The sequence below is a fragment of the Nocardiopsis sp. MT53 genome (assembly GCF_019598965.1).
GTDB lineage: Bacteria > Actinomycetota > Actinomycetes > Streptosporangiales > Streptosporangiaceae > Nocardiopsis > Nocardiopsis changdeensis.
Map to the genome: position 1 here is coordinate 5,989,280 of NZ_CP080599.1, position 448,697 is coordinate 6,437,976.

A 448,697-nucleotide genomic window follows, 5' to 3' on the forward strand; every position below is an offset into this window, starting at 1 on the left:
ACCGGCGCACCAAACGCCGCTTCGACCCCAACATCCAGACCAAGCGGTACTGGCTTCCCAGCGAGCAGCGGTTCGTCAAGCTCAGGGTGAGCACCAAGGGCATGAAGGTCATCGACGCCCGGGGCATCGAGCGCGTGGTCGCCGACATCCGCGCCCGGGGGGAGAAGGTCTGATGGCCAAGAAGAGCAAGATCGCCCGCAACGAGCAGCGCAGGGCCGTCGTCGCCCGCTACGCCGAGCGCCGCGCCGAACTCAAGCGCCTCATCAAGAGCCCGCACACCGACGAGGACACCCGCGCCGCCGCCGCGGCCGAACTGCGCCGCCAGCCGCGCGACGCCAGCGCCACCCGCGTGCGCAACCGCGACTCCGTCGACGGCCGCCCCCGCGGCCACCTGCGCAGGTTCGGCCTCTCCCGCATCCGCTTCCGCGAGATGGCCCACCGCGGCGAACTGCCCGGCGTGACCAAGTCCAGCTGGTAGCCTCCGCCGCCCCGCGGTCCGGGCGCCCCCGTCCGCTCCTCCTCCTCGCGGCGGGGGCGCCCACCGGACCGTGTTCCCGCGTCCCCCTCCCACCGGGGACGTACGCCCTCTACTATGACAACCGTTGTCATTTCCACAACGTGGCGCGACCGCGCCCCGACCCTCCAGGAGCACGGGTGTCCCCGACCCCAGCACCCCCGCTGACCGCACCGCCGCCCACGGCACCCGCACACCCCTCCGGCCCGCGCTGGCTCACCACCCCCGCCGGCACCGCCACCGCCGCCGCCGTCCTGGCCCTGCTCCTGGCCGCGTCCACCCTGCCCGCCATCGGCCTGGGCACCGCCCTCGTCCCGCCCGCCGAGACCGCCCGCTACCTGTGGGCCGCCCTCACGGGCGGCACCATCACCCCCGACGAGGTCACCCGCTACCAGATCATCTGGAACATCCGCACCCCGCGCGTCCTGCTGGCCGCCCTCGTCGGCGCCGGCCTGGGCGCCGTCGGCGTCGCCGTCCAGGCCCTGGTCCGCAACCCCCTCGCCGACCCCTACATCCTCGGCGTCTCCTCCGGCGCCTCCGTCGGCGCGGTCACCGTCGGCGTGCTCGGCGCCCTGGCCGCGCTGGGCCCCTACGCCGTCTCGGCCGGGGCGTTCGCCGGAGCGCTGGCCGCCACCCTGCTGGTGCACCTCATCGCCCGCACCGCGGCCGGGATCACCCCGCTGCGCCTGGTCCTGACCGGCGTCGCCCTCTCCTTCGGGTTCCAGGCCGTCATGAGCGTCATCGTCTACCTCGTCCCCGGCAACGAGGCCACCTCCACCGTCCTGTTCTGGACCATGGGCGGGTTCGGCGCCGCCACCTGGGGCTCCCTGCCCGTGGTCGCCGTCCTGGTCCTGGCCGGACTGGCCGTCCTGCACTCCCTGGCCCGCCGCCTGGACGCCACCGCCCTGGGCGACGAGACCGCCGCCAGCCTGGGCGTGGACACCGACCGGCTGCGCCGCGTCCTGTTCCTGGTCACCGCCCTGATGACCGGGGCGATGGTCGCCGTCAGCGGCGCCATCGGGTTCGTGGGCCTGGTGGTCCCGCACGTCGTGCGCATCCTCGTCGGCGCCGCCCACCGGCGCGTCCTCACCGTCGCCCCGCTGGCGGGGGCGGTCCTCATGGTCTGGGTGGACCTCGTCTCGCGCACCGTCGCCGCGCCCCGCGAGCTCCCGCTGGGCGTGCTCACCGCCCTCATCGGCGTCCCGGTGTTCCTCGTCCTCATGCGCCGCCGCGGCTACCTGTTCGGAGGCCGCTGATGCGGTTGAGCCTGGACGGCCTCACCGTCGCCATCGACGGCGCCACCCTCGTGCACTCCCTGTCCCTGGACGTCCCCGACGGCTCCGTGGTCGGCCTGGTCGGCCCCAACGGCTCGGGCAAGTCCACCGCGCTGCGCTGCGTCTACAGGGCGCTGCGCCCCACCGGCGGCACCGTCCGCGTCGGCGGCGACGACCTGGCCTCGCTCAAGCCCCGCGAGGGCGCCCGCCGGGTCGCCGCCCTGACCCAGGAGAACGGCAGCGACCTCGACTTCACCGTCTCCGAGGTCGTGGCCCTGGGCCGGGTCCCGCACCAGAACGGCAACGGGCCGCTCACCGCCCGCGAACGGGAGCTGTGCGCGAACGCCATGGACGCCATGGACATCGCCCACCTCGCCCACCGGGGCGTGCTGACCCTGTCCGGCGGCGAGCGCCAGCGCGTCCTGATGGCCCGCGCCCTGGTGCAGGAGCCCCGGGTGCTCGTGCTCGACGAGCCCACCAACCACCTGGACGTGCGCCACCAGATCCACCTCCTGTCGCTGCTGCGCGAGGTCGGCGCCACCACCCTGGTCGTCCTGCACGACCTCAACCTGGCCGCGGCGGCCTGCGACCGGATCGGCGTCCTGAGCGGGGGACGGCTGGTGGCCGCCGGGGCCCCCGCCGAGGTGCTCACCCCCGACCTGGTGCGCGAGGTGTTCGGCGTGGAGGCGACCGTGGTCCCCCACCCGCTGACCGGCGCGCCCCAGCTCCTCTACCGGCTCACCCATCAGGAAGGCACCCCGTGAACCACCCTCCCCTCCCCCTGCGGCCGCTGGCCGCCGTGTCCCTGGCCCTGGCGGCCCTGGCCGCCACCGGCTGCGGCGCCCGGGTCGAAGAGGACCCCGCGCAGGCGGGCGCGGCACCCGAGACCGCCACCGTGAACCGCTGCGGCGAGGAGGTCGAGTACACCGTCCCGCAGCGCGCCGTGGCCTACGAGGGCGGCAGCGCCGACAAGATGTTCGCCCTGGGCCTGACCGACCACGTGCACGGCTACGTGATGCCCCCGGCCAACCCCCCGGTCACCGAGTCACCCTGGGCCGACGAGTACGCGCGGGTCGAGTTCCTCAGCGACGACCTGCTCAACCGCGAGCTGGTCGTGGACGCCGAGGCCGACTTCGTGGTCGCCGGGTGGAACTCCGGGTTCAGCGACCAGCGCGGGATCACCCCGGAGATCCTGGACGGGCTCGGCATCCAGAGCTTCATGCACACCGAGTCGTGCTTCAACTACCCCGGCTTCCCCGAGCGGGTCACCCCGTTCGAGGGGCTGTACACCGACCTGGAGCGGCTCGGGGCCATCTTCGGCGTGGAGGACCGGGCGGCGGAGCTGGTCGCCGACTACCGGGCCCGGGTCGAGGCGGTCCAGGAGCAGGCGCCCCAGGGCGACCCGGTGCCGGTGTTCCTCTACGACTCGGGCACCGACCAGGCGTTCACCGCCGGGTCCCAGGTGCCGCCCAACGACATCATCCGCTTCGCGGGCGGGGAGAACGTCTTCGGCGACCTGGACGAGCGCTGGACCCAGGTCGGCTGGGAGGCCGTCGTGGAGGCGCGGCCCGAGGTGGTCATCATCCTGGACTACGGCGACCAGCCCGCCGAGGACAAGATCGCGTTCCTGAAGGAGCTGCCCGCGCTGTCCGACGTCCCGGCCGTCGCGGAGGAGAACTTCTTCGTCCTGGACTACAACGAGGGCATCTCCGGGCCGCGCAACATCGACGGCCTGGAGAAGTTCGCCGAGTACCTGCGCGAGCACACCGCCTGACCGGACCCGGCGCCCTCCCCGCACCCCCGCCGGGGAGGGCGCCGCCCCCCTCCCGCCGCGCTCCGCCGCACACGCCCCCGGCCGCCCCGCCCGGCCCCGGGCGCCCCGCCCGGCCCCGGGCGCCTCGGTGTTCCCTCCGGTGTCCCGGTGTTTCCCCCCGGGGCGCCCGGGTAGTGGCCCGCCCACGACGGAACGAAGCGCCTGCGGCCACGAGGAGGGGGCATGAAGGCTGTCGTCTGGAACGGCACCCGCGACGTGCGCGCCGAGACGGTGCCCGATCCGCGGATCGAGGAGCCCGCGGACGTGATCCTGCGGGTCGGCAGCTCCGGGCTGTGCGGCTCCGACCTGCACCTGTACGAGGTCCTGGGACCCTTCATGCACGAGGGCGACATCCTGGGGCACGAGGCCCTGGGGACCGTCGAGGAGACCGGCCCGGGGGTGACCTCGCTGGCGCCCGGAGACCGCGTGGTGATCCCCTTCCAGATCTCCTGCGGCCACTGCGCCATGTGCGAGAGCGGCCTCCAGACCCAGTGCGAGACCACCCGCGACGACGGCCAGGGCACCGGCGCCCCCATCTACGGCTACAGCTCCCTGTACGGATCGGTCCCGGGCGCCCAGGCCGAGCACCTGCGCGTGCCCCGGGCCGAGGCCAACGCCATCCCCGTCCCGGCCCAGGGCCCCGACGAGCGGTACCTGTACCTGTCCGACGTGCTGCCCACCGCCTGGCAGGCCGTCCGCTACGCCGACGTCCCGCCGGACGGCTCCGTGGCCGTCCTGGGGCTGGGGCCCATCGGCGACATGTGCTGCCGGGTGGCCCGCCACCTGGGCGCGGGCCGGGTCTTCGGAGTGGACCCGGTGCCGGAGCGGCGCGCCCGCGCCGCCGCCCGCGGCGCCGAGGTGTTCGACCCCTCCGACGGCACCGACGGCCTCATCGGCGAGATCCGCGAACGGACGCGCGGCCAGGGGCCCGACGCCGTCATCGACGCCGTCGGCCTGGAGGCGCAGGGCCACGGCTCGGCCCGCCTGGCCCAGCGGCTCACCTCGTTCCTGCCCAAGGGCGCCGCGGCCAAGCTGATGGAGACCGCCGGCGTGGACCGGCTCGCGGCCCTCCAGACCGCCATCGAACTGGTCCGCCGGGGCGGCACCGTCTCCGTCATCGGGGTCTACGGCGGCACCGCCGACCCGCTGCCGATGCTCACCATGTTCGACAAGCAGATCCAGCTCCGCATGGGGCAGGCCAACGTGCGCCGCTGGGCGCCCGACATCCTCCCCCTGCTCGACGACAGGGACGTCCTGGGGGTGGAGGACTTCGCCACCCACCGCGTCGCCCTGGACGACGCGGCCGACGCCTACGCCATGTTCCAGGCCAAGCGGGACGGGGCCGTCAAGGTCGTCTTCCGTCCCTGAACACCGCGCCCGCGCACGACACCCGCACCACGACACGCACACGAGGGAGGTGGGTCCCATGCCCGGGACCCGGGAACTGCCCGACACGCTGCGCAGGTCCTCCAAGAAGGCCCAGCGCACCTGGATCAAGGCCCACGACTCGGCCGTGGACCAGTACGGCGAGGGCGAACGCGCCCACCGGGTGGCCATGGCCGCCGTCAAGCACTCCTTCGAGAAGGTCGGCGACCACTGGGAGGCCAAGGACGGCAAGGGGGCCTCCGACTCCCGCGCCTCCGACCCCGGCGCGAAGAACCGCAAGGGGTCCGAGGGCACCGCCGGGGGCGTGGACGCCAACGCGAGCAAGGACCACCTGTACGAACAGGCCCGCCGCCTGGGCGTCCAGGGGCGCTCCAAGATGACCAAGGCCGAACTGGTCGACGCCCTGCGCAAGGAGAGCGGCACCCGCACCAAGCGCGCCCGCGGCTGACCGGCACCGACCCGCGGGGGCCGCGCACCGACCGCGGCCCCCGCACCCCAGGGGGAGACATGACGCAGAACGTCGCCGACCACCTGCTGCGCCGGCTGTCGCAGTGGGGCGTCACCAAGATCTTCGGCTACCCCGGTGACGGGATCAACGGCCTGGTCGCCCAGATGGGCCGCCTGCCGGAGGGGCCCCGCTTCGTCCAGAGCCGCCACGAGGAGATGTCGGCCTTCGAAGCCGTCGGATACGCCAAGTTCGGCGACGGGCCCGGCGTGTGCCTGGCCACCGGCGGCCCCGGCGCCATCCACCTGCTCAACGGCCTCTACGACGCCAAGCTGGACCGGGTCCCGGTCGTCGCCATCGTCGGCCAGGCCGACCGCACCGCCCTGGGCGGCTCCTACCAGCAGGAGGTGGACCTGCACTCCCTGTTCAAGGACGTCGCCGCCTACCAGGCCACCGTCACCGTCCCCGAACAGCTGCCCAACGTCCTGGACCGGGCCGTGCGCACCGCCCTGGGCCGCTCCGCGCCCACCGTCCTGATCATCCCCGGCGACGTCCAGGAACTGGACTACACGCCGCCCGAGCACGCGTTCAAGCACGTGCCCTCCAGCGCGCCCGACCGCCTCCACGAGCACCCCCGGACCCTGCCCCCCGTCCACGCGCTGGACCGGGCCGCGCAGGTCATCGACGCCGGGGAGCGCATCGCGATCCTCATCGGCCAGGGCGCGCGGGGAGCCGGCCAGGAGGTCCTGGACCTGGCCGACGCCACCGGCGCCGGCATCGCCAAGGCGCTCCTGGGCAAGGACGTGCTCCCCGACGACCTGCCCGAGGTCACCGGCAGCATCGGCCTGCTGGGCACCCGCCCCTCCTGGGAGCTGATGCGCGACTGCGACACCCTGGTCATCGTCGGCTCCAACATGCCCTACACCCAGTTCCTGCCGCCGTTCGGCCGCCGGGCCGTGCAGATCGACACCGACCCCGGCGCCATCGGCATGCGCTACCCCACCGAGGTCAACCTGGTGGGCGACGCCAAGGCCACCCTGCGCGCGCTCCTGGAGCGCCTGGACCGCCCCGACGAGCTCACCGGGCCGCGCCGCCGCTGGCGCACCTCCATCGAGGAGGGCGTCGCACGCTGGTGGGACGTCCTGGACGCCCAGGCCCGCATCCCCGCCGACCCCGTCAACCCGATGCTGATCGTGCACGAGCTCTCCCTGCGCGCGCCCGACGACGCGGTGATCACCGCCGACTCCGGGTCCGTCACCAACTGGTACGCGCGCCTGCTCAAGATGCGCGCGGAGATGCGCGGCTCCCTCTCGGGCACGCTGGCGACCATGGGGTGCGCCGTCCCCTACGCCATCGGGGCCAAGTTCGCCCACCCCGACCGGCCCGCGATCGCCCTGGTCGGCGACGGCGCCATGCAGATGAACGGGCTCATGGAGATGCTCACCGCGCGCCGCTACCACGAGCTGTGGGACGACCCCCGGCTGGTGGTGTGCGTCCTGCACAACAACGACCTCAACCAGGTCACCTGGGAGCTGCGCGCCATGGGCGGATCGCCCAAGACCCCGTTCTCCCAGGACCTGCCGGAGCTGTCGTACGCGGCCTTCGCCGAGCAGGCCGGGCTGGTCGGCATCACCGTGGACGGCCCCGACGGCGTCGGCCCGGCCTGGGACCGGGCCCTGGCCGCCGACCGGCCGGCCCTGATCGACGTCCGCTGCGACGCGGACATGCCGCCCATCCCGCCCCAGGTGGACCGCGAGCAGCTCGTGGACACCGTCAAGGCCCTGCTGTCGGGCGACCCCGACCGGCGCGGCGTGGCGGTCCGGGGCCTGGCCGCCAAGGCCCGGGAGTTCTTCCCCGGCAGCGGCTGACCGCGCCGGCCGGGCACACCGCCCGGCGTCGCGGGGCACCGCCGGACACGAGGGGGCGGGGCGAACCGGGTCCGCCCCGCCCCCCGCGCGCGGTCAGCCGGCCTGGATCTCGCCGCCGGTCGGCGCCAGCGTCTCCCCCGTGTAGTACGACGACAGCCGCCCACTGGCGAAGAACACGTAGGAGGGCGCGATCTCGTCCGGATCGGCCGCCCTGCCCATCGGCGCCTGCTCCCCGAAGCCCTCGGCCCCCTTCTCCCCGAGGGTGGCGGGGATGAGCGGCGTCCACACCGGCCCGGGTGCCACACAGTTCACCCGGATACCGCGGTCCATGAGGGCCTGGGAGAGCGACAGCGACAGGTTCATCACCGCGGACTTGCTCGCCGCGTAGTCGATGAGCGTGTCGTTGCCGCGCAGCCCGTTGATCGACCCGGTGATGATGATCGACCCGCCCTCGGGGATGTGCGGCACGGCCTCCCGCACCGTCCAGAACACCCCCATGACGTTGACGTCGAACGTCCGGCGCAGCTGCTCGGTGGTCAGGTCGGTGATGTCCTCCACCGGCGCCTGGGTGGCGGCGTGCTCGACCAGGACGTCGATCCCGCCGAGCTCCTCCACCGCCCGCTCCACCAGGTGGGAGCAGTACGACTCGTCGGCGAGGTCGCCGCGCACCCCCACGGCGCGCCGCCCCTGCTCCTGCACCAGGCCCACCGTGTGCTGTGCCTCGGCGTCCTCGCTGAGGTAGCCGAACACCACGTCGGCCCCCTCCTTGGCGAAGGCCACCGCGGTGGCCCGGCCGATGCCCGAGTCGGCTCCGGTGATCAGGGCCCGCTTCCCCTCCAGGAGCCCGCTGCCCCGGTAGTCGCGCATCTCGTCGCGCGGCCGGGGATCCATCGGCTCGGTGCGCCCCGGATAGGGCTGGCTCTGCGCCGGCGGACGTTTCTCGGTCATCACCGATCCCCCCTCTCCTCTTCCCGCGTGCCACTGCCCGGTTCCCCCGCCTTCACACATGGTCCGGGCGGCCGCCCGGGCCGCCGGGAGCCCGTCCGGGCGCACGGGCGTGTCACGCGTTTGCCCGGGGCCCGAACCGGTCAGTGGCACCCGGACGGAGCCGGAGGCCACGGCTGTGAGCAGGGGGTACAGATGAACGACGAGACGCGCGACGCCAAGGACCGGGCGCTGGACGCCGCCCGCACCGATTCCGAGGGTCCGCTGACCACCGACACCGGCGTACGGGTGGAGGACACCGACAACTCGCTCTCCGCCGGAACGCGCGGGCCGACGCTGCTGGAGGACTTCCACGCCCGGGAGAAGATCACCCACTTCGACCACGAGCGCATCCCCGAACGGGTCGTGCACGCCCGCGGCGCGGGCGCCTACGGGCACTTCCGCCCCTACGAGGGCCTGTCGGACGTGACCGCCGCCCACTTCCTGAGCGGGCCGGACGTGGTCACACCGGTGTTCGTGCGCTTCTCCACCGTCGCCGGGTCGCGCGGCTCGGCCGACACGGTGCGCGACGTGCGCGGGTTCGCGGTGAAGTTCTACACCGAAGAGGGCAACTACGACCTGGTCGGCAACAACATGCCCGTGTTCTTCATCCAGGACGGGATCAAGGCTTAACCCCCGACTTTCGCTCCTGGTAGCGGCCCTATCGCGGCGACTGCAACGCCGGACAGGGCCTAGCCCGAACCCCTGCTAGACCAGGAGCAGAGCATGACCCCCACCATACCCCCGAGCGTCCTTGACGCCGTTTCCCGCGCGATGGAGTTCGCTCTCGCGCACCCCCACGCCCTCCCCGTCGCCGGCTTCGCTGCGCTGGCGGGTTTCTTCTGGGTCGTGTCCCGTCTGCTGGCCCGCCGCGTCCCGGTGACGCTGAACGACCGCGCCGCCGCCGAGGCCGACCGGGCTCGCCGTTCCTCCTGACGCGCCCGTGTGGTGCCCGCGCCGCCTCCCGTCCTGAGGCGGCAAGGGGACCAAACGGTCCACCCCCGAGAAGGAGAGCCTTGTGGCCACCAAGTACAAGCAGTCCGCCCTCGGCAGTGAGCTCCGCGCGATCGCGGACGCCCACCCGGGCGTGACGGTGCACCCGAACAGCCCGGTCGGCCCGTACACGCGCGCCGTGCTGTGGACTGCCATCGTCGGCCGCCGCCAGTTGCGCGGACAGGCCCTGTGGGAGCCCGACCCCGGCCAGTGGACGGTGCGGGCGTTCGACGAAGCGGACCCTGCCGGGACGGTCCAGTACGTCTACCCCGCCGACAAGGCCGGCATCCCGAACGCGATCACCGAGGTGCTCGCCCGTTTCAGGCGGATATGAGAAGCGACCCGCCCTATTCCACCAAGAACCCGGGCGGGCCGCGATTCCCCGCATCTGCAAGACGAGAGGAGGTTCCCAGCATGACACTGACGGCGACATCACGCCAACCGCAGGGGGCCTCCATGCGCACTCTCGTCCTGTTCACCTACATCGTCGCCGCTGGGTGGGCTGCATGGTCTCAGCGCGACACCGCCTGGTTCGTGCTGCACGCGACCGGCTGCCTGGCTGGGGTGTGCGCGATGAGCCAGGCCCTGTCCTATGCGGCGGCTCTGGGCGAGCTGGACGGCCCGGACGACACCGTCGATCAGACCGACGAGTACATCGAGAGGACGGAGTGGGATGACTGAGCCCACGCAGGACACTGAGACGGCGTCGCCTGCTCCCGCCCCGGCCGCGGAGGAGCCCAAGGCTCCTGCCGAGAAGTCCCCGAAGGCCACGGGCCTGCCGATCGGCCAGATCGCCGTTGGTGGTCTCGGCGCGACCGTGCTGGGGTCCGCTGCGCTCGCCAGTGTGGTCGGCCCTGCCGGGTGGTTGGCTGCTCCTGTGGCCGCGACCGCCGGGGGCGCGGCGTACATCGCGCACCGGCGCCGCAAGAAGAAGGGCGGCACCAAGGGGATGCGGACGGAGAAGACCACCGTCACCCGCGGGTCCACCGGGACCGCCCGCATGGGCGGGCTGGGTGGGCGCATGCCGGGGCTGGGCTCCGGGCGCACCGCAGGCAAGGTGTCATCGTCCCGATCCGGCGGCGTGGGCACTGCGGGCGTCGGCCGACGTTCTGGCGTCGGCCCGGCGGGGGGCTCCTCCCGGGGTTCGTCGCCACGCGGCGGTTCTCTCCGCAGGCCGTCCCGTCCGGGCTCTCCCGGCAGCGGCTCCCGTGGCAGCACTCCTCGCTCTGTCTCGCCCCGTGGCGGCCTGTTCCGCCGCAGCGCCGGCGACACCACTACCGCGAAGCGCAAGAACCCCCCGACCAGCGGCACCGGAGGCCGCACGACTGGAGGATCTGTGTCCAAGTCCCGGTGGGGCGGCGCACACCCCACCACCCACAAGCCCGGCCTCAGGGGCCGGATCGGCCGGAGTGCGGCGCGCGCCCGCGACTGGGCCGACGACAAGACCGGACGCCGAGCGTCCGGAGCGTGGAACGCCGCGTCCGGGCAGTCCTCGTTCAAGGCCCGCCGCCGGGCAGCCGCCGCGGCAGCACGCAAGAAGGGCAGTACCCGGATCGGCGCGTCGATCCTCGCGTTCATCGCCGCCCTGTTCGCCCCCCGCAAGAAGCCCACCCGCCCCCGGAGTACGAAGGAGACCCCGGCTGGGCAGTACGCCCGCGACGGTTACACCCTCGGGGCCGAGGTCCCCGGACACCCCGGGTCGTACTACGCAGACCCGCGGGATACCCGTCCCGGATATGTGGACCGTCGGGGCCTGGGCCCTGACCACCCCGGCTACACCACCGGCGACTACGACGCCAACGTCGACCCGCGCACGTGGAATGAGCGAGTCGCCGCTGGCGACGTCCCCGGATTCAGCACCAGCACGCACACAGGAGGAACCACCATGGCTCTGCCCGCCGCCAGCATCGCCGCCGACATGGCCGCCGCCATGTCCCGCTACGAGCCCGCCGACGCCTACCAGATCGTCCCTGACTCCCGGCAGTGGGTGGACGTGCCCACTCAGGTCGCCATGGCGGTGAAGGCCTACGCGGACCGCCTGGAGGGCGCCCGCTTCCCCATCAACTCCGCGATCAACGACAAGCTCCGGGAGTTCGCGACGGCGATCGCTCAGACCCGGCAGATCGCGGAGGAGATCGAACCGCTGATGCGCCGCGCCCACGAGGACGACCTCGCCCGCCGGGAGTCGCCGCGCGGCGACGAGTCCAAGTGGAACATCTGACCCGCCCCAACGTCTGAGAGGAGGCCCCCGATGGCCACCTGGTCACTCGCCACCGACAACGTCCTCGGCAACGCCACGACGGCCGCTATCGGGCTGGCCGCGACCGCCGCCGGAGCCGACGCGCTGGGGTTGCACCCGCTCGTCGGTGTCGGCGTGGGAGCCGTCGGGGCGCTCTCCTCTATCGTGACCGGCGGCATGGCGCCCCCGGAGCGGGTCACCGCCGCTCTGGCGCGGTGGGCTGGCGCCGGGGGTTGGATGGCGTGGGCGCTGGCCGGGGACCCGTGGACGGTGCTGGGCATCGGGTCGCTGGTATCCGGGTCGGTGCTCGGCGCCAGCCTGGGGCCGTGGTTGAAGCGCCGCGCGAAGGCCCCCGCGAAGGAGCGCAGCAGCGGTGGCATCGTGCTCGGGTCCGTCGCCAAGGAGAACGCCGAGTGGCAGACCCGGATCGTTGAACGGGGCGGACAGCCTTTCCGCGGCACCGTCGTGGAGGCCGTCACCAAGTGGGACAACCGGATGGGCGAGGACGTGCGCGTGTGCCTGCCCAAGGCGGGCGCCACCGTCGACCAGCTCCGCCACCTCGCCCCCGGGCTCGCCGCGGACGCCAACCTCCCCCACGGGTGCAGCATCGAGGTCATCGAACCCGCCGGCGAGGGGCAGCGCACCGTCATCATGCGCGTCCCCACCCGCGTCCTCACCGCCCTGGACGAAGGGCACCCGCTGTGGGAGGAGCAGCGCAGCATCCTCGACGGGGTGCCGATCGGCGCCCACCCCAACGGCGACACCACCGAAGGCCCCATGCGCGAGGAATCCTGGCTCATCGTCGGCAAGAAGGGCGCCGGGAAAACCACCCTGCTGTGGGGCATCACCGCGACCGTTGGGATGTGCCGGGACGCGCTGGTGTGGCACATCGACCTCAACGGGGGCGGGATGACGCAGCCGTGGGTGGACGTGTGGCTGGACGGGCGTGTGCAGCGCTGCCCGGTGGACTGGGCCGCCCCGAACCTGGATGAAGCCATCCGCATGGTGAAGGCCGCGGTGCGGATCGCGAAGCACCGCAAGATCGCGTACCGCAAGCGCAAGAAGGAGCACAACACCAACCTGCTCCCGGTCGGCGCGGACCTGCCGGAGATCGTGATCATCCTCGATGAGGGCGCCGAAGCGATGGCCGCCGCCGGGAAGGGCCAGGTGGTGGAGCTCGCGGAGACGCTGGAGCAGATCCAGCGCATCGCCCGCAACGAAGCCGTGAACCTCGTCCTGTCCGTCCTGCGCGGTACTGGCGACCTGGTGCCCGCGGCGATGTCCACCCAGACCGGGGTGGGCATCTGCATGAAGGTCCGCCAGCAGAAGGAGATCGCCGCCGTTTTCGAGTCGGCGTGGGAGCTCAAGCTGCGCCCTGAGCACCTGACCGCGAAGGGCGCCGGGTGGATCGGTGTGGACGGTGACCTGCCGACCCGCTACCAGGGGTGGAACATTCTGCCGGATGACATGGAGCAGATGGCGTTGCGGATCGCGGCGGTGCGCCCGGATCTGGATGAGGCGTCCGCGCAGGCGGCGGGCGAGGACTACGCCACCCGGTACGAGCGGATGCGGCAGCTGTTCACGGAGGACGCCGAGATCGTCGAGGACGAGCCCGCGCCCGCCGCAGCCACCACGTCCAGTCGGGCGACGGCGGACTGGGACCTGTTCGGCACCGGCCCCTCCCCCGCGCCGGCGCCTGCCGGGCCCGCACTGGGCGTGGGGGACGACGGGATCGAGGACGCCGTCATCGTCGAGGACGACATCCTCGTCGGTGCGCTGCGGGTCATGGCGGACCTGGGGGCAGACCGGGCCACCCGCGACCAGCTCGCCGCCCGGCTGACGGGCGGGGACGAGGCGTTGCTGCGGTCGCGGATGACGGCCGCGGGGGTGTGCCCGGTCCACTCGCTGAAGGTCGATGGGAGGGACGCGCGGGGCTGGTACCGGCGCGATATCGAGGCGGCGATGAGCGTGACACCGGCGTGACGGCGGGGGTGTCACGGCCGTGACACCGTCACCGCGTGACAGTGGCCGTGACGGCCCTGACCTGCGGTGACACCGTGACACCACCGTCACGGGGAGGGGGATAGGCGCCCTCCAGGGCCCCCGGGAGGGGGTGTGCGGGGCGTGACGTCACGGGCGTCACGGGCCGCGGAAGACAGTCAGAAAACAGCGTGACCCGCCCCGGAATCGAACCCCACGGGCGGGCCACTTACCCCAGAAGGGCAGTTCCATCATGGCACCTACGACGACCCCGCCGTCCGACGACGTGGCGCTGGCGGAGATCCGCGAGTTCGAGTACCGGCTGGGTGAGCTACCGGGCCGCAATCAGCTCATGTCCGAGTTCGGGTGGGGCGCTTCCCGGTCCACCCGGTTGCTGGGCCTGTACAAGGAGCAGCGGGAGGACCGGTCCGGGTGGGGGCGGTCCGACTACCCCGGTCCGGGTCCGGTGGATGGTCTGGAGGAGTCGGTCCGGTCCGAGACGGATCAGGATGGCGGTCCGCAGTCCGGTCCGGTCGGGGACGGTGTCCCGGTCCGGCCTGAGGAGTCCGCGGACCCGGTCCGGCCGGTCCGGTCTTCCCGGTCTACTGAGGCGCCGGTCCAGTCCCCCACGGTCCGGACCGGGCAGCCCTCTCCGGACCGGTCCTCCCAGTCCGGTAGCGGCCGGGCTGCGGCCCCTGAGGGCCAGTCCGGGTCTGGTCCGGTCCGCCAGTCCGGGCAGGTCACCGACCAGACCGGCGCCGTCCGGCCCACCCCCCAGTCCGAAGAGGCGGCCCCGGTCCAGCCTCAGCAGACCGCCCCCGTAGCCCGGGTCCAGGCCGACGCTCCCCCGGTCCACCAGACCGCGCCGACGCCGGACCGGACGGACCAGACCACAGGAGACAGCGAGCAGACCACCGCTGGCCAGACCGGACCGCAGACCGGCGGATCGGACCGGCAGCCCTACGGACTGATCGCCGCGACCCTCGCCATCAGCCTGTCCGCGTTCACAGCGGTCTGGGGCGGCTGGGTCGGACTGGGGAGGATGGTCGGGTTCGGGCCGGTCAACCTGTTGCCCGGGATCGGCGACGGACTGGTCGTGGACCTCGCGATTACCCTGCCGATCGGTATCGAGGCGTATGCGGCGGCGGCCCTGTGGGTCGCGGTCGGCGGACTGGTCCACGGGCGTGGCCGGTGGTTCGCCGGGGTGTCTGCGGGGGCCGCGCTCGGTTTGGGTGCGTTTGGGCAGGCGGTCTACCACCTGCTGGAGGCGCAGGGGCACCACGCGGCGCCGGACTGGGTGGTGGTGTTCGTTAGCATCCTGCCGGTGGTGGTGCTGGGTGCGGCGGGTGTGCTGCTGCACCTGGTGCTGGAGGAGCGCAAGTCCCGGTAGCGGGCTTCTCTGTCGCCTGTCTTCGGGCGGGCGGCGGGGTGGCCTTCTACCTCCTGGAGCCCCCTGTGTCTGCCCCTACCGAGTTCGTCCCCCGTCGTTCCCGCTCCCCGCTGTCCCGCCGTTACTGGGCGGCCATCTACCTCATCCGCCGCTTGGTGTTCCTCGCCCTGATCCTGTGGTCCGCGATCACGTGCGCCGTCCAGTTGGCCGGCCCGCACCCTGTCGCTGCCGGTGCCGGTCTGGTGTGCGCGTTGGTGGTCCTGTACGTGCAGGGCGGGTGGGTGTGGCGGCGGTACCGGCGGTGGGTGACGTAGACTGGCTCCGACATCCTTCCCGGCGGGAGGACGTGAGCGTGGGCCCCGCTTCGGCGGGGCCTTCTGCGTGTCCGGAACCGGCCACGGGCTTGGGGTCGGGGTAAGCCCGACCGGACGCGGAGCGCGGGATCATGGGCGGCATGAGCAACCCCGAGTTCGCCGAGAAGCTGACTGAACCCGTTCGGAAGATCGTCAACAACTTCGTACACAACCACCCTGGCCTACAGGTCACCGATGATCTCAAGGCGGCCTTCAGGCAGGCCTCAGGTGTTGACGATTTCGCGCGACGAATGACGTGGGGGGCCCTCAACGGGCGGACTTACGGTGAGCTTGAGAAAGCCGTTGAGGATGACCTGGTCGCGGCTGAAGCTCTGCCCCCAGAGGAACGGGAGGAGGCTGTAACTAACATCGTGCTCCACGCGGAGCTGAAGGCTCTGAGGGAGGAGTCCCGGCAGACGCGATCGGATCTCGTTCATCTGAGGGAGGAGAACGAGGAGGCGAAGAAGGCAACGGCGAAGGCGGAGAAGCGCGCAACGCGGCAGTTCTTGATTGGCTTTGTCAGCGGAACGGTTCTCGGCTTGGCGGGCCTTGCGGCCTCGTTCATAGCTGGGTAGGCGTGGGGCCGCCCGACGTGCGCCGGGCGGCCTACGGGGTTACAGCCGGAAGTCGTCGGTGCCGTTGCGGATCTGCTCAGCGGTCACGACGGGAGCGAGCGCCCCGGTGACGTCCTGCGGGCGCGGGGACGCCAACAGGGGCTCGTCGTACACGTCCTGGTTCTCGGGGTTCCTGTACGGCTTGTAGGCGCCCTTGTTGATCCGCCGGTAGTAGGCGCCTGGGTCATCGCTGTACGCGCGCTGTGCGGGCCTCTCGGGCGCTCCCAGGAGCCGCGCAAGGTCCGGGCGTGCCTTCTCCCCCGCCGCCGCGAGGTGCGACCGCAGACGAGCGATGTCCTCAGGGTCCCCGGCCTTGATCTCCCCCGCGCACAGGGCGCACCCGTGCGGGGGCATGTCCTGCTGGTGGTCGCCGCACACCGTCACGGTCGGCGGAGCGGAGTGGCGGCGCACATGCGCGAGGTCTCCGAGCAACAATCGCTCTTCCCGGTTGGTCACCCACCACACGAGCGACCGGATGCGCCCGCCCCTGCCGTCGCCTTGCTGCTCGATGTAGTCCACGACCATGCGAGCTTCGTCGTCGGTGCAGCCCAGTCGTTCGATGACGATGCTCTCAGGAGTCTTCGTCTTCTTCTCAGCGACGGGAGCGGGCTCACGCTCAACGTGACCGCTCACCGAAGAAGAAGAGATGGTCCTTCTAGATGCATCCTTCTCCATGGTCCTTTTAGAAGACTGCCCGCTTTCGGACTTCCCGGGCTCGGGCTTCTCGCGCTCGGACTTCCCGAAACCGGGCAGTCCGAGAGAGTCGTCTCCCGAGGGCTCATCCGAGGTCTCCTCGGGGAGGTTCTGCGGGGTGTCGTAGACGTCCACGTGCGTGACCCACTTGCTGCCCTCTCGGACCTTGGTGCGCACGAGGTACCCGAACTCCTCCATCTCGTTGAAGGCGTTGAGGAACGCGCGCTTGCCGGGGGCTGCGTCGCCTCGGATGGCTCGGGCGTCTTCCCACATCTTGAGTGCGGTCGCGCCTTCGTAGTCGTCCGTGTTGGAGAGGAGGCGGAGGAGGATCAAGCGCGCCATCTCGGACATGCGCTCTTCGCGAAGGATCGCGTTGGGGGCGATCGTGAAGTTCGCGGTGTGCTTGGTGCGGTGCACCTTCATCGCGTACCTCCCTTGGGGAGGTACGACGTTGTGACCCGAGAGGCATGCCCTCGATTCGGGTCACCGACTATGATGTGACTAAGCTTCATGCCTAGCCGCCCTTCCTGCTGACTCAGGATCGGTGGTCAGAGCCCGTGTCGGTGCTGGTAACACCGCGCGGGCTCGCTTTATGTGGTTGTGGGCCCATTCTACCCCGTGTGCACGTGCAGCGGGAGGACAGGAAAGCCCCCGCGAAGGCGGGGGCAGGGCAGGTCATCCCTTCTTTTTCGGTCCCCTCGGGCGCGGAGCACCACCCCGGACACCCGCTGACCCCTTGGGCCCTGCCGCACGGCGGGGCCCACACCCATGCGCGCCCAACAAAAACGGGCCCCGCCTACGCAGCGGCGGGACCCGTTTCGCGAAACACCCTACCCCCCACACCCCCACCCCTACACTGCCCACATGGCGAAAACCCTCTACCTCGTCGTCTCCGGCGCCCCCGCCCCCGAAGGCACCCCCGAGCTCGCCAGGACGCTCCAAAGCGACGGCTGGCAAGTGGTGTGCATGTCCACCCCCATGGGCGTCCGTTTCCACGACACCGCCGAACTGGAGCAGCTCACCGGAGCGCCCGTCCGCACCGAATACCGGATGCCCGGACAAGGCGAAGGCTCCCCCAAAGCCGACCTCGTACTCGCCTGCCCGCTCACGTTCAACTCCACGAACAAGTTCGCCGACGGACACTCCGACAACTTCGCCCTCGGGCTCCTCTGCGAAATGGTCGGCTACGACGTCCCCACCATCGTCGTCCCCCACTGCAAACCCCAACTCGCCTCCCACCCCGCGTTCCAGCGCTCCCTGGCGACCCTCCGGTCCATCCCCGCCGTCACCCTCGTCTACGACCACCACGCCCCCTACGAATCCCGCCTCCCCACCTGGGAACACCTACTCCAGGTCACCCGTACTCTCTAGACAGGAGGCCCGGCGTGGACGCAGCCACCAGGGGCCAGATCATCCGCTCCCACCGCCGCCGGCGCGGCTACTCCCAAACCGTCCTCGCCGGCCTCGTGGGACGCTCCGAGTCATGGCTGTCCCAGGTCGAGCGCGGCAAGCTCGCCGTGGACTCCCACGAGGTACTGTCGCGGCTCGCCGACGTCCTACGGCTCCCCCTGTCCGAGCTCACCGGATCCGAACCCGAGGCCGCCCCCGTGCGCTACACGCCCGCTGCCGACATCGAACGCGCCATGATGCGGTACACGTCCCTGGAGGTGATCGTCGCGGAGACCGGCCGCGAGGACCCGGTGGACGTGGCCCGGCTGCGCTCTGAGGCGCACCGCACCTACGCCGCCTACCAGGCCACCCGGTACGGCGAGGCGGGGCGGAGGCTCCCCCGGCTGATCCGGGACGTGGAGGCGGCGGCGAGGTCCCGGGGTGCGGACCGGCCGGCGGTGTGCTCGGCGCGGGCGATGGTCTACAACACCGCTGCTGCGGTGCTGCGGCGGGTGGGTGCCACGGATCTGGCGTGGCAGGCGGCGGACCGGGCGATGGCCGCCGCGGAGTGGGCGGACGAGACGCTGCTCGCTGCGGTCGGCGCGTACCGGCTGTCCTATGTGTTCATCAGCCGCGGCAACCCGGATGTGGCGGCGGAGCTCGCTATGGGTGCGGCGCACGCCCTGGAGCGGCGGATGCACCCGGGCACCCCGGAGGAGCTGTCGGTGTACGGGGGTCTGCACTTGGCGGCGGCGACCGCGGCGGCGGCGGAGTACGACCGTGCGGCGGTGCCGCGGTTCCTGCGGCAGGCGCAGCGGGCAGCGGACCGGCTCGGCACGGACCTGAATCTGCACGGGACGGCGTTCGGGCCGACGAACGTCGCCATCCACACCATCAGCACGAACGTGAAGGTCGGGGACGCGCGCGCCGCCGTGGCGGCCGGCGAGGACCTGGACGTCGCCAGCCTCCCTTCCGGGCTGGTGGGTCGACGGGCACAGGTGCACCTGGACCTCGCGCGCGCCTACACCCAGACCCGGCAGGATGCCGCGGCAGTGAACACCCTGTTGGAGGCGGAGCGGATCGCCGCTGAGCTGGTGCGCCACGACCCGTCGACGGGTGCGGTCATCACGGAGCTGTTGCGGCGGGAGCACCGCAGGTCGACTCCGGAGCTGCGGCCGTTGGCGCAGCGCGCCGGGGTCGCGTAGCGTCCGCCTGCTTCCGTTGGGACCCGCAGGATTCTGCGGGTCTTTTACCTTTTCTGGGCTGCGAAACCGTGCGGGGTTTCCGGCTTACCGTCGTGCCCACTGAGAGGGGTGAGGCATGACGGTCGACGAGTACAGGTACACGGGTCCGCTCGCTGTGGTCGCCGGCGCGTACCCCGACTGGGAGATCAGCCGTGCTCCCCGCGCCGACCGTCCTGCGGCGTGGGTGGCGCGGCGGGGCACGGTGACGCTGTCCGCACCCACCGCTGCGCATCTTCTCGCGCGTCTGGAGGACCACACCCGTGATGACGCCGAGCTGGCACGCCTCCAGGAGGAGTACGGCCAGACCTACCGGGTGTGGCGTACCGCCGACTGGTGGATGGGCACCGCGCTCACCGATGGCATCACCCCGACGCTGATGGAGCCGACCGCCACGGCACTCGAAGCCCGACTCCGCAACCCCGGTCCCCGGTACGGGGCGCCGTTCCCCAGGGAGGCACACCCATGAGTCCGCACCGACGCCACACCGACCCGTCCGAGGACCCCATCCCGGACGACCTCACCAAGGAAGAGAAGGAAGCGGTCCGCCTCCAGGGCGAGCGCATCGCCGCCGCCCGAGCCGCTGGAGTTCCGCTGCTGGGTGAGGACGGCCGCCGCCGGGGTGAGGACTACGACTTCGGTAGCTGACCTACCGGATTAGACGCCGAAACCGTCTCGAGGGGATCGGCACGCCCACCAGATGTGGGCACGGGGCGGCGGTCACCCGTCGCCCCACCAAGCTCCCGCGTCCCTACACCGCTGAGGTGATCAAAGCGCGGGGAGGGCCCCGGGCTGGGAATCCGGGGAGGGTCCGGTGGGGAAGCATGGCCGGACCCGGCCCCCGTCGCATGCCAGCGGCGGGGGTTTCGCGTTCTCCGGACAGGGCGGGCACTGGCGGCGATGATGGCGAGGAGGGTTCTTAAGATCCCCTTGACAAGAGACCTTAAGGACCTTAAGGTCTTACTCATGAGCAGCAAGCACTACGGCATCGAGCAGGCCCGGAAAATCCTCGGAGACCTGGCCCTCGAAGTCCAGAGGACCGGACAGCCGATCATCCTCACCCGCGGCAACAGCCGCACCCCCATCGCCCAGATCACCCCCCTGGAGAACACCATGACCACCTACATCGCCGCCGTCGGAACCGCCTCCGATGTTGTCGCCGGAGACTACACCGACGTCGCCGTCGGAACCGCCGACGAGAACGGCAACATGACCGACACCCTGGTCCTGGACCCCGTCGAGACCACCGCCCGTACCGACGCCGACATGGAGGACATCCAGGACGCCGCGGACGCCACCCTCGAAGCGCACGGCTGGACCCGCGTGGGCGCGTGGGACATCGCGGACAACGCCCTGTACGCCACCGTCGCGCGCGTCTAGCACCTCCTGCTCCCCGCCACGCAGGGATGTCGTCGACCACCTGAAGGAGGCCCATGGTGCCCGAGAAAGACACCGGAGAAGCACTGGCCATTGTGCGCACAGCGCTCGCCGAGGACTACCCCGATGCCAGCATGCAGCCCGCACCCGGCGGCCCCAGAGGCGCGGTTCGGGTGGCCCCGGCAGGGCGGTACCCCGCAGATGATCTACCGGCCGCCACGCGCTGGCGTGTCCAGGTGTCCCGCATGGCCACCGACCTGGAGGGCGCCGGAGCGCTCGTGGAGGTAGCGCCCGACAAGACGCACCTGATCGCTGTCCCCCGCACCGGAGAGATCGCCACCTACGCCACCAGCATGGACGCCGGTGACAACTGGCATCTGATCGGTGCGCCCGGCTACACACGATGCGGCAAGCGGAAAAAGGCGTCCTGGCTACTGGAGAAGCTGCCCGACGACCAGGTGTGCGAACCGTGTCGCACCGGACCTGCCATATTGTCTCGCCCGGAAGACCGGGGCATGCTGTAACACCCGTGGCAAACCCCTCCTCCGGGAGGGGTTTCTGCTTTCATGCACCCATGACCCTCCAGTACGGCGACCCCGATGGGCACGGTGTCCACGGGCAGCTCACCACCGGAGCCGACGGTGGCCTCATCTGCCACGAATGCGGTGCCGAACGACAGTTTCTCGGCCGTCACGTCCGCGAGCACGGCATGTCCGCCGACCAGTACCGGGAGCGGCACGGGCTCGGGCGTGCCACCCGGCTCGTGTCCGCCAGGCTGCACGCCACCCTGTCCACCAAGGGTCTTGAGCGGGTCGGATCTCCGGCGTGGGCCCGGTTCGAGGCGGCACGCGACCCGGACGCAGCGCGCGAGGAGGCCCGCCAGGCCCTCAAGGAACCCCTGAGGCCACAGTCTGTGCAGTCGTGGACCAAGGAGGCGCTGGCAGCCGCGCAGGGTCGCAAGAAACGCTTCTGCGAGGTCCCCGGCTGCGGACGCCCCCATGCCGCGAACGGGCTGTGCCGCACCCACCGGGAACGACTGAAGCGCACTGGGGACGTTCAGGCGCACATCCCCGTGAGGCCACGCAAAGGCGGCCCGGGGTCGAAGAAGGAGAGCTGACCCCGGGCACAAGGAAAGCGCCCCTCCCGCGAAGGGAGGGGCGCTCACGCGTGCGGTCAAGCCGCGAGTTCGAGATCCTTCGGCGACACCTGTTGCCGCGTCGCCAGCGCCAGCACCGCCACGATCGCGCCGTTCACCGCGACCACCAGCTCATCCGACAGGCCGACACCGTAGTGGGTCAGGACCGGCGCCAGCGTGGTCACGACCGCGGTGAACGCCGCCGGCGCGACCGGGCGCACAACCACGGCCTGCACCGCGCCGAGCACCGCACCCAGCGCGGCGACGATCAGCGGCACCGACACCGCGTCCAGGTACGGGGCGCCCGCCGCGAGCGCGACCAGCAGGACGGCCTGTACGGCGTTGATGATGACCACGGGCTCGCGGCCGAAAATGGGACGGGACATCGAATCCTTCTCTCAGGGGTGGGTTAGTACCAGGACCAGCCGGAGGTGCTCACGTGACCGGGGCCTCCCACGCCGCCTTCCAGGTGTCGGCGCCGATCTTGCCGTCCACCAGCAGCCGCTTCTCCGCCTGGAAAGCGCGGGCGACGCCTTCGGTCTGCTTGCCGTACAGGCCGTCCACCGAGATCACCCACCCGCGGTCGCGCATCCGCCGCTGCCACGCGCGCAGGTCCTCGCGGTGCGAGTAGTAGCCCGACACCGAGTGCGCAGGCCCGGATCGGGGCCCGAAGTAGTACCCCTTGGGCAGCGGGAAGCCCGGCGCCCTGGTCGCGGGCGGCTTGGGCTTGGGCGCCGGGTTCGGGGCGGGCTCGGTCGGCTCCGGAACGTCCGGGGTGTCGTCACCCCACACGGCGGGCTTGGTGAAGGTGCCGTCGCGGACCATCCGGTACGCCTTGTCTCCGGGGCAGGAGGTGGCGATGAAGTCGCGGTGCCCCTTCACGGTGCCGGAGATCGACGAGGTGGGCTCCATGAGCCACTCGCGGAGCTGCCTCACGGCGTTGATCTGCGCCGGGGTGACCTCGTCGCGAGGCCCGGTCATCAGCGTCACGGAGTAGTACGTGCTGTTGCCGCCGGGCTGGGCAGCCTGGGTGCGGAAAAGCCCGCGCCCCTCCATCACGTATCCGTGACTACAACATCCCCAGGAATAGCCGATGTCCGCCCATCCGCGAGAGGGTCCGGTGTGGAAGCCTCGGGTGCGCTTCCAGTACGCCTCACACGCGCTGTGCGGCTTGTTCGCGAGGTTCTGATCCGAGGAGTCGTAGTGGACGACCAGGCCCCGTTTGGGGTAGGCCTTCCCAGCAGGGCTGGACTTGGACCAGCCGAAGTCACTGCGCCACTGGAGCTTGTCGGGTTCTGGCATGCGCCCTCCTGGGCATGAAAAAAGCCCCACAAAGGGGCATGAATGTGGAGAAATCGGGCTAGCGTTGGCGTAGCTCCGCCAACTCATCAGCCATCCGGCGTAGACGCGTCTGCTCATCGTGCAAACGCGACTCCATCTCCCGGATACGGGCCTCCAAGGCGTCGATACGCTCATCCCGTTGGCTCAGCTCGTCCTCCAGCGAACTGACCCGAGCGCGCAACCGCTCGTTCTCCTGCTGCAAGCCATTGAGGGAGGAGACCAGGGCGGCGTTCGCAGCAGCGGCATCCGTCACCGTCGCCGTACCCGCATCGGACCGGGTCTGCGCAGCCCGGAACAGCAAGCTGATCGCCCACGCCACGGCACCCAGCAGGCTCGCGCCGGCCCCGCCGATCACCACCCCGTCCAAGCCCATCATTCGGTCTCCGATCTAGGCACCTCGCGCGCCCGCAACGCCCGGGTCAGCACCCGGATACGAAGCAGGCACGCGGCGGCGTACAGCACATAGGTGGCGGCGGCGGTCGTCGCAGTTGCGGGCTGGACAGCGACGATCGCGGCACCGTAGATGAGGGTGGTCGCGGCCAGCAGCACCAGCCCGGCCTGCTCCACGCGGAGCTGCTGGGTGGCCAAGCCGACGAGGATGAGCGGGGATCCCACCAGGAGCGACACCGCCCAGGCCAGGACCATGGGTGCGGGCAGGATCTCCGCGATGGACGGTGGTGCGACGCCGAGGAAGGTCGTGGTTCCGCTGATGACGCCGACGACGCCGAGCATGGCCTCGAAAGGGGCGAGGGAGATGGCGTCAAGGATCGAGCGCAAGCGGCGCACGGGACCTCCTACTCGGGGTCGGGGAGGGTCCACGGGGACGTCACCACAGTGGTCGTCGCCACGTGCTGTGTGCCGCCGCCCGGAGCGGGCTCGGACGAGTACACCGTCGATGTCGTGCGGGTGCGCGTCTGCATCCCCTCGCCGCGGAGCACCGCCGCGACACCGGCCGCGACCACCTCAGGGGCCGCACCCCACCCGCCGCGGACCAGGATCTCTCCCGGGTCGTCCTCGGGCATACTGTTCGGGTGCCCGTTGTACTGCACCAGGACTTGACTGATGGACACGGAGGTCTCCTATCCGTCGACGTCGGGCGGGTCCGGCGGGTACTCCGGCATCGGCGGCGCCGGAGGCGGAGGGGGCTCCGGGTTAGCCACCGGCGGAGTCGGCACCTCAGGATCCGGCGTCACCTCCACCGGGTCCTCCAAGACGGGAGTCCCTTCTGCGGGCTGCTCCGGCTCCGTAGGCATCTCGGACATGCATCCTCCTAAGGAAGGGGTTCGGCGACGATGGAGTGCTCAAAGGTCGTGTACACGTTCACCGTCCCCGAGCTGTAGTTGTACGACGGGGTGAGCGTGTACGTGCCGTTCGGCACCAGGTCCAGGTACAGAACCCGCGAACACGACTGCATGAGCACACCCCGGGCCGTCCACGCCCGCCCCACGGCCGCGGACACCGAGGAAGCCCCCGACAGCGCGGCGCCGATGTGGATGGTCGTGGTGGTCCCGGTGTTGTTGCCCAAGGCGGCAGTGATGGTGATGCGCACCCGTCCCGAGGGGCCGGTCGTGAAGTTCACGGCCGGGTAGTTCCCGGACGGGAACGCGTGCCAGCTGCCGGCCGCCGCGAGCGATGCGGGCCACGACACCATGTCGGTGCGCACCGGCGCATGGGCGGGCGCGTTCAGGTACACCCCGGACACCAGCCTCACCTGCGCGGTACCCGATGCGAGCGCGTCGCCGTCGATCTCGTTGGTCAGCACCAGCTCACGCGCGTAGATGATCGCCCGCGAGCTGGTGCGGGACGGGCTCGCGCCCTCCAGGACGATCGTGGACCGCAGGTTGTCGGCGTCGGCGTTCGGCGACCGGAGCGATAGGGCCCGGGTGCCGCTGGCGCCGTCGATGCCGTAAACGCGTCCCCACTTGAACGAGTTCGTGGCCGCGCTGGGCCCGGACAACCGGACCGACGCAGACCCCGAGTCCGCAACCAGGCGCACCTGACCGCCTCCGGGGGAGGTCCATGCGCCGCTGGTCTCGGTGGTGGTGGCGGTCAGGGTCGCCATCGGTTCGGCCACGTCGTTGCGCTTGGACCACACCGCGAGTTGGGACAGCGTGGAGTTCGCCAGTCCAGTGATCGAGGGCAGGCCGTCGGCGGTGGATGCCGAGGAGTCGATCGCGAAGGACACGGCCCCGGACGTGGCCGCGAATCCGGCGAGCGGCGAGGATGGGGAGGTGGCGTCCGAGGTGGCGGTGAACGCCGACTGGTTCGACGCCGATGATGCGACTAGTTGGGCGGTCATGTTCCCGACCCGCACCCGCTGCGTCACGACGTTCGCGTCGCCCTCGATCACACCGGTCGGCCCGGGAGCGGTGCCCACGACCATCCGCGAGCCGGAGATCTCGGACGCGACGATGTCGCCGCTGAACAACGCCGTTCCCGTGTCGTCCACGACGAACACCAGCTCGTCGGCCGCGTTGTAGCCCTTGATGCCAGTGCTGTCCAGCTCGACCCGGGCCCCGGACGGGGTGCCCGCGATGATCCGCGTCCCCAACACGAGCTCCGCTTCGAGCTTGGACGCGGTCACCGCCGCCGCCTTGATATGCCCCGCCTCGATGGCCTCCGCAGCGATCTTCAAAGCGGTCACGGCCTCCGCGCGAAGCTTCGGCGTGCTGATCGCGTCGTCCGCGATCTCCGTCTCGGTGATGGACCCAGGGGCGATGTCCGTGACCGCCGCCGGGACTCCGGATGCCTGCGCGGACGGGTCCCCGACGATGCCGCCGGTGGTGACCGGGACCAGACACACGTAGTAGGTGGTGCCCACGGTGAGCGGGGCGATGGGGACCGCGCCGGCGGAGCGGGGGATGGTGACGACGAACGTCGCCTCGGACGGGGTGAACCCATCCTCGGTACTGACGTGCACGTTGACGTGGTCGAAGTCGCTGGGGAGCGCGGAGTCGTCCGCGAGCGCACCGTCCCACGACACCCGCAGCCCGGACGGCATCGGCGTCACGGTGGGGGCGGTGGGCGCGGTCACGGGCTCTCCGCCCTCGGTGACCACCGCTGCGCGCCCGTCCGGCTGGTAGCCGAAGCGGAGGCGCACGGCCCCGGTCTCGTCGCGGACCTCTACCGCCTGCCCCTCCTCCAGGGACGAGTGGGCGAGCTGCCCGCCGCGCCCGCCCCGCTGGAGGGTGTCCACCTGCGACTGGAGGCGGAGGATCATCCGGGTCAGGTCGTCGATTGCGTGCTGTGCCGCAGCGTCCACGTCACACCCCTCCCGGGTAGCTGAACCGGTCGGAACGGCGGCAGGTCACCGCGACCTCGTCCGAGCCGGGGCTGATCGTCATGTCGGTGATGCGCACCCACAGGCGGGTCTGCGTCCACCCCGTGCGGGTTTCCACTAGCACGTCGTCGCCGGGCCCGAAGCTCCCGATCGGCGCGGCCTTGTGGTCGACCGCCGTGAACCCGGTGATGTCGGAGATTTTCGACCAGCGCAGGAGTTCCTCCTTGGCCACCGCCGTGCAGGCCGCCGCCGACGTCAGGTCCGGGCGGTCCACGCTCTTGGCGCGCAGCGGCCGGCCGTCCCGCACCGAGTAGGAGCCCCGGACCTTCTTGCTGCCTTCGCCGGCGCCGTACACGACGACGAGGTTGGCGTAGTCGCTGCCGTCGCGGCGGACCGGGACCAGGTCGATGACGTTCTCGCCCTCGGTGAACGTGAGCCGGGTCTGGCGGCGGCCGAGCCGCGGGTAGCCGAGGCGGATGTGCCGCACCACCGTCTCGCCCGGGACGCCCCAGGAGTACTCCTCCAGGTACTCGAACTGCGTCTGGGTGCCGAGCTGGGTGATGCGCTGCCCGGCCTCGATGTCGTCCCACCACGGGATCGAGTACTGCCAATACACCTGCTTGCCGGTCGCTGCGACCGGTTTGCGGTCCGTCTTGGGGTCCCAGATCTTGTCGATGGGGATCGGCTGCCCGTGCAGCTCCTTCGCCGGACCCAAGGACCCGTTCTCGTTGATTTTGCGGATGCCGCCGGTCCACTCGCCCAGCCGGTACGGGGTCGTTGTCGCGTCCAGGGTGACGCCGATGTTCCCGTCGGGCTGCTCCTGGAGGTACTGCCAGATGCGGCGCACCACGTCCAGCGGGTCCACACCGGCGCCGGTGAGCCCGGCGGTTTTCCCGCCCCAGGACAGGGTGGACCGGATCGGCTGCGCCTCCGCATACCCGGACACGCCGGTGATCTCCAGGGTCAGCTTCGGCCCCAGGGTGTCGACCTGCGTCAGCAGCCCGCCCGCCCGGAGCTGCCCGGACGCTTCGGCGACGATCAGGGTCTGCCACTCGTCCAGGACCAGGCCGCCGTTCGCGGTGCGCAGGTCCTCGAATTCGGGGTCGATCGTCGCGGTGATCCGCGAGGGCCCGGACAGGGACCGGGTGATGCGCACGTCCCCCAGCGGCAGGTCGGGGTCCAACTGGGCGCCGGTCAACGCGTTGAAGGCGTAGTACCGCCAGGCGCTCTTCGGAGGCAGCGGCTGCTGTGCGGGCAGCGGCTCCCACGCGGGCTGGCGGAGCAGGATCGCGCCGACGGCCATCCGCCCGACCTCGGTGGACGTGCACACGTACCCCGCGGTGGGCCCGTCCGGGGTGGCCGAGTCCATCGCCGCGACCAGGATCGAGTCCTGGGTGGCGACCGTGTCCAGACCGGCGAAGGTCGGCTCGGTGCCCGGGGTGGTGCCCCAGTGGTAGCCGAACCCCAGCAGCATGTCCCCGCCCACCGCGTCCAGGGACGGTAGAGGCAGGGCGGCGGTGGCCTCGTCGGCGGCCAGCGCCAGCGCGGGCAGGGTCGCGGCGCCGCGGGCCGCCACGCAGATGCCGTGGTGCCAGTGCTCCCCGGACCACGTCCACGTGTACTCCGCCGGCGGGTCAGCGGCATCTGCGGTGGTGGCGGTGCGGGTGTACAGGTAGACGCCGGTGAGCGCGCCCAGGTCGCCGCCGACGATCGAGTCCGCCAGCACCCACCCCGCGGGCGGGGTGACGGCGGCGTGGTCGTTCGCGGACAGCCACGCCAGGAGGGTGTCGTCGGCGCGCACCCCGGCGGGCACGGCCAGGGTGGTGGCGGCCTGCCAGCCGCCGGCCGTCGTCGCTCCGACAAGGGAGGGCACGTCTCACCGCCTCACAGGGTCGCGCCGGGCGTGGCGAGCTCGCGGAACGTGAGGGTGACGTCGAAGTTCGCCCAGCCGTCGGCCACCAAGTGGTTGAGCATGTCGACGTCCGCTTTGGCGTACATGCGCAGGTCACAGGTCATGCCGCGCATCGCCGTGGGGATGTTCGCCTGGGCGGCCAGCCCGATGCTGCACCGGTAGCCGTTCGTTGCGGAGGTGGGGTTGAAGTTGTACGCCGACGACATGGTGTAGAGGGTGTTGCCGCCGGTACCGATCAGGCCCACGCGGACCAGGCCGCGCGCGTCGTAGACCGCGGTCGTGCCGCCGGGCTGCGGGTACATGACGTTGCTCCAGTTCGCCTGGACCTGCACCTGCGTCGCCCACGAGGGGATGGTGACGGTCCAGTCGTGTTGGGGCCAGCGTTCGTAGTCGCTGGTGAAGTCCGCTTCGTCGAAGCGGCCGTCCGCGAGCCCTTGGCCTTTCTGGACCCGGACCTCGGTGTGGATCCTCGGATTCAGCATCTGCCGAAGGTCCGTGATCATGGAGTTCGTGATCGTCGACGTGCTGGCGGGGATCGTGATCCGCGCCAGGGGGATCGCGGTCAGCCCGGACGGCGGCTCGGTCGCTGTGGAGGACACCCCCTCGATCACCCGGAAGTAGTAGACGGGATCGACGGCGGGGTCGTGCGTCCACGGGGTGCCGTCGATCCCCGGGTCCTCCACCTGCAACACGACCATGTCGGTACGCCCGCCGCCGGAGCCGGTCGCCGAGATCGGCACCGTCGCGTCGCCAATGTTGTGGGCGTAGTAGCTGCCCTGGAACGCGGCCTCCTTGCCGAGGATGACCGCGGCCCCGGAGGAGACCCGCACACTGGTGCCGGGCACCGCGAGCTCGCGGACCAGCAGGTCCCCGGACTCCACGATGCCGTTGCCGGAGCGGGTCCCCGACTGGAGCTGAAGACGGGCGATCCGCGCCGACGACTGCGCGCCGGCGACCGCCCACGAGTCGAGCTGCAACGCCACCAGAGCCTCCTAGGGGTTTTCGGTGGCGTCGCGCCACGAGACAGTGCATGAGGACTGGCCGGACATGTCGGTGCCGCGGTACGCGAGCACGGTCTGCCCGACCGGGAGCTGAAAGTCCGCCAAGGCGGCGCCCTTCGCGGTGTGCCGGTAGGACACGCCGTTGTCGTCGCGGATGGTGCGCGCCCACGGGCGGGTGTCGATGGTGACGGCCCGGTCGAACGCCACCGTCATGTCCAACCGCAAGCTGCGGCCGGTACCGACGAGCTCGATCTCGGGCTGGGCGACCGGCCCTCGGATGGTGATCACCGGCCACGTCGGCTCATCGCCGCCGTTGACCACGGCGTCCTGGCGTTCCCCGCCCGGCGCCCACGTGATCGGCCACGTCACCGGCCAGGTGATGCCGCCGCCGCCGTCCGCGACGAGGGTCAAGGCGACCTGCTTCTCGACGTCGCTGTAGAAGAGCCGGTCGACGGTGCGGAAGTCCGCGACGACCTCGGTCAGGCCGGTGCCGCGCTGGCGCTGCGACGCCGGCGCCCACCGGCGCGGCCGCCCGTACACCACGACCGTGGTCGAGCCCTCCAGCCGAAACCGGAACGGCACCACCTCCCGCGGGGTCAACCGGGCGGTGTCCGCGGACCAGGCGGCTTTCAGGGCCGCCCACGCGCCGCGGATCTCCCCGGCGGTGTGGACGTTCGACCACAGGTCCAGGCCGATCGTGCGCCCGTCCCGGTAGTCCCGCCCCATCTGGGAGCCGTCCACCCCGGGGCTGTCGCGGTCGTCGGTGCGGACCTCGGTGTCGCCGATGCGAATGTCGTCGGACTGGATGGGGGTGAGGTCGCCGAAGACAACCCCACCCACCTCGTACTGGCGTTCCGCCAGGTCAGCCATCGCCGGAGAACCTCCCGCCCTTGAGCGCCACCCGCAGCGAGTGGGTGATCTCCTCGGCCATCTCCTGGACGGTCGCGTCCGCCGAATGCAGGCTGGCGTTGATCGCCCCGACCAGCGGGGCCGACGCCCCGTCCCCGCCGCGGCTGGTGGCGGTCACCTTCGCTGCGGTGGCGAGCATCCGCTGCGACTCGGCGTTGGAGTAGATGCGTGCCGGGTCCGCGAAGTAGGCCAGTTCCGGGCCCTGCTCCCCCACCACGGCGAGACCGGATGCGACACCGCCCCTGGCGTAGCCGCTGATCTCCCGGATGGTGCGCACGAGCGGTGACATGCCGCCCCGGTGGTCCTCCTCCCGGTCCTGGGAGAAGATGTCCGCGATCGACACCAGGCCGCCGCCGGCGTAGCCGACCCGGTCCCACATCGGCCGGAAGATCGCGCCCCCGCTGTAAGGGGCCGCGGTCACGTTGTTGGACTGGTTGCCGCCGATCCGACGGCCGCCGCCCTGAGAGGCGATCAGGTTGACGTGCCGGGTCCCGTACACGGCCACGTCGCCCGGCTGCGGCGAATTGGTGCGGGCCATTCCCGACCCGTAGTAATCACCGGTCCATGCCGTTCTCGCCGCGCCACCCAAAGCGCGGGAAGCACCCGTTTGCGCGAACAACCAACTAATGAACATCGCGCACCACGGCGCGCCATTCATTCCGAACCAGCGGGTAATCGCGTTGACGTTGTTGCCGTTCGACTCGGGGTATTTACCGAGCGACGCCTCCGCCAACTGCACAACACCCATCGGCCCGCGTGCGGAGTTCTTGAAGTCCTCCGCCATGCTGTCGCCGATGGACCCGATGAGCATCCTCACCAGGCGGGCGTAGTTCTCCCGCACGTCCAGGCGGTGATCGTTGACGATCTCCGCCGCCGTGTTACCCGTCCCCTTGGTGACCCACCCGCCCTTCGCGAATCCGGGGATGCCGCCCTTGGGGATCTTCTTCTGGCGGAGGGCCTCCATGAATCCGACGCCGTAGTGGTCCACGACGTGGGTGGGCTGCACGAATTCACCATCGGACAGCCACGCCGGGATCGAATCGGAGGTGGCAGTCCCCGGTCCGTGGACCGCGCCGCCCTCGGCATAGAACTGCGACTGCCCGTTCGACGGCGACATGTGCGAGGTGTTCTGGTGCGGCTGTGTGGACCACACACCCCGCGAATTCACCTCGATCGCGGTCCGCACATTAGACGGGATACCGAGGTACTCGTCAGCGAGATCCTCCGCCTCCTGCGCGGTGAGCCCCATCTGACGAGCGGCCCTGACGAACTCCTCGCGACCACGAGCCTGGGTGGCGATCTGCTCGGAGATGCTCCCGTCGTTCAGACGGACAGCCTCCGTGTTCTCGTTGATCGTGTCCCGCAGAGTCCGCAGAGCGGCCTCGTTCGCGCGCCCCTGTTCGGTGTTCAAGTCCAGGGTGGCGCCGTTGTCGGCGGCCGATTCCGTGGCGGCGTCGATCGCGGCCTGGAAGTTCGACTCGGCCTCCGTCATCCCGACGGTGGTCCCGGTGAGGCTGTCCAGGGCAGTTTTCAGGTCGCGGGCCAGGAACGCCCCGTCGAGCATCGCCTGGTTGACGCCCTCCTGAGCCCCCTGGGCCTCCCCCATCGCCTCGGTCTTGCGCTGGTACGAGCCCACGGACTCATTGATCGCGGCGTTCTCGCCGTTGATCGACTCTCGCAGGGCCTCGATCGCCCGGTGGTCCTTGGCGTACTGCTCCTCGGTGATCTCCCGCGCCTGGAGAGCGTCATCCAGGGCGGTGATCTGCCGGTCCAGTTCCTCGTTGAGGCGCCGTTGAGCGCCCGTCTCTCCGAGGACGGCGTCGGTCACCTGGTTGAGGCTTACGCCGAGGCGTTCGGCCTGCTCCAGCACACCCTCGGTTTCGAGGCTGTTGATGGCGTGTGCGCGGGTGTTCTCGCCGATGACACCAGAGTCCTCGCGCACGGCATCGGCGTATTCGCGGACCTTCGCGGCGGCGTTGGACTTGGCTGCGGCGAACAGGCCCAGGGCGGCGATCCCGGCGGTGATCGCGATGCCCCACGGGCCGCCCAGGGCGCCGGTGACACCGGACAGGGCTGTACGGAACCGGCCCGCACCGGCTGCGGCACCGGACGCCGAGGTGCCTGCGGTGGTGAGGTTCGTGGCGTACTCACGGATCCGGCCGGGCAGCTCCCGCATCGGCTGGATGAGGCCTTGATTCGCGTACCCAAGGAGCTGGATCGCGGACCGGGCGGTGAGTGCGGCGACGGCGAGCCGGAGTAGCCACGGGGCGTTCTCCGCGACCGCCGACAGGGCGCTGGCCAGCGCGGTAAGGCCTTCGGCGTACACCACACCCAGAGGCCCGAGGGCGACACCCACGTCGACCGCCGCACCGGCGATGGACCCGAAGAGATCCACGAACGTGGGCCCGTTCTCCAAGGTCCACGAGATGAAACCCTGGAAGTTCTCCGTTTCGTGGCCCCACGCGGCGAACCGCGCGGTGAGGTTCTCCAGCCCTGGCGCGACCTCGTTCCAGAGCGGCTCCATGTTCATGACCAGACCGGCAAGGCCGCTGGTCAAGTTGCCGATGGACCGGCCGAACGTCAGCGTGGACGGAGTGGCCTGCCGGGCCACGAACGCAAAGAAGTTCGTCCACCGCGGGCCGCCGAGCGCTTCCTCAGCCTCCTCCGACAGGGTGGACAGGGCCTGCGCGGTGCGCTGCGTCGCCGGGGTCAGCAGCCGCAGGCCCGTGCTGGCAACGCCGATACCGTCCGCGGCCGCCTGGAGGACGGGCCGGTCGGTCTCCGCGCGGAACTGCCGCCAGGAGGCGGTCAGCCCGCCCATGGCGTCCTTGAACTCTTCCTGCGAGGCGGTCAGGTCGCCGGTGGCGTCGCTGGCCTCCTGGATCGCGGGGATCGCCGCCAGAGCGAACCCGGCCGCGCCCACACCGGCCGCGGTGAACCCGGATGCGACCGCGCCCAGCCCGCCGGCGAGCGCGCCGACGGCGGGGATCAGCGGCGGGATGAGGGTGGTGATCGCGAGGACCCCGGCCGGGGAGACGTCGGAGAACTGCTGCTGGCCCTGTCCGAACGCGGCCAGCCCGGTCCGGCCCCCGCCACCACTGGGGAATGCCGGTGCGGTGCGGGGCGCGGTCGGGGCCGCGACGGTCCCGCCGGTGGTGTTGACCTTGACGTTGACCGTGCGGCCGTCGATCCGGTCGATGGCCTTCTCGACACCCACCAGGGACGCCAATGCGGACCGGGTGTTCGCGGACACCTTGACGGTCACGGCCTGACGTCCGACCTCGTTGAGCTGACGCTTGAAAGCGGCGAGTTCGGACTTGGCCTTAGCCGAGTCGAGTCCAACCGGGACGTCCATGCCCTTGTCGGCGTGGCGCTTCAGTTCGGCGCGCAGGCGGGGGCCGAAACGCTTGAGGTCGGGGAGTACGTCGACCCATACCTGACCGGCATCCGGCATCGGACACCCCCTCTACTGCTCTGGTGGTGCCTCGTGTTCCGGCGGCGGCTTGACCAGCGTCAGGTGCCGCTTCGGGGGCGCGAACCGCTCCAGGTACGCCTGTTTGCGCGGGTCCGGCCTGCGGGTCTGCTGCTCCGACTCCGTCGCGTCCTTCTTGGATGTGGGCACCGGGTAGAGGCGCATCGCCGGAGGTTCGTCCTTGAGGTGCAGGCCGACCCACAGGATGCGCGCAAGGTACTGGAGCCGCGAGTCCACCAAGGCGAGTTGGCTATTGGTCTCGTCCCAGGGACGCCCCGGATCGAGCCCCTGAAGGGCCGCCCGTGTGCGGGGCATGCGGGACATGTCGTGGATGACCAGCAGCACCATCCGCCGGAAGCTGAGCTTGCCCCGGTAGTAGTCGACCAGGTCATAACCGCGATCCAGCAGGTCCAGCTCGACCTCGCGAGGGTGCTCCTCTAGGACGGCGAGGAGCTGGAGGCTTCCCCCCGGGTGACTCCGGCCCGGTCGTCGTAGTAGCGGATGATCCGGCCCACGGCGCGGGCGGGAGCGTCAAGGAACGCTTCGAGCTGCTCAGGGTCTTCGAGGGCGCCGCGAGCCCAGTTGACGATGTCTCCTCGGACGAAAGCGAAGTCCGTGTTGTACGACCAGTCCACAGGCGGCTTGAAGGTGAACACGGTTCCGTCGGACATCACGAACGGGACGGTCTCCTCCATTGCCTCGTTGACCTGCGCGGCCTTGTTGTCGGGTAGGTCGACGACCTTCACCGCTCCAGCGGGAACGGACGGGGCGGCGGGCTTCTTGGCGGGCTGGCGTGCGGCCACAACTACTCCTCAGGGCAGGTTGGTGGGCAGGTAGGTGATAGGTGGACGGGGCACCTGCCCGGGACCCCGCCCACCGGTCTGGATCAGGCGGTGACGGTCACCGACAGGGTGTCCGTGACGCCCCGGTACATGGCGCTGATGGTCGCGGTCCCAGCGGTCACGCCGGTGACGGTGCCGTCCGAGTCGACGGTCGCGATGGTGGGCGCGGAGGTGTCCCAGTCGGCGTCCGCGGACACGTCGTCGCTGGTGGCGTTGTAGTACGTGGCGGTCGCGGTGAGCTGAGTGGTCGCGGCGACGGCGACGGTCGCGGTTCCGCCGATCTCCATGGACTCCACGGGCAGCCACATGCCGTCGGACAGGAAGTATCGGTTGAACATGAGGCCATCGCTCGCCTCGTAGATCGTCCACGTCAGCGACGTCGCGGTGACGTTCTCGGCGTTCTTCGGGCGTTCGCCACGACTGGTGACCTCAGCGATCGCCGCGACGGTCCGCTCGTGGTTGGTGCCGTCGAACGTATCCACAGCGAGCATGTAGCGGCGCTGACCGGTCGGCCGGTGCACCGGATAGGTGAGGATGCCGCCCGGGAGCTCCACCATGTCCGACAGGTCCACGCCGTCGTACAAGGCCTGGGTGTAGGGGTTGGTTTCCCACAGCGGGGTGGTGATGGTCTTGGTCACCGAGATGATGTCGGTACGAACAGGGCTCTTGTACCCCAAGGGCCTCTTTTCGTTCCTTTCTTCTTCATACGCCTCATTGAAGCCGGTGGGGTCGATCGCGCCGAGGTCCCACCACTCGGTGCCGAACGGGTCCAGGCCGGTGGGCAGGGTGCTGCCCATGGGTGCGACGTAGCACTTGCCGCCGTCGGTTCCGAATGCGCGGATCGCATTGACGTTGTCCGCCATGTCCCCTCCTGGGGTTTTCAGCCCTGGCGTGGGCATGCGGAAAAGCCCCGGTCACCGTGTGGTGCGGGGCTGGAGACGTGGGCAGGTCAGACCCGGAAGGGCCTCAGATACAGCTCACCGGTGAAGGACGCGGCGAGCAGGTTGGTGTTCGTGTCCGGGTATGCGGACGGGTTCGTCTGGCGTCGGACACACCCGACGGTCGCAGGTCCGGCCGGGGTGTGATCGGTCGCGGGGATGGTCACCTGGGAGCCACCGAGGACAGCGAAGTGCGCGCCCACCAGACCCGCCAAGCTGTTGAGGCCGGGCCGTCCCGTGGACTCAGCGACGCGCACCACGACCTGCATGCGGGCGATGTCGTGGACGCGGCGATCAGCAGGCGGGGACGGGAGCCGGTTCACCTGCACGATGGGCAGCAGCGCCGGGAAACGGTCCGGGACCGGCAAGTCGGTACACACGTGCCCGACATGGGCTCCGAGGCGCCCCCGAAGCCACGTGGTGACGACCAGTTCGGCGTCCGGATAAAGGATGACGGGCAGGGCCATGTCACCCCCCGCGCGGCTTGGGCCTCCAGGACGACGGCGGAGCCTTCGAGTCCAGATACGCGGCGACCTTCTGCTTGTCCTCGTCGGACACCCTGGGAGCGTTCGAGTCGGTCAGCTCCACAGTGGACGCCAGGATCGTCACGTTGATACCCGCCGGATACCCGGGCGCGGACATGATCCTGATGCCGTCGTCCACGGCGATCGCCAGCGGCTTGCCGTCCACCAGGACGCGCTGCTCGTCGCCGTAGCGCTCCACTCGGATGACGGGGAGGTCACCCATCGGACGGCTTCCGCGCCGGCGCCTTGGTGTCCGCCTTCGGTGCCTCGGGTGCGGGCTTCGCCGCAGCCTTGGGCTTGGTCGCCTTTTCCTTCTCTGCGGCTGCCTTGTCAGCGGCGCGCTGGAGTTCGACGATCTCCTCCGGCGAGAGCTTGACTTCCTTGCCTTTGCCTCCGGCGATGATGTCGCGAGCTTCCTGCGGACCCACCCACACGATGTCGCCGGGCTGGCGGGACGACCCGTCCTTGCCCTTGTGCGGGTAGCCGATCTTGACGTGCGGCATTGCTGCTCCTAGGTGTGTGTGGTGCCGCGCGCCGCCAACTCCAGCGCCTCGGCGAGATTATGCGTGGCCCGGGTGCCAGGGTGCATGACGCGAGCCATGGGGTGCGGGGCGCCGGGCCACCACAACGCCTTCTTGTTGCGCGGCCGGATCTCGTGCGGCCTGGTCCCGTACTCGATCCACTCGCTTTTGCGGTCACGGGCGATCACCCGCCACCCGTGCGGCTGGAGACGTTCGGTGTCGATCGACTGGACGTAGTCGCCGGTGTCGATCGGGCCCCGCCCCCTGGCCATCGCCTGCACGCGGCGGGCACGGTCGCGGATGTCGTCGTCCACCGGCCCCCAGCTGCCGAGCCGGTTGATGACCTGCTGGTTGAGTTGGACACGCCCCATGGTTCACCCCTCGATCCGGTCGGCCTTGAGGATCATGTGGCCGATCCCGCCCACGTCAGGGAGGGTGAAGGGGTCGCCGTTGATCTGCCAGACGACGCCGTTGATCTCCAGGCCGTCCGTCGCGAGAACGTCCACCCCGGGGTTGAGGAACACCTGGATGGACTGGCTGCGCTGCTCACGGCCGCCCCTTCGCTCTTCCTTGGTCGCCAGCGACGCACCCAAGGTGGCGCTGTCCGGCTGCACACACGCGTCGAAAGGGCCCGTGCGCACAGCTGCCGACCAGTCCTTAGTGGACCTGGACTCGTTGCCGTACAAGTCCTTCACGATCGGCGGACGCAGCACGTACACCTGATCCGTGATGATCGGCAGCATCACACCACCCGAGGATGCGCAGGTACCAGACCCGCGAGACGCAGGATCGACACGGCCTGAGACGACACCGGGTCGTCCACAACCGCGCCCGTCGTCGGGGACACCGCGTAGGACTTGGACACCTTGTCGACCTTCACCGACGCCACCTTCCCGCCCTCGGACGGCTGGTTGGTGCCCTTCGGCTTGAAGGTCGCCTGCGCACACGTGGCGTCCCGCAGCGCCTCTACGACCGCAGGATCCGTGGGCCTACCGTCGGCGTCCGTGTCGTACACGGCACCGACCAGCAGGTCATCCACGATGAGGGAGGCGTCCCGCAGCGCCAGCGACGCACCCGCAGGCGGATCCGTCAGGTCCAGCCAGGCGGCCAGCTCCTGCGGGGTCGCGTACACCAGCACCACGGGACACCCCCTCTGCTACTCGTCGGTCTTCTTGGCGCGGGAGGCGGTCCGCTTCGGCTGCTCGCCGCCTTCGACCTTGTAGCCGCGGCGACGGAAGTACGCCAGAGCGGCACGGTTGTCGTCGCTGTCCACGGTCGCCGCGCCCTTGGAGAACACGACGCCCGCGACCTCACCAGAGAAGCCCTCGTCAGGCGCAGTCACCTTGAACTCAGCCATGTCAGGCCCCCGTGACCTTGATGTTCCGCATGACACCGCACGACTTGACGTTGCGGAGCACGGCGGCGACCGGGCCCATCTCGATCTCGCCCTTCTTCACCGCACCAGGCAGGTCGAACGGCGGCATGTACGTGCTGACGAGGCCACGGCCGGCCACGGACGCACCGTGGAACGAGTCCAGACCGAACGACACCGCGTACAGGTCTGTGAGACCGGTGATGTTGCCGCCCGCGCCGGCGCCGTCAGCATCACGGGACTCGATCGGGATGATCGGGGAGGCGCCAGTCATGTCATCGCCGATGTTCACCAGCGTCCACGGCCCGTACATTTCCACCTGGCGGCCCAGGTCGTCACGGGACTGGGTGTACATGCCCGCCCACCGGGCGAGCGCACGCACACGGGTAATGGACGTGGTGTTGCCCAGGATGGCCTTCACTCCGGGCGGGAGCGCACCCGGGGCGCCGAGGTCACCGCCACCAGTCGTGGACGGGACGATACGGGACAGCCAGTCATCCAGCCTGTCCAGGGCGGACATCGCCAGCGCCTGCGTGTTGATGGTGCCGGGGGTCCAGTCGACGTACCCGTCGGTCTCACCCTCGTCCAGCGGGTTGTACTCGGTGGAGCTGCCGACGAGGAGTTTGTCCAGGCCGTCGAAACCGAGCGCGTCCACGGCGGTGTCGCCGTTGATGAGCTCCTGCTGGAACTTGGCGCGGACACCGGTGAGGAGCTGCTGCATCTGGAACGTCAGCTCGTTGGTGGACGCCTGACCCAGCTCGGCGAGCACACGGTCGATCTCGAAGCTGCCACCGAGGGGCTTCAGTTCGACGGTTTCCCGCTCACGGGTCGCCTCGGTGGGCGTGTACTCGGAGTTGTACGCACGGAACGCCGCGCCGCGGGGGGCGAGGAGCCGCGTGTACCCGTACACCAGGGACCCGCCGCCGGTGCCGGGGGTGACGGTGTCGTCGAACACGATCTGGTCGAGCAGCCAGCTGTACCGGCGCAGGTTGTCGATGACGGCATACGAGATGTCGTCCTGGGTGTTGAGCTGGGCCTGAGCCAGCGTCTGAGGCATCGGGATCTATCTCCTAGCGGCCGGGCCCGATGGTGCGGGACACGGCGTCGTAGAGGCCGGTGGGGCGAGAGGTGCGCTTTTCACCAGGCCCGCTGGAGAAGTCCGCGCTACTGGAGGTGGCCGCCGGGGCCACCCGGTACTTGGGGTTGGAGTCGACGGTCTGCTTGACCAGGTCGCTCACGGTCGCGGCGAAGTCGTCCGCCGCGGGGTCTAGGTCTGCGAGCTTGCTCGCGAAGGTGCGGGAGTCGAGGAGGGTGTCGACGTCCGCGCCGTGCTCACGGGCCGCACGCTCAGCGGCGCGCTCCACAGTGAGCTGACGGAGAGCGGACTCCCGCTCCTGCGCCTGCTGCTGAGCTGCGGTGAGCTGCTCGGTGAGGTCATCCACCGACGGAGGCTTGTCAGCGTCCTTCAGCCCGAGGGCCTGAGCGATCGCATCCAGCTGGTCTTGTCGGGCCTGTTCGGCCGCAGTCAGCTTGGACTCGTACTCCTTGGCCTTGACGCGGTGGTCACCGGACTCCTTGCGGGTGTCCTTGATGAGCTTCTGCGCCCACTCGGGCAGGTCTTCCACGCGTTCGGGGACGGCCTGCGTCTCCTGCTTGGTGGTGTCCTGCTGGCCGGTGGGGGCGTGCTGCTGGGTGGTGTCGGCGGCTTCGGGCGCCTGGCCCTGCTGCTCGTCGGACATGTGGTCTCCAAATGCGAAGAGGCCACCGCCCGGGTGGCCTCAGCGTGGATGGGCGAAACGCCCCCATGTGTCGGGGCGCGGGACTACGGTTGGCGCATGGCTGTGAAAGTGATCCAGAGCAACGGGGCTGAACGCCACTTCCGGGACGACCGGGAACGCGGCAGCTACCGGTATGACATCCACCCCAGCGGGGCGCTGCGCATCATCAAGACGCCCGACTACAGCAGGGGCCTGGACTCCTCGTGGGTGGTGCTCGTCTACGGGCCTACGGCATGGAACGCCGTCAGTGGCACCGGATGGGGCGGCACGGACGACAACCTGACCGGGCCGCACCACAACGACGATCCGCCGAGCGACGAAGGCTTCACGTTCTAGCGGTCCCCTTCAGGCGCCGGCGCGTCCTCGCCGGCGCCTTCGTCGTCCTCGGGGTCCTGTCCGTTGACGAGGCCAGCGACAGTCCGCGGGTCGACGATCGGGTTCTCGTCCTGGATCTTCTGAACTTCCTCGGCGACCTGGTCGTCGTCCCAGTCGGGGTGGACCATCCGCACCTTGACCTCGTCGGAGGCGGCGCGGGCCCGGGTCAGCAGCTCCACAGTGCGCGCGGTCGCCTCGGGTGCGTCCTGCACACCGTCAGGCCACTCCACGGTGGGCCTCTGTGGGGTCACGTCCGCCTTGCACTGGGCTTTATCGATCTCCAGCAGCACCAGCGCGAAGCGCGCGAGTTCGGGTCGCCAGTACCCGATCTTGCGGTCCCGTGTCGCGAAGGTGCGCCGCTCCCGGTGCTGCACTTCGGTGGCGGTGATCGCCAAGTCCCCGGACTCACCGAAGGTCTGAGCACTGAACCCGGCGGCGCGGACGATCTGCTCCAGAAGGTGTTGGACGGTGCGCTCGTGCTCGTCAACACGGATGTCGAACTGCACTTCCTTGATGAGGTCAGTGAACTTATCGCCAACCCCCTGAAGGCCCTTGAGTTCGGTGAACACCTCACGCTCAAGGTCGAACGTCGCCGCTTTGCCGCGCCCGTGCGTATCCAGATAGGAGTCAGCGACGATCAGACGTGCCTTCGCCAGCCGCACGTCACGCATCCACGAGCTGTACGCCTCGTCGAGGGCGTCCATGAGCTGTTCGGCGCCCTGGTAGTCGGAGCGTCCGAGTGGGGATCCGCGCATCAGCCGGTTGGGGCGGATGTTCGGCACGTACACGATGGCGAGCCCGGTCGCTCCGGTGTCGATGCCGCCATCGGCGTCGACCTTGAAGCCCTTGGTTTCCGGCCGGTCTGCCAGCGGAAGCTTCCGGCCGAGCTGGTCACGGGACCCCTCGTACAGTCCGTGGTACACCCTGCCGGATTCGTGGCGTTCCAGGTGTCGCCACACACGCCCGTCGTCGCGTTCCTCCAGCACCTTCCACAGGGTGGCGGCGACCAGGCGTCCAGCCCGCCATTCGGGGGCGACGCAGTCGGGGATGATCGCGTCCGCGAGCACATGGTCGGCAACAGCGAGGTCCCATGACGCGCGCAGGTACACGCCGCCGTAGGGCGATGACACCTCGCCGCCTTCAAGGAGAACCGCGCCGAGGCCGCCTTCGGACATGAGGAAGTCCAGGCGCTTTTGGGTTTTCTCGTCCTCAGCGACCAGGGTGGGCGCTTCACCGAAGAGGAGTTCGGCGTTGGTGGTGGCAATGTCCCCGGCGATGGGCACGTGGATGCGGGTGGGCATCTGCTCGGGGTTGGGCGGTCGGCCCCACCAGAAGCGGGCCGCCGCACCGACTACCCCGCCGCGATACTGCGAGGGGCGCGGTGTCGGGAAGTGCCGGAGCCGGGATCCTCCGCCGCCGTACACAGCGGACAGTTCCTCTGCCGAGCCTCCGTACCATGCGCCCCATTCGTCGTAGTAGGCGCGGGGCAGGTCGGTGTCCTTGGGGGGCCATGGCACGGACGAGTCAGGGAGCGGCATGCCCCACCCCCTCACGGTCGGTAGTCATCAGGCCCGGGGATTCCCGCACTGCTGTCACTTGGAGTTGCTGCGGGAGAGCTTCGCGGACGTTGGCGTGACCGTCAGGGTGACGTCCGGCCACGGCATCGACGGGTCCAGGCTGACGCCGACCTCGGTCGCCCCAGTGAGGGATTCGACCTGCTCGAACAGGGACACGGCGAGACGCTTCCAGATGTACGCCTGCCACTGCTGCTCTCCGAGTTCACCGAGCGCCCCGTGGAACTTCTCCACGGCGCGCTGAGCAACCCGCTCAAGAGACTCGGGAGGGTGACTCATTCGAGGCCCCGCTCGCGCCGGTCCAGGATCTGCGCGAGCATCATGTACGAGTCCGCCACAGACACGAGCTGCGGAGCGGGCTGGAGCCCAGCACACGACCGCGCCTCAGCGAGAGTCGCCGCCGCGAGCGTGACCGTCTCTCGGAAGGTCGGCATCTGGGTTTCGGGGGTGGTGTCGTGCTCGGTCATGCTGCCAGTCCAATCGGGTCGGGGAGCGCAGAGCGCCACAGTGCTTCCGTGGTCGCGAGGGCGTACCTGCTGGCGTCCAGACTGTGGTCGGCGACCTTCACGGGCTTGTCCTCGCCCTTCTCTGTCGCCTTGTCATCCCACGAGTAGCCCGACACCTCGTTCGTCCACCCACGACACCGGTCCGCCACCACAAGCTGCCCCTCAGCGAGCAGCGTCGCCGTGAGCGCGATACCGCGGTTCACGTCGTTGTCCGCCGGGGTGGACGCCAACCCGTCCTGATGGAGTTGGAGCCGGAAGCTCGCGGCGGACGGGTCGACCACCACGTACTCGACCGGTATCCCCACCTGCTTCGGGTGGTGTGCGGTGCGCAGCCAAGCCCGCACCTGGTCCGAGAGTTGCCCGTCGGTGAGGCGCGGCGCCCCAGTGCGCGGGTCGTGCCGCCACTCATCCACGAGCACCAGCCGGGACCGGTCGCGGCCGCGTTCGTCACGCTCATCGGACAACCCGAGCAGCAGGACACTGGAGGCATTGGTGGTGCCGTAGTCGACGCCGGCGGCCATGATCCGCTGCAACGGAGGCAACTCCCCCCACGGGAGGACGTGCCGGTCCGGGTCCCACATCGGGTACACGGCGCCCTCAGCAGCGACCCAATCCCCGAGGATGAAACGCCGAAACCAGAGCCCCGTGAACTCGATGCGCTTCCTGGCCTTGTAGTCCTCACTGAGCGCCGGATTGTCGTCCATGGTGAACCGCCAGTACCGCCAGTGCGGCAACTGGTCCAGCTTGTCCAGGAACTTGACTTTGAGCCAGTGCGACGGGCTGTCCGGGTTCGTCGTCCCGAACAGCTGAGCGCCCTCAACCGACATGCGACCAAGGAGCTGCGTGAAGAAGTCCTCGGGGAGCACGGTGACCTCGTCGCAGTACGCGCCGGCCACCGTCATACCGCGGATCACCTTCTCCGCTTTCGCGTCCGACGCGCCGATCACATGCACCCGCCGGCCCAAGATGGTTCCTGTGGGCGCTCCGGTCGTGTACTTCACCTGGTCGGCGAAATCCCCGAACAAGGCCGGGTCCTGGAGCGGGCCCATGACGTTACGGCCGATGGCCTCACGGGTGCGGCCGATCATCACGAGCTCGCCGCCGTGCGGGGCCTCCGCCACGTAGAACAACCAGCGCAACAGGCTTGCGATGGTCTTCCCGGAGCGGATGGCGCCGTCCCAGATGTTGACCGACGCGTCACTCGTCGCGACGCTCTCCAACTGCTTCCGGCTCAGAGGGAGGCTCTCCAGCACGCTCCGCCTCCCACACCTGCTTCACCGACGCGAACAGGTTGCCCAACATCGACTTCGCCCCGTCAGCGGAGTTGGCCGCATCGACCTTCTCCAGCTCAGCGGACGCACGCACCGCCGTCTGCACAGAGGTCAGAATCGCCCGCTTGTCCGCGAACGGCGGCTCTTCAACCTCAGCGGTGTGCCACTCGCCGTCACGGCCACCGAACGCCCCGATGGTCGTGGGCTCCCACAGTTGCTTGCGGAGCCGTTCGGCGTCGGAGAGGAGGTCGGAGGCGAGCTGTGCGCGCCGAGCCCGGTTGTCGGCCTGTTTCGCGCGCGTGGCGTTCTCTGTGCTTGTACGTTCAAAAGCGTCGTTCAGACCAGCCTCTTTGGCGAAGTTCGCGACGCTTCCGGGGCTGACTCCGTGCTTTTTGGCGATGCCTCGGCAGGTTCCGCCGGCGCGGATGTCGGAGATGATGGCTGCGCGTTTGGTGTCGTCGATGCGTTGGCCGCGCCCCACAACCCCCTCACCTCCCGCCGGTTCCGGTGTCACACTGTTGGTCTCGCGTCGCCCGCTCCGGCGCTCCCCCTACTGGAGGTGTGTGATGAGGCTGTTGGTGTGGTCCGCTGTCGCGGTGCTGGTGGTGTCCGGGTGTGCGTCGCAGGCCCCCGAGGAAGCGGAGCCGTCGGAGTCGCCGTCGCCTGCTGCTGTGGAGTCGCCGTCCGCGTCGCCGTCGGTGGAGGTGGACCCGCGCTCCGCCCAGTCCATCTGTGACACGCTGCGGCTGCGGGACGTGTACGTCAACGCGGACAACTTGGAGCCTCACGAGGAGGCGCAGATCGTGATCCTGGGCATGGAGGCGAACACTGCTGCGTTGGAGGAGGATGCGGAGCCTGCGTTGCGGGAGATCGCGTTGGAGCACATGGGTGACACGGATGCGGCTGTGGAGTTGATGGTGCCGTGGTGTCAGGAGAACACGGAGCCGTTGTTGGAGTCGGATCCGTGGTGAGGTGGTCCCGGTCGCTCCGACCCCCCAGCGAGAGCGACCGGGACGATCCGGGGGTGGTCAGGCGGGGTTCTCGATCTCGTCTGCGAGCGCGCGCAAGGTTCGGACGAGGGTGGCGTTGTACTCGTCCAGGTTGTCAGCGGTGAACTCCGCCGCGACTTCGGGGCCGTTGTCCATGAGTTCGATGAGTACGCGTCCGCTCACCTGCGTGTTCTCTGCGGGAAGGACGTTCGCGCTGGGGGTCCTGTCGAAGCGGATCACGGTGTCTCCTGGGAGGTTGAGGGGTGCGCCCGGCGCGGGGACGATGCGCCGGGCACGATCAGTGGGTGGGCGTCTCGACGGGCAATGTGGTGCCACACCGTGTGCAGGAGGGTCCGCCGTTGATGATCCGGATCGACGTCTTGTAGCCGAACGGACGCCTCTCAATGACCTCGACTCCGCCCGGGGGCAGCGTGTAGTCCTCTGGATACAGGTGGCCGTGTTCTTCGCAGTCGCGGCGGGCGTGCCAGTGCTCCAGCTCTCGGATGCGCGCGTGGTCGGCCTTCATGGACACCTCCGAACACGTTCAGATACGGGGCTTCCCGCACGCGGTCCACGTCAGCAGCGCCGCGAGGTCAGCGTCAGCAGGCGGCAGGATGCGGGCCGCCAGGTCCACGGCAGCCGACGCGTTACCTCGGGCGCCCCACAGCACGCCGCTGCTGAACACGCCCCAACCGTCGCCGTGGGGTGCGACGCGCACTGCCTCGCCGCTGGAGGTCGCCCACTCGATGCCCGTGGACAGCTCCACGATCGCGTTGAAGCGCTTCGCCGCCCGCATGGAGTCCTGGGCCTGCTGCGCGAGCTGCACGTTGGTGGCCAAAACACCTCCGGGCACAACAAAGGCCCGGGGCTTCCGCCGCCGGGCCTCAAGTCTTTATAGCGATTCTCCGAATCTTAGAAACAGAATACGGAACTGAGTCAAGTTGTGCAACCTAACGGTTGAACATGCAGGTCAACGCTCGTCGTCGTACCCGCCGCGCACCAGCTCCGGCCACTCCCCGTCGGTGACCTCCCGCTCCAGCGCGTCCATGGTGTGCCCGTCGGGGATGCGCACCTGCCCGAGGACGACCAGCCGCCCGCCACGGGGCCCGTACACGGTGATCGTGGACATCCCGGCATAGGCGCGGGCGTCGATACCCTCCGCCTGGAGCCGGTCGATGACCCACAGGCCCACCGGCCCCTCGTCGATGCTGTCGCGGACTCCGACGATCCCCGCGCGGAGGATGACCTCGGCGAACTGGGAGGGGGTGAGCCATCCGGCCTCACCGACGATCCGATCCAGAGCGGCGTTCACGTGCGGCTCACCAGCGCGTGCGGGTGAGGGCGGCGCGATGCTGGGGGCGATAGTCTCAGTCATGGTTCTCCTTGCTTGCTGGCTGGGGTTCCACAGGCCCGCCGGAGCTCCACCTCCTGGCGGGCCGCTCTCATGCGGCGCGTTCTCGCCTGTCCTCGCGGATCGCCGTGTACTCGGCGTAGTCGGCATCGCCGCTGTTCACGGCAAGCAGGTCGCAGGGGCAGTACACCTCGTCCCATTCGGCGTCGTCGGCGAGCTGCATGCCGCAGTCGACGAGGTAGCCGAGCCGAGTGATGGGTCGCAGGCACGTGTCGGTGACGGGGTCGGGGGCGGCCATGTCCTCCATGTAGTACCGGTCCTCGATCGTGGTCGTCATGAGATCTCCTCGGAGTGCCAGTGGTAGACGGCGACCCGCCCGTCGTAGTCGGTGATGTGCAGCGACCCGCCAGCCGCGACGGCCTGGGTGATGGTCTCGGTGATGTCCGCGTTGGAGTCCTCGGACAGGTCGATGTGGAAGCGGTCGTCGGCCATGCGGGTCCTCTTTCGGTTGGTGCTGGTTGGTCAGGCGGCGAGTGCGTGGGCGCGGGCGTCCTGGAACGCCTTCTTGCGGGGCTTGTACGCGGCCAGCAGGGCGACGAACTGCCCCCGGGTGTAGCGGACACAAGAGCGCCGCACACCGTCCTTGAGCGCGTAGCCCTTGACGCCGTGGGTGGCCTTCTTGCGGAGGGTCGCGGCCATGCCCGTGGCGGTCGCATCGTCCACACCCAGCGCCCGCAGGTGCGACGCGATGGTGTGGCGTTCGGCCCGGTGGGCGGCGTGGGCGGCGTTGCGAGCCTGAGTGTCGGCCTGCCGCTGGAGCCGGCGCATCGCCTTCTTGATGCGGGCTTCGGTGACGGTGGGGCGTCGGCGGTCCGTGGTCTTCGTGGTCCGGGGCTGCTGAGTGGTGTCCTCGTCCTCGATGATGTCCACGTTCGTGTAGTGGACCATCGTGTATTCGCCGGTGTAGTTCCCGGCGGCGTCCGCGAAGCCGACCTTGATATTGCCGTAGAGGCTCCGGAAGCCGATTGCGATGCCTTCTGCGCCCTTGGCCCACCCGTTGCGCCCGTTGATGCGGACGCGGGCTCGGGTGCTGACTGCCTTGTCGATCTGGTTCGTGTCCATGTCCGCTCCCTCGCTCGTGCTGATGACTAACACTCTAGGCCCAACATGCGTGGCACGTCAACACGTTAGGCATGTGGTTCGTGCCCAACATGCGTGGCATCATGGAGAGATGAGCACACACCCGATCACCCGAGCAGTGGAGAAGTACAACCGCACGATCGAGCAGGCCGAGAAGGAGCGCACTCGCGCCTTCCAAGAGGTCGCCAAGGAAGGCGTTCCCCAGACGGAGATCATCGAGAAAAGCGGCTACAGCAGGGAGACCGTCCGGCGCATCCTCAAGCCCGAGATCGTCGAAGCCCAGAAGGCGCGTCGCCGAAAGAGCTGACCCGAGCCCCCGCCCTTCCGGCGGGGGCCTTCTTGCTCACGCCACCCGGGTCTTCCTCGCCGCCATCCCCAGCACATCCCCCAACCGGACGACCAACCGGGGTTTCACCGCGACCGGCACGATGCGCCCCTCGGCGACTGCTTTGCGGATCCCCCGGTCCGTCACCCCGTGCCCCATCGCACGCGCCGCCATCGCCGCCTCAGCGACCGACAACCTGCGCTCCGGAGCCGCCACACGGGCCGCCCGGACAGACTCCTCCCGCCGCTCCTCGATGTCGTCCACACGCCCCTCGCAGCCCTCCACACGGCACCGCGCCCACGTGCGGTCGGCCGGCGCGTACACCGGGTTCGAGCAGTCCGGGCACAGGCCGGCGAACACCCGCTCGGCGGGCCTGTTCACGATGTGCCGCACCCGGGCGACATGCGAGCGGATCTCCTCCACTGCCGAGTCGCCCCACTCGGCGACACGGACGATGTCCATGTTCGCGTGCAACAGCCGGGCCATGGCCGCGATGGTGTCCGCGGGAGCGGGTGCGCCGTGGTCGTCGATGAGGATCCGGCACCAGCCGGAGAGGCAGGTGTGGAGGTCGCGGCGGATGTCGCTGGCGGCGTCGTTGATGAGGAGGGGCGCCTCGGAGGGTTTGCCGCCGTTGCCGCTGCGGGGGCGGACGTCCATGCGGGCGATGGTGATGTCGAGGTCCACGTCCAGGCCGTGGAGGTCTCCGGTCGCCCAGAGGGCTCGCAGGTCGGCGGCGAGTGAGCCAATGCAGGGTGCGCACACGGTGCCGTGGTGGATGTCGGCGGCGCAGAGGCGGCAGGAAAGCGTCATCGGGTCCCCCAAGGTCGGTCTAGACTTTGACCTGTAGAGACTCGTTCCTTCCACAGCCTGGGACCGGGAACTTCTACGGGGGTTGAAGAGGGCTCGCTGTCGGGGGACGCGGGCCCTCTTCTCATGTGCGGGGGCGGGGCTCTCTCGGCAGAGGGCGACACCGGCACGATGGGTGTGCTGGTGGGAGCCCCTGGAATCCGGCCCACAGCTTGCGGGGGATGCCGCGCCCGATGGGCGGGGTGAAGCGTTTCCCCGGTCCGATGCGCTGCCCGTTCATGGCTGTGCACACCGCGCACGCCTTGCCGTCCCTGCGGGTGACCCATTCGAGGTCCAGGCCCAACCAGCGCGTGTAGCTGTAGGTGGCGGCGGATGCGGCCTGGTGGATCTTGGTGACGGCCAGCCGCACCATCCGCCGCTGAAACCGAGCGAGCTCCACTTCCGGGGTGGCGGGGGTGACGGGCACTCCCCCGGTGGGCCGTCCGGTGTGTGCGGCATCGACCCGCTGTGCCGCGTCGGCTACGACCGCCGCCACGTCCGCTTCCACGCTGGTGGGGAGGGGTTCGGCGAAGTAGGCGTTGCGCCCCATCCGTTGTCCCACGGCGGCGTTCATGGCGATCCGCGTCCCGATCGTCCAGCCCGTCTGCGCGGCACGCGACACGGCGTTCATGAGCGGCGCGACGATCGCGAGGAGCGCGGCCCCGGTGATCCCGGCGGCAACGGCAGCGGCGATGATGGCGTGCAACTCCTCGGACGCCTGCTGCTCGGCAGTATCGAGTTGCTGCGCAGGTGTGGGTGGGGCGGGAAGATCAGTGACGGTCACGGCTTCCACGCCTCCCGGTAGTCGGGGTGGTCGGCGTACACGGCAGCGAGCTGACCCAGGACTGCGTCTTCGTACCACCATGCCGAGTCGCCGTCGGCGCGCTCGAAGAACGCCAGGATTCCCCGCTTGGCCGCAACCTCGCGCTTGAGGCGGACCTCGTCCATGGCGATCGTGTTGTGCATGCGGTCGTCGTCGTACACCCACATGCCGTGGGCGGGATCGTGGACGTCGATGGGGTCGATCTCACCGCTTCGGCTTCGGTGCTTCTGGTAGTCGAGCATGTCGTCGGCGAGCCGATCTTCCTCGTCGTAGCGGGCGTTGAGGAATTCCACGATGCCCATCTGACCTCCTGTGTGCGCTATGCGAATGGTAGACGTGTTCGGCGTGCCCTGGTACGTGTCGGGGCGGGAGCGGGCCGCCCCCGACGTCAGGCGTTCACTGCTCCCCCTTGAGCCGCTTCACTTCGTCGGCGAGGCGGCGTGCGTCCCTCTCGGCGCTGTCCAGGTCGGCGCGCAGCGGGTTCACGACCTCACGGTCTTCGGCGTCCAGGGCGGCTTGCACGGCCCGCCAGATGATGGCGTTGCGGTGCGCGGGGTCGGGCGGCAGGTAGTCGTCGAGCTTGTCGATGACGTCGTAGGTGGCGGTGTAGCCGGGGCGCTGGGTCACTGGTCCTCCTGGGTGTGGGGCTCGCTGTAAGGGCTGAATCCGCACCTGTCGCACAGAGACCACTCTCCGATGCAGTAGGGGCCGGTTGATGCGAGCGCGTAGATGGGGGTGTTCGCGACGGAGTTCACCTTGCAGGTGGGGCACCACGTCTGTCGGGGTTCTCCGAAGTGGACCGGGGGCGTTTCGTGGGTGTGGCTCACTGGTCCTCCTGTGTGGTGGGGCGGGCCGAAACCCGCCCCGGGGTGGTCAGCTTCCGTGGAATTCCCACGTGTCGTGCCAGCGGCGCCCCTTGGGCTTATCGCGGGCCTTGCTTCGGTCACGGAGGCGGGCGGCGACCCTGCGCACGTACCGGACTTCGGCGCGAGTAAGGCCCTTGATCCGCCACCTGTTGACGGCCTCGTGGAGCATGGCGCCGAAGACCGCGATCCCGGCTCCGAGGGCGGCGAGGGCGACACCGGTGAGGACAGCGGCACCGGACCACATGAGGACGGCTTCGAAGGGGCTCAAAACGGAGCCTCCTCGGTGCTAGTCCATCCGTTTCGATCGCCGCTTTGCCGGGACTGGCCGAACGATCCGTTCGCGGCGTACTGCCGCTGGACCTTGGTCACCTTCGCCGTCGCGGACCTGAGCGCCGGGCCGACCTCGTCCACATCCACCTCGAACACGGTGCGCTTCTCGCCCTGCTGGGTGTCGTAGGAGCGCTGCTTCAACCGCCCCTGCACGATCACGCGCATACCTCGGGTCAGGGTCTCCGCGACGTTCTCCGCGTACTGCCGCCACACGGTGCAGGTGAGGAACATGGACTCGCCGTCCTTCCACTCCCCCGACGCGCGGTCGAAGGTGCGCGGCGTGGACGCGACCCGGAAGTTGGCGACAGCGTCACCCTTCGCGGTCATGCGGACTTCGGGATCGTCGACGAGGTTGCCGACGAGCGTGATCTGAACATCGTTCGCCATGGTCAGGCCGCCTTCTTCATGAGTTCTCGGCGACGAGTGATCGGACCGCCGACGTGCTTCCACTTCAGACCAAGAACGATGTGCCTCAAGGTTGAGACCTTGATTCCGAACTCCCTGGCCAGCTCCTTAGCGTCATCGCCGAGGGCGTAGCGCTCGCGAATCTCGATGACCTGGTCCTCGTACAGTTTTGCTGCGGGTCGGGCGCTGCCGATGGGGTGCCGACCACGGGCCCATGCGTCGTCAACGTTCTCCTGGCGGGTCCCGTAGTAGACGTGCCTGGGATTCACGCAGGAGGGGTTGTCGCAACGGTGGCATGCTTCCTTGCCCTCCGGGGTCGGGTGCCCCAGGCGAAGCTCCAGGGAGAACGCGTGCGCTGAGACGGTGCGCCCTTTTTGAACGACGAACATCCCGTGGCCGCTTGGCTTCTTGCACCCCTGCCAGATCCAGCAGGTTTGTGTCTTGCGGACCTTGGCCCAGAAGCGCTCTTCGACGGTCGGTGCGGGGCGTTCCTCTTTGGGGGTTGCCTTCCACCAGCGCAGGTAGTGCGCGTTGCACATGCCGCGCTTGAGGGGAGTCCGACTGCACTCCTCTGCCTTGCAGGTGATCTGGGTCTCTCCGGCCATGTCAGTTCTCCTTGGCGAGTGCGTCGTTGAGGTCTTCGAGGGTGATCGCGCGAGCCACGGCCAGCGCGCGGGCCACCATCGGCCCGTCGTCGCTCCACTGCCGCTCCTCGACCCGCTCGGCGGTGAGGTCCAGCCAGTCCGCGAGGGTCGTGCCGACGAGAGGGCTGAACACCGCCAGGTGGTCACTGACAGCCAGCTCGGGTGCGCGCCCGTGGTGGGACTGGTGGACGTCGGGGTCCCGGTTGGCGATCGCGGTGACGGCCTTCGCGGTGGCGGTGAGCCATGTCCATGTGTCGGCGTCACCCGAGGTTTCACGGAGGCGCCGGGCGGCGCGGCGGAGTAGGTCGTCGGTGGCCATCAGTTCTCCTTGGTGCGTTTGGGTTGCGAGGTGAGGTGCCATCCGGCGCAATGCCGACACCGGTACGCGCGAACCTCGTTCTTGGGGCGGCGGTGTCCGCGCCGGCGGGTGGATTCGAGCGCGATGAGTGCGGCGATGCGGTCGCGGTAGCGGATCTTGGGGGCGCATGGCGGGTCGGCCATCACGCCTCCCCCACCACGGCGCGGGCCTCTTCCGGGCTGGGCAGCGTGTATCCGGCCTGCTCCAGCGCCCACACGAGGTCGCCGGGGCCGAGGCCGCCGTACTCAGCGGACCGGTGCGCCCAGTCGGCGACCAGGGCGAGGATCGTGTCGCGGTCGGTGGCGGGCACGTACTGCTTCCATCCGGCCTTGTCGAGGTCGGCGGTGCGCACGAACCGGCCGCGGTCGATCGGGACGAACCAGGGGGCGTTGCCGGGGTCGTAGATCGCGACGTTGCGTTCGTCGGGGGACACGCGGATCTCGAAGCCGCGGTCGGCGTCGGGGTATTGGGGGTCGGGCGCTTCGGTCATGTCCCCTCCCGGGGCTGAGATGAGCGCTGAGCGCTCAGGAAACTTGAGCCTTATACGGACTGCCGACAAACCCCGTTCGGCCGCCAGCGTGCGCCACAGGCGCGTATGAGACGATTGGGGACGCGCCCCGCCAGGTTCGAGCTGGCGGGGCGTCGTCATGCGGCCACCGCGGTGACCCGCTCCAGCAGCAGACGGACCGCGTAGGAGCCCTGCTGCCACACCACGCCGTTACCGAGGGCGTGCAACTGCTCGGCACGGGACAGGCCGATCTCCGGCGCGGTGACGTGACCATCGGGGCAACCCATCGCCCACTCCGTGAACCGCGGCGACAACTGCGGGCGCCCGTTCTTGCCCGTCGGCTCCGTCGGCGCTGGCGCGGGGCGGCCCATGACCGACTCCCACCGGGAAACCGCCGCGGCGAACGGACCGAAGTGCTCGGGCTGAACAGCGGAGGACAGCATCAGGTCCCCCCTGGAGCCGCGCTGGTTCGGGCCGCCGTGGGATCCGTCCGACGCCCTGGGTGTCGGAAGCAGGTTCTCGATGACCTCGTTCAGCGGGCGAGCGTTGGTGCCGATCAGGTTCGACTGCCCCGACTTCCAGTCCCGGGCCGCCGGCGTCGGCAGGAGCTGCTGCTCCACCACGTCCGCCAGTGATACCGAGTGCCCGCCGGCGCGGCGCTTGTCCGGGTGCTGCGACCCGCCCCGCGACCCCTGCGACGCGTCCGGGGTGGGCAGCAGCGTCACACCGCCGGGAACAGCGCCTCCTGTCCCTCCAGCAACACTGGTTCGGGGGAAGTACGGGATTTCGCCCTTCGGCCACGCGATGACGAAGAGCCGCTCCCGCCGGTGCGGGGCGCCGACGTCGGATGCGCGTACACAAACCCAGCTCGCATCGAACCCGACGCGGGCAAGGTCGGCGAGGACGGTGTCGAATCCTCGTCGAAGGTGACCTCGCACGTTCTCAAGGACGACGAGGCGGGGTCGTAGTACGCAGATGGCATCGCAGATGTGGGGCCAGATGTGGCGCTCATCGTCGGTTCCTTTCCGGAGTCCGGCCTGGGAGAACGGCTGGCAGGGGTAGCCGGCCGTGAGGATGTCGACCCGGGGGGCGGTGGACCACGCGAGGGTCGTGATGTCGCCCAAGTTGGGGACGTCGGGGTGGTGGTGGGTCAGGATGCGGGCGGCGCCCGGGTCGGGGTCCGCGACGAACACCAGGTCGCCGCCGAGGACGGACTGCACAGAACTTTCGAGCCCGCCATAGCCTGAGCAGAGACTGCCGATGGTGAGGGTCATCACGCGCTCCTCGCATACGGGTTGCCGGGCTGCACGCCACCGGGGAACCCGATCGACCACGGCCACCGACCGCCCGACTGGAGCATGTCCGGCCAATCCCGCTCGTCCCGGTCGCCGCGCCACGGCGTGAGCTCGACCAAGCGCTTGCCCTCCTCGACCTCCACATCCGCGGGCCGCACCCCGTACCCGAACTCCGGCCAACCCATCAGGCTCGCGGACCCGCGAGGACGGTAGTCGCGTTTGCCGCCCGCCCCCAGGGCGTGGCCGGCGTGAGCCTCCATCAGCAGGCAGATGCCCTTGTCGCGGATCATGTCCAGAACCGCAAGGATCGGCGCCGTGTCGTCGTCGGTCTGCAACGCCTTCGGCGTCAGCTTGTACAGGGGCCCGATGACCAGCACGTCGGGCTTGATCAGGTTGATGCGCTTGAGCAGCCACGACACCGTCTTGTCCTGCCGCAGGTCCAGGGCGCCGAGCTTCGGCTCGATCCACAGGTTGTTCTCGGCGATGGGCCGGCCCTGGAGACGGGCTTGGGCGTGCAGCGGCCGGAGCTTGCGGCGCATCTGCGTGTCGCTGTTCTCTGCGTCCACGATCAGGACCCGCTTGGGGTCGATGTGCTCGTGCTTGAACGGGTGGATGCCCGCGGCGATCGTGATGGCGAGCTGCCGCAGCAGCGTCGACTTGCCCAGACCCTCCGCGCCCGTCAGCATGAGCCGGTCGCCGCGCTCCAGCAGCCCGGGGACGATCCAGTCGTAGTCCTCGTCCGGGACGGCGAGGAACTCGTCGACGGTCATCGTCTCCAGGTTGTCGCCGGACTCGTAGTCGCGGACCGCCTCGAACTCGTCGATGGCCTTCTGGGCCAACCCGGCGATGGCGTCCGCGGGGTCCTCGTCGGGGAGCAGGTGCGCTTTCTGGGCGACGGTCGTGCAGGTGGCGATGACGCGGCGGCGCACGGACAGGCCGCGGATCTTACGGGCGAAGTAGGGGCCGTTCGCGGAGGTCGGGACGGCTTCGACGAGCTTGAACAGGTAGACCAGGTCCACGCCGGCGATGTCGTTGCCGTCCTTGGACAGGTGGTCGTGGAGGAGGGGCACGTTGGCGTGGCCGTGTTCGGCGCGGACCCGCTGGATCGCGTGGAAGAGGAGTTCGTGGGCGGGTCGGAAGAAGTCGCCTGCGGTGACGATGGACGCCACCTGGGGGGCGGCGTGCTCGGACAGGAGCATCGATCCGAGGGCGATCATCTCGGCGTCGATGTCGTGGGGCGGCATGTAGGTCATCGGTTGGCCATCCATTCGTTGCGGGAGCTGCGCTTGGGGGCTGTGGGGGCGGGGCCGCCGTTGGCGGCGCGCGGGAGCGGCTCGTCGTTCCAGCAGTCGCCGTTGAGCCACGTGGCGGGGTCCTTGACGTAGCCGTCCAGGGCGCGGCGGTCCTGGGTGAGGTAGCGCTCCAGTCCGGCCATCAGTTGCTCGAAGGTGGTGCGCTTCAGGGCTTTGAAGAACGCGGTGCATGCCTTCTTCTTCGACACCTTGTGCGGGTAGCGGGCCCAGAACTGTTGGAAGCGCGGGTCGTCGTAGCCGCTGGGGGTGGGGGGAGCATCGCTGTGTCCCTCGCCGTGAGGCGAGGAGGGCGCGGATGCGCTATATAGATCCTTTCCTTTCCTTTCCTTTCCTCGCGGAGGATTTCCGTCGTCCTCTGGAGATCCTCCGAGATCCTCTGGAGGATTTCCGGAGGGAACGTTTTCGCTGGTGAACATGGGTAGGACGACCGCCCCGGGGTACGGCAGGGCCTCTTCGTCGCCCTCTCCTGCCGATTCGGGCATTTCGGGCGCAAGGCGGGGCCTCGGGAAGTCCTCCGGAGCCTCCTCCACCACTCCTCCGAGACGCTCCGGAAAACCTCCGAGATCCTCTGGAGACCCTCCGGAGGGCTTACGAGGACGCTCTGCTTTTGGGGTCGGCTCCCCCTCCTCCGGTGCCGGCAGCTTCGCCTTCGCCGGGTGGCTGATCTTCTGGTGCTCCGCCCACGAGGTCACGCACAGGAACTTCTTCGCGCCGACCGTGTACCGGTAGACCAGTTCGGCGTCGGACAGCTCCCACAGGTCGACGTCGACGTCCTTGGCGGTGCGCTCGTCCAGCGGCCACACGGCGGCCTTGACGAGGCGGGCGTCGTCGACACACCGGCCCTGGTCGTCGACGTGGGTCCACAGCCCGATGAAGGTGAGCCGGGCCTCGTAGGTGAGGTCAGCGATGGTGAGGCTGGTGAAGAAGTCGGGCTTGATGGTGCGGATGCGCGGCATCTGGTGCGCCCCCCGTGGGTCGTGGTCGGTCGGTTGGTCAGGCGGTCGGGACTTCGAGCTCGCGGTACCTGCGGGCTCGCCAGGCGTTGCCTCCGGGCGGCCGGCGCAGCTCTTCGGTGTCGATGGCTTCGTCGACCCAGTGGTGGGCTTGGTGGCGCAGCAACTCCAGGGCTTCGATGACCTGCCGGTCTTCGCCTCCGCCGCGAGTGATCTCGTCGGCGTACACGGCGGCGAGGTGGGTGAGGGTGCGGTCGTGGGCGCGGATGGCGTCCCCGAGGCGGCTCATCGGGTCTCCTTCTTCCGGTCGGGTGCGTGCTGGTAGCACCGCCGCCCGGGGATGTACTGGCGGGTGGGTGTGGCCCCGCAGGTGCGGCCGTGTGCGGCGTCGTAGTGGGTGCAGGGCTGGTCGGTGTCGATGCCGGTGCTGGAGGCGAGCCACGCGGCGTCCTCGGGCAGGAGGGCGGTCATGGCGCGGTCTCCAGGTCGAACAGCGGGAGCTGCACGAGGGCCACACACGCGGGCTTTGGAGCGCACTGGGGCGAGTCCCCCTTCAAACAGACCCGCTCGATGAGCTGCATTTGCGCTGCCGCCTTCTCGTCCCATTCGCGGCGGCGCTCCTCCCGGGCTCGCGCGACGTCCCCGAGGATCGTGAAGGGGGTACCGCCGCCGCCGGGCCAGCGGTCCCCGGTGCGGGGGTCGAAGCTGCGGTCGCGGGCTTCGCGCCACAGGGTGAGGTGTGTGGTGCACATGCCGTCGGGGGCGCGGACCGTGAAGCGCTGGTCGGCGGGGTGGTCGATGAGTGTTTCGGCGTGGCGGATGGTGCGCCACGCCGCGCCCTCCCATCGGTCCCATGCGGTCTGGATATGGGAGGGGACGGAGGTCCCGCAGTAGTGGTTTGGTGCGCTCACGTGCCCTCCTTGGTGTCGTTCGGTCTTGGTGTGGTTGGCGCCCGTCCGCGTCTTGCACGCGGTGTCCGGCCGCCCAAAGGGTCCGGTCGGGCTGGGGTGGGTCAGGCGAGGTGCGGGTTGGATCGGTCGGCGTCTTCAGCGTTGAGCTGGCGGACGCATCGTGGGCAGTTCACGGCGGCGTCGTCGGGGAGTGCGTGGTCTCCGGTTTGCGTGTTCGCGACGTAGTCGCATGGGGTGATGAGGTCGTAGGTGATGTCCTGGTAGGCGCGGGCTGCGTGGGTGTTGCGGCCTCCGCGGAGGCGGACCCGGTGCGGGTAGCGGCTCACGGTGTCTCCTTGGTGTTGTCGGCGGTCAGGGGCGTTTGTGGTTTGCTGGGGTGGGACCGGGGCGAATTGGGCGCCCCGGTCCCGTCGTGTCAGGCGCAGGTCGGGCAGTCCCAGTCGCGGGCGGCGACCTCGGCTTCCTTGGCCGTGTAGTGGTACTCGTCGTCGGAGCCGCCGCACGTGGCGCAGGTGACGGTGTGGCAGTCGTCGTCGAGCTGGGCGAGGTTCAGGTTGGGGTGGTCGTTCAGGCTGCCGAGCCATTCGAGGGCGGCCTCACGGGTGGGGAAGTGCGGCGCCCCCTCGCCGTGCTCGTAGGGGTCGCCCTTGGTGGGGCCGTCGGCGTGGACGAACCCCCAGCAGCGGGTGGTCGTGGTACTCATTGCGCCTCCTAGGCGTCTTCGTGGTCGGGCCAGTGGTCCGGGTCGTAGGGGTTCGTGGGGTCGCCCATCGGGCCTCCTGTACGGTCGGCGTGGGCCCCGGGAGATAGGCGCTTCCGGGGCCCGCCTTACGCGTCGGGGTTGCGGGTGTGATCGGCGACCAGAGCCTGGATGGCGCCCTTGTCGCCGGGGGCGGTGGTCCAGTCGCAGACGTCGCAGTCGGCGTACCACCGGCCGTCGGAGCGCTGGGCGGGTCGCGGGGCGCGGTGGTGACGACGGCGTCGGTAGGCCACCGGGGCTCCTCCTGTCGGTCCTGGGCGAGCCGGGTCATGGCGTCGGTGGCCTTGATGGGGGTGCCGGAGCGGGTGCGGAGGATGCCGCCGATCTCTTGGCCGTTGTGGTGGACGGGGGTGAGCGGCCGGGCGAGCGGGTGGGTCATCACGCGGCCTTCTTCTTGGTGTGGTCAGCGAGGAGTTCCAGGGCGCGGCTGAGAGTGATGTACGAGGAGAGGGCACCGCAGGTGTCCCACTTCCAGTCCTTCCAGGGGTTGGACCAGCCGCCCTGGGGGTCGATGTCGCGTATGTCGATGACGGTTTCGACGCCTGCGCCGGTGCGGGGCGGGCGTTGGGTGAGGGTCCACGGCAGGTCGGTGGCCTGGACGGCGGCGAGGAGTCGGGCGGCATCGCCGGGCAGGTTCAGGTCGCCGGGCAGGTCGGTGATGGCCTCGATGACCCACCCGTCGTTGGCGGCGGTGGTGAGGTTGACGGAGGCGGGCAGGTGGTCGGCGTGGACCACGCCTTCGCAGGGGTGGCCGGTGCGGGTGGCGCGGATCATCGGGTCTCCATCTCCTTGCGGGCGTTGACGCGGTAGAGGGTGTGGGTGCCGGTGTCGAGACGGCCGCGTAGGACCACGTCTCGGGACCAGGGCCACCGTCGGGTGATGGTGCGGATGGTGAGGGTGCGGCCGTGGATGGTGATCCGGTCGCCGGGGCGGAGGCGGCGGGCCTGGACCGTGGTGGGCATCGGGGCGCCTTCCTGTGGTTTCCTGGTGAGGCGGGACGCCCCCAATTCGGGTGAGGGCGTCCCGCAGTGCGTCGTTAGGGCTGAACGGACCTGAACGCCTCTGCGAGGACGTCCGTGGGGTAGGTGTTGACCTCGCCGAAGGTGGCGTCATCTCGCTTGACGGGCTTCTCGCCGCGGGTCCGCATCAGCCGCGAGGCCGTGGCGCCGACCCGGGCGAGGTAGGCGCGGTCGCGCTGGTGCCCGTTCTTGATGGCGTAGCCGAGGGCGGTGAACCAGTCGTGGTGTCCCTCGATGGCTTCGAGGCGGGCTTCCGTGGTGTCGAGGCGTCCCTCGGCGGCCTGGATGCGACTCCGGTCCTCGCGGATCCGGTCGAGGATGCCGTAGAGGAGGTCGAGGTCATCGCCTCCGGGGGCGGGGGTGATCTCGGCTTCGCGGGTCTTGGTGGCGAAGTAGGTCTGCGCCTTGGCGATCTCTTCCTTGCGGGGGTCGCCGTTCATGGCCCACATGTAGGCGCCGTAGCGGGTGAGGCGGAAGTCATCGACCTGTCGAGTGGCTCCGGACCCCAGGTCGACCATGTGCACCCCGGGGTCAATATGGTCCTGAGCCGCGCTCTCCCCGAGAGTGTTGATGATGGCGGCCTTGGCGCGGCCGATGCCGTCACGGACATGAGCCCACCGGGCGTACCCGAAGTGGGCCATGAGCTGTCGTGCGGACCAGTACTCGTTGCCTTCAGCGTCGACCTGCATGATCGCGTCGAAGGGGCTGCCCCCACGGGTGTCGATTTGGTTGGTCATGTGCTCCCCGTTTTCGTTCGCGGGACCTCTCGCCCCGCCACTGGCACCACTCTATGGAACATCATGTTCCATCGTCAAGTGGTTTCTGCCATGGACTTTGAGACAGTTCGATGTAACACTTAGTTCCATGATGACCAGTGGAACACTGATAGGCATGGACAAGCCATCCCTGAAGCAGTTCGCCGACCAGTGGCGGAAATCCGCAGAGCACACCGAAGCCCTACGCATCGCCGTCGCCAACGCCATACGCACGGCGAACCAGGAGGGCATGCCACAGAAGGACATCGCCGAAGCGACGGGGTACACCCGGCAGCAGATCCGCCGGATCGTGAACGCCGACGCCGAGTAGGTCCGCCTGACACGCCAGCCCGCGCCACCTCCGGCGCGGGCTTTGTGCTGTTCACGGCCACTCCCCGTCGGTGGGCATCGCCCTGACGAGGTGTGCGGCGTAGTCCTGGCCGTGCTCGTCCAACATGACCGCGAGCTCGCGGGCGAACCGGGCGCGGACCCTCTGGTCGTGTGCGGCGTCGGGGTCGTGCTGGCTGGTGGTCGCGGGCGGGGTGAACACCGCGTCGTAGTCGTGCATCACGCCCCCACCTCGAACGGCAGGTGGGGCTGGGCGTCGATCGCGGACAGGCGCTTCGCCGCCGCCTCGCAGTACTCCTCCGACGCCTCCACCCCGACCGCCTGGCGTCCCATCTCCCGGGCGGCCACGAGCGTGGACCCGGACCCCGCGAACGGGTCCACGACCAGACCGCCCGGAGGCACCGAGTACGACACCAGGTGCTCCAGCAGGCCCTTCACGGGCTTCTCCGTGGGGTGGATCGCCGAACGCTGCATGGACTTCGCGTACAGCACCGACCGGGCCAGCACCGTGCCGTCTCGCACGTCCGCCGACGGTCCCCGGGACCCGTACTGCGCGGGCCCGTACTCGGATCGCCTGATGGTGCGGCGGTGCTCTCCGGAGATGATCCGCGGCACCTCGTGGTGCACATCGCCCCACGCCCCCCGGTACCAGTGGGTGGCGATCTCGTGCACACGGCGGAACCGGTCGGTCTGGAAGCCAGGGCCGTTGTGCTTCTCCCAGACGACGTCCTGGGCGAGCTTCCATCCGGCTGCGGTGTACTCGCTGTGGTGCTTGAGGAACATGCGCATGGACCCGAAGCACCACAGGGCGGGCGCGACGATGGCGGCGACTTCGAGCCACCCGTCGGGCCACCGGTCCCAGGCGAGGGAGGTTTCACCATAGGGCGGGTCCGCGATCACGCAATCCGCCTGGAGCTCCAGTGCGGGCAGGACGTCGCGGCAGTCGCCGACGTAGAGCTGGGTGTGCGGGTCTTCGTAGTAGGGCTGCATGTCCCCTCCTTGGGGTGGAACCCGCCGTGCCCGGGGTGGTCACAGACACGGCGGGAGACTGTGGGTCAAGCGGCGGCGGTCTGGCGGGGCTGGGCGTCCGGGTCGTCGATATCCACGCCCTCCCACGCCTCCAGCGGCAGCCAGCCATTCGTGACGGCCTGGCCGATCGTCCCCGGCGAGAACACTTCCGATGCCGCCACCTGCGGCCACACTCGCCGGATCAGCTCAGCGGTCTGCGCATGGAGCGTCACGGCCTTCCCCGCACGCACCTTGGACAGGAACGACACCGACAGCCCCGTGGCCTCGGTGACCACGGACAGCGGGATGCCAGCCGTAGCGGCGGCCTGGAGGCGCCGAGCGCACCCCTCCGAGGGCACCCGGGGCTTCCGCTTCGGCTCCTCGCGAGGCTCCTGCGGCTCTCCCATCGGCCCGACCCTCGGGTCGTCGATGTCCAGCCCTTCCCAAGCGCGAGGTCCTGGCCAGTTGCGCTTGCGGGCCGCCGCCATCGCCGCCCCTCCTGCCGCAACCCCTCCCGTGGCCACCAGCGACGGATAGATGTCGGCGACCTCCTTGGCGAGGTCGGCGGGCACCCGTTCGCGCTTGCCCGTGCGGATCCTGTCGAGGTAGTCGTGAGCGGCCGTGGTGATATGCCGTTCGACGGTGCGGACGCCGACTCCGATCACGGCGAGGGCCTGAAGGCGCCGGCGGGTGCCGGTGGCATCGACGACGGTTTCGGTGACCGTGTCCGCCTCTCCGCGTTGGGCGGCGGCGTTGGCTCGCCTCCACCGGTTGCGGCGTTCGGCGTGGCGCTGGTCGGCGTCCATGCCGCCGAATACTCCGTACCGCTCAGGCTTGGTGATGGCGTATTCCAGGCAGTCGGTGCGCATAGAGCACGCCGCGCAGATGGCCTTGGCGGCGGCGATCCCAGCCTTGGTGTCGTCGAAGAACAGGTCGGCGTCGTGGTCGCGGCACGCGGCTTGGTCGCGCCAGTCAGTGACAGTGGGAGCGCTGCGCTGGTCGCGGGTGTTCGCGGCGCGGACGTACCTCACTGGTCTCCCCTCTCTCCGACGTAGCGGCCCCACGTCTCGTGGACACCCTCAGCGGTCGTGATGGCGCGGGCTTCGTAGATGTGGCGGCGGTAGGCGGGCAGGACGCCGTTGCGGATCTTCGACGCGATGTTCAGGGCGGTGCGGCGGTTGGTGTAGCCGCTGACAAGGACCCATTCGTCGGTGTTGCGCATAGCGGCGGCGAGGTCGTAGTGGGAGGCGGTGGGTTTGCCGTAGTCGGCGGGGAGGGCCGGGGCGGTACGGATGCTCACCGGGCCACCTCCGGTTCGCCTCCGAGCGTCCACGTCGGCCACACGACCTTGTCCAGACGGGCCACCTGCGCAGCAGGCAGATCCACCACCGGATGGCCCAACGCCTGCATCCCAGCCGCACGCAACCACCAGGCGTCGACCTGGTTGTCATCGGCAATGTCGAGCCCGGTCCGCTTGTACAGGGCCATGCGCATATCGGGCTTGGTCGCGTTGCCCTTCCCGGTCGCGAACGCCTTCAACGTGGCGGGCGGGACCACTGCGTAGGGCATGAGGCGCGAGATCAGCTCAGCGCGGACGGCACCGTGGACCATGCCGAGGATGGCCAGCGCGTTGGCGCGAGCGGGCGGGAGTTCCTCTATGACAACGAGGTGCCGTTCGCCTTGGAACATGCGCAGGCTGATGCTGACCTCGGCGACGGCTGCGGCGATCTCGGGCAAGCGTCGGTCTCCGGTGGCTTTGGGTTTGATGGTGGTGGTCTTGCCGTCGGGGTCGCAGAGCCCGGTGGCGGTGACGCTGAGGTCGGCTCCGGTGATTCGCGGGGTGGCGTCGGTGTAGGTCGTGAGCGGCATGTGGTGCTCCTTCTGGGGTGGGCCGCCCCCAGGCCCCCGCACTGGGAGCGGCCCGAAAAGGGGGGTGGTCAGGCGGTGCCGGGGCACCACGGGAACTCGTCGCCGTCGACCCACACGTGGTCGGTGTGCGGCGCATCGGACCCGCACGGGCGGGACCCCGGGTCGCGACGGGCCCGGTCGGCGTCCTCACGCACCCCAGGAAGCTGGGTCTCCACCGCCTGAGGCGCCCCGCAGTCCGCGCAGGCCACGTCGTAAGGCGGGCTCAACATGACCCCGTCCTCCCAGTCGCCGTCGTGGCTGACGATCCCGGTGCCACCGCAGCTCACGCAGGAGGTGTGCTCGCGGCTGATGGCCAGGTCGCGGATGACGAAGTCGGCGTCGGAGCGGATCTTCATGTCGGCGCGGAGGATGGCCTTCATCGCCGCCTGCCGCATGTCTTCCACGCCCTGCGAGTACGCGCGGGCCTCAGCGTCCGCGAGAGCCCGCTTGGCGTTCTCCAGCTCGTGCGCCATGGCGTCGCGCTGCGTCTTCAGGGCCAGGGCCTCCGGGTCGGCGACCGCGGACAGCACCGCCATGGCCTCAGCGACATCTCCGGCAGGCACCTCCCACACCGGGGAGGCGGTCGTCTCGTCGGCGCCCTCAGGGGTCGCGGACATCTGGACTGCGCCACCGCTGGCAGGCCACGCACGGAGGCGGCGGCGGGGCAGACGGGTCGTGGTCTCACTCATCGGGGGTCTCCTTCGGGGGGTTCACCCGGGCCTGCGCCCGGTCCAGCAGCGTCTCCAGGTACTCAGCGGGGGTCAGGCCAAGGGCTTCACCGGGCCACCTCCCGGTCCGCCTCAGCGAGCAACTCGTCGGCGATCCGGTCGGTGTCCATCCACAGCCACGCACCCAACGCGATCAGCAGGACCCCGAGGGCGAACGCGGCCACGACGCCGGCGGCGCTCAGAAGGAGGTTCATGACGCACCCCCGGCCATCCACTCCTCGTCAGCAGCCTTCTCCGCCGGAGTCGGCTCCGGCTTGGGGGGCGCCGGCGCGGGCTCGAACGCCTCGTCGCCCAACCGCTCCGCCGGGAACTCCTCGTCCTTGGTGACCTCGCCGCGCTGGAGCGACGTGAAGATGACCTCCAACTGGGCGATGTCGTGGTGCGTCCACGACGCCACCTTGCGGTTCAGCTTCGCTTCGAGCTGGTCCCGGGTGACCCCGCCCTTCTGGAACTCCGCGATGGCCTCAGCCGCGCGCTGAGCGACCGTCTTGCCCCCGCCGTCCGCGAGAGTCTTGTTGCACAGCTCCTTGGCTTCCTCCACGAACCACGGGGGGAGGATCGAGAAGATGGCCTCCCGGAGCCTGCGGGCACCGTTGTTGGCGTTGTTCTCGTACACGTCCCGCATGTCCGTCAGGGGCTTGGGGCCCTCCTTCTTCGTGTCGCGCTTGTGCGGCACGATGAACGTCGACGACGACCGGGTGTTGGTCTGCACGTCCCACGCCCACGCCTGCATCTCCGACTGGCCGATCTCGTCGTCGCGGCGCAGCTCGGACACCCCGTACTGGACGTTGCCCCAGCACCGGGCGAGTTCTCGGGCGAGGTGTACGGACGGCCCGGAGACCGTCTGCCCCGCGCGGGGGAACCGGAAGAAGGCGCGCTCGGCGAGGGCCTTCTGCTGGCAGGAGTCGTTCATCTGGGCGACGGCGCCAGCGATGTCGCGCGGGCACTGCTGGGCGACGACGATCGCGGCCTGCACCTCAGCGACCGCACGGGACTGCTCCACAGCGGTGCCCTGTCCGACACGGGTCGGCATGGGGATGGGCTGGGCGGCCTGCATCTGCTGCGGGTAGCCGCGGTACTGCTGGACCTGGTTCACATGTCCTCCTCGTGCTTGCGCTCCGCGTACACGGGGAGCGAGATGGTCTCGACCTGCTCGGAGTAGCCCGGCCACCTGCCGGACTCGGAGCACTGCCTGTAGAGAGCGAGCGCCTTGCGGAGCTGGGAGTGGCCGATCTTCAAAGCGACGTGGTCAAGCTCGATGACCGTGGTCACGTAGGGGGCGGCCTTCTCCTGGAACACGAAGACCATGCGCGGGTCCGCGTGGATGCCCAACGCCCGGACTCCCTCCAGGTACATGGCGGCCTGGATGTGGTAGCCGTAGTCGTAGACGGCCTTGGAGATCTGCTCCGGGTGCGCCGACCGGGTGGTCTTGTAGTCGGACACGATGAACCAGCGGGCCGTGTAGTCCGCGGTGGGCATGTGGTCCAGGCGGGCCCGGCACCACACCCCCGTCTCCGCGTCCCGCCAGAACAGGGACCGCTCAGCGGGGCCGCGCTCCGGGGCGAACACCTTCGCTGCCATCGGGTGGCCCTTCAGGGCTTCGGCCATGGCCTGCACCTGCTCGAACTCGGCGGGCAGCAGGGGGATGGCGTCGCGGGCGTAGGCGGCGTCGCGCTGTTCCTTGGCGGCCTTGGTGCGCATGTCGGGGGCGTCGATGACGACCAGTTCCGGGCCGGTTCCCAACACAAGGTGGTGAGCGGCGGACCCGATGTCGAACGCCTTCTTGGGCCCGCGCTTGTGGCGGCGCTCGTAGTCGAACAGGGCCGGGCACTCCAGGAGGCGGCGGGCGCCGGAGGAGGACAGGGACCGGCCGGGGACCGGGTCGGCGTGGTAGACGGCCTCGGGGATGTCGTAGACGCCGGGCTGAGTGATCGCGGGCGTCTCAGCGGTGGTGCGCTCGTCGATGGCGGTCACTGGTCGGCTCCCTTCACGCGGATCTCGAACCTGTCGAGCTGCTCGCGCTGCTCGTGCGGGTTGGCGGTGATCCACTCCGGGCTGTAGATCAGGTCCCACAGCTCAGCGGAGGTCACCAGACGGCCCGGCTTGAACTCGCCCGGGTGGGTGCGGACCGTTCGGCCCTTGCTGTCGGTGTGCTCGGGCCACTCGGTGGTGACCGTGCGCATCCCGCGCTTGCAGTGGTTCGCCTGCGGGTACGCGGGGTCCGGGCCACGGTGGTAGCGGATCGTGTCGTCCTGGCGGACCTGGATGACGGACCCGCAGTAGGGGCACAAGGCGTGGATCTTCGCGGGGTTCACCAGCCCACCTCCTCGTCGGGGTCGATCGGGAACGGGCGAGGCTGGTAGTCATCGCGGTCGGGCAGCACCAGGTCGTGCGCCTCAGGCCACACCGAGTCGAAATCCGGCGGCGGCATCAGCAGATCGCCCGCCAGAGCGATGTCCCGCGCCGCACGCGCCTCCATCGCCGGGTCGATCACCGCGGGCTCCGGGTCGGAGTCCTCCAGGGCGATCGCCCACAGCGAGTCGCCGCCGCCGACACCCCACAGGGCGTCCATCAGGTCCAGGAACTCGTCGTCAGACATCGGAGGCACCTCCCTCGCAGGTCTTGGTGTGGTCCACGGCAGCCGACGCGGCCTGAGCCGGGTCCACGTACCGGCCGAAGTCCAGGTCACACAGGTGGCAGGTGAACCCGTCCTCGGTGGGCGACCACAGGCGCGTGTCCTGCGAGCGCGGCAGAGAGGCGTGGTGGCGGCGCTCCGCCTCCGCCAACCCGGCCTCCCGCAGCCGGCGGCGAGACCGGGCCGCACGAGCAGCCGGAGAGCCGTCCGCGAGGATCTTCGCGATACCGTCCTCACCCAGCAGCCACCCGTAGGAGTGGGCGACCGCCAAAGTGCGCTTCTGTCCCTCAGTGGGGGTGACGCCGAGCCTGGCCAGGGTCTCCAGAACCATGCGGACGGGGGCCGGGTCGTCGGTCGGCAAGTGGTGCAGGCCGGAGGCGGTCATCGGGCCACCTCCGTCACGTACTCCGAGGCGTAGACCGTCACACCGGTGTCACGCCAGTCACGGACACCCAGGGTCGCGAGGACACCGTGCGGGGCGTCCTGCACGCGGGCGGCCTCTCCGAGCAGCACCTCCAGGTCGTCCATCCACACGCGCCGGGTCGCGGCGTCCGTCTCGTGCTGGTTCAGGTGCAGGCTGATCTCCGGGCCGGTGCCCACGTTCGTGCAGACCCGCACGGACAGCGCCGGGTGGTACTGCCACGTTCCGAGCTCGGAGACGATGCGGTGGGCGATGTCCAGGACGCGCAGTCCCGACACCGGAGGGTTTTCGGTAGTCTGAGTCACGGCACTTCCTTCTTTCAGTTGGTGGGTGCCAATGCCCTCGTCCGGGCGCAATCCGGGCGGGGGCGCTTTGCGTTAGGCCGCGGGGGCCTTACGGTCGCCGGCGTGGAACATCCGGCGGAGCTCACGGATCACGTGCGGGGGCATCGGCCCGGCACGCAGCGAGTTGAGGCGGGCGAAGAACGTGTCCTCGCGGTTCCAGCCCGGGTTCACGGGGGGCGACGCCAGCCACTCGTGGAGCTCCGCTTCGGGGAACCCGGTGGCGGCAGCGAGGTCGGCTATGAGGCGGTGGGCTTCTTCTTCGGGGGTCATGCCGCGTCCTCCTCGTCTTTGGCAGGAACAGGGCTTGCCATCTGTCCGATGGGTCCGCGAGAGATGGACTGGACTCGGACTCCGAGGGCGGCAGCAATTCGCTCCAGGACTTCCCAGCTGCACCCCTTAGGGTCAGCAGGCCTAGTCACGGAGTCGTAGAGCTCCAGGTTCCGAAGTGACTGCTCGTGGATGCCGACCTGATCGGCCAGCTCAGAGCAGCTCATCCCTCTGATGCGGCGGATGTCTCTGATCGCAGGTCCGTTGTGTCCTGCCTGCTGTACGACTGGCATGACAGACACACTAGGACTCAGAGTCCTAGATTGCAAGACCTAACTAGGACTCACTTGGACCAAAAGTCTCCCTAGGGCAAAGGTTTCGGACTCACGTGGCGCTAAGGGGAGGCTTCTCTATCCCTTTGGATACGGGAGTCCTAGACTCCTTGCGCGAGTCCTAATGAGTCCGCATACTCAGCGAGTCTCTTAAGCCCCTAAGGAGTGGAACCATGACCGAAAGTGACGAAACTCGGCGCGAGGTGGGCACTATGCTTACGGAGCGTCGCGTTGGGCTAAACCCTGAGTGGAAGAACTTGGCCGCGTTCGGACGAGCCACGGGAGTCAACTACAAGACCCTGCAACGCATCGAAGGCGGAAAGCCGCACAAGTTCAGCCCAGGAACACTTCTTGAGCTGGACAGGGCGTACCAGTTTTCTCCAGGAACCATCGAAGCCCTACTTGAAGGCCGATCCGCTCCGCCGACACCTCCCCTGATGGTCCCTCGCGGCACCCGGCCACCCATAGAGACCGCCCACGATCCGGACGTGCGCCTACGGGACGTGCACCCCCTCCAGGAGGGCGAGCTGTTGGAGGGCTGGAGGCACGAGGACGGTCGGTGGCACTGGCTGTTCGTGACAGTAGTCAACGGGCGCCCTGAAACCCTGCGCATCTCTGCCGGGGCGCACGAGAAGCCCGAGGACATCGCCGCCGAGATGCGCCAGGAGATCCTGAAGCGCCGGTGAACCGAACTGGCGTTCGATGCGTCTGATGGTCATGAGACAGTAGCGGTCCAAGCCAGGGCCGCTTTTCGGCGTACCGGTATGTCAGGAAGGTCCGTTTCCGCAGGTCGGAAAGGTAAAGTCTTTACCTTTGGGACTGCGCCTCAGACTTTACTGATGTGACCGCAATCACATAGCCTCACATATCCGCCCACCCGGGCGTACCCCGAGCTTCCCCCGGGGCCTTTCGCGCACAGGAAGGCACTGGCATGACCAATGAGCCCATGATCCCCTTTCGCCTGGAGGTGGTCCCTGACCTCGCGCGGCCCGCATCCCTCCATGAAGGGCCCGACGGGCTCACCTGGAACCTCCGCGACGGAGAGTCCACCCACAACACCGCACGCTGTGGAGTCGACGAAATGAGCGATGAGGTCTTGGCTGCGGTCCTCATGAGCTTCGGCAGGGGGCACGTGAGCTGCGCCGAAGCCCGCCGCGATCCCATCGCAGCCCTCGGCCCCCTCGCCAACCACACCATCTCCTGGACCCTGATCCGAGCCACCTACCGCCCGCGCAGGGCATAGAAAAGCCCCGGCCACCCGCAGCCGGGGCTTCTTCATGCCGCACCGAAATCCACGAACTCCACCAGGATCGACTCCTCCACCGGCACCTGCCGGCGTCCCACACGCCCCACCGGCAGCACATCCAAACGCGCCACCGCCGCCCGCCACGCCTTGCGGCGCTGCTCCACACTCCACCCCGCCCACGCCGCCCGTGGATTCCGCGCCAAAGCGATCAGCATCGGGTCGACGGCCCGCGGGCGCACTCTCCCCTCCAATCGCTTCAGCTCGGCGCGGATCCCCTCCTCGTCCGCCGCAGCCAGAGCGCGCGACACCCTACGTGCCCGCACATCCTCGTACAGCTCCTCCAGCTCTTGTTTCAGCCGCTGCACCTCGGCGCGGGCGCGCGCCGCCTCCCCGTTCTCATCCGGGGGCGCCAGCAGGGCGGCCTTCACATCAGGGCGTGAAAAATGCTCCATCAGCAGTCCGGTGGCCTGCTCCTCGATCAGGTCGGCTTTGCGGGTAACGTGCCCGGACTCGTCGCCCGCGTACCGGCCGCGGCACCGGTACACCCGGCCGTGCTTCGCGGGTTCCGCATACACCCGACACCCGCACCGCACCAGCTTCGGCATTTGGTTTTCCTCTGCGCGTTCGGTTTTCGCGCCGCACGTCGCGATGCCCGACAGCTCATGGGACGCACGCCCGTCCCGAACCTGGCCGGACTTGCTCTTGAGGATCCGCTGGAGTTCATGCCAGTCGTCCTCGGACACGATCCCCTCCCACCCTCCCTCGCTGATGAGCCGCCCTTTCCATGAGCGTTTGCCCATGATGGAGGACCGCATAAGCATGCTCCGGACGGTCGCCGCCGTCCAGCCGCGCGAGGCCTTTCCGTTGGGCATCTGCTCGCCGGCGACGCGCCCGATGCTGTTCGGGACCTTGCGGGCGTTCAGGTTCCGGGCGATGGTCTCCAGGCCGTCCCCTGCTAGGAGCCGGTCGGCCATCTCCGCGACGACCTCCGCTTCGTCGGCCTTGGGACGGCGCTCCAGGAAAGCGCCCGTCGATGAGTCGTAGACGTGCTCGAACCCGTAGCCCGGTTTGCCGGTCGCCCCGCCGGCCTCGGCGCGCGCGGCCACGTCCCGCAGGATGCGCTGCCGGGTGTCCCCCACCTCCGCGACGGCCTTGGCGAGCATGATGTCCAGGAAGAACATGTCCTGCGGCGACTGGGGGTCGTACACCTTCCCGCCCACCCACAGGAACATGCCGAGATCCTGGAGCAGCCTGACGGTCTCAGACCAGGTGCCGCGCTCACGGGCCAAACGGCTGATCTCCCACCCCCACAGGCGGTCGCCTGGCTGCGCATCGGCCTTGAGGTCGTCCATGAGCCGGTCCCAGTCGGCGCGGGCCCGTTTGGCGTACTGGGATGCGGAGATGTCGTCGTCCCGGTACTCCCCGGCGACGGGGACGCCCTCGCGTTCGCACTCGCGGCGCCCGATCGTGAGCTGCTGGTCGCAAGAGGAGCCATCGCGAAGGTCTTTGCTGACGCGGGCGTAGAGCCAGGCGCGGCCGGACATCAAGTCCAGGGTCCTTGAAGAGGAGGTCGGGGGTTCTTTCGGCATGCCACTTATCGTAACCGCAAAAGTGCGGTACTATCTATTCATCCAGGACGGGATCAAGTTCCCCGACTTCGTGCACGCGGTCAAACCCGAGCCGCACAACGAGATCCCGCAGGCGCAGTCGGCGCACGACACCCTGTGGGACTTCGTCGGCCTCCAGCCGGAGACCACCCACATGATCATGTGGCTGATGTCGGACCGGGCGCTGCCGCGCAGCTACCGGACCATGCAGGGGTTCGGGGTGCACACCTTCCGGTTCGTCGACCGCGCGGGTCGGGGCACGTTCGTCAAGTTCCACTGGAAGCCGCTGCTGGGCACCCACTCCCTGGTGTGGGACGAGGCGCAGCGCATCCAGGGCAAGGACCCCGACTTCAACCGCCGCGACCTGTGGGAGTCCATCGAGCGCGGGCAGTTCCCCGAGTGGGAGCTGGGCGTGCAGCTGGTCCCGGAGGAGGACGAGCACGCGTTCGACTTCGACCTGCTGGACGCCACCAAGATCATCCCGGAGGAGCAGGTGCCGGTCCGGCCGGTCGGGAGGCTCATCCTGGACCGCAACCCCGACAACTTCTTCGCCGAGACCGAGCAGGTCGCCTTCCACACCGCCAACGTGGTGCCGGGGATCGACTTCACCAACGACCCGCTGCTCCAGGCCCGCAACTTCTCCTACCTGGACACCCAGCTGCTGCGGCTGGGCGGCTCCAACTTCCAGCAGATCCCGGTCAACCGGCCGCTGGCACCCGTCGACCACAACCAGCGGGACGGGTTGGCCCAGCACCGGGTGCACCGGGGCCGGACCTCCTACTTCCCCAACTCGCTGGGCGGCGGCTGCCCCGCCCTGGCCGACGAGGGCGTCTACCGGCACTACACGGAGAAGGTCGAGGGGCACAAGATCCGCGAGCGGGCGGAGAGCTTCAAGGACCACTACTCCCAGGCCACCCTGTTCTACAACAGCCTGGCGTCCTGGGAGCGCGAGCACCTCGTCGCGGCGTTCCGCTTCGAGCTGGGCAAGTGCGAGGAGCCGGAGGTGCGCCGGCGGGTGGTCGCCAACCTCACCAACGTCGACCACGACCTGGCGGTGGCCGTGGCCCGGGGGGTGGGCGTGGAGGCGCCCGCGCAGGGGGCCTCGCCCAACCACGGGCGGTCCTCGCCCGCGCTCAGCCAGGCCGAGACGGCCTTCGGGTCGGTGGTGGGCCGCAAGGTCGCGATCCTGGTCGCCGACGGCGTGGACGCGGCGAGCGTGGAGGGGCTGCGCGAACCGCTGACGGCCGAGGGCGCCGTCGTGGAGCTGCTCGCCGTCACCGACGGGACGGTGCGCACCTCCGACGGGGGGACCCTGGCCGTGGACCGGGCGCTGCCCACGATGTCCTCGGTGCTCTACGACGCGGTGGCGGTGCCCGACGGCGCCGACGCCGTCACGGCCCTGTCCGGGGACGGCATGGCCCGCCACTTCGTGCTGGAGGCCTACAAGCACCACAAGCCGCTGGCCCTGGTGGGCGCGGGCGCGGAGCTGGGGATCGCCCCGCCGCTGCCCCAGCACGCGGTCACCCCGGCGCAGCGGACCCGGGAGGAGCTGGGCGTGGTGGTGGCCCCGGAGGCCGACGGCACCTGCGCCGCCGAGTTCTCCCGGCTCATCGGGCTGCACCGCGTCTGGGACCGGCCCACCGACGCCGTCCCGGCCTGACCCCGCGCCCCGACCCGCCACAAGGGGCCGCGCCACCCACCGGCACGGCCCCTTCCGTGTTCCCCGTGTTCCCCGGCCCTCGTGCCCCCCAGACTCCCCGTGCCCCCGGGGCCCTGTGCCCTCGTGTCCCCCAGGTTCCCCACAACCTCCGCGTCCCCCGCTACCTCTGCGGCCCCAGATTCCCAACGTCCCCCGCGACCTCCGTGGCCCCCACGACCCTCCATGGCCCCATGTCCCCCGTGAACCCCAGGAGCGTCTGTGCCCCCGTGGCACCTAGGTTCCTCGCGACCCCTCTGGCCTCCGTGTCCCCCGCGACCTCCGTGGCCCCACGACCTTCCACGTCCCCAGGTCCCCCGGCCCCCGTGGCCCCTCTCGCCTCCATGTCCCCCGCAACCTCCGTGGCCACAGGTTTCCCGTGTTCCGCGGGGCGTCTGTGCCCCGTGGCACACGGCCTCCGCCCACTTCCCGCGGCCGGGTACCGCCAGGCCCGCCAGGTGCGCGAGGTGGAGGCGGCACCCGGCGGCCCCGCCCGGCTGCCGCGGTCCGGCGCCCTCCGCCGGTCCTGCGGTCCCGGCCCGGGGCGAGGCTCACGGGTTCGACGCGACCGCCCTCCCCGAGCGGTTCCGCAGCTCCACGAAGTGGTCGATGGTGCGCCGCATCCCCTCGCGCACCCGCGTCCTGGGCTCCCACCCCAGGAGCTCCCGGGCGAGCCGGATGTCGGGCCGGCGGAACCGCGGGTCGTCCTCGGGGCGTTCGACGAACACGACCCCCGACCGCGTCCCGGTCAGGGAGGCCACCAGCCCCACGAGCGAGATCACGCTCAGCTCCTCGTCGCTGCCGATGTTGACCGGCCCGCGCACCCCGCGGCGGGCGCCCAGCGCCATGAGCCCGCGGACGGTGTCGTCCACGTAGCACAGCGACCGCGTCTGCTGACCGTCCCCGGCGACGGTCAGCGGCCTGCCCTCCAGCGCCTGGTTGACGAAGGTGGGCACCAGCCGCCCGTCGTCGGCCCTCATCCGCGGGCCGTAGCTGTTGAAGATGCGCGCGATCCCCACGTCGGCCCCCCGGGCCCGGCCGTGGGCCATGACCAGCGACTCCGCGTACCTCTTGGCCTCGTCGTACACGCTGCGGGGCCCGACCGGGTTCACGTTGCCCCAGTACGTCTCCCGCTGCGGGTACTCCAGCGGGTCGCCGTACACCTCGCTGGTGGAGGCCAGGACGAACCGGGCCCCGCCCTCCTCCGCCAGCGCCAGGGCGTTGCGGGTGCCCAGGCTGCCCGCCTCCAGCGTCTCCACCGGCAGGCGCAGGTAGTCGGGCGGCGAGGCCGCCGATGCCAGGTGGAACACGGTGTCCACCGGCCCCTCGGCCTCGACCGGCCGGACGAGGTCGGCCTCCCTCAGCCGGAAGCGGGGGTGCCCGAACAGGTGCTCCACGTTGCCCGGGCGCCCGGTCGCGAAGTTGTCCAGGCACACCACCTCCGCCCCCTGTTCCAGCAGCCGTTCGCACAGGTGCCCGCCGAGGAACCCCGCCCCGCCGGTCACCACCGTCCTCCCCCAGTGCGTCACCGTCTCCACGTGCGTCTCCCTCCTCGTGCCGTCGGGCCTGGGACGTCCGGTCAGGGCCAGGAGACCTCCTGCGCGGGGCACACGACCATCTCGCGCACCTCGCACCCGGCCGGGCGGGTGAGGGCGAACAGGACCGGCCTCGGCGACGTGCTCGGGGTCGTTGAGGGCGGCGTCGGGCCCGGGCCGGTACTGCTCGGGCCTGCCGTCGAAGAAGGCGGTGGCCATGCCCCCGGGGATCAGCAGGGTGACCCCCACCTGCCCGGCGGACTCCGCCGCCAGCGCGCGGGTGAACCCCACCACCCCGAACTTGGACGCGCAGTAGGCGGTGGCGTCCCCCACCGCGCGCACCCCCAGGGTCGAGGCGCAGTTGACCACCCTGCCCCCGGAGTCGCGCAGGTGGGGCAGGGCGGCCCGGGTGACGGCGGCGGTCCCGAGCAGGTTGACCGCCAGGACCTTCTCCCAGTCGGCCGCGGGCACGTCGGTCAGCGAACCGCAGGCGTCGATGCCCGCGGCGTTGACGACCGCGTCGATGCGGCCGTGCCGCTCGACCACCCGCCGGACCGCCAGCTCCACCTCTTCGCGCTCGGCCACGTCGACCTGCTCGAACGGCACGTCCCCGCCGGGATGGCGGCGGTCGAGCACGATCGGTTTGCCGCCCGCGTCCTGTACGGCGCGGACCGTCGCCGCGCCCAGCCCGGACGCGCCTCCGGTGATGACGGTGTTCCCCAGGGAGACCATGTCCCCCTCCTCTCCCTGTCCTCCGCACCCGGTCCGGGCGCGGTTCACGACACGGCCTCCCGGCCGCGTATGCGCGTGATGATCCCTGTGGTGGACCGCCCCGGGATGAGCGGGACCGTGACCACGTCCCCGCCCCAGGAGCGCACCACCGGCGTCTCCGGCATCCGGGACGCCTCGTAGTCGCCGCCCTTGACCCACACGTCGGGCCGCAGGCGCGCCAGCTCCCGCACCGGGGTGGGGTCGTCGAAGATCCGCACCCCGTCGACGCAGTCCAGCGCCGCCAGCAGCCGGGCCCGGTCCGCCTCCCCCACCACGGGGCGGCCCTCCCCCCTTGAGGGCCCGCACGGAGGCGTCGCTGTTGAGCAGGACCACGAGCCGGTCCCCCAGGCGGCGGGCGTACCGGAGCAGCTCCACGTGCCCGGCGTGCAGGATGTCGAAGCAGCCCCCGGTCGCCACCAGTCGCTCCCCGCCGCGGTGGGAGAGGGCTCCGGCCGCCCCCGTGAGCGCGCCGAGTGCCTCGGGGCCGTGCTCCCCCTGCGGGGCGAACGCCCCGGCCCCGCCGGCGGCGACGAACTCCGACGCCGCGGCCACCCCCACCCGGACGGCGGCGGCCTCGCCCCGCCCGTCGGCCAGGGCCGCCGCGCAGGCCGCCGCGAAGGCGTCGCCCGCGCCGCAGGGGTCGGACCCCCCTGCCGCGGGGACGGCGCGCACCCGCTCGCCCTCCCCCCGCGGATCGGCCCGGACCGCGCCGTCCTCCCCCAGGGTGACGGCCACACAGCGGGCCCGCCAGGTGCGGGCCAGGTGGGCGGCCCGCTCCAGGGCCGCGCCGGGGTCGCCGTCCTCCACACCGGCCTCGGCGGCGTTGGGTGTCACCACCCGTGCCTCCGGCACGGGCGGCGCCCCCTTGGGGTGGGGGTCCCACACCAGCGGGACCCGCTCCGCGCACGCGGCCAGCAGGTCGCGCACCTCCGGGCGCGACGTCAGCCCCCGGCTGTAGTCCGAGACCAGCACGGCGTCGGCGCCCGCCAGCGCACCCGCGACGGCGTCCCGGTCCACCGCCCCGTCGATCCGGCCGCCCCCGCCGTCCACCCGGGCGACGGTGCGGCCGTCCGCCATGATCCTCGTCTTGGTGGGGGTGCCGGCGGCCATGGGCAGGACCACCAGGCGCACCCGCGCCCCCAGCACCCCGGCCAGGGTCTCGGCGGCGGCGTCCCGGCCGAGCCCCGTGACCAGGGTGACGGCCCGCCCGTCGCGGGCCGCGCGGTGGGCGGCCAGGGCCGCGCCCCCGGGCCGGTGGCGCGCGGCCGCGTCCTCCACGACCGGCGCCGGCGCGTCGGGGCAGTCCCGGTGGGAGGTCCCCCGCAGGTCGACGTCGAGCAGGGCGTCCCCCAGCACCGCGATCGTTCCCGCTGCGGAGTTCACGCCGTCCCCCTCTCCCGTGCGGCCGCCGCCTCCCGCGGCGGGGGCACCGACGCCGCACGCTCCCTCAGCCCCCGCTCCACCCCCGAACAGAACACGTGCACCAGGGCCAGGTGCACCTCCTGCACCGTGGACGTGTCGGGTGCGGGCACCGCCACGGTCTCGTCGCTGAGCGATTCCAGCACCGTGGGGCCGGGCCCGGTCAGCGACCAGCACAGCACCCCCAGCTCCCGGGCCGCCTCCGCGGCGGCCAGCACGTTGGCGCTGCTCCCGCTGGTGGACATGCACACCAGCAGGTCCCCGCTGCGGGCGTGGGCGCGCAGCTGGCGCTCGTACACCCGCCGGTAGCCGTAGTCGTTGGCGATGGCGGTCACGCTGGAGGTCTCCGCGTGCAGGGCGATCGCCGACAGCGGCTCCCGCTCCCCCTCGAAGCGCCCGGTCAGCTCCGCCGTCAGGTGCTGGGCCTCGGCGGCGCTGCCCCCGTTGCCGCAGCCGAACAGGCGGTGCCCCGCACCGAGCCTGCCGGCCGCCAGGACGCCCCACTCCTCCACGCGCCCGGCGTCGGTCAGCTCCAGCGCCGCCGCCAGGGACCGCAGGTGGCCGTGCATCACTCCCCCTCCCCCCGCCGGACGGCGGCGATCGGCTCGGGCCGCCCCCTCCCGGGGAGCGGGACCGCGCGCGGGCCCAGCAGGCCGCGGTAGCACTCCTCGCTGCCCCGGGCCACCTCGGCCCACGAGTACAGGGACCGGGCGCGCTCGGCGGCGGCCGCCCCGAACTCCGCGCGGGTCTGCGGGTCCGAGGCGAGCCAGGCGATCGCGTCGGCCGCCGTGCGCGGGTCGCGCTCGGGCGTCAGCAGGCCGGTCTCCCCGTGGACCACGGTGTCGAGGTGGCCGCCGACCCGGGAGGCGACCACCGGGACGCCGCAGGCCATGGCCTCGACCGTGGACATCCCGAACGGCTCGTACCAGGGCAGGTTCACGGCGATGTCGCACGAGCGCAGCAGCGCCGGCACCTCCGACCGGTCCACCGCCCCCAGGAAGCGCACCCGGTCGGCGACCCCCTCCCGGGCGGCGATCCCGCGCAGCCGCCCCACCTCCGGGTCCCGGTCCAGACGCCCCGGCGCGGGCCCGCCCGCCACCAGCAGCTCGGCGCCGGGGACCCCCGCCAGGGCGCGGATCACCGTGTCCACCCCCTTGCGGGGCACCAGGCGGCCCAGGCTGAGCAGGCGCACGCGCTCGCCCCGCGGGCGCGGGGCGGCCGGGCCCGCGGGGGCGAACCTGTGCGTGTCCACCCCGCACGGCACCACGGCGACCCGCCCCGGGGCGATCCCCCAGGACAGGAGTTCGCGCCTCTCCTCCGCCGAGGTCGCGACGACCAGCTCGCTGCGGGCGGCCACCGCCCGCTCGACCGGGATCCTCTCCCGCGGGCTGGTGTCGGCCGCGCCCTGGTGGCGCGCCTTGACCACCCCCAGGGCGTGGAAGGTCTCCACCACCGGCAGGCCGAGCCGCCCGGCCGCCTCCAGCGAGGCCTGCCCGCTCATCCAGAAGTGGGCGTGGACCACGTCGGGGCGGTCCGCACGCCAGGAGGCGCGCAGCCGCCGCGCGAACTCGCCCATGTAGGGGAGGAGCTCGTCCTTGGGAACCGGCTGCTCGGGCCCCGCCCGCACGTGCTCGACCCGCAGGCCCGGCCCCACGGACACCGTGTCGGGTCTGTGGACGTCGGTGCGGCGCGTGTGGACGACCACCTCGTGCCCGCCTTCGGCCAGTGCCATGGCAAGTTCGGCCACATGGACGTTCTGCCCTCCCGCGTCCTCACCCCCGATTGCGTCCAGAGGGCTGGCGTGCTCGGAGACCATGGCGATCCTCATCCCGTCACCTCCTCGATCAACCGGTCCCACTCGTCCAGGAACCTGGTGAGTCCGTAGCGGCGCAGCGCGGCCCGCCGGGCCTGCGCGCCGACCCGTTCGGCCAGCCCGGGGTCCTCGACGAAGGACCGGGCCGCCTCCGCCAGGAAACGGGGGTCGGTGGAGACCGCCCCCGCCCCGGCCGGCACCGCCTCGTAGGCCTCGGTGGCGCCGAGCGCGACCACCGGCAGGCCGAGCATCATGGCCTCGATGAGGGACAGCCCCAGCGAGGTCCACCTCGACGTGTGGACGTAGACGCTGGTCCGGGACAGCTCGTCGTGCATCAGCGCCTGGGGCAGGTCCTCGCGGACGCGGATGCGCCCCTGCGGGGTCCCCAGGTGCTCGGGGACGCCCTCCACCCCCATCCCGAACAGGTCCAGGGGGACCTCCTCGGCCAGTCCGGCGAGGAGGTCGGTGCCCGTGAACCGCCAGCGGCGCAGCGGCTCGTTGACGACCACCCCCGCGCGCGGCTCCCGGGCGACCCGCCGGTGGCCGGGGTCGGGGACCCCGTGCTCCACCACGCGCACCGGCGCCCGCCCGCAGTCCCACATCAGGGCGTTGAACCCGGTGACGTGCACGACCGGGATGTCGTCGCGGTCGGCGAGGGGGTGCCGGGTCAGCGGCACGTCCCCGCGCGGCGTGTTGTGCTCCACGTACACCGCGGGCACGTCCCGCCCCGGGACACGGCCCAGCAGCCGCTCGGCGAGCCCGGCCTCGTGGGGGCGCTGGAGCACCACCAGGTCCGGCTCGCTCGCGCCCACCTCCTCCCAGGGCACCTCGCGGGCCCGGTCGGGCCAGTCCCAGGTGCGCGCACGCCCCCGGCCGTCGGGGCCCCGGTCGGGCGTCACCGGCAGCAGGAAGGTGTGCGCCCCCTGCACGAAGGCGGTGGTCCACGACCCGTGGACGTGCCAGAGCAGGATGCGGCGCCCGCGCACCGGCGCGCGCTCCCCCGCCGGGGAGGTCCGCTCCTCCCCATCGGTCACGGTCATCGGTCCTCCCGTATCTCGTCGACGGCGGCCAGAACGCTCTCGGGGGAGACACCGGACAGGCAGGGGTGGCCCGGCACCGGGCACACCCGCGCCCGGCTGCCCGCGCACCGGGCGCCCTGGTCCCCCAGGACCCGGACCCGGGAACCGCGCGGCGCCCACACGGCCGCGGGGACCACCGGCGAGAACAGGGACACCACGGGGGTGCGCACCGCCGCGGCCAGGTGGGCCGGCCCCGTGTTCCCGCACACCGCGGCCGCCGCCCGGGACAGCACCCCGGCCAGTTCCGGCAGGCGGGTGCGCCCGGCCAGGACCACCACGCCCGGGTCCCCGTGCGCCCGGGGCACCCGGTCGGCCTCCTCGGCCGAACCGGTCAGGACGACGCGGCCGCCGCGGGCGCGCAGCGCCGCCACGATCTCCCCCGCCTTGGACACGGGGATCGCCCGGGCGGGGGCGTCGGAGCCGGTGTGCACCACCGTGTACCCGTCCGGCCCGGTGAGCCCCCGGGTGTCGGGCAGGGGCCCGCGCACCGCGGGCAGCCCGTCGTCGCCCGGCGCCGGCTCCATCCCGCAGGCCCGGACCAGGGAGAGCATCCGCTCCGTCTCGGGCAGCCCCTCCTCCACCCGGTGGCGGACGTCGAGCAGGCTCCCGGGGTAGTCCTCGCTGATGGCCCCGTTCCACGGCACCCCGGCCATGCGCAGCACCAGCGCCAGGGGCAGCGGCGACTGGTGGAAGGAGGTGGGCAGGACCGCGCGGTCGATGCCCAGGCCGGCGAGCAGGCGCACCAGGCGCCGCACCCGCACCGGGTCCACCGGCGGCGGGTCGGCGGCGATCCACGGCACCGTGCAGGTGATCACCCGGTCCACGCCGGGCAGCATCCGGGCCGCCCCGGCCCCGCGCGGCCCGGCCAGGTAGACGACCCGGTCCGCGTGCCGGGCCACGGCCCGCACCGCCGGACCGGACAGCAGGACGTCGCCCATCCCGTCCGGGCGGGCCACCAGCACCGTTCCCGCCCTCACGGCGCGCTTCCGCCGAGCAGCCGCACCACGGCGCCGAACGGGTCGGCCGCCGACTCGGGGGCCGCACGGCACTCCTCCCCGCGCGTGGCCGCGGTGGGCACCAGGATCCCGCGCGCCCCGGCGGCCCGGGCCGCCTCCACGTCGGAGCCGATGTCGCCGATCACGGCGCACTCGTACGGGCGCACGCCCAACCGCTCCGCCGCCTCGCGCACCAGCCCCGGCTCCGGTTTGCGGCAGGCGCAGCCGTCGCCCTCCCCGTGGGGGCACACGCACCAGGCGTCGAAGCGGCCCAGGAGGCGCTCCACCCGCTCGTTGACCGCACCGACCTCCCGCTCGGTCAGCAGCCCCCGGGCGATCCCCGACTGGTTGCTGACCACCGCGACCGACAGGCCGCAGCGGACCGCCAGCTCCACCGCCCGGGCGGCGCCCGGACGCGGGCGCACCCGGTCGGGGTCCCCGTTGTAGGGGACGTCCTCGATGAGGGTGCCGTCCCGGTCGAACAGGACCGCGCGCACCGCCGGGCGCCGGGACGCGCCCGCGTGGACCACCACCCCCCGCAGCCGGTGCAGGCACGCCAGGGGCGGAACGGCCGCGCTGGTCACCGCCATGTCGGCGACCTCGGCGGGGGTCCGCGGCCCCGGGCGCACCCGCTCCAGGGCGAACCGTGCGGTGCGCCCCGCCCACCACAGCGCCAGCGCCCCGGCGGGGAGCCGGCGCCCGGCCAGGGCGGCCCCGACCGCCGCGGCCAGGACGGCCGTCGTCACCACGTGCCGCCGCAGCGCCCCGCGGCCCTCGCCGACCCGCCGCCGCCAGCCCCGCCCGTGCAGGCGGTCCATGAGCACGTCGTCGGCGTTGCCGCGCTGGGCGCCCAGGCTCCGCAGCCGGCCGCCCCCGCGCAGGGGGTGGACGCACATCCGGCCGCCCCACTCCAGGCGAAAGCCCGCGTCCACCACGCGCAGGGCCAGGTCGGTGTCCTCCCGGTAGGCCCGGCGGAACCGGACGTCGAAGCCGCCCACCCGCTCCAGGGCGGACCTGCGGTAGGCCATGTCCGCCGTGATCCACCGCGCCGTCGCCAGCGCCAGCGTGGCCCGCTCGGCGTCGGTGGGCGCCCGGCCCTCGGGCGGCGGGACGACGATCCGCCCCTGGACGCCGCCCACCTCCTCCGGGCGCCCGTCCAGGTCCTCGCACAGGCGCTCGGCCCAGTCGTCGGGCGGGGCGACGTCGTCGTCCAGGAACACGATCCACGGTGCCCGGCAGGAGTGCCACCCGGCCTGGCGGGCGGCCGCGGGACCGCGGCCGCCGCTGCCGAGCACGCGCAGCCGCGGGTGGTCGGGCACCTCCAGCGGAGCGCCCCGCCCGGGCGGCCGGTCGTCGACCACCACGATCTCCCGCGGAGCCGCCCCCTCGGGCGCCTCCACCAGCGGCCGCAACGCCCGCGCCAGGCTCTCGCGCCCCACCGTGGGCACGACCACCGCGTACTCCACGCGCGCGCTCACGCCGCCGCGCTCCGGCGGCGGCGCACGAGGAACGGGCCGATGGCCAGCACGTCCACCGGCGCGGACCCGAAGCACTCCAGCGCGTCCCGGGGCGAGTCCACCATCGGCCGCCCGGCGGTGTTGAGGCTGGTGTTGACCAGGACCGGCAGGCCCGTCCGGCGCTCGAACTCCGACAGCAGGCGGGCGGTGAGCGGCTCGTCCGTCGCCGAGACCGTCTGCACCCGGGCCGTGCCGTCCACGTGGACGACCGCCGGGATGCGCTCGCGCCACTCCTGCGCCACCTGGTGCACGAAGAGCATGTACGGGCTGGGCAGGGGGCCGCCGAAGAAGATCTCCGGGGCCCGCTCCTGCGCCACCATCGGGGCCACCGGCCGGAACCGCTCCCGCCCCTTGACCCGGTTCAGGCGCTCCAGGTTCGCCGGGTCGGCGGGGTGCGCCAGCAGGGAGCGGTGCCCCAGCGCCCGCGGACCGTACTCCGAACGGCCCTGGAACCACGCCACCAGGGCGTTGTCCGCCAGCGCGGCGGCGACCGCCGCGGGCAGGTCCGCGGGGCGCTCCACCTCGACCTCGGCGTCGCGCAGCAGGGCGGCCAGCTCGTCCTCGTCCCAGGAGCGCCCCAGGTCCGCGCCGGGCATCGGCTGCGGGTCGTCGCCGGCCTTGGCCGCCACGTACAGCGCCCCTCCCAGGGCGGTCCCCGCGTCCCCCGCGGCGGGCTGGACCCACACGTCGTCGAAGGGGCCCTCGCGGAAGACCCGGCTGTTGGCGACGCAGTTGAGCGCGACACCGCCCGCCATGGTCAGCCGCCGCAGGCCCGTTCGCTCGTACGCCCAGCCCACGACGCCCAGGAGCGCCTCCTCCACGGCCTCCTGGACGCTCGCGGCCAGGTCGGCGTGCTCGGGCCCGGGCTCGGTGCCGGGGCTGCGGGCGGGGGCCAGGGACTCCCAGGGCACGTCGCGGGCGCGCACCCGCCCCTCCCCCTCGTACCGCAGGTGCTCGCGGACCGCGTCGAGCATCGTCGGCCTCCCGTAGGAGGCCAGGGCCATCACCTTGTACTCGTCACTGGAGCGGTGGAAGCCCAGGTGCTCGGTCAGCTCCTCGTAGACCAGCCCCAGCGAGTCGGGCAGCGGCTGGCGGACCAGCACCTCCAACTCCCCGCCGGTGTAGGAGCCGACCAGGTGGGACCCGGACTCGCCCCGGCCGTCGGCGACCAGGACCACGCAGTCGCGGCGGCCCTCGAACGGGGGCGCCGCGAAGACCGCCGACGCGGCGTGGGCCACGTGGTGGGCCACGTGGACGACCCGCCTGCGGTCCAGCCCGGGCAGCGCCGACTCCAGGAAGTGCGGCGCCCGCTCGACGTAGAACAGGCGCAGGTGCTCCCAGCGGGCGTCCTGCCCCGGCCCGTCGGGGTCGGCCAGGTCCGGGTGGTAGGAGTAGGTGACCGCGTCCAGATCCCGCGGCGACAGCCCGCCCTCCTCCAGGCACCAGCGCATCGCCTCCACCGGCAGCTCCCAGGTGGAGAAGGGCACCGGCTCCTTCCCGTGCTTGCGGCGCGAGAAGCGCTCCTCCTCGGCCGCGGCCACCGTGCGGCCGTCCACGACCAGCGCTGCGGCCGGGTCATGGAAGACCGCGTTCACACCCAGGACACGCATTGCGGTCCAGCCCCCTTCTCCACGGACCGGCGAGCCGATGCTCGACGCAAGCACTCGACTACCTGCGGGAACGGTCGCTAAACATGGGCGCCGGACCCGGGCGCGCGGCCCGAAGTGCCACCGGCAGAAGGGGTTTACGCGCCGCGGCGCGGGCTAGTGGCCAGGTGCACTCCCATTGGCTCCGACCCGAGGAGGGGACCGGAAATGGCGACGAAGAGCATCTCCGACGTGATGACCACCCAGGTCCGCACCGTCTCACCCGACACGTCCCTGCAGGAGGTCGCGCGGATCATGCGCGACGCCGACCTGGGCGACGTCCTGGTGACCGAGAACGACCACCTGGTGGGCATCGTCACCGACCGGGACATGGTCGTGCGGTGCGTGGCCGAGAACGGGAACCCCGCCGACCACACCGCCGGCGAGATCTGCAGCTCCGAGGTGGCCACGGTGCCGCCGCAGAGCGACATCCGCGACGCCGTCAACACCATGCGCGAGGGCGCCGTACGCCGGCTCCCCGTCGTGGACGGCGACCGGGTCGTGGGCGTCGTGAGCATGGGCGACCTGGCCCAGGCCGTCGACGAGAAGTCGGCCCTGGCCGACGTCAGCTCCGCGGCCCCCAACCGGTGACGCGGCGCCCTTGCGCCGGGCGCCTCCCGCCCGATCACGGGGGACCGGGCGAGAGGCCCGCGACCGGCGAACGCCCCCTGGTCCTGGTGAGCCGCTCACTGGGACTGGGGGACTTCGTCACCGCCGTCCCCGCGCTGCGGGCGCTCGAACGGGCCCTGCCGCGATGGCACCGCGTCCTGGCCGGGCCCTCCTGGTACCGCCACCTCCTGCGCCTGGCCGGACTCCGCTGGGAGGTCCTGCCCACCCCCGCGCTGCACGTGCCCGAACCGCGCCCGCGCACGGCCCCCGAACTCGCGGTCAACCTCCACGGCCGCGGCCCGCAGAGCACGGCCGCCCTGGCCGCGCTGGCGCCCCGCGGCCTGTGGACCCACCGGCACCCCCAGGCCCCGCACCGGCCGGGCCCGCCCTGGCCCGACGGGGTCCACGACGCCGACGTGTGGGCCGCCCTGACCACCTGGCACGGCGTCCCCGCCGACCCCCGCGACCTGCGCTGGCCCCGGCCGGAGCCGCCCGAGGGGGCCGACCGGCCCACCGCCGTCGTCCACCCCGGGGCGGCCTCCCCGGCCCGCCGGTGGCCGCCCGAGCGCTTCGCCCGCGTCGCACGGGACCTCTCCGGCCTCGGCCTGCGCGTCCTGGTCACCGGCTCCCGGCAGGAGGCCGCACCGGCCGAACGCGTCGCGGAGGCCGCCGGACTGCCCCAGGGGTCGGTCCTGGCGGGCCGCACCTCCCTGGGCCTGCTGGCCGGGCTCGTCGCCCACGCCCGGCTCCTGGTGTGCGGCGACACGGGCGTGGCGCACCTGGCGACCGCGTACGGCACGCCCTCGGTCCGCCTGTTCGGACCGGTCCCCCCGGCGCTGTGGGGCCCCCGCCGGGACGGCCACCTGCACACCTGCCTGTGGTCGGGCCGCCGCGGCGACCCCCACGGCACGGAGCTCGACCCGGGCCTGGCCCTGATCGGGACCGGCGAGGTGACCGCCGCGTGCCACCGCCTCCTGGAGGCCACCGCCCCCGGGGCGACCGGCACATGGACGGCCACTCCGGAGTCAACACTCCAGAAAAGAAGTGACCGAAACGTTAGTAACCGTCTCAGTGGGCACATAGGCCACGAGGCCACCCATCGGAGCCGTTCACACGGCGCCGGGTGAGCGCGGTCGGATCCGACCGCCATGGCCTGGGCGGACGACCGGTACCACCGCCCGGCGCACAACGAGGACGCGAAACCGCACCGGCGAAGGCGCCGACCGCGGACCGCATCACGAGCACCACTCCCGCTCACGTGGAGGAAGCCATGCCCATCGAGACCGGCCCCGCAGTCGACGAGAAGGAAGTCGAGGGGCGCTCGGCGGAAGAACTCCTGGAGGGGCTCCAGGCCCTGCCCCAGGACGACCCGGAGGCGATCCGCATCCAGGAAGAGGTCCTGGAGCTGTACCGGCCCCTGCTGTACCGGATCGCCCGCCACTACAGCGGACGCGGCGAGCCCTACGAGGACCTGCGCCAGACCGCCCACCTGGGCCTGGTCAAGGCCGTCCACGGCTACAACCCCCACCGCGGCAAGAAGTTCATCTCCTACCTGCTGCCCACCGTCACCGGCGAGATCAAGCGCCACTTCCGAGACCACACCTGGGCGGTGCGCGTGCCCCGCCGCCACCAGGAGCGGCGCGGCCGCCTCCACCGGGTGAGCATCGAGTTCCAGCAGCGCCACGCCCGCGAGCCCGGCATCGACGAGCTCGCCCGCGAGATGGACCTGCCCCGGGCCGAGGTCGAGGAGCTGCTCCAGGCCTCCGAGGCCTACAGCACCCTGTCCCTGGACCTGCCCGACCACAAGGACGAGGAGGGGAGCCCCACCCTGGAGGAGAGGATCGGCGGCGAGGACGACTCCTACGAACTGGTCCTGGAACGCGAGTCCCTGCGCCCGGCCATGTGCTGCCTGGACGACCGCGAGCGCGTCCTGCTCCGGCTGCGCTTCTTCGAGGACCTCACCCAGGCGCAGATCGCCGAGGAGATCGGCTGCTCCCAGATGCACGTCTCCCGACTCCTGGCCGCCACCCTGGACAAGCTCAGGGAACGGGTGGACCGGGACGAGACGCCGAGCTGAGGGGCACGGTGACCCGCGACGTCCGAGGGACCGAGCGGCTCCCCGCCCGCGCCGCCCGCCGGGCCCGGCGGGCCCTGACCCGGGGCACACCGGAGCGGGAGACCGCCGTCCTGGTCCTGAAGGCCGCCCTGGCCGCCACCCTGTCCTGGCTGGTCTCCTTCGGCCTCATCAAGGCGACGACACCCGCGTTCGCGCCGTTCGCCGCCCTGCTGATGGTGGAGACCACCCTCTACCGCTCCCTGTTGCGCTCGCTGCGCATGCTCGGGGCGGTCCTGCTGGGCCTCGCCCTGACCACCGTCCTGGCGATCCTGGCGGGACCGGGGTACGCGGTCTTCGCCCTGGCGGCGCTGGCGGCCCTGCTGATCGGCCGCTGGCGCCGCCTCGGCGACCAGGGGAACCAGGTCGCCACGGCGGCGTTCTTCGCCTTCTCCGTCTTCGTCTCCCTGAACGGGGCGCAGGCGGTGGTGTCCCAGGCCGCGGAGATCTTCGCCGTCGTCCTGATCGGGGCCGGCATCGGGGTGGCCGTCAACCTCCTCCTGCTGCCGCCGCTGCGCCTGCGCGGCGCCGCCGCGGCCGTGGCCTCCCTGGCGGGCGGGCTGCGCGGCCTGTGCCAGGACATGGGCGACGCACTGCGCGAGGGCCGCCCCGACCGCGACACCGCGCGGCGGTGGGGCGAACGCACCGACGAGCTGCTGCGCAGTGCCCGGCAGGCGCGCGAGGCCACCGGGACCGCCCGGGAGAGCATCATCTACAACCCGCGCCGGCTGCTCCACTCCGGCACACTCCACGTCAGCGACCACGACCGGCTCGTCGACGCCCTGGAACGGGCCGCCCACCAGACCGCCTCCATCGCCCGGAGCCTCACGTACAGCCCCCAGGACGACGAGGAGACCGGGCCCGCCATGATGGCGCGGTGCGGGGACCTGCTCCTGACCACCGCCGAGGCCTGGCGCGTCCTGGAGGAGTGGGAGGACACCGAGGTCCCCGGCTGGGATCCGCCCGTCGAGGGGTTCCACACGGCCGTCGAGCGGACCGACCGCTCCGAACGGGAACTGGAGCGGCACTGCCGGAGCGGCGGCGGCCCGCCGCTGGACGACCCCTCGCTCCCCTACGGGGTGCTCCTGGTGGAGTCCGTGCGCCTGCTCGACGAACTCCGGTCGGTGGACGAGGTCCTGGCCGCCTCCGTCCCCTCCTCTCGCTGAGCGGTACCGCCCTTCGGCCCGGAACCGCCCGGGACCTCCCGGGCCCGCGGAGCCCCGCCGACGGCGGGACCGGACGTGAGAGCGTTGCCCCGGGGCTCCCGCCCCGGGAACCGCACCCCGTCTCCTCCGGAAGGGCGACCATGCCGACTCTGTTCACCCGCATCATCGACCGCGAGCTGCCGGGCCACTTCGTCTGGGAGGACCCGGTCGCCGTCGCGTTCCTCACCATCGCGCCGCTGCGCCCCGGGCACACGCTCGTCGTACCGCGCGCGGAGGTGGACGACTGGACCACCGCCGACCCGGAGCTGCTGGCCCACTGCACGGGCGTGGCCCGGGCCGTCGGCCGGGGTGTGAAGAAGGCGTGGGACGCCCCGCGGGCGGGACTGATCATCGCCGGCCTGGAGGTCCCCCACCTGCACATCCACGTGTCACCGATCTGGGAGCCGAGCGACCTCGACGTCTCGGACCTGCCCGTGGAGAAGGACGAGACCGTGCTGGGCGAGGCCGCCGACCGGCTGCGCCGGGCGCTGGCCGAGCTGGGCTACCCCGAGGCCGTCCCGCCCCGCTGAGGACCGGCGCGGCGCCCCGGGGGCCTCGGTCCCCGGCTCCGGCCCGCACCCGTTGGACAACGGGCGCGGGCCGGAGCAGAGTTGGACCGTCGTACCGGCCGGCCCGCCCGCGCGGGACACCCCGGCCGCACCGCCCACCTGAGGAAACCCGCACGATGACCTACGTCGCCGCCCCCGAACGCTACGACGGAACCATGCTCTACCGGCGCACCGGCCGGTCCGGCCTCGACCTGCCCGTGCTCTCGCTGGGGTACTGGCACAACTTCGGCGACGACCGCCCCTTCGAGACCCAGCGGGCCATCGCACGCCGCGCCTTCGACCTGGGCATCACCCACCACGACCTGGCCAACAACTACGGGCCGCCCTACGGGGCCGCCGAGATCAACTTCGGCCGCCTCATGCGCGAGGACTTCGCCCCCTACCGCGACGAGATGGTCGTCTCCACCAAGGCCGGGTGGGACATGTGGCCGGGGCCGTACGGGCAGGGGGGCGGCTCCCGCAAGTACGTGCTGGCCTCGCTGGACCGGTCGCTGCAGCGCATGGGCCTGGACTACGTCGACATCTTCTACTCCCACCGGCTGGACGCCTCCACCCCCCTGGAGGAGACCATGGGGGCGCTGGACACCGCCGTGCGCCAGGGCAAGGCGCTGTACGTGGGCGTCTCCTCCTACGACGCCGAGCGCACCCGGAGGGCGTACGAGATCCTGCACGGGCTGGGGACGCCGCTGCTCATCCACCAGCCCTCCTACTCGATGCTCAACCGGTGGATCGAGACCGAGGGGCTGCTCGACACCGTCGGCGAACTGGGCGTGGGCGTCATCGGGTTCACGGCGCTGGCCCAGGGGCTGCTCACCGACCGGTACCTGAACGGCGTGCCGGAGGGGTCCCGGGCCACCCAGGACAAGTCCTTCGACGCCGGGTGGCTGTCGGAGGAGACGCTGGGGCACCTGCGAGCGCTCGCCGGCATCGCAGCGGAGCGCGGGCAGACGCTGGCGCAGCTGGCGCTGGCCTGGGCGCTGCGCGACCCGCGTGTGACGTCGCTGGTCATCGGGGCGTCGTCGGTGGCGCAGCTGGAGCAGAACGTGGCGGCGCTGGGGAACCTGGAGTTCACCGACCGGGAGCTGGCGGCGATCGACGAGCACGCGATCGACGGCGGCGTGGACCTGTGGCACGACGCCCGGACCGGCGCGCTGTAGCGCTGGGGGCGGGGGCGGTGTAGCGGCCGGGGCGGTCGCGCCGACGGAGGCCGTCGTCGGCGCGACCGCGGCTCCCCGCGGGTCAGCGGGTCAGCGGATCAGCGAGCGCAGGAGCGCGGACCACTCGCCGGGGGTGAAGGAGAGGTGGCCGGCCTCGCGGTGCTGCGTGTCCCGGACGTCCGTGGCCCGAGGGGTCTCCCGGACCTCCACGCAGTTGCCCTCGCAGTTGCTGTAGGTGCTCTTGCGCCATTCGTCCATGGATATGCCCTTCGCGTTCTTTGACAGTTTCGACCTACTTGTACACCGTGCTTCCCATTGAGAAACAGAACACGCATGTGAGAGGCGAGGCCCCGTCCCGGGCGGAGGGGAGCGGACCCCTGGCAGCGCACAAGGAGACCCCCCGCGCGGACGCGGGGGGTCGGGTGAGGGATCGGAAAGGTCAGCGGCTCACGGAGCGCACCAACGCCGCCCACTCCATCCGGTCGAAGGTCAGGTAGCCGGCCTCACGGTTCTGCGTGTCCCGGACATCGGCACCCGCGGTGAACTCGCGCGCTTCAACGCAGTTGGCACCGCCGTCCGAGTAGGTGCTCTTGTGCCACTCAGCCATGGACTGCCTCCTGGATTTCGACAACCGTTCGGGGTCTACCCACACCCCGCATCCTCATTCGGGACTTAATGCCTCCCACGCGAACGCGGGAGCCGAGGGGAGGAGCGGAAAGGTCAGCGGCTCACGGACTGAAGGAGAGCCGCCCACTCCATCCGGTCGAAGGTCAGGTACCCGGCCTCGCGGTTCTGCGTGTCCCGGACATCCGCGCCCGCGGCGAACTCGCGCGCCTCCACACAGTCGTTGGTTCCACCGCTGTAACTCGACTTGTGCCACTCAGCTTGCACTGTCCAACCTCTTCACTTCATCGCGGACCATCCGGAGCGAGGCCTCCGGTTCCCATGCCAGCCCTTGCAGGCTTCCCACCAGCATCCTGCGTTGAGCGACCGCTGTCGAACTGGTCAGAATGCGCCCTTCTTCGGCACTCTCCACGTAGGCGAGCTCGGTGGAGTCCTTCATGGTGATCACCCGGAAAGAACCCGCGTTGCCAGGGTGCTTGGGATGATCGGAAGGCATGATCTGTAGGGTAATCCTCCCCCGCTCCGAGAGTTCGATCAGGTACTCCAGTTGCTCACGGGTGACGTCCACACCCCCGTACCTTCGACCCAGCAAACTCTGGTCCAGCACCAACCACAGCAGCGGGCGCAGGGCCTCGGAGAAATGCTTCGCCCGAGTCACCCGCTCACCGACACTCGTGGCCAGCTCATCCGGGGACAGCCAGGGAGCCGATGCCAGAACGATGGCGCGCGCGTACGCCTCGGTCTGCAAATAGCCGGGGAACGCCAACGCCTGGTACTCCCAGACGGCTTGGGCATCCTGAATCGCTGAAGCGATCTCCGACAGCCAGGGCGCACGGTTGCTGCCGGTCAGGTCCTCCCACAGGCGCGAGAGTCTCCCGAAGCCGATCGACTCGTCCAGCGCTTTCCGCAGCCTCGGCGACGGCGAAGCCTTTCCGCGCTCCACGTCCGATATCTGGCTTTTGCTGCTCTGGACACGATTGGCCAGCGCGGTTTGCGTCAGCTCCGCCTCGGTGCGCAGGCGTGCCACCTCACGGCCGTAACGCGACAGAACCTGTTTCGGTACAGGGGGCATACGTCCAGGAGAGCACATCCGCCGCTCCCTCCGGAGCGATTCCGTGAAATTCCGAAGGCACCGGAACCTCGCCGCTGAGCAGACAAGTCCCTTTACCTGGCACTTTCCATCGGCGGACACTTCAAGTCGTACCCGAGCCCACTATGTGCCAGGAGCCGCCGCATGCCGCCCGCACCGTCTTCGGAACTCCACGAGGAAGCCGTCCTCGCCCTCCACTCCGCGCTGCGACGGCGCGGGATCGCCGCGGAGAACGGCGACCTCCCCGGCTCCGTCCGCGCCGAGTACGCGGGGCGCCGCGTGACCGTCCGCCACGTCGACCGGCAATGGTGGCGCCCGATGCCCGGCGAACCCCACGTCACCGTCCCGGTCGCCCGCTCCGGCGACGAGGACGCCCTGGCCCGCGACCTGGTCGCCGAACTCCTGGGGCGGCTGTGAACCCCCTGGGCTTCGACGACTTCGCCCGTCTCACCGCGCCCCGCGCCCGTCCGGTCCCGGTTCCCCGACCGGCCGAACGGCCTCCGCTCCCACGACGGACACGCACACACCGACCGACCACAGAAGGGAACGATGCCATGTCCCGGACCGAACCCGGCGACCCCCGCCGCAAGCGGCCCCCGACCCCGGCCCAGCAGGAACGCGCCGACGAACTGTTCGACGAGGTCTCTTCCGCCCTGCGCGACATCCGCGAACCCGGCGCCGACCCGGTCGCCGCCCTGCGCCACGCGGACCACACCTTCGGCATCCTCCACGCCCACCTGTGCAGGGGCGGCGTCCTGCCCACCCCCTGGCACAAGGCCCGGCACCCCTGAAACGACCCCGCGCCCGAAGGGCCCCTACGCCCCGGCCGCGGCGGCGACCCGCACGCGGCCGGGGCCCGCCCTACCACCCCACCTGCGTCCGACCCGCCTCCGGCGGCAAGGACCGGAGCCGACACCGCCCTACCCCTCACACTCTCCGGACGGGAAAGGGCACCACGGCCACCGGCGGCACGGCCGTCCCCCGCCTCACCCCTCGCCCTCCAGGATCCACCGCAGCGTGCGACGGCCGATCCGGCTCATCGGCGGATTGCTCTCGCGGTAGTACCAGACCAGCCCCAACGCCTGCTCGAACGCCCAGGCCCGCCCGCGCTCCCACTCCGCGTCGCCGACCCCCAACGCCTCCCGGAACACGGCCCGGGGCCCCTCCTCCAGCACATCCCAGGCGCACAGCAGGTCCAGCGCCGGATCGGCCGCCCCCAACCCGCCCACGTCCACCACGCCCACCAGGCGCCCCTCGCGCACCAGCAGGTTGCCCGGCATGAGGTCGCCGTGCGACATCACGTCCGGATCGCTCCCCCGCGGCAGGTCGCGCAGCCGCCCCTCCCACAGCCGGCGCAGCCGGGGCACGTCCAGCAACCCCTCCGAACGCTCCAGGCAGGTACGCACCCATTCGTCATGGTCGGCGATGCAGCCGCCGCGCCCCTGCCCGCGGAACACCCGCCCCCGGGCGTCGATAGCACGCACCCCGCGCACGAACTCGGCCAGGTCCAGGGCGAAGTCGGTGCCGCTCCCGGCGTCGTTCCGGTCCGCGGGCGTCCCCGGCAACCGCGTCTGCACGCTCCACGGCATCGGGTACCCCTCCCCCGGCGCACCGATCGCCACCGGCTCGGGGGTGGCGAAACGGGTGCGGCCCGCGAGCTCGCGCGCCGCCGCGGCCTCGCCCTCCAAGGCGAGCAGCGCGGCCTGCGGGTCGGCCGGCTGGAGGGGGAACCGGGCGACGAGGTCGTCGCCCAGCAGGAACACCGCGTTCACCGTGCCCCCGGGCAGGACCGGGACCAGCGGCAGCCCCGCCCAGTGCGGGAACTGGTCTTCGATGAGCCGTGCGGCGGTCTGCGGGGTGAGGACGATTTGGTCGCTGTGCATGAGCATCGGCCCAGTCTGGCGGCCCCGCGCTCGCGGAGCACACGATTTTTCCGGCCGCCCGGCCGCTCACCCGGTCAGCGCGGCACCCGGTACGTCACGTGCGTCACCCCGCTCGCCGCCCGCGACCCCACCTGCTCCAGCCTCAGCGGCGGAACCCCCTCGAACAGCCGCGTCCCGCCGCCGAACACCACCGGCACGATGTGCAGCCGCAGCTCGTCGATCAGCCCCGCGGCCAGGAACTGGTTGACCGTGGCGGCGCCGCCCGCCACCGCGACATCCGCGTCCCCGGCCGCCTCGCGCGCCCGCGCCAGCGCGGCCCCGATCCCGTCGGTGACGAAATGGAACGTGGTGCCGCCCGCCATCGGCTGCGGATCGCGCGGATGGTGGGTCAGCACGAACACCGGCGCGTGGAACGGCGGGTCCTCGCCCCACCATCCGTTCCACTCCCGGTCCCACCCGCCGCGCACGGGACCGAACATGTTGCGCCCCATGATGTAGGCCCCCGCCCCCGCCATGAGGTCGAGTTCGGCCCGGTTCTCCTCGGGGGTGTCGAACATCCAGGCGTGCAGCGCGGCACCCGAGCCGTCACCGCCGTCGTCGCCGAACGGGCGCTCCTCGGTCTGACCGTGCCCGGCCGCACAGCCGTCGGCCGAGATCGAGAGGTCGCAGGTCACCTTGGTCATTTCCGCTCTCCCCTTCCGGGTTCCGGGACGCCGGGCCCGGGCCGGACGGGCCGCCCGGGGCCCGCCACCGGACACGATCCTGCCCCAGACCGCCGACACACCACAGCGGCCACACCGGCGGGGAGGGCGCACGCCCCCGGGCGCGCCCCGACCTGCGGGGGCCGCCACGGGGCGCCCGGGGACCGCGCAGGACGCGCGGCGGGCGGCGGCCGCCCTAGCCGGGGAGTCCGGCGACGACCTCGTCCAGCTCCTCCAGCCGGTCCGGGCACACGTGCTCGACGTTCACCCTGCGCAACGCGAGTTCGGCGTCGTCCTCGGCGGTCATCGTGGTCGCCAGGGCGAACACGCCCTCCTCCTCTTCGCAGGTGCTCTCGGCCTCGCTCTGGATCTCCGCCCACGTGGTGTCGGTGAGCTGGTCCCTGCCCAGGGCCGCGGCCGCCGCGGCCCGGTGGGCGTCCTCACCGGAGGGGGATCCGCAGCCGGTGAGCAGGAGGACGGCCGCGACCGAGGCCAGGACCGGAACAGGGGTCGGCAGAAGTGTTCGCGTCATCATGGGGGATGCCTCTCAGAGGGCGCCGGAGCGGGCAGCGCGAAAATGTGATGCCCAACAGTGTGCAGCACGCCACCCGGAACAGGGTGTTCGGGGTTACGTGGCGTGGGCCTCAATTCCCGTACACCCGGACTTCACCCAGCCGAGCAACAGCCCCCCGTCATCGCCGGTGGGGAAGTGGACCCCGCCCCGGCGCCGCCATGCCCGCCCGGTCCCACCCGCACCCCCATCACCCCGCCCCAACGGGAACATCCACCGGCCACCACCCCGCCGGAAGCGGCCCCGTCCCGACGGCGCCACGCCCATCCAGCCCCACCAGCAACACCATCACCCCACCCTGACGGCGTCGTGTCCGCCCGGCCCCACCCGCGGCACTCCTCCCCCGGCCGCCCGGCCCGGAGCGAAGGAGGCCTTGAGGCGCCATGCCCCCCGGCCCGCCGCCGGTCACAGCCGACCGACCACCCCGCCGGAAGCGACCCCACCCCACGGCACCACGACCGCCACGGGCCGCCCCGACCGCACGAGCCCCGAACGGCCCCGGCGCTCCCCGAGCACCACTCCCCCCGGGCACCGCTCCCGCTTCCCCTCCCACCCCCCGCCTGCGCCCGCGTCACTCCGCCTCGCCCCGGCGCGCGGACGCCAGCACCCGGTCCACGAGGTCCTCGACGAACCCCCGCGTCGCCGGCCGCGCCTGGAACGCGCCCCGGGCGAGCACCCCGCCCACGAGCAGCGCCAGCGACGGCTCGACGTCCTCCGGCGGCAGGTGCGACCGCAGGACCGCCTCCAGCGACCGGGTCCCCGCCTCGTAGAGCCGCCGGCGCAGCTCGTCCACCTCCGGATCGCTCCCCGCCCGTTCCAGCAGCCCCCCGAACACCCGGTCCAGATGGCCCCCCGCCAGGTCCTCCGCGAAATCGACCAGCCCCCGCACCAGGTCCTCGCGCAGGTCTCCGGTGGGCTCCGGGTGGTCCGCCTCGTCGCAGATCTTCCCGATCGACGCCCGCATCAGGTCCAGGCGCGTCGGCCAGTGCGCGTAGACGGTCGCCTTGGAGTAGCCGGCCCGCTTGGCGACCTCCGCGTGGGTGACCACGCTCCACCCCTCGGTCACGAACAGTTCCGTGGCGGCCTCGACGACGTCGCGCCGGGTCCGCAGGACCCTGGGGTCCACGCCGTCCGGCTCCTTGGTTCCCATGGTGAGCGATACTAGCCGGTTTTCCACACACCCTGGCGACTTCTGAACGAGTTGTCTACTATCTAATTGATGGGCTACTTTCTGAACCGGATGGACGACACCGCTTCGCCCGCCACGCCCCACCCGTTCCCGCCCCCGAACCCCGGAGAGACCCCGTGAAGACCGAACCCCGACGGCACCCGGCCCCCGCCTCCTCCCGCGTGCTCCACATCGGCCTCTGGGCCGCCCAGCTCCTCCTCGCCCCGGTCTTCGTCGGTGGCGGCGTCTGGAAGCTCACCACCCCGATCACCGAACTCGCCCAGGTCTTCCCCTGGGTCGGGCAGACCCCGTCCGCGCTGCTCTACACCACCTCCGTACTCGACGTCCTGGGCGGCCTCGGCGTCCTGCTCCCCGCCCTCACCCGCATCCGGCCGGGGCTGACCGTCCTGGCCGCCCTCGGCTGCGCCGCGCTCCAGGCGTCCGCCATCGTCTTCCACCTCTCCCGGGGGGAGACGGACGTGGCGTTCAACGCCGTGCTCCTCGTTCTCGCGGCCTTCGTCGCCTGGGGCCGCCACACGAGAGAGCCCATCGCCCCACGTTCCTGACACCGGCGTACGGCAGAATCCGAGCGACCGACCCGACCGCCCCACCCGTCCCGGGAGCCCGCGATGACGCACATGACCGACCTGCTGACCCCACACCTGCCCGCCGGGATCACCCTGCCCGAGCCGCTGGAGCGGGCCTGGGCGTGGATGGAGGCCCAGGGCTTCGGGTTCACCAACGAGCACGGGTACTTCCTCACCCCGTACCCGGGCGACCGGCAGCTCGGCGTGGTGTTCTCGCCCGGCGAGAGCCTGACCGGATGGTTCGAGCCCGGCAAGCCCGGTCACGGCGACCTCGTCCCGCTGGGCGAGATCTCCGGCGACGGCGGCATGTGCCTGCTGTGGAACGACTCCGGGACGACGCGGTTCGTCGCCCTGAGCTCGGACGGGGAGGCGTTCCTGCTGGCCGACTCCGCGGTCGACTTCCTGCGGCTCATCGCGATCGGCTACGACGACCTCCCCTTCTCCGAACTCCTGACCGGGCCACCGGAGGAGGACGAGGCCGTGGAGGCCCTCGCGCCCTTCCGGGCCTGGGTCGAGGCGGAGTTCGGCACCGAGGTGCCCGCCCACTGGCACACGGCCGACCCCGACCCCTTCAACACCTGGGTCTCGGCCCTCAAGGGGTGGTGACCGGTATCGACACTCGGCAGTGGGATGGTCTCCGTCCGGTGAGGACAGAGTGCACAGACCGCCACCTTTACGCCATAGATCTCCTCTGGCCCGCGCGGCGGCACGGACCTGTCCCCCGTCCCGGCTAATCTCCCTCCCATGTCGGAGCGCGACCTGATCCTCGACACCCTCCGCCGGGCCCCGGGGGTCCTCTTCCTCGAGCCCGGCCGCCACCTCGTCACCCAGGACGAGGTGCACGGCCGGGCCAGGGATGAGCGTGCCCGCCGCGGCCTCCCCGCCGCCCACCCCTACCTCGGCTGGCACACCCAGGCCGAGGGGTTCGACCCCTCCGGCGCCCTGGCCGGCCCCCAGCGCGTCTACTTCGGCGGCGACCGCGCCGCCGTGGCCCGCGCCCTCTCCCTCCTGGAACCGCACGGCTTCGCGGTCCTGGGCGGGCGCTCCGACACCGAGGTGTTCGTCCTGCGCCGCGACGCCGCGCCCCGCCGCGCCGACCCCGCGCTCGCCGACGAGTGGCGCACCCGCCTGGAGGTCCTGGGCGACGACCGTTCCGGCCCGGTCCCCTTCCGGGACGGCGAGGAGGAACTCCTCCACGCGCTCGTCGCCCACCCCGCCATGCGCGACCTCCTCGCCCCCGCCGCCCGGGCCCTGCGCCTGCGCGGTGCCCTCTCCCGCGCCGACCTCGACACCGCCCTCTCCCCCGACGGCCTCGACGCCCTCCGCCCCCACGGCGACGAGGCCGCCGCCCTGACTGCCCACGCCCTGGAGACCGACCACCCCCGGGCCCGCCCGGCGGCCACCGTCCTGGCCGAACTCGGCCGCGCCGACGCCCGCGTGCTCAACCGGTGGAAGGACCCCGGGGCGATCCGGGCCGCCCGCGCCGCGGCCCTGGAAGGGCGCCAGGTCTCCACCTTCCTCGACCTGGCCGCCGCCGACGGCGCGGACCCCGTGTCCGCGGCCGTCGACCTCGCCGAGGAGATCAGGGCCGCGGGCGGCGAGGACGCCGCGCCCCGCGTCCTGGAGGCCGCCGTCCGCCTCGTCTCCCGCTTCGGCGGCTCCACCCGCGCCCACGCCCTGGCCGCGCTCCGCGACGAGCGGGTACCGCCCTGGCTCCGGGTCGTCATCGCCGACCGCTGGACCCGCACTCCCGTCCCGGCCGGCGTCCCGGCCGACGCCCCGTCCGCGCGCACGGCGCCCGAGGTCCGGGCGGCTGACGCCGCCTGGCCCGACGCCGTCGACGAGGTGCGCGCCTCGGCCGGCCTGCCCCCGAGCCCCGGGTTCGACCCCGAGCACCGGCCCGGGCGGGACGCCGCGGTCGAACTGCGCGAGGCCGTCGTCGCCCGGCACCTGGACGGCCTGCGGGCCGCGCTCGCCCGCCCGGACCTCTCCGAGCCCGCGCTCGCCGTCCTGCTCGAACTCCTCCACGGCGCGAACGCCCTGCGTCCGCAGGATCTCGCCCCGTTCGCCCGCACCTGGCGCAAGCGCCTGTTCGTGAAGCCGGACCCGTACACGAGCGCCCCGCCCGCCGTCGTGACCTACGCGGCGGCCCTGGCCCGCCTGGGCGAGGCCACCGCGGACAGGGTCGCCGGCACCGTGCTGCGCGACAAGCGCCAGTGGTCCCTACCCGTCCGCCTGCTCCTGCTCGGCGCGCTCGACCGCGGCCGGGACGCCGACCTCGCCGCGGAGGCCGAGATCCTCCCCCACACGCACAGCGGCGACAAGGGCACCCAGGCCGCGGCGCACGCCCTGTCCCTGGTGCGCGCCCGCCTGCGCGGGATCCCGCCGGTGGCGGCCGCCTGCGCGTCACTCCTGGAGGCGCCCGAACGGCCGCCGTTCGTGCGCCGCGGGTTCGCGTACGTCGCCGTCGCCGTGGAAGAGGGCGGCTCGGGCCTGTGGGCCCACCACTTCCGCGGGGGTTCCGTCCGGGCGCTGGAGGCCGCGCTGCGCGTCGCTGGGAACGAGGACCTCCCCGCCCCGGCGCGCCGCGCCGCCCTGGACCTGGCCGACGAGTCGTCGGCCCTGGACCGCGCCGGCCGGACCCGGCCCGAGAACGCGGCGCGGCTGCGCGCGGAGCGCGAGGAGCTGCGTTCCCGGCTCCGGGCGTGACCGCGGCCCGGCGGGGGCGGACGGTGCCCGTCCGCCCCCACCGCGTTCACCTCCCCGGAGGGCGCCGCGCCCGCACCGCCGTCACCGCCCGAGCGCCGACGCGTAGAACTTCGCGGGGTCCTCCGCCAGCGCCGCCTTCACCGAGCGGCTCGCGTCGTCGACCAGCACCTCGAGCGCCCCCGAGCCCACACCGTCCAGGCTGGCCCGGGCCACGTCCGCGGGATCGATCTTGGGCACGTCGTAACCGGCCATCATGTCGGTGTCGGCCGACCCGAGGTGCACCCCCTGCACCAGGGTCCCCTGGCCGACCAGTTCGAGGCGGACCGCGTTGGTCATGTTCCAGGCGGCGGCCTTGGCCGCGGAGTAGGCCCCCGCGCCGTCGTAGGCGAACCACGACAGCGCCGACAGCACGTTCACCACCGCTCCCCCGCCGTTCGCCGCGAGCACGGGCGCGAAGGCCCGGATCACGCCGAGCGTGCCGAAGAAATGGGTGTCGAACTCCAGCCGGACCGCGTCCGGGTCGCCCGTCACCAGGTTCGCCCCGGTGGCGATCCCGGCGTTGTTGACGAGCAGGGTGACGTCGGCGGCCCGCGCGGCCGCCTCCGCCACCGAATCCGCGTCCAGCAGGTCCAGTCGCAGCGTCTCGACCCTGGGGTCGCGGACCTCGACGGTCTCGGGGCGGCGGGCCGCCGCGTAGACCTTCGCGGCCCCGCGGGCCAGGAGTTCGTCGACGAAGCGCCGGCCGATACCCCGGTTCGCTCCGGTGACCAGTGCGACGGAGCCGGTGACATCCATGGGTTCCCCCGAAATCTCGTGTGCGGGCGGACGGGAACGCCGCCCTGTCCGGATACCGTAGGACTTGACGTTGACGTCAAGGGCAAGCCCGCGGACTGTGATCCACGACAAAAAGGGCGGGGAGCGGATGAACGGTTCCATGCGCATCGGTGTGCTGGCGGAGCACGCCGGGGTGAGCACCCGGGCGCTGCGCTACTACGAGGAGCAGGGGCTTCTCACCCCGGAGCGCACGCCGAGCGGGCAGCGGGTCTACCCGCCGTCGGCGGTCGAGCGGGTTCAAATCATCCGGCAGTTCTTCGCGGCGGGGCTCAACAGCCGCACCGTCGCCGCCATCCTGCCCAGCGTCGACGCGGGGCGCGCGGCGCCCGGGGTGCTGGAGTCCCTGCGCGCCGAACGGGCCCGCATCACCGCGGGCATCGCCGAACTCCAGGAGGCCGGGCGCCGACTCGACCGGGTCATCGAGCTCACCGAGCGCCCCGACCCCGAGCACTGCCCCGCACTGCGCGAGCAGGCGGCCGCCTCCTGACGGGCGGCGCCCGCCTCACCCGGCCAGGGCGTCGAACTCCTCCCGGTTCGCGAGCACCTCGGCCATGTGCTCCTCCGCCCACGCCTTGACGCCGCGCATCAGCTCGTGCAGCGAGAGTCCCAGGGCGGTCAGCTCGTAGGTGACCGTCACCGGCACCGTCGGGGTCACCGTGCGGGTGACCAGGCCGTCGCGCTCCAACGAGCGCAGGGTCTGGGTGAGCATCTTCTGGCTGACCCCGGCCAGGCGCCGGGACAGCTCCGAGTAGCGCATCGCCCGCGGCTCCTCCCAGGATTCACCGGCGGGGCACGGCCCGCCCCTGCCCAGCGCGGCCAGGACCAGCGTGACCCACTTGTCGGAGATGCGGTCGAGCAGCTGGCGGCTGGGGCAGGCCGCCAGGAACGCGTCGTAGTCGGCCTTCGCCTGTGCCCGCCGCTGGGCCGCGGTCATCGTCGCCATCGGCCGGTCCTTCCTACCCGGGGGTGGGTTACGCACTTCGAGGTGCGTACTTCCCATTGGAGAGTTACCCCACCAGAGTGATGCCTGTCAGCTTCCGAGCGCAAGGCCCCCAGGGGCCTGAAAGGACGCCACCATGGGAACCCCCACCTTCCGCACCGCCGTCGTCCGCGTCCCGAACGGGCCGGACTCCATCGAGTTCATCGACCGTCCGCTGCGCGAGCCCGGCCCCGGCGAGATCCGCGTCCGGGTCGCCGCCGCCCCGGTCAACCCGGTCGACCTCGCGGTCGCCGCCGGCTTCTTCCACGGGCTCGGTGCCATCGACCAGCCCGAGCACACGGGGCTGGGCTGGGACTTCTCCGGCACGGTCGAGGCCGTCGGCGAGGGAGTGGACCTGGCGGTCGGCACCCGCGTCGCGGGGCTGGTCGGCGGCCTCGACCGGGACTTCGGGACCTACGCCGAGCAGCTGGTGGTCCCGGCCGCCGACGTGGCCGAGGTGCCCGAGGGGCAGGACCTGGCCGCGGTGTCCACGGTGCCCCTCAACGGGCTGACCGCCGCCCAGCTGGTCGACCTGCTCGGCGACGCGCCCCAGCAGGGGAACCGGCTGCTGGTGACCGGCGCCGCGGGCGCCGTCGGCGGGTACGTGGTGACGCTCGCGCAGGAGCGCGGCTGGCGGGTGACGGGGCTCGCCCGGCCGGCGGACGAGGAGTTCGTCCGCGGCCTGGGGGCGGACTTCACCGACCGCGAAATCGAGGGCTGGGACGCCGTCGCCGACACCGCGGCGCTCCAGGAGCGCGGGCGCGACCTGGTGCGCGACGGAGGGGTCTTCGTGGGCGTGCAGCCGGTCTCGCCGATCGCCCCCGACCGCGGGATCGACCTGCGCGCCGTGAATGTAGTGCCGGACGGCGCCCGCCTGGCGGACCTGCTCGCGCGCACCGCCGCGGGCGAGCTGCCCACCCGCGTGCACGCGGTCGTCCCGCTGGCCGACGCCGCCGACGCCCACCGGTCCTTCGCCAAGGGCGGCATCCGCGGCCGCTACGTCCTCCAGCCCTGACCCGCTTCCCGCGCACGCGACAAACCGTCCCACCGCCGACACCCCACAGCCCCCACCCCACAGCCCCGCCCCCGCGTGCGCGGGGAACAGGCTTCGTCGTTCAGCTCCCAGGTGCCTTCGATGTGGGGACCATCCCCGCGTGCGCGGGGAGCAGCGACTGCCAGCGCAGAAGGCCCTGGCGGAGGAGGGACCATCCCCGCGTGCGCGGGGAGCAGACGACGACGCCGGGCATGGGTGTGAGTTGTCCGGGACCATCCCCGCGTGCGCGGGGAGCAGACCGCGCGGTGCAGTGCTGCGGCCGCGGGGTCGGGACCATCCCCGCGTGCGCGGGGAGCAGTTGACGACGAGGATGCCGATGTCCGCGCGGGCGGGACCATCCCCGCGTGCGCGGGGAGCAGAGGGCATCACCGTGATGCAGTTCGCGATTCGCGGGACCATCCCCGCGTGCGCGGGGAGCAGCCCGGGATGTACGCGCTCATGGAGTGACGGCAGGGACCATCCCCGCGTGCGCGGGGAGCAGGGCCGAGTCCTGAAGCGGGGCCTGCCGTTGTCGGGACCATCCCCGCGTGCGCGGGGAGCAGCGGGGGTCCAGGAAGAAGAACGCGAGCACGTTGGGACCATCCCCGCGTGCGCGGGGAGCAGCGGGCAGCAGGGCCGCGCTGGCACCGGTCAAGGGGACCATCCCCGCGTGCGCGGGGAGCAGTACCCGCGCAAGAGCCTGGCCGTGGCCAACCAGGGACCATCCCCGCGTGCGCGGGGAGCAGAGTAAATGACCTGCGACGATTCCACCGAAGATAAGGCGATTTTACAAGTTCTCAAGAATCAGACACAGAACCCACAGGGCCACTTTCTACGCATCAAATGCGAAATTACCCCTCAACTCGGCGGCTGCTGAACATCTCCTCCACCATGAGCTCTACCGTGCGCTCGCGCTCCGGCCCGACCACCACCTGTCTGGCCGTGGCAGCGAGGCGCTGCGCCTCCTCGGTGGTCGGCAGCAGTCCGACGAGAAGCCCAGGCAGCGTCAAACGGCGCAGCAGTAGCTCGTTCGCCGAGGTCACGTGCGGCCGCCGCACCACCGACACGTTCACCCGGACCGCGTGCTCGTTCCCCGGCGGAACCCCCGGGCGGTCGCGCTCGATCGCCACGTAGCGGAAACCGTGCGCGAGATCGCAGGGGGCGCAGCCGAGCGGCCCCCGGCCGGTCCGCTCACCACAGTCAGCACAGGTCAGCCGGTCGAGGGCGGCGTCCACCACGCGCCAGTCGTGGCGGTCGGGTTCGTCGGCCACCATGGCGGCGAGCTCCACCTCGTCGCCCCCGCCGAATTCCTCCACGAAACCGGCCCAGCCCTCCTCGACAACACCGTCCACCAGGGCCCTGCACGTGCCGCACGCGGGCGCGCCCGCGTACTCGTATCCGCCGCATTCGGCGCACCGCCGCAGGGCGGCTCCCACCTCAGGCCGTCCCATCGCCCCTCCCCGGTCCGCCACCGACGATAGTGGGACCCGCCCCCGGCAGAGTTATCCCCAGGTCCGGCGAACCGGTACCGGGGCCGGGCCCTCTGGCACAGAATGGAAAGTGCCCGGGAGACCCCACCCGAGGGGCCTTCCATGTGCCGACGAGAGCAGAGGCGGGTGCGAGCCCATGTGCGTCATCGAGATCGCCGTCGGAGAAGCCGCGACCACCGAATCCCCGTGCGGGCACGCCCTACGACCCCCGGCGGAGCCCGTCCGGTGCTCCCACACCGCCCGACCATGACGCACGCCCTCGCCCACGAAGGCCGCGTCTTCCTCAACTTCCGCCACTACAGGTTCTCGGCCCCCCACTCCCACGCCTTCCGGTGGGTGGACGTCAAACACCTGCGGTTCTCCGGCGCCCCCGGCGACCGGGAGCTGCTCGCCGCGCTCATCGGGCACGAGCAGTTCCGGGACACGTACGCGGGCTACGGCGCCCACCCGGAGGAGACCCGGCACGGTTCGTACTGGCTGGCGGCGATCACCCCGGAGGCGTACGAACCCGTCGAAACCGCAGAGAGCGCGGCGGTCCTGCGCACCTGGGCCGGGCAGTACGGGGCGGTGCCCGCCGACCTGGAGGCCGACCTGCGGCGCGAGGTGTTCGACGTCCTGGACGCGGCCGCGCGGGTGTTCCACCTGAACGGGGTCGGAGAGGAGGATTTCCACGACTGGGGAGGTGTCCACGGCGAGTTTCACGAGTTCGTGTCCATCGACCGCGCGCGGGGCCGGATCACCCTGCTCGTCGCCGCCGACGACTGACCGTCCGGACCGGGCGCCGACCGCCCGACCCGACGGCCGACTGCCCGGCGCGCGGTGCCCGCCCGGACCGTTCCCGCGCGACGGGGCGCTACCCGGCGGGGGTGTGCAGGCGCAGGTAGCGGTCGAGGTCCGACGCGGCGGTGAGCATCGCGACCCCGCGCGCCGTCAGCTTGCGCTGCCAGTCCTCCAGGGCGGCCGCCAGCGCCTCGGTGTCGCCCGCCGCGCGGACGCGGCGCACCACCGCGGCGATGTGCTCCAGCGGGTATCCGCCGCGACGGAGCAGGTGGGCGAGTTCGGCGTCGCGGATGTCGTCCGCGCGGAACACCCGGTACCCGGTGACCGGTTCCCGGGCGGGCGCCAGGATTCCCGCCGCCTCCCAGTTGCGCAGGGTCGCCGGGGTCACCTCCAGCCGCCGGGCGAGCCCGCCGATGGTGCGGGGAGCACGGTCGCCGGTCCGCGCCGGAACGGCGTCGCCCTGCGCCACGAGGTGGTCGACCGCCGCGCGCACGGCGTCGAGGGTGGCGCGGTCGCGCAGCGACTGCCGGTGCCCCTCGTCGATGGCCGTCAGGGCCTCGTCGAGCCGCCCGGTGTTCACCGCGCGCATGATCCGCCCGGCGGCGGCGTGCCCGTGGGCGGCGATGAGGGACATGTAGGCGCGCAGGGCCGCCGCGTGCACCTCGGTGTACACCCGGTATCCGCTGGGCGTGCGCTCCGCCGCGGGCAGGCACCCGTCCCGTTCGTAGTTGCGCACCGCCTGGGTCGAGATGCCGTGCTCGCGCGCGAGGTCCGTCGGTCTCAAGATTCGATCACCGCTTTGAGACTTTACAGCACCGCCTCGGAAGGTTGACGGAGAAAGTCTCAACAGCTCTTTCAGAGATACGCTTGAGACACATGAGCCTGGACATCCACGACCTCGCCGCCCCGTCCTGTGAGCTTCTCGCCCTGGGCGAGCCCACGCACACCGAGCCCGCCTTCCCGCTGGTCCGCAACGAGCTGTTCGCCCGGCTGGCCGAACACGGTTTCCGCTCGATCGCCCTGGAGACCGACCGCGCCGCCGCCCTCGCCGTCGACGACTTCGTCCACGGCCGGACCTCCCCGAGCCTGGACGCCGTGATGCGGGAGGGCTTCTCCCACGGCTTCGGCGAGCAGGCCGCCACCCGGCAACTGGTGGTCTGGATGCGGGAGTACAACCGCGGCCGCCCGCCCCGGGAGCGGCTGTCCCTGCATGGTTTCGACGCCCCGACGGAGATGGTCTCCGCCCCGAGCCCGCGCCGCCACCTGGAGCACGCCCGCGACTTCCTGGGCCTGGACCTCGACGTCGCGGCGCTCGCCGGCGACGACGACCTCTGGAGCCGCACCGAGGCGATCATGGACCCGGCCGCGTCGGTGGGCGCCACCGACGCGGCGCTGCGGCTGCGGGCGCTCGCGGACGACCTGCTGACCGAGCTCTACGCCCGTGCGCCGGAGCTGGTCGCGGCCACCTCGCGCACCGCGTGGGCGGCGGCCCGCACCCACATCACCACCGCCCTGGACCTGCTGCGCTACCACCGGGCGGCGGCCGAGCCCCTGGACCCGGCCGTGCGGACCTCCCGCATGCTGGGCGTACGGGACGCGGTCATGGCGCGCAACCTCCTCGACATCCGGGAGGCCGAACACCACCGCGGGCCGACGCTCGTGTACGCGCACAACCGCCACCTCCAGGGGAACCCGAGCCGCTGGACGCTGGCGGGCATGGACCTGGTCTGGTCGGGGGCGGGCTCCATCATCAGGGCGGTGGTGGGTGAGCGGTACTCCTTCGTCGCCGGAAGCCTGGGCCGCAGCGACGCCCTGAGGCTCGCCGCCCCCGAACCGGGCACCCACGAAAGCCTCCTGGACGGCCGGGTCGACGTCTGGGGGCTGACGGAGACGGTCACGGACCCCGCGGCCCGGGTCCGCCGCGACCCGACCCCGGAGCAGGGGTACTTCCCGCTCGACGCGGAGACGCTCGCCACGGCCGACGCCGTGCTGCACATCCGCGACGGGGCCGCCGCGGCCGCCTCCCTCTGAGCCGCCCGTCGGGGCCGGGCCGCGGCCCGGCCCCGACAACGGGCCGTCCCTCAGAACCGGTCGAGGTTCTCCCGCACCCACTGCGCGAACGTGCGGGCGGGGCGTCCGGTCACCCGTTCCACCGTGCCGTCGACGGTCCTGGAGGCGGGGTCGGAGGCGGCGTACCAGCCGATCACGTACTCGGCGTCCTCCCGCGGCACCCCGGTGGCGGTCAGCCGTTCGACGGCCTGCTCGTGGGTGATCCGGTCGAACGCGATGTCGCGGCCGGTCGCCCGGGACAGGACCGCGACGCGCTCGCTGGAGGTGAGCGCCTCGGGCCCGGTGAGGTTGTAGGCCCTGCCCGTGTGACCGTCCTCCAGCAGCGCGATCGCGGCCACCTCCCCGATGTCGCCCTCGTGGACCAGGGCGCTGGGAAAGTCGTAGGGCTCGCGCACGACACCTTCCTTGCGGATCGCGTCGGCCCAGGTCAGCGTGTTGGACATGAACTCCTGGGGTTCCAGGCGGGTCCAGTCCACCCCGGAGTCCGCCACGGCCCGCTCCACCGGTCCCACGCCGCCGCCCCATACCACGGTGATGCGGCGCACCCCGGCGTCGACGGCCCGCCGCACGAGTTCGGGGCCGACCTCGGCGAGCCCGGCGGTCACCGTGATGTGCAGGCGGTCGACACCGGCCAGCGCGGTTCCCAGTTCGGCGGGGGCGGTGTGCGTTCCGGCGGCGATCTCGGTCCCGGCGGGGAGTCTGTCGCGGGCGGCGGCCGGGTCGCGGGTCAGTGCCCGCACCCGCTCGCCGCGGCGCAGCAGCTCCGCCACGACGTGCCGTCCGGTGTTGCCGGTGGCCCCCGTCACGAGCGTCGTCATCGTGGATCCCCTTCGCTTCCCGGCCCGGTCCCTCCCGGGCGGCTGGGGACGACGCTAAGAACTCAACCCGGCTTGAGGTCAAGGAACGGCCTCGGCCTCCGGGGAGCGGGGAATAATCCGCCCGCCTGCGCTCCGCTCCCGAGGGCTGCCGCCGCACGGCTCAGTCCCGGTGCACGGGGTCCGGGTGCGCGGGGCCCGAGCGTGCCGTGTCCGGAACGGGCACAGTGATCCCGGCCAGCTCTTCGAGCCGGAGCCACAGGTCCCCGACCAGTTCCGGCGGGGCCACCTCCCGCGGTTGGATCCGCACCGGCACGCCGCGCCTGCCGTTCGCGGGCGCGTAGAGTTCGCCTCCCCGGACGCCCGGGTCGGTGAGGGCCCGGACCGCGGGCCAGGCGGCGGCGTCCTTGCCCTGCGCCCACGGCGTGTAGGGGTTGCGCCGCACCGGGACCGTGTGGTCGCGGATGCCTGCGCGGCGCGGGGTCCTGGCGTCCACGCCGATGCCCGGACGCACCACCAGGGATCGCACGGGCGCGTCCGCGGCGCGCAGCCGCCGGTCGAGCTCGAACCCGAACACCTCCGTGAGCGCCTTGGCCCGGCTGTAGGCGACCACGCCGATCCGGGAGGTGCCGTGCACGTCGGTGACGGGCCGACGGAGCAGGTCGACGAACCCCGTCGAGGTGTGCACGATCCGGGCGGGGGCGCCGCCGCGTTCGCCGGTGCGGACCAGGACGGGAAGCAGCCCGGCCGTCAGGGCCACGTTGGCGACGACGTGCGTGCCGAGCTGCATCGGGAGGCCGTCACCGGTGACCTCTGACGCCTTCATGGCCATCGAGCCGCCGTTGAGGAGCAGGCCGTCGATGCGGTCGAGTTCCCTCAGTGCGGCGGCGGCCTCCGCCACCGAGGCCTTCGAGGCGAGGTCGACGACCACCCGGTCCAGGGCGGCATCGGGCACCTGGGAGCGGATGGCCGCCTCGGCCGTCCGCAGGCGCTCGGGGGAGCGTCCGGCGAGCACCACGCGGGCGCCCGCGCCGGCGAGCTGCTCGGCGGCGAAGTACCCGACGCCCGCGGTCGCGCCGGTCACCACCACGGTGCGGCCGCGCTGGTCGGGGATGCACGCCGGATCCCAGACCTCCTGTGCCCCCTGTGTCCCCCGTGCCTTCCGTGCGTCCTGTGATCTGCGCGCCATGGCCTGCTCCTCGCACCCAAAAACGGATAACTTATCCGCCGACCCTAGCACCCAAAACGGATGAGCTATCCGCTTTCCTCGCCGAGGGGGACGTGATCCGGATCCCTCATCCGTTTCCCGGGCGGCCGGATAGGATCCCGGACATGACCTCGACCCCGCTCCGCGCCGACGCCGCCCGCAGCCGCGACCGCATCCTGGCGGCGGCCCGCCGCGCCGACCCCAGGGATCTGCGCCTCAACGAGGTGGCCCGCGAGGCGGGGGTGGGCGTGGGCACCGTCTACCGGCACTTCGCCACGGCGCACGCGCTCGTGGAGGAGCTCACCCGGGACGCCCTGCACCGGCTGAACGCGATCGCCCTCGAGGCCGCCGTCGACCCCGACCCGGAGCGCGCCTTCGAGAGCGCGCTGCGCGCCGTGGTGGACCTGCACCTGGAGTCGGGCGGCCTCCAGGCGGTCCTGCTCGCCGAGCAGGACATGAGCCCGGAGATCACCGAGCTCAAGGCCGCCACCTTCGACGGACTGAGCGACGTGCTCGAACGCGCGCAGCGCGCCGGGGTGGTGCGCACCGACCTGTCGGGCGACCGGGTCGAGCGGCTCATCTGCGGGATCGAGTACGCCATCCGCCTCTCGGTCCCGGACGCGGACGCCGACGAACCGGACACGGACGACCGGGCCCTGTTCGTCGACGTCCTCCTCGCCGGCCTCCGCCCCTAGCCACCGCCCCGATCCGCCCCGGCCACTTCAGCCACCCCGAGCACCCGTCACCCCGACTGCCGCAGACACCCCGGTCATTTCGGCAGCCCCGGCCGACTCACTCACCCACGGCCACCTTGCCCGCTCCGATCACCCGCGCCCTCGGCTGCTCCGCCCACGCCAGTCGCCCCAAGAACCCCGGCTGCCCTGCCTGCCCCAGCCATCCCAACCACCTCAGCCAACCCGGCTGCTCCTGCCGTCCTGAGCACCCCGGTCAGCCCGGCTGCCGCGCCCTGGCGACCCGAGCCGCCCCGGGCACCCCGACTGTCCCGAGGCACCCTGCCCACCTCGGCCGCCCCTCCCCCTGCCGCCCCAACTGCCGCAGACACCCCAGTCATCTCGACAGCCCCGGCCGACTCACCCGCCCTGGTCACCCCCGTGCCCTCGGCTGTCCCGACCACGCCAGTCGCCCCAACCGACCCAGCCACCCCGATTGCCCCGAGGGCACCGCCCGCCCCAGCCGACCTGGGCGCCCAGGTCTGCCTGGACAGCGCGGGTGACATGGACGGCCAAGGTGGGCGGTGCGGGGCCGGGTCGGCGCGCGGACGAACGCCCTGGACGGTACTGGGGGCGCGGGCGCAGGGTCGGTGCAGGCGGACGACCCGGCCAGGGGACGGCTCGGCCAGCGCGAACGGCCGGCAGGGGCGAATGGGCCGGGCGGAGGGTGGGGCGGCGCGGGCGGGCGCCCCGACCGGCCGGCCGCCAGGCCGGACGACCGTCCCCGGGAACGAAAGGGCCCCGGAGGGCCGAAGCCGTCCGGGGCCGGGGAATGGCTGCGCGGGCGCCCCTAGAAGGGCGGCATCATCGGCTGCGGCGGGGCCGCCTCCGGGATCAGCAGGAAGGCGGCCGCCCCGGCGAGCACGAACAGCACGCCGACGATGATCCCGACCATGGCGGCCCACTTGGCCCAGGGCCGCGTGGTCGCGGTCCCCAGGAACAGCGACAGCAGCGACGTCACCACGGTGAGCAGGGCCAGCGTGCCGCCCGCGGCGATCTGGATCCGGATCTGGGCGATCTGCTCGGCGGCGATCGGCTCGCCGCCGACCAGGATCATGCTGGTGAGGATCTGCACCAGCTGCCCGGACAGGATGGTCACGGCGAGCAGGGCGACGCCGACGAGCGCGAAGGTCTCGGCGGAGAAGGCGCCCCCGGCCGCGGGCTCAGCGGCGGCGGCCCCGGTGCCCTCCTCGTCGGAGACCTCTCCCTCGTACTGCTCCGACGCGCCGTATTCGGCCTCGGGCGCCTCGGCCACGGCGGTCGCGGGCTCGAAGGTCGGCTGGCCGGCCCCCTCCGGCGCCCGGCCGGTGTCCTCGCGTCCCGTGTTGTCTTCCGGTGTGGTGCTCATCCGGTCACGGTACCCGCGGCACGGTATCGGTAAGACCCGGGAAACGCCTGTTCAACACACTGTTCCGGAGCCGTTCATGACCTTCCGCCGGGCGGGACCGGGCCGAACCCGTCCGCCAGGGCGGTCAGCGCGACCCGCAGCCGGGCGCCCGTCCCGGTGGGCTCGCCGCCGTGCAGGGCCTGCCGCTCGGCCGCCGCGCGCAGGGCCGCGTTCAGCGCGGCGGACCGGACCCGCACGGGGAAGTCGCCGGGGTCGACGCCCACGCGTTCGGCGAGGATCCGCGCGAACACGTCCTCGGCGGCCCGGTGCACGTCCAGCCAGACGGCCATCAGCCCGGGCTCGTGCGGGGTCATGCGGATCAGGGCGGCCACCGGTTCCTCCACCGTCTCCCCGCCCCCGGCGAACGCGCCGACCCGGTCGAGGTGGTCCACCAGCGACAGGTCGGCGGGCCAGCCGCGCAGGTGGTCGGCCATGACCTCCAGTCCGCTGGTGAGCAGCGGCCGGACGCAGCCCTCCTTGTTGGGGAAGTAGCGCCACAGCGTGCGCGTGGAGATGCCGATGGCGCGGGCGATGTCGTCGCCGGTGGTCCCGGCCACGCCCTTGTCCGCGAACAGCTCCATGGCCGCACGGGCGATCTGGAGCCGGATGATCCGCTTGCGCCGCTCGGTCATGGGCGGCCTGCCCTTCGCCACCGCCTCCATCGTCCCCGCCCTCTCCTTCGCCGCCGACACCCGGATCAGCCTATCCCCTATGTCACCAACCGACAAAATGTCACTCAGCGACAAAAAAGACGTAGGATGGCGTGCGCGGCCGGAGGGGCCGCCGTACAGAACGAGGGGGCAGCGATGGAGACGGGTCTCAAGGGCAAAAAGGTCATCGTCACCGGGGGCGGGTCGGGCATCGGCCGCTCCGCGGTCCTGGCCTTCGCCGCCGAGGGCGCGTCGGTCCTGGTGGCCGACATCAACGGGGACGGCGCCCGTTCCGCCGCCGAGGAGGCGCGGGCCGCGGGCGTCGCGGCGCAGGCCGTCGTGGGCGACCTGAGCGCGCCGGAGGTCGTCGCCGAGGTGGTCCGCACCGCCGTGGAGGAGCTGGGCGGCGTCGACGTGCTGGTCAACAATGCGGGGATCATGGACGACATGTCCGCGACCGCCGACGTCGGGGACGAGATGTGGGAGCGGCTGATCCGGGTCAACCTCACCGCCCCGTTCCTGCTCACCCGCGCGGTCCTGCCGATCATGAAGGAGCAGGGGTCGGGGTCGGTCGTGTTCACCGCCTCGGAGGCGTCCCTGCGCGGCGGCGCGTCGGGGACCGCGTACACCGTCTCCAAGCACGGGGTGATGGGGCTGGTGAAGTCGACCGCCGTCATGTACCGCGACCACGGCATCCGGGTGAACGCGGTCGCCCCGGGCGGCACCGCCACCAACATCGCCGTCGGCACTCCGACCAGCGTGGACGGGCCGACCGCCCTGGGCCGGTACGCGAACGGCATCGGCCGGATCGCCGCCGCCGAGGAGCTGGCCGCCGCGATCGTGTTCCTGGCCTCGGACGCCGCGAGCAACGTCAACGGGGCGATCCTGCCGGTCGACAACGGCTGGTCCGCCGTCTGACCCGCGCCCTCCCGAGCCCCGGCCGGGATCCCGGCCGGGGCTCGGGCGCACCCTCCGCCACCGCTTCCCCGCCCCGGAACGGCATCCCGCCCCGGCCGGCGAAAAGCGCACGGTAAAGCGCGAACAAAGCCCCCTTTCCCCGAACTTTACCCGGCGAGACCGACAGGGGCTCGCAGGCCCCTGCACTGCCGCATTCTTTTTCCCCGACCCCCGGCAAGGTCCCGAAAAAGAACATAGGGAACAAAAACCCCAGGGCCCGGCCTTGTCCGCCGCTCTCTCGCATTGCTACATTCACCCCCATGATCGAGCGCCGGGAAACCCACGTGGTCGAGATTCCCAAACTCCTGGTCAGCGTACGCAAAGCAGCGGAAATCCTGGACCTTTCGGAAAGGGTCGTCTACGAACTCTGCTACGCGCGGGAGCTGGAATCGGTGAAGGTCGGCCCGAAGAAGTGGATACGTCGGATCACCTGCGAATCACTCAATCGGTACGTGGAGAAAGCACGAAGAGAATCAGGAATACCTGAACCGCCGCCGGATCGGCACGGACCCCCGAAAAGAGGATTCGAATGAACACCCTCCGAATCAGTTCCGATCGTTCTTCCGAACCCCTCCCCGCGGCTCCGCCCCCGCGGGAACCGTCCTCCGATCCGCTCGCCGCGCCCGCGCGCACCGCCGCGCCCGCCCGGCCGCGGGTGCCCGCACCGCAGCCGGCCCCGCCGGCGCCCCCGGCACCACCCCGGCCGCCCGCCGAACCCCTGTCGGTGAGCGGGCCCCGCAAGGTCATCGTCACCGCGCGGCACATCGCCGCCCTGTTGGAGCGCGAGCCGTCGCTGTGGCCCGGGCTGACCGCGTGCGTCACCGACACCGACGGCCGCATGATCGTGCACTACGCCGTCCTGGCCCCCGGCGGCCCCGAGGCCCCCGCCCCGGCCACGGACCCCGTCGCGCGCTCCGCGGACCCCTCCGCTCCGGCGGGCCCCGCCGACGACACCGCCGACCACGACGAGGACGGCGGCGGAGACCGGCCCGTGCGCGCCCCCTCCCCCGGCCCCGCCACCGGCGCGGTGCCCGCCCGCTGGCGGATGCTGCTGGCCGGGGTGCGCGAGTCGCACCGGGTCCAGGGGCGCGAGCACGTCACCGTGCTGCGCGGCATCTACGCGGGCCTGCCGGTCACCGTGCTGTTCACCGTCCTGGCCTGCGCGTGAACCGGAGCGGACCGCGCTGCGGGCACCACCGCCGCGGCCTCTAGCCCGCCCGCCGGCCCCGACCCGCACCACCCCCGCCCGCCCCGGGCGGGAGACGGCGCCCGGGCACGGGGCGGACACCGCCGGACCGGTCGATCGCGGGGGCGCCGACCGGTCCGCGGCCGTGGGCGGCGGTGGGCCGGGGCCCGCCGCCGCCCACGGCCGCACGGGCGCTCCCCGGGCCGGTTCCACACGCCGTGGAGCCGGGGCGCGGGCGACCGGTGCCCTCCGGGTGCGATAGAGATGGGACGATCCCTTGTCGCCCCCGGGAAGGAACCCGCCGTGCTCCCGCTCGTCGTCGATCCCGTCGACCGGACCGCCCTGGTCTTCGGCGACCGCTCCCTCACCTACCGCGGACTGGCGTCGGCCGCCTCCCGGCTGGCCGCCGAACTGCCCGAGGGCGGGCGGGTCGCCGTCTGGGCGGTGCCGGCCCTGGAGACGTGCGTGGCCGTGGTGGCGGCGGTCCTGGCCGGGGCGGCGGCGGTGCCGCTGAACCCCAGGTCGGGGGCCCGGGAGCTGACGCACATCGTCGACGACAGCACCCCGGACCTGCTGCTGGCCCCGCCCGGCGCCGAACTGCCCGAGGCGCTGCACGGGCTGCGCCGGGTCGACGTGAACGCCTCCCCCGCCCCGGACGCCGCACCGCCGCACCGGGAGTTCAACGAGGAGTCGACGGCGCTGGTCGTCTACACCTCCGGGACCACCGGGGCTCCCAAGGGCGTGCTGCTGCCGCGCCGGGCGGTGACCGCGACCCTGGACGCGCTGGCCCTGGCGTGGTCGTGGACGGACGAGGACGTGCTGGTCCACGCCCTGCCGCTGTTCCACGTGCACGGCCTGGTGCTGGGGGTGCTCGGCCCGCTGCGCCGGGGCGGGACGCTGCACCACACGGGGCGGTTCGAGCCCTCGGCGGTGGCGGCGGCCCTGCGGGGCGGCGGGACCCTGCTGTTCGGGGTGCCGACGATGTACCACCGCCTGGCACTGGCCGTGGGGGAGGACCCGGAGCTGGCCGGGGCCCTGGCGGGGGCGCGCCTGCTGGTGTCGGGGTCGGCGGCGCTGCCGCTGCCCGACCACGAGCGGCTGGCGGCGGCCACCGGGCACCGGGTCGTCGAGCGGTACGGGATGTCGGAGACCCTGATGAACACCTCCGTCCGCCCCGGGGACGGCTCCGCGCCAGGCGGGGTGGGCACCCCGCTGGCTGGGGTGGACCTGCGGCTGGTCGAGGAGGACGGGACGCCGCTGCCGCCGGGCGACCCGGAGGCGGTGGGCGAGGTGCAGGTGCGCGGGCCGAACCTGTTCACCGGCTACCTGAACCGCCCGGAGGCGACGGCCGAGGCGATGACCGCCGACGGCTGGTTCCGCACCGGTGACATGGCGGTGCGCGCGGCGGACGGCTCGGTGCGGCTGGTGGGGCGCAAGAGCACCGACCTGATCAAGAGCGGCGGGTACAAGATCGGCGCCGGGGAGATCGAGAACGTCCTGCTGGCGCACCCGGCGGTGGCGGAGGCGGCGGTGACCGGGGAGCCCGACCCGGACCTGGGCGAGCGGGTGGTGGCCTGGGTGGTGCCCCGGGGCGAGGCCCCCACGCTGGAGGAGCTGGCCGACCTGGTGGCCGCCCAGCTGGCCCCGCACAAGCGGCCGCGCGTCCTGCGCGTGGTGGCGGCGCTGCCCCGCAACGACATGGGCAAGATCCTCAAGCGTTCTCTGGGCGGCTGATGGAGCGCCGCCTGCGCACGCGCTTCCCCGTCGACGACGCCGAGGTGTCGCGGCTGCACGCCGCCGCGTTCGGGCACCCGTACGCGCTCGTGCCCTGGGGCGAGCGGCTGCGGCGGCACAGCCGGTCCTGGGCCGGGGAGTTCCACGACGGGCGCCTGGCCGGGTTCGTGCACGCGGTCTGGGACGGGGGCGGGCACGCGTTCCTGCTGGACGCCGCCGTCGCCCCGGCCGCGCAGCGGCGGGGCGTGGGCGGCCGGGTGGTCGCGGCCCTGGTGGCGGACCTGCGGGACCTGGGCGTGGAATGGGTGCACGTGGACTTCGAGCCGCACCTGGAGGGGTTCTACCGGCGGGCGGGGTTCGGGGGCACCGCGGCGGGCCTGCTCCGCCTACGCTGACCCGGTCCCGGACTCCCGCCCTCCGGCCGCCGGAGCGCCCCCGGCCCGGGGCGGGGCGCACGCCCCTCCCCGGGCGGCCGACCGGACCGGGGCGGCGCCGGCGCGCCTCAGTCGATGGTGAGCTCGCCCATCCGGTCCCAGCCCTCGCCCTCCACGACCCGGCTGACGATCAGCGGGGTCTCGGTGAGCAGCGGCTTCATCGCCGCCAGGCCCTCCCGGAAGTGGTCGCTGTTCACGTGGGCCTCGGCGGCGCCGTCCTTGAAAGCCTCGACGAGCACGAACTCGTTCTCGCGCTCGACGCTGCGGGACCATTCGAACCACAGGTTACCGGGCTCGGCCCGGGTCGCGGCGGTGAAGTCGGCGACCGCGTCGAGGAAGGAGTCCCCGACCTCGGGGCGGACCCGGAACTTGACGACGATGAGGATCATGGCGTGCCTCCTTGCAGGTGGGTGTCTCGGGGCACGCGGTGCGGCCGTGCCCCCCGGCCTCACTCTGGCAGAAACGGGACCCCGCCGAGGACCGCACGGGGCCCGCGCGGGGGTCGTGATCATCACTCGCCCCGGACCGCCCCGCGCCCCGGCACCGACCCCTTAGGGCACCGGCCCGCGCCCCTCAGAGGGTGAGCAGGGTGGAGACCACCGCCAGGGCGGGAGCGGTCCCCTGGACCATGGCGGCGCGCGTCTTGGCGGGGTCGCGGGTGACCAGGACCAGCGCGGCGGCGGCCATGGACCCGGTTCCGGCCAGGATCAGCGCGGTCCCGGCGGCCGGCACCGGACCCCACAGCACCAGCCCGGCGACCGTGACCACGGCCAGGAAGAGGTTGTAGAAACCCTGGTTGTAGGCGAGTTCTCGGGTGGTCTCGGCGTCCTCGGCGGAGATCCCGAACGTTCTGCGGGTGGACGGCGCGGTCCACCGGAACGATTCCAGGACGAAGATGTAGACGTGGACCAGCGCCGCGACGGCGGCCAGGATCACGGTGACGGTCTGCACGGGCACCTCGGGTGTGGGACGGGGACGGTCGCCTCCAGCCTGGCCCGGCCGGCCCGCCGTCGGCGTGCGACACTCCGGTGCCCCGGACCGCACCCACGCCGTCCCCACGCCGCGCCGCCCCATGGCACGCGGCGGCGCGGCGGCCCTGGACGGTGGCCGCCGCGCCGTTCGCTCCCGCGGGGTCAGGGCAGGTGGAAGACCTCCCGCAACGGCACCATGCTCGCGTCCGGGGCCGCCTGGAGCCCCTCGAAGAACGGCGCCATCTCGGCCTGCCAGCGGGCGTTGACCTCGGTGCGGGCCATCAGCTCGCGGGCCCGGTCGAAGTCCTCCGTCTCCAGGTAGCCGATGATGGTGCCGTCCCCGGCGGAGAACAGGGAGTAGTTCCCCCACCCGGCCTCGGTCAGCGCCTCGCGCATCTGCGGCCAGACGTCGGCGTGCCGCTCCTCGTACTCCTCCAGCCGGTCCGGTCGGACCTTCAGCACGAAGCAGATCCGTTGCACGGTCGGCCCTCCCCGCTAGAAGTCGAAGTCGTCGACGTTGTCGGCGTTGAAGACCTGCGGCGGGCCCAGGACGATCTCGCCGTCGGTCTCGAACGTGAACTCGCCCAGCCGCCCGGCGGTGAAGGTCTCCCCCGCCGCGCCGGTGATCTGCCCGGCCTTGAGCGCCGCCCCGGTGTACCCGGCCAGGTAGCCCAGGTCGAGCGGGTTCCACAGCGCGAACTGGTCGACCGTGCCGTCGTGGACGAACTCGCTCATCTGGTTGGGCGTGCCCAGGCCGGTGACGGCGAAGTCGCCCTTGTACTCGGAGTCGCTGATGTAGCGGGCGGCCGCGGCCAGGCCGACGGTGGTCGGGGACACCACGCCGTCCAGGTCGGGGTGGGCCTGGATGAGGCCCTGCATCTCCTGGAAGGACTGGAGGTCGTCGTCGTTGCCGTAGACCACGTCGACCATCTCCAGGTCGGCGTACTCGTCCTCGGCCAGGACCTCCTCCATCGCCTCGATCCAGGCGTTCTGGTTGGTGGCGTTGGGGGTGGCGGACAGGACCGCGAAGGTGCCCTCCCCGCCCAGGTCCTCGGCGATCATCTCGACCAGGGTGCGGCCGACCAGTTCGGTGGAGGACTGGTTGACGAACACGTCGGTGCAGTTGGCGTTGGAGTCGTAGCCGACGATGGCGGCGCCGTTGTCGCGGGCCTCGTTGAGGGCCGGGCAGACCGCGTCGGGGTCGTTGGCGGCGATGACGATGACGTCGCTGCCCGCCTGGCTGGCCGCGTTGATGTACTCCACCTGGGAGTCGGCGGTGGCCTCGGTGCCGCCGCGCTCGGTGGCGGTGCCGCCGAGCTCCTCGACGGCCTCGGTGCCGCCCGTGTTGACGATGTCGAAGAACGGGTTGTTCAGCTGCTTGGGCAGGAAGTCGATCTTGAGGCCCTCGGGGATCTCCGCGTTGGGGTCCGCGGTGCCGGTGGGGCCGCTGCCGCCCGAGTCCTGGGCGTCGTCGATGGTGGTCCCGCCGCAGGCGGCCGTCATCAGGACGGCGGCGAACGCGCAGGCTCCCATGAGGAGGTGGCGGGGACGGTGTGTCATGACTTTTCTCCGTTGAGTGGACGGTCACCGGACACGGCTCCGGTGGGGGGCGCGGGCGAGCGGCGGGAGCGTACCCGGGCCACGATGTTGGGGGTGACGACGGAGGCGATGAGGATCGCGCCGGTGACGACCTGGAGCACGTCGCTGCCGATACCGAACAGCTGGAGGGCATTGCGGATGACGCCGAGCATCAGCACGCCCGACATCACGCCGAGGATCGACCCCACGCCGCCGAAGATGGACACGCCGCCGAGCAGGACCGCGGCGACGACCTGGAGTTCCAGGCCCATGGCGGTGTCGGCCCGGGAGGTGCCGTACTGGAGGGTCCACAGGACGCCCGCGCCGGAGGCGACGGCCCCGCTGAGGGTGAAGAGCCAGAACTTGGTCCACTTCACCGGGACCCCGGTGAACCGGGCGGCCTCGTCGTTGTTGCCGATGTCGTACAGGGACCGGCCGAACGCGGTGGCGTGCAGCGCGACCGCGAACACCAGCGCCATGGCCAGGATCGCGACGGCGATCCACGGCAGCCCCGGGATGCCGAGGAAGGGCTGGCGCACCCCGCTCACCCAGTCCTGCGGGTAGCTGGCCACGGCCCGGTCGCCCAGGAGGACGTAGGCCAGGCCCCGGTACAGGGCCATGGTGCCGATGGTGACGGCCAGGGACGGCAACCCGCAGACGGTGATGAGGAACCCGTTGAGGGCGCCCAGCGCCAGGCCCAGCAGCAGGGCGACGAGGATCGCCGTCTCCAGCGGCGTCCCGGCCTCCCACAGGATGCCCAGGGTGGCGCTGGTCAGGGCCAGGGTGCTGGCCACCGACAGGTCGATCTCGCCGGTGATGACGATGAGCGTCATCGGCAGCGCGATCATGGCGATCGCGGCGATGCTCAGCACCAGGAAATTGATGTTGCGGGCGGTGCCGAACATGTCCACGAACATGACCGCGATCGCCGCGACGACGATGAGCGCGCCCAGGACGGGGAGCCCCTGCGTGGACAGCGCCGACCGGAGCGGGGAGCGCGGCGCGGTGGTCCGCAGCCGTTCCCGGTCGGGGGCGGTGACGGTGTTGTCAGGCGCCACGGGCACCTCCTCCTCGAAGCCTGCGCGCCGTCCGGAGCGCGAGCAGCCGGTCCAGGCCGATGGCGGCGAGGATGAGCACGCCCACGACGGCCTGCTGCCAGAACGGGTTGATCTGCCAGATCGGCAGGGCGGCGGTGATGGTGGTCATCAGGATCCCGCCCAGCACGGCGCCGAAGACGGTGCCCACGCCGCCGGTGAGGGCGACGCCGCCGACCACGGCCGCGGCCACGACCTGGAGTTCCATGCCGGTGCCGACGGTGGAGTCGACGGTGCCGTAGCGGGCGGTGAACAGGACCCCGGCCAGGCCGGCCAGCGCGCCGTTGAGGGCGAAGGCCAGCACGACGCGGCGCCCGGCGGGGATGCCCGACAGGCGGGCGGCCTCGGCGTTGGAGCCGATGGCGTAGAGCTCGCGGCCGCTGCTGTACCGGGACAGGTACACCCCGATGACGATCGCGACGACGATGGCGGCCAGGGCCGGGAGCGGGATCCCCAGCAGGCCGGCCCGGCCCAGCTGGAGGAACCCGGCGGGCAGGTCGGCGGCGTTGATCTGGCGGCCGCCCGCCCACCAGTGGTCCAGGCCCCGGTAAATGTACAGGGTGCCCAGGGTGACGACCAGGGCGGGCACCTTGACGGTGGTCACCAGCAGGCCGTTGAACAGGCCGCACAGCAGGCCGATGGCGACCCCGGTGAGCATGCCGACGGGGACGGGCAGGCCGGGGAAGGCCGCGAACAGCGCGGCGGTTCCGAAGGCCGACAGGCCCAGGACCGACCCGACCGACAGGTCGACGTTGCGGGTGATGAGCACCAGGGACTGGCCGACGGCGAGGATGACCAGGACGGTGGCGCCCAGGAAGAGGTCGCGCACGCCCTGGCTGGACAGGAAACCGGGGTTGTGCGCCCAGGTCGCCGCGATGAGCAGGACGACGGCCAGGAGCACGCCGATCTCGCGGAACTGGCGGCGGGGCCGGGCCGTGCGGCCGCCCTTGCCGGGCGGGGCCCCGGCCGCGGACGCGGGGGCGGTGGCGGGTGCGTGTGTCATGCGGCCTCGCTCGGTCGCTGTCCGGTGGCCGCGTACATGACCGACTCCTCGTCGGCCCGGGCGCGGTCGAGTTCGGCGGTGATGCGGCCCTCGTGCATGACCAGGACCCGGTCGGCCATGCCCAGCACCTCGGGGAGCTCGCTGGAGACCATGACGATGGCCAGGCCCTGCCCGGCCAGGGTCGACAGCAGGCGGTGGACCTCGGCCTTGGTGCCGACGTCGATGCCGCGGGTGGGCTCGTCGATGAACAGCACCCGGGGCTCGGTGGACAGCCACTTGGCCAGCACGACCTTCTGCTGGTTGCCGCCGGAGAGGGTGGAGACGGCGTCGTCGAGGGAGCCGTACTTGAGGCTGAGGCGCTCGCCCCACTCGCGGGCCGCGGCGTGCTCGGCGCGGGCGCCGAGCAGGCCGAAGCGGCTGAGCACGCGGCGGCGGGTGGAGGTGGCGTTGCGGCCGATGGACTCCTCCATGACCAGGCCCTGGTGGCGCCGGTCCTCCGGGACCAGGGCCATGCCCGCGCCGATGGACGCCTTGGGCCGTCCGGCGGGCAGGGGGCTCCCGGCGACGCGGACGCTCCCGGCGTCGTAGCGGTCGACGCCGAAGACGGCGCGGACGACCTCGCTGCGCCCGGCTCCGACGAGCCCGGCCAGGGCGACGATCTCACCGGCCCGTACGGAGAAGGACACGTCGGCGAAGACCCCGGCGCGGGTCAGCCCCTCGACCTCCAGGACGACGTCGCCGTGCTCGGCCTCCTCCTTGGGGTAGAGGCTGGTGACCTCGCGGCCGACCATGCGGCGCACGACGGTGTCGACGTCCAGGTCGGAGGTGGGGTCGCAGGAGACGAACGCGCCGTCGCGGACGACGGTGATGCGGTCGCACAGCGAGAACACCTCGTCGAAGCGGTGCGAGATGAACAGCAGCGCCGACCCGGCGTCGCGCAGGGTGCGGGCGACGGTGAACAGCCGCTCGGCCTCGACCCCGGACAGGGCGGCGGTGGGCTCGTCCATGATGAGCACGCGCGCCCGCCGGGTGAGGGCCTTGGCGATCTCGACCAGCTGCTGGTCGGCGATGGACAGGCCGTTGGCGGGCCGGTCGGGGTCGATGTCGACGCCCAGGCGCGCGAAGGCCTCGGCTGTCTCGGCGCGCATGCGCGCCCTGTCGATGGTGCCCAGGCGGGTGCGGGGCTGGCGGCCGATGAAGATGTTCTCGGCGACGCTGAGGTCGGGGAAGAGCGTGGGCTCCTGGTAGATGACCGCGACCCCGGCGCGCTGGGCGTCGGCGGGGGCGGTGAAGACCGCGGGCTCCCCGTCTGACAGGATCTGCCCGGTGTCCGGGCGGTGCACGCCCGCGATGGTCTTGACCAGGGTGGACTTGCCCGCCCCGTTCTCCCCGACGAGGGCGTGGATCTCTCCCGCGCGCAGTTCCAGGGACAGGCCGCGCAGGGCGCGGACGCTGCCGAAGGACTTGGTGACGTCGACCAGCGCGAGGGGCGGGGGGACCTCCGATGGGTCCACGTGGCCCTCCTTCTCCGGTGCGGGGTCCGCCGGGAGTTTCCCGAAGCACCCCTCAAAAACGTTTTAATATGAAGTGGATGTTAAGTGGCACACACCGGCCAGTCAAGGGGATCACCAAGAAAACCCCAGGTGTCAACCGCATAACGGAACCGGAGCGGACAAGGTGCCACCCTCGGCGCCCGACACCACGGCGACCCTCCGGGGCACTTTCATTGACACGTTTCAATCGCGGTGTGACCATGGGTTCGCAAGCGGTCCCGGCCCGGCCGGGAGCACGCCGATACCATGCGAGGGCCCTCGCCCCCGACCACCACCCGGGAGACCCCCTTGTCCAGCAGTACCCGTCCTTCCCACCCCAAGGTGGGGATCACCGAGGTCGCCAGGCACGCGGGCGTCTCCCCCGGCACCGTCTCCAACGTGCTCAACCGGCCCGAGCGGGTGGCCGCCGGAACCCGGCAGCGGGTGGAGCGGGCGATCGCCGAACTGGATTACGTGCGCAACTCCTCCGGCAGCAGCCTGCGCTCGGGGCGCAGCAGTTCGGTGGGGCTGCTGGTGCTGGACGTGACCAACCCCTTCTTCACCGAGGTCTCGCGCGGGGTGGAGGACGAGGCGGCCACGCAGGGGCTGGCGGTGGTGCTGCTCAACTCCGCCGAGGCGCGCGAGCGCCAGCGCCGCAACATCCGGCTGCTCGCCGAGCAGCGCGCCGCGGGCGCTGTGGTGATGCCCGTCGACGACGACCTGTCCGACCTGCTGTGGCTGCGCCGCCAGGGCACCGCCTGGGTGGCCCTGGACCGGGGCGACGTGGGCGAGGACACGGGGTGCAGCGTCAGCGTGGACAACCTGGCCGGCGGGCTGATCGCCGGCCGCCACCTGATCGGGCTGGGGCACGAGCGGGTGACGTTCCTGTCGGGCCCGTTCTCCATCGAGCAGGTGCGGCTGCGCCACGAGGGGCTGCGGGCCGCCTTCGCGGAGGCCGGGATGGACCCCGACACGTCGGTGCGGCTCGTCGAACGCGGCCAGCTCAACCCGGGGCAGGGCGAGCAGGCCGTGGACGAGGTGCTGGCGGGCGGGCCCCGCCAGCGCCCGGGCGCGGTGCTGTGCGCCAACGACCAGCTGGCCCTGGGGCTGATGAAGGGCCTGGGGCGGCGCGGGCTGCGGGTGCCCGACGACATCTCGGTGATGGGGTACGACGACGTCGACTTCGCCGACCTGATCCACCCGGGGCTGACCACGATCGCCCAGCCCAAGTACGACCTGGGTCGGGCGGCGATGCGGCTGCTCAACTCGGAGCTGGACGACCCCGAGCACCGGCACGAACGGCTGCTGTTCACCCCGGAGCTGGTGGTGCGGGGCTCGACCGCCGCCCACCGCACCGCCTGACCCTGCCGGGGCGGGACGGGGCGCGGGCCCGGCGGGGGACGGGGCACCGGCGGATTGTGCGGGGGCAGGCCCGGGGCCCGCCGGAACACCGTCGCCGAGCGCCGACGGTCCGCGCGGGAACGGTCCCGGCTCCCGCCAGGACACCGTCCAGAAGCCCCGGCGGACCGCGCGGGCGCGGGCCCGGCTCCCATCAGGACATCGCCCAGAAGGGCCGAAGGACCGTACCGGCGCGGACGTGGACCCGGCTCCCCCAGGACACCGCGGGGAAGGAGCGGCGAACCGTGCGCGTGCAGGGACCCGCACGGGAAAGGACGGAACCCCTTCAGGGGAACAGCGCGCGCAGGCGGTCGGAGCACTCGCGGTAGAGGTCGACGGGGTCGACCTCCTCCCCCGCCGCGGTCCGCTCGCCCCACCGCTCCCACGTGGTGCGCCACACGGCGACGGCGATCTCGGCCACCAGCAGCGCGGCCGTGGGGTCCAGGTCCGCGGGGGGAGCGCTCAGCCGTTCGCGCAGCCGGGTGATGAGGGCCTTCTCCCGGGCGGCCGCCAGGACGAGCAGCTCGGGCTCGCGGGCGAACAGCAGCGCGACCCGGCGGTGCTCGCGCAGCTCGGGGTCGTCGGCGGCCAGGGCCAGGGCCGTGGCCCGCTCGATGTGGCGCAGGGTCCCGGCAGGGTCCCCCGCAGGCGGCTCCAGCTCCTCGACCATCCGCGCCAGCCGGTGGTGGCCGGGCAGCCCGGCCTGCTCTTTGGTCTCGAAATGGCGGAAGAACGTGCGCTGGGAGACCCCGGCGCGCTCGGCGATCTGCTGGACCGTCGTCTCACGGACCCCCTGCTCCTCGAAGAGGTCCAGGGCCGCCTCGTGGATCTCCCGGTGCGTGGCCAGACGGCGCCGGGTGCGCAGGTCGCGGGGGTCGTCGGTCATCTGCACATCCTGGCACAGGGCGCGGAACGTGGTGAGCATCACCCACAGTTATGGCAGTTTCTGCCAACATGGCAGTAGATAGCATTTCCGGGACGTTCCCGAACCGGAAGAGGACCCATGTCGCACACCGACGACCGCCCGCAGAGCCCGGCGCTCCGCCCCGACCCGGAACCCGTGGCGGCCGGCCCGCCCACACGGACCGGCACCGTGCGGATCACGCCGGTCATCTCCGTCCTGGCGGTGTCCGCGCTGCTGATGATCCTCAACGAGACGGTCCTCAGCGTCGTCCTGCCGCAGCTCATGAACGACTTCGGGGTCGGCGCCACCACCGTGCAGTGGCTGACCACCGGGTTCATGCTCACCATGGCCGTGGTCATCCCCACCACCGGCTTCCTGCTCCGCCGCTTCACCACCCGCGCCCTGTTCACCACGGCGATCGCGCTGTTCACCGTCGGTACCCTGCTGGCGGCGCTGGCCCCCGGCTTCACCGCCATGCTCCTGGCCCGGGTGGTCCAGGCCTGCGGCACCGCGATCATCCTGCCGCTGCTGATGGCCACCACCCTCAACCATGTGCCGGTCGCCCACCGCGGCACGGTCATGGGCCTGAACTCGGTGGTCATCTCGGTGGCCCCGGCCGTGGGCCCCACCGTCTCCGGCCTGATCGCCGACACCCTGGGGTGGCGCTGGGTGTTCGGCCTGATGCTGGCCATCGCGGTGCTGGTCCTCGCGCTGGGCGCCGTGTTCGTGCGGCTGCCCGACGAGACCGGCCCCGCCCCGCTGGACGTGCCCTCCGTCGTGCTGTCGGTGCCGGGCTTCGGCGGCCTGGTCTACGGCCTGGGCGGCCTCGGCGCCCTGGACGGATCGGCCTCCGGGGCGCTGGTCCCCGTCGCCGCCCTGGCCGTCGGCGCGGTCGCGCTGGCGCTGTTCGTGCTGCGCCAGCGGCGGTTGCAGCGCTCGGGCTCCCCGCTGCTGGACCTGCGCCCCCTCGGCGTGGGCCGCTTCCGGATCTCCCTGGTCATCGTGGTCGTCTGCATGGCCACCATGCTGGGCACCGTCCTGGTCCTGCCGCTGCACCTCCAGGTCGGCCTGGGGCAGAGCATCCTCGTGACCGGCCTGCTGCTGCTCCCGGGCGGCCTGGTGCAGGGAGTCCTGTCGCCGCTGGTCGGCCGCCTGTACGACACGGTCGGCCCCGCGCCCCTGGTGATCCCGGGCGCGCTGCTGCTGTGCGGCGGCCAGTGGTGGCTGAGCACCGCGGACACGGACACCGGCACGGGAACGGTGGTCGCGATGCACGTGGTGTTCTGCGTCGGCATGGCCATGCTCATGACCCCGCTGATGACATTGTCGCTGAGCGCGCTCCCGCGTGAGCTGTACGGGCACGGCAGCGCCATCATGAACACCCTCCAGCAGCTGGCCGGCGCGGCGGGTGTGGCCGTGATGGTCGCGGCCATGTCCGTCGGCGCCGCCGCCGCGAAGACCGGGGACGCGGCCCTGGCCCAGGCCGCCGGGACGCACCAGGCGTTCGTGCTGGGCGGCTGCGCGGCCCTGGTCGCGGTGGTGTGCGCGCCGTTCGTGCGCCGCCTGCCCCGCGCCGCCGAGGGCTGATCCGGCCCCCTGCCCGGTGTCCCGGGAACGGCCGCCGGCGGGGTCGGCGGCCGTTCCCGGGAGCGGGGCGTGCGCCGGGCCGGGGCCGGGGCCGGGGCCGGGCGTTCCCGAAGGCGGTGCCACCCCCCAGGGGGTCAGGGGGCGCTCCCGGCGGCGGGTCCGTTCCCGGGACCAGGTGCCCGCCTCCGGGGGCGCGGACCCCGGGGAGGCCCTCCGGCGGAGGCCGCGCGGGCTCTCCTGCCGACGGCCGGGCTCCCCAGAAATTACCTTGCGCGTACGATCGGATACTCCGCGTGGGGTAGGCACCCCGTATGGATTCCTTGAACGCGTTGGCCCTCGTGTGCAGCCTCAAGCCCTCGCCGGACCCGTCGAGCAGCGAACTGATGGCCCGGCAGGTCCTCGACGCCCTGGCCGAGCACGGCGTCACCGGCGACTCGGTCCGCGTCGTCGACTTCGACGTCCACCCCGGCGTGAAGACCGACATGGGCGACGGTGACGCGTGGCCCGAGATCCGGCGGCGCATCCTCGACGCGGACATCCTGCTGGTGTCCACGCCCACCTGGGTCGGCCACATGTCCAGTGTCGCGCAGCGCGTCCTGGAGCGGCTGGACGCCGAGCTGTCCGAGACCGACGACCAGGGCAGGCCGAGCATGTTCGGCAAGGTCGCCGTGACGGCGGTGGTCGGCAACGAGGACGGCGCCCACAAGATCACCGCGGACCTGTACCAGGCGCTGGGCGACACCGGCTTCACCATTCCGGCCCAGGGCGGCACCTACTGGAACCACGAGGCCATGAACCCCAAGGACTACATCGACCTGGAGCGGACACCGGACGCGGTCGCCTCCGCGACGGCCACCCTGGCCCGCAACGCGGCCCACCTCGCCCGGCTGCTGCGCGAGCGCCCCTACCCCGCGCCCTGACCCGGCGCCCTGGCCCTGCGTCTCCGGCCGGGGGCCGGTACGGCTCCCCGGCCGGTGGCCCGGCCGGGTCCCGGCAAGGACCGGCCGCGGAGCCGGGCGCACGGCCGGGCCAGGCGGCCCAGGCGTACGGCGGGGCGCGCCCCGGGCACGCGGCGTGGCGCACCGGGGCGTGACCGTCACCGGGTGCGGGATGTCCCCGTGCGCCCGGCGGGCCCGGTGAAGGCGTCCGTCGGTTCCCCGCGGCGGCGGAAGAGGAAGAGCCCATACCGCGCGATGTCGTCCAGCCACCGGGCCCGCAGGTCGAACCCGTGCGCCTCGACCTCGTCGACCAGCCTCCCCTCGTCGAACTTCACCGAGTACCCGACGTTGAGCGACTCCCCGCGCGGGATGCGCAGCGTGATCCCGAGCCCCGGCACGGGCACCTCCTGGTCGGACCGGGCCAGCAGGACCCCCTCCACCGTGGATGTGGCCGCGTTGTAGTAAGCCCGGGGAACGAAGTCGTCGAGGACGAAGCCGGCGCCGTAGAGGTCGTTGAGCCGGGTGAGGTAGTTGAGCCGGAAGTCGGCGAACGCCGAGTACCCGGGCGGATCGTTGTAGCAGGCCCGCAGCTCCTCCCCGTCCTTGTCCAGGTCGGCGGAGACCAGGAAGCCGCCGCCCGGCGGCAGGGTGCGGGCGATCTCGCGGAGCAGTCCGGCACGTTCCCCGCGTGTGGCGTTGCCGAAGCCGCTGCCGAGCAGGAGGACCGCGAGCGGCCCGCGGGCGTTGGCGCGCAGCCAGTCGAGACCGGCCTCGTAGCGCCCCCACAGGCCGGTGACCTCCAGACCGTCCAGCTCTTCGACCAGGGCGGTGCCGCTGGAGCACAGGATGTCCCGGTCGACGTCGATCGGCAGGTAGGCGGTCTCCCGCAGGCGCAGGCAGCTCTCCAGCAGCAGCCGTGTCTTCTTCGCGCTCCCGCTGCCCAGCTCCGCGATCCGCCCGCAGGCGAGCAGTTCGGCGATCTCGGGGGCGTGGCGCTCCAGCAGGCCGCGCTCCACACGGGTCAGGTGGTAGGTGGGCAGCTCGGTGATCTGCTCGAACAGCCGGGAGCCGACATCGTCGTAGCCGAGCCAGGGCGGGAGGCGGGGCGGTATGTCCTGGAGCTGGTCGCGCACGACCGTCTCCGCGGGCACCGTGTCCCCTCCGTCGGTGACCGGGAGGACGCGGACCCGCGCCGCCGGTCCGGGGGCCGTCACGGCGTCCCCGCTTCCGTGCCGCCGCGCAGACCCGACTCCCCGCGGGCCCAGTGGTGCAGCAGCCGGTCCCCCAGGCGGTCGGCCAGGAACGCGCTGCAGCGGAGCCCGAACACGATGTCGGAGGCCAGTCCGGGTTCGGCGTCCAGCAGCGGCGCGATCACCTCGCGCCGCAGGAGCTGCTCGTGCACCGCGTCGGCCTCGACGTGCTCGGCGTAGAACCGGACGGCGGCCGGACCGCAGCCCAGCCTGCGCATGGCCTTGACCAGCCGGTCCGAGCCGGGCGAGGAGGTCAGCTCGACGAAGGCGAACTGCCCGACCAGCACCGCGCGCAGGGCGCGGTGCAGCCCGCACAGCGACATGAAGTTGACCTCGGCCAGCATCTCGGCGGGCGCGGAGTCGAGATAGGCCCCGTAGGCGGCGGAGAGGCCGAGTTCGGACATCATCTCGGCGAAGAGCCGGGCGTGCGCCCGCCCGGGGTCGCCCGCGCCGTACTCGTCGTGCTGCACGGTCACGAGGGCGGCCTTGGCCGGGCCGTCCAGGCGCGGGATGACGAAGGTCTGCGGGTCGGCCTCCTTCAGGTGGTAGAGCGAGCGGAGCGCGACGTACTCCCGCAGCTGCCACTGCTCCCCGTCGCGGCGCAGGTGGTGGGAGACGCCGAAGGAGTCGACGTGTTCGACGAGGAGTCCGTCGAGTTCGGCCCCGACGTCGGTCCCGGCGGGCACATCGTCCCTGAGCGCGCCGAGGAAGGCCCGCTCCAGCCCGGCGCGGAGCGACAGCAGCGCCGGGTCCCACTCGCGGGCGTCGTCGACCTCCTCGAACCCGCGGTAGTGCAGCTCGTAGCAGCAGTAGAGGGCGAGCTGGAGGTCATCGCCGTAGGGTTCGACCCCGTCCAGGCCGGGGGGCTCGGCGGGGACGCCGCGCAGCGCGGACAGGACCGCCTCGGAGACCGGGCCCCGGGGTTCGGGGAGCGCCGGAGCCGTGGGCGGGGTGGCCGCGGGCACCGGTGGTGTCGGAGACGGAGACGGTGTCGGCCGCATCGTGGTGGTCATGGGCCCGCCTTTCGGTCGCGCTCATCGGGCTCGTCGTTCTCGCCGCGTTCGTCGTTCCTGCCGTGTTCGCCATTCCCGCCGTGCCCGCCGTGCGCGTCGTGCCTGTCGCGTACGCGTCGGCGGTGGCTGGTGTCGCAGAACGGGCGGCGCCGGCTGCGGCCGCACGTGCACAGCGCGGTCACCGCGCGGTCGCTGAGCAGGCGCGTTCCGTCGGGCATCTCCACGTCGACCGGGCCGAAGACGAGGATCGGGCCCTCTCCGGTGACGACGACCCGGCGGCGGTCCTCAGACATGGCGCGCCTCGATGACCACGAGTTCCTCCTCGGTCTGGTCGGGGGCGAGCAGCCCGCGGGCGCGCAGCGCCGGGGCCCGCGACCGCAGCACCGGCCCGAACGGGATGCGGCCCCGGGCCAGGACCGCGGGCGCCAGACCGGCCTTCTCCAGGCGGTCCAGGGTGGCCTGCCCGTCGGCGAGCTCGGACTGCACGAGCAGGAGCACGCCGTCCTCGCTGAGGACGGAGGGCGCCCCGGCGCAGATGCGGTCCAGCAGGAAACGCCCGTCCGGCCCCGCGTCCCAGCACCTCGCCATCCGGTGGCGGGGCGGCAGCGGTGCGGGGGCGGGGACGTAGGGCGGGTTCGCGAGTACGAGGTCGAACCGGCGCGGGAGCACGGGGGCGAACAGGTCGCCCTGCCGGACCGTCGCGGGGATCCCGTGGAGCCGGGTGTTGAGCCAGCTCGTCAGCACCGAGCGGCGCGACAGGTCGACCGACGTGACACTGGCGGCTCCGGCCCGGAAGGCCTCGATCCCCAGTGCCCCGGTCCCGGAGCCGACGTCGAGGACCGAGCGCCCGGCGGCACGGCCGAAGCGGCGCAGCACGAACCGGAGCAGCGAGGTGTCGTGCTGTGCCCGGTACACGCCGGGCAGCCTCATGAGCAGCATGGAAGGGCCACTACCCGACTCGCGTCCCGGGCAATCGCCCCGGCCGGCGGAGGCCGCCGGCTAGGGCGGAGGACAGCACTCCGGCACGCTGCGGCGGCCGCGCCGCCGAGTCCGGTTCGGGGAACGGTGCGCTGGCCGCGGAGAGGCCCGTCGGCCCGGCGAGGACCGCGGCGGTGGTGGCGTGGGCGTCCCGGCCGGTGTACACGCCGTGCCGCAGACATCGTCGACAGCGGGACCGGCACCCGCGAGACTTCCCAGAGTCACCGTTCACATACGGAGAGAAGGTGCTTCGCGGTGCCGTGGACCATGGCTCGACACGTTGCGTTGACGGTGCTGGTCCCGGTGGCGCTGGTGCCGCTCACCGGCTGCTCCTCCCCGGAGGCCCCCGTCGGTTCCGTCGGCTCGCCGCCCTCGGCCACCGCGCCCGCGGAACCCTCGGCGTCGCCGTCCCCCATCCGGATGGACGCCGGGTTCACGCGCCTGGAGGAGGAGTTCGACGCCCGGCTCGGCGTCTACGCGCTCGATACCGGTACGGGGCGGGCGGTGGAGTTCCAGGCGGACGAGCGGTTCGCCTACTGCTCGACCTTCAAGGTCCTGGCCTTCGGCGCCGTACTCGACCGGACGCCCGTGGAGGAGCTCGACCGGGTCGTCACTTTCTCCGAGGCCGACCTGGTCTTCCACTCCCCCGTCACCCAGGAGCACGTGTCCAGCGGTATGACGTTGCGCGAACTGGGGGACGCGGCGCTGCGCCACAGCGACAACACCGCCTCCAACCTGCTCTTCGAGGAACTGGGCGGGCCGGAGGGGTTGAGGGAGGCCTTGCGCGGGATCGGCGATGAGGTCACCAATGTGGACCGGGTCGCCCCGGAGATGGCGGAGGCCGCCCCGGGCGATGTCCGCGACACCAGCACTCCGCGCGCGATGGCCACCAGCCTGCGGGAGTTCGCGTTGGGGGATGTCCTACCGGAGGACAAACGCGACATCCTCGTCACCATGATGCGCGCCAACACCACCGGCGACGACCTGATCCGGGCCGGTGTCCCCGGGGGGTGGGAGGTGGGGGACAAGACCGGCGCGTGCGGCTACGGGACGCGGCACGACATCGGTGTGCTGTGGCCGCCGGAGGGCGATCCCGTGGTCTTGGCGGTCATGTCCGGCCGCGACGAGGCGGGCGCGGGGTACGACGACGCCCTCATCGCGAAGGCCACCGAACTGGCGGTCGAGGCCCTCGAGTAGACGCGGCACCGCACATCCGGACGCTGTCAACGCCGGGTACCCGCGCAGCGCGTCCCTCCCAAGCCCCGTGAACACCTCAGCGCCCATCCCGCCCCGCCTGAACCGGGCTCATCTGCGCTCCGTCTACACCTGCCTCACCGAGGCCCGTCCATCCCCAACCACGTGGGGCCTGCCCACTCGCTTCCGCTCCGCCCCCTCACGCACCGTGCAGGCCGCCCACTGCCGAATGCCGTTACCCGGACTGCTGTCGTCATCTCAGGCATCGCCGCCGCAGCCACCGCCCGTCACCCTCGTGTCACCACCCTCACCCTGTACGGCAAGGGGAGAAGTGACGCCCCACTAGGGTGCCGGTGTGACCACCCAATGGACGGTCCATGGCGAGAGGCTCGTGGACGAGAACCGGCACATCCGCCTGTCCACCGTCGACATCACCCTCCCCGACGGGGTGTCCTTCACCCAGTACGTGGTGAAGATGCCCCCGGCGGCGATGACATTGGTCATCAACGACGCGCGGGAAGTGCTGCTCATGCGGCGGCACCGGTTCATCATCGACCGGTGGGTGTGGGAGCTGCCCGGCGGTTACGTCAACACCGCCGAGGACACCGGGTCGGCGGCGGCCCGCGAGGTCGAAGAGGAAACCGGGTGGCGGCCCAAGTCCATGGAGCACCTGGTGACGTTCCAGCCCGCCATCGGGTCCGTGGACCAGCCGCAGATCATCTACCTCGCCCGCGGCGCCACTCCCACCGACACGGTGCCGGACATCAACGAAGCCCAAGAGATCAAGTGGTGGCCGCTGGAAGAGGCGGTGGACTTGATCGCCCGGGGCGAGATCGTCGGGGCGTCCACCGTCGTCGCCGTGTACCGGGCCCTCAGCCTGACGTGAGAGCTGCCGCGCGGGCGTGGAACCCCTGAACCTCCGATCGCTCGCAGGCAGTGGCCGCATTCGGACAGCGAAACGCCCCGTCCTCGGAAGGGAACGGGGCGCCGGCGGACCGGACTACCGACCGCGGGAGTAGGCGATGTTCAGCCCGATCGTCACCACGACGATCAGCCCCATCGCGGCCCACACCCACCAGATGATGCCGGTGGAGAGGGAGCCCACCAGGACCACGGCCAAGGCGGCCACGGCGGTGACGTTGTGGGCGAGGAGGATCTTACCTGCGTCCACTTCTTCTCCTTGCTGGTGTGTGCCATTCCGAGGGAATGGGGCCGGGGGCACTTTGACTATCCTCGGCCCCTGAGCACGGTGACCGCGATCTGGAGGATCAGGATGACATCCAACCCTGCCACCTCCCTCCATATCTGTCTGCCACACCCTCATTGCATAGGCACCCAGACAGAGGAATCAGACACCTGGACGAAAAATGTTCAGGCGCCTACACTGACAGCATGGACATCCCCGAAACCCTCACTCACCTGCGCAAGCTCCCCAAGTCCGCTGCTGAAGAGACAGACCCGCTCATCCGCGCCCGCATTGTCGGCGAGATCCTTGCCGCCCTCGCCGAGGTAGAGGACGCCCTCAAAGCGGTCCGTCAGCCCGCCGTCGCCGAGCTGCGAGAACAGGGGCACACAGTCCGCGCTCTCGCCGCCGAACTCGGCCTCTCTCCCGCCCGGGTCGACCAGATCGCCAAGGGCAAGCGGGCATAACGAAAATGAAAGCACCCCTCCCGCGAAGGGAGAGGCGTATGTGTGCGGTCAGTGCTTGACTTCCACGTCGGGGCGGGACGCGTGCGGGGCGAGATACCCGGCAGGGAACGTCACTATCAGACTGACGACGCTGATGACGACCGCGTCGATGGGGGACCCATGCACATCCGGCAGGAACCCCGCAACGAGCGGAGTGAGGATGTTGGCGATCGCCGTGACAACCACCTTGGCGGTCCATCCCCGCGTGCGCGGGGCTCACGTGCCGTCCCCGCCGGTGGACGAGGCATACGCCGGTCAATCCCCGCGTGCGCGGGGCTCACACGGCCTCGGTGATGTTCTCGTACTCGGTGCGCGGTCCATCCCCGTGTGCGCGGGGCTCACCGCGATGTGCAGCACGGAGTAGACCTGCTGGTCGGTCCATCCCCGCGTGCGCGGGGCTCACACGGTCTCGATACCGACCGGGCCGCTGCGGTTCGGTCCATCCCCGCGTGCGCGGGGCTCACAAGCCCGACCCGCACTCGATCGACATGAACGGCGGTCCATCCCCGCGTGCGCGGGGCTCACGTCACCGAGGCCGAGACCGCGAGCGTGACCTACGGTCCATCCCCGCGTGCGCGGGGCTCACCGATGTCACCGACCGCGAACGCCACGTTGGCCGGTCCATCCCCGCGTGCGCGGGGCTCACAGTTAATGACCTGGGACAACGCGGGGCGTTATCTCCGCGTTATACGAGTGCCGACAGGCTACGACCGAAGACTTCAGACACTGTGGCATGGAAACCGAGCCTGGCTCAAGGTGAGCGGGGCTTCTGAGATTCCCCAAGGGCGAGCGGACGCTGACGGCGGCCTGAGCGACATCGTGTCCCTGAGCCTGCGCATCCACCGCACCTGCCAGAACGTGGTCGACCCTTCGCTCTCCCCCACCACCCCCGCTTGGGGGCGGCACTTGCAAGAGCCGTTGATCGAGCGATCGACATTCTCCCTGGCCTCACCGCTTCGATCACCGTTTGTGGTCGCTGGGGGCGCAGCGGCTCCTGGTCTCTCCCTCCTGGGCAGCGACTCGGGCAATGGTCTTGTCATGGAAACCCAGCGTCCAGGCGATGATCGGATTAGGACCTAGAGCACGAACTGACACAGCGCGAAGGTGCGCACCGCTGTTCCGGGAATGCCGATGTCGCGGATCAGGTCGGCAAAGGGTGCGAAGTCAGTGGGTCACCGACGCGTTCAATCACCTTGGCCTCCCTACAGCCGGTCCCCCATGTTGGGCGATTCCGGAGGGTGCATCCCGCCGCCATCCCTGATGTCCGCTTCACAAGTGGGGCGGTCGTAGGACTGGTCATTGGGGATCAACAACACTTCGGCAACCTGCTCAGGGTTCTCGACGGCAAGCCAGTCATCGCCCGTGCGGGGATCGTCAGCCGGCCCGAACGCCTGAGACGAGTAGACCGTCTGGCACCCCAGCACCACGCGCTCCTTGTCGACCGCGCAGGCGTCCACTGCGGGGTCGGAATATTCGTTGGCGCCGTCGAAGTGGAAATAGAAATGGACCCGGTCACCTTCGGAGAGCACCTGCGGGTGGGGCTCAAGGCGCCAGTCAACGACTTCGGCGGTGACTCCGAGAGCCTGACCGTCCGTGCCCACAACCCCCACCCTGACCCCGGCCTCACCGCGCTCCGCCGTCGTGTCGGTGCAGCCCCAGGAAGAGCAACCGGACAGGACGAGAATCACCAGAGCCAGCGGGGCAACGGCGAATACTCGTGCAGGTACCACAGAGGTGGCCTCCGGTCGGGGTGGGTTGAGGCAGTGTATCCAGGCGGAGCATTTGGCAGACGCCGGTGATCGCGTAACCGGTATTCGTCTCTCCCCGCCTCTTGTGGCGCTCTGAGTGATCATCAGGAGCGTCGTGAGACCACAAGATGCCCGCCTCAGCGGCCCGCGTAATGAGAAACAGCGGGTCACCGAACCAGATGCTGAGTCGCCCGTTCTCGGTCCATCCCCGCATGCGCGGGGCTCACGAAGGCGCGGAGATCGCGTCCATCCAGGTGAACGGTCCATCCCCGCGTGCACGGGGCTCACCTCGCGGGCGGCGACGCCGACAACGTGGACGTCGGTCCATCCCCGCGTGCGCGGGGCTCACAGGATCCCGGGCATCCCCTGGTCGATGCACGCGGTCCATCCCCGCGTGGGCGGGGCTCACGTTAATGACCTGGGACAACGCGGGGCGTTATCTCTGCGTTATGCGAGTACCAATGGGCTGCAGCCGGGGGCTTCGGACACTGTGGCATGGGGGCCGGGGCGGGCTCAAGGAGGGGAAGGCAAAGGAGGGCAAGGCACCTGTGGCTCCCACCCGGGGAGCCACAGGTGTCAGGGGGTGATGCGGCGGGCGGCCGACTCCCAGTGGGAACTCGGGCCCTCGGGGTGGTAGGTGACCGTCTCGGCGGAGGCGGCCACGATGCGGCGCAGGGCGGCCAGGTCGCCGTCCACGGCGCCGACGGCGCGGGCCTGCACCAGCAGGTTGCCCATGGCGGTCCCCTCGGCGGGGCCGGCGACGACGGGGAGGCCGACGGCGTCGGCGGTGAGCCGGCAGAGCAGCGTGTTGTTGGCGCCCCCGCCGACGATATGGACCACGTCCACGTTCCGTCCGCTGAGCTCGGCGGCCTGGTGGACGGCCCGGCGGTAGGCCAGGGCCAGCGAGTCCAGGATGCAGCGCACGAACCCGGCCTCGCTCTCGGGCGGGCGCTGGCCGGTCTCGGCGGCGAACGCGGCGATGCGCGCGGGCATGTCCCCCGGCGGCAGGAACCGGGGGTCGTCCACGTCCACCACGCAGGCCAGGGCCGGCGCCCGGGCCGCGTGCTCCAGCAGGTCGGCCAGGTGCACTTCCCGCCCCTGTTCGCGCCAGGTGCGCAGCGACTCCTGGAGGAGCCACAGGCCGCTGACGTTGCGCAGGTAGCGGACGGTGCCGTCCACGCCGAGTTCGTTGGTGAAGTTCGCGGCCCGGGACGCCTCCGTGCGGACGGGGGCGTCCAGTTCCACCCCGACCAGGGACCACGTCCCCGAGGAGATGTAGGCGAAGTCCGCCGTGGCGGCGGGTACCGCGACCACCGCCGAGGCGGTGTCGTGGGAGCCCACCGCCACGAGCGGGGCGCCGCCGAGGTCGCCGCGCAGGGGCGCGACGACGGTTCCGGGTTCGACCAGGTCCGGGAGCAGGGCGCGGGCGTCCACGCCGAAGGATTCGGCGAGCACTTCCAGGCCGCGGGGGGCCCAGCGGCGTTCGCGGACGTCGACCAGGCCGGTGGTGGAGGCGTTGGTCAGCTCGGCGGCCTTCACCCCCGTCAGCCAGTACCCCAGCAGGTCGGGGACGAGCAGCAGGTCCCGGGCCGCCGCCAGGCGGGCGCTCCCCGCCTCGGCGGCCAGCTGGAACACCGTGTTGAACGGCTGCACCTGGAGGCCGTTGACCGCGTACATCGCGTCGGCGGGCCAGTGCCGGAAGACCCGCTCGGGAATCCCGTCGGTGCGGGCGTCCCGGTAGTGGACCGGGTTGCCCAGCAGGGCGCCGTCGGCGTCCAGCAGGCCGTAGTCCACCGCCCAGGAGTCCACCCCCGCGGAGGCGAGCCCGTGGGTGCCGGCCGCCCGCCGCAGCCCCTCGACCGCCCCGGCGTACAGGGACAGCACGTCCCAGTGCAGGGTGGTGCGGTCGGCGGCGGGCACCGCGGTCGGGCCGTTGGCGAACCGGGTGACCTCCTCCGTGAGGAGCCGCCCGTCCCGGACCCGCCCCGCGATGACCCGGCCGCTGGACGCGCCCAGGTCGACCGCCGCGTGGACGGCGCTCATCGCAGGAACGCCGCGGCCACGCCGCCGTCCACGGGCACGTGCAGCCCCGTGGTGTGCGACAGGTCCCCCGCCGTCAGGGCGAACACCGCGTTGGCCACGTGCTCGGGCAGGACCTCCCGCCCCAGGATGGTCCGCTGGGCGTAGAACCTGCCCAGGTCCTCCTCCTCGACCCCGTACACCTTGGCGCGCTGGGCGCCCCACCCTCCGGCGAAGATCCCCGATCCGCGCACCACGCCGTCCGGGTTGATCCCGTTGACGCGGATGCCGTGGCCGCCCAGCTCGGCGGCGAGCAGCCGCACCTGGTGGGCCTGGTCGGCCTTGACCGCGGAGTAGGCGATGTTGTTGGGTCCGGCGAACACGGCGTTCTTGGACGCGATGTAGACGATGTCGCCGCCCATGCCCTGCGCGATCATGAGGCGCGCCGCCTCGCGGGACACCAGGAACGACCCCTTGGCCATCACGTCGTGCTGGAGGTCCCAGTCCTGTTCGGTGGTCTCCAGCAGCGGCTTGGAGATGGACAGCCCCGCGTTGTTGACGACCAGGTCCACGCCGCCGAACGCCAGGGCGGCCTCGCGCAGCGCGCGGGCCACGGCGTCGGCGTCGCTGACGTCGCAGGCCACGCCGACGGCGACGTCGGAGTTCCCCAGTTCGGCGGCGGCCGCGGCGGCCTTGCCGGCGTCGAGGTCGGCCACGACCACGCAGGCGCCCTCGGCCGCCAGCCGGGTCGCGATCGCCTTGCCGATGCCGCTGGCGGCACCGGTCACCAGGGCGACCCGGGTGGCCAGCGGCTTGGGCTTCGGGAGCCGGGCCAGCTTGGCCTCCTCCAGCGCCCAGTACTCGATGCGGAACTTCTCCGACTCCTCGATGGGCCGGTAGGTGGAGATCGCCTCCGCGCCGCGCATCACGTTGATGGCGTTGACGTAGAACTCCCCCGCCACCCGCGCGGTCTTGGCGTCCTTGCCGAAGGAGAACATCCCCACGCCCGGGACCAGCACGATCGCCGGGTCGGCGCCGCGGATGGCCGGGCTGTCGGGGGTGGCGTGGCGCTCGTAGTAGGCGCTGTACTCGGCCCGGTACTCCTCGTGCAGCTCCTTCAGCCGCGCGACGGCCTCCTCCAGCGGGGCGTCGGCGGGCAGGTCCAGGACCATCGGCCGGACCTTGGTGCGCAGGAAGTGGTCCGGGCAGGAGGTGCCCAGGGCGGCCAGGCGCGGGTGCTCGGCGCGGGACAGGAAGTCCAGGACCGCGTCGCTGTCGGTGAACCGCCCGACCTGGGGGTGGTCGGTGGAGGCCAGGCCGCGGATGACGGGAGCCAGGGCGGCCGCCCGCTCGCGGCGTTCGGCCTCGGGCAGGGCCTCGCGGCCGGGCAGGACCGGGCCGAAGGGCTCGGGACGGCCGCGCTCGGCGATGAAGCGCTCGGCGGTTTGGATGATCTCCAGGGAGTTGGCCCGGGACTCCTCGCTGGTCGCGCCCCAGGCGGTGATGCCGTGGCCGCCCAGGATGGCGCCGATGGCGTTCGGGTTCTCCTTCGCGATGGCGGCGATGTCCAGGCCGAGCTGGAAGCCGGGACGGCGCCAGGGCACCCACACCACGCGGTCGCCGAAGCACTCGTGGGTGAGGGCCTCGCCGTCGGCGGCGGTGGCCAGGGCGATGCCGGAGTCGGGGTGCAGGTGGTCGACGTGCGGGGCGTCGACCAGGCCGTGCATGGCGGTGTCGATGGAGGGGGCGGCGCCGCCCTTGCCGAAGAGGCAGTGGTCGAACGCGGCGACCATCTCGTCCTCGCGCTCCTCGCCGGGGTAGACGTCCACCAGGGCGCGCAGCCGGTCCAGGCGCAGGACGGCCAGGCCGTCCTCGGTGAGGGTGCCCAGGTCGCCGCCGGAGCCCTTGACCCACAGGATCTCGACGGGCTCGCCGGTGACGGGGTCGGTGCGCTCGCCCTTGGCGGAGGTGTTGCCGCCGGCGAAGTTGGTGTTGCGCGGGTCGGCGCCCAGGGTGTTGCTGCGGGCGATCAGCTGGTCGACGACGGTGTCGGACACGGGGTCCCCCTGTACTGAGGTGCGGTCTGCGCGTTCGGTGCGGTCGGTCTGCCGGGGTCCGGTGGTGCTCACGCGCCCCACCCGGCCTGGGTGCCGCCCTTGCGCTCGGCGACGACGCGCTCCGTGTAGCCGGAGCGGGCGTGCGCGGCCATGGGGTCGGGGTCCAGGCCCTGCTCGGCGCGGAGGTCGGCCAGCAGCGGGCGCACGTCGGTGTTGTAGGCGTCCATGAGGACGGCGTTGGCGGCCAGGACGTCGCCCTCGCGCTGGGCGTCGGCCAGGGCGTCGGCGTCCACGAGCAGGGCCTTGGCGGTGGCCTCCTGCACGTTCATGACCGAGCGGATCTGGCCGGCGATCTTGGGCTCGATGTTGTGGCACTGGTCGAGCATGAACGCGACCTGCGTGTCGGCGTCCAGCCCGCCGCCGCGGACGACCTCGTACATGATGCGGAAGAGCTGGAAGGGGTCGGCGGAGCCGACCATGAGGTCGTCGTCGGCGTAGAAGCGCGAGTTGAAGTCGAAGGCGCCGAGCTTCCCCGCGCGGAGCAGGAAGGCGACGATGAACTCGATGTTGGTGTGGGCGGCGTGGTGGCCGGTGTCCACGCACACGACGGCGCGGTCGCCCAGTTCCAGGCAGTGGGCGTAGGCGGTGCCCCAGTCCGGGACGTCGGTGGCGTAGAAGGCGGGCTCGAAGAGCTTGTACTCCAGCAGCATGCGCTGGTCGGGGCCGAGCCGGCCGTAGACCTCGGACAGGGCCTGGGCGAGGCGGTCCTGGCGGGCGCGCAGGTCGTCCTGGCCGGGGTAGTTGGTGCCGTCGGAGAACCACAGCTTGAGGTCGCGCGAGCCGGTGGCGTCCATGATGTCGACGCACTCCAGGAGGTGGTCGACCGCCTTGCGGCGCACGGCGGGGTCGGGGTTGGTGACGCTGCCGAGCATGTAGTCGTCGTCCTGGAACACGTTGGAGTTGATGGCTCCGATGGAGATGCCCAGCCCGCGGGCGTGCTCGGCCAGGGCGGCGTAGTCGTCGACCCGGTCCCAGGGGATGTGCAGGGCGACGGTGGGGGCGACGCCGGTGAGGCGGTGGACCTGGGCGGCGTCGGCGAGCTTCTCCCACGGGTCGCGGGGGACGCCCTGCTGCGCGAAGACCTTGAAGCGGGTGCCGGAGTTGCCGAACGCCCAGGAGGGGAGCTCGATGTGCTGGCGCCGCAGGACCTCCAGGGCGCCCGCGCGACGGTCGGAGGAGGGTGTGGCCACGGCGGATCTCCGTTCGCTGCTGCTGTGTCGACCAGGTGCCGCCTGAACGAGGCACTTGAATCGTTTTAAACAATGCTGAGCGAAGGTTATCCCTGGGGCGGGAAGGGCGTCAAGATGCGATTATGCCGTGGAACACATCCCTGGCCACCGGGTTGATGAATCGTTTTTACCCCGGTGCGGCCCGGAGCGGCCCGGAGCGGCGGACGTACGGCGAAGGGCGGTCCGACGGTGATCCGCCGGACCGCCCCGCGGTCGTTTCGGTCGTCCGTACCGGGCCGTCCGTGCTCGGTCGCCCGTCCCCGGTCCCAGCCCTCGGGTCCCGACCCTCGCGTCCCAGCCCTCGGGTCCCGGCTCTCGGGTCCGGTCCGTCAGTCGGTCCCGCCGGACCAGGGCAGCGTCTCCGGGTGCTCCTCCGCCCGGTGCGGGATCACCACCACCGGGACCTCGGCCCCGTGCAGCACCGCCTGGCTGACCGACCCCAGGAAGAGCCCGCGCAGGCCGCCCCGGCCGCGCGAGCCGACCACCACCAGGTCGGCGTTCTCCGCCTCCGCCAGCAGCGCCCGCTCCGGGGCCTGGCGGCTGCGCACCACCGACACGTCGACGCCCTCCGCCTCGTCGCCGACCTCCTCGAACATCCCGGCGACCAGCTCGCCCGAACGCTGCTCCAGCAGTTCCTCCGGCGGGGTCCACCCCGAGGCGGCCAGCGCCTCGGGGGCGAAGGGGGTGGCCATCTCCCAGCTGTGCACCACCGTCACCGCGGACCCGTCCTCGCGCGCCCGCCCCAGGGCGAACCGGAGGACGTGCAGGGAGGCCTCCGAGCCGTCCACCCCGACCACGGTCCGGTTCCTGCGGCCGGCGTGCGCCCACTTCTCCGGCACCACCGCCACCGGGCAGTGCGCCCGGGCGGCCAGGCGCACCGAGGTGGAGCCCATCACCGCCGAGCGCAGCGCGCCCAGCCCGCGCGAGCCCACCACCAGCAGGTCGTCGTGCCCGGCCCGCTCCAGCAGCGCCGGGGCGGGGTCGTCCATCACCAGGGACACCTCCACCCGGGCCGCCGGGAACAGCCCGCGCACCCGGTCGGCGGCGGCGCTCAGGGTCTGCTCCCCGTGCGCGATCAGCTGCTGGGTCGCCGAGGGGCGGGTGGGGCCCTCGGACATCACCACGATCGGCATCGGCAGCGCGAGCACGATGTCCAGCGGACGCCCTGTGCGCTCGGCCTCGGCCGCCGCCCACTCCAGGGCGGCGTCGGCGTGCCCGGACCCGTCCACGCCCAGGACGATCTTGGGGGACCGTGGGTCGTCGTCTGTCATCGGCGGACTCCTCCTGTATCGACGTCCTCACGGGTCACCTGCCCTCGCACCGGGGCCGAAAACACCGCGTAGGGCCCGCCGGGGCGGGCCCTACGCCCCCTGCCGCGGGGGCTCACAGGTCCACGACGACCTTGACCTGGTCGCCGGGCGGGGCGGCGAACACCTCGGCGGCCTCGGCCAGCGGCACCCGCCGGGTGATCAGCCGCTCCAGCCAGGCGTGGTCGGCCTTCTCCAGGGCCCCGGCGGCCTGCTCGTAGTGGCGCCGGTTGGCGTTGACCGAGCCGAAGAGCACGTCGTTCTCCAGGACCAGGCGCCGGCCCATGAGCTCGGAGTCGATCTGCACCGGCCCGCCGGCGCTGCCCAGGCCGACGAAGCACACGATGCCGTCGGCGGCGTTGTGCTCCATGGCGTCGAGGATGACCGGAGTGGCCCCGGTGGTCTCGACGATGACGTCCAACGGCACCCGCGCGGCCAGGTCGGCCACGCTGCCGGTGTGGTAGGTGGCTCCCAGGGCCGCCACCAGCTCGGGCTTGACGCCCTCCTCGACCCGGTCCAGGACGTGCACGTCCAGGCCGCGCTGCACGCCCAGCAGGGCGGCCAGCAGGCCGATCGGGCCGGCCCCGGTGACCAGGACGGTCTCCGGGTCGAACCAGGCGCGGCCGCCGATGCGCTCGATCTGCTCCCAGGCCTTGGCGACGACGGTGGCGGGCTCCATGAGGACGCCGACCCGTTCCAGGGCCGGGGCCAGGGCCACCGCGTAGTCGGCCTCCACCGTCCACTGCTGGGAGCCGAAGCCGTCGAGTTCCTTGATGCCGCGCTCGGTGAATTCGCCGTTGCGGCACATGTCGAACTCGCCGTGGCCGCAGGGCCCGCAGGGCAGCGGGTCGGGGCGGCGCACGATGCCCACCACCAGGTCGCCCGGGGAGAACCCGCTGCCGGGCGGGGCCTGGCGGACCCGGCCCAGGGACTCGTGTCCCAGGATGAGGCGGTCGCGGCCGGGCGGGGCGGCGCCGTACTCGCCGCCGGCGATCTCGCGGTCGGTGCCGCACACCCCCAGGGCGATCCCGTCGACGAGGAGGTCGTTCTCCCCGGGCACGGGGGGCTCGACGTCCTCCACCCGCACCGATCCGTTCCTCATGGGTTCCACCGTGAGCGCCTTCATCCGTCCCCCGCCGTGTCCGGTCCGTTCGGGCGCGGCCGGGCGGCCGCACCCGGAGTGGTTCCCCCCTCGGGGTCCGGGCATGGCCCGCGGACGGTGTCTTGACCCGGCCGTGTCCGTCGCTTGGGGCGGGCCCGCACGCCTGGCCCCGAGCCGGGTCGGCCAGGTGCGGCACGACCGGTGGGGATGGCGGGTCCGATGGGGATGGCGGGGGCGGCAGTGCGGGCGGGGGGCGCCAGGGACGGCGGAGGTAGTGGGAGCCGCAGGAGTGGTGGGGGCGGTGGGGATGGCGGGTCCGATGGGGCTGGCGGGGGCGGGGCTGTTGCGCGGTGGGGCGGGGTGGTGTTAGGCAAGGCTGACCGAATCGCCCCCTTCCCCCCGGAGGTCGCCGTGCCCCACCCCTCCCTCAGCCGACGCGCCCTGCTGGCCGGTACCGCGGGCGCGCTGGGGCTGGCCGCGGCCGGCTGCGGCCGGGGCCGCGACGACGCGGACCCGGGCGCGTCCGCGGGCCGCGGCGGGTACCCGCTGACCGTGGAGCACAGGTTCGGCGCCACCGAGATCCCCGCCGAACCCCAGCGGATCGTCACCGTGGGCCTGACCGACGTGGACGCCGTGCTGGCCCTGGGCGCGGGCCCGCGGCTGGTGGGCGTCACCAACTTCTACGAGGAGTTCGCCCACGGGGTCTGGCCGTGGGCGCAGGGCTCGCTGGGCGGGGCCGCGCCGGAGGTGATGCCGCGGCCGGAGGGCGACCGGCCCGACCTGGAGCTCATCGCCACCCTGGAACCGGACCTGATCGTCGGGCTGTACAGCGGTCTGACGCAGGAGGACTACGACGCCCTGTCGGTGCTGGCGCCCACGGTCGCCCAGCTCGGCGACTTCCCCGACTGGGGTGCGCCCTGGGACGAGATGACGCTGGCGATCGGCCGGGCGCTGGACCGGGAGGAGGAGGCCGCCGGGCTCGTCGCCGGGGTGGAGGCGCGGTTCGCCGAGATGAGCGCGGCCCATCCGCGGTTCCAGGGGGCCGGCGCCGTGGTCGCCGAGCGGTTCGACCGGACCTTCGTGGTGCGCTCCCCCACCGACCCGCGCACGCGGTTCCTGGAGGCGCTGGGGTTCGAGACGCCGGCGGAGATCGCCGAGCTGACCGGGGACTCCGACGCCGCCCCGCTGCCGGAGGAGGACTTCGAACTGCTCGACCGCGACCTGCTGCTGTGGAACGCCGGGTTCAGCCCGGGGCTGCGCGAGGACCTGGCCGACCACCGGGTGTACCAGAGCCTGGACGTGGTGGCCCAGGGGCGCGCGCTCATCGTCGACGACGTGGTGGTGTCGGGCGCGCTGACCTGGAGCACGGTGCTGAGCCTGCCGTACGCGCTGGAGCAGCTGGTCCCGCGCATCGCCGCCGCCGTCGACGGCGACCCGGACACGCCCGCCTGAGCGGGGCGCCCGCCACCGCCATGGCGCGGAGTGTCCCCCGGCTGCGGCAGCATGTCCGGTATGAACACCTCCCAGGCATACCGCGACAGAGCGCGCGAAGCGGGCGTCCCCGAACACGCCATCGACCTGGCGTTGAGCCTCGTCCTGCCCCAGACCGAGCTGAGCCCCTCGAACAGGGACGGCGGCGCCCCGGTCGGGCGGTACGGCGGCCTCCCCTCTCTTCCCGAGGGCGTGGAGTGGGACAACGGCCTGGACCTGGTCGCGACCGTCGACTGCGCCGCCCTCCCCCCGGACGGCTGCCACCTCCCGCTGCCGCGCGAGGGCCACCTGCTGTTCTTCACCGACAGGACCGACCCCGACTGCCAGACGTCGAGGCAGGTCTCCGATTCCGTGGTCTACGTCCCCGCGGGAACGCCCACGTCCGAGCGCGCACTCCCCGAGGACGGCAGCGCCCTCCCCGTCATCGAACCGCGCCCCCTCTACGCCCGGGTCGTCCCGAGCCTGCCGACGAGCGCCGACGACGCGGTCCTCTCCGACCCGGAGACCGCGCGCCTCTACGAGGAGTACCAGCTGGAGGACCACGGCCACCGGACGGTGGAGTGGGAGGACGGCATCATCCTGGGCGGATACGCCTACTCGCCGCAGGACCCGCCCATCATGGACTCCTCCCCCGAGGACGAGAAGGGGGGCTGGGTGCTGCTGGCCCAGGCCCAGCTGGACATGCCCGAGGACCCCGGGATCGTGGCGTGCCCGTTCTGGATCATCCAGCGCGACGAGCTCCGGGCCCGGAACTTCGCGGCGGCCGAAATGGTGATGTGGTCCTACCACTGAGGCGGTCCCGGGGTCCCGCGTCCCGGCCCGGAGGGTGATCCGGAGCCGGGGCCCGGGGCCGGGGCTCCGGGGCCCGGGGTCAGGCGGGGGCGCGGACGGCGCCCAGGGCCCGGGCCGTCGCGTCGTCGGCCGGGAAGAACGACTCGATGGCGAGCTCGGAGACGGTCACGTCCAGCGGGGTGCCGAACGTCGCCACCGTGGACAGGAACGACAGCTCCCGCCCGCCCAGACGCAGCCGCAGGGGCACCGCGATGGGCGGTGTCCCGCGGGGCGGCCCCGGGTCGCCGCCCGGGTAGGCGGCCAGCTCCCGGTAGAGACCGGCCAGGCCGGCGTCGCCGGACCAGTCGGCCTGGAGGCGCAGCCGGTGCAGCAGGTGCGCCCGCCACTGGTCGAGGTTGACGATGGCGGGCGCCATGCCGCGCGGGTGCAGGCCCAGCCGCAGCACGTTCACGGGCGGGGCCAGCAGGTCGGGATCGACCGCCTCCAAGAACAGGCCGATCCCGGCGTTGGCCTCGACGAGGGTCCAGTCGCGGTCCACGACCACCGCCGGATACGGGTCGTGCCCGGCCAGGATCCGGCGGACGGCCTCCCGCACCGGGCCCATGTCGGCGTCGTCCAGCGGGCGTTCGGCGAAGACCGGGGCGTACCCCGCGGCGAGCAGCAGCCGGTTGCGCTCGCGCAGGGGGACGTCCAGGCACTCGGCCAGCCGCAGGATCATCTCGCGGCCCGGGCGGGAGCGGCCGGTCTCCACGAAGCTCAGGTGGCGGGCGGAGACCCCGGCACGCAGCGACAGCTCCAGCTGGCTGAGCCTGCGGCGGCCGCGCCACTCCCTGAGGAGCCCGCCGGCCTCCGCGCGCTCGGTCGTCCCGGTCACTCCGCCCCCTTCCCCGGTTGCTGCGGACCACCTTAGACGGGCGGTGCGTCAGGCCAGGTCCGCGCGGCCCAGGGCGACGGCCTCCAGAGCGGCCAGCCCGGCGACGGCGGCCGCCTGCACCAGCAGGAACGCCGTGCCGAACCCGTTCGGGTCGACCAGGACGCCCAGGCCCAGGGCGCCGGTGGCCACGACCCAGACGGCGTTGACCGCGATGGCGGCCCGCACCGCCGCGCGGGTCAGGCCGCGTCCCGAGGCCAGCAAGGCCAGCCAGGCGCCGAAGCCCAGCAGGAAGACCCCCGCCGGGACGAGCAGGGCGGCGGGCAGGGCGAGCAGGCCCGGCAGCCACGGGGAGGCGGCGGTGAGCAGCGCTCCGGCGGCGAGGCAGGTGGCCGCGTCGGTGCCCAGCAGCAGGCGCAGCGGCCAGGTGGCGGAGGCGGTGGCGGGAGCGGTACGGGTGGTCATGGTGGTTCCCCTTCCGGGTCGTGTCCGTCGACACCACCGAGCATCCCGGCCGGAGGGAAGGGCGTCGATTACCTCTTGGGTAATGGAGGGCGCGAACAGCCCCGTTGAACTGGGCGAACACGAATCAGATCCGTTGCACGAAGGGGCGGCGCGACCGGGGCGGCCCCGGCAGGCCGGGGGCGGTCGGCCGGAGCGGGGCGCGCCGCGAGCGGGACGGGGGCGAGGCCGTGCCCGCACCGACCGCGAGGGCGGCCGGGCGGGGAGACGGCATCCGGGAGCGGCGCCCCACAGACGTGGGAAGGGCGGCGGCCAGGCGCAGCGCTCACGGGCGCGGGGCGGCGGAACGGGCGCCCTGGAGACGACCCCGATACCCCTACCTGGTTGGGGAATGTAGACTGCCGCCGTGACCGCAGCAACACAGCGACCCGCCTTCGCCCCGGGGCTCTCCCCATGGGTGCGGGCGCTGCTGCTCGCGGTGCTGCTGGCCGCCTTCGGTGCCATGCACACGCTCGGCCACGCCGACCACGGGGACCGCGGCCACGGTGCCGCGCACGCGGCACCCGCCGCCCAGGCGGCGCACAGCGCGCACCCCGCGCCCGTCGCGCACACCCTCTCCAGGGCGCACGTGGAGCCGGTCCTGGAGACCGCCTCCTCCGCGCTGCCGGAGCTGGACCCCACATCGGTGTGCCCCACGCTCGCCGGCCCCGGGCTGCCGTGGGCCGGGCTCGCCGCCACGGCCTTCACGCCCTGGCCCGGGCCGCCCGCGCCCGCCGCCGCGACCGGTGCCCTGCGCGGCGACGACCCGCCGTCGGTGGCGGCCGGAAAGCGTCCGGTCCTCTCCGATCTCCAGGTGTTCCGTATATAGGATCCGCGCGGGCGCCGGCCGGTCCCGCGCGGCCGCTCCGCGCCCGCCTCTCGCCGATAGCACGGAGAACACCCACAGACGAGAGGAAACGAGGTCGCCATGACCTTCGTGAACCGTGCCCTCAGGGGCACCGCCGCCGCACTGTTCGCCGCACTGGCCCTGGCCGCCTGCGGCACCGACGACGCCCCGGCCGACCCCCGGGAGCCGGCCGCGCAGGAGAGCGCCGCGGAGTTCAACGACGCCGACGTGCACTTCGCGCAGATGATGATCCCGCACCACGAGCAGGCCGTGGCCATGGCCGACCTGGCGCAGACCCGCGCCGGGGAGGAGGTCGCCGACCTGGCCGAGCGCATCCGCGACGCCCAGGGGCCCGAGATCGAGCAGATGACCGGGCTGCTGAAGTCCTGGGGCGCGGACACCTCCCCGGAGGGGATGGAGCACTCGGACGGGATGATGGAGGGCATGCTCTCCGAGGAGCAGATGGCCGATCTGGAGTCCGCCGAGGGCGAGGAGTTCGACCGCCTGTTCCTGGAGCACATGATCGCCCACCACGAGGGCGCGGTGGCGATGGCCGAGGCCGAGCTGGCCGAGGGGGTCGACCCCGAGGCCCGCGCGCTGGCGCAGGAGATCGTGGACGCGCAGGAAGAGGAGATCGCGGAGATGCAGGGGATGCTGGGCACCGGGCCCGCCCCGGACGCGCCCTCCGGGTCCCCCGAGGAGCACGAGGGGCACTGATCCGTCCCTGTGGGGCCCGGCGTGCCACCGGCGCGCCGGGCCCCGCCCACCCTGCCCCCTCCAGGACCGGTCCCGCACAGCCGGTCGGCGGCCCGGGCGCCCGCGCGGTGCCCGGGCCGGTCTCAGGCGGCGTGGAAGGACGCGCACATGGTCGGCGCCGGGGTCCGGCAACGGTCCGTGCGGCCGCCCGGACCGTCGGGCACCCGGGCCCCGCCTGATCCCGAACCCTGTCACGCGCCTGGGAACCAGGACGGCGGCGCCCGCGAACCGGCCCGCCTTCAGGTCCTCCAGCGGGCACACGGTGGTGGCCGCCGGCGCCAGGTCACCGACCGGGGTGAACAGGATCGCGGCGATCTCGCCGACGGCCTCGCGCCCGGGCACCACCCGGGGCCAGTACACCGGTAGGCCCCGACCACGTGCGGGTCGGTGCGGCACACCCCGCGAGACGACACCCGCACCAGGACCTCCCCGGGGCCGGGTGCGGCGACCTCCCGGACGGTCGTCCCCCGGCGACCGGCGTGGTCCGCTTCTCGCCCCGTTCGTTCCCGCCGGGGGTCGGAGCGCCCCGGCTGTGAGCGAAATATGCCCCGGGATGCCCCGTATGAGCGAACCTTTTTCGGGGACGGGAGTCTTACAGGACACCAGCGTTCTAAGGAAACGAGGACCCACTGTGATGGGCACGATCCCCCCGTCGGCTCCGGGCCGGTTCGGCATGGCTCTGGCGGCGCTCGCGCTCGCGGCGACCGCCTGCACCTCCGCGGGCGGAGGCGACGACCCCGGCGGTTCGGGCTCCGAGGCCGCGGTCCTCACCATCGCCCCCGAGGCCGGAGCGGAGGCCGTCGCCCCGAACACACCGGTCACCGTCACCGCGGAGAACGGGACCATCTCCGAGGTCACGGTCGACCAGGTGGTCCCCGGCCAGGCCGAGGACGAGGCCTCCCCCTTCGAGATGACCGGCACCCTCAGCGAGGACGGCACCGCCTGGACCGCCGACTGGAACCTGGCCCCCGGCGCCGACGTGACCGTCACCGCCACTGCGGAGAACGCGGACGGCGAGCCCACCGAGCTGGTGCACGAGTTCACCACCGAGGCGGCGGTCGAGGGGCAGCGCCTGGAGCTGAGCCACAACTTCCCCACCTCCGGTGAGACCGTGGGCGTGGGCATGCCGATCACCATCGGCTTCGATCTCCCGGTCACCGAGAAGACCGCGGTGGAGAACTCCCTCAAGGTGGTCTCCGAGCAGGGCGTGGCGGGGTCGTGGCGGTGGCTCGACGACAAGACCGTCGTGTTCCGGCCCGAGACCTACTGGGAGCCCTACCAGCAGGTGAGCGTGGAGATGCACCTGGCGGGCGTGCGGGCCGCCGAGGGGGTGTACGGGGTGCGGGACCACCGCCTGGAGTTCGAGATCGGCCGCGAGCTGCGCATGGACATGAACGTGCCCGACCACGAGATGGTCGTCACCGTCGACGGCGAGGAGGTGCGCACCATCCCGGTGAGCAACGGCGACGGGACGTCGAACTTCTCCACCACCAGCAGCGGCACCCACGTGCTCATGGAGCGGTACGAGACGCTGCTCATGGACTCCGACACGGTCGAACTGCCCGCGGGGCGCAACGGGTACAGCACCACGGTGCAGTACGCGGTGCGGACGTCCAACAGCGGCGAGTTCGTCCACGAGGCGTCCTACAACGGCAACATCGGCAGCGCGAACACCTCCAACGGGTGCACCAACCTGCGGATGGACGACGCCCGGTGGTTCTTCGAGAACACCCTGATGGGCGACGTCCTGGAGACCACCGGGACCGACCGCGTCAAGGAGTGGGACAACGGCTGGGGCTACTGGCAGCCGAGCTGGGACGAGTGGCTGGCCGAGAGCGCCACGGGCGAGCCGCAGGTCACCGACGGCTCCAACCCGCCGGGGTCACCGTTCGGCGCGCAGGACGGCGGGACGGACGAGGAGTAGGCGCGAACGCCTCCGGGGGCGCGGGCCGATCCGGGCCCGCGCCCCCGCCGTCCTCCCGCCGGGCCGGGGGTCCCGGGAAGCGGGCGGGCACGGCGCCCCGGCGGCCGTCGGGGGCACGGGCCCGGAGGTGGCGGGGATCCGGGACGTCGAGCACGATGAGTTCCGCGGCGGAGTCTGGTCGGTACCACCGACACGTCGCCGAACGAACGCGAGGAGAGCGCCATGACCGCCACCTACACCTGGGACGTCTTCTCCACCCTTGACGGCTACGGCTCCTACGGACCCGACGGGGACTGGGGCGGGTACTGGGGCAAGCAGGGGCCGGAGTTCCTCGCCGACCGCCGCGCCGTGCTCGGCGCGGACCAGCGCTTGGTCCTCGGGGCGGCCACCTTCCGGCAGTTCGCGGAGCTGCTGGGCCCGATCCCCGAGGCCGACCTCGACCCGGTGAACGCCCGGATGCGGAGCATGCCGACCACGGTGGTGTCGACGACGCTCACCGGCCCCCTGGACTGGCCGGACGCGGCCCTCGCGGCCGGTGACGCCGTGGACGTGGTCGCCCGGCTCAAGGAGGAGTCCGGGGTGCCGCTGCGCTCGCACGGCAGCCTGTCGATGAACCGGGCGCTGATGGCCGCCGGGCTCGTCGACCTCCTCCAGGTGACGCTCTTCCCCGTGGTCAGCGGCCGGACCGGGACCGGCCGGATCTTCGAGGGGGCGGCCGACTTCGACCTCGAACTGGTGGCGAGCCGGACGTTCGACGGCCGTATCCAGGAACTCGTCTACCGGCCCGCCCTGCACGGCTGAGAGGCGGACCCGGCCGCGCCGGGCCGCGGGGCGCCGTCGTGGCGCCCGGCCTCCCGTGGCGCGGAGCACACCGGTGGCGTCCGTCTCGCCGCCCGGTGGCGGGCGTCCCCTCCGGCGTGTGTCCGGGAGGGCGGTCGCGACGGCGCCGCGGCCGTGTCCCAGCGGGCGAAGGACTGCCGCCGGGGACGGGCGGTGCGGCGCGGAGACCCGCCGTTCCCGCGCTTCTCACGGTCGGCACTCAGGGAACTCCCAGGTCCGCTTCCTACCGTCGTGTCCATGACGAACACCACCGACCAGAGAACCGCGCGTGCCCGGCACCGGCCGGCGCGCACGAAGAAGGCATGGATCGCGGCGGCCCTGTCTGCGATCCTCGTGATCGGCGGGTGCGCCGCCACGGGCTCCGCCGACGGGGCCCCGGCCGCGACCACGTCCTCGACGGCGGACGCGGCGGCCCCGGCCACGACGAGCGACGAGACGGTCACCGCCACCGCGGCGGCGGCCGGGGCGTTCCTGGAGACGCTGTCGGACGAGCAGCGCGAGCAGCTGGTCCACGCCTACGACGACGGGTCCAAGACCACGACGTGGTCGAACTTCCCGGTCACGTTCGTCGACCGGGCCGGGCTGGACCTGGACGACCTGACCGGGGAGCAGCGGGCGGCGGCCATGGAGGTCCTGGAGGCCCTGCTGAGCGAGGAGGGGTACGAGACCGTCACCGGCATCATGGGCGGCGACGAGTTCCTGGCGGAGCACAGCTCCAGCACCGAGGACTCGCTGGGGCGGTACTACATCGCCTTCTTCGGCGACCCGTCCGACTCCGGCGCCTGGCAGGTGCAGTTCGGCGGACACCACCTGGGCCTGAACGCCACGCTGGACGGCTCCGACGACACGGTCACGTTCGCACCCACCCACCTGGGCTCCCAGCCCGCCGTCTACACGAACGAGGAGGGCGAGGAGGTCCGGCCGCTCGCGGGCATGTACGAGACGGCCTTCGCCTTCTACGACAGCCTGACCGAGGAGCAGAAGGCCGACCTGTACCAGGGGTCGGAGGTCCGGAACCTGACCTGTGCGCCCGGCGGGACCTGCTCGTACCCGACGGGGACCGGTCTGGCCGGGGCGGACCTGACCGACGAGCAGAAGCGGCTGCTCCTGGACGTGGTCGCGAACTGGGTGGGGCTGGCCGACGGGGAGACCACGGCCGCGGCCCTGGCCGAGATCGAGGCGACCCTGGACGAGACGTACGTGAACTGGTCGGGGGCCACCGAGTACGACATGTCCCGGGGCGACGGCATCTACTTCCAGATCTCGGGGCCGGACGTCTACGTGGAGTTCGCCGACCAGCAGGGGTCGGCGGGCGCCGACGTGGACGGGTACACCACGTCCGGGTGGGGCCACATCCACACCGTCTACCGCGACCCCGCCAACGACTACGCCGACAGCGTCACCCAGCAGGAGGCGACCGGCACGGGCGGTCCCGGGGAGGGCGACCCTGGAGAGGGCGGTCCCGGAACGGGCGAGCCGCCCTCCGGGACCCCGGGGGACGGCGCGCCCGGCGACGAGGGGTGACCGGCGGCGGAGCCGTGTTCCACCCGGGCGGGGGCGGCGGGGGTCCGGGCCGGTCCCCTGGCCGCCCGCCCGGCGCGGGGGCTCCCGGCCGGGCTACTCCGCGGGCGGGACGTCCCCGGCGAGGGCCTGCACGTCCGCGTAGGAGACGGCGCCGGGCAGCGGCAGCCCGTCGCGGACGGCCAGGGCTGTGTCCACGGCGCGACCGAGGGCGGCCCGGTAGAGCAGGGAGCCGGTGCTGACCCGGGCCACGCCCAGCTCCCCCAGCCGGCGGAGGTCGAGCGCCGGGGTGGCCAGGACGTTGAGGGGCAGGGCGATCTCGACGGCGACGGCCTCGATGGCGCCGGGGTCCGCGAGCCCGGGCGCGAACACGCCGTCCGCTCCCGCCTCGGCGTAGGCCGCGAGCCGGGCGAGCGTGTCGTCGAGGTCGGTGCCGCCGAGCCAGTGGACGTCGGTGCGGGCGTTGACGAAGACGGCGGGGGCCGCCTCCTTGACGGCGGCGATCTTGCGGGCGGCCGCCTTGGGGTCGACCAGTTCCCCGCGGGTGCTGTCCTCGATGTTCACCCCGTCGACGCCCAGTCCGGCGACGAACTCGGCGACGGCGGCCGGGTCGTCGGAGAACCCGTCCTCGATGTCGACGGTCAGGTACCGGCCCAGGCGCGCGCCGACCAGGTCGCGGGCGAGGCGGGCGGTGGCCTCCCCGCCGCTGCGGGAGGCGTCGGCCAGGCCGTGCGCGGCGGCCACGCCCAGGCTGGTGGTGCCGACCGCGGGGAAGCCCTCGCGGGCGAGCAGCCGGGCCGAGGCGACGTCCCAGGCGTTGGGCAGCACGAACGGTCGGCCGGGCCGGTGGAGATCTGCGAACGTCACGGGGCGCGCACCTCTCTGCGGATGGTTCCTGCTGCGGTACCGGCCATGCTAGACGGCGGGGCCGGCGCTCCCCCGCATCACCGCCGCCGGACGCTCAGGCGTCGGGGCGCGCGACAGCACGTGGATGCCGCCCACCGGGGAGAGCCCGTCGACGGCGGCCACGACGGCGTCGCGCCCGGACCTGGCCGCGCGCAACCGCTCGGCGAGGCGGTCCCACTCCGCGCGGCCGGTCATCGGGGCTCCCGGGGCGCGTAGGGGAAGACCTCGGCGTAGCGGGCGTACACGGCGTCGAGGCCGTGGGCGTCGCGGAAGTCCAGGAAGGCGTTCAGGGCCTCGAACAGCGTCTCGACCGCGACGGCGTCGTCGGCGGGGTCCTCGAACGGGGGCAGGACCGCCTTCCTGTCGGGCTCGTCGGGGAAGGCGCGCCACAGCACCAGGGCCTTCCAGGTCAGGTTGCTCCCGAACCCGAGGTCGGCGGCGAGCCATTCCCGAAAGCCCGTCAGCGGCCCCTCCGGGGTCGCGGTGCCGTATCCGACGAAGAAGGCTAGGACCTCGCCGAAGGAGCGGCCGAATCCGAAGGCTCCGGGGTGGTCCCGGATGGTGTCGAAGAGCGTGCGGGGGTCGGTCAGGGACATGGGGTCTCTCCGTGGTGGGGGCCTCGCCGCCAGTGGCCGAAGCCGGGGCGCCACCAGTACAGCTCGGTGCGGTCGGCGGGCCAGGGCACGCGGGGGTCGGCGGCGAGCTCGATGTCGTCGATGAGCAGGTCGATGTGGCGGAATCCCCGGTCGCGCGCGTCGTGCTCCGTCGCGGGCCGGGCGCGGGCGCGGCCGGTCTCGCGGGACACGCCGTGGGCGGCGTAGTGGCGCTGGGCCTCCAGCAGTGACGACCGGTTCGCGCCTCCCCCGGACAACGGCCACCGCAGCTGGACGGGGTCGTCCTGCCAGCGGCAGATCGGGCAGATGCCGTGCCCTCCGGGCCCGTCCCCGTGCACGAGGTACCCGCAGCACGGGCACGGCCACGGCCCGGACCCGTTCCCGGGCGGGCGGGGCTCGGGGGGCATGGGGGCGCTCGCTTTCGGTCGGGGGTCGCAGCGTACCGCCGGGGGCGGGAGGGCGGCGAGGAGCCGGACCGAAAGGGGGCGCGCAGCAGGGCCGAATCCCGGGTCCCGCCGGGCGCGGGGCAGGGACGAAACACCACAGAGAACCACGAAGCTCCGCCCCCGGCGGGGCGCGGCGGGTGGGCTCTTGGCTCCGGCCACCGGCGACCAGGAGGATGTCCCAAGCAGGGCGCACGCCCGCGAGGAGAGGAAGGGGACCGCGATGGCCGGTGCCACACGGAGCGCGCTTTCGGACCGACTCATCGGCTCCAAGATCCGCGGGGATCTGGCCGAGCGACTGGGCCTGCCCGAGGAGGCGATCTCGGTCGAGAGCACCGGGGGCCGCGTGACCCTGTCCTCGGTCCTGCCGGTCACCGAGGAGCAGCGGCGCGAGGCGATCGAGATCGCCGCCGCCACCCACGGGGTGACCGGCGTGTCCGCCGAGGGCCTGGACGTGGAGCGGGCCCCGCGGCAGCGTTCCGCCGACTGACGCCGCGGGGCCGGGCCCGGAGGCCGGGGCGCCTCAGCCCTCGATCTCGGAGCGGTCGCCGCCCCAGAGGGTGTGGAAGACCCCCTCGCGGTCGGTGCGGCGGTAGGTGTGCGCGCCGAAGTAGTCCCGCTGGCCCTGGGTGAGGGCGGCGGGCAGCCGGTCCGCGCGCATCCCGTCGTAGTACGCCAGCGCCGCGGCGAACCCCGGCACCGGCACCCCCTCGGCGACGGCGAGGGACACGACGGACCGCCAGTCGTCCTGGGCCCGGCCGATCTCCCGCGCGAACTCCGCGTCCGACAGCAGCGACACCAGTCCCGGGTCGGCCTCGTAGGCGGCCGTGATCCGGTCCAGGAACGCGGCCCGGATGATGCAGCCGCCGCGCCAGATCCGGGCCACCGCGCCCGCGTCGATCCCCCAGCCGTACTCCGCGCTCGCGGCGGCGATCTGGTGGAACCCCTGCGTGTACGACACGATCTTGGACGCGTACAGCGCCTGCTCCACCCGGTCGGCGAACGCCTCGGCCCGCTCCGGCGGCAGCGGCCGGGCCGTCGGCCCCGGCAGCCCGCGGGAGGCGGCGCGCAGGTCGGCGTGGCCCGACAGCGACCGGGCGAACACCGCCTCGGCGATCCCCGACACGGGGACGCCCAGGTCCAGGGCGGTCTGCACCGTCCAGCGGCCGGTGCCCTTCTGCTCGGCCCGGTCCTGGACCACGTCCACGAAGGGCTTCCCGGTGGCGGCGTCCACGTGGGAGAGCACCTCGGCGGTGATCTCGATGAGGTAGGAGTCGAGGCGGCCGGTGTTCCAGCGCCGGAACACGTCGGCGATCCGCGCCGGGTCGTACCCCGCGATGTCGCGCAGCAGCTGGTAGGCCTCGCCGATGAGCTGCATGTCGGCGTACTCGATGCCGTTGTGCACCATCTTGACGAAGTGCCCGGCGCCGTCGGGGCCGACGTGGGTGACGCAGGGCGCGCCGTCGTCGGCCCGGGCGGCGATCCTCTCCAGCATCGGGCCCAGGGCCTCGTAGGACTCCGCGGACCCGCCGGGCATGATGCTGGGCCCGTTCAGGGCGCCCTCCTCGCCGCCGGAGACGCCGGTGCCGACGAAGTGGATGCCGCGCTCGCGCAGTTCGCGCTCGCGGCGCCGGGTGTCGGCGAAGTGCGCGTTGCCGCCGTCGACGATCATGTCGCCGGGCTCCAGCAGCGGGGCGAACTCGGCGATCACCGCGTCGGTGGGCTCGCCCGCCTTGACCATGACGACGAGGCGGCGCGGCCGCTCCAGGGCCGCCACGAACTCCTCGGCGGTCTCCGTCGCGACGAAGTCGCCTTCGCCGCCGAACTCCTCGACGAGGGCGCGGGTGCGCGCCGCCGTCCGGTTGTGCACGGCCACCGTGTAGCCGTTGCGCGCGAAGTTGCGTGCGAGGTTGCGCCCCATCACCGCGAGGCCTGTAACACCGATCTGAGCCGTACTGCCCATGTTCGTCCGCTCCTGGACCGAGAACCCGAATCCTCTCGACGGAGCGCCGCCCGGCGGGCCGTGGCGCGATCCGCCCGTACCCCTGGGACCCTACAAGCGCCCGCCGCCGCGGCGCGGTGTCCACGCGCCGGTGGCCCGGTGTGAAACGCCACCCCGGCCGCCGGAATCCCGGCGGGCGCGGCGGCGTTCCCCGCCGGATCCGGGGCTCGGGACCGCCCTCGTGGCGATCGGCGCCCGGATCGCGCAGGATGGGTGACCGGTGCGGGCGGACCGCCGCCCGCACGGCACCGACCGCAGACCGTTCGGAAGGCTCCTCTCTTGACCGCGACTCCACGGACCGCACCGCCCCTGCGCATCGGCCTGGGCCTGGCCGCCGTCGGGCGGCCCGGCTACATCAACCTGGGCCGGGACACGGACCTGCCCGCCGTGCGCTCGCCCGAGGCGCTGCGGGAGCGGGCGTTCGCCCTGATGGACGCCGCCTACGAGCGCGGCGTGCGCTATTTCGACGCCGCCCGCTCCTACGGCCTGGCCGAGGAGTTCCTGGCCGGGTGGCTGGCGGCCCGGCCCCGGGTCGCGGACGTGGTGGTCGGCAGCAAGTGGGGCTACACCTATACCGCCGGCTGGCGCACCGACGCCGACGTCCACGAGGTCAAGGACCACGGCGTCGCCGAGTACCGCCGCCAGCTCGCCGAGACCCGCGCGCTGCTCGGCGGCCGGTTGGGTATCTACCAGGTCCACTCGGTGACCCCCGAGAGCCCGGCGCTGGGCGACACCGGGCTGCACGGGGAGCTGGCCCGGCTGGCCGCCGAGGGGGTGACCGTCGGCCTGTCCACCAGCGGCCCCCGCCAGGCGGAGACCATCCGCGCGGCGCTGGAGGTCACGGTGGGCGGGCGGCCCCTGTTCAACAGCGTGCAGAGCACCTACAACGTGCTGGAGCGCTCCGCGGGCGAGGCGCTGGCGCAGGCGCACGCCGAGGGCCGCACGGTGATCGTCAAGGAGGCCATGGCCAACGGCCGCCTGGCCGGGCCGCACCTGGCACCGGAGCTGGAGCCGGTGGCGCGGATCGCCCGCGAAACGGGTACGACGAGTGACGCCGTCGCGTTGGCGGCCGTCATCGCGCAGCCCTGGGCCGACATCGTCCTCTCCGGGGCCGCCACCGTCGACCAGCTCGCCGCCAATCTCCGCGCCGCCGACATCGTCCTGGACCCCGGACAGCGGGACCGGCTCGCCGCGCTGGCCGAGCCCGCCGACGCCTACTGGGCGCGGCGGTCCCGGCTGGCCTGGCACTGAGACCCGCCCGACCGTCCCCACACCGAACGGAGCACCGATGACCCACTTCCTGCCGTCCGCCGACCCGGTCGCGACCGCCGCGCGCGGGCTCGCCCTGGCCCATCCCGGCCTGATCGAGGTCCACGAGGACCCCCTGTTCCTGCGCGCGAGGACCCGCGCCCCGGGCCGCGCCGTCGCGCTGGTGTCGGGCGGCGGCTCCGGGCACGAGCCGCTGCACACCGGCCTGCTGGGGCCCGGCGGCCTGGACGCCGTCTGCCCGGGCGCGGTCTTCGCCTCCCCGCACAACCGGCAGATCCACGCGGCCTGCGCGGCCGTCGCCGGGGACGGCGGGGTCCTGCTCATCGTGAAGAACTACACCGGCGACGTCATCAACTTCGGGATCGCCGCCGAGCGCCTGCGCCACGAGGGGGTCCCGGTCGCCACCGTCCTGGTCGACGACGACCTGGCCACCGACGGCGAGGACTCCGCGACCGGCCGCCGCGGCACCGCGGCGACCGTCGTGCTGGAGAAGCTGCTCGGCGCCCGCGCCGACCAGGGGGCCGGGCTCGACGAGCTCGCCGACCTGGGCGCGCGGATCGTGGCGCGCTCGCGCAGCATCGCGGTGGCCGCCCGGGCGCAGACCTCCCCGGCGACCGGGGAGCCCGCCTTCGCCCTGGACGCCGGGACCCTGGAGTACGGGGTGGGGATCCACGGAGAACGCGGCACGGGCACCGTCGAGCGCCTCCCCGTCGAGAAGCTGGTGGAGCGCATGGCCGACGACCTGCTCGCGGCCCTGCCCGCCGGGCAGGAGCGCGTGCTGGCGCTGGTCAACGGCCTGGGCGCCACCACCGGCCTGGAGCTGCACGCCGTCGGCTCGCTGCTGTACGACGCGCTGTCCGCGCGCGGCGCCGAGCCCCTGGCGGTGGTGCCCGGGACCTTCACCGCGGCCCTGGACATGTCCGGGTTCTCCCTCACCCTGACCCGGATGGAACCGGAGTGGGTGCAGCTGTGGACCGCGCCCTCGGACACCCCGCTGGTGCTCCCCTCCCGCACGCTGACGGCGGAGGCCGCGGCCGGGGCGGTGGTGCGGCCCGGGCCGGCCCCGGAGGCTGGGGACGCCGCCGACCCGTCCGGCCGGACCGTCCTGGACCGCTTCGCCGAGGCCGTCGCGGAGTCGCGCGACGACCTCACCGCGCTCGACCAGCTCGTCGGCGACGGCGACTTCGGCGACAACCTCCTGGGCGGGGTGCGCCGGGCTCAGGCCCTGGACGGGGCGGCGAGCGGCGGCATGGGGGCGCTGGCCCGGGCGTTCCTGGACGACGTGGGCGGTACCAGCGGGCCGCTCTTCGGCCTCCTGTTCCAGCAGCTCGGCGCGGTGTCCTGGCCGGAGGAGGGGGTGCCCGACGCGCGCTCGGCGGCGGAGGCCGCGGAGGCGGGCCTGGCCGCCGTCCGGCGGGTGGGCGGCGCCGAGGTCGGCGACAGCACCCTGGTGGACGCGCTCGCGCCCGCCGCACGGGCGCTGGGGGACGCCGCCCGGGACGGGGCGGACGCCCCCTTCAGCGCTGCGGCCGAGGCCGCGGCCCGGGGTGCGGCGGGCACAGCGGACCTCACCCCGCGGCGCGGCCGCGCCAGCTACGTGGGCGAGCGCGCCGTCGGGGTCCCCGACCCCGGTGCCCTGGGGGTGGCGCTGCTGTTCCTCGTCCTCGCGCGGGTCTACGAGCCGGAGGCGGCCGCGGGCCTGCCCGGCCTGCGGGAGGTCGCCGGCCGCTGACCGGGCCGGCCGGACGCGCCGGGGCGGGCCCCCTCCCCTTTCAGGGGGCCCGGCCCCGGCCCGTCATCCCCGGTGGTCGTGCAGTCCGAGCAGGTCGATGGCGGCCTGGCGCATCTCGACCTTGCGGACCTTGCCGGTGACGGTCATGGGGAACGCGTCGACGACGTGGACGCGGCGCGGGACCTTGTAGTGGGCCAGCCGCCCCTCGCAGAACTCCGCCAGCGCCCGCTCGGTGAGGGGTTCGGCGCCCGGGCGCATGATCACCCAGGCCATGAGCTCCTCGCCGTACTTGCGGTCGGGGACGCCGATGACCTGTACGTCCGCGATGTCGGGGTGGGTGTACAGGTACTCCTCGACCTCGCGGGGGTAGATGTTCTCGCCGCCGCGGATGACCATGTCCTTGATCCGGCCGACGATGTCGACGTAGCCCTCGTCGTCCATGACGGCCAGGTCGCCGGTGTGCATCCAGCGGGCGGAGTCGATGGCCTCGACGGTCTTGTCCGGTTCGTCCCAGTAGCCGAGCATCACCGAGTACCCGCGGGTGCACAGCTCCCCCGCCTCGCCGCGCGGCGCGGCGACGGTGGTGCCGGGGCGGACCACCTTCACCTCCAGGTGCGGCATGACCCGGCCGACGGTCTCGGTGCGGCGGCGCAGGTCGTCGTCGCGGCGGGTCATGGTGGACACCGGGGAGGTCTCGGTCATCCCGTAGCAGATGGCGACCTCGGCCATGTTCATCTCGCCGACGACCCGCTTCATGACCTCCACCGGGCAGGGCGAGCCCGCCATGATGCCGGTGCGCAGGGTGGACAGGTCGTAGCGGGCGAAGTCGGGGTGGTCGAGCTCGGCGATGAACATGGTCGGCACCCCGTACAGGGAGGTGCAGCGCTCGTCCTGGACGGCGCGCAGCGCGGCCGCGGGGTCGAACGCCGCGGAGGGCAGCACCATGCACGCGCCGTGGGAGGTGGCCGCCAGGTTGCCCATGACCATCCCGAAGCAGTGGTACAGCGGGACGGGCAGGCAGACCCGGTCGTGTTCGGTGTAGCCCAGGCCCCGGGCGACGAAGTACCCGTTGTTGAGGATGTTGTGGTGCGACAGGGTCGCGCCCTTGGGGAACCCGGTGGTGCCCGACGTGTACTGGATGTTGACGGGGTCGTCGCAGGACAGCTCGGCGGCGCGGGCGTCCAGGGCGCCGGGGTCGACGGTGCTCCCGGCCTCCACCAGGGCGTCCCAGTCGGGGGTGCCGATGAACACGGTCTCGGTGAACCGGATCTCGGCGAGCATCGCCCGGTAGTCGCTGGACCTGTGCGCGGTGGCGGCGACCATGAGCCGCATGCCGGACTGGCGGACCACGTAGTCGAGCTCGTGGGAGCGGTAGGCGGGGTTGACGTTGGTCAGGACCGCCCCGATGCGCGCGGTGGCGTACTGGGTGAGGACCCATTCGGCGTTGTTGGGGGACCAGATGCCGACCCGGTCGCCCCGGGCGACGCCGCGGGCCAGCAGGCCCCGGGCCACCGCGTCGACGGCCGCGTCGAACTCGGCGTAGGTCCAGCGGCGGCCGGTCTCGGCCTCGACCAGCGCTTCGCGGTCGGGGTGGCGGGCGGCGGTGCGCGCCAGGTTCGCGCCGATGGTGTCGCCCAGCAGGGGGGTGTCGGAGGTCCCGGACGCGTAGGAGAGTCGTGTGTCGCCCATGGGGCCGAGCATCGGGCACGCCGCCGGGGCCCGCCACCCCCTTTCGGGGGTGGTCGCCCGGCGGCGCCGGTGTGTAATCCTGGTCACACGGCCGTTCCGGCCGCCGTCCGCACGGCGGGAGGCGGCGGCCGTGCCCCGTGCCGACGGGGCGTCCGCCCGCACCCGCCGCGCCCGGTGGCCCACAGGAGGATCCGATGGCCCTCGCGCATCTCCCGTCCGGTTCCCTGGTGCCCCGGGCGTCCGTGCTCGTCCGCGCCGCCCTGGGCCGGGCGCGGCGCACCACCGGCCTGCCCGTGCTGTTCGGCGGCACGGCGGCGCCGGAGCGGACGGCGGTGCGGCTGACCGAGATCGCGGGGGCGCGCACCGACGCCCTGCGGGGGCTGGTGATCCGGGGCGGCAGCGGCCTGGGCGGGCGGGTGCTGGTCACCAGCCGGCCGGGCAGCGTGGACGACTACGTCGCCGACCGGCGGATCAGCCACGAGTACGACGCGCCGGTGGGCGCCGAGGGGCTGCGCGCGGTCGCCGCGGTGCCGGTCGTGGTGGCGGGGTCGGTGGCGGCGCTGCTGTACGGCGGGGTGCGCGAGCCGCTGCCGATCGGCGCGCGCACGGTGGCCGCGCTGGAGCACGCGGCATCCCGGCTGGCCGCCGAGCTGGCGGTGCGCGCGGAGGTGGAACGCCGGGTGGCGGGGGTGGAGACCGCCGAGATCACGCGGGCGGCGCGCGACCCGCGTACGGGGCCCGACTGGGAGCGGCTGCGCGAGGCGCACGCCGAGCTGCGGGCGATCGCCCAGGAGGTGACCGACCCGGAGCTGCGCGACCGGCTGCGCGGCGTGTGCGACCGGCTGTCCGGCCCGACCCCCGGGCGGGCGCCGGCCCCGGCGCTGGCGCCGCGGGAGGTGGACGTGCTCGCGCTGGTGGCCGTGGGCTGCGGCAACGCGGAGGTGGGCCGCCGCCTGGGACTGGGCGCGGAGACCGTCAAGAGCTACCTGCGCGGCGCGATGCGCAAGCTCGGCACCCACACCCGGATGGAGACGGTCGTGGCGGCCCGCCGGGCGGGCCTCCTGCCCTGACCGGCGCTCACGGGGACTCGGCCGGGGGCGCCTCGGCCAGCGACACGCTGTTGCCGTCGGGGTCGCGGGCGACGGCGTGCCGGACGCCGTTGCCGTAGGTCTCCACCGGTTCGTGGCCGGCGCCGTGGGCGGTCAGCCGCGCCAGGATCCGGTCGAGTCCGGTGACGCCGAGGGTGAGGATGCCGCCGCCGGCGCGGTCGGGGTGGGCGGCGACGACGACCCAGGCCGCCTCGTCCACCCGCCACATCGTCTCCTCGCCGACCACCTCGTCGGCGGGTCGGCCGAAGAGCGCCGTGTACCAGCCGAGCGAGGCCTCCAGGTCCGTGACCGGCAGGACCGCGTACAGGTGGGTCATCGAGGCCATGGGCGTCCCCTCTCTCCGTTCGCCGGCGGCGCCGGGCGCTCCGGCCCCCGGAGGGCGCAGGCTACCGCAGGCCGCCGACACCGGCCCGGGCGCCCCGCGGGGTGCCCGGGCCGGACGGGTCAGAAGGGGTAGTCGGGGATGTCGGGGCGGACGGTGAGCCACTGGGTCTCGGTGAACGCCTCGATGTTGGCCTGCGCCCCGCCGAACCGGGAGCCGGTGCCGGAGTCGCGCCACCCGCCGAACGGGGCGTTGGCCTCGTCGGCGACGGTGTGCTCATTGATGTGCAGCTTGCCGGTGTCGATGCGGTCGGCGATCCGCATGGCCTCGCCGACCTCGCCCAGCAGGCTGACCGACAGCGCGTACTCGGAGTCGTTGACCAGCGCGACCGCCTCCTCCGGGGTGGCGAACGGCAGCACCGGGGCGACCGGGCCGAACAGCTCCTCCCGCCAGGCGGGCATGTCCGGGGTGAGGTCGCACAGCACGGTCGGCCGGTAGAACAGCCCCTCGAAGGTGCCGCCCGCGGCGAGCCTGCCGCCCGCCTCGACGGTGGCGGTGACGATGCCGTGCACCCGCTCCAGCTGGCCCCGGTCGATGATCGGCCCCAGGGCGACCGACCCGGCGGCCGGGTCGCCGACGGGCAGGCGGCCGGCCCTCTCGGCCAGCGCCGCCACGTACTCCTCGTACAGGGACTCGTGGACCAGGTGGCGGCCGGTGCTCATGCAGATCTGGCCCTGGTGCAGGAACGACCCCGTCGCCCCGGCGGAGACGGCCCCGGCCAGGTCCGCCCCGGGCAGCACGACCTGGGCGTTGTTGCCGCCCAGTTCCAGGTGGGCGCGCTTGAGGTGGCGGGCGGCGGCCTCGCCCACCCTGCGGCCGGCCGGGGTGGAGCCGGTGAAGGACACCACGCGCACCGCGGGCGCGGTCACGACGGCCTCGCCCACGTCGGCGCCGCCGGGCAGCAGCTGGAGCACCCCCGCCGGCAGCCCGGCCTCCTCGAAGACGCGGACGATGGACACCCCGCCCGAGACGGTGGTGCGCGGGTCGGGCTTGAGCAGGACGGCGTTGCCCAGGGCCAGGGCGGGCGCGACCGAGCGGATGGCCAGGATGAGCGGGAAGTTGAACGGGGCGATGACGCTCACCACCCCGGCCGGGCGGCGGCGGGCGAACGACCAGTGGTCGTCGTTGGAGGTGAGGACGTCGCCGTGCGGGTGGGTGGGCAGGGCGGCCGCCTCGTGGCATTCGGCGGCGGCGATGGTCGTCTCCATGGCGGCCTTGGGCGGGATGCTCCCGGCCTCCCTGACGATCCAGTCCCGGATCTCCTCGGCGTGCCGCTCGAACAGGTCCCCGGCGCGGCGCAGCACGGCGGCGCGCTCGGCGGGGGTGCGGGCGGCCCACGCGCGGCGGGCGCCGTCGGCGCGCTCGGCGGCCTCGGCGACGTCGGCGGCGGTGGCCAGGCCGACCTCGCCCAGGGCCTCGCCGGTGGCGGGGGCGGTGACGGTACGGGTGGCGGGGGCGGGCCGCCAGCCGTCGGTGTGGATGCGCGACGACCAGCGGCCGTCCGCCAGCAGGGTCTCGGTCATGGGTACGGGCCTTCCCGGGGGGTGGTGGGGACGGTTTCGGTCAGTCGGCGTGCAGGACGACGGCCAGTCCCTGGCCGACGCCGATGCACAGGGCGGCCAGGCCCCAGCCGCCGCCGCGGCGGCGCAGCTCGTGGGCGAGGGCGCCCAGGACGCGGGCGCCGGAGGCGCCCAGGGGGTGGCCGATGGCGAGGGCTCCGCCGTTCGGGTTGACGATCGCCGGGTCCAGTTCGCTCCAGGAGCGGATGCAGGCCAGGGCCTGGGCGGCGAAGGCCTCGTTCAGCTCCACGACGGACAGGTCGCCCCAGCCGATCCCGGCGCGCTCCAGGGCGATCTCGGCGGCGCGGACCGGGCCGATGCCGAACACGTCGGGGTCGACCCCGGCCGCGCCGCGTCCCGCGATGCGGGCCAGCGGCCGCACGCCCAAGGCCTCGGCGGCGGAGGTGTCGCCGATGAGCAGGGCGGCGGCGCCGTCGTTGAGGGGGGAGGCGTTGCCCGCGGTGATGGTGCCGTCCTCCCGGAAGGAGGGCTTGAGGGCGGCGAGCCTGTCGGCGGAGGTGGCGCGGACGGACTCGTCGCGGTCGAGCGCGGCGCCGGGCACCTGGACGATCTCGTCGTCGAACACGCCCTGCTCCCAGGCCCGGGCGGCCCTGGTGTGGCTGGCCAGGGCGAAGGCGTCCTGGTCGTCGCGGCCGATGCCGTGGGCGGCGGCGAGTCCCTCGGTGGCCTCGCCCAGCGACACGGTCCACCGGCCGGGCATGCGCGGGTTGACCATGCGCCAGCCCAGGGTGGTGGAGTGCAGGGCGGCGTCGGCGGCGGGGAAGCCCTTGGCGGGTTTGGGCAGCACCCAGGGGGCGCGGCTCATGGACTCCACTCCCCCGGCCAGGACCAGGCGGGCGTCGCCGGTCTGGACGGCGCGGGCGGCCTGGATCGCGGCCTCCATGCCCGAGCCGCACAGGCGGTTGACGGTGACGCCGGGGACGGTGGTGGGCAGCCCGGCGAGCAGGGCGGCCATGCGGGCGACGTTGCGGTTCTCCTCCCCGGCGCCGTTGGCGTTGCCCAGGACGACCTCGTCGACGGCCCCGCCCTCCAGGGCGGGGGTGCGTTCGACCAGGGCGCCGACCACGTGGGCGGCGAGGTCGTCGGGGCGCACCCCGGACAGGGCGCCGCCGTAGCGGCCGAAGGGGGTGCGCACCGCGTCGAGGATGTGGACGTCGGCCATCACCGGGCCCCCGTTCCGGTCAGGGAGCGCAGCACCGACAGCTCGGTCGTGGTGGGCTCGGGGGTGGTCTCCGGGTCCGGGGCGACCCTGAGGTCCCAGCCGGTGGCGGCGCGCACCTCGTCGACGGTCACCCCGGGGTGCACGCCGGTGAGGACCAGTTCGCGGGTGTCGGGGTCGGGTTCCAGGACGCCCAGGTCGGTGATGACGCGGGTGGGGCCCCGGCCGCGCAGGCCCAGGCGCTCGCGGTCGCCGGGGCCCGAGCCGTGGCCGACGGAGGTCACGAAGTCGACCCGGTCGACGAACGCGCGCGTGCTGTGCCGGACGATGATGACGACCTCCCCGCAGGAGGCGGCGATCTCGGGGGCGCCGCCCGCGCCGGGCAGGCGCACCTTGGGGTCGGCGTAGTCGCCGATGACGGTGGTGTTGATGTTGGCGTAGCGGTCGATCTGGGCGGCGCCCAGGAAGCCGACGTCGATGCGCCCGGCCTGGAGCCAGAGGTTGAACACCTCGGGCACGGAGACGACCGCGTCGGCGCTCTCGGCCAGCACGCCGTCGCCGATGGACAGCGGCAGGTGGGCGGGGACGGTGCCCAGGGTGCCGGACTCGTAGATCATCCACAGGCCCGGAGCGTGGGTGCGGCGGGCCAGGTTGGCGGCGGTGCTGGGCAGGCCGATGCCGACGAAGCAGGACATGCCGTCGCCCAGGGCGCGGGCCGCGGCCACGGTCATGATCTCGTCGGAGGTCCAGTCGGAGGTCCGGGTCGCGGTGGTCACAGGGCGGTCCCCTCGGGGGTGGCGGCGGGCGCGGTGGCGGTGAGGTCGGCGAGCCAGCGGGTGAAGGCCTCGCGGTCGCGGCCGACGGCGTCCCAGGACCTGTACGCCTCGTTGTCGCGCTCGTAGTAGCCGTGCGCGTAGGAGGGGGCGGCGCCGCCGGGGACGACGCTGACGCGGTCGACCACCCGGGCGGGGAGGACGACCTGGCCGGGGACGGGTTCGAGGGTGTCGACGACCTCCTCGACGGTCACCAGGACCCGGTCGGCGGCCAGGGCGGCCTCCTTCTGGATGCCGATGATGCCCCACATCTGGACGTTGCCCGCGCGGTCGGCGCGCTGGGCGTGGATGACCGTGACGTCGGGGTTGAGGGCGGGGACGGCGGCCAGCTCCTGCCCGGTGAAGGGGCAGACGACGGTCTTGATGTGGGGGTTGTGCGCGACCAGGTCGGTCCCGCTGTAGCCGCGCAGGACGGCGAAGGGCAGTCCGGAGGCGCCGGCGAGGTAGCGGTTGGCCATCCCGGCGTGGCTGTGCTCCTCGATCTCCAGGGGGACGGGCCAGCCGGTGGTGACGGCGTCGCGGAACCGGTGCAGGGAGCCGACCCCGGGGTTGCCGCCCCAGGAGAACACGAGCCTGCGGGCGCAGCCGGCGCCGATCATCCGGTCGTAGACGATGTCGGGGGTCATCCGGACCAGGGTGAGGTCGCGCAGCCCCTGGCGGATGATCTCGTGCCCGGCCTCGACGGGGATGAGGTGGGTGAACCCCTCCAGGGCGACCGTGTCGCCGTCGTGGACGAGTTCGGCGATCGCCTCGTCCAGTGGCGCGATCATGAAGGACCTTCCGTTCGTATAGCGAACCATTGTTCTCAAAGCGAACAACTGAGGAGACCGTAACGCCGCCACCGGAGATCCGTCAAGGTCGCGCGCCCCCGGCGGGGCGGGGCGGGCACGCGGAAGGGCGCCGCGGCCCGGCCTCCGCCGGGGCGCGGCGCCCCCCTGCCCGCGGACCGGGGCTCCCGGGCCGGTCCGCGGGCGCCCTCAGGCGCGCCCGCCGCGTTCGAGCTCGTGGCGCAGGCCCTCCAGCTCGGCGCCGCCGGACATCTGGTGGACCAGGTCCTCGGGCCGGACCTCGGAGCGGGCGGCGTCCAGCACGACCTCGCCCAGGTCGAGCACCACGAAGTGGTCCCCGACCAGGTGGGCGTGGTGCGGGTTGTGGGTGATGAACACGACCCCCAGCCCCTCCTCGCGGGCGGCGGCGATGTACTTGAGCACCATCCCCGACTGCTTGACGCCCAGGGCGGCGGTGGGCTCGTCCAGGATCAGCACCCGCGCGCCGAAGTACACGGCCCGGGCGATCGCCACCACCTGGCGCTGGCCGCCGGACAGCTTCCCCACGGGCGCGTCGATGTCGGGCAGGACGATGCCCATCCGGCGCAGCTCGGCGTCGGCGATCCGCCGCATCCCCGCGGCGTCCGCCATCGAGAACGGGCCCCACCGCAGCAGCTTCTCCTTCCCGAGGAAGAAGTTGCGCCACACCGGCATCAGCGGCGCCATCGCCAGGTCCTGGTGGACGGTGGCGATGCCCAGATCGCGGGCCTGGCGCGGGGAGGACAGGGCGACCTCCCGCCCGTCCACCCGGTACACCCCGGTGGTGGGCGGGTGCAGCCCGGCGATGATCTTGATCAGCGTGGACTTGCCCGCGCCGTTGTCGCCCAGGATGCAGGTCACCTCCCCGGCCCGCACCACCAGGTCCACCCCGGTGAGCGCCCGGACGGTGCCGAAGGCCTTGCCGACCCCGGCCAGTTCCAGCAGAGGCGCGTCGGTCATGTCGTCCCCCTGTCGGCCTGGGCGCGGAACCACGCGTTGAGGACGACGGCGGCCAGCAGCATCGCGCCGACGAAGAACATCACCCAGTAGTTGTCCCAGCCCGCGTACACGATGCCCTGCCGGGTCATCCCGTAGATGAGCGCGCCGACCGCCGCGCCCACCACCGTCCCGTACCCGCCGGTGAGCAGGCAGCCGCCGACCACCGCCGCCATGATGTACAGCAGCTCGTTGCCGATGCCCTCGCCGGACTGGACGGTGTTGAACGCGAAGAGCAGGTGCATGCCGGAGAACCAGGCGAAGAACCCCACCGTCATGAACAGCCCGATCCTCACCCCCGCCACCGGCACGCCCATCGCCCGGGCGGCCTCGGCGTCACCGCCCACGGCCTGGATCCAGTTGCCGACCCGGGTACGCAGCAGCACCCAGGTGGCCAGCGCGGTGAACAGCGCCCACCACAGCACGGTGACGCGCAGGTCCAGCCCGCCCACCGGGAAGGACGACGCGAACACCGCCCGGGCCGAGGCGAACCCGTCCATGTCGGAGATGTTCCGGGTGGACACCCCGTCGACGACGATGCGGGTGATCGCGACGTTGAGCCCTTGGAGCATCAGGAACATCGCCAGCGTCACCAGGAAGCTGGGCAGCCGGGTGCGCACCAGGATCCACCCGTTGAGGAACCCGATGCCCAGCGACACCGCCAGCGCGATCGCCACCCCGGCCCACACGTTGAGCCCGAACCACCAGGCGGTCATCGAGGCGGTGAGCGCCGAGGAGACCACCGCGACCCCGGCCGACAGGTCGAACTCGCCGCCGATCATCAGCAGCGACACCCCGACCGCCATGATGCCGATGGTCGACGCGGCGTACAGGACCGTGCCCATGGCCGAGGCGGTGCGGAAGGGCTCGGCCACGGCGAAGAACACCGCGAACACCACCGCCGCGCCCAGCAGCGACCCCAGTTCGGGCCGGGTGGCCAGGCGGCGCAGCGGCGACCGGCGGTTCGGCCCCGCCGCGCCCTGTCCCCCGCCCGCGGCGGGGTCCGGCGCCCGGAGCGCCTCCGTGCCCGCCATGGCTACCGGGTCCCCCTCTCCGCGTACTCGGCGACCTGCTCGATGTTGGTCCCGTCGATGAACGCCGGGCCGGTCAGGACGGCCTCGCCGCCGCCGAGGGTGTTGCCGTTGGTGTTGAACAGCCACAGGGAGTCGACCGCCAGATAGCCCTGGAGGTAGGGCTGCTGGTCGACGGCCCAGGCGACGTCGCCGGCGCGGACCAGTTCGACGAGTTCGGCGCTGGTGTCGAAGGTGGCCACGGTGGCCTGGGACCCCGCGTCGGCGACGGCGTCCACGGCGGTGACGGCGATGGGCGCGCCCAGGGCCGCCACGTGGTCGACGTCGGCGGACTCCTCCAGGCGGGAGGAGACGGTGGAGCGCACCTCGGGCATGTTGGCGCTGTCGACGTACAGGACCTCGGACTCGCCGTCGAAGGTCTCGGCCAGTCCCTCGCAGCGCGCCTCCAGGGAGACGTTGCCCTGCTCGTGGATGACGCAGACGGCGTTCCGGGCCCCCTCCTCGTTGAGGCGCTCGCCGTAGGCCTCCCCGGCCAGGCGCTCGTCGGTGCCGAAGTACTGCTGGACGCCCATGTCCTGCCACTGGTCCATGCCGGCGTTGAGGGCGACCACGGGGATGCCCGCCTCGGTGGCGGCGGTGACGGCGTCCCGCATGGCGTCGGGCGAGGGCAGGGTGACGGCGATGCCGTCGACGCCGCGGTCGACGGCGTTCTGCACGAGGTTGGCCTGCTCGGAGGCCTCGGGGTCGGCGGTGTACTCCAGGTTCACGCCGCTCTTCTCGGCCGCGGCCTCGGCGCCGGTGCGGACGATGTCCCAGAAGGTGTCGCCCTGGACCTGGTGGGTGATCATCGCGATGGTCAGCTCGGGGGCCGGGGCGCCGTCTCCGGCGGGTTCCCCGCGTCCCCCCTCGGAGCTGCACGCGGTGGCGGCCAGCAGTGTCGCGGCGGCCAGGGCCAGTGAGGTGCGGGGTTTCGGGCGTTGCATGGGTCGTGGGCCCTCTCGGTCGGGGGACGGTTCGGTGGTGCGGCGGGCCGGGTCAGGGCCTCCTCTGGCGGCGGGCGCCCAGGCCGCAGGAGTTGAGGTAGCGGCGGGTGCGCTCGGCGATGGGCGCGGGCACGTCGGGCTCGCACGGGTACAGGTCCTGTTCGACGATGACGAACAGGCGGGCGTCGACCTCGCGGAGCGCTTCGATGACGGCGGCGGGGGCGGGCTCCCCGGCGGGCGGTTCCACGCACACCCCCAGTTCGACGGCCTCGCCGAAGGACAGGCCCTCGGCGTGGACGCGGCGCAGGACCGCCGGGTCCATCTGCTTGATGTGGACGTAGCCGACGCGTTCGGCGTAGCGGTGGATCAGGTCCACGGCGTCGCCGCCACCGTAGGCCACGTGCCCGGTGTCCAGGCACAGCGACACCAGGTCGGAGTCGGTGGCGTCGAGGAAGCGCTCGATCTCGGGCTGGGTGAGCACGTGGGTGTCGGCGTGGGGGTGCAGGCACAGCCGCACGCCGTAGTCGCCCAGGAGCATGCGGCCCAACTCGTCGGCGGTGGCGGTGAGCTCGGCCCACTGGCGGGCGTCCAGGTGGGGCGGTTCGGTGTAGGCGCCGGTCTTCTCGTCGCGGAACATGGGCGGGATCAGCACGAGGTGGCGGGCGCCCACGGCGGCGGTGAGCCCGGCGACGGCGCGCACCACGGCCACGGTGTCCTCGCGGGCGCGGGGGTCGTGGAGGTTGCCGAACGCGGTGCCGCCGCTGACCTTCAGCCCCCGGCGGCCCACCTCGTCGGCGAGCCGGTCGGGGTCGGTGGGCAGGTAGCCGTAGGGGCCCAGTTCGAGCCATTCGTAGCCGGTGGCGGCGAGCTCGTCGAGGAAGCGGTCCCAGGGGACCTGGCGTTCGTCGTCGGGGAACCACACCCCCCAGGAGTCGGGGGCCGATCCCAGGATCAGCCGGTCCTGGGCGGGGCCGGTGGCCTCTGTCATCCGTTCGGTCCCTTTCTGAAGGCGATGGGCTACAGGTGGTGGCGGCGGGCGGTGCGGGCGCGCTCGTAGGCCTCGCGGGCCCGGCGCGTGGTGTCGAGCTCGGAGGTCTGGGCGACGGGCACGTCCCACCAGGCGCCGGAGTCGGGCCCGGGGGCGCGGGGGTCGGTGCGCACCTCGATGACGGTGACCCCCGTACCGTCGCGGGCGCCGCGCAGGGCGTCGCGCAGGTCGTCCAGGGTGCGGGCGCGGACCGCGCGGGCGCCCAGGGAGGCGGCGTTGGCGGCCAGGTCGATCGGCAGCGGCGGTCCGTCGTCGCGCCCGGTGACGGGGTCGCGGCGGCGGTGGGCGGTGCCCAGGCGCTGGGAGCCGACCGACTCCGACAGCCCGCCGATGGAGGCGAAGCCGCGGTTGTCCACGACGACGACGGTGACCTTGAGGTCCTCGGCGACCATGGTGGCGATCTCCTGGGCCATCATCAGGTAGGAGCCGTCGCCGACCAGGACGACGACCTCCCGGTCGGGGGCGGCCATGCGCACCCCCAGCCCGGCGGCGACCTCGTAGCCCATGCAGGAGTAGGCGTACTCGACGTGGTAGGCCTTGGGGTCGCGGGCCCGCCAGAGCGCCTGGAGGTCGCCGGGCATGCTCCCGGCGGCGTTGACCACCACGTCGCGGTCGTCGAGGACGTCGTTGAGCACGCCCAGGACGGCGGTCTGGGCGAGCAGGCCGTCGGCCGCCGGGGCGCGGTGCAGGCGGTCGACCTCGGCGGCCCAGTCCGCCGCCAGCTCCCGGGCGCGGCGTTCGTGCGCGGCGGGGACGCGGTACCCGTCCAGGGCGGCGCGCAGGGCGGCCAGGGCCTCGCGGGCGTCGGCGACCACGGTGTGGGCGCCGAGCTTGACCGCGTCCGCGCGGGCGATGTTGACGTTGACCAGCCGCACGCCGGGGTCGCCGAACACGCTGCGGCTGGCGGTGGTGAAGTCGCTGTAGCGGGTGCCCACCCCGACGACCACGTCGGCGTCGGCGGCCAGGGCGTTCGCGGCGGCGGTCCCGGTGGCGCCCAGCCCACCGACCGAGCACGGGTGGTCCCAGGGCAGGGCCCCCTTGCCGGCGTGGGTGTCGGCGACGGGGATGCCGGTGGCCTCGGCCAGCGCCCGCAGCTCGGCCGCCGCCCCGGAGTAGACCACCCCGCCCCCGGCGACCAGCAGCGGGCGCCGCGCGGCGCGGACCGCGGCGGCGGCTCGTTCCAGGGCGGCGGTGTCGGGGCGGGGCCGGTCCACGTGCCAGACGCGGTCGCGGAAGAACGCCTCGGGCCAGTCGTGGGCCTCGGCCTGCACGTCCTGGGGCAGGCACAGGGTGACGGCGCCGGTCTCGGCGGGGTCGGTGAGCACCCGCATCGCGGCCAGGGCCGCGGGGACCAGCTGTTCGGGCCGGGTGACGCGGTCCCAGTACTTGGAGACCGGGCGCAGGGCGTCGTTGACGGTGGCGTCCCCCGCCCGGGTGTCCTCCAGCTGCTGGAGCGCCGGGTCCACCGCGCGGGTGGCGAACATGTCCGAGGGCAGTAGCAGGACCGGGAGCCGGTTGGTGGTGGCCAGGGCGGCCCCGGTGACCATGTTGGTGGAGCCGGGCCCGGTGGAGGCGGTGCAGGCGAAGGCCGACAGCCGGTCGCTCGCCTTGGCGTAGGCGGTGGCCGCGTGCACCATGGCCTGCTCGTTGCGGGCCGGGTGGTAGGGCAGGTCGGCCTCGCCGGTGACGGCGGCCTGGAGCAGGGCCTGGCCCAGCCCGGCGACGTTGCCGTGGCCGAAGACGCCCCACACCCCGGCGATGAGGCGGCGGCGCCCGCCGTCGCGTTCGGTGTACTGGGCGGCCAGGAACCGGACCAGTGCCTGGGCGGTGGTCAGGCGCACGGTGTCCCCGCTCATCGGCCCTCCCCCGGCCCCTGGGCGGTGCACAGCGGCAGCCGCGGGTCCGTCGGCAGACCGGCCCAGGTGTCGCGGACCCAGCCGTGGGCGGGGTCGTCGGTGATGTGCCAGGCGCGCTCGTCGCCCGGCCCGGCCATGACGTTCAGGTAGTACAGGTCGTAGCCCGGGGCGGCCATGGAGGGCCCGTGCCAGCCGTGCGGGATGAGGACGACGTCCTCGGAGCGCACCTCGGCGAGCAGGTCGGCGGGCCGGTCGTGGTCGCCGTAGACCCGCTGGTAGCCCATGCCGGGGCCGCGGGGGCCGCGGGCGACCTCGAAGTAGTAGATCTCCTCCAGCTCGCACTCGGTGCCGGTGGCCTCGTCGTGCTTGTGCGGCGGGTAGGAGGACCAGTTGGCGGCCGGGGTGAGGACCTCGCAGCAGATGAGCCGGTCGGCCTCGAAGCTCTCGGGGGTGCACAGGTTGTTGACCTGGCGGGAGGCCTGACCTGCGCCGCGCAGCTCCACCGGGACCTTCTCGGCGGGCCCGTAGCGGGCGGGCAGGCGCCGCTCGCAGCGGGCCGAGGGCAGGGCGAAGCGGCCGCCCCCGGCGGAGGCGACGGTCGCGTGGGCGTCCCGGGGTAGGTAGGCGAAGTCGCTGACCCGCGAGAACACGTCCCTGCGGCCGGTCAGCCCGAACACCTCCCCCTCCCCGGTGGTGACGGTGCAGCCGCCGTCCAGGGGCAGGACCAGGGTCTCGGCCCCGCCGGTGGCGATGCGCGCGCTCGCGCCCGGGGCCAGGTGCAGCACCCGCAGCCCGGAGTAGGTCCATCCGGCGGCCTCGGGGGTGACGACCGTGCGGAAGGGCGGCGCCGCGGTGCTGAGCGCCGGGAGGTGGTGGCGGTGTTCGGTGGATGTCACAGGAGCCCCACTGCGGTGTCGACTGCGGCCTCGACGTCGTCGTCGGCCGGGTACAGGAGTGAACGGCCCACCGTCAGTCCGATGACGGTGGGCAGGGTCAGGGCCTCGGCCCAGCGCTCGTAGGCGGCCTCGGGGTCGGCGGCGGCCTCGCCGCCCAGCAGGACCACGGGCAGGGTGCTGGCGGCGGCGACGCGCTCCATCCCGTCCACCACCGGCAGCTTGAGCCAGGTGCGGGCGGAGGAGTCGCCCAGCCCCGAGGCGATCGCGGCGGCGCGGGCCACCGCCTCGGTGGACAGGTCGTTGCGCAGCACGCCGCCGCTGCGCCGGGAGACGAAGGGTTCGACCATCGCCACCAGGCGGGCGGCGTTGAGCAGGCTCACCGCCCGGCCGCAGTGCTCCAGGACGGGTGCGGTGCGGCCGTCGGCGTAGTCCAGGCGCAGCAGCATCTTGCCGCCCTGGAGTCCGGCGCGGACCAGGCCGTCGGGGGTGTAGCCGGTGAAGCGGTCGTCGACCTCCCAGTCGGCCCCGGCCAGGCCGCCCCGGTTCATGGAGCCGAACACGGACTTGCCGTTCAGGGCGCCGAGCAGCAGCAGGTCCTCGACGAGGTCGGCGGTGGCCAGCACCCCGGTCACCCCGGGCCGGGCCAGGGCGGTGCACAGCCGGTCGAGCAGGTCGACGCGGTCGGCCATGGCGAGCGGGCGGCCCCCGGTGGCCAGGGCGCCGCGGGCCGGGTGGTCGGCGGCGATGATGAGGACCCGCCCGGTGGGCCCGACCGGGGAGGCGGGCCGGGCCCGGTCGGCGGCGGCCCGGGCGATGGCGTCGGGGCGGTGGACCCGGGTGGCGACCAGGTCGCGGTAGCGGTCGGCGATCACGGTGCCTCCCCCGCCGGTCCGCGGTCGGCGGGCGGGGGCTCCCGCCCGGGCTCCCCCAGCAGGTGTCGGACCTCGGCGGTGGTGGGCATGGCGTCGGCGCAGGACAGCCGGGAGGCGACGATGGCCCCGGCGGCGTTGGCGAACCGGGCGGTCTCGGCGACGCCCCAGCCGGCGAGCAGCCCGTGGGACAGGGCGCCGCCGAAGGCGTCCCCGGCGCCCAGGCCGTTGACCACATCCACGGGGACCGGGGGTTCGCGGTGGACGGCCGCGGCGGTCGCGATCAGGACCCCCTCGGGGCCCTGTTTGACCACGGCGGTCTCCAGGCCCAGGTCCAGGCCGCGCCGGGCCGCCTCGTCGGCGTCGCGGGTGCCCACGGCGACCTCCCACTCGTCGAGGTTGCCGCAGGCGGCGGTGACCAGGGGCAGGGCCCTGGCGGCCTGGGCGCGGGCGTCCTCGCGGGAGTCCCAGAACATCGGCCGGTGGTCCAGGTCCAGGACGGTGTGGCCGCGGCGGCCGCGGACGCGCAGGGCCTCCAGGGTGGCGGTGCGGGAGGGCTCCCGGCACAGGCCGGTGCCGGTGACCCAGAACAGGCCGGCCCCGGCGATGGCGCCTTCGTCCAGTTCGTCGGCGCCGATGAGCAGGTCGGGGGCGGGGTCGCGGCCGTAGAAGTACAGCGGGAAGTCGTCGGGCGGGAAGACCTCGCACAGGGTGACGGGGGTGGCGGTGCCCGGGACGGCGCGCACGTGCCGGTCGTCCACCCCGAACCCGGCCAGGGCCCGGCGCACGAACCGGCCCAGCGGGTCGTCGCCCACCCGGGTGAGGACGGCGGCCGAGCGGCCGTGCCGGGCGGCGGCCACGGCGACGTTGGTGGGGCTCCCTCCCAGGTACTTGCCGAAGGAGGTGACCTCGTCCAGGCCCACTCCGACCTGGTCGGGGTAGATGTCGACGCCGACCCGGCCCATGGTGAGGACCTCGGCGGGGGCGGACGGTCCGGCGGGGCGGGGCCCGGTCGCGGGTCCGTCGGGGGCGGTGGTCACGCGGTCTCCTCCCTCTCTGCTCGCCGGCGCCGGTTCAGGGCCGGACCTCGTCCACCCGGACCGGCCGGTGCTCGCGCCTGGACAGGTCGGCGGCGTCGGCGACGAGTACGGCCTCCAGCGCGTCGGCGACCGTGCACGGGCTGGGCGTGCCGTCGCGGACCATGGCGATGAACGCGGCGATCTCCGCCTCGTAGGCGGGGGTGAACCGGGACCAGAACTCCTCCCAGGGGTCGCCCGCGGGGAACGCGGTGCCGGGTTCGGCCGAGCGCAGGGGGACCCGGTCGTCGAGTCCGACGGCCAGGGTGGCGTGTGTTCCGGCCAGTTCCATGCGCACGTCGTACCCCGCGCCGTTGTACCTCGACCCCTGGAGGGTGGCCAGGGTCCCGTCGGACAGCCGCAGCACGGCGGCGGAGGTGTCGACGTCGCCGTGTTCGGCGAAGTAGTCGGCGCCCCGGCCGGCCCCGTAGGCGAAGACCTCCTCGACCTCCCGGCCGGTGACCCAGCGCAGGATGTCGAAGTCGTGGACGTGGCAGTCGCGGAACAGGCCCCCGGACCCGGCGACGTAGGCGGCGGGCGGCGGGGCCATGTCGCAGGTGGTGGCGTGGACCCGGTGCAGCTCGCCCAGCTCGCCGTCGCGCAGGGCCCTGTGGGCGCGCCGGTACCCGGCGTCGAAGCGGCGCATGAAACCGATGTGCACCCGGGCCCGGGCGCGTTCGACCTCGGTGAGCACGTGCACGGTCTCGGCGACGGTGGGGGCGACGGGTTTCTCGCAGAAGACGGGGATCCCGGCGGCGGCCCCGGCGAGGATGAGGCCGGGGTGGGCGTCGGTGGCGGCGGTGACCACGAGGGCGTCGACCGCCCCGGGGGCGAGGAGGTCCTCGACCCGCTCGGCCGCCCGGGCGCCGGTGCGCTCGGCGGCCGCGCGGGCGCGGGCGGGGTCGAGGTCGGCGACGAGCAGGTCGCCGACCTCGGGTCGGGCCGCCAGGGCGGCGGCGTGCGAGAGTCCGATGCGTCCGGTTCCGATGAGGCCAATGCGCATGGAGCGCCCTTTCGAGAACGGGGGGGTGTGTGCGTCACGTCACACCGGCGCCCCCATCGTCACGCCGACCCTCCCCGGTGTCAAGAGTTTGTCTAGACATATGGACATCATGATCTCCGGTCAATCTGTACACTGGCACCGTGACCCAGACGCCCCTGTCGATCCCGTTGGACCGCGCCAGCCCGATCCCCCTCTACTTCCAGGTGGCCCGGGAGATCGAGCGCCGCATCCTGGACGGCGAGCTGGCGGCGGGCACCCGCCTGGAGAACGAGGTGGTGCTGGCCGACCGGCTCGGCCTGTCCCGGCCGACCCTGCGCCGCGCCATCGGGTACCTGGTCGACCGGGGCCTGCTGGTGCGCAGGCGCGGGGTGGGCACCCAGGTGGTACGGCCCCGGGTGCGCCGCCCGGTGGAGCTGTCCAGCCTCTACGACGACCTCACCCGCGCCGGGGAGGAGCCGCGCACCGAGGTGCTGCGGCTGGTCGTGGAGGAGCCGCCCCCGGCCGTGGCGGCCGTCCTGGAACTGCCCGAGGGGGGCCGGGCGTACACGATCGAGCGGCTGCGCCGCATCGGCGACGGGCCGCTGGCGCTGATGCGCAACCACGTGCCCGCGGACCTGGTCCGCCTGGACGAGGACGCCCTGCGCGACCACGGGCTGTACCAGCTGCTGCGGGCGGCGGGGGTGCGGCTCAAGGTCGCCTCCCAGAGCATCGGGGCGCGCGTCGCCACCGCCGCCGAGGCGCGGGTGCTGGAGGAGCGGCGCGGGGCGCCGCTGCTCACCATGGACCGCACCGTCTACGACGACGTGGGCCGGGTGGTGGAGCACGGCTCCCACCTGTACCGGGCCTCGCGGTACTCCTTCGAGCTGACCCTCACCGGCTGACCCTCCGGGCAGCGGCGCCGGGGGCCGTGCCCGGCGTGTCCGCTCCCCTTCCGCGGGGCGGCCCGGGAAGGTGGCGGACATGACCACCACCGCCGCCCGGACCGGGTTCGCCGGACTCGCCCTGACCCGGCTGGCCGAACTGTTCATCCTGCTGCTCGGCCTGTTCCTGATCTTCGGCGGGGACCCGGAGGAGGACCTCGGCTTCCTGTTCCTGTGGGACGCGGCCGTCCTGCTCTACCTCGCCGTCGGCATCTGGAGCGTCCGCCGCCGCGCGCTGGGGGCACCGGGGGCCGCCGGCGGCGTTCCCCGGCCGCGCCGCCGGTGGGAGCGCGTCCTGCGGCCCAAGCGGTTCATCCTGGTCTTCCCGGTGCTGGCGGGCTTCGCCGGGCTCAGCGCCGCCCTGCTGGTACTGGACTTCAGCGGCGACGACGTCCTGGGCACGGCGATCGCGGCCTTCGGCGCCCTCACCATGGTCCTGGGCTGGATCCTGCTGCACTCGGGGTACGCGCGCTCCTACCGCGCCCGGAACGAGGACGAACGCGGCCTGGAGTTCCCCTGCACGGAGCACCCGACCATGCCCGACTACCTGTACTTCTCCTTCGTCATGGGGTCGACGTTCGCGGTGTCCGACGTGGCGGTGGTCAGCACCCGGATGCGCTGGCACGTGATGCTCCACGGCATCCTCGCGTTCTTCTACAACGCGGTCGTGCTGGCCACCGCCATCGGCGTGGTCACCGGGGGCTGACCCCGTCCGGCACGCCGCGGCGCCGGGGGGCCCTCAGGCGTCGGGGAAGAGCGCGGCGCGCAGGGCGTCGGTCTGCGCGCGGCGGAAGCCCCTGACCACCCCCGTGTCCGCGAAGGGGACCTCGAACCCGTGGAAGGCGCCGGGCACGATGCTCAGCGCGCACGGCACCCCGGCCTCCTCCAGGCGGCGGGCGTAGGCCACGTCCTCGTCGTGGAACAGGTCGTTGGTGCCCACCCCGATCCACGCCGGGGGCAGCCCCGACAGGTCCTCCCGGCGCGCGGGGGCGGCGTAGGGCGACACCCCCTCCGAGCCCGGCGGGCGGCCCAGCAGGGCGCTCCAGGCGTAGCGGTTGGCCGAGGGCGACCACAGGTACATGTTCGCCGTGTCGATATCGGTGCGCAGCGCCGTGCGGTCGTCGAGCATCGGGTACACGAGTAGCTGGAACACCGGCCGCGGCCCGCCCCGGTCGTGGCACAGCAGCGCCAGCGCGGCGGCCAGGCCGCCCCCGGCGCTGGCCCCGCCGACGGCGATGCGCCCGGGGTCGATGCCCAGCTCACCGGCGGAGGCGGCCATCCACTCCAGCGCGGCGTGGACGTCCTCCAGGCCGGCCGGGGCCGGGTGGCGCGGCGCCAGGCGGTAGCGGACGGCGACCACGGTGATGCCCAGCTCGCGGGCGAACCCGACACTGCCCCGCTCGTCCTGCGCGGGGTGGCCGATCAGGTGCCCGCCGCCGTGGACCCACAGCAGCGCGGGGGTGGTGGACGGGGCGGACCGGGGCCGGTAGACCCACACCTCGACCGGCGGCGCCCCGGCGGGGCCGGGCACCGTGCGGTGCCGCACGGTCATGTCCGCGGGCACGCGGCCGGGCCGCATCCGGGACGTGAACCAGCGCATGACCCCGCTGGTGCCCCTGGTGACCGGGGGCACGGGGAGGTAGCGGATACGGCGCAGCTCGGGGTGCAGCGGGGGCATGGACGACTCCTCGGTGTTCTATGGCGGTAAGTTATCCACCGCCTCCGACACCGCCGTCCCCCCGGCCCTCGGCAGGCCCTACAGTGTTGACCATGCGTTGACCCCGGCCCGGGCGCATCCGGGCACCGCCCCGCTCCTTCGCGACCCCTGGAACATCCACCGCGAAGGAGATCTCACCCGTGCCCTTTTCCCTGCACATCGACGTCCCCGAGGCGCTGGTCGCCTCGCACGGCTCCAGCCCGCGGGGCCGCGCCTGGCTCGCCGCGCTGCCCGCCCTGGTCCGCGACCTCGTGGACCGCTGGTCGCTGCGCCCCGACGGCCCCGCCCGCAACGGCATGGCGGGCCTGGTCCTGCCGGTGGTGCGCCCCGACGGCACACCGGCCGTGCTCAAGGCCCAGCCCGTCACCGAGGAGAGCGCGGGCACGGCCCTGGGCCTGCGCACCTGGAACGGCGACGGCGCGGTCCGCCTGCTGGACCACGACCCGGCCACCGGCGGCCTGCTGCTGGAACGGCTGGACGCCGCCCGCCCGCTGTCGGCGGTGCCCGACGACACCGAGGCCCTGGGAATCCTCGCCGACCTGCTGGCCCGGCTGACCGCCGTGCCCGCCCCGGCGGGGCTGCGCACCCTCGCCGACGTGGCGTCCGCCATGGTGGCGCAGGCCCCCGGAGCCGTTCCGGAGCTGCGCCGCGAGGAGGACCGCGCCCTGGTGCGCGCCTGCGCCGCCGCGGTCGCCGAGCTCCTGGACTCCCCCGGCGACCGGTTGCTGCACTGGGACCTGCACTACGACAACGTGCTGGCCGCCGACCGCGAGCCGTGGCTGGCCATCGACCCCGAGCCGCTGGCCGGGGACCCCGGGTTCGACCTGCTCCCGGCCCTGACCAACCGGTGGGAGGAGGTCCGGGCCCGCGGCGACGTGCCGCGGGCGGTGCTGCGCCGGTTCGACCTGCTCGCCGAGCGGCTGGGGCTGGACCGGTCGCGCGCCGCGGGGTGGACGCTGGGGCGGGTGCTCCAGGACGCGCTGTGGCAGGTGGAGGACGGCGACGACGTCCTGGAGCCGGAGGGGGCCGCCGTCGCCGGGGCCCTGCTGGAGCACCGGTACTGAGCCGCCGGCGCCGGGGCGGTCAGAGCCAGGCCGGGGCGTCCGAGCCCCACCGGGTGGGCGGGGTCGCCCAGTCGGTGGGCGCCCCGGCGTAGCCGATCGGCGGGCGGGCGTAGCGCAGCCCGCCGTACGGGGAGTCCGCGGTGGTCAGCCACCGTTCGGGGTCGTGGGCGCCCCCGGCGGCGGGCACGGGGTCGATACCGTGCAGCAGCAGCCCGGCGGTCCCGGCCAGGGACAGGCGCAGGTCGCGTCCGAGGCCGTCGGCGGCCCGGTCGGTGAGGGCGCGCAGGACGGCGGCGGCCAGCAGGTACCCGGTCCCGTGGTCCAGGGCCTGGGCGGGCAGCGCGCCGGGGGCGCCGTCCTCCCCGGCCTCCGCGGCGGCGATGCCGACCCCGGCCTGCACCAGGCTGTCGAACCCGCGGCGCCCGGAGCGGGAGCCGGACCAGCCCCAGGCGCACAGGGCCGCGGTGATCATCCCGGGGCGCCGCTCGGCCAGGTCCTCGGGCGACAGCCCGTACCGGTCCAGGACCCCGGGGCGGTAGCCGGTGACCACCACGTCCGCCGAGGCCAGCAGGCCCTCGAACACCTCCCGGTCCGCGGGCTCGGCCAGGTCCAGCAGGGTGGAGCGCTTGCCGGGCGCGGTGTCGATGTGGGTGTCGCGGTCCTCGGGCAGGCGGGGGGTGTCCACCCGCAGCACGTCGGCGCCGAGCAGGGCCAGGGTGCGGGTGGCGACCGGTCCGGCGATCACCCGGGTCAGGTCCAGCACCCGCACCCCGGCGGCCGGCAGGTCCGCGGGGCCCAGGGGGCGGTCGGCCGGACCCCACATGGGGCGCTCCTCCACGACGGGAGGGCGGGTGGGGTCGGGGTGGTCGGCCACGGCCACCGCCAGTCCCCCGGCGGCGTACACCTCCTCCTGCACCTGCCGGGCCCGCCGCCCGGCCAGCACCCGGCCCAGTGCCTCGGCGTCGGTGTCCCCGGACAGCTCCAGGGCGGCCAGCAGTCGCTCGCGGTGGTGGGGGTAGTTGGCGTGGGTGCGCACCCAGCCGTCGGCGGTGCGCCAGAACCCGGACAGGGGCGCGAACGGCACCATCGGGCGCCCGTCCACCCGCAGGTGGCGCTCGCTGACGAAGGCGGTGGCCACCGAGCCCTCGTCCACCTCCACCGGCCGCACCGGGGCGCCGCCGCGGGCGGCCAGCAGCTCGGCGGCGGCCAGCGAGCACACCCCGACGGTGGCGCGGGCCAGTTCCCGCACCGGCAGCCGGGCGGGGAGCACCGCCCCGGCACCCCGGTAGGACACCCCCTCCGCCAGGCCGGGCGGGCCGCCCAGCGCGGACCAGAGCACGGACGTGGTGACGTCGGTTCCACCCATAGGGGCATTGTGCCCAACCCGGCGGCCCTCCCCCGCCCCGGGTCCCGCATGCCGGGTGTCCGCCCTCGGCCGCCCTCCGCACGGCCCGGCTCCGCCCCGGCCCCCACCGGCCGGGATAGACTCGCGGCGGCGATGGATCCCGCCGGGGCGCCCGCCCGAACCGCCGGTCGGCTGATGGTTCCTGCACCGTTTCCACGGGGCGGGTCCGGCCCGCCCGGAAGGGTTCGGCGATGACACGCACACCGGCGCGGCCCGCGGCCGCGGGGACCGCCCCCGGGCCCCGCACGCACATCCTCGGCACTGCACTGCTGGTCGCGGCCGGGTCCGCGGTCGGCACGCTCGCGCGCGCGGGCATCGGCGCGGCCCTGCCCGCCGGGGCGGGCCAGTGGCCGTGGGCGACCTTCGGCGTCAACATCCTGGGGAGCCTGCTGCTGGGCGCGCTCCTGGAGGCGCTCTCCCGCTCGGGCGGGGACACCGGGTGGCGCAGGCGGGTCCGCCTGGGCGCGGGCACCGGCGTGCTCGGGGGGTTCACCACCTACAGCACGTACGTGATCGAGGTCGGCCGGCTCGCGGGCACCGGCCACCCGTCCGTCGCCGCGGCCTACGCGGTGGCGAGCGTCGCCGCCGGGGTCGCCGCGGCCGGGGTCGGCGTCGCGGGGGCGGCAGCGGTCGCGCGCCGCGCGGGGCGGGGGCGGTGATGGTCCTGCTGCTGATGACCGCGCTGGCCGGCGGGGCGGGGGGCGCCTGCCGGTTCCTGGTCGACACCGCGCTGACCCGGGGCGGCCGGACCCGGCTGCCGGTGGGCACGCTCACCGTGAACGTCTCCGCCTGCCTGCTGCTGGGCCTGCTCACCGGCTACGCCCTCGCCCACGGATACGCCGGCGGCCTCCCCGAGGTCGCCGGGGTGGGGTTCCTGGGCGGCTACTCGACGTTCGGCACGGCCTCGGTCGAGGCGGTCCGGCTGCTGCGCGCGGGCTCCCGGGGCGTCGCGCTCGTGTACGCCTGGGGGATGCTCCTGCTCGGCCTGCTCGCCTCCGCGCTGGGGCTGCTCGTGGGCGGCCTCCTCCCCTGACCGGGCGGCACGTCCCGTTCGTGGCCGTGTGTCCGCATAGGGGACACTGGGGCGGTGACCACCCAGAGGGAGGACGGATGAACGAGGCGGCGATCCGCGTCTACGGGGCCGACTGGTGCCGGGACTGCCGGCGCACGAAGAAGCAGCTCACCGACCTGGCGGTGCCCTTCGAGTACATCGACGTCGAGCACGACCCGGCCGCGACCGAGCGGGCGCGGGAGATCTCGGGGAGGACGAACATCCCGGTGGTCGTCTACCCCGACGGGACCCACCACGTCGAACCGGACAACGCGCAGGTCGAGGCGAAGCTCCGCGAGCTGTCGGTGATCTGAGCCGGACGCGGCGCCGCACCCGCGCGGCGCCGCCCCGGCCCGGGGCCGTCTCAGCCGGCGGCCCGCACCGCCTCCCCCATGCGCCGCACCGCCTCCGTGAGGACCGCCGCGGACGTGGCGAAGTTCAGGCGCACCCGGCCCGCGCCGCCGGAGCCGAAGGTGTGGCCGGAGCTGAGCGCCACCCGCGCCCGGTCCAGGAAGACGCGCGCCGGGCCCGCCAGGTCGGTGACGACCCCGGGGCCGTCCGTGTCGCGGGGGTCGTCGAACCCCAGCCCCCGGCAGTCCAGCCAGGCCAGGTAGGTGCCCTCCGGCGGGGTGTACCCGACACCGGGCAGGTGCTCGGCGAGCAGCCTCCCCAGCAGTTCGCGGTTGGCGGCCAGACCCGCCAGCAGGGCGTCGAGCCACGCGCCGCCCTCGTTCAGGGCGGCGGTGTGCGCCAGCGCGCCGAGGTGGCTGGGCCCGTGGCCGACCTCCTCGGGCATGCGGGCCAGGTCGTCCGCCGCACCGGGTCCGGCGAGCACGAGGCCCGCCTTGAGCCCGGCGAGGTTCCAGGCCTTGGAGGCCGAGGTGACGGCGAAGGCGTCCTCCGCGCCGTCGACGCTGAGGTAGGGGGTGAACCGCGCGCCGTCGAGCACCAGCGGGGCGTGGATCTCGTCGGCGACCACCCGGACGCCGTACTCCCGGGCGAGGGCGGCCACGGCCGCGAGCTCGTCCGCGGTGTGCACCGCGCCGGTCGGGTTGTGGGGGTTGCACAGCAGGTGGGCGGGGCGGCCGCCGCGGGCGCGGGCGGCGGCGTAGGCCTCCCCCAGCGCGTCGAGGTCGAGGCGGCCGTCCGCGCCGAGCGGCGCCGCGGCCACGCGCCGGTCGGCGTGGGTGACGAAGGCGTGGAACGGCGGGTACACGGGCGGGTTGACGACCACCGTGTCGCCCGGCCCGGTGACCAGGCGCAGGACCTCGACGATGCCGAGCATGACGTCGGGGACGAGGGCGGTGTGCTCCACGTCCGGGCCCTTCCAGCCCCAGCGGCGCTGCGCGAACCCCGCCAGCGCCTCGGCGTAGGCGCGTCCGCCGACGGGGTAGCCGGTGTCGCCGAGCTCCACCGCGCGGTGCAGCGCCCGGGCGACCGGCTCGGCCAGGGGCACGTCCATCTCGGCCACCCACAGGGGCAGCACGTCCTCCGGGTAGGTGCGCCACTTCATGCTCGTGCGCCGGCGCAGGTCCTCGACGGTCGGCTGCTCCAAGGGGTTGGGCACGTCCGCGGCCGTGTGTTCCATGCTCGCTCCCCGGGGTCGGTTCGTCCGCCCGGCGCGGTGCGGCCCGCACCGGCGGCCCTCTCGGTCTCCCCTTCTATCCGTTCCCGGCGGGCTCGGGCAACCCCCGCCCCCACCGTTCCCCCGGTTCCCCCGCCGCGGCGGGGCGCCCGATGTACACGGCGCCGCGGCGGCGGTCCCCCTCGACCCCCCACATCGCGTCGAGCGAGGCGTCGGGCACGGGCAGCAGGTGCGCGTCGACCCAGGTGTCGCCGGTGGCGGCGTTGGTCCAGGGGTCCTCGACGACCAGGGCCCCCGGCACCGCGCCGTGGCAGAGCAGCCAGTGCGGCACGTCGAACCCCTGCATCCGCGCGAGCGAGACCAGCAGCAGGACGTGCTCCCCCCGGGCGAGCGCGTCCCGGAGGTCGGCCGGGGCGGGCCGGCGGGGCTCGACCGGGACCCCGGCCCGGGCCGCGTCCGCCCGCGACTCGGCCTGGAGGACGGCGCGCCACTCCCGTTCCCCGTCGGGGTAGGAGTCCAGGAGCACGGGCAGCTCCGTGTCGAGGCCGACCGTGACGGGCGAGGACGGCCACGCGCGGCGCACGGCGACGCCCAGGCCGACGGGCTCGCAGGCGGGGAAGTTGGTCGCGCCGCGCCACAGGGCCAGCTCCGCCGGGCGGTCCAGGGCCCCGGGCCGCACCGCCCCGGCCTGCTCCTGAGCGACCAGGGCGACGACCGCCCCGCAGGTGAAGTCCGTGGTCTGCCGGTAGTAGGAGGGCTCCGCCGTCGCCGCGCCGAGCCAGCGCACGTGGCCGGTGCCGGGGTGCCCCCCGTCCCGCGCGGACCCGAGCGGCGCGCGCATCGGCGCGAAGCCCAGGGCCCGGGCCTGCCCGGCGTCGACCGTCCACCCCTCCCACTTGACCTGGACGAGGCCGCGGTCCCGCGCGTGGGCGAGGACGGCCTCCACCGCCGCGGGCACGTCGCCGACCGCGTCGACGATCTTGCCGTAGGCGGTCCCGGGGCGCGCCGTCACCAGCGCGGCACCGGCCCACTCCCCCTCCCGGGCCCCGGGGGCGGCCACGATGCGGGGCGCGTGGGACGAGCGGTCGACGGCCCCCCAGCGCTCCAGCACCGGGGCGGGCGCGATCCGCTCCAGGGGCGCGGGCGGGGCGGCCGGGTCGAACGGGACGGCGGTGCTGCGGGCGGACGCGTCGGCGGTGCCGGCGGGCATGGGGTACTCCTGGTGGTTCGGGCGGCGGTCACGCGCGGGAGCGGTGCAGCAGCCAGGCGAGGTAGGGGGCGCCGACCAGGGCGATCATGAGCCCGGCCGGGATCTGGGAGGGTGCGATCAGGGTGCGGCCCAGGGTGTCGGCCACGCTCACCAGCAGGGCGCCCAGCAGCATCGCGACCGGGACGGACCGCCGGTGCGCGGCGCCGACCAGGGAGCGGGCCAGGTGGGGGGCGATGAGCCCGACGAAGCCGACCACCCCGACCGCGACCACGCCGACGGCGGCCAGCACCGCCGCGACGGCGAGCAGCCCCGGCCGCGTCCGTTCCACGCGCATCCCGAGGATGCGGGGGGTGTCCTCGTCGACGGCGAGCAGGTCCAGGTGCCGGGCCAGGCCGAGCACCAGCGGTACCGCCAGGACGAGCACCACCGCGACCGGCACGACGTCCGGGAAGGTGCGCCCGTAGGTCGTCCCGGACAGCCAGGTGAAGATGCGCGGCGTCTGCCAGGGGTCGGCGCGCAGGAGCAGGAACGTCGTGACGGAGGTGAGCGCGTACCCGGTCCCGATGCCGACCAGGACGAACCGGTCGGGGCGCAGCCCGCCCCGCGAGGCCGCCGCCGTGATCAGGGCGAAGGTGGCCAGTCCGGTGAGCACGGCCATGACGGGCAGCGGCGGGAGCCCCGCGCCCGGGGCCGCGGTCACCACGGCCACCGCGCCCAGCCCGGCGCCCGCGGTGATGCCCAGCAGCCCCGGCTCCGCGAGCGGGTTGCGCACGGTGCCCTGGACGACGGCCCCGGAGAGGGCGAGCGCCGCGCCGGCCAGGACCGCGGCGGCCACCCGGGGGACCCGTTCGTCCAGGGCCCGGCCGATCAGCTCCGGGGCGGTCCCCTGGAGCCAGAGCGCGATGTCCCCGGTGCGCAGCCACAGCCCGCCCGCGAGCACCCCGGCGAGCGCGGCGCCGGCGAGCAGCACCGCGGCCGCGGCCAGGACGCCGAGGAAGCGCCGGCGCGACCGCGCCGCGGTGCGCGCGCCGGGCGGGCGGCGGACCGGGCCCGCGTCGCGCAGGCGCAGGGCCAGCACCACGATCAGGACACCGCCCAGCACGGCCGTCGGCACGCCGGTGGGGATCGAGGCGGCCCCCTCCGCGCCGAGCAGGGCGCGCAGCCCGGCGTCCGCGAGCAGGACCAGCAGCGCGCCGAGCAGGCCGGAGGCCGTCACCATGACGAGGTGCCCGCGCAGCGCCCGGACCCGGCCGGCGAGCAGGCGGGCCAGCACGGGCGCGCCCAGGCCGATGAACGCGATCGGCCCGGCCAGGGTGACCGAGGCCGCGGTGAGGAGCACCGCGCAGAGCACCGCCGCGATCCGGGTGGAGCGGACGGGCACGCCCAGGGAGGCCGCGGTGTCGTCGCCCAGGCCCAGCACGTCCAGCCGGCGGCAGAGCAGCAGGGCCGCGGCGAGCACGGCGGCGATGAGCGGCATCGCCCGCAGGGAGGCGGCGATGTCGAGCTGGACGAGGGAGCCGCTGCCCCAGGCGTACAGGCCCGTGGTGTTCTCCTTGAACAGGATCAGCAGCATCGCGGTCGCCGCGTCCAGGGCCATCGCCGCCACCGACCCGGCCAGGACGAGCCGGGTCGTGGCCGTGCCCGCGCCGCGGCCGGCGAGCCCCAGCACGAACGCGGCGGCCAGCAGCCCGCCGGTGAACGCGGCCAGGCCCGAGGCCCACAGCGGGACGGCGAGGCCGAACGCGGCGACGAGGGTGAGGGAGAAGTAGGAGCCGGCGGTGACCGCGAGGGTGTCGGGCGAGGCCAGCGTGTTGCGGGTGACCGACTGCAGGAGGGCCCCGGCGGCGCCGAGGGCGAAGCCCACGGCCACGCCCGCGAACAGGCGGGGCAGCCGGGAGCCCACCAGCACGTCCCCGACCGGGACGCCGTCGACCTCCTCGCGAGCCCCGGCGGTGAAGCGCAGCAGGTCCCACCACCCCACGCCCGAGGTGCCCTGGGTGAGGTGCCACAGGCCCACCGCGAGGATCGCGGCGGCCAGGCCCGCGAGGACCCCCGCCCCGGCGGCGGCGCCGCGCGGTCCGGTGCGCGGCGGCAGGGGCCGGGGCGGGGTCGGGGCCGGCCCGCCCGCCGGGCGGCGGGCCGTCTCCGGGTTCGCGCTCATCCCCGGGTGAGGGCGTCGGCGAAGGCGTCGACCGCCTGTGCGGTGGAGCGGGGGCCGCCCGCGCCCCAGATCCGGGGCGGGAAGGAGTAGGCCCGGCCCTCCTCGACGGCCGGGAGGGAGGTCCAGATGGGGTTCTTCTCCAGCTCCTCGACGTAGCCGCCGACGCCCTCGTCGTTGGCGTAGAAGAGGTTGGCCTCCCCGACGGCGGTGAGGCCCTCGACGTCGGTCTGGGCCAGGCCGTAGGAGGGGTTCACGCCGCCGTCGCCGTACGCCTCGTTGATCTCGTCCGTCCAGACCGGGGTCAGCCCCAGCTCCTCGCCGAGCGCGGTGAACAGCGCGCCCTCGCCGTAGGGCCGGATGGTGAGGTTGCCGCCCTGGAGCCAGCCGTCGAAGTACAGGAAGTCGGTGGTGGGCAGGTCGACGGCGGCGACCTCCTCCTCGGCCTGCGCCAGGTGGGCGTCGAACTCGCCGATCACCTGGTCGGCGCGCTCGGTGCGCCCGGTCGCCTCGCCGATCATCCGGAACACGTTCCGCATGTTCTCGATGGGGTCGGCGGGGTCGGCGCCCAGCGTGACGAGGACGGGCACGCCGCGCTCCTCCAGCCGGGCGATGATCTCGTCGTCGGCGCTGAAGGCCTCCACCACGATGAGGTCGGGGTCGGCCGCGTAGAGGGTGTCGAGGTCGGGCTCCTCGCGGCTGCCGATGTCGGTCACGCCCTCGGGCAGTTCCTCGGCGCTCACCCAGGTGCTGTAGCCCTCGGTGTCGGAGACCGCCACGGGGGTGACGCACAGGGTGAGCGCGTCCTCGACCTGCTGCCATTCGAGCACGGCGATGCGCTCGGCGGGGCGGTCGAGCTCCACCGTGCGGCCGACGCCGTCGGTCAGCGACACCGGTCCGGTGGAGGTGGCCGTGGTGTCCTGGGCGCAGTCGTCCGACGGGGGCGCGGCGACGGCGCCGGTCTCGGGCTCGTCGACGTCGGTGGTGCCGCATCCTGTCGCGGCGAGGACGAGGGCGAGGGCGGCGGTGGCCGCGGTCGCGAGGGGGCGGAGCCGGGTCATGGGGTGTTCTCTCTGCTCTGTGTCTGTTCGTGTGTTCTTCAGGTGCGGGGGGCCGACCGGGTGCGGTCGGGGTGCCGGCCGACGGGGTCCATGCGGAGCCGCCCGGTCCGGGGGTCCCGGGTGACCTCGACCGGGATGCCGTAGACCTCCCCGAGGTTCTCCTCGGTGAGGACCTCGGCGGGGTCGCCCGCGGCGCGGACGCGCCCGGCGTCCAGCAGCACCAGGGTGTCCGCGACGCGCGCGGCGTGGTCGAGGTCGTGCAGCACGACCCCGACCGCGGCGCCGTGGTCCTGGGCGAGGTCGCGGATCAGGTCGAGGGTCTCGACCTGGTAGCGCAGGTCGAGGTGGTTGGTGGGCTCGTCCAGCAGGACGACGCCGGTGTCCTGGGCCAGGCAGGTGGCGAGCCAGACGCGCTGCATCTCCCCGCCGGAGAGCTCCCCGGCGGCCCGGTCCGCCATGTCGCCGACCCCGGTGGCGGCCATGGCGCGCTCGACCGCCTCCCGGTCCCGGGCGCTCGGGCCGGCGAGGCCGCGCCGGTACGGGTGGCGCCCGAACGCCACGACCTCGCGCACGGTCAGGCCCTCGGGCACGGGCCGGGACTGGGAGAAGAGGGTGACCTCGCGGGCGAACCGGCGGGCGCTGAACGCGGAGGCCGGGGTCGCGCCGGGGCCGAGCGTGACCTGCCCGGCGTCGACGCGGTGCAGCCGGGCCAGGGAGCGCAGGAGGGTGGACTTGCCGCTGCCGTTCGGCCCGACCAGGGCGGTGACGCGTCCGGCCTCCAGGGCGAGGGCGGCCCCGTGGACGACCTCGGTCCCGCCGTGGCTCAGGACCAGGCCGTCTCCGCGCAGGGCGTGCGCGCCCGTCACGGCGCCGTGCGCACGGCGGTGCGCCCGGGTGCCGGGAACCGGGCGGCGCGGCGCGGCGTCCGGTCGGCCGTGTGCGGCGCGGCGGCTCCGACTGCACGTCCGGGCAGGTCACGGCGGGTTCGGGAGCACGCGGGAGCGCGGCCGCCCGGAGTGGAGATTAGGTTAGCCTTCACTCACTCAGGATAGATTTGTCCGCTTTGTGGCTGCAATCAGGACTTCTGGACACCCGATACGGGATTCCGGACAGGAGCCGGGTGCGCGGCGCCCGCGTACGCCCCCGGCGTGGTGCCCATGACCCGCCGGAAGGCCTCGATGAAGGTACTGGTCTGGGCGTAACCGAGGAGTTCCGCGGCGTCCTGGACCTCGCACCCCTCGCTGAGCAGCGTCAGCGCCCGGTGGATGCGCAGTGACCGTCGCCACTGCGCGAACGACAGCCCGGTGGCGGCGCGGAACGCCCGGCTGACCGTGCGGGCGCTGACCCCCAGGTCCCGCGCCCACTCGTCCAGGGAGCGGTCGTCGGCGGGGTCCTCCAACAGCGCCTCCACCACCGCGCCGACCCTGGCGTCGCCGGGCAGCCGCAGGGCGAGCTGCCGTTCGGCGGGTTCGAGCACGTCGAAGACGACCGCCTCCGTCCGCTCCCGCTCCCCGACGTCGAGGTCCGTGCGGGCCAGGCGCATCAGCAGCGCCTCCAGCACCGGGGTCATGGCGATGGCCGTCGGCCCTCCGAAGGCGACCCGGGTGCGCTCGGGAGCGAAGAAGGCGGTGTGGAACCCGGCCCCGGCCGTGAGCCTGCCCGAGTGCACCTCCCCCGCGGGCACCCACAGCCCGCACCCCTCCGAGACGGTGAAGACGCTGTCCCCGACCCGCGAGGTCAGGGCACCGCGGCTCACCCACACCAGCTCGTGCGCGGGGTGCACGTGCGGCTCCCACTCCGCGGGGGCGCCCAGCACGTGCGACTCGGCGATGATCACGAAGGGCGTCGCGGCGCCCCGCGGGAGCGGGGCGGCCCGCCGCACCGAGGTGTTGGACTCGCGCCGCCAGGCGCCCCGGCCCGCGCCCTCGTGCGGCCGCGCCGCGTCGGCCGAGGACGCGCGGCGGCCTGCCGGCCCGGTCTGTGTCCCACTCACGGGCGGCTCACCCCATCGGCTCTCGGAAACGGCCGCCGGCCGGTGTCCCGGCCCGCCCCACCTGGGCGGACGGCGCGGCGGCGGCACCACCACGGTATCCGCCCCCCGCGGGGGCCGCCGGCCGGGGCGGTTCAGGCGTAGAGGGCGGCGATCGCGGAGAGCACCCGGTCGCGGGCCGCGCCGGCGTCCTCGCGGCCGATGAGGACGTAGTAGGCCAGGCCCTCGGCAAGGGCGGCCAGGGCGACCGCCTCCCGGTCCGGCTCCACCGCGGCCGGGAGCGCGCCGGCCTCCCGGTCCCGGCGCAGCAGGTCGGCGAGCCGCCCGTGGAAGCGCTCGTACTCGCCGCGCATGCGGTCGGCGATGGACTCCTCCGACAGGGCCAGCGCGGTGAAGGACTGGCGGATGCGCATGTGGGTGCGCGTGGGCGCGTCGTAGGGGATCAGCTCGGTGAGGACCGCGGTCAGCGCCTCGCGGGGCGGGGAGTCCGCGCCGGCCCGGGCGGCGATGCGGGTGCTGCTCAGGGCGTTGGCCCGGTCGAAGGCGGCCTCGATCAGCTCGTGGCGGGCCGGGAAGTAGTGCTGGACCCGGCCGGGCGAGACCCCGGCGCGGGCGGCGACCGTGCTCTGCGACACCGCCGACAGCCCCTCGGCGGCCACCACCTCCAGCACCGCGTCCGCGATCTCGTTCCGGCGCCGTTCGTACGCGGCCCCCCGGCCGCGGGCCCGTCGCTCCATCCCCGCCCCCCTTTTTCCAATGTGGACACATCGGTTTGACCGGGCCATCGTAGCCCGGCTACGGTCTCAGGCAAACCGATGCGGTCACATCGTTCTGATGGGGAGGGGCGTCATGGGAGAACGCGCGGCCGGCGCCGGGCCCGGCGCGGCGCACCGGGGCGTGCTCGCCCTGGTCTGCACGGCGCAGTTCATGGTGGTGCTCGACGTGTCGGTGGTCAACGTCGCGCTCCCGCCGATCCGGGCGGCGCTGGACTTCGCACCGGGCGGGGTGCAGTGGGTGGCGGGGGCCTACGCGCTGGCCTTCGCCGGGTTCCTACTCCCGGGCGGCCGCCTGGCCGACCTGTACGGGCGGTCGCAGGCGTTCACCGCCGGGCTCGCGCTGTTCACCGCGGCCAGTCTGGTCGGCGGGCTGGCCACCGCACCGTGGGTGCTGGTCGCCGCCCGCGCCGCGCAGGGGCTGGGCGCCGCCGTGCTGGCCCCGGCCACGCTGACCGTGCTGACCTCCGCCTTCCCCGAGGGACCCGCCCGGGTCCGGGCCCTGGCCGTCTGGACGGCGGTCGGTCTGGCCGGCGGGGCCTCGGGCAACCTCGTCGGCGGGCTGCTCACCGAGGCGCTGTCCTGGCGGGCCGTCCTGCTGGTCAACGTCCCCCTGGGGCTGCTCGCCGTGGGCACGGCCCTGCGCGTGCTGACCGGCGGGCACCGCCGCGCGGCGGTGCGCGGCGGCCTGGACGTGCCCGGAGCCCTGGCGGCCGCCGTCGGACTCACCGCGCTCACCTACGGCCTCACCCGCGCCGCCGACCACGGGCGGGCGGACCCGGGCGCGGTCGCCTGCCTGGCCGCGGGGGTCCTCGCGCTGGCCGTCCTGGCCGTGGTCGAGACCCGCACGGCGGCCGCCCCGCTGCTGCCGCCGCGGCTGCTGCGCGAGCGCGCGACCGGCCTGGGCAACCTCCTGATGCTGCTGTCGGGGGCCTGTCTCCAGATCCCGATGTGGTACTTCCTCGCCTTCGCCATGCACGACGTCCTGGGGTTCGGGGCACTGGCCACCGGACTGGGGTTCCTCCCCCACACCCTGGTCACCATGCTCGTCGGCTGGCGGGTGGCGCCCCGGCTCATGGAGCGCTTCCGGGCCCGCACCCTGGTGGCCGCCGGGGCTCTCACCGCCGCGGCGGGCTTCGCCTGGCAGGCGGCGGCCCTGTCCTCGGGCGCCTACCTCACGGCGGTCGCGGGCCCGGCGGTGGCGATCGCGCTGGGCGCGGGGCTGTTCGCCACGCCGCTGACCGCCGTCGTCACCTCCGGGGCGCGCGCCGAGGACGCCGGGGCCGTCTCGGGGCTGATGAACACCGCCAAACAGGCCGGCGGCGCGGTGGGGCTCGCGCTCCTGGTCCCCCTGGCCTCCGCCGGGTCCGCGGCGGGCGGCCCGGCCGCCGGGTACACCGCCGTCTTCTGGGCCCTCGCGGCGGTGCAGGCCGCGACCGCGCTCCTGGCCCTCCTCCTACCCGCCCGCCCCGGCCCCGGGCCGACGGGCCCGGGGGCCGTCCGCGGCGGGGCGGCGCCCGGCGCGGACGCCGTTGGCGATGACCAGGACCTCGGCTAGCTCGTGGGTGAGGATGACGGCCGCCAGCCCCAGGACGCCGAACGCCGAAAGCGGGACGAGGGCGAGCAGGATCCCGCCCGACAGCACCAGGCTCTGGAGCATGACGCGCCGGGAGCGGCGGGCGTGGGCCAGGGCCCGGGGCAGGGCGCGCAGGTCCTCGCCCATGAGCGCCACGTCGGCGGTCTCGATCGCGACGTCGGTGCCCATGGCGCCCATGGCCACCCCGGTGTCGGCGGTGGCCAGGGCGGGGGCGTCGTTGACGCCGTCGCCGACCATCGCCACCGGCCCGTGGCGGCGCAGGCCGGCGACCAGGGCCGCCTTGTCCTCGGGGCGCAGGTCGGCGTGGACCTCGGTGACGCCGACCTGCGCGGCCAGGGCGCGGGCGGTGCGCTCGTTGTCTCCGGTGAGCATGACGGTGCGCACGCCCATGCGGTGCAGGGCGGCCACCGCCTCGACCGCCTCGGGGCGCGGCTCGTCGCGGATCGCGACCGCCCCGACCACCGAGCCGGCGGCCTCGACCAGGACGGTGGTGGCGCCCTGCTCCTGGAGGCGGACCACGGCCGGGGCCAGGGGGCCGGGGTCGATGTAGCCGGGGCGGCCCAGCCGCAGGGGCGTGCCGTCGGCGGAGGTTCCGGCCAGGCCGCTGCCGGGCACCGCCGCCACGTCCCGGGCCGGCTCCGGGGCGGGGCGGGCGGCCAGGATCGCGGCGGCCAGGGGGTGCTCGCTGCGCGCCTCCAGGGCGGCGGCCGCGGCGAGGACCTCCTCGCGGGTGTGCCCGGGTGCGGGCTCGACGGCCACCACGGCGGGCCGGTTGCGGGTGAGGGTCCCGGTCTTGTCCAGGGCGACGACCCGCACGGTCCCGAACGCCTCCAGGGCGGCCCCGCCCTTGACCAGCACGCCCGACCGGCTCGCCGCGCCGACGGCGGCGACCACGGTGACGGGGACGGAGATGGCGAACGCGCACGGGGAGGCGGCCACGAGCACCACCAGGGCGCGCTCGATCCAGACCCCCGGGTCGCCGAACACCGAGCCGACGGCGGCGATCAGGGCCGCGGCGACGAGGACGCCGGGGACCAGGGGCCGGGCGATCCCGGCGGCCAGGCGCTGGGCGGCGCCCTTGCGGGCCTGCTCGCGCTCGACGATGTGCACGATCCGGGACAGGGAGTTGTCGGCCACCCGGGCGGTGACCTCGACCTCCAGGGCGCCGCCGCCGTTGACGGTGCCCGCGAACACCCCGGTGCCCTCGACCGCCTCCACCGGTACGGACTCGCCGGTGACGGTCGAGGTGTCCACGGTGGAGCGGCCCGAGCGGACCACGCCGTCGGTGGCGACGCGCTCGCCGGGGCGGACCAGCAGCAGGTCGCCCTCCCGTAGTTCGGCGGGGGCGACGGTGGCCTCGCAGCCGCCGCGCAGCACGGTCGCCTTCGCCGGGACCAGGTCGAGCAGGGCGCGCAGACCGCGGCGGGTGTGCGCCACGGCGTGGTCCTCCAGCGCCTCGGCCAGGGAGAACAGGAAGGCGAGCATGGCGGCCTCGCCCACCTCCCCGAGCAGGACGGCGCCGGCCATGGCCACCGTCATCAGCGTGCCCACGCCGAGCCTTCCCCGGGCCAGCGCCCGCAGGGTGCCGGGCACGAACGTCCACCCGCCCGCGGCGATCGCGGCGGCGAACAGCGCGGTCGCGACCGCGGGAAGGCCGATCAACCACTCGGTGAGCAGCCCGGACAGCCAGAACACCCCTGCGGCCGCGGCCCAGCGCACGGCGGCCGAGTGCCACCACGCGCCCGGGGCCTCCCCCGGCCCGGACGCGGGCGCGCCACAGGTCGGGTCGCCGCACCCGTCGCCGTCGGCGGCCGCCCCGGCGGGGGCACGGCCGCGGCCACCGTCCGCACCGCGGCCGTCGGCGGCGGTGCCCGGGAGGTGACGATCGCGGACGCCGCCGTCCGCGCAGCAGGGGCAGGCGACCTCGGCCGGCGCACGGGACGCGGGAGCGGCGGTCGGGTCCGGCAGCGGGCGGACACGGGGCGGCTCGGGAGCGCCGTCGTCACCGCAGCACAGGTCGGACACGGCTCAGCCCTCTCCCGCCGCGGGCACGGGGCCGGCCTCGGGCAGCAGCAGGGACAGCAGGGCGTGTCCGGTGTCGGTGAGGCGGTACATGACGAGCTTGCCGTCGCGCCGGGAGGCCGCCAGCCCGGCGGCGCGCAGCCGGCGGACGTGGTGGGAGACGAGGTTCTGCGCGGCGGAGCAGACCCACGCCAGGTCGCACACGCACAGCTCCCCGCCGGCCGCCAGGGCGCGGGCGATGCGCAGCCGGGTGGGGTCGGCCAGGGCGTGCGCCCGCTCGGCGGCGGCCCGGACGTCCTCGTCGGCGGGGACGACGGCGCGGACCGCCTCGGCCTGGGGCAGGTCGAGGCAGAGGAGGTCACAGGAGTCGGAAGACATACCAACAAACTAACACTCGTTGATATGTTGAGTCGACGCCGGGGGCGGGGCCGGCGGCCCGCCCCCGGCGCGGCCCGGGGGAACGGACGGACCCCCGGATCAGAGGGTGAGGAGCACCTTGGTGGCGCGGCGCTCGTCCATCGCCCGGTAGCCCTCGGCGGCCTCCTCGATGGGCAGGGTGAGGTCGAACACCGCTCCCGGGTCGATCCGGTCGGTCATGATCAGATCGACCAGCTCGGGCAGGAACCGGCGCACCGGCGCCGGCCCGCCCAGCAGGCTCACGGTGGAGAAGAACAGGTCCATGCCGTCCAGCTCGACCCCGTGGGCGACGCCCACGTACCCGACGTGCCCGCCCGGGCGCGTGGAGTGGATCGCCTGCATCATGGACTCCTGGGTCCCCACCGCCTCGATCGTGGAGTGGGCGCCGTAGCCGCCGGTCAGCTCCTTGACCCGGGTGACGCCCGCCTCGCCCCGCTCCTCGACGACGTCGGTCGCGCCGAACCGCCGGGCCAGCGCCTGCCGGTCCGCGTGGCGCGACATCGCGATGACCCGCTCGGCGCCCAGCCTCCTGGCCGCCAGAACCCCCAGCAGCCCCACCGCGCCGTCGCCGACCACCGCGACGGTCTTCCCGGGACCGGCCTGGGCGGCGACGGCGGCGAACCAGCCGGTGCCGAGCACGTCGGAGGCGGCCAGCAGGCTGCGCGCCTGCGCCTCGGTGGGCTCCCCGGGGACCTTGACCAGGGTGCCGTCGGCGAGCGGGATGCGCGCGTACTCGGCCTGGGTGCCGATCGCGCCCATCATCACCTGGTGGACGCAGCGGGACTGGAACCCGGCCCGGCAGATCTCGCAGGTGTTGTCGGAGGCCACGAACGACCCCACGACGAAGTCGCCCACCGCGATCTCCTCCACCCGGGCGCCGACCTGCTCGACGACCCCGATGTACTCGTGGCCCATCCGTGCGGGCCCGTCCTGCTTCTCGACACCGCGGTAGGGCCACAGGTCCGAGCCGCAGATACAGGCGGCGGTCACGCGGATGACCGCGTCGGTCGGCTCCACGATCACCGGCTTCTCGACGTCCTCGACCCGGACGTCGCCGGGTGCGTGCATGACGACAGCGCGCATGGTCTTCCCATCCTCGTTCTCTCGGCTACCCGTCCACGACACCACGCCTACCCGCGGCGCGGGAGTCACTCCCGGGGCCGCCCACAGCGGGGAGGGCGCGGGCGCGGCGGTGTACCCCTCCAGGCCACCACGTCCGCGCCCAGGAAGGGAGCCCCTGTCGATGGGGGTACCGGCAGGGCCCCCTCCGGGCCGGCGCCGCCCGGGGCGCCCGCACCCGGCGGCGCCCCCGACGGGCCCTGACAGGGCCTCCCGGGGACGCCTCCCCGGTGGTCGACTGGTCCGGTGAGCGGCTCCGCGTCCGTGCGTCCGCTCCCCCGGCACGCCCGCCCCCCGCGGAGCCGGGGCCACCGTCCACCGGAAGAGACCACCGAGGAGATCCATGTCCTCCGTTCGCGCCTACACGGCCACCTCGGCGACCGCGCCGCTGACACCGGGCACGGTCGAGCGCCGCGAGGTCGGCCCCAGGGACGTCCTCATCGACATCGCCTACGCGGGCATCTGCCATTCCGACATCCACACCGTCCGCGGCGACTGGGGGGAGGTCCCCTACCCGCTGACCGTCGGGCACGAGATCGCCGGCGTGGTCGCCCGGGTCGGGTCCGAGGTCACCCACCACAGGGTCGGCGACCGGGTCGGCGTCGGCTGCATGGTCGACTCCTGCCGGGAGTGCGCCAACTGCCTGGCCGGGGTCGAGCAGTACTGCCTGCGCGGGTTCACCGACACCTACAACGGCGTCGACCGGGACGGCTCGGTGACCCAGGGCGGGTACTCCGAGAGCATCGTGGTCGACGAGCACTTCGTCCTGAGCATCCCCGACGCCATCCCGTTCGAGAAGGCCGCGCCGCTGCTGTGCGCGGGGATCACCACCTACTCGCCGCTGCGCACCTGGAACGCCGGGCCCGGCACGAGGGTCGCCGTCGTCGGCCTGGGCGGCCTGGGCCACATGGCCGTCAAGCTCGCCCACGCCATGGGGGCGGAGGTGACCGTGCTGTCCCAGAGCCTGAAGAAGCGCGAGGACGGGCTGCGGTTCGGCGCCGACCACTACCGCGCCACCGGTGACCCGGCCACCTTCGAGGAGCTGGCGAACACCTTCGACCTCATCGTCAACACGGTCAGCGCTCCCATCGACCTGGACGCCCACCTGAACCTGCTGGCGCTGGACGGCACGATCGTGAGCGTGGGGGCGCCGCCCGAGCCGGTTCCGGTGACCCTGTTCACCCTGTTCGAGAACCGGCGCTCCTTCGCCGGCTCCAAGATCGGCGGCATCGCCCAGACCCAGGAGATGCTGGACTTCTGCGCCGAGCACGGCATCGCGCCGGAGGTCGAGGTCATCTCCGCGGACCGGGTCAACGAGGCCTGGGAGCGGGTTCTGGCCTCGGACGTGCGCTACCGGTTCGTCATCGACATCTCCACCCTGCGCCGGGGCTGACCCGCCCGGGCGGCGGCGCGCTCCGGGCCCCGTGCCCCGGGTCCGGGGCGCGCCGCCGCGGGGCCGCCCCGGTGGGGGTCCCCGACAGGGTCTCCCACCGGGGCGGCCCCCTGCCTAGCGTGGAGGCATGGATAAGAAGACCGTCCGCGACTTCCTGGTCGGCAGGCGCGCGCGGGTGACGCCGGAGCAGGCCGGGATCCCCGTCTACGGGGACGACCGCCGGGTGCCCGGGCTGCGCCGCGAGGAGGTGGCGATGCTCGCCGGGGTCAGCATCGACTACTACACCCGTCTGGAGCGCGGCAACATCGGGGGCGCCTCCGACGGCGTCCTGGACGCGATCGCCCGGGCCCTGCGGCTCGACGACGTCGAGCGCGCCCACCTGTTCGACCTCGCCCGCGCCGCGTCCGCCCCCCGCGCCCGCGCGGTCCCGCCGCTGCCGCACGGGGTGCGGCCCTCGGTCCAGCGGATGCTGGACTCGATGGGCGCCCCCGCGATCGTGCACAACGCCCGCCAGGACCTGGTGGCCGCCAACCGGCTGGGCCGCGCCCTGTACTCACCGCACTTCGACACGGACCGGCGGCCGCCCAACATGGCGAGGTTCGTCTTCCTGGACCCCCGCGCCCGGGACTACTACGTCGACTGGCCCCTGGCCCGGCGCACCACCGCCGCGATGCTGCGCCTGGAGGCCGGACGCAATCCCATGGACGGGGAGCTCACCGCGCTGGTCGGGGAGCTGTCGGCGCGCAGCGCCGTCTTCGCCCGGGACTGGGCCGACCACGACGTCCACCGCCACCGCACCGGCAGGAAGTCGTTCCGCCACCCCGACGTCGGCCTCATCGAGGTCGACTTCGACGTGTTCGAGCCCGCCGGGGAGGAACGCCTGTGGATCGTCGGCTACACCGCCGAGCCCGGCACCCCCTCGGCGGACGCCGTCGCCCTGCTGGGCACCCTCACCGCCACCCGGGAGGAGGCGGACCGGGAGCACCACGGCACCGCCCCGGACGCCTAGGACCCGGTTCTCGGATGCCCTCCGGTACCGCCGCCGGGGGTCTGAAGGCCCGGCGAGGTGTCCTCAGGGGAGGGCCGGGGCCGCAGGCGGTCCGTCGAGGGCCCTGCGCCTTCCGGCGGGCGGGCCGGAGCGCGGCGGCGGTTCGGAGCGGCACGGCCGCGGCGGGGCGGGGGCCGCAGCGCCCCCGCCCCGCCGTCGCCGGTCCTGCTCAGTCCTCCTCTGCCTCCGCCTCCCCCGCGGGCCGGAGGTAGTTGCCGATGAAGCCCAGGACGCCGAAGGCGGCCGCCGCTCCGACGGTCGGCACGAACAGCAGCTCGGACGTGCCGGTCACCCACTCGGGGCGCTGCGCGACGACGCCGGCCGCCTGGCCCAGGACCAGGAGCGTGCCCAGCGCGAAGCAGCACAGCAGCCCGACCTTGAACAGCACGCGGACCACGGTGTGGGCGCGGGACTTGAGATCGGTCACGGTCATCCCCCCAGGACCGGAAGGACGCCCCAACCGATCAGACAGCCGATCAGGAAGATCGGGATCATGTAGTAGACGATGAGCGGCAGGAAGGTGCTCTCCGGCCGCGCCCCGGTCAGCCCCGCGGCCACGAAGATCGACCCCGAGGCGGGCGGGGAGGCCCCCTCGGTGGAGGCGAAGACCAGGATGGCGATGATCGCGAGCAGCGGGTCGACGCCCACCCCGACCAGGGCCAGGAAGGAGATCTGGCCGACGGCGGTCAGGGTGGCGGTGGAGGAGAGCGGGCCCGCCACCAGCGCGATCACCAGCCCGACCACGATCACCATCAGGGTGGAGCCGACCGGCAGGGACTCCAGCATGGTGTTGACGTCCTCGGCCAGGCCGAGCCGCCCGAGGATCTCGCTCGCGGCGATCGCGAAGAACAGCAGCGCGCCGATGGTCGCGAACTTGGGCATGGCCCCGTCGAGCAGGCGGGACCAGCCGCGCACCGTCCGCGGGAGGCGGTCCCGTCCGGCGAGGAGCGAGAAGCCGATGATGAGGATGGGGATCCAGGTCAGCAGGGAGATCTCGCCCATCGCGTCGCCCAGCGGGGTCGACTCGGTGAGGTACTCGCCCAGCGGGCCCACGGTGACGCCGATGGGGATGAGCGCGCCCAGGAAGATCGAGAGCGCCCCGGCCCCCTGCCGCAGCGAGGTGCGCAGCGGGACCAGGTCGTGCTCGTCGACCCGGGGGACGCGGTCGCGGCGCACGAAGTACGCCACCAGGCCGATGCGCAGCAGGATCTGGTAGAGCCCCGCCACGAGCAGGCCCAGGTACACCTGGCCGGTGGTGACCATGCCCCCGGCGAAGCCGATCATGATGACCATGGACGCGCTGGGCGGCAGGGCGGCGCCCATGCCGCCGTTCCCGGCCAGGACGGTCGCGGCCCGGGTGGGGGTCCACCCGGTGCGCACCATCCAGGGTCCGGTGAAGGAGCCGCTGGAGGCGGTGTTGGCCGAGTTGGACCCTGACAGGGACCCGAAGACGGCCGAGGCGACCGTGTCGATGTAGCCGGGGCCGCCGCGGATGCGGCCGAACACGGAGTTGAGGATGGCCAGGATCCTCTGGATCAGCCCCGTGGCGTCGATGAGGTAGGCCATGAACACGAAGGCCAGGGCCGCGTAGAGCACGTCGTGGGTGAGCGCGTCGGCCAGTCCGCCCAGGAGGTAGGCGGGGGCCTGCGCCCCGGCGAACAGGGAGGTGGCCACGAGTCCGAGCAGCATGGCCTCGCCCATGTTCCGCTTGAACACGACGTTCCACACGATGATCACGGCGATGAACGCCGCGAGGGCTAGCAGGGCGATGGGCATGGGGAGACCTTCGGTGCGGGGGTGTGCCGGTGCCCGCGGGCGGGCGGGGTGTCGCTCGGGCGGAGCGACCGCGGGGGCCGGGGCGCGCTCACGCGCGTTCCCGGCGGATGGTCCGCAGGCGCTCGGCCTCGTCCTCCAGGACGAGCCGGGCCGCGGCGAGGGTCTGCTCGGCCTCCAGGCGCGGGACGATGAACACGCCGTCGCCGTCGGCGACCACGATGTCCCCCGGGGCGCAGACCGCGCCCCCCACGGAGATGGTGCGGCCGATGTGGCCGGGCCCGTCCTTGTAGGGGCCCGCGGGGGAGACCGCGGCGGCCCAGACGGGGAATCCGAGCTCGCGCAGCTCGTCGACGTCGCGCACCGCGCCGTCGACCACCATGCCGCGCACCCCCCTGTTGACGGCGCGCTCGGCGATCAGCTCGCCCAGCAGCGCCCGGGAGTCGTCGCCCCCGCCGTCCACGACCAGCACGTCGCCGGGGCGCGCGACGGCCAGGGCGCGGTGCAGGGCCTTGTTGTCGCCGGGGCGCGTCTGGACGGTCAGCGCGCGGCCCGCCAGCCGCGCCCCGGCCCAGACCGGCCTGATCCGGGAGGAGAGGAACCCGAGGCGGTCGCGGGCGTCCCCGATGGCCGCGGTGGGGATCTCCGCGAAGGCGTCGATCAGTTCGGGGGCGCCGTCGCCGGCCGAGCGCGCCAGGTACCGGTGGCGGTCGGCCGCGCCCCGGCTCACCGGCGTCTCGACCGAGAGGTCGGCCAGCAGCTCGATGCTCGCGTCCAGCTCGCGGGACCGCCGCACGGCGTGCAGGCGGGTGCCGCGGTCCAGGCGGTCGAGCGTTTCGGAGCCCCCGGCGAGCACGTCGGCGATCTGCTTGCGCATCCACTCCTCTTCACCCGCCGCGGTCCCCGCGTCGACGGACTCGGTGATCAGTGCGCCGAGGCCCTTCATGAACACGCTGCGCAGCAGTTTGCGTCCGGACGCCGCTCCGACGGCGTCCCCGATCGGCTCGGCGGCGGAGCCCACGGCCTTCAGGGCCTCTGCGGCCGCGTCCGCCGCCGGACCGGCGAGGAGGACCTCGACCGCCGCCCCGAACTTGACGACGGAACCGATGACGGCCCCGTCCACGACGCGGGCCGCGTCACCGATGGTACGGGCCACCTCGGCCTTGACCTGCGGCGAGGCCGCGTTCAGGTCGATGTAGAGGGCGTCCTCGCGCAGGGCGGGCGCGGCGTCGCGGGCGGCGGAGACCGCGTGGGCGGCCGTGGTCAGGCTCAGGACGAGGTCGGCGTCCGCGACCGCCTCGGCCGTCGACGGGGCCCGTGTGACGCCCGCGGGCGTCGGGATCGCGGGCGCGGGGTCGAAGCCGACCGTCCGCCGGCCGGCGGACGCGAAGGCCTCCGCGTAGATCGCGCCGGCTTCGCCGAGCCCCAGGACAGCTACCTTCATTACTCCACCATCTATCATTGGGTGATAGTTCCTCTTGCTGGTTGATAGGGAGTGTGACCTGTGGCTCTTCCGGCTGTCAACCCGCCGGAAACATCTCCGCTACCTTGGGGAGGGCCATACCGGGCGGGAACGCCGTCCCCGGCGGGCTTCGCGGGCCCCGTCCGGGACGCGGAGGACCCCCGAGGACACACGAGCGAAGGAGCGGCGAGGCGAGCATGGGCGCCACAGCCGGAGGCGGAAACCAGGGGCGCACGCTCGACCGTGCGCTGGACGTCCTCGAATGCCTGGAACGCGCGCGCGGCCCGCTGCGGCTGAGCGACATCGCGCGGGAGGCCGACCTGCACCTGGCCACCACCCAGCGGACGGTCAACCAGCTCGTGCGGCGCGGCTACGTCCAGCAGGGCCGCCTGGGGTACTCGCTCGGCCCGGTCGTGCTGTCACTGGCCCACGGCTTCGTGGTCAACGACCGGCTGAGCACGGTCGCGACGCCGGTGCTCACCGAGCTGTCCGCGACCACGCGGCTGACCTCGTCGGTGTTCGTCCGGTCGGGGGACGAGCGCATCCTGGTCGCCCGCGTCAGCGGCGCCGACCCCCTGCGCTACCAGTTCCCGATCGGGCGCCGCGTGCCCCTGAACATCGGCGGCGGGAAGGTGCTGCTCGCCGCCCTGCCGGACGAGGAGTTCGAGGAGTACCTCCACCGCTTCCCGGAGGTCGCGCTGGCTTCGGGCGGGACCCAGGGGGCGCGGGAGCTGAAGGAGGAGGTCGAGCGCGTGCGGGAGAACGGCTACCACCTCGCCGAGTCCGAGCGCTCACTGGGCGCGCTGAGCCTCAGCCTGCCGGTGCGCGACGCCGACAAGGAGGTCGTCGGGGCGATCAACCTGGTGACGACGACCGACGTCACCAGCGCCGAGGAGCTGCTCGCCTGGCTGCCGGAGCTGTCGCGGGGGGCCGGCGCCATCGGGGCCCGCATCTGACCGGACCCCCGGGACGCGGGGGGCGTACGGGGACCGATCCCCACCGAAGCGACCATTCGGAAACCCCGCGTGCCCCCACCCTCACCCTTGGTAGTTTCCCTGTGTCCGGCGGTCCCCTCCGCCCGCGGCCACCGAGAGGAACACGAGGAATCCCATGGGCAGCCCCCGCGCGCAGATGGCGCACCACCTCCCCGAGGCGTACACGGAACTGGCCCGCCTGAGCGCGGTCCTGGACGGGGTCCTCGACGACGGGCTGCACACGCTCGTCAAGCTCCGCGCCTCCGTCCTCAACGGCTGCGCCTTCTGCGTCGACATGCACACCCGGGAGGCCCTGGAGGCGGGGACGTCCCCGCAGCGGGTCGCGCTGGTGGCGGCCTGGCGCGAGGCGGGCGGCCACTTCACCGAGGTCGAGCGCGCCGTGCTGGCGGTCGTGGACGCCCTCACCCGCCTGGACGGCGACGGCCTGCCGGACGAGGTCCACGACGCGGCCGCCGCGCACCTGTCCGAACGGGAGATGGTCGCGCTCGTCACCGCCGTCGGCCTGGTCAACCTCTACAACCGCCTCGGGATCGGCACCGGCATGACCCCGCCGGTGCGCTGACCGGGCCCCGCCCGCGGGGCGCCGCGCCGGGCGCCCCGCCCCGGGCGGCGGGTCAGAGCGGTTTGCGGCCCTGCACGGAGTAGATCGCGCAGGAGCAGGCCCGGAACGACGGATCGGCCAGCAGGTCCCGCACCCGGGCCAGCTCCCCGTCGGTCATCCCCTCCCGAACGAACGCGTCCCGCAGGTGGCGGGTGTGGTGGGAGATGAGGTGCACGCCGGGGGACTCGGCGGTCCACAGCTCCAGGTGCGGCTGCGGGTCCACCTCCACCAGTCCGGCACGGCGCATCGCCACCGCGGCGTTGCGGCCCCAGGCGGGGTCGGCGCCGGCCCGGGCCATCAGCCGGATCTTCGCGTCCAGGAACCGCTCGTACAGGTCCCGGGCGCCCTCGTCGGGCATGAGCAGGGACGGGCCGTAGGTGATGTCGAACTCGTCCAGCTGGAGCACGCCGCCGGGCTTGAGGGCGCGCACCAGCCTGTCCAGGACCTTGACGCGTTCGGGCAGGTGGAGCAGGACCAGGCGGGAGTGGACGAGGTCGAAGGCCCCCTCGGGCAGCGGGTCCCGGACGACGTCGTGCCGCAGCACCTCCAGCCCCTCGGCGGGGGCGATGTGCTCGGGCTTGACGTCGGTGGCGGTGACCGAGCCGCCCGGGGCGACCCGGTCGGCCAACCAGTGGGCGACGCTGCCGCCGCCGGCGCCCACCTCCAGGCAGCGCCAGCCGGGGCCGACGCCGGTCTGCGCCAGTCTGCGGGTGGTCAGCGGGTCGTAGGCGGCGGCCAGGAAGCGGTGCTGGTCGGGCGCGTTCTCGTTGTGGTTGTCGAAGACGTAGCCGGGCGCCGTGGCGGTGCCGTTCATCGGGGGCCTCCAGAGAGTACGGTCGGTCGGTCGCGGACCGCCTCGGCGGCCATCCGGGTCAGGGTGGCGGTGCACACCTTGCCGGTGGGGCCGAGCGGTAGCGCGGGCAGGAAGACCACGTGCTCGGGCAGGGCGCGCACGTCCACGCCGTGCCCTTCGCGCAGGTGGGAGAGCAGTTCGCGGGGGGTGGGCGGGTCCACCCCGGGCAGCGGGCAGACACAGGCGCACACGCGCTCGCCCAGGTCGGGGTCGGGCACGGGCACGCACTGGGCCTCGGCCAGGGCGGGGTGGGCGGCCAGGGCGCGCTCCACCTCGGCGGGGTGGAGGGTCACGCCGCCCCGGATGACGGTGCGGCGCAGCCGGTCCACCACCCGCAGGGTCCCGTCGGCGTCGATCCGCCCCAGGTCCCCGGTGCGCACCCACCCGCCCGGGGCGCGCCGGCGGGCGTCGAGGTCGGGTGCGGCCACGTGGCACAGGGGCGTCATCGGCCCGCGGGCGAGGATCTCCCCCGTCCCGCCGGCGGGCAGCGGCCCGCCCCGGGGGTCGCACACCCGGATCTCGCAGACGGCGGGGTCGGGGCGCCCGGCCACCCCCGGCTCCCACGCGGCGGGGTCGTGCGCGGTGTGGCAGTTGACCCCGTCGGTGGACCCGTACACGTTGACCACGGGCCGGCCGAAGCGCCGCACGCACAGGTCGCGGACCTCGCGGTGCAGGGGCGCGCCGCTGGCCACGAGCGCGCGCAGCGAGGAGGTGTCGGCGTCCTGTTCGGCCAGGGCGGCGCGCCGCAGCATGGTGGGGACGCCGACCAGGTGGGTGGGGCGGTGGCGCTCGATCGCGCGCAGCACCCGCACCGGGTCGAACGGGCCGGGCAGGACCAGCGTCGCGCCGAGCGCGACCAGGGAGACCAGGCCCAGCGACCCGAAGGAGGAGGCCAGGGGGACCGCGATCAGCGGGCGGACGGGGCCCCCGCCCAGGACCGCCCGGGCGTAGGCGCCCCGGCCCCCGGCCATCGCGTTGTGGCTGTAGGCGACCATGCTCGGTTCGCCCTCCGAGCCCGAGGAAACGAGGATGCGGGCGGGCGACTCCGGGTCGGGGGCGGCCGCGGCGGGCGGCGGGCCGCCGCCGTCCAGGGCCCCGGGGTCCGGGCGCAGGACGGGCGCGTCCCCGGTGTCGTCCCGGTCGGTCACCACGAGGGCGGCCCGGGAGCGGGCCAGCAGGCAGGCCACGTCGGCGGCGGAGCGGCCGTGCGGGACCGGCAGGGAGACGGCGCCCAGCGCGGCGGCGGCGAGTTCGACGGCGAGCGCGTCCCGGCCGTCGGGGAGCAGGACGCCGATGACGTCGCGTTCGCCGCAGCCGCGGGCGCGCAGCAGCGCGGCGGCCCGGCCGACCCGCGCCGCCAGCCCGGCCCGGTCCAGGGTGCCGTGTCCGTCCACCACCGCCTCGCGGGACGGGTCCTCCCGGACCCGGTCCAGGAACAGGGAGTAGAGGTCCCGCCCCGGGCAGAGCCCCTCCCGCACCCAGCGTTCCCGCAGCTGCGCCGGAACGAGGTCGGTGAGCACCAGGCCCGCCGCGGACGTCCAGGTCATCGGTGGTCCTCCGCTTCGGTGAAGGTCCACGGGGCCCGGGGCAGAGCGGTTCCGTGGACGCGGGTGAACGCCTCGGGGAACGCCTCGGCCGCGGCGGCCGGGTCGGCGGCCGCCGGTGTGCCGGGGCGGGGGCGGTGGGCGGTGCCCCGCCCGGCGGCGCGCAGCAGCCGGGCGGCGTCGGCCAGGGCGGTGCGGGCGGCGGCACCGGTGCCCGCGCGGGCGCGCAGCAGCAGCCCGGCCAGGGCGGCCTCGGCGGCGAGCAGCCCGCCGAGCACGTCGGTGAGCGTGACCAGGGACGGCGCGGGTTCGCCGCCGTCGGCCAGCAGGTGGGCGATCCCGCCGTGGGCCTGGACCAGGAAGTCCGTGGCCGGGGTGTCCGGCGCGGGGTCCCGGCCGGCCCACCCGTCGGCGTGGACGTGCACCAGGCCGGGGGCGCGGGCGGCCAGGTCGTCGGCGCCCAGGCCGAACCGCTCGGCCCGGCCCGGCGGCCAGTTGTAGAGGAACACGTCCCCGGCGGCCGCCAGGTCCGCGGCGGCACGGCGCCCGCGCCCGGTCTTGAGGTCGCACTCGACGGCGCCCTTGCCCCGGTTGAACGCGGCGAAGCGGGCCGAGAGCCCGCCCGCCAGCGGCGGGACCCCGCGCATGGGGTCCCCGCCGGGCGGTTCGACGCGCACGGTGTCGGCGCCCAGCAGGGTGAGCAGCAGTCCGGCCAGCGGGCCCTGGACGCGGTTGGTGGCCTCCACCACCCGCAGCCCGGACAGGGGTCCCGGTCCGGTGAACGGCGGCAGCGCCCCGGCCGGGCCGGTGCCGCGCAGCCGCCAGGGCGAGGGCGGCTCCTCCTCCGCCGTCTCCTCGGGCGTCCGCAGGGGCACCGCGCCCACCCCGCACGCCCGGGCCGCCTCGGCGGCCGCAGCGAACGGCAGCGCCTCCAGGACGGTGGACAGGGCGGCGGGCAGCGGGCACACGGCGGTGGCGAAGCGGCGCTGGAACGGCGCCCACCCGGCGGCGATCGCCTCCCGGGGCGCGCCCAGCAGCTCCCAGAACCGCAGCCAGGCCTCCGGGTCGAGGGTCTCGATCTCGAAGCGGACCCCGTCGGCGGAGCGGAACGGCGGCGGCTCCCCCGGCCCGGGGACAGGAGCGCCGTCCGGGTCCGCGGTGGCCTCGGCGGCGTAGGGGGCGACCGCGAGCAGGGCCGCCCCGGACACCGACACCGAGGCCCGCAGGGCGGGGCCGCCCCTCTCCCGGGCCAGGAGCACCGCCGCGACCGCCTGGGCGGCCAGCACCCCGGCGCACACCGACGCGTAGTCCACCGGCAGGAACCGCGGCCCGCCCCGGGCCAGCCCGTGCAGGTGAGCCAGGCCGCAGGCGGCCTGCACGTCGCGCTCGTCGGCCGGGTCCGCGCCGTCGGCCGACCAGCCGATGTCGCACCCGGCGCCGCCGGTGCCCGGCAGGTCGATCCGCCCGGCGCCCTCCCACGCCCCGTCCGTTTCGACGGCGCACCCCAGCGCCCGCAGGCGGGCCGCCGCGATCCGCACCGGCAGGGTGTCGCCCGCCGCCCGTACCGCGGTCCCCGCCAGGGGCGCGGCGGCGGCGACCGTCGCGGCGGTCATGTCCACTTCCCCGTGCCCGCGGCGGTGCGGGGCAGTCCCAGGCGCTCGCGCAGCGTCCCGCGCCGGACCTTGCCGGTGCCGGTGCGGGGCAGGTCCTCCCAGTCCACGACCACCGGCTCGGCCATCTCCGGCAGGTCCGCCACGGCCTCCTTCCAGGCCCCGACGTCCAGGGCGCCGTCCCGCACGGCCACGACCGGGACGGGCGGCCCGTCGGGCACCCCCAGGACGACGCACTCCAGCACCTGGGGCAGCCGCTCGTCGACGACGTCCTCGATCTCCAGGCAGCCGCCCTCGGTGAGGGAGTCGACCTCCCGGTCCACCAGCCGGACCGCTCCGGTGCGGTCGATGGAGCCGATGTCCCCGGTGTTCCACCACTGGCCGATGAGCTTGCTGCGCCAGCGCCCCTCCTCGCCGACGTAGCCCGTGCACAGGGCGTCGGTGCGGCAGTAGATCAGGCCGGTCTCCCCCGTCGGCAGGGGGCGGAGGGTCTTCTGGTCCACGACTCGGAGCCGGGTCCGGCCCGGGATGGGGCGCCCCAGGTCGCGGGTGGTGGGGTCGGCCCCCTGGCGCTCCGCCAGGGACCGCCGGGTGAAAAACCGGAAGGTCAGCGGACCGGTCTCGCTCTGCCCCCAGCCCTGCATCCACACCGGGGCCCGGCGTTCGCTGGCGCCGAGGAACGCCCGCACGGTCGAGGGGTGGACGGCGTCGAAGGTGCTGACGAACAGCCGCACCCGCGCGAACAGGTCCCCCTCCCGGTCCAGGTGCCGCTGCCAGCGCGCCAGGGTGGCGGGCTGGACCTCCAGGGTGGTGGGGCGGTGCCGGCGCAGCGCGGGCGCGGCCTGCTCCCAGTCGGGGTCGGCGATCACCGAGAGCGCCTCGGGGAACAGCCACAGCACGCCCGCCGTCCAGGCCAGCGCCCTGCCGTGGGCGTAGGAGTAGGAGGAGGTGACGGTGTCGTCGCGGCGGCTGCCCAGGACCGGCCACCGGTGCGACTCGAACCCGGCCAGCCTGCGCATGATGGTGCGGGTGGTGTGCACGACCAGTTTGGGGGTGCCGGTGGTCCCGGAGGTGTGCATGATCGCCAGCGGCGCGTCCAGGTGCGGGCGGCGCGGCGGCGGGGCGGCGGCGCCGTGCAGGTCGGCCGGGGACAGCTCCCCCTGCCGCGCCCCGTCCACGACCAGGGTGCGGGTGGCGCGCCCGCTGATGTCGCGGCCCGCGGAGCGGGCGGTGTGGAGCAGGTCGGCATCGGTGACCAGCAGGGCCGGCCCCAGCCTCCGCAGCAGGGTGTCGAGGGTCTCCGGCGCCAGGTGGGCCGACAGCGACGCCGGGACGGCGCCCAGGCGCGCGGCGGCGCACGACAGCAGCACGTAGTCCCAGTGGTTGCGCTTGGCGATGGCCACCCGGTCGCCGGGGCGCACCCCGGCCTCGGCGAACCAGCCGGCGAACCGCCGGACCAGGGCGGCGGCGCTGGGGACGTCGAGTTCCACGCCCGCCTCGGGGGCGGTGTCCAGCGGCCTGCTCAGCCGGATCGCGGTGGTGGAGCCGCGCCGGGCCAGGTCGTCGAAGAGGGTGCCCAGGTGGATGGGTTTGCTCGTGAGCATCATGCCTCTTATGCCTCGATCGGGGTCGGTTCGCGGGTCTGGGCGAGGTAGGCCGCCGTGCGTTCGGCGGCCGTGAACGCGGAGGCCACCGCGCCCTCGCTGCACGGGCGCAGCGAGGTCCAGTCCCCGGCGTAGTCGACGGCGGACAGGGGCCGCGCCGTGAACGCGGGGCGCGCGGCCAGCGCCGCGGGGCGCGGCAGCGGGAGCCCGTGCGGGAACCGGTGCACGACCGTGCCCCGCACGTGCGCGTCCACCCCGGGGAGGATGTGCTCGGCCCGGGCCAGCAGTGCGCGGTCCACGTCCTCGTCGGGGGCGTCCATCAGCGCGCCGGTCGCCTCGGGGCGGGTGACCAGGGAGATCAGGCCGCGGCCGCGGGGCACCCGGCCGGGGTGCTTGGCGTGGTCCATGGTGACCACCCCCAGCAGGGGGTCGTCGGGCACCAGCAGCGCGAAGCCCCGGCGCGCCCCGCGCGGGGCCAGCGGCGCGTCCAGCAGCGCGGTCATCCGCAGCATCGGCGCGTACTCGCAGGCCCGCAGGTAGTCGCGCTCGGCCGGGGGCGCGGCCGGGTGCAAGCGGGCCGCCTCGGGCGCGGGCACCGCCAGGACGGCGGCCCGGGCCGTGAACGCACCCGCGGGCGAGTCGACGAGCACGCCGTCCGGCCCGGGGACCACCCCGGTGACGGGGTGGTCGGTGCGCACGTCGAGCCCGGCGGCCAGGGCGCGGGCCAGGGTGTCCATCCCGTCGCGGTAGGTGCGCCAGGTCGCGGTGCTGCCGGAGGCGGCGAGGTGGGCGGCGAAGGGACCGGCGGCGGCCGCCTCCTGAGGCCAGCCGAAGAACCCGGCGGCCAGCGGGCCCAGCAGGCGCTCGCCCAGCTGCGGGTGGCGGTGGCGGAGCAGGTCGGCGACGGTCGCCTCGTCCAGGCCGCCCCGTTCGGGGTGCTCCGGGTCCAGTCCGGCCCGGCCCAGGCGCAGTTGCAGCCGCACCAGGTCCAGGCGGGCCCGCGGGGACAGCCCCATGCCGGTGAGCAGCCCCAGGGGGCGCCCGGCGTGACGGCGGGCCCGGCCCTTCCACCACACCGACAGGGCGTCGCGGACCAGGGGCACCGCCTCGGGGTCGGCGTCCAGGCCGGTGGCGCGGATGAGCCGCCAGGTCGCCGGGTAGGCGTCGGCCGACGGGATCATCTCCGCGCCGGTGTCGATGAGGTGGCCGTCGGTGCGCAGGGTGCGCATCCGCCCGCCCACGGCGTGGACGGACTCCAGCACCCGCACGGTGTGCCCGGCGGCGGTCAGCAGGTGGGCGGTGGCCAGTCCGGCGGGTCCGGCGCCCACGACGGCCACGTCGACGGCGGTCACCACGGCGCGCCCGGCAGCAGGGCCGCGGCCAGGTTGGCGGCGAGCAGGAGCACGACCGTGGCCCGGTGGGTGTGGATGGCCATGCGCCGGGCGCGCAGGATGTCCCCGGTGACGAACCCGGTGTAGAGCTGGGCGACCCGCAGCGCGATGACCGGCAGCAGCACGGTGGGGAACCACCAGGGCGCGATGCCGAGCAGGTGGGATCCGGTGACCAGCAGCGTCTCCAGCGCGGTGACCGCGATGATGAACACCGCGTTGGTGCGCGGGGTGACCCTGGCGGCGACGGTGATGCGCCCGGCCGCCCGGTCGCCGTCGGCGTCGTTGGTGTTGGAGTACAGGCCGAAGATCATCGGGCCGCCGCCGAAGACCAGCGCCTGCACGATGACGAACCCGTCGACGTGCCCGACGAGCAGGCCGTAGGGGACCAGGATCCAGCCCACGCCCAGGCCGGCCAGGAAGAGCTCCTGGAAGCCCCGGTAGCTGAGCTTGAGGCCCCAGGAGTACTGGACCGACGCGACCAGGCACAGCGCGGCGCCGATCACGGCCCACAGCGGCCGGTGCGGGGCCAGCGCCACCACCGCCGTCCACAGGACGACGCTCACGACGGTCGCGATCCGTCCGAAGCGCAGCGCCTGCGCCTCGGTGAGGGTCCCGGCGACCAGGGGTTTGCGGGCCAGGCGGCGGCGGGCGGCGTCCGAGCCGTAGTTGGCGGCGTCGGAGCCGTCCCGGTAGCCGGTGACGTCGTCGAAGGCGACCATGGCGGCCACCACGGCCACCTCGGCGAGCAGCACCAGCAGCAGGAACCCGAGGGTGTCGGCGCGCGGGCCCAGCAGCGGCAGGGTCATCGCGAACACCAGCGGCAGGCCGATGTAGTAGTCGACGATGTCGAGCTTGGCCAGCCGGGCGTAGGTGCCCAGGGCGGGCCGGGGGGCCGGCGCCGCGGGCACCGGTGCGGGCGGCGCGGTCAGGTGGTCGGTCATGCTTTCCTCCCGAGGGCGAACGCGCGGACCGCGGAGACCACGTGCTCGACGGCCGCGTCGGCCAGGTGCGGGTACAGGGGCAGGGAGATGTTGCGGCGCGCCGCCTCCCGGGCGCGGGGCCAGTCCCCGCCGGGCCGGGCGTGGGGGGCGAAGGCGGGCTGCTCGGGCAGGGTCCGCGGGTAGTAGACGTGGGCGTCCACCCCGGCGGCGGCCAGGTGGTCGCGCAGCCCGTCCCGGTCCTCGCACAGCAGCGTGTAGACGTAGGGGAAGCGGCCGTCCCCGCCCACCGGGGGCGCGACCACCCCGGCCTCGGCGAGGTCGGCGAAGGCCGCCGAGTAGTGGTCGCAGATGGCGGTGCGGCGGGCGACGCGCTCCTCCAGCCCCGCCAGGCGGTGCAGCTGGAAGGCCGCCATGACCTCGTCGAAGCGGCTGTTGTGGCCGACGTGGTGGTGCAGGAAGCGGTTGCGGCCGTCCTGGCCGTGGTTGCGCAGCATCCGCACCCGTCCGGCCAGGGCCGCGTCGTCGGTGAGGACCACTCCGCCCTCGCCGGGCATCCCGAAGACCTTGACCTGGACGAAGGAGTACACGCCGGCGTCGCCCCACCGTCCGGCGGGCCTGCCGCGGAGCACGCCGCCCTGGGCGAGCGCGGAGTCCTCCACGAGCCGCAGCCCGGTCCGGGCCGCCAGGTCGCGCAGGCGCGGCATGTCGGCCATGACGGAGAACATGTGCGCGGGCATCAGGGCGCGGGTCCGTCCGGTGACCAGCTCCTCGGCGCGTTCGGGGTCCATGGTCAGGGTGGCCGGGTCGATGTCGGCGAAGACGGGGACCGCGCCGACCGCCAGGACGGTGCTCGCCAGGGGGGCGCAGCCGAAGGCGGGGACGATCACCTCGTCGCCCGGGCCGACGCCCATGGCGGCCAGGACCAGGGTGAGCGCGGAGGTGCCGCTGGAGCAGGCCACCGCGTCGGCGGAGCCCAGGCGGGCGCGCAGCGCGTCCTCGAAGCGGGCGGTGCGCCGGCCCAGGATGAACTTCTGCTCCGGGTCGGTGCCGACCTCGTACAGCGCCTCCAGCAGCACCTCGCGGTCGGCCTCGAACAGGTCGGGGGCGAAGAACGGCACGGCGGTCCGTTCGGCGGCCACGGTCATCGGGACCTCCCGGAGTAGTGGCGTTCGATCTCGTCGCAGACCCGGTCGACGGCCTCCTCGGCCAGGTCGGGGTAGAGCGGGAGGGCCAGGGCCGTGCGGCAGAGCTCCTCGGCCCGGGGCAGGTCGCCGGGCCGGTACCCCAGGTGCGCGAAGCAGGGCTGCAGGTGCAGGGGGCGCGGGTAGTAGACCTCGGTGCCGATCCCGGCCGCGGCCAGGCGGGCGGCGAGGCCGTCGCGGTCGTCGACCTGGACGAGGTGGACGTAGACCACCCGGTTCTCGCCGGGCCGGACGGGGAGGTCGCCGGGGACGGCGCGCACGCCGGGCAGGCCGCGCAGCCGGTCGTCGTAGCGGCGCGACAGCACGGCGCGGCGTTCGATGTCGGCGTCCAGGTGGGCGAGCTTGGCCAGCAGGACGGCGGCCTGGAGGTCGTCCATCTTGCTGTTGCCGCCGGTGACGACGGTCGGGTTGGAGATGCCGGGGAACGCGGCCAGGGTGCGCCCGGACCGGCCGTGGTGGCGCAGCATCCGCGCGGTCTCGGCGACGGCGTCGTCGTCGGTGAGCAGCGCTCCGGCGTCGCCGACCGCGCCCAGGGTCTTGGCGGGGAAGAAGGAGAGCACTCCCCCGGTGCCGAGCAGTCCGGCGTGCGTCCCGCCGGAGCGCATGCCGATGGCCTCGGCGCTGTCCTCCACCACGGTGAGGCCGTGGGCGTCGGCGACGCGGCGCACGCCCACCATGTCGGCGAGGCGGTCGAAGAGGTGGACGGGCATGACCATGCGGGTGCGGTCGGTGACGGCGGCCGCCACGGCGTCGGGGTCGATGCCGTACCCGTGCTCCTCGATGTCGGCGAAGACGGGGACGCCGCCGGCGTGCACGACGGCGGTGGCCGTGGCGACGAAGGTGTGGGCCGGGACGATCACCTCGTCACCCGGGCGCAGTCCGGCGGCGCGCAGCAGCAGGACGAGCGCGTCGGTGCCGGAGTTGACGCCGACGGCGTGCCGGGCACCGGTGTACCGCTCCAGGGCGCGCTCGAACTCCGCGACCATGGAGCCGTGCGAGAATTTCCCGTCGTCCAGGACGCGGGAGCAGTGGCCCCGGATCTCGGGCCATATTCTTCGGAACGTCTCCGACTGGTCGAAGAAGGGTACGCCGGAATTCTCCCCGCTCCTTTCCGTGGAGGCCGGGGAGGCGAGTGTCGACTTCATGTGCTCCGTTCCAGGGGGACGCGGAGGCCCGGCCGCACCCGTGTGCGGCCGGGCCGGGAAAAGGGGTTCGGTTCCCGAAGGCGGGTCAGACGCCCAGGAGCGGGATGTCGTTCTTGCCGAGGTGGTAGTCGCGCACGGCGGCGACCAGCTCGCCGACGCTGAGGGTGCCGTCGCCGTCGGTGTCGATCTGCTGGAACGCCTCCCGGGCCTGGTCGGCGGACAGGCCGATGGCCTCGAACCACCGCTCCAGCTCCACCGGGCTGATCTCGCCGTCGCCGTCGGTGTCGGCGATGCCCATGATGGCCTGGATGGTGGGCTGGAGGACCTCGGCGAAGCCGGCGTTGCCGCGGCTGACGATCTCGCTCTGGGCGGCCTGGAGGAAGGCCTCCTTGTCGAGCTGCTCGGTGCCGGCGGACCGCGCCAGCCGGTCGAACAGGCCGAGGTAGGCGGCCCGCAGGCCGGCCGCGCCCGGACCCGAGGCGTCGGCGCCGAAGCGGTCGAGGATGTTCTGGATCTCCTGCTCGAAGTCCGAGCGCTCGATCACGCCGTTGCCGTTGTGGTCCCAGAGGTTGAAGCGCTCTTCGAGGCGGCTGCTGGCCTTGACGGCGACGCTCATGAATTCTCCTTGAGAAAAGAAAATGAAAAGGAAAGGGTATTTCCGAAGGGGGAATACCGCGGGCTTTCCACCAGGAGCCCGATCCCTTTTACATATTACCCCGACCCGACCCCCGGAAAAACCCTCGGGCGAGAAATCGTCAAAACTGCGGAAACTTTATATCGGACATTCTTCGGTATTTTCTGCAAATGATCCCGGGAAGAGGTCGGCCACCGCCTCCGCGCTCCCCTGCCGGAAGACCACGCGCTCCTCCGGGAGCAGCTCCAGGTCCCGGCCGGTGGGCACCGGGTCGGCGTGGATCAGCACGTTGTAGTGGTTGGGCGTGTGGCAGGCGTCGAAGCCCAGGACCACGCCCACCCGGCGCGGGCCGATCCACACCTCGTCGCCCCGGTCCACGACGCCGGCCGCGGTGATCTCGGCGAAACCGAGGAAGCCCACGCGGTCGATCCGCGTCCCCTCGGCGGTCCCGGTGTGGTCGGTGGCGACCAGCTCGTGGACCTCGCCCGCGCGCACACAGCGGCTCGCGAACGGCTCCAGCCGCATGCCCCGGTCGGTCCTGCGGTGCACCAGCACCTTGACCAGGGCCGCGGCCACCTCCCGTTTGGCCCCGTCCTCGTGCGGGTTCACCGGACCACCCCCTCTTCCCGGGCCGCCGCGCGGTAGGCCTCGGCGACCAGGCGCAGCGCGGACACCCCGGCCCCGTCGCCGGCCCGTCCGGCGCGGATCCGGGCGGCGAAGTCGGCCGCGACGCCCTCGTACTCGTGCCACAGCGACTCCTTGAAGGCGGGGCGCCCGGCCAGCAGGTCGGCCGTCAGCACCCGCCCGTCCGCGGTGCGCACCTCCACGTCCTTGCGCTCCCCCGGATGGGACCAGTCCAGCAGCACCCGGGCCCGCGCGGCCCCGGCCGCCAGGGCGATGTCCGCCCGGCGGTCCACGCCCGCCCCGTCGTGCTCCACCCGGGCCGCGGTCACCTCGGCCCGGCCCAGCAGGGTCTCCACCAGGTCGAAGGCGTTGGGCCCGTTGTCGGCCACGCATCCGCCGCCGCACCGGGCCGGGTCCAGGTACCAGGTGTCGTCCCCCGCGTGCTCCTCGATCCGCTCCAGGTAGCGCACGGTCACCTCCTCCACGGCGTGCCCGGCGATCCGCTCCCGCAGCGCCGCGAACTCGGAGTTGTACCGGCGGTGGAAGGCCGTGAACAGCACCGTCCCGCGCTCCCGGGCCAGGGCTGCCAGCATCTCCCCCTCAGCCACGTCCAGTGCCAGGGGCTTCTCCGCGCACACCGCCGCTCCGGCGGCGATCGCGTCCGCGCAGATCCGCGCGTGCGCGTCGTTGGGCGCGGTGACCACGACCGCGTCGGGCCGTTCGCGCTCCAGCATCCGGACGTGGTCGGTGTACCCGGCCGCTCCGGGCGGCGGGGCCGCGATCCGGGCCGGGGCCAGGTCGCAGACCGCGACCAGGTCCCAGTCCGGGGAGTCCGCCAGTGCCTTCAGGTGGAACCGGGAGATCACCCCCAGGCCCACCACCGCCACACGCAGCGCCCTCATCGCCCCTCCTCCAGGATCGCGGGGGCGGCCAGGCCGGTCCGCTCCGCCACGTCGGCCAGTTCGCGGTACAGCCCGGCGGCCAGCGGCACACCGTGCTCCCTGCACCGCCGGGCCCGGTGGTACTCGTGCCAGCCGGGGTAGCGCACCGGGTCCGCGGGATCGACGGGCGGGCAGCCCAGCACCGTCCCGAACAGCTCCTCGGCGTCCTCGCGCACGCCCCCGCGCAGCGCGTCGGGGGCCACGGCCAGCATCAGGTACCCGATGTCGTCGTCGCGCCCGGCGGGGCTCCCGTCGCCGGCCAGGGCCTGCGGGGCGGGGCCGCGCCCGGAGCCGGAGACCAGGGCGGACAGCACCTCGACCAGCAGCCCCAGGCCGAAGCCCTTGTACCGGCCCGGCTCTCCGCCGAGCCACATCAGGTGCGCGCGCCCCGCGTCGAACTCGGCCGGGTCGGTGACCGGGCCGCCGCGGTCGTCGCACAGCAGCCCCTCGGGCACCGGCCGCCCCTCCCGGGCGGCCTGGCGGATGCGCCCGGTGGGCGCGGCGGTGGTGCTCATGTCCAGCAGGAAGGGCGGGTGGTCGCCGGCGGGGGCGGCGGCGCTGAGCGGGTTGGTGCCCAGCAGGGCCGCGGCGCCGCCCGGCGGCCGGGCGATGCGCTGTCCGCCGCAGTTGCTGGCGACCAGGCCGACCATGCCGCGTTCGGCCGCGCGCAGCGCGTGGTATCCGGCGCAGCCCAGGTGGGTGGCGCCGCGGACGGCCACCATGCCGATCCCGCCGGCCTCCGCGCGGTCCGCGGCCAGGTCCATGGCCTCGGTGGCGGCCCACAGCCCGAGGGCGCGGCGGGCGTCGACCAGCACGGCGGCCCCCAGGTCGGTGACGATCCGGGGTTCGGCGCGGGGGTCGGCCCGTCCCTCGTCGAGCAGGGGCAGGTAGAGGCGGGTGAGGTTGGCGGTGCCGTGGGAGTCCATCCCGGTCAGGTCGCCGTGGCACAGGGCGCGCGCCGAGGCGGCCGCCCGGTGCGGGGGCAGCCCCCGGTGGGCGAAGACCCCGGTGAGGAAGGCCAGCAGTGAGTCGTGGTCGGTCAGGACCGCGGTCCGCTCCGGGGCGGACCCCGGCGGTTCGGGGGAAAGGGTGGTCACTGGTCTCCGTCCGTTGCGTCGGTGAAGGCGGTCAGCAGGCGGGCCACCGTGTCGGCGAACCCGTCGAGGTCGGACAGGCGCACGCGCTCGTCGTCGCCGTGCGCCCCGTCGGCGGCCAGGTCGCCCGGGCCCAGCACGACCGTGCAGGCGTCGGGGACCCCGGCCATCCAGATGGCGTCGCAGGTGAAGGCCGGCTCGTCCGCCGGCCACCGCGGGACCCCGGCCCGGAGCAGCAGGTCGTGGCCCCAGGCGTCGCGGTCGTCCAGGACGGGCAGGCCCCGTTTGGGCCAGTCCAGGCGGGTGAGGCCGCGGGCGTCGGCGGCGGTGCGGGCGAACAGGGCGGTGTCGGCGAAGGAGGCGGTGAACTCCTCCAGCGCGGTGTCGAACGCGCCGGCCACCTCCCGCTCCAGGGTCCGGCCCGCCCCGGCGTCGGCGTAGGAGAGGTTGAACAGCAGGTCGCCGCTGCCGTACACCCGGTTGTGCAGGGTGCCGGTGTGCAGGCCCGCCACGCACACGGCCCCGGTGCGGGCGTGCCCGTCCAGGGACCGGCCCATCCGGTGGGCGAGGAACCCCAGCAGGACCGAGGCGTTGTGCCCGATGTGGGGGCGGTCGTCGATCGCGTCCTCGCCGCGCACCGACACCCGGGCGGTCATGGACGCGGTGGAGCGGGTGAGGAACCGGCCGGAGGTGGGCTCGCAGAACACGTTGAGGCGGCCGGTGTGGCCGCGGTCGACCAGCGGCCGGGTGCCCAGCACCCCCATGGCGCCGCCCTCCTCGCCCGCGACGGCCTGGATCAGCACGGCCGTGTCGCGGCCCAGCCGGGGCGAGCGCTCGCGGGCGGCGCGCACCCCGGCCAGCAGCGCCACCGCCGGGCCCTTGGCGTCGACGGCGCCCCGGCCCCGGACGAGGCCGCCGTCGCGGGAGGCCGGCGGCCCGCCCGCGACGGTGTCCAGGTGCACGTTGAACATGACGGTGCGCTCGCGGGGCACGGTGTCGGGTCCCAGGCGCAGCACCAGGCTGGGCTGGCACCGGAGGAACCCGGGGTCGGCGGCGGCCTCGCGCACCGCGGCGGGCACCCCGGGCCGGTCCAGGTCCGCGGGGTCGGCCGGGGCGTGGTGCACGGTGCGGAAGCCCGTGGGCGCGGCGGCCCGGGCGTAGTCACGCTGGGCCTGGTGCAGCCGGGGGCGCGGGCCGTCGCGGCCGACCTCCAGAGGCCCGGCGGTGGGCGTCTCCAGCAGCCGCAGCAGCAGGGCGATGTCGTCCTCGGTGAGGGTCACCGGGCTCCCTCCGTGTTCCAGGACCGGCGCACGAGGTCCTCCAGCCGCCGCCCGTACTCCACGAACGCGGCCGGGTCGCCCCGGCCGGGGTCGGCGCCGTCGGCGAGCAGGTGGGGGCGCAGGTGCAGGTGGGGCTCGATGGACAGGGCGCCGCAGTACCCGTGGTCGGCCAGGATCCCCAGGCACTCCCGCACCCCGGCCTCGCCCTCGCCGGGCGGGACGTAGGCGGTGTCGCCGCCGGGGGTGCGGACCGCGTCCTTGATGTGGACGTGGGCCACGTGGGGGGCCAGTGCGCGCAGCATGGCGGGGGCGTCGTAGCCGTGGGCGACCCCGTTGCCGGTATCGAACAGCAGACGCAGCGCGGGGCTGTCGGCGTGGGCGAGCAGGTCCAGGGCGCGTTCGGCGTCCTCGCCCGCCCAGCCCGCGCAGTTCTCGTGGACCAGCAGCAGGCCGGCGTCCCGGGCCCGCGACGCGAGTTCGCGCACGCGGGCGCGGGCGACCCGGCCCCACTCGGATTCGGTCAGCCCGCCGGAGGGATAGGACATGATCCGCACGGTGCGTGTGCCCAGGAGGGCGCAGCGGCGGGCCAGCGCGTCGAGTTCGGCCAGGTCGAGGGCGAAGTCGCCGGTGGCGGGGCGGGACCAGTCGCCGATCTTGGCGGCGACGGCGACCACCCCGGCCCCGGCGCCGCGGATCCGCTCAGCGGCCCGTGCCACGTCCCGTTCGGGCACGGCGGCGATCGGGACCCCGTCCAGGGTGCGCACCTCCAGCAGGTCCCAGCCGAGCGCGTCCAGGGCGGCCAGCTGGCCGTCCAGGCCGGGTGCGGCCTCGTCGCCCAGGCCCGCGAGGCGGGGGGTCTCAGGCTCCGACGGCACTCTCCACCTCCTGTTCGGCGGCGCGGGCCGAGCACAGGTCCTTGGCCTCGGCGAGCAGCCGGACGGCCTCCACGTGCACGGGCAGGTCGCCCAGGTCGCGGGCGGGCTGCGCGAAGCGGGCGTAGCAGCGGTGCCAGAAGGCGGTCAGGGCGTCGTCGGTGAACACCGACCGGGTGGGCCCGCGGCCGTGGGCCGCCACGGTGAGCTGCGCGGTGTGGTCGGCGTCGCTGCAGGGGTAGTGGCCGGTGAGGACGGCCTCGTCGAACTCCAGCACGATCCGGCGCTCCCGCAGCGGCGAGGTCAGGTCCGACTCGATCCGGGTGAGCACCCCGGTGTGGTGCACCAGGTCCATCCGGGCGGCCCCCAGGCCGGGCAGGCGGATCCCGTCGAAGGCCATGTCGTCGAGTTCGGCCCCGGCCACCTCGGCGTCGCCGGCGAGCGCGACCGCGACGGCGAGGGCGTGCGGGACCTCGACGTCGAAGGCGGTGGGGTGCCCGGAGGACTCCAGGGTCCGGGTGAAGCGGGGCTTGTGCTGGAGCACCGTGAGGGTCCGCAGCCGCCCGAACACCCCGGAGCGGTGGACCGCGAGCAGGCGGGCGCTCAGCGCGCTGGCCGTCCACGGGGTGGCGACGGTGAGGCGCAGGCCCCAGCGGCGGCGCAGCCGGGCGATCGCGGCCAGTTCCGCCAGGTCCAGGGCCAGCGGCTTCTCGACGACGACCATGCGGTATCCCAGGCGGGCGAGCCGTTCCAGCGGTTCGGCCCGCAGGTGCGGCGGGGTGCAGAGGTGGACCACGGTGCTCCGGGGCGGCAGGCGGCGCGCGGCCTCCTCCAGGGAGGGCACCGCCGTCACCCCCTCGGCCCCCGGCTGGAGGGGGTCGTGGCCCATCACCGGTCCCGGGGCGAAGAGGCCGCGCGCCGCCGCCCGCGCTTTGGCGAGCGACGGCGCGTGCAGCCCCCGTCCCGATCTCCCCAGGCCGACGATGAGGGTGTGCAGCATGAAGGGAGGACACCTTTCCGTTCGCGGTCCCCGTCGTTCCGCGGCCCCCGAGGGTGCGCGGAACCGATCGAACGGAAGCACAGACTGGACCGATTCCGGGAAAAGCGTCAAGGAATGGAACGGGTTCTCAGGCCCCAAACCCCGGGGAACGGGGTTCCACAACCTGAGAGGATGTTCTGATAAAGGGCATCATGACACGGCGAGAGAAATCGGAGAGGAAATGCCCGTTTTCTCCGGGGAAATCAGGCGACCGAGAAACTGAACAGCCCGCTGGGCGGGGCGTGCCAGCCGCGGTTCGGGGCCACCGGCACCCCGGGGCCGAAGCAGCCGCGCCCGGCGTGCATGCTCACCTCCGCGTCGGTGAGGTTGACCAGCACGTGGGCGGTCGGCGGGAGTACGGTGCAGCTCCCGGACGCGGGGTCCGGGTAGCGCACGAGGTCCTCGAACTCGGTCGTGAAGACGACGACCTCGCCGGTGGCCGCGTGGGCGGGGACCGCCCCCACCAGCGCGCTCGTCAGGGCAAGGGCGAGCGCGGTGGACAGAACCCTCATTCCACCATCCTTTCTCGTTTCATACGCGATTCACGGAAAAGATCACCTCGCGCACCAATGACACGGAGGATCACCGCGCCAATACTCTCCGAACCCGGGGGTGCCCGCAACAGAAAAGGCGAAGAACGCGGTTTCGGTCCGCCCGGGACACCCGAATAAGCCTCGCCGGACGGAATTCGAACAAAAAGCGGACGCCGGCGCGCGCGGCGGGCGCGCCGGTACCGCCGCCCGTCCGCACCCCGTCGCCCGGCGCCCTGACAGGGCCGGGTGGGCGAGTGTTTGCCCCCTCCATGCCCGCCCCTGGCACGCGGAGCGGCCCCGCGCGGACACGCCCGGTTAGGGTGCCCGCACGGGGCCGAAAAGGGGACGCCCCCCGCGGGGCGGCCCCGCGCCGACAGGGGGTGGGGATGGCCGCGCGCGGGCAGGGGCGACCGGTCGCCGTCATCGGCGCCGGTGCGATCGGGACGTCGGTGGCGTCGGCGCTGGCGCGGGCGGGCCGCCCGGTGACGGTGTGCGGCGCGAGCCGCCGGTTCGGGCGGATCGAGGTGACCGAGGACGGGTCCGCCGAGTCCTGGCCGGTGGCGCAGGCGGACTCCCCCGGCGACATCGCCGGGTACGACACCGCGGTCCTGGCGGTCAAGGCGCACCAGACCGAGGCGGCCGCGGCGTGGCTCAGGGCCGTCTCCGCCCCCGGGACGACGGTGCTGGTGGCCCAGAACGGGGTGGAGCAGCGCGAACGCGTCGCCCCCCACACCGGCGGCGCGTACGTGGTGCCCGCCGTGGTCTACCTGAACGTGGAGCGCACGGGGCCGGGCCGGGCGACCCTGCGCCGCGTCGGCCGCCGGGACCTGGTGCTGCCCGACGAGGCCCCGGCCCGGGCGCTGGCGGCGGAGCTGGCGGCGGGGCGCATGCGCGTCGGCCTGGAGGCGGACTTCGTGACGGCGGCCTGGGCCAAGCTGCTGGCCAACATCACCGCCAACCCGCTCACCGCCCTGACCGGCCGCCGGGCGGACGTGCTCCGGGACCCGGGGGTCGGCGCCGTCGCCCGCCGCATCATGGACGAGGCCCTCCGGGTGGCCCGCGCCGAGGGCGCCGCGCTGTCCGCCTCGCACGCCCGGGAGGTCCTGGCCTGGCTGGAGAACGCGCCGGAGGGCGCCACCACGTCGATGCTCCAGGACCGGATCGCCGGGCGGCCGCTGGAGTACGACGCCCTGACGGGGGCGGTGGTGCGCGCCGCCGAGCGCCACGGCATCGACGTGCCGGTGAACCGGCTGATCCTGGCGCTGACCGCGGCGACCTGTTCCGGCCCGTGACCCACGTCACCCTGGGTCCGGGGCTCCGGGCGGAACGTCACCTAATGTCAGGAGAACCTCAATTCTCCGGCGGGGATTGGACACATCGCCCCGAACGTGCTCACCCTCCTTCGGAAAGCGCAGGAAATCCGCCGGTGACCTGCCGGTAACGAACGGAATCCGTCGGCCCGGTCCGCGGCGGCGCCTGCACACCCCCACGACGAAGGAACACATGACCTCCCCCAACGAGCAGAAACCGGACGACCGCACCGCATCGCCCCCGGAGGAGTCCGCCGAGGGCCGCTTCACCCGCTCCCGCGTCATCGGCCTCATCGCGGGCCCCCTCGTCGGCCTGATCGTCTACCTGCTCATGCCGGACATGCCGCTGCCGCTCGCCGAGGGCGAGGACGAGGCCGTCGTCTCGGCCAACGGCCGCACCGTCGCCGCGATCACCGCGTTCATCGCCATCTGGTGGGCGACCGAGGCCATCCCGATCCCGGTCACCTCGCTGCTGCCGCTGGTGCTGTTCCCCGTGATGCTGGACGGCACGCCCATCGCGAGCGTGTCCTCCTCCTACGGCTCCGACACCATCTTCCTGTTCATGGGCGGCTTCATGCTGGCCCTGGCCATGCAGAAGTGGAACCTGCACAAGCGGATCGCGCTGACCATCGTCTCCAAGGTGGGCTCCAACAGCGCGGGGCTGATCGGCGGCTTCATGATCGCCACCGGGTTCATCACCATGTGGGTGAGCAACACCGCCACAGCCGTGATGATGCTGCCCGTCGGCCTGTCCGTGGTCACCGTCCTCACCCAGTTCCGCAACGGGCGCACCGACGCCAACTTCGCGACCGCCCTCATGCTCGGCATCGCCTACGCGTCGTCCATCGGCTCGGTGGCCACCATCATCGGCACCCCGCCCAACGTGCTCATGGTCGGCTACCTCTCCGACACCCACGGCATCACCATCGGCTTCGGCCAGTGGATGCTCGCCGGCGTGCCGCTGGCCGCGGTCTTCCTCCTGATCGCCTGGTTCGTGCTGGTCAAGGTGTTCCCGCCCGAGGCCAAGAGGGTCGAGGGCGCCCAGGAGCTGATCGGCTCCGAGCTCGCCGCGATGGGGTCCATGTCCCGCGGCGAGAAGGGCGTCTCCCTGGTGTTCGCGCTGGCCGCCCTGTCCTGGATCTTCATCCCGATCCTGGCCCGCAGCGAGAGCGTCGGCGGCGCCCTGCCGTGGCTGGCCGGCATCTCCGATGCCGGGATCGCGATGACGGTCGCCGTCGTCCTCTTCCTGGTCCCGATCGACCGGCAGGGCACCCGCCTGCTCGACTGGGCGACCGCGGTGCAGCTCCCCTGGGGCGTGCTGCTGCTGTTCGGCGGCGGCCTGGCCATCTCCGCGCAGTTCACCGCCAGCGGCCTGAGCGCCTGGATCGGAGGCCAGGTCTCGGTCCTGGCCGGGATCCCCCTGTGGGTGCTGATCCTGGTGGTGACGGCGCTGGTGCTGTTCCTGACCGAGCTGACCAGCAACACCGCGACCGCCGCGACGTTCCTGCCGATCCTGGGGGGCGTGGCGATGGGCATGGACATGGACGTCCTCACCCTCGTGGTCCCCGTGGCCCTGGCCGCCACCATGGCGTTCATGCTCCCGGTGGCCACCCCGCCCAACGCGATCGTGTTCGGTACGGGGTACGTCCGCATCGGCCAGATGATCAAGGGCGGCCTGTGGCTGAACCTCATCGCCCTGGTCGTCATCCTGGGCTCGATGTACGCCCTGTTCTCCTGGGCCATCGGCATCACCCTGTAGTCCGCACGCGGTCGGCGGCCCGGGGCGGACGGATCCGTCCGTCCCGGGCCGCCGGGTGCGCGGGGTCAGCCGACGATCGGGCGCTCCTCCGGCAGCTCGTACAGCCGGCTGTGCCGGCGCAGCGCCAGCGCCGACGCCAGGGTGATGGGGCCGATGCGGCCGACGAACATGAGGAAGACCAGCACCGCCTGCCCCACGGGGGGCACGTCGGCGGTGATGCCCGTGGACAGCCCCACCGTCGCGAACGCCGACGTCGTCTCGAAGAGGATCTGGTCCAGGGTGAAGGGGGTCACGATCATCAGGACCAGGGTCCCCGCCAGCACCAGCCCCAGCGCCAGCATGGCAACCGTGGTCGCCTGGGAGGCGGTGCCCGCGGACAGCCGCCGCCCGCCCGCGTGGACCGTCGGCTCGCCGCGCACGTTCGCGTAGGCGACCAGGATCAGCACGGCGAACGTGGTCACCTTGATGCCGCCCGCGGTACCCGCGCTCCCGCCCCCGATGAACATCAGCATGTCGGTGACCAGCAGCGTCTGCGTCTGCATCGCGCCGAAGTCCAGGCTGTTGAACCCGGCCGTGCGCGGCATCACCGACTGGAAGAAGGCGGTGAGGACCTTGTCCTCCGTGTCCAGGGGGCCCATGGTCGCCGGGTTGGTCCACTCCAGCGCCAGGAACGCGACGAAGCCGACGGCCAGCAGGGCCGCCGTCATCCCCAGCGTGAACTTGGCGTGCAGCGTCCAGTGGCGCTTCTCCTTGTGCTTCCGGGAGAACCGCCACAGCTCCACCCACACCGGGAAGCCCAGCCCCCCGGCGATCACGCCGAACGCGACCGGCAGCGTGATCCACGGGTCGGTGGCGTAGCCCATCAGGTTGTCGGAGTACAGCGAGAACCCGGCGTTGTTGAACGACGAGACCGAGTGGAACACACCGGTGTGCAGCGCCGCCGTGAAGGTCAGGTCGTAGGCGGTCCACCAGCGCAGCGTGAGGACGGCCGCCAGCAGCACCTCGAAGACCAGGGTGACCCACAGCACCCCCAGCACCAGCTGCCGCACCTCCCCCAGGGACACCGACTTGGTCTCGGCCCCGGTGGTGACGGCCATGCGCAGGCCCATGCGCCGGCTCACCAGCAGCGACAGCACGGTGGCCAGGGCCATGATCCCGAACCCGCCGATCTGGATCAGCACGAGGATCACGGTCTCGCCGAAGCCGGACCAGTGCCCGGAGGTGTCGACGACCGCCAGGCCGGTCACACTGGCCGCCGAGGTCGCCGTGAAGAGCGCCGTCATGAAGGGGGTCGCCTGCCCGTCGGCGGCGGCGGGCAGGGACAGGAGCAGGGTGCCGGTCAGGACGAACGCGCCGAAGGCCGCCACCGTCACCAGCGGGGGCCGCTTCCAGATCCCGGGTCCGAACCGGAGTCCCCCGACCTGCGGGAACGGGCGGCTCGGGTACGCGCGCGGGCTTCTCACCGCTCCCCCTCCTCCCCGCCGGCCAGGAACCGGTAGCCCAGCCCCGGGTCGGTGAGGAAGTAGCGCGGGCGCGGGGGGTCGGGCTCCAGGCGCTGGCGGATCTTGGTCATGAACACGCGCAGGTAGTTGGTCTCCCGTTCGTACTCGGGCCCCCACACCTCGTGCAGCAGCTCGCGGTGGGTCACCAGGCGGCCGCGGTTGCGCACCAGGACCTCGACGATGTGCCACTGCCGGGGGGTCAGGCGGACCTGCTCCCCGCCCCGGGTGACCTGCTTGGCGGCCAGGTCCACGGTGAAGTGGTCGGTGACCACCGACGCCTCCGGCTCGGCCGACGCCGCGGTGCGGCGCATGGCGGCCCGCACCCGGGCGAACAGCTCGTCCATGCCGAACGGCTTGACCACGTAGTCGTCGGCGCCCAGGTCCAGGGCCTGCACCTTCATCTGCTCGGTGTCGCGCCCGGACAGCACCACGACCGGGACCTGCGTCCAGCCGCGCAGCCCGCGCAGGACGTCCAGCCCGCTCATCCCGGGCAGGCCCAGGTCGAGCAGGACCAGCCCGGGGTGGTGGTGCGCGATGAGCTTGAGCGCGTGCTCGCCGCTGTCGGAGAGGTAGGGCGTGTAGCCGCGGGCCCGCAGGTTCAGCTCCAGGGTCTTGCGCAGGCGGGGGTCGTCGTCGACGACGAGCACCGTGGGAGGCGCCTCGTTCCCGTCGCTCATGGTCGGTCCGTTCTCGTGTGTCCGGTGCGGTGGGAACGGCGTCCCACCGCACCGATGGTAGGGAAGGGCGGCCCCCTTTCGTCCCAGGCGGCCGCCGAGTGTCAGGCCGGGGCCCGGTCCAGGGCGAGGTTGAGCTCCAGGACGTTGACGCCCGGCTCCCCCAGCACGCCCAGGGTCCGCCGCGTGGTGTGCTCCCCGATGAGGGCCTCGACCCGCGCGGCGTCCAGGCCGCGGGCCCGGGCGACCCGGTCGGCCTGCAGCCGGGCGTTCTCCACGGAGATGTGCGGGTCCAGGCCGGAGGCGGAGGCGGTCACCGCGTCCACCGGGACCCCGGCGTCCGGCTCCAGGCCGTTGAGGTCGCGGTAGGCCTCGGTGCGGGCGGCCACCTCGTCCAGCAGTCCGGCGTCGGTGGGGCCGAGGTTGGCCCCGCCGCTGTCCCGGGGGTCGTGGCCGACGGCCGAGGGGCGCGGGTGGAAGTACTCCGGCCCGGTGAACTCCTGGGAGATCCACTCCGACCCGACGGTCCGGCCGTCGTGTTCGACGAAGGACCCGTTCGCCCGGTGCGGGAAGGCCGCCTGGGCGATCCCGGTGACGGCCAGGGGGTAGGCGAGGCCGAGGACGATGGTGGCGACCGCCATCATGGTGAACCCGGCGATGAGCTGGCGCAGCATGTCAGAGCACTCCCAGCGCGCTGATGAGCATGTCGATGAGTTTGATGCCGACGAACGGGGCGATCAGGCCGCCCACGCCGTAGACGAGGAGGTTGCGGCGCAGCATGGCCGAGGCCGACCGGGCCCGGAAGGCGACGCCGCGCAGGGCCAGCGGGACCAGGGCCACGATGACCAGGGCGTTGAAGACCACCGCCGACAGGATCGCCGACTCGGCCGAGGCCAAGCCCATGATGTTCATCCGCTCCAGCCCCGGCAGGGAGGCGGCGAACATCGCGGGCAGGATCGCGAAGTACTTCGCGACGTCGTTGGCGATGGAGAACGTGGTCAGCGCGCCGCGGGTGATGAGCAGCTGCTTGCCGATGTGGACGATCTCGATGAGCTTGGTCGGGTCGGAGTCCAGGTCGACCATGTTCCCGGCCTCGCGGGCCGCCTGCGTCCCGGTGTTCATGGCCACGCCCACGTCGGCCTGGGCCAGGGCGGGCGCGTCGTTGGTGCCGTCGCCGGTCATGGCGACCAGGGCGCCGCCCGCCTGCTCGCGGCGGATCAGGGCGAGCTTGTCCTCGGGGGCGGCCTGGGCGAGGAAGTCATCGACGCCGGCCTCCTTCGCGATCACCGCGGCGGTCCTGGGGTTGTCGCCGGTGACCATGACCGTGCGGATGCCCATGGTGCGCAGCTGCTCGAAGCGTTCGCGCATGCCGGGCTTGACGGTGTCCTTGAGGTGGACCAGCCCCAGGGCACGGGCGGGGCCGCCCCCCTCGGGCACCTCGGCGACGGCCAGCGGGGTGCCGCCCTGGTCGGAGATCTTCTCCGCCAGGGAGAACAGCCGGTCGGGGGCCTCTCCGCCGTTCTCGCGCACCCAGCGGGCGACGGCGTCCACGGCCCCCTTGCGGATGAGGTGGGCGCCGTCGTCCAGGCCGCTCATCCGGCTCTCGGCGGTGAAGGGCACCATCACGCCCCGGTCGGCGGTGCGCCCGTTCAGGTACGGGCGCCCGGCCATGGCGAAGTCCACGATGGAGCGCCCCTCGGGGGTGCCGTCGGACAGGCTGGAGCGGTGGGCGGCCTCGGCGAGCTCCCCGTCGGAGACGCCCGGCAGGGTCAGGAACTCGGACGCCTGCCGGTTGCCGTGGGTGATGGTGCCGGTCTTGTCCAGGAGCAGGGTGGTGACGTCGCCGGAGGCCTCCACCGCCCGCCCGGAGGTGGCCATGACGTTGCGGCGCACCAGCCGGTCCATGCCCGCGATGCCGATCGCGGACAGCAGGGCGCCGATGGTGGTGGGGATGAGGCACACCAGCAGGGCGATGAGGACGATGGTGTCCTGGCGCGCCTGCGAGTAGACCGCCAGGGGCTGGAGGGTGACCACGGCCACCAGGAACACGATCGTCAGCCCGCCCAGCAGGATGTTCAGGGCGATCTCGTTGGGGGTCTTCTTGCGTTCGGCCCCCTCGACCAGCGCGATCATCCGGTCCAGGAAGGTCTCGCCCGGCGGGGTGGTGATGCGCACGACGATCTCGTCGGACAGCACCGTGGTCCCGCCGGTGACCGCCGAGCGGTCGCCGCCGGACTCGCGGATGACGGGCGCGGACTCGCCGGTGATGGCGGACTCGTCGACGGTGGCGATGCCCTCGACGACGTCGCCGTCGCCGGGGATGACCTGCCCGGCGGCGACCACGCACTCGTCGCCGACCTTGAGATCGGTGCCCGCGACGGTCACGAGCTCCCCGCCGGGGGTGCGCACCCGGGCCTCGGTGTCCCTGCGGGTGGCGCGCAGGGCCGCGGCCTGGGCCTTGCCCCGGCCCTCGGCCAGCGCCTCGGCGAAGTTGGCGAACAGCAGGGTCGCCCAGAGGAAGACGGTGAGCAGGGCCCCGAAGCCGGCCCGCGCGGTGTCGCCCTGGACGAGGGAGGCCGTGAACAGGACGGTGGCCAGCGCGCTGCCGACCAGCACCACGAACATCACAGGGTTGCGGAACTGGACGCGCGGGTCGAGCTTGCGGACCGAGCCGATCAGCGCCTGGCGCAGGATGGGCCCGCTGACCAGACTCCCCTTCGGCTCGGGGAACGCCTCCTCGTCCGGCGGGTAGATGAAGACGGGTTCGCGCTCGGGAGCGGTGATGACGTCCCGGGGCACGGGTTCGGACGTGTCGTCGTGCATGGTGCGGCTCACAGTGAGAAGTACTCGGCGACGGGGCCGAGGGTCAGGGCGGGCAGGAAGGTCAGTCCGGCGACGATGACGACGACCGCGACGACCAGCCCGCCGAACATCGGGGTGTGGGTGGGCAGGGTGGAGACGGTGGCGGGCACCGGCCGCTTGCGGGCCAGGGACCCGGCGATGGCCAGGACCGGGAGGATGAGCAGGAAGCGGCCGACCAGCATCGCGACCCCCATCGTGGTCGTGTACCACCAGGTGGCGGCGTTGAGCCCGGCGAAGGCCGACCCGTTGTTGTTGGCGGTGGAGGCGTAGCCGTAGAGGATCTCCGACAGCCCGTGCGGCCCGGTGTTGTTCAGCGAGGCCAGCGCGGCGTCGTTGACGGCCGAGGCGGCGGCGAAGCCGAGCAGGACCACCGGCATCGCCAGGAGGTAGAGCATCACGAGCTTGATCTCGGGCGCGGTGACCTTCTTGCCCAGGTACTCGGGGGTGCGGCCGATCATGAGCCCGGCGATGAACACCGTCAGGATCACCATGACCAGCAGGCCGTTGAGGCCGACGCCCGCGCCGCCGGGGCTGAGCTCGCCGAACATCATGTGCAGCATCGACAGGCCGCCGCCGAGCGGGGTGAAGCTGTCGTGCATGGCGTTGACCGAGCCGTTGGAGGTGCCCGTGGTGGCCGCGGCCCACAGTCCGGAGGCGGCGGCGCCGAAGCGGGTCTCCTTGCCCTCCAGGTACCCGGCGGACTGGTCCACGCCCATGCCGCCCAGCAGCGGGTTGCCCGCGCCCTCCAGGAGCATGACGGCGACGGACATGAACGCCCACACCGCGAACATGATCCCGAAGACCGCGCGGCCCTGGCGGCGGTCGCCGCACAGGTGCCCGAAGGCGAAGGCCATGGAGAAGGGGATGATGAGGATCGCCCAGGTCTGGACGAGGTTGCTCAGTGCGGTGGGGTTCTCGAAGGGGTGGGCGGAGTTGGTGTCGAAGAACCCGCCGCCGTTGGTGCCGAGCTGCTTGATCGCCACCTGGCTGGCGGCCGGTCCGCCGGGGACCGCCTGGGCGGCCCCCTCGACGGTGGTGACGACGGTCTGCCCGTTGAGGTTCTGGACGACGCCCTGGGTCACCAGGACCAGGGCGACCAGGAACGACAGGGGGAGCAGGACGCGCACCACGCCGCGGGTGAGGTCCACCCAGAAGTTGCCCAGCGTGGTGGCGCCCCGGCGGGCGATGCCGCGGATGAACGCCGCCATCACGGCCATGCCCGCGCTCGCCGAGACGAAGTTCTGGACGGTGAGCCCGGTCATCTGGGAGAGGTGGCTCATCGTGGTCTCGCCCGCGTACGCCTGCCAGTTCGTGTTGGTCATGAAGCTGACCGCGGCGTTGAAGGCGATGTGGGGGTCGAGGCCGGGCAGGCCGTCGGGGTTGAGGGGCAGCACGCCCTGGGCGCGTAGCAGCGCGTACAGGAACAGGAAGGACATGAGGCTGAAGGCGAGCAGGGAGAACGCGTAGCGCGTCCAGTGCTGTTCGCGTTCGGGGTCCACCCGGCAGAGCCGGTAGACCAGGCGCTCGGCCGGTAGGAACAGGCGGTCGCCGGGGGCCTTGGCCCCGTCGGCGTAGCCGTAGACGGCGGCGATGTAGCGGCCGAGCACGGGGGCGGTGAGGCCCAGGAGCGCGATGAGCGCGAGGAACTGGGCCCATCCGGTGACGGTCATCAAAATCTCTCCGGGAACAGCAGGGCGGCCGCCAGGTAGGCGGCCAGGGGGATCGCGATCGCCAGCGCGGTGATCTCTTCCCAGGTCATCGGGGTACCGCCGTTTCCGCTTCGGAAGCCGGGGCGCCGGTGCCGTCCCCGGGGTCCCCGAGCGCCGGGGCGTCCCCGATGACGCGTTCGCAGCCGCGGACGTAGGCGACGCACAGGCCGAAGAAGCCGATGGTCGCCAGGACGAGCAGTGTGTCCGCCATGTCCTTTTCCTTGTCGTGGTCGCGGCGGGGCCGGGCGGCCCCGCCGGCGGGCTCCGCCGATGCGGCACCCGCCCGAACGACTGTGGGGCCGGAGCCGGGGGCGGGGCCATCGGGATAGCGCTCCCTTAGCGCCTGGACCGGCGGATTTAGCGGACAATTAGCGCCATACGACATCAGAACGCCCTTTGACCGGTGAGAATGAACCCGGAGGAGGCGATGTGGTGACACGTGGTGAGCTGCGGGTGTACCTGGGCGCTGCCCCCGGGGTGGGCAAGACCTACCGGATGCTGGACGAGGCGCACCGGCGCCGCGACCGCGGCGCGGACGTGGTCATCGGGTTCGTGGAGTGCCACGGCCGCGTCCTGACCGAGGCCATGGTCGACGACCTGGAGACCGTCCCCCGGCGGCGGGTCGCCTACCGCGGGTCCTCCTTCGAGGAGATGGACCTGGAGGCCGTGCTCCGGCGCCGCCCCCAGGTCGTCCTGGTCGACGAGCTCGCCCACACCAACGTCCCGGGCAGCGGCAGCGCCAAGCGCTGGGAGGACATCGAGGTCCTGCTGGAGGCGGGCATCACGGTGCTGTCCACCCTCAACATCCAGCACCTGGAGTCGCTCAACGACGTCGTCGAGCAGATCACCGGCGTCCGCCAGCGCGAAACCGTCCCGGACGCCTGGGTGCGCGGCGCCGACCAGATCGAGCTGGTCGACATGACCCCCGAGGCGCTGCGCCGCCGCCTGGCGCACGGCAACGTCTACGCCCCGGAGAAGATCGACGCCTCCCTGAGCAACTACTTCCGGGCGGGCAACCTGTCGGCGCTGCGCGAGCTGGCCCTGCTGTGGCTGGCCGGGCGGGTGGACGCCGAACTGGAGCAGTACCGGTCCGAGCACGGGGTCACCGACACCTGGGAGGCCCGGGAGCGGGTCGTGGTCGCCCTCACCGGCGGCCCCGAGGGCGAGACGCTCGTCCGCAGGGCCGCCCGGATCGCCCAGCGCGGCAAGGGCGCCGACCTGCTGGCGGTGCACGTGGCCCGCAGCGACGGCCTCACCGGGGCAGACCCCGCCCTGCTGGCCCGCCAGCGCCTGCTGGTGGAGAGCCTGGGCGGCACGTACCACCAGGTCCTGGGCGAGGACGTGCCCCGCGCCCTGATCGCGTTCGCCCGCGGGGTCAACGCCACCCAGCTCGTCCTGGGGGCCAGCCGGCGGGGGCGGATCGCCCGCATGTTCTCCCCCGGGATCGGGGCCACCACCACGGCCCTGTCCGGGGCGATCGACGTCCACCTGGTCACGCACGAACAGGTGGGGCTGCGGACCCGCGCCCGGGCGGTGAGCCCGGTCTCGCGCCGCAGGCGCCTGGCCGCCTGCGCCCTGGCGTTCATGGCCCTACTGTCGGTGGGCTTCGGCCTGGGGTTCTCCACGGACGAGGCGAACCTCGCCAGCGGGGTCGTCCTGGTCTTCGCGACGGTCACCGTGGTGGCCCTGGTGGGCGGCCTGTGGCCCGCGCTGCTGGCGTCGGTGTGCGGCTCGGCCCTGCTCAACCTCCTGTACACCGAGCCCTACTTCACCCTGACGGTGGCCCACCCGCAGAGCCTGCTGGCCCTGGCGGGGTTCGTGGTCGTGGCCGTGTCGGTGAGCCTGGTGGTGGACCAGGCGGCCCGGCGCACCCGGGAGGCCGCCCAGGCCGGGGCCGAGGCGCAGCTCCTGGCCACCGTGGCCGGGAACGTGCTGCGCGGCTCGCGCCCGCTGGAGGCGCTCATGGAGCGGCTACTGGAGACCTTCTCGTTCACGTCGGTCTCGCTGCTGGAGCGGCGCCCCGGAGCGGTCGGCGGGCCGGAGCACCGGCGCGACCCCCGGGACTGGTCGGTGGTCGCCTCCGCGGTGCGCGAGGGCGAGGAGTCGTGCCGGGCGCCGGCCCAGGGGGACATCGACGTGCCGGTGGACGACCGGCTCACCCTGGTCGTGCGCGGCCGCGAACCCGAGGCGGGGGACCGCCGGGTCATCGAGGCGTTCGCCGCGCAGGCGGCGGTCGCCCTGCGCCAGGAGCGGCTGGCCCGGGAGGCCGCCACGGTCAAGCCCCTGGCCGAGGCGGACCGGATGCGCACGGCCCTGCTGTCGGCGGTCAGCCACGATCTGCGCGCGCCGCTCGCCTCCGCCAAGGCGTCCGTCACCAGCCTGCGCAGCCGGGAGGTGAGCTTCAGCGAGGAGGACCGGGAGGGCCTGCTCGCGATGGCCGACGAGTCCCTGGACCAGCTCACCCGGCTGGTGACCGACCTGCTGGACATGAGCCGCCTCCAGGCGGGGGTGCTGGGCGTGGGGCTGGAGTCGCTGCCCCTGCGCGAATCGGTGTTCGCGGCGCTGGAGCAGTTCGGCGGGGAGGCGGCCGCGGTCCGGGTGGACGTGCCGGAGGAGCTGCCCGACGTGCGGGCCGATCCGGGCCTGCTGGACCGGGTCCTGGCCAACGTGGTCGGCAACGCGCTGCGGTTCAGCCCCGCCGGGGCGCCGCCCGCCGTGTCGGCGTCGTGGGTGGGGGACACCGTGGAGGTGCTGGTGATCGACCACGGGCCGGGGATCCCGGAGGAGGACCGCGAGCGGATGTTCGTGCCCTTCCAGCGCCTGGGGGACACCGACACGGGGACCGGCCTGGGGCTGGGCCTGGCGCTCTCCCAGGGGTTCGCCGAGGCGATGGGCGGCTCGCTCGCCCCCGACTCCACCCCCGGGGGCGGCCTGACCATGCGGCTGGTGCTGCGCGCGGCCGCCCCGGACGCGGCGGGCGCCGCCCCGCCCCCCGGCGGCGCGGAAGGCCGCGCCGACAGCAGAACTTAGGGCTTCAGGACCTCCTCCAGTAGGCGGACCGCCCCGGCGGCCCCGCCCTCGGCGCGGACCCGTTCGCCCAGGGCGGCGGCGCCGGCGGCGGTCCCCGCGTCCGTGAGGACCGTGTCCAGGGCGGCGGCCAGGGCGTCCTCGGTGAGGCGGCGGCCGTTCAGCGGGGCGGGCGCGGCCCCGGCGGCGTGGACGCGCCCCGCCCAGAACGGCTGGTCGCCCCAGAAGGGGCACACGACCTGGGGGCGCCCGGAGGCCAGGGCGGCGCCGGTGGTCCCGGCGCCGGCGTGGTGGACCACGGCGGCGCAGCGCGGGAAGAGGGCGAGGTGGGGGACCCGGTCGACGGCCAGCACGTCCCCGCCGTCCGCCGCGACGGCTCCCCCGCCTCCGGAGGCGACGATCGCGCGGGCCCCCGCCCGCCGGACCGCCGCGGCGACCGTGCGGCCGGTGGCCGCGGGGTCGGCGGTGGGCAGGCTGCTGAACCCGACGAACACCGGCGGCTCCCCCGCGGCCAGGAACTCCTCCACGCGGTCGGGCAGGCCGCCCTCCGCGTCTTCGGGCACGAACCAGAACCCGGTGGTGCGCACCCATGAGGGGTAGCCCGCGTCGGCGGGCACCAGGTGCCCGCTGAAGGCGTGGACCACGGTGGCGGGCGTCCCGTCCGGCCTCCGCAGCGGGTCGTGGGCGCCGGGGCGCGGCGCGAGCCCCAGGTCGCGGCGCAGGTCCTCGGCGACCTTGCGCTGGCCGCGCAGGGCCGCCCCGGCCAGCCGGTAGCTCAGCCGGTGGAACCGGGCGGGGACCCAGCCGGGCCAGGGCACGCCGGGGGCGGGGAAGGCGCCGGTGGGCACCCAGGAGGGCTGTAGCCCCACCGGCACCGCGGGCACGCCCAGGCGCTCGGCGATGTGCCCGCCCGGCATGCCGGGAATGTGCACGACGATGTCGGCGCCGGAGTCGGCGGTCGCGGCCATGTCGGTGTACACCCGGCGCATGAGCGGGGTGATCGCGCGCAGCAGGGAAACGGTGTGGACGGCGCCGCGCAGGCCCCGCAGGCCGGTCTCGCGCACCCCGGACAGGCCGGGGTCCTCCATGAGGGCGTTGGGGCCGTCGTCGACCGGACGGTAGGCCACGCCGTGCGCGGCGGCCAGCGGCGCGTAGGACTCCGGTCCGGCGACCGTCGCCGTGTGGCCAGCGGCCTCCAGGGCCAGTGCCAGGGCCAGGAACGGCTGGACGTCGCCGCGGGTGCCGTGGGTGAGCAGCAGGGCGTGCACGTTCACTCCTTCCGCGCGGTGAGGCCGCGCGCGATGACGTCGACGAGCAGGTCGACGGTCTGGTCGTAGGCCGCGGGGTCGGCCAGCCGGCCGGCGTTCACGGGCACGAGCATGACGGTCTGCAGGACCCCGACCACGGCGGCCGGGGTGGCGGGCACCAGGTCCCCGCGCTCCAGCGCGGCGGTGACGAAGGCGGCCAGCCCGTTGGCCGGGTTGTCGGGGGAGGCGGTCAGCCGCTCGGGGTCGGCCCTGCGCAGGACCGCGTCCATCTCCTCGGGGTGGGTCACGAGCCGCCGGTACAGGGGGTCGGTGTCCAGGACCTCCAGGGTGGCGCGCAGGAAGCGGCGCAGCGCCTCCTCGGTGTCGTCGGTGGACTCCAGGGCCTCGTCGACGACCCGCCGTTTGACGTCGGCCATCCGGGCCAGCATCAGCTCCAGGTAGAGGTCCTCCTTGGAGCGGAAGAACGCGTAGAAGCTGCTCTTGGCGATGCCGGCGGGTGCGACCAGGTCCTCCAGGGAGGTCTTGCGCAGGCCGCGCGCGGTGAACAGGTCGGCCCCCGCCTCCATCAGCAGTCCGGTGATGCGGGCCTTCTCCTGTCCGGTGAACGCCGGTGGCATGTGTGTCCTCTCCTCCAGGGTGGTGCGCCCGGTCATCGGGCGGCCGTCTCGGCCCGCGGGCCGCTCCCGTGCCCGCCCGGGCGCCCGCCCGTGAGGGACAGGGGCAGGCCGCGGCGGCGGGCGGTCCAGACGACGACGGCGGTCATGATCACCATGCCCGATCCCAGGGGGAGCAGGGTGGCCAGGCCGTCGGTGCCCGAGTTGGCGATGGTCCAGCCGATCTTGAGCGCGAGTCCGCCGTTGATGACGACCAGTCCCCAGCCCGGGGAGCGGTACCAGAAGGCGGCGCACAGGGAGCCGAGCAGCACCGGGACCATCGCGAGGCTGAGCCAGGTGACCCAGGTGGGGTCGGCGAACAGCCGCTCCTCCATCTCCAGGACCCCGGCCATGGCCGGGTCGATCTCCTCGGGTTCGGGGAACCAGAAGAAGCTCGTCAGCAGGGCAACGATGGTCAGGGCCAGGGCCGCCGGGCGCCTGGTCCAGCAGAAGTAGGCGATGGGCAGGAAGAAGAGCGGCCGGATGTACCAGCTCAGCGGGTTGAGGTGGCGCGGCCAGGCCCAGGCGAGGAAGTCGTGGAGCTGTTCCATGGGGGTGCCTTTCGTCGCGGGGCCCTGCGGACCCCTTGGAAACATATGAACAGATTGAATTTTTGTTTTCAACGGATTTAGCGCTCTCTTAGCGCTACACGTTCGTGTAGTCGACTACACGAACGTGTAGCATCGGGGCATGGACACGGAACGACCCGCGGAGGACCTCACCGGCCGGGCGCGCATACGCGACGCCGCACTGGAGGTCTTCGCCGAACGCGGGACCAAGGGCGCCACCGTGCAGCTCATCGCCGCCGCCGCGGGCGTCTCCACCGGGCTCATCCGCCACCACTTCGGCTCCAAGGACGGCCTGCGGCGGGCCTGCGACGAGTACGCCGTCGGCACCCTGCTGGAGCAGGCCCGGCGCGCCCTGGAGGAGGACACCGCGGCCCCGGGGTTCATGGACTCGATGCACCGCGCGAGCGGGGCGAGCACCCGCTACCTGGCCCGCGCCCTGGTGGAGGACTCCCCCGCGGCCGCCGAGCTCTTCGACACCGGGGCGGCGCTCGCCGAGCGCTTCCTCACCGAACAGGACCCCGAACGCTTTCCACCCGGCGCCGAGGCCACACGGGACGCCGCCGCGGTCATGGGCGCCATGCAGCTGTCCACCCTCACCCTGCACACCCACCTGCGCCGCAGGATGGGCGTCGACCCGCTCGACCCCGCCCACACCCCGCGGCTGGCCGCGGCCATGGTCGGGGTGTACACGACCACGGTCGCGTTCCTGTCCGGCGAGCAGGGCCGGCCGATCTCCGACGCCCTCACCGGCGACGCACCCCCCACCCCCCGGGAGGAAGAGCCATGACGACCACCGAGGCGATCCGCGTCAGCGGACTCGCCAAGCGCTTCGGCCGCACCACCGCGCTGGACGGCCTGGACCTGACCGTTCGCACCGGGGAGGTCCACGGCCTGCTCGGCCCCAACGGCGCGGGCAAGAGCACCGCCCTGCGCATCCTGCTCGGGCTCACCCGCGCCGACGCCGGGACCGCGTCCGTGCTCGGCGGCGACCCCTGGCACGACGCCGCCGCCCTGCACCGGCGGCTGGCCTACGTCCCCGGCGACGTCGCCCTGTGGCCCGGCCTGTCCGGCGGGGAGACCCTCGACCTGCTCGGGCGCATGCGCGGCGGCACCGACGGACGGCGGCTCGCCGAACTCGTGGACCGCTTCGCGCTGGACACCCGCGTCCGGGGCCGCGCCTACTCCAAGGGCAACCGGCAGAAGGTCGCCCTGGTGGCCGCGCTGGCCGCCGACACCGAGCTGCTCGTCCTGGACGAGCCCACCTCCGGGCTGGACCCGCTCATGGAGGAGGTGTTCCGCCGGACCGTCGCCGAGGAGCGCGACCGGGGCCGCACCGTCCTGCTGTCCAGCCACATCCTGTCCGAGGTCGAGGCCCTCTGCGACCGGGTCTCCATCGTGCGCGCGGGCCGCACCGTGGAGAGCGGCACCCTCGACGACCTGCGCCACCTGTCCCGGATCACCGTCACCGCCGTCCTGTCCGCTCCCCCGGACGGACTGGCCGCCCTGCCCGGCGTCCACGATCTGGAGGTCGAGGGCGACCGGCTGCGGCTGCACGCCGACCCGGCGGCGCTGGCCGGGCTGTGCGCGCGCCTGGGGGAACTGGGGGTGCGCGACCTCGGCGCGCATCCGCCCACCCTGGAGGAGCTGTTCCTGCGCCACTACGACACGGCCGCCGAGGGGGCGCGATGACCGCCGTCGGCGCCCGCCCCGCCGGGGGGACGGCGGCCGGGGCCGCCCCGCTGGCCCGGGCGGTCCTGCGCCGGGAGCGCGTCCTGCTCGCCGTGTGGTCCCTGTGCACCGTCGGCATCGCCCTGGGCGGCGTGGCCGCGGCCGGGACCACCTACCCGACCGCCGCCGACCGCGCGGCGCGCTGGGAGCAGCTCCGGCAGATCCCCATGTTCGTGCTCTTCCAGAGCCGGGCGTTCGACGACTCCGCCGAGGCGCTCGCCGTCCAGCAGGCGTTCGGCGCCGGGACGATGTGCGCCGCTCTGGGCGCCGTGCTGCTGGTGGTGCGGGCCACCCGCGGGGAGGAGGGCTCCGGGCGGCGCGAGCTGCTCGCCGGGCTTCCGCTGGGGCGGCACGCGGACCTGGCGGCGGCCCTGGCCGTGGCCCTGGGCGCGGGGGCGGCGATCGCGGCCGCCGTCGCCGCGGGCCTGGTCGCGACCGGCGCGCCCGCCGCGGGATCGGCGGCCTTCGGGCTGGTCGTCGGCGCGGCGGCGTGGGTGGGCGCGGGCCTGGCCGCCGTCGCCGCCCAGTTCACCGCGCGCACCGGGACTGCGGTGGGGCTGGCGTTCGGGGCCTTCTACGCCCTGCACCTGGTCCGCGGGCTGGGGGCGATGGCGGGCGGACCGGCCCTGTGGGTCACCTGGGCGGTGCCCTCCGGGTGGCTGGAGAACGTGCGGCCCTTCGCCGGCGAACGCTGGTGGGCGCTGGTGCCCGTGCTGCTGTGCACGGCCGCCCTGGCGGCGGCCGCCTTCGCCCTGGCCGACCGGCGCGACCCGGGCGAGGGACTGCTCCCCCGCGGCCGGGGCCCGGCCCGGGCGGCCCGCTCGCTGCGGTCCCCCCTGGCCCTGGCGCTGCGCTCGGAGCGGACCTCCCTGGCCCTGTGGGCGGGGGCGGTCGCGGGCGTCGGCCTGGCGATGGGGGCCGTGGGGGCGGGCGCCATGGCCGAGTACGCGGGCGCGCCCTGGGTGCGCGCGATGGCCGACGCGCTGGGGGTGGCGCCCCGGGACGCCTTCTTCGTGTACGTGGTCTTCGTCCTCGTCTTCCCGATCGCCGCCCAGGCGGTCCTGGCGGTGCTGCGGCTCCGCCGGGAGGAGGCGGCCGGGACCGCCGAGCTGCTGTTGTCGGGGCCGGTGGGGCGGCTCCGCTGGGCGCTGGCGCACCTGGCGGTGGCCTTCCTGGGCCCCGCGGTCCTGCTCGCGGTGCTGGGCACGGCGGTCGGGGCCGGGGTGTTCCTGGGCGGTCCGGGGTCGGCGGCCGACCTCGTCCGGTTCACCGGGCTCACCCTCTCGCTGGTCCCGTCCGTGTGGGTGGTGGCGGCGGTGGCCTTCCTGGCGTACGGGGCGCTGCCGCGCCTGTGCGCGGCGCTGGGGTGGGCGGCGCTCGGCACGGGGATCCTGGTCGAGATCGCGGTGAAGACGGGGGCGGTGCCGGAGGTCCTGTTCCTGCTCACCTCGCCGTTCGCCCACGTCAACCCCTACTACGGTGCGCCGGGCGCCGCTCCCCTGGTGCTGGCCCTCCTGGCGGGGGCGCTGGCCGCCGCCGGGGCGTGGGCCCTGCACCGCCGGGACATGCCCGCCTGAAGGACGCCCGGCCGGGGGTGGCGCGGCGCCCCGACCCGCATTATGTTAGTGACTAACACTTTCTGCGGCGGGAACGGGCGGCGGCATGGACGGCAGGACGCACACGCGGCGACGGAACAGGGCCGCCATCCAGGAGGCGGCCCTGCGGCTCTTCGCCGAGCAGGGGTACGAGGCGACCACGGTCGCGCAGATCGCCCGTGAGGCCGGGGTCTCGCACATGACGTTCTTCCGGTGCTTCCCGACCAAGGAGGACGTCGTCCTGGACGACGACTACGACCCCATGCTGGAGGAGCTGGTCCGGGCCCGCCCCGCCGCCGAACCCCCCGTGGAGCGCGTCCACCGGGCCACCATGGCCGGACTCGGGCAGGTCTACGAGCACAACCGGGAGGCCCTGCTGGGCCGGGTCGGACTCCTGCTGTCGATCCCGGGCCTGCGCGCCCGGATCGGCGAGAACCTCGCCTCGGCCCGCACCGCCTTCGAGCGCGGGCTGACCCCCGAGGGGCGGGAGCCCGACATGGAGACCCGGGCGGTGGCCGCGGCGTGCGCGTCGGCCCTGGCCGAGGCCGTCATCGCCTGGAGCGAGGCCCACGAGCGGGTCGAGCTGCCCGACGTGATCGACCGGGTCTTCCACGCACTGCGCGGACTGCCCGCCCCGGAGCAGGGAACGCGCCCGTGAGCGCCCCCGTCATCACCGTCGAGGGCCTCTCGGTCCGCTACCCGGGCGCCGCGTCCCCGGCGGTCGACGGCATGGGCTTCACCGTCGGCCGCGGCGAGGTGTTCGGGTTCCTGGGGCCCAGCGGCGCGGGCAAGTCGACCGCGCAGAAGGTGCTGACCCGGCTCCTCCGCCGCTACCGGGGCGAGGTGGGCGTCCTGGGCCGGCGCCTGGAGGAGTGGGGACGGGACTACTTCGAGCGGGTGGGGGTGGGGTTCGAGCTCCCGGCCGGGTTCGGGCGGCTCACCGCCCGGGAGAACCTCGCCGCGTTCGCCTCCCTGTACCGGGGCCCGGTCGAGGACCCCGTGGAGCTGCTGGAGCGGGTGGACCTGGCCGGGGCGGCCGACCTGCGCCTGTCGGAGCTGTCCAAGGGGATGCGCATGCGCCTCAACCTGGCCCGGGCCCTGGTCAACCGGCCCGACGTCCTCTTCCTGGACGAGCCCACCTCCGGCCAGGACCCGGTGCGCGCCGCCCTGGTGCGCGACGTCGTCCGGGCGGCCGCCGACCGGGGGTGCGCGGTCTTCCTGACCACCCACGACATGGCCACCGCCGACCTGCTGTGCGACCGGGTGGCCTTCGTGGTCCGGGGGCGGATCGCCGCCGTCGACTCCCCGCGCGGGTTCAGGCTCCGCCACGGGCGCCCGGGGATCGTCGCCGAGCTGCGCGGGGGCGGCGTCCGGGAGGTCGCGGCCCGGGCCCTGGCCGACGACGCCGAACTCCTGGGGCTGCTCCGGGAGGGCGCCGTGGAGACCCTGCACACCCGGGAGGCGTCGCTGGCCGACGTCTTCACCGAGGTCACCCGGGAGCGGCTGTGAACCGGCTGCTCGCCGCCGCCGCGCTGGAGGCCCGGCTCCAGGCGAGGTACGGCATCGCGGCCGTCGCCGCCGCGCTGGGCGCGGTGTGGACGCTCACCCTGGTCGCCCTGCCCGCCGGGGCGGCCGACGAGGTGGCGGCCCACCTGCTGTTCCTCGACACCGCGGGCTTCGGCGCGCTCTTCGGCGCCTTCCTGCTCCTCTTCGAGCGGGTCGAGGGCTCGCGGCGGTCCCTGGAGGCGAGCCCGCTGCGGCCCGCGGAGGGTGCGGCGGCCCGGATCGCGACGCTGACCGCCCTGGCCCTGCTCATCGCCCTGCCCATGGCGGTGGCGGCGCTGCGGGACCGGCCCGCGGACCTGGTCGCGGCGCTCCCGCCCGTCCTGGGCGGCGTGGCGCTCACGTCCGCGCTGCTGACCGCGGCGTGCCTGGCGGCGGGGGCGCGCAGCCCGGACCTGCCGCGCTTCCTGCTGGTGCTGCCGCCGGTGGTCGCGCCGCTCGTCCTGGTCCCGCTGGTGCACGTCTTCGGGCCGTCCGGGCACCCGCTCCTGTACGCGGTCCCCACCACGGCGGGCGCGGAGCTCATCCGCTCCGGCCTGGCCGGGGGCGCAGGCTCCCCGCCCCCGGCCGCCGTAGTGTACGCGCTGGGGTGGGCGGTGCTCGGCCCCCTCCTGGTCCGCCCGGGGGCGGAGGCGCCGCCGGGGCGCACACGGCCCGTCCGCGTCCGTCCCCGCCCCGGGACCCGGGCCGTCGGCCGGGGGCGGACGCCGGCGATCGTGCGGTTCGCCCGTACCGACCTGTTCGGCACCGGCCGCGACCCCCTCCTCCTGCTGTTGCTGTGCTCCCCGGCCCTGCTGGCGGTCGGCCTGCGGCTGCTGTTCCCGCCCGTGTCCGGGTTCGTAATGGACGCCTTCGGGTTCGACCTGCGGCCCCACGCCCCGGCGCTCGTCGCGGCGCTGGTGCTGCTGCACGTGCCGATGATGTTCGGGCTCGTCCAGGGGCTGCGGGCGGCCGAGGAGCTCGACGGCGGGGTCCTGCTCGTCCTGCGCGTCTCCCCGGTGTCGGTCCCCGCCTACCTGGCCTACCGGATGGCACTGGCGGGCGCGGCGTCGCTGGCCGGGCTGACCGTGGCGCTGCCTCTGAGCGGTCCGTCCCTGGGCGGGGGCGGGCCCCTGCCCGTGGCGGCCGTGCTGCTGGCGTCCCTCCAGGCCCCGCTGCTGGTGGCGCTCATGGCGGCGTTCGCGGCGAACACGGTGGAGGCGCTGGTCGCCGCCAAGGCCGTCGGCGCCGTCCTGGTCCTGAGCCCCGTCCTGGCCTGGGCCGCCCCCTTCCCGTGGAACCTGGCCGCGGCCGTCCTGCCCCCGGTCTGGGCGGCGCTCGCCCTGCCCGGCTACGACGCCGGCCCGCTGACCCCGTGGTGGTGCCTGCCCCTCGGGATCGCCTGGACGGCGGCGGCCGGGTGGCCGCTGGTCCGGCGCGCCCGCCGGCGCCTGGAGAACGCCTGAGCACACGGTCTCCGGCCCCGGTTCGGGGAGGCGGGCCGCTTCCCGGAACCGGTGGCGGTCGCTCCATCCCCGCCTCCGGGAAGGCGGGCCGTACGGCCTTGACCATTTCCTGTTTGTTCGGAATGATCCGAACAAATCGATGGAAGTGGTGGGCATGGGCGAACAAGAGGCCGTGGCGGCCTTCGTCGAAGAGGCCGGGCTGTTCTACGAGCGCCTGGGGCTGAGCCGGACCGAGGGCCGCGTCATGGGCCGGCTGCTGAGCGCCCCCGAGGACGACGCCGACGCCCCCGCCCTGTGCGAGGCGCTGGGCGTGGCCAAGAGCAGCATGAGCGTCTCCCTGCGCAGGCTGGAGCAGGCGGGCCTGGTGGAGCGGTTCCGGCGGCCCGGGGAGCGGCGGGACCGGTACCGGCTCGCCGAGGACGTCTTCCAGCGCGCGTTCCGGGCGAAGATGGCCGAGTTCGACCGCTTCCGGGCCCTGGCCGAACGCGGGCTGGCCGCGGTGGGGGACGATCCCCGGCGCCGCGAGCGGCTGGAGCTGATGCGGGACATGTACGGGTTCATGGCCGACCGGTTCCCGGACCTGCTGGACGAATGGGACCGGGTCAGGAAGGGGCGCGGAAGATGAGGGCGCTGCTCGTCACCACCGGGAGCAGGGGCGACGTCCAACCGTTCACGGCCCTGGCCCTCGCCCTGGGGCGGCGGGGCCACGACGCCGTGCTCGCGGCGCCCGGCCGGTTCTCCGCGTTCGTCTCCCGGCACGGGGTGGACTTCGCCGCCCTGGACGAGGGGACGCTCGCGCTCCAGGACGAACTCGCCGGCCGCGGGACGATGGCCGCGCTCACCTCGGCGCGCCGGGTCGCCCCCGCCCTGCGGGCCTGGCTGGACAGCGTGGCCGGGCTGGCCGGGACGGCGTGCGACGCCGTCGTCTTCGCGCCCAAGGCGCTGGGGGCGGCCGACCTCGCGGACCGGCTGGGGGTGCCCGCGGTCCCGCTCCTGGCGATCCCGCTGTACACGCCGACCCGAGGGTTCGCCTCCCCACTGCTGCCCTTCCGCCCGCCCGCCGCGCTCAACCGGCCGAGCTGGCGGCTGGCCTCGGCGGTGGAGGCGCCCTACCGGCGGATGCTGCGCCGATGGCGCGCGGAGAGGCTGGACCTGGGCCCGGGCCCGGACCTGCCGGAGCGCATCACCGCGGGCGGGGCCGTGCACGCCTGGAGCCGCCACCTGCTGCCGGCGCCGGCCGACTGGCCGCCCTCCGCCACTCCCCTGGGCGCCCTGCACCTGCCGCCCGAACAGGGCCGCGCCCTGCCCGGGGCGCTGGCGCGCTTCCTGGAAGAGGGGGAGCCGCCGGTGTACGTCGGCTTCGGGAGCACGGTGCACCGGGACCCGGCCGGGCTGACCCGCACGGTCGTCGAGGGGGTGCGGCTCAGCGGGCGCCGCGCGGTGCTGGCCTCCGGCTGGGGCGCCCTCTCCCCCGGTTCCGCGCCCTCCGACAACGTCCTGGTGGTGGACGAGGTCCCGCACGACCTGCTGTTACCGCACGTGGCGGCGGCGGTGCACCACGGCGGGGCGGGGACCGTCGCCGCGGCGATGCGCGCCGGGGTCCCCCAGGCCGTGCGGCCGTTCGCCGGGGACCAGTGGTTCTGGGGCGACCGGGTCCACCGGATCGGGGCGGGCCCCGCCCCGCTGACCGGGAGGCTCACCCCGGAGCGGCTGGCCGCCGCGATCGACGGGGCCGCGGCGTGCTCCGGCCGGGCCCGGGAGCTGGCCGTGGCGGTCGCGGAGGAGGAGGGCGCGGCGGCGGACCGCATCGCCGAACGCGTGCTCGCGGCGGCGACCTGAGCCGGGGAGCACGGTGCCCCGCACCACCGGGCGGTGGTGGTGGGCACCGGAGCGCAGATGGTCGGCCCCCGTCGCGTCCGGCCAGGGACGCGTCCGGACCGGCCGGACTCCGGCCGGTCCGTCGGGCTCTCCCCGGCTCTGGACGCCCCTGTGGTCGGACATCCGGGACAGCGTGAACCGCGGGTCCAGCCCCTTGCGCAGCCGGCCGGTGCAGTCGGCCGACAGGCGGAAGGCGATACAGAAGCGGGGGGCGGACCGATGGGAGGCATCCTCGCCGTCGTCCTCGGCCGGGGGTGGCAGCCCAGGTCAGGGACACGCGAAAAGTCGACAGGGAAAAAGCAACAGCGCCACCGCCAAAGGCGATGATCCGCGCTTCATCCCGCACCGTGCCGAAGAGGCGGTCAAGGGGTCCTGCGCGCGCTCCAGCGGGCCAGTGCCGCCGGCCCGGTGATCTCGTCGAAGCCCAGGGCGAGGGCGCCCCGCACCGGGCCGTCGGAGCCGTGGACCGCGTCGGCCACGGGCGGCGGGTCGGCGCGGTGGAGCGCCATGAGGCCGCCGCGGTAGGCGTCGGCGAAGGCGCCTGGGGCCGCGGCCCGCAGGCCGGGCGCCAGGCCCGCGAGGGTGACCGCGTCGGGGTCGTGCAGGTTGACCAGGCCCGCGATCCCCGCCCCGAGCGCCCGCGCGGTGCGCTCGACCGCCCGCCGGTCCCGGTCCGATACCCTCCCGGAGCGGACGGCCTCCAGCACCTCCCGCCCGTAGGCGAACGGGTCCCCGGGGACCGGGTCGCCCCGGTGGCGGGCCAGGGCGCGGCCGTCGACCATGAGGTCCCAGCAGCCCCGCGCCCCGCAGGGGCAGGCCAGGTCGGGATCGCCCAGTGGCAGGTGCCCGTACTCGCCGCCCGCTCCGCGCGCCCCCGTCACCGGACGGCCGTCCACCAGCAGCGCTCCCCCGACGCCGACCGCGACCAGGAGGTGCAGCGCGGCGCGCGCGCCGCGGGCGGCGCCCCCGCGCGCCTCCGCGATGCCGCCGAGCGTCGCGTCGTTGCCCACCAGCAGCGGTACGCCGGTGCCGCCCGCCAGGACGCCCAGGTCGGCCTCGTGCCAGCCGCGGGTGGAGAACTGCAGCAGCCGGGTCCCGCTCACGGCGCCCGCGACCGCGGCGACGACCGCCCCGACCCGGCCGTGCTCGCGGCGCGCCGCGGCGCCCACCGCCCCGGCGACCTCCGGAAGGAGGTCCACGGGCTCCCGGTCGCCGTAGGTGCCCGCGGCGGCCTCGGTCACGGTGCCGGCGAGGTCGCCCAGGAGCACCCGCCACCCGGCGGCGCGCAGGTCCATGACGGCCGCGAGCGGACCCCGCGGGTGGGCGCCCAGCACGGTGGTCGGGCGGCCGGGCCCGCCGCGCCCGGCGCGGTGCTCGGCCAGCAGGCGGGCGGCGCGCAGCCGCTCGATCAGCTCGGCTGCCGCGCCGCTGGCCAGGGCCAGCCGCTCGCAGGCCGCGGTACGGGTGATCCCGGGTTCGGCGTACACCAGCCGGAGCAGCTCCGAGGCGGTGGACCACCGCAGGCGCGCCGAACGGGACATCCGGTCTCCGGTCACGACTGGTAGTCCTTCCACTCGGGAAATATACTCGGGCTCCGAGTAAAACTATCGCGAGGAGGCCCGATGAGCACGGACCAGGCCGGCCGCACCACGGTCGAGGTCGAGGCGGTGCTGTTCGACATGGACGGCACCCTCGTGGACTCCACCGCGGTGGTGGAGGACGTGTGGGCCCGCTTCGCCACCCGCCACGGCGTCGTGCTCGCCGACGTACTCGCGTACTCGCACGGCCGCCAGACCAAGGACACGCTGCTTCGCTTCCTGCCGCCGGGGCACGACGTGGACGCGGTGGCCGAGGAGATCGAGCGGGAGGAGACCACGCGCACCGACGGCATCACCGAGATCCCCGGGGCGCGCCGCCTGCTGGAACTGCTGCGCGGCGCCCGCACGGCCGTCGTGACCTCCGCCTCCCGGCCGCTGGCCGAGGCGCGCCTGCTCGCCGCGGGCCTCCCCGTGCCCGAGGTGCTCGTCGCCGCCGAGGACGTGGCCGCGGGCAAGCCCGACCCGTCCGGCTACGTGGCCGCGGCCAAGCGCCTGGGCGTCGCCCCGGACCGCTGCCTGGTGCTGGAGGACGCGGAGGCGGGCATCCTCGCCGGCCTGGCCTCGGGCGCGCACACGCTGGTGGTCGGCTCCCACCTCTCCCCCGCCACCCGCCACCTGGACCGCGTCCCGGACCTGCGCCCGGTCGGCGCCGACCCCGCCGCCCACGGCGGCGCCCGCCTCCACTGGCCCCACCACCCCACCCCCTGACCCCGAATGACCCCGAACGGGTGCCCCGCCCTCCCCCACCTCCGGCGGCCGGACGACAATGGGGGCGTGTATCAGCTGGAAGCAGTCATCGCCGACCGAGCGGTGCTCCGTGAGCTGGCCGGCCCCGTCCGTCAGGCGCACATCGTGCCCCTGAACCAGGGCCTGTCGCTGCTGCCGATGACCGACGCGCTGTTCGACGCGCTCACCGTCGCCGGGGCCCCGGGCCTCGACGGGTTCTGGAAGGCGCCCGCCGGGCTCGGCGACAGGTCGGCGGCGTGCTCGGCGCACGGCCCGGTGGCCTACGTCGAGGCGGACTTCTTCGGCGGGACCGGAACGCAGTCCGCGCAGGTGTGGGACCGCGGCGAGGTGGTCCTCGGCCCCCTGCACACCGCGGAGGGCGAACCGGCCCCACCGGCCGGCAGCCCGATCTCCCAGGCGCTCCGGAGGCTCGGCGTCACCAGGGGCGACCACTTCGACGAGTTCGACGCGGCCGGGCTCGGCCGCCACCGCCGCACGGACGCCTGGCTTCCGACCCCGCCCTGACCACGACGGGCGGCCCCGCCCCGGCCGCCCGGGCCGCGGTGTGCTCGGCCTAGTGCCCGGCGATCGGGTGGTACGCGGCGTGCTCCCTGCCTTCGAGGGTGTCCGTGACCATGGCGCCGAGGCTGTTGAGGATGTGGGAGCGCACCAGTCCGGCCGCGGCGGCGCCGTCGCCGATGACGACGAGCTCCAGGATCTCGTGGTGCTGGTTCAGGTCGATGGTGCGCGGTTCGGCGCCCGCGGGCAGTTCCAGGCCGATCCGCCGGTACCGGTCGGCCTTGTCCCATAGGTCGTCCAGGAGCCGGATCATCACGTTGTTGTGGGAGGCGGTGTAGATCGCCCGGTGGAAGGCCCTGTGCGCCGCGATGGCCTCCTCGCCCCAGGTGCGGGTGACCGGCAGGAGCGCGTCGGCCGCCGCCCTCATCGCGGCGATCTCCCGTTCCGTCCGGCGCAGCGCGGCGAGCTCGGTGGCGGAGGGTTCCAGCGAGAAGCGGGCCTCCAGCAGCTCGCGCGCCTCGGAGGCGCTCATGGCCGCCACGCGCACATCCCGGTGGGTGTCCATCACGACCCAGTCCTCGCTGGCCAGCCGCCTGATCGCCTCGCGCAGGGGGGTGATGCTCATCCCCATCTCCTCCGCCAGCTCGTACTGCGACAGGCGTGACCCCGGGGCGAGCTCACCCGAGGTGATGCGGCGGCGCAGCTCGGTATAGGCCAGCCCGCCCTTGCTGGAGAAGACGTTCGCGCCGGTCATCGTGACCTCTCTCACAAGATTTTCCCTCATGGGCTTGTGGCCCCACCCCGGCCAGTATAGGGTCCCGCATAACTTATAAGAGACTTATAAGACCCCTTTCCGCAGGAAGAGACCCATGCGAATCGTTTCCGCCCACGTGGGAACCATCCCGATCAGCTCGTCGATGCGCAACGCGTACATCGACTTCAGCAAGATGGACTGCACGATCCTGGCCCTGGTCAGCGACGTGGTGGTCGACGGCAGGCCCCTGGTGGGCTACGGCTTCAACTCCAACGGCCGGTACAACGCCACCGCCATCCTGAGCGAGCGGATGCTGCCGCGGCTGCGGAACGCCGCGGCGGAAGAGCTGCTGGACGCGAACGGCGACCTCTCCCCCGCTAAGGCGTGGGACGTCATGATGCGCAACGAGAAGCCCGGCGGCCACGGCGAACGCTCCGTCGCCGTCGGTGTGGTGGACATGGCGCTGCACGACCTCGCCGCCAAGGCCGCCGGAGTGCCGCTGTACCGGTGGATCTCCGACCACTACGGCGACGGCGCCCCGGACGAGGACGTCTTCGTCTACGCCGCCGGCGGCTACTACGCGCCCGGCAAGACCCTGGAGGACCTCCGGGACGAGATGCGGGGCTTCCTCGACGCCGGGTACGAGATCGTCAAGATGAAGATCGGCGGCGCCGACCTGGCCGAGGACCTCAGGCGCATCGAGGCGGTCATCGACGTCCTGGACGGCGACGGGTCCCGGCTGATGGTGGACGTCAACGGCAAGTTCGACCTGCGGACCGCCCTGGAGTACGGCCGGGCCATCGACCGGTACGGCCTCTTCTGGTACGAGGAGGTCGGCGACCCGCTGGACTACGCGCTGAACGCGACGCTGTCGGAGAACTACCGCAACCCCATCGCGACCGGAGAGAACCTGTTCTCCCTCCAGGACGCCCGGAACCTGGTCCGCTACGGCGGCATGCGCCCGGACCGCGACTTCATCCAGGTCGACCCGGCGCTGAGCTACGGCCTGACGGAGTACCGCCGGATCCTGGACATGCTCGCCCTGCACGGCTGGTCCTCACGCCGGTGCATCCCGCACGGCGGGCACCAGTTCTCACTGCACATCGCCGCCGCCCTCAAGCTCGGCGGCAACGAGTCCTACCCCGGAGAGTTCCAGCCCACGGGCGGCTTCACCGACGACGCGGTGGTCACCCGCGGCCGTGTGGCGCCGGGCGACCTCCCGGGCATCGGCCTCGAGGGCAAGGCGGAGTTCTACAAGGTCCTCCGCGACCTGCACGGCTGACCGCCCGGGACCGGCGGCTCCCGCGGCGGTCGCGCACACGGGAGCCGCCGTCTCCGATACCGCACATCGCGTCTCCGAGGCGGCGCGAACGACCGCCCGGGCCACGGGCGCCGCCGACGGAGCCGGTGCCACGACCGGCGACGGTCCCCTACCTCCCCGCGGAGTCCCCTCGGCCCTGTTCCCGAACACGGCCGGGATCGATCCGCTCACCCCCCGAACCCGTCTCTTCGCCGCGGTCCGCGCCGGGCCGAAGAGCAGAGAAGGTGCAGCAATGGCGACCTCGTACCCGTACCCCCTGTGGGAGAGCCTGTGGGCGTCCCACCGGCAGATCAAAGGGCTCCTGATGTTCTCCGAGCGCGGGAAACCGCCGCGGGCGGAGTCGGCGGCCTCCGGCGGACCCGCCGCACACGAGGGCTCCGAGGCCACCGGGCCGGCCGCGGAGCCCGGCGGCCCCGGCCCCGGCTACACGCCCGCCCGCGTCACCGGGCTGGTGCTCGGCCCGCTGCTGTTCGTGGTGACGCTCCTGTTCTTCGAACCCGAGGGGCTCTCACCGGCGGGGCTGGCGGTCCTCGCCACCACCCTGTGGGTCGCGACCTGGTGGATCACCGAGGCGATCCCCATCCCGGTCACGTCCCTGCTCCCGGTCGTACTCCTGCCGCTGACCGGCGCACTGGACGGCGATACCGTGGTCGCGGCGTACGGCAACGACATCATCTTCCTCTTCCTCGGAGGGTTCTCGCTCGCGATCGCGATGGAGAAATGGAACCTCCACCAGCGCATCGCCCTCTCGATCGTCGCGGCGATCGGGACGAGTCCGCGCCGCATCGTCCTCGGCTTCATGGTCGCGACGGGCTTCCTGTCGATGTGGGTCTCCAACACGGCCGCCACCATGATGATGATCCCCGTCGGACTGGCGGTCGTGTACCAGGCCGCCCGTTCGCTGCGGGGAGGGGAGTTCGCCGACGACCTGCCCAGGTTCGAGAAGTCCATCGTCTTCGGCATCGGATACGCGGCCACCATCGGCGGCCTCGGAACGCTGATCGGGACCCCGCCGCTCGCCGTTCTCTCGGCGACCGTCGGGGAGCTCTTCGGCGAGAGCATCTCGTTCGGCGGGTGGATGGTGTTCGGGGTCCCGACCGCCGTCCTCCTGCTGGCCCTGGCGTGGTTCTACCTGACGGGCGTCAAGCTCAGGGTCCGGTTCAAGCAGCTTCCCGGCGGCAGGGAGATCATCCGGGAGGAGCGGAGGTCCCTCGGCCGGATGTCCACCGAGGAGAAGGTCGTGCTCGCCGTCTTCCTCGGAACGGCGTTCATGTGGGTGACCCGGTCGTTCCTCTGGGAGGACCTCCTTCCCGGGATCAGCGACGGAGTGATCGCGATCGTCGCGACGGTGGTCCTGTTCACCCTGCCGACCCGCAGCGCCGGGGAGAAGAGGATCCTCCGGTGGGAGGACTCCAAGAAGATCCCCTGGGGGATCCTCCTGCTGTTCGGCGGCGGGCTGGCCATCGCCGCGGGGTTCGTCGACACCGGCCTCTCCGCGTGGATCGGCGAACAGCTGCGCGTGCTCGACGGGGTCGACGTGATCCTGACCATCGTCATCGCCACCGCGCTCGTGCTGTTCCTGACGGAGATCACCTCGAACGCCGCGACGGCGACGATGATCCTCCCGGTCATGGCGGCCCTCGCGGTCTCCCTGGGCATCCACCCGTACGCGTTGATGGTCCCCTGCGCGATGGCCGCGAACTGCGCGTTCATGCTCCCGGTGGGCACCCCTCCGAACGCGATCATGTTCGGCACCGGCAAGGTGAAGATCATGGAGATGGTCAGGTCCGGGTTCTGGCTGAACGTCATCGCCCTCGCCCTCATCGTCGCCGGGGTGCTGTTCATGCTGCCGTTGCTGTGGGGGATCGACCTCATGGCCCTCCCCGCCGGGTTCCGCTAGCCGCAACGCCGGGAGGCGAAGCCGACCGGCCCCTGTCGACCGAACCCGGTGGAGCGGCCCTCCACCGGGCCACCCGCCGGGAACCCCGCGACCATCCCCGGCCCCGAACGCACACCCCAGGACTCATCCCCTGTGGTGGACGGGCGCTGGCAGACCAGAGAGTGCGGGCGATGCCGGCAAAGGCCGGGAGCGGCCGGCCGGTGGCGTCGGTGCGGCCGGCGGCATCCGGCCGCCCGGGGCACGGCGCGCTCCGCCCGCCACCGGTGCCCGCCCGGCCGCCGCGAAGACTCCCCACCCCGGCGGGCCGGGCGGCGCGACACCCCGCTCGCGCGTCCGGCCGCGCAGACGGGCGTGACCGCACCCCTTGCCCCGTGCGGTTCGGCCGGCTCGTGCCCGCGGGACCACGACGGAAACGGACCGTCGGGGACTCCACGGCCAGAGGTCGCAGGACTTGGTCGCAACAGGGGCGGCCTCCGGAACCACCGGGAACGTCAACGACCGGGCCCGCAGCCTGCTGCTACGAGCCTTGAGGTGCATCGGCGAGCGTGCGGTGGCGGGTATTGCGACACATCACGATGAGCTCGTCCAAGATCAGGATGCTCGCGCCGGCCCTTCTGACGTTCTCCTGCCACACCAAGGAATCACAGCCCGCCCTACAGCAAACCCCATAGCCGCCTAGCGTCATTCATACAGGTGGATCCCCGGGAAAATAAATCATCAATACCACGGATGTCCCGATAGGCAGCATCATTGCCTACTGGACATGAGCGATCTCAGCGAACAGGATTCGCACCACCACTCACCGATAATGATCCAGCCTTGCCTGCGGAACGCTCGGCCACGTGCATCCACAGCCATTCTCGTCGTTCTCACTCTCGGGGCACGAACCCGCCTCCTCCTTGCGTACGACTCACGAGACCTAGACAACTAGCGCCCACAGCATGACACCAACTTCCGGGAATCATCGGTTACATCTGAAAACTAATCAGACAAAGGCAAAGAGCACTCCTCCGAGGAAATATAAATCCGCCAATCTTCGTGATTTTTTCGGAAACTCATGCCCAAATCCTCCATGTAATCAAAAGAAAAGAAAGTCACATATCCAGAAAACATGCCAGGATCTCCCATGATCGGAGCCGCGCTCACCCTGGAAACGATCCTGCGATCTGGAATTTGAAGATTGGCCCGATAAAGAACCTCCCAAGCAAAGGCAGTCCCCCTCCCAAGGAGGCCCGCAACTCCTTCCATACCGTTCGTGTCCATGTCCTCATCTGGGATACCCCTGCCATTAACGGCCAACTCGTACTCACCTGGACCAGGGAATGAGGCTCTCGATCCAAAGTAGAATCTTTTAAACTTCGAGAGCAGGGCAGAACCATCTTCCATGATCCAACCATCTACTACGACATCGGAAAAATCTTCTGGAAAATCTTTGCGCCGCAGATCACCCACAAATCCGGACCCCAAAAGAGACTCAACACCGGGACTGAAAGAAAACAAAAGCCTCTCCCTCCACCATTCCAGCAAGGCATTCAAATTCGATTACCCGCACGGGAAAACTCACTGCAACTCCAAGTGCAACCAAAGAGGGCGCCACAATGTCGACTTTTCATTGAATTCCCAAAGAGGGGAAAACCCTCTTCTCGGCGACAGGCTTCCTTTATCCTACATCTCAGGAATTCTCTTATTGGGATTCTCGGCGGCCTGGTTGTGCGTCGATGGTGGAATGGATTGTGCCAGACGAGCCGGGGAACCGTTCCAGCGGTTGGTGCCCGAGGCACCCATCCATCCCCGGGGCGGCGGACGGCGCAGACACGGCGACCGGAAGGCCCTGGCCACGACCATCTTTGTGGCCACGCCGGTTACACCTGTAACCCGGGGCTGGGCCAAGCTGCACCGGCTGGTCCTGGACGAGCTCGGTTCCCGAGGTGAGTCGGACTGGTCGCGGTGAGCGATCGGACCGGTGAACATGCGTGCCCTCAAAGGGGGGATCTGACGGGTCCTGATCTTGTCGACCGGGGCAAGAAGGGGGCGAAGATCCACCTGATCACCGGTCGATCCGGCCTGCCCCTGTCCGTGTTCATCTCCGGGGCCGCACCCATGACAACCAGGCCCTACGACCCCTGGTTGGAGGGATTCCTCCCCTCCGTTCCAGCCATGGACCACCACGACGCCGCACGGCCGAGCTGCACGGCCACAAGGGCTGCGACCACCTGCACCACTGGCTCAGGCAACAGGGATCGTCCACCGTCCGACCCACACGAGTGGGGAGTCCTCCTCGAAACGGTTGGGGCGCCACCGGTAGCAGGTCGAACACACCATGGAGTGACCGGCCGGATGCCGCCACCGGCCGACCACTCCCTCACCTTCGCCGGCATCGCCCGCATCCTCATTCGGTACCGCGGACTCGCCAAATGAGATGAGCTCTCAACCCGCTCCGCCCATCCACCGCCGAGCGCGCTGTGCCCGCCCCGGGGTCGGGGCGGGCACAGCGCGCTCGCGGGGCTCAGACCTGGGCGGGAACGCGGCCGGGCGGGGGGTCGGCCGGCGGGCCGAAGTACTCGTGGGCCGTGCGGGCGAGCAGGGTGGCGCCGTCCGCGATGACCCGGTTCGCGGCCTCCCCCACGCAGGCGGCGGCGAACCCGGGCTGGTGGTTGCTCACCGGGAAGCACCCCAGGCCGATGTAGGGGTGGATGGCCGGCACGTGCCGGGACACGTTGCCCATGTCGGTCGAGGCCCGGTTCATCGTCTGCTGCTCCGCCGGGGCGTCCAGCCGCCGCCCGAGCGCGCGGGCGTGGCGCGTGTAGATCTCCAGGGCGCGCTCGTCCGTGCGGAACTCGGAGTAGGACTGCGACTCCGGGGTGAACTCCAGCGCCGTGTCCGTCGCCAGCGCCCCCGCCTCGAAGCACCGCCGCACCCGATCGCGCAGCGGCTCCAGTTCGGCCAGGGTCTCGGCGCGGGTGTACCAGCGCCCCTCGGTCACCTCGGGGATGGCGTTGGGCGCCTGGCCTCCCACCGTCTGGATCCCGTGGACGCGGGTGCCCGGCGGGAGCTGCTGGCGCAGCAGCCCCAGGGCGACCTGGGCGACGACGAACGCGTCGTTGGCGTTGCGGCCCTCGTGCGGGTAGGCGGCGGCGTGCGCCGCCCGGCCGGTGAAGCGGACGTGGTCGTGGGCGACCGCGTAGGGCTCGGCCCGCGGGGCGTCGACCGGCGCGGGGTGGGCCATCAGCGCCAGGTCCAGGTCCCGGAAGGCGCCGGCGTCGAGCATCTCGATCTTGCCGCCGCCGCCCTCCTCGGCCGGGGTGGCGATGACGTCCACGCGCAGGTCGAACCGCTCGGCCCACGGCCGCAGCGCGATCGCCGCCCCCGCGGACATGGCGGCGATCAGGTTGTGTCCGCAGGCGTGGCCCAGGCCGGGCAGCGCGTCGTACTCGACGATGAAGCCGACCCGGCGCCGCCCGGAGCCGTAGGAGGCGTGCAGCGCCGTGGGGAAGCCGAGGTAGGAGGTCCGGACGGCGAAGCCGAACTCCTCCAGCAGCTCCGCCGTCCACCGCGCGGCGCGGTGCTCCTCCCAGGCGGTCTCGGGGTGGGCGTGCAGCGTCTCGGAGTAGGCGATCAGCCGGTCGAGGTGTCCGGTCGCGTCCGGCAGAGCGCCGGAGCGGTCGGCGGCACCGGGGATATCGGAGGTGCCGGAGCCACCGGCTACGCCTGAGATATCCAGGGCACCTGGAATACCGGTCCCGCCGGGGACGCCGGGGGATCCGGAGCCGTCTGCGATGCCCGGTACACGTGAGACTCCCGGGACACCGGTCCCGCCGGGAACGCCGGGGGATCCGGAGCCGTCTGCGATGCCCGGTACACGTGAGACGCCTGGGACGACGGTCTCGCCGGGAACGCCGGTCCCGTCGGGGTCCCAGGAGCCACCGGACCCACCGGAGGCACCCCCGCCCCCATCCACAGCCCCCGGTTCAGCGGTCATCGCCGGGCACCCCGTATCCCGGTGCGGCGGCCGGGTCCAGGCCGCGCCGGACGTAGTCGTCGCGCTGCGGCAGCCAGACGCCGAGCAGCCCGCCCAGCGCCCCCACCGGGTCCTCCTGCCAGTCCACGCGCAGGTCGGTGTCCCGCCAACCGTTCGCCGACACGGTGGACAGCCCCGCCGAGTACACCGGCCCCGCCTCTCCGCCGGCGGCCAGGCCCGCGGCGAGGGCGGCGAGCAGGCGCTCCTCCAGCTCTCCCCCGGTCTCGCCGAAGGCGGCGCACATGGCCGCGGGGACGCCGGGGTCGGCGAGCATGTTCCCGGCTGCGGCGCAGTGCGGCCCGGTGGCCTCACCGTGGACGCCGAGGGTGTGCCCGCCGCTGAACGCGGCCGCCGCGCCGGAGGCGTCCACCACGGTGAGCTGCCGGTACGCGGCGTTCGGTTCGCCGCCGACCACGGAGTCGAGCGCCTCCCGCGCCCCCTCCCCCGCGGCGAGCCGGTCCAGCAGCGCCGTCCCCAGCCTCGGGTCGGTGATGTTCTGGGAGGCGACCGCGCCGACGCGGTCGCGCAGGTGGACGACGCGCGCGGCGACGGCCGGGGAGGACGAGGACACGGCGATGCCGAACCTGCCGTCCTGGTGGGCCGCGATGGAGAAGGTCATGCCCCGCCTCCCGAGATCACGGCGGTCGCGTCGATCTCCACCAGCCACTCGGGCCGGGCCAGGGCCTGGACGACGATACCGGTGGAGACCGGGTGGACGCCCTTCAGCCAGCGCCCCATCTCGCGGTAGACCTCCTCACGGTAGCGCGGGTCGACGAGGTAGACCGTCACCTTGACGATGTCCTGGAGTCCGCTGCCCGCCTCCCTGAGCAGGAGGTCGATGTTGGCCATGGCCCTGTCGGTCTGCGCGCGGACGTCGCCGACGCCGACGGACTCCCCGGTGTCCAGGTCCTGGCCGATCTGGCCGCGCAGGTACACGACCCCTCCGGCCACCACCGCCTGGCACAGGTCGTTGTCCAGGTTCTGCTCGGGGTAGGTGTCCCTGGTGTTGAACTTGCGGATGCGCGTGTGCGTGGTCATGGTGTGATCACCCCTGGGCGTGGGACGGAGACGGGAACGGGCGCGGGCTCGGATTCGCGTGCGAACCCGATGGCGGTTGCGCCTGCGACTGCGACCGCCGTCGCGGGTCCGGCCGCGCGTCGTGGTGCCGCATGTAGCCGCGCTGGATCGAGATCTGGTCGGCCACGTACCTCGCGTCGTGCCAGGCCCCCCAGATGAAGCTCGAACCGCGGCGGGACTGCCACGGCAGCCCCATGAAGTAGACGCCGGGCTCGGAGGAGACCCCGCGCTGGTGCCGGGGCCTGCCGTCGGCGTCGAGGGCGTCCACCTGGAGCCAGGAGTAGTCGGCGGTGAAGCCGGTGGCCCACAGGACGGTGGTGATCCCGGCGGCGGCGAGGTCGAGTTCGAGGACGGGGTCGGTCACCGACTCCGGGTACTCCCCCAGCTCCCGGGCCTGCGGCTCCTCGGGCAGGTCGAGGCCGTTGCGCTCGATGTAGGCGTCGGCCTCGTCGAGCAGGGCCAGGTGGTCGGCGTCGCCCCGGGCGATGTTGTCCCGCAGGTCGGGGGCGAAGCGGACGGTCCCGGCGTCGAAGGACTCCGTCCGGCCGACCAGGGTGATGCCGCGCGCGGCCAGGGTGCGGAAGTCCACGGTGTGGCCGCCGTGCGCGCCGCTGACCGCGATGGTGACGTGTTCGGCGCCCTGGGGAGGGGTCGCCGCCTCCCACTTGCCGAGGACGCCGAGCCACCAGACGAAGTCGTGTCCGCGGTACCTGCGCGGCGGGCGGTCGTGCGGGCCGACGGAGAGGTACACCCGCCGGCCGGCGGCCCGGAGCTCGTCGGCGATCTGCACCCCCGAGGAGCCGGATCCGACCACGAGCACGGCGCCCTCGGGCAGCTGGGCGGGGTTGCGGTAGGCGCTGGAGTGGAGCTGGTGCGGGACGGCCCCCTCCGGGAGGATCGGGGGGACGACCGGCCGCTGGAACGGGCCGGTGGCGGCCACGACGTAGCGGGCGTGGATGTCGCCGTCCGAGGTCCGGACCCGGAACCCCCGGCCGCCGGGGCGCCTGCGCACGGAGGTCACCTCGACCCCGCACCGGATCGGCGCGCCGATCTTCTCGGCGTAGTCGGCCAGGTAGTCCGCCACCTGGTCCTTGGTGGCGAAGTCCTCGGGAGCCAGGCCGGGGAATTCGAGGCCGGGGAAGCGGTCGTGCCAGACGGGGCCGTTGGTGACCAGCGAGTCCCAGCGCTCCGAGCGCCAGCGCTCGGCGACGCGGTGCCGTTCCAGGACCACGTGCGGCACCGCGCGGTCGCCGAGGTGCTCGCTCATCGCGATCCCGGCCTGCCCCCCTCCCACGACGACGACCTCGATCTCTTCGACTGACATGCGGAACCTCCGGGGTTCGTTCAACGCGTGTGGTGTCGCGGGGCGGGCGCGCCCCGCGTGTTCTCTCCGGACCGTCCGGCGGCCGTCCGCGAGGGGGGTCCGCGGGGCGGGGCCTGCCGGTGTCCGGGCCGTGGCCGGTTCAGCGCGGGGCCCGGTCGCTCTCGTGCAGCAGGCTGGAGCCCGCGGTCTCGGGCATGGTGCGCAGCGTGACCGCGCCGATGACGCCGATGACGATCATGGTGAAGGCGGGGACCATGGAGCTGCCGGTGAACGAGATCAGCCAGGTCATCAGGTACGGGAGCGTGCCGGCGAAGAACGCCCCGGCGACGCTGTAGGCCATCGACAGGCCGCTCTGCCGGGTCCGGGTCGGGAACAGCTCGGCCACCGCGGAGGCGTGCGTGCCCAGGATGATCGCCAGGATCAAGGCCAGGCCGAAGGTCGCGGCGAACGCCGCCCACGAGGCGTCCGCCTGCATGAGCAGGAACAGCGGGACTGCTGCGACGACCAGCAGGGCGGCGGCGGTGTAGAGCACGGGCTTGCGGCCCACGCGGTCGGAGACGATGCCCGAGAGCGGGATGACCCCCATGGCCACCACCGACGCCGCGGCCGAGAGCAGGGCCGCCCGGTCGGCGGGGATGCCGACGATCTCCTCCTGGTAGGTGATCAGGTACACGAGGACGATGTAGAAGGTCGAGTTCATGAAGGTCTCGATGCCGACCGTCTGGAGGAACTGCCTGCGGTTGGAGCGGAACACCTCGACGACCGGCTGGCTGGGGACGTTGTTCATGTCCTCCAGGGCGCGGTACTCGGGGGTGTCCTCGATGCGCAGGCGGATGTAGAGGCCGACCGCGGCCAGGGGCACCGTGAGCAGGAAGGGGATCCGCCACGCCCAGTCCAGGACGGTCTCGGCGGGGAAGGCCGCGTGCAGCGCCCAGACCACGAACGACGCGCACAGGAACCCGGCGACCGAGCCGAACTCGATCCAGGAGCAGCCGAACCCGCGGCGCTTGGGCGGGGAGAACTCGGCGAGGAAGGCCGCGGCCGAGCCGAACTCGCCGCCGGCGGCCAGCCCCTGGATGACGCGGGCGACCACGAGCAGGATCGGCGCGAGGATGCCGACGGAGTCGTAGCCGGGCAGCAGTCCGAGCATGAGCGTGCCCGCCGCCATCGAGATGATGACGATCGACAGGGTGGCCTTGCGGCCGAAGCGGTCGCCGAGGTGGCCGAAGAGCACCGATCCGAGCGGGCGCACGAAGAACGCCACCGCGAAGACGGCGAAGACCGAGAGGAGCGCGGTGGTGCCGTCCTGTTCGGGGAAGAACACCTGCGCCATGGTGGTCGCCAGGTACGCGTAGACGGCCCAGTCGAACCAGTGGACGAAGACGCCCACCGCTCCGGCGAACACGCTCCTCCGCAGGTCCTTGCGGTCCACCCGCTCCGAGAGCTCACTCGTCATCCGTCCTCCTGGGGGTGCGGTCCTGGTCCTCCCCCGGGCCCGGGGCCGTGGCGGCCCCGCCGCCGCGGGAGGTTCCTTCGATGACCAGGAGGCCGCTCGCACACGGGGGTGTGCGGTCGAGGTCCGCGAGGGCGCCGGGAGCGCCCGGGGGCCGCGGGGTCCGACCCGCCTGTGTCATGGGTCACCACTATCGGGGCGGTCTGTACGATCTGTAAAACACATAGATCCGAAGCTCCCCTTCGGAAAAACCGATACCCCGGAGAACGGAACCCCCTGATGAGCGACGTGAGCCTGCGGCAGCTGGAGTACCTGAGGGCCATCGCGCGGCTGGGGTCGGTGACGGCGGCGGCCCGGGAGCTGTTCGTCTCGCAGTCGACGGTGTCGACGGCGCTCACCGACCTGGAGGCGGCGCTGGGGGTCGCCCTCTTCGTCCGCACGCCCCGGGGGATGCGGCTCACGGAGTCGGGCCGGCACGCCCTGGCGGTGGCGGACGACGTGCGGGCCAGCCTCGAACAGCTGCGGGAGTCGGCGCACCGGGAGCGGGAGGAGGTGGAGGGGGACCTCACGGTCGGCTGCTACGCGACCATCGCGCCGATCCTGCTGCCCAAGGTCATCGCGGAGTTCTCGCGCAGGTACCCGCGGGTGCGGCTCTCGTTCGTGGAGGCGGCCCACGGCGCCCTGCTGGACGACCTGCTCGGCTCGCGCATCGACCTGGCCGTCACCTACCACTACGAGCTGGCCTCCGTCCGGCCGCCGACCGGGGTGGCCACGCAGTGGCTGCGGTCCGACCCGCCGTACGCGCTCGTGCCGGTGGACGGGGCCCTGAGCGCGAAGGAGGAGCTGACCCTGGCCGACCTGGCCACGGAGCCGCTGATCCTCTTCGACCTGCCGCCCGGCGGCGACTACTTCCTCGGCCTGTTCGACCGGGCCGGGCTCACCCCCAACGTGCGCTTCCGCACCGGCAGCTTCGAGATGGTGCGCGCCCTGGTCGCCCGCGACCTGGGCAATGCCCTGCTCACCCAGCGCACCGTGCTGGAGCGCAGCTACGAGAACCTGCCGTACGCCACCCGGGAGCTGGACATCCGCTCCGAGGGGCTGGGGATCGAGATCATGCGGCTCGCGGGGCGCAAGCCGGTGCGCCGGGTCCAGGCCTTCATCGACGTCTGCCGCGAGGCCGTCGCCTGACCCCGGGGCCGGAACCGCGGTCCGGAACGGGTTCCGGGGCGCCCGGGGCGGCGGGGTCCGTCCCGGTGCCGTCGCTGTCGCGCGACACCGGCGGGGCTGCCGGGGCGGTGGGAGCGCTGTGCTCCCGCCGCTCCGGGCTCCGTCGCCGCCGCCCGCACTGCGTCGCGGGAGCGGACCTGTCGCCCCGCACACCCCGCGAACGGCTCCCGATCACCGGAAGGGGCCCCGGCCCGCCCCCGCGTCCGCGATGGGTATCAGCCGCCGTTGGACTGGCGGATGCCCTCGGCGAGCGCCTCGAAGGTGTAGACGAACCCGCCGTCCCGGCCGCTGACCGTCATGTAGGCGTCGGTCTCCCCCGGTGCGATGGCGACGTTGGTCGCCGAGTCCAGGCCCTCGGCGTCGTCGGCGGGCACCTCGACCGTCGCCAGGTGCTCGCCGAGCGGGCTGTACACGAGGATGCCCGGCCGGCCGTGGACGGCCTGGTAGAGGTTCCCGGCGGCGTCGATCGCGTTGGAGTCCACCCGGCTCGTACCGCCATTGAAGTGGAGGGCGGTGTGGGCCGTCTCCACGGCGGTGCCGTCACCGTCGAGCGCCAGGTGGTCGACACGGTTCGCCGCGTACTGGCTCACCCACAGCCCGGTGAAGTCCTCGGTGAAGGAGATGCCGTTCGGCGCGGGCAGGTCCCGGGCCAGGACGGTCGCCTCCGCCGTCTCCCCGTCGATCCGGACCACCCGGCCCCGGGCCTCCCAGACCGGCCCGTCGAACCCGGTGGAGTCGCTGACGTACAGGTTCCCGTCCTCGTCGAAGGCGAGGTCGTCCGGCCGCATGACCGCCCCGTCGACCTCGCCGGAGAAGAAGGTCGTGTGGTCCTCCCCGTCGGCGGTGAGGCTGTCGATCCTCCCGCCCGCGAAGTCGGTCAGGTACAGGCGCCCGTCGGAGGGGCTGAACTGGGCGGAGGTGTACGCGCCGTCCCCCTCGGTGAAGACGGTTTCCACCTCGCCGGAGCCGGTGTCCACCCGCAGCACCTTCGGCTCTCCCTCGGGGGCGGTGACGTCGACGACCAGCAGCCCTCCGTCGGGGGCGAGGACGGGCCCCTCCAGCAGGGTCATCCCGGTCTCCTCGTGGACGGAGGTCACTCTGGTGAGGAGCTCGGCCGTCACCTGCGCCGCCGCCCCGGGTGCCGGGGCCTGGGCGGGATCCGGGTCCGGGGGTTCGGGGGCCGAGCAGGCCGTCACCACGACCGCCAGGACGGGCGCCGCGAGCGCTCGGGCGGCCGCCGCGCGCCGCCCGGCGGAGGGGGGCTGTTGCATGGGGGCTCTCTTTCTCTTCTTGCTCTGTGCGTTCGGTGGCACGGGTGCGGACCATTCGTGCGGGGATGCGGGCGCGGGGGCACGGGACCGGCGCACGGCCCCGCACCCCTGGCCCGTCCGGGGATCAGTCCCCGGGCTTGAGGACCTCGTGGAGGCGCTCCTCGCGCCACCGTCCGAGCAGCCGGTGGAAGGCCACGGGCCCGGGGCTGTAGGAGGTGCCGCCGTGGACGCCGGCGCCCTCGCGGTTGTAGTAGCCGGGCGTGCACTCGGCCTGGAACGCGCAGTTGTCGTGGGCGGTCTCGCGCACCTCCCGCCCCCACGCCTCGGCCGCCTCCGGGGAGGGTTCGACCACCACGTCCCCGGCCTTGCGGGCCGCGGCGACGACGGCGGCGATGTGCTCGGCCTGCTCCAGCAGGATGTGCGCGAAGTTCACGGAGTTGGCGTTCTGCAGCGCCCCCAGGTGGAAGAGGTTGGGGAAGCCCGGGCTGTAGAAGCCGTGCAGGGTCACGGGTCCGCGGCTCCAGGAGGCGAGGAGCTCCCGGCCGTCGCGGCCGCGCACGGGGAGCGCGCCGGACAGCACCCCCGAGACGCCCACGTCGAACCCGGTGGCGAAGACGACGCAGTCGACCGGGTACTCGGCGTCGCCCACGACGACCGCGTCCCGGGTCATGCGGGTGATGCCGCCGTGGTCGGCGGTGTCGACCAGGGTGACGTCGGGCCGGTTGAAGGTCTGGAGGTAGTGGTCGCTGAAGCAGGGCCGCTTGCACATGTACCGGTACCAGGGCTTGAGCAGCTCGGCGGTGGCCGGGTCGTCGACGACCTCGTCCACACGGGCCCGGATCCGGTCCATCGTGCGCGCGTCGGCGAGTTCGTCGAGGCGCTCGCGCTCCTGCGGGGGGACACTCGTGTCCAGCGCTCCGGAGACCACCTTGCGCTGGAGCCGGGCGGTGGCGGTCCAGCCGTCCCCGGTCAGGTCGGTCTCCACGGGCTCGCCGGAGACGACGGCGAGGAAGTTCTCCATGCGCTCGCGCTGCCAGCCGGGCTTGAGGGAGGCCGCCCACTCCGGGTCGGTGGGGCGGTTGTCGCGGACGTCCACCGTGGAGGGGGTGCGCTGGAACACGTACAGGTGCTCCGCGTCGCGGGCGAGGTGCGGGATGACCTGCACGCCGGTGGCCCCGGTGCCCACGACCGCGACCCTCTTGTCGGCCAGGCCGACCAGGCCGCCGTCCTGGTCGCCGCCGGTGTAGCCGTAGTCCCAGCGGCTGGTGTGGAAGGTGTGGCCCGCGAAGTCCTCGATCCCGGGGATGCCCGGCAGCTTGGGCCGGGTCAGCGTGCCGGACGAGGTGATGACGAACCGGGCGCGCATCCGGTCCCCGCGGTCGGTCCCCACCGTCCACTCCCGCGCCCGGCCGTCCCAGTCCAGGGAGGTGATCCGGGTGTGGAACAGCGCGTCACGGTACAGGTCGAAGGTCTCGGCGATCGCCACGGCGTGGCGGCGGATCTCCTCGCCGGGGGCGTAGCGCCACTCCGGTACGTAGCCGACCTCCTCCAGGAGCGGCATGTAGGAGTAGGACTCGATGTCGCAGTGGATGCCCGGGTAGCGGTTCCAGTACCAGGTACCGCCGAAGTCCCCGGCCTCGTCCGTCATCCGGATCGACTCCACGCCCGCCTGGCGCAGCCGGGCGCCGGTGACGAGGCCGCCGAACCCGCCGCCGACGACCAGCACCTCCACGGTGTCGGTCAGGGGCTCGCGCTCCCTCCGCGGGGTGTAGGGGTCGGTGGCGTAGTAGCCGAACTCTCCGGCGGCGGAGCGGTACTGGACCGCGCCGTCGGGGCGCAGGCGGCGGTCCCGCTCGCGGGCGTACCTGGCCCGCAGCGCGTCGAGGTCGATCTCCGGGGCGTGGTCCGTGGCCGGCATGCGGTTTCCTCTCGGTCTCTCACCGTGGCGCCGGTCGGGTGCGGCGTCCAGGGGTCGCGTCCCGGCTCGGGGCCGGGGCGGGCGGGAGGGGGATGCGCCGGGGCCGGGCTCAGCGGTCCTCGGCGGTACGAACAGCGGGGGCGGTAGGGGCGGACGGACAGGGTGGCGGCGACCGCGCGGGCGGTGTCGGCAACGGCGGCTCGGGCAGTAGGGGGATGGACGGGATGCCCAAGGCCCGCATGAGCGGAACACCGGCCCCGCCGGAGGCCGGGACCGGGACGACCGGGCCGGGCCGTACGCGTGGCGGCCCTGCGGGCGCCCGGGCGCGGACACCGCCCATGAGGGGACCCCCGTCTCCTGACGTGCACCGATACCGACTTTTAAGTCAGTCGCCTGACTTAAGATAACAGTGTGTACCGGACCGGATCCCCTTTCGGTCGGACGCGGAGGGAAGGCGGGGACGCGGCGGCGCCGTCAGCTGGGCAGGAGCGGTTCCGGTGTGGTCAGCGTCACTGTCCGGGCCGACCGCGCCCCGGGCCAGGCCCCGGACCGCCCCGCCGGGCGCCGGAACGGGCCTGCCGGACGGGATCGGTACGGTGGTCCCCATGAGCGAGAGGCGGACGAGGTCGGAACGTGTCGTCACGACACGCGAGGCGATCCTGGCGGCGGCGGAGCGGCTCTTCGCCGAGCACGGGATCTCCGGCGTCTCCAACCGCCAGATCGGCCAGGAGGCCGGGCAGGGGAACAACACGGCGGTCACCTACCACTTCGGCTCCCGGGAGGGCCTGGTGCGCGCCATCGTGCGCAGGCACACCGACCGGATCGAGGAGATCCGCCGCCACATGGTGCTGCGGGCCGAGGGCTCCGACGACGTCCGGGACTGGATCGCCTGCATGGTGGCGCCCTTCGCCCAGCACCTGGCGGACCTGGGCGTCCCCTCCTGGTTCGGGCGGTTCAGCGCCCAGGTCATGGCCGACCCCGCCTACCGCGACATCATGGCGCTGGAGGCCCTGGACTCCGCATCCCTGGCCCGCGCGGGCAGGGAACTGCTCCGGTGCCTGCCCGACCTGCCCGAGGAGGTCCGCGAGGAGCGCCAGGAGATGGTCCGCATCCTCATGGTCCACATGATCGCCGAGCGGGAGCGCGCCCTGGCCGAGGGGGCGCACACGGCGCACGACTCCTGGCAGCGGGCGGCGTCCGGACTGGCCGACGCCCTCGCCGGCCTGTGGACCGCCCCGGTGGCCCTGCCCCGCCCGTGAGCACCGGCCGCTCCCTGCACGGCCGGTGCCCCTACCGCGGCCCGCGCAGGAACAGGAACAGTTTGAGCCCGCGGAGCCGCCGGGCGTCCCCCGTGGCCTGGTAGCCCCGGACCGCCTGCGCGTAGGCGTGGCGGGCCTCGTCCCTGCGCCGGGTCGCCCGCCAGGTGTCACCGAGGCCCTCCCAGGCCTGGGCTTCGCTGTGGATGTCGCCCGACCGTCGGGAGAGGTCGCGTGCGCGGGTGTAGGCGTCCTCCGCCTCGTCGAGCCGGTCCGATCTGCGCAGCACCAGGCCGAGGTTGTTCCAGGCCAGGGCCTCGCCGTGGGTGTGCCCGAGCCGCTGGTAGAGGTCACGCGCCCCGGTGTAGGCGTCGGCGGCCTCCGGTAACCGTCGCATGCTGAACAGGACGTTGCCGAGGTTGTTCCGCGCGTCGGCCTCTTGCTTGGTGTCGCCGAGCCGCTCGGAGAGCTCACGGGCCCGGGTGTGAGCGTCCAGGGCCTCATCGAACCGGCGCGCCTCGCGCAGTGCGAGGCCGAGTCGGTTCCACGCCAGGATCTCCCCCTGGCCGTCGCCGAGCCGCTCGGAGAGCTCACGGGCCTGAGTGTGAGCGTCGATCGCCTCCTTGAACCGGTACATCTCGTCCAAGGACGAACCGAGGTTCGTCCAGGCCAGGGCCTCACCCGCTTCATCCCCGACCTGCCGGTAGAGGTCGCGTGCCCGGGTATGGGCATCGATCGACTCCTTGAACCGGCGTGCCTCGCGCAACGACGAACCGAGGTTGTTCCACGCCAGAGCCTCGCCCTGTGTGTTACCGAGCCCCTGGTAAAGATCGCGGGCGCGCGTGTGCGCGTCGACCGCCTCCCCCGCCGCGAAGGTGTCCTGAAGGACGTTGCCGAGGTTGTTCCAAGCCCTGGCCTCGCCCCGCGTATCGCCGAGCCGTTCGCAGAGGTCACGGGCACGCGTGTGCGCCTCGACCGCCTCCCCGAACCGGCGCACCATGCGCAGCGCCGAACCGAGGAAGTCCCATCCGTCGGCTTCGCCGACGGTATCGCCGATCCACCGGTAGAGGTCGCGCGCCCGGGTGTGGGCGCCGACCGCCTCGTCGAACCGGTGCGCGTCGTACAGCGCCAGGCCCAGATCGTTCCAGGCCACGGCCTCGTTGAAGGTGGCGTTGAGCTGCTGGAAGAGGTCGCGCGCCCGGGTTTGGGCATCCACCGCCTCATCGAACCGGAGGACCCCCCGCAGGGCTTTGCCGAGGTTGTTCCACGCGACGGCCTCCCCCTCGGTGTCGCCGGACCGTCGGCAGAGGTCGCACGCACGGGCGCAGGCGTCCACGGCCTCCTCGAACCGGCGCATCTCGCGCAGCGCCGAGCCGAGCCGGAGGCACGCCCGGCCCTCGTTGTAGGTGTCGTCGAACTGTCGGTAGAGGTCGCGTGCGCGGGTGCAGGCGTCCACCACCTCGTCGAACCGGCGTACCTCGCCCAACGTCATGCCGAGGCTGTTGCACGCCCATGCCTCGCCGTGGCCGTCGTCGGCCCGGCGCGCGGCCTCCCGGGCCAGGGTGTACACGGTGACGGCCTCTTCGAACCGCTCCTGCACGTACAGGTATGCGCCCAGGGCGCCGGACAGATCGACGGTGGTGGAGGCGCGTCCGGTGTCGTGGGCGGTACGCACGGCGGCGGCCATGTTCTCCCGCTCGGCGCCCAGCCACGCCAGCGCCGCCTCGCGGTCCGCGAACACCTCGTTCGGAGCGCCGCCGTCCGTGGCGCGGACGTGCGCGTCCGCGGCATAGGCCCGTGTGGTGTAGAAGTCCAGGAGCCGGTCCAGGGCCCGCTCCCGGGCGTCCCCCTCCCCTCCCCCCGTGTCGGGTCCGGGCCGGAGTGCGAGGGTGCGGGCGCGGTCGGCGAACGCGGGGTCCATGGACCAGCGGCCGCCGGGCCGCTCGGTGAGCAGGTGCGCCGCGGCCAGGTCCCACAGCGCCTCCTCCGCCCGCGAGGGCTCGTCGGCCGGGAACCCGGCCAGGGCCGCGGCCGCCTCGGTGGAGATGTCGGGGCCGGGGGCCGAACCCAGCAGCACGAACATCCTCGCCCGGTCCTCGGGCAGGGCGATCAGGGACAGGAGGGCGTCCTCCGCGGACCCGTCCGGGTCCGCCCTCGTCCGGGCCACGGTCACCAGCCGGGTCCGGTGCCGGGTGATGGCCTCGGTCAGGTCCCCGTCCGGCCACCCGCCCGCGGCGCGCGGCCCCGCGTCCGGTGCCCGCGGGGCCAGGGCGGACAGTACGCGATCCAAGCCGGGGCGGGCGGCGGGGTCCTTGGCCAGACAGTCGGCGACCAGAGCGGCCAAAGGCCCGGGCAGGGCGGCCAAAGGCCCGGGCAGGGCGGACAGGTCCGGTTCCTCGTACACGATGCGGAAGACGACCGCGTGCACCGGGCCGTCCCCGAACGGGCTGGCGCCGGTGGCCGCGAAGGCGAGCACGCACCCCAGGGAGAACACGTCCGAGGCCGGGCCGACCTCCCGGGCGCGGGCCTGCTCGGGGGACATGAACGCCGCGGTCCCCAGCACGGCGGAGGAGTGGGTGTGGGAGGTGGAGTCCAGGGCGCGGGCGATCCCGAAGTCGATCAGCCGCGGCCCGTCCTCGGCCAACAGGACGTTGCCGGGCTTGAGATCGCGGTGCACCACCCCCTGGGCGTGCACCGCCGCCAGGCCCTCGGCCAGGCCCGCGCCCAGCGCGGCGACCGCCTCCGGCGGTAGCGGCCCCCGCTCGTGCACGGCCCGGTCCAGGGAGGGGCCGGGGATGTAGGCGGTGGCCATCCACGGCGGGTCGGCGTCGGTGGCGGCGTCCACGACGGAGGCGGTGTAGAGTCCGCCGACCTTGCGGGCGGCGGCCACCTCGGCGGCGAACCGACGCCGGAAGCCGGCGTCCTCGGCCAGCTCGGGGCGGACCACCTTGACCGCCACCGGGTACCCGCCGGGCGAGGTCCCCAGGAACACCCGGCCCATCCCGCCGCCGCCCAGGCGCGCCCGCAGCGTGTAGGGGCCGATCCGGGCGGGATCGCCGTCGTACAGGGGGTCGGGCATGGCACCGCTTCCGGGTGAGGGGGTGTTCGTCCGGTCGTCAGCGTCGATGATGCCAAAACACCCTGCCGTCCGGGAGCTCCGTCCCGCTCCGGCCACAGGTATCCGTCCCGGGAGGCCGGACACGGAAGAAGGGGGTGCTCGGAGGCCGCGCCGCCCGAACACCCCCTGCCGGGGAACCGCACCGGACCGGGAGTCCCTCCCCGGTGGCGCCGCGCGGTGACCGGAGCGACCGCAGCGACACGACCGGGAACGACCGGTGGGCCGCCCGACCGACGGGACGGCGACGGGACCGGGGACCGGAGCGGGACCCGCGTTCCGCTCCTCCCCCGTCCCCACCACGGGACCGCGGGACCCGTGGGGTGCACATTCGCCGTGCCCGCCCTGTACGTCGTCCCCGGGGCGCCTCCGGTTCCCGGAATCCGGGGATTCGGAACGCCGACACGGGGCCCGGTGCGCCCGGCCCCGGGTCACCCCTTGCGGGCCATCCCGCAGAACTCGTCCATCTCCCGGGCCCGGCCCACCTCGACGGGGTCGGGCCGCCACAGCGGGCACGAGACCACCCCGGGCTCCACCGGCTCCAGTCCGTCGAACAGGGCGCGGATCCGCTCCGGGGTGCGCAGGTGGTAGACGGCCGAGCCCGCCTCGTTCCACCGGCGCACCGCCTCCTCCATCGCCTCGCCGGTCACCGCGCTGGTGCTGTGCACGATCGCCAGGTGGCTGCCCGCGGGCAGCTCCCCCATCAGGTGGTCGATGATCCGCTTCGCCTCGGCGTCGTCCCCCACGAACGGCAGCACCCCGAACAGGGTGATCGCGACCGGGCGCTTGAGGTCCAGGGTGCGGGCCGCCCGGTCCAGGATGGTGTCCGGATCGCGCAGGTCGGCGTGGATGTAGTCGGTGGCCCCCTCGGGGGTGCCGGTGAGCAGGGCGCGCGCGTGGGTCAGGACCAGGGGGTCGTTGTCGACGTAGACGACCCGGGCGGCCGGGTCCTCCCGCTGGGCGACCTCGTGGGTGTTGTTCGCGGTGGGGAGCCCGGTCCCGATGTCCAGGAACTGGTCGATGCCCGCCTCCCGGACCAGGTGGGTGACCATGCGGACCAGGACGGCCCGGGTGGCGACGGCGATGTCGACGATCTCGGGCAGGACCGCGACGATCCGGTCCCCGGCCTCGCGGTCGGCCGGGTAGTTGTCCTTGCCGCCCAGCCAGTAGTTCCAGATCCTGGCGGAGTGGGCCTGTGAGGTGTCGATGGGGGGCGGGGTGTTCATGGCACCGTGTTTCGCAAAGGGGGCGGGGGCGCCGCCCAGCCTAGGGGATTTCAAGGCGTTCCCTCCGGCGGCCGCTGCGGCTCCCGGGCGCGCGCCCGGCCCTACCCCGCCGGACGGGGACCCGGCCCGGCCCGCTCGATGTCGGCGGCCGGATAGGGCGTCCGCTTGCTCACCGTGAGCAGCCTGCGGTGGAACCCGTCGAGCACGAGGGCGGCCCGGGCGTTCCGGTCGATGACCCCGGCGATCGCGGACGGAACCCCCTCGGGCCTCGCCCCCGCGATCCAGTCGCGCAGGAACGCCCCGGACCGTACACGGCCCGGGGCACGCCTTCCCCTGTTCCCTCACCACCCGGTCGGACGCTCCCTCTCCCCCACCGCCCGAGGGATCGACACCACCCGGTAGGCCACCTGTCCGAACCGCTTCTCGGCCACGAACAGCGCCCCCTCCCATCCGGCAGGCGTCCCCATCCGTTGCGCCAGGCGGAGCACCTCGTCCTCCTGGCGCCCGTCGCACCCCTCGGGGAAGTACGACAGCTCCACCCGCGCCGCCTGCCCGACCGGCAGCCGCGGATCCGCCTCCAGGAACCGCGCCAGCGCCCGCAGCCCCTCCACCAGCTCCCGCCGCTCCACCATCCCGGCGTCCGGCACCGTGTCCGCTCCGGCCTGCCGACACGGTCCGCTCCACCGCCCGGCCCCGGCCTCCCCTCGCTCGCCGACCGCCCGCAGCCGCACCCCGTGTCGACACCGCCGCGCCCGTTCCGGCTTCCCCATACCGCCCCCTCCCTCCAGCAGAAAAACCTTCCACCCGGGAAAGAAGCCACCCCACCGCCGAGATTGGACACCCCCTCCCGGCCCGCCCCGGGGAGCCCACCAGGGCACCACCTTTCGGCCCCGCCGTCAGCCCACCCAAAACCCCTGTGACCTGCACCGTCAGCCTCAAGCACGGTGTTCGCCTCTGAGCGAAGGCCCAGGACCACGATCCGGACGGAAGACCGACATCCGTTTCCGGCCTCCGGCACCCGGCCCGCAGTGTTCGTCGCCGCCCGCACCGTGGCCCGCACCGCTTGAACGCCACCGCGCCCTCCGCCGCCCGTTTCCCCACCGTTTCCCAGGAGTTGACGGGATGCGAAGAATGATACAGCCTATACACTACATACTGTGATGCCGGTCACGGCAGTGCACGAGGAGGAACAGATGACGGTTGTACTGGCCCACGCCCCGGTGGATTCCGCCGAGGCGGCGTTCGGGGCGGCGGTGCGGCAGGCCTCTCTTCAGGGGTGGGATCTGGTGATCGCCAACGCCGCCTCGCACGACGCCCCGGCCGACACCCGCGCGGTGGGGGGTTCCACGCTCCAGAGCCTCGTCGAGCGCGCCCGACAGGAGGGCGTACAGGCGCGAGCGGTGCACCTGGCCGACTCCGATGCGGCGGCGGCGCTGCTGAACCTGACCGAAAAGGCGGACGCCGAACTCCTGGTCATCGGGGTCCGCCACCGGTCGGCGATCGGAAAACTGCTCGTGGGCAGCACGGCGCAGCGCCTGATCCTGGAGGCGAAGTGCCCGGTCCTGTCGGTGAAGGCCTGACCCGCGTGACAGGAACGACGAGAGAGGGTTCTTCATGATCGGCGACAAGGGGCTCATCGCACCCGCCGCGGGCGCGGTCCTGGTACTGGTGACCGGCTTCTTCGCGGTCCAGGACGCGATGGGGCAGGACGAGGGCTCGCTGGCCCGCTCGGCCCTGACCGTGATCGCCCCGGCGGCGGCCGGGGGCGGCTGGGACCTGGCCGCCCGCGAGTTCCAGCAGGCGACCAGGACCGAGTCGATCGTCAACAGCGTCCAGGTGGTGAACGTCCCCGGCGCGGGGGGCACGATCGGGCTGGGCCAGTTGCGGCAGCTGGAAGCCGACCCCGCCACCGTGATGATCACCGGCGCGGCGATGGTCGGCGGCGTGGAGATGGGCGGGTCCTCGGCACGGCTGAGCGACGTGACCCCGATCGCCCGGCTGACCGACGACTTCGAGGTCATCGCGGTGCCCGCGGACTCCCCGTGGGAGACCCTGGAGGAGTTCCTCGACGACTGGCGGGAGGACCCGACCATCCCCGTCGGCGGAGGGTCGGCGGGCTCCCCCGACCACCTGGTCGCCGGACAGCTGGCCGAGGCGGCCGGGCTCGATCCGGCGGACCTGCACTACACACCGCACGCCGGAGGCGGCGAGCTCACCCTGTCCCTGCTCTCCGACGCCAACGGCACCGTGCGGATCGGGGTCAGCGGATTCAACGACTTCCGCGACCTCATCGAGGGGGGCCGGCTGCGCGCCCTGGCCGTGGTCGCCCCCGAACGCCTGGAGGGCGTGGACGTACCGACCACGGCGGAACTCGGCTACCCCTCCGTGGACCTGGTCAACTGGCGCGGCATCGTCGCCGCCCCCGGGATCTCCGACGAGGAGCAGGCCGAGCTGCTGGCGATCACCGAGGAGATGTACCGGGCCGGGTCCTGGCAGGAGGCGATCGACCGCAACCGCTGGGAACCCAACTGGGCCGGGCCGGAGGAGTTCACCGGCTTCATCGCCGAGGAGGAGACCCGGACCCGCGCACTCATGATCGACCTCGGCCTCATCGACGAGGCCTGACCCGGGACCCCACGGAGGAGAAACATGTCCGACACCACCCTTGACCCGTCCCCCACCACCGACCCGCCGGGAGACCGTGAGCCGGCGCGCCCCCTGTCCTTCTGGGAAGGACGCGGCGAACTGCTCATCGGCGCCGTCCTGCTGCTCATGGCGGCGGTCCTGGCCCTGGGGAACCTCGGGATGGACGTCATCGGCGACGGGGGCCTGCTCGGCCCCCAGGGCTTCGGCTGGTTCGTCGCCGCGCTCGCGGCGGTCGTCGGTGCCCTGCTGGTCGCCTCGACGCTGCGGCGCACCCCCGAGCGCCGCCGCGCACTGGCCGAGCAGGAGGGCACCAACTGGCGCGCCGTCGGCCTGGTGCTGACCGGTGTCATCGCCTTCAGCGCCCTGATCGACATCGTGGGCTGGCTCGTCATGGCCACCCTGATGTTCGCGACCGTGGCCACCGGCCTGGGCAACCGCAACCTGCTGCGCAACCTCACCGTCGGGTTCGTCATGGCGGCCACCGTCCAGATCGTGTTCAGCGGCATGCTCGGCCTCAACCTCCCGTCCGGCCTGTTGGGAGGTCTGTGACATGGAGCAACTGACACACCTGCTCGGCGGGTTCGGCGACGTCCTCACCCCGATGAACCTCGTGTGGATCGTCGTCGGCGCCTTCCTGGGCACCGCGGTGGGCGTGATGCCGGGCCTGGGGTCGGCCATGGCCGTCGCGCTGCTGCTGCCGATGACCTTCACACTGGATCCCCTCGCCGCGCTCATCCTGTTCAGCGGCGTCTACTTCGGCGGGCTCTTCGGCGACTCCACCGCGGGCATCCTGATGAACACCCCGGGCAACAGCACCGCGATCGCCACCACCTTCGAGGGCCACACCATGGCCCGCAACGGGCGGGCCCCGCAGGCGCTGGCGACCTCCGCCATCGGCGCCTTCGTCGGCGGTCTGCTGGCCACCGTACTGGTGGTGTTCTTCGCCCCCACCATGGCCGACCTGGCGACCGAGTTCGGACCCGGCGAGTACTTCGCCCTGGCGCTGTTCGCCTTCGTGGCCATCTCCTCCATCGTCTCCGAGTCGCCGCTCAAGGGCCTGGCCGCGCTGGCCATCGGCCTGGGGCTCGCCCTGGTGGGCACCGACCAGTCCACGGGCACCGCACGCTTCACCTTCGGGGTTCCGGCCCTGTTCGACGGGATCAGCGTCGTGGTGATCACCGTGGCCGTGCTGGCGGTGGGCGAGGTACTCCACGCCGCGGGACGCGTGGGCCACCGCGGAGCGCACGAGATCGTGCCCTCCGCGGGTCGCCCCTGGCTGTCGGGGCGGGACTTCCGCGCCGCTCTGCCCGCATGGCTCAGGGGTGCGGGTATCGGCGTGCCCTTCGGGATCATCCCGGCCGGCGGGGCCGAGGTCCCCACCTTCCTCGCCTACAGCACCGAGCGCCAACTGGACAAACGCCGCAGGGAACCCCGGTTCGGCAAGGGCGCCATCCAGGGCGTGGCCGCACCCGAGGCCGCGGGCAACGCCACCGCCGGAAGCGCGATGGGCGCGCTGCTGTCCCTGGGCCTGCCGACCTCGGCGACGGCCGCGGTCCTGCTGGCGGCCTTCCAGCAGTACGGCATGCAGCCCGGCCCGCTGCTGTTCGAGCGCAACGGCGACATCGTCTGGGCGCTGTTGGCCGGACTGCTGCTGGCCACGGTGGTGCTCCTGGTCATCAACCTGCCCTTCGCCCCGCTCTGGGCGAAACTACTGCTGCTGCCCCAGTCCTACCTCTACGCGGGCATCACCGTCTTCGCCTGCCTCGGCGTCTACGCCACCGGCGCCAGCAAGACCGACCTGGCCATCATGTGCGTCCTGGGCGCGCTGGCCTTCGTCATGCGGCGCACCGGGGTGCCGCTGGCCCCGATCCTCATCGCCGTCATCCTGGGCCCGCTGGCGGAGTACTCCCTGCGCGACGCCATGGCCAACTCCGGCAACGACCCGCTCACCCTGGTCGGCAGTCCCATCACCATCACCCTGTACGGCCTCCTCCTGCTCGGACTGGTCTGGACCCTGTGGCGGAGGTTCCGCCCCGCCGTCCCGACCCGCCCTGCGGACGAGGAGGGAGCGGAGGCGCACGACCGGGTCTGACCGCCCCGCGGACTTCACGCGCGAGGGCCGCCCGGAAGACTCCGGGCGGCCCTCGCGCGTGAGGCCGGCAGGGGTCAACCGCGTGCTGATGCCCGGAACGCCCGGTCCAGGATGTAGGGCAGGAGTCCGCCGTGCCGGTGGTAGAGCCGCTCCCGCGAGGTGTCCAACCGGGCCCGTACGGTGAATTCCACGACGTCGCCCGTGGTCAGGTGCCGGGCGGTGACGCGAAGGCGGGCGGGCACCTCGGGCCGGCCCTCCATCCCGGCGACGGTGTACTCCTCCCGCCCCGTCAGCCCCAGGCTCTGTGCGCTCTGCCCGTCCTCGAACTGGAGCGGCAGCACCCCCATGCCGACCAGGTTGGAGCGGTGGATGCGCTCGAAGGACTCGGCGATCACGGCCCGCACGCCCAGCAGGGCGGTGACCTTGGCCGCCCAGTCACGGGACGAACCGGTCCCGTACTCCTTGCCGCCGATCACGATCAGGTCCTGCCCCCTCTCCAGGTGGCGTTCGGCGATCACGTGCACGTCGTCTGTGATGCGGTCGGCCCCGTCCGGGCCGAGGTCGACGGCCTTCCCGCCCGGCAGGCCGGGGGTCGTCCGGTTCTCCAGCCGCGGGTTGGCGAAGCCGCCGCGCAGCATGACCTGCCAGTTGCCGCGGCGTGAGGCGTAGGTGTTCAGCTCCCGCTCCGCCACGCCCTGTCCGGTGAGGAAGCGTCCGGCCGCGCTCGCGGCGGGGATGCGCCCGGCGGGGCAGATGTGGTCGGTGGTGACCGAGTCGCCGAGCAGTTGCAGGACCCGGGCACCGGTGATGTCGCGCTGCCCGGGGGGCGTGGTGCCTGTCGCGCGGTCCAGGAACGGGGGCCGCCGGAGGTAGGTCGACTCGCGATCCCAGGCGAAGACGGGTCCCTCGGGGGCGTCCAGGCCCCTCCAGTTGTCGTCCCCGTCGAAGAGGGTGCCGTAGACCCCGGTGTACAAGGACGGCTCGATGCAGGCCCGGGCCACCGCGTCCACCTCGGCCTCGCCGGGCCACAGGTCCGCGAGCATCACGGGCCCGCCGTCCGCGCCGGTGCCGAGCGGTTCGGCGGTCAGGTCGATGTCGACCGTGCCGGCCAGGGCGAAGGCCACCACCAGGGGCGGGGAGGCGAGGAAGTTCAGGGAGACGTCGTTGTTGATCCGCCCGTCGAAGTTGCGGTTGCCCGAGGTCACCGAGGCCGCCACGAGCCCTCGTTCCCCGACCGCGGCCTCCACCTCCGGCAGGAGGGCCCCGGAGTTGCCGATACAGGTCATGCAGCCGAAGCCGACCAGGCCGAATCCCAGGGCCTCCAGGTCTCCCATCAGCCCGGCGCGTTCCAGGTAGTCCACCACGACGCGGGAGCCGGGGGCCAGGCTGGTCTTGACCCAGGGGCGGGGGCGCAGGCCGAGGCGGGTCGCGTTGCGGGCCAGCAGTCCGGCGGCGATCATCACCGCCGGGTTGGAGGTGTTGGTGCAGGAGGTGATGGCGGCGATGGCGACCGCACCGTCCCGGGGCCCGTCGCCGGTGCCCCCGCCCCCGGTGTCCGTGTCGTCCCGCGGGTGTTCGGGGAGGGCCTCCCGCAGTGCGCGCCGGGTGTCGCCCAGGTCCAGGCGGTCCTGGGGGCGCCGGGGTCCGGCCAGGCTGGGGGTGATCCCGTCCAGGTCCACCGTGACGGTCCGGTCGAAGCGGGGGCGGCCGGCCGGGTCGTGCCAGAGCCCCTGTTCTTTGGCGTAGGCCTCCACCAGGTGTACCTGCTCCTCGGGGCGTCCGGTGAGGCGGAGGTAGTCCAGGGTGTTGCGGTCGACGGGGAAGAGCGCTGCGGTCGACCCGAACTCCGGGCTCATGTTGGCCAGGGTGCACCGGGTGGCCAGGCTCGTCGCGGCCACGCCGGGCCCGAAGAACTCCACGATCGCCCCGACCACGCCCAGGCCCCGCATCCGCTCGGTGACGGTGAGGACCAGGTCGGTGGCGGTCACCCCGGGCCGCAGCTCCCCGACCAGTTCGACCCCGACCACGGGCGGGATGAGCATCGAGACGGGCTGGCCCAGCAGGGCGGCCTCGGCCTCGATGCCGCCCACACCCCAGGCCAGCACCGACAGGCCGTTGACCATGGTGGTGTGGGAGTCGGTCCCGGCCACGGTGTCGGGGAAGGCGAGGCCGTCGCGTACCTCGACCACCCGGGCCAGGTACTCGACGTTGATCTGGTGCATGATCCCCGCGCCGGGCGGCACCACCTTCAGGGTGCTCAGTGCCTGCTGCCCCCACTTGAGGAAGCGGTAGCGCTCGCGGTTGCGCTCGTACTCGCGCCGCACGTTGAGGGCGGGGGCGTCGGGGCGGGCGAAGAAGTCGGTGGACACCGAGTGGTCGACCGTCAGCTCGGCCGGGATGGCGCCGTCGACGGCGGCCGGGTCCCCGCCGCGTTCGGCCACGGCGTCGCGTAGGGCGGCCAGGTCGGTCAGCACGGGCACGCCGTTGGTGTCGTGCAGGAAGACCCGCGAGGGGTGGAAGGCGATCTCGTGGGAGCCGACGCGGCCCGCGACGAGCGCCTCGATGTCGGCGGCCGAGACGAGGTCGCCGTCCTCGTGGCGTAGCAGGTTCTCCAGCATCACCTTGTGCGCGAAGGGCAGGTCCTCGGTTCCCGGTACGGCACCGAGGTGGAAGAACTCGACACTGCCCGTAGTGGTCCGCAGCCTCCGCCGGCTGCGGTGTGAATCGATCGACATCGCACCTCCTAGCCTATAGGCTACATGATGCAAGCAGGCGTGATCGGGCGGTATCCTCTTCCCTCAGGGAGGACGGGGAGCACGTGACGACGAAGCGGGTCTTCAGCAAGAGCGAGTACGCCTATGAGGAGATCAAGCAGCGCATCCTCACCGATGCCCTGCACCCCGGGGCCGCGGTGAACCAGGAGGGTGTCGCCGCCGAACTGGGCATCTCGACCACGCCGGTACGCGAGGCCTTCAAGCGCCTGGCCAGCGAAGGGCTGATGGTGCTGGCCACGCACAAGGACGCCCGGGTGTCCGAGCTGACCTTCGCCGAAGCCCAGAGCCTGTACGAGATCCGCCTCAACATCGACCCCCTGGCCGCCCGGTGGGCCGCCGAGCGCCGCACCGACGCCGACGTCGCGGCCATCCGAAAGGCCGTCGGTGACCTGCACCCGCTGACCGGCACCGCCGGGATCCCGGCGCTCACCGCCCACCGCGAGTTCCACCGCGCCGTCTACCGGGCCTCGCACAACCAGCCCATGATCGAGATCCTCGACAGCCTGTGGGACAAGGCCGACCGCTATCGCCAGTTCACGTTGAAGTACCGGACGGACTCCGAGGCGGAGATAGAGCGCGTCCGCGCCGAACACCAAGCGCTCGCCGACGCCGTGGCGGACGGCGACGGGGCACGGGCCGCGGAGGTCATGCGCGCGCACATCTCCCAGAGCCTCGGGCGGCAGGCCATGGAGGAGCTCCGGTCGAGGGAGACGGCGGGCGGCTGACCGGCACGGTCGGCGCCGCCGCGAAACCACGTGAAGCCGGGCGCGGTCCCCGAACACGGTGCCAGGGTCACGTCTCAGGCCCCGGTACGCGCCCCGAAGCGGCGGCCCCGGGGTAGGCGGTCACCTCTGACGGCGGCCGGGACCCGCCACGAGCGATGGGCGTGCCGAGTCGCCGTCGGCACCCGGCCGGGCCCGTCAGTTGTAGGAGGGAGGGAAGCCGCAGTTGCTGCCCACGTAGTAGTAGGTCAGCTGCACCGGTTCGCTCTTGTCCAGGGTCGTACCGGGTTCAGGGGACTGCCTCAGCACCTCGCACGACTCGGGGATGAACCTGCCCTCGCCGCTGGGGGGACCGTAGCCGGGGGTGCCCTGGATGTTCGTGAAGCCGCTCGCCTGGAGGGCGCTCTTGGCCTCGCTCGTCGACATCCCGACGACGGCGGGGACCGTTCCGTCGGTCGAGCCCGAACCGCCTCCGCCGCCACCCCCGCCCCCCGAACCGGCGGTGCCTCCCCCGCCGCCGGAGCCGTCCGGCTCCTCCCCGGAGCCGTCGTCCGACTCGTCGTCGGCCCCGCCCGACGTGCCTTCCGCCGACGCCTCCCCGCCGTCCGAGGAGGAGGCCGACTCGTCGGGCGTCTCCCGCGCATCGCCGCTCGGGTCGGGATCCGACGGTCCGCCGCCGTCGGTCGGGTCGTCGTCGGTCCCGGTGGCCGCGACGGTGCCGCCCCCGTCCGCGACGGCCGAGGGGTCGTCGCCCCCCGTCAGCGGGGACCAGGCCAGTGCCGTGGTCAGGAGCAGCAGGGCGGCCACGGCGGCCGCCACGAACCCGCCTCGCCAGGACCACATTCCGTGCCCCCTCCGCCCCCTGCCGGGGGCGCGCCGGCTCAGCACCGTCGGGTCCCCGGCGGCGGCGTCCCGGCAGGCCGTGGCGAACTCCTCCGCCGAGGCCCACCGGTCCCGCGGATCCTTCTCGAGCGCTCTGAGGACCACGTGCCGGATCGGCTCCGGGACCCGGTCGGGAAGCGGGGGCGGTTCGGCGGTCAGGTGGGCCGCGATGACGGCGGCGTGGTCGTTGGAGTCGAAGGGCGGCTTCCCGGCCAGGCACTGGTAGGCGACCGCGCCGAGGGAGTAGATGTCGGTGGCGTGGGTGAGTCCACGCATGTTGAGCTGTTCGGGGGAGGCGTAGGAGAGCGTTCCCAGCGCGACGCCGGTGGACGTCAGCGAGGTCACGTCGTTGATCCGGGCGATGCCGAAGTCGACGAGCTTGACCTCCCCGTCCTGGGTGACGAGGACGTTGCCGGGTTTGATGTCGCGGTGGATGATCCCCGCGCCGTGGACGACCTGGAGGGTGTCGGCGACCGCGGCGACGATCTCCATCGCCCGCTCGGGCGCGAGCGGCTCCCCGCTCCCGACCAGCGTGGACAGTGACGCCCCCTCGACCAGTTCCATCACCAGGTAGGCGATCTTCTCCCCATCGGCGACGGCCTCGCCGTGGTCGTACACGGCCGCGAAGCCGGGGCCCTGGAGCCTGGCCGCGGCCATGGCCTCGTGTTCGAACCGCCTGCGCGCGCCCTCGGTGTCCGCGGCGGTGGTATCCCTCAGAAGCTTGACCGCGACCGGGCGGTTCAGCCGGGTGTCGTGGCCTCGCCAGACCGTTCCCATACCGCCTGCGGCGATGACCTCGTCGAGGCGGTAGCGGTCCGCGATCGGGGATCTCACAGTTGCTCCTTGCGTTGGAGGGGGTGGCAAGGTCTGGGAACCGGGGCCCGTCTCCCGGACGGGCAACGACATCAGATGCGCGAAAGGCGAAAGAGGTTCATGACCGGTCGGGTGCGTGCGCGTTCGGGTGGGAGGGCGTCATGGGCCCCGCGGGCCGGGGCGTGGTGGAGAAGGGGGCCATCGCGGTGCTCCTTTTCCACGCTCGGACAGCGCGCGAGGGCTGACACGCAGGACCGCGACGAACGCGGCCGGTGCGAGGGTGATGGGAATGCCCGCCGGCTCACCGCGGCGGTCATGTACGGCGGTCGCGGCGAACATGGGGGCGCGAGGCCGGCGACTGTCGGCGGTGGCGGCCGGGCCAGCGTGCCGAAGGCCTCCGACGGCGGCAGATGCGGCCGCCGGGCCACCGGCGATGGTTCACGTCACGGTATCCCCGGGTGCCCTCTCAGGGGCGACGGGCTGTGGTCGGTACCGGTGGCCCGGCGGGGCTCGCCGGTCAGAAGTACGGGGCGAAGCCGCTGGTACGAGAGGCCCGGCCGGTCATGGCGAGGCCGATCCGGAGGAGCGCGAATGCTTCGGGCGCGCGGGCCCACGTCCGCGGCCTCCAAGCCGGTGCCGGACATGGACCCCGGGCCCTGGCAGGCAAGCGCCTCCTACCGCTGTAGGAATCGGAGGATCTTGGGGGCGGGGATGCGGGGTCTGGGGCGTGCGGTGTCAGCCCGGCTTGCGCTCGGTGCCCGGCTTCTCCTCCTCCCGCTCCGGCTCGGTGGCCGGCGCGGGCGATGACAGCGGGTCGAACGGGTCCCGGGTACCGACGGAGGGGCTGACTCTGGACCTGTACACGGGATCTCCTTCCCTGCGGGCGTCCGGTACGCCCGCCGCGAAGCGGCCTACCCCGCGCCGGCGACGGGCAGACGCCAGTGGCCGGGACGAGCCACGACCGCAAGCGGCCCTGCCGCCGGAATCGGGCACGGCCCTGTTCCGCAGCGACCGGCACAGCCCCGGGCGTTCCGGATCCCGGCCGCCCGAGCCCCGACGGTCTCGCGGGAGGTCATAGCGCCGGTCCCTGCTCCTGCCGGTCTCGCCCCCCTGCTCGGGCCCCGGGTTCCGGCACCGGGGCTCACTCGGTGTCGTCGGGGGGCTCGTACCCCGGCGGCGGGTCGATCGGCTCGCCCTCGGCGTCGATGACCCCGGTGTCGACGCACCACTGGGTCAGCGCGATGACCAGGCCCTCACTGTCGGTCTGGTCGGCCACCGCCTCACCGGCCTCGGGCAGCGCCGTGTCCAGGAACGCCTGGGCCGACGCGGCGTAGCTGTGGCCGACGGCCAGCAAGGCCTCCGCCAGGTCACCGCCGTCCGCGCCGGACTCGTCCTCCTCCGCGCTCCCCTCGGCCATCGTGTAGGCACGTTCGGCCAGGTGGCCGTGGACACACGCCGAGACGGTGTCGATCTCCTGTTGCTGCAGCTCCTCCTCCGAGGGGCCGGTGGGAGAGGGTGAGGGAGAGGGCGGCTGTGCGGTCTCCGGCTCGGGCGCGGGGGTCTGCTGTGCGCCGCAGGCGGTCAGCACGGCCGTCAGGGCCAGGGCCGCCGCGGGGGCGCGGAGGGGGTGTGCGGTCATGTGGGGTCTATTCCCGCGCTGACACCCGACACGCACCCAGGCCCCGCGCGCCGCGCGGGACCCTGGGTGATCCCGGCATGGCCTCAGGCGGGCTTGCGCTCGGTGCCGGGCTTCTCCGCCTCCGGCTCCAGCTCGGGAGCCGGGACCGGGTCGAGCGGGTCCCGTGGCATCCGCGTGCCCGCCGACGGGCCGCCGCCCCTGGATCTGTACACGGGGTCTCCTTCCCGGCGGGCGTCGCGTGCGCCCGCTCCCGGAGCGGCCTACCCCACGCCAACGGCGGACAGGCCCCGGTAGCCGGGACAGGCCATGGCCCCTTTCGGCCTACTCGGCCCGCCCCCGAAAGGGGCATGAGGGACGGGTTCGCCGGGAACATCGGTTCTGACCGGACCCGCCCCCTCCTGACCGGCGACCCGGCCCACATCGGCCCCTACCGACCCTACCCCCGCTCAGGCGACGGTACGGGCCAGGTGTCCCTGGGCCGCGTGCGAATCCCAGTGCGCAAGAGGCGGACATTCGGCCAAGGAACTCCGACCACTTGCGCCTCCGGGGCCTTCACCCCCTCGGAGTCGTCGAGCGGCAAGAGGCCGACGCCCCACACGGGAGACAGTGCCACTGGCAGCCTGTTCTCCATGACACCCCCAGCGATAGCGATCGCCGACTACGACCCGCGCTGGCCCGGTATGGCTTCTGCCGCCATCGCCGGACTCCAGGAGGCCGGCCCCAGGCTGTTCACGGAGATCGAGCACATCGGGGCCACCTCCGTCCCGGGGCTCGCGGCCAAACCCGTCATCGACCTGATGGCGGCCACCGCGTCCCTGCAAGGGGTTAGCGACCACGAGCCCGCCCTGGCCCGTCTCGGCTTCACCCCGCACGAGAACGGCATGACCGACCGGCTGCTCTACGTGCGCGCCCCAGGCGGGGTGCGCACGCACATCCTGCACGTCGTCACCCGGGCGAGCTGGCCCACCCGCAACCAGAGGATCCTCCGCGACCACCTGCGCTCCCACCCGGAGGAGGCGGCACGCTATGCGGATCTGAAGCGCAGACTCGCGGCCACCGCTGTCGCCCCGGGCGAGTACACCGAGGCGAAGACCGCGTTCATCCAGGAAGTGACCGACCGCGCGCGCAGGGAGCGCGGCCTGCCACCCGAAGCGGTCTGGGAGAAGCGCCCCCACGGCCCACACGGGTGACCGACCGTTACCGCACCACAAGATCAGTGCCGGAAGCCGGGGATGCCGGTGGTTCGGCCGCCACGGTGAGAGGACGGGGTGCCGGGCCGTACGCGGGCCGTCGCCCGGACCGCACGACCCGGCCCACCGCCCCTTCAGTCCAGGTCGGACATGTCGAGCACGAAGCGGTAGCGGACGTCGTTTCGCCGAAGGCGGTCGAGAGCCGTGTTCACCTGTGACGACGGGAGTATCTCGACGTCGGCGGTGATGCTGTGGTCGGCGCAGAATCGGAGCATCTCTGCTGTCGCCGGGCGGCCTCCGCTGCCCGCGGAACCGAGCTTCTTGCGGCCGATGAGCAGGTCGGTGGTCTCGACGGCGACGGGGCCCAGGTACCCGAGAAGGCTGAGGGTGCCGTCCATCGCCACCAGTTTCAGATACGGGGCGAGGTCGTGCGGGGCGGAGACGGTGTCGATGAGGACGTCGAAGGTGTCGCGGGCGGCGGCCATCTGTCGGGGGTCAGTGGAGGCGATGAGGTCGTGGGCCCCGAGTTCCCGGGCGTCGTCGTGCTTGTCCTGGGTGCGGCTGATGACGGTCGTGGTGGCCCCCAGTGCCACGGCCATCTTGACCGCGAGGTGGCCCAGGCCGCCGAGGCCGGCCACGGCGACGCGGCTGCCGGGGCCCACGCCGAGGGAGCGCAGGGGTTCCCAGACGGTGACGCCGGCGCACATCAGCGGGGCGGCCGCGGCCGGGTCGAGCCCGGCGGGGAGCGGGTGGGCGAAGGCGTCGCGCACGACGTACTCGCGGGAGTAGCCGCCCAGGGTGGTCGATCCGTCCCGCCGGTCGGTCCCGCCGTAGGTCAAGGTCGGGAAGGAGCGGCAGAAGTTCTCCTGTCCGGCTTCGCACATGGCGCACTCGCCGCAGGAGTCGACGATGTTGCCCACCGCGACGCGGTCGCCGACCGAGAAGGCGGTCACTTCGGAGCCGGTTCCGGCCACGACGCCGGTGAATTCGTGGCCGGGGACCAGGGGCGCTTCCGCATGCCGGTCGTGGGTGCCCAGGGCGTGCAGGTCGCTGTGGCACACGCCGCAGTAGTCGACCCGCACCGCGATATCGTCCGGGCGCAGGTCACGGCGCTCCAGTCGGACACGCCGCAGTTCTGTCGGGCCGGTGGCCCGCCATCCGTCGGTCGTCCGCATGCGTCTCTCCTTAAACAGACTGTTCTGTCTGTTTCAGCGTAGGCGCGTCCGCACACCGAGGCAAACCAACTGTTCTGTTTGGTAGGCTGCGGGCATGCCGGAACGACCGCAGACCTCGCGAGGCGCCGCGACCTACCAGCGCATCCTGGACGCCGCCACCGAAGAGTTCGCCCAGTACGGCATCGCCGGGGCGCGCATCGAGCGCATCGTGGCGGCGGCGCGCACCAATAAGGCCCAGCTCTACGCCTACTTCGGCGACAAGGAGCGGCTCTTCGACGCGATCCTCCTCGACTCGCTGGAGCGCATCACCAACGTCGTGCCCATCGACGCCGACGATCTGGCGGAGTGGGCCGTCCGTCTGTACGACGAATACCTGCGCCGTCCCGACCTCATCCGGTTGGCGACCTGGACACGGCTGGAGCGTCGGCCCGCCGGGCACCTCGTCGAGATGCACCAGCACTACGACGACCGCAAGCTCACGGCCATCGCCGAGGCCCAGGCCGCCGGGCGGGTCCGCGCGGGCGACCCGTTCGACATCATGGCCATGGTCATCGCCATGTCCATGGCCTGGTCTCCGGTCAGCAACGTGTACGCGGCCAGCAGTCGGGAAGCCGATGACGTACACGACCAGCGCCGCGCCCTGCTCCGCGACTGCGTCCGAAAAGCCACCGCGGCCGACTGAGGCGACGCGCCCCCATCGCCGGCGCCGCCCCCTGGCGGCACTCGCGCATACCGCCCGGGCCCGGGCGGATCATGACGCTGGTGACGAAGGCCCCAGGTCAGGCCCCTTCGTCGTTCTCCGTTCTGCTGGGGCCCCTCCTGTTCGAGTGGACCCCACCACAGGAAGGAGCGGGCCACGCCTTCCGGTCACACGGACGGCGCGGATCAGGCCGGGCGGGCGAGGGTGATGATCTCCGTGCTGGTCGCGGTCAGCGGGGTGCGGTCCCAGTAGCCGTACCGCTCGTCCACGGCGAGCCCGGCCTGCGCCAGGAAGCGGTCCAGGGTGTCGGCGTCCAGGAACCGCAGGGTGCTGCGGCTGACCACGGGCTCGGACCAGCCCTCCAGGTGGTAGTCCGATGTGAAGGTCACCAGGTCGCCGCGCACCTCCCGCAACCGGTGCACGGAGGTGGCCCGGCGCCCGCCGGGGCCCTGCACGGTGCGCACCCGCTCGGGGGTCCAGGCCTCCCAGCCCCGGACCGCGGGGTTGCGGGTCTCGAAGGCGAACCGTCCCCCCGGCACCAGCGCCCGACGCACCGCGGCCAGCACGGCGTGCAGCTCCTCGTCGGAGGTGAACACCTGGAAGGCGTGCCCGGACATCATCACCAGGTCGAACGCCCCGGTGAACGGGCCATGGCCGGGGTCATCGTAGGGGCCGGCGAGCAGGTCGCCGTGGACCCACTCGACGTCCTCACGGTCGCGGCGGCCGACCTCCAGCATCGCCGCGGCCGGGTCCAGGCCCACCAGACGCCCGGTTTGCCCGCGCTCGCGGGCCACCCGCTGGATCTTGCCCGTTCCGCAGCCCACGTCCAGTACAGCGCGGGACCGCAGGACCAGGTCGAGGTAGAAATCGTCCTGGGGCGTGGAGCCCCAGGGGTTGAAGTAGTCGTACAGATCGGCCAGGTCCGGCTCGGAGAAGTGTCGATCGACCATCCGGGCATGATCGGCCAAGACGGGCCCCGGGGCCAATGGTTTTTGCGCCGTTCCGACGTGCGGACACCGGCGACCGGGTGTGGGCCTCGGGGACCGATCGGTCCGGACGCGCGCACGGCCTCCGCGCAACCGGGGGTTGCGTGGGGTCCGCCTTGACGAGGGCGTGGCCTCAAGTGGGCTTGCGCTCCGTACCGGGCTTGTCCACCTCTGTCTCCGGCTCGGGTGCCGGGACCGGGTCGAGCGGGTCCCACGGCACCCGGCCGCCGCTGGCCGGGCCGCCGCCCTTGGATCTGTGCACGGGGGTCTCCTCCCCTGGGGGCGTCGGGTGCGCCCGCCACGGGCGTGGCCTACCCCGCGCCGACGGCGGACAGACCGACCTGGCCGGGACAGGCCATGGCCCCTTTCGGCGTACTCGGACCGCTTCCGAAAGGGGCATGACGGAGGGGTTCGCTGGGAACATCGGTTCTGGACCGGACCCGACCCCCCTTGGAAGCGGTGCCATGCCCGACCCCCTCCTGCCCGGCGACCCCACCCGGACCGGCCCCTACACCCTGCACGCGCGCCTGGGCGGCGGCGGGATGGGTCAGGTGTTCCTGGGCCGCTCCCCCGGTGGGCGCACCGTCGCGGTCAAGGTCGTACGCCCCGACCTGGCCCAGGACGCCGAGTTCCGGCGCCGGTTCGCCACCGAGGTGGCCGCCGCCCGCAAGGTCGGCGGGTTCTACACCGCCCAGGTCGTGGACACCGACACCAGCGCCACCCCGCCCTGGCTGGCCACCGCCTACATCCCCGGCCCCACTCTGCACCGGGCCGTGGCCGACCACGGCCCCCTGCCGGTGGAGACCGTGGCGGTGCTCGGGGCAGGGCTGGCCGAGGGTCTGTCGGCGGTGCACGCCCAGGGGGTGGTGCACCGCGATCTCAAACCGGGCAACGTGCTGCTGGCCGAGGACGGTCCGCGGCTGATCGACTTCGGGATCGCCCGAGCCCTGGACTCCACCTCCCACACCCGCACCTCCACGGTGCTGGGCACCGCCGCTTTCATGTCCCCCGAACAGGCTAAGACGCAGAAGGTCGGCCCGGCCTCGGACGTGTTCTCCCTCGGGTGCGTGCTCGCCTTCGCCGCCACCGGCCGCAGCCCCTTCGGCGACGGTCCGGTGCACGCGGTGGTCTTCCGGGTGGTGCACGAGGAGCCCGACCTGGCCGACCTCCCCGCTTCCCTTGTCGACCTGGTGCGAGCCTGTCTGGCCAAGGACCCCGAGTCCCGGCCGGGTGCGGAGGAGGTGTCGGCGCACCTGGCCGCCGTGGGAGTGTCCCGAGCTTCAGACACTGGCCGGTGGCTGCCCCCGGACGTCACCGAGACACTGGCCCGGTACACGCTCGCCTACACCCGGTTCGAGCCCGGACAGGACCGGGACCCCGAAGGGGGTCCGGCCGGCCCCGCGAAGCAGATGCCTCAGGCCACCGGTTCCGACACGATCAAGCCGGAGACGCCGACGTTCTGGCGAAGGCTCCGTGGCGTTCGGGGCGTCGGCGCGGGCGCAGGCGAACAGCGGGACTCCCCGAAGGGAGCAGGTGGCGAGCTGGTCATCGGCAACCTCAGCCCACACCCCGTGGAGGTGGCCGTGGACGGCACCGTCCTGGGCACGGCCCCCGGGTTCGCCTCCCGTGCCTTCCCCGTCCCTCCCGGTCAGCGCTCGCTCCTGGTGAGCTCCGAGGGCCGCGGCGTGGCGCGGCGCGTCAAGGTGTCCGGGGGCGACACGGCGAAGTTGGCCTTCGACGTCCTCCCGGGACCGCATCCGGCTCCGGAGCCGGTCGAGCAGGTCGTCATCACCGGCGGCCGTCTCTCGGGAGTGGGCGGTCCGGCTCTCATGTTCGGCGGGATCGTCTGGATCGCCTCTGGACTGTTGGCGGTGACCATGTACGCGACAGGTGAGGCCCATCCCTCCGTGAGTGGGACGGAGATGCTGGTCGCCGTCGTGGTGGGGGGACTGATCGCGGGCCTCCTGGGTGGTCTCCTGGCTTTTTTCAGCGGACCGCCGCGGCTCGTCCTGTCCCGCGCCGGGCTGCGGCCCCCGCACCTTCCCGCAAGTGAGAAGCCGTTCAGGTGGGACCGTCTCGAACAGGTCAGCGTGGTCGGCGAGGGGGAGGGCGCGCAGGTCGTGGTCTGGCCGCGTCGAGGCTGGCCGCTGGAGACCACCCGGACGCTGAAGGACTACCAGGGCGGCAAGGTCGTGTGCAGGGCCGAGGAGGTCAACGCGGTGGACCCCCTCCAAGCAGAGCGCCTGCGTGCGGCGCTGCGGTGGTTCGCCGCCGACATCTGGGTCGAACAGCCGGCCGCTCCGTGATCTCGGTTCGCGACGCCGGAGAAGGTCGCCGACAGCGGTTCGAACGCCAGGTGCGTCGGTGGTCCTCCCTCAGCCTGGCAGCCCCACAGGACCATCGACACCAGCCGGTGTGCGCCGACCGACCGTCCGATCGGGGCGTCGTCGGCGAGGAGGTGGTCCTGGCCGACGACGTCGGCGAGGGTGCGGGGGCGCAGCCGGTCGGCCAGCGGTCGGGAGGCGTCGTCCGCATCGAACAGGGACGGCGGCCGCCCGCTCACGATTCCCGCCCTTCCTGATGTCCGGAGGCCAGGTCGTAGGAGTCGTGCACCAGGTCCTCGACCAGCCGCCCGGTGATGCCCGGGCCCGCGCCGACGGAGATCCAGTGCCGCTTGTCGAGGTAGTGCCCGGGCGTGATCGATTCGTGGTCGCGGCGGAGCGCGTCCCCGTGGTCCGGGTTCGCTTTGACGGTGATGATCTGCAGGTCCGGATCGTCCTCGGTGACGATGAGGAACACCTTGCCCCGCACCTTGAACACGTCCAGGTGCGGGGTGAACGGCCGTCCGCGTTCGACGTGCGCGAGCGCGGCCGCGGTGTCGCGGGCGGTCTGCTGGAGCTGTTCGCCGGAGAGCGTCATCGCTTGCTCCTTTCGAAGGCCGCCGGGTCCACGGGACGCCGCGCCCGGGGCAGGTTCTCCACGACGAGCAGGTAGGACTCGGTCACCAGGTCCTCCACGAGGCGCTGCGGCAGGTCTCCGCCGGGGTTCAGGGTGATCCAGTGCCGCTTGTTCATGTGGTAGCCGGGCGTGATCTCTTCATGGCGCTCCCGAAGCGCCTTGCCGTCCTCCGGCTCGGCCTTGACGATCACGATCGGTTCGCCGGTGACCTCGGTCAGCAGCATGAACACCTTGTCCCGCACCTTGAACACCTCCCAGTCCGGGCCGAACGGGTACTCGAGCCCGGCACCGGGCAGCTCCTCGGCGCGGTCTCTGGCGTACTGCTGCAGTGCGTCTTCCTGCATGTGTCCTCCGAGGTCGAAGCCGTGAGAGCGAAAGTGCGTACCATGGTACGTACTTTGGCCGACACAAGGAGACTCCCGTGCGGAAAGGCAGACCCAACGATCCGCAACGACGAACCCGGATCCTGCACGCCACGCTCGACGTGATCCGCTCGCAGGGGGTGCACGCGGCCTCGTACCGGCGGATCGCGGCACAGGCCGGCGTTCCGCTGGGATCGATGACGTACTACTTCCCCGATCTCGACGGGCTCGTCGTCGCCGCGTTCGAGACGCTTCGGGGTGAACTGGAGCCCCGGTTCGCCGCACCGCTCCGGGACGCCTCGACCACGGACGCCGTGATCGAGGTGCTCGTGTCGGCCACCGTGGGGGCCACGAGTCCGAGCACCGCGGACGTGCGCCTCTACACCGAGCTCTACCACTACGCGGCGCGCAGCACCCGCGCCGCCGACCTCGTCCGCGCCTTCCAAGAGGAATCGCTCACACTGCTCCGCGGCCGTCTCTCCGACGCCCGGGCCCGCGCCGTCGACGCCCTGATGTGGGGGTGGTGGAGCTATCGCCTGTTCCACCAGGACGCGCCGCTGGAGGAGGACATGGTCCGCCGCGCGTACCGAGCGCTCCTCGACACCCACTCGACCGCAGCCCCACGAACCCAGGAGGCCCACCATGCCTGACACCATGCGCGCGATCCGGCTCACCGGACCTGTCGCACCGAACGAACTCACCGTCTCCCGGGTGCCGGTCCCCGACGTCGGGCCCGGGCGCGTGCGCATCCGCGTGATGGCGTTCGGCGTCAACGAGTCCGAAGTCACCAGCCGAAAGGGGGAATCCGGACCCGACTTCTCCTTCCCCCGGATCCCGGGCATCGAAGCCGTCGGCGACGGTGTCGGGCTGGCCCCCGGGCAGAAGGTCGCGACGATGATGGGCGGCCTGGGCCGCTCCATCGACGGCGGCTACGCGCAGTACACCGTCGTCGACGCGGCCAACGCGATCCCGTTCGACACCGACCTGGGATGGGACGTCCTCGGTGCGCTCCCGGAGATGCTGCAGACCGCGCACGGCTCCATCACCACCCTGGGCCTGCAGGCCGGGCAGTACGTGCTCATCCGGGGAGGCACGTCCACCGTGGGCCTCACCGCGATCTCCATCGCCCACCGGCTCGGCGCCACGGTCCTTGCCACCACCCGGAACCCCGCCAGGTTCGAGCTCCTCACGCAGGTGGGTGCGGATCACGCCCTGCTCGACGACGACACGCTGACGGACGCGGTCCGCGGCCTCGTACCGGGCGGCCTCGACGCGGCCCTGGAGTTGGTCGCCGCGACCGCGCTGCCGGCCACGCTCTCCCTCGTCCGCCCCGGTGGCACGGTCTGCTTCGTCGGCGCCCTCAACGGAGAGTGGACCATCCCCGACTTCTCCCCGTTCTCCATCCCCACCGGCGTCCGCCTCACCAGCTACGCCGGCGGTGCTGACGATCTGCCCGCCGACGCGCTCGGGCGGTACCTCCGTGCAATCGAGGACGGGTCGCTGAAGGTCGTCATCGCCGACACCTACGAAGGGCTCGACAAGGTGGCACAGGCGCAGCACGACCTGGAGTCCGGTCACCGCCCCGGAAAGCACGTCGTCGTCCTCGCCGGGACGTGAGGAACGGTCACAGGATCCGGCGGTAGGCGCCGATCTGTTGACCGGCCGGTCGTCGGGGTCCACCACGGACCCGTGTTGTCGCGCCGGCCTCGAAATGAGGGGGAACGTACCGGCGGCACGCGTTCGAAGAGACACCGGGAGCCTGTTCCCACGGACGGTGTTGCCCGGTGCCGCTAGGAGCCGCACGGGTGACCTCGGACCTCACCGGCGGGAGCCGCCTGGAGCACGACATCCGCGCCCTGGCCGCCGACGGGCACCTGGCCCCCGGTTCGCGGACGACGCGACCGCCGACCGCCCACACCCGTGCAGACCGCAGAGGGCTGGCCGGGTGGTCCGCGAGGAACACGTAGGCGGCCGCCCGATGGTGTCGGGACCACCTCGTGCAGCGCGGTCAGAGCCTCGGTGAGCGCAGGAGGCAACGGTCGTCAGGACGTTCCGAACGGCGTGCGCGGCCATGGCCCCGGCCTCGGTCGAGGGGAGCCGTACCATGTCCGCCGGGGGACCTCCGCTGCGCCCACGAGCGACAGCGCAACCCGCAGGAGCACGGTCTCCGGGTAGCCCGCGGCGAAGTGGAGATTACCGTGCAGCCCCTAGGCCACCCAGGCCACGCCCGGCTTTTCCTCGGACAGGAGACGGTCAACGCAGAATGGCTGCGGCCCCAAAGCCGGCATCGACCGCTTCATCTCGCCCTCGGAGCCCTCATTCGACCACGTGCGCCGTTCATCCGCCGGCGGAGACCACCTCCTGAAAAAGCTTGTTCGTAGCGGCGCTGGGACGGACCCGCATGGGCTTGAGATGCTCGACCAGTGCCTGGTACGTGCGCTGGACGGCGTCCGGACGACCCAGCAGCGCGTGAGTGCGCATGAGCTCCTGGTAGATGGTCTCATTGAGGTCGTCGACCTCGCGGGCGCGCTCCAGCCAGGGCAGCGCCTGCCCTGGGGTTTCTGCGGCCTTGGCCAGGCCGACGAAACAGTCGGCGACCGCACGGCGGTGCGCTTGGCGCTTCTCCTCGATCCAAGGCAGGTCCACCTCGGTCAACAGCTCGTGGGAGCACAGGTCGGCCGCCACCTGCAGATGTGTCAGGCGCTGGGCTTCGTCCTCCGTGTCCTTGGCGGCCTTGAGCGCCGTGCTGAAACGCCAGATGTCGACGTTGACCGCTTCGGCGCGGAGCCGGTAGCGGCCTTGGGCTACGTCGATGATCTCCCGTTCGTGGTCTCCCCACGCCTGGCGGGCAGCGCGCCGGGCACTGCTGGCGGCGGTGTTGCGCAGGGTCTTGGCCTTGGTCTCGGAGGTGTCCGGGAACAGGGCGTCGGTGAGGAGGTCGGTGCTCACCCCGGCCGGGTGCAGGGCCAGGAAGGCCAGGAGCCTGCGGGCGGAAGCGCGCATGGTGACACCGATGTCCTGGCCGTTGTAGGTGATGACGGGTTGGGGAGCGAGGAGCCGCACCTGGATGCGTGACATCGGCTCGGGCTCGGTGTTCGCTTCTGGACGGGGTTCGGGTGCGGGGTCTTCATCTACAGAATCCAGGGTGTCGGGTTCCTCGGCCTCAGGCGGTTCCTCCACAGCGCCGTGGGCTGCGGCAGGCGTGATCCGGTGAAGCAGGCGCAGGTCCGTGTAGGTGGCGGTGGTTCCGTCGGCGGCGGTGATGCGAATGGTGTCGAGGCTGTCGCAGTGCACCCGGGGCGAGGATCCCCCTCCTTCGCCCAGGGCGAGAGCACGAATGTCGCCGTCCTCGTGGGAAGTCAGCGCTGTCAGCCGATCGGCGAGGACAGGTGTGGTCGGCGCCTCCACCAGGAGCAGGGTGGATTCGTCGCCGGTGACGTAGGAGAGTTCGGCCTCGGTCAGCGCCGAGGCGAGGTCCGGGAGGACGCGCAGTCGCTCCCCGCCCGCCCGGGGCGAAGCTCCGACCGCGGCCATGAGAGGCGCAGGGGTGATCACGTGTACAGCGGGGTCGTCCAGGGCCCGGTCGAGGATGGAGGAGAACACGGCCGCCGCGTACTCGCCGGTGAAGGCCGGCCCTGTGGTGGGGTCGATAGCGAGGGTGTCAGCTATGCGCAGGTGCCCTTCCGGAGTGAAGAGCACCCCGTTGGTGTGGCGGCTGACCTGTACCGGATTGCCGATGGCGCCTTCCGGGGGCTCGGCCTCCTGCTGCTCTTCGTTCTCTTCGGCTTGCCGGGGTGTGTCGGCGAGGCCGGGGGGAACGCAGTGTCCGGGTGCGGTGCGCCGCCCGATGACCGCGCCCGCCGCACCTCCGGCCACCGCTCCGGCGGCCAGGGCCATCAGTGGGACGGCCATCCCGCTCTCCCGTGGTTCCGGTTCCACCGTCGCGGTGTCGTTCTGTGCGGGTTCGATGTTCTGCGGAGGGGCCTGTCGGCCGGTGCTGAGCGTGTAGGTGATCTCGACCCGGCGGTCGGCCGCCGCGCCGAGGTCCGGATGGTCACGCGGCCAGCGGGAGCCGGCCCCTTCGACGGTGATCTCCCACTCCTGCCCGAGCTGTTCCGTCAGCAGGGCGGCGATGGCCTGCGCCCGCTGCTCGGACAGGACCTGATTGTGGTCGTCAGGTCCGCTGGCGTCGGTGTGCCCGGTGACGGTGATCGGGGTGTTCCGGTCGCCGAACAGCTGGAGCAGCTGGACGGTGGGCCCCAACTCGTCGACCATCGATGGTCCGGGTTCGGCGGAGTCGAGTCCGAATCCGGCCAGGACGCGCGTGCGCTCCAGCAGGTGCGCCGGTTCGCCCTGGGTCGGCGCAGTGTCGGCGTCGGGTGTGCCGGTGGTCGGTGTGCTGTCAGCCGGTGCCGACACCGCCGCGACAGCCGGGGCGCTGACCGCCACCGAGCCTCCGGCGAGGCCGGTGACGGCCACGCGCACCAACCCGATCCGGGGAAGGTGCCCGCGCAGCACGGCGATGACATCGGCTGTCACCAGGATGGCGAACACCGCCCACAGCCCCCACAGCACGACGAGGGCCAAGGCGTACAGGACCGTGGTCGGCAGTGTCCCGCTGAGCAGGGACAACCACAGATAGGTCCCGGTCACCTCCTCCCCCACCGGCCATTCCCACCGGCTGAGGATCAGCGGCGGCGTGATGAGCAGCGCGAGTGCGGCTGTGCCCGCGGCCATCGTTCGTACCGGATGCATCTGCGGTTCCTCCTCCGGTCAGGGTGTGTGGGCGGTGGCAGTGGCCCGGGAGGCGATCTCGACCTCACCGAGGCCGCCCCACACGGTGGGCTGTCGCACCGTGGTGACGGTGACCGTCACCGTCTCCCCCTCCACCTGGACTTCGGCGTTCGCTCCTGCTGCGATGGCGTGGGCCTGCGCCGCGGCCGTAGCCGCTCTCGGGTCCAGGGCAACGGCCCCTTCACGGAGCCGGGCGGTGTCCAGGTGCTGGGCTCCGGTGCGGGCGGCTTCGTGCGCCAGTGCGGTGGTCCGGGTCTTGGCGTGGAGGAGGCGTGCGCCGTCGTGGGCCAGGGCCAGGCAGGCCAGGAGGGTGGTGGCGATGGCCAGGACGAACGCGGTAGGGCTGCCGCCGCTCATCGGCGCTCCCGGGAACGGTGAACGTCCAGGACGGAGACGGCCGAGCCGGTGACAGCGCGCTCGGCGGGCAGGCCGGGAAGGCGGAGGTCGTCGCGTCGGGTGGTGCAGGTGACCTCGGCCCGGACCGCGCGGGTGTCCGCGACGGTGGTCGGTCGCAGGGTGAGCGTGGGGGCGTGGCAGGCCCGCGCCCACTCCCCCACGCTGTCGGTGATGGCCTGTTCGGCGGCCACCCGTGCCCGGCTCGGGTCGGTGTGCAGGGACGCGGCCCGTGCCGCGGAGTGGGCGAGGGCGTCGGCGGCGATCGCCGCGGTGTAGAGGCGCCCGGTGAGGGCGATCAGGGAGAGGAAGACCAGCAGCAGTGGGATCACGAGCACGATCAGGTCGACCGAGGCGCCGCCGCGGTCGCTTCCCCTGCCGGTGTTCCTCCGTGTGGAGGGGACCTTGGTCATGGACGTTCCACGTGCTCGGTGGGTCCGGTCAGGGAGACGTGAACGCCGGGGTTCCAGCCGGGGAGCAGTCCGAGGGTGGTGGCGTCCACCGTGACGCGAGTGGTGCCACCCTGTCGTCGGACGTCGACGGTGGTGTCGCGCAGCAGGGTTCCGCCGAGGTCGCCGGCCAGGGCGTATCCCCGTTCTTCGCCTTCGTGCTCGGTGCCGTTGAAGACCCGTCCGCCGGCGAGGGCCTCGGTGGCGATGGCCTGCGCGCGGTGGTGGGCGTGGGTCCAGAGCGTGTACTGGACGATGCCCAGGAGCATGGCGAAGGCCAGGGGGAGGGCGAGGATCATGTCGGCGCTCCCCCGGTCACGGCCCCTACCGCGCCGGTGCGGGGTTTTCACGGGTTGACGCCCAGGTCGATGGATTGGGCGCTGTTGAGGATCCGCGGGGTGAGGATGGCACCGACGCCTACGGCGATGGCGATGACGATCGCGAGGATCAGCACGTATTCGGTGGCGGCGGATCCTCGGTCGGAGCGTGCGGTCCGGGGTTCGAGGAACGCTGCCAGGGTTCGCCGGAGACGGCTCATGGTCTTCCTTCTTTTCCGTGGCCGGTGTCAGAAGCCGGTGGTGACGTGGACGATGGCCGGGTGTCCCATGAGCAGGAGGAACCCGAGGATCAGGAGCATGACGGGCAGGGTCATGCGTTCGGTGGCCTGGTGGGCGCGGGTTTCGAGGGCGGCGAGGCGGCGGGTGCGCAGGGTGGCGGCCTTGGCCTGGACCGAGGTGCGGACGCGGGCGCCGTCGGTGCCGGCCAGGCGCAGGGAGGCGGCGAGGTCGTCGAGTTCGCGTACGCCGGTGTGGTGGGCCAGGCCTGCGAGGGCGTCCCAGGGAGAGTGGGCGCGCAGGTCGGCTTCGCGCAGGCAGTGGCGGATCCGGGTGAAGGCGGGCCCGGCTCCTGCGCGGGTGGCGGAGGACAGGGCGGTGGAGACTCCTGCTCCTCCGGCGAGGGCGATGCCGGTGAGGTCGGCGATGGCGGAGGTGGCCTGGCGCAGCTGTGTCCGGTGGTGCTCGGCGCGGTACCTCAGGAGTAGGGCGGGTGCGAAGACCGCTGAGGCCAGGAGGACGGCTCCGAGCAGGAGCGCGATCGGGATGGTGAGCGGGAACTCGGGCAGTGCGGCCAGGGACACCAGGAGGACGGCTGCGGTGCCCGCTCCCAGCAGGGCGACGATCTGGTGGGCCCGGTAGGTGTCGAGGTCCTGGCTGCAGGCGGCGAGGTCGTTGCCGAGGCGTTCGGCCGGGGGGCCGATCCGGGCCAGAATCCCTGCTCCCGTTCCGCTCGCACCCTGCCGCGTCGACGCTTCGACGGCTTCTCCTTCTTCTGTGGGGAGGAGTTCCGCGAGGCCGGGGCGGCTCAGGGCGCAGGCGGTCCACCAGAGCCCGGCTCCGGCGGTGGCTCCGGCCATGGCGGCGACGAAGGCGTTCATCGGGTCCCCTCTGCGGTGTTGAGCAGGCGTTCGGTGTGCGGTGGTTCGGCCAGGCGGGACAGCCACCCGAGCGCGGCCGCCCACAGCGCCCCGACCAGCGCCAGAACGACCTGTCCGCCGGCCGAGCCGAGGGGCGCGAAGAAGGGGCCGTTGAGGACGGCCATGCTGGCGGCCATGGTGAGGGAGGTCGCGGTGATGATGCGTACGGAGGTTCGTGTGCGGGCCCGGGAGGCCTGGATGCGGACGAGCATGGCGGCGCGGTCGCGGGCGGCTTCGGCGAGTGTGCCCAGCAGCGCGGCCAGGTCGGCGGCGTGGCGTTGGACGGCCATGGTGAGCGCGGCGACGACCAGGTCGGCGGTCTCGTTGTCGACCCGGTGGGCGAACTCGACGAGTGCCCGGTCGAGGTCCTGGCCTGCGGTGAGATCGTCGGCCAGGCCGCATACATCCTCGCGGATGGGTGCGGGTGCGGTGCCGGCGGAGGCGCGAATGGCCTGGTGGAGTCCGGCCGAGGCGCTGATGAGGTCGCGGAGCTGCTCGGCCCAGGCCGCGACCGCTTCGATGCGGTCGGCCTCGGCGGTGACGGTGCGGTCGGGGGCCAGGTGGCGGGGCAGCCACCACAGGGCGAGTGCGGCCAGGAGCGCGGCGACCGGCCAGGAGGTGAGGGTCCAGGTGATCGTCCCGGCACCGGCCGCCGCGGCGATCCGCAGTCCGGCCGGACCGGTGAGGTTCAGGCGGGAGCGGAGGGCGGACAAGAGCGTGGGCAGGGTGGGGGCGAGCAGCACCAGGCCCACGCCGACGGCGGCTCCGCCCAGTGCGGCGACGGGCATCGTGGTCATGCGCCGCTCCCGGTGAGCAGGGTGGTCGGGTCGAAGCCGGTGCGGACGAGCTTGCGCGCGTAGGGCGGGCTCAGCGGGAGGACGAACCCGTGTTCCGCGGTGTGGATTTCGTTGGTGACCACGCGGGGTCCGTCGCAGCCGACGATCTCGCGGATGCCGGCGACGCGGCGGGTGCCGTGGGCGTCGGTGTCGATGTAGACGGCCAGGTGGACCGCCGAGGAGATGAGGATGGCGCTCTCCTCCAGGGTGAGGCGGTCGCGTGCCTGGTTGGCGTAGGTGGCGAGTTTGGTGAGGATCTGCTCTGAGGAGGAGGCGTGCACGGTGGCCATGGAGCCGTCGGTGCCCATGGTCATGGCGTGCAGCAGAGCGACCGTTTCCTGTCCGCGGGTCTCGCCGACGATGACCCGGTCGGGTGACATGCGCAGGGCGTGGCGGAGCAGGTCGGCGAGGGTGATCTCCCCTGCCCCTTCGGTGTTGGGCGGGCGGCCCTGGAGTGCGAGGCAGTTGCGGTCGGGGTCGGAGTCCAGGGCGAGTTCGTAGGCGTCCTCGATGGTGATGACGTGTTCGTCGTGCGGGATGTGGCGGGCCAGGGCGCGCAGCAGGGTGGTCTTGCCCGATCCGGTGGCTCCGCCGATGACCACGTTCAGGCGGGCGCGGACGGCCGCGACGAGCAGGGCGCGGACCGGTTTGGTGAGCATGCCGGAGGCGGTCAGGTCGGTGAGGGTGAGTTCCCGTTCGGGGTGGCGTCGGATGGTGACGGCCGGGTGGCGGGAGACGCCCATGACCGCGGACAGGCGGGCGCCGTCGGTCAGTTCCATGCTGAGCAGGGGTGCGGAGGCGTCGAAGCGGCGTTCGCCGCCAGGGGCCTGGGCGGCGAGGCGTTGGACGAGGGCGATGAGTTCGGTGTCGGTGGAGGTGATGGGCGGTCGCTCTTCGCGCTGTCCGCCGCCGAAGTCGACCCAGACGCGGGTGCCGTTGATGTGGATGTCGCGGATTCCGGGTTCGGCGAGCAGCTCTTCCAGGGGGCCGAGGCCGCATACCTGGGACAGGACGCGGGTGCGGACCCACGCCTCCTCGTGTTCGTCGAGGGGATGGGCGGCTCCGGTGAGGGCCCGGCAGGCGTGCTCCTCCAGGAGGACGGACACGAGGGAGTCGGCGCGTTCGCGCCGGGAGGTCTGTCCAGGGTCGAGGTGGTCGCCGTCCGTTGACCGGCGCACGAGGGTGTCGGTGACCTGGTCGGCCCAGTGGTGGGCGAGGTCGCGTACGTGCTCGGGAACGTGGCGCAGGGCCGTTGGGGCCGGCTGTGGGGAGGAAGGTGTCGGGGTCATGCGGCACCCGCCTCGATGAGGGCGGCGGTGCGCGCCGCCGTGGTGTCGGCGCACAGGTCGTCGATCCGATCGGCCAGCTGCTGGGCGGCGGCCAGCAGAGGCATCCAGGTGACGGCGTCGGGGTCGCGCCGGGTGTGGGACCAGGCGGCGAAGCGTTCGCGCGGGCCGCGGGGGCCGGTGCGTTCACCGCGCAGGTAGCCGGCCCCGGTGGGGTCGTGGGGCAGGTGGGCCCACACGCGGTGGCCGGTGGTCGTCTCGATCTCGATCGAGGTGAAGCGGTTCCCCCGCACGGCCAGACCCACCACGGCGCCCTTCTCGGTGAGGGCGTCGAGGATGTCGCGGCAGCGGGCGACCCGGTGGAGCTGTGCCGGGTCGTCGCCGTCAACGGTGACGACCGCGGCATCGGCGTGGGCGAGCAGACGGGCGCCCGCGGTCCCGGGCATCACCCGGCCCAGGTCCAGGACGGTGACGCCGCCGTCGAGAACGGCTCTGCGGTGCGCGAGGACGTCCACCACGGGCGTGGCCTCATGCGGGGTGGCGGGTGCGGTCAGCACCCGCAGACCGCCGGGCAGTTCGGCGGTATGGCCGAGCAGGGCCCTGCGGACCCCGTTCTGCCGCACCTGGATGAGGTCGGCGGCCGAGCGCACGGAGGCGACCAGGGAGACCAGCCCGGGTCGGCCTTCGATGCGGTGCCATACGGCCAGGTCCCCGCCGCTGACGTCGGCCTCCACCAGAACCGGAACGGTGAGCGGACCGGCGGGCCAGATGGCCGCGAGGGCTGTGGCCAGGGTGGTGACGCCCGGTGCTCCGGAGAGCGAACACACCGCGATGATCATCGTCTTCTCTTTCGTGTTCGGTCGTTGTCGTGGGCGACGGGGTGAGCGGGAATGACGATCAGGGTTCGGGGGTGAGCACCAAGCGGGCGGTGGAGCCCTCCAGAGCGTGAACGGCATCGGCGGCACGGTCCTCGGGAACGATCAGCTCGATGACACGGGAGCCCGACGTCTCCCCCTCCTCCCCCGAGCCGTGGAGCCGCGCCGGAACCGGATCGGTCTCGGCGCTCATGAGCAGCAGCGGTGCGCCCGGACCGGCCGAGGCGGGGAGCATGCCGGGGGTGGTCTGCATCGACACCACCGTGTTCCCGGGTGCGGGCCAGGAAGCGGTGTCGGTGAACATCGGGGATGTGAGGACGGTTCCCTCGGGCACGGGGAGAGCGACCGGTGCTCCGAGAGCGCTCTCGGTGGTGGCGAGGTCCAGGCCTTCCACGCCCAGGGCGTGGACGATGCGAACGTGGGAGGAGGTGAGCACCTCACCGGGGACGAGATCGGTGGCGGCGATCAGCATGGGGGTGCGCTCCTCCTCGTATCCGGCCGCCCAGGCAGCGATCACTCCTCCCAGAACGGCTGCGGTGATGCCGGCGAGGGGGCGCTTCCACCGACGGGTTCGGGTAGGGGTCAAGCGGATTTTCCTGCTTTTCCGGTCGGATTGATTCGAATCCGGTGGTGCGGAGATCGTGGTCACGGGTTCGGCGGCCTTTCGTCGGTGGCGGAGGGCGAATCAGTCGGTGACGAGGGCGTGCACCTCACGCACGCTGAATGCGCGGCGGGCGGTGGTGGTGAGCGGGTCGAGAGTGCCGCCGTCGCCGCTGGTGGTCGACCAGGTCACCGTCCAGACAACGGTGGCGGTGACGGGGAACGTGCCGTCGGGCTCCCGGTGCGAGGCGCGGGTGTAGATGTGACCGCAGTCGGGTGAAGGGGCTGCCGGTTCGCGCCGGTCGGGGTTGTAGACGGCGCCTGGGCCTTCGCAGGTCAGGGTGGTGCCGTCGCCGAGGTGCCAGGTGGCACGGTCGGGGGTGGCGGTGACGGTGACCGATCCGGCAGAGACCTCGGCGGTAGCGCTGACCGGTTCCCAAAAGGCAGGGGCCATCCACAGCCACACCGGGAAGCCGACGACCGTGTCCATGCCGAATTCCGGGGAGGCTGCAGGATCAGGCGAAGGCAGGGTCATGGTGGCGCGGGCCTGCTCGGCGACCATGCGCGGATCGACGAAAACGGGTTCGGCCAGTGCGGGCATGGAGCCGGCCGAGCACGTCCACTCCTGTTCGGCGTCGTGTTCTCGCCACGAGGTGCAGGCGACCTGCGCGACGAGGCGAAGTCCGCTTCCCGATCCCGTCGGAGAGGCCGGGTCTCCTCCTCTGGGAGAGGAAGTGGTGCCGTGTTGGGCGGTGGCCGTGGCGCTGCAGCCCGGCCCTCCGTGGTGACCGCACACCGCCGATCCGCGCAATCCGGCACTGTCGTCCATCGGAAGCATGGGAATCCCGGAAACAGCCACCCCCGCAGCGAACGCTCCGGCCGACACGAGCGAGGTCAGCACGTGTCCTCACCCCAGATGCGCATCTCGGTGACCCACCAGTCGAACACGTCGCGGGTGACCGTCGCTGTGACGAGGACGTTGTCGGACTCCGGTTCGTCCGCGCCGATGACCGTCCAGTCGCCGCCTCCTTGGCAGTCCTCGATCTCCACGACCGTGGGCTCGTCTTCGGGGGAGGCCGACACCACCACGGGGTGCAGTTCCGGCGCGCCCTCCATTCCCTTGCCCGCGTCGGCGACGCCTTGGACACCGTGGCGGGCGAGTTCCAGTGCCTGTCCCGTGGCGTGCTCCGTGAGATCGGGGTGATCGGGGTCCATCTCGGCGGAGGCGACCACGAGCGCGTCCCAGAAATCCCGGTAGGCGGTGACCGCCTGCTCTTCGGAAGGCTGTGTCGTGGCCTCCGTTTCCGCCAGGGGAGCTGCGGATCGGGCCAACGGTTCGGCCATGGAGGTGGTGCTCTCGGGAGTTCCGGAACATGCCGCGGTGAGCACCAGGCACAACGTGGACAGCACGAACGCACGCACGAGAAAGGCACTCCCTTGAGTGATTTGATCGTCACTCTTAGTGACTTGAGTGAACGTAGTGCGCCTACCGCGCTTCGCACAAGCGGTTCTGAGTAGCTCGCGGGAGAAAAACTGTCGCCATACTCACCGCTCAGGGATGTCCAACCCGACTGCCTGCGAAAACACAACCAGGAAAAGGGAAGCGGCAGCGGAACGGCGCAGACGGCCAGATGGGCGGTGTCCCCGAAGGAACACCGCCCATGAGACAGGACGCTACTCAGGGAGTGAGGACGAACGCGGGCAGGTCGGCCGGGATCGCACCGGGCTCAATGGGCAGTGCGGCCCACACCGCGCGGCCCAGGATGGTCGTGTTCTCGCGAGGCCCCAGGGTGTAGGAGCCCCACTCCACGGCAAGAGCCTGGATCAGCATCAGGCCCCGACCGTCCTCCGAGGTACGCCACAGGTCCTCGGTGGCCTGTTCAGGGATGTGCGGCGAGCCGACCGCTCCGCCGTCATCGAGCACGGCCAGCCAGAGGATGCGCTCATCGATCAGGGCCAGGGCTCGGTGGAAGCAGGGCCCGGAGGTGTGCTCCACGGCATTGGCCGCCAGCTCACCCAGGCACAGCAGGGCGGTGTCGATGGTGTCGGTGTCGAAACCGGCCAGGTCTCGCGCCAGGTCGTGACGGGCCCGCCCGACATGGGGCAGGACTCGGGGGTAGGTACGGTGCTCCCACCAGGTGCGGGCCGCGGCGGGCGGGGAGAGTACGAGCCTGGTCATGGAATCCCCCGTTCAGGCCCGCTGGGCCAGGTAGACGCGGATGCGGTCGGTCAGCTCGGCGAACTCGTCCTCCGCCGGGTCGGAGTCTGCCGCCGGGGGCGTGGCCGGGTAGTCCTCCGGCTCGGCCGGACGCGGCCGGGGAACAGTGGCTCGTGCAAGGTAGGGACGCACCAGGGCCCCGGCGCTCCAATCGGGGTCGACGTCCGCCCTGTCCTCCTCGAAGGGGGTGAAGCGCTCTCGGTAGGCCTGCTCCCAACGGGTCGAGGCGGCGGACGCTCCGCTCTCCCAGGCACGCTGTTCGGGGAAGCCGGTCGGATCGGCGAGCAGGTCACCACCTCGCCCGTCACGTCCGGAAACGCTGTTGGGGGCCGGCGCTGTGGACAACGCGCGCGGGACCCGACGGGGAAGCCGGTCCAGGCGGGGGCTGAAGAGTGCGGCCAAGGCGGTGGCCAGCAGCGCGGCGGCCAAGGCCCACACGCGCCCGGCCATGCTGTCGCAGGGCCGCCGGTGACGGCCGATAGTAGGGTGTTCCACGGTCTCCTCCTGGTTGCTTCAGGTGGTGATCGCGCCCCGGCCCTGTGTGGGAGCACTGGTCGGGGCACCTGTGTTTTCGGTTGTTCCGGGGGTGGGTGTCATTGGCCTTGGGCTGCGCTTCCCACCCGGATCGATTCAGGCCACGGTGGCCCAGGGGTTGCAGGTCAGGTCATAGGCGAGGAAGAACCACACCTGCCCGCGGTCGGCGATGCCGTTGTCGCCCCACGAAGTCGCCAAGGCGTCTACCGGCGCCAGCCCTCGCCTCGATTCAGTGTTCGCATCCAGCCCGTAGGGGCGGCGGTCAGGTGTTCACGCTCCCCGTCCGGGGTGGTGCGCCCGTCCGAGCTCCCCTGGTCGGCGCACATCAGGTGCAGCCCCGTGCGGCAGCGCTCGCACCGCAGCGTGAAGGTCCCGAACGGCCGCCCCGAGCGGGAGTGGGTGAGCGCGTTGGCCGCCAGCTCCGACCCGAGCAGGGTGAACAGGTACCGGTAGTCGGCGTCGCGTTCAGCGGCGCTGGTGTCCAGAAACGCCCGCACCAGCGGCATCAGCTGCGGCGAAGACCCGAACTCATAGGAGCGAACCCTGTAGTGGAGTCTGCGGGTGTTGGGGTTGAAGTAGTGGCGGCACCGCTCCGGCACCAGCTGCCCCAGCGGCAGGGTCCCCTCCGGCAGCGTCGGCATCGGCAACGGCATCGGCGGGGGCGAAGAGACGATTCCGAGCATGGCAAAAACACTCCTCAGCATGAGATCGCAGTTCAGGGGGAGGTGCAGCAGCACTAGGGCACAAGCTCGCAGCGACTGGGCTTGCGCCAGAGCGTGGATCCTCTCAGCTCATTGAGAGTCAATATTGATTTTCAATATAGGATCTCAATGGGAGGTTGGCCAGTGGAACACCGAACCTGGCCAGCCAGGTTCTCCGCCGACTCCCCCAGCAAGCGGACGCAACTCCGCTAACGTTCACCGCACCGACCCCGAAAACACACGAGGTGGCATCCATGGGCTCCAGCCCGACAGTCTGGCGACGCTGGCTCGCCCACGAACTGAAGCGCCTCCGCGAGGAGGCCGGGCTCAGCCGCAAGGAAGTCTCCACCGCCCTGCGCTGTACCACCGGCAAGCTCCACTACATCGAGACCGCGGTCGTCCCACCCCGCACACGCGACCTCGAAGAAATCCTCTTCGACCTCTACCGGGTCCCGCAGGACCACCGGGAGCATTACCTGCAAGCCGCCCGCAACGCCAAGAAGAAGGGCTGGTGGGAGCACCACAGCGAGACCGTCCCCAAGTGGTTCTCCCTCTACCTCGGCCTTGAGCAGGGAGCCTCGGAGATCTACGCCTGGGAGACTCAGCTCCTTCCCGGACTGCTCCAGACGCACGCCTACGCAACGGCACTGATGGAGAACGGCACCGCGGAACTAGGAGAGGAAGAGATCCGCCGCCGCGTGGACATACGCATGTCCCGCCAGAAGATCCTTGAAGGCGATGAGCCGATACGGCTGTGGGCGGTCCTCGACGAGGCCGCGCTACAGCGGAACGTGGGCGGCGCCGAGGTGATGCGCGAGCAGTTGGCCCACCTGCTGGAGATGTCCCAGCGGCCCAAGGTGACCCTCCAAGTGCTGCCTCAGCGGAGCGGGGCCCACCCGGGCATGATGGGCAGCTTCTCGATCCTGGGCTTCCCGGCCACCATCGACTCCGGAGTCATCTACATCGAGCACCGCACGGGGTCGATCTACTTGGAGCAGCCGATGGAGATCAAGGAGCACCAGATAGCGTTTGAGCATCTGCGCCTCGCGGCTCTCAAGCCCGCGCAGTCCCGCCTTCGGCTCCAGGAGATCATGGAGGAGTACTCATGACTCAGGTCCCGCTCGAATCCGAACTCCGCCTGGTCTGGCGTAAGAGCAGCTATAGCGGCGATACCGGCGGCAACTGCGTTGAGGTCGCCGACCTGCTCTGCGGAGCCGCCGTTCGCGACTCCAAGCACCCCACCAACGGACACCTGCCCTTCCCCTCCCCCGAGTGGACCGCCTTCCTCCACTCCGTCCGCGGCTGACCCTCGCCTCCCCAATCCCGCACAACGCCGCTGACGCCCGGCAAGGACCAGGTTCCCCTCTGGGAACCGCCGTGTTCATCACGTGACCCACGATTCTTCGTTCCTGGAGCGGCATAGGCCTCGATGTACTCCGAGACTCGGGCTCAATGACCGGTGGTGCCGGCGAGCCGACCTGCGAACACCCCCAGCGGCGTAGGCTCTCCAATCCTGACCGAGGATCGGTGTGGAGTTCCTCGAACCTCTGCACCCGGGTACTTCTCGCCCGGCACTGCGCCTGGTACGGCAGCCCGTGCCGGGCGGCGAGCGAAAGCGCCTCGTCGTACAGGGCGTGCGCGCCGGTGAAACCCCCCGTCGCTGACAATGCTTCGGCGGAGGTGACCGCCTCGATAACCACCAGCTGGGGCAAGGAGCCTCTCCTGATCCCGGCCGCGACTGGGTCGGCTCCGCCCTCACACCGGTGGGTTCGGTTCCCAACCTCCTCCCCGGTCTCCCGGGGCGGGCACTTCTCAGGAATCTCGCCGATCTCGATCTTGCCGCCGGGCGGCTCTCACTCGTTGCGCAGCAGCAGTATCCGGTCGTCACGGATCATCACCCCCTTGACGGAGACAGGGAACATGCGCGGAACGTAAGGGGCATCGGACATGAGAGGGCTCGCTTCCGAAAACGTACGAGCTCGTTGCCCCCGTGGTGGGTACCCCCGCGGGGGATCCCACGCGGCTTCGGCCGGGCCAGAGTGAGGAGCAGTCCCCACGCTCGCTGTCGCGAACCGCCGGTTCCGTCAGCGCTCGGCTCTCTCAGCAGTGAAGCGAGGAGAGGCAATTGAACGCCCCCGAGCCCCGCCCGCAGGGCACCCTCACGATAGGCAGACGGTTCACCTTCGAGGCCGGACACCGCCTCCCCGGCCTCCCCACCGAGCACAAGTGCTCACGGCAGCACGGCCACAGCTACGAGGTCGAAGTCATCCTCACCGCCGACCGCCTGGCCCCGCCGGGCTTCATCACCGACTTCGCGGACCTGGCACCGTTCAAGGAGTACCTCGACGAGGAGCTCGACCACCGCAACCTGCACGAGGTGCTCCCCGTCGAGCCGACGTCCGAACTACTGGCCCGGTACCTGGCCGAATGGTTCATCACCCACGTCGAACCCCACATCCCCGGACGCCTCCAAGCGGTGAAGGTCAGCGAGACCGCACGCAGCTGGGCACGATTCGACGTGGAGGGAACATGACCCCCGCCGGCAACGCAACCCGGCACGTGTCCGGCCACGGGACGTCGTTGATCGTCGCGGAATGCTTCGGCGACGTCGAACCGACCTTCCAAGGGGAGGGGCCGAGCCTGGGTGTCCCGGCACTGTTCATCCGACTGTCGCGCTGCAACCTGACCTGCTCCTGGTGCGACACCAAGTACACCTGGGACTGGACCGTCTACGACCCCACTCGTGAGGCACACCGCCGCGACGTGGGCGAACTGGCGGACTGGGCGTGCAGGACCGACGTGGGCCTGGTGGTCGTCACGGGCGGAGAACCGCTCCTCCAGCAGCGCGCACTCATCCCGCTCGTCCGCCGGCTGCTGGCGGCGGGAAAGCGCGTGGAGGTCGAGACCAACGGCACGATCGCACCCCAGAACGAACTCCTGGTCGACGGCGTGGTCTTCAACGTCTCCCCGAAGCTCGCCACCTCCGGTGTCGACGCGGCCAAGCGCATCGTTCCCGCCGTCCTCAACACCTTCTCGGCCAGCGGGCGGGCCGTGTTCAAGGTGGTGGCCCGAACCCCGGACGAGCTGGAGGAGGTCGACGAGCTCGTCAGCCGGTTCGCTCTGAGCCCCGTCTACGTCATGCCCGAGGGCGCCACCGCCGACGATCTGGTGCGCACCACCCGTGTCCTGGCGCCGGCGACGACGAGAACCGCCCCCCGGTCACCGTGATCAAGCGGGAATTCGCGGGGAACTCGATCCGGTCCATCCAGGCCGACTGAGGCCACGGCCCCCCGACAACACCGCCCACCCCTTCGCCGCAGCCTGCGAATACTGCGTCTGCCTCGGTAAGGCCTATCCCACTTCTTCGTACCAATCAGCAGGAAGCGAGTGGAGGTCATGGTCGGAGAGCTCGCACCGTGGTGATGGTGAGGGTGGGCAGGGCTCCGGGGGCCGAGCGGCGGACGCGGCCGGTCACCACCACGACGGGCTCGGTCCGGAACACACCTGCCGAGTGCTCCTGAGCGTCGGCGAACATGGCGGCCTCCACGACGCCGGTGCGGTCCTCGATACTCGCGAAGATCACCCGCCTGCCTGAGCGCATCGGCGGGGTCTGGAGCGCGATCGTGAGACCGGCCACGGCGACGGTGGTGCCGGTGGGAACCCGGTGCAGGTCTGCGGCGGCCACCAGCGGCGGGCGGGGCCGGGCCGCGAGGTCGGCCAGCCGGTCGGCATGGCGGTCCATGAGGTGGCCGGAGATCTCATAGCCCAGGATCCGGGCCTCCTCCTCTAGGCGCTCGGTGTGCGTCATCGGTGTGCCTTGGCCAGCGGGCACCTGGTCCGGGGTGGTCGCCAGCGCGAGCTGCCCGGCCCCGGCCGCGGACCGGGGGTGGGCGCGGGCCAGGCTGTGGGCGTGCAGTAACAGGTCGCGGCGGTCGGGGCCGTCGTCCTGGTCGGCGCCGGTGAGGTGGTCCAGGGCTCCGACGAGGATGAGGTCGTCCAAGGCGGGGGTGGAGGGGTGGGCGCGGACGATGAGGTCGCGCAGGCCCGTGAACGGGCGCGAGCCGAGGATGCGGTCGGTTTCGGCGGGGGTGAGCGAGCCGATGTCGGAAAGCGCTGGCCGCACCCCCCAGTGGTCCTCATCCACCTGTTCGACCCGCCAGGTGCGCTTGGAGGCGTGGATGTCCATCGGTAGGACGCGGACACCGAACCGGCGCATCTCCGCCAAGAGGGTGCGCCGCGGATACATCCCCGGGTTGTGGGTGAACAGCCCGGCGGCGAACGCGGCAGGGTGGTGGCGTTTCATCCACGCGGACTGGTAGGCCACCTGGGCGAACGCCACCCCGTGGGCTTTGGTGAACCCGAATGCGGCGAACGCGGCAAGCCGCTCCCAGACGGCGTCGATGGTGGCGGGGGTGTGGCCTTGCGCGGTGGCGGCGGTGTGGAATTCGGAGGCGACCTCACGCAGCCCCTCTGGGGTTTTCAGGGCCCGGCGCCAGGATTCGGCCTGGTGCAGGCCGCATCCGGTCATGGCGTCGAGGATGCGGAGCATCTGCTCGTGCCAGATCATCACTCCGCCGGTCTCGGCCAGGATCGGCTCCAGCAGAGGGTGGGCGGTGGGGGCCGGGCGGCCGGTGGTGCGGGCGGTGAGGTAGTCGGTGACGAGGTCGGAGCCGACCGGGCCGGGGCGGAACAGGCTGATGTCGATGGTCAGGTCGGCGACGGTGGCGGGCCGCAGCCGGGAGACGAGCTCGCGCTGCCCTGGGGACTCGGTCTGGAAGCAGCCGATGGTGCGGCTGGCGGCGATCATGTGGGCGGTCGCGGGATCGCCGTCCGGAATCGCGTCCAGGTCCAGGGCCTTGCCGGTGGTGCGCTCCACCTCGCCGAGGGCATGGGCCAGCGTCGACTGCATCCTCACCCCGAGCACGTCCAGCTTGAGCAGCCCCCAGGTCCAGGACTCCACGGCGTCCTTGTCGGCCATCACCATGGCGTGGCCGCTCCCGGAGGGGCGGGTGGGCAGCCGGTCGGGCAGGGAGTGGTCGCTCAGCACGAGCCCGCAGGGGTGCATCGCCACGTGGCGTGGTAGATCGGACAGGCGTTGCGCCAGATCCACCAATTCCCGCATGCGCGGTGTGTTCCAGCCGTCCATGGCCCGTAGTTCGGGCAGCTCGCGGATGGTGTCGCAGATGCGCGAGGCCCGCACCCGGGGCATCAGGGCGGCAATGCGCTCGACCTCGACCGTGGGCAGGGACAGCGCCAGCCCCGCGTCGCGGATCGCCGACCGGGCTCGGTAGGTGTCGATCATCGCCACCGCGGCGCTGGAGCCGGGGTGGGCGGCGATCACCGCGTCGTACGCCTCCAGGCGCCGCGCCGACTCCACGTCCAGGTCGACGTCGGGCATGGGCCGGTCGGGGCCGCAGAACCGTTCGAACAGCAGCCCGTGCTCCAGCGGGTCGATCGCTGAGATGCCGAGCTGGTGCACGATCATGCTGCCCACCGCCGACCCCCGCGCGGAGCAGCGGATGTTCTTGGCGCGGATGGCGTCGGCCGCGTCGGCGATCGTGAGCAGGTAGGACTCCAACCCCATCCGGGTGACGGTCGCCAGCTCCTGTTCCACCCGGTCGCGGACGGCCCGGGAGCGGTCCAGGCCCAGGCGGGCGGCGCCGGCGTCCAGGCGCGAGCGCAGTTCGGCGGGTGCGTCGGGGCGGTCGGGAAGGTGAATGCGTCCCGCGCCCAGGTCCGCGACGGGGTCCAGGGCGCAGGAGGCGGCCAGGGCCAGGGTGTGCGCGATGAGGCGGCGGGCGCGGGTGGTGTCGCCTGCGCACACCCCTGCGGCCACCGCCTCCATGTGGGCGGCGTCGGCCAGGTGGGCGCTGGTGGTGGGCGGGCCGGGGGTGTGGCCGCCGGGGCTGTAGAGGCGGATGCGGTCCAGGGCCTGGGCCACGGAGGCGTCGCCCGGGTCAGGGTAGCGGACCGTGTTCGTCAGGACGGCCAGGAGGCGTTCGTCGTCGGCCATCCGCACCAGGGACCGGGCGGTGTGCAGCTGCCCGTCCGCCCCGTGCTGATGCGGGGCCAGGACGATCTCGGCGCCGGTGGCCCGCCAGGCGGTGAGCAGGTCGCGGGCGTGGGAGCCGCGCCGCTGGGCCAGGGCCAGGCCCACATCGGAATCGGTCCCCAGGAGCACGACCAGCCCGTGGGCGTGCTCGGCCACCTGGTCGCGGGTGATGGCCGGGCCGGCGCCGTCGTGGTGGGCGGTGGTGACCAGGTGGCACACCGACGCCCATCCGGTGGCGCCGCGGGCTAGCAGGACGACGCGTCCCCCGTCGGGTGAGGCGAGGGCGAGGTCGACTCCCAGCACCGGGCGCACGCCCGTGCGGCGGCAGGTGTCAATGTGTTCGGCGGCCCCGTACACCCCGTCGCGGTCGGTCAGGGCCGCCATGGGTTGGCCCTGGTGGGCGGCCTGCTCGACCAGTGCGGCGGGGGCGGCGGTGCCGTGGCGCATCGAGTAGTGCGAGGCGACCCGCAGATGCGCGAACGGTCGGCTGCCGAGCACTCCTGCTCCCCTCCTCTTCCGTGAGCGGCAGGGGAAGGACACCGCTTTCGAACTTGCGTTCGAAGAATGTAGCGCAAGCTTACTCCTGCCGCGGCCTCTGACCTGCCCCGATGAAGCGGGGCAGGGGCAGGGCGGGGTGCGGGATCGCCTGTGGTGCGGGCGATGCGGCGCGGCCGGGCGTGTCCTGAGAACGTTCGGGTGGGGGCGGCCACATCATCGACCCATGGGATCAGGAGACGAGTCGGACCCGGTGGTCGTGCGCCTCGTGGGCGGTCCGCCTTGCTGGGACGGGGTGGTGGTGTAGGGCGTGTGCGAGCGGTGGGAGATCTACAAGGTTCCCGTGGAGGAGCTGGGGGCGCTGCTGAGCGTTCCCGGGCAGGTGTCCCCGCGGGCCGTGTACGAACCCGCCCCGGACGGCGACCGAGCAGTGTGGCTCTTCCGAGGCTGGGGGAGTAGACCTTCAGTAGGGAGATCGGTGGCCAGGGGACGAGGGTCTGTGTTAGCGAGGCGAATGGGCCCTCGGCTCCTGGCGGTCTAGGGCCACCTGGTAGCGCCGCGCTGGGGCGACGACAACGACGACGCCCAGTTTTACCCGATGTCCTCCGCCGAGCTGATCGACGAGGTCAAGTAGCAGCCAGGCCCGCCGCGGCCCCGGCCCTGGAGCGCGGCGGGCCCCCGTGCACCGGCGGGACAGGTTCGCAGACACATCCTCCGGGCTGTCCGCCTCCCCAGGACCGGGCGTTTACGGTGGGCGTGCCCGAGCCTGATGGGTATGAATCCCGCAGAGGCATAGCCGCGCCTTAGCCTGAGGCCGTGCACTTCAACGACAGCGCCTGGGCCCGACTCCGGGCTACACGCGCCAACCCCCCGGCCCCCACCGCCAAGCCGAAGCCGCGCAAGGTCACCTACCAATTCGGCCTGGAACAAGCCGAACAGCTGTTCCGCCAGGCCGCCGACGCCGCTCCCGCAACTCGCCCGATCACCGTGTTCTACGGGCTCAGCCAGGCCGGACGTGCCATCGCAGCCGCCGCCAGCAATGCGCAGGACAAATGGGAACTCGTCGGACACGGCATCAGCCCCCGGAACGACACCTTGCGCGATCCCCTGCCCGACGTACAGATCCGCACGGATGGCCCTGAAAACCGGGGCAGCTTCACACGGTTGTCCAAGATCCTGGGCTCCCCGGTGTGGGGCGACACAGCGGTGCCCCTGGAAAAGCTGTGGGACTGCATACCCGAGACCGGAGAGTGGCTGTTCGGTGAGCCGAGCACAGACCGGCGCACTCCCCTGCAGATCGAGATCCGCGACGTCCCGGAGCAGGAGCAGGATGTGGTGCAGGTACCGGCCTGGCCGCTCCCGCCATGGGTGATCACCACCACCGACCACCAGACGCTTCACGACTACCTCGCGGTGTTTCCTGACGCCGCAGGCTACGACTTCGCCAAGACCGGCCCCGGACCAGACGCCGACCCCGCATACGAACCACATGTGGACGGCTCTGGCGAGGTCTACCTGAGATGGAATGCGGACCTCGGCAGGAAGTACACCGAACGGATCGCCCTCCTGCACGGGAAAAGCCGTCTCTACCAGGGAGGCCGGTACCTGTTCCCCGCACCACCAGGAGCCGATCGTGGAATGCACCCGCTCATGGCCTGGTGGGCGATCCTGCACACGCTTTCGATGCTGGCCCGCTACCACCCCGTGGAGTGGGCCCGCCACATCGACGTGGACGCCAGCCCGTACGCGGTTCCGATCGAAGAGCTGCTGCGCGTGTCCCTGGGCGTCCTACCCGAGCTAATTCTGGAGGCTATCGACGACGTCCAAGCTTGAGTCCCACCTCGGCAACTGGCGGCGTTCCCAGCTACCGGAACCGCGTCACCCATAGGTTCGAGCGGCCCGTCACGAGGATGATTACAGAACTCGGTGGCAGGGGCGCTTCCGACCGTGGCCCTCACGACCACCGGGGCCTGCCCGCCGCCCCCAGGGGAAGGAGACCTCCGTATACAGATCCAAGACCAGCCCTGGCTTCGGAAACCATGAGTTCGATCCGCCCGGCCCCGAGCCGAAGGCGGAGGCGGACAAGCCCGGCACCGAGCGCAAGCCCACAGGCTGACCCTGCCTATAGACAAGTCCCGGTCCCCGCACGAGCTGGGCTTTGTGACCTGTCCGCGACCTCTCGCTGCCCCCGGCGGGGAATCCTGGGAAGCCGGGCCCGGCCCGGTTCGGGGCGTACAACAGACGGACAGAGGTAGCGATGACCGAAACGGGACAGCAGATCGGCGGATTCCGCCTGATACGGAAGCTGGGGTCGGGCGGGTTCGGGTTGGTGTACCTGGGCCGGGACGCCGACGGGCGGCGGGCGGCGGTCAAGCTGCTGCACCCGCACCTGGCCGCCGATCCTCAGGTGCGCCGCTACTTCTCCCGGGAACTGGTCAACGCCCGCCGGGTGCAGGGGTTCTGCCTGGCCGAGATCCTGGACGCCGACCCCGACGCCGAACGGCCGTGGATCGCCACCGAGTACATCGACGGCCCGACCCTGGCCCAAGCGATCCACCAGGAAGGGCCGCGCACCGGCGGGAACCTGCACCGGCTGGCGGTGCAGACCATCACCGCGCTGGCGGCGATCCACGCCGCCGGGGTGGTGCACCGCGACCTCAAGCCCGCGAACATCCTGCTGGCCGCCGACGGGCCGCGGGTGATCGACTTCGGGATCGCCCGCGCTCTGGAGGCCGACACCGTCTCGGCCACCCCGGTCGGCACGTTGGGGTACATGGCGCCCGAGCAGCTCGAGGGCACGTCCGTGGGACCATCGGCCGACGTGTTCGCCTGGGGTGTGGTGATGGTCTACGCCGCCACCGGCGCCGCGGCGTTCCCCGGCCCCACCCAGGCCGCGCGCATCAACCGTGTGCTGAACCACCCGCCCCAGACCGGGGACCTGGCCGACCCGCTGCTGGGCATCGTGCTGGCCTGCACGGACAAGGACCCCGCCCGGCGGCCCACCGCACGCCAGGTCTGGGACATGCTCCTGACCGGACAAGCCGCACCACCGCCCCTCGCCAAGACCAGGCTGCTTCGCACCGAACCCGAGGACGAGGAAGAAGCACGCCTGCGCCGCGCCGCCAAGGGCGGCAACACCGACGCCCAAATCAAACTCGGCGTCCTGCTGGACCATCGGGGTGAGGTGGAGGAGGCGGAGTCCTGGTTCCGCAAGGCGGCCGAAAGCGGCCACACCGGCGCCATGAACAATCTTGGGATCAGGCTGAGGGAGCGGAGTAAGACTGCGGAAGCCGAGACTTGGTTCCGACGTGCCGCCGAGGGCGGACACACCGGCGCCATGAACAATCTCGGGGCCCGGCTGGCCGACCGAGGGGAGGTCGAGGAGGCAGAGTCCTAGTACCGCAAGGCCGCCGAAGGCGGACAGATCTTGGCAATGAACAACCTCGGGGACCTGCTGCGGGACCGAGGTGAGGTCGAAGAAGCGGAGTCCTGGTACCGCAAGGCCGCCGAAGGCGGACAGATCTTGGCCATGAACAACCTCGGGGCCCTGCTGGCCGACCGGGGTGAGGCGGGGAAGGCGGAGTCCTGGTACCGCAAGGCCGCCGAAGGCGGACGGACCCTGGCCATGAGCAACCTCGGGGCCCTGCTGAAGCAGCGGGGCGAGTTTGAGGAGGCGGAGTTCTGGTACCGCAAGGCCGCCGAGGGCGGACACATCGACGCCATGAACAACCTCGGGGCCCTGCTGAAGAACCAGCGTAAGGCGAAGAAGGCGCAGCCCTGGTTCCGGCGTGCTGCCGAGGGCGGACACACCGGCGCCATGAACAACCTCGGGGCCCTGCTGGAGCTACAGGGCAAGGAAGGGGAAGCGGAGTCCTGGTATCGCAAGGCGGCGGGCGGTCGCTGATGTCCGTCTCTCGGCCGGACGCACCGCACCTCTGACCCACGCCGAGGTCCGCCGGTGGCGACGCCGCCCCGACCAGCAGGCTCCCGACTGATACATCGCGGCGTGCTGGTGGCCAAAGCCGCGCGCGATGCCCAACGCGCCCACCGCCGCCACGTCCAGGTCCAGGAGGCCGAGCACGCGCTCCTGCTGCGCGAGCACCACATCCGGAGCCGCCTGCGCGCCGGCGCCACGCGCTTCGATGACGCCGACCGGGAGATCCTGCACCGGTTCGTGCTGGAGGCCTGTCGGGACCTGGCCCGCGAGTGCGGCGACCACTGCGGAGGGCCGGTGCCCGAACGGGGGCCGAACGCGGCCGCCGTGCTGCGCTGGGCGGGAGTCGGTCCCGACGACCACACCACGTGGCCGGTCCACCGCGGCGACTGCGCACTGACCGGATCCAGTGTGCGGACCAGGGCCGACGTGTGAGCCCCCGGTCCGCAGGCACACGGGAAGGACCCCGGCGACGCCGGAGCCGACGGCCGCTGTCGGCGCCTGGCCGGCCTGAGCGCAAACGCCCCGGCGTGAGCGGAGAGTGGCCGTATTCGGCCAGTTGCCCGGAAAGTCCCACACGGCTGAGCACGCTGTGTTATCTGTGCGCACATGCCCACCGAGGATCGCCGCCGAGTCCGCACAGCCGTGACCGGTCACAAAGGGTCAGACGAACCCTCCTACATGCCCACCGACCCCGACGAGGCCAAAGAGTTCCGGGACCAGGCCAAAGAGCGCGATGAGACGCACTGGTGCGGTCTGCTGCTGGGCGGGTGCGGAGGACGCCTGATCCTGAAGGTCCCCGAGGACAAGATCCCCCACTTCGCCCATCGCGCCGACTCCAACCTGTGCGCGCGCATGGCCCAGGGACGCGAACACATCCGGGGCGGACAGAGCGCCGACCACCTCTACGCCCGCCGCCACCTGCGCGCTTGGATGCGCGAGCACCCGGGCACGGACGCGACGGTCCAGGCCCCGCCCGAGTTCAAGGGCCTGGAGGAGGGGCGCGGCTGCACCGAGCTGATCATGCCCACCGGCGGCAAACCGCTGCGCCTGGTGTTCACCCACGACCCGGACCCCGAGCTGCTGCGTCTGGCGAAATCGCCCCAGGCGCGCGACTACGTGTGGCTGGTGCGCGCGAACGAAGCCGTCACGCGCGCCTTGGTCGGCAACAGTGTCCCCCACCGGTTGTTCCGGTTGGAAGACGATACCGACCACGACAGGGCCCTCCAGGTCGGATTCCGTGACGGCACCGGCGAGGTCGAGTGGGTACCGCTGGCCGAGTGCGTCCTGCACGGCGACCACCTCACGCGCTCCCGGCCCGCCACCCCCGCTCCCTCGAACCCCGCCCCGCGCCAGGCGGCGGTAGCCGAGACCGCCTCAGCGCCCGACCCCGTGGAACAGGCGGCGGCCTCCCTGCGCCAGGCACTGGCCCAGGGCGATGCGGCGAACGTGCGCACCCTGGCCGAGGTGCTCCGCAGGCGGCTCACCCAGCAGGGCGTGCACAGCCTGCCCCCGCACCTGGTCACCGAGGCCCGCGCTCTGCTGCGCGAGGCCGCCCAGGCCCAGCCCCGGCGCGCCAAGGTCATCGAGGTGCCGCGCCGTGTGCCCACCGTGGAGCCCTACCGGCCCTCCCTCCAGGCCCGGGACCCCCTACGCGAGGACGTGGAGCGCCACATCGGCAAGCTGGAGTGGGCCGAGGCCAAGGGGCACAGCCGCGCCTATGAGGACAACCGCGCCGCCCTGGTGGAACTGCTCAACCGCCCCGACACCCCCACAGATCTGGTGGACCGGATCAAGCAGCAGCTGCGCCACTTTCCCAAGGACCGGTTCCGCCGATCCGAGCCGTGGACACCGGCCCCCGAGCGGCGCTCACGCCGGCGCGGCCAGGCCAGGGGCGACCGGCAGACCCAGCCCGCACGGCACGACGTACGCCGGCACGCCCACTTGCGGGAAGCGCTGGACACCCTGCGCTGGGCCCAGGAACGCCGGATGCCCGACACCTACGCCCACACGCGCGCCCAGCTGGAGCGGTCCCTGACGGAGCAGGCGGACCTGCCTGCGGGATTGCGGGAGCAGATCGAGGCGCAGTTGCTGCGCTCCCCCCAGGGGTTGTTCGACCGGCCCGTCCCCACCCCCGCCCCGCCGCCCTCCCCCGCCCTGCCATCCGCCCCTGCTCCGCCGCCCACGCCCGCTCCCGCACGGCCACGCCAGAACGACAAGAAGCCGCAGCGAAAACGCGGCCGCGCCCAACGGGACACCCGGCAGCGACGCGAGCCGACGCCACAGGCCAAGGCCGAGGGCGGCCTGCTGGCCACCGCCCGCATGGACGAGCGCAGCCGCAAGCTGCTGGAGCAGATACGCCAGCCCCAGCCGGAGCAGGCCCCGCCCGAGCGCGAGCAGCCCACCAGCTGACCGGCTCACGAACGAGGGCCCAGAACCCCATCGCCGGGTTCCGGGCCCCGCCACGCTCCCACGACCGCTACCGGACTGCCACCGGGCGGTCGGCCCTGGCCCGTGAGCGCCGGGCCCGGCGCACCACGAGCGCGCTCACACCCGCCGCCAGGAGCGCCACGGACTCCCACGGAGCGCCCATGAGCGCCAGACCCGCCACGAGCACCGAGCCCATCCCGATGTCGGCGCAGGTCTGCACCCGCCACCGCCGGCGCATCAGTCGTCGCCCCGCGAAGGGCCGAACAGCGGCGGCGGGTCGAGCACCACCCTGTCGTAATCGTCGGCCATCCCCGGCACCACCGAGCCGTAGCGCCCACCTACCACATGGCCGTCGTCGACCAGGGTGGGGCGCGGCTGGTCGGGATCGTCCGCCGCGGGGAGGAACGCGCCCAGGTCCACGGTCGCGGAGGTCTTGTCAGCACCACCCCGTTGCACGCCGACGAGCGTGACGGGGGGCTGGCGTGTGGTGGTCATACCGCTCATTCTGCCTCGGGAACCCGTGCTCCACACAGGAAACCGCGACGTGGAGCGGTCGGCCCCGGTGAAGTGCCCCCGAGGCCGGGCCGCCCTCCCTACGCTGGAGGCCATGATCTACCCCCTCGCCGTCGTGTGCCCCACCTGCCGGGTGGGCGAACAACACCTGTGCCGGACCCCCACCCAGGCGGTGCGCCGCCTGGCGCACCCGCGCCGCTTCGCGGCCGCGGCCGCCGCCGACATCGTCTCGGCACTGGCCCCGCGGGTGCCCCCCACCCAGCGGTGGCTACTGGCCCAGGAGCTGGTCACCGCCCCCGACCACACCGTCCCGCCCGCTGAGCGCGCCACGGGACCGCATCCGGACCTGGACGCGGCCCGCGCCGAACTGGACACCGCCGCCCGCACCCTGGAGCAGCTGCGCGGCACCGCGGCGTCCGCCCACTGGGGGGTGAACACCCCCGGCCTGGTGCGCGACCTGGACAGGGCCCTGCACACCACTCGGGGCCTGGTCGAAGTGCTCACCGACGCCGCCCGTGACCAGCGCATCCGCCGCCGCCTGAACATGGGGGCGACCTCGGCCGAGATCGCCCACGCTTTGCTGGTGCTGCGCGCTGAGCGCGTCGACGCCGCGGTGGAGGCCACCGCGGCGCCGGCACCCCCGACGGGGGCACCGGTGTGGAAGGTCGGGTACCGGTCCGACGGCCGGTTCCGGCTGCGCAGCCCCCTCCCCGAGGACGGCACCTCCCGCCAGGTGGGGACAGCACACGGTTTCGCCCCCACCCCCGCCGCGGCCGCCCGGGCCGCCGCCCAGTTCGCCGGCCCCGGCCAGCGGGTGGTGCTGGACCCGCCCCACGTGCACGCCCCGCGCCCCCTGGTCGAGAGCACCGGCCGCACGCTCATCGACCACACCGTGGTGAAGGACCTGCTGGAGGGAGACGAGCCCGTGCACACGGCGTTCCTGGCCGCGTGCACCGCCCTGCGCCACCAGTTGGCCGGGGTGCGGGATCTGGCGGGGTGGTGGGCCGAGCGCACCGAGACCCTCCAGGCTTCCCACCCCCAGTGCCGGCTGCCCCTGGGGCCGCCCGCACCGCCGCCGGCCCACCGCGACCACGCCGACACCACGGTGGAGGCGACCGCGTGGGTACCGGCCCACCTCATCGTCGCCACCGACCACCCCGTGTGGGGAAGGCTCGACCACAAACCCGAGGTCCCCCTGGATGTTCTGCGCGCCCTGGCTGATACCGCAGACGTCGCCGAGTTCACCGAAGACCTGTTCACCAGCGGCGACCCGGTGCAGCTGGAGCGGATCACCGGCTGGGCCGGACCCGTCTACGCGGTCGCCGGGGACGGTAACCACCGCGCCCACCTGCTGCGCGCGGCCGGGCTGCCTTGGGCGGCCGCGCACCTGACCCATACCACCCCGCCGCCGGTCGTGGACCTGAACGGCCTGGTCAAGGAGGACGAGAACCTGGACGGACGCGGCGAGGAGGGCCGTGCCCCTAGCGAGCGCGCTCGCCACCGCATGCACCTGATCTGCGGCCTCATCGACCGCGGCGTCATCGACGCCTGGTGGGACGAGGACCGCCCCGACCTGCTGTGGTGCCGCCGCCTGCCCGCCCCGTGGCTGCTGCGCTCGGCCGAGCACGCCACCGCCGCCAACGCTGTGTACGAGGCGGCATACCCCGGGGCGCTGGCCCGGCTCGGGATCCCCGACGGGGTGGGCACCGACGCGGCGGCGTGGCGGTCCTGGCTCACCACCCCCGACAGCGCACGACGCCTGCGCTCGGTCTCCGCACCGGGCCGGTAGGGCGCGAAGCGGGCACGGCGGGCAGGCGCCGACCCGGACGATGGGAGGGGGATTTTTCGATCACCCGGCGCGCAGGCCACGCCCAGCGGCATGCTGGGATCCATGACCCAGTACTGGCTCCAGCCCTCTGTCGCCACCTTCGGCTTTAGTGACGAAATGTACGTGCGCGTGGACTGCATCTCCGCGCTGTACGCCGTGCGCGACCCCAGCGCCCGGAAAGGAGAGGGACGCCCGTGGCGGTTGGAGGCCGCGGTCCTGGGCTTGGGCCGTCCGGTCGTCCTCGTCACCGCACCTGACCGAGACGGGAGTGAGGCGGGGGAGAACCCCTTCCGGGGGGCGCTCGTCTTTCTGTGTGATGAGCTGGCGGCCGAGCAGAGCCGGGTCTGGCCGGGGGTCGAGGTCCTCACCTCCACCGGTTACATGAGCGCGTTCAACCCCCAGTCGGTGGACGGTGAGATCGACATCGAGTGGATACGCACCCCCGACCCCGAGAAGCAAGGGCTCTACCCGGTGCCCCCGCCGAAGGCGACACCGTGAACAGGTGGCGCGGCAGTCAACGGGCGCGGGCCGGGCTGTAGCAGCGCGGACAGGCCGGGCGCTCCACCTCGGGGGGCGCCATCCACTCCAGGCGGCAGTACCAGCGGCGGCATCGCCGCGGCTCGCTCACCGTCGCGTAGTCACCGGTGGACAGCGGCGCGGTGTACCCGCAGGCCGGGCAGATCCATTCGTGCGGGGTCGCCTCGGCGCCGTGGGCGCGGGTCAGGGACAGGTGCAGACGCATCCGGCCCGGCGCGGGCCCGTGCGGATCGGCCACATGGCGGCACGTCGAACAGCGCGGGTACGCGGGCGGCTCAGGGGTGCGGTTCAGCCACACCATCAGCAGCGACATCACCAACCCCTTCCTCGCTGGCCGCTCCTCCGTTCCACGGCCGACCCGCACCCACAGGAGAATCGGCGGCGCCCGGCCCGGCCGCGGACCGGCCCCGCCAGCCGGACACCGGTCAGCGCGGGCGCCGGAGTGCTCCGCGCTCGAACACGCCACGGACCGCCGCCCAGGCGCCGGCCAGGCCGCGCCGCACCGCGTCGGCGCGGTGAAGCCCAGGCCCGCCGAGGTTCATGCCGCGGGACCGGGCCAGGTCGGCCAGGGCGTTGACCGCCAACAGCGCGGTGATCTTGTCGATCTGCAACCGGCCCAGCTCCGCCATTTGGACCTGTCCTCCGAGTATGCGGTCGTCGGCTTCATCGAACCGCGCCTGCCAGTGGCCCACCGCCCCCGCGATCACCATCGTGGGCACCGCCGACGGGCCGTCGGCGTCCAGGACACGGCGGGCCTGCACCAGCGCATCGCGCCGCCGCCGGCAGCCTTCGGCATCGGTGGTTCCGGCGACCAGGGCCGCGACCTGGCCCTGTTCGGCGATGGCGTGGTCCAGGTAGCGGGCCAGCGCTGACCGCGCTTCCTCCGCGTACCGGGGGTGGGCGGTCGGCAACGTGCTCAGGGAGTCCATGTACGCCACCGTAGAAGACCGGCCTGTGGCCCGCACCCCAAGAGCGCCTTCTGGCCGCGACCGGACACCAGGCTAGCTCTCCCCCAGTAGGGGCGGACGGGTTCCGCGCTGTCGTTGTCACCTGCGGGGATGCGCCCATGGACGACTCTCTCCTGCTGGATTTCGACTCCCCCAACAGCGACGATATGCGTTTCAGCGCGGCTTTCGGCGCCTGGTACATGGCCGTGATGGGGTCCCAGCAGGCCCTGGCCAACCCGAACATCAACCCACATGAAATATCAGTAGGAGAATCTCAGTGGTCTCGCCAATCGGATTTAAGGATGGGTGCAATGGAGGAGGTGTGAGCATATTTTCCTGCATCCGAAAAATGCAGTGGGGATGTGCCGCATATTACCATGGTTGCGATGGTGTTCCATCTGGATCTAGTCCATGCGGCCACAAAAGATCGCTTTCCCACCTGCTCACGAGAAGGAATTCCTCTTCGTCGTCGGACTCCTCCCGTATACGCTTTAACTCTGCCAGGCCATTAGTATTTCCTGCGTCGGCGGCTCGACGGGCTAGATGTTCGGCCGCAGCCTGGTTTCCAGCCTCCTCCTGCAATGCCGCAAGCTTTACGAGGGAATAAATTTTTTCGGAGGCCTCATGCTCCCTGAGAACCCTTTTCTCCTCAGGGCGCTCCCTGCCTGCACCTAGCGCGCAATTGAAATCTTCAAAGGCCGAGTCGAGCATCAGTTGCAACTTTTCGGCGTACTCCCAATCCCCTGCGCGGTGTTTCACTCGCGCGAGTTCAACTATGCTTTCGATATCCCCAGTCTCAATGGCTTGGCTGATCAGAATTTCGGCAGCATCCTGCCGTCCACTTTCCTCCCTCATTAAGATGAGTCGCACCAAAGCCCACTTGTCACCTGCCCTAACGCCCTGGCGGGTCAGTCTTTCCGCACCCCTGAAGTCCCCGACCAACTCCCGCATGCGCGCAACACGAGACAGGGAAGACTTATCCCCAGCGGCAACTGCCTGCCGGTAACTCTCCTCGGCTCCAGCGTTATCCCCAGCCATTTCACACAGTCGCCCAAGCCTCACCATGGACTGGATATCTCCGGAGGAAGCAAGTCGGTGATAAATTTTTTTGGATTCGACTAGATCACCCTCCTCTTCCATTCTAATTGCTTCTTGTAGCAAGAACTCGGGATGCCCGGCTTCGACGGCTTCGCGGTAGGCGATTTCGGCTCCAGCGTAATCCTGATTCTCCGCTCGCATTCTAACAATATGACCAAGGGCATCGATGTGTCCAGATTTGGCGGCGCGGCGGCACAGTTCTTCGGCTCCGGGTGAATCTCCAATCAAATGTCGAATTTGCGCGACGTTCACCAAGGCATCAATGCGTCCATGCTCGGAAGCGGCGACAAAAAGCCGCGCCGCCCAGTGCAGGCGGTGGCGGATGTTGGCTGCTCCTCCGAGATGGTAGAGGCTTTCAGGGTCGATGAGGTGGTCATGTGCGGCCTGCCAGAAAGACAATGGAGGACAGAACATCCTGCGTTCGTGGGCTCCGTGCTGTTCGAGGTAGTCCTCCAACCGGTACACGGCTCCCTGGGCCTTGGAGGTGTTCTGGTCGCTGCGGCGGGTCCGGACCTGCCGCAGTGGGGCCTGCCCGCCGTGAACCGTTGTTCCCGTCTCCTTCAGGGCCTGGTCCACCCACTGGTCAGGCAAGGCGTCGAGTTCGTCGTCGGTGAGGTAGTCCTCTGCGGCCTGGACCAGGAAACCCAGGGGCAGGTGCAGGCTCACCCCGAGGCGGAGGGCGTCCATGGCCGCGTTCAGGATCGCTCTGGCTCCCGGCGAGGCGGTTTCGTAGCGGCGCACGAGTTCGGGAGCCCCGGCCAGTGTCTGCGCCAGACGCCCGTCACGGACGTGCTCCAGGGCGTGGGCGAGCTGGCCATCGCCGGATTGGGCGAGCTCTCGGGCGTTGTCGAGCTGGTCGTTGGTGAAAGCGACGGGGACCGTGACCTGCCGGCCCTCCAGCAGGGCTCGTGCCTGGGCGTGCGCGTCCTGATGTCCCGGCTTGGGTTGGGTGGTCAGAGCCTCGGCGTGCTCCTCCCACAGGGTGCCCAGGACCAGCACCGGACCGCGGTCGGGGTTGGTGAGCAGGACGTGCAGGGCCGCGGCGATCTGTTCACCGAAACGGGAGTGACCGAGGTAGTGCTGGGACTCGTTGAGCCACACCACCGTGCGCGGACCCACCCGGCCCAGGCCCTCCAGCGCCGCCTCGGCGCGGGTGGGGTCGAAGGGATGCCACAGCCGCCATCCGTGCTCGGCCAGGGGCTGGACCGATTCCCAGCAGGCGCGGGTCTTGCCGGTGGAGGACAATCCGACCAGCACCACCATGCGACTGGACCCGCCCAGGGCCGCCCGGACGGCGCGGTCCAGTACGTCGTCGTGGTCCCGCCGCACGTACCCCGGCAGCCGTGCCGTGTCGCGTTGGGGCACGCTCACGGTCGCAGCGAGTGAATCCGGAGGGCTGCCCGCCACGCGCATCTCCAGGTCGTGGGGGTCGCATTCACCGATGGGCCTGCCCGGTGCGGGCCGGGGGGCTGGCGCGGGCGGGTTCGGTGGGGAGATGATGGCCGTGTGGGCCTGGACCACGGTGCTGTGGGAGAGGTCGCCGATGATCGTGTTGGCGGCGTGCGTTGACGGGTCCGGAGCAGGGAGGTCCGGCGGGGCCGACCCGGGGGCGGCCACCACCCCGATCTGGCCAGGCGGATCCGCGGCCTTGCGGCGTAGCTCCAACAGCAGCCCGGACTCCAGGCCCAGGGCCCGGGCCAGCGCCGTGATGGTCTCCTTCGTGGGCAGCGGCCCGGTGCCATTGAGCGCGTTGCTGACCGTGGTCCGGCCCAACCCAGCGCGGGCGCGCAGTTGTTCCTTGGTCAGCCCCAACCGAAGCCGGGCGGTGTCCAGGCGCTCACTCAGTTCCTCCCGAGGGTCGACCTGGTCCACATCGCCTCCCGTCGCGACCGCCTCACATGTGCGTCGGTGTTCATCTTCGTCCAGACGGTCACCGGCGGCCACCCCTTCGGCCAAATTCGATCCCGTCGACAGAACACCGATGACGGAGGAGAACCGACATGTCCGCGTGGATCGTATCCCTGGCTTTGTCCGGTGCCGTGGTCACGGTCGTGGCCGTACTGGCCGGGGCCGGCGCCGCCTACCTGGCCCGCCGCGACGGCGCCACCTACCCCAAGGCCATCCGCCACGCCGCGGCGACGCTGGCCGCCACCCTCACCCTGGCCGCGGTCCTGACCACGGCCCTGGCCGCACTGGTCACCCTGCTCCGGTGACCACCGCCCTCTTCAAGGGGGCCTCACCGACGCGAGGGCGCCGCACGGGGACACCCCGGCGGCGCCCCGACTCGTGCGCACCAGTCACCCCCTGTGCGAACACAGGGATCGACCAGTGTCTTCGCCCCCCACACATCGGAGCCTGCGCCGGGAATCATGGGGCTCCCCGATTGCTGGGCCCTGCACCGAGCGCTAACGTCCGCACACCGACTCGTCGGCGCCGGCGGCCACAACCCCGGCCGGGAGCCCGGCCGTGCGCACCGGGCGCGGGAGCATCTCCAGCAGCAGCGCCTGAGCCCCGGGCGCGCGGCGCATCGCGCCGGTACGCGGCGGGGAGCGGGATCCCGTAGTAGGCCGTCCCGGGTTCGGGCCAGGTCGGATCCAGTGCCGCCCCGTCCGACAGACACCCGGCCCAGGCGTGCAGAAACGCCCAGGTGCTTCCTGCGAACGGCGTGGCGTAGCCCTCCACGTACACCAGCCCGTCCACGGCATCGGCCAGGTGGGCGGCGAACTCATAGCAGTGCCCGGGGTACCCGCGACAGTCCTCCAGGTCCTCGGGCAGCGGTACCGGTCTCCACGCCGCCGCCGCCGGATGGAGGTCGGCGATCTGACCGATCGACGCGAGCAGGGTCCGGCCGGTGCCGCCAGTGGCCCACCGCGACCACGCCGACACCACTGTGGAGGCGACCGCGTGAGTACCGGCCCACCTCACCGATGCTCCACTTCAGTGCTTGTGGGCGGACACCCCGACCGCGGTCTTCCATGCCTCGGTCAGGGCGCGTGCGTAAGCGGCGAGTACCTCGGTGGACTGCAGGCGGTCTTCTTGTGCCTTCTCCAACTGCTCGCCTACGGCGTGACGCTCCTCGGGTGTTCCGATGCCGTGCAGGTCCCGCTGGGTCAGCTCAGGGAGCTGCTGGATGCTCTGGGCCATCTGGCTCCAGGTGTCCATGGCGGTGCGCACGGCCTGGAGCTGGTCCTCGTCGAGCGCGCCCTGCAAGCGGCATGCCAGGAGATCGGGTTCGGGCAGCAGCGGCAGGTTGTGCTCTCGCCACATGCGGCCCCACAGGACGTGGTAGCGGGCTTTCAGGGTCCAGTCCGGTTCAACCGTGGTGTTCTGGCCCTGCGGAGCGTGGATCAGCCTCAGGCCCAGGGAGGCGGCTCGGGCGCTGTCCAAGATCGCTCCAGCCCCGTTCAAGGATGCCGTCCATCCGCCTGTGGCGCGCAGCTGGGCACGCTCGGCGTCCTCAGGCCCGGACAGCAGTTCCAGCTGTTCCTCGCGCAGGATCGTGGCCGGGTCGGTGGCCAGCAGTCGGTAGTCGGGGGCGTAGCCGTCCAGGGCCAGGACGGCCTGGGACGCGGCGTCGGCCCACCACACGGCGTGGGCGCGGGCCTGGCCTTCTACAGCGTGCATATGGGTGAGGGCGGTGTCACTGCGTGCGCTGTTGAGGTGTTCCTCCAGGTTGCGCAGGTGCACTGCCTGCGGGTCGCTCGGGAGCCGTGCCTCTATGAGGCGCTCGTTGTCCTCGTCGAGGGCGTCGATGAGGCGGTGGGCGTGGGCGGCGTCATCCATCAGTGCGACGGTGGCCTGCTCGGCGATGCGCAGGACATCGTGTGTGAACGCGGCGGTGGAGGAGGTCACAGGGGGCTCCTGGATCGGGGGTGGAGTCGGTGGAGTCGGCGAGCTCGCAGCGAGGGTAACCGGCGGGCGGCATGGATAGGGGCCGAACGGGGAAATCTGATGGGAAGTCGGGGGTCAGCCGCCGTGAACGACCGGGCACGGCTGTTTCCTTGTGCCGGATGGAGCCCCCTCGATGTCCTCTGCGTCCCCTGTTCTTCCCTTTCGCGGTCTGATCTTGGACTTCGTCGGTGTCTTGACCGCTCCGGTGGGTCCGCCCCTGCGGCGCTGGTGTGTGGACCAGGGGTTGCCGGCACATGCGTGGGGCCACGTGTTGGGGCGGCATCCTGAGGGGCGCCGGCTGTACCGGGAGCTGGAGGCGGGGCGTCTGGGGCAGGCGGAGTGGAACCGGCTGACGGCTCTGCTGCTGGGGGTGGATGAACACGTTGATCTGATGGGGCGTGCGTGGGCGCGGGTACAGCCCGCGGTGGAGATGGTCGAGCTGGCGCGTCTGGCCCGTCGTGCCGGGGTGCGCACGGCCTTGTTGTCCAACAGTTTCGGACGCGATCCTTACGACCCCTACCGGGTGTTGGGGGTGGCCGGCTTGTGCGAGGTGGAGGTGTTGTCGGAGGTGGAGGGCCTGGCCAAGCCGGATCCGGAGATCTACCGGCGGACCCTGGATCGCATGGGCTTGGACGGCGGGGAGTGCGTCTTCGTCGATGACCGCGCGGAGAACCTCTCTCCAGCGGCCGAGCTGGGGATCACCGTCGTGCACGCCGATAGTAGCCCCGGCACGGCCGGCAGGGTCGCCGGCCTGCTGGGACTGCCGGGTGGTTGAGGTGCGTGGGGCCGACTACCCCAGGCGTGGCTCTGCCTGCGGCGGGGCGGGGCGGGAGCGCCATGGTTCCCCACACCCGACGTGGCCTCACTCGAAGGCCACGTCGACCCCGCAGATCCGTACCATCCGCCAAGGGCCGTGGGTGGTGTTGATGTCGGTGGCGTCTTGCAGGTCGCGCGGCCACAGGTCGGCGAACCTCTGCGACTGGGCCAGGTAGCGCAGGAACCCGACCGCGCCCAGGAGCCCGTCGACGTGGGAGACGTTCCAGCCTCCCCCGCCCCGGGCGGTGATCTGCGGGGCCGCCACACCGAGGGTGCTGGCATGATCGCCGGTGAAAGCGTCAATGAGGAGGCTGCGGACAGCGTCGGGGAGCAGTTGCGAGCTTCGCCGATGCGGGGCCCGGTACGGTCCGTGCAGCGGCAGGTGCTTCTCCCACTCCCAGATAGGGCCGTCGCCGGAGGCCGTGCAGGGGCGCAGTTGCAGTTCGATGCCGCGTGCGCTGCGGATCCGGCTGATCGACCTCTCCGAGTCGTGTTCGACGCTGTGGCGCAACGGGGCGGGCAGTGCTGTCGGGCAGGAAGGATCGGTCAACTGCTCGGTCAGGGCGGCCACGTGGTGGGGGCGCCCCCATTCCATGTTCAGGGGGCCAGCCCAGGAGAGCCCGCGCCACAGGTCCGCATGTCCGGCGAAACCCGTCACGTGGTGGGTGGTGAGAAGCCCGAGTCGGCGCAGCATGGCCGATCCCAAGCGGTACCAGTGCTGCGCGTGTGGGCCATGGAACCGCTTGCGGCGTCGGGCGAGGGTGTCGCGTTCCACGGCCGTGAGGCAGGTGGGATCCTGTGCCCACAAAGGGGTGCCGCGGTAGTCGTGCACGGCGTGGACGTGGGTGCGGGCCCAGCCCCACTGGGCGCGGGAGACGGGGATCGTGACGGTCGCGTCCTGTGAGAGCAGACGCAGTTCCAGGCGGTGTCCGCGGTGGCGGGCGCGCAGGCCGGGAATGCCGTGGAACTCGCCGTCGATGTCGGTGTAGGGCAACCACAGGGTCAGGGTGTCGGTGAGGTGGGGACGGGCGATCTCCAGCACCAGACCGTCCCGGGCGGGGGTGCGGCGTGTGACGGCCACCGGCACGTCATAGGGGGGACCCATGTAGATGAGGTCGCGCAGCCCCAGGAGCAGGTCGGTCTCCAGGTGGGCTTGGCCAAGGGTGGCCTCGGGGATGATCGACGACTCGGCAGGCAATGCGGCGATGGCCTTGGCTGCGGTCAGGTGGGTTTCCCCGGTCGCGGCGGCGCGTGCTCGGGCCAGGCTGATGTGACGGGACATGGAGACTCCCAGCGCCCCGGCCACGCTCGAAGAGGTCCTGTTGTCGCACCACAGGCAGATTGATGGGTGAGGGCAGGCGGTCCCGCCGTTTTGGCCTCGCGCCCCAACGCCGGGTGGAGTGGGGGAGGCGCGGCGCCCTCATCGCCGTGCGCACATGGTGGCACGGGATCGACGCTGAAGGCAACACGGCTGGCTCCGGCGCGCCGGCTGCTCGTCCTGTGCCCGTGCTCGCGGCCGGGGCGCTTTTCCGGGCCACCGCGGCACGGATTCCCGCTCGGCCCTGACCTGCAGGCGGGCCCGGTGCTGCCCAAGCAATGGCTGCGTTCGGTCGCTGCCCCTCACTAGGGTGGCGCTCCCGTACCGTTCACCCCCGGTGAGGAATCCATGCTGTCGACCGCCACGCCCACACCCCAGGCCCGTGCATGGGCATCCCGGATCGTTGCCGAATACGACATCCGTGACCGAGCCCAGGACATCCTCGCGCGCCTGTACGTGCCCGGCCTGCCCGAGGTCGTCACCGTCCTGCACACCGCGATCACCGACGCCGCCCTCCAGCACCCGCACCACAGGCCTCTCCCGCCTCTTGGCCCTGAGGTCCGGGCTGTCGCTGAAAGGCTCGATCCGGAGATGCGTTGGAGCGCGTTGCTGTGGTGTCGCCTGGCCGCCGGATATCAGACGATCTACTTCGCCGACGATCCTCGGGGCACCATCCATGGTCTGTACCTGAATCTGGTCACTCACCTGAAAGAGGAGGCAGGGGCCTGGGACGCCGTCCGGATGGGACTCCTGCTGGAAGCGGCATCGCAGTACCTGGTCCCCCTCGAGCACGTCCTCGATATGTGCGAGGACGCGCCTGACGCGGCACTTCGCCCCCACCTGGAGCGGCTGCGCGACTTGTACGCCCAGGCCTGCAAGGGGTCCGCTCTGTTCACCCGGACAAACCCGGCCTTCCAGGGGTCCCAGATCCGGTTGGCGCAGCTCCTGCTGCGCCTGGATGCCCCCCTACCCCTGGGCGAACTGTTCGCCCCGGCGATGTGTTCGGCGACGTGCTGCGCTGTAAGTATCCCGACCTGTGCGCGACCCCGGGCCTGGCCGGTCTGGTCGCGGGCCTGCTCACCCCGCCCGGGACACACCCCTCCAAAGCGTGGTGCCGCCGGACCACCGGCCTGTTGGACGCTCTGGAGGATCCCGCGTCGACCGTCAGGGAGATGCTCACTCTGATCCCGGCCCTGCCCGCCGCGCCGGCCGAGAGCGGGGAGACCCACTCGCCCTATCTGCGGCCGCACGTCCACGACATCCTCACCGGCATGCTCTGGTGCGTCGACCTGCTGCCCCGGGAATCGACGCCCTGGGCTGCGCAGGTCCTGGAGAGGCTGACCGTGTTCACCGGTACGGGGCCGGGCGGATCCAAAACGCTGCGCTCGGAGCGGATGGCCACCGCAGCCGTGAGGGTCCTCGGTGGGCGCGGAGGCGGTCAAGAGAAGCAGGCGCTGACCAGGATCCGTGCCGAGGTCACGAAGAAGACCCTGTTGAAGCCCATCGACACGGCGCTGGCGAAGATCAATGTCTAACGGAAGACGGCCCGGGAGGTGAAGTCCGACCTGGCCGAGGCGATGGTTCTTACCGGGGTTCCTGTGGTGGCAGGGCCGACCCGTCTGTGGTCGGACCCCGCCACCGTTGGGGAACCGGGGTGTCAGGGTGTCGCATCACGGCGCAGAAGCGTCTTGCACAGTTCCAAGCGGTGCGGACGGGGAAGGCAGGCAGGCGCGCAGTAGGTCGAATATGGCGGTATAGGTCGGGCCCCGTCACCACGCGTGATGGGGGCCGATGCTTTCTTGCTATTCGCCGAGATTCAGGGTGAGCATGAGGGCGGACCATTCCCCGGTGCCGAAAGCAAGGCAGGCCAGATCACTGTTCCGAGTGTCCCTGACCAGGGTGCGGGGGCCTTCGGCGACCTCCACGCACTCGGAGCCCACGTTTCCGGAATAGCTCGACTTGTGCCACCGGAGATCAGCTTCTTCGGTCATGTCGCTTTCTTGATCAGCTCTCACAGTAGGGTGCGCACCGTCTTTTCGGAGAGCGCGTTCGTGGCCAGGGAATCGAATCTGGCCCGGGCCAGGGCGGTCGCCGGGAGGTTGGTCGCGATGTTCCCGGTGGCCAGGGTCTCCAGGTACTGGATCGTCCCGTGAAACTCGGTCTCCATGAGCGTAGAGGAGTCGGCCAGTTCGGCATGAGCCCCCTCGGAGAAGGGCATGACCTGCACCGTGATGTGGGTGCGTTCGGTGGCCTCGAGCAGGTGCTCCCACTGCTGGACCATCACCTTCGGACTCCCGACCATCCTGCGCAGCGCGCCCTCGTCGATGATGAAGTGGAGCCCGGGCGGGTGTTCCTGGTCCAGGATCTGCTGTTGTTCCAGGCGCTGGGCCATCATGAGGTCGATCTCCGCCGCCCCCTTGGGGTATCGAGGCTCCCAGGACCGCGCGGGCGTACTCGGGGGTCTGCAGACCGGGAGCGACCTGGCAACTGCGGAACCGCTCACCGGGGTTCGCTGCATGTGCAGGGATGGCCGAGGCCATGTGCGTGTCTCCGTGGTCAGGGAACGGAAAGGGCTCCGGCCCGGTCGAGCAGCCCCTGGGGCAGGTAGCCGCTGTCGATGCGCACCTCCCAGCCCCGCATCCGGGCCAGACAGGCCAGGGTCAGTGACCGCCGGTCCACCAGCCCGTCCGAGCGTCGGGCCTGTTCCCCGAAGGAGTACGCGTCCCGGTACGCCTCCAGGGCATCGGCCAGGGCCAGGTTGAAACCCTCCTGGTCTTCGGCCACCAGCTGGGAGAGCGCGATCACCGGGGGCGGCGGGGAACCGGGGCGGGTGTGGCCGGCCAGCGCTTCCAGTGCCGCGTCGAGAGCCTCGCGCACACGCGGGCCCGGTACCGCGCCGGGACCGGTCGGGGCGGACCGCAGGTAGGTCAGCAGCGCGACCCCGTAGCGGAGAAAGACGGAGGTGCCCGGGCCGCCCGGGCGCGGGAAGAGTTCCTCCGGCATGCCCAACAGCGCCTCCAGACGTTCGGGTGCCCCTGAGATCAGGGCGTACTCCACTGCGGTGACGAGCCGGTTCCCGGACACACCGTTGCGGGATCCGAACGTGCGCAGCACGGCCGTGGACTCCCCCAGGGCCACCTCGACGCTCTCCCCACCCGCTGCGGTGCAGGCGAAGGCGGCCGCGGTGAACTGGGAGGCATGCGTGAACGCGGCGAGCTGTCGGGGGTGACGGGCTTGGGGATCGACGGACAGGGACCGGCCGAAGGTGAGCTGCTCGAAGTCAGCGTAGCGCATCAGGTCGTCGGCAGTCCTGTAACGGGAGGTATCGGCCTGCGCGGCCTCTCCCATCCAGGTGTCGTTGCGTTTGAAGAGCTTCTCGACCGTCCAGTTACCGGTGGAGGCTTCGGCGGGGTGGGCGACCTCGATCGGCCCTTGGGCCAGCAGGCGCAGCGCGTCGGGGTCCTTGTCCGCACCGTAGGGGCCGACCCGAAGGCCGCGGCCGCCCTGGACGAGGTGCCGGGGCAGGTAGTCGGTGTCGAAGGGCATCGTCCAGCCCTCCACCCGCACCGCCAGGGCGGCGAAGGCGAGCTCGGCCACCGGGAGCAGTGCGTCCAGGTCCTCGCTGTCGCGATTGTCGCGGAGCCACGCCAGCCGCATGGCCATGAGGGACCAGAACAGCTGCTCGTTGCGGCTGAGCAGGGCGTGCAGGAAGAGCAGTTCGAAGTCGACCGCGGCCAGGTCGGGGAGGCCTTTCTGGGACCCCTCTTCCAGGGAGGCGAAGAAGGGCGCCATCGCGGACTCCACGTACCCCGTCAGCTGGTCGCGCTCGGCGCCCAGTCCCGGGTAGACGTAGAACGCGAGCGCTCGGTGCAGCACCTGATCCTCGGTGAAGCCCGCGGCGAACTGGACGAGGGGGCCTTCGTAGGCGTCGCACAGGCCGGAGATGACGCACAGGTACAGTGCGTGAGCCCACCTGCCGGGAGCGATCGGCCGCTGGCCCCGGGGTTTTTCTCCGTACTCTTCGAGGTCCCGGTAGGAGACACCGGTCCCGGTGTAGGTGAGGTGGACCGAGACCTCGACGGAGGTGGGCGCTCCGTCCAGCAGCAGCGCTCCGGTGAAGGCCTCCGCGGCCGAGTACAGGGCGGCCCGGATGTCGGCTTTTGCTTCCGGGTCGGTGGCGGACCGGGCGGCGGCGTAGGTGACCAGGTCGCGGCCGATCATCTTCCAGCCGAACCCGTCCCGGCCGCTGTGCTGCTGGTCGTTGACGTCCTGGCCGATCCTGTCGGCGAAGTCGTCCAGGGCCTCCCCGATCGCTTTCTCGTCGACTCGGTGGCGTTCGATCCGCAGGGTCACAGGGCCCTCGTTTCCAGTCGGCTGTTCCGTGCGTGGGGCAGAGTCTGGCACGGCGCCACGACAGGAGCCCTTCAGGAGCGTCAGCGCCCTACACAGAAGTGGCCCCGACGTCCCACTGGAAGATCGTGCGAGGGCACCCAGCCGGCCGCGGACACGAGTTCTTGGAGCGGATCACGCGTATCAATCGACCATGGACGCGCCCGCTACGGACTCGCAGCGGTCGTCTTCAACGTGGTTCGTGAGATGGAGGCGACCGTTGTGGGGGCAAGCGACTACGCCCACACGCTCACCCGGCGTCTGGCCGAACTGGCCTGTCGCAGCGTCCACCTCATGGTGTCAGGTGCGGGTACGCATGCTTGAGACGGCAGACCAGGTGGGTGGCTGCCTGGTCGCAGATCACCGTCAGTTCCTCGGTCAGTGAGGCGGGCTGGTCGGCCCGGACCAGCTCAGCCTGCCGGACACGCTCGCGTAGGGTCTGACGCTGCCGGAGGCTCAGCTCTTCTCCGACCACCGGAGAACCCAGGACCGCGGTTGCCGCGTTTGCGTCGTTGCTTCCCATGACGGTGTCGATCACGTGGGAGACGAGAGCGCGGTGGCCTGGGGCCAGCTCGCAGGCCAGCACGCCTGCACGGGCGGCGAAGACGGCGCCACCTGGTGTGGGCGGTAGTTCGATGAGGTGGCGGGCCATAGCGGTGACGGCGTCAGCAGGGTCGTGACCCGCCACGCGCGCGCTCGCCGCGGTCAGGCAGGCGGCTACAGCCTGCTCCCACGGCTCATTGCACACGGTCCCTTCCAGAAGGATCCGGGCTGCGTCGGGATCTTGGCGGTGGAGTGCGGCCAGAACGGCGACCTGGCGGCCGTCCAGGAGGCGGGTGCCGATGCCGTTGTAGCGGTGAAGGTGTTCGACGGCGTCCTGCCAGCGGTCGGCGACACACAGGGCGCGGGTGCCGTCGGCGAGCATGACCGCCCAGAGGAAACGGCGTAGCTCGGTGCGCTCGCTCGGGCTGGTGACCAGGTCTGCCACCGGGCAGGTTCGTCCTTGCACCTGGGCGGGCTGCCCGGGGGTGGTGGCGGTGAGCAGGGATTCGAACACCGTGTGGGCCGCGGTGGGGTGGCCGGTGCGGATGGCCAGGCGGCCGAGGTTCACCAGTGGTTGCAGGGCCAGGAGTGCGGTTTTCGCGGTTAGGGGCCCGGCTGAGGCGAACACGTCGTACTGCTGCCAGCACAGGGCCTCGGCGAGGTCCGGTTGGCCGGTGTCGCTGGCGACCAGGGCGGCTTTGTTCATCGCCTCGCAGGTGCGCGTCATCCCCTCCTCAGGGTTAGGGGCCTGGTCGGCCTTGTGGACAAGGCCGTTGAGTTCGGTGAGCCGTTGTCGCAGCGGGAGCGCTGGGGGACGTGGGCGAGGGACCAGCGGGATGTAGCGGATCGCTGGTGGGAGTTCCTGACCGGTCACAGGTGCACCGTTTCGGGGTCGAAGATGGTTCGGGCCGCGGTGTGGGAGAGCACCGCCTGGGTGGGGGCCGGGATGCCGAGGCGGTTCCAGCAGAAGATGACGTGGTGGGCCAGGACTGCGCGGAGCCCGCGTTCCAGTCGGCCGCGGGTGTGGAGGTCGGCCAGCTCGCGCCCGCAGTCCTGGAACGCCTGTGCCCAGGGAGCGAATCCGGCGAAGGCTCCGGTGGTGAAGTGCGGGGCGTGGGGGCCGGGGTCGACGCTCAGCAGGCGGTGTACTTGGTGGTGGATCTTCTCCGTGGGCGGGCGGGTGGTGGGTAGGTGGCGGGTGGCGGACACGCGGTCCCAGACGTCGCCCTGCTCGTAGTGGTCCAGGCCCGCGGAGCGCATCAGGGTGTGGCACAGCAGCAACGACACCTCCTTGCGCCGGTCCGGCCCTCCTTCGGAGGTGGCGAGGAACTCCATGAGGTGGCGGGTGTCGGCGCAGAAGAGGGTGTGGGCGGCTTCCATGGCCGCAGTGCCGCCGAAGGCGCGGGGCTCGGGTTCGTACACGACATGCGTCCACCGGCGCAGGTGCCCGTCGGCGGTGAGACCGTCCAGGAGCTCGGTTACCCGTTCCTGGAGGATGATCTGTTCGGTGGTGTCGTGGGGAAGGTGGATGCGGCACCGCCAGGCGTCCTTGCGCATCACGAACCAGCGGAAGTCGGCCAAGGCGGGGGCCAGGTGGTGGACGCCGGCGTGTTCGGCGGTGGCCGGGTCGGGGAATTCGATGTTGACCTGCAGCCACGCACCGGTGCGAGTGGGGTCGGTCTTCATCGTCGTGTCCTTCCAGGAGGTGGTCAGGCCAGGGCGAGGTAGGCGTCCCAGGGCACGCCGGGCGCGGTGCCGGTGGCGTAGGTGTGCAGGGCCAGCGCGATCCCGGCGCGGCCGTCGAGGAACTCGGGGTCCGGGCTGTGGTGGCCGTCGGGTTCGAGACGGTCGATGAGGGTGAGGGCGATGCGGTCCAGGTCCTGTGTCAGCGGCGCGTCGGGGGCATCGGCGTTGATGCGCCAGGCGCAGTGCAGCAGCCCGGCCCATCCGTGGCAGAGCCCGAGGTCGGTGAGGGTGTCGAGCTGGGAGGCGTCGCGCAGGCAGTCGGCCATCGCCTGCTCGGCCTTTGCCCGGCGGCCGTGGTCGCCCAGGGCGATCCCGGCGAGTTGTTGGGCGCGGGCCAGGCCGGGGGTGCCGTAGCACCAGGAGGGCCGCTGCGCGGTGGAGGGGGCGGTGGAGGGGGCGGTGGTCGGGCCAGTGCTCCACCGTCGGGGGGTGATGTAGTAGGGCCACCACGTCCCTTGCGGGCCGGTGTGGCGCCGGGTGTCGAGGACGTTGAGGATCCGGCCGATGGCGTCGGTGTGCCCGTCGACGGTGACCCCGTGGTGCAGCGCCAGCGACAGTACCGCCAAGGGGGCGGCGATGCCGTGGGCCGTGCCCAGGTTGAGGTGTCCGCCGGGGAAGTCGGGGTCGAGGTGGTTGTGGGGGGACTGCTCGGTCCACCAGCCTGGCCGCTGGTCGGGGTCGTCGGGCAGTGGAAGGGTGAGCCGTGCCAGGTAGGTGAGCGCTTGGGCGGTGATGTCGGCGTCGGGGTGGGTGTGCAGGTGGTAGGCGGCGAGCCCGGTGAGTCCTTGGATGAGGTCGAACTCGGCCAGGGTGGGGAGCTCGTCTCGGTCGAGGCGGGCGTGGGCTTGGTCCAGCCGGTGGAGGGTGAGGCGTGTGGTGGCCTCGTCCAGGCGGGTGCGTGCTCGGGCCAGGTGGGTGGGCGAGGTCGCGGCGATGGTGGTGAGCAGACCCAGGGCGGGGGCTCCGGACCACAGGGTGGCGGTGTCACTGCCGTTGACCGGACCGGACAGGGCGCGGGTGAGCCAGGCCTTGGCGGTGTTCCAGGACCCGTGTCCGGTGCGGGCGGCCTCGATGTGGGCCAGCGCTACGCCTGCGGTGCCGCCGCCCAGGGAGGAGGGGCGTTGGCGCAGGGCCGGTTTGTCGGGCAGGAACCGCACGTGGTCGGGGTCTGTGAGGCTGTCCAGGATCGTCCGGGCAGTGCTGTGCGCCCGGTTCGCGGTGGTGGTGGCGGTGGTCACTGGGGCTCCTTGGTACGGGCGTTCCAGCTCAGAGCGGCGGCCCGTGCCAGTGCCAGGCATGCCCGTTCGGTGGCCGGGTCGGGGCCGAACAGCCGGGTCGAGTGCAGGTGCAGCAGGTCCGGCAGCACTTCCGCGGCGGTGAAGCCGAGGTCGGCGAGGGCCTTGGCGTAGGCGCGGGCTGCTTGGGCACGTTGCTCCCAGGCGTCCCGGATGGGGGCGGGAGGGCCGTCGTGGTCGGGGTCGGTGAGCGTGATCGTGTGCGCTGCCTCGGTGCGGTCGGTGGTGCCTGCGGGTGCGTGGTCGATGAGCCACCGTCGGGCATCCGGTGCGTTTCCGAGAAGGTGGTGGGCGAGGTCGGTCATGCTGGCGGCCGCCCACACGCGCGTGCCTGCCTCGGTCTGGTCGGTGGCGAGTTGGGCGGCGACCGCGCGGGAGTCGGCGACGAACAAGGCCTCGGCGGCCTCCATCGCGGTACCGGGCCCGAACCTTCCGGACTCGGGGGTGTAGGTGTCGTGGACGACGGCGGCGACCTGGCCTTGGGCGCGGAGGTCACGTGTCCAGGCGTGCACGGCCTTGAGTTGTTCGGGGTCCTTGATGTGGACCCGTACGCGCAGGTGAGGATCGGGGTCCCGGTATCGCAGGAACCACCAGGAGAGCGGCGTTCCGGTAGCAGACAACCGGGGAAGCCCCCCGGTGATCAGGGCGGTGGCGTGGTCGGGGTGGCCGTACAGCTTCACCGAGCACCACCCGGCTTCGCCGGGCAGGTGCTCTGGGCTGCGGGGGTGAGCCGATCCGGGGAGGGGCCGGACCGGGCTCGGTGCCTGGTTCGCGGTCACGGTCGCGACGATCTCGTGGGCGCGGCCTCCGATCCAGCCCAGGTCCTGGTCGGTGGACGCCTCGCGTAGGAAGATCCTCCCGGCCTGGACCAGCCCGGTGCGCACCAGGTCCTGGTGGGCGGGCAGGCGCAGATCCACCCGCAGGCGCTGGTCGTTCTCCCCCATCTCCACCTCGTCCGGGACCCGGTGGGTGGTTCGCCACCGGTCCAGGTGGTCGGCCCATTCCTGCCACGGCGCGTGGGGGCCGGGAAGGGTGTGGGCGTCCAACCGCCACCGGGCGGGGGCCAGGACGCATCGCCGCCACCGCACCCGGGGCAGGTAGGGCAGGTGGGTGGCGGCTCCCCAGGAGAAGGGGACGGGAACGGCGGTGAAGGCCCAGGGCAGCTCGGCGAGGAACCGCATCCGGGGGTGGGCGGCGCGGGTGAATTCGAGGGCGTGGAATACGACCGGCTCCACCGGCCGCAGCCCGTGGCGGGTGACCAGGTGCAGGCGGTGAGGGTCGGCGGTGACGGCGAGGTCGTCCAGTCCCAGGGCGTTGGGGTCGGCCGGGTGGTGCTGGCCCAGCGCCAGGCGGGTCGGCAGCACCGTGGGGGTGCGCGCTACCTGGTCGCCGCGCGTGGATGCCGCCGGGCAGGTGAGCTGGGCCAGAATCGCGTCCTGGCGCAGGGTGGGCAGATGCCGGTACAGGTCGATCAAGGGGTCCCGGCCGGAGGGTGGCAGCAGGTCGAGGAATCGGCCCACGGTGGTGCCGGCCCCGCGGGAGGCCCCGGCGACCACGACACGGAAGTCACCGGCGTCGAGGGCTTCCCGGCTGGTGGCGTGAACACGCACCCGCAGTTCGGTGTGCGGCCACACGGTGTCGAGCGGGGTGGCGCCGAGGCGGTCCCGGAGGTGGTCGTCCACCACGACCTCGCCCGTCCCGTCCCAGGTGGCCTGTTGTGCCAGGCCGAGCAGGACGGCGTCGCGTTCGGACAGCGCCTGGGCTGGGGGCGTGGGAAGCCGGGAGCCGTGGAACCCGGTGGGGAGCCCGAGTCCACAGTCGGGGTCGGTCACCTCGGTCACCGGTACCACTGCTCCGATCCCGTAGCGTTCGCAGAATCGCCGGTGGTAGTCGGCCCAGGCGGGAGTGCCCTGGCGGACGGGAGACAGGCGGGCGAGCACTCCGGCGGCGTCCTGGATCTGCCAGGCGACGGTGCGCGGCAGGTCCAGGTCGCTCTCCAGCCGCAGGTCCACGCTGGTCGGGGTGTCCACCGGTGCCACACCGGCGAGTGCGGTGCGGGCGCGGCTCATCGCGGCGGCCCGCACTGCGGGTTCGGGTGCATGGTCGTGGTCCGCGAGGCTCCGTTGCGCGGTCTCCAGGTGGGCGAGGACCGTCGCGGCGTGCGGGTACCGGTCGGCGCCGGCGTCGCGCGCGGCTGCGATGAGGTGCCCCAGCGGGTCGGGGGTGTCCATGGGCGGGTGCAGGCAGGTCAACAGCACCCGGTGACGCACCAGCGTGCCGACCAGGGCACGGACGGCGTCTCCCCGGTCGGGGAACGCCGTGTTCAGCGCGGCCTCCACCTGGGCCCAGGACGTGGGGGTGCGGGCCGTCTCCAGGGCCATGCGCGCGGGGGCGGTCAGCCGCAGCGAGGAACGCCTGCCGTGGTCGGCGCCGGATTCGGGTTGGTGCTCGATGAGGATCCGGCCAGCTCGCACCACAGCGAGGGTGTTGGCGACGACCGACAGGTGGGCGGTGAACTCCGGCTCGCAGGTTTCCAACCGATCGACGGCCGCCGCGGTCCAGGCCGCGCTCACCCGTGCCACCGGCCGGTGGTCGACGCCAACGTTCCCGGATACGGCGGAGGTGAACCGGGTCGGGGCCACCCCGGCGAACGACCCGAACGGCGCGGCCCGGCTCTGGGCGCGCAACACGTACCGGGCGCAGGAGCGGGCCACCCGCGCGAGGTCACGCCCGCTGGCGCCGCCATGGCAGACGTGGTCGATCCGCTGGAAAAGGATGGGGCCGGCGTCGCTGATCGCTGCTCCCAGCACCGGATGGTCGCGCACCTGCCGCAGCCATCCGACCCACGCACTGCGGTGCTCGGGGCTGTCGGCGGGGCCGTCAGGCCACAAGGGGAGGTCGTGGGGGGCGGCGAGCGCGGAAGCGCGCAGCACGCCGCTGGAGTGGGCGGTGAATCGGGGGTGCACGGGCGCTCCTTGAAGAGGGGATGACCCGGCGCCGCTGGCTGCGGCGCCGGGGTTTCAGCGAAGGGCCGTCCTAGGGGCAGGTGGTGGAGCAGGCGCTCTCACACGTGGAGCCGCAGTTGTCCCCGGTCAGGTTGAGCAGGGAGTCGAGCCGAGGGGCGCTCTCGATGACCTCGACGTCCAGGTCGAACCCGTCGGCGTCGACCTGGTGGTGGTCCAGAGACATACTTGTCTTCCTTTCGGGTGGAGGGGCACACCCCGGGGTGGGGTGCGTTCAGGGCCAGGCCAGGACGGTGCGTGTGTGCGGCTTGTCCAAGACCCGGACCCGGTTCGTGGGGAGGTCAGCGTCGGGGGTGCCGCTGGGCCAGACCTCGATGCGGGCCATGGATCCGTCGTGCCGGTCCCAGGCGCGCAGGACGTCGATGTAGTTCTGGGCGGCGTCTTGGCCACGGGGTCCGTAGGCGAACACGCCGATCTCGAACCGGCCATCGCCCAGGGAGCGTTTGGTGCGCACCGCCACGCTCCCGTCGTCGGCGAGCACCACCGGCACGGGCTGGCGGGCCAGGGGCCCGGAAGGCCCGTGCTCGAGGACGTCGCCGGCCACGTGCAGCATCGCGTACCGGTCGGCGTGGGCCGCGGTCCACAGGTGCAGCCGGTCGGGGTACGTGAACTCGATCCCCGGCCAGAACTCCTTGCGAGGGCCGTGCAAGGAGTTCCGCAACGCGGCCACGTCCACGGGCTCCTCTGCGCCGTACAGGGCGATGTCGTCCCCCTGCACGGCGATCCCGCGCTCCTCGTGCGCACCCGCGCCCTGCATGGGCACGAACACGGTGAGGTGGTGATCGGGGCGACTGGCCAGGTGATCGCCGACGCGGTCGAATCCGACGGTGCGGCTCACCCCGCGCAGCCGCATCGGGGTGACCAGGCGGCCGTGGTCGGTGAGCTGGGCGGTCCAGGCCGGCGGCAGGTCCCACGCCCTGACGGTGACGATGATGCGGTCGTAGGGGGCGAACGCCTCCACGCCGTACTCGGCGTCACCGGTCACCACGCGCACATCCTTGTACCCGGCCTCATCCAGATAGCGGCGTGCCCGGTCGGAGACCTCGGGGTCGATGTCGATGGTGGTCACTTCACCGCCGACCCCGACCAATTCGGAGATCAGGGCGGCGTTGTATCCGCCCGAGCCGATCTCCAACACCCGCATGCCCGGTCCGAGCCCGGCCTGGTCGAGCATCATGGCCTGCACCCGCACCGCGGACATCGAACTGGTGATGAGGCCGTCCCCGGTCCGCTGGACGGGTGGCGCGTAGTCGGTCGCATACGCGTCCTCCAGCGACACCTCGGGGACGAACACGTGCCGGGGAACCTTCCTGAGCACATCCGCGACCTCCGCCGAAATCGGCGGCATGCCCCACTCCTCCTGCAGCCGGAGCAGGGTGTCGACCATCTGCCGGCGGATCTTCTCCACCTGCCCGGGGTCGGAGCTCACATCGGTCATGGGCATCTCATTCCTGTGTCGGATGGTCGAGGTCGTGTGCGGCTGTCACGGTGGCCCGAGCGTGTGTCCGCTCCAGCACGAAGATCACATCGGCAGGGCGGGCCGCTGCCGGGGCGGATCCGTGCCCGTGCACCCACCATGCACAGAGCTCCCAAGAAAAGCGATCAGCGCGCTGATAATCTTTATCAGTTCTCTGATAATCACCCCGTTACGGGACATGAGGCCTGATCGGACACCACCAGAAGCGGCGGGGGAACATGGAATTCCCAGATGACATGAATTGCCGATTAGCGGCAGTTCGCACCGCAACCCACGCCTTGGGAGCTCGGCGGCCCAGGGGGTCGCTAGGGTGAGCCGGGCGTGAGATCTACCCGGGTAGAGGCAAGGGGTGTCATGGTGCGGTCTGTGGTGTTCGACGTCGGTGAGACGCTGCTGGACGACACCCGGGAATGGGCACGGTGGGCGGACTGGCTCACCGTCCCCCACCACACGTTCTCCGCCGTGCTCGGCGCGGTCACCGCCCAGGGCCGCAACAACGCCGAGACCTTCCAGTACTTCCGGCCGGGGTTCGATCTGGCCCGGGAGCGGCAGCTGCGGGAGAAGGGCGACTTCGGCACCGGAAGCGACCAACCCCACTGGGACCTGGAAGCAATAGGAGTCAAGTACTCCGACCCGGTCTGGTTGTAGGCCGCGCTCCTGGTGCTGCGGTGCAAGCCGATCTTCCTCAGGACCTGCTACGCCTCATGCGACGGCTCCCTCCGAAGAGGACCCCGAGAGCGCTTCAAGCCACACCGAACCTCCCAAAGACGTCCCTGTTTCTGCGTCGCCACGTTCTTGACTCTCTGCACGCCCGCCTCCGCCGCAGGCGTAAGGGCCGTACAGAGCGGCGTGCTCCACCGATGAACGGGACCCAGGCCTAGGCACCCCGAGGGCCGAATCCCTATCGCTGACCGTATGAACCGGTGGACCCAGGATCAAGGAAGTGGTCACTCCTGGTCAACGACGACCCCGAGAAAACTGAAAAAATGAGGTGACCCGAATTTCGAGCCCCTCGACCGGGACGCCCCGGCGAGCGAAAACCAGCGAGGAACACCTCCCCATGCTCAAGAAGATCATGCCCGCCGCCGCCGTCGCCGCAGCCGTGATGTCCACCGGTCTGGTATCGGCAGCCCCGGCTTCCGCCGCCACGGCCGCAGCGAACATGACGATCTCGACCGGATCAGGGACGATGCAGTTCATCGACGACGGGGACGTCTTCAAAATCTGCGACACCGCCCCCAATGATGGCTCCCCCGTGTTCGGAGCGGTTTTCTACAATTCCTACTGGGACACGTCCGGACACAAGAGGGTAATGACGATCCTGGACAGCAGCGACAGCGGGTGCAACAAAAAGGGATACAACATAGGAAACTCCGGCGTATACACTTTCGTCATCTGCCCAGGAGAGTGGCCGACCAGCGCCTACCAGAACTCCAGGGGCTGCACCCATTCCAGGGAATTCAATGAATAAATAGCGCAGATAAGACTCCTCCGTCCGGCGCGATGCCGTGCGGGGGGCTTTCTGCTTTCCGGGGAGGAGGTCCAACCCGTGGACGGAAGCCCCGGTCCGCAACCGCCGATCCGCCCCGTACCGGACGACCGTGGCCCCGGGCGGTTCCAGCGAAACGGGTCAGGGCGCCCGCCCCCACCGAGGCGGGAACGTAAGGCGCTTGAAAGGCGGGCTTCCTAGACTGCACCCACGAAGCCCGGGCCCGTTGAAGGCAGGGGCCCGGACAGAGAGGGTGGTCCGTGACCGCAACCGAGTTCGACACCGGGACGATCGACGCCGCGGAACGCTACGAACTCTGCCGCGAACTCCTGTCCACAGTCCCCGTCACCCCCATGGAGCTCACCGGCTGCGACCCGGACGGCTTCGGCATGGTCCAGCGCGACCTCCACTTGGGCGAGGTGCGTGTGTGGAACATGGCCTTGCATCCCGCGGTGCTAAAGCGTACCGAGGAATTGATCGACCGCTCCGACCCCGGTACGTACAACCTCTGCTTTCTCCAGCGGGGCCGAATGGTCAACATCCAGAACGCGCAGGAGTCGGCCTACGGGCCCGGGGACCTGCACGTCATCAACACTTCCCGCCCGTTCGAGCTGACCGCGTGGAACGAGGGCGCCCCCGTCGTGTGCACGGGTGTCGAGCTGCCCCACCACCTCCTACCGCTGCCCCGGGCCCACACCCACCGACTCACCGGACGGCGAATGGCCGGCCGGGAGGGAATCGGCGGACTACTGACCGGCATGCTCACAAGCCTGACCGGGGCACCCGGGCCCTACAGCTCCACCGACGAGATGCGCCTGGGGACAGTGGTCGCTGACTTGGCCGCGGCGCTGTTCGCTCAAACCCTGGAGGCCGAAGACGCCTTGGAACCGCGGAGCAGGCGACGCTCCCTGGTCCTGGAGATCCGCGGCTTCGTCCAACGCAACCTGCACGATCCTGAGCTCACTCCAGGGGCCATCGCCGCCGCGCACCACATCTCCGTTGGCTACCTGCACCGCCTCTTCCAGGAGGAGGGGCACACCGTGGCGGCATGGGTGCGGGAACAGCGCCTGGAACGGGCCCGCGGCCTCCTGGCCGACCCAGCACTCGCCCCGGTACCGATCCACCGTGTCGCCGCACGTTGCGGGTTCACCCAGCCCGAAGTGTTCAGCCGGACGTTCCGCCGGACGTTCGGAATGTCACCCAGGGATTACCGGCACGGGAGGAAGTAAGAAGACCGTTTCCCCTGACAGCGCTGATCTCGCTCGTACAGGGTTGGGTTCTCGACTCTGCTTCTTCGGCTCATCTGTGTTGACATGGTCGCGCCAGGGGGAGTCGATGCTGTTCAGATCGAGATGTTGGCACCATGGCCGTGCAGGTGTGGTGTCCGCAGAGAAACCGGCGAACCCGACAAGGATGTGCTTGGCCTGTTTTCAGGTCGCTGGCGTCCACGGCCAAGGGCGAGGGCCTCGATGGCCGCGTAGGCAGTCGATTCTCAGCTGGGCTTCCTTGCGCATGTGCTCTTGTGATGAATGTTGGACGAAATATAGCGTCATACGCAGTTCTCGGATGTCCCGTAGAGTAGAGAAACCGGGCCAGGCCCTGACGTCGTCGCCCCCATACACCTGAACGAAGCTGCGGTAGTCGCTTTCCGAAAGCCACGGCACCGAGTGGGTCTTCATCGCGGTGGATACCAGGTCCCACTCCGGTGGACCGACCGAGCAGCGCTCCAGGTCGAGGAGAAGCGTGCCGTGGGCATGGCGGGCAATGTTGCCGGTCCATGCATCGCCGTGGACCACGGTATGTCTCAGGCCGGCGGGGAGCGTCTTCCACGCCTGTTGCAACTCGGCGAGACGCTCGCGCAACCAGGCCACGTCAGCGTCGCTGAGCCCGGCGGCGTCGTCGATGCGTTGGGGCAGTCGCACGAACGGGTCGAGCCGTCCCAGGTTCAGGTGGTCGGGGACCGGTAAGGCGTGAAGGGTGCGCAGAAGGTGTGCGACGTCCTCAACGGTGCCGGGGCCGTGCTCGGGCAGTTCTTCCCAGAAGGTGATGGCTCGATTGTCGATGATGATGGGCTGGTCGACATCGAGAGGGGTGACGACTGGGAGTCCTTGTGTGGCGAGCCAGCGGGCGATGGCCACTTCTCGGTGTGCGGCACGGGCTTGTCCAGGCCGGGAGATACGGGCGACGAGGCCGGACAGGCTGAGGATGGCGTTCTCGCCCAAGCGGATAGGGCGTGCTTGCTCCGGTGAGCGGGGGATGCCGGCTTGGCGCAGTGCTGGGGCGAGCAGTTGTTGGTATTCGGCCGCGGGGGTCAAGGTCGTGGTCTGCTTTCGATCCGGTCCATGATGAGTCGGCTCAGCTCTGGTGCGGTGTCCGAAGCTGTGGTCGCGAGTTCCCGAAGGTCGTCTTCGGCGCGGCGGGAGCGCACCTGGCCCATGTCATCCAGGGCACGTAAGGCAGTGTCCTGGCCCTGTTCGGTGTCGCTGCGTGTCTGCAAGGAGGCGAGTTTGATGCCGGAGATGGCCCGGGAGCGGCGGTAGGCGTCCGAGTGGCCTTCCACTGCCGACTGGAGGCGGTCGTGGGCCGGTTTCGCGGGGTGCAGGTTCTCCACAGCCAGATCCCAGAGTGCGTGGCCGGTATCTCCTGCGTGCTGGGCGGCATCGTAGTAGGCCATCCATTCCGGAACCTGGGGGCCGCCTTGGGCGGCGAAGGCTTCGTCGGCGTGGGCCACAGCGGTGAGGGTCTGCTGGGTATCGCGGAGTTTGGCGAAGGCGCGCGCTCTGGCAGTCAGGAGCATGGCGACCTCTGGTGGCGAGAGGCGGTCGGAGCGCACCAGAGCGAGCTCGGCGAAGGTCAGGCCGGCTTCGGGGTCGCCGCACCAGATCTCCTGACGGGAGCGGTGCGACAGGACTTTGGCACGTAGGTGCCAGTCGTTCGCCTCCTCGGCTGCGCGGGTGGCGAAGGTGAACATGCGCCGTGCTTCGTCGTGGGCGTAGGCGTCAAAGGCCATGAACCCGCAGACCATGGCGAGCCTAGCCACGGCGGAGAAGGTGTCCTCCCGCAGGGCTGAGGGGATGGTTCGGTCCAGTAGGGAGACGGCCCAGCGCAGGTGTGCGGTGACGGCGGCGCGTACGCCTGCGCCGCCGTAGGTGTGGTCCCAGCTGGAGAAGACGGCGGCGGCTTGGTGGACCTCGTCCAGCTCTCCAGGGGTGACCCGGGTCGTGTCGGTGCCGAACCCGGGCAGGTTGATGAGAGGAGCGGTGATAACGCTGGTGCCAGCCACTTCGAGGAAGTCTCGTCGCTTCACATCTTCCAGCTTCCCCGGTGCGTTCCCGGAGGAGGAGGTGCTACCCGAGGTCGCATCAGTGAAGGCGGACACATCAGCAGATCCAGGCTGCCGAAGAGCCCCCAGACCTTCAAGGGCGGCCTTCACCTTGTCGAGGTGCTTGATGGTCGTCTTGCCCGAGACGATGCCGGACACCGACGGCTGGGAGATGCCAGCCATCCGGGCCAGTGCGGTCTGGGACAGGTCCGTGTGCCGGCGCAGCAACCGGATCAGCTCACTGGGATCCCGATCCCCCACCGCCCGGCGCACCTCGGGCACATCCCAGAACCATGCCGGGATGCACGCACACGACCCCGGCCCCGCCGAGGCGCGCGACCGCCGACAGTACCCGCACACCGGCGCTGGGTGGTGCGTCATCGAAATCCGCCGTTCCGATCATGATCGACATTCAGTATGGACTCTATTGCAACGAACAGGAGCGAGACAGGGCGTTGTTTCAAGCCATGCTTCTTGTTCGCCGTTCGACTGCGGTGGAGAAAGGAGAGGTCCTGCGTGGGGTACTTCGATAAACGGTACTGAGCCGGTCGTTCTCGGCGTAGCGTAGGAGCGTGACCGAAGAGAGCTTGACGCGTGAACGCGCCTTGGGCATCGGCGGCAGGGTCGCTCAGTGTGAGGGATGGCCTGCCCAGGAACTGCGTGTCCTCGGCCCGATCGGTGAGAACGCGAACCTGTTGCTGCCCGACGCCGGGGTTGTTCTGCGCATCTGCTCGCAGACAGGGTTGCTTCGGGCTCGCCGGGAGTTGGCGGTGGCACAGTGGCTCAAGGAGAGCGGAGTACCCGCGGTACGCACTCGATCTGAGGTGCCCCGGCTCGATGACAGCGGATGGGTGATCACCCTCTGGGACTTCGTTCCCCAGACCAGCCCTGGATCCCCTGCTGTGATCGGCGGGGCCTTGCGACGCCTTCATCGCTTGCGCGCTCCCGAGAAGCTGTCCTTGCCCGCCCTGGATCCGTTCGCAGGAATAGACGAGTACATTCATCGGTCAGCCCTCGGAGCACTGGATAAGGAATTCCTACAGGCACATCTGGCGGGCTTGAGGTTCGAAGCCTCCCTTTTGAACTATGCGGTTTCGCCGGGTCCGGTCCACGGTGATGCCCACAGGAAGAACATCGTCCAAAACACCGACGGGCAGGCGGTGGTCTTGGACCTGGAGCGTTTCAGTGTCGGCGCTCGTGAATGGGATCTGGTGGTCGCCGCCGTCTACGAACGGGTGGGGTGGTACACGGCCGAGGAGTACAGGGCCTTCGTGGACGCCTACGGTTGGGATGTACGGGACTGGTCCGGGTTCGAGACCCTGGCCGCGGTCAGGGAGTTGAGGATGACAGCCTGGCTGTGCGCTCGGACCGCCCGGGAACCTCGTTTGCTGCCCGAGGCACGTCGACGGGTCGTTTCTCTGAGGGATCCCTCCTTGTCCAAACGGTGGATGCCGGGGACGTGAAGGGCTCATGACCGAAGGGGCGAGGCGTCGGTGAGGAATTCGTCGAACTCCTGGACGTGCCGGGTGGTGGCGTAGGGTTCGAGTACCTGGTAGTCATGGGGCGGCGGAGCCGATCCGGCATAGCCTGGGGCCTGTGGCCCACACCGAAGATTTCCCCCAGCGTGCCGCTCGCGCTGTCAGCACTGCCGCCCGGGCCCTGGGGGTTCCCGCTTCACGGACTGACAGTCCTCCCGATCTCGTTCGGATGGGAGAGCGAGCGGTGTTCCGTCTCGGCAGTGACGTGATCGCCCGTGTTGAGCGCTCTGCGGACAGGTGGGAGGAAGCCGACCGGGAGGTACGAGCCGCCCGCTGGCTCGCCGAACAGTCCCTTCCAGTGACCCGCCCCTTACCCGGAAAGCAACCCGTCTTGGCCGAGGACCTGGTCGTCACCCTGTGGGAGGCGGTCCAGGGCGAATGGACCCTCCCACGGGAACTGGCCCGGCTGCTGCGCACCCTGCACCATCTCACCCCGCCACCGTCGCTCGGCCTGTCCGCCCTGGACCCCTTCCACCGCGTGGCCGAACGCATCGACACCGCCCCCGGGCTCGACACCGCCCAGCGCGAGCTGCTCCGCGCACACCACCAGGACCTCGCCGCTCGCTGGTCTGCGGTCACACCTGTCCTCGGCGTACGCGTCATCCACGGGGACGCCAACATCGGCAATGTCCTGGCCACCTCCCAGGGGGTTGTGCTCTTCGACCTGGACGGCATCTGCTGGGGCCCACCCGAATGGGATCTGGTCCTGACCGCCCTGTACCGAGACCTGGGCTGGCACAGCGACACCGAGTACGCCGACTTCTGCGACGTCTACGGGTTCGACGTCACCTCCTGGGACGGCTACCCCTTTTACAAGCAGGTCAGGGAGTTGCGGATGACCACCTGGCTCGCCCAGAAGGGTGGAGAGAGCCCCGAGATCGACGCCGAGATCGCTCGGCGGATCGCCGACCTCGCCGACCCCCGCCGCCCCCGCACCTGGAATCCCTACTGACCTGGAGATCCCAGAGCCTTCACAGTCCCAGCCTGGCGGAGGAACCGGTCCGCTTCCGGCTGCCCCTGATAGGAGCGCACGCTGTCGATGAACGTGTCCAGGTATCCCGCGCACCTGGCCGAGGACGTCACCCGCACCTGCGGTACCACAGCGGCACCCAGGTGGCAGGCCTCCTCAACCTCGCCCTGCCCGAGCATGGCGGACGCCAGCACGAGCCGGGTGAAGACCCGGCTGCGCGCGTACTCCTGCCCGGAGGACGCGGTCAGGCTCTGCTCGGCCGACCGTCGAGCGGTACGGGTTTCCCCCAGGTCCTGGTGGCAGTGGGCCACTTCATCGGCGTACTCCGCCTGGTCGAAGTACCCGATCCACGACGGATCGGCACTGGGGTCGCGCCGGTTGAACGCCTGCTCGGCGTGGCCCATCGCCCGAGAACACGCGCCCTTGTCCCCCAGGGATGCATGTGTCCCCCAGGGATGCATGGGCGCGCGCCTCCATCATCAGGAACTGCGCCCGCAGGGTCGCCGTCGCCCGCTCCCCGGCTCCGGTCAACGCCGCCCGTGCCAGGTCGCGTGCTTCGGTGTAGGAACCTATGTAGTTGGCCTGGTGGCTCATCGCCGACAGCACACTGGCTCCCAGCAGGCGGTCTTCAGCATGGTCCGCCAGATCCAAGGCCTGTACGAAGTAGCGTCGGGCCATGCCGTTGCGCTGGGCATCGTAGGACATCCACGCCAGCGCGAGCACGAACTCCGCAGACGCCGCGAACACTGAGCGCTCGGTGCTGCTCGGGTAGGACCTGCGCAGCAGCGGAACCACCGTGCCGCTGAGGTACTGCGTGGCTGCTATCCGGGCATGGTCGCCGCCGAAGCGGTTGTCCAGGCTCGCGAACGCAGCCGCAGCAGCCTGGATAGCCGCTGCGGGACCTTCCTCGCCCCGGAGTTCCTCGGAACCGGAGGAGGGTTCGGATACCAGCCACGACAGTACGGCCGAACTGATTGCCGAATAGGGCGGTTGTTCCTCGGCCCCGGGGACTTCCTCCAGATCCAGGCGGGTCACTCGTTCAAGGACTGACGCGGTCTGCTGCCCGGAGCCGTTCAGCCCCAGGCCGAGTTCGGATGGGAAGCGTTCAGTGAAGGTGGACACATCAGCAGATGCCAACCGCTGGAAGGCACCCAGGCCCTTGAGGGCGGCCTTCACCTTGTCGAGGTGCTTGATGGTCGTCTTGCCCGAGATGATGCCGGACACCGACGGCTGGGAGATGCCGGCCATGAGCGCCAGTGCGGTCTGGGACAGGTCCGTGTGCCGGCGCAGCAACCGGATCAGCTCACTGGGATCCCGCTCCTCCACCGCCCGGCGCACCTCGGGCACGTCCCAGAACCATGCCGGGATGCACGCACACGACCCAGGCCCCTCCGAGGCGCGCGACCGCCGACAGTACCCGCAGGCCCGGTCCTCGGGTGGGGTGATCATCGGGAGGTCCAGGAGGCTGCGGGGTCGTCCAGGGTGGCGAGTCTGCGGGTGAGCTGGGTCTGGGCGGCCTGGTCGCCACGGTCCGCGGCGCGGACGTAGGACCCCAGGGTGTGAAGGTCCCGGATGCGGATCAGGACGTCCAGACCGGGCCAGGTGGACAGGTCGTAGCCGTAGGCGGCGGCGAACGCGTCCATCTCGGCGCGGGTGCGACCGAACCGGCGGTGCCCCTGCCAGAGGTTGGCGAGGTCGAGGACGCGGGGGCCGAGCACCGCCTCGTCCCAGTCGCCCAGCACCGGCCGGTCCCCGTCGAACAGGATGTTCCCCAGCCAGGCGTCTCCGTGGATCAGCCCCACCCCGAGGGGGAAGTCCAGCTCGTGGTAGGCGTCGAGCAGGTCGTCGATGCGCCCGGACAGCTCGGCCACAACACCTGGAGCCAGGGTGGTGGTGTGGTGCAGGGTGTGGCGCAGGGAACTCAGTGGAGCGGCCGCGGGGAGGTGGATCTCCGCCGGGGGCGGTCCGGCCTGGTGCAGGGCCGCGAGTGTGCTGCCTAGGTCCGCGGGCGCGGGATGGGTGCCGGCGGGTTGGGGGTAGTACCGCCACAGGGTGGCCACGCTGGTGTCCTCGATAAGGACGCGGTCCAGGAGGGGTTCGGTGACCGGGACTCCGCGGGTGTGCAGCCAGCGGGTCAGGGCCACGGAGCGTTCGGCGGCCTGGTGGTGGCGCAGGCCGCTCACCCGCACGATGGCCCCGGCTCGGGGCAGGTGCCAGACCTGGGTGCCGTGGTGGCGGACCAGGACTGCGGTGGCCGGGTCGGCGCCCAGGGTGTGGGCGGCCTCGGTCAGGACGGCGGGAGCGGATGTCAGGGGGGCGCTCATGGTCCCCACGGTAGCCGCAACGCGGTCAGCCGGTCGGTGATCTCCCGTTTCCGGCTCGGGGCGATGGGGGCGTTCAACGCCAGCTCGGCGCAGGCGTGCAGGGCGGGACGCAGCTGGTGGATGCGGTCGCTCGCAGGGATCCGAGCGACCTGCTCCAGAGCGGTGTGGGCGGCGTCGGTGTCGCCACACAGCAGGTGGGCGGAGACCAGGTCGATGCGGGCCAGGGCGAGGTCGCCGTAGCTGCGTTGGATCGCCGGACCGGCCTCGTAGGCGGTGATCGCCCCGTGGGCGTGGGTGGTGGCGCGGTCGCCGTCGCCCAGCAGGACGGCGGTGGCGGCGATGTAGTAGTCGCGCTTGGGGTCGGGGAACGCGAAGATGCCACCCAGGCGTCGGGAGAGGTCGTCGGTGTCGGCGGGCTGGGCCTGGTGGTCTACGAGCCGGTCCAGTCCCGCGCGGGCGGTGTGCCTGTCGTGGCGGCGGGCGGCGGCGCGGGCGGTGATGGCGGTCAGGCGTGCCCACGCCTGGGGGCTGGGGGCATGGCCGGGCAGGGCAAGGGTGTCGGTGCCGGTGGCGGGGTGCCAGTCGCCGATGAGGGCGCGGGTGCCGATGATCCAGCCGGGCAGGTGGGGGTGTTCGGTGAAGTCCGCGCACCGCGCGGCGCGCTCCAGGTGGGCCAGGGCTGCGGCGGGGTTGCCGCCGTCGTGGGCGGCGTAGGCCAGCAGGAGCTCGCAGGCGCCGACGATGACCAGCAGGTCGTGTGCATGGCGGGGGCGGGCTCCGGAACGGTAGTGCTCCAGTGCTCCGGTGCGCAGGGTGTTCAGGCGGGGCAGCAGCGGGGCGCAGGGCCGGCTGACGTAGGCGGCCGACAGGGCCGCGAGCTCCTGTTCCATGCCGGCCAGGGTCGCGCGGTCGGTGCCGTCGCGCAGAATGGCCTCCAAGTCGTCGGGGTCGTCTTCTGCGCAGGGTATTGACGAGGGGCGGGCCGGTTCGGGAGCTCCGAGGCCGCGCAGGGCCTGCTGGTGACGGTCGCGGGAGATCAGCCGGCCGCCGGAGATGATGGCGCTGACCATGCCCTGGGACAGGCCGACCATTCTGGCGATCGCGGTCTGGCTGAGCCGGGTCTCGCGCCGCAGGAGGCGGATGGTCTCGGCGGCATCACCCGCGCTGACCGCCGCGCGGACATCGTCCAGGTCCCAGAACACCTCGGGAACGCATGTGCAGCGACGTGCGGCCCGGTCGCGCCCGCAGTTCGCACAATGACCCATTCGCTTCTCCTCCATTCGCGCAAAGAATCACGCATCAAACGAGCGAACGGAAGGGATATCAGCATACTGATAACATTTATCAGCGCACTGATGATTTCCATCAGGGTGCTGATGGAAATTATCAGAGTTATTCTTGAACCTCATTTCCCGGTGCGCCCATGATGGAGGCATGAACACGATCGACCCCCGCGATACGGCACCTGTGGGCAGCCTGGCAGGCGATGATCCTGCGGCTACCGTTCACGAACAGATCCGCACCCTGCACACCGATCACGGCTTCGACGTGGTGATCTTCGCCAGCGACGGCCGGGTCGTGGACGCCAGTCCTGCTTTGTCCCGTGAGGCGATCGAGCGGTGCGGGGCGATCGGATACGCGTTGAAGAACCTCTCCCGGGCTTATGCGGAAATGGGGTTGAAAAAGGACGTTCCGCTCACGGTGGAGCGTTTGGTCGTCCGCTTCAATGACGGGGCGTTGGTCCTGTTGCCGGCCACCGACGACATGTGGGTGGCCGGGGTGGTCCCCAAACGGGGGCTGTCCGATGCGGGATCTGTTCTGGCCCGTTTCGCCGACCGTGTCGCCCCGCTGCTGCCCGCGGGGACCGATACGGCCCTGCACACGCTGCCTCCTGTCCTGAGTGGGGGGCGCTGATGTCCTCTGCCACGAGGATCCCCGTACCCCCGTACACGCCGAAGAAGGTCCTGCTGCCGCCCCTGGGAGAGCACACCCTGGTGCGGCCCCTGGGCGATGCGCCCTTCGAAGTGGGCGACACCGTGGGCGAGCGCGCCCTGACGGTGTGGCTCCTCCTCTACCACCTGGACCGCGAAGGCGCAGCGCCGCTGACGATCATGGAGATCGCCACCCGGCTGCGCATGAGCCGGGGGGTCACGATCCTGCTGGTCTCGGAACTCCTGCGCCACCACCGGGCCCGGGTCAGCCGCCAGCAGCTCCGGGGTGTGTTCGACCCCCGCGACGAGGTCCGCGACTCCTGGGGGCGCTCCTCACACTGTGATGCGTCCCTGCGCTCGTCCAAGGTGATCGTGCTGGGCACCCCTGAGCACCGGGGCGCGGAGTTCCTGGGCACCTGCTCGGCCATCACCCCCATCACCCACGTGGAGACGCTCTACACCTCCGCCGCCACGACCCAGGCGCACGCCGATACGCCGGTGTCGGTGCAGCTGTCCATGGGGCGGGTCCCCGTGGGAACCACCAACCTCCACCTGCTCGGGCTCCCCGACGTGCACCTGTTCGACGCGCTGTGGCCCAGCGTGGTGCGCGATGCCTGCGGCGCCCTGGTCGTGACCGGGCCCGAGGACCTGGACCAGGCGCAGACGGCCCTGGACCTGCTCTCGGAACACGTGCTGCCCGTCCAGATCGTTCTGGACCACGTGCCCGGCGACCCCGACCCGGAGGCCGTGGCACACCGGTTCGGTGTGCCCGAGAGCCAGGTGACCCTGTGCGACGTGCGGTCGGTGCCCGCCACCCGCGCCGCGCTGGGCGACGTGATCAACCAGCGCACGGCCCGCCGTGTGTGACCCCCACCTCCGACCTGGGAGCTGAAATCGTGAAGGTTCTGATCGTCGGTGCCGGGCTGACCGGGATCGTGCTCGCCCACCGCCTCCTCGTCCGGGGCGCGGACGTCACCGTGGCCACGTCCCTGTCCTCCGAAGAGCTGCGCCGGGGTCCCGCTCAGATGACCCAGCTGACGCTGCCCACCGCCCTGGGCCTGGAGCGCACGCTGGACCTCGACTTCTGGGAGAAGGAGGACCACTTCTTTCAAACCGTCTCCATGATCACCAGGCTCCGGGACGGCGCCGAGTTCGGGTTCACCGGCAACCTGGGCGCGGCAGGGGCGGCGGTGGAACCCCGTGTCAAGCTCCCCGATCTGCTGGAGTGCTTCGAGGACCGCGGTGGCAAGGTCACCATCAGCGGCATCACCCTGTCGGACCTGACCGTGTTCACCCGCCTGTTCGACGCGGTCCTCATCACCGTCGGTGCGGGTGAACTGGGTCGGTTGTTCCCCGCCGACCCCTCCCGGCCGCTGGCCGCTGAGCGGCAGGTCGTCTCCCAGGTGTACCTGCGGGACTTCCCCGAAGTCGCCGGTGCCGAGGTGGAGGTGTACTCGGTCGCCACCGGCGCGGCCTCCAGCAGCGAGGTGTACGTGGTGCCGATCCTGACCTCGGCCGGAATCGCGCACTCGGTGATGGTCACCGCCCGCCCGGGCGAGGACAACCCGCTGGACCTGAGTGCCTACGGCCGCCGCGGCAACGTGTACGCCCTACTCGCTGAACGGCTGCCCCGGCTCCTGCCGGAGCTGGGTGAGCGGTTCAACTCCGCCACGCTGTCCGATCCCCGCGACACCCTGCTGACCACGGTCACCCCGGTCGTGCGCACCCCGGTCGCCCGCGTGGGCACCGGCTTCGTCGTCGGCGTCGGCGACACGGTCGTGACCACCGAGCCCCGCACCGGACAGGGCTGGTCGCTGTCCACCAAAAGCGCCTGTTTCACCGCCGACCGCATGGTCGAGCACTACAACCAGCACGGCGGCTTCGACGAGGCGTTCTTCACCGACACCTTCACCACCTTGTGGAACGAGCACATCCGCCACACCGCGTCGTTCTCGCACCTGGTCAACGCCGTCCACACCGGCAACGTCCCCCCGGAGCTGATGGCGGCGATGGCCACGGCCGCCACCGACCAGAGGTTCGCCAACGCCTGGGTGCGCGGCTTCGACGACCCCGCCGAGCTCTCCCGCATGCTCCCCATGGCCTGACACCCCGCCCTCTTACCCCCTTCTTCGATGCAGGCGACAACGCCGAAGCGAGGTCACCCATGCCCGAGAACACACCCCGTACCGATGCCTCCTGGGTGTCATCCCCCAACCCCACCCTGTACAGCCCCCGCAACCTGGCCCGGTACAAGCGGCTCGTCGGCGAGCTGTCCCACACCTACGCCTGGCGCATCGACAACACCGCCCTGGCCGGCCTGTACGCCGAGCACGTGAGCGCCCGCCACCTGGAGATCGGTCCCGCCGACGCCGAGATGCTGGCCACCACCCCACCGCCCGCTCCCCCGGAGCAGTGGCGCGTCGACGTACTCGACATCAACACCGCGCCCCTGGCCCACGCGCAGCAGCGGCTCTCGGGGCGGGCGCAGGTCACCGCCCACCTGCACGACATCCTGGCCGCCCCCTGGCCCGGCCTGTCGCGGACGTTCACCTCCATCGCGATGGGCAACGTCCTGCACTGCGTACCCGGGGCCGGGTTCACCGCCAAGGCCACCGCGTTCAACGGGCTCGTTGACGCGCTCACCGACGACGGTGTCGCCTTCGGCTACACCCTGCTGGGCGCGGGCGACCCCGACGCCGACCACAACCTGCCGGCCCGCCTCCTGATGCGCGCCTACAACAAGCCGGGCCGCAACACCTTCCACAACCGCGGTGACCGGCTGGTGGATCTGGAGCGGCAGCTGAACCTGCGCTTCGCCCAGGTCGATGTACGGGTGATGCACAGTGCGGCGGTGTTCGTGGTGCGGGGGCCGATCCGATGAGCACGCACACGGTCTCCGTGGTGGGGATGGGGGTGCGCCTGCCCGGCCATATCACCACCCCCGACGAGCTCGCCCAGGCCCTGGCCGGGCACCGCATCGTCGTCGGTCCCCTGACCGAGGAGCGGTGGGAACGGCTGGTCGCCGAGGTCCACCCCGACCAGCGTCCCCGCTGGCGGTGGCACGGCGGCACCCTCACCGACCACGACTGGGGCCTGGACCGGTGGCACTTCGGGATCAGCGCCGACGAGGCCGAGCAGATGGACCCCCAACAACGCCTGGCCCTGGAGTTGGTGTGGGAGGCGCTCGCCGACGCCGGGATCCGCCCTTCCTCACTGGCCGCCACCGACACCGGCGTCTACGCCGGCGCCGCGGGGGTCGACCATGCCGGCCGGGTGTTCGCCCCCGGGGTGCGCACCACCCCGCACACCGGGCAGAGCGGCGCCCTGTCGATCATCGCCAACCGCGTCTCCTACCACCTGGGCGTGCACGGGCCCAGCTTCGTCGTGGACTCGGCGTGCTCGGCCTCCGCCGTGGCCCTGCACCTGGCGGCGCGGGACCTGGCCGACGGGACGGTGGACACCGCGGTCGTCCTAGGCGTCAACAGCCTGGACTCGGCCGCCATCAACGCCTACTTCCACCAGGTCGACGGGGTGATGGCCCCCGACGGGGTGTGCTCCCCGTTCAGCCGAGCGGCGCACGGGTACGTGCGCTCCGAGGGCGGCGGCGCCCTCATCCTGCGCCGCACCACCGACCTCACCCCCGGCACCAGGGAATGGGTACGCCTGTTGGGCAGCGCCGTGACCCACGACGGCCGCACCTCGCACCTGATCGCCCCCAACGGCCACGCGCAGGCCAAGGCCATCACCCGCGCCCTGGCAGCGGCAGGCCTGTCCCCCGACCAGGTCGGCGCGGTCCTCGGGCACGCCACCGGTACCGCAGCCGGGGACGCCCAGGAGCTGCGCGGGGTGGCCGAGGCCTACCGCACCCGGGACCGGGAGCAACCGCTTCTGCTCACCTCAGTCAAACCCGGTCTCGGCCACACCGAGGCCGTCTCCGGGGTCGTCAACGTGATGTGCGCGGCGGTCGGAGCCCGCGCGGGACGCATCTGGCCCACCCTGAACCACACCGACCCGGTCGCCCTGGTGGGCAACCGCCGCATCACCGTCCCCACCCGGGCCGTGGACTGGCCCACCGGCACCGACGGGACCCCTGCGGCGGTGGGGGTGTCGGCGTTCGGGTTCGGCGGCACCAACGCCCACCTCATCCTCGCCCCCGCCCCCGAACCACAACCCGCCAGCAAGAGGGCACCAGCGGCACCGGTGGTGATTCCGCTGTCCGGGCACACCCGCCAGGTCCTCAACCGCACCGCCGCCCGGTGGTCCTCCGCCGTGGCCGCGCTCGAGGACCTGGCGCCGGTCGGTGCGGCCGCGCTGTGGGGCCGCGACCACGACCCGCGCCACCGCGCCGCCGTGGTGGCCCGTACCCCCGGCGAGGCGGCCGAGGCCCTGCACGCGATCGCCAGCGGGCTTCCCCACCAGAACATCCTGGGCCCCCTGGCCGCCCACGGCCCGCGTGAGCGGCTGGTGGGGGTGTTCTCCGGGCACGGCACCCACCACCAGCACATGGCCGTCGAACTCGCCGCCACCACACCCGTCTTCGCCGCCGCCGTGGACCGCGGCCGGGCCGCCCTGCAACCCTTCGTGGACGGGCCCGTGTGGGCTCCCGGTGCACCATTGGAGGGGTTCGAGCAGATCCAGCACGCCGGGTGGCTGGTCCAGGTCGCCCTGGCCGACACCCTCACCACCTGGGGCATCGCCCCTGATGTGTGGGTGGGGCACTCGGCCGGGGAGGTCGCCGCCGCCTACGCCTCAGGAGCTCTCACCCTGGAGCAGTCCGCGCGGGTCATCGCGGCCCGCAGCCGCCTACTCGCGACCCTGTCCGGGAAGGGCGGCATGCTCGCCGTGGCCCTAGCCGCCGACCAGGCGGAGGCGGTGGCGGCCGAGCACGGCGTGGACGTGGCCGTGGTCAACAGCCCCCGGGTGAGCGTGCTCTCCGGTACCACTGCCGACCTCGCGGCAGCGGCTGTGGCCCTGGAGCGGGTGGGAGTGTGGGCCAAGGCGATCCGCGACGTGGTGCCCGCCCACAGCCCCGCGGTCATCCCGCTCCAAGAGGCACTGCGCCAGGAACTGGACACCCTGGAGCCCAACGCACCGACGGCTCTGATGGTCTCCACCAGCACCGGAGCACCCGCCACCGGCCTCGGCGCCGACTACTGGGCCTACCAGCTGCGCGCCCGGGTACGCTTCGCCGACGTCATCGGCCGCCTCACCGAGGGGCAGCCCACCGGCGTGGTGGAGGTCGGAGCTCGGGCCGTGCTGGCCGGCCACATCACCGATACCGCCCCGGGCACCCCGGTGGCCACCGCCACCACCGACCCCGACGAACTCTTCCGTGCCGTCGCCGGCCTGTACGTGCACGGCCACACCCCCACCGGCCCCTCTTCCCCTGGTGAAGAACGCGCCGAGCTGCCCCCGGCCGTCTGGCAGCGCACCGGCGCCGAGGACCGCACCTACGTGGACCTTCCCGCCACGGCCACCTGGACGGCCCAGGACCACGGCTGTGTCACCGGCCTGGTGCTGGCCCTGGCCACCCGCACCATCGGCACCGCCCCCGGCTCGGTGGACGTGTCCTGGGCCGAAGCCGGCGTGACCTCTCTGGACCTGGTCGGTGTGCTCGCCCACCTGCGCACCGCACACCCGGCCTGGGCCAACGAGTCCGTTACCGACCTGGCCGCAGACGCGACCATCGCGGCCACCGTGGACCGCCTCACCGCCCTGCTGCCACGGACGGAGGCGACCGTGCCCGCCTCGTAACGACCTGGACCCACGCCCGCGGTTCGTTGCCCTTGCGAACGGGAGAACGCGGGCGTTCCCGGCGCCGCCCCTCCTTCCCTCCCGGGTGGTGCCCGGTGTCCCCGCCCCGACTCCCATCCGGGTATCCGCCCCGGCCCCGGGGCGGGGACGCCCCCACTCACCTGCCGTCTGGCAAGCGATCTGAGGCCTATGAGCCACCCACAAAGAAAGCCGCGATGAGCACCTCACCGCCCTTCCCGCTGCTGACCGACACCCTGGACCGGGCCCACCAGCTCGCCCACCACGAGGGGCACCGCCTGGACCAGCCGCAGTTCGAGCTCGACGACGCCCACGAACGCCACAGCGGGCCAGGGGTGTGCTGGCGGGTCGAGGCACGCACCCTGATCAGCGACCCCACCGACAAGGTCCTGTGCCGGTGGCATGCGGGCGAGCGCACCCGCGCCGTCAACGAGCTCGCCGGAGAACGCGACGAACTGGCCGCACGCTACCTGGTGTACAGGTCCCAGCACCTGGACATCCGCACCTTGTGGGTGCCCCACCTTCCGCTCACCCGCCACGGCGAGTTCCTGGCGCACGTCTTCCGGGTCCAGGCCCGCGCCGGTTTCCAGGTGGCCGTCGCCGCCCCGGGGACGGCCCTGCCGTCGCTGCTGGTCTACCCCGGCCGCCACTTCTACTTCCTGCACCACACCGCGCAGGGCCGCCCCCACGGGGCCACCCGCGTGAACGCCCCGCGGCCGGCCACCGCCCTGGCCGACCACATCGAGGCCGTGGCCCGTGACGGCCAGGGCATCCACGCCTTCACACGCCGCCAGCTGTAATCCCCGATCCGATCCGTCACCACGCCAGGAGTCCCACACATGCAGGTGCCCTTCGCTCTGGTCAACCTCAAGGACGGCCTCGAGGACGGTCACGGTCTGTCCCGTCTGCACCCGGTCTTCGCCGACTACGCCGCCACCGGCACACGTCCCACCCTCATGGCCATCAACGAGGCCCGCTGGCGCATCCCGCGCGGCCTCCCCGCACGCGAGGCCCTGGACATCTTCGAGACCATGTTCGGCGGTATCTACGAGATCGAGATCGGAGCCATCGAGCGGTCCGATAACCCGCCCGCCCTGGTGTGGGACCCCCAGGTGTGGCGGCTCATCGAGGAGTCCACAGCCCAGACCGACCACCACCGGTGGGGCCGCAACACCTGGACCCTCACGGCGCGCCACGACCCCCATGCCGCGGTGCGGATCCACATCCCGCACCTGGATTATTCCTCCGGGACCCGCCGGCTGATGGAGGCCGAGAGCCTCGCCTCCCAGATCAACAGGGACTTCCCCATGGTGGTGGCCGGCGACCTGAACAGCACAGGATCGGGTCCGCACCTGCCCCACCGCGACTACACCAAGGTCCCGGCGCACAAACGCCGCCAGAAGGGGATGCTGCTGCCCTCCGGGGAGTGGCTGGACGACACCCGCGCCCTGGACACCCTGATCGGCCCCTGGGACGAGGACACCGGCACCCGCCGCCACAGTGACGGGTGCGGGCTGTACGCGGTGGCCGAACGCGACTGGGAACAGCTCGGCCGCCCCGCCGCCCTGCTGGAGCCCACCACCCACACCCCCGGGTCGCTGCTCATCGACTGGATCCTGGCCACGAACGAGATCGGCGTGGTCCCGGGCACCTACCGGGTGTGGGACGGGGACCCCGCCCACACCGACCACAAGCTCATCAGCGTCACCCTCACCGTGGAGGAAGGCCGCCACCGGTGACCCGGCAGAGTCGACCGTGGGGCTCCTCCTGTAGCCGACCGCAGGAACGCGACCGGCCGCCCGGCAACGAGCCGTTCCGGGTTCCGAAGCCCCCTTCCCGGGCCGGCCCTGCCCTCCGGGCGACGAGCCGGCCCCGTCCAGCGCCCACCTCATCCCCTTGACCTGGAGAACCGGCATGCCCTTGAAGCCCCCGCCCTTCGCTTCTTTCCACGACGCTTACCTGGCCGTGTTGGAAGCGGTCACCGCTGAACCGGAATACACCACCTCTTCCCGAGGTAACGACTCCGTCGAGATCACCAACGTGAGCTTCCGGCTCACCGACCCCCGCAACCGGCTGCCGTTCCTGGAACGGCGGGCCGTCAACGTCGTCTACAACATCGCTGAGGCCCTGTGGTACGCGGCCGGACGCGACGACCTCGACATGATCGGCTACTACGCGCCCGGCATGGCCGCCTACTCCGCCGACGGCAAGGTCCTCACCGGCACCGCGTACGGCACCAAGCTGTTCACCCCCGACCAGGACAACGCCACCCAATGGGCGCGGGTGCTGGAGCTGCTGCGCGCCGACCCCGGCAGCAAACGCGCCGTGCTGGCCATCTACCGGGCCGAGGAACTGGCGGTGCCTGACAACCCGGACGTATCCTGCACGATCGCCGCCCAGTTCCTGCTGCGCGCGGGCCGGTTGAACCTAACGTGTTACATGCGCGGCAACGACGCCTACATGGGCATGGTCTCGGATGTGTTCGCGTTCACCTTCCTCCAGGAGGTGGCCGCCCGCGAACTCGGTGTCGAGCTGGGCCACTACACCCACCACGTCGGGTCCATGCACGTCAACGACCGCGACGCCAAGACGGTACGCCGCCTGCTCAACGAGCCCCGCACCCCCGGCTACGTCCGTCCCGACCCGCCCCTTCCGACCATGGGCACCGGCACCTCCATGGCCGTGATCGCGCAGGTCCTGGAGCACGAGGAGGCACTGCGCACCGACCGGACCGGTTACACCCCCGCCCAGGTGGCCGCGCTGCCGCTACCCGCCTACTGGCAGCAGGTCGTTCTGCTGTTCGAGGTGTACCGGCAGATCAAGCACACCGACGGGCCGGTGGGCGCCGCCCATCTGGAGGTGCTGGATCCGGCTTACCGGTGGCTGATCGCCCGGCGGTGGAAGAACCGCATGCCTGCGCAGGTCGCTGCGTGACGGTGCTCGTCCCGGACGGTGGGTGGGGGCGGTGGGCGGTGGCGCTGTGCAAACCGGACGCCACCCGCCGCGGCCTGGTCGATACCGTCCTGGAGCACATCGCCACGCACGCTCACCTGGTCCACCGGCGTGCCGTGGTCGTGACCGAGGCGCAGATCCTCACCCACTACGCGGACATGCTCGCCCTCGACGACCGGTTCCCGTTCGACGTGACCGCCGAACTGCGCCGCAACTGGGTCGGCCAACGGGTGACGGTCGCCCTGTTCCAAGGCCCCACCGACGACACCCCGCAGCGGATCCGGGCCCTGCTGGGCCACTACGACCCCGCCCAAGCCGAACCGGACACCATCCGAGGCCGTTACGGCACCGACTCCACCGCCGCAGCCTGCGCCGAGAGCCGGTTCATCGACAACCTCATCCACACCAGCGATGACCCGGCCGGCACCGAGCGCGAGTTCAACCTGTGGTTCGGCCCGGCGTTCACGCACCTGCTCACCTCCACCCTCCGATCCGAGGAGCTGTCACCATGACCGAGACCACGCTGACCGACGGGGCCTCGATCCCCGTCGGGCCCCGCACCCTGGCCGTGATGCCCGCCGAGCAGCAAGCCGAGCTGGACCCGTACATGGGCCAGATCATCACCAACCGCAAGAGCGGGCTGTCGCTGAACCACATCATCGGCTGCCCGCTGGACTGCGGCTACTGCGTCAGGCATTTCTGGGGCGACTTCGACAACAAGACCCCGCAACTGCTGGTCACCACCGAAGAGGCAGTGGAGATGCTGGCCGGCCACGAGGCGTTCGCCCCGCACACCACCCCGATCCAGCTCTTCAACAAGGCCACCGATCCCATGCTGCCCGGAGTCAAGCCGCACACCTTCGCGGTCCTGGAGGAGCTGGACCGGCAGGGCCTGCGCAACCTGGTGCTGATCATCACCCGCTTCCACGTCACCCGAGCCGACATGGAACGCTTCGAGGCCCTGGCCAACGTGCGGGTGACGCTGCTGTTCACCTACTCCGGCATCACCGACTCCCGGGTGGAGCCGATCGCGAAGTCCCAGGCCACGGTGAAATCGATCGAGACCGCCGCCGCGCACCGCCGCCGCACGAAGGTCATCCTGTACTGGCGGCCCATCACCCCCGGGTGGAACGACGACCCGGACACGATGCGGAACGTGCTCGACCTCGCCGACCGCACCCGGGTCGACGCCCTGGTGTTCACCGGCTACTACCACAAACAGGAGAACGCCACCTACCTACGCGACCTCGGTGTGCAGGTGCCCTACGCGACCGACTACCAGCGCCGCAAGGTGCTGCCCGAAGAGCTGGACGCGAAAGTCGTCCGGGCCTGGCGGAAGCACGGCACCGGTGTGTCGCTGTTCCGCAAAACGAGCTGCGGGGTCACCTACGCCCACCAGGTGCCCGACTACAACGGCCACTGGGGCGTCCCGGAGCTGTGCGACATCTGCCCCGCCGCCCAGCGCAGGATCTGCGCCGACGACCACCGTGCGCCGTCCCAGGACGAGTTCCGCGCCGCGCTGGACTGCTTCGGCTACGACACCGACGCCCCGTTCCTGGTCGAGGGCGGGCACGTGCTCACCCACGCCCTCGGCGAGCAGCGACGCTACGCTCTGCAACACCGGCTGCGGTTCCAGGTGTGGGAGGTCGACCATCCGCACCTGCACCGCGCGCACGGGCGCACCCTGGCCGGGTACACCCTGAGCCAGGACGAACAGCGCCAGCTCGACCAGGCCCGGGAGCGACTGGCGGCGGCCGCACGTCACGAGGACGACTGACCGGCATGAGAAGGGGACCCGTCATGACCGACCTGCTGTGGACGAGAATGCCTCTGGTCGCGGTGGACCTGGAGGGCACCGGCGCCCAGGACCGCGACCAGGAGGCGATCCTGGAGATCGCCCTGGTCCCATTGGTCGACGGGGCCCCCGACATGAACGCCGCCTACGACACCCTCGTCAACCCTGGCCGACCGGTCCCACGCCGTCCCTGGATCAGCCCCGGCCTGGACGATGACACCCTCCGAGGCGCGCCTCGCCCCGAGCAGATCGACGACGCCCTCGTGTCCCGGGTGGAGGGCCACTACCTGGTGGGACACAACGTGGGTGTCGATAACAGGCTCCTCCGCCTGCGGCACCCGCGGGTGACCCCGGCCGGGCTGATCAACACCCTGCGTCTGGCACGGACCCTGGACGTGCCAGGCCCGAAAAACCTCGGTGTTCTGCTGGACCACTTCGAGCTACACGACCGCGTCAACAAGCTGGTCCCCGCCGGCAGACCGCACCGAGCGCTGTGGGACGCCGTGGCCGCAGCCCTTGTCCTGCACGCACTGGCCACGCAGGGTGGGATCACGTCTTGGACAGAGCTATGCTCCGCCGCTGGGGAGGGGATGCCCCCCAAGCACCAAGTCCAGGAGGCCCTGTTCTAACTGGAATGGCCCCTAGCAGTGGGTGCCCGCGCTGCAGGCTGGTGCCGTTGTGTTGTTACCCCCTCGCAGGGGCAATGAGGACCCTACCGCGCCCGCCAGCAGCGATTTTCCGCCGCGTTGTTACCCCTCGCAGGGGCGATGAGGACGAGCTGGGCGCGGCCGGGCCCGGAGTCCTGGCCACGTTGTTACCCCTCGCAGGGGCGATGAGGACCCCCCGAGCCCGCCCCGCTACGGCCAGGTGTGGAGTTGCTACCCCTCGCAGGGGCGATGAGGACCCGGGCCGGGTGGGGGCTCGTCGCCCGCCGCGAGCGGTTGCTACCCCTCGCAGGGGCGATGAGGACTCCGAGCACCGCCGAGCCCGCGCCCGGTACCTGATGTTGCTACCCCTCGCAGGGGCGATGAGGACGAGGACGCCGTCGCCCTCTGCGGGCAGCTCACCGCGTTGCTACCCCTCGCAGGGGCGATGAGGACCTTGGTGCGGAGGTCGTCCTGGTGTGGGTGCGCTGGTTGCTACCCCTCGCAGGGGCGATGAGGACCCGTGGGGGAGGGGGCGGCGCCGCTCAGGCCGCCCCGTTGCTACCCCTCGCAGGGGCGATGAGGACGCGACGACCAGCGGATTCACGGACACGGAAACCCTGTTGCTACCCCTCGCAGGGGCGATGAGGACGGGGAGATCGTCGGCCGGGCGGTGCAGATGCTGCTGTTGCTACCCCTCGCAGGGGCGATGAGGACGCCCGTGTACTCCAGCCACTCCTCCGCGAACATCAAGTTGCTACCCCTCGCAGGGGCGATGAGGACTCGCCGCCATCCGGCAGATGACCCGCGCGTTCTAGTTGCTACCCCTCGCAGGGGCGATGAGGACCACAAAGGGCGGGACCGTATGGCCCCGCCCTCTCAAGTTGCTACCCCTCGCAGGGGCGATGAGGACTGGTCGCAGACCTGTGCGGTATCACGCTGGCCGATGCGTTGCTACCCCTCGCAGGGGCGATGAGGACAGGATGGCGAGTTCGCCGTAGGCGATCGCCTTCCCTGTTGCTACCCCTCGCAGGGGCGATGAGGACGGGCATGACCCGCAAGAACCTGCTGATGCACACGTTGCTACCCCTCGCAGGGGCGATGAGGACCCCGGGCGTCCTCTCCAGGGACCGCCACCCCGACCGTTGCTACCCCTCGCAGGGGCGATGAGGACTGGTGGACCTGCACCTGGACCGGGAGGTGATCGCCGTTGCTACCCCTCGCAGGGGCGATGAGGACCCTGCTGGCCTTCGCCGCCGCCGACCGGCGGGCAGGTTGCTACCCCTCGCAGGGGCGATGAGGACCCGACGGTAAAGCCGCAGGTCCCAGGCTTACGCCGAGGGCCCTGGGACCACATTTTTCAGTGAACCTCCGGTAGTGCAGCAGAGCCCGGTGTGCCGCTGAAAACCGGCCCCGGAGCACGATCACCGTTCCCTCACAGGATGTCGCTCGGCTCGGGTTTGGTGATCCCCCATGCCAGCCGCTGCGGGACGGCGCCCGGCGGGAACGTGTAGACGAGGACGTGATCGTACCCGTCGTCGATGACGTCCTTGACCGCTCGCTCGAAGCGTTTGAGCTGTGCCGGGCTCAACTGCCCTTCGAAGACGCTGCGCTGCACGTGGTGCAGGTACAGCCGGCAGGTCCGCAGGATCTGCGGGTTGCGTTCGGCGGCGGTGTCGTAGACGACCACAACGTGCACGGCCGGTTCACCACCAGATCCGGAACGGCTTGTAGGTGTCGCCTTCCAGGCAGGCCCGGGTCACTTTGAGGGCTTCCAGGTACAGCAGTTCGTCGTAGGCAACCGGTCGTTTGAGCTCGCGGTGGTTGACCGTGGTCGCGAACTCGTCGCGCACCGCGGCGACGACGAGTTTGCGTCCTGTGTCGCTGAGCATCGCCTGGTTGGAGTCCACGTCGAAGTGGTGTGGTTTGAGCTGGTTGCGTGAGGCCATGCGCAGCAGCAGCCGTTCGGAGAACATCGGTTTGAACATCTCGGCCATATCCAGGGCCAGGGAGTGGCGTTGGCGTTCCATGGTGCTGTGCAGGAAGGCGATGCCGGTGTGCAGCGGGGTCAGGCGCAGGGCGGTCACGGTGCGGGCGTAGACGATGCCGTTGACGTAGCTGATGAAGGCGTTTCCGGCGTTCTTGGGCGGGCGGCGGCTGCGTCCGTGCAGTTGCAGCCAGTCGGGGAGTTTGGTGTCCAGGACCTCCCAGGCCGAGCGGCGGAAGTTGCCTTCGATGCCCATGAGCGAGGCCGCGTCGGGTGCGTCCTCGGTGTTGTTCTTCAGCACGGTGTAGGGGGCCTTGAGCAGGGTCCGGTCGATGATGCGGCGAACGTTGAAGGCGGTGGCGCGCACGATGTCGCGGGCGATGGGCATGGCCCTTTCGGGGTCGGTGGCCAGGGCCACCTGGGCGATGACGGTCTCTCCGGAGGTCGCGGTGTCAGCGGCGGTCAGGGATCCGGTGTAGTCGCCGTAGTAGCCGAGCAGGTGGACGTTGATGTGGTGCTGGTTGAGCAGGCTGATCACGGAGGTGTTGACGTCGACGGGTTTGCAGGCGATGAGGTCGCGCACGTCGGTGATGGGGATGCGCACGTGCTCGCCGTGGTCGCGTTCGATGAGCAGGGACTGGTCTTTGCGTCGGATGCGGCAGCTCGTGGTGAGCCAGTAGGTGCGGGCTGCGGTGGGCATCACTGGCTCCAGCAGTAGTCGAAGTAGCTGCATCCCCGGCACCGGGTGCGGGCCGGCCGGGGTGGTGAGAGGGGTTGGGCGACGGTGGTGCGCACGTTGGCGATGTCGGTGCGGGCGCGTTCGTCCCAGTCGGGTTCGTAGGGCATGCGTTGGGTGCGGCGGGTTTTGGGGTAGCGCAGGATCGCGCCTTGGGTGTCGACGCCGACGAGGCGGAGCCGGTAGCAGTAGTGGATGGCCTGGGCTTCGTCGGCGGGGCTGGGGCGTGAGGAGGATTTGGTCTCGTGGACCCACAGGTTTCCGTCGAGGTCGTCCAGGCGCGCCGAACCGAGGTCGACGGGGTGGGCGCGCCGGTAGGAGGTGTCGTGGACGGCTTCGCCGAGTTGGACGGTGGCGCTGGTGGCCTCGGGGCGGAACCCTCGGGCGAACAGCCACAGCTGGCGGGGGCAGTGGTAGAGGTACTTGATGTGCACTCCGCCCACGTCCTGTTCGGAGATCACAGGAGCACCCCCGGCTGGTAGGCGCCGGCGGCGTTGCCGGGCGGGTGGATGGTGATCAGGCCGCGGTCTGGTTCGTATTCGGCGTCGATGATCAGGACGTTGAGGGTGTGGTCCCAGGTGCCCAGGGCGCGGGCGTAGTGCGGGAGCGGGATGAGGTACTGGGAGGCCAGCAGCCTGCCCGTGCCGCGTTCCTCTCCGGGCGAGGTGTTCTGGAGGGCGTCTTTGTAGTCCTGCCGGTCCTTGGCGAGGGTGCCGTCGACGCCGTCGAACATCGCGTCGAAGGCCGCGGAGAGCTGTGTGGTGTCGTTGAGGGGTTGGTCGAAGGACAGGAACTGGTCGCGGAAGTCCTCCCGGGAGGTGTCGGCCTGGTCCTGCCACCGGTCTCCCCAGGGGCTGGTGTAGATCTCGTTGAGCCAGGCCGTGAAGAGGCGTTCGTCGAGTTCGCGGCCCTGGTGGCGGGCCAGGGTGTCCCAGCCCAGCCGGGTGGGTTCGGCGTCGTAGACCTTGTCGGCGAAGTCGGGTCCGGACCTGCCGCGTGGGGCGTAGTGGGGTCGGTGGACGATGACCGGTGCCGGATGGTCCAGGGCTCCGATGCGGTTGATGCGGCCGAAGCGCTGCAGGAGCGCTTCCAGGGGTGCGGCGGAGGTGTGCAGGACGTCGAAGTCGACGTCCAGGGACACCTCGACCACCTGGGTGGCCACCAGCAGTCCGGGGCGGCGGGGTGTGGTCCGGGTGCCGAACCGGTCGCGGATGGCCTGTTCGATCCTGCTGCGGTCGCCGGTCTTGAAGCGGGAGTGCAGGAGCAGGGCGGCGTCGTCGCCGTGGAGTTCTCGGGCGAGCGGTGCGAGCTGGTCGTACAGGTGCCAGGCGTCAGCGACGTTGTTGGCGATGACGGCCACGCTTCGTCCGGCGCGCAGTGAGGTTTGGATGTCCTCGATGCTGGCGGGGTCGGTGAGGTGGTCCTCGCGCAGGTGCAGGCGGTGGCGGCGCGGCCAGGTGTAGTCGGTGTCGGGTTCGACCAGTTCCACCGTGTGGTCGGGGCCCAGGGCGGCCCGGATGGTGTCCAGGAGCCGGTCGGGCAGGGTGGCGGAGAGCACGCCGATGCGTCCGCCCAGGCGGGCCCACAGTCCCATCATGGCCAGGATCATGCCGAGGCGGCGGGGTTCGTAGGCGTGGAGTTCGTCGAAGACGAATGTGGAGTTGGTGGTGTCGATGAGGGTGGAGGCGTGCGCGGTGCCGCCCAGGGCTCCGCGCAGGAGCTGGTAGGGGGTGGTGACGCGGACGAGTTCGCGGAACAGGCGGCTGGCGTTGGCTTTGGCGACCGCGCCCGAGGCGCGTTGCCGTTCCGCTGCGGCCGGGTCTGTGGGGGTGGTGTCGCAGGTGGCGGTGGACAGGTAGAAGCTCGCGGCGCGGGAGTGGACGACGCCGACCTGGTCGTGTCCCAGGTCGGTGCGCAGGCGGGTGGCCATGGCGTTGATGGAGGCCAGGTAGGGCAGGGCGTAGAACAGGCGGGGTGTGCCTGCTGTTTCGTCTGCGGTGTGGTGGGTGTGGGTGGTGGCCCACAGCAGGGCGGCTTCGGTCTTGCCCTTGCCGGTGGGGGCGCGCAGCACCATGTGGGTGGTGGTGGCGTGGGCGCGTTCTTGGTGCGGGTAGGTGTCGGCGTTCTTGGCCTTCAATGTCGCGCGCAGCCGTGCGGGGTAGTCGATGCTGGTCAAGGGGTGGGTGGTGAGCAGGTGGCCGTGGGCGGAGGCGACGTGGTCGGCCAGGGTGATGGCGCCTTGGAGCAGGACGGCGGTGAGGCCGGCCTCCTCGTCGGGGCTCTGGCCGCGGTCCCAGTGGGTGAGGATGCGTTCCAGCAACCGGTGCCCGGCCTCGGCCAGCTCCTCGGGGGTGGCCTCTGCTGGGGTGGGGGCTTTCGCGGTCTGGGCGAGCCAGGTGGCCAGGGCGTTGGCCGAGGCCGGGTCCACGGGGCCGAAGTGGTCGTGGAAGTCCTTCGGGCCGGTCAGGGTGCGGGTTTCGTTGCGGATGGACCCCTCGCCCCCGGCCAGGGGGCGGTGGTGGGTGAGGACGCCCAGGCCGATCCAGGTGCGTTCGTCCTCCGGCAGGTGGGCCAGGACGTGTTCGACGAAGGCGAGGGAGTAGACCTCGTGCCGCCTGCCCCACGGCTGTTGGGGCGGGGGGTTGCCCACCATGGTCTGGAACCCGTCCGGGACCTTGCCCGCGTCGTGGAACAGGCACGTGAGCCTGGCTCGGTCCCAGAAGCGGGCATCGGTTGCGGGCAGGGTGCCGGTGCGGGTGTGCAGGGTGTCCAGGGCGCGGGTGGTGGCCTGTAGGTGGGTGGTCAGCGCCTCTCCGGGCTGAGGAGGCTGGCTGCGCGTGTCGGGGCTCTTGGCCCAGATGTGTGGCAACTCGACCCGAGCGCCAGCGGCAGCATGGGGGTGGACGGGGGCCAGCGGAACGACCGCCTGGCCGTCGCTGGTGCGCCATTCGGAGTCGACGCGGGCGCTGCTGCCCTGGGCGGCGTACCGGTAGGTGCCCCACTGGATGCGGGAGCGGTCGGGGCTGATGGTGTGCGGCATCCGCAATTGCATGCCGGACCTGGAGTTCTCGGCGGGCAGCAGGGCGTGGCCCTGGGTGCCCTGCCCGGGGTAGAGGGTGATGCGGCTGGTGCGGGCCGAGGCCAGGTCCTGGCTGCGGCCCAGGCGCAGCGGCCACACCGGGCGGCGCAGCGCCCTCTCCCACAGGTCCAGATGGTCCAACACCCACAGGGTGAGGGTGGTCCGGGCCAGGAACTCGTGGTCCTTGGGGGTGGGGTCCGGTTTCTTGCCCGCCGTGGCCAGAGGATGGAAGGTCTCCACGTCCACGCCCTTGCCTTGGGCGGTGAAGGCCATGGCGATGCGGGTGTCGGCGGGCATGCGGTCCCAGCCGCCCACCGCGGCGGCCAGCAGGCCTGCGGCGGTGGACGGCGGCGGGCAGGGCAGGGTGACCTGCACCCCCGAGTACAGGGGGTTGCGGAACGAGGCCACCGGTGCGGTGATCGTGATCTCCAGTGCGCTGGTCATACGGTCGCGTCCTCGAACCAGGCGTCGCGCTGGCCGGCCTCGATCTCCTTGGCCAAGGCGCCCAGCACGGTGCGCGGGTGGTCGATGACCACCCGCCCGGCGGTGATCTCCTCGGCCAGGTCCTGGCGGGCCTGGTCGCGCTGGGCGCCGAGGAACCCGGGAGCCCAGCCGATGTGGACGGGGCCGTCCAGTTCATCGGACCAGGCCCGCAGTTCCTCGGCGAAGACCGCCGTGTCGAAGAACGCCCCTTGCGGCCCGGTGGCCAGCACCCGGGTGAAGGGGTTGTTGCCCCCCTTGAGGGGGGCCAGCAGCACGAAGGAAGGGGCGCGGTCGCCGTAGTGCAGGGCCCGGCTGGCCCCGCCCTGGACCTGGGCCAGGGTGCGCAGCAGCACCGCGGCCCGGCGGCGCCGCTCGGCCAAGGGCAGGCGCAGGGCGCCGACTCCGCGCAGCACGTACTCGGCGGCCCCGGCGGTGACGGCTTCCTGGGCGGCGGCCGGGGACAGGGCCTTGCGCAGCCCTCCCCCGTCCTGTTCGAAGGTGCCCACGCGCGGCAGGTCCACCAGGACGTCGGCGGCCATCTCGGCGGTGTAGTGCTCGTGTTCGTGGATGACCGGGTCGGCGTCGGCCGGGAAGCCGCGGCTCATCGTGCCGAAGTCGGTCACGATGCGCTTGGCGGGCAGCGCCACCAGGGTGCCGGTGGCCAGGACGGTGTCGCGCTGGTAGTTGCCCTGCTTGGTCGCGACCATGTAGCCGAACAGGTCGTCGTCCAGGTACAGGTCCGGGCGCCCGTCGGTGTAAGCCTGCTGCTTCTTACCGGTGCCCGAGCGGGTGACCGGGGAACGCTTCTCACCCAGGGGCAGGGAGTCGCGCCACCAGCGGCGGAACGCCTGAGCGGAGATGTAGGGGACGCGTTCCCCGCGGCCGACGGTCAGGTACTTGACCTTGGCCGTGTTGTCCTCGCCGCGGCCGTTGTTGGGGGCACCAGCGGTGATGTCCAGGGCGAGCTTGCCCACGAGGTAGGTCATTAGTCGTTCTCCGCTTCCAGGTCGGTGTCGGCGATGAGGTCGTCGGTGGACACGTCGTCGTGGTCGTGTCCGCGCCAGGAGGGTTTGAGTTCGTGCAGGTGGTTGAGGACCCCGATGAACAACAGGTCCCGGTGGAGGAAGACCCGGTCCTCAGCGTCGAAGAGCAGCCGCCACTGGCGCTGGGTGATGAACGGGTCAGGGTCCTGGGTGCGCAGGGTGCGGTCGACGGACTGGCGCTGCAACCACGCGCGCAGGGTCGTGAGCTTCTTGCGGGCCTGGAGGAACTTCTTCAGTTCCTTGTCGTCGTGGGTGTTGAGGACAGTGGCGATGCGTGCGGCGAGTTGGTCGATCTGGTCCATGTCGGTGGAGGACACCTGGAGCACCTTCGTGGCGTAGTCGGAGCAGGTGGCGGACAGCAGGGGGGTCTGGGCGCAGATGCCGCCCTTGCCCAGGGCGCGTTCCCGCAGGAAGTGGGAGACGGTGGGGATGACCCTCTCGGGGAGGTCGAACAGGTTGCGGGCGAGCATGGACCGGCCGGGGACCTTCTCCCACCGGTGGGCGCGCCCCAGCCAGTGCAAGGACGGCTTGGGCAGGTCGCGGATCCATTCGGTGGCGGGCTGGTCCATGGCGTGCACGGCCAGGTCCTGCTCCTTGTTGCTGTTGGTGAACACCATCAGCTCCACACCGTCGGTGACCCGTTCCTCGTAGCCGCGCACCCTGCTCAGTGCGGCGAGCTGGCGGGCGTAGGAGGGGCGGGCCCCGGCGGGGGCGCCGGTGAGGGCGTGGCGGCGGGTCTGGTCGACCTGGAACTTGGTCAGGGCCCACAGCAGGTCGTCGTCCCAGGTGTGCAGGGCGGTGGCGCGACCGCCCCAGATCGAACACCCGTAGGGCAGGGCGTAGAAGCTCAGCAGGCATCCGCGACACAGGGCCATCCCCTCATGGGTGGGGATGGTGGTGTTGCGGTAGGAGGAGCTCTCCGTCAGCGGGACGTCGACCTTGCCGTAGAACCCGCAGGCCGGGCGATCGCACAGCACGCACCGGGCGTCCACGGCCGTGTCGGTCTCGGGCAGGTGCCGCCAGGCGGCGAGCTTGTCCTTGAGCCCCTGCCCCAGCAGGGATTTGCGGTTGGTGGTGTTGATCGGGCAGTTGGGCCAGAACAGGTAGCTGGCGCCGAGCCAGAACCCGTGAGGGCCTTTGCTGTCGGCGATCTCGGTGGTGCGTTCCAGGTCGCGGGTCATGTTCGCGTTCGCGGCCCGCAGATCCCCCTCCGTCAGCTCCAGGGGGTGGGTGAGCTCCTTCAGGTTCTTGCGAGTCCGGTAAACGAGGCTGGACAGGGCGAATGCACCGATCCGCTGAAAGGGGTGCGCGGTCAACCGCACTCCGAGCCCGATGGTCGTGGAACTCACGCGATCACCCACCCGAACCCGGCGGAGTTGGCCTGCCCCAGCCCCCAGCTCCAGATGCACCGCAGTGTCTCGGGGGCGCCGTGGATCTCCGCCTCCAGAGCCGCCCCGGGCTTGTGCCCCTGGCTCACGGCGAAACTGCGCTTGGGTCCCACCCAGGTGATGGCCTGCACCGACACCTCCGGGTCGACACCGATCGTCTGGGCCTTGCGGCGCAGGTTCCCCTCGAAGTAGGCGGGGAACTCGGGTTCGGTCGGCAGCACCCAGGCCTGGCGGGTGGTGCGCTCACCGTGCTCGTTGTGTCCGGAGCCCTTCATCACCACCGGGGTGGAGGTCCGTAGCACCGCCTTCCCGGAGGCGAAGTCCGGCGGGGCGACGACATCGACCTTTTGGATCCGCAGGGCGGTGCCGCCCCAGTCCAGCACGTGCTCTCTAGCCAAGCCCTTGGCCAGGCCCTCGATGATCTCCGGTACAGGGCTGGCGAACTCCACCACTCCCGTTCCGCCAGCGGTGTACTGGCGACGTTTGCGGGGGGTGGACGGGAACGTGGGGGCGCTGTGGCCGAAGGGGACCATGCCGGTCTTCCCCCAGCCGTGTTCGTGCAACCGGGCACCGAGCTCCGGCGCTCCGAAGGAGAGCAGTTCATAGACCAGGCCGCGGCCCGGGCGCAGCACTTCCCTCCATTGCAGGGACGGGGCCCTGGTGTGGACCGCTACTCGCAGACGCACAGGTGACCTCCTCACTCAACATCAGATGACGAGGCAACACGGTAGGAACCAACGCCGACAGAAAAGCCCTCAGATCAGCAAGATGGCCAACCAAGGCCAAATACTGCATTTCCATCACACTGAGCGAACAAAACTGGTAAGGGGATCAAAGACCGAAAACACGTTCGACAAGAGAAGCCACAAAGGCCATCTTTCGCCGAAGGGACCCGACCTAGGACCGATCAAGCTTCCTTCCGATCCCGCCCCCTCCACCCCATCAACGAGGGCACCTCGAGACCTAGATGGACATGCCCCCAGCCATCACCCCCGACAAGGAACCGAGGCTGCTTCGCTGATGCCGATGCAGCCGCCACCCCTGAGCGGCGATCAGAGCGCAGCCAACCGGCCACGCCCTGATCACACTGGGAACACCGCACTTCTCATGTAGGAAGTGAAGATGCAACCCAATGCATGCGAGCCCAGAACTCTACTTAATTCCTCCTATGCCCCTGCGACCACACCAATAGCGGATCGCAACTCCTTCCAATTCCACCGAATTCGGACGGCCAGACCACCTCGACCACCATCCCCAGGTGATCCTCATGCTCCGAACATAGAGCTCCATCGTTCGCCCCATTCGCATCGATAAGCCAACAAGCGTTCGAACCCCGCACACTCGAAGTGCAGTCGATGTAGTTCTTGGTTGACTGTCTTCAAGATTTCGTCCGAACACGAGGAGAATAGCACGCCAGAAAAAGGAAGGGGTGGGCGCATACGCCCACCCCGCACCCCTCGAAGGGATGATTAAAAAATGCGACATGCGCCGAAGAATCACATCTTTTTACCCCTCCAAGGGGCCTGTGGTTAGCGCATATGGCACACAAATCTTACTCTCACGCTTCGCACAGGCGATGACGACCGCGAGGACCTCGTTACTCTCCGGTGGATGGTCGGGGTGCTGCTCCCCTCGCAGGGGCGATGAGGACGTCGGGGCGGTCACCACTGCACCTCCTCGTCGGGGTGTTGCTACCCCTAGCAGGGGCGATGAAGACGGGAGGCGCACCGCACCCTGATGGGCGTCCGCAGGTTGCTACCCCTCGCAGGGGCGATGAGGACACTCGATTCCGCCGGCCGCCCACTCGGTGAACCGCTGTTGCTACCCCTCGCAGGGGTGATGAAGACGCTCAACACCTCAGGGAGAACCCCATGCCCCACCAGTTGCTACCCCTCGCAGGGGCGATGAGGACCCGCGCCGAAGATGCCGCCCGCACCGCCCAGGCAGGTTGCTACCCCTCGCAGGGGCAATGAGGACCCCTGGGAACCGGGGCCGCGATCCTGCTGGACGCGTTGCTACCCCTCGCAGGGGCAATGAGGACCCCCGCCGGCACGAGGTGACCAGCCACGAGGCCGAGTTGCTACCCCTCGTAGGGGCAATGAGGACCCGCTCACCGTGGAGGAGTGGGAGACCCGCACCGCGTTGCTACCCCTCGCAGGGGCAATGAGGACGCTCGAACGCATGAGTGAGCACACCTCCCGTCCCGAGTTGCTACCGCTCGCAGGGGCAATGAGGACTCGTCGGGAACGCCCGCGCCGCCTTCGCCAGCTTCCTGTTGCTACCCCTCGCAGGGGCAATGAGGACCTGGCACTCCGCCCGCCGCCGGGCCCGCGAGGCCGCGTTGCTACCCCTCGCAGGGGCACAATGAGGACGATGCTGCTGGGGCAGGACCCCACCCCGCTGCCGCCGTTGCTACCCCTCGCAGGGGCAATGAGGACTCCGGGTGGGTGCTACACCGTCGTGTGCGTCGTCGTTGCTACCCCTCGCAGGGGCAATGAGGACGCCGCGACTTCCTCCCAGTCGGCGGCGTTCGCCCAGTTGCTACCCCTCGCAGGGGCAATGAGGACTACCGCGGCGGTGATCTGCTCCCACACGGGCGCCCGTTGCTACCCCTCGCAGGGGCAATGAGGACGGGGCAGGTGGGCGGTGTACAGGCCGCCGTGGTCCTGTTGCTACCCCTCGCAGGGGCAATGAGGACAGGAACGAGCGGCGACCGGTCGGCCGGCACCGGCCGGTTGCTACCCCTCGCAGGGGCAATGAGGACGGTACACGCTCTCCAGCGTGATCCCCGCCCGTCTGGGTTGCTACCCCTCGCAGGGGCAATGAGGACGCCGGTACGGAGTCGTCGTGTCGTCAAGGACCACACGTTGCTACCCCTCGCAGGGGCAATGAGGACCGCCTGAGAGGATCAGCCCGTGGATACCCCGCTGACGTTGCTACCCCTCGCAGGGGCAATGAGGACCCGGGTGCGGATCTCCGCCCAGGAGTGGTGACCGACGTTGCTACCCCTCGCAGGGGCAATGAGGACGCCAAGGTTGCGACTTTGGCGGCCTACCTGGACATGTTGCTACCCCTCGCAGGGGCAATGAGGACGGTGGACGTTGGACACGGCGGCCGCGGCCGCACCGCGTTGCTACCCCTCGCAGGGGCAATGAGGACGCGGAGGGGGCCCGGTGAGCCCGCTGACTGACGCGTTGCTACCCCTCGCAGGGGCAATGAGGACTCCTTGCCGACGACGGGCACTTGGTGGCCTCTATGTTGCTACCCCTCGCAGGGGCAATGAGGACGTAGGCGTCAGCGACGGCCTTGGCGACCCGGGCGTGTTGCTACCCCTCGCAGGGGCAATGAGGACACTTCTCGTCGCGCTCGGCGGTGGTCTGGACGGGCCGTTGCTACCCCTCGCAGGGGCAATGAGGACCTCACCCCCGAGACGCTGCTCGTGCTCGGCATCACGTTGCTACCCCTCGCAGGGGCAATGAGGACCTCGTGGCCGGTGCCCCAGTCCTCCAACAGGGCGTGTTGCTACCCCTCGCAGGGGCAATGAGGACTCGCATGGGGAGACGCACTCGGAGGGTTCCCCTTGTTGCTACCCCTCGCAGGGGCAATGAGGACCCCGGGGACTCTCAGTCCCCCCGCTCCCCTCCGAGGTTGCTACCCCTCGCAGGGGCAATGAGGACCCGACGGTAAAGTCCCTGGCCGCAACAGGCCTGGTTCATCGATTCGAAGCAGATTTTTCAGCGATCCGCCGGTAGCGCAGATGACCCCGGCGTGGCGCTGAAAAACACCCTTGGACTCAACCACGTCCACTATCCAACCTCACCGCCCCGACAGACCGTCCCCCGCCCCGTGGCCACGGTCAGAGACCGCTCCCCGTCCTGGCCCTCCGGGCTCAGCGCCTGTACTCGATCAGCGGCGGAACCCGCGGTCGGGGTCACGCGGATCCTGGCTTCCAAAGTTCTCGAACCAGCTCTGCGGACGCATGTCCCCCATCGCCTGGAGCCGGTTCAGCTCAGAGCCGGGATCTTCAACACCGTCGAACCTGGGATCGAACAGCAGCATCACGTCGTGGTCCTCGAATAAGATGTCGAGGCAGAAATCCCAGGTGTAGTCGTCTCGGTGCTCGGGCAGTGCTTCGTGGTCCGCGTCCTCCCGATCCTGGGTCATCTCCAAGTGGACCTGTGCCTCGCTCTCCAGTGCGAGGAACAGCGCGACTTCCTCGGCGCGGCATCGCGGACGGGGCTCGCGGCCTGCCGCCAGATCCTCTGCCAGGTCGTCACAGGCCCTGGCCATGAGGCGACGCCACTGGACCGGCATCTGCCAAGTGACCCAGGGAAGGGTGTCGAAGAACATCCATGCGTCGTCCTTTCCGGTGACGGTCCGGTCTCCGTTGTTCACGTCGTCGTAAGCCTCGTCCGCCATCATGCTGAGCGCGGAGTAAAGGATGTCGGCTGTGCGCGGAATCAGCGTCCAGGATTCGCAGTCGGGGCAGTCCACCTTGTTGCAGTCACAGCCCCCGTCGAGCAGGGGGAAGAGCTGCGCGAAGTCGGGGAGAGTGCCCCATTGGGTCTCCCTCGTGTGGACGGGATCGGGCCCTCGACGGAGCCGGGATCCGCTGTGGAAGGTCTCCTTGATGGTCTGGGACGACCAGTCGATGACTTCATCTCCGTGATCCACTCGGAGCCACTTGGCGGAGGACTCCTCGGCGATCGTGCCGGCCCGGGGAACAGGGTCGAGGGGGTCGGCCAGGTGCATGACCGCGCCGACGAGGTCCTCTGGGTCGTGGTCGAGGCGTTCGGTTTCCGGGGCGGGTTCGAAGCCGCGGGCACGAGCGGCCCGGTAAAGCCGTTCCTTGTCGTGCATGTAGAACTCCCGCAACTGGACGACACGGACCACTGGTGCGGTCAGGTCACTGAGCCGGGCCTGGGGCATGGTGTGCTCGTCGTTCTCCGCCTCGTCATCTGCAGGGTCCCCCACGAAAACCTCCTCCCAGGAGACGGAGGTGGTTTCAGATGTGGGCCATACCCCTGCCTGGAGGTGCTCCACGACCTTCCGGAACGAGGCGGCCGGTGCGTCGGGAAGGTCGGCGGCGAGCGCGTTGGCTCGTGCTGTTGCCCCCGCTCCCAGGCCTTCTTCGGCAATCGTGGTGAGCAGCCTCGCGATACGTTGCGCGAGCAACGGGCTCCCACAGGTGAGAACGGTCTGGAGCTGGTCCGGGCCTCGGTTGTGGGACAGGCGGGCGAGTACGCGGTGCTTGGAGCGTGCGTGCTCGCAGAGGAAATCCTGAGGGAAATACGAAGAAGAGCTGAGTTCAGCCATAACCGACCCCTGGGGTATGCGGAGAGGGCGCGTGGACACGCCGAAGTACGGACTTCGCTGGTGGGCGCGGTACGGCCGAATCCCCGGGCGAAGGGAAGATAAAGGCGCCGCTGGTGCTGTCGGTACAGCCGACAACCCGGATCGGTCATTTCAGGGTAATCGGGCGCCCCTGCAATCGCTACCGGGTCGCGCGAAATCTGCACCCGCCCGCTGGGCAGCATCTCCTGTGCTGTGACGACAGCCCTCTTACGTCAAGTAATGAGGCAACATAGCCACAGCAACGACACTTACGAGGTGCCATCGGATGCCGCTGATAGGCCATGCGTGCTCCGTTCGTGCGCTTCTAATCCGATGGCCGCAGGTTCGAATCCTGCCGGGTGCGCCACAAAACCCCAGTTCAACCTGGGTATACATCCTCACCGCAGAGGAGCCGTCGCACTGATGGGTCCAGGGTGGGCCCGAGCTGGGTCCAACCCCCGGCGCTCACGCCGCGCCGCGCACCGACGCCCCCTCCCGGAATCGCGCAGCACCAGCCACGCGGTCCTCTCAGCCGCTTCCCTGGCCACTTCCGGCAGGACACTGGCATAGGTGTCCGCGGTCAGCACGATACTGGCGTGCCCCAGCATCGCCTGCACCACCTTCAACTCCACCCCCGCAGCCAGTGCCAATGTCGCTGCTCCGTGGCGCAGATCGTGGAACCGCACCGGCGGCAACCCGCTCTCCGCGTTCAGCTTCCGGAAGAGGCGTGACAGACGCTCAGGGGCCAACGGGCCTCCCCGCAGGACGGTGAACACATACCCGCGCGGATCCCACTCCTGCCCGCGTGTCTGTGCCTCCTGCTGTTGTCGCCACTGGTGGCGGCGCAGCACCCCTGTGGTGGCGTGGTCCAGCACGAGCATGCGGCGGCTCGCCGCGCTCTTGGGCGCCAACTCCACCAGGCCGCCCCGATTGGACTGGAGCTGACGGGCGATACGGACTGTCCCCTTGATCAGGTCGATGTCCTCCCACCGCAAGCCCACGACCTCACCCCGGCGCAGCCCGGTCATCACCACCAGGTGGAACAGCGCGTTCCACCGGTCCTCGGAGACGAAGTCCAGGAACTGGCGGGTCTGTTCCACCGTCCAGACCGCCACCGCAGGCCGCGCCCCACCGTGGGTCCACTCCGCGACGGCCTGGTCGGTCCACACCACCGGCCGTGTGCCGGCCCCGGGCTCCAGCCGCAGCCCCTGGGCGGGATTGGCAGGGAGCAGACGTTCGCGCACCGCGGTGTTCAACGCCGCCCGCAGCGTGGCCCGTACCCGCTGCACCGTCGTCGGGGAAAGGAGGACTCCTCCGGCCAGAGTGTGGCGGGAGATCCGGTCGAACGCCTCCTGCACCAGGGCGGGGGTCAGCTCCTCAAGTAGCACCTCTCCCAGATACGGGTCGAGGTAGCGGTCGATGTGCTCGGCGTAGCCGACCCGGGTGCGCAGGCGCAGCCGAGCCCGGGTGTCCATCCAGTGCCGGAGCCATCCGGCCACCGTCCACGACTGCGTGTCAGCCCCGCTGCCTCGGGCTCTGCGCAGCGCCGCCCGAGCGGCATCCCTGGAGACGAACCCGCCACGACGCACCCGGCACCGCCGACCCGGAACGTGCTCGAGATCGACCGAGAAGTACCAGCTTCCATGGCTCCGCTGCCTTAGCCGGGGACATGTCCGCTCCCCCACACCGGCAGCCCGGCATCCGCACCGCTTGTACACAGAACCAGACCCGAACACGACCACCACCTCCGAGCCCAGTCTCACCCCTGGCAACGGTGCTCAGAGAAGGCGAGAGCCAGGGGGCGATCACGGCACATTCGCGATCACAAAGCTCCCATTCCGAGGCCCGCACCTTCTCCGCTGTCAGATTCCGCGCTCACAGCAGTCCGGCGAATACTCCCTGCGCAGGTTCCGAAGACTCCAGAGACAGGCGTTGCCGACACGACGAGATGCGCTCCCTCACCCAGGCCCGAACAGCCCCCTGGTCATGGACCATGTCCAGCAGTTCTCGCGCCGCCCTTTGGGCCCCGTCCATCCAAGGGACAACGGGATCCTCCTCCAGGACAGCCGCGAAACGTTTCCGGGCCGCCGCGGTGTCCCCGGCCAGCGCCGCCACGACCCCCGCGTTCCACGCCTCCCACAGGAGCCCGCGCCCGACCGGCCGCCCCGCCATATGCCGCTCCACCGACTCCAGATCGACGAACCTGCACCGCAATTCCACTATCCGCTCCCGCGCAAGAAGAGCGAGATCCTCCGCGACCGGTGCGAACTGCCCATCGTCGCGGTAGTCCACGGTTCCGCTCAACCGCTCACCGACGTTGAAGGTGAAGTGGTCGACGTCCTGCCACAGCCACATCGCTCCGACGTGGAGCCCACTGCCCTGACTCCATTGAGGGGAAGGGAACTCCACGAGCCCCAGCCACCACCCACGGTCGTCCAACCACAACCGGGACCGGCCGCGCTGCCGAAGCCCCAGAGGACGAAGCCGAGCACGAGCCGCCACAGCTACCAGCCGCGATGCGGAGGAAACAGACGCCATGACGGCATTCTCCTTCCTTGTCAAGGTGACAGATACCCGGACGGCCCTGTCGAGAAAGGAAATTGTGCGTTGCGGGGGACAGAAGAGACCACACCCAGCTGGACCTTGCGAGGTGCCATCGGACGCCGCCAGGGGCCGGTGTGTGCTCCGTTCGTGCTCCACAGTTCTGGACCGGGGTGGCATCAGCGGGCAGCTCTTGATACGAAACGACAGCAGTGATCGGATGGGGTGGCATGAAACGGCACAGAATGACACGTGGCGGCACCGAACCAGCTAACTTCTAATCCGATGGCTCCGGACAACACTGAAGGAGCGCCCCTACTTCAGCCAGCCGCGTCATGGGAAATGGCCGGGGAAGACCACCAGTGCCAGGGCTGGGAGATGGTGGGGGAACAGGCCGCCGGAGCAGGCGCCGACATCGATCTTTGCTGCCGTTAACACCTGTCGGGGGTGAGGTAGACGATGGTCTTGTTCTCCAGAGCGAGCAGGGCTTGCCGAGTCCAGGCCCAGACGTCTTCGCGAAGGCGCTGGGATACCTGCTCAGGGGTGAACCAGCCGATGTCTCCGACCTCCGGATCCACCGGGCGCAGGTTCGCGGCACGTTCGGGTACAAGCACTCCACCGTCGAAGATGAACATGAGCAGGTCGTCCCAGGGATCGCGGGGCGGGGCCCACTCCACGCACAGCAGATCTCCCAGAACGAAGTCCAGACCGAGTTCTTCGCGTACCTCGCGCAGGGCGGCCTCGTGTGGGGATTCGTTGGCCTCGGCCGTGCCTCCGGGGAGGTCCCAGAAGGGTTTGTAGGTGGGATCGGCCAGCAGCAGGCGTCTTTGTTCGTCGTGCAGGACGACTTTGGCGGCGACGCGTTTGCGGGCCTGGAATCGGTTGCCCTCGGCAAGTGCGTGGCGCCAGGCTGCAGGGTCGCGAACGTAGAGGGGTTCCTCCGTCTTGTCGCCACCAGCCATGGTCTGCCCCTTTGTTCATTCACCCGCGCCGGTTCGAGGTCGGCATCGGCGGTCTGTCTACGGCTTTCTCCGTCTGGAACAGCGCAGTAGCGACTTTGGCAGCGTTCTGGCATGGACCGTCGTGTTCTCGGGCCCGAACCACCTTGGCGCAGTGTGATCCGCTCAGTGAGGGCGGGTGGCGGACATGAAGCGAGCGGAGTAGTAGGCGCCGGCGACAGGTTCGACGCGGATGGTCTGGCCGGAGGAGGGGGCGTGCACCATCTGGCCGTCGCCGACGTACATGGTGACGTGGGAGGGGGCCGGGCCGCTACCGGTGTCGTAGAAGAGCAGATCGCCCGGGGCGAGGACGTCGAGGTCGACGCGGGTGCCGGTGTTGACCTGGTCGGTGGTGACGCGGGGGATGGAGACTCCGGCGGCGTGCCAGGCCATCATGGTCAGCCCGGAGCAGTCGAAGCTGTCGGGACCGGTGCCGCCCCAGAGGTAGGGCTTGCCGACCTGGGCCAGCGCCCATTCGGCGGCGATGCGCCCCTGCTCGCTTCCCCCTGGTGGGACGGTGGAGGCGGTGAGCTGTTGGTAGTGCTCGATGTGGGCGAGCACGTTGTCGACGTAGGTGTCCCAGGGGTTGTAGCGGAACAGGGCGTCGTGGAGGTCTTGGGCGTCGGTGAAGTCGACCTGCTGCTCGGGGTGGCTGGTGCACAGCTCGATGGCGCTGGACCAGGTGGCGTCGTAGACGTTGTGGGGGTCGGCGCGGGTGTCGTTGTTGCCGTCGGCGCCGTGGTCGGCCCACCAGGCGGGCAGGAGCTGGGTGACGCCGACGGCGGCGTCGTAGGTGGTGTCGCCGTCCCAGCGCCCTTGGTCGGTGTCGTAGTGCGGGGTCCAGTTGTTGCCGACGCCGGTGCCGTCCAGTAGTGGGCCGATGATGGGTGGGTCGGTGTCGCCTGTGGGGGTGATGGTGCTTCCTGCGGCGTGGTGGGATTCCTCGTGGCCGATGCCCGCGAGGACGGGCCAGGTCAGCCCTGTGCAGCCCGGGTGGGTGTCGGCGAGGTGGGCCGCGGCGCGTTGGTAGGCGTCCAGCAGGACGGGGTGGATGCCCGGGACGGAGGTGATCGTCTCCTGCTCGGCCCTGTGGCGCTCCTCGTCGCCCATGCCGATGGCGGCGATCACGGACACCAGCAGGAAGAGTCCCGCGCTGATGCCCGCGACGAGTCTGGACACAGCCGGTCAGCGGGCCAGGTCGGCCAGGGTGCGCAGGTGGCCGGCCGCGTCGCCGGTGGTGCGCCAGACGGGCGCGGCTGGCCCCGGAGCCGTGAGCAGGTCCGAAGTGGTGACGTGGGTCTGCACCCAGGGGTCGGGGGCGGGCAGGGCCGTGCAGAGGCTGCTCAGCCGCCCTGGTGTGGGAACGACGAACAGCACGGTGGAACGCAGCTGGGTGCGTAGGGCCAGGTCACGGTAGCGGTCGAGCTTCTTCCCCAAGACGCGCAGGGCCTCGGTGCGGATGTCGTACTCCACGAAAGCGTCCAGGGCGGTGCCGTTCTGCCGCCAGCGCAGGTAGCCGTCCGGACGGATGCCGTCGGCTTCCCAGGCCCGTCGGCAGCGGGCCTCGGTCCACCAGCGTTCCAGGCGGGCTCCTGGTGTGGTGCGGGCTGCGGTGGTGAAGGAGACGTAGGTCTGGGCCAGGCCGGTGATGTGGTCGATCAACGGTGAGGTGCGCAGATGCCGGGGATGGACGATGCGGCGCGGGTCGATGCCCCGGTGGGCGGCCAGGGTGCGGGTGCCGCGTCGGCCGAGGATCCAGTGGTGGGGCATGGTCCAGCGGGCCGCACGTGGGGTGAAGCGTTCGATCTGCTGGTGGTCGGCGAGGGTCTTGAGGCGGCGTTGGACGGCGCGCACCCCTCCGCCTCTGGAGAAGAAGAGGGCGCCCAGTTGCGGGGTGGTCATGACGCGGTGGTCGTGCAGGGCGGCCAGGATGCGCAGGTCGCGTTCGGTGATGGTGATGCTCATCGGTGTTCGTCCTCTCCCTTGGCATGGCGCGGATCTGTGCGGGTGGCGCGGACCGGCGGGGCGTTGAAGCGTCGGGAGGCCTTGCGGATGTGGTGGGCGCGGCGGCGAACAGCCGGGGGCAGGGGCCGGGTGCGCAGGGTGGCGGGCGGGAGTTCGGTGGCTCCGCTCAGGGTGCGCAGGACCGCCTGATAGGCGCCGAGGTGGGAGAGGTCGTGGTCGTTCAGGTGCGGTCGGGTGTGCTGGTGCAGGTGGGCGGCGTCGGCCGGGGAGGTGTTGAAGAAGACCTTGGTGCGGCAGTTGGCGTCGACCGCCGCGCGGACCCGGGCGGGGAGTTGGCCGAGTTCTTGGTGGGCGAGAACCATGGCGGCCCGGTAACCGCGGGCTTCGGCGAGCATGTCGGTCAGGGAGCCGGGCAGGTGCAGGAAGGTGGCGGCTTCGTCGAGGTAGACGCAGGTGTCGCGACGGCGGCTTTCAGGGATCGCGGAGCGGCCGGCGATGGCGTGCCAGGCGGCGGCCAGGGCGAAGGTTCCGATGAGGGCGGTGGTGTTCTCGCCCAGGTGGCCTTTGGGCAGGCGCATGAGGATGAGTCCGCCGTGGTCGAGCAGGTGGGGCAGGTCGAGGGTGGCGGCTCCGGAGGCCAGGACCGTGCCGGCCCAGGGGCGCAGCAGGACGGTGCGGAGCTTGTTGAGGAGCGGGTCGGTGGCGGCGGCCTGCATCTGGGGGCTCTGGCGTTCGTACCAGGTCCAGAAGTCGGCGAGTGGCCGGGGCGGCCGGGCGGCGGTGAGGGCACGGTGGCGGAAGGCCGGGTCGGCGAGCAGGCGGGGGATGTCGCCGAGGTTGGCGTTGGGGTCGCCGGTGCGGGCGAGGGTGAGCAGGGCGGCGCGGGCGATGTCGTCGGTGCGCGGTCCCCAGGAGTCGGCGTGGATGCGCTGGAAGATCCCGGCGGCGGTGTCGGCGGCGAGGTCAGGGGCGCCCAGGGCCAGCGGGTTGAGCCGTGGGGGCGGTACCGGGTCGGCGGGGTCGAACACGACGGTGCGTCCCGCCGCGCTCTTGGGTAGGCGGTCGAGGATGTCGAGGATGAGGTCGCCGCGCGGGTCGATGACCAGGGCGCCGCGTCCGGCGTGGGCGTCCTGGAGGACCATGTGGGCGAGCAGGGTGGACTTGCCCGAGCCGGTCTTGCCCAGGATGTGAACGTGGTGGCGGGCTTCGGCGATACCGATGGCGAGGGGGCGTGCGGGCCCGGCGTCGGAGTCGCCGAGGACACGGCCGGAGCGGGGCAGGTGGGGGCTGGGTGCGAGGGTGCGGGCGGCGGCGCGGACCAGACCGGGGACGGCGGTGTCGGTGGGCAGGTGGGCGATGGCGGCGAGTTCGGTGGTGCTGAGCAGGTAGCCGCGGGCGAGGTGGCGGTGGTTCGCCCACAGGCCGGGGAAGGGCATCCAGCGGCGGGTCAGGGCGTTGAGGCCGGAGGTGTAGGCGGCCAGGGACGCGGTGATGCCCTGGGCGCGGGCGCGCAGGCGGCGCTCGGCTTGTTCACCCGCGTGTTCGGTGGTCAGGTGACAGCTGATCTGGCAGGCCAGGCGGGGTGTGGAGGCCTTGGTGAGGATGGCGCGGACGTCGTCGGTGATGCCGGGCGGACTAACGGTGTGGGTTCGGGGTTCGGTGAGCAGGCCGGGGTGGAGGCCGCGCAGGCGGGCGGCGGCGGTACGGGCGCCTGCGGCGCGGTGCGGGGAGGCGGGTCGGGCGCAGATGCGGACCAGGGCGTGCTGGCCGGGTGAGAGGTCGGCGAGTTCGCCCAGGAGGTTGCGGAGCGGGTCGTCGGTGAAGCGGGTGCGCAGGGGGTAGTGGTCGGCGCGGGCCATGCCGATCCAGCGGCCGAGGGTGCGGGTGCCGGTGGGCAGGGCGGTGGTGGCCGGGGTGAGGTGGGTGGTGGCTCCTGGCCAGTCGGCGGCCACGGCACGGGCGACGGCGTGGGCGTTGACGGTTCCGGGCACCCACAGGCGGATGCGGATCTCGGTGGCGGAGGCGATGTACTCCCAGGCCAGGTGGGGCGGGATCAGCCGGTGGTACCAGCGTGGCCGGACCAGGCCCAGGGTGTGGGTCCAGAAGGCGGCGGCGTGATCGAGGGTGGTCTGTGGCGGGGTGTGGATCTCCAGGAGTCGGGCGTTGCGGGCGAGGAAGAGGGTGCGGGCCAGGCGGGCGGTGAGCAGCAGCGCGGTCCACAGCACCGCGGCGCAGGCGGCGGTGGCGGCCAGGAGCGGCAGGTTCAGGGTGATGATCATCGGCTTCCCTCCGTGTCCGTGGCCTCGGTGGGGTCGGTGGTGATGAGGCGGTGTTCGACCGGTGAGGCCACAGCGCGGAACACGGTGCGGTGGCGCCCGGCGGCCAGCAGGGCGATGCCGCGTTCGGCGGTGGCGACGATGTGGCGTTCGCCGTGGGAGAGGTGGAAGGAGTCGCAGACCGCGTCGAGGTTCTGCGGTGCCTGGCGGAGCAGGATCTGGGTGGCGGCGTTGGCGGCGACGGCGCGGCCGAGGTCGGTGGCGAGCAGGTCGGCCACGTCCTGGGTGAGCAGGGTGAGTCCGACCCAGTGGCGGCGGGCGTTCTTGGCCAGGTCGAACACGTAGCGGGCGCCGACCGGGTCTTGGAGCAGGGTCCAGCCTTCGTCGATGACGATGAGTCGGGGTCTGCGGGTGGCGGGGTCGGTGATGCGGCGCCACAGGGCGTCCAGGACCAGCAGCAGTCCGACGGTGCGGAGTTCGGCGGGCAGGTGGCGCAGGGTCACCGTGGTGAGGTGGCCGGTGGGGTGCGCGGTGGTGGGGCCGTCGAGGAGGCCGCGGTGGGTGCCGTCGGTGAAGGCGGACAGGCGGTCGGCCAGGGAGCCGGCGTCCTTGGAGCTTTCGGCGTCGCGACGCAGGGCGGTGACCAGGTCGGACAGGACCGGCGGTGTGCGTTCCCAGGTGGCGGGGTCGGTGGCGGTGATGCCGTGGGCGGCGTAGGCAGTCGGGATCGCCCGGTTCAGGGCGGCGGTCTCCTGCGGGTCGGTGCTTCCGACCATGGCGGTGATCAGAGTGGTGAGGAACAGGGCCCGCTGGGTGAACGCCTGCTTCCCTCCCCCGGTGAGGTCGAAGGGATTGATGCGTCCCTCGGGCAGCCCGAGGGGGATGCGGGTTCCTCCAACGGCCGCGGTGAGGTGGGCGTATTCGTCGGTGGGGTCGATGACGACGGCCTGGACCCCGGTGTAGAGGGAGCGCAGGAGTTCGAGTTTGGCCAGGTAGGACTTTCCGGCTCCGCTGCGGGCGAGGACGACGGCGTTGTAGTTGTCCAGGCCTCCGTGGAACCGGTCCCACAGGACGACGCCGCCGGAGTGGGCGTTGGTGCCGTAGACGACGGCGGTGCGGCCGGTCGGTGCCTCCAGGTCGGCGCCGGCCAGGGGCATGAGGGCGGCCAGGGCGTCGGTGTCGACGCTGCGGCCCATGTTCAGGGCGTCGGTGCCCAGGGGCAGGGTGGAACGGATCCCCGCCCAGGGCCGGTAGACGGCCGGGGCGAGGTCGACCAGGACCGAGGCGGCCAGGGCGGACAGGCGGTGCACTTCGGCGTCGAGTTCGCGCGGGTCGGCGGCGTGGACGGTGATGTAGACGGCCAGGCGGAACATGCGGGTCTCCCCCGTGGCGACCCGGTCGGCCAGGTCCGCGGCGTCGGTGACGGCGGCCGCGCGGTGGGGGTCCTCCAGCAGGCCGCGCAGGGTGTCGGTGCGCCAGGCCGATTCCAGGCGGGCCCGGCGGTGGCGCAGGCGGCGCAGTGCCGCAGGTGCCGGGATCGGGGCCAGGTGCAGGGAGACGTCGGCGTCGCCGGGGTAGGTGAGCAGCGGATCGGCCCACCCGGCACGGACCTGGCGCGGGTAGCCGGTGACGATCATGGTCCGGGACAGGTGCCCATCGGTGTCCAGGTGGTAGGGGTGCAGGTGGATCTGCGGCGGGTGGTCGTTCATCGTTCCTCCGTGGTGGCCGCCTCGGTCGTGGCCGGTTCGCTGCCGGATTCTGCGGTGGCGGGGGCCGGGAAGGAGGTCAGGAGGAGCTGAACACCGGGCCCGTCATGGACGCGGACTCGCACACCCAGGGCGGCGAGTTGGGCGGCGATGTCGTGGGCGCGCAGGAGTAGGGCGTCGCCGTTCTGTTCCTCGGGGCCGCGGTGGGTGAGGACCAGCAGCACGCGGTGGTGGATGAGGTCGTGGTGGTGCTGGAGCGAGGCGAGGAAGACGGCATGGGCGCGGGCGGAGCGGCACAGGGCCTCGGGTAGCCGGTCCAGGTGGGAGCGCAACAGGCGCAGGTGGGGGTCCAGGTCGGTGCGGCGGCGCTGGATCAGGATCTGGATGGGTTCGGTCAGGGAGTCCAGGAGGGCGGCCCAGGCGGCGAGCATCCGGTCCTGGTCCTGGCCGGAGGCCAGGTGGAACGGGACGGTGGTGCACTCCAAAACCACGGCGCAGCGGTGTCGGTGGTCGATGACGCCGTCGGCGGCGATGGGCGGAAGCTCGGCGTCGGGGTCGCGGGTGCGCGGGCTGGTGTGCCAGCGGGCGGCCAGCCACAGACGGTGGTCCAGCCCGATGCCGTCGCGGCGGGTCCGGGAGAGCACCCAGGCGCAGCCGATGGGCACGGCGGCGGCAAGGACCGCGGAGATCGGGGACGTCAGGGCGGAGACGGTGGTGAAGAGCGCCCATCCGAGCAGGACGGCCGGGGCCATGATGAGGAGTTGGCGGGCGGTCAGGCCCCACAGGATCGGTTCGGGAACGTCGATGTCGGTGGGGATCTGCGCCTGCCAGGTGGACGGTTCGCGGTCCATGGCGGTTCTCCTCGGTGTGCGGGGCCGATGTGGGATCTACGCGGTGGCGGTCAGAAGCGGTGGCGTCCGGGCCGGGGCCACCAGCGGCGGCGCGGCCGCAGGGCGACCGGGGCCGAGTGCGGGGGCAGTGGCGGCCGCATTCCCGTGACGGGCCGCGTCGGCCTCCAGGGACGCCGTTCGGGCCGGTCCGTTTCCGATGGTTCCGGCCTGAGCCCTCCGTTTCGGGGCGGGATACGGTCCCATCCGAAGGCGTCCCGTGTTCGAAGTGGTTCGCGGTGCTGCGGTGGCCGGTGGTCGCGGGCGATCCAACGACGGGGCTCATGGCGGGGCTCGCCCGGCGCGTTCGGAGAACCCGGGGCGCTGCGGGGTGCGTGTGCCCGGGGCGGGCGAAGCCGTCCTGTGACCGGGACGGCCCTGAGGTGCGGCATGCCCGGCGCGGGCACCGTCCCGGGGCGCTCGCCCTGGCTGCGACGGTCAGGGAAGACCGTGTGGTGGAACCGGTCCGTCGTCCGGTCCAGAGTGCTGAAGCGCCAGGTGCGCACCCGTTGAGGTAGTTCGGTCGTCCGGTGGTGGTGCAGGTGGCGGACCGCTCGCAGGGCCCGTCCGGTCGGGCCGCCGCTGCTGCGCAGCGCAGTGCCCAGGGAAGCCGCTCCCCCACCGGCGGCCAGAGCGACCGCGCCCACGACGGCGGTGCGAACCAGGGACTTGGCCACCCCCGCTCCAGGGGTACGGCCGGCGGGCGACCCCACCGCCCGATAGGCCCAGAAGGGGATGCGGATCTGCACGTAGACCAGGCCCAGGAGCAGGAAGAGGTCGAAAAGGTTCGCCTCGCCCGCGACGATGTCCCCCATTCCGAACAGGGCCTGGGAGTCCGCGCCGAAGAAGATCTCGGACAGGGCGGTGAAGGCGATCGCCTGCGCGATCGGCACCAGGCACACCGCGCCCAGGGCACGCCACCACATCTGCGCGAGCGCGTTGGTCTGCGGCAAGGCGTGGAAGGCGAGCATCAGCGGGCCGCCGACCATGAGCAGAACGACGATGAGGATGCGGACGATCTCCACCAGCACCCACAGCACCAGCAGCACGACGAAGACCAGCAGGAACAGGACCACCGCCGTGGTCTCCTCGGCCAGCATGGGGAAGACCGTGCCATCGAGCCCGTAGACGGCCTTCTTCACGGCCGCGCCGTCCTCGGTGACGGCCCGGGCGATGTCGGTGGAGGCTCCGGCGGCCAGCCCCACCACGCTCAGCGAGGCGTTGCCCGCGACCCACCCCACCACCAGCCGCGGCAGCACCTGGCGGACCCCGGTCTGGGCCTGTAGCCCGTGGTGGGCCATCACCACGAACCCGGCGGCCAGGACCAGCAGGGAGTAGAGGATGTTGGCGGTGGTGGCCATGGTCTGCCACACCTGGGTGATCCCCGCGGTGGGTCCGGGGGTGGTGAACAGGTGGCCGGCGAGCCAGAGCAGAAGCGGATCGAGGACGTCCAGCACCAGGTCGTGGAACCACCGGGTGATGTGGCAGGACACCTCCAGTGCGCCGCAGTCGAAGACCTCGGCGTGTTCCTGTGGCTGGTCGGTGGCGATGCCATCGGGTGCGGGCTCGCGCAGAGTGCGCATCAGTACTCGTACTCCGTGACGTATTCCAGGGCCATGAGCAGGGCCTCGCCGCACAGGGCGATGAGGTAGCCGATCCCGGCTCCGGATAGGGCGCGCTTGGCGCGGTCTATCTCGCCGGGGTCGCCTCCGGCGGCGGTCCAGCGCAGTCCGGCGACCACGGTGAAGAGCACCGCCACGGACAGGGCGAGGGCTTGGCCCAGGCGGGTCAGGCGGCGCACCACGTCGCGCAGGTGCCCGGCGTAGGCGCCGGCCCCATCGGCCCAGGCAGTGGCCAGATCTCCCAGCAGCAGGGCCGGGCCCAGGAGCAGGGCCACGGTCACGGCCGTGGGCCGGACCCATTTCCGGTGTGGTGGTGTGCTCCGTCGTCGGTTCGCCATCTCGCCCCCTTGTGGACGAACGTGGAGTAAGGAAGAAGGGGGATGTGAGAAGGCGGGCGGCTGTGCGTCTCCCGCCTTCTCCGGGTGATGCACCTCAGGCGACCAGCAGCAGGGATTCGGTGGACAGGCGGCCGGAGCGGATCGCCTCGGTGAGGCGTTTCTCGGCGCGGGCGCGGCGTTTGACCAGGCTCCAGTAGCTGGCTCGGCGTTCGGCGGCCAGGTGGGTCAGCGGGAGGTGCTCCAGGCGGGTGCGGTTGATGACCTCGGCCTCGTCGGCGGTGAGGACGCCCGCGCGGACCGCGCGGGCCAGGACCTGGTCGGGGTTGCCCGCGGGGGTGGCTCGCGGTTCGGGCCGGGGAGTGGCGGGGTGCTGGGCGAAGGCGTCCTTGCGGGCGCGGATCCCGGCGCGGCGGGCGCGGCAGCACAGCGTCCAGGGCAGGCGGTTCCAGGTGGTGTCGGCGGCGCGTACTGCGACGACGAAGGCCAGGAGCATCTCCTCCTGGACGTCCTGGGCGTGGTGGGGGTCCAGGCCGCGGCACAGGCGGCGGGCGCAGACCTTCAGAGCGGGCATGGCCATGCCGAGGGCGGCCACCATCCACTCCTCGTGTTCCTGGGCGCGGGCGACCAGGCGGCGCCAGAGGCGGTCGCGGACCTGGCGGGCGATGGTGCCCGACAGCAGCAGGTTCCGCAGTTGCAGCGCGGTGGTGGGGCGCACGGTGGTGTACGCGGCGATCTGGTCGATGAGTTCGGCCAGGTCGAGATCCAGGCGCAGGAACTCGTGCTCCACGGTGGCCAGCGGTCCGGTGGTCATGGTTCGTCTCCCGTGGTCTCGGGTGATCAGGACGAGGACCACGAAAAACGGGGTGGCTGACGCGCGACGGGCAGCGGGCCGACGGAGCGCGAACAGTGAGCGGGCGGTCGGCTCACCGGCCGCTGACCGGAAAGACCCGTTCGGCGGACAGTGTCTGTCAGGCACGCTGACAGCCCACAGGCCCACCTGCGCAACGTTCCACCGGAAGCATCGTTGACCTGTGATGACATCCCTTGTCAGCTCACGGTGGCCGCTTTCGGTCAGCGCTCACGCAGGGCTGACCGGTGCGAGGACCCGGCGTTGACCCAAGAGTTACGCCTTTTCTCTCGGTGCCCGCTACGGATCAGAACGCGACGCCGGAGGAGCGCATGTTCTTCACGGGTACGGGTGAGGGCTTCATCATTCTCGAACAGCGGGACCCGGTCCTTCCTTGGGAGGTACGCCAGGGCACGGACGGGCTCGGCCTCGAAGGCTGGCGTCACCTCTGTTCTCTCGACAACCGGCGGTGGTTGCGCGCACCGAAGCCGGGGGCGGGCATTCCGCTTGGAACTGCTCCCGTGCGACCGTCCGCTCCCTTTTCGCACCGCACCGGCTGTGCGCGGCATGCCCGGACTCCCCGCCATACCGCGTCGGGATCCGGGGGTGGGGCCCGGGAAGCCACCACAGGGTTCGGCGGTGGTCCTCCGGTCGTCTGTGCGTCCTGGCCGCGCGCCGAGACGTCTATGCCTCGGACGAGGCCGTTCGCTCCGAGGCGGCGTCCAGGTGGCGCCACCGCACCGGGTCGTGATGGCGCCGGGCCGCGTCGGGATCCGGCTCCCGGGCGGGCAGAGCCCCGCGGTCGGCGCACTCCAGGACCAGCATCTCCTGGTCTCCGGGGTCGCAAGCGTAGTCCACCGGCTCCACCCGCGAGGCGATCCCGTACCCGGCCAGGGCCTCCCGCATCTCCTCCAGCGCCGGGTAGCGCCGGAAGCGCGTGTGCAGGAACAGCGGGTACAGGCGCACCTGCCACCGGGATACCCGTACCAGCTCCAGCAGGGCCTCGCGGTGGAAGTCCTCGTCCATCTGCTCCCCGTAGGAGAACAGCAGGTGGGAACTGAGCACCAGGTCGAAGGAGCGGTCGGGGAAGGGCAGGTGGGGAAGGGAGCCCTCGACGTAGCGGTCCGGCCTGGCCGCGATGTCGCGGGCGAACGCGCGCGCCGCCTCCGAGCGCATCCGCGTGTACTGCTCGGGGCCCTCGAACCAGGTCCACACGAAGTCGGCGTCGCCGTCGACCAGTTCGGTGTGCCTGTGCTCGATCTCCCGCAGCGCCAGTTCGCCCAGTCGACCGCGGTCGGCCCCGTACTGGGGGTCCACGGCCACGGCGTCCGTGCCGCGGGCCCCGGCCTCCGCCACGAAGCCGGCCGCGCCGCCCGGACAGTCCAGGATCCGCAGGGACAGGTCGTGCTCGGTGAGGGCGAACATCGCCCGGTACTCCTCGAAGGAGCGTGCGCTGATGAACACGGCCTCAGCCCCTCCCTCTCGGGGACTGCTGCGGCGGTGGCGCGATCCGGTTCTGCAAGGGCCCTCCAGAGTGGTGTGCTCGTCGGGCTCCGGACACGTGGCCCGGCCCGAGAGAGCCGTACCCGCCGCCGTTCCCGAGGGCACCGCGCCGACCACAGACGGTCGTGAAGGATGGGTGGGACAGGCCGGAAAAGGGACAGAGGAAACACCCGCCCTGGACTCGGCCGCACCGAAAGTCGCTCTGCGGCCCCGCCGCATCGTCGCCGGGCGGGTGGAGCTCATCGACACCGACCTTGGGCGCCCCGCGCCTGCACGGACCCGCTCTGCCCGCGCGGCACCTCCGGATGGTGAGGGTGAGGACGGCGACGCTACAGCGGGCGAGAGGCGCCCGGCTCGTTTCGCCCACCGCTTCGCACCGCCGGGCGGTGGACCGCTCCGGTGTCGTGCTTCCCCGGCACCGGTCTTTTGCACCTGCCCGAACATCCCCTTCTTTCACGGTGAACGGCCGAACCGTGAAAATCGGCGTCCGGTCCCCCATCGCCCATTCAAGGGGCGTGATCACCGGAAATGAAGCCCCCGGGAATGTCGACAAAGTTTGGCCTTTCAGCACCACGGGCAAAAGCAGTTTCCCCCGGATTGTTGCTTTATGTCGGATTCGAAAGCTGAATCGGGGGCCGGTGCGCACGAGGCGCACGACGCCGGGCCCCTCAGGAGCACAAGGGGAACACATGGACATGACGCGTACCGCCACGGCCGCTGCCGCGACCCTGGTCTTCGGCACCGCACTCGCCCTGGGCACCGCCGCGCCGGCCTTCGCGGAGGACCCGGTCCCGCCGACGGGGCCGGATGTGGACTGCCCGGACGTCACCGAGCGCAACTTCGAGGTCAGCCCGGGGGACCCGCACAACTTCGACGCCGACGAGGACGGCATCGGTTGTGAGGAGGGCGACGACATGGGCGGGGAGTCCGACGACACCGAGAACGACGGCACAGAGGAGACCTCCGACGACACCACGGACGAGACCGCCGATGACGCCTCGGAGGAGCCCGACGACACGACCGAGGAGGAGCCGAGCGGGGACGAGGAGACCCCGGTCGGCGGTGTCGACACCGGGGCCGGGGGGACCGCCGACGGCGGCTCCGACTTCTGGCTGATCACCGCGGGCGGCGTCCTCGTCGCGGCCGCGGTGGGCGGGATCGTCGTGGCCCGCAGGCCGGGGCACGAAGGCTGATGGGCCGCCACACGCGGCCCGACCGCCGCGGCGATTCCAGCGCCGCGGCGGTCACGGCGGCGTACGCGGGGATCGGTGTCGCGCTCCTGACGGTGGGGCTGGGCCAGACCTTCGCCCCTCCCCCGCCGTCCTTCGCAGTGGGCGCGCCGGCCCCCGAGGCCCCGGTCCGGGCGGGCGCCTCGGCGCAGGCCGAGGCCCCCACAGCATTGGGGAGGTCGGCTCCGATGTCCCTGACCGCTCCGGCGATCGGCCTGCGCACCTCGCACATGGTGGAACTCGGCCTGAGCCACGACCGCCGCCTCGAGGCCCCGGAGGAGTGGGACGCCGTCGGATGGTACTCGCGGGGCGCCGCGCCCGGCCAGGAGGGCCCCGCCGTGCTGGCGGGCCACCTGGACTCCCCCACCGGGCCGGCCGTCTTCCACCGGCTGGACGGGCTGCGGGAGCAGGACACCGTCTCGGTCGAACGCGCCGACGGCACCGTGGTGGACTTCGCCGTCTACGCGGTGGAGCGCCACGCCAAGGACGACTTCCCGACGGAGGAGGTCTACGGGGACACCGAACGCCCCGAGCTGCGGCTCATCACGTGCGGCGGTGACTTCGACGCCGCCACCGGCCACTACACGGACAACGTCGTGGTCTTCGCCGCCCTCGTGGAGGCCGCGGAGCCCGCCGGGGACGCCAGGGACGCCGGGGTGCCCGCAACGGACCCCGTCACGGAATGACGGCGCGCTCACTCGCGCCCGCGCACTCCTGCGACCTGCGACGAGGCCCCGTCCCGGTACCGGGACGGGGCCTCGTCGTGTGTGACCGCAGTCATTGTTGACAGTGCATACATCAGGCGCCTACGCTCATGTGAGCACCGCACACATCAGCTGTTCGAGGAGATGCCCGATGTCACCGAACCCGCAGGACACGGTCGAGGTCGACCTCGGCGGCCGCACGGTCGCCGTTCCCAGGGGCGGCCTGTACGACCGCTACCGGATGGACACCGACCTGGAGGAGGTCGCCCGCGATCCGCGTGTCAGCGGCGTCGACTTCTTCCGCCGGCTGCCCAAGACCAGGGTCGAGTCGCCCATCGGCCCGACGCTCACGCCGAACTTCTACTACCGGATCTCCACGGCCCGGGTCACGATGCTCGCCCGGTCCCGCGCGCTCCGCTCCCGCCTGCCCGCGGAGCTGGACCCGCTGGAGGTCGCACCCGGCCTCGGCCTGGCCTCGGTCGTGTTCTTCCGCTACGACGTGTGCGACATCGACTTCTACACCGAGGCCGCCGTCGCGATCCCGGTCCGGCCCGCCCGGCACGGCCGCCTCGGGTTCGTCGACCTCGCCTGGGGCCTCAAGAACGACGACCTCCACGCCTACGTCCTGTCCCTGCCGGTCAGCAGCGACATCGCCCGGGTCCGCGGGCACGACGGCTACGGCTTCCCCAAGTGGGTCACCGGCCTCGACGTCGACATCGACGCCGACCGGACCACCGCCCGGGTCCTCGACGACGCCGGCGGGGACGACCTGACGCTGTCGGCGCCCACGCCCGCCCAGACCGCGTACCCGTCCGGTGAGCGGGTCTCGACGCTCACCTCCTACACGACGATCGGCGGCGCCTGGCACGCCACCCTGAACCAGACCAACGTGCTCTCGGCGGGCGGCACCCGCTCGCCGCGCGGACTCGTCCTCAAGGCGGGCCGCGGCCGCATGTCCGACGACCTGCGCTCGCTCGACCCGATCCGGACGCTCCGGCTCGACGTCACCACCGAGGGCCAGGCCGCGCTGCACATGCCGGTGCCGGTCTCGGTTCCGGACCGCCGGCGCGGAGACGGGAGGGGACGGCGATGACCGACACCACCCCGGTGGCCGGGCCGGGAACGCCCGGTCCCGAGACGGCCCCGGCCGCACCGCTCGCTCCGCCGACCAGCCGGGGGCACCGGAGCACCGCCGTGACCACCGTTCCCCTCACCCCGGTACCGCCGACCGCCGACGGGCCCGGGCTGCCGCCGACGCTGACCCCGGCCCTGCTCCGGCGGCTGACCGCCCGCGTCGCGGCCGCCCCGGACGCCGACCGGGTGACCACCACCGCCCCCTACACCGGCGGCCCGCTGGCGGACCTGCCGGTCTCCGCGCCCGCGGACGTCGAGGCGGCGTTCGCGCGGGCCCGCATCGCCCAGGAGGCATGGGCCGCGACCACGCCGCGCGAGCGCAGGCGGATCATGCTGCGCTTCCACGACCTGGTCATCGAGCGCCGCGACGAGGCGCTGGACCTGATGCAGGCCGAGAACGGCAAGACCCGCCGGGACGCCTGCCTGGAGGTCACCGACATCGCGCTGACCGCCCGGTACTACGCGCACAGCGCGGCGGGGCTGTTGGCTCCCAAGCGGCGCCGCGGCGCGATGCCTCTGCTGACCCGCACCACCGAGCTGCGCCACCCCAAGGGCGTCGTCACCGTCATCTCACCGTGGAACTACCCGCTGAGCATGGCCGCGGGCGACGCGATCCCCGCCCTGATGGCGGGCAACGCCGTCGTCCAGAAGCCCGACACCCAGACCGCCCTGACCGCGCTGTGGGCCCTGGACCTGATGCACGAGGCGGGTCTGCCCGCCGGCGTGTGGCAGATGGTGGTCGGCCGCGGGAGCTCCATCGGCGGGGTGCTCATGGACAACGCCGACTACGTGATGTTCACCGGGTCCACCGCGAGCGGGCGCCGGATCGCCCGCGACGCCGGGGAGCGCCTGATCGGCGCCTCCCTGGAGCTGGGCGGCAAGAACGCCATGGTCGTGCTGGACGACGCCGACCTCGGCCGCGCCGTGGACGGGGCGATCGCGGCGGCGTTCCCCTCGGCCGGTCAGCTGTGCGTCTCGATCGAGCGCATGTACGTGGCCGACGCCCTCTACGACGCGTTCGTCGCCGAGTTCGCCGCCCGGACCAGGGCGCTGCGGGTGGGGGCCGGGTACGACTACGGCTACGACGTCGGCAGCCTCACCACCCCGGCCCAGCTGGAGACGGTCACCGCGCACGTGGCGGACGCCGTCGCCAAGGGGGCGACCGTGCTGGCGGGCGGCCGGGCGCGGCCGGACCTGGGGCCGCTGTTCCACGAGCCGACCGTCCTCGCCGGCGTCACCCCGGAGATGGCACTGTACGCCCAGGAGACCTTCGGGCCGGTCGTGTCGGTCTACCGGTACCACGACGTCGACGAGGCGGTGGCCCGGGCCAACGCCACCCCCTACGGGCTCAACGCCAGCGTGTGGAGCGGCAGCGGGGCCCGGGGGCGGGCGGTGGCCGCCCGGCTGCACGCCGGGACGGTCAACGTCAACGAGGCCTTCGCGGCCGCCTGGGGCAGCATCGACGCGCCGATGGGAGGCATGGGCGACTCGGGGCTGGGCCGCCGCCACGGCGCCGAGGGCATCCTCAAGTACACCGAGCCGCAGACGGTCGCGCACCAGCGCCTGCTGGGGTTCACCCCGCCCGCCGGGGTTCTCCTACCGGACCTGGGCCCAGGGCCTGACGGTCGCGCTGAAGGCGATGAGGCGCCTGGGCATGCGCTGAGGCGCGGCGGTTCCCGCCGACGGAGGGCGGCGCCGGCTTTCAAAGGCCAGCGCCGCCCTCCGTCACGCCGTCGCCCCCCGCATCGCGGCGGAGGCCGTGAGCAGCGCCCGGACGGCCTCCCGGACCCGGTCGGCGACCGCCCCGGGGTCGTCGGCGTCGAGTTTGCCGTCCAGGTGGAGGAACGCCAGGCCGTGGACGAACGACCACACCCCGACGGAGAGCGCCTCGGGGTCGGCCCCGGGGAAGACCCCGTGGACGATGCCGTGGACGTACTCCCAGATCGCGGCGGTCGCGGCGACCCGTTCCTCGCTGTCGGGATCGCAGGGCTCGGCGAACATCGCGCGGAACAGGGCCGGGCGCTCCAGCGCGAAGCGGACGTAGGCGATGGCGATCTCGGCCAGGTCGTCCGGGGTCCGGGGCGCGGGGTGGGCTCCGGCGAGGTACTCGGCGAGTTCGCGGTACCCCTGGGCTGCGACCGCGGAGACGAGCGCGTCGCGGTCGGCGAAGTGGCGGTAGGGGGCCGTGGCCGACACCCCGGCCCGCCGGGCCACCGCCCGCAGGGACAGCGCGGCTCCGCCGTCCTCCTCGAGCAGTTCCCGGGCCGCGCGCAGACAGGCGGCCCGCAGGTCGCCGTGGTGGTACTTGCTGTTCGCTTGCGACACGGATCACGCTCCCTCATGTTTACAGTGCCCACATCCTCCCCCTAATGTGAGCATTGCACACATCATATGCGCACCCGAGGAAAGAGGACTGTGATGACCGGCGGATTGTACTCCCCCCTGCGCCTGCGCTCCGGGGCGGTTCTGCCCAACCGGATCGCCAAGGCGGCCATGGAGGAGAACATGGCGGGAGAGGGCCAGCTGCCCGACGGGCGGCTGGTGTCGCTGTACCGGCGCTGGTCGGCGGGCGGCACCAGCCTGCTCATCACCGGCAACGTCATGGTCCACGCCGAGGCCCTGACCGGACCCGCCGGCGTGGTCCTCGACGAGGCGGCGCCACTGGGGCCCTTCACCGAATGGGCGCGGGCCGCCAAGTCCGGCGGCGCCGCGGTGTGGATGCAGATCAACCACCCCGGCCGCCAGGTGCAGGCCGACATGCCCGGCGTCGTGTGGGGCCCGTCGGCGGTGGGCGTCGACCTGGGCCGCCTCAGCAGGAACTTCGGCCGCCCCACCGCCATGACCCCCGAGCAGATCCGAGCCACCGTGGAAAGGTTCGCGGTCACGGCGGCCCGCGCCGAGCAGGCCGGGTTCGACGGGGTCGAGATCCACGCCGCGCACGGCTACCTGCTGTCGCAGTTCCTGTCCCCGCTGGTCAACCAGCGCACCGACGCCTGGGGCGGGTCGCTGGAGAACCGGGCGCGGATGCTGCTGGACGTGGTGCGCGCGGTCCGCGCCGCCGTCTCGCCGTCCTTCGCGGTGGCGGTGAAGCTCAACTCCGCCGACTTCCAGCGCGGCGGGTTCGACGTGGACGACGCGCGACGGGTGATCGCGATGCTCGAACCCCTCGGCACCGACCTGGTGGAGCTGTCCGGCGGCAGCTACGAGAGCCCGGCGATGACCGGCCGCTCCGCCGACGAGCGCACCCGGGCCCGCGAGGCCTACTTCCTGGACCTGGCCCGGGAACTGGTGGAGACCAGCCCGCTGCCGCTGATGCTCACCGGCGGCGTCACCCGGCGCGCCACCGCCGAGGCGGTGCTGGCGAGCGGCGTCGCGGTCGTCGGCATGGGCACCGCACTGGCCGTCACCCCGGACCTGCCCGCCCGCTGGCGCGACGGGCGCGAGGCCGACCGGCCGATGCGGCCGGTCACCTGGTCGAACAAGGCGCTGGCCTCGGCCGCGAGCATGGCGCAGGTCCGCCACCAGCTGCGGCGCATCGCCCGCGGCAGGTCCACCCGGCCCGGCACCCTCCCGGCGTACGCCCTGCTCCGCGAGCAGATCGGGCAGCGCCGGGCGCTGCGCCGCTACCGGGCCTGGCTGTCCGCCCCGCGGACCGCGCCGGCACGGGCCGGCCGCTGACGCGCCCGGGTCAGCGCCCGGCCCCGGAGGACGCGGCGGTGATGTCGGCGACCAGCCGCTCGGCGAGCTTCTCCGAGGACTGCGGGTTCTGCCCGGTGTAGAGGCCGCCGTCGACCACGATGTGCGGGCGCAGCGGAATCAGCCCCTTGGAGTACTCCACGCCCGCCTCCTTGAGGCGGTCCTCCAGGAGCCAGGGCGCCTTCCTGGCGAACCGGTTGAGCAGTTCCTCCCGGTTGGACAGCCCGGTCATCCGGCGGCCCGCGAACGGCGAGGCGCCGTCGGGGCCGGTCGCGGCGAGGATCGCCGCCGGGGCGTGGCACAGCAGGGCGAGGGGGCGGCCCGAGGCCAGCCGGTCGGCCAACAGGGCGCCGGAGGTCGCGTCGTAGGCGAGGTCCTCCATCGGCCCGTGCCCGCCCGGGTAGAAGACCAGGTCGAAGTCGTCGGCGTCGACGGAGTCGAGCGCGACCGGGTGGTCGAGGGCGTCCTTGATCTCCTCGAGGTAGGCCTCGACCGCACGGCGCTTGCCCGGGGTCCCGCCCGCGAGGCCGAGGCTGAGGCGGTCCAGGGTCGGGGCCCTGCCGCCGGGGGTCGCGATGGTGATGTCCCATCCGGCCTCGGTGAAGATCCGGTGCGGGACGGCGACCTCCTCGGCCCAGTAGCCGGAGGGGTGGACCGTTCCGTCGTTCAGCGTCCAGCGGTCGGCCGCACTGATCACTTGGAGCACGCTCGTCATCGTTCCGCCCCCCATGATGTGTTTGCAGCGCTCACATTAGCCCGGCGACCGACCCCGCTCAATGGCGCCGCGCCATACGGCGTGGCACAGGCCACCGGCCGGGAGCGCGATCCAATGTTGACACTGCACACTCGCGTACCTAATGTAAGCAGTGCATACATTCAATCGCCCCGGCCACGAAGGAGATGCCATGAAGGCGATCACGATCAAGGAGTTCGGCGGCCCCGAGGTGCTGGAGTGGACCGACGTCGAGGACCCGGTGCCCGCGCCCGGCGAGGTCGTCGTCGACGTTGCGGCTGCCGCCCTCAACCGGGCCGACGCCGTCCAGCGGATCGGCCTCTACCCCGTGCCCGAGGGCGCCTCTCCCTACCCGGGCCTGGAGGTCTCCGGCCGCATCGCCGCGCTCGGCTCCGGCGTGACCGGGTGGGAGGTGGGCGACGAGGTCGCCGCCCTGCTCACCGGCGGCGGCTACGCCCAGAAGGTCGCCGTCCCCGCGGGCCAGCTGCTCACGGTCCCCGAGGGGGTGGGCCTGGTCGAGGCCGCGTCCCTGCCCGAGGCGACCGCGACCGTGTGGTCCAACCTCTTCATGACCGCGCGCCTGCGCGAGGGGGAGACCCTCCTCGTGCACGGCGGGGCCGGGGGCATCGGCACCATGGCGATCCAGATCGCCGAGGCGCGGGGCGCCCGCGTGGCCACCACCGTCGGCGGCCCCGAGCAGGCCGCCCGCGCACGGGAGCTGGGCGCCGATGTGGTCATCGACTACCGCACCGAGGACTTCGCCGACCACGGACCCTACGACGTGATCCTCGACATCATCGGCGGAAGCTACCTGGAGCGCAACATCCGCTCCCTGGCCGTGGACGGGCGCCTGGTCGTCATCGGCCTCCAGAACGGCATCGAGGCGCCGCTCAACCTCGCCGACCTGGTGTTCAAGCGCCTGTCGGTCCACGGCACCACCCTGCGCTCGCGTTCCGCAGAGCAGAAGGCCGCCATCGTGGCCGGCGTTCAGGAGCACGTCTGGCCGCTGGTCGCGAGCGGGGCCGTCGAGCCGGTCATCGAGCGCACCCTGCCCATGTCCGAGGCCGCCGAGGCGCACCGGCTGCTGGAGGTGGGCGGGCACTTCGGCAAGATCCTGCTGGTCAACGGCTAGGACCCGCCGGACGCCGGGGAGGCGGCCTTCCCCGGGCCGGCCCGGTCTTCGGACCGGGCGGCGGGCCGTGCGGGGTGGGGTGGCCGGGGCGTCCGGAAACGGGCCGGTACGCTGGCCGGGCGGGTGGCCGCGGACTTCAGGGCGGTGGATCTCCCACCCGGGCCCTCTCCTGCGGCGTGCATCCGCGATCACGAAGACCAGTGAGGTGGACGGCCATGGACAAGCCGAGTGGGAACGACTCGTTCTCGTTGCTGTACAGGACGGGGTTCCGTATCAACTACGCGCTCCTGCACATCATGGGTCCGGCCGCGCTGACGCCCGAGGCCGACCCGCGGCGGCGGGCCAAGAAGGAGTACGACCGCCGGCGCGAACTCCACCTGGCGTGGAAGGCGCAGCAGAGGTCGGCGTAGCGCGGCCGCGCGGGCGCGGGCCCGCGCGGTCCCGTCGGGGCCGCGTCGCCGGCGGCCCCGGCGGGGGCCGGGGCCGCCGGGCGGGCGGTCACAGCAGGTAGAGGTAGGCGGTCAGGCACAGGCCCGCGACGGCGATCGCCCAGGTGTAGGGCAGGGTGGACAGCATCGAGCGCTCCGGGCGCACCCCCGCGTACTGGGAGCTCCACACGGTCTGCGTGCTGGTCGGGTCGGAGACGCCCAGGACCTGGCCGTAGGAGGCCATCAGCCCCACCACCGCCGGGGCCGGGTAGATGCCCCCGGCCACCAGCACCCCGGCCACACCGGCGCCGAGGCCGAAGATGTTCATCGGCCCCCGGTACAGGGCCAGCGGCACCAGCAGGGCGAACACCAGCACGAACAGGGCGACGTGGCCCGGGCTGACGGCGACCACGACCGGGCTCAGGGCCGCGACCGCGCCGGGCAGGTTCACCGCGGCCAGCAGCATGCCGATGGCGATGAACAGCACGATGGGCGGCGCCGCCACGTCGAACGCCCGGTAGAGGGTGCGCAGGGCCGTGGTCGTCATCTCCCGCCAGGGCACGGCGGTGGCCAGGGCGAACACCACACCGGCCAGCAGCGCCGGGACGATGGGGATCTCCAGGCCCAGGGCCAGGACGATGGGCACCAGCGGGGTGAGCAGGGCGTACCAGGGCGCGTCCCCGCGGCGCTGCCGCCGCCGGGCGGCCCGCTCGCGCCGGGAGCCCGTCCCGGCGCCCCCGCCGACCCGCACCGCCCAGGTGTGCCGCACGCCCTTGCGGCGCATCTCCACGAGGATGTAGGCCAGCCCGCCGAGCAGGGCGATCGGGAACATGCGCAGCTGGAAGTGCTGGACGGTGGCCACCGGCACCCCGATCGCGTCGGAGAGGAACTGCCAGTTGATGAGCTCCAGGGGCAGGCCGGCGGCGATGCCGACCAGCACCGTGCCCGCCGCGACCGTGGGTGTGACCCCCACGGCGATCATCGCCGGGATGCCCACCACCCCGGCGAGCATCGCCGCCGGCGCCGAGCCGGTGATGCTGCCGCACAGGATCGCGACCAGGAAGATGCCGACCGCCACCAGGGAGGGGCGCTCCCCGCCGAACTCCACGATCTTGCGGACGAGCGTGGAGGCGATGCCGGTCTCGGACAGGAGGGTGCCCAGCCAGCTGCCCAGCAGGATGGCCACCATGGTCGCGGCCAGGCGCGGCGCGCCCTCCTGGAGGACGGTGCCGACCACGCTCTCCTCCTCGCCGGTGAGCGGTGCTCCGGCGATGAGGGCGATGGCGACGGCGAGCAGGACGAGGGCGAAGGCGGTGGGCAGGCGGCGCGTCAGCATCAGGCCGACGCCCACCGCCATTGCGAGAAGGATTCCCAGGGCGGTCACGGGCGGTCTCCGAGGGGTGTGCCGGGGTCCGGTCCGCCGGGAGCGGTCCCCTGGTGTTCGAGGGTCGCGGCGATGGCCGCGGTGAGGGCGAGCGGGCTGCGGCGCAGGCCGCAGCGGGCGTGGGCGTAGGCGTGGGCGGCGATCTCGTCGGCCCCGGCGACGTGGCCGCGCAGGCGCAGGGGCCCCAGGCGCAGGAGGTCGTGGCCGAGCCGGTCGCGCAGGGCCCGGCCGCGGGCGCCGTGCAGCATCCGGTGGGCCTCCTCGTGGGCCAGCGCGGCCCGGCGCACCGCGGAGGGCGGGAAGTCCCGTCCCCAGCCCGCGGCGCGGGCCACCCGGTGGGCGTGGCGCAGGGCGTCGGTGTAGACGACGATGCGGTCGCCGGAGGGGCGGTGCAGGTACTCGGCCAGCAGGACCTCGCCCGGGGCCAGGCCGCCGACGGCCTCCTCGACGACCTCGGTCCGGGCGGTGTCCGCGGCCGGGGCCCGTTCGGCCGAGGCGGCCAGTTCGCGGCCGAAGGCGAGGGCGCGGGCGGCCCACTCCCGCAGCCGTTCCGGGTCGCGGTCCTCGTGCAGCGGGATCAGGGACAGCAGGCCGGCGGCGAGGTCGACCTCGTCGGCGGCGCCGATGCGTGCGTACTCCGCGTACGGCGCCCCGGGGCCGGCGGGTCCACCGGGGCCGCCGGGGCCGTCCTGGTGTGTGGGGCCGTTCATCGGCGCCGCTCCATGATCGCGACGACCTCCTCGTCGGGGGCGCGCCGGGCGATCTCCGTCCCGGCCAGCGCCAGCAGGTGCCCGGCGTCCATGACCCCCGACAGGTCCGCGATCTTGGGGCCGAGCAGCAGCCAGACGGCGGGCGGGACGGCCCCGCCGTCGCCGTAGGAGGTGCGCTCCTCGACCAGGTCCTTGAGGCGGCCCTCGGCCTGCCCGGCGACCAGGGTGTCCACCTCGGCGTCGCCGTTGTGCAGGCGCACCACGCCCTCGCTGTCGACGACCCGGATGTGCCGGCGTTCGCGGGACAGGCGCCCGAACGGGCCCTGGGGCCTGCGCACCAGGCCGAGCACCCGGTAGCGCCCGTTGGCGGCGTACTCGGTGAGGTCGGCGGCGTCGGCGCCGAGGCTGTCGGCCGCCGCGGCGCGGGCCTGCTCCCGGGCGACGGCGGCGGTGCGGTCCCTGGTGCGCAGCTCGGTGGCGCCGGTGGCCACGGCGGTGACGAGGTTGCGCTGCGGGTCGACGGTGACGTCGACCTCCACCCCGTCGGGGTCGGCGCCCTGGGCGACCACGGCCGCCTCGGCCTCGGCGCGCACCGCCAGGACGTCGGCGTGGGTGGCGCCGGGGATGATGCGCTCGACGGACTCCCGGACCAGGGCGAGGGCGACGCCCAGCGGGCTGATCACCTCGCTGTGCGCGGCGATGCGGGCGGTGAGGCCCATGCGCTCGCCCAGGTGCGGGGTGACGGTGGCGGCGCCTCCCCCGCCGCCGACCAGGGCGGCCACCGACCGGTCCAGGCCGTAGTCGCCGATCAGCGCCTCCACCACGGCCTCGACGCGTTCGGTCGCCTTGTCCAGGACCGCCCGGGCGGCCCCGGCCACGTCGGTGCCCAGGGCGCGGGCCAGCGGTTCCAGGGCGGCGCGGGCGGCCCGGGGGTCGGACCGCGCGTGGTCGCCCTCGGGCACCCGGCCCAGGGCATTGGCCGCGCAGGTGACGGTGAGGGCGAAGCGCCGGGTGCCGTTGTCCAGCACGGCGTGGTCGGCGGTGTCGGACTCCAGCGGGGCGACGCGGACCAGCCGGGCGCCGTCGAGTTCGGCGGGGTCGGCGAAGCAGGCGTAGGGCAGCCCGGCGATGTGCGCGCTGCGCGGGCCGACGTCGGCCAGGACCGCGGCCCCGTCGCCCTCCCCGCCGCCCAGGCGGACGACGGACCCGCCGCCGATGCCGACGGTGCGCACGTCCAGGGCCGACAGGTAGGTCTCCCGGCCGCCCAGTTCGGCGTGCCTGATCTGGACGCGGCCGCGGCGGATGACGCTGATGTCGGTGGAGGTGCCGCCGGTCTCCAGGAAGACGCCCTCGCTGACCTTCTCCCCCATGAGCGCCCCCGCGACCCCGGCCGCGGGGCCGGACAGCACGGTGAGCAGGGGCCGGTTGCGCATCTCCCCCAGGGACATCACTCCGCCGTCGCAGCGCATGACCATGAGCGGTGCGGTGATCCCGGCCTTGAGGATGCTGCTCTCGACCAGGTCGGCGGTCTGGAGCATGCGCGGCATGACCCCGGCGTTGAGCGCGGCGGTGCGGGCGCGCTTGGTGAGGCCGTAGAGCCGGGTGATCTCGTGGGTGGCGGTGGCGGGCACCCCGCGGGCGGCCGCCGCCTCCAGGACCGCCCGCTCCCCCTCGGCGTCGTCGACGCTGAAGGGCTCGGCGGCGACGACCACGTCCGCGCCCGCGTCCACCACGGCGTCGACGGCGGCCCGGGCGGCGTCCGGGTCGTCGGGGCGGCGCAGGGCGGCGTAGCGGACGGGCAGCCGGTGCCCGGAGTCCAGGCGCAGCCTGCCCAGCGAGCGCAGCCGCCCGACGGCCAGGCCGTCGAGGCCGGAGCCGACGCCGACGATGCCGATGGTCGCCACGTCGCCCTCCAGCAGGGCGTTGGTGGCCTGGGTGGTGCCGTGGGCGAGGAAGCCGACGTCGTCGGCGGCCACGCCGACCTCCGCCAGCAGGCGCTCCAGGGCGGTCATGATGCCGTGCGCGACCCCGTCCTCGTGGTCGTGGCTGGTGGGCACCTTGACCTGGCCCAGGAGTTCGAAGGTCGTGGCGCTGACCGCCACCGCGTCGGTGAAGGTGCCGCCGACGTCGATGCCGACGCGCACGGGGTCGCGTGCCGGCCGTGTGCCCGGGTCGCTCATGGTGGTCCCCTTTCGTGGGTGGGGAGGGTGCGGGGGGATGGAGGGATGGGTCAGTAGCCGCGGACGTCGGGCCAGTGGCGCTCGACGCCGGTGCGGTCCAGCAGGGCGGTGAACCGCTCCAGGAGCTCGTCCTTGGCGTGCACCGCGTGCGGGGTGGTGTCGTGGTCCAGGGCGAAGGCGGCCAGCCGCCCGGCGGCCTCGCCGATGTTCCACTCGACGGGGTGCAGGCGGAAGCAGCCGTTGGTGATGTGCGTGGTGCCGATGTTCTTGGCGGCGGGCAGCAGGTTGGTCTCCTGCCGCGGCAGCAGCGCCCCCAGCGGGATCTCGAAGGGCACGCTGGCGATGTCGATGTAGTTGTCGCCGCCGGTGGAGGGGTGCAGGTCGATCCGGTAGCTGCCGACGCCCACCGAGTCGTGCCGGCGCAGGATGCCGTGCGGGCCGCGGATGTCCAGGGACACGTCGTGCTCGGTGACGGTGGTGACCGCCCGGATGCGCCGCGACTCGCGCACGTAGGCGGCCTTGGCCAGGCCGAGTTCGGCACCGGTGACGTCTGGGCGGGGCCGCAGCCCCGGGAACCCGGTGCCGCCGTCCGGCCGCGGGGCCTCGGTCTGGAGCCAGTACAGGACCGACAGGGACAGCTGGCGGGCCTCCTCGTGGGCCCGGCGGACGGTGGCGGCGTCCACCAGCCCCTCGATCTCCAGGGCCGGGGTGAGCCAGTAGTCGTTGAGCGGCCAGTTGGCGAGGGTGATGTCGGAGTCGAAGGCGCCGGGCCGGTGCAGCCGGCGGGCCAGGATGCGGCGGAACCCCCACAGCTCCTTGTCCCCCGCGTCGGCGCTCTGGTCGGCGTCGACCGCCAGGGGGTCGGTGTCGGGGTTGGGCGCGAAGGTGCGCGCGACGGGCTCCAGGGTGCGCGGGTCCGGGGCCTGGAAGCCCAGCAGCGGGCCGGGCCAGAAGTCCGGGCGGTAGGACCGCCAGAAGCCGTACATCTCCGGCCGGTCGATGGTGTGGTCCTCGCCCTCGTGGTGCGAGACCGCGAAGCAGTAGGTGATGCCCTGGAGGTTGGTCGGGTCGGCGGTCTGCGGGGCGTGCGGCTCGCCGTGCTCGGAGCGTGCCTCGGCCCCGGTGACGTGGTCGATCCCGGCCAGCGGCAGCAGGTCGCCGTCCTCGGTGGCGTCCAGCACGTAGTCGGCGTGGACGGTGTGCTCGCCGCCCTCGGCGTCGCGCAGGGTCACGGCCAGCACGCGGCCGCCGTCGGTGAGCGCGGCGACCGGTCGGTGCCGCTCCAGGACGGTGATCCGCCCGGCCGAGCGGTGCGGGGCGATCATCTCCTCCAGGACCGCCAGGGCGACGCGCGGCTCGTGGCAGAGCTTGCTGACGCGGCCCGCCCCCGGGTTGAGGGTGCGCGCGGCGGCGGCCTCGGCGCGCAGCGGGTAGACGCGGCGGTAGTGGTCGCGGATGCCCTCGCGCAGGCGGCGGTAGGAGGCGGTGGCGCCGAACTTCTCGATCCAGGGGTTCTCGTCCGGGGGGACGGCCTGGGAGGTGAGCTGCCCGCCGATCCAGTCGGTCGGCTCGGTCAGGACGACCCTGCGGCCGGAGTCGGCGGCCGCCAGGGCGGCGGCGACACCGCCCAGTCCGGCGCCGACGACGAGGATCTCGGTTCTGCTCTCGGTCATGGGGTGGTCGGGCGCGGTGCCCCGGGTGGCGGGGCGGCGCCCTTCTCCTTTCCGTTCGTCGCACGCGGCGGTGGCGCCGGTGCGGCACGTGTGGCGGGGGATCGGTCCGTGGGGTGAGGGGTCACCGCGGGCGCGGGGCGGCGATGGTGCCGCCCCCGACCGGTTCGCAGGGCAGCAGCCTCCGGGTCCGCAGCCCCTCCTCGCCGGCGATCAGGCGCAGCAGCAGGCGGACCGCGTCGCGGCCCATCTCGCGCATCGGCACGTCGAACCCGCTGAACACCGCGCCTCCCCCGGGCGCCCGGCCGCGGGCGCCGACCGGCGCCCCGAGCACGGCCAGGGAGAGGTCCCGCGGGCAGCGCAGCCCGGCGCGCTCGATGGCGGCGCCCAGCCCCGACAGGGCGGCGCCGGTGTCGGTCTGCTCGACGACGACCGCGGTGACGCCGTCGGCGAGCCAGGCGGCCAGCAGGGCGTCGAGGTCGGTGCCGTCGGTGCGCACCACCAGGCCGGCGGTGCCGGCCCCGGCGGCGCGGGCGCCGCGCAGCACGCCCTCCTCGCGGTCGGTGGAGGCCGGGGCCTGGTCGTGTTCGCGCAGGTAGCGGATGTTCCGGTGCCCGGCGGCGGCGAGCCGGTCCAGCACGGCGGCCGAGGCCGAGACGTAGTCGGCGCCCACGTAGGGGACGTCGGGTTCGTCGCGGCGGCCGATGTAGACGAAGGGGAAGCCGTCCTCGACCAGGTGCCGGATCGGTTCGTCGGGCACGTGGCGGCCGAAGAACAGGCAGCCGTCGGCGACCCGCACCCGCCGCACCGCGGCGGGGTCGTCCGCCCCGGTCCCGGCCCGGGAGGAGCCGGTGAACAGGATGAGGTCCTGGCCCTGGGCGGCGGCCTCCTCCTCCACCCCGACCAGGACCGGGTAGTAGGAGTGCGCCACGTCGGTGGGGAAGGTGGTGCTGAAGGTGTAGAGGCCGAGCATGGCGTTGGCGGCCGAGGCCAGGCGGGTGGCGACGGGGTCGGGCACGTACCCGAGCCGCTCGGCGGCGTCCAGGACCCGCTGGCGCGTCTCCCGCGCCAGGGACATGCCCACGGTGGTGCCGCGCAGGACGAGGGAGACCGTGGTCTGGGAGACGCCGGCCGCCCGCGCGATGTCGGACTGGCGCGGCCTGCGCCGTCCCCTGGCAGCGGGCTGTCGAGTGTTCTCCACCGGCTTCTCCTCCGATACGGCGTCCTAATGCGCATTAGTCCATGACTGTGAGCCGCGTCTCAGGGTTTCGTCAAGGGGTCCGCGGAGATTTCCGGCCGGTATCCGCAGAGTTTCGTTAATACGTATTAGAACCTTGACCAGCGCATCGCGCCTGGTCGAGACTCGGTGGCCATCGGTGCACCCCCGCCCCCTCCCGAAGGGACCCGAGATGTCCGAACCGAACCCCCGGGGAATCGACCGCCGGACCGCCCTGCTGGGCGCCGGAACCCTGGCCGCCGGCGCCCTGATCGCCGGCGGCGCGGCCGCCCCGGCGACGGCCGCCCCCGCCGCTCCCCCGGCGTCCGCCGCCGCGAACGCGCTGCCCGCCTACCGGTTCGTGCGCGAGGCGCTCGACACCGCGAACCTGGCCTACAACCCGACCGGGGAGCTGATCTTCCCCTGCCTGCGGGGAACGGTCGGCCGCCTGTCCGACGCCCCCGGCCGCTACCTGCTCTACTACGCCCCGCACGACGCCCCGGGCGGGATCTGCCTGGCCTACGCCGACAGCCCGGAGGGCCCGTTCACCGAGCACCCGGGCAACCCGATCGTGTCCCGGAACTGGTCGCCGCACTACTCGGTGAGCCACGTGTCCTCGCCGCACGTCATGTGGAACACCCGGCACCGGGAGATGTGGCTGTACTTCCACGGCGAGAACACCACCACCCGGCTGGCCCGCTCCCGCAACGGGATCGACTTCACCTACCACGGCGTGGTGCTGAACACCGCGATGGTGCCGGGCACCACCGAGGCCTCCTACGCCCGGGTGTTCGAGCACCGGCTAGCGGACCGGGGCGCGGACTACGTCATGGTGTTCATGCGCAACGGGACGAACAATCACCGCGACATCGGGTGGGGGTGGTCGGCGGACGGGATCACCTTCGACTTCGCCCGCGAGCCGCTGGTCCGGCACTCCGACGTGGGGGTGGCGAACCTGTCCGGCCCCCACCTGGTGGCCCGGGGCGGGCGCACGCTGGTCGTCTACCACACGAGCGCCGGGGACATCCGGGCGACCGAGGTGGGCGCGGACTTCTCCCGGCGCGACCACCTGGGGGTGGTCCACACGCCGATGGCCGGTCCCCCGGACTCGGGGAGGTCGGCGGCGCCGTCCTTCGGCTCCGACCGGGGCGTGCAGTACATGTTCTACGAGGCGGGGCACCGCCTGGGCGCGACCATCGCCATCGCCCGCGCCGACTGACGCCGCGCCTCCCGCGGCGCCGCCCCTGTCCCGTGCCCGGGGCGGGGCCCTCGGCCTTCCGTCCCCCGACCCCGTACCTCCGGTCCCCGACCCGGCAGGGCCGGATCCGGAAAGGGGAAAGGCCCCAGGGGTCTCGGCGGATACGGGGCTCAGGCCCCCTAACCGATCGGAAAGCCAGGGGGGCCGAATCCTCCCGGGCACGCAATAGAAAGCCCTGGAATACAAAAAACCGCCAAAAAATCCATGCGGTCTCTGCTGTGCCCCGAGTATCCAATGATGAGCCAGGTTCGGATGGGAGCGAAAATCCCCGGCACATGGACCACCCTCTCAGCAGCCTTATGTTTCCCATCCTCATTCTGGTAGCCGCCGAGGCCCTAAAATGGTGGGGCGGTGTATCAATCTACTCAAGCAGCACCGGTCGCGTCCCGTGATCACACGGGCGGTGTTCGTCGACGGGCCCGCGCCGGCCACCTTGGGCCGGCCCCGTGCCCCTCCACCCGCCCCGTTGCGTGGACAGCGCCCGGTGCCGTGAGTGCTTCGAGGTGGTACCGATGGGTGGAGACGCAGAGCCCTGGGACCGACAGCCGGGTTCAGGGTGGCGAAAAGACGGAGGCGACCTGCCTCCCTCAGAGCCGCGGCCCAGTATCGGCGGGGCCGCCATGAGCCGTGAACACCTCGGTTCCCTGCTGGACGCCGTCGTCACAATCGGTGGCGGACTCGACCTACAGAACACATTGCGGCGGATCGTCCAAGCCGCGATGGCCCTCTCCGGGGCACGTTACGGTGCGATCGAGGTGATCGGGGACGGCGGTCGGCCGGAACAGTTCATCCCGATCGGCCCCGATGCCACCGAGGTCGCCTGTACCGAGCACGGGCCAGGGGGCAGCGGCCTGGTCGGCCCGGTCTCCGTCACCGGTCCTGCCCGGCGTGTATACGACATGTCCGACGCCCCCCGGTCTCGCGGATTCCCGGCAGGGCACCCGCACATGAGTACTCGTCTGCGAGCGCCGATCCGGGTAGGGGGGAAGATGTTCGGCAACCTCTATCTCACCGAGAAACGCGGGGGCGACCGCTTCGACGAGAACGATGAGTCAGCGGTCACGGCGCTCGCCTCGGCAGCGGGTCCGGCCATCGAGAACGCCCGCCTTCACGAGCAGGCACACCACCGTGAATTGGGATTGAGGGCATCCGAAGAGATGACCACGCGTTTACTGAGAGGTGAGGGAGCCGACAAGGTACTTTTCCGGGTCGTCGAACGGGCCTGTCTGATGGTCGACGCGGACGTCGCCGCCATGGCCGCCCCCGACGACTCCGGCCGGCACATGGCCGTGCGCGCTGCGAGCGGTGTGGGAGCCGAGGCACTACTGGAACGCAGAATGGCCGTCGAGGGACCGCCGGCCGGTCGGGCCCAGGTTTGCGCGGAGCCGGTGATCACCGATATCTCTTCGGATCCGATCGTATCCCCCTTGTTCGGTGACCTGGGGATAGGTCCCGTCCTGCTGATACCGCTGGGCGGCGCGTCCCCGATGCGCGGTCTTCTGTGCGTGGGCAGGAAGTCGGGAGCGGAGCAGTTCTCTCCTTCCGCGGCCCGGATCCTGCACACCTTCATCGGACATGCCGCGAGCGCTTTGGAGTCGAGCCGGGCCCGGGCGGACAACGAGCGTCTCGTAGTGCTGGAGGACCGGGACCGTATAGCCAGCCAAATGCACGAGATCGTGATCCAGAGGCTGTCCGCCGTGGCTCTCTCTTTGAGTGGGGTGACGAACCGTGTCGACACTCCGCTCGTCTCGAAGCGGGTCCGGCAGGCGGTGGACGACATCGACGCCACCATCCACCGTATACGGTCGGCCATCTTCGCCCTGACCGGACATGAGACGGAACAGGAGCACGGACGGCTGTGCGACCGCATCATGGACGAGATCGGCGTTGCCGCCTCCCGGCTCGGCTTCACCCCGGAGTTGGCGATGGAGGGGGTGCTCGACGACCGGATTCCGGACCGGATCGCGGACGAGGCCGTCGCGGTTCTACGGGAGGTCATGTCGAACGTCGCACTGGAGGCCGTGGCCAGTCGGGTGGCAGTGCTGGTCGTAGTGAACGGTGGTTTGAAGGTCGAAGTCGTCGATGACGGTACCGGTGTCCCCCGGGTCGACCGACGTGCCGGACTGAGGCACCTGTCCGAACACGCGGCGGAGCTCGGCGGCACATTCGACGTCGACAACGTTCCCGAAGGGGGCACCGTTGTGACGTGGACGGTGCCGATGGGTGGGAAGGAGCCGCTTCCTGCTCAGCCACCTCCCGTGTCGGGATGATGACGTCGTCGGAGACTCAGGACGGAATCCCACGGCTCTTCGGCGTTCCGGTCGAGGCCACCGGCCCGCCCCGGACGCACGGGCCCGCCGCTCGGCATTCCCCTTTTTCTCATCGAACGGCCTTGTGAACCCGAGCGGATCGATGCGCGGTGACCGGTCCGCCCGGACGGAAGCCCTCCCCATAAGGGGACGATCGGCCCCTGGGCAGTCTGCGTCCGGCGTGTTGGACTCGGGATATGGAACCGATGATGGACGCCTGGGCCGTGATCGACCCCGGCCCGATCTCTACTCGGCCACTGCGTCGGGTGCGGCGCCGGGTTCCCGTGCCCCGCGGCCGCGAACTGCGCATAGAGGTGTCGGCGTGCGCAGTCTGCAGGACCGACCTGCACCTCGCTGAGGGCGACCTGCCGCCCCGCGCACCGGGCACGGTCCCCGGGCACGAGGTTGTGGGACGGGTCGACGCCCGTGGTCCGGAGGCGGACCTGTACGAACCGGGGGACCGGGTGGGAGTGGCCTGGCTCGCCTCCACCTGCGGTAAGTGCCGCTACTGCAGGAGCGGTGACGAGAACCTGTGCCCGGAATCGACCTACACCGGTTGGGACCGCGACGGGGGTTTCGCCCCTTACCTGACAGCGGACGAGCGGTTCGTACACCCACTTCCGCCCGGGTCGGCGGACCCGGAGGTCGCACCCCTGCTGTGCGCGGGCATCATCGGCTACCGCGCCCTGCAGAGGGCCGAACTGCCGGACAGGGGCGTACTGGGGCTCTACGGGTTCGGCGCCTCCGCGCACCTGGCCGCCCAGGTCGCCCTCTCCCGGGGAGCGATCGTGCATGTGATGACGAGGTCCCGTCGGGCACGCACGCTCGCGCTGGAACTGGGCTGCCATTCCGCCTCCGGGGCCTATGAACCACCGCCCGAACCCCTGGACTCGGCCATTCTGTTCGCACCCGTGGGAGCTCTGGTGCCTGTGGCCCTCCGGGCACTGGACCGCGGCGGAACACTCGCCATCGCGGGGATACACCTGTCCGAGATCCCTCCGATCGACTATGACCACGACCTTTTCCAGGAGAGGTCGTTGCGCAGCGTCACCGCGAACACCCGGGCCGACGCCCGGGAGTTCCTCGAACTGGTGTCACATATCGACCTGTCAGTGGCCACCACCCCTTATCCGTTCGACGCCGCCGACCGGGCCCTGGCCGACCTCTCCGCCGACCGGGTGCGCGGAGCCGCCGTACTCCGGTCGTGATCCCCTGCGAGACCGGTTCCGCGTAGGCGATCGCTCACCGTTCAGGAGGCCCGGCTCGTAGGGGACCGTCACCGCAGGGAGGCCACCACGGAGAGGAGTGACGACCCATGGACACCGATCGGGAAACCGGCCTCCCACTCGACCGTGTACGCGCGGTAGTACTGGACACGGACGGTGTCATCACCGATACCGCCTCTGTGCACGCCGCGGCCTGGAAACGCGTTTTCGACGCTTTTCTGGTCCAGCGCGCCCGCGACGAGTCCGCGCGCTTCCGTCCCTTCGACCTGAGAGACGACTATCTGCGTTACGTGGACGGTCGATCGCGCGCCGACGGAGCCCGAGCGTTCCTCGCCTCCCGTGGTGTGCACCTGCCCCAGGAGCCGGTCCCGGGACATCCTGAGACCGTGACGGTGGCGTTGTTGACCGATCGCAAGGACCGTCACTTCCAGGCCCTCGTGACGAGATACGGTGTGCGGGCCTTCCCGGGCACGGTGCAGTTCGTCAAGGCCCTGCGCTCCGCCGGCGTCCCGGCGGCCGCCGTCTCCGCGAGCCTCAACTGCGCCAAGGTGTTGCGGGCCGCGCATGTCGAAGACCTCTTCGACGTTCGTGTCGACGGCGTCGACGCGGTACGCCTGGGCCTGCCCGGCAAACCCGACCCCGCGCTGTTCCTGGAAGCAGTCCGGCGCCTGGGGGCCGCTCCAACGCGGTCGGCCGTGGTGGAAGATGCCCTGGCCGGGGTGGAGGCCGGTCGTCGCGGCGGTTTCGGGCTGATCATCGGGGTAGACCGCACCGGTATGCGAGCGGAGATGTCGCAGCACGGGGCGCATGTCGTGGTGACCGACCTCGCCGAACTCCTGCCGGTACACCGGATGCGCTCACACTGATCGAGGCCGACCGGGATGGACCCCGTTCTTTTCGTTCGGAGGCGACCTTCTGCCCTGGTGCGGCCCCACTGTCCGGCGCACACTGGACCCCATGGGACCTGGAGAACGCGACGGGCGCCCGCTCCCGAGCGGCCCGACCGTGCTGCTGGCCGTATGCCTGACCGGTCTTGCCGCCGGCGTCGTCCTGCGCCTGTCCGGCCTGGCCGCCCCCTCCGACGCGGTCTGGCTGGCGGTCACCGCCGTGGCCGCTGTCGCCTCGGCCGTGTGGGTGGTGCGGACCCTGCGGGAGCGCAGGCCCGGCGTCGACGTGATCGCCCTCCTGGCGCTGGTCGGGTCCGCGCTGGTCGGGGAACTCCTCGCGGGTGCGGTCATCGCCGTTATGCTCACCGGCGGCCGGATGCTGGAGGACCGGGCCGGGCGCCGGGCCCGCCGGGACCTGAGCGCCCTGCTCGCCCGGGCGCCGCGCGCCGCACACCGGATCGACGGCGGCGGTGAGGTGGCCACCGTCCCCGTCGAGGAGGTGCGCCCCGGGGACCTGCTACTGGTCCGTCCGGGCGAGATACTGCCCGTGGACGGGCGCGTCACGTACGGGACGGCCGTGGTGGACGAGTCGGCGGTCACCGGGGAACCGCTCCCCGTTGAACGGGCGGCGGACCAGGACGTGCGCGGCGGGACCGTCAACGCCGGCGGTCCTTTCCGGATGCGGGCGACCACCGACTCCCGGGCGAGCGCGTTCGCGGCCATCGTCCGGCTGGCCCGCGAGGCCGAGGCGCACACCGCGCCGTTCGTGCGGATGGCCGACCGCTACGCCGTGGTCTTCCTTCCGGTCACCCTGCTGCTGACCGGGGCGGCCTGGTGGATGTCGGGCGACCCCGTGAGGGCGGTCGCGGTGCTGGTCGTGGCCACGCCCTGCCCGCTCATCCTCGCCGCTCCCATCGCCTTCACCTCGGGGATGTCGCGTGCGGCCCGGCGCGGGGTCATCGTGCGCAGCGGTGCCGCGCTGGAACGGCTGGCGCGCGCCCGGGTGCTGCTCTTCGACAAGACCGGCACCGTCACCGAGGGGCGTCCGGTGCTGGTCCGCGCGGTCTCAGAGGACGGGGTGTCCTCCGAGGAGGTCCTGCGCCTGGCCGCCTCCCTGGACCAGGTGTCCCCCCACGTGCTGGCCGCGGCGATCGTGCACGCGGCCAAGGAGCGCGGTCTGGACCTGCGCCACCCCGAGGGCGCCGAGGAGGTCCTGGGCCGCGGCGTCCGCGGTACGGTCGGCGGCCGCCCGGTGCGTGTGGGCAAGGCCGACTGGGCCGCGGCCGGGGACACCCTTCCAGGCTGGGTGGATCCCGTCCGCGCGGAGGCGGCGCGCGACGGGGCGGTCACCGTGTTCGTGGGTGTGGACGACCGCCTGGGCGGTGTCCTGCTGCTGCGCGACCGGCTGCGGGCGGACGCCCCGCGCACCCTGCGGCTGCTGCGCCTGGCCGGGGTCGAGCGCGCGGTGATGGTCACCGGTGACCGGGGGGACGTCGCCGAGCGGATCGCCGCGCACGTGGGCGCGGACGCCCTGTACGCCGGGCAGTCCCCGACCGACAAGACCGAGGTGGTGCGCGCCGAGAGCGCGAAGGCCCCCACCGTCATGGTCGGTGACGGGGTCAACGACGCGCCGGCCCTGGCCGCGGCTGACGTCGGTGTGGCACTCGGAGCGCGCGGCTCCACCGCCTCCTCCGAGACCGCCGACGTGGTGATCACCGTGGACCGGCTCTCCCGGGTGGCCGAGAGCATGGCGATCGCCCGCCGCACGCGGGCGATCGCACTCCAGAGCGTGGTGGTGGGGATGCTCCTGTCGGCGGTGGCGATGGTCGCGGCCGCGTTCGGGCTGCTGCCGCCGACGGCGGGGGCGCTGGTCCAGGAGGGGATCGACGTCGCGGTGATCCTCAACGCCCTGCGGGCGCTCTCGGGAGGGCGCCGCGGGCTCGGCCCCGAACTGCGCGGGGACGACGCCGAGCTGATCCGCGAGCTCCAAGAGGAGCACATCCGGCTGTGGCCGGGGATCGAGGCGCTGGTGCCGGCCGCGGAGATCCTCGTCGGAGGCGGGGAGGACGAGCGGGCCGCGGCGGTCGCGGGCCTGCGCGGGTTCCTCGGCGAGCTGTCCGCCCACGAGCAGCGTGACGAGCAGCTGCTCTACCCGAGGGTCGCCGACGCCTTGGGCGGACCGGACACCACCGCGGCGATGAGTCGGGAGCACACGGAGATCGCGGAGCTGACCCGCCGCCTGCGCGCCGCGCTGGACGAGGCCGATGACGCTCCGAAGGGCGCAGACGACGCACGCCGGTACGCGGCGCGGGTCGCCGTCGAGCTCTATGCGGTCCTGCGCCTGCACTTCGCCCAGGAGGAGGAGGGCTTCCACGTGCTGGCCGCGCCGGGGGAGGTCCCGCGGGACGGGTGACGGAGGTCCCTGCGGGACGAACCCTTCGGCGTCTGTCGCGGAGGCCGCGGCGGAGGTCGAGTGGAGGCAGGGCCGCGGTCCGCCGACTCGGGCCCGTGCCCCTGAACCGAGGAGATGAAGACATGAACGCCATCGCCCGCCGCACCGGACCGTCGCTCTTCCCCGACCTGGCCGAGCTGTTCGACGCACCCTTCTTCGCCGGGAGGTCGCCCGCGGGACTGCGGGTCGAGACCGCGATGGAGGGCGACAGGTACGTGGTCCGGGTGGAGGCGCCCGGGATGGACCCTGACAAGGACCTCGCCGTCACCGTTGAGCACGGGGTCCTGGTGATCCAGGCCGAGAGGAGCGAGAGCACGTCGACGCCGCAGCACTCGGAGTTCCGCTACGGCTCCTTCAGCCGCACGCTCACACTCCCCGCGGACGCCTCGGAGGAGGACGTCACCGCCTCCTACGACAAGGGCATCCTCGAAGTGAGCATCGGCCTGTCCCCGCGTTCGGAGAGCGGCCGACGGGTGCCCATCTCCCGCAAGGCCCAGGAGTAGCCGCCGCTTCAGGTCGCCTGCGAACGGCACGGGAGGGTGGGATGCGACTCCCGATGGATCAGCGTCCCGTTGGCGGGGCCCTCCCGTGTACCGGTCCCCGGCGCTCGTCCACTGCGAACTCTCATCGGAGGCGGGCGCGGGGGCCGACCGCCGGTCGCCCGCACGTAAGCCGCCCCGTAAAAGGGCACACGGCATGGAGGTGCCGTCATGACAGTGCTGGTGGGTTATGCGAGTGAACACGGATCAACAGAGGGAGTCGCACGAAGGATCGCGGTACGGCTACGTGAGCGGGGCTGCACCGCGGACGCGCAACCGTTGGCAGAGGCGCCGGGAGCGGAGGTCTACGAGGCCGCGGTCCTGGGCAGCGCCGTGCACGGCGGCGCCTGGCTCACGGAGGCATCCGACTATCTCCGGGCCAACACCGACGCGCTAGGGCGGATGCCGGTCTGGTTGTTCAGCGTAGGCCTGGCCAGGGCGGTCGGGGGCTGGTTCGAGAAACACGCCCGCGACCCAGAGGAGATCATGGAGCTGTGCAGGGGATTCGATCTCCGCGAGCACCGCCTGCTCGCCGGCGCCCTGCGGCCGGAACACATCCCATTGCCGGGACGGGTCTTCTACCGGCTCATCGGAGGCCACTACGGGGACTTCCGGGACTGGGACGAGATCGACGCATGGGCCGACACGATCGCCGCGGACCTGTCGGCGGCGGGTGCCTCGGGCACCGCGTCGGTGTGACGGCCGCCCGCCCTGGGGGCGGCGAGCTGCGGTCCCCTGCTCCGTCCGCCAGTCAGTGGCGGGGGCGGCGCACGACCGCGACCGGGCACGGGCTATGGGAGATCACGTGCCTGCTCACCGAACCCAGCAGCATTCCGGCGAAACCGCCCCGACCGTGCGAGCCGACGACCATCAGGTCGCAGTCCTGGGCCGCGGCGCACAGGGCCTGGGCCGGGTGCCCCACTGCGACGACCTCCTCGACCCGCACCTGCGGCCACCGGACGCGTTCGTCCGCGATCGCATCGGACAAGAGACGTCCGGCTGCCGCTCGCGCCTCGGTTTCCGCGGTCTCCTTCTCCTTTTCACTCCCGGTCCAAGACGGTTCTTGCAGCGCGCCGAAGCGCCACCAGGCGTGCTCCTCGTGCACCGTAACCGCACGAAGCACCGCCTTACGTGTATCAGCGGCGGGGAATGCCCATTCCACGGCGAGTCGTGCGGTCTCCGAACCGTCGACCCCCACCAGTATGCGCCCGGTAGCGGTTCCGGGCGGCAGGTCCGGCACGATCACGATGGGGCACAGGGCGGAGACGAGCATCTCCAGGTCCGTGGACCCAGGAATGACGGCGTCCACGGCCGTCCGGTGGTGTGCGCCCATGACCAGCATGTGCGCCTTCTGGCTCTCCAGTAGGAGAACGGTGACCGGGTCACTGGTGATGTGCACCGCTTCGACGGTGAGGTCGGGTTCAAGTTGCAGGGCGCGAAGGCGCGCGCTCCCCACGATGCGGAGGGCGAACTCGTCCACGTCGAAGCCCGGCAGGTCCCGGGGCAGGGAGTGATAGAGGGGCCAGGAGAAGGCGTACACGAGACGGAGCCGCCGACCTCGCCGACGGGCCTCGCCCGCCGCCCAGTCGACGGCCCGCTCGCTCGCCGGCGATCCGTTGACAGCCACCACCACGGGTGCGTTCGCACTCTGGGCCATTGTTCTCCCCTAACCGCTAGAGGACACTCTTCTCCCAGGTTAGAGCGTTCAAAGGCCTCATCCCCAGGGGCGTACGTCCCGTCCTGGGAATGACTCGATGAGGTCCGGCGCCGGGACCCACGGCCCTGGTCCCCGGAAGCGGAGGAAGGGAGGATGGCGGACGAGGAGTGGATTCGGATCGAGTTCGGATCGGGCGACCCGTGTCGCCCCGTCTGCTCCGCACGAACGCGGTCCGGTCCGAGGCCGGGGGGAGCCCGTGATGCGTACCGTGCAAGACGTCATGACGACCGAGGTCTTCTCAGTCACCGAGGACGCCGACTACAGGGATGTCGCCTCAGCGCTGGTCGAGCGGCGGGTGGGCGCGCTGCCGGTGACCGACGCTGGGGGGCACGTGGTCGGTGTGGTTTCCGAGGAGGACCTGCTCCACAAGGAGGAGTTCGCAGGAGGGGACTACCGGCCGCCTGTGCGCGCCCGGTTGCGGGCGCGGACGGGTGCCGGGGGGAACGCCGCGGACAAGGCCGAGGCCAGAAGTGCAGGCGGGCTGATGACGAGCCCGGCCATCACGGTGTCCCCTGACAGGAGTGTGGTCGCCGCGGCCCGTTCGATGGAGCGCCACGGGATCGGGCACCTGCCGGTGGTCGACGGTGGCGGGCACCTGATCGGGATCGTGGGCAGGCGCGACCTGCTGTCGGTGTTCATCAGAGAGGATGACGACATAGCAGAGGAGGCCCGTGACCAGATCGCAGAAGCCCTGCGGCCGGTACGCGTCCAGGATCCCGTCGTCGATGTCGCAGACGGGGTGGTGAAGCTGTCGGGGACGGTGGAGCACCGCAGTGAGGCACAGGCGATGATCCGCCGGATCAGGGGCGTGGAGGGTGTGGTGGCGGTCGAATCCGATCTGCGCTGGCGTGTCGACGACATCGTGCCCGAGTACGTCCGATGGCGCTCCGGCACCCCCTGACCCGGCGGCATCGGCCCACCGGATGTACGTCGCCCCGCGTGGACGTCGGCCCCCGCTCCGCTCAGGAGGCGTGCACGATCATGAGCGGGCAGGGCGCCGAATGCAGCAGTCCGTGTGCGGTCGACCCCAGCGCGGCGCGCGGGAACCCGTGGCGTCCCCGTGCGCCGATCACGAGCAGGCCGGCGCCCTGCGCGGCATCGGCCAGAGCGGTCACCGGGTGTTCCTCCAGGACCCGTGCATCGACCTGCACGTCAGGGTGCTCGGCACGCAGGGGTGCCAGGTCGTGTTCCAACTGCTCTTCTTCGGAGGTGCCCACCACCGCGGGCGCCGGCAGGTTGACCGGTCGCCAGGCGCGTACCACGTGTACGCGCGCACCGCGCAGGGCGGCCTCCTCGAATGCCGTGGCCAGTGCCCGTCGGCCGTGCGGTGAGCCGTCGTCGCCCGTCACGATGAGCCGCTCGTCCGCCTCTCGGGGTTCGGGACCGACCACGACCACGGGGGCCGGGGAATGCGCGGCGACCCGGTAGGCCACTGAACCCACCTTCATGCCCGGAACGCCGCCTCTCCCGCGGAGTCCGACGACGACCAGTGCGGCCTGCGGAGCCCGGTTCAGAAGCGCCTTCACCGGGGAGTCCAGCACAGCGGCCCGCTCTGCGGACACGTCGTTACGTGTATCCCGGACCCTCTGCCGTGCCGTGTCCAGGACGTCGTCGACGCCCCTGCGGACCTCCTCTGCGGACAGGGTGAACGCGGCCTCGGCCGGCGGCATGGCGAAAGCCGTCAACAGGAGTAGGCCGCAGCCGCGCCGGGACGCTTCGGCGGCGGCCCACCCGACCGCTCCGAGCGCCGGTTCAGAGCCGTCCACACCCACCAGGATCGGCCGCGTCATGGAAGTTCCTCCGTCGGTCTCCAGGCCTCGTGCGCCGGGCCCGGCCGCCAGGAGCGGTGCCGGGCCGTATCCGGGTCCCGATATGCCGCCGGTGCGAAGGCAGACCGGTCTCCGGTGCCAGGGTACTTCGAGAGACACGAAGAGTAATGAACAAAAGACCGAGTGTTGTCCTGCTTGCGGTGGGCCTTGGCCAGCGCGATGCCCCACGGTGGATCCCGCGTCCCTGGATCATCTCCGGCCCACAGGGCGGAGAACAGCACGGCCGGGACCGCCCTCATGGGACGTCGGACCCTGTGATCGGCGTCGGAAGCCTCTGGTGGGCATGCAAGGCGGTTGGAAGGGTCGGGAGCAGTGGTATGGCCGCAGTCGGGGCCCGCCTTGGAGGTGGTCGGCATGAACGACGGTACGCGCTACCCGGTTCAGGTCGAGGGGACTCTCGACCCGTCGCTGAGCCGCTGGCTGTGGCTGGTGAAGTGGATCCTGGTGATTCCCCACTACGTCGTGTTGGTCTTTCTGTGGATCGCGTTCTTCGTGCTGACCGTGGTGGCGTTCTTCGCGATCCTGTTCACGGGCCGCTACCCGCGGGGGATCTTCGGCTTCAACGTGGGGGTGCTGCGGTGGAGCTGGCGGGTCGCGTTCTACGCCTACGGGGTGCTGGGGACCGACCGCTACCCGCCCTTCACCCTGTCGGCCGATGTCGACTACCCGGCACGGCTGGAGGTCGCGGTGCCCGGTGACCTGTCGCGGGGCCTGGTCCTGGTCAAGTGGTGGCTGCTGGCGATCCCCCACTACCTGGTGGTCGCCCTGTTCACCACCGGGGCCGTGCGGGCGGTTTCGGAGCCGGACGGCTCCCCGGGGGCGCAGGGCCCCGAGGTCGTGTTCCAGTCCCCCGGGCTGATCGGGCTGCTGGTGCTGTTCGCGGCGGTGGCCCTGCTCTTCACCGGGTCCTATCCGCGGGGCCTGTTCGACTTCCTGCTCGGGATGCACCGCTGGGGGCTGCGGGTCGCGGCGTACGCCGCGCTGATGACCGACCGCTATCCGCCTTTCGTTCTGGAGAAGGGCGGCGAGGAGGCGGGAACGGTTCCGCTCCGCCCCGATGAGCCCCTCGGCGGTGGAGAAGCCCGGTGAGCGCTGTCCCGGGCACGGGCGACACCGCTGGAGCGGCGCCTCCGCCCGGGCCGCAGGTGCACGGCCTGACGTCTGCCGAGGCCGCGGAGCGCCTGGGCCGTGACGGGCCCAACGTGCTGCCCTCGGCCCGCCGCTCGCCGCCGGTCGTCCTGCTGCTGCACGAGATCACGCACTTCTTCGCCGTGCTGCTGTGGATCGCGGCGCTCTTGGCGGTGGTCGGGGGCATGCCCCAGCTGGGCTTGGCGATCATGGTCGTCGTCCTGGTGAACGGCGGTTTCGCGTTCGTCCAGGAGTACCGTGCCGACCGTGCCGGGCAGCGACTGCGCGAGATGATGCCCGCCACCGCCCTGGTGGTCCGGGACGGCACCCGCCGTCCGGTCGATGTGACGGCGCTGGTGCGGGACGATCTGGTCGTGCTTCGGTCGGGGTCCCGGGTACCGGCCGACATGCGCCTGGTTCGAACACACGGCCTGGCCGTGGACGAGTCCCCCCTCACGGGCGAGAGCGCACCGGTCCGCCCCGGTGAGGGGGGAGGGGTCCATGCCGGTACTTACGTGGTGGAGGGTGAGGCGGAAGGGGTCGTGACCGCCACGGCCGGGCACACCCGGCTGGGTGGGATCGCCGCCCTCTCCCGCCAGGCCCGGAGACCGCCCAGCCCTCTCTCCGTGCAACTGCGCCGAGTGGTCTCCGTCATCTCGGGGATCGCAGCCGGGGTCGCGGTGGTCTTCTTCGCGATCTCCCTTCTGCTGGGCGCCGGTGCGTCCGAGGGTTTCCTGCTGAGTGTCGGTGTTGCGGTGGCGCTGGTCCCGGAAGGGCTACTGCCCACCGTCACCCTGTCCCTGGCACGGGCCGCACACCGCATGGCCCGCTCCCGCGCCCTGGTCAGGCACCTGGAGTCGGTAGAGACCCTGGGGTCGGCGACGTTCATCTGCACCGACAAGACGGGAACACTCACCAGGAACGAAATGGAGGTGGTGAGGGTCTGGACCCCCTCCGGAACCGTCCACATCCGAGGTGGGGGCTACGGACCGAGGGCCGAGGTGTCGGGCGGTGAGGAGCAGATGAGGGCGGCGCGACTGCTGGCGCAGGCCGCGGCGCTCAGCTCCCCCAACGGAGTCCGTCTGGTCGAGGGCCACCACCGACCGGTCGGTGATCCCATGGAGGCGGCCCTGCACGCCCTGGCCGCCCGCACTGGTGCGGACGCTGCCGAGGCGGTGGACCGGTACTTTCCCTTCGATCCCCGACGCCGCCTGTCCTCCGCGGTGGTCGGCGACCAGGTCTACGTCAAAGGGGCGCCCGACGCGCTGCTGCCCCGGTGCGGGCCCGTCCGGGCGGCCGAGGCGGCGCTGACCTCGATGACCGGGCGCGGGCTGCGTGTGCTCGCCGTGGCCCGGCGCCGGATCGACCATATGCCCCAGGAACCGCGGGAGGCCGAGAACGGCTTGGTGCTGCTCGGCATGGTGGGTCTGGAGGATCCTCCTCGCGACGGGGTGCGCGATGCGATCGCCCGCTGTCGAACGGCCGGGGTGCGTGTGGCGATGGTGACCGGCGACCACCCGGGTACGGCACTGGCCATCGCGAGGGAGGTCGGCCTGGTCCGCGGGACGCCTCTCGTCGCCACCGGGAGCTCGCTGCCGGACGACGAGAGGGACCTGGGGAGATTGCTGGACCACGACGGGGCGGTGCTGGCCAGGGTGACCCCGGAGGACAAGCTTCGGATCACCGCGGCCCTGCAGCGCCGCGGGCACGTAGTGGCGATGACAGGTGACGGGGTCAACGACGGCCCCGCCCTGCGCCGCGCCGACATCGGCGTCGCCATGGGGGCCTCGGGGACCGACGTCGCCCGTGAAGCGTCGGACCTGGTCCTGCTGGACGACCACTTCGCGACGATCGTGGCGGCGATCGAACTGGGCCGGTCCACTTTCGCCAACATCCGCCGGTTCCTCACGTATCACCTGGTCGACAACGTCGCAGAGCTCACCCCGTTCCTGGCCTGGGCCGCGAGTGGTGGGGATTTCCCCCTCGCCCTGGGCGTCCTCCAGATCCTGGCCCTGGACATCGGCACCGACCTGCTGCCCGCCCTGGCGCTGGGGGCCGAACCGCCCAGCTCTCGGACCATGACCACCGGACCGCCCCGGGGTGCGCTGATCGACCGGAAGGTCGTCATCCGTGTTTTCGGAGTGCTCGGCCCCGTCGAGGCCGCCGCGGCGCTGGGGGCGTTCACCGCCGTTCTGTGGAGCGGCGGCTGGCGGTGGGGGCTGGATCCCGGGCCGGAACTGCTCACCACGGCTTCGGGTACCGCCTTCGCCACAGTCGTACTCGGTCAAATGGCGGTGGCCCTCGCCTGCCGCAGCGAGAGCACACCGGTGGTCTCCCTCTCACCTCGGACGAACCCGATGCTGGGGTGGGCGATCGCGACCGGGATCATCTCCCTGGGGATTTTCCTGGTGGTTCCCCCGTTTCCCGCGCTGCTCGGTGGCACCTTGCCGCCACCGCTCGGCTGGGCCGCGGCGGTGTGCGCGGTCCCGGCGCTGGTTCTGGCCGACCTGGTGCACAAGAGGGTGGCCACTGCCCGGAGCATCGAGAAATCCGTCCGCCCGGGCCGGACGTGAGTACGGGGGGATCGCCCGGAGTGGAGACCGTTCCAGATCCTCCTCCGTGTACGCGGGTGTCGCACCGCCACGGCGGGAACGGCACCGGGCTCCTTCGGCCCGCGTCTTCCTGCTCCCACCGCAGAGGGACCGGGCCTGAGGAAGTGGCGGGTCGAGGTCCAACGTCCCTTCACCGGGGGACGTCCGTGCCGTGCGCCCTACACGGAGTCGGGGCAGGACCCTGAAGAGAGCGGACCTGATGATACCGGTCGGGGGAGGTTCCCATGAATGCGACCGTAGGCGACCTGATGACCGAACACGTCTTCGCCGCCCGGGAGGACACCGGGTACAAGGACCTCGCCGCCTTCATGCGCCGCCACCACGTCAGCGCTCTACCCGTCGTGGATGCCGAGAACCGGGTCCTCGGCATCGTCTCGACGGCCGACCTGCTCACCAAGCTCGCCGACCCCGACTCAGAGGAAGGCTATATGGCGGAGCCCTTCCGGGAGCGCCTCGACCGGATCAAGAGCAGCGGGGCGGTCGTCAGGGATCTGATGACGGCTCCGGCCGTCACCATCACAGCCGACGCAGAGCCCCGCGAAACCGCGGCCCTCATGCGCGATCGCGGGGTCAAGCGGCTCCCCGTGGTGGACGGAGAAGGCCGTCTGGTGGGGATCGTGAGCCGAGCCGACCTGCTCCGGGTGTACGAGGTTCCCGACGACGAACTCCAGCGGATGGTGGACCGCGAGATCGTGCACGGGATGTTCGGCCTGGACGATGTCGAGACGGCGGTCCGCCGAGGGGTGGTCACACTGACCGGCGATGTTCCTCAACGCTCCGATATCCCCCGTCTTGCTCATGCTGTGCGCGCCGTCGAGGGAGTGGTCCGCGCCGACTGCAGGCTGTCCTACCGGCACGATGACCTCATGGCCCTGGAATCGGTGGTGCAACGGTGAGACAGGGCGCCGAGGGGACGGATCCGCGACGGGCCCCATGGCCAACGAATCAGGTCTCGCCACCTTGGGGCACGCCGGCACGGTCGACACGGCTCGTGCGAGCGGGAGGAGAGCGGGGTTCCGGGAGATGGTCCGGTACTCGTCCGGCGAGGAACGCACCATGATCCCGGCCTCGCGTAGGTCGATCGCGGCTCGTGCGCACAGACCGGTTCAGGCCCGGCGGGTGAGGGCACCCTGCTCGGCGGAGACCCGGCCGTCCCCGAGCAGAGGGAGGGCCCGTGATCGGTCGGCGGGTTCGGCCACCGTTCACAGGGAGTTTTCACCTTGGAGTACCGCACCATCGCACATACGCGCGGTCACGGAGCAGAGTGGCGTCGGATCGATGAACCCGTTCCACAGGAGTCGGCCCAGGCCGGTTGCCGCCGACATGTCGGGAGCCGTGTTTCGGCACGTCGAGGAAGGCCTGTGTCCGCATAGGTAGAACTGCGACAACGCGGAACGCGGGTGTGACCGCCCATTCCGCCGGGAGAAGAGGCCGTCCCATGGGACGAGGAGAAGGGCACCGCGGCCACCCGGGCAGCGATCTGGGGCGCAGAGCGGCGGCTCGACGCAAGGAACTGGGGCTCACCAGAGAGGAGGTCGCCTGCCGGGCCGACATGGATCCCGGCTACGTCGCCTATCTGGAAGAGCATGCCACACGTATGACCCGGGAGGCCCTGTACCGCCTTGCCTCGGCTTTGGGCACCACACAGGACCTCCTGCTGGGGAGCGGCACCGACGTGCCGCCGGGTGCGGCGACGACGGCGGCGCCCCTCCCCGAGACGACCGTGCTCTCACCGGAGAAGTGCATGGAACTCATCCGGCCCGGCGGTGTGGGGCGGTTCGGCTTCATCCCTGCGGGGGCGACCGTTCCAGCGATCCTTCCGGTGAACTACCTCGTCCATGAGGGCGCCATCGTCTTCCGGACGACGCGAAACGGATCGATCGCGGGGTACGTCCCCGGTGACGGCGCCTTCGAGGTCGATCGCGTCGACGGGGCTGTGAGCGAGGGGTGGAGCGTCCTGACGACCGGGCCCGCGGAGCCTGTCACGCAGGCGGCCGAGGCCGCCGCTCTGAGGTCTCGCGCTCCCGTGCGTCCCTGGGCGGGAGGAGAGCGCGAACTCCTCGTCCGCCTGGTCCCCCGGTCGATGAGCGGACGCCGCGTGGGCGGCTCTGGTCCGCGTTGAGGAGGCGAGGAACAGGGGACGCGACCCGGCGTCGCAGTGGTGGATGCACGCCTACCGGACGGTGGCGGGCCCGATGTGGAGTCCAGGTCAAGCGGCCGTTGGTCCATGGCGGTTCCGGCACCGGGGGACGACATCGTAAGACAGGGGATTGCAGGTGTCCGAGTACATTCTGGTCGGAACCGACGGGTCGAAAGCGGCGATGGCCGCGCTCCTCTGGGCCGCCCGTGAGGCACGGAGGCGCGCTCGGCGCCTGTTCGTGCTCTGTGTCTATGACGCGGACTCGCTCCACCGGTGGGTGGTGAGGCCCACAAGCCTCAGCGAACAGGAGGCCCGGCACGCGGTACGTGCTGCGACCGATCTCGTGGCGGCGGTGGCCCCCGAGGTGGAAATCACTGAAGAGGTGGTCGCCAGATCCTCACCGACCCTGGCCCTTCTGGAGCGTTCCGAACGTGCCTCTTCGGTGGTGGTCGGCACGCACGGTACCAGTGTGTTGCCGGGTACCGTACTCGGAACGACGGCGGACCAGGTGGCCGCCCACGCATCGGTGCCCGTGGTCCTGGTCCGTCCCGAACCCGTGCCCGAGGGCGCACGCGACATCGTGGTGGGGGTCGATGGCTCCCCTGGGGCCGGACACGCCTTGGCGACGGCATTGGAGACCGCCGTCCTCTGGGGTGCCCGGGTCCGCGCGGTTCGGGCATGGACGGCCCCGGCATCGATGGTGGCCCCTCGCTCGGAGGAGGAGGGCCGGATCCAACGGTGGCGTCGCGAAGACCTGCAACAGTCGGTGGAACCCTGGGCGAAGCGGTATCCGAACGCCGAGGTAGTGCTCGAAGTGGTGCGCGAGCACCCCGTTCGGGCGCTGTCGGCCGACACCCGGAACACGTGTCTGATCGTGGTGGGTGCCAGGGGCGGGCACGGTTTCGCGGGGCTTGCCCTGGGCAGCGTCGCCCGAGGGGTCCTGTACCGCTCGGACCGGCCCGTGATGGTGGTCCATCGACCGCAGACCTGACGCTCCCGGATGAGCGGAGGACGGCGTCCGGGAACAGGGCCGGTGGAAACGCCGGGCCCGTTGGTTGGGACGTCCGTCGGCCCGACACGCTGTCGGGCCGTGCATTCCCTACCGGGACAGGGGAAGCACACAGGACGAACCGGGTGCCACCGACACCGTCCTGTCTTTGAGCCGGATCTCGATGGGCTGCAGTTTCGACGGCGGCACTGTGATCCTCACATGGTCCGGGTGCACGTCGAGCCGTACTTCCCAGTGATCGTGGTAGCGCAAGTCGTAGGACAGACGGCTCAGACCCCCTGGCAGCAGCGGGCTGAGGTGCAGAGCGTCGGTCATGGTGGCCAGGCCCGTATAGCACCGGGTGAGCAGGTCGACCGTGCCGGCCATGGCCCCCAGGTGGATGCCTTCGCCGGTCGTTCCCCCCTGTGCGTCCTCGATATCCCCTCGAAGCGCTTCACGGAAGAACACCCAAGACGCCTCACGGTCGGTCCGGGACAGCACCCACGAGTGCACGACGGAACTGAGGGTCGAACCATGGGAGGTGCGCGCGAGGTAGTAGTCCACAGTGCGGGGAATGAGCCCGGGGTCGTAGGCGTAGCCGAGGCGGCGCAGTATCTCCGCGAGCTCCTCGGCCGGCAGCAGGAAGAACAGCATGAGAGCATCGGCCTGTTTGGAAGCCTTGTAGCCGTTGCAGCTCTCCCCCTCCGCCTCCAGCGCGCGGTCGAGGCGCCGGACACCGCGGTGGGCGTCCCAGTCCAGCTCTTTCAGCTCCTCGTAACCGGCGAACTGGCTGATCACCCCCTCGTGGAAGGGGACGTGCATCTTGCGTGTGACATCCTCGAAGCGCTCGGTCTCACCGCTTCCGAGCCCGAGCGTCTCCTCCAGGGCCCTGAGCCTGGGCCTGGGCAGTATCCGCAGTACGTCCAGGGCCCGCAGCATCACCCACACGGCCATGATGTTGGTGTAGGCGTTGTCGTCCAGACCGGGCGTGGTCCGGTCGGGATAACCGTCGTGGTATTCGTCCGGACCCATGACCCCGCGTACCGTGTACCGGTCCAGAGCCTTGTCGTAGGAGCACATGTCCGCGAAGGCCCTGGCGATGTCGATGATGAGTTCGGCCCCGAACTCCGAAAGGAAGGCGTGGTCACCGGTCGCCTGGTAGTGCTGCCAGACGTTGTAGGCGATCGCGAGGCCGACATGGCGCTGCAGGTGCGAATTGTCGGCGATCCAGTGTCCGGACCGGGGATTCAGGTGCATGCTCTGGGTCTCCTCCCGGCCGTCGGTCGCACTCTGCCAGGGAAAGAGGGCACCCCGTAGGCCGGCAGCGGCGGCGGCGGCCCGCGCCTGCGGCAACCTTCGCCAGCGGTAGCGGAGCAGGGCACGGGCGGTCTCCGGTAGTCGCAGGTTGAGGAAGGGCAGGACGAACAGTTCGTCCCAGAACACATGGCCCCGATACGCCTCGCCGTGCAGCCCTCTGGCGGGTACACCCACGTCGAGGTCGGCCGTGTGCGGTGACAGGGTCTGCAGGATGTGGAAGATATGGAGGTTCAGAACCATCTGCTCCTCCTCGTCTTCGATGGAGAGCGCGCAGGTACGCCATAGATGACGCCAGGCCGTGGTGTGGTCGTGCAGCAATTCGTCGAAGGTGCCCGCCCGGGCCAGGGTGAGACGGGCGGCTTCGAGGCAGCCTCCGACGGCATGGTCGCGTGAGGTGTGCAGGGCGACCACCTTTTCGACGGTGGTCTGCTGTCCCTCGGTCAGCTCCAAAGCGAGGTCGGTGGCGACCCATGCCTCCTCCGCGCGGGTCTTCGGGGACGTGGGGAGCGCCCCTTGGGTGATGCGGGTCCGGGCGGCGTAGGCGAGCTCGACCGCCGAGGTGAGGGTTCGGCAGTGCAGCCAGGCGAGCCCGGGGCCGTCCGATCCGGTACCCAGGGGGGACAGGTGGAGACCGTTCAGATCGCGGTAGCGGTCCACCCCCGCGTTGGTGACCCTTCCGTCGAGGGCCGACCTGACGACTGCGGTCCCACTCCAGTTCTCGGGCAGCAGGGTCGTCTCCAGAGCCGCCAGATGCGGGGCGTGCATGGAGACCAGGCGCCTTTGTGTCACCCGGGTGGTCCTGGGGCCGTCCACGACATGGAATGTGCGGGTCAGCAGTCCACGCCGCATGTCCAACTCCATGCGCTGGGGAAGGTCGGGGGAGGGCTCGTCGAACCAGTCGCCGTCATCGGCTCGGAAGGTCAGGGGCAGCCAGTCCGGGGCATTGACCAGGTCCTCGTTCTCGACCCGGTGCCCTTGCACGGTGGAGGAGGCCCGGTCATAGCAGCCGGCTACGTAGGTACCCGGATAGTGCTCCCCTCCTCTCCGGCATTCGGGAGGGGCACCGCGCGTGGCGAAATAGCCGTTCCCCAGGGTACAGAGCGTCTCACGGACTCCTGCCCGAGCCGGCTTCGCCCCCTCGTAGACCAAGGACCAGCGACTCATGCCTCCTCCGTCGGCGTCGAGATGGTGAGATGGATCCCCGACCGGGTGGACCCGGGCACCACACGGTCACGGTGTCCCTCATCGCGGTCGGGAGGCGCCGGTGCTCCACCTGCCCGTCCAGGTGGAGCACCGGTGTCTCCCGACCGAGTTCCCGGGGCATCCTCCTGCGGCGGTGACGAGGGACTACGGAAATCCAGAATGGGAAATTAAAAAATTAATAGTGAGTTTTCATCTCATAACAAGTGGAATGCCCGAAGAAGGTGTGCTCAAGCCGGGACATAGGGCCCTCATGACAGAGCCGTTCGACCTGCGCGGAGCGCACCCCGGTGACACATGACCCCATTCCCGTCTCGTTCCCGTGGCAGGCCGCACCGACCAAGGCGGTGACGTCCGGTGCTGGTGCCGGACCGTTGGAGGGAAGCACCCGGTTCGGTTCCGGCGACCGGACCAGACCGAAAGCGGATGCCCCCGCGCGGCCAGAACAGGCCTTTCCCCGGCCGAGGACGGCACCGAGACGGGCCGGCCCCGGAAGGTATTCGGGGTTCCTCCGTGTTCATCGCCGAGGCCGCCGAAGGGCAACCGCCTGGACATGTGGCGCGACGAATACCCGCTCGGGGTACCGACCTCGGCGACGTGGCACATATGTGGATAAGCGATGCGGACCAACGGAAGCGGCTTCGAAGCACGACCACACATCCGATCATTCACTGCTACGGGCCTTCTCGCGCTCGGCCGGGGCCGCGGCGGCGCGGCGGGCGAACAGCATCCGCGCCACCGGCAGGAGGACGACCACGAGCAGCAGCGCCAGCAGCGTCCCCGAGATGGGGCGCGTGGCGAAGCCCAAGACGTCGCCGTCGAACAGCAGCAGGGACCTGCGCAGCGAGCTCTCCAGCAGCGACCCCAGCACGAACGCCAGGACCAGGGGCCCGGGCTCGAACCCGAACTTCTTCATGAGGTAGCCCAGCACCCCGAAGACGACCACCAGGACGATGTCGAAGACGCTGTTGCGCACCGTGTACACGCCCACCAGGGTGATGAGCACCGTGATCGGGGCGAGGACCGCCGGGCGGATCCGCAGGATCCGCACGAAGAGGCCGACCAGGGGGATGCTCATGATCAGCAGCAGGATGTTGCCGATGTACATCGAGTTGATCACCCCCCAGAACAGCTCCGGCTCCTGGGAGACCAGCTGCGGCCCCGGCGGCACGCCCTGGATGAGCAGCGCCCCGAAGATGACCGCCATGGTGGCGTTGGCCGGGATCCCCAGCGTCAGCAGGGGGATGAACGACGAGGTGGCCGCCGCGTTGTTGGCGGTCTCCGGGGCGGCCACGCCCTCCACCGCGCCCCGGCCGAACCGCTCCGGGGTGCGGGACCGGCGCTTCTCCAGGGCGTAGGAGGCCATCGACGCCAGGGTGGCGCCGCCGCCCGGCAGGATGCCCAGGACGAAGCCCAGGACCGAGCCACGGGCGATCGCCCCGGAGGACCGGCGCAGGTCGGAGCGGGAGGGCCAGGTGTTGGCGACCTTCACCGGGCCGGAGATCGCGCGGTGGCGCTGCTCCAGGTTGTGCAGGATCTCCCCGATGCCGAACAGCCCCATCGCGATCGGCACGAAGTCGAGCCCGTCGGCCAGGGCCAGGGAGTCGAACGTGAACCGCTCGGCACCGGTGAAGGTGTCGCGGCCCACGGTCGCCAGCAGCAGGCCGAGCCCGGCGGCGACCAGCGCCTTGACCCGCCCGCCGTTGCCGACGGTGGCCACCAGCAGGATGCCCAGCAGGGCCAGCACCGTGTACTCCGGCGGGCCGAAGTCCAGTGCGAAGCCCGCGACCAGGGGGGCCACCACGGACAGGGCGACGATCGAGACCGTGCCGCCCGCGAAGGACCCGATGGCGGCGATCCCCAGCGCGGTCCCGGCGCGGCCCTGCTTGGCCAGCATGTGGCCGTCGAACACCGTCACCACCGACGAGGCCTCGCCGGGCAGGCGGAGCAGGACCGAGGTGATGGTGCCGCCGTACTGGGCGCCGTAGAAGATGCCCGCGAGCATGATGATCGCGGTCACGGGCTCGATGCCGAAGGTCAGGGGCAGCAGGATCGCGATGGTGGCCGCGGGGCCCAGTCCGGGCAGCACCCCGACCAGCATGCCGATCAGGACGCCGATCAGGCAGTAGAGCAGGTTGGTCGGTTCGAGGACGACGCCGAACCCGTTGATCATGGGGGCCAGGGAATCCATCGGCACTTCCTAGAAGAGGTGGGGGATCGGCACGGACAGCAGGCCCACGAAGACCGCGTAGAAGGCCGCGACGATGAGGACCGAGGCCACGGCGGACAGCCGCCAGGACTCGCCGCCGAGGAAGCGCAGCCACACGAATGCCAGCAGCGCCGAGGGGATCTCGAAGCCGATCGTGCCGATCAGGGCGATGAAGCCGGCCATCGTGCCGACCCCGGCGAGGATCTTCCACGAGGCGGCGGAGAAGGCCTCGGTGTCCGCGGTGCGGCGGGCCGTCCCCAGCAGGACGCATCCCAGCACGGTGATCGCGGCGCAGATGACCAGGGGCCAGGTGCCGGCCTCGGGTTCGGCCGGGGTGCCGACGCCCAGGGACCAGGAGGCGAGGCATCCGACCGCGCCGAAGGCGGTGACCACGAGGGCGACCGCGACGTTGGCCGCCGGGCCCAGCGGCTCCGGGGCGTCCTCGGGCCCGGCGTCCGCGTCCTGCGCTTCCACGCTCTGCGCTTCCGCGTTCTGCGCTTCCGCCTCCGGCGCTCCGGGGCCCTTCGTGCCCATGGCGGGCTCGGAGGGCGCGGCGGCGGTGTCCGGAGCCTGCGGGGCGGCGTCCGCGGCGTCCGGGGCGGGCGCCCCGCCGGAGGCCGGGCCGGCCTCCGGCACCACGGGCTTTCCGGGTCCGGCCCCCATCAGCCCTCTCCGCGCATGTCGATCCCGTACTCCTCGACCATGGCCCGGTAGGACTCCCGGGAGGCGTTCCACTCCTCCACCACCTGGGCGGGCTCGGTCTCGTGCGGGGTGAAGAAGTTGTCCTCGTTGAAGGTCCGGTACGCCTCGCCGGCGAAGACCTCGTCGAACGCCGAGCGCAGCTTCTCGACGACCTCCTGCGGGGTGCCGCCGGGGGCGACCACGGCCCGGTACTGGGAGACCAGCACGTCGTAGCCCTCCTCCGCGGCGGCGGGCACGTCGGGCAGGTACTGGTTGCGCTCGTCGGCGAAGGTGGCCAGCGGGGTCAGCTCGCCGGCCTCGATCTGCGGCATGGCCTCGCCGATCTGCACCACGCCCACGTCCACCTGCGAGCCCAGGACGGCGACCAGGGTGGGCGAGCCGCCGTCGAAGGGCACGGGGGTGCCCTCCACGCCCGCCTGGGCGAAGAGCAGCTCCTGCGCGAGCTGGCTGCCGGTGCCGACGCCGGTCGTGCCGTACTTGATGCCGTCGCCGTCCTCGACCAGGTCCTGGAGGGTGTCGAAGTCCGAGGAGGCGGCGGTGACGAGCACGTAGTCGTCCCGGGAGATGCCGGTGACGACTTCGAAGTCGGCCAGGTCGACGGCCTCGTCCTCGGCCACGGCCAGCGGGGTGATGGCGACCAGGGAGGCGTTGATGACCATGAGGTTCTGGCCGTCGGGCTCCTGGGCGGCGAGCTCGCCCGCGGCCAGGGCGCCGTTGGCGCCGGGGGTGTTGACGACGGGCATCGCGACGCCCAGCGGCTCCTGGGCGCCCTCGGCCAGGGCGCGGGCGATGAGGTCGGTGCTGCCTCCCGGGTCCTGGCCGACGAGGAGGTCGATCGGGCCCCGGGGGTAGTCGCCGCCACCGCCGCCCCCGCCCGACAGGTTCCCGCCGCAGGCCGAGGCGGTCAGCGAGAGGCCGAGGGCCGCGGCGGCGGCCGCCGTGCGGCGCGCGTAACGCCCGCGCGGTGTGTGGGTCATGTTTCCTCCTGCTTGCGATGCCGTACCGGGGGGCCGGCGCATCTGTGAACGGGGTCACGCGTTCGGGTGAGTGGCAGCATAGAAAGCACCGATCATGCATGTCCAAGTCGAATGCGGCATAAGCTGATACCTTCAGGGCATCATGTTCTCTTTCGAGCAACTGCGGGGTTTCGTCGCGGTCGCGGAGGAACTGCACTTCGGCCGGGCCGCCGAGCGCCTGTCGATGACCCAGCCCCCGCTGAGCCGCCAGATCCAGAAGCTGGAGCGCGAGGTCGGGGTCCTGCTCCTGGAGCGCGACCGCCGCCACGTGGTCCTCACCGCCGCCGGGGAGGCCTTCCTGGCCGAGGCCCGGCGCCTGCTCGCCCTGGCCGAGCGCGCCCCCGACCTGGCGCGGCGGATCTCGGCCGGGTCCAGCGGCACCCTGCACATCGGGTTCACCGCGGCCTCCTCCTACGGGGTCCTGGGCCGCCTGCTCAACACCGTGGAGGAGCAGCTCCCCGAGATCGACATCGAGCTGTCGGAGATGGTCACCCGCGAGCAGGTCGCGGCGCTCTCCTCCGGGGAGCTCGACCTGGGCCTGGGCCGCCCGCCGTTCGACTCGGAGCTCTTCGGCTCCCGGGTCCAGCACCGCGAGCAGCTGCTCGTGGCCGTGCCGCGGGACCACCCGCTGGCGGCGCGGCCGGGGCCGCTGCGGCCCGACGACCTCATCGACGTGCCGCTGATCATGCACTCCCCCATCAAGGCGCGGTACTTCTACGACCTGGTGGTGAGCCTGCTGCCCATCTCCCACCAGAACGTCGTCCACACGGTCAGCCAGGTGCTGACGATGGTGTGGCTGGTCGCGGCGGGCCGGGGCATCGCCTTCGTGCCGGCCTCGGCCACCGGCCTGGGCGTGGAGGGCGTGGTCTACCAGGCGCTGGAGGGGCTGCCCGAGGACCCGGTGGAGCTGCACCTGATCTGGCCGCGGGCCACGCGCAACCCCGTCGTCCGGCGCGTCCTGGAGATCGACCCCGGCTGAGGGCGCCCGCCTCCCCCGCTGGCGGGACCCCGGCCCGGAACACGAGACCCCTGATGCCCTCCCGGTATCAGTTGATGCAAAACCAGTCTTGGACAGCATCGAAACTCACTCCGTACGGTAACGGCAACACACCCGCGGGCACCAGCCCACCGGGCCGCCCCCACCTACGCGAGGACGACGCGTGAACCCGATGCACCCCGATGACCTGGCACGGAGGCTCTCCCTGGGCCTCCTGTCCTTCCCCGTGACCCACTTCGACGCCGACCTCGCCTTCGACGAGGACCGTTACCGGGAGCACCTGTCCTGGCAGGCCGAGCACGACGTGGCGGGCCTGTTCGCCGCGGGCGGCACCGGCGAGGGCTTCTCCCTCACCCCCGAGGAGATCGATCGCGTGGTGCGCGCCGCGGTCGGCGAGGTCGGCGGGCGCGTGCCCGTGCTCGCCCCGGCGACCGGCGGCACCGCCGCGGCCGCCGCCCAGGCCCGCGCCGCCCAGGAGGCGGGCGCGGACGGCGTCCTGCTGCTGCCGCCCTACCTCACCGAGGCCGGGCAGGAGGGCCTGATCGAGCACGTGAGCGCCGTGTGCCGGGCCACCGACCTGGGCGTGATCGTCTACAGCCGGGCCAACGCCGTGTACACCCACCACACGGTGGCCGCCCTCGCCGAACGCAACCCCAACCTCATCGGCCTCAAGGACGGCGTCGGGGACATCGAGGCGATGACGCGCACCTACGCCACCGTCGGGGACCGCCTCATCTACATCGGCGGCCTGCCGACCGCCGAGACCTTCGCCCTGCCCCTGACGGAGCTGGGCGTGACCACCTACTCTTCGGCGATGTACAACTTCGTCCCCGGGTTCGCCCTGGAGTTCTTCGCCGCGGTCCGCTCCCGGGACCGGGCGGAGGTCTACCGCAGGCTCAACGAGTTCGTGCTGCCGTACCTGGAGATCCGCGACCGGGGCCGCGGCTACGCCGTCTCGATCGTCAAGGCCGGGCTGGACGCCGTCGGCCGCCACGGCGGGCCGGTCCGCCCGCCGCTGACCGCCCTCGCCGAGGACGAGTGCGCGGAACTCGCCGCCCTGATCCGAAAGGTCTCCTGAATGTCCGAGCACACCGCCTCCGCGACCGCGGCCCTGGACGGCCGTCCCCTCGTGGCGGGGCGGCCCGTGGAGGGGGCCGCCGGCTCCCTGCTCGCGGTCGACCCCGCCACCGGCGAGGAGTTCGGCCCGCCCATCGGGCTGGTGGACGCGGCCCAGATCGAGGAGGCCACCCGGGCCGCGGAGGAGGCGTTCGACGCGTTCCGCTCCCAGACCCCGGCCGAGCGCGCCGCCTTCCTGCGCCGTGCCGCCGACAACATCGACGGGCTGGGCGAGGAGCTGGTGGACCGGGCGGTGCGGGAGACGGGCCTGCCCCGCGGCCGCATCGAGGGCGAGCGCGCCCGCACCACCGGCCAGCTGCGCATGTTCGCCGGCATCGTCGAGCGGGGCGACGCCCTCCAGGCCCGGATCGATCCCGCGCTGCCCGACCGCGCCCCGCTGCCCCGCCCCGACCTGCGCCTCGTGCACATCCCGGTCGGGCCGGTCGCCGTCTTCGGCGCGAGCAACTTCCCGCTGGCCTTCTCCACGGCGGGCGGCGACACCGCGTCGGCGCTGGCCGCGGGCTGCCCCGTGGTGGTCAAGGGGCACAACGCCCACCCCGGCACCGCGCTGCTGGTCGGACGCGCCGTGGCGGACGCCGTCGCCGCCTCCGGGCTGCCGCCGGGCGTGTTCTCCGTGCTGTTCGGCGCGGGGAACGACATCGGCCGGGCCCTGGTGACCGACCCCCGGATCAGGGCCGTGGCCTTCACCGGCTCGCGAGCCGGGGGCCGGGCCCTGATGGACCTCGCCGCCGCCCGGCCCGAGCCCGTCCCCGTGTTCGCCGAGATGTCCTCGGTCAACCCGGTCGTGATCCTCCCCGGCGCCCTCGCCGACGAGGGCGCGACCGCGCTGGCCGACGCCTACGTCGCCTCCCTCACCCTGGGCTCGGGGCAGTTCTGCACCAACCCCGGGGTGGTGTTCGTCCCCGAGGGCCCGGACGGCGACCGGTTCGTCGACCGTGCCGCGCGGCTCGTGTCCGAGGCGGCCGGGAACACCATGCTCACCGCCGGCATCGCCGCCGCCTTCGACCGGGGCGTGCGGGCGCTGGAGGACCACCCCGGGACCGAGGCCGCCGCCCGGGGCGAGGCCGGACCCGGCCCCAACGCCCCGGCCCCCGCGCTGTTCACCGTGGACGGGGACGCCTTCGCCGCCGACCCCCGCCTCCAGGAGGAGGTGTTCGGCGCCGCGGGCCTGCTGGTCCGCCACTCCTCGGCGCAGGCGCTGGCCGGGATCCTGGAGCGGATGGAGGGCCAGCTCACCGCCACCCTGCACGCCGACGCCGGGGACCCCGGCGACCTGGCCGCGGCGCACGCCCTGCTGCCGGTCCTGGAGCGGCGCGCCGGGCGGCTGCTGTTCGGCGGCTGGCCGACCGGGGTCGAGGTCGCGCACGCCATGGTGCACGGCGGCCCCTACCCCGCCACCTCCGACTCCCGCGGCACCTCCGTGGGCGGCCTCGCCCTGAACCGCTTCCTGCGGCCGGTCTCCTACCAGGGGATGCCCGACGCCCTGCTGCCGCCCGCGCTGCGGGAGGGCGACCCCTGGCGGCTGGACCGGCGGATCGACGGCACGCTGGTGCCGGGAGGACAGGCCTGATGAGCACACCCGTCATCACCTCCGTCGAGGTCGTCCCCGTCGCCGGGCACGACAGCATGCTGCTCAACCTCAGCGGCGCGCACGGCCCCTTCTTCACCCGCAACATCGCGATCCTCACCGACAGCGAGGGGCGCACCGGGCTGGGCGAGGTGCCGGGCGGAGAGGCGATCCGGTCCACGATCGCCGACGCCGCCGACCTCGTCGTCGGCCGCCCCGTGGCCGAGCTCAACCCGCTCCTGCGACGGGTGCAGGACGCCTTCGCCGACCGGGACCGGGGCGGCCGGGGGCGGCAGACCTTCGACCTGCGCACCACCGTGCACGCGGTCACCGCCCTGGAGTCGGCCCTGCTCGACCTGCTGGGGCAGCACCTGGGCGTGCCCGTGTGCGACCTGCTCGGCGAGGGCCGCCGGCGCGACCGGGTGCCCATGCTGGGCTACCTGTTCTACATCGGGGACCGGGCCCTGACACCGCTCCCCTACCTCGCCGAGAAGGAGCCCGCCGACGACTGGGAGCGGCTGCGGCGCGAACCCGCGCTCACGCCGGAGGCCGTGGTGGCGCTGGCCGAGGCCGCCGCGGACCGGTACGGGTTCCGCGACTTCAAGCTCAAGGGCGGGGTGTTCTCCGGGGAGGAGGAGGTGGCCGCCGTCCGGGCGCTGGCCGCGCGCTTCCCCGACGCCCGCGTCACCCTGGACCCCAACGGCGCCTGGTCGCTGGCCGAGGCGGTCGCCCTCTGCTCGGACCTGCACGGCGTGCTCGCCTACGCCGAGGACCCCTGCGGCGCCGAGGACGGCTACTCCTCCCGCGAGGTGATGGCGGAGTTCCGGCGGGCCACCGGCCTGCCCACGGCCACCAACATGATCGCCACCGACTGGCGGCAGCTGGCGCACAGCGTCCGCACGCACGCGGTGGACATCCCGCTGGCGGACCCGCACTTCTGGACGATGCGCGGCTCGGTGCGGGTGGCCCAGCTGTGCCGGGACTTCGGGCTCACCTGGGGGTCGCACTCCAACAACCACTTCGACATCTCCCTGGCGATGTTCACCCACGTGGGCGCCGCCGCCCCCGGGCCGATCACTGCCCTGGACACGCACTGGATCTGGCAGGACGGACAGGCGCTGACCCGGCGTCCGCCGCGCATCGAGGACGGCGGGATCACCGTCCCGACCGCGCCCGGCCTGGGCGTGGAGCTGGACCGCGACGCCCTGGACGCGGCCCACCGGCTCTACCTGGAGCACGGGCTGGGCGCGCGCGACGACGCCGCCGCGATGCAGTACCTGATCCCCGGATGGGCCTTCGACCCCGACCGCCCGGCCCTGGTCCGCTGACACCGCCCCCTTCCCTTGGAGCCCTCATGAACACCCCCTCCCCGTCCGCCGGGACCCCGAGCGCCGCGCCGGAGCGCGGCGGCGCGGCCGACCGGATCGCCTCGGTCTCCCTCTCCCGGGTCGACCTCCCCCTGGCCGCCCCGATCAGCGACGCCAAGGTGCTGACCGGGCGCCAGCGGCCGCTCACCTCGGTGTCGATGCTGTTCGCCGAGATCCGCACCGAGGAGGGGCTGGAGGGGATCGGCTACACCTACTCCAAGCGGGCCGGCGGACCGGGCCAGTACGCCCACGCCCGCGAGGTGGCGCACGAGCTGGTCGGCGAGGACCCCAGCGACATCCAGCGCCTGTGGACCCGCCTGGTGTGGGCGGGGGCGTCGGTGGGCCGCAGCGGCCTGGCGGTCCAGGCGATCGCCGCCATGGACATCGCGCTGTGGGACCTCAAGGCCAAGCGGGCCGGCCTGCCCCTGGCCAAGCTGCTCGGCGCGCACCGGGACGCCGTGGACTGCTACAACACCTCCGGCGGGTTCCTGTCCTCGCCGCTGGAGGAGGTCGTGGAGAACACCCGGGCCGCCCGGGCGGCGGGCATCGGCGGGATCAAGATCAAGGTCGGGCACCCCGACAGGCGGGTCGACCTGGCCCGGGTGGCCGCGGTCCGCGAGGAGCTCGGCGACTTCCCGCTCATGGTGGACGCCAACCAGCAGTGGAACCGGAGCACGGCGGTGCGCATGGGGCGGCTGCTGGAGGAGTTCGACCTGGTCTGGATCGAGGAGCCGCTGGACGCCTACGACGCCGAGGGGCACGCGGCCCTGGCCCGCGAGCTGGCCACGCCGATCGCCACCGGCGAGATGCTGACCAGCGTGGCCGAGCACGAGGAGCTGCTGCGGGCCGGCGCGGTGGACTTCATGCAGCCGGACGCGCCGCGCGTCGGCGGGATCACCCCCTTCCTGGAGATCATGGCGCGCGGCCGGCGGGCCGGGGTGCGCATGGCCCCGCACTTCGCGATGGAGATCCACCTGCACCTGGCGGCGGCCTACGAGATCGACCCGTGGGTCGAGCACTTCGACTGGCTGGAGCCGCTCTTCGAGGAGCGGCTGGAGATCGCGGACGGGCGCATGCGCGTCCCGGACCGGCCGGGGCTGGGGTTCTCGCTCAGCGAGCGGGCGCGCGAATGGACCGCGCAGCAGGCGTTCGTGGACGCCGACGGGGTGAGGGACGTGCGGAGCTGACCCCCGCGTCGCCCGGGCGCGGCCCCGCCTCCGGCCCCGGCCGGGCGCGGGGCCGCTCCGTGTGCCCGGCCGCCGTCCGGGCCGCCGCGGGCGCCCCCGTCGCGCCTGCGCCGCTCCCAGGGCGCGCGTCGCGATACTCGACCCATGCTCAGCGGAATCCTCGAACGCGTCCTGCCCGCCTCGCAACTGCGCAGCCCGGACGACCTGCTGGACGACCTCGACCTGTCCACGGGGGACGGCCGCGCCAAGAGATCGGCGTTCTGGACGATGCTCACGCTGTCCGCGCTCATCGCCGCCGGGGGCGTCCTGACCGACTCCACGGCCACGGTGATCGGCGCGATGATCATCGCGCCGCTGTCCACCCCGATCATGGGGATCGCCCTGGGCATCGTCCGCCGGAGCCGGACCGACTCGGTCCGGACGGTCGTGCTGGGGTGCCTGCTCGTGATCGGTGTCGGCGTGGTGTTCTCCCTGGTCGTGCCCGGGGGCTACGACCTGCTCCAGAACGGCCAGGTCGCCGGGCGGACCTCCCCCGGGCTGCTGGACCTCGTCGCCGCCCTGGCCACCGGGGCGGCGGGGGCGGTGGGCCTGTGCCGCCGCGACGTGGCCGCGGTCCTGCCGGGGGTGGCGATCGCGATCTCCCTGGTCCCGCCCCTGGTCGTGGTGGGCGTGTGCCTGGGGCAGGGCGCGCTGTGGCTGTCGGCGGGGGCCGCGGTGCTGTTCCTGTCCAACCTGCTCGCCCTGGTCTTCGCGGGCATGGTGGTGTTCGCGGCCTCCGGGCACGGCGTCCCCGACGGGGACGGGGCCGCCCGGTCCGGGCGCAGGCCGCGGATCGTCCTGGGCGCGCTGTTCGCGGTCGTATTCGTCCTGCTGGCCGTCAACACCACCGCCACCGTCCTGATCGCGGTGTGGACGCACCGGGTCGAGGAGGCCGCCGACCGCTGGATCGCGCGGCAGCCGGACGCGTCGGTCACCCGCGTGTACACCGCCTCCCGGACGATGCACGTCGAGGTGCGCGCCCGGGAGGTGCCGCCGGTCGGCTCCCTGCTGGCCGACCTGCGCGGCCGGGTCCCCGACCGGCTCGTGATCGTGGTGGAGACCACGCGCGGCGAGTTCGTCGAGGCCGGCCCGGTCGGACGGTGACCGGGGCCGGCGCGACGCGGCGGCCGGGGGCGTACGAACGCCCCCGGCCGCCGGGCCGCTCCGTCGGCGGGGTGCGGGTCCCGGGCGCCCGCCGGGGGCGCCGGCCCGGCCCGCCTCCCCTCAGGGGGTGACGATCGGGAAGTCGGGGCGCGCCTCGTCCAGGACGGCCGTCAGCCGCCGGAGCACGCCGGCGTCCCCCTCGTGCTCGATCCCGTCCAGGTCGCCCGTGGACAGCAGCTCGAGCAGTTCCGGCTTGGACAGGGTCAGCGTCAGGTCGGCGCCGCCGCCCTTGGGGTCGGGGTAGTGGATGAGCACCCCGTTGGACAGCAGCGCCCGGTACCGCTCGCCGCTGTCGGTCATGTGCAGGTCCAGCGACAGCTTCTCCTTCCAGGCGCGCGGCCCGTCGACGCGGATGCCCACCGAGTCGAGGATCTGGGTGACGCTGAGCGCCGACGCCATGCTCTCGGCCAGGGCGATGGCCGTGGGCGGCACCCCCTCGCGCAGCTCCTGCGCGCCGACCAGGAAGAAGTTGCGCCAGGTGGCGCACTCGGCCCCGTGGCCGAGCCGGGTCAGCACCTCGGCCAGCAGGTCTTTCGCCCCGGCGTGGTCGGGGTCGGCGAAGACGGCGTGCGAGGCCAGCTCGGCGGCGAACCTGAGGTCGTCCTCCTCGGCGAAGGAGCGGGCCCGGTCCACGAGGGCGTCGACCCCGCCCATGGCCTTGGCGTAGCGCTCCCCCTGGGCCTGGGGCGGGTGCTGCCACAGGTGGGCGGGGTTGCCGTCGAACCAGCCCATGTAGCGCTGGTAGACGGCCTTGATGTTGTGCGAGACGGAGCCGTAGTAGCCGCGGATGCTCCACGCCCGCTCCAGACCGGGCGGGAGCGGCAGCTCCTCGGCGATCTCGATGCCCGTCGACCCCTTGTTCATCATCCGGAGCGTCTGGTCGTGCAGGTAGGCGTACATGTCGCGCTGCTCGGCGAGGAACCCGCGGATGTCCTCGGTGCCCCAGGTAGGCCAGTGGTGGGAGGCGAACACAACGTCGGAGTCGTCGGCGAACAGCTCGATGGTCTCGTTGAGGTAGCGCGACCACATGCGGGCGTCGCGGACCTGGGCGCCGCGCAGGGTGAGCAGGTTGTGCAGGGTGTGGCAGGCGTTCTCGGCGGTGCACAGGGCGCGGCGCTCGGGGAGGTGGAAGTTCATCTCCGCGGGGGCCTCGGTGCCCGGGGTCATCTGGAAGACGAACCGGACCCCGTCCAGGGTCTCCTCCTGGCCGGTGCGGGTGATCTCCAGGGTCGGCGGGATCAGCCCCACCTTCCCCTGGGAGGTGCCCGGGCCCAGGCCCACCCCCACGAACCCCTCGGGGCCGTGGTCGAGCGCGAAGGCGGTGAAGTACATGCCGCGCCGGATCATGGCGGTGCCGGCGTAGACGTTCTCCGAGACCGCGTGCTCCATGAAGTGCTCGGGGGCCACGATCGGCACCCTGCCGGAGGCGACGTCGGCCTCGTCCACGACCCCGGCCACGCCGCCGAAGTGGTCCAGGTGCGGGTGGGTGTAGACGACCGCGGTGACGGGGCGGTCGCCGCGGTGCTCGCGGTACAGGGCCAGACCGGCGGCGGCGACCTCCTCCGAGACCAGCGGGTCGATGACGACCACCCCGGTATCGCCCTCGATGAGGGTCATGTTGGACAGGTCCATGCCGCGGATCTGGTAGACGCCCTCGACGACCTCGAACAGGCCGTTGATCGCCGTCAGCCTGCCCTGCCGCCACAGGTGCGGGTGGACGGTCGGCGGCGCGGTCTCGGCGCCGTCGAGGAGGAAGGAGAAGTCGCGCACGTCCCAGACGGTCCTGCCGTCCTCACCGGTGATGTGCTGCGGGCCGGGGGCGATGAACCCGCGCTTGGCGTTGTCGAAGTCCGCGGTGTCGTCCGGGGAGGGCTCCGCGGAGGCGGTGTGGTCGTCCCCCGCCCTGGTCCGCGGAACGCCTGCGGTCCTGCTCCCGGTCTCGGTGGCACGCGCCATGGACCCCTCCTGAAGATGCGCTGTTCGGTCCGGGGCAACCCCCGAACCGTGAAAGTTCCGGGTCGGATCTACCCGTCCCGCGCCCGGATCAGGGCCAAGGGGCGGTCAACGTCTCTTTTGCCGGGGCGGCGCGGAGGGCGGCGCCCGGGTCCGGGGGCCGCCCTCCGGCGCCTCACCGCGCCGCGGCCTCCGACGGCAGGGAGACCTCGACCCTGTCCCGGGTCCCCCAGTCGGCGATGCGCCCGCAGGTGAGCATCGCGTACAGGTACAGGGGCCGCAGGAGGACGAGCCTCCACAGCGTGGCCACCGGTGCCAGCAGGAACAGCAGGAACCTCTGGAGCACCGTCTCGTCCGAGCGCACGATGGTGAAGATCCGCAGCGTCATCAGGTAGCCGACGGCCGTCCCGATCACCAGCGCGGCCACGGCGATGTCCCCCGCCTGCGCCCGCAGCCCCGGGTGGGCCAGGATCAGCAGGGGGATCGCGTACCCCAGGAACAGGTGGAGGTACTCCAGCACCGTCACCCAGAACACGACGCCCCGCACCGGCATGTAGCGCAGCCACCACAGGTGCCGGACGGTCGTGCCGCGCATCCAGCGCAGCTGCTGGCCGAAGTAGTGCCCGGCGCGCTCGGGCACCAGGGTGAAGACCAGCGACGAGGGCTGGTGGACCGTGTCGCCTTCGAGCAGCGCGTAGAAGGTGAGCATGGAGTCGTCGTTCATCTGCATCGGACGGCCCATGAAGGTCTCGTTCTCGTAGACCCCGGCCCGGTCGCGGACCAGATGGGCCCGGTAGAAGGCCAGCGTCCCCGAGTTGATCGTGACCCGGCGCAGGACCGACTGGGCGCTGCGCAGCCCCCGGGTGAACGGCAGGTACAGCAAACCGGTCATCCGGGTCAGCAGGTTGGTGCTCCGGTTGAGGACGATGACGTGCCCGGCGACCGACTGCACCTTCGGGTCGGCGAAGGGCACGAGCCCCTCCCGCACGGCGTGCCGGTCCATGACCGAGTCGCTGTCGAGCGTCACGAAGACGTCCGCGTCGTCCTGGGCGAGGACGTGCATCTGGGCGTAGCGCTTGCCCCGGTTCGGGGTGCGGTCCCAGGTCGCCTCCACCCCAGCCGCGGCCGCCCGCTCCAGGAACCGGTCCCGGATGTCGGCGTAGTCGACCGCCTCCCCGGTGTCGGGGTCGGCGGAGCCGTCGTCGACGACCCGGACCCGGTCCACCCGGCGGCTCTGCTCCAGCACCGAGCGCAGGCACATCTCCAGCACCCGGGGGTCCTCGTTGTAGACCGGGATCTGCACGGTGACGAACAGGCGGTCGAGTCCGGCCGCCTGCTCGCCGGTGGCCCGCATCGGGCGCTCGAACCAGGCCAGCGGGACCCACCACAGCAGGGCGAAGCACGCGAGCCACACCAGCCCCAGACTGGTCTCGGATCCCATTCCGTGGCGGACCATCACCACGAGGTGCACCGCACCCCAGGCGAAGAATCCGCTCAGGGCCAGCGCCGCGAGCGCGGCGACCATTCCGGGGCGCACGCAGCGCGCGGTCGGAAGCTCCTCGGGGCCGTGTTCCGTCGTCACTCGGTCGGACCCCGGTCCGGACGGAACGAGAACCTGATGAAGAGCGCTCCGACGAGCGTCAGCACCAGCCCGATGGCGATGAGCCACAGGTGTCCCGTGGCGAGGCCCGTCGCCGCCAGTGTGGCTCCCGACCCCGTTGCCGATCCGTAGGGCATGGCCCTCCCTTTCACGCTTTCCCGATGGAACGGCTCCCACTGTTCCATCCCCCTTTACGGGGTTTCGGTCCGGCGGTGAAAGTTTCACGCCAAGAGAACCCAAGGAAAACGCAAATTCGAAGGGACGAAAAGGACAGGGGGATCCTTCGAAGAAATGCCGGATATCCGCACATGAGGAAAAAGGGTCCGGCGGGGCGTCGAGGGCGGGGCGCTCAGGAGAGCAGCGCCTCCAGCCCCTTGGCGGCGAAGACGCCGCCGAAGACGAACAGCACGGTCATGGTGACGGTGTCGTTGTTGGCGATCAGCCAGGTGCGCGCCCTCTCCAGGGCCCGTGTGCCGTGTTCGCCGGACACCGCCACGGCGACCAGCGGCACGAGCAGGCCGAGGCTGCCCAGCACCGCGAAGACCAGGGCGGCCAGAGCGGTCCCGCCCGCCCCGAGCCCGAAGGAGGCCACGGCCGCGCCGCCGCCGAGGACCATCGCCAGGCTCTTGGGGTTGGCCCCGGCCAGCAGCGCCGCCAGCCCCACGACCCTGCCGGCGCCCATGGAGTCGATGGCGGTCAGCCAGGCGGGCGGCGCGGGGTCGGCCCCCTCGGGCCGCTTCATGTGGTCCCTCAGGTTCTTGACCGCGACCAGCAGCAACAGCAGGCCCAGCAGCAGCTGCACCCAGCCGACCCACGCCGGGGAGTCCCCGACAGCGGTGGTGTCCCCGGCCCCGGCGACGAGCGCCACCGCGGTGGAGACGACGAAGACGACGCCCGCCCAGGTGAGGACGAAGACCAGGGCCTTGCCCCGGCCGCCCGGTGCCATGAGCAGCAGGATCACGGCCACGATCGGCAGCGGGGCGGCGATCAGCCCCAGCGCGAACGGCAGGACCTGCGCGAGTGCGTTGAGCACGGTTCCTCCGGTCAGTCGTCGGATGCGGGAGCGCGTTCGGTTCCGGTCCCCGGGCCGCCGCGGATGCGGGCGCGGGCGGCCCGCACCGCCTCCTCCACCGACGGGTACAGCACCTCGGGGTGGTGCAGCAGGTCGCGGACCTGGCCCAGGTCGCGGGCGAGGAACAGGTCGGCCCCGTGTCCGGACAGCCCGTCGGCGAGCCGGTCGAGCATGCGCGCGGCGGTGGCGTCCACGAAGGGCACCGCGCGCATGTCCAAAACCACCGCCCGCACGTCCCGCGGGCGGGCCGCGTCCACGAGCCGGTCGTGCACGTACTCGGAGTTGGCGAAGTACAGGCCGCTCTCCACCCGCAGTACGGCCACCCGGTCCTCGGCGGCCGCGGCGGGGTCGCGCGCCCGGTCCACCCACCGGGGGGAGGCGCCCCCGGGCCCGGTGACCCTGCCCAGTTCGGCCAGGTGGGGGCGGGAGGAGCGGCGCAGCAGGAGCAGCAGCGAGATGCCCACGCCGACCAGCAGGCCCTGGAGGGTGCCCAGCAGCAGCACGCCGAGCAGGGCGGCGACGGCGCCCAGGAAGTCGGTCCGGGCGGCCAGGCCGTAGACGGCGGTCAGCGCCGGGGTGGCGAGCCGGTACAGCTCCCGCAGCGCGGCCGCGTCCACCAGTTCCAGGACGGCGGAGACCACCACGGCGGCCAGCACCGCCTCGGGCAGCTTCTCGAACAGGCCGGTGAGGAACAGCAGGGTGAGGACCGTGAGCAGTGCGGCGGTCAGCCCGGACACCTGGGAGCGGGCCCCGGCCGCGCCGTTGACGGCGGTCTTGGACAGGCTGCCGTTGACCACCATGCCCGAGCACAGCCCCGAGGCCAGGTTGGCGCCGCCCAGGCCGAGGAGTTCGCGGTCGGGGTCGATGCGGTCCCCCGACTTGGCGGCGTAGGTGCGGGCCGCCCCGAGCCCCTCGGCGAACCCCACCAGGGCGATGCCCGCCGCGCCCGCGACCAGGGCCCCGTACTGCGACAGCGCCAGGTCCGGCGGCCCCACCGGCGGGAGTCCGCCGGGCAGCGGGCCCACGATGTCCAGGCCCTGGCGGTCCAGGCCGAAGACCCAAGTGGCGCCCACGGCCAGGATCACCACCACCAGGGAGGCGGGGACCACCGGAAGGAAGCGCTTGAGCAGCAGCAGCGCGGCCAGGGCGGACAGGCCCACGGCCAGGGTGAGCGCGTCGGTGTCCCCCAGGCTCGAGAGGAATCCCCACAGCCTGCCGAAGAACTCGCCCTCGCCGCCCTCCGTCCCGGTGAGCTTGGGCAGCTGGCCGACGATGATGGTCAGCGCCAGGCCGATCACGAACCCCTTGAGGACGGGCTCGGAGATGAAGGAGGCCACGAACCCCAGCCGCAGCAGGCCCGCGACCAGCGCGATCACACCGGTGACCAGGGCCAGTGCCGCGGTGGTGGCCACCGCGTCCCCGCCGCCGCCCACGGCCGCGGCCACCACGGACGCGGACAGCAGGGCGGTGGAGGACATCGGCCCGACCACCAGCTGGCGGGAGGACCCCAGCAGGGCGTACAGGAGCAGGGCGACGGGGGCGGCGTACAGGCCGATGATCGGCGGGACCCCGGCGATGGTGGCGTAGGCGATGGACTCCGGGACCAGGACCGCCCACACGGTGAGCCCCGCGACCACGTCGCCGCGCAGCCATGCCCGCCGGTACCCCCGGAAGCCCGGCGGAACCCGGCGCCGGCGGCCCCCGGGAGCCGTCCCGGTGGAATCCATACCCTCACCCTTCGTCGTCCCGCCCGGGCCCGTGCCGCCCCGCCGCGCGCGGGCGGCGGGGCGGTCGTGCCGGGGCTCTGCCGTCGGCGGCGGGGGGCGGGCGCACGCGCCGCGACGGGCTCGGACCCCGACGCGGCGGCAGGGTCAGGTGTCCCCGAGGGCGGGGCGCGGGCACATCCCGATCCGGTACGGGATCGGCAAAGAACGCCCCGCCCCCGGGGAGCGTTCGCTCACCTGCGCAGCAGGGAGCGGATCGCCTCCGTGATCTCCTCCGGCGCCGACTCGGCCATGAAGTGCCCGGCGTCCAGGGTGCGGTGCTCCAGGTCGGTGGCCCACCGGCCCCACAGGCCCGCGGCGTCGTAGCCGAGCGCCGCGCCCCAGTCCTGCTGGATCACCGTGACCGGCATGTCCAGGGTCCGCCCGGCCGCGCGGTCGGCGCGGTCGTGTTCGAGGTCGATCCCGGCGGAGGCGCGGTAGTCGGCCACGATCGACGGGACGGCCTCGCGCGAGGCCCGCAGGTACTCGGCCCGGACGTCGGCGGGGATCGCCCGGTCGTCGGCCCCCCAGCCGTCGATGAAGCTCGCGAAGAAGTCGTCGGCGACCGCGGAGATCATGCGCTCCGGGAACCCGGGCGGCTGGGCCATCAGGTAGAGGTGGAAGGCCACGCGGGCGTCGGCGCCGTGCAGCACGTCCCACATGTCCAGGGTCGGCAGGACGTCCAGGGACAGCAGGTGCGTGACGGTGCCGGGGTGATCGAGCCCGGCGCGGAAGGCGACGAGCGCGCCCCGGTCGTGCCCGGCCAGGGCGAAGCGCTCGTGCCCGAGGGCCGCCGCCAGCGCGACGATGTCGGCGGCCATGGTGCGCTTGGCGTAGGTGTCGGAGCCGGCCTCGGCGGGCTTGCCGCTGGCCCCGTACCCGCGCAGGTCGGGGCAGATGACGGTGTGGTCGGCCGCCAGCGCGGGGGCGACGTGCCGCCACATCAGGTGGGTCTGCGGGAAGCCGTGCAGCAGGACGACGGCGGGGCCGGTGCCCAGGACGGCGGCGGTGATCGGGACGCCGGGGGCCACCTCGACGGTGACGGTCTCGGAGCCGGGGATGGTGCGGGACATGGATACCTCTCTCGGTGCGTGGAGCCTGACACCGACGAGCATCGCGGGCGCCGATCAGTGTCCGATCAGTACCGGTGCCGGGCACCGGTGCTAGCGTCACGACGGTGCACACCTGGGATCTGCGCGTCCTCGGCCCGGTGCGGGTCGTCGGCGCCGACGGGCGGCCGGTCGCGCTGGGCGGCCGGCGCCAGCGCGAACTGCTCTGCCTGCTGCTGACCGCCCGCGGGCGGGTGGTCGGCGTGGAGCGGCTGGTCGACGAGCTGTGGCCGGACGACCCGCCGCCGCGCGCCAAGGGCGCGGTGCGCACCTTCGTCTCCGACCTGCGGCGGGCGCTCGAGGCCGACCGGCGGCGGCCGCGGGTGCTGGTCACCGAGGGCGCGGGGTACGCGCTGCGGCCGCCGCCGGAGTGCGTCGACGTCCGCCGGGCGGAGCGGTGGGCGGAGCAGGCGGGCGGGGCGCCGCCCGAGGAGGCGGCCCGCCTTCTGGGCGACGCCCTGGCGCAGTGGCGCGGGGAGCCCTTCGAGGAGTTCGCCGACGCGGAATGGGCGCGGGCGGAGCGGGCCCGGCTGGCGGAGCTGCGCGTGCGCACGGTCGAACGGCTCGCCCGGGCGCGGCTGGACACCGGGCGGATCGACGAGGCGGTCGCCTCGCTGAGCGCCCTGGTGGGCTCCCACCCCTGGCGCGAGGAGGCCTGGCGGCTGCTGGCGCTGGGGCTGTACCGGGGCGGCCGGCGGCGCGACGCCCTGGCGGCGCTCGCCGGGGCCCGCGCCCGGCTGGTCGACGAACTCGGGCTGGACCCCGACCCCCGGCTGGCGGAGCTGGAGGTGCGCATCCTGCGCGGCGACCCGGCGCTGCGGTCGCCGGCGTCGGAGCGGGACGTGTGGTCGAACGCCGCGGCGGCGTACGCGTCCGTCCCGGCGCGCAGCCGGCTGGAGACGACGGCCGCGCTCATCTCCGACCTGGCGGTGTCGGGAGCGGTGGCGGCCGCGGCGGAGCAGCGGCTGGAGGCGATCACGGCGGCCGAGCGGTTCGGCGACCCGGAACTGACGGCGCGCGTCATCGGCCGGTTCGACGTCCCGGGGGTGTGGACGCGCTCGGACGACCCGGAGGGCGCGGCGGCGGTGGTCGCCGCGGCGGAGCGGACCCTGGACCGGCTCGGCGACGGCGGGAGCCGGGCGGCGCGGGCGCGGCTGCTGGCGACCGTCGCGATGGAGAGCCGCGGCACCGCGGACCGCGGGGCGCAGGCGCGCGAGGCGGAGCGGATCGCCCGGGAACTGGGGGACCCGCGGCTGCTGTGCACGGCGCTGGCGGGGCGGCTGATGCAGGAGTTCGGGCGCACGGGGCTGGCGGGGCGGCGCCGCGACCTGGCGGCGGAGGTCGTGGACGTGGCGGTGGACCACGACCTGGCGACGTTCGAGGTCCACGGGCGGATCAGCCGGATGCAGGCGCTCAGCGCGCTGGGGCTGTTCGCCGAGGCGGACGCGGACGCGGAGCGGGTGGACGCCCTGGCCGACCGGTTCGACCGGCCGCTCGCCGCGGTCTTCACGGCCCTCTACCGCCGTATGCGCGAGGACCGCCCACCCGCCGAGGCCGCCGCGGTCCTGGCCCGCTCCGGCATGGCCGGTCTGGCCGAGGGCACCGCGGCGCTCCTGGAGGCCGCGTCCCTCCCCGACGGTGGCGGAATCGACCCGGCCCCGGACCTGGACCCGGGCCCGTACGCGCCCTGGGTCCTGCCCTGGCTCGCCGCCCGCGCCGGCGACCGCGACCGCGCCCGGGCCCTCCTGGACGCCGTCCCCGCTCCCCCGCACGACCTCCTCCAGGAGGCGCTGTGGCTCCTCGTGCTCAAGGCCGCCCGCCTCGCCGGCCATCCGGCGGCCCTGCGCCGCGCAGCCGACGCCCTGCGCCCGGCCTCCGCCGAGCGCGCCGCCGGCAGCGCCCTCCTGGACCTCGGCCCCATCGCCCCCTGGCTCCCCGCCCCGCCCCTGTGACCCGCCCGGGGGCTCTAGTCCTGGTCCGGGCCGTTCTCGGTCGGGCCGGGCTCCGGGGACGGGGTCTCCGCCGTGTCGGGCGGGGGCGTGGCCACGCTGAGGTGGACGGCGTTGGCCCACGGGTCCTCGAAGGCGACCGTCCGGCCGTCGTCGCGGACCGGGACCCGGTAGTGCCGCATGCGCTCGGTGAGTTCGCCGACGTCGTCGGGCGACGGCACCTCGATGTCCACCCGCCCCAGGCCGAGGGTCTGCCGGCGACGCCCGGCCCCGCGGCTGTTCCACACGTTCATCGCCATGTGGTGGTGGTAGCCGCCGGCGCTGACGAACACGGCCTGGTCCCCCAGGGACAGCGTCACGTCGAAGCCCAGCTTGGTGGAGTAGAAGTCGCGCGCCGTCTCCACGTCGCCGACGGAGAGGTGGATGTGGCCGACCCGCGCGTCCCCGATCGGCTCCCCGGCGAGCCCGCGCTCGTCGAGGTGGTCGCGCAGGAAGGCGTTCGGGTCGAGGAAGAGGGTGTTCATCTCGACCCGGCCGTGGGTCCAGCTCCACTGCGTGCGGTCGCGGTCCCAGTACAGCTCGACGCCGTTGCCCTCGGGGTCGTCGAAGTAGAACGCCTTGCTGACCAGGTGGTCGCTGGAGCCGGTGAACGACCCCGGGCGCAGGCGCGCGACGGAGTAGACCGCCGAGGCCAGGGCCGCCTCCGTGTCGAAGAGGATGGCGGTGTGGAACAGCCCCGCGTCCCGCGGTGAGGCGTGGCGCAGGCCCGGGGTGTGCACGAGGACGACGGCGGGTCGGCCGGGGCGTCCGAGGGTCACCTGCGGCCCGGCCTGCTCCAGGACGGACAGGCCGACCCCGTCGCGGTAGTAGGCGGTCATCGCGTCCAGGTCCGCGACGTTGAGGGTGACGGCGCCCATCGAGGTGCCGGCTGCGAGACGTGTCGGTGTGCTCATGCCCCCGTCAACTCACTTGAACGCTCAACCATTCCCGTCGCGGCGGCACGGCGCGGCTCCTGGTCCGCTCAGTCCTCCACCCTGCTGCGGGACCGGTACAGCAGGTCCTGGTAGTCGGGGTGGCGGGCGATCCAGCCCGCGAAGAAGGGGCAGGTCGCCAGCACCCGCAGGTTCGCGGCCCGCGCCTCGTCGAGGGCTGCGCGGGCCAGCGCGGACCCGACCCCCTGCCCCCGTACTCCGGGCCAACCTCGGTGTGCACGAACGCGATGAGCTCCGGCGTACGGATGTACTCCGCGACGCCCGCGACCCCGGACTCCCCGTCGACACGGGCCTCGTAGCGCTTGGCCTCGGGCGCGTCCCTCACTTCGACCGCCATGCGGCCCCTCCCTCTGCTCGATCGACCGGCTCCCCGCGCCGCCCGATCCTGTCGGCACACCGATTCGCCGATGCGGCGAACCGGTGTCGGGCGCCCGCGGCACGGACGGCCCGGCTCCATCCAAGTGGATGACGTGTCCACTATTCAGGGTCGGTACTTGACGTGTCAACCGATCGGCCTCGGAAACCCCGGAACCCGACGTACAGGGGATTCCCGCTACCAAAAAGTTGATTCATCATCTACCATCCGGAGGGCGCGTCGATCACCGCCGTCGCACCCGCGCAGCAGGAGGGGCGGCGCGGCGCCCGCCCGCAGGACACGTACACGACCGCCCCGCCACCCCGGCGACACAGCGAAGGAAGTGACGACCATGACCGGCCCGTCGACGACGAACTGGCCCGGCCTGCGGGTCTCGGACTGGACGCCCACCCGCGACACCCTGCACATGTGGACCCAGATCGTGGGCAAGATCCGCATGGCCCACACACCGCTGGTCAACCACTGGTGGCAGGTGACCCTCTACGTCAGCCCGCGCGGGCTGACGACGTCGGCCGTCCCCCACCGCTCGGGGGCCTTCGAGATCGAGTTCGACTTCATCGGCCACCGGCTGGAGGTCCGCAGCAGCGACGGCGGCGCGCAGAGCCTTCCGCTGCGGCCGATGGCGGTCGCCGAGTTCTACGCCCGCGTCCTGGACATGCTCGACCGGCTCGGGATCGAGGCGCCGATCCGGCCGCGGCCCAACGAGGTCGACCCGGCCATCCCCTTCGCCGAGGACCACGAGCACGCCTCCTACGACGGCGAGGCGGCCGCTCTGTTCTGGCGCCAGCTGCTCCAGGCGAACCGGGTGATGGGCGAGTTCCGGTCGCACTTCGTCGGCAAGGTCAGCCCGGTGCACTTCTTCTGGGGGGCCATGGACCTCGCCTGCACCCGCTTCTCCGGACGGTCG

General features: G+C 72.5%; 444 protein-coding genes, 8 pseudogenes, 4 CRISPR repeat arrays and 1 riboswitch (2 of these 457 running past the window's edge). Of the genes and pseudogenes, 169 read left to right on the plus strand and 283 right to left on the minus strand.

Annotated elements, in window-relative coordinates; all coding sequences use genetic code 11:
- The 8 genes from rpmB to K1J57_RS26710 form a co-directional block, all read left to right on the plus strand.
- On the plus strand, positions 1-173 hold the 3' portion of the coding sequence (gene rpmB / locus K1J57_RS26675) for a 50S ribosomal protein L28 (RefSeq protein ID WP_220561467.1). Its footprint begins 64 nt before the window's first position; 173 of the gene's 237 nt are visible here — the last part of the coding sequence; its start codon lies off the left edge, out of view; it ends in the stop codon at positions 171-173.
- Positions 173-478 carry a 30S ribosomal protein S14 gene (rpsN, locus tag K1J57_RS26680; RefSeq protein ID WP_220561468.1) on the plus strand — a complete coding sequence of 102 codons (306 nt, stop codon included), beginning with the start codon at positions 173-175 and terminating at the stop codon, positions 476-478. The genes rpmB and rpsN overlap by 1 nt, the downstream gene beginning before the upstream one ends.
- 176 nt (positions 479-654) lie before the next feature.
- On the plus strand, positions 655-1,770 hold the full coding sequence (locus tag K1J57_RS26685; protein ID WP_370634523.1) for a FecCD family ABC transporter permease: 1,116 nt from the start codon (positions 655-657) through the stop codon (positions 1,768-1,770).
- A complete protein-coding gene (locus tag K1J57_RS26690; RefSeq protein ID WP_220561469.1) occupies positions 1,770-2,552 on the plus strand; it encodes an ABC transporter ATP-binding protein in 783 nt (260 codons plus the stop codon). Before K1J57_RS26685 ends, K1J57_RS26690 begins: the two co-directional genes overlap by 1 nt.
- The gene (locus tag K1J57_RS26695; RefSeq protein WP_220561470.1) at positions 2,549-3,562 is read left to right on the plus strand and encodes an ABC transporter substrate-binding protein; all 1,014 of its coding nucleotides are present in this window, start codon (positions 2,549-2,551) and stop codon (positions 3,560-3,562) included. The genes K1J57_RS26690 and K1J57_RS26695 overlap by 4 nt, the downstream gene beginning before the upstream one ends.
- A 222-nt stretch (positions 3,563-3,784) precedes the next feature.
- Positions 3,785-4,969, plus strand: a complete 1,185-nt coding sequence (locus tag K1J57_RS26700) for an alcohol dehydrogenase catalytic domain-containing protein (protein WP_220561471.1) — start codon at positions 3,785-3,787, stop codon at positions 4,967-4,969.
- Positions 4,970-5,027: 58 nt separating this feature from the next.
- Positions 5,028-5,435 carry a ChaB family protein gene (locus K1J57_RS26705; RefSeq protein WP_220561472.1) on the plus strand — a complete coding sequence of 136 codons (408 nt, stop codon included), beginning with the start codon at positions 5,028-5,030 and terminating at the stop codon, positions 5,433-5,435.
- A gap of 59 nt (positions 5,436-5,494) precedes the next feature.
- Entirely contained in the window at positions 5,495-7,300 is a 1,806-nt protein-coding gene (locus K1J57_RS26710) for a thiamine pyrophosphate-requiring protein (protein ID WP_220561473.1), read from the plus strand.
- A gap of 93 nt (positions 7,301-7,393) precedes the next feature.
- On the opposite strand, the gene K1J57_RS26715 is transcribed toward K1J57_RS26710, so the two are convergent.
- Entirely contained in the window at positions 7,394-8,248 is an 855-nt protein-coding gene (locus tag K1J57_RS26715; RefSeq protein WP_220561474.1) for an SDR family oxidoreductase, read from the minus strand.
- A gap of 192 nt (positions 8,249-8,440) precedes the next feature.
- On the opposite strand from K1J57_RS26715, the pseudogene K1J57_RS26720 reads away from it, so the two are divergent.
- The 9 genes and pseudogenes from K1J57_RS26720 to K1J57_RS26760 form a co-directional block, all read left to right on the plus strand.
- A pseudogene (locus K1J57_RS26720) lies at positions 8,441-8,911 on the plus strand (catalase); the annotation flags it as partial.
- A 99-nt stretch (positions 8,912-9,010) separates the two neighbouring features.
- Positions 9,011-9,220, plus strand: coding sequence for a hypothetical protein (locus K1J57_RS26725; RefSeq protein WP_220561475.1), 210 nt, complete (start codon positions 9,011-9,013; stop codon positions 9,218-9,220).
- A gap of 82 nt (positions 9,221-9,302) precedes the next feature.
- Positions 9,303-9,611, plus strand: coding sequence for a hypothetical protein (locus K1J57_RS26730; protein WP_220561476.1), 309 nt, complete (start codon positions 9,303-9,305; stop codon positions 9,609-9,611).
- Positions 9,612-9,733: 122 nt separating this feature from the next.
- The gene (locus tag K1J57_RS26735; RefSeq protein WP_220561477.1) at positions 9,734-9,958 is read left to right on the plus strand and encodes a hypothetical protein; all 225 of its coding nucleotides are present in this window, start codon (positions 9,734-9,736) and stop codon (positions 9,956-9,958) included.
- Positions 9,959-10,613: 655 nt separating this feature from the next.
- The gene (locus K1J57_RS26740) at positions 10,614-11,498 is read left to right on the plus strand and encodes a hypothetical protein (RefSeq protein WP_220561478.1); all 885 of its coding nucleotides are present in this window, start codon (positions 10,614-10,616) and stop codon (positions 11,496-11,498) included.
- 30 nt (positions 11,499-11,528) lie between these two features.
- Complete coding sequence (locus K1J57_RS26745; RefSeq protein WP_220561479.1) at positions 11,529-13,499, plus strand: hypothetical protein; 1,971 nt, start codon at positions 11,529-11,531, stop codon at positions 13,497-13,499.
- A 250-nt stretch (positions 13,500-13,749) separates the two neighbouring features.
- The gene (locus tag K1J57_RS34070; RefSeq protein ID WP_220561480.1) at positions 13,750-14,886 is read left to right on the plus strand and encodes a hypothetical protein; all 1,137 of its coding nucleotides are present in this window, start codon (positions 13,750-13,752) and stop codon (positions 14,884-14,886) included.
- A gap of 65 nt (positions 14,887-14,951) precedes the next feature.
- Positions 14,952-15,200 (plus strand): hypothetical protein, encoded by a 249-nt coding sequence (locus K1J57_RS26755; RefSeq protein WP_220561481.1) that lies wholly within the window; start codon positions 14,952-14,954, stop codon positions 15,198-15,200.
- A gap of 140 nt (positions 15,201-15,340) precedes the next feature.
- Positions 15,341-15,814, plus strand: coding sequence for a hypothetical protein (locus K1J57_RS26760; protein WP_220561482.1), 474 nt, complete (start codon positions 15,341-15,343; stop codon positions 15,812-15,814).
- 39 nt (positions 15,815-15,853) lie between these two features.
- On the opposite strand, the gene K1J57_RS26765 is transcribed toward K1J57_RS26760, so the two are convergent.
- Positions 15,854-16,969, minus strand: a complete 1,116-nt coding sequence (locus tag K1J57_RS26765) for a hypothetical protein (RefSeq protein WP_220561483.1) — start codon at positions 16,967-16,969, stop codon at positions 15,854-15,856.
- Positions 16,970-17,410: 441 nt separating this feature from the next.
- Between K1J57_RS26765 and K1J57_RS26770 the strand changes: the two genes are divergently transcribed.
- From K1J57_RS26770 to K1J57_RS26800, 7 genes are all read left to right on the plus strand, one after another.
- Positions 17,411-17,917: a flavoprotein gene (locus K1J57_RS26770; protein ID WP_220561484.1), complete on the plus strand. Its 507-nt coding sequence runs from the start codon at positions 17,411-17,413 to the stop codon at positions 17,915-17,917.
- Between the two features lie 14 nt (positions 17,918-17,931).
- The gene (locus K1J57_RS26775; protein ID WP_220561485.1) at positions 17,932-19,140 is read left to right on the plus strand and encodes a helix-turn-helix domain-containing protein; all 1,209 of its coding nucleotides are present in this window, start codon (positions 17,932-17,934) and stop codon (positions 19,138-19,140) included.
- 115 nt (positions 19,141-19,255) lie between these two features.
- Positions 19,256-19,645, plus strand: coding sequence for a hypothetical protein (locus K1J57_RS33750; protein ID WP_255646625.1), 390 nt, complete (start codon positions 19,256-19,258; stop codon positions 19,643-19,645).
- Entirely contained in the window at positions 19,642-19,824 is a 183-nt protein-coding gene (locus K1J57_RS26785) for a hypothetical protein (protein ID WP_220561486.1), read from the plus strand. The genes K1J57_RS33750 and K1J57_RS26785 overlap by 4 nt, the downstream gene beginning before the upstream one ends.
- 318 nt (positions 19,825-20,142) lie before the next feature.
- The gene (locus tag K1J57_RS26790) at positions 20,143-20,556 is read left to right on the plus strand and encodes a hypothetical protein (RefSeq protein WP_220561487.1); all 414 of its coding nucleotides are present in this window, start codon (positions 20,143-20,145) and stop codon (positions 20,554-20,556) included.
- A gap of 53 nt (positions 20,557-20,609) precedes the next feature.
- Positions 20,610-21,077: a hypothetical protein gene (locus K1J57_RS26795; protein WP_220561488.1), complete on the plus strand. Its 468-nt coding sequence runs from the start codon at positions 20,610-20,612 to the stop codon at positions 21,075-21,077.
- A gap of 50 nt (positions 21,078-21,127) precedes the next feature.
- Complete coding sequence (locus K1J57_RS26800) at positions 21,128-21,670, plus strand: MucR family transcriptional regulator (protein ID WP_220561489.1); 543 nt, start codon at positions 21,128-21,130, stop codon at positions 21,668-21,670.
- A 56-nt stretch (positions 21,671-21,726) separates the two neighbouring features.
- On the opposite strand, the gene K1J57_RS26805 is transcribed toward K1J57_RS26800, so the two are convergent.
- The 22 genes from K1J57_RS26805 to K1J57_RS26910 all read right to left on the minus strand — a co-directional run bounded on the left by K1J57_RS26805 (position 21,727) and on the right by K1J57_RS26910 (position 39,539).
- Positions 21,727-22,074: a hypothetical protein gene (locus K1J57_RS26805; RefSeq protein ID WP_220561490.1), complete on the minus strand. Its 348-nt coding sequence runs from the start codon at positions 22,072-22,074 to the stop codon at positions 21,727-21,729.
- 49 nt (positions 22,075-22,123) lie between these two features.
- Positions 22,124-22,990 (minus strand): N-acetylmuramoyl-L-alanine amidase, encoded by an 867-nt coding sequence (locus K1J57_RS26810; protein ID WP_220561491.1) that lies wholly within the window; start codon positions 22,988-22,990, stop codon positions 22,124-22,126.
- Between the two features lie 58 nt (positions 22,991-23,048).
- Positions 23,049-23,405 carry a hypothetical protein gene (locus tag K1J57_RS26815; RefSeq protein ID WP_220561492.1) on the minus strand — a complete coding sequence of 119 codons (357 nt, stop codon included), beginning with the start codon at positions 23,403-23,405 and terminating at the stop codon, positions 23,049-23,051.
- Positions 23,402-23,806 carry a hypothetical protein gene (locus K1J57_RS26820; RefSeq protein WP_220561493.1) on the minus strand — a complete coding sequence of 135 codons (405 nt, stop codon included), beginning with the start codon at positions 23,804-23,806 and terminating at the stop codon, positions 23,402-23,404. The genes K1J57_RS26815 and K1J57_RS26820 overlap by 4 nt, the downstream gene beginning before the upstream one ends.
- A 17-nt stretch (positions 23,807-23,823) precedes the next feature.
- A complete protein-coding gene (locus tag K1J57_RS26825; RefSeq protein ID WP_220561494.1) occupies positions 23,824-24,099 on the minus strand; it encodes a hypothetical protein in 276 nt (91 codons plus the stop codon).
- Between the two features lie 200 nt (positions 24,100-24,299).
- Entirely contained in the window at positions 24,300-26,291 is a 1,992-nt protein-coding gene (locus K1J57_RS26830) for a fibronectin type III domain-containing protein (protein WP_220561495.1), read from the minus strand.
- Position 26,292: 1 nt separating this feature from the next.
- Entirely contained in the window at positions 26,293-28,182 is a 1,890-nt protein-coding gene (locus K1J57_RS26835) for a hypothetical protein (RefSeq protein ID WP_220561496.1), read from the minus strand.
- Between the two features lie 11 nt (positions 28,183-28,193).
- Positions 28,194-29,204 carry a hypothetical protein gene (locus K1J57_RS26840; RefSeq protein ID WP_220561497.1) on the minus strand — a complete coding sequence of 337 codons (1,011 nt, stop codon included), beginning with the start codon at positions 29,202-29,204 and terminating at the stop codon, positions 28,194-28,196.
- 9 nt (positions 29,205-29,213) lie between these two features.
- Positions 29,214-30,092, minus strand: a complete 879-nt coding sequence (locus tag K1J57_RS26845; protein WP_220561498.1) for a hypothetical protein — start codon at positions 30,090-30,092, stop codon at positions 29,214-29,216.
- The gene (locus K1J57_RS26850) at positions 30,085-33,585 is read right to left on the minus strand and encodes a hypothetical protein (RefSeq protein WP_220561499.1); all 3,501 of its coding nucleotides are present in this window, start codon (positions 33,583-33,585) and stop codon (positions 30,085-30,087) included. Before K1J57_RS26850 ends, K1J57_RS26845 begins: the two co-directional genes overlap by 8 nt.
- A 12-nt stretch (positions 33,586-33,597) precedes the next feature.
- A complete protein-coding gene (locus K1J57_RS26855) occupies positions 33,598-33,918 on the minus strand; it encodes a hypothetical protein (RefSeq protein WP_220561500.1) in 321 nt (106 codons plus the stop codon).
- Positions 33,919-34,040: 122 nt separating this feature from the next.
- On the minus strand, positions 34,041-34,406 hold the full coding sequence (locus tag K1J57_RS26860; protein WP_220561501.1) for a hypothetical protein: 366 nt from the start codon (positions 34,404-34,406) through the stop codon (positions 34,041-34,043).
- A gap of 83 nt (positions 34,407-34,489) precedes the next feature.
- A complete protein-coding gene (locus K1J57_RS26865) occupies positions 34,490-35,308 on the minus strand; it encodes an Ig-like domain-containing protein (RefSeq protein ID WP_220561502.1) in 819 nt (272 codons plus the stop codon).
- Between the two features lie 86 nt (positions 35,309-35,394).
- Positions 35,395-35,850 (minus strand): hypothetical protein, encoded by a 456-nt coding sequence (locus K1J57_RS26870; RefSeq protein ID WP_220561503.1) that lies wholly within the window; start codon positions 35,848-35,850, stop codon positions 35,395-35,397.
- Between the two features lies 1 nt (position 35,851).
- A complete protein-coding gene (locus K1J57_RS26875; protein WP_220561504.1) occupies positions 35,852-36,130 on the minus strand; it encodes a hypothetical protein in 279 nt (92 codons plus the stop codon).
- Positions 36,123-36,410: a hypothetical protein gene (locus K1J57_RS26880; protein WP_220561505.1), complete on the minus strand. Its 288-nt coding sequence runs from the start codon at positions 36,408-36,410 to the stop codon at positions 36,123-36,125. Before K1J57_RS26880 ends, K1J57_RS26875 begins: the two co-directional genes overlap by 8 nt.
- An 8-nt stretch (positions 36,411-36,418) precedes the next feature.
- A complete protein-coding gene (locus tag K1J57_RS26885) occupies positions 36,419-36,799 on the minus strand; it encodes a hypothetical protein (RefSeq protein WP_220561506.1) in 381 nt (126 codons plus the stop codon).
- A 3-nt stretch (positions 36,800-36,802) separates the two neighbouring features.
- Positions 36,803-37,171 (minus strand): hypothetical protein, encoded by a 369-nt coding sequence (locus tag K1J57_RS26890; protein ID WP_220561507.1) that lies wholly within the window; start codon positions 37,169-37,171, stop codon positions 36,803-36,805.
- On the minus strand, positions 37,171-37,569 hold the full coding sequence (locus K1J57_RS26895) for a hypothetical protein (RefSeq protein ID WP_220561508.1): 399 nt from the start codon (positions 37,567-37,569) through the stop codon (positions 37,171-37,173). Before K1J57_RS26895 ends, K1J57_RS26890 begins: the two co-directional genes overlap by 1 nt.
- A gap of 15 nt (positions 37,570-37,584) precedes the next feature.
- On the minus strand, positions 37,585-37,785 hold the full coding sequence (locus tag K1J57_RS26900; protein WP_220561509.1) for a hypothetical protein: 201 nt from the start codon (positions 37,783-37,785) through the stop codon (positions 37,585-37,587).
- A gap of 1 nt (position 37,786) precedes the next feature.
- A complete protein-coding gene (locus K1J57_RS26905) occupies positions 37,787-38,857 on the minus strand; it encodes a major capsid protein (RefSeq protein ID WP_220561510.1) in 1,071 nt (356 codons plus the stop codon).
- A 13-nt stretch (positions 38,858-38,870) separates the two neighbouring features.
- The gene (locus K1J57_RS26910) at positions 38,871-39,539 is read right to left on the minus strand and encodes a hypothetical protein (protein WP_220561511.1); all 669 of its coding nucleotides are present in this window, start codon (positions 39,537-39,539) and stop codon (positions 38,871-38,873) included.
- A gap of 96 nt (positions 39,540-39,635) precedes the next feature.
- On the opposite strand from K1J57_RS26910, the gene K1J57_RS26915 reads away from it, so the two are divergent.
- Entirely contained in the window at positions 39,636-39,914 is a 279-nt protein-coding gene (locus K1J57_RS26915) for a hypothetical protein (RefSeq protein WP_220561512.1), read from the plus strand.
- Here K1J57_RS26915 and K1J57_RS26920 read toward each other — a convergent pair.
- The 5 genes from K1J57_RS26920 to K1J57_RS26940 all read right to left on the minus strand — a co-directional run bounded on the left by K1J57_RS26920 (position 39,911) and on the right by K1J57_RS26940 (position 43,818).
- Positions 39,911-41,254, minus strand: a complete 1,344-nt coding sequence (locus tag K1J57_RS26920) for a phage portal protein (protein ID WP_220561513.1) — start codon at positions 41,252-41,254, stop codon at positions 39,911-39,913. The genes K1J57_RS26915 and K1J57_RS26920 overlap by 4 nt on opposite strands.
- A 291-nt stretch (positions 41,255-41,545) precedes the next feature.
- Positions 41,546-41,761 (minus strand): hypothetical protein, encoded by a 216-nt coding sequence (locus K1J57_RS26925; protein ID WP_220561514.1) that lies wholly within the window; start codon positions 41,759-41,761, stop codon positions 41,546-41,548.
- Between the two features lie 41 nt (positions 41,762-41,802).
- Positions 41,803-41,994, minus strand: coding sequence for a hypothetical protein (locus K1J57_RS26930; RefSeq protein WP_220561515.1), 192 nt, complete (start codon positions 41,992-41,994; stop codon positions 41,803-41,805).
- Positions 41,991-43,286 carry a PBSX family phage terminase large subunit gene (locus K1J57_RS26935; RefSeq protein WP_220561516.1) on the minus strand — a complete coding sequence of 432 codons (1,296 nt, stop codon included), beginning with the start codon at positions 43,284-43,286 and terminating at the stop codon, positions 41,991-41,993. Before K1J57_RS26935 ends, K1J57_RS26930 begins: the two co-directional genes overlap by 4 nt.
- Positions 43,231-43,818: a hypothetical protein gene (locus K1J57_RS26940; RefSeq protein ID WP_220561517.1), complete on the minus strand. Its 588-nt coding sequence runs from the start codon at positions 43,816-43,818 to the stop codon at positions 43,231-43,233. The genes K1J57_RS26935 and K1J57_RS26940 overlap by 56 nt, the downstream gene beginning before the upstream one ends.
- A 52-nt stretch (positions 43,819-43,870) precedes the next feature.
- On the opposite strand from K1J57_RS26940, the gene K1J57_RS26945 reads away from it, so the two are divergent.
- The gene (locus tag K1J57_RS26945; RefSeq protein ID WP_255646628.1) at positions 43,871-44,275 is read left to right on the plus strand and encodes a hypothetical protein; all 405 of its coding nucleotides are present in this window, start codon (positions 43,871-43,873) and stop codon (positions 44,273-44,275) included.
- Between the two features lie 57 nt (positions 44,276-44,332).
- Here the strand turns inward: K1J57_RS26945 and K1J57_RS26950 are convergent, their stop codons facing one another.
- The 7 genes from K1J57_RS26950 to K1J57_RS33755 all read right to left on the minus strand — a co-directional run bounded on the left by K1J57_RS26950 (position 44,333) and on the right by K1J57_RS33755 (position 46,766).
- Positions 44,333-44,476 carry a hypothetical protein gene (locus K1J57_RS26950; protein WP_220561518.1) on the minus strand — a complete coding sequence of 48 codons (144 nt, stop codon included), beginning with the start codon at positions 44,474-44,476 and terminating at the stop codon, positions 44,333-44,335.
- Between the two features lie 115 nt (positions 44,477-44,591).
- Entirely contained in the window at positions 44,592-44,819 is a 228-nt protein-coding gene (locus K1J57_RS26955; protein ID WP_220561519.1) for a hypothetical protein, read from the minus strand.
- An 18-nt stretch (positions 44,820-44,837) separates the two neighbouring features.
- Positions 44,838-45,131 carry a hypothetical protein gene (locus K1J57_RS26960; RefSeq protein ID WP_220561520.1) on the minus strand — a complete coding sequence of 98 codons (294 nt, stop codon included), beginning with the start codon at positions 45,129-45,131 and terminating at the stop codon, positions 44,838-44,840.
- Between the two features lie 132 nt (positions 45,132-45,263).
- Positions 45,264-45,668 carry a hypothetical protein gene (locus tag K1J57_RS26965; protein WP_220561521.1) on the minus strand — a complete coding sequence of 135 codons (405 nt, stop codon included), beginning with the start codon at positions 45,666-45,668 and terminating at the stop codon, positions 45,264-45,266.
- A gap of 67 nt (positions 45,669-45,735) precedes the next feature.
- Positions 45,736-45,981, minus strand: a complete 246-nt coding sequence (locus K1J57_RS26970; RefSeq protein ID WP_220561522.1) for a hypothetical protein — start codon at positions 45,979-45,981, stop codon at positions 45,736-45,738.
- Positions 45,978-46,136: a hypothetical protein gene (locus K1J57_RS26975; RefSeq protein ID WP_220561523.1), complete on the minus strand. Its 159-nt coding sequence runs from the start codon at positions 46,134-46,136 to the stop codon at positions 45,978-45,980. Before K1J57_RS26975 ends, K1J57_RS26970 begins: the two co-directional genes overlap by 4 nt.
- A 30-nt stretch (positions 46,137-46,166) precedes the next feature.
- A complete protein-coding gene (locus K1J57_RS33755) occupies positions 46,167-46,766 on the minus strand; it encodes a hypothetical protein (protein ID WP_255646630.1) in 600 nt (199 codons plus the stop codon).
- A 109-nt stretch (positions 46,767-46,875) separates the two neighbouring features.
- Between K1J57_RS33755 and K1J57_RS26985 the strand changes: the two genes are divergently transcribed.
- Entirely contained in the window at positions 46,876-47,091 is a 216-nt protein-coding gene (locus tag K1J57_RS26985; protein WP_220561524.1) for a hypothetical protein, read from the plus strand.
- Between the two features lie 36 nt (positions 47,092-47,127).
- On the opposite strand, the gene K1J57_RS26990 is transcribed toward K1J57_RS26985, so the two are convergent.
- The 22 genes and pseudogenes from K1J57_RS26990 to K1J57_RS27095 all read right to left on the minus strand — a co-directional run bounded on the left by K1J57_RS26990 (position 47,128) and on the right by K1J57_RS27095 (position 58,877).
- Positions 47,128-47,919, minus strand: a complete 792-nt coding sequence (locus K1J57_RS26990; RefSeq protein ID WP_220561525.1) for a hypothetical protein — start codon at positions 47,917-47,919, stop codon at positions 47,128-47,130.
- Between the two features lie 121 nt (positions 47,920-48,040).
- On the minus strand, positions 48,041-48,748 hold the full coding sequence (locus tag K1J57_RS26995) for a hypothetical protein (protein ID WP_220561526.1): 708 nt from the start codon (positions 48,746-48,748) through the stop codon (positions 48,041-48,043).
- Positions 48,736-49,080 carry a DUF6221 family protein gene (locus K1J57_RS27000; protein ID WP_220561527.1) on the minus strand — a complete coding sequence of 115 codons (345 nt, stop codon included), beginning with the start codon at positions 49,078-49,080 and terminating at the stop codon, positions 48,736-48,738. Before K1J57_RS27000 ends, K1J57_RS26995 begins: the two co-directional genes overlap by 13 nt.
- 94 nt (positions 49,081-49,174) lie before the next feature.
- Positions 49,175-49,405: a hypothetical protein gene (locus tag K1J57_RS27005; RefSeq protein WP_220561528.1), complete on the minus strand. Its 231-nt coding sequence runs from the start codon at positions 49,403-49,405 to the stop codon at positions 49,175-49,177.
- 246 nt (positions 49,406-49,651) lie between these two features.
- Positions 49,652-49,912: a hypothetical protein gene (locus tag K1J57_RS27010; RefSeq protein WP_220561529.1), complete on the minus strand. Its 261-nt coding sequence runs from the start codon at positions 49,910-49,912 to the stop codon at positions 49,652-49,654.
- A 26-nt stretch (positions 49,913-49,938) separates the two neighbouring features.
- Positions 49,939-50,361 (minus strand): annotated as a pseudogene (locus K1J57_RS27015) (single-stranded DNA-binding protein); the annotation flags it as partial.
- 2 nt (positions 50,362-50,363) lie between these two features.
- Entirely contained in the window at positions 50,364-50,984 is a 621-nt protein-coding gene (locus K1J57_RS27020) for an HNH endonuclease (protein ID WP_220561531.1), read from the minus strand.
- 1 nt (position 50,985) lies between these two features.
- Positions 50,986-51,342, minus strand: a complete 357-nt coding sequence (locus K1J57_RS27025) for a hypothetical protein (protein WP_220561532.1) — start codon at positions 51,340-51,342, stop codon at positions 50,986-50,988.
- On the minus strand, positions 51,342-51,524 hold the full coding sequence (locus K1J57_RS27030) for a hypothetical protein (RefSeq protein ID WP_220561533.1): 183 nt from the start codon (positions 51,522-51,524) through the stop codon (positions 51,342-51,344). Before K1J57_RS27030 ends, K1J57_RS27025 begins: the two co-directional genes overlap by 1 nt.
- Entirely contained in the window at positions 51,524-51,871 is a 348-nt protein-coding gene (locus K1J57_RS27035; protein WP_220561534.1) for a hypothetical protein, read from the minus strand. Before K1J57_RS27035 ends, K1J57_RS27030 begins: the two co-directional genes overlap by 1 nt.
- Positions 51,872-52,026: 155 nt before the next feature.
- Positions 52,027-53,163: a DNA cytosine methyltransferase gene (locus K1J57_RS27040; RefSeq protein ID WP_220561535.1), complete on the minus strand. Its 1,137-nt coding sequence runs from the start codon at positions 53,161-53,163 to the stop codon at positions 52,027-52,029.
- Complete coding sequence (locus tag K1J57_RS27045) at positions 53,163-54,437, minus strand: AAA family ATPase (RefSeq protein WP_220561536.1); 1,275 nt, start codon at positions 54,435-54,437, stop codon at positions 53,163-53,165. The genes K1J57_RS27040 and K1J57_RS27045 overlap by 1 nt, the downstream gene beginning before the upstream one ends.
- Positions 54,434-55,453: a hypothetical protein gene (locus tag K1J57_RS27050; RefSeq protein ID WP_220561537.1), complete on the minus strand. Its 1,020-nt coding sequence runs from the start codon at positions 55,451-55,453 to the stop codon at positions 54,434-54,436. The genes K1J57_RS27045 and K1J57_RS27050 overlap by 4 nt, the downstream gene beginning before the upstream one ends.
- 37 nt (positions 55,454-55,490) lie before the next feature.
- A complete protein-coding gene (locus K1J57_RS27055) occupies positions 55,491-55,739 on the minus strand; it encodes a hypothetical protein (RefSeq protein ID WP_220561538.1) in 249 nt (82 codons plus the stop codon).
- Positions 55,736-55,921 carry a hypothetical protein gene (locus tag K1J57_RS27060; protein ID WP_220561539.1) on the minus strand — a complete coding sequence of 62 codons (186 nt, stop codon included), beginning with the start codon at positions 55,919-55,921 and terminating at the stop codon, positions 55,736-55,738. The genes K1J57_RS27055 and K1J57_RS27060 overlap by 4 nt, the downstream gene beginning before the upstream one ends.
- Positions 55,918-56,361, minus strand: a complete 444-nt coding sequence (locus K1J57_RS27065; RefSeq protein WP_220561540.1) for a hypothetical protein — start codon at positions 56,359-56,361, stop codon at positions 55,918-55,920. Before K1J57_RS27065 ends, K1J57_RS27060 begins: the two co-directional genes overlap by 4 nt.
- Positions 56,362-56,462: 101 nt before the next feature.
- Positions 56,463-56,687 (minus strand): hypothetical protein, encoded by a 225-nt coding sequence (locus tag K1J57_RS27070; protein WP_220561541.1) that lies wholly within the window; start codon positions 56,685-56,687, stop codon positions 56,463-56,465.
- A gap of 89 nt (positions 56,688-56,776) precedes the next feature.
- A complete protein-coding gene (locus tag K1J57_RS27075; protein ID WP_220561542.1) occupies positions 56,777-57,064 on the minus strand; it encodes a hypothetical protein in 288 nt (95 codons plus the stop codon).
- A 125-nt stretch (positions 57,065-57,189) separates the two neighbouring features.
- Positions 57,190-57,354 carry a hypothetical protein gene (locus tag K1J57_RS27080; RefSeq protein WP_220561543.1) on the minus strand — a complete coding sequence of 55 codons (165 nt, stop codon included), beginning with the start codon at positions 57,352-57,354 and terminating at the stop codon, positions 57,190-57,192.
- A 145-nt stretch (positions 57,355-57,499) separates the two neighbouring features.
- Positions 57,500-57,895, minus strand: coding sequence for a hypothetical protein (locus K1J57_RS27085; RefSeq protein ID WP_220561544.1), 396 nt, complete (start codon positions 57,893-57,895; stop codon positions 57,500-57,502).
- Positions 57,892-58,083, minus strand: a complete 192-nt coding sequence (locus tag K1J57_RS27090; protein WP_220561545.1) for a hypothetical protein — start codon at positions 58,081-58,083, stop codon at positions 57,892-57,894. The genes K1J57_RS27085 and K1J57_RS27090 overlap by 4 nt, the downstream gene beginning before the upstream one ends.
- A gap of 74 nt (positions 58,084-58,157) precedes the next feature.
- On the minus strand, positions 58,158-58,877 hold the full coding sequence (locus K1J57_RS27095) for a hypothetical protein (RefSeq protein WP_220561546.1): 720 nt from the start codon (positions 58,875-58,877) through the stop codon (positions 58,158-58,160).
- 154 nt (positions 58,878-59,031) lie between these two features.
- On the opposite strand from K1J57_RS27095, the gene K1J57_RS27100 reads away from it, so the two are divergent.
- The gene (locus tag K1J57_RS27100) at positions 59,032-59,226 is read left to right on the plus strand and encodes a helix-turn-helix domain-containing protein (RefSeq protein ID WP_220561547.1); all 195 of its coding nucleotides are present in this window, start codon (positions 59,032-59,034) and stop codon (positions 59,224-59,226) included.
- A 51-nt stretch (positions 59,227-59,277) separates the two neighbouring features.
- On the opposite strand, the gene K1J57_RS27105 is transcribed toward K1J57_RS27100, so the two are convergent.
- The 15 genes from K1J57_RS27105 to K1J57_RS27175 all read right to left on the minus strand — a co-directional run bounded on the left by K1J57_RS27105 (position 59,278) and on the right by K1J57_RS27175 (position 66,847).
- A complete protein-coding gene (locus tag K1J57_RS27105; RefSeq protein ID WP_220561548.1) occupies positions 59,278-59,463 on the minus strand; it encodes a hypothetical protein in 186 nt (61 codons plus the stop codon).
- On the minus strand, positions 59,463-60,233 hold the full coding sequence (locus K1J57_RS27110) for a site-specific DNA-methyltransferase (RefSeq protein WP_220561549.1): 771 nt from the start codon (positions 60,231-60,233) through the stop codon (positions 59,463-59,465). The genes K1J57_RS27105 and K1J57_RS27110 overlap by 1 nt, the downstream gene beginning before the upstream one ends.
- A gap of 65 nt (positions 60,234-60,298) precedes the next feature.
- Positions 60,299-61,282, minus strand: a complete 984-nt coding sequence (locus tag K1J57_RS27115; RefSeq protein ID WP_220561550.1) for a WhiB family transcriptional regulator — start codon at positions 61,280-61,282, stop codon at positions 60,299-60,301.
- Entirely contained in the window at positions 61,279-61,551 is a 273-nt protein-coding gene (locus K1J57_RS27120; RefSeq protein ID WP_220561551.1) for a hypothetical protein, read from the minus strand. The genes K1J57_RS27115 and K1J57_RS27120 overlap by 4 nt, the downstream gene beginning before the upstream one ends.
- Entirely contained in the window at positions 61,548-62,120 is a 573-nt protein-coding gene (locus K1J57_RS27125; protein WP_220561552.1) for a hypothetical protein, read from the minus strand. The genes K1J57_RS27120 and K1J57_RS27125 overlap by 4 nt, the downstream gene beginning before the upstream one ends.
- 68 nt (positions 62,121-62,188) lie before the next feature.
- A complete protein-coding gene (locus K1J57_RS27130) occupies positions 62,189-62,848 on the minus strand; it encodes a hypothetical protein (RefSeq protein WP_220561553.1) in 660 nt (219 codons plus the stop codon).
- Positions 62,849-62,934: 86 nt separating this feature from the next.
- Positions 62,935-63,081 carry a hypothetical protein gene (locus K1J57_RS27135; RefSeq protein ID WP_220561554.1) on the minus strand — a complete coding sequence of 49 codons (147 nt, stop codon included), beginning with the start codon at positions 63,079-63,081 and terminating at the stop codon, positions 62,935-62,937.
- Positions 63,078-63,983 (minus strand): hypothetical protein, encoded by a 906-nt coding sequence (locus K1J57_RS27140; protein ID WP_255646632.1) that lies wholly within the window; start codon positions 63,981-63,983, stop codon positions 63,078-63,080. Before K1J57_RS27140 ends, K1J57_RS27135 begins: the two co-directional genes overlap by 4 nt.
- On the minus strand, positions 63,980-64,861 hold the full coding sequence (locus K1J57_RS27145; protein WP_220561555.1) for a PD-(D/E)XK nuclease-like domain-containing protein: 882 nt from the start codon (positions 64,859-64,861) through the stop codon (positions 63,980-63,982). Before K1J57_RS27145 ends, K1J57_RS27140 begins: the two co-directional genes overlap by 4 nt.
- Positions 64,858-65,202, minus strand: coding sequence for a hypothetical protein (locus K1J57_RS27150; protein WP_220561556.1), 345 nt, complete (start codon positions 65,200-65,202; stop codon positions 64,858-64,860). The genes K1J57_RS27145 and K1J57_RS27150 overlap by 4 nt, the downstream gene beginning before the upstream one ends.
- Complete coding sequence (locus K1J57_RS27155) at positions 65,199-65,486, minus strand: hypothetical protein (RefSeq protein ID WP_220561557.1); 288 nt, start codon at positions 65,484-65,486, stop codon at positions 65,199-65,201. Before K1J57_RS27155 ends, K1J57_RS27150 begins: the two co-directional genes overlap by 4 nt.
- Positions 65,479-65,907, minus strand: a complete 429-nt coding sequence (locus K1J57_RS27160; RefSeq protein ID WP_220561558.1) for a hypothetical protein — start codon at positions 65,905-65,907, stop codon at positions 65,479-65,481. Before K1J57_RS27160 ends, K1J57_RS27155 begins: the two co-directional genes overlap by 8 nt.
- Positions 65,904-66,248, minus strand: a complete 345-nt coding sequence (locus K1J57_RS27165) for a hypothetical protein (RefSeq protein WP_220561559.1) — start codon at positions 66,246-66,248, stop codon at positions 65,904-65,906. Before K1J57_RS27165 ends, K1J57_RS27160 begins: the two co-directional genes overlap by 4 nt.
- Positions 66,249-66,320: 72 nt before the next feature.
- A complete protein-coding gene (locus K1J57_RS27170) occupies positions 66,321-66,557 on the minus strand; it encodes a hypothetical protein (RefSeq protein WP_220561560.1) in 237 nt (78 codons plus the stop codon).
- Positions 66,554-66,847, minus strand: coding sequence for a helix-turn-helix domain-containing protein (locus K1J57_RS27175; RefSeq protein ID WP_220561561.1), 294 nt, complete (start codon positions 66,845-66,847; stop codon positions 66,554-66,556). Before K1J57_RS27175 ends, K1J57_RS27170 begins: the two co-directional genes overlap by 4 nt.
- 527 nt (positions 66,848-67,374) lie before the next feature.
- On the opposite strand from K1J57_RS27175, the gene K1J57_RS27180 reads away from it, so the two are divergent.
- Together K1J57_RS27180 and K1J57_RS27185 are read left to right on the plus strand one after the other, a co-directional pair.
- Positions 67,375-67,572, plus strand: a complete 198-nt coding sequence (locus K1J57_RS27180; RefSeq protein ID WP_220561562.1) for a hypothetical protein — start codon at positions 67,375-67,377, stop codon at positions 67,570-67,572.
- Between the two features lie 395 nt (positions 67,573-67,967).
- On the plus strand, positions 67,968-68,129 hold the full coding sequence (locus tag K1J57_RS27185) for a hypothetical protein (protein ID WP_220561563.1): 162 nt from the start codon (positions 67,968-67,970) through the stop codon (positions 68,127-68,129).
- A gap of 32 nt (positions 68,130-68,161) precedes the next feature.
- On the opposite strand, the gene K1J57_RS27190 is transcribed toward K1J57_RS27185, so the two are convergent.
- Entirely contained in the window at positions 68,162-69,721 is a 1,560-nt protein-coding gene (locus K1J57_RS27190) for a recombinase family protein (protein WP_220561564.1), read from the minus strand.
- 22 nt (positions 69,722-69,743) lie between these two features.
- Here K1J57_RS27190 and K1J57_RS27195 point away from each other — a divergent pair, with 22 nt between their 5' ends.
- Positions 69,744-71,399: a catalase gene (locus K1J57_RS27195; protein WP_255646633.1), complete on the plus strand. Its 1,656-nt coding sequence runs from the start codon at positions 69,744-69,746 to the stop codon at positions 71,397-71,399.
- A gap of 587 nt (positions 71,400-71,986) precedes the next feature.
- On the opposite strand, the gene K1J57_RS27200 is transcribed toward K1J57_RS27195, so the two are convergent.
- From K1J57_RS27200 to K1J57_RS27240, 9 genes and pseudogenes are all read right to left on the minus strand, one after another.
- Positions 71,987-72,964 carry an NAD-dependent epimerase/dehydratase family protein gene (locus K1J57_RS27200; protein WP_220565819.1) on the minus strand — a complete coding sequence of 326 codons (978 nt, stop codon included), beginning with the start codon at positions 72,962-72,964 and terminating at the stop codon, positions 71,987-71,989.
- A 50-nt stretch (positions 72,965-73,014) separates the two neighbouring features.
- Positions 73,015-73,702: pseudogene (locus tag K1J57_RS27205) on the minus strand (SDR family oxidoreductase).
- Positions 73,703-74,080: 378 nt separating this feature from the next.
- A pseudogene (locus K1J57_RS27210) lies at positions 74,081-75,124 on the minus strand (PfkB family carbohydrate kinase); the annotation flags it as partial.
- The gene (locus K1J57_RS27215; protein WP_220561565.1) at positions 75,121-75,729 is read right to left on the minus strand and encodes an SIS domain-containing protein; all 609 of its coding nucleotides are present in this window, start codon (positions 75,727-75,729) and stop codon (positions 75,121-75,123) included. The gene K1J57_RS27215 and the pseudogene K1J57_RS27210, both read right to left, overlap by 4 nt.
- The gene (locus tag K1J57_RS27220) at positions 75,729-76,988 is read right to left on the minus strand and encodes a glycosyltransferase (protein ID WP_220561566.1); all 1,260 of its coding nucleotides are present in this window, start codon (positions 76,986-76,988) and stop codon (positions 75,729-75,731) included. The genes K1J57_RS27215 and K1J57_RS27220 overlap by 1 nt, the downstream gene beginning before the upstream one ends.
- Positions 76,985-78,013 carry a glycosyltransferase gene (locus K1J57_RS27225; protein WP_220561567.1) on the minus strand — a complete coding sequence of 343 codons (1,029 nt, stop codon included), beginning with the start codon at positions 78,011-78,013 and terminating at the stop codon, positions 76,985-76,987. Before K1J57_RS27225 ends, K1J57_RS27220 begins: the two co-directional genes overlap by 4 nt.
- A complete protein-coding gene (locus tag K1J57_RS27230; RefSeq protein WP_220561568.1) occupies positions 78,010-79,029 on the minus strand; it encodes a glycosyltransferase family 9 protein in 1,020 nt (339 codons plus the stop codon). The genes K1J57_RS27225 and K1J57_RS27230 overlap by 4 nt, the downstream gene beginning before the upstream one ends.
- The gene (locus tag K1J57_RS27235; protein WP_255646634.1) at positions 79,026-80,525 is read right to left on the minus strand and encodes an HAD-IIIA family hydrolase; all 1,500 of its coding nucleotides are present in this window, start codon (positions 80,523-80,525) and stop codon (positions 79,026-79,028) included. Before K1J57_RS27235 ends, K1J57_RS27230 begins: the two co-directional genes overlap by 4 nt.
- On the minus strand, positions 80,522-82,174 hold the full coding sequence (locus K1J57_RS27240; RefSeq protein ID WP_220561569.1) for a carbamoyltransferase C-terminal domain-containing protein: 1,653 nt from the start codon (positions 82,172-82,174) through the stop codon (positions 80,522-80,524). The genes K1J57_RS27235 and K1J57_RS27240 overlap by 4 nt, the downstream gene beginning before the upstream one ends.
- 204 nt (positions 82,175-82,378) lie before the next feature.
- On the opposite strand from K1J57_RS27240, the gene K1J57_RS27245 reads away from it, so the two are divergent.
- From K1J57_RS27245 to mgrA, 6 genes are all read left to right on the plus strand, one after another.
- A complete protein-coding gene (locus K1J57_RS27245) occupies positions 82,379-82,801 on the plus strand; it encodes a CBS domain-containing protein (protein ID WP_220561570.1) in 423 nt (140 codons plus the stop codon).
- A gap of 83 nt (positions 82,802-82,884) precedes the next feature.
- Positions 82,885-83,946 carry a glycosyltransferase family 9 protein gene (locus K1J57_RS27250; RefSeq protein ID WP_220565821.1) on the plus strand — a complete coding sequence of 354 codons (1,062 nt, stop codon included), beginning with the start codon at positions 82,885-82,887 and terminating at the stop codon, positions 83,944-83,946.
- Positions 83,947-84,089: 143 nt separating this feature from the next.
- Positions 84,090-84,896 (plus strand): SigB/SigF/SigG family RNA polymerase sigma factor, encoded by an 807-nt coding sequence (locus tag K1J57_RS27255; protein WP_220561571.1) that lies wholly within the window; start codon positions 84,090-84,092, stop codon positions 84,894-84,896.
- A gap of 8 nt (positions 84,897-84,904) precedes the next feature.
- The gene (locus K1J57_RS27260) at positions 84,905-86,098 is read left to right on the plus strand and encodes an aromatic acid exporter family protein (RefSeq protein ID WP_220561572.1); all 1,194 of its coding nucleotides are present in this window, start codon (positions 84,905-84,907) and stop codon (positions 86,096-86,098) included.
- Positions 86,099-86,238: 140 nt separating this feature from the next.
- Positions 86,239-86,667: an HIT family protein gene (locus tag K1J57_RS27265; protein WP_220561573.1), complete on the plus strand. Its 429-nt coding sequence runs from the start codon at positions 86,239-86,241 to the stop codon at positions 86,665-86,667.
- 155 nt (positions 86,668-86,822) lie between these two features.
- Positions 86,823-87,863 carry an L-glyceraldehyde 3-phosphate reductase gene (gene mgrA / locus K1J57_RS27270; RefSeq protein ID WP_220561574.1) on the plus strand — a complete coding sequence of 347 codons (1,041 nt, stop codon included), beginning with the start codon at positions 86,823-86,825 and terminating at the stop codon, positions 87,861-87,863.
- Between the two features lie 90 nt (positions 87,864-87,953).
- Here the strand turns inward: mgrA and K1J57_RS27275 are convergent, their stop codons facing one another.
- The 4 genes from K1J57_RS27275 to K1J57_RS27290 all read right to left on the minus strand — a co-directional run bounded on the left by K1J57_RS27275 (position 87,954) and on the right by K1J57_RS27290 (position 89,514).
- Positions 87,954-88,121, minus strand: a complete 168-nt coding sequence (locus K1J57_RS27275; protein WP_220561575.1) for a DUF397 domain-containing protein — start codon at positions 88,119-88,121, stop codon at positions 87,954-87,956.
- Between the two features lie 181 nt (positions 88,122-88,302).
- The gene (locus K1J57_RS27280; protein WP_220561576.1) at positions 88,303-88,470 is read right to left on the minus strand and encodes a DUF397 domain-containing protein; all 168 of its coding nucleotides are present in this window, start codon (positions 88,468-88,470) and stop codon (positions 88,303-88,305) included.
- Positions 88,471-88,583: 113 nt separating this feature from the next.
- Positions 88,584-88,754, minus strand: coding sequence for a DUF397 domain-containing protein (locus K1J57_RS27285; protein WP_220561577.1), 171 nt, complete (start codon positions 88,752-88,754; stop codon positions 88,584-88,586).
- The gene (locus K1J57_RS27290) at positions 88,744-89,514 is read right to left on the minus strand and encodes a helix-turn-helix transcriptional regulator (protein ID WP_255646635.1); all 771 of its coding nucleotides are present in this window, start codon (positions 89,512-89,514) and stop codon (positions 88,744-88,746) included. Before K1J57_RS27290 ends, K1J57_RS27285 begins: the two co-directional genes overlap by 11 nt.
- Positions 89,515-89,721: 207 nt before the next feature.
- Here K1J57_RS27290 and K1J57_RS27295 point away from each other — a divergent pair, with 207 nt between their 5' ends.
- Both K1J57_RS27295 and K1J57_RS27300 read left to right on the plus strand, forming a co-directional pair.
- Positions 89,722-89,994 carry a hypothetical protein gene (locus K1J57_RS27295; protein ID WP_220561579.1) on the plus strand — a complete coding sequence of 91 codons (273 nt, stop codon included), beginning with the start codon at positions 89,722-89,724 and terminating at the stop codon, positions 89,992-89,994.
- Between the two features lie 137 nt (positions 89,995-90,131).
- Positions 90,132-90,368: a hypothetical protein gene (locus K1J57_RS27300; protein WP_220561580.1), complete on the plus strand. Its 237-nt coding sequence runs from the start codon at positions 90,132-90,134 to the stop codon at positions 90,366-90,368.
- A gap of 195 nt (positions 90,369-90,563) precedes the next feature.
- Here K1J57_RS27300 and K1J57_RS27305 read toward each other — a convergent pair whose 3' ends face one another.
- The 4 genes from K1J57_RS27305 to K1J57_RS27320 form a co-directional block, all read right to left on the minus strand.
- Complete coding sequence (locus K1J57_RS27305; RefSeq protein ID WP_220561581.1) at positions 90,564-91,466, minus strand: phosphotransferase; 903 nt, start codon at positions 91,464-91,466, stop codon at positions 90,564-90,566.
- 68 nt (positions 91,467-91,534) lie between these two features.
- Positions 91,535-92,143, minus strand: a complete 609-nt coding sequence (locus K1J57_RS27310) for a dihydrofolate reductase family protein (RefSeq protein WP_220561582.1) — start codon at positions 92,141-92,143, stop codon at positions 91,535-91,537.
- Between the two features lie 214 nt (positions 92,144-92,357).
- Positions 92,358-92,693 carry a hypothetical protein gene (locus K1J57_RS27315; RefSeq protein ID WP_220561583.1) on the minus strand — a complete coding sequence of 112 codons (336 nt, stop codon included), beginning with the start codon at positions 92,691-92,693 and terminating at the stop codon, positions 92,358-92,360.
- Between the two features lie 610 nt (positions 92,694-93,303).
- A complete protein-coding gene (locus K1J57_RS27320) occupies positions 93,304-93,882 on the minus strand; it encodes a TetR/AcrR family transcriptional regulator (RefSeq protein WP_220561584.1) in 579 nt (192 codons plus the stop codon).
- Positions 93,883-94,037: 155 nt separating this feature from the next.
- On the opposite strand from K1J57_RS27320, the gene K1J57_RS27325 reads away from it, so the two are divergent.
- The 3 genes from K1J57_RS27325 (at position 94,038) to K1J57_RS27335 (ending at position 97,196) form a co-directional block, all read left to right on the plus strand.
- A complete protein-coding gene (locus K1J57_RS27325; protein ID WP_220561585.1) occupies positions 94,038-94,466 on the plus strand; it encodes a DoxX family protein in 429 nt (142 codons plus the stop codon).
- Between the two features lie 63 nt (positions 94,467-94,529).
- Positions 94,530-95,093 (plus strand): hypothetical protein, encoded by a 564-nt coding sequence (locus K1J57_RS27330; protein WP_255646636.1) that lies wholly within the window; start codon positions 94,530-94,532, stop codon positions 95,091-95,093.
- 138 nt (positions 95,094-95,231) lie between these two features.
- Positions 95,232-97,196, plus strand: a complete 1,965-nt coding sequence (locus tag K1J57_RS27335) for a hypothetical protein (protein WP_220561586.1) — start codon at positions 95,232-95,234, stop codon at positions 97,194-97,196.
- Between the two features lie 81 nt (positions 97,197-97,277).
- Here K1J57_RS27335 and K1J57_RS27340 read toward each other — a convergent pair whose 3' ends face one another.
- Positions 97,278-97,991, minus strand: a complete 714-nt coding sequence (locus tag K1J57_RS27340) for an SDR family oxidoreductase (RefSeq protein WP_220561587.1) — start codon at positions 97,989-97,991, stop codon at positions 97,278-97,280.
- A 127-nt stretch (positions 97,992-98,118) separates the two neighbouring features.
- Between K1J57_RS27340 and K1J57_RS27345 the strand changes: the two genes are divergently transcribed.
- Positions 98,119-98,517, plus strand: a complete 399-nt coding sequence (locus K1J57_RS27345) for a MerR family transcriptional regulator (protein ID WP_255646637.1) — start codon at positions 98,119-98,121, stop codon at positions 98,515-98,517.
- A gap of 15 nt (positions 98,518-98,532) precedes the next feature.
- Here K1J57_RS27345 and K1J57_RS27350 read toward each other — a convergent pair whose 3' ends face one another.
- Complete coding sequence (locus tag K1J57_RS27350) at positions 98,533-98,973, minus strand: helix-turn-helix domain-containing protein (protein ID WP_220561588.1); 441 nt, start codon at positions 98,971-98,973, stop codon at positions 98,533-98,535.
- 133 nt (positions 98,974-99,106) lie between these two features.
- Here K1J57_RS27350 and K1J57_RS27355 point away from each other — a divergent pair, with 133 nt between their 5' ends.
- Positions 99,107-100,024 carry an NADP-dependent oxidoreductase gene (locus K1J57_RS27355; RefSeq protein ID WP_220561589.1) on the plus strand — a complete coding sequence of 306 codons (918 nt, stop codon included), beginning with the start codon at positions 99,107-99,109 and terminating at the stop codon, positions 100,022-100,024.
- A 61-nt stretch (positions 100,025-100,085) separates the two neighbouring features.
- Positions 100,086-100,788: a CRISPR direct-repeat array (repeat unit 29 nt; unit sequence GGGACCATCCCCGCGTGCGCGGGGAGCAG).
- Between the two features lie 105 nt (positions 100,789-100,893).
- Here K1J57_RS27355 and K1J57_RS27360 read toward each other — a convergent pair.
- Positions 100,894-101,493, minus strand: a complete 600-nt coding sequence (locus tag K1J57_RS27360) for a hypothetical protein (protein WP_220561590.1) — start codon at positions 101,491-101,493, stop codon at positions 100,894-100,896.
- 285 nt (positions 101,494-101,778) lie between these two features.
- On the opposite strand from K1J57_RS27360, the gene K1J57_RS27365 reads away from it, so the two are divergent.
- Complete coding sequence (locus K1J57_RS27365) at positions 101,779-102,297, plus strand: hypothetical protein (RefSeq protein WP_220561591.1); 519 nt, start codon at positions 101,779-101,781, stop codon at positions 102,295-102,297.
- Between the two features lie 88 nt (positions 102,298-102,385).
- Here K1J57_RS27365 and K1J57_RS27370 read toward each other — a convergent pair whose 3' ends face one another.
- Entirely contained in the window at positions 102,386-103,096 is a 711-nt protein-coding gene (locus K1J57_RS27370; RefSeq protein ID WP_220561592.1) for a MerR family transcriptional regulator, read from the minus strand.
- Between the two features lie 92 nt (positions 103,097-103,188).
- Between K1J57_RS27370 and K1J57_RS27375 the strand changes: the two genes are divergently transcribed.
- Positions 103,189-104,343, plus strand: a complete 1,155-nt coding sequence (locus tag K1J57_RS27375; protein WP_220561593.1) for an erythromycin esterase family protein — start codon at positions 103,189-103,191, stop codon at positions 104,341-104,343.
- 50 nt (positions 104,344-104,393) lie between these two features.
- Here K1J57_RS27375 and K1J57_RS27380 read toward each other — a convergent pair whose 3' ends face one another.
- Together K1J57_RS27380 and K1J57_RS27385 are read right to left on the minus strand one after the other, a co-directional pair.
- Positions 104,394-105,200 carry an NmrA family NAD(P)-binding protein gene (locus tag K1J57_RS27380; protein ID WP_220561594.1) on the minus strand — a complete coding sequence of 269 codons (807 nt, stop codon included), beginning with the start codon at positions 105,198-105,200 and terminating at the stop codon, positions 104,394-104,396.
- Between the two features lie 160 nt (positions 105,201-105,360).
- Positions 105,361-106,386 carry an SDR family NAD(P)-dependent oxidoreductase gene (locus K1J57_RS27385; RefSeq protein ID WP_220561595.1) on the minus strand — a complete coding sequence of 342 codons (1,026 nt, stop codon included), beginning with the start codon at positions 106,384-106,386 and terminating at the stop codon, positions 105,361-105,363.
- A 143-nt stretch (positions 106,387-106,529) separates the two neighbouring features.
- On the opposite strand from K1J57_RS27385, the gene K1J57_RS27390 reads away from it, so the two are divergent.
- Complete coding sequence (locus K1J57_RS27390) at positions 106,530-107,099, plus strand: TetR/AcrR family transcriptional regulator (RefSeq protein WP_220561596.1); 570 nt, start codon at positions 106,530-106,532, stop codon at positions 107,097-107,099.
- Between the two features lie 826 nt (positions 107,100-107,925).
- Here K1J57_RS27390 and K1J57_RS27395 read toward each other — a convergent pair.
- Both K1J57_RS27395 and K1J57_RS27400 read right to left on the minus strand, forming a co-directional pair.
- Positions 107,926-108,483, minus strand: coding sequence for a hypothetical protein (locus K1J57_RS27395; RefSeq protein WP_220561597.1), 558 nt, complete (start codon positions 108,481-108,483; stop codon positions 107,926-107,928).
- Between the two features lie 74 nt (positions 108,484-108,557).
- On the minus strand, positions 108,558-109,214 hold the full coding sequence (locus K1J57_RS27400; RefSeq protein WP_370634529.1) for a TetR/AcrR family transcriptional regulator: 657 nt from the start codon (positions 109,212-109,214) through the stop codon (positions 108,558-108,560).
- A 114-nt stretch (positions 109,215-109,328) separates the two neighbouring features.
- Between K1J57_RS27400 and K1J57_RS27405 the strand changes: the two genes are divergently transcribed.
- From K1J57_RS27405 to K1J57_RS27425, 5 genes are all read left to right on the plus strand, one after another.
- Positions 109,329-110,090 carry an SDR family NAD(P)-dependent oxidoreductase gene (locus K1J57_RS27405; protein WP_220561598.1) on the plus strand — a complete coding sequence of 254 codons (762 nt, stop codon included), beginning with the start codon at positions 109,329-109,331 and terminating at the stop codon, positions 110,088-110,090.
- Between the two features lie 299 nt (positions 110,091-110,389).
- The gene (locus K1J57_RS27410) at positions 110,390-110,662 is read left to right on the plus strand and encodes a helix-turn-helix domain-containing protein (protein WP_220561599.1); all 273 of its coding nucleotides are present in this window, start codon (positions 110,390-110,392) and stop codon (positions 110,660-110,662) included.
- A 191-nt stretch (positions 110,663-110,853) separates the two neighbouring features.
- Positions 110,854-111,297 carry a hypothetical protein gene (locus K1J57_RS27415; protein WP_220561600.1) on the plus strand — a complete coding sequence of 148 codons (444 nt, stop codon included), beginning with the start codon at positions 110,854-110,856 and terminating at the stop codon, positions 111,295-111,297.
- 321 nt (positions 111,298-111,618) lie between these two features.
- A complete protein-coding gene (locus K1J57_RS27420; protein ID WP_220561601.1) occupies positions 111,619-113,049 on the plus strand; it encodes an acyl-CoA synthetase in 1,431 nt (476 codons plus the stop codon).
- Positions 113,049-113,444 (plus strand): GNAT family N-acetyltransferase, encoded by a 396-nt coding sequence (locus K1J57_RS27425; RefSeq protein WP_220561602.1) that lies wholly within the window; start codon positions 113,049-113,051, stop codon positions 113,442-113,444. Before K1J57_RS27420 ends, K1J57_RS27425 begins: the two co-directional genes overlap by 1 nt.
- Positions 113,445-113,551: 107 nt before the next feature.
- Here the strand turns inward: K1J57_RS27425 and K1J57_RS27430 are convergent, their stop codons facing one another.
- The 7 genes from K1J57_RS27430 to K1J57_RS27460 all read right to left on the minus strand — a co-directional run bounded on the left by K1J57_RS27430 (position 113,552) and on the right by K1J57_RS27460 (position 119,643).
- A complete protein-coding gene (locus K1J57_RS27430; RefSeq protein WP_220561603.1) occupies positions 113,552-113,872 on the minus strand; it encodes a putative quinol monooxygenase in 321 nt (106 codons plus the stop codon).
- A gap of 184 nt (positions 113,873-114,056) precedes the next feature.
- On the minus strand, positions 114,057-114,434 hold the full coding sequence (locus K1J57_RS27435) for a DUF1304 domain-containing protein (protein ID WP_220561604.1): 378 nt from the start codon (positions 114,432-114,434) through the stop codon (positions 114,057-114,059).
- A gap of 182 nt (positions 114,435-114,616) precedes the next feature.
- On the minus strand, positions 114,617-114,934 hold the full coding sequence (locus K1J57_RS27440; protein WP_220561605.1) for an L-rhamnose mutarotase: 318 nt from the start codon (positions 114,932-114,934) through the stop codon (positions 114,617-114,619).
- 15 nt (positions 114,935-114,949) lie between these two features.
- Positions 114,950-116,014 (minus strand): rhamnose ABC transporter substrate-binding protein, encoded by a 1,065-nt coding sequence (gene rhaS, locus K1J57_RS27445; RefSeq protein ID WP_220561606.1) that lies wholly within the window; start codon positions 116,012-116,014, stop codon positions 114,950-114,952.
- Positions 116,011-117,096, minus strand: coding sequence for an ABC transporter permease (locus K1J57_RS27450; RefSeq protein ID WP_220561607.1), 1,086 nt, complete (start codon positions 117,094-117,096; stop codon positions 116,011-116,013). The genes rhaS and K1J57_RS27450 overlap by 4 nt, the downstream gene beginning before the upstream one ends.
- Positions 117,080-118,129, minus strand: a complete 1,050-nt coding sequence (locus K1J57_RS27455; RefSeq protein WP_220561608.1) for an ABC transporter permease — start codon at positions 118,127-118,129, stop codon at positions 117,080-117,082. The genes K1J57_RS27450 and K1J57_RS27455 overlap by 17 nt, the downstream gene beginning before the upstream one ends.
- Positions 118,126-119,643, minus strand: a complete 1,518-nt coding sequence (locus K1J57_RS27460) for a sugar ABC transporter ATP-binding protein (RefSeq protein WP_220561609.1) — start codon at positions 119,641-119,643, stop codon at positions 118,126-118,128. The genes K1J57_RS27455 and K1J57_RS27460 overlap by 4 nt, the downstream gene beginning before the upstream one ends.
- A gap of 327 nt (positions 119,644-119,970) precedes the next feature.
- Between K1J57_RS27460 and K1J57_RS27465 the strand changes: the two genes are divergently transcribed.
- Positions 119,971-121,023, plus strand: coding sequence for a LacI family DNA-binding transcriptional regulator (locus K1J57_RS27465; RefSeq protein ID WP_255646638.1), 1,053 nt, complete (start codon positions 119,971-119,973; stop codon positions 121,021-121,023).
- Between the two features lie 322 nt (positions 121,024-121,345).
- Here K1J57_RS27465 and K1J57_RS27470 read toward each other — a convergent pair whose 3' ends face one another.
- Positions 121,346-121,984, minus strand: coding sequence for a TetR/AcrR family transcriptional regulator (locus K1J57_RS27470; protein ID WP_255646639.1), 639 nt, complete (start codon positions 121,982-121,984; stop codon positions 121,346-121,348).
- 78 nt (positions 121,985-122,062) lie between these two features.
- On the opposite strand from K1J57_RS27470, the gene K1J57_RS27475 reads away from it, so the two are divergent.
- A complete protein-coding gene (locus tag K1J57_RS27475; RefSeq protein ID WP_220561611.1) occupies positions 122,063-123,550 on the plus strand; it encodes a DHA2 family efflux MFS transporter permease subunit in 1,488 nt (495 codons plus the stop codon).
- 311 nt (positions 123,551-123,861) lie between these two features.
- Positions 123,862-124,470: a flavodoxin family protein gene (locus K1J57_RS27480; protein WP_220561612.1), complete on the plus strand. Its 609-nt coding sequence runs from the start codon at positions 123,862-123,864 to the stop codon at positions 124,468-124,470.
- 176 nt (positions 124,471-124,646) lie between these two features.
- Here the strand turns inward: K1J57_RS27480 and K1J57_RS27485 are convergent, their stop codons facing one another.
- The 4 genes and pseudogenes from K1J57_RS27485 to K1J57_RS27500 form a co-directional block, all read right to left on the minus strand.
- Complete coding sequence (locus tag K1J57_RS27485; protein WP_220561613.1) at positions 124,647-125,702, minus strand: L-histidine N(alpha)-methyltransferase; 1,056 nt, start codon at positions 125,700-125,702, stop codon at positions 124,647-124,649.
- Complete coding sequence (locus K1J57_RS27490) at positions 125,699-126,751, minus strand: iron-containing redox enzyme family protein (protein ID WP_370634530.1); 1,053 nt, start codon at positions 126,749-126,751, stop codon at positions 125,699-125,701. Before K1J57_RS27490 ends, K1J57_RS27485 begins: the two co-directional genes overlap by 4 nt.
- Positions 126,752-126,855: 104 nt before the next feature.
- A pseudogene (locus K1J57_RS27495) lies at positions 126,856-127,044 on the minus strand (CDGSH iron-sulfur domain-containing protein); the annotation flags it as partial.
- Positions 127,037-127,681, minus strand: a complete 645-nt coding sequence (locus tag K1J57_RS27500; protein ID WP_220565827.1) for a HemK2/MTQ2 family protein methyltransferase — start codon at positions 127,679-127,681, stop codon at positions 127,037-127,039. The gene K1J57_RS27500 and the pseudogene K1J57_RS27495, both read right to left, overlap by 8 nt.
- A 315-nt stretch (positions 127,682-127,996) precedes the next feature.
- Here K1J57_RS27500 and bla point away from each other — a divergent pair, with 315 nt between their 5' ends.
- Together bla and K1J57_RS27510 are read left to right on the plus strand one after the other, a co-directional pair.
- Complete coding sequence (gene bla / locus K1J57_RS27505) at positions 127,997-128,926, plus strand: class A beta-lactamase (protein ID WP_220561614.1); 930 nt, start codon at positions 127,997-127,999, stop codon at positions 128,924-128,926.
- 352 nt (positions 128,927-129,278) lie between these two features.
- Positions 129,279-129,809 carry an NUDIX hydrolase gene (locus K1J57_RS27510; RefSeq protein ID WP_220561615.1) on the plus strand — a complete coding sequence of 177 codons (531 nt, stop codon included), beginning with the start codon at positions 129,279-129,281 and terminating at the stop codon, positions 129,807-129,809.
- 114 nt (positions 129,810-129,923) lie between these two features.
- On the opposite strand, the gene K1J57_RS27515 is transcribed toward K1J57_RS27510, so the two are convergent.
- A complete protein-coding gene (locus tag K1J57_RS27515) occupies positions 129,924-130,094 on the minus strand; it encodes a hypothetical protein (protein WP_220561616.1) in 171 nt (56 codons plus the stop codon).
- Between the two features lie 221 nt (positions 130,095-130,315).
- Between K1J57_RS27515 and K1J57_RS27520 the strand changes: the two genes are divergently transcribed.
- On the plus strand, positions 130,316-130,573 hold the full coding sequence (locus K1J57_RS27520) for a hypothetical protein (RefSeq protein ID WP_220561617.1): 258 nt from the start codon (positions 130,316-130,318) through the stop codon (positions 130,571-130,573).
- A gap of 230 nt (positions 130,574-130,803) precedes the next feature.
- A CRISPR array of direct repeats spans positions 130,804-131,258; the repeat unit is 29 nt; unit sequence CGGTCCATCCCCGCGTGCGCGGGGCTCAC.
- Between the two features lie 556 nt (positions 131,259-131,814).
- On the opposite strand, the gene K1J57_RS27525 is transcribed toward K1J57_RS27520, so the two are convergent.
- The 6 genes from K1J57_RS27525 to K1J57_RS27550 all read right to left on the minus strand — a co-directional run bounded on the left by K1J57_RS27525 (position 131,815) and on the right by K1J57_RS27550 (position 140,158).
- Entirely contained in the window at positions 131,815-132,300 is a 486-nt protein-coding gene (locus K1J57_RS27525) for a hypothetical protein (RefSeq protein WP_220561618.1), read from the minus strand.
- Positions 132,301-132,936: 636 nt separating this feature from the next.
- Positions 132,937-134,403 carry a rhamnulokinase family protein gene (locus K1J57_RS27530; protein WP_220561619.1) on the minus strand — a complete coding sequence of 489 codons (1,467 nt, stop codon included), beginning with the start codon at positions 134,401-134,403 and terminating at the stop codon, positions 132,937-132,939.
- Positions 134,400-136,517, minus strand: coding sequence for a bifunctional aldolase/short-chain dehydrogenase (locus K1J57_RS27535; protein WP_370634531.1), 2,118 nt, complete (start codon positions 136,515-136,517; stop codon positions 134,400-134,402). The genes K1J57_RS27530 and K1J57_RS27535 overlap by 4 nt, the downstream gene beginning before the upstream one ends.
- Positions 136,505-137,686, minus strand: a complete 1,182-nt coding sequence (gene rhaI / locus K1J57_RS27540; protein ID WP_220561620.1) for an L-rhamnose isomerase — start codon at positions 137,684-137,686, stop codon at positions 136,505-136,507. Before rhaI ends, K1J57_RS27535 begins: the two co-directional genes overlap by 13 nt.
- 368 nt (positions 137,687-138,054) lie before the next feature.
- The gene (locus tag K1J57_RS27545; protein ID WP_220561621.1) at positions 138,055-138,996 is read right to left on the minus strand and encodes a universal stress protein; all 942 of its coding nucleotides are present in this window, start codon (positions 138,994-138,996) and stop codon (positions 138,055-138,057) included.
- Between the two features lie 112 nt (positions 138,997-139,108).
- The gene (locus tag K1J57_RS27550) at positions 139,109-140,158 is read right to left on the minus strand and encodes a glucose 1-dehydrogenase (RefSeq protein ID WP_220561622.1); all 1,050 of its coding nucleotides are present in this window, start codon (positions 140,156-140,158) and stop codon (positions 139,109-139,111) included.
- A 387-nt stretch (positions 140,159-140,545) separates the two neighbouring features.
- Here K1J57_RS27550 and K1J57_RS27555 point away from each other — a divergent pair, with 387 nt between their 5' ends.
- Both K1J57_RS27555 and K1J57_RS27560 read left to right on the plus strand, forming a co-directional pair.
- The gene (locus K1J57_RS27555; protein WP_220561623.1) at positions 140,546-141,586 is read left to right on the plus strand and encodes an iron-siderophore ABC transporter substrate-binding protein; all 1,041 of its coding nucleotides are present in this window, start codon (positions 140,546-140,548) and stop codon (positions 141,584-141,586) included.
- Positions 141,587-141,646: 60 nt separating this feature from the next.
- Positions 141,647-142,417, plus strand: coding sequence for a DUF1963 domain-containing protein (locus tag K1J57_RS27560; protein WP_255646640.1), 771 nt, complete (start codon positions 141,647-141,649; stop codon positions 142,415-142,417).
- A gap of 79 nt (positions 142,418-142,496) precedes the next feature.
- Here K1J57_RS27560 and K1J57_RS27565 read toward each other — a convergent pair whose 3' ends face one another.
- Together K1J57_RS27565 and K1J57_RS27570 are read right to left on the minus strand one after the other, a co-directional pair.
- Positions 142,497-143,291, minus strand: a complete 795-nt coding sequence (locus tag K1J57_RS27565; protein ID WP_220561625.1) for a helix-turn-helix domain-containing protein — start codon at positions 143,289-143,291, stop codon at positions 142,497-142,499.
- Positions 143,292-143,339: 48 nt separating this feature from the next.
- Complete coding sequence (locus K1J57_RS27570; protein ID WP_220561626.1) at positions 143,340-143,753, minus strand: hypothetical protein; 414 nt, start codon at positions 143,751-143,753, stop codon at positions 143,340-143,342.
- Positions 143,754-144,156: 403 nt separating this feature from the next.
- On the opposite strand from K1J57_RS27570, the gene K1J57_RS27575 reads away from it, so the two are divergent.
- The 5 genes from K1J57_RS27575 to K1J57_RS27595 all read left to right on the plus strand — a co-directional run bounded on the left by K1J57_RS27575 (position 144,157) and on the right by K1J57_RS27595 (position 149,680).
- Positions 144,157-144,618, plus strand: coding sequence for a hypothetical protein (locus K1J57_RS27575; protein WP_220561627.1), 462 nt, complete (start codon positions 144,157-144,159; stop codon positions 144,616-144,618).
- Positions 144,619-144,717: 99 nt separating this feature from the next.
- On the plus strand, positions 144,718-145,353 hold the full coding sequence (locus K1J57_RS27580) for a DUF305 domain-containing protein (protein ID WP_220561628.1): 636 nt from the start codon (positions 144,718-144,720) through the stop codon (positions 145,351-145,353).
- A gap of 670 nt (positions 145,354-146,023) precedes the next feature.
- On the plus strand, positions 146,024-147,316 hold the full coding sequence (locus tag K1J57_RS27585; protein ID WP_370634532.1) for an Ig-like domain-containing protein: 1,293 nt from the start codon (positions 146,024-146,026) through the stop codon (positions 147,314-147,316).
- 222 nt (positions 147,317-147,538) lie between these two features.
- Positions 147,539-148,117, plus strand: coding sequence for a dihydrofolate reductase family protein (locus K1J57_RS27590; RefSeq protein WP_220561630.1), 579 nt, complete (start codon positions 147,539-147,541; stop codon positions 148,115-148,117).
- A 276-nt stretch (positions 148,118-148,393) separates the two neighbouring features.
- Positions 148,394-149,680 (plus strand): DUF3500 domain-containing protein, encoded by a 1,287-nt coding sequence (locus K1J57_RS27595; protein WP_220561631.1) that lies wholly within the window; start codon positions 148,394-148,396, stop codon positions 149,678-149,680.
- Positions 149,681-149,773: 93 nt separating this feature from the next.
- Here K1J57_RS27595 and K1J57_RS27600 read toward each other — a convergent pair whose 3' ends face one another.
- Genes K1J57_RS27600 through K1J57_RS34210 form a run of 4 tightly spaced genes read right to left on the minus strand, consistent with a single transcriptional unit; the run spans position 149,774 to position 151,904 of the window.
- Positions 149,774-150,544 (minus strand): isocitrate lyase/phosphoenolpyruvate mutase family protein, encoded by a 771-nt coding sequence (locus tag K1J57_RS27600; RefSeq protein ID WP_220561632.1) that lies wholly within the window; start codon positions 150,542-150,544, stop codon positions 149,774-149,776.
- Positions 150,545-150,592: 48 nt separating this feature from the next.
- A complete protein-coding gene (locus K1J57_RS27605) occupies positions 150,593-150,778 on the minus strand; it encodes a hypothetical protein (protein WP_220561633.1) in 186 nt (61 codons plus the stop codon).
- Entirely contained in the window at positions 150,775-151,179 is a 405-nt protein-coding gene (locus tag K1J57_RS27610; protein WP_220561634.1) for a hypothetical protein, read from the minus strand. Before K1J57_RS27610 ends, K1J57_RS27605 begins: the two co-directional genes overlap by 4 nt.
- Positions 151,170-151,904: a CPCC family cysteine-rich protein gene (locus tag K1J57_RS34210; RefSeq protein ID WP_370634533.1), complete on the minus strand. Its 735-nt coding sequence runs from the start codon at positions 151,902-151,904 to the stop codon at positions 151,170-151,172. Before K1J57_RS34210 ends, K1J57_RS27610 begins: the two co-directional genes overlap by 10 nt.
- On the opposite strand from K1J57_RS34210, the gene K1J57_RS27620 reads away from it, so the two are divergent.
- Positions 151,864-152,130, plus strand: coding sequence for a BON domain-containing protein (locus tag K1J57_RS27620; protein ID WP_220561636.1), 267 nt, complete (start codon positions 151,864-151,866; stop codon positions 152,128-152,130). The two genes, K1J57_RS34210 and K1J57_RS27620, sit on opposite strands and share 41 nt — an antisense overlap.
- Positions 152,131-152,163: 33 nt before the next feature.
- Here K1J57_RS27620 and gndA read toward each other — a convergent pair whose 3' ends face one another.
- Positions 152,164-153,603, minus strand: coding sequence for an NADP-dependent phosphogluconate dehydrogenase (gndA, locus tag K1J57_RS27625; protein ID WP_220561637.1), 1,440 nt, complete (start codon positions 153,601-153,603; stop codon positions 152,164-152,166).
- Between the two features lie 318 nt (positions 153,604-153,921).
- Here gndA and K1J57_RS27630 point away from each other — a divergent pair, with 318 nt between their 5' ends.
- The gene (locus K1J57_RS27630; RefSeq protein WP_220561638.1) at positions 153,922-154,893 is read left to right on the plus strand and encodes an aldo/keto reductase; all 972 of its coding nucleotides are present in this window, start codon (positions 153,922-153,924) and stop codon (positions 154,891-154,893) included.
- Between the two features lie 37 nt (positions 154,894-154,930).
- On the plus strand, positions 154,931-156,643 hold the full coding sequence (locus K1J57_RS27635) for a dihydroxyacetone kinase family protein (RefSeq protein WP_220561639.1): 1,713 nt from the start codon (positions 154,931-154,933) through the stop codon (positions 156,641-156,643).
- A 63-nt stretch (positions 156,644-156,706) separates the two neighbouring features.
- On the opposite strand, the gene K1J57_RS27640 is transcribed toward K1J57_RS27635, so the two are convergent.
- Entirely contained in the window at positions 156,707-158,332 is a 1,626-nt protein-coding gene (locus tag K1J57_RS27640; RefSeq protein WP_220561640.1) for an AMP-binding protein, read from the minus strand.
- Positions 158,333-158,526: 194 nt separating this feature from the next.
- Between K1J57_RS27640 and K1J57_RS27645 the strand changes: the two genes are divergently transcribed.
- The gene (locus K1J57_RS27645) at positions 158,527-159,402 is read left to right on the plus strand and encodes a LuxR C-terminal-related transcriptional regulator (RefSeq protein ID WP_220561641.1); all 876 of its coding nucleotides are present in this window, start codon (positions 158,527-158,529) and stop codon (positions 159,400-159,402) included.
- A gap of 7 nt (positions 159,403-159,409) precedes the next feature.
- Here the strand turns inward: K1J57_RS27645 and K1J57_RS27650 are convergent, their stop codons facing one another.
- The 14 genes from K1J57_RS27650 to K1J57_RS27715 all read right to left on the minus strand — a co-directional run bounded on the left by K1J57_RS27650 (position 159,410) and on the right by K1J57_RS27715 (position 173,959).
- A complete protein-coding gene (locus K1J57_RS27650; RefSeq protein ID WP_220561642.1) occupies positions 159,410-159,766 on the minus strand; it encodes a VOC family protein in 357 nt (118 codons plus the stop codon).
- Positions 159,767-159,885: 119 nt separating this feature from the next.
- Entirely contained in the window at positions 159,886-161,346 is a 1,461-nt protein-coding gene (locus tag K1J57_RS27655; protein ID WP_220561643.1) for a benzaldehyde dehydrogenase, read from the minus strand.
- A 40-nt stretch (positions 161,347-161,386) separates the two neighbouring features.
- Positions 161,387-162,565 (minus strand): thiolase family protein, encoded by a 1,179-nt coding sequence (locus K1J57_RS27660; RefSeq protein ID WP_220561644.1) that lies wholly within the window; start codon positions 162,563-162,565, stop codon positions 161,387-161,389.
- A complete protein-coding gene (locus K1J57_RS27665) occupies positions 162,565-163,293 on the minus strand; it encodes a CoA-transferase subunit beta (protein ID WP_220565829.1) in 729 nt (242 codons plus the stop codon). The genes K1J57_RS27660 and K1J57_RS27665 overlap by 1 nt, the downstream gene beginning before the upstream one ends.
- 41 nt (positions 163,294-163,334) lie before the next feature.
- Entirely contained in the window at positions 163,335-164,165 is an 831-nt protein-coding gene (locus K1J57_RS27670) for a CoA transferase subunit A (protein WP_220561645.1), read from the minus strand.
- A 207-nt stretch (positions 164,166-164,372) separates the two neighbouring features.
- Complete coding sequence (locus K1J57_RS27675; RefSeq protein WP_220561646.1) at positions 164,373-165,161, minus strand: ATP-binding cassette domain-containing protein; 789 nt, start codon at positions 165,159-165,161, stop codon at positions 164,373-164,375.
- Positions 165,158-166,231, minus strand: coding sequence for an ABC transporter permease (locus K1J57_RS27680; RefSeq protein WP_220561647.1), 1,074 nt, complete (start codon positions 166,229-166,231; stop codon positions 165,158-165,160). Before K1J57_RS27680 ends, K1J57_RS27675 begins: the two co-directional genes overlap by 4 nt.
- A gap of 2 nt (positions 166,232-166,233) precedes the next feature.
- Positions 166,234-167,211 (minus strand): sugar ABC transporter substrate-binding protein, encoded by a 978-nt coding sequence (locus K1J57_RS27685; protein WP_220561648.1) that lies wholly within the window; start codon positions 167,209-167,211, stop codon positions 166,234-166,236.
- A gap of 52 nt (positions 167,212-167,263) precedes the next feature.
- A complete protein-coding gene (locus tag K1J57_RS27690) occupies positions 167,264-168,199 on the minus strand; it encodes a TIM barrel protein (protein WP_220561649.1) in 936 nt (311 codons plus the stop codon).
- Positions 168,200-168,228: 29 nt separating this feature from the next.
- On the minus strand, positions 168,229-170,115 hold the full coding sequence (iolD, locus tag K1J57_RS27695; protein WP_220561650.1) for a 3D-(3,5/4)-trihydroxycyclohexane-1,2-dione acylhydrolase (decyclizing): 1,887 nt from the start codon (positions 170,113-170,115) through the stop codon (positions 168,229-168,231).
- Positions 170,112-171,011, minus strand: coding sequence for a 5-deoxy-glucuronate isomerase (iolB, locus tag K1J57_RS27700; RefSeq protein ID WP_220561651.1), 900 nt, complete (start codon positions 171,009-171,011; stop codon positions 170,112-170,114). The genes iolD and iolB overlap by 4 nt, the downstream gene beginning before the upstream one ends.
- Positions 171,008-171,883 (minus strand): aldolase, encoded by an 876-nt coding sequence (locus K1J57_RS27705; RefSeq protein WP_220561652.1) that lies wholly within the window; start codon positions 171,881-171,883, stop codon positions 171,008-171,010. Before K1J57_RS27705 ends, iolB begins: the two co-directional genes overlap by 4 nt.
- Positions 171,880-172,845: a 5-dehydro-2-deoxygluconokinase gene (gene iolC / locus K1J57_RS27710; RefSeq protein WP_220565830.1), complete on the minus strand. Its 966-nt coding sequence runs from the start codon at positions 172,843-172,845 to the stop codon at positions 171,880-171,882. The genes K1J57_RS27705 and iolC overlap by 4 nt, the downstream gene beginning before the upstream one ends.
- 109 nt (positions 172,846-172,954) lie before the next feature.
- On the minus strand, positions 172,955-173,959 hold the full coding sequence (locus K1J57_RS27715; RefSeq protein ID WP_220561653.1) for a Gfo/Idh/MocA family oxidoreductase: 1,005 nt from the start codon (positions 173,957-173,959) through the stop codon (positions 172,955-172,957).
- Between the two features lie 140 nt (positions 173,960-174,099).
- On the opposite strand from K1J57_RS27715, the gene K1J57_RS27720 reads away from it, so the two are divergent.
- On the plus strand, positions 174,100-174,840 hold the full coding sequence (locus K1J57_RS27720) for a GntR family transcriptional regulator (RefSeq protein WP_220561654.1): 741 nt from the start codon (positions 174,100-174,102) through the stop codon (positions 174,838-174,840).
- A 79-nt stretch (positions 174,841-174,919) separates the two neighbouring features.
- Positions 174,920-175,585: a DUF1345 domain-containing protein gene (locus K1J57_RS27725; RefSeq protein WP_220561655.1), complete on the plus strand. Its 666-nt coding sequence runs from the start codon at positions 174,920-174,922 to the stop codon at positions 175,583-175,585.
- A 33-nt stretch (positions 175,586-175,618) separates the two neighbouring features.
- Here the strand turns inward: K1J57_RS27725 and K1J57_RS27730 are convergent, their stop codons facing one another.
- Positions 175,619-176,557, minus strand: coding sequence for an alpha/beta hydrolase (locus K1J57_RS27730; protein WP_220561656.1), 939 nt, complete (start codon positions 176,555-176,557; stop codon positions 175,619-175,621).
- A gap of 179 nt (positions 176,558-176,736) precedes the next feature.
- Here K1J57_RS27730 and K1J57_RS27735 point away from each other — a divergent pair, with 179 nt between their 5' ends.
- Entirely contained in the window at positions 176,737-177,660 is a 924-nt protein-coding gene (locus K1J57_RS27735; protein WP_220561657.1) for an aminoglycoside phosphotransferase family protein, read from the plus strand.
- Between the two features lie 19 nt (positions 177,661-177,679).
- Here K1J57_RS27735 and K1J57_RS27740 read toward each other — a convergent pair whose 3' ends face one another.
- The gene (locus tag K1J57_RS27740) at positions 177,680-179,026 is read right to left on the minus strand and encodes a CoA transferase (RefSeq protein WP_220561658.1); all 1,347 of its coding nucleotides are present in this window, start codon (positions 179,024-179,026) and stop codon (positions 177,680-177,682) included.
- Positions 179,027-179,145: 119 nt separating this feature from the next.
- A riboswitch (Fluoride riboswitch) is annotated at positions 179,146-179,217 on the plus strand.
- A gap of 39 nt (positions 179,218-179,256) precedes the next feature.
- Between K1J57_RS27740 and K1J57_RS27745 the strand changes: the two genes are divergently transcribed.
- The 3 genes from K1J57_RS27745 to K1J57_RS27755 all read left to right on the plus strand — a co-directional run bounded on the left by K1J57_RS27745 (position 179,257) and on the right by K1J57_RS27755 (position 180,430).
- On the plus strand, positions 179,257-179,724 hold the full coding sequence (locus tag K1J57_RS27745) for a CrcB family protein (RefSeq protein ID WP_220561659.1): 468 nt from the start codon (positions 179,257-179,259) through the stop codon (positions 179,722-179,724).
- Positions 179,724-180,098, plus strand: a complete 375-nt coding sequence (locus tag K1J57_RS27750) for a CrcB family protein (RefSeq protein WP_220561660.1) — start codon at positions 179,724-179,726, stop codon at positions 180,096-180,098. The genes K1J57_RS27745 and K1J57_RS27750 overlap by 1 nt, the downstream gene beginning before the upstream one ends.
- A gap of 77 nt (positions 180,099-180,175) precedes the next feature.
- Complete coding sequence (locus tag K1J57_RS27755) at positions 180,176-180,430, plus strand: glutaredoxin domain-containing protein (RefSeq protein WP_220561661.1); 255 nt, start codon at positions 180,176-180,178, stop codon at positions 180,428-180,430.
- Positions 180,431-180,480: 50 nt separating this feature from the next.
- Here K1J57_RS27755 and K1J57_RS27760 read toward each other — a convergent pair whose 3' ends face one another.
- From K1J57_RS27760 to K1J57_RS27790, 7 genes are all read right to left on the minus strand, one after another.
- Positions 180,481-181,704, minus strand: a complete 1,224-nt coding sequence (locus K1J57_RS27760; protein WP_220561662.1) for a MalY/PatB family protein — start codon at positions 181,702-181,704, stop codon at positions 180,481-180,483.
- 73 nt (positions 181,705-181,777) lie between these two features.
- The gene (locus tag K1J57_RS27765; protein ID WP_220561663.1) at positions 181,778-182,911 is read right to left on the minus strand and encodes a peptidase C39 family protein; all 1,134 of its coding nucleotides are present in this window, start codon (positions 182,909-182,911) and stop codon (positions 181,778-181,780) included.
- 28 nt (positions 182,912-182,939) lie between these two features.
- Complete coding sequence (locus tag K1J57_RS27770; protein ID WP_220561664.1) at positions 182,940-185,072, minus strand: iron ABC transporter permease; 2,133 nt, start codon at positions 185,070-185,072, stop codon at positions 182,940-182,942.
- A complete protein-coding gene (locus K1J57_RS27775) occupies positions 185,069-186,130 on the minus strand; it encodes an iron-siderophore ABC transporter substrate-binding protein (RefSeq protein ID WP_220561665.1) in 1,062 nt (353 codons plus the stop codon). Before K1J57_RS27775 ends, K1J57_RS27770 begins: the two co-directional genes overlap by 4 nt.
- 38 nt (positions 186,131-186,168) lie before the next feature.
- Positions 186,169-186,996, minus strand: coding sequence for an ABC transporter ATP-binding protein (locus tag K1J57_RS27780; RefSeq protein WP_220561666.1), 828 nt, complete (start codon positions 186,994-186,996; stop codon positions 186,169-186,171).
- Positions 186,997-187,205: 209 nt separating this feature from the next.
- Positions 187,206-188,123, minus strand: a complete 918-nt coding sequence (locus K1J57_RS27785) for an AraC family transcriptional regulator (protein ID WP_255646641.1) — start codon at positions 188,121-188,123, stop codon at positions 187,206-187,208.
- Positions 188,124-188,254: 131 nt separating this feature from the next.
- Positions 188,255-188,857 carry a TetR/AcrR family transcriptional regulator gene (locus K1J57_RS27790; RefSeq protein WP_220561667.1) on the minus strand — a complete coding sequence of 201 codons (603 nt, stop codon included), beginning with the start codon at positions 188,855-188,857 and terminating at the stop codon, positions 188,255-188,257.
- Between the two features lie 112 nt (positions 188,858-188,969).
- On the opposite strand from K1J57_RS27790, the gene K1J57_RS27795 reads away from it, so the two are divergent.
- Positions 188,970-190,451, plus strand: a complete 1,482-nt coding sequence (locus tag K1J57_RS27795) for an MFS transporter (protein ID WP_220561668.1) — start codon at positions 188,970-188,972, stop codon at positions 190,449-190,451.
- Here K1J57_RS27795 and K1J57_RS27800 read toward each other — a convergent pair.
- From K1J57_RS27800 to K1J57_RS27810, 3 genes are all read right to left on the minus strand, one after another.
- Positions 190,350-192,515, minus strand: coding sequence for a cation-translocating P-type ATPase (locus K1J57_RS27800; protein WP_220561669.1), 2,166 nt, complete (start codon positions 192,513-192,515; stop codon positions 190,350-190,352). The genes K1J57_RS27795 and K1J57_RS27800 overlap by 102 nt on opposite strands.
- Before the next feature lie 3 nt (positions 192,516-192,518).
- Complete coding sequence (locus K1J57_RS27805) at positions 192,519-192,890, minus strand: metalloregulator ArsR/SmtB family transcription factor (RefSeq protein ID WP_220561670.1); 372 nt, start codon at positions 192,888-192,890, stop codon at positions 192,519-192,521.
- A 99-nt stretch (positions 192,891-192,989) separates the two neighbouring features.
- Positions 192,990-194,012 carry a zinc-dependent alcohol dehydrogenase family protein gene (locus K1J57_RS27810; protein WP_220561671.1) on the minus strand — a complete coding sequence of 341 codons (1,023 nt, stop codon included), beginning with the start codon at positions 194,010-194,012 and terminating at the stop codon, positions 192,990-192,992.
- 379 nt (positions 194,013-194,391) lie between these two features.
- On the opposite strand from K1J57_RS27810, the gene K1J57_RS27815 reads away from it, so the two are divergent.
- Both K1J57_RS27815 and K1J57_RS27820 read left to right on the plus strand, forming a co-directional pair.
- On the plus strand, positions 194,392-195,441 hold the full coding sequence (locus K1J57_RS27815; protein ID WP_220561672.1) for an NAD(P)-dependent alcohol dehydrogenase: 1,050 nt from the start codon (positions 194,392-194,394) through the stop codon (positions 195,439-195,441).
- A 127-nt stretch (positions 195,442-195,568) separates the two neighbouring features.
- The gene (locus tag K1J57_RS27820) at positions 195,569-196,450 is read left to right on the plus strand and encodes a helix-turn-helix transcriptional regulator (protein WP_220561673.1); all 882 of its coding nucleotides are present in this window, start codon (positions 195,569-195,571) and stop codon (positions 196,448-196,450) included.
- A gap of 208 nt (positions 196,451-196,658) precedes the next feature.
- Here K1J57_RS27820 and K1J57_RS27825 read toward each other — a convergent pair whose 3' ends face one another.
- The 3 genes from K1J57_RS27825 to K1J57_RS27835 form a co-directional block, all read right to left on the minus strand.
- A complete protein-coding gene (locus K1J57_RS27825) occupies positions 196,659-196,922 on the minus strand; it encodes a hypothetical protein (protein WP_220561674.1) in 264 nt (87 codons plus the stop codon).
- On the minus strand, positions 196,919-198,265 hold the full coding sequence (locus tag K1J57_RS27830) for a TRAP transporter large permease subunit (protein WP_220561675.1): 1,347 nt from the start codon (positions 198,263-198,265) through the stop codon (positions 196,919-196,921). The genes K1J57_RS27825 and K1J57_RS27830 overlap by 4 nt, the downstream gene beginning before the upstream one ends.
- 88 nt (positions 198,266-198,353) lie before the next feature.
- Positions 198,354-199,706 (minus strand): NAD(P)-binding domain-containing protein, encoded by a 1,353-nt coding sequence (locus tag K1J57_RS27835; protein WP_220561676.1) that lies wholly within the window; start codon positions 199,704-199,706, stop codon positions 198,354-198,356.
- 215 nt (positions 199,707-199,921) lie between these two features.
- Here K1J57_RS27835 and K1J57_RS27840 point away from each other — a divergent pair, with 215 nt between their 5' ends.
- Together K1J57_RS27840 and K1J57_RS27845 are read left to right on the plus strand one after the other, a co-directional pair.
- Positions 199,922-200,680, plus strand: a complete 759-nt coding sequence (locus K1J57_RS27840) for an IclR family transcriptional regulator (RefSeq protein WP_220561677.1) — start codon at positions 199,922-199,924, stop codon at positions 200,678-200,680.
- Between the two features lie 154 nt (positions 200,681-200,834).
- Positions 200,835-201,281, plus strand: coding sequence for a carboxymuconolactone decarboxylase family protein (locus K1J57_RS27845; protein ID WP_220561678.1), 447 nt, complete (start codon positions 200,835-200,837; stop codon positions 201,279-201,281).
- Between the two features lie 52 nt (positions 201,282-201,333).
- On the opposite strand, the gene K1J57_RS27850 is transcribed toward K1J57_RS27845, so the two are convergent.
- The 16 genes from K1J57_RS27850 to K1J57_RS27925 form a co-directional block, all read right to left on the minus strand.
- Positions 201,334-202,134 (minus strand): methyltransferase domain-containing protein, encoded by an 801-nt coding sequence (locus K1J57_RS27850; protein WP_220561679.1) that lies wholly within the window; start codon positions 202,132-202,134, stop codon positions 201,334-201,336.
- Positions 202,131-203,720, minus strand: coding sequence for a class I adenylate-forming enzyme family protein (locus K1J57_RS27855; protein ID WP_220561680.1), 1,590 nt, complete (start codon positions 203,718-203,720; stop codon positions 202,131-202,133). Before K1J57_RS27855 ends, K1J57_RS27850 begins: the two co-directional genes overlap by 4 nt.
- Positions 203,717-205,330 (minus strand): CoA transferase, encoded by a 1,614-nt coding sequence (locus K1J57_RS27860; protein WP_220561681.1) that lies wholly within the window; start codon positions 205,328-205,330, stop codon positions 203,717-203,719. Before K1J57_RS27860 ends, K1J57_RS27855 begins: the two co-directional genes overlap by 4 nt.
- Complete coding sequence (locus tag K1J57_RS27865; protein ID WP_255646643.1) at positions 205,327-206,931, minus strand: class I adenylate-forming enzyme family protein; 1,605 nt, start codon at positions 206,929-206,931, stop codon at positions 205,327-205,329. Before K1J57_RS27865 ends, K1J57_RS27860 begins: the two co-directional genes overlap by 4 nt.
- 8 nt (positions 206,932-206,939) lie before the next feature.
- Positions 206,940-208,283 carry an NAD(P)/FAD-dependent oxidoreductase gene (locus K1J57_RS27870; RefSeq protein WP_255646644.1) on the minus strand — a complete coding sequence of 448 codons (1,344 nt, stop codon included), beginning with the start codon at positions 208,281-208,283 and terminating at the stop codon, positions 206,940-206,942.
- The gene (locus K1J57_RS27875; RefSeq protein ID WP_220561684.1) at positions 208,280-209,263 is read right to left on the minus strand and encodes a UbiA family prenyltransferase; all 984 of its coding nucleotides are present in this window, start codon (positions 209,261-209,263) and stop codon (positions 208,280-208,282) included. The genes K1J57_RS27870 and K1J57_RS27875 overlap by 4 nt, the downstream gene beginning before the upstream one ends.
- Positions 209,260-210,408, minus strand: a complete 1,149-nt coding sequence (locus K1J57_RS27880; protein WP_220561685.1) for a DegT/DnrJ/EryC1/StrS aminotransferase family protein — start codon at positions 210,406-210,408, stop codon at positions 209,260-209,262. The genes K1J57_RS27875 and K1J57_RS27880 overlap by 4 nt, the downstream gene beginning before the upstream one ends.
- A complete protein-coding gene (locus tag K1J57_RS27885) occupies positions 210,405-211,610 on the minus strand; it encodes a DegT/DnrJ/EryC1/StrS aminotransferase family protein (protein ID WP_220561686.1) in 1,206 nt (401 codons plus the stop codon). The genes K1J57_RS27880 and K1J57_RS27885 overlap by 4 nt, the downstream gene beginning before the upstream one ends.
- A gap of 85 nt (positions 211,611-211,695) precedes the next feature.
- Complete coding sequence (locus K1J57_RS27890) at positions 211,696-212,226, minus strand: EF-hand domain-containing protein (RefSeq protein WP_220561687.1); 531 nt, start codon at positions 212,224-212,226, stop codon at positions 211,696-211,698.
- Positions 212,227-212,382: 156 nt separating this feature from the next.
- Positions 212,383-212,853 (minus strand): hypothetical protein, encoded by a 471-nt coding sequence (locus tag K1J57_RS27895; RefSeq protein ID WP_220561688.1) that lies wholly within the window; start codon positions 212,851-212,853, stop codon positions 212,383-212,385.
- A complete protein-coding gene (locus K1J57_RS27900; RefSeq protein WP_220561689.1) occupies positions 212,850-213,770 on the minus strand; it encodes a Gfo/Idh/MocA family protein in 921 nt (306 codons plus the stop codon). Before K1J57_RS27900 ends, K1J57_RS27895 begins: the two co-directional genes overlap by 4 nt.
- Positions 213,767-214,906, minus strand: a complete 1,140-nt coding sequence (locus K1J57_RS27905; RefSeq protein WP_220561690.1) for an Ldh family oxidoreductase — start codon at positions 214,904-214,906, stop codon at positions 213,767-213,769. Before K1J57_RS27905 ends, K1J57_RS27900 begins: the two co-directional genes overlap by 4 nt.
- A complete protein-coding gene (locus K1J57_RS27910; protein ID WP_220561691.1) occupies positions 214,903-216,183 on the minus strand; it encodes a M20/M25/M40 family metallo-hydrolase in 1,281 nt (426 codons plus the stop codon). Before K1J57_RS27910 ends, K1J57_RS27905 begins: the two co-directional genes overlap by 4 nt.
- The gene (locus tag K1J57_RS27915) at positions 216,180-217,058 is read right to left on the minus strand and encodes a sugar phosphate isomerase/epimerase (protein WP_220561692.1); all 879 of its coding nucleotides are present in this window, start codon (positions 217,056-217,058) and stop codon (positions 216,180-216,182) included. The genes K1J57_RS27910 and K1J57_RS27915 overlap by 4 nt, the downstream gene beginning before the upstream one ends.
- Positions 217,042-218,055, minus strand: coding sequence for a Gfo/Idh/MocA family oxidoreductase (locus tag K1J57_RS27920; RefSeq protein WP_220561693.1), 1,014 nt, complete (start codon positions 218,053-218,055; stop codon positions 217,042-217,044). The genes K1J57_RS27915 and K1J57_RS27920 overlap by 17 nt, the downstream gene beginning before the upstream one ends.
- 242 nt (positions 218,056-218,297) lie before the next feature.
- On the minus strand, positions 218,298-218,606 hold the full coding sequence (locus K1J57_RS27925) for a hypothetical protein (RefSeq protein WP_220561694.1): 309 nt from the start codon (positions 218,604-218,606) through the stop codon (positions 218,298-218,300).
- Positions 218,607-219,013: 407 nt separating this feature from the next.
- On the opposite strand from K1J57_RS27925, the gene K1J57_RS27930 reads away from it, so the two are divergent.
- Together K1J57_RS27930 and K1J57_RS27935 are read left to right on the plus strand one after the other, a co-directional pair.
- Positions 219,014-219,919, plus strand: a complete 906-nt coding sequence (locus K1J57_RS27930; RefSeq protein ID WP_220561695.1) for a 2-dehydropantoate 2-reductase — start codon at positions 219,014-219,016, stop codon at positions 219,917-219,919.
- A gap of 211 nt (positions 219,920-220,130) precedes the next feature.
- Entirely contained in the window at positions 220,131-221,696 is a 1,566-nt protein-coding gene (locus K1J57_RS27935) for a DASS family sodium-coupled anion symporter (RefSeq protein ID WP_220561696.1), read from the plus strand.
- Positions 221,697-221,761: 65 nt separating this feature from the next.
- Here K1J57_RS27935 and K1J57_RS27940 read toward each other — a convergent pair whose 3' ends face one another.
- The 7 genes from K1J57_RS27940 to K1J57_RS33770 form a co-directional block, all read right to left on the minus strand.
- Positions 221,762-223,063, minus strand: coding sequence for a TrkH family potassium uptake protein (locus K1J57_RS27940; RefSeq protein ID WP_220565832.1), 1,302 nt, complete (start codon positions 223,061-223,063; stop codon positions 221,762-221,764).
- Positions 223,064-223,155: 92 nt separating this feature from the next.
- Positions 223,156-223,875: a response regulator gene (locus K1J57_RS27945; RefSeq protein ID WP_220561697.1), complete on the minus strand. Its 720-nt coding sequence runs from the start codon at positions 223,873-223,875 to the stop codon at positions 223,156-223,158.
- Positions 223,876-223,976: 101 nt separating this feature from the next.
- The gene (gene kdpC / locus K1J57_RS27950) at positions 223,977-224,546 is read right to left on the minus strand and encodes a K(+)-transporting ATPase subunit C (RefSeq protein ID WP_220561698.1); all 570 of its coding nucleotides are present in this window, start codon (positions 224,544-224,546) and stop codon (positions 223,977-223,979) included.
- A gap of 1 nt (position 224,547) precedes the next feature.
- Positions 224,548-226,695, minus strand: a complete 2,148-nt coding sequence (kdpB, locus tag K1J57_RS27955; RefSeq protein ID WP_220561699.1) for a potassium-transporting ATPase subunit KdpB — start codon at positions 226,693-226,695, stop codon at positions 224,548-224,550.
- A gap of 8 nt (positions 226,696-226,703) precedes the next feature.
- Positions 226,704-228,404 (minus strand): potassium-transporting ATPase subunit KdpA, encoded by a 1,701-nt coding sequence (kdpA, locus tag K1J57_RS27960; protein ID WP_220561700.1) that lies wholly within the window; start codon positions 228,402-228,404, stop codon positions 226,704-226,706.
- Positions 228,404-228,493, minus strand: a complete 90-nt coding sequence (gene kdpF / locus K1J57_RS27965) for a K(+)-transporting ATPase subunit F (RefSeq protein ID WP_220561701.1) — start codon at positions 228,491-228,493, stop codon at positions 228,404-228,406. Before kdpF ends, kdpA begins: the two co-directional genes overlap by 1 nt.
- On the minus strand, positions 228,490-228,654 hold the full coding sequence (locus K1J57_RS33770; RefSeq protein WP_255646645.1) for a hypothetical protein: 165 nt from the start codon (positions 228,652-228,654) through the stop codon (positions 228,490-228,492). The genes kdpF and K1J57_RS33770 overlap by 4 nt, the downstream gene beginning before the upstream one ends.
- Positions 228,655-228,875: 221 nt before the next feature.
- On the opposite strand from K1J57_RS33770, the gene K1J57_RS27975 reads away from it, so the two are divergent.
- Entirely contained in the window at positions 228,876-231,473 is a 2,598-nt protein-coding gene (locus K1J57_RS27975; protein WP_220561702.1) for an ATP-binding protein, read from the plus strand.
- Here the strand turns inward: K1J57_RS27975 and K1J57_RS27980 are convergent.
- The 3 genes from K1J57_RS27980 to K1J57_RS27990 are packed head-to-tail and all read right to left on the minus strand — an operon-like array spanning position 231,470 to position 233,942.
- On the minus strand, positions 231,470-232,738 hold the full coding sequence (locus K1J57_RS27980; protein ID WP_220561703.1) for a glycosyltransferase: 1,269 nt from the start codon (positions 232,736-232,738) through the stop codon (positions 231,470-231,472). The two genes, K1J57_RS27975 and K1J57_RS27980, sit on opposite strands and share 4 nt — an antisense overlap.
- 2 nt (positions 232,739-232,740) lie before the next feature.
- Positions 232,741-233,355 (minus strand): TetR/AcrR family transcriptional regulator, encoded by a 615-nt coding sequence (locus tag K1J57_RS27985; RefSeq protein WP_220561704.1) that lies wholly within the window; start codon positions 233,353-233,355, stop codon positions 232,741-232,743.
- A 32-nt stretch (positions 233,356-233,387) separates the two neighbouring features.
- Positions 233,388-233,942, minus strand: coding sequence for a hypothetical protein (locus K1J57_RS27990; RefSeq protein ID WP_220561705.1), 555 nt, complete (start codon positions 233,940-233,942; stop codon positions 233,388-233,390).
- A 139-nt stretch (positions 233,943-234,081) separates the two neighbouring features.
- Between K1J57_RS27990 and K1J57_RS27995 the strand changes: the two genes are divergently transcribed.
- The 8 genes from K1J57_RS27995 to K1J57_RS28030 all read left to right on the plus strand — a co-directional run bounded on the left by K1J57_RS27995 (position 234,082) and on the right by K1J57_RS28030 (position 242,130).
- Positions 234,082-234,747, plus strand: a complete 666-nt coding sequence (locus K1J57_RS27995; protein WP_220561706.1) for a TetR/AcrR family transcriptional regulator — start codon at positions 234,082-234,084, stop codon at positions 234,745-234,747.
- Positions 234,744-235,649, plus strand: coding sequence for an ABC transporter ATP-binding protein (locus K1J57_RS28000; RefSeq protein ID WP_220561707.1), 906 nt, complete (start codon positions 234,744-234,746; stop codon positions 235,647-235,649). Before K1J57_RS27995 ends, K1J57_RS28000 begins: the two co-directional genes overlap by 4 nt.
- A complete protein-coding gene (locus K1J57_RS28005) occupies positions 235,646-237,265 on the plus strand; it encodes an antibiotic ABC transporter (RefSeq protein ID WP_220561708.1) in 1,620 nt (539 codons plus the stop codon). Before K1J57_RS28000 ends, K1J57_RS28005 begins: the two co-directional genes overlap by 4 nt.
- An 85-nt stretch (positions 237,266-237,350) precedes the next feature.
- Entirely contained in the window at positions 237,351-237,941 is a 591-nt protein-coding gene (locus K1J57_RS28010; protein WP_220561709.1) for a TetR/AcrR family transcriptional regulator, read from the plus strand.
- Positions 237,938-238,792: an ABC transporter ATP-binding protein gene (locus K1J57_RS28015; RefSeq protein WP_255646646.1), complete on the plus strand. Its 855-nt coding sequence runs from the start codon at positions 237,938-237,940 to the stop codon at positions 238,790-238,792. Before K1J57_RS28010 ends, K1J57_RS28015 begins: the two co-directional genes overlap by 4 nt.
- Complete coding sequence (locus K1J57_RS28020) at positions 238,789-240,291, plus strand: hypothetical protein (protein WP_220561710.1); 1,503 nt, start codon at positions 238,789-238,791, stop codon at positions 240,289-240,291. The genes K1J57_RS28015 and K1J57_RS28020 overlap by 4 nt, the downstream gene beginning before the upstream one ends.
- Positions 240,292-240,445: 154 nt before the next feature.
- On the plus strand, positions 240,446-240,916 hold the full coding sequence (locus K1J57_RS28025) for a GbsR/MarR family transcriptional regulator (protein WP_220561711.1): 471 nt from the start codon (positions 240,446-240,448) through the stop codon (positions 240,914-240,916).
- Positions 240,913-242,130 (plus strand): glycosyltransferase, encoded by a 1,218-nt coding sequence (locus K1J57_RS28030; RefSeq protein WP_220561712.1) that lies wholly within the window; start codon positions 240,913-240,915, stop codon positions 242,128-242,130. Before K1J57_RS28025 ends, K1J57_RS28030 begins: the two co-directional genes overlap by 4 nt.
- A gap of 401 nt (positions 242,131-242,531) precedes the next feature.
- Here K1J57_RS28030 and K1J57_RS28035 read toward each other — a convergent pair whose 3' ends face one another.
- Positions 242,532-243,725: an ROK family protein gene (locus K1J57_RS28035; RefSeq protein ID WP_220561713.1), complete on the minus strand. Its 1,194-nt coding sequence runs from the start codon at positions 243,723-243,725 to the stop codon at positions 242,532-242,534.
- A gap of 66 nt (positions 243,726-243,791) precedes the next feature.
- Between K1J57_RS28035 and K1J57_RS28040 the strand changes: the two genes are divergently transcribed.
- Positions 243,792-244,475, plus strand: a complete 684-nt coding sequence (locus K1J57_RS28040) for an HAD-IA family hydrolase (RefSeq protein WP_220561714.1) — start codon at positions 243,792-243,794, stop codon at positions 244,473-244,475.
- Positions 244,476-244,541: 66 nt separating this feature from the next.
- Positions 244,542-245,018, plus strand: coding sequence for a hypothetical protein (locus K1J57_RS28045; protein ID WP_220561715.1), 477 nt, complete (start codon positions 244,542-244,544; stop codon positions 245,016-245,018).
- Between the two features lie 49 nt (positions 245,019-245,067).
- Here the strand turns inward: K1J57_RS28045 and K1J57_RS28050 are convergent, their stop codons facing one another.
- On the minus strand, positions 245,068-245,766 hold the full coding sequence (locus K1J57_RS28050; protein ID WP_220561716.1) for a GntR family transcriptional regulator: 699 nt from the start codon (positions 245,764-245,766) through the stop codon (positions 245,068-245,070).
- Between the two features lie 115 nt (positions 245,767-245,881).
- Between K1J57_RS28050 and K1J57_RS28055 the strand changes: the two genes are divergently transcribed.
- On the plus strand, positions 245,882-247,048 hold the full coding sequence (locus K1J57_RS28055) for an enolase C-terminal domain-like protein (RefSeq protein ID WP_220561717.1): 1,167 nt from the start codon (positions 245,882-245,884) through the stop codon (positions 247,046-247,048).
- Between the two features lie 271 nt (positions 247,049-247,319).
- On the plus strand, positions 247,320-248,987 hold the full coding sequence (locus tag K1J57_RS28060; protein ID WP_220561718.1) for a DASS family sodium-coupled anion symporter: 1,668 nt from the start codon (positions 247,320-247,322) through the stop codon (positions 248,985-248,987).
- A 981-nt stretch (positions 248,988-249,968) separates the two neighbouring features.
- On the opposite strand, the gene K1J57_RS28065 is transcribed toward K1J57_RS28060, so the two are convergent.
- Positions 249,969-250,514 carry a hypothetical protein gene (locus K1J57_RS28065; RefSeq protein ID WP_220561719.1) on the minus strand — a complete coding sequence of 182 codons (546 nt, stop codon included), beginning with the start codon at positions 250,512-250,514 and terminating at the stop codon, positions 249,969-249,971.
- Between the two features lie 191 nt (positions 250,515-250,705).
- On the opposite strand from K1J57_RS28065, the pseudogene K1J57_RS28070 reads away from it, so the two are divergent.
- Positions 250,706-251,405 (plus strand): annotated as a pseudogene (locus K1J57_RS28070) (IS5/IS1182 family transposase).
- Positions 251,406-251,493: 88 nt separating this feature from the next.
- Here K1J57_RS28070 and K1J57_RS28075 read toward each other — a convergent pair.
- From K1J57_RS28075 to K1J57_RS28095, 5 genes are all read right to left on the minus strand, one after another.
- Complete coding sequence (locus K1J57_RS28075) at positions 251,494-252,966, minus strand: M20 family metallopeptidase (RefSeq protein WP_255646647.1); 1,473 nt, start codon at positions 252,964-252,966, stop codon at positions 251,494-251,496.
- Positions 252,956-253,624 (minus strand): DUF1028 domain-containing protein, encoded by a 669-nt coding sequence (locus K1J57_RS28080; protein ID WP_220561720.1) that lies wholly within the window; start codon positions 253,622-253,624, stop codon positions 252,956-252,958. The genes K1J57_RS28075 and K1J57_RS28080 overlap by 11 nt, the downstream gene beginning before the upstream one ends.
- Positions 253,621-254,043 (minus strand): RidA family protein, encoded by a 423-nt coding sequence (locus K1J57_RS28085; protein WP_220561721.1) that lies wholly within the window; start codon positions 254,041-254,043, stop codon positions 253,621-253,623. The genes K1J57_RS28080 and K1J57_RS28085 overlap by 4 nt, the downstream gene beginning before the upstream one ends.
- A gap of 7 nt (positions 254,044-254,050) precedes the next feature.
- Positions 254,051-255,406 (minus strand): NAD(P)/FAD-dependent oxidoreductase, encoded by a 1,356-nt coding sequence (locus tag K1J57_RS28090; RefSeq protein ID WP_220561722.1) that lies wholly within the window; start codon positions 255,404-255,406, stop codon positions 254,051-254,053.
- A gap of 139 nt (positions 255,407-255,545) precedes the next feature.
- Complete coding sequence (locus tag K1J57_RS28095; protein ID WP_220561723.1) at positions 255,546-256,862, minus strand: MFS transporter; 1,317 nt, start codon at positions 256,860-256,862, stop codon at positions 255,546-255,548.
- A gap of 276 nt (positions 256,863-257,138) precedes the next feature.
- Between K1J57_RS28095 and K1J57_RS28100 the strand changes: the two genes are divergently transcribed.
- On the plus strand, positions 257,139-258,047 hold the full coding sequence (locus tag K1J57_RS28100) for a LysR family transcriptional regulator (protein WP_220561724.1): 909 nt from the start codon (positions 257,139-257,141) through the stop codon (positions 258,045-258,047).
- 254 nt (positions 258,048-258,301) lie between these two features.
- Here the strand turns inward: K1J57_RS28100 and K1J57_RS28105 are convergent, their stop codons facing one another.
- Positions 258,302-259,357 carry an SMP-30/gluconolactonase/LRE family protein gene (locus K1J57_RS28105; protein ID WP_220561725.1) on the minus strand — a complete coding sequence of 352 codons (1,056 nt, stop codon included), beginning with the start codon at positions 259,355-259,357 and terminating at the stop codon, positions 258,302-258,304.
- Positions 259,358-259,481: 124 nt separating this feature from the next.
- A complete protein-coding gene (locus tag K1J57_RS28110; protein WP_220561726.1) occupies positions 259,482-261,275 on the minus strand; it encodes an NAD(P)/FAD-dependent oxidoreductase in 1,794 nt (597 codons plus the stop codon).
- 605 nt (positions 261,276-261,880) lie between these two features.
- Between K1J57_RS28110 and K1J57_RS28115 the strand changes: the two genes are divergently transcribed.
- Positions 261,881-262,534 carry a TetR/AcrR family transcriptional regulator gene (locus K1J57_RS28115; RefSeq protein WP_220561727.1) on the plus strand — a complete coding sequence of 218 codons (654 nt, stop codon included), beginning with the start codon at positions 261,881-261,883 and terminating at the stop codon, positions 262,532-262,534.
- 31 nt (positions 262,535-262,565) lie between these two features.
- Here K1J57_RS28115 and K1J57_RS28120 read toward each other — a convergent pair whose 3' ends face one another.
- From K1J57_RS28120 to K1J57_RS28130, 3 genes are all read right to left on the minus strand, one after another.
- Positions 262,566-265,610 (minus strand): serine/threonine-protein kinase, encoded by a 3,045-nt coding sequence (locus K1J57_RS28120; RefSeq protein WP_220561728.1) that lies wholly within the window; start codon positions 265,608-265,610, stop codon positions 262,566-262,568.
- Between the two features lie 467 nt (positions 265,611-266,077).
- The gene (locus tag K1J57_RS28125; RefSeq protein ID WP_220561729.1) at positions 266,078-266,872 is read right to left on the minus strand and encodes an SAM-dependent methyltransferase; all 795 of its coding nucleotides are present in this window, start codon (positions 266,870-266,872) and stop codon (positions 266,078-266,080) included.
- 341 nt (positions 266,873-267,213) lie between these two features.
- Complete coding sequence (locus tag K1J57_RS28130; RefSeq protein ID WP_220561730.1) at positions 267,214-267,642, minus strand: hypothetical protein; 429 nt, start codon at positions 267,640-267,642, stop codon at positions 267,214-267,216.
- Between the two features lie 423 nt (positions 267,643-268,065).
- Here K1J57_RS28130 and K1J57_RS28135 point away from each other — a divergent pair, with 423 nt between their 5' ends.
- The 4 genes from K1J57_RS28135 to K1J57_RS28150 are packed head-to-tail and all read left to right on the plus strand — an operon-like array spanning position 268,066 to position 271,610.
- Complete coding sequence (locus tag K1J57_RS28135) at positions 268,066-268,452, plus strand: universal stress protein (RefSeq protein WP_220561731.1); 387 nt, start codon at positions 268,066-268,068, stop codon at positions 268,450-268,452.
- A gap of 34 nt (positions 268,453-268,486) precedes the next feature.
- Positions 268,487-269,497 (plus strand): tripartite tricarboxylate transporter substrate binding protein, encoded by a 1,011-nt coding sequence (locus K1J57_RS28140; RefSeq protein WP_220561732.1) that lies wholly within the window; start codon positions 268,487-268,489, stop codon positions 269,495-269,497.
- Between the two features lie 24 nt (positions 269,498-269,521).
- On the plus strand, positions 269,522-270,067 hold the full coding sequence (locus K1J57_RS28145) for a tripartite tricarboxylate transporter TctB family protein (RefSeq protein WP_220561733.1): 546 nt from the start codon (positions 269,522-269,524) through the stop codon (positions 270,065-270,067).
- A gap of 1 nt (position 270,068) precedes the next feature.
- Positions 270,069-271,610: a tripartite tricarboxylate transporter permease gene (locus tag K1J57_RS28150; protein WP_220561734.1), complete on the plus strand. Its 1,542-nt coding sequence runs from the start codon at positions 270,069-270,071 to the stop codon at positions 271,608-271,610.
- Between the two features lie 74 nt (positions 271,611-271,684).
- Here the strand turns inward: K1J57_RS28150 and acnA are convergent, their stop codons facing one another.
- Entirely contained in the window at positions 271,685-274,345 is a 2,661-nt protein-coding gene (acnA, locus tag K1J57_RS28155) for an aconitate hydratase AcnA (RefSeq protein WP_220561735.1), read from the minus strand.
- Between the two features lie 83 nt (positions 274,346-274,428).
- On the opposite strand from acnA, the gene K1J57_RS28160 reads away from it, so the two are divergent.
- On the plus strand, positions 274,429-275,109 hold the full coding sequence (locus K1J57_RS28160) for a GntR family transcriptional regulator (RefSeq protein WP_220561736.1): 681 nt from the start codon (positions 274,429-274,431) through the stop codon (positions 275,107-275,109).
- Positions 275,110-275,304: 195 nt separating this feature from the next.
- Here the strand turns inward: K1J57_RS28160 and K1J57_RS28165 are convergent, their stop codons facing one another.
- The 4 genes from K1J57_RS28165 to K1J57_RS33780 all read right to left on the minus strand — a co-directional run bounded on the left by K1J57_RS28165 (position 275,305) and on the right by K1J57_RS33780 (position 278,652).
- A complete protein-coding gene (locus tag K1J57_RS28165; RefSeq protein ID WP_220561737.1) occupies positions 275,305-276,822 on the minus strand; it encodes a serine/threonine protein kinase in 1,518 nt (505 codons plus the stop codon).
- Between the two features lie 714 nt (positions 276,823-277,536).
- The gene (locus K1J57_RS33775) at positions 277,537-277,665 is read right to left on the minus strand and encodes a hypothetical protein (protein ID WP_255646648.1); all 129 of its coding nucleotides are present in this window, start codon (positions 277,663-277,665) and stop codon (positions 277,537-277,539) included.
- Between the two features lie 277 nt (positions 277,666-277,942).
- A complete protein-coding gene (locus tag K1J57_RS28170) occupies positions 277,943-278,440 on the minus strand; it encodes a hypothetical protein (RefSeq protein WP_220561738.1) in 498 nt (165 codons plus the stop codon).
- An 83-nt stretch (positions 278,441-278,523) separates the two neighbouring features.
- The gene (locus K1J57_RS33780) at positions 278,524-278,652 is read right to left on the minus strand and encodes a hypothetical protein (protein ID WP_255646649.1); all 129 of its coding nucleotides are present in this window, start codon (positions 278,650-278,652) and stop codon (positions 278,524-278,526) included.
- 417 nt (positions 278,653-279,069) lie between these two features.
- Here K1J57_RS33780 and K1J57_RS28175 point away from each other — a divergent pair, with 417 nt between their 5' ends.
- Positions 279,070-279,630 carry a GrpB family protein gene (locus K1J57_RS28175; protein ID WP_220561739.1) on the plus strand — a complete coding sequence of 187 codons (561 nt, stop codon included), beginning with the start codon at positions 279,070-279,072 and terminating at the stop codon, positions 279,628-279,630.
- A gap of 134 nt (positions 279,631-279,764) precedes the next feature.
- Here K1J57_RS28175 and K1J57_RS28180 read toward each other — a convergent pair whose 3' ends face one another.
- The gene (locus K1J57_RS28180) at positions 279,765-280,805 is read right to left on the minus strand and encodes an NAD(P)-dependent alcohol dehydrogenase (protein WP_220561740.1); all 1,041 of its coding nucleotides are present in this window, start codon (positions 280,803-280,805) and stop codon (positions 279,765-279,767) included.
- Between the two features lie 94 nt (positions 280,806-280,899).
- Between K1J57_RS28180 and K1J57_RS28185 the strand changes: the two genes are divergently transcribed.
- Positions 280,900-281,487 (plus strand): TetR family transcriptional regulator, encoded by a 588-nt coding sequence (locus tag K1J57_RS28185; RefSeq protein ID WP_220561741.1) that lies wholly within the window; start codon positions 280,900-280,902, stop codon positions 281,485-281,487.
- A 203-nt stretch (positions 281,488-281,690) separates the two neighbouring features.
- Here the strand turns inward: K1J57_RS28185 and K1J57_RS28190 are convergent, their stop codons facing one another.
- Entirely contained in the window at positions 281,691-282,455 is a 765-nt protein-coding gene (locus tag K1J57_RS28190) for a trans-aconitate 2-methyltransferase (RefSeq protein WP_220561742.1), read from the minus strand.
- Between the two features lie 169 nt (positions 282,456-282,624).
- Positions 282,625-282,753 carry a hypothetical protein gene (locus K1J57_RS33785; protein WP_255646650.1) on the minus strand — a complete coding sequence of 43 codons (129 nt, stop codon included), beginning with the start codon at positions 282,751-282,753 and terminating at the stop codon, positions 282,625-282,627.
- 202 nt (positions 282,754-282,955) lie between these two features.
- Here K1J57_RS33785 and K1J57_RS28195 point away from each other — a divergent pair, with 202 nt between their 5' ends.
- Positions 282,956-284,797 (plus strand): serine/threonine-protein kinase, encoded by a 1,842-nt coding sequence (locus K1J57_RS28195; protein WP_220561743.1) that lies wholly within the window; start codon positions 282,956-282,958, stop codon positions 284,795-284,797.
- A gap of 253 nt (positions 284,798-285,050) precedes the next feature.
- Here K1J57_RS28195 and K1J57_RS28200 read toward each other — a convergent pair whose 3' ends face one another.
- Both K1J57_RS28200 and K1J57_RS28205 read right to left on the minus strand, forming a co-directional pair.
- Complete coding sequence (locus K1J57_RS28200) at positions 285,051-285,410, minus strand: MmcQ/YjbR family DNA-binding protein (protein WP_220561744.1); 360 nt, start codon at positions 285,408-285,410, stop codon at positions 285,051-285,053.
- Complete coding sequence (locus K1J57_RS28205) at positions 285,407-285,793, minus strand: MmcQ/YjbR family DNA-binding protein (RefSeq protein ID WP_220561745.1); 387 nt, start codon at positions 285,791-285,793, stop codon at positions 285,407-285,409. Before K1J57_RS28205 ends, K1J57_RS28200 begins: the two co-directional genes overlap by 4 nt.
- Before the next feature lie 77 nt (positions 285,794-285,870).
- Here K1J57_RS28205 and K1J57_RS28210 point away from each other — a divergent pair, with 77 nt between their 5' ends.
- The 3 genes from K1J57_RS28210 (at position 285,871) to K1J57_RS28220 (ending at position 287,778) form a co-directional block, all read left to right on the plus strand.
- Complete coding sequence (locus K1J57_RS28210) at positions 285,871-286,461, plus strand: TetR/AcrR family transcriptional regulator (protein WP_220561746.1); 591 nt, start codon at positions 285,871-285,873, stop codon at positions 286,459-286,461.
- Complete coding sequence (locus tag K1J57_RS28215; protein WP_220561747.1) at positions 286,454-287,428, plus strand: zinc-binding dehydrogenase; 975 nt, start codon at positions 286,454-286,456, stop codon at positions 287,426-287,428. Before K1J57_RS28210 ends, K1J57_RS28215 begins: the two co-directional genes overlap by 8 nt.
- Positions 287,429-287,616: 188 nt before the next feature.
- Entirely contained in the window at positions 287,617-287,778 is a 162-nt protein-coding gene (locus tag K1J57_RS28220) for a hypothetical protein (RefSeq protein WP_220561748.1), read from the plus strand.
- Between the two features lie 370 nt (positions 287,779-288,148).
- Here K1J57_RS28220 and K1J57_RS28225 read toward each other — a convergent pair whose 3' ends face one another.
- From K1J57_RS28225 to K1J57_RS28295, 15 genes and pseudogenes are all read right to left on the minus strand, one after another.
- Complete coding sequence (locus K1J57_RS28225) at positions 288,149-290,566, minus strand: OmpA family protein (protein ID WP_220561749.1); 2,418 nt, start codon at positions 290,564-290,566, stop codon at positions 288,149-288,151.
- 18 nt (positions 290,567-290,584) lie between these two features.
- A complete protein-coding gene (locus K1J57_RS28230) occupies positions 290,585-290,962 on the minus strand; it encodes a hypothetical protein (protein ID WP_220561750.1) in 378 nt (125 codons plus the stop codon).
- Positions 290,959-291,411 carry a hypothetical protein gene (locus tag K1J57_RS28235; RefSeq protein ID WP_255646651.1) on the minus strand — a complete coding sequence of 151 codons (453 nt, stop codon included), beginning with the start codon at positions 291,409-291,411 and terminating at the stop codon, positions 290,959-290,961. Before K1J57_RS28235 ends, K1J57_RS28230 begins: the two co-directional genes overlap by 4 nt.
- Positions 291,408-291,746, minus strand: coding sequence for a TadE family protein (locus K1J57_RS28240; RefSeq protein ID WP_220561751.1), 339 nt, complete (start codon positions 291,744-291,746; stop codon positions 291,408-291,410). The genes K1J57_RS28235 and K1J57_RS28240 overlap by 4 nt, the downstream gene beginning before the upstream one ends.
- A 47-nt stretch (positions 291,747-291,793) precedes the next feature.
- Complete coding sequence (locus K1J57_RS28245) at positions 291,794-291,985, minus strand: hypothetical protein (RefSeq protein WP_220561752.1); 192 nt, start codon at positions 291,983-291,985, stop codon at positions 291,794-291,796.
- A gap of 27 nt (positions 291,986-292,012) precedes the next feature.
- Positions 292,013-292,882 carry a type II secretion system F family protein gene (locus tag K1J57_RS28250; protein WP_220561753.1) on the minus strand — a complete coding sequence of 290 codons (870 nt, stop codon included), beginning with the start codon at positions 292,880-292,882 and terminating at the stop codon, positions 292,013-292,015.
- Positions 292,879-293,718 (minus strand): type II secretion system F family protein, encoded by an 840-nt coding sequence (locus K1J57_RS28255; RefSeq protein ID WP_220561754.1) that lies wholly within the window; start codon positions 293,716-293,718, stop codon positions 292,879-292,881. The genes K1J57_RS28250 and K1J57_RS28255 overlap by 4 nt, the downstream gene beginning before the upstream one ends.
- Complete coding sequence (locus tag K1J57_RS28260; RefSeq protein ID WP_220561755.1) at positions 293,715-295,046, minus strand: CpaF family protein; 1,332 nt, start codon at positions 295,044-295,046, stop codon at positions 293,715-293,717. Before K1J57_RS28260 ends, K1J57_RS28255 begins: the two co-directional genes overlap by 4 nt.
- On the minus strand, positions 295,043-295,882 hold the full coding sequence (locus K1J57_RS28265) for a hypothetical protein (protein ID WP_220561756.1): 840 nt from the start codon (positions 295,880-295,882) through the stop codon (positions 295,043-295,045). Before K1J57_RS28265 ends, K1J57_RS28260 begins: the two co-directional genes overlap by 4 nt.
- A 58-nt stretch (positions 295,883-295,940) precedes the next feature.
- Positions 295,941-296,435 (minus strand): hypothetical protein, encoded by a 495-nt coding sequence (locus K1J57_RS28270; protein ID WP_255646652.1) that lies wholly within the window; start codon positions 296,433-296,435, stop codon positions 295,941-295,943.
- Positions 296,436-296,603: 168 nt separating this feature from the next.
- Positions 296,604-297,419: a hypothetical protein gene (locus K1J57_RS28275; protein WP_220561758.1), complete on the minus strand. Its 816-nt coding sequence runs from the start codon at positions 297,417-297,419 to the stop codon at positions 296,604-296,606.
- The gene (locus K1J57_RS28280) at positions 297,413-297,862 is read right to left on the minus strand and encodes a hypothetical protein (protein ID WP_220561759.1); all 450 of its coding nucleotides are present in this window, start codon (positions 297,860-297,862) and stop codon (positions 297,413-297,415) included. The genes K1J57_RS28275 and K1J57_RS28280 overlap by 7 nt, the downstream gene beginning before the upstream one ends.
- A gap of 334 nt (positions 297,863-298,196) precedes the next feature.
- Positions 298,197-298,697, minus strand: a complete 501-nt coding sequence (locus tag K1J57_RS28285) for an ATP-binding protein (RefSeq protein ID WP_220561760.1) — start codon at positions 298,695-298,697, stop codon at positions 298,197-298,199.
- A gap of 12 nt (positions 298,698-298,709) precedes the next feature.
- Entirely contained in the window at positions 298,710-299,231 is a 522-nt protein-coding gene (locus tag K1J57_RS28290) for a hypothetical protein (RefSeq protein WP_220561761.1), read from the minus strand.
- Between the two features lie 135 nt (positions 299,232-299,366).
- Positions 299,367-299,911: pseudogene (locus tag K1J57_RS28295) on the minus strand (ATP-binding protein).
- A gap of 314 nt (positions 299,912-300,225) precedes the next feature.
- Here K1J57_RS28295 and K1J57_RS28300 point away from each other — a divergent pair.
- The 4 genes from K1J57_RS28300 to K1J57_RS28320 all read left to right on the plus strand — a co-directional run bounded on the left by K1J57_RS28300 (position 300,226) and on the right by K1J57_RS28320 (position 303,199).
- Positions 300,226-301,080, plus strand: a complete 855-nt coding sequence (locus tag K1J57_RS28300) for a helix-turn-helix transcriptional regulator (RefSeq protein ID WP_220561762.1) — start codon at positions 300,226-300,228, stop codon at positions 301,078-301,080.
- Positions 301,077-301,277, plus strand: coding sequence for a DUF397 domain-containing protein (locus K1J57_RS28305; RefSeq protein ID WP_220561763.1), 201 nt, complete (start codon positions 301,077-301,079; stop codon positions 301,275-301,277). The genes K1J57_RS28300 and K1J57_RS28305 overlap by 4 nt, the downstream gene beginning before the upstream one ends.
- Positions 301,278-302,096: 819 nt before the next feature.
- Positions 302,097-302,504: a 6-carboxytetrahydropterin synthase gene (locus tag K1J57_RS28315; protein ID WP_220561764.1), complete on the plus strand. Its 408-nt coding sequence runs from the start codon at positions 302,097-302,099 to the stop codon at positions 302,502-302,504.
- On the plus strand, positions 302,501-303,199 hold the full coding sequence (locus tag K1J57_RS28320; protein WP_220561765.1) for a 7-carboxy-7-deazaguanine synthase QueE: 699 nt from the start codon (positions 302,501-302,503) through the stop codon (positions 303,197-303,199). Before K1J57_RS28315 ends, K1J57_RS28320 begins: the two co-directional genes overlap by 4 nt.
- 166 nt (positions 303,200-303,365) lie before the next feature.
- Here K1J57_RS28320 and dnaE read toward each other — a convergent pair whose 3' ends face one another.
- Positions 303,366-306,521: a DNA polymerase III subunit alpha gene (dnaE, locus tag K1J57_RS28325; protein WP_255646653.1), complete on the minus strand. Its 3,156-nt coding sequence runs from the start codon at positions 306,519-306,521 to the stop codon at positions 303,366-303,368.
- Positions 306,522-307,334: 813 nt separating this feature from the next.
- Here dnaE and K1J57_RS28330 point away from each other — a divergent pair.
- The 5 genes from K1J57_RS28330 to K1J57_RS28350 all read left to right on the plus strand — a co-directional run bounded on the left by K1J57_RS28330 (position 307,335) and on the right by K1J57_RS28350 (position 312,864).
- The gene (locus K1J57_RS28330; protein WP_220561766.1) at positions 307,335-308,351 is read left to right on the plus strand and encodes a YaaC family protein; all 1,017 of its coding nucleotides are present in this window, start codon (positions 307,335-307,337) and stop codon (positions 308,349-308,351) included.
- A 424-nt stretch (positions 308,352-308,775) separates the two neighbouring features.
- On the plus strand, positions 308,776-309,915 hold the full coding sequence (locus K1J57_RS28335; protein ID WP_220561767.1) for a serine/threonine-protein kinase: 1,140 nt from the start codon (positions 308,776-308,778) through the stop codon (positions 309,913-309,915).
- Positions 309,916-309,951: 36 nt separating this feature from the next.
- Complete coding sequence (locus K1J57_RS28340; protein ID WP_220561768.1) at positions 309,952-310,422, plus strand: tetratricopeptide repeat protein; 471 nt, start codon at positions 309,952-309,954, stop codon at positions 310,420-310,422.
- A gap of 102 nt (positions 310,423-310,524) precedes the next feature.
- Positions 310,525-310,887 (plus strand): hypothetical protein, encoded by a 363-nt coding sequence (locus tag K1J57_RS28345; protein ID WP_220561769.1) that lies wholly within the window; start codon positions 310,525-310,527, stop codon positions 310,885-310,887.
- Between the two features lie 246 nt (positions 310,888-311,133).
- Entirely contained in the window at positions 311,134-312,864 is a 1,731-nt protein-coding gene (locus tag K1J57_RS28350; RefSeq protein WP_220561770.1) for a competence protein CoiA family protein, read from the plus strand.
- A 67-nt stretch (positions 312,865-312,931) separates the two neighbouring features.
- Here K1J57_RS28350 and K1J57_RS28355 read toward each other — a convergent pair whose 3' ends face one another.
- A complete protein-coding gene (locus K1J57_RS28355; RefSeq protein ID WP_220561771.1) occupies positions 312,932-313,120 on the minus strand; it encodes a hypothetical protein in 189 nt (62 codons plus the stop codon).
- Positions 313,120-313,377 carry a hypothetical protein gene (locus K1J57_RS28360; RefSeq protein WP_220561772.1) on the minus strand — a complete coding sequence of 86 codons (258 nt, stop codon included), beginning with the start codon at positions 313,375-313,377 and terminating at the stop codon, positions 313,120-313,122. Before K1J57_RS28360 ends, K1J57_RS28355 begins: the two co-directional genes overlap by 1 nt.
- Positions 313,378-313,489: 112 nt before the next feature.
- Here K1J57_RS28360 and K1J57_RS28365 point away from each other — a divergent pair, with 112 nt between their 5' ends.
- Both K1J57_RS28365 and K1J57_RS28370 read left to right on the plus strand, forming a co-directional pair.
- Positions 313,490-315,184, plus strand: coding sequence for a hypothetical protein (locus K1J57_RS28365; RefSeq protein WP_220561773.1), 1,695 nt, complete (start codon positions 313,490-313,492; stop codon positions 315,182-315,184).
- A gap of 102 nt (positions 315,185-315,286) precedes the next feature.
- A complete protein-coding gene (locus tag K1J57_RS28370; protein WP_220561774.1) occupies positions 315,287-315,721 on the plus strand; it encodes a hypothetical protein in 435 nt (144 codons plus the stop codon).
- A gap of 16 nt (positions 315,722-315,737) precedes the next feature.
- Here K1J57_RS28370 and K1J57_RS28375 read toward each other — a convergent pair whose 3' ends face one another.
- Positions 315,738-316,073 carry a hypothetical protein gene (locus K1J57_RS28375; RefSeq protein ID WP_220561775.1) on the minus strand — a complete coding sequence of 112 codons (336 nt, stop codon included), beginning with the start codon at positions 316,071-316,073 and terminating at the stop codon, positions 315,738-315,740.
- A gap of 112 nt (positions 316,074-316,185) precedes the next feature.
- The gene (locus K1J57_RS28380; protein WP_220561776.1) at positions 316,186-316,689 is read right to left on the minus strand and encodes a hypothetical protein; all 504 of its coding nucleotides are present in this window, start codon (positions 316,687-316,689) and stop codon (positions 316,186-316,188) included.
- A 137-nt stretch (positions 316,690-316,826) separates the two neighbouring features.
- On the opposite strand from K1J57_RS28380, the gene K1J57_RS28385 reads away from it, so the two are divergent.
- Positions 316,827-317,033, plus strand: coding sequence for a hypothetical protein (locus K1J57_RS28385; RefSeq protein ID WP_220561777.1), 207 nt, complete (start codon positions 316,827-316,829; stop codon positions 317,031-317,033).
- A 46-nt stretch (positions 317,034-317,079) separates the two neighbouring features.
- Here the strand turns inward: K1J57_RS28385 and K1J57_RS28390 are convergent, their stop codons facing one another.
- Positions 317,080-319,677 carry a helix-turn-helix domain-containing protein gene (locus K1J57_RS28390; RefSeq protein ID WP_220561778.1) on the minus strand — a complete coding sequence of 866 codons (2,598 nt, stop codon included), beginning with the start codon at positions 319,675-319,677 and terminating at the stop codon, positions 317,080-317,082.
- A gap of 128 nt (positions 319,678-319,805) precedes the next feature.
- Between K1J57_RS28390 and K1J57_RS28395 the strand changes: the two genes are divergently transcribed.
- A complete protein-coding gene (locus K1J57_RS28395; RefSeq protein ID WP_220561779.1) occupies positions 319,806-320,018 on the plus strand; it encodes a hypothetical protein in 213 nt (70 codons plus the stop codon).
- A gap of 724 nt (positions 320,019-320,742) precedes the next feature.
- On the opposite strand, the gene K1J57_RS28400 is transcribed toward K1J57_RS28395, so the two are convergent.
- A complete protein-coding gene (locus K1J57_RS28400) occupies positions 320,743-321,657 on the minus strand; it encodes a hypothetical protein (protein ID WP_220561780.1) in 915 nt (304 codons plus the stop codon).
- Between the two features lie 172 nt (positions 321,658-321,829).
- Between K1J57_RS28400 and K1J57_RS28405 the strand changes: the two genes are divergently transcribed.
- Positions 321,830-322,471 (plus strand): HAD-IA family hydrolase, encoded by a 642-nt coding sequence (locus tag K1J57_RS28405; RefSeq protein WP_220561781.1) that lies wholly within the window; start codon positions 321,830-321,832, stop codon positions 322,469-322,471.
- An 87-nt stretch (positions 322,472-322,558) separates the two neighbouring features.
- Here K1J57_RS28405 and K1J57_RS28410 read toward each other — a convergent pair whose 3' ends face one another.
- Positions 322,559-323,794, minus strand: a complete 1,236-nt coding sequence (locus tag K1J57_RS28410) for a hypothetical protein (protein ID WP_220561782.1) — start codon at positions 323,792-323,794, stop codon at positions 322,559-322,561.
- 384 nt (positions 323,795-324,178) lie between these two features.
- Between K1J57_RS28410 and K1J57_RS28415 the strand changes: the two genes are divergently transcribed.
- Together K1J57_RS28415 and K1J57_RS28420 are read left to right on the plus strand one after the other, a co-directional pair.
- Positions 324,179-325,015, plus strand: coding sequence for a hypothetical protein (locus K1J57_RS28415; protein WP_220561783.1), 837 nt, complete (start codon positions 324,179-324,181; stop codon positions 325,013-325,015).
- Positions 325,003-325,365 carry a hypothetical protein gene (locus K1J57_RS28420; RefSeq protein WP_220561784.1) on the plus strand — a complete coding sequence of 121 codons (363 nt, stop codon included), beginning with the start codon at positions 325,003-325,005 and terminating at the stop codon, positions 325,363-325,365. The genes K1J57_RS28415 and K1J57_RS28420 overlap by 13 nt, the downstream gene beginning before the upstream one ends.
- Before the next feature lie 267 nt (positions 325,366-325,632).
- Here the strand turns inward: K1J57_RS28420 and K1J57_RS28425 are convergent, their stop codons facing one another.
- The 9 genes from K1J57_RS28425 to fxlM all read right to left on the minus strand — a co-directional run bounded on the left by K1J57_RS28425 (position 325,633) and on the right by fxlM (position 336,264).
- Entirely contained in the window at positions 325,633-325,821 is a 189-nt protein-coding gene (locus K1J57_RS28425) for a DUF397 domain-containing protein (RefSeq protein ID WP_220561785.1), read from the minus strand.
- A 20-nt stretch (positions 325,822-325,841) separates the two neighbouring features.
- Positions 325,842-326,225, minus strand: coding sequence for a DUF5753 domain-containing protein (locus K1J57_RS28430; protein ID WP_220561786.1), 384 nt, complete (start codon positions 326,223-326,225; stop codon positions 325,842-325,844).
- Positions 326,226-326,386: 161 nt separating this feature from the next.
- The gene (locus K1J57_RS28435; protein WP_220561787.1) at positions 326,387-328,183 is read right to left on the minus strand and encodes an immunity 49 family protein; all 1,797 of its coding nucleotides are present in this window, start codon (positions 328,181-328,183) and stop codon (positions 326,387-326,389) included.
- 328 nt (positions 328,184-328,511) lie between these two features.
- Positions 328,512-329,489 carry a hypothetical protein gene (locus K1J57_RS28440; protein ID WP_220561788.1) on the minus strand — a complete coding sequence of 326 codons (978 nt, stop codon included), beginning with the start codon at positions 329,487-329,489 and terminating at the stop codon, positions 328,512-328,514.
- A gap of 143 nt (positions 329,490-329,632) precedes the next feature.
- Entirely contained in the window at positions 329,633-330,448 is an 816-nt protein-coding gene (locus tag K1J57_RS28445) for a thiopeptide-type bacteriocin biosynthesis protein (protein WP_255646654.1), read from the minus strand.
- A gap of 23 nt (positions 330,449-330,471) precedes the next feature.
- Entirely contained in the window at positions 330,472-331,746 is a 1,275-nt protein-coding gene (locus K1J57_RS28450) for a lanthionine synthetase C family protein (RefSeq protein WP_220561789.1), read from the minus strand.
- Positions 331,743-334,769 (minus strand): lantibiotic dehydratase, encoded by a 3,027-nt coding sequence (locus tag K1J57_RS28455; RefSeq protein WP_220561790.1) that lies wholly within the window; start codon positions 334,767-334,769, stop codon positions 331,743-331,745. The genes K1J57_RS28450 and K1J57_RS28455 overlap by 4 nt, the downstream gene beginning before the upstream one ends.
- 70 nt (positions 334,770-334,839) lie before the next feature.
- The gene (locus K1J57_RS28460) at positions 334,840-334,992 is read right to left on the minus strand and encodes an FxLD family lanthipeptide (RefSeq protein ID WP_220561791.1); all 153 of its coding nucleotides are present in this window, start codon (positions 334,990-334,992) and stop codon (positions 334,840-334,842) included.
- Positions 334,993-335,040: 48 nt separating this feature from the next.
- On the minus strand, positions 335,041-336,264 hold the full coding sequence (gene fxlM / locus K1J57_RS28465) for a methyltransferase, FxLD system (RefSeq protein ID WP_255646655.1): 1,224 nt from the start codon (positions 336,262-336,264) through the stop codon (positions 335,041-335,043).
- A gap of 405 nt (positions 336,265-336,669) precedes the next feature.
- Here fxlM and K1J57_RS28470 point away from each other — a divergent pair, with 405 nt between their 5' ends.
- The 3 genes from K1J57_RS28470 (at position 336,670) to K1J57_RS28480 (ending at position 339,021) form a co-directional block, all read left to right on the plus strand.
- On the plus strand, positions 336,670-336,951 hold the full coding sequence (locus tag K1J57_RS28470) for a hypothetical protein (protein ID WP_255646656.1): 282 nt from the start codon (positions 336,670-336,672) through the stop codon (positions 336,949-336,951).
- A 412-nt stretch (positions 336,952-337,363) separates the two neighbouring features.
- Complete coding sequence (locus tag K1J57_RS28475) at positions 337,364-337,774, plus strand: hypothetical protein (protein ID WP_220561792.1); 411 nt, start codon at positions 337,364-337,366, stop codon at positions 337,772-337,774.
- Between the two features lie 278 nt (positions 337,775-338,052).
- Positions 338,053-339,021 (plus strand): AraC family transcriptional regulator, encoded by a 969-nt coding sequence (locus K1J57_RS28480; RefSeq protein WP_220561793.1) that lies wholly within the window; start codon positions 338,053-338,055, stop codon positions 339,019-339,021.
- Between the two features lie 201 nt (positions 339,022-339,222).
- On the opposite strand, the gene K1J57_RS28485 is transcribed toward K1J57_RS28480, so the two are convergent.
- Positions 339,223-340,107, minus strand: a complete 885-nt coding sequence (locus K1J57_RS28485; RefSeq protein WP_220561794.1) for a phosphotransferase family protein — start codon at positions 340,105-340,107, stop codon at positions 339,223-339,225.
- A complete protein-coding gene (locus K1J57_RS28490; protein ID WP_220561795.1) occupies positions 340,104-341,396 on the minus strand; it encodes a helix-turn-helix domain-containing protein in 1,293 nt (430 codons plus the stop codon). The genes K1J57_RS28485 and K1J57_RS28490 overlap by 4 nt, the downstream gene beginning before the upstream one ends.
- Before the next feature lie 290 nt (positions 341,397-341,686).
- On the opposite strand from K1J57_RS28490, the gene K1J57_RS28495 reads away from it, so the two are divergent.
- A complete protein-coding gene (locus tag K1J57_RS28495) occupies positions 341,687-342,577 on the plus strand; it encodes a phosphotransferase enzyme family protein (protein WP_220561796.1) in 891 nt (296 codons plus the stop codon).
- Between the two features lie 244 nt (positions 342,578-342,821).
- Positions 342,822-343,604 carry a phosphotransferase enzyme family protein gene (locus K1J57_RS28500; RefSeq protein ID WP_255646657.1) on the plus strand — a complete coding sequence of 261 codons (783 nt, stop codon included), beginning with the start codon at positions 342,822-342,824 and terminating at the stop codon, positions 343,602-343,604.
- Here K1J57_RS28500 and K1J57_RS33790 read toward each other — a convergent pair.
- The 4 genes from K1J57_RS33790 to K1J57_RS28515 form a co-directional block, all read right to left on the minus strand.
- Positions 343,598-343,933, minus strand: a complete 336-nt coding sequence (locus K1J57_RS33790) for a hypothetical protein (protein ID WP_255646658.1) — start codon at positions 343,931-343,933, stop codon at positions 343,598-343,600. The two genes, K1J57_RS28500 and K1J57_RS33790, sit on opposite strands and share 7 nt — an antisense overlap.
- A gap of 1 nt (position 343,934) precedes the next feature.
- The gene (locus K1J57_RS28505; RefSeq protein WP_255646659.1) at positions 343,935-344,969 is read right to left on the minus strand and encodes a helix-turn-helix transcriptional regulator; all 1,035 of its coding nucleotides are present in this window, start codon (positions 344,967-344,969) and stop codon (positions 343,935-343,937) included.
- Between the two features lie 98 nt (positions 344,970-345,067).
- Positions 345,068-345,946, minus strand: coding sequence for a phosphotransferase enzyme family protein (locus K1J57_RS28510; RefSeq protein WP_220561798.1), 879 nt, complete (start codon positions 345,944-345,946; stop codon positions 345,068-345,070).
- Positions 345,943-347,148: a helix-turn-helix transcriptional regulator gene (locus K1J57_RS28515; RefSeq protein WP_220561799.1), complete on the minus strand. Its 1,206-nt coding sequence runs from the start codon at positions 347,146-347,148 to the stop codon at positions 345,943-345,945. The genes K1J57_RS28510 and K1J57_RS28515 overlap by 4 nt, the downstream gene beginning before the upstream one ends.
- A gap of 232 nt (positions 347,149-347,380) precedes the next feature.
- Between K1J57_RS28515 and K1J57_RS28520 the strand changes: the two genes are divergently transcribed.
- The 11 genes from K1J57_RS28520 to K1J57_RS28570 all read left to right on the plus strand — a co-directional run bounded on the left by K1J57_RS28520 (position 347,381) and on the right by K1J57_RS28570 (position 359,025).
- Positions 347,381-347,860 carry a hypothetical protein gene (locus K1J57_RS28520; protein ID WP_220561800.1) on the plus strand — a complete coding sequence of 160 codons (480 nt, stop codon included), beginning with the start codon at positions 347,381-347,383 and terminating at the stop codon, positions 347,858-347,860.
- Positions 347,860-348,744 carry a hypothetical protein gene (locus K1J57_RS28525; protein WP_220561801.1) on the plus strand — a complete coding sequence of 295 codons (885 nt, stop codon included), beginning with the start codon at positions 347,860-347,862 and terminating at the stop codon, positions 348,742-348,744. The genes K1J57_RS28520 and K1J57_RS28525 overlap by 1 nt, the downstream gene beginning before the upstream one ends.
- A 29-nt stretch (positions 348,745-348,773) precedes the next feature.
- Entirely contained in the window at positions 348,774-349,982 is a 1,209-nt protein-coding gene (locus K1J57_RS28530; protein ID WP_220561802.1) for a styrene monooxygenase/indole monooxygenase family protein, read from the plus strand.
- A gap of 59 nt (positions 349,983-350,041) precedes the next feature.
- Complete coding sequence (locus K1J57_RS28535) at positions 350,042-350,758, plus strand: class I SAM-dependent methyltransferase (RefSeq protein WP_220561803.1); 717 nt, start codon at positions 350,042-350,044, stop codon at positions 350,756-350,758.
- Positions 350,755-353,631, plus strand: a complete 2,877-nt coding sequence (locus K1J57_RS28540) for a type I polyketide synthase (protein WP_220561804.1) — start codon at positions 350,755-350,757, stop codon at positions 353,629-353,631. Before K1J57_RS28535 ends, K1J57_RS28540 begins: the two co-directional genes overlap by 4 nt.
- Before the next feature lie 215 nt (positions 353,632-353,846).
- On the plus strand, positions 353,847-354,449 hold the full coding sequence (locus K1J57_RS28545) for a DUF6879 family protein (RefSeq protein WP_220561805.1): 603 nt from the start codon (positions 353,847-353,849) through the stop codon (positions 354,447-354,449).
- Between the two features lie 39 nt (positions 354,450-354,488).
- Positions 354,489-355,388 carry a hypothetical protein gene (locus K1J57_RS28550; RefSeq protein WP_220561806.1) on the plus strand — a complete coding sequence of 300 codons (900 nt, stop codon included), beginning with the start codon at positions 354,489-354,491 and terminating at the stop codon, positions 355,386-355,388.
- A gap of 175 nt (positions 355,389-355,563) precedes the next feature.
- Complete coding sequence (locus tag K1J57_RS28555) at positions 355,564-356,583, plus strand: thymidylate synthase (protein WP_220561807.1); 1,020 nt, start codon at positions 355,564-355,566, stop codon at positions 356,581-356,583.
- Complete coding sequence (locus tag K1J57_RS28560; RefSeq protein ID WP_255646660.1) at positions 356,580-357,113, plus strand: nucleoside-diphosphate kinase; 534 nt, start codon at positions 356,580-356,582, stop codon at positions 357,111-357,113. Before K1J57_RS28555 ends, K1J57_RS28560 begins: the two co-directional genes overlap by 4 nt.
- Positions 357,110-358,378 (plus strand): radical SAM protein, encoded by a 1,269-nt coding sequence (locus tag K1J57_RS28565; RefSeq protein ID WP_220561808.1) that lies wholly within the window; start codon positions 357,110-357,112, stop codon positions 358,376-358,378. Before K1J57_RS28560 ends, K1J57_RS28565 begins: the two co-directional genes overlap by 4 nt.
- Before the next feature lie 23 nt (positions 358,379-358,401).
- Positions 358,402-359,025, plus strand: coding sequence for a 3'-5' exonuclease (locus K1J57_RS28570; RefSeq protein WP_220561809.1), 624 nt, complete (start codon positions 358,402-358,404; stop codon positions 359,023-359,025).
- A 52-nt stretch (positions 359,026-359,077) separates the two neighbouring features.
- Positions 359,078-360,344: direct repeats of the CRISPR family, unit length 30 nt; unit sequence GTTGCTACCCCTCGCAGGGGCGATGAGGAC.
- Between the two features lie 131 nt (positions 360,345-360,475).
- Here the strand turns inward: K1J57_RS28570 and cas2 are convergent.
- The 20 genes from cas2 to K1J57_RS28670 all read right to left on the minus strand — a co-directional run bounded on the left by cas2 (position 360,476) and on the right by K1J57_RS28670 (position 387,734).
- Positions 360,476-360,739 (minus strand): CRISPR-associated endonuclease Cas2, encoded by a 264-nt coding sequence (gene cas2, locus K1J57_RS28575; RefSeq protein WP_220561810.1) that lies wholly within the window; start codon positions 360,737-360,739, stop codon positions 360,476-360,478.
- 7 nt (positions 360,740-360,746) lie between these two features.
- A complete protein-coding gene (cas1, locus tag K1J57_RS28580; RefSeq protein WP_220561811.1) occupies positions 360,747-361,727 on the minus strand; it encodes a CRISPR-associated endonuclease Cas1 in 981 nt (326 codons plus the stop codon).
- Positions 361,727-362,224 (minus strand): CRISPR-associated protein Cas4, encoded by a 498-nt coding sequence (locus K1J57_RS28585; RefSeq protein WP_220561812.1) that lies wholly within the window; start codon positions 362,222-362,224, stop codon positions 361,727-361,729. The genes cas1 and K1J57_RS28585 overlap by 1 nt, the downstream gene beginning before the upstream one ends.
- Positions 362,221-365,286 carry a CRISPR-associated helicase Cas3' gene (cas3, locus tag K1J57_RS28590; RefSeq protein ID WP_220561813.1) on the minus strand — a complete coding sequence of 1,022 codons (3,066 nt, stop codon included), beginning with the start codon at positions 365,284-365,286 and terminating at the stop codon, positions 362,221-362,223. The genes K1J57_RS28585 and cas3 overlap by 4 nt, the downstream gene beginning before the upstream one ends.
- Entirely contained in the window at positions 365,283-366,311 is a 1,029-nt protein-coding gene (cas7i, locus tag K1J57_RS28595) for a type I-B CRISPR-associated protein Cas7/Cst2/DevR (protein ID WP_220561814.1), read from the minus strand. Before cas7i ends, cas3 begins: the two co-directional genes overlap by 4 nt.
- Positions 366,311-367,717 carry a hypothetical protein gene (locus tag K1J57_RS28600; RefSeq protein ID WP_220561815.1) on the minus strand — a complete coding sequence of 469 codons (1,407 nt, stop codon included), beginning with the start codon at positions 367,715-367,717 and terminating at the stop codon, positions 366,311-366,313. The genes cas7i and K1J57_RS28600 overlap by 1 nt, the downstream gene beginning before the upstream one ends.
- Positions 367,714-368,442 carry a CRISPR-associated endoribonuclease Cas6 gene (locus K1J57_RS28605; protein WP_255646661.1) on the minus strand — a complete coding sequence of 243 codons (729 nt, stop codon included), beginning with the start codon at positions 368,440-368,442 and terminating at the stop codon, positions 367,714-367,716. The genes K1J57_RS28600 and K1J57_RS28605 overlap by 4 nt, the downstream gene beginning before the upstream one ends.
- 874 nt (positions 368,443-369,316) lie before the next feature.
- Positions 369,317-371,433: direct repeats of the CRISPR family, unit length 30 nt; unit sequence GTTGCTACCCCTCGCAGGGGCAATGAGGAC.
- Positions 371,434-371,662: 229 nt separating this feature from the next.
- Positions 371,663-373,072, minus strand: coding sequence for a hypothetical protein (locus K1J57_RS28610; RefSeq protein WP_220561816.1), 1,410 nt, complete (start codon positions 373,070-373,072; stop codon positions 371,663-371,665).
- Positions 373,073-373,488: 416 nt separating this feature from the next.
- Positions 373,489-374,565: a site-specific integrase gene (locus tag K1J57_RS28615; protein WP_220561817.1), complete on the minus strand. Its 1,077-nt coding sequence runs from the start codon at positions 374,563-374,565 to the stop codon at positions 373,489-373,491.
- A 400-nt stretch (positions 374,566-374,965) separates the two neighbouring features.
- A complete protein-coding gene (locus tag K1J57_RS28620; protein ID WP_220561818.1) occupies positions 374,966-375,445 on the minus strand; it encodes a hypothetical protein in 480 nt (159 codons plus the stop codon).
- 617 nt (positions 375,446-376,062) lie between these two features.
- Positions 376,063-376,593 (minus strand): NUDIX hydrolase, encoded by a 531-nt coding sequence (locus K1J57_RS28625; protein WP_220561819.1) that lies wholly within the window; start codon positions 376,591-376,593, stop codon positions 376,063-376,065.
- A gap of 162 nt (positions 376,594-376,755) precedes the next feature.
- Positions 376,756-377,808, minus strand: a complete 1,053-nt coding sequence (locus tag K1J57_RS28630) for a C40 family peptidase (RefSeq protein ID WP_255646662.1) — start codon at positions 377,806-377,808, stop codon at positions 376,756-376,758.
- A 6-nt stretch (positions 377,809-377,814) separates the two neighbouring features.
- Entirely contained in the window at positions 377,815-378,594 is a 780-nt protein-coding gene (locus tag K1J57_RS28635; protein WP_220561820.1) for a replication-relaxation family protein, read from the minus strand.
- A complete protein-coding gene (locus K1J57_RS28640) occupies positions 378,591-380,873 on the minus strand; it encodes a type IV secretory system conjugative DNA transfer family protein (protein WP_255646663.1) in 2,283 nt (760 codons plus the stop codon). The genes K1J57_RS28635 and K1J57_RS28640 overlap by 4 nt, the downstream gene beginning before the upstream one ends.
- Positions 380,870-382,579, minus strand: coding sequence for a VirB4 family type IV secretion system protein (locus K1J57_RS28645; protein WP_220561821.1), 1,710 nt, complete (start codon positions 382,577-382,579; stop codon positions 380,870-380,872). Before K1J57_RS28645 ends, K1J57_RS28640 begins: the two co-directional genes overlap by 4 nt.
- A complete protein-coding gene (locus tag K1J57_RS28650; protein WP_220561822.1) occupies positions 382,576-383,427 on the minus strand; it encodes a PrgI family protein in 852 nt (283 codons plus the stop codon). Before K1J57_RS28650 ends, K1J57_RS28645 begins: the two co-directional genes overlap by 4 nt.
- Positions 383,428-383,477: 50 nt before the next feature.
- Positions 383,478-385,046: a hypothetical protein gene (locus K1J57_RS28655; RefSeq protein WP_220561823.1), complete on the minus strand. Its 1,569-nt coding sequence runs from the start codon at positions 385,044-385,046 to the stop codon at positions 383,478-383,480.
- On the minus strand, positions 385,046-385,423 hold the full coding sequence (locus K1J57_RS28660) for a pilin (protein ID WP_220561824.1): 378 nt from the start codon (positions 385,421-385,423) through the stop codon (positions 385,046-385,048). Before K1J57_RS28660 ends, K1J57_RS28655 begins: the two co-directional genes overlap by 1 nt.
- 94 nt (positions 385,424-385,517) lie before the next feature.
- Entirely contained in the window at positions 385,518-386,234 is a 717-nt protein-coding gene (locus K1J57_RS28665) for a hypothetical protein (protein ID WP_220561825.1), read from the minus strand.
- Positions 386,235-386,954: 720 nt separating this feature from the next.
- Complete coding sequence (locus K1J57_RS28670) at positions 386,955-387,734, minus strand: methyltransferase domain-containing protein (RefSeq protein ID WP_220561826.1); 780 nt, start codon at positions 387,732-387,734, stop codon at positions 386,955-386,957.
- A 728-nt stretch (positions 387,735-388,462) separates the two neighbouring features.
- On the opposite strand from K1J57_RS28670, the gene K1J57_RS28675 reads away from it, so the two are divergent.
- The 4 genes and pseudogenes from K1J57_RS28675 (at position 388,463) to K1J57_RS28690 (ending at position 392,503) form a co-directional block, all read left to right on the plus strand.
- Positions 388,463-388,966 carry a hypothetical protein gene (locus K1J57_RS28675; RefSeq protein WP_220561827.1) on the plus strand — a complete coding sequence of 168 codons (504 nt, stop codon included), beginning with the start codon at positions 388,463-388,465 and terminating at the stop codon, positions 388,964-388,966.
- On the plus strand, positions 388,966-389,688 hold the full coding sequence (locus K1J57_RS28680; protein ID WP_220561828.1) for a class F sortase: 723 nt from the start codon (positions 388,966-388,968) through the stop codon (positions 389,686-389,688). The genes K1J57_RS28675 and K1J57_RS28680 overlap by 1 nt, the downstream gene beginning before the upstream one ends.
- A 169-nt stretch (positions 389,689-389,857) precedes the next feature.
- A complete protein-coding gene (locus K1J57_RS28685) occupies positions 389,858-390,799 on the plus strand; it encodes an acetoacetate decarboxylase family protein (RefSeq protein ID WP_220561829.1) in 942 nt (313 codons plus the stop codon).
- Positions 390,800-390,900: 101 nt separating this feature from the next.
- A pseudogene (locus tag K1J57_RS28690) lies at positions 390,901-392,503 on the plus strand (succinic semialdehyde dehydrogenase).
- Between the two features lie 62 nt (positions 392,504-392,565).
- Here K1J57_RS28690 and K1J57_RS28695 read toward each other — a convergent pair.
- Positions 392,566-393,165 (minus strand): TetR/AcrR family transcriptional regulator, encoded by a 600-nt coding sequence (locus K1J57_RS28695; RefSeq protein ID WP_220561830.1) that lies wholly within the window; start codon positions 393,163-393,165, stop codon positions 392,566-392,568.
- A gap of 93 nt (positions 393,166-393,258) precedes the next feature.
- Here K1J57_RS28695 and K1J57_RS28700 point away from each other — a divergent pair, with 93 nt between their 5' ends.
- Positions 393,259-394,518, plus strand: coding sequence for an NADH:flavin oxidoreductase/NADH oxidase family protein (locus tag K1J57_RS28700; protein ID WP_220561831.1), 1,260 nt, complete (start codon positions 393,259-393,261; stop codon positions 394,516-394,518).
- Positions 394,519-394,528: 10 nt separating this feature from the next.
- Here the strand turns inward: K1J57_RS28700 and K1J57_RS28705 are convergent, their stop codons facing one another.
- On the minus strand, positions 394,529-395,251 hold the full coding sequence (locus tag K1J57_RS28705; RefSeq protein ID WP_220561832.1) for a type 1 glutamine amidotransferase domain-containing protein: 723 nt from the start codon (positions 395,249-395,251) through the stop codon (positions 394,529-394,531).
- Between the two features lie 190 nt (positions 395,252-395,441).
- Here K1J57_RS28705 and K1J57_RS28710 point away from each other — a divergent pair, with 190 nt between their 5' ends.
- Positions 395,442-396,401: an NAD(P)H-quinone oxidoreductase gene (locus K1J57_RS28710; protein ID WP_220561833.1), complete on the plus strand. Its 960-nt coding sequence runs from the start codon at positions 395,442-395,444 to the stop codon at positions 396,399-396,401.
- Between the two features lie 215 nt (positions 396,402-396,616).
- The gene (locus K1J57_RS28715) at positions 396,617-396,811 is read left to right on the plus strand and encodes a hypothetical protein (RefSeq protein ID WP_220561834.1); all 195 of its coding nucleotides are present in this window, start codon (positions 396,617-396,619) and stop codon (positions 396,809-396,811) included.
- A gap of 88 nt (positions 396,812-396,899) precedes the next feature.
- Here K1J57_RS28715 and K1J57_RS28720 read toward each other — a convergent pair whose 3' ends face one another.
- The 5 genes from K1J57_RS28720 to K1J57_RS28740 form a co-directional block, all read right to left on the minus strand.
- Positions 396,900-398,186 (minus strand): transporter, encoded by a 1,287-nt coding sequence (locus tag K1J57_RS28720; protein ID WP_255646664.1) that lies wholly within the window; start codon positions 398,184-398,186, stop codon positions 396,900-396,902.
- 23 nt (positions 398,187-398,209) lie between these two features.
- Entirely contained in the window at positions 398,210-398,923 is a 714-nt protein-coding gene (locus K1J57_RS28725) for a hypothetical protein (RefSeq protein ID WP_220561836.1), read from the minus strand.
- Entirely contained in the window at positions 398,920-401,103 is a 2,184-nt protein-coding gene (locus tag K1J57_RS28730; RefSeq protein ID WP_255646665.1) for a hydantoinase/oxoprolinase family protein, read from the minus strand. The genes K1J57_RS28725 and K1J57_RS28730 overlap by 4 nt, the downstream gene beginning before the upstream one ends.
- Before the next feature lie 50 nt (positions 401,104-401,153).
- On the minus strand, positions 401,154-402,776 hold the full coding sequence (locus tag K1J57_RS28735; RefSeq protein ID WP_220561837.1) for an FAD-dependent oxidoreductase: 1,623 nt from the start codon (positions 402,774-402,776) through the stop codon (positions 401,154-401,156).
- Between the two features lie 121 nt (positions 402,777-402,897).
- Positions 402,898-403,974 carry a LacI family DNA-binding transcriptional regulator gene (locus K1J57_RS28740; RefSeq protein ID WP_220561838.1) on the minus strand — a complete coding sequence of 359 codons (1,077 nt, stop codon included), beginning with the start codon at positions 403,972-403,974 and terminating at the stop codon, positions 402,898-402,900.
- 208 nt (positions 403,975-404,182) lie between these two features.
- On the opposite strand from K1J57_RS28740, the gene K1J57_RS28745 reads away from it, so the two are divergent.
- The 7 genes from K1J57_RS28745 (at position 404,183) to K1J57_RS28775 (ending at position 413,359) form a co-directional block, all read left to right on the plus strand.
- The gene (locus K1J57_RS28745) at positions 404,183-405,208 is read left to right on the plus strand and encodes a hypothetical protein (protein WP_220561839.1); all 1,026 of its coding nucleotides are present in this window, start codon (positions 404,183-404,185) and stop codon (positions 405,206-405,208) included.
- 659 nt (positions 405,209-405,867) lie between these two features.
- On the plus strand, positions 405,868-407,517 hold the full coding sequence (locus K1J57_RS28750; RefSeq protein ID WP_220561840.1) for a GAF domain-containing sensor histidine kinase: 1,650 nt from the start codon (positions 405,868-405,870) through the stop codon (positions 407,515-407,517).
- A gap of 248 nt (positions 407,518-407,765) precedes the next feature.
- Complete coding sequence (locus tag K1J57_RS28755; RefSeq protein WP_220565844.1) at positions 407,766-408,764, plus strand: zinc-dependent alcohol dehydrogenase family protein; 999 nt, start codon at positions 407,766-407,768, stop codon at positions 408,762-408,764.
- 107 nt (positions 408,765-408,871) lie between these two features.
- Entirely contained in the window at positions 408,872-409,648 is a 777-nt protein-coding gene (locus tag K1J57_RS28760; RefSeq protein ID WP_220561841.1) for an HAD family phosphatase, read from the plus strand.
- 91 nt (positions 409,649-409,739) lie between these two features.
- Positions 409,740-412,082, plus strand: coding sequence for a heavy metal translocating P-type ATPase (locus K1J57_RS28765; protein ID WP_220561842.1), 2,343 nt, complete (start codon positions 409,740-409,742; stop codon positions 412,080-412,082).
- Positions 412,083-412,204: 122 nt separating this feature from the next.
- Complete coding sequence (locus tag K1J57_RS28770; protein ID WP_220561843.1) at positions 412,205-412,624, plus strand: Hsp20/alpha crystallin family protein; 420 nt, start codon at positions 412,205-412,207, stop codon at positions 412,622-412,624.
- A 207-nt stretch (positions 412,625-412,831) separates the two neighbouring features.
- Entirely contained in the window at positions 412,832-413,359 is a 528-nt protein-coding gene (locus K1J57_RS28775; protein ID WP_220561844.1) for a flavodoxin domain-containing protein, read from the plus strand.
- A gap of 52 nt (positions 413,360-413,411) precedes the next feature.
- Here K1J57_RS28775 and K1J57_RS28780 read toward each other — a convergent pair whose 3' ends face one another.
- Positions 413,412-414,317: a universal stress protein gene (locus tag K1J57_RS28780; RefSeq protein WP_220561845.1), complete on the minus strand. Its 906-nt coding sequence runs from the start codon at positions 414,315-414,317 to the stop codon at positions 413,412-413,414.
- 259 nt (positions 414,318-414,576) lie between these two features.
- Between K1J57_RS28780 and K1J57_RS28785 the strand changes: the two genes are divergently transcribed.
- Complete coding sequence (locus K1J57_RS28785) at positions 414,577-415,278, plus strand: CBS domain-containing protein (RefSeq protein ID WP_220561846.1); 702 nt, start codon at positions 414,577-414,579, stop codon at positions 415,276-415,278.
- A gap of 61 nt (positions 415,279-415,339) precedes the next feature.
- Here the strand turns inward: K1J57_RS28785 and K1J57_RS28790 are convergent, their stop codons facing one another.
- Positions 415,340-416,167 (minus strand): universal stress protein, encoded by an 828-nt coding sequence (locus K1J57_RS28790; RefSeq protein WP_220561847.1) that lies wholly within the window; start codon positions 416,165-416,167, stop codon positions 415,340-415,342.
- Positions 416,168-416,560: 393 nt separating this feature from the next.
- On the opposite strand from K1J57_RS28790, the gene K1J57_RS28795 reads away from it, so the two are divergent.
- The 5 genes from K1J57_RS28795 (at position 416,561) to K1J57_RS28815 (ending at position 423,077) form a co-directional block, all read left to right on the plus strand.
- The gene (locus K1J57_RS28795; protein ID WP_220561848.1) at positions 416,561-417,295 is read left to right on the plus strand and encodes a DUF4389 domain-containing protein; all 735 of its coding nucleotides are present in this window, start codon (positions 416,561-416,563) and stop codon (positions 417,293-417,295) included.
- The gene (locus K1J57_RS28800; protein ID WP_255646666.1) at positions 417,292-419,907 is read left to right on the plus strand and encodes a cation-transporting P-type ATPase; all 2,616 of its coding nucleotides are present in this window, start codon (positions 417,292-417,294) and stop codon (positions 419,905-419,907) included. The genes K1J57_RS28795 and K1J57_RS28800 overlap by 4 nt, the downstream gene beginning before the upstream one ends.
- 263 nt (positions 419,908-420,170) lie before the next feature.
- Positions 420,171-420,842 carry a CBS domain-containing protein gene (locus K1J57_RS28805; RefSeq protein WP_220561849.1) on the plus strand — a complete coding sequence of 224 codons (672 nt, stop codon included), beginning with the start codon at positions 420,171-420,173 and terminating at the stop codon, positions 420,840-420,842.
- 542 nt (positions 420,843-421,384) lie between these two features.
- Complete coding sequence (locus K1J57_RS28810; protein ID WP_220561850.1) at positions 421,385-422,068, plus strand: pyridoxamine 5'-phosphate oxidase family protein; 684 nt, start codon at positions 421,385-421,387, stop codon at positions 422,066-422,068.
- Between the two features lie 154 nt (positions 422,069-422,222).
- Positions 422,223-423,077, plus strand: a complete 855-nt coding sequence (locus K1J57_RS28815) for a universal stress protein (RefSeq protein ID WP_255646667.1) — start codon at positions 422,223-422,225, stop codon at positions 423,075-423,077.
- A 108-nt stretch (positions 423,078-423,185) separates the two neighbouring features.
- Here K1J57_RS28815 and K1J57_RS28820 read toward each other — a convergent pair whose 3' ends face one another.
- The 4 genes from K1J57_RS28820 to K1J57_RS28835 form a co-directional block, all read right to left on the minus strand.
- On the minus strand, positions 423,186-425,555 hold the full coding sequence (locus K1J57_RS28820; protein WP_220561851.1) for a glycoside hydrolase family 65 protein: 2,370 nt from the start codon (positions 425,553-425,555) through the stop codon (positions 423,186-423,188).
- Positions 425,556-426,255: 700 nt separating this feature from the next.
- Positions 426,256-427,782 (minus strand): tripartite tricarboxylate transporter permease, encoded by a 1,527-nt coding sequence (locus tag K1J57_RS28825; protein WP_255646668.1) that lies wholly within the window; start codon positions 427,780-427,782, stop codon positions 426,256-426,258.
- A 9-nt stretch (positions 427,783-427,791) separates the two neighbouring features.
- On the minus strand, positions 427,792-428,463 hold the full coding sequence (locus K1J57_RS28830; protein ID WP_255646669.1) for a tripartite tricarboxylate transporter TctB family protein: 672 nt from the start codon (positions 428,461-428,463) through the stop codon (positions 427,792-427,794).
- A complete protein-coding gene (locus K1J57_RS28835) occupies positions 428,463-429,479 on the minus strand; it encodes a tripartite tricarboxylate transporter substrate binding protein (RefSeq protein ID WP_220561852.1) in 1,017 nt (338 codons plus the stop codon). The genes K1J57_RS28830 and K1J57_RS28835 overlap by 1 nt, the downstream gene beginning before the upstream one ends.
- Positions 429,480-429,621: 142 nt before the next feature.
- On the opposite strand from K1J57_RS28835, the gene K1J57_RS28840 reads away from it, so the two are divergent.
- From K1J57_RS28840 to K1J57_RS28865, 6 genes are all read left to right on the plus strand, one after another.
- On the plus strand, positions 429,622-430,497 hold the full coding sequence (locus K1J57_RS28840; protein WP_220561853.1) for a LysR family transcriptional regulator: 876 nt from the start codon (positions 429,622-429,624) through the stop codon (positions 430,495-430,497).
- 190 nt (positions 430,498-430,687) lie between these two features.
- Entirely contained in the window at positions 430,688-431,593 is a 906-nt protein-coding gene (kdgD, locus tag K1J57_RS28845) for a 5-dehydro-4-deoxyglucarate dehydratase (RefSeq protein ID WP_255647260.1), read from the plus strand.
- The gene (locus tag K1J57_RS28850; protein WP_220561855.1) at positions 431,594-433,222 is read left to right on the plus strand and encodes an aldehyde dehydrogenase (NADP(+)); all 1,629 of its coding nucleotides are present in this window, start codon (positions 431,594-431,596) and stop codon (positions 433,220-433,222) included.
- On the plus strand, positions 433,222-434,547 hold the full coding sequence (locus K1J57_RS28855; RefSeq protein WP_220561856.1) for an enolase C-terminal domain-like protein: 1,326 nt from the start codon (positions 433,222-433,224) through the stop codon (positions 434,545-434,547). The genes K1J57_RS28850 and K1J57_RS28855 overlap by 1 nt, the downstream gene beginning before the upstream one ends.
- Before the next feature lie 26 nt (positions 434,548-434,573).
- Complete coding sequence (locus K1J57_RS28860; RefSeq protein WP_220561857.1) at positions 434,574-435,773, plus strand: mandelate racemase/muconate lactonizing enzyme family protein; 1,200 nt, start codon at positions 434,574-434,576, stop codon at positions 435,771-435,773.
- A gap of 144 nt (positions 435,774-435,917) precedes the next feature.
- Complete coding sequence (locus K1J57_RS28865) at positions 435,918-436,916, plus strand: DUF389 domain-containing protein (protein WP_220561858.1); 999 nt, start codon at positions 435,918-435,920, stop codon at positions 436,914-436,916.
- Positions 436,917-437,036: 120 nt separating this feature from the next.
- Here the strand turns inward: K1J57_RS28865 and K1J57_RS28870 are convergent, their stop codons facing one another.
- The 6 genes from K1J57_RS28870 to K1J57_RS28895 all read right to left on the minus strand — a co-directional run bounded on the left by K1J57_RS28870 (position 437,037) and on the right by K1J57_RS28895 (position 444,437).
- Positions 437,037-438,932, minus strand: a complete 1,896-nt coding sequence (locus K1J57_RS28870; protein ID WP_220561859.1) for an alkyl/aryl-sulfatase — start codon at positions 438,930-438,932, stop codon at positions 437,037-437,039.
- 172 nt (positions 438,933-439,104) lie between these two features.
- On the minus strand, positions 439,105-440,511 hold the full coding sequence (locus tag K1J57_RS28875) for a glycosyltransferase (protein WP_255646670.1): 1,407 nt from the start codon (positions 440,509-440,511) through the stop codon (positions 439,105-439,107).
- Positions 440,508-440,666: an LPXTG cell wall anchor domain-containing protein gene (locus K1J57_RS28880; RefSeq protein WP_220561860.1), complete on the minus strand. Its 159-nt coding sequence runs from the start codon at positions 440,664-440,666 to the stop codon at positions 440,508-440,510. Before K1J57_RS28880 ends, K1J57_RS28875 begins: the two co-directional genes overlap by 4 nt.
- A gap of 212 nt (positions 440,667-440,878) precedes the next feature.
- Positions 440,879-441,562: a GAP family protein gene (locus K1J57_RS28885; protein WP_220561861.1), complete on the minus strand. Its 684-nt coding sequence runs from the start codon at positions 441,560-441,562 to the stop codon at positions 440,879-440,881.
- Between the two features lie 11 nt (positions 441,563-441,573).
- Positions 441,574-443,328 carry a SulP family inorganic anion transporter gene (locus K1J57_RS28890; RefSeq protein WP_220561862.1) on the minus strand — a complete coding sequence of 585 codons (1,755 nt, stop codon included), beginning with the start codon at positions 443,326-443,328 and terminating at the stop codon, positions 441,574-441,576.
- A gap of 230 nt (positions 443,329-443,558) precedes the next feature.
- A complete protein-coding gene (locus tag K1J57_RS28895; protein WP_220561863.1) occupies positions 443,559-444,437 on the minus strand; it encodes an alpha/beta fold hydrolase in 879 nt (292 codons plus the stop codon).
- 104 nt (positions 444,438-444,541) lie between these two features.
- Here K1J57_RS28895 and K1J57_RS28900 point away from each other — a divergent pair, with 104 nt between their 5' ends.
- Positions 444,542-446,425, plus strand: coding sequence for a BTAD domain-containing putative transcriptional regulator (locus K1J57_RS28900; RefSeq protein ID WP_255646671.1), 1,884 nt, complete (start codon positions 444,542-444,544; stop codon positions 446,423-446,425).
- A 14-nt stretch (positions 446,426-446,439) separates the two neighbouring features.
- Here the strand turns inward: K1J57_RS28900 and K1J57_RS28905 are convergent, their stop codons facing one another.
- The gene (locus tag K1J57_RS28905) at positions 446,440-447,375 is read right to left on the minus strand and encodes a VOC family protein (protein WP_255646672.1); all 936 of its coding nucleotides are present in this window, start codon (positions 447,373-447,375) and stop codon (positions 446,440-446,442) included.
- Between the two features lie 68 nt (positions 447,376-447,443).
- Positions 447,444-447,854 carry a GNAT family N-acetyltransferase gene (locus K1J57_RS28910; protein WP_370634543.1) on the minus strand — a complete coding sequence of 137 codons (411 nt, stop codon included), beginning with the start codon at positions 447,852-447,854 and terminating at the stop codon, positions 447,444-447,446.
- A 267-nt stretch (positions 447,855-448,121) separates the two neighbouring features.
- Here K1J57_RS28910 and K1J57_RS28915 point away from each other — a divergent pair, with 267 nt between their 5' ends.
- Positions 448,122-448,697, plus strand: the 5' portion of a protein-coding gene (locus K1J57_RS28915; RefSeq protein WP_220561864.1) for a DUF5996 family protein. Its footprint extends 384 nt past the window's final position; only the first 576 of its 960 coding nucleotides appear in the window; it begins with the start codon at positions 448,122-448,124; the stop codon falls past the right edge of the window.

Bases quoted from the DNA above. Each gene is read 5' to 3' on its own strand.
- K1J57_RS28650 (WP_220561822.1), bottom strand. From the start codon at position 383,427: ATGGACCGCGAACCGTCCACCTGGCAGGCGCAGATCCCCACCGACATC.
- K1J57_RS26785 (WP_220561486.1), top strand. From the start codon at position 19,642: ATGAGTCCGCACCGACGCCACACCGACCCGTCCGAGGACCCCATCCCG.
- K1J57_RS28265 (WP_220561756.1), bottom strand. From the start codon at position 295,882: ATGATCATCGCGGTGTGTTCGCTCTCCGGAGCACCGGGCGTCACCACC.
- K1J57_RS27175 (WP_220561561.1), bottom strand. From the start codon at position 66,847: ATGCCAGTCGTACAGCAGGCAGGACACAACGGACCTGCGATCAGAGAC.
- K1J57_RS27635 (WP_220561639.1), top strand. From the start codon at position 154,931: ATGACCCACTTCCTGCCGTCCGCCGACCCGGTCGCGACCGCCGCGCGC.
- K1J57_RS28285 (WP_220561760.1), bottom strand. From the start codon at position 298,697: ATGACCAGGCTCGTACTCTCCCCGCCCGCCGCGGCCCGCACCTGGTGG.
- K1J57_RS26965 (WP_220561521.1), bottom strand. From the start codon at position 45,668: ATGACTGAGACTATCGCCCCCAGCATCGCGCCGCCCTCACCCGCACGC.
- K1J57_RS27300 (WP_220561580.1), top strand. From the start codon at position 90,132: ATGTCCCGGACCGAACCCGGCGACCCCCGCCGCAAGCGGCCCCCGACC.
- K1J57_RS27715 (WP_220561653.1), bottom strand. From the start codon at position 173,959: ATGCGCATTGGCCTCATCGGAACCGGACGCATCGGACTCTCGCACGCC.
- K1J57_RS27755 (WP_220561661.1), top strand. From the start codon at position 180,176: ATGAACGAGGCGGCGATCCGCGTCTACGGGGCCGACTGGTGCCGGGAC.
- rpsN (WP_220561468.1), top strand. From the start codon at position 173: ATGGCCAAGAAGAGCAAGATCGCCCGCAACGAGCAGCGCAGGGCCGTC.
- K1J57_RS33750 (WP_255646625.1), top strand. From the start codon at position 19,256: ATGACGGTCGACGAGTACAGGTACACGGGTCCGCTCGCTGTGGTCGCC.
- K1J57_RS28410 (WP_220561782.1), bottom strand. From the start codon at position 323,794: ATGTCCCGTCACATCAGCCTGGCCCGAGCACGCGCCGCCGCGACCGGG.
- K1J57_RS27295 (WP_220561579.1), top strand. From the start codon at position 89,722: ATGCCGCCCGCACCGTCTTCGGAACTCCACGAGGAAGCCGTCCTCGCC.
- K1J57_RS28375 (WP_220561775.1), bottom strand. From the start codon at position 316,073: ATGTCGCTGCTGATGGTGTGGCTGAACCGCACCCCTGAGCCGCCCGCG.
- K1J57_RS28685 (WP_220561829.1), top strand. From the start codon at position 389,858: ATGTCACCGAACCCGCAGGACACGGTCGAGGTCGACCTCGGCGGCCGC.
- kdpC (WP_220561698.1), bottom strand. From the start codon at position 224,546: ATGCTGCGCCAGCTCATCGCCGGGTTCACCATGATGGCGGTCGCCACC.
- K1J57_RS33755 (WP_255646630.1), bottom strand. From the start codon at position 46,766: ATGGACACGAACCAGATCGACAAGGCAGTCAGCACCCGAGCCCGCGTC.
- K1J57_RS26700 (WP_220561471.1), top strand. From the start codon at position 3,785: ATGAAGGCTGTCGTCTGGAACGGCACCCGCGACGTGCGCGCCGAGACG.
- K1J57_RS27770 (WP_220561664.1), bottom strand. From the start codon at position 185,072: ATGAGCGCGAACCCGGAGACGGCCCGCCGCCCGGCGGGCGGGCCGGCC.
- K1J57_RS26690 (WP_220561469.1), top strand. From the start codon at position 1,770: ATGCGGTTGAGCCTGGACGGCCTCACCGTCGCCATCGACGGCGCCACC.
- K1J57_RS27560 (WP_255646640.1), top strand. From the start codon at position 141,647: ATGAACACCTCCCAGGCATACCGCGACAGAGCGCGCGAAGCGGGCGTC.
- K1J57_RS26890 (WP_220561507.1), bottom strand. From the start codon at position 37,171: ATGCTGCCGATCATCACGGATCAGGTGTACGTGCTGCGTCCGCCGATC.
- K1J57_RS28365 (WP_220561773.1), top strand. From the start codon at position 313,490: ATGATCTACCCCCTCGCCGTCGTGTGCCCCACCTGCCGGGTGGGCGAA.
- K1J57_RS27530 (WP_220561619.1), bottom strand. From the start codon at position 134,403: ATGAGCGCCGTCCACGCGGCGGTCGACCTGGGCGCGTCCAGCGGCCGG.
- K1J57_RS27390 (WP_220561596.1), top strand. From the start codon at position 106,530: ATGACCTCGACCCCGCTCCGCGCCGACGCCGCCCGCAGCCGCGACCGC.
- K1J57_RS27315 (WP_220561583.1), bottom strand. From the start codon at position 92,693: ATGACGCGAACACTTCTGCCGACCCCTGTTCCGGTCCTGGCCTCGGTC.
- cas1 (WP_220561811.1), bottom strand. From the start codon at position 361,727: ATGCCCACCGCAGCCCGCACCTACTGGCTCACCACGAGCTGCCGCATC.
- K1J57_RS28840 (WP_220561853.1), top strand. From the start codon at position 429,622: ATGTTCTCTTTCGAGCAACTGCGGGGTTTCGTCGCGGTCGCGGAGGAA.
- K1J57_RS27000 (WP_220561527.1), bottom strand. From the start codon at position 49,080: ATGGGCATCGTGGAATTCCTCAACGCCCGCTACGACGAGGAAGATCGG.
- fxlM (WP_255646655.1), bottom strand. From the start codon at position 336,264: ATGACCGATGTGAGCTCCGACCCCGGGCAGGTGGAGAAGATCCGCCGG.
- K1J57_RS28255 (WP_220561754.1), bottom strand. From the start codon at position 293,718: ATGACCACGATGCCCGTCGCCGCACTGGGCGGAGCCGCCGTCGGCGTG.
- K1J57_RS28125 (WP_220561729.1), bottom strand. From the start codon at position 266,872: ATGAACACCCCGCCCCCCATCGACACCTCACAGGCCCACTCCGCCAGG.
- K1J57_RS28565 (WP_220561808.1), top strand. From the start codon at position 357,110: ATGACCGAGACCACGCTGACCGACGGGGCCTCGATCCCCGTCGGGCCC.
- K1J57_RS27105 (WP_220561548.1), bottom strand. From the start codon at position 59,463: ATGCACGACTACGACGCGGTGTTCACCCCGCCCGCGACCACCAGCCAG.
- K1J57_RS28030 (WP_220561712.1), top strand. From the start codon at position 240,913: ATGAGGGCGCTGCTCGTCACCACCGGGAGCAGGGGCGACGTCCAACCG.
- iolC (WP_220565830.1), bottom strand. From the start codon at position 172,845: ATGGGCCGGGTCGGCGTCGACATCTACCCCGACCAGGTCGGAGTGGGC.
- K1J57_RS28100 (WP_220561724.1), top strand. From the start codon at position 257,139: ATGAGCGACGTGAGCCTGCGGCAGCTGGAGTACCTGAGGGCCATCGCG.
- K1J57_RS26770 (WP_220561484.1), top strand. From the start codon at position 17,411: ATGGCGAAAACCCTCTACCTCGTCGTCTCCGGCGCCCCCGCCCCCGAA.
- K1J57_RS27550 (WP_220561622.1), bottom strand. From the start codon at position 140,158: ATGAAGGCGCTCACGGTGGAACCCATGAGGAACGGATCGGTGCGGGTG.
- K1J57_RS28355 (WP_220561771.1), bottom strand. From the start codon at position 313,120: ATGCGCCGGCGGTGGCGGGTGCAGACCTGCGCCGACATCGGGATGGGC.
- K1J57_RS28865 (WP_220561858.1), top strand. From the start codon at position 435,918: ATGCTCAGCGGAATCCTCGAACGCGTCCTGCCCGCCTCGCAACTGCGC.
- K1J57_RS27320 (WP_220561584.1), bottom strand. From the start codon at position 93,882: ATGGGAACCAAGGAGCCGGACGGCGTGGACCCCAGGGTCCTGCGGACC.
- K1J57_RS27995 (WP_220561706.1), top strand. From the start codon at position 234,082: ATGGACACGGAACGACCCGCGGAGGACCTCACCGGCCGGGCGCGCATA.
- K1J57_RS27335 (WP_220561586.1), top strand. From the start codon at position 95,232: ATGTCGGAGCGCGACCTGATCCTCGACACCCTCCGCCGGGCCCCGGGG.
- K1J57_RS27190 (WP_220561564.1), bottom strand. From the start codon at position 69,721: ATGCCGAAAGAACCCCCGACCTCCTCTTCAAGGACCCTGGACTTGATG.
- K1J57_RS28380 (WP_220561776.1), bottom strand. From the start codon at position 316,689: ATGGACTCCCTGAGCACGTTGCCGACCGCCCACCCCCGGTACGCGGAG.
- K1J57_RS27765 (WP_220561663.1), bottom strand. From the start codon at position 182,911: ATGCCCGCCGGCACCGCCGACGCGTCCGCCCGCAGCACCGCCGTCCCG.
- K1J57_RS26910 (WP_220561511.1), bottom strand. From the start codon at position 39,539: ATGTCCGACGAGCAGCAGGGCCAGGCGCCCGAAGCCGCCGACACCACC.
- K1J57_RS27845 (WP_220561678.1), top strand. From the start codon at position 200,835: ATGGGCAGCCCCCGCGCGCAGATGGCGCACCACCTCCCCGAGGCGTAC.
- K1J57_RS28855 (WP_220561856.1), top strand. From the start codon at position 433,222: ATGAGCACACCCGTCATCACCTCCGTCGAGGTCGTCCCCGTCGCCGGG.
- K1J57_RS27885 (WP_220561686.1), bottom strand. From the start codon at position 211,610: ATGAAGTCGACACTCGCCTCCCCGGCCTCCACGGAAAGGAGCGGGGAG.
- K1J57_RS26885 (WP_220561506.1), bottom strand. From the start codon at position 36,799: ATGGGGCGTGTCCAACTCAACCAGCAGGTCATCAACCGGCTCGGCAGC.
- K1J57_RS28460 (WP_220561791.1), bottom strand. From the start codon at position 334,992: ATGTCTCTGGACCACCACCAGGTCGACGCCGACGGGTTCGACCTGGAC.
- K1J57_RS27410 (WP_220561599.1), top strand. From the start codon at position 110,390: ATGATCGAGCGCCGGGAAACCCACGTGGTCGAGATTCCCAAACTCCTG.
- K1J57_RS28415 (WP_220561783.1), top strand. From the start codon at position 324,179: ATGCTGTCGACCGCCACGCCCACACCCCAGGCCCGTGCATGGGCATCC.
- iolD (WP_220561650.1), bottom strand. From the start codon at position 170,115: ATGAGCGGGGACACCGTGCGCCTGACCACCGCCCAGGCACTGGTCCGG.
- K1J57_RS27060 (WP_220561539.1), bottom strand. From the start codon at position 55,921: ATGACCGCCCTCCTGCCCGAGGACGCCGCGTGGCTCGCCTCCAGCACC.
- K1J57_RS27760 (WP_220561662.1), bottom strand. From the start codon at position 181,704: ATGGAACACACGGCCGCGGACGTGCCCAACCCCTTGGAGCAGCCGACC.
- K1J57_RS26715 (WP_220561474.1), bottom strand. From the start codon at position 8,248: ATGACCGAGAAACGTCCGCCGGCGCAGAGCCAGCCCTATCCGGGGCGC.
- K1J57_RS28725 (WP_220561836.1), bottom strand. From the start codon at position 398,923: ATGAACGGCCCCACACACCAGGACGGCCCCGGCGGCCCCGGTGGACCC.
- K1J57_RS28280 (WP_220561759.1), bottom strand. From the start codon at position 297,862: ATGGCCGAACCGTTGGCCCGATCCGCAGCTCCCCTGGCGGAAACGGAG.
- K1J57_RS27815 (WP_220561672.1), top strand. From the start codon at position 194,392: ATGTCCTCCGTTCGCGCCTACACGGCCACCTCGGCGACCGCGCCGCTG.
- K1J57_RS28080 (WP_220561720.1), bottom strand. From the start codon at position 253,624: ATGACCTTCTCCATCGCGGCCCACCAGGACGGCAGGTTCGGCATCGCC.
- K1J57_RS27170 (WP_220561560.1), bottom strand. From the start codon at position 66,557: ATGACCCCCGAAGAAGAAGCCCACCGCCTCATAGCCGACCTCGCTGCC.
- K1J57_RS27385 (WP_220561595.1), bottom strand. From the start codon at position 106,386: ATGGCGCGCAGATCACAGGACGCACGGAAGGCACGGGGGACACAGGGG.
- K1J57_RS28905 (WP_255646672.1), bottom strand. From the start codon at position 447,375: ATGAGCACACCGACACGTCTCGCAGCCGGCACCTCGATGGGCGCCGTC.
- K1J57_RS28040 (WP_220561714.1), top strand. From the start codon at position 243,792: ATGAGCACGGACCAGGCCGGCCGCACCACGGTCGAGGTCGAGGCGGTG.
- K1J57_RS28245 (WP_220561752.1), bottom strand. From the start codon at position 291,985: ATGAGCCGTCTCCGGCGAACCCTGGCAGCGTTCCTCGAACCCCGGACC.
- K1J57_RS27520 (WP_220561617.1), top strand. From the start codon at position 130,316: ATGGACATCCCCGAAACCCTCACTCACCTGCGCAAGCTCCCCAAGTCC.
- K1J57_RS27825 (WP_220561674.1), bottom strand. From the start codon at position 196,922: ATGACCGTGACCGATCTCAAGTCCCGCGCCCACACCGTGGTCCGCGTG.
- K1J57_RS27020 (WP_220561531.1), bottom strand. From the start codon at position 50,984: ATGGCCGGAGAGACCCAGATCACCTGCAAGGCAGAGGAGTGCAGTCGG.
- K1J57_RS27305 (WP_220561581.1), bottom strand. From the start codon at position 91,466: ATGCTCATGCACAGCGACCAAATCGTCCTCACCCCGCAGACCGCCGCA.
- K1J57_RS28350 (WP_220561770.1), top strand. From the start codon at position 311,134: ATGCCCACCGACCCCGACGAGGCCAAAGAGTTCCGGGACCAGGCCAAA.
- K1J57_RS27890 (WP_220561687.1), bottom strand. From the start codon at position 212,226: ATGAGCGTCGCCGTCAAGGCCAGCAGCCGCCTCGAAGAGCGCTTCAAC.
- K1J57_RS28145 (WP_220561733.1), top strand. From the start codon at position 269,522: ATGTCCGACACCACCCTTGACCCGTCCCCCACCACCGACCCGCCGGGA.
- K1J57_RS27985 (WP_220561704.1), bottom strand. From the start codon at position 233,355: ATGCCACCGGCGTTCACCGGACAGGAGAAGGCCCGCATCACCGGACTG.
- K1J57_RS28550 (WP_220561806.1), top strand. From the start codon at position 354,489: ATGCAGGTGCCCTTCGCTCTGGTCAACCTCAAGGACGGCCTCGAGGAC.
- K1J57_RS27570 (WP_220561626.1), bottom strand. From the start codon at position 143,753: ATGACCACCCGTACCGCTCCCGCCACCGCCTCCGCCACCTGGCCGCTG.
- K1J57_RS27605 (WP_220561633.1), bottom strand. From the start codon at position 150,778: ATGACCGGCCGCGCGGAGTGGGACCGCCTCGCCGAGCGGTTGCGCGCG.
- K1J57_RS27430 (WP_220561603.1), bottom strand. From the start codon at position 113,872: ATGATCCTCATCGTCGTCAAGTTCCGGGTCCGCCCCGAGGTCGGGGAC.
- K1J57_RS28130 (WP_220561730.1), bottom strand. From the start codon at position 267,642: ATGGGGAAGCCGGAACGGGCGCGGCGGTGTCGACACGGGGTGCGGCTG.
- K1J57_RS28520 (WP_220561800.1), top strand. From the start codon at position 347,381: ATGAACACGATCGACCCCCGCGATACGGCACCTGTGGGCAGCCTGGCA.
- K1J57_RS28850 (WP_220561855.1), top strand. From the start codon at position 431,594: ATGTCCGAGCACACCGCCTCCGCGACCGCGGCCCTGGACGGCCGTCCC.
- K1J57_RS27185 (WP_220561563.1), top strand. From the start codon at position 67,968: ATGAGCGATGAGGTCTTGGCTGCGGTCCTCATGAGCTTCGGCAGGGGG.
- K1J57_RS27095 (WP_220561546.1), bottom strand. From the start codon at position 58,877: ATGACCAACCAAATCGACACCCGTGGGGGCAGCCCCTTCGACGCGATC.
- K1J57_RS27365 (WP_220561591.1), top strand. From the start codon at position 101,779: ATGACGCACGCCCTCGCCCACGAAGGCCGCGTCTTCCTCAACTTCCGC.
- K1J57_RS28140 (WP_220561732.1), top strand. From the start codon at position 268,487: ATGATCGGCGACAAGGGGCTCATCGCACCCGCCGCGGGCGCGGTCCTG.
- K1J57_RS28535 (WP_220561803.1), top strand. From the start codon at position 350,042: ATGCCCGAGAACACACCCCGTACCGATGCCTCCTGGGTGTCATCCCCC.
- K1J57_RS28260 (WP_220561755.1), bottom strand. From the start codon at position 295,046: ATGACCCCGACACCTTCCTCCCCACAGCCGGCCCCAACGGCCCTGCGC.
- K1J57_RS27025 (WP_220561532.1), bottom strand. From the start codon at position 51,342: ATGGCCACCGACGACCTACTCCGCCGCGCCGCCCGGCGCCTCCGTGAA.
- K1J57_RS27935 (WP_220561696.1), top strand. From the start codon at position 220,131: ATGACCTCCCCCAACGAGCAGAAACCGGACGACCGCACCGCATCGCCC.
- K1J57_RS27055 (WP_220561538.1), bottom strand. From the start codon at position 55,739: ATGAGCCGCCTCGGGGACGCCATCCGCGCCCACGACCGCACCCTCACC.
- K1J57_RS26760 (WP_220561482.1), top strand. From the start codon at position 15,341: ATGAGCAACCCCGAGTTCGCCGAGAAGCTGACTGAACCCGTTCGGAAG.
- K1J57_RS28760 (WP_220561841.1), top strand. From the start codon at position 408,872: ATGGACACCGATCGGGAAACCGGCCTCCCACTCGACCGTGTACGCGCG.
- K1J57_RS27275 (WP_220561575.1), bottom strand. From the start codon at position 88,121: ATGGACGAATGGCGCAAGAGCACCTACAGCAACTGCGAGGGCAACTGC.
- mgrA (WP_220561574.1), top strand. From the start codon at position 86,823: ATGACCTACGTCGCCGCCCCCGAACGCTACGACGGAACCATGCTCTAC.
- K1J57_RS28675 (WP_220561827.1), top strand. From the start codon at position 388,463: ATGGACATGACGCGTACCGCCACGGCCGCTGCCGCGACCCTGGTCTTC.
- acnA (WP_220561735.1), bottom strand. From the start codon at position 274,345: ATGTCGATCGATTCACACCGCAGCCGGCGGAGGCTGCGGACCACTACG.
- K1J57_RS28765 (WP_220561842.1), top strand. From the start codon at position 409,740: ATGGGACCTGGAGAACGCGACGGGCGCCCGCTCCCGAGCGGCCCGACC.
- K1J57_RS27110 (WP_220561549.1), bottom strand. From the start codon at position 60,233: ATGCAGCCCTACTACGAAGACCCGCACACCCAGCTCTACGTCGGCGAC.
- K1J57_RS28715 (WP_220561834.1), top strand. From the start codon at position 396,617: ATGGACAAGCCGAGTGGGAACGACTCGTTCTCGTTGCTGTACAGGACG.
- K1J57_RS26725 (WP_220561475.1), top strand. From the start codon at position 9,011: ATGACCCCCACCATACCCCCGAGCGTCCTTGACGCCGTTTCCCGCGCG.
- K1J57_RS27030 (WP_220561533.1), bottom strand. From the start codon at position 51,524: ATGGCCGACCCGCCATGCGCCCCCAAGATCCGCTACCGCGACCGCATC.
- kdpA (WP_220561700.1), bottom strand. From the start codon at position 228,404: ATGACCGTCACCGGATGGGCCCAGTTCCTCGCGCTCATCGCGCTCCTG.
- K1J57_RS28320 (WP_220561765.1), top strand. From the start codon at position 302,501: ATGACCCCCGCCGGCAACGCAACCCGGCACGTGTCCGGCCACGGGACG.
- K1J57_RS28430 (WP_220561786.1), bottom strand. From the start codon at position 326,225: ATGATGGCCCAGCGCCTGGAACAACAGCAGATCCTGGACCAGGAACAC.
- K1J57_RS28710 (WP_220561833.1), top strand. From the start codon at position 395,442: ATGAAGGCGATCACGATCAAGGAGTTCGGCGGCCCCGAGGTGCTGGAG.
- K1J57_RS28335 (WP_220561767.1), top strand. From the start codon at position 308,776: ATGACCGAAACGGGACAGCAGATCGGCGGATTCCGCCTGATACGGAAG.
- K1J57_RS27160 (WP_220561558.1), bottom strand. From the start codon at position 65,907: ATGACCGCCTCCGGCCTGCACCACTTGCCGACCGACGACCCGGCCCCC.
- K1J57_RS28615 (WP_220561817.1), bottom strand. From the start codon at position 374,565: ATGGACACCCGGGCTCGGCTGCGCCTGCGCACCCGGGTCGGCTACGCC.
- K1J57_RS28860 (WP_220561857.1), top strand. From the start codon at position 434,574: ATGAACACCCCCTCCCCGTCCGCCGGGACCCCGAGCGCCGCGCCGGAG.
- K1J57_RS26975 (WP_220561523.1), bottom strand. From the start codon at position 46,136: ATGGCCGACGACCGCTTCCACATCGACCTGTCCGAGGACTCCAACGCG.
- K1J57_RS27795 (WP_220561668.1), top strand. From the start codon at position 188,970: ATGGGAGAACGCGCGGCCGGCGCCGGGCCCGGCGCGGCGCACCGGGGC.
- K1J57_RS28475 (WP_220561792.1), top strand. From the start codon at position 337,364: ATGCTCAAGAAGATCATGCCCGCCGCCGCCGTCGCCGCAGCCGTGATG.
- K1J57_RS27455 (WP_220561608.1), bottom strand. From the start codon at position 118,129: ATGACACACGCACCCGCCACCGCCCCCGCGTCCGCGGCCGGGGCCCCG.
- K1J57_RS26915 (WP_220561512.1), top strand. From the start codon at position 39,636: ATGGCTGTGAAAGTGATCCAGAGCAACGGGGCTGAACGCCACTTCCGG.
- K1J57_RS28095 (WP_220561723.1), bottom strand. From the start codon at position 256,862: ATGACGAGTGAGCTCTCGGAGCGGGTGGACCGCAAGGACCTGCGGAGG.
- K1J57_RS27350 (WP_220561588.1), bottom strand. From the start codon at position 98,973: ATGGCGACGATGACCGCGGCCCAGCGGCGGGCACAGGCGAAGGCCGAC.
- K1J57_RS27050 (WP_220561537.1), bottom strand. From the start codon at position 55,453: ATGCCGCGCATCCGCACCATCAAGCCCGACTTCTTCACCAGCCTCACC.
- K1J57_RS28745 (WP_220561839.1), top strand. From the start codon at position 404,183: ATGTCCGAACCGAACCCCCGGGGAATCGACCGCCGGACCGCCCTGCTG.
- K1J57_RS27680 (WP_220561647.1), bottom strand. From the start codon at position 166,231: ATGGCGGGCACGGAGGCGCTCCGGGCGCCGGACCCCGCCGCGGGCGGG.
- K1J57_RS28120 (WP_220561728.1), bottom strand. From the start codon at position 265,610: ATGCCCGACCCCCTGTACGACGGCGATCCCGCCCGGATCGGCCCCTAC.
- K1J57_RS28425 (WP_220561785.1), bottom strand. From the start codon at position 325,821: ATGACCGAAGAAGCTGATCTCCGGTGGCACAAGTCGAGCTATTCCGGA.
- K1J57_RS27240 (WP_220561569.1), bottom strand. From the start codon at position 82,174: ATGCGTGTCCTGGGTGTGAACGCGGTCTTCCATGACCCGGCCGCAGCG.
- K1J57_RS27745 (WP_220561659.1), top strand. From the start codon at position 179,257: ATGACACGCACACCGGCGCGGCCCGCGGCCGCGGGGACCGCCCCCGGG.
- K1J57_RS27990 (WP_220561705.1), bottom strand. From the start codon at position 233,942: ATGGAACAGCTCCACGACTTCCTCGCCTGGGCCTGGCCGCGCCACCTC.
- K1J57_RS28370 (WP_220561774.1), top strand. From the start codon at position 315,287: ATGACCCAGTACTGGCTCCAGCCCTCTGTCGCCACCTTCGGCTTTAGT.
- K1J57_RS27750 (WP_220561660.1), top strand. From the start codon at position 179,724: ATGGTCCTGCTGCTGATGACCGCGCTGGCCGGCGGGGCGGGGGGCGCC.
- K1J57_RS28655 (WP_220561823.1), bottom strand. From the start codon at position 385,046: ATGCGCACTCTGCGCGAGCCCGCACCCGATGGCATCGCCACCGACCAG.
- K1J57_RS27135 (WP_220561554.1), bottom strand. From the start codon at position 63,081: ATGAACCTCCTTCTGAGCGCCGCCGGCGTCGTGGCCGCGTTCGCCCTC.
- bla (WP_220561614.1), top strand. From the start codon at position 127,997: ATGGCTCGACACGTTGCGTTGACGGTGCTGGTCCCGGTGGCGCTGGTG.
- K1J57_RS28420 (WP_220561784.1), top strand. From the start codon at position 325,003: ATGCTCACTCTGATCCCGGCCCTGCCCGCCGCGCCGGCCGAGAGCGGG.
- K1J57_RS28545 (WP_220561805.1), top strand. From the start codon at position 353,847: ATGAGCACCTCACCGCCCTTCCCGCTGCTGACCGACACCCTGGACCGG.
- K1J57_RS27425 (WP_220561602.1), top strand. From the start codon at position 113,049: ATGGAGCGCCGCCTGCGCACGCGCTTCCCCGTCGACGACGCCGAGGTG.
- K1J57_RS27090 (WP_220561545.1), bottom strand. From the start codon at position 58,083: ATGCCCACCACGGTCCAGGCCCGCCGCCTCCGCCCCGGCGACCGGATC.
- cas3 (WP_220561813.1), bottom strand. From the start codon at position 365,286: ATGACCAGCGCACTGGAGATCACGATCACCGCACCGGTGGCCTCGTTC.
- K1J57_RS28780 (WP_220561845.1), bottom strand. From the start codon at position 414,317: ATGGCCCAGAGTGCGAACGCACCCGTGGTGGTGGCTGTCAACGGATCG.
- K1J57_RS26815 (WP_220561492.1), bottom strand. From the start codon at position 23,405: ATGATGGGCTTGGACGGGGTGGTGATCGGCGGGGCCGGCGCGAGCCTG.
- K1J57_RS28700 (WP_220561831.1), top strand. From the start codon at position 393,259: ATGACCGGCGGATTGTACTCCCCCCTGCGCCTGCGCTCCGGGGCGGTT.
- K1J57_RS27040 (WP_220561535.1), bottom strand. From the start codon at position 53,163: ATGACCCTCACCATCGGCAGTCTCTGCTCAGGCTATGGCGGGCTCGAA.
- K1J57_RS28770 (WP_220561843.1), top strand. From the start codon at position 412,205: ATGAACGCCATCGCCCGCCGCACCGGACCGTCGCTCTTCCCCGACCTG.
- cas7i (WP_220561814.1), bottom strand. From the start codon at position 366,311: ATGACCTACCTCGTGGGCAAGCTCGCCCTGGACATCACCGCTGGTGCC.
- K1J57_RS28195 (WP_220561743.1), top strand. From the start codon at position 282,956: ATGCCCGACCCCCTCCTGCCCGGCGACCCCACCCGGACCGGCCCCTAC.
- K1J57_RS28890 (WP_220561862.1), bottom strand. From the start codon at position 443,328: ATGGATTCCACCGGGACGGCTCCCGGGGGCCGCCGGCGCCGGGTTCCG.
- K1J57_RS27860 (WP_220561681.1), bottom strand. From the start codon at position 205,330: ATGACCGCCGCGACGGTCGCCGCCGCCGCGCCCCTGGCGGGGACCGCG.
- K1J57_RS28660 (WP_220561824.1), bottom strand. From the start codon at position 385,423: ATGGCGAACCGACGACGGAGCACACCACCACACCGGAAATGGGTCCGG.
- K1J57_RS26920 (WP_220561513.1), bottom strand. From the start codon at position 41,254: ATGCCCACCCGCATCCACGTGCCCATCGCCGGGGACATTGCCACCACC.
- K1J57_RS26810 (WP_220561491.1), bottom strand. From the start codon at position 22,990: ATGCCAGAACCCGACAAGCTCCAGTGGCGCAGTGACTTCGGCTGGTCC.
- K1J57_RS28445 (WP_255646654.1), bottom strand. From the start codon at position 330,448: ATGAAGACCGACCCCACTCGCACCGGTGCGTGGCTGCAGGTCAACATC.
- K1J57_RS27360 (WP_220561590.1), bottom strand. From the start codon at position 101,493: ATGGGACGGCCTGAGGTGGGAGCCGCCCTGCGGCGGTGCGCCGAATGC.
- K1J57_RS28720 (WP_255646664.1), bottom strand. From the start codon at position 398,186: ATGGCGGTGGGCGTCGGCCTGATGCTGACGCGCCGCCTGCCCACCGCC.
- K1J57_RS27670 (WP_220561645.1), bottom strand. From the start codon at position 164,165: ATGATCGCGCCACTGGACGAGGCGATCGCCGAACTCGTCCACGACGGC.
- K1J57_RS27855 (WP_220561680.1), bottom strand. From the start codon at position 203,720: ATGACCTGGACGTCCGCGGCGGGCCTGGTGCTCACCGACCTCGTTCCG.
- K1J57_RS28830 (WP_255646669.1), bottom strand. From the start codon at position 428,463: ATGGGGGCCGGACCCGGAAAGCCCGTGGTGCCGGAGGCCGGCCCGGCC.
- K1J57_RS26905 (WP_220561510.1), bottom strand. From the start codon at position 38,857: ATGCCTCAGACGCTGGCTCAGGCCCAGCTCAACACCCAGGACGACATC.
- K1J57_RS28510 (WP_220561798.1), bottom strand. From the start codon at position 345,946: ATGAGCGCCCCCCTGACATCCGCTCCCGCCGTCCTGACCGAGGCCGCC.
- K1J57_RS28185 (WP_220561741.1), top strand. From the start codon at position 280,900: ATGCCGGAACGACCGCAGACCTCGCGAGGCGCCGCGACCTACCAGCGC.
- K1J57_RS28750 (WP_220561840.1), top strand. From the start codon at position 405,868: ATGAGCCGTGAACACCTCGGTTCCCTGCTGGACGCCGTCGTCACAATC.
- K1J57_RS28000 (WP_220561707.1), top strand. From the start codon at position 234,744: ATGACGACCACCGAGGCGATCCGCGTCAGCGGACTCGCCAAGCGCTTC.
- K1J57_RS28115 (WP_220561727.1), top strand. From the start codon at position 261,881: ATGAGCGAGAGGCGGACGAGGTCGGAACGTGTCGTCACGACACGCGAG.
- K1J57_RS26865 (WP_220561502.1), bottom strand. From the start codon at position 35,308: ATGGCGGACAACGTCAATGCGATCCGCGCATTCGGAACCGACGGCGGC.
- kdpB (WP_220561699.1), bottom strand. From the start codon at position 226,695: ATGCACGACGACACGTCCGAACCCGTGCCCCGGGACGTCATCACCGCT.
- K1J57_RS27045 (WP_220561536.1), bottom strand. From the start codon at position 54,437: ATGACCTACATGCCGCCCCACGACATCGACGCCGAGATGATCGCCCTC.
- K1J57_RS28240 (WP_220561751.1), bottom strand. From the start codon at position 291,746: ATGATCCTCGCCCTCCCCCTGGCCTTCGCCATGCTCCTGGGCATCGTC.
- K1J57_RS28340 (WP_220561768.1), top strand. From the start codon at position 309,952: ATGAACAACCTCGGGGACCTGCTGCGGGACCGAGGTGAGGTCGAAGAA.
- K1J57_RS26790 (WP_220561487.1), top strand. From the start codon at position 20,143: ATGAGCAGCAAGCACTACGGCATCGAGCAGGCCCGGAAAATCCTCGGA.
- K1J57_RS28075 (WP_255646647.1), bottom strand. From the start codon at position 252,966: ATGACCGCTGAACCGGGGGCTGTGGATGGGGGCGGGGGTGCCTCCGGT.
- K1J57_RS26735 (WP_220561477.1), top strand. From the start codon at position 9,734: ATGCGCACTCTCGTCCTGTTCACCTACATCGTCGCCGCTGGGTGGGCT.
- K1J57_RS27610 (WP_220561634.1), bottom strand. From the start codon at position 151,179: ATGTCCCTGACCGACCCCCGCACGCTCTTCGACACCATCCGGGACCAC.
- K1J57_RS28200 (WP_220561744.1), bottom strand. From the start codon at position 285,410: ATGACGCTCTCCGGCGAACAGCTCCAGCAGACCGCCCGCGACACCGCG.
- K1J57_RS34210 (WP_370634533.1), bottom strand. From the start codon at position 151,904: ATGAGTCGGTCCGAAAGCGCGCTCCGTGTGGCACCGGCCATCGCGGTC.
- K1J57_RS28835 (WP_220561852.1), bottom strand. From the start codon at position 429,479: ATGACCCACACACCGCGCGGGCGTTACGCGCGCCGCACGGCGGCCGCC.
- K1J57_RS27125 (WP_220561552.1), bottom strand. From the start codon at position 62,120: ATGCCGCTCACGACCTACACCGACGCCACCCCGCGAATCACCGGAGCC.
- K1J57_RS27265 (WP_220561573.1), top strand. From the start codon at position 86,239: ATGCCGACTCTGTTCACCCGCATCATCGACCGCGAGCTGCCGGGCCAC.
- K1J57_RS27215 (WP_220561565.1), bottom strand. From the start codon at position 75,729: ATGCACGGCCACCTGCGGTCCCTGGCGGCGGCGCTGGAGCTGACCGAC.
- K1J57_RS28175 (WP_220561739.1), top strand. From the start codon at position 279,070: ATGACACCCCCAGCGATAGCGATCGCCGACTACGACCCGCGCTGGCCC.
- K1J57_RS28170 (WP_220561738.1), bottom strand. From the start codon at position 278,440: ATGACCGCACACCCCCTCCGCGCCCCCGCGGCGGCCCTGGCCCTGACG.
- K1J57_RS27835 (WP_220561676.1), bottom strand. From the start codon at position 199,706: ATGAAGGTAGCTGTCCTGGGGCTCGGCGAAGCCGGCGCGATCTACGCG.
- K1J57_RS28180 (WP_220561740.1), bottom strand. From the start codon at position 280,805: ATGCGGACGACCGACGGATGGCGGGCCACCGGCCCGACAGAACTGCGG.
- K1J57_RS26855 (WP_220561500.1), bottom strand. From the start codon at position 33,918: ATGCCCCGCACACGGGCGGCCCTTCAGGGGCTCGATCCGGGGCGTCCC.
- K1J57_RS27840 (WP_220561677.1), top strand. From the start codon at position 199,922: ATGGGCGCCACAGCCGGAGGCGGAAACCAGGGGCGCACGCTCGACCGT.
- K1J57_RS28880 (WP_220561860.1), bottom strand. From the start codon at position 440,666: ATGCCCTACGGATCGGCAACGGGGTCGGGAGCCACACTGGCGGCGACG.
- K1J57_RS27685 (WP_220561648.1), bottom strand. From the start codon at position 167,211: ATGCAACGCCCGAAACCCCGCACCTCACTGGCCCTGGCCGCCGCGACA.
- K1J57_RS28205 (WP_220561745.1), bottom strand. From the start codon at position 285,793: ATGCAGGAAGACGCACTGCAGCAGTACGCCAGAGACCGCGCCGAGGAG.
- K1J57_RS26800 (WP_220561489.1), top strand. From the start codon at position 21,128: ATGACCCTCCAGTACGGCGACCCCGATGGGCACGGTGTCCACGGGCAG.
- K1J57_RS27675 (WP_220561646.1), bottom strand. From the start codon at position 165,161: ATGACCGACGCGCCTCTGCTGGAACTGGCCGGGGTCGGCAAGGCCTTC.
- K1J57_RS28215 (WP_220561747.1), top strand. From the start codon at position 286,454: ATGCCTGACACCATGCGCGCGATCCGGCTCACCGGACCTGTCGCACCG.
- K1J57_RS27480 (WP_220561612.1), top strand. From the start codon at position 123,862: ATGGATTCCTTGAACGCGTTGGCCCTCGTGTGCAGCCTCAAGCCCTCG.
- K1J57_RS28235 (WP_255646651.1), bottom strand. From the start codon at position 291,411: ATGACCAAGGTCCCCTCCACACGGAGGAACACCGGCAGGGGAAGCGAC.
- K1J57_RS28640 (WP_255646663.1), bottom strand. From the start codon at position 380,873: ATGATCATCACCCTGAACCTGCCGCTCCTGGCCGCCACCGCCGCCTGC.
- K1J57_RS27355 (WP_220561589.1), top strand. From the start codon at position 99,107: ATGGGAACCCCCACCTTCCGCACCGCCGTCGTCCGCGTCCCGAACGGG.
- K1J57_RS28005 (WP_220561708.1), top strand. From the start codon at position 235,646: ATGACCGCCGTCGGCGCCCGCCCCGCCGGGGGGACGGCGGCCGGGGCC.
- K1J57_RS27740 (WP_220561658.1), bottom strand. From the start codon at position 179,026: ATGGGTGGAACCGACGTCACCACGTCCGTGCTCTGGTCCGCGCTGGGC.
- K1J57_RS27645 (WP_220561641.1), top strand. From the start codon at position 158,527: ATGGCCCTCGCGCATCTCCCGTCCGGTTCCCTGGTGCCCCGGGCGTCC.
- K1J57_RS27930 (WP_220561695.1), top strand. From the start codon at position 219,014: ATGGCCGCGCGCGGGCAGGGGCGACCGGTCGCCGTCATCGGCGCCGGT.
- K1J57_RS28225 (WP_220561749.1), bottom strand. From the start codon at position 290,566: ATGCATCCGGTACGAACGATGGCCGCGGGCACAGCCGCACTCGCGCTG.
- K1J57_RS26970 (WP_220561522.1), bottom strand. From the start codon at position 45,981: ATGACGACCACGATCGAGGACCGGTACTACATGGAGGACATGGCCGCC.
- K1J57_RS27280 (WP_220561576.1), bottom strand. From the start codon at position 88,470: ATGGCTGAGTGGCACAAGAGCACCTACTCGGACGGCGGTGCCAACTGC.
- K1J57_RS28790 (WP_220561847.1), bottom strand. From the start codon at position 416,167: ATGACGCGGCCGATCCTGGTGGGTGTGGACGGCTCTGAACCGGCGCTC.
- K1J57_RS27920 (WP_220561693.1), bottom strand. From the start codon at position 218,055: ATGCTGCACACCCTCATCGTCGGCCTGGGGAGATCGGGACGGGGGCTG.
- K1J57_RS27380 (WP_220561594.1), bottom strand. From the start codon at position 105,200: ATGACGACGCTCGTGACGGGGGCCACCGGCAACACCGGACGGCACGTC.
- K1J57_RS28870 (WP_220561859.1), bottom strand. From the start codon at position 438,932: ATGGCGCGTGCCACCGAGACCGGGAGCAGGACCGCAGGCGTTCCGCGG.
- K1J57_RS26880 (WP_220561505.1), bottom strand. From the start codon at position 36,410: ATGCCGCACGTCAAGATCGGCTACCCGCACAAGGGCAAGGACGGGTCG.
- K1J57_RS26900 (WP_220561509.1), bottom strand. From the start codon at position 37,785: ATGGCTGAGTTCAAGGTGACTGCGCCTGACGAGGGCTTCTCTGGTGAG.
- K1J57_RS33770 (WP_255646645.1), bottom strand. From the start codon at position 228,654: ATGGCGGACACACTGCTCGTCCTGGCGACCATCGGCTTCTTCGGCCTG.
- K1J57_RS27155 (WP_220561557.1), bottom strand. From the start codon at position 65,486: ATGTCTGACGACGAGTTCCTGGACCTGATGGACGCCCTGTGGGGTGTC.
- K1J57_RS28250 (WP_220561753.1), bottom strand. From the start codon at position 292,882: ATGAACGCCTTCGTCGCCGCCATGGCCGGAGCCACCGCCGGAGCCGGG.
- K1J57_RS28785 (WP_220561846.1), top strand. From the start codon at position 414,577: ATGCGTACCGTGCAAGACGTCATGACGACCGAGGTCTTCTCAGTCACC.
- K1J57_RS28680 (WP_220561828.1), top strand. From the start codon at position 388,966: ATGGGCCGCCACACGCGGCCCGACCGCCGCGGCGATTCCAGCGCCGCG.
- K1J57_RS28105 (WP_220561725.1), bottom strand. From the start codon at position 259,357: ATGCAACAGCCCCCCTCCGCCGGGCGGCGCGCGGCGGCCGCCCGAGCG.
- K1J57_RS28610 (WP_220561816.1), bottom strand. From the start codon at position 373,072: ATGGCTGAACTCAGCTCTTCTTCGTATTTCCCTCAGGATTTCCTCTGC.
- K1J57_RS28010 (WP_220561709.1), top strand. From the start codon at position 237,351: ATGGACGGCAGGACGCACACGCGGCGACGGAACAGGGCCGCCATCCAG.
- K1J57_RS28055 (WP_220561717.1), top strand. From the start codon at position 245,882: ATGCGAATCGTTTCCGCCCACGTGGGAACCATCCCGATCAGCTCGTCG.
- K1J57_RS28625 (WP_220561819.1), bottom strand. From the start codon at position 376,593: ATGGCTGGTGGCGACAAGACGGAGGAACCCCTCTACGTTCGCGACCCT.
- K1J57_RS27865 (WP_255646643.1), bottom strand. From the start codon at position 206,931: ATGCTCACGAGCAAACCCATCCACCTGGGCACCCTCTTCGACGACCTG.
- K1J57_RS26870 (WP_220561503.1), bottom strand. From the start codon at position 35,850: ATGGCCCTGCCCGTCATCCTTTATCCGGACGCCGAACTGGTCGTCACC.
- K1J57_RS28090 (WP_220561722.1), bottom strand. From the start codon at position 255,406: ATGTCAGTCGAAGAGATCGAGGTCGTCGTCGTGGGAGGGGGGCAGGCC.
- K1J57_RS28555 (WP_220561807.1), top strand. From the start codon at position 355,564: ATGCCCTTGAAGCCCCCGCCCTTCGCTTCTTTCCACGACGCTTACCTG.
- K1J57_RS27310 (WP_220561582.1), bottom strand. From the start codon at position 92,143: ATGACCAAGGTGACCTGCGACCTCTCGATCTCGGCCGACGGCTGTGCG.
- K1J57_RS28820 (WP_220561851.1), bottom strand. From the start codon at position 425,555: ATGAGTCGCTGGTCCTTGGTCTACGAGGGGGCGAAGCCGGCTCGGGCA.
- K1J57_RS34070 (WP_220561480.1), top strand. From the start codon at position 13,750: ATGGCACCTACGACGACCCCGCCGTCCGACGACGTGGCGCTGGCGGAG.
- K1J57_RS28705 (WP_220561832.1), bottom strand. From the start codon at position 395,251: ATGACGAGCGTGCTCCAAGTGATCAGTGCGGCCGACCGCTGGACGCTG.
- K1J57_RS28305 (WP_220561763.1), top strand. From the start codon at position 301,077: ATGACTCAGGTCCCGCTCGAATCCGAACTCCGCCTGGTCTGGCGTAAG.
- K1J57_RS28500 (WP_255646657.1), top strand. From the start codon at position 342,822: ATGGGAGAGCGAGCGGTGTTCCGTCTCGGCAGTGACGTGATCGCCCGT.
- rhaS (WP_220561606.1), bottom strand. From the start codon at position 116,014: ATGACACACCGTCCCCGCCACCTCCTCATGGGAGCCTGCGCGTTCGCC.
- K1J57_RS27100 (WP_220561547.1), top strand. From the start codon at position 59,032: ATGGACAAGCCATCCCTGAAGCAGTTCGCCGACCAGTGGCGGAAATCC.
- K1J57_RS26875 (WP_220561504.1), bottom strand. From the start codon at position 36,130: ATGGGTGACCTCCCCGTCATCCGAGTGGAGCGCTACGGCGACGAGCAG.
- K1J57_RS27725 (WP_220561655.1), top strand. From the start codon at position 174,920: ATGACCACCACCGCCGCCCGGACCGGGTTCGCCGGACTCGCCCTGACC.
- K1J57_RS27660 (WP_220561644.1), bottom strand. From the start codon at position 162,565: ATGGCCGACGTCCACATCCTCGACGCGGTGCGCACCCCCTTCGGCCGC.
- K1J57_RS28810 (WP_220561850.1), top strand. From the start codon at position 421,385: ATGGGACGAGGAGAAGGGCACCGCGGCCACCCGGGCAGCGATCTGGGG.
- K1J57_RS27225 (WP_220561567.1), bottom strand. From the start codon at position 78,013: ATGACCGTGACCGATGGGGAGGAGCGGACCTCCCCGGCGGGGGAGCGC.
- K1J57_RS27345 (WP_255646637.1), top strand. From the start codon at position 98,119: ATGAACGGTTCCATGCGCATCGGTGTGCTGGCGGAGCACGCCGGGGTG.
- K1J57_RS28150 (WP_220561734.1), top strand. From the start codon at position 270,069: ATGGAGCAACTGACACACCTGCTCGGCGGGTTCGGCGACGTCCTCACC.
- K1J57_RS28620 (WP_220561818.1), bottom strand. From the start codon at position 375,445: ATGTGGCTGTGGCAGGACGTCGACCACTTCACCTTCAACGTCGGTGAG.
- K1J57_RS28895 (WP_220561863.1), bottom strand. From the start codon at position 444,437: ATGTCCCGCACCATCCCCGGCTCCGAGACCGTCACCGTCGAGGTGGCC.
- K1J57_RS28795 (WP_220561848.1), top strand. From the start codon at position 416,561: ATGAACGACGGTACGCGCTACCCGGTTCAGGTCGAGGGGACTCTCGAC.
- K1J57_RS28050 (WP_220561716.1), bottom strand. From the start codon at position 245,766: ATGACCGGCGCGAACGTCTTCTCCAGCAAGGGCGGGCTGGCCTATACC.
- K1J57_RS27395 (WP_220561597.1), bottom strand. From the start codon at position 108,483: ATGAGCACCACACCGGAAGACAACACGGGACGCGAGGACACCGGCCGG.
- K1J57_RS28395 (WP_220561779.1), top strand. From the start codon at position 319,806: ATGTCCGCGTGGATCGTATCCCTGGCTTTGTCCGGTGCCGTGGTCACG.
- K1J57_RS27900 (WP_220561689.1), bottom strand. From the start codon at position 213,770: ATGAGGGCGCTGCGTGTGGCGGTGGTGGGCCTGGGGGTGATCTCCCGG.
- K1J57_RS26795 (WP_220561488.1), top strand. From the start codon at position 20,610: ATGGTGCCCGAGAAAGACACCGGAGAAGCACTGGCCATTGTGCGCACA.
- K1J57_RS26990 (WP_220561525.1), bottom strand. From the start codon at position 47,919: ATGACGCTTTCCTGCCGCCTCTGCGCCGCCGACATCCACCACGGCACC.
- K1J57_RS27655 (WP_220561643.1), bottom strand. From the start codon at position 161,346: ATGACCGAGACCCTGCTGGCGGACGGCCGCTGGTCGTCGCGCATCCAC.
- K1J57_RS27130 (WP_220561553.1), bottom strand. From the start codon at position 62,848: ATGAGTGAGACCACGACCCGTCTGCCCCGCCGCCGCCTCCGTGCGTGG.
- K1J57_RS26945 (WP_255646628.1), top strand. From the start codon at position 43,871: ATGAGGCTGTTGGTGTGGTCCGCTGTCGCGGTGCTGGTGGTGTCCGGG.
- K1J57_RS27375 (WP_220561593.1), top strand. From the start codon at position 103,189: ATGAGCCTGGACATCCACGACCTCGCCGCCCCGTCCTGTGAGCTTCTC.
- K1J57_RS28060 (WP_220561718.1), top strand. From the start codon at position 247,320: ATGGCGACCTCGTACCCGTACCCCCTGTGGGAGAGCCTGTGGGCGTCC.
- K1J57_RS27330 (WP_255646636.1), top strand. From the start codon at position 94,530: ATGACGCACATGACCGACCTGCTGACCCCACACCTGCCCGCCGGGATC.
- gndA (WP_220561637.1), bottom strand. From the start codon at position 153,603: ATGGGCAGTACGGCTCAGATCGGTGTTACAGGCCTCGCGGTGATGGGG.
- K1J57_RS27620 (WP_220561636.1), top strand. From the start codon at position 151,864: ATGGCCGGTGCCACACGGAGCGCGCTTTCGGACCGACTCATCGGCTCC.
- K1J57_RS27245 (WP_220561570.1), top strand. From the start codon at position 82,379: ATGGCGACGAAGAGCATCTCCGACGTGATGACCACCCAGGTCCGCACC.
- K1J57_RS28635 (WP_220561820.1), bottom strand. From the start codon at position 378,594: ATGAGCATCACCATCACCGAACGCGACCTGCGCATCCTGGCCGCCCTG.
- K1J57_RS27665 (WP_220565829.1), bottom strand. From the start codon at position 163,293: ATGACCGTGGCCGCGGCCCGCGCCCTGGGCGACGGCATGTCCTGCTTC.
- K1J57_RS26710 (WP_220561473.1), top strand. From the start codon at position 5,495: ATGACGCAGAACGTCGCCGACCACCTGCTGCGCCGGCTGTCGCAGTGG.
- K1J57_RS26765 (WP_220561483.1), bottom strand. From the start codon at position 16,969: ATGAAGGTGCACCGCACCAAGCACACCGCGAACTTCACGATCGCCCCC.
- K1J57_RS27595 (WP_220561631.1), top strand. From the start codon at position 148,394: ATGACGAACACCACCGACCAGAGAACCGCGCGTGCCCGGCACCGGCCG.
- K1J57_RS28190 (WP_220561742.1), bottom strand. From the start codon at position 282,455: ATGGTCGATCGACACTTCTCCGAGCCGGACCTGGCCGATCTGTACGAC.
- K1J57_RS26845 (WP_220561498.1), bottom strand. From the start codon at position 30,092: ATGGCTGACCTGGCGGAACGCCAGTACGAGGTGGGTGGGGTTGTCTTC.
- K1J57_RS27255 (WP_220561571.1), top strand. From the start codon at position 84,090: ATGCCCATCGAGACCGGCCCCGCAGTCGACGAGAAGGAAGTCGAGGGG.
- K1J57_RS26985 (WP_220561524.1), top strand. From the start codon at position 46,876: ATGAGCACACACCCGATCACCCGAGCAGTGGAGAAGTACAACCGCACG.
- K1J57_RS26805 (WP_220561490.1), bottom strand. From the start codon at position 22,074: ATGTCCCGTCCCATTTTCGGCCGCGAGCCCGTGGTCATCATCAACGCC.
- K1J57_RS26850 (WP_220561499.1), bottom strand. From the start codon at position 33,585: ATGCCGGATGCCGGTCAGGTATGGGTCGACGTACTCCCCGACCTCAAG.
- K1J57_RS27650 (WP_220561642.1), bottom strand. From the start codon at position 159,766: ATGGCCTCGATGACCCACCTGTACGCGGTCCTGCCGGTCACGGACCTG.
- K1J57_RS28360 (WP_220561772.1), bottom strand. From the start codon at position 313,377: ATGACCACCACACGCCAGCCCCCCGTCACGCTCGTCGGCGTGCAACGG.
- K1J57_RS27790 (WP_220561667.1), bottom strand. From the start codon at position 188,857: ATGGAGCGACGGGCCCGCGGCCGGGGGGCCGCGTACGAACGGCGCCGG.
- K1J57_RS27545 (WP_220561621.1), bottom strand. From the start codon at position 138,996: ATGACAGACGACGACCCACGGTCCCCCAAGATCGTCCTGGGCGTGGAC.
- K1J57_RS28665 (WP_220561825.1), bottom strand. From the start codon at position 386,234: ATGACCACCGGACCGCTGGCCACCGTGGAGCACGAGTTCCTGCGCCTG.
- K1J57_RS28805 (WP_220561849.1), top strand. From the start codon at position 420,171: ATGAATGCGACCGTAGGCGACCTGATGACCGAACACGTCTTCGCCGCC.
- K1J57_RS27925 (WP_220561694.1), bottom strand. From the start codon at position 218,606: ATGAGGGTTCTGTCCACCGCGCTCGCCCTTGCCCTGACGAGCGCGCTG.
- K1J57_RS27730 (WP_220561656.1), bottom strand. From the start codon at position 176,557: ATGCCCCCGCTGCACCCCGAGCTGCGCCGTATCCGCTACCTCCCCGTG.
- K1J57_RS28525 (WP_220561801.1), top strand. From the start codon at position 347,860: ATGTCCTCTGCCACGAGGATCCCCGTACCCCCGTACACGCCGAAGAAG.
- K1J57_RS28755 (WP_220565844.1), top strand. From the start codon at position 407,766: ATGGACGCCTGGGCCGTGATCGACCCCGGCCCGATCTCTACTCGGCCA.
- K1J57_RS26705 (WP_220561472.1), top strand. From the start codon at position 5,028: ATGCCCGGGACCCGGGAACTGCCCGACACGCTGCGCAGGTCCTCCAAG.
- K1J57_RS27875 (WP_220561684.1), bottom strand. From the start codon at position 209,263: ATGACCGACCACCTGACCGCGCCGCCCGCACCGGTGCCCGCGGCGCCG.
- K1J57_RS28385 (WP_220561777.1), top strand. From the start codon at position 316,827: ATGGACGACTCTCTCCTGCTGGATTTCGACTCCCCCAACAGCGACGAT.
- K1J57_RS27640 (WP_220561640.1), bottom strand. From the start codon at position 158,332: ATGGGCGACACACGACTCTCCTACGCGTCCGGGACCTCCGACACCCCC.
- K1J57_RS27945 (WP_220561697.1), bottom strand. From the start codon at position 223,875: ATGAGCGACGGGAACGAGGCGCCTCCCACGGTGCTCGTCGTCGACGAC.
- K1J57_RS27500 (WP_220565827.1), bottom strand. From the start codon at position 127,681: ATGAGGCTGCCCGGCGTGTACCGGGCACAGCACGACACCTCGCTGCTC.
- K1J57_RS27805 (WP_220561670.1), bottom strand. From the start codon at position 192,890: ATGTCTTCCGACTCCTGTGACCTCCTCTGCCTCGACCTGCCCCAGGCC.
- K1J57_RS28730 (WP_255646665.1), bottom strand. From the start codon at position 401,103: ATGAGCGACCCGGGCACACGGCCGGCACGCGACCCCGTGCGCGTCGGC.
- K1J57_RS27475 (WP_220561611.1), top strand. From the start codon at position 122,063: ATGTCGCACACCGACGACCGCCCGCAGAGCCCGGCGCTCCGCCCCGAC.
- K1J57_RS27820 (WP_220561673.1), top strand. From the start codon at position 195,569: ATGGATAAGAAGACCGTCCGCGACTTCCTGGTCGGCAGGCGCGCGCGG.
- kdgD (WP_255647260.1), top strand. From the start codon at position 430,688: ATGCACCCCGATGACCTGGCACGGAGGCTCTCCCTGGGCCTCCTGTCC.
- K1J57_RS27880 (WP_220561685.1), bottom strand. From the start codon at position 210,408: ATGACCGTGGCCGCCGAACGGACCGCCGTGCCGTTCTTCGCCCCCGAC.
- K1J57_RS28540 (WP_220561804.1), top strand. From the start codon at position 350,755: ATGAGCACGCACACGGTCTCCGTGGTGGGGATGGGGGTGCGCCTGCCC.
- K1J57_RS26955 (WP_220561519.1), bottom strand. From the start codon at position 44,819: ATGAAGGCCGACCACGCGCGCATCCGAGAGCTGGAGCACTGGCACGCC.
- K1J57_RS27340 (WP_220561587.1), bottom strand. From the start codon at position 97,991: ATGGATGTCACCGGCTCCGTCGCACTGGTCACCGGAGCGAACCGGGGT.
- K1J57_RS27220 (WP_220561566.1), bottom strand. From the start codon at position 76,988: ATGAGGATCGCCATGGTCTCCGAGCACGCCAGCCCTCTGGACGCAATC.
- K1J57_RS27490 (WP_370634530.1), bottom strand. From the start codon at position 126,751: ATGACCACCACGATGCGGCCGACACCGTCTCCGTCTCCGACACCACCG.
- K1J57_RS27810 (WP_220561671.1), bottom strand. From the start codon at position 194,012: ATGCGCGCTGTCGTCATGCACGCACCCGGCGACGTCCGGGTCGAGGAC.
- K1J57_RS28645 (WP_220561821.1), bottom strand. From the start codon at position 382,579: ATGAACGACCACCCGCCGCAGATCCACCTGCACCCCTACCACCTGGAC.
- kdpF (WP_220561701.1), bottom strand. From the start codon at position 228,493: ATGACCTGGGAAGAGATCACCGCGCTGGCGATCGCGATCCCCCTGGCC.
- K1J57_RS28230 (WP_220561750.1), bottom strand. From the start codon at position 290,962: ATGAGCGGCGGCAGCCCTACCGCGTTCGTCCTGGCCATCGCCACCACC.
- K1J57_RS27830 (WP_220561675.1), bottom strand. From the start codon at position 198,265: ATGCCCATCGCCCTGCTAGCCCTCGCGGCGTTCATCGCCGTGATCATC.
- K1J57_RS27590 (WP_220561630.1), top strand. From the start codon at position 147,539: ATGACCGCCACCTACACCTGGGACGTCTTCTCCACCCTTGACGGCTAC.
- K1J57_RS27470 (WP_255646639.1), bottom strand. From the start codon at position 121,984: ATGCTCACCACGTTCCGCGCCCTGTGCCAGGATGTGCAGATGACCGAC.
- K1J57_RS28085 (WP_220561721.1), bottom strand. From the start codon at position 254,043: ATGACCACGCACACGCGCATCCGCAAGTTCAACACCAGGGACACCTAC.
- K1J57_RS27405 (WP_220561598.1), top strand. From the start codon at position 109,329: ATGGAGACGGGTCTCAAGGGCAAAAAGGTCATCGTCACCGGGGGCGGG.
- K1J57_RS28110 (WP_220561726.1), bottom strand. From the start codon at position 261,275: ATGCCGGCCACGGACCACGCCCCGGAGATCGACCTCGACGCGCTGCGG.
- K1J57_RS27085 (WP_220561544.1), bottom strand. From the start codon at position 57,895: ATGATCCGCGCCACCCGCACCGGCCACCCCTGCGAAGGCGTGGTCCAC.
- K1J57_RS28775 (WP_220561844.1), top strand. From the start codon at position 412,832: ATGACAGTGCTGGTGGGTTATGCGAGTGAACACGGATCAACAGAGGGA.
- K1J57_RS28570 (WP_220561809.1), top strand. From the start codon at position 358,402: ATGACCGACCTGCTGTGGACGAGAATGCCTCTGGTCGCGGTGGACCTG.
- K1J57_RS27035 (WP_220561534.1), bottom strand. From the start codon at position 51,871: ATGACCGAAGCGCCCGACCCCCAATACCCCGACGCCGACCGCGGCTTC.
- K1J57_RS27075 (WP_220561542.1), bottom strand. From the start codon at position 57,064: ATGAGTACCACGACCACCCGCTGCTGGGGGTTCGTCCACGCCGACGGC.
- K1J57_RS27850 (WP_220561679.1), bottom strand. From the start codon at position 202,134: ATGAACGGCACCGCCACGGCGCCCGGCTACGTCTTCGACAACCACAAC.
- K1J57_RS26745 (WP_220561479.1), top strand. From the start codon at position 11,529: ATGGCCACCTGGTCACTCGCCACCGACAACGTCCTCGGCAACGCCACG.
- K1J57_RS28025 (WP_220561711.1), top strand. From the start codon at position 240,446: ATGGGCGAACAAGAGGCCGTGGCGGCCTTCGTCGAAGAGGCCGGGCTG.
- K1J57_RS26930 (WP_220561515.1), bottom strand. From the start codon at position 41,994: ATGACCGAGCACGACACCACCCCCGAAACCCAGATGCCGACCTTCCGA.
- K1J57_RS28135 (WP_220561731.1), top strand. From the start codon at position 268,066: ATGACGGTTGTACTGGCCCACGCCCCGGTGGATTCCGCCGAGGCGGCG.
- K1J57_RS27690 (WP_220561649.1), bottom strand. From the start codon at position 168,199: ATGACAGAGGCCACCGGCCCCGCCCAGGACCGGCTGATCCTGGGATCG.
- K1J57_RS28405 (WP_220561781.1), top strand. From the start codon at position 321,830: ATGTCCTCTGCGTCCCCTGTTCTTCCCTTTCGCGGTCTGATCTTGGAC.
- K1J57_RS27580 (WP_220561628.1), top strand. From the start codon at position 144,718: ATGACCTTCGTGAACCGTGCCCTCAGGGGCACCGCCGCCGCACTGTTC.
- K1J57_RS27775 (WP_220561665.1), bottom strand. From the start codon at position 186,130: ATGACCCGGCTCCGCCCCCTCGCGACCGCGGCCACCGCCGCCCTCGCC.
- K1J57_RS28825 (WP_255646668.1), bottom strand. From the start codon at position 427,782: ATGGATTCCCTGGCCCCCATGATCAACGGGTTCGGCGTCGTCCTCGAA.
- K1J57_RS28300 (WP_220561762.1), top strand. From the start codon at position 300,226: ATGGGCTCCAGCCCGACAGTCTGGCGACGCTGGCTCGCCCACGAACTG.
- K1J57_RS28440 (WP_220561788.1), bottom strand. From the start codon at position 329,489: ATGACGCGCACCTGCGAGGCGATGAACAAAGCCGCCCTGGTCGCCAGC.
- K1J57_RS28735 (WP_220561837.1), bottom strand. From the start codon at position 402,776: ATGACCGAGAGCAGAACCGAGATCCTCGTCGTCGGCGCCGGACTGGGC.